This is a genomic window from Streptomyces sp. NPDC001530 (genome assembly GCF_042894545.1).
Taxonomy (GTDB): domain Bacteria; phylum Actinomycetota; class Actinomycetes; order Streptomycetales; family Streptomycetaceae; genus Streptomyces.
This window is the reverse complement of record NZ_JBIAVS010000004.1, coordinates 110958-520781: the sequence shown is the minus strand read 5'-3', so window position 1 is coordinate 520781 and position 409824 is coordinate 110958. Positions and strand designations below refer to the sequence as shown.

At 70.5% G+C, this 409824-nt stretch carries 380 protein-coding genes, 4 tRNA genes, 1 rRNA gene and 15 pseudogenes; 208 read left to right on the top strand and 192 right to left on the bottom strand.

Going from position 1 to position 409824, the window contains the following annotated elements; genetic code table 11:
* Positions 1-90 (bottom strand): 16S ribosomal RNA (locus ACFY0T_RS10475); the annotation flags it as partial.
* An 851-nt stretch (positions 91-941) separates the two neighbouring features.
* On the opposite strand from ACFY0T_RS10475, the gene trpS reads away from it, so the two are divergent.
* A complete protein-coding gene (gene trpS / locus ACFY0T_RS10470) occupies positions 942-1943 on the top strand; it encodes a tryptophan--tRNA ligase (RefSeq protein WP_388866996.1) in 1002 nt (333 codons plus the stop codon).
* Positions 1944-2140: 197 nt separating this feature from the next.
* Here the strand turns inward: trpS and proC are convergent, their stop codons facing one another.
* From proC to ACFY0T_RS10455, 3 genes are all read right to left on the bottom strand, one after another.
* Entirely contained in the window at positions 2141-2953 is an 813-nt protein-coding gene (gene proC, locus ACFY0T_RS10465; protein WP_388866993.1) for a pyrroline-5-carboxylate reductase, read from the bottom strand.
* Positions 2954-3279: 326 nt separating this feature from the next.
* Positions 3280-4086: an ABC transporter permease gene (locus ACFY0T_RS10460; protein ID WP_388866991.1), complete on the bottom strand. Its 807-nt coding sequence runs from the start codon at positions 4084-4086 to the stop codon at positions 3280-3282.
* Entirely contained in the window at positions 4083-4952 is an 870-nt protein-coding gene (locus ACFY0T_RS10455; RefSeq protein WP_388866988.1) for an ABC transporter ATP-binding protein, read from the bottom strand. The genes ACFY0T_RS10460 and ACFY0T_RS10455 overlap by 4 nt, the downstream gene beginning before the upstream one ends.
* Positions 4953-5240: 288 nt before the next feature.
* Here ACFY0T_RS10455 and ACFY0T_RS10450 point away from each other — a divergent pair, with 288 nt between their 5' ends.
* Complete coding sequence (locus ACFY0T_RS10450) at positions 5241-6662, top strand: SulP family inorganic anion transporter (protein WP_388866985.1); 1422 nt, start codon at positions 5241-5243, stop codon at positions 6660-6662.
* Here the strand turns inward: ACFY0T_RS10450 and ACFY0T_RS10445 are convergent.
* The 3 genes from ACFY0T_RS10445 to ACFY0T_RS10435 form a co-directional block, all read right to left on the bottom strand.
* Complete coding sequence (locus ACFY0T_RS10445) at positions 6626-7435, bottom strand: class I SAM-dependent methyltransferase (protein WP_388866983.1); 810 nt, start codon at positions 7433-7435, stop codon at positions 6626-6628. The genes ACFY0T_RS10450 and ACFY0T_RS10445 overlap by 37 nt on opposite strands.
* 506 nt (positions 7436-7941) lie before the next feature.
* Entirely contained in the window at positions 7942-8442 is a 501-nt protein-coding gene (locus tag ACFY0T_RS10440) for an EamA/RhaT family transporter (protein ID WP_388866980.1), read from the bottom strand.
* A 103-nt stretch (positions 8443-8545) separates the two neighbouring features.
* A complete protein-coding gene (locus ACFY0T_RS10435) occupies positions 8546-8866 on the bottom strand; it encodes a peptidase (protein WP_388866977.1) in 321 nt (106 codons plus the stop codon).
* A 135-nt stretch (positions 8867-9001) separates the two neighbouring features.
* Between ACFY0T_RS10435 and ACFY0T_RS10430 the strand changes: the two genes are divergently transcribed.
* Positions 9002-11152, top strand: coding sequence for a PQQ-binding-like beta-propeller repeat protein (locus tag ACFY0T_RS10430; protein WP_388866974.1), 2151 nt, complete (start codon positions 9002-9004; stop codon positions 11150-11152).
* 46 nt (positions 11153-11198) lie between these two features.
* Here ACFY0T_RS10430 and ilvD read toward each other — a convergent pair whose 3' ends face one another.
* The 4 genes from ilvD to ACFY0T_RS10410 all read right to left on the bottom strand — a co-directional run bounded on the left by ilvD (position 11199) and on the right by ACFY0T_RS10410 (position 15793).
* Positions 11199-13052, bottom strand: coding sequence for a dihydroxy-acid dehydratase (gene ilvD, locus ACFY0T_RS10425; protein WP_388866971.1), 1854 nt, complete (start codon positions 13050-13052; stop codon positions 11199-11201).
* A gap of 160 nt (positions 13053-13212) precedes the next feature.
* Entirely contained in the window at positions 13213-13830 is a 618-nt protein-coding gene (locus tag ACFY0T_RS10420) for a TetR family transcriptional regulator (protein ID WP_388866968.1), read from the bottom strand.
* Positions 13827-14651, bottom strand: coding sequence for a sugar phosphate isomerase/epimerase family protein (locus ACFY0T_RS10415; RefSeq protein WP_388866965.1), 825 nt, complete (start codon positions 14649-14651; stop codon positions 13827-13829). The genes ACFY0T_RS10420 and ACFY0T_RS10415 overlap by 4 nt, the downstream gene beginning before the upstream one ends.
* 209 nt (positions 14652-14860) lie before the next feature.
* Positions 14861-15793, bottom strand: a complete 933-nt coding sequence (locus ACFY0T_RS10410) for a Ppx/GppA family phosphatase (protein ID WP_388866962.1) — start codon at positions 15791-15793, stop codon at positions 14861-14863.
* Positions 15794-15864: 71 nt separating this feature from the next.
* On the opposite strand from ACFY0T_RS10410, the gene ACFY0T_RS10405 reads away from it, so the two are divergent.
* Positions 15865-16713, top strand: coding sequence for a hypothetical protein (locus tag ACFY0T_RS10405; RefSeq protein WP_388866959.1), 849 nt, complete (start codon positions 15865-15867; stop codon positions 16711-16713).
* A gap of 167 nt (positions 16714-16880) precedes the next feature.
* On the opposite strand, the gene ACFY0T_RS10400 is transcribed toward ACFY0T_RS10405, so the two are convergent.
* On the bottom strand, positions 16881-18662 hold the full coding sequence (locus tag ACFY0T_RS10400) for a hypothetical protein (protein ID WP_388866956.1): 1782 nt from the start codon (positions 18660-18662) through the stop codon (positions 16881-16883).
* A 229-nt stretch (positions 18663-18891) separates the two neighbouring features.
* On the opposite strand from ACFY0T_RS10400, the gene ACFY0T_RS10395 reads away from it, so the two are divergent.
* The 3 genes from ACFY0T_RS10395 (at position 18892) to disA (ending at position 21984) form a co-directional block, all read left to right on the top strand.
* On the top strand, positions 18892-19026 hold the full coding sequence (locus ACFY0T_RS10395) for a hypothetical protein (protein ID WP_388866953.1): 135 nt from the start codon (positions 18892-18894) through the stop codon (positions 19024-19026).
* A gap of 355 nt (positions 19027-19381) precedes the next feature.
* Positions 19382-20791 carry a DNA repair protein RadA gene (gene radA, locus ACFY0T_RS10390; RefSeq protein WP_388866950.1) on the top strand — a complete coding sequence of 470 codons (1410 nt, stop codon included), beginning with the start codon at positions 19382-19384 and terminating at the stop codon, positions 20789-20791.
* A 68-nt stretch (positions 20792-20859) separates the two neighbouring features.
* Positions 20860-21984 (top strand): DNA integrity scanning diadenylate cyclase DisA, encoded by a 1125-nt coding sequence (gene disA, locus ACFY0T_RS10385; protein WP_369248274.1) that lies wholly within the window; start codon positions 20860-20862, stop codon positions 21982-21984.
* 308 nt (positions 21985-22292) lie between these two features.
* Here the strand turns inward: disA and ACFY0T_RS10380 are convergent, their stop codons facing one another.
* Positions 22293-23108, bottom strand: a complete 816-nt coding sequence (locus ACFY0T_RS10380) for a hypothetical protein (protein ID WP_388866947.1) — start codon at positions 23106-23108, stop codon at positions 22293-22295.
* Between the two features lie 337 nt (positions 23109-23445).
* Here ACFY0T_RS10380 and ACFY0T_RS10375 point away from each other — a divergent pair, with 337 nt between their 5' ends.
* The 5 genes from ACFY0T_RS10375 to cseC all read left to right on the top strand — a co-directional run bounded on the left by ACFY0T_RS10375 (position 23446) and on the right by cseC (position 27949).
* Positions 23446-24366, top strand: a complete 921-nt coding sequence (locus ACFY0T_RS10375; RefSeq protein ID WP_388866944.1) for an A/G-specific adenine glycosylase — start codon at positions 23446-23448, stop codon at positions 24364-24366.
* Between the two features lie 239 nt (positions 24367-24605).
* A complete protein-coding gene (locus ACFY0T_RS10370) occupies positions 24606-25157 on the top strand; it encodes a SigE family RNA polymerase sigma factor (protein ID WP_388866942.1) in 552 nt (183 codons plus the stop codon).
* Positions 25145-25792 carry a hypothetical protein gene (locus ACFY0T_RS10365; RefSeq protein WP_388866939.1) on the top strand — a complete coding sequence of 216 codons (648 nt, stop codon included), beginning with the start codon at positions 25145-25147 and terminating at the stop codon, positions 25790-25792. Before ACFY0T_RS10370 ends, ACFY0T_RS10365 begins: the two co-directional genes overlap by 13 nt.
* 67 nt (positions 25793-25859) lie before the next feature.
* On the top strand, positions 25860-26564 hold the full coding sequence (cseB, locus tag ACFY0T_RS10360) for a two-component system response regulator CseB (RefSeq protein ID WP_388866936.1): 705 nt from the start codon (positions 25860-25862) through the stop codon (positions 26562-26564).
* An 8-nt stretch (positions 26565-26572) separates the two neighbouring features.
* Entirely contained in the window at positions 26573-27949 is a 1377-nt protein-coding gene (gene cseC, locus ACFY0T_RS10355) for a two-component system sensor histidine kinase CseC (protein ID WP_388866933.1), read from the top strand.
* 243 nt (positions 27950-28192) lie between these two features.
* Here cseC and ACFY0T_RS10350 read toward each other — a convergent pair whose 3' ends face one another.
* Positions 28193-29776: an MDR family MFS transporter gene (locus ACFY0T_RS10350; RefSeq protein ID WP_388866930.1), complete on the bottom strand. Its 1584-nt coding sequence runs from the start codon at positions 29774-29776 to the stop codon at positions 28193-28195.
* Positions 29777-29948: 172 nt separating this feature from the next.
* On the opposite strand from ACFY0T_RS10350, the gene ACFY0T_RS10345 reads away from it, so the two are divergent.
* Positions 29949-30545 (top strand): TetR/AcrR family transcriptional regulator, encoded by a 597-nt coding sequence (locus ACFY0T_RS10345; protein ID WP_388866927.1) that lies wholly within the window; start codon positions 29949-29951, stop codon positions 30543-30545.
* Positions 30546-30568: 23 nt separating this feature from the next.
* Here the strand turns inward: ACFY0T_RS10345 and ACFY0T_RS10340 are convergent, their stop codons facing one another.
* The gene (locus ACFY0T_RS10340) at positions 30569-31180 is read right to left on the bottom strand and encodes a M23 family metallopeptidase (protein ID WP_388866924.1); all 612 of its coding nucleotides are present in this window, start codon (positions 31178-31180) and stop codon (positions 30569-30571) included.
* 475 nt (positions 31181-31655) lie between these two features.
* Here ACFY0T_RS10340 and ACFY0T_RS10335 point away from each other — a divergent pair, with 475 nt between their 5' ends.
* Positions 31656-34703 (top strand): NACHT domain-containing protein, encoded by a 3048-nt coding sequence (locus ACFY0T_RS10335; RefSeq protein WP_388866922.1) that lies wholly within the window; start codon positions 31656-31658, stop codon positions 34701-34703.
* Positions 34704-34904: 201 nt separating this feature from the next.
* Here ACFY0T_RS10335 and ACFY0T_RS10330 read toward each other — a convergent pair whose 3' ends face one another.
* Entirely contained in the window at positions 34905-37430 is a 2526-nt protein-coding gene (locus tag ACFY0T_RS10330) for an ATP-dependent Clp protease ATP-binding subunit (protein ID WP_388866919.1), read from the bottom strand.
* A 430-nt stretch (positions 37431-37860) separates the two neighbouring features.
* Between ACFY0T_RS10330 and ACFY0T_RS10325 the strand changes: the two genes are divergently transcribed.
* A complete protein-coding gene (locus ACFY0T_RS10325) occupies positions 37861-38523 on the top strand; it encodes an SCO3374 family protein (protein WP_388866915.1) in 663 nt (220 codons plus the stop codon).
* Here ACFY0T_RS10325 and ACFY0T_RS10320 read toward each other — a convergent pair.
* The 10 genes from ACFY0T_RS10320 to ACFY0T_RS10275 all read right to left on the bottom strand — a co-directional run bounded on the left by ACFY0T_RS10320 (position 38502) and on the right by ACFY0T_RS10275 (position 46818).
* Positions 38502-38837 carry an Lsr2 family protein gene (locus ACFY0T_RS10320; protein ID WP_388866913.1) on the bottom strand — a complete coding sequence of 112 codons (336 nt, stop codon included), beginning with the start codon at positions 38835-38837 and terminating at the stop codon, positions 38502-38504. The genes ACFY0T_RS10325 and ACFY0T_RS10320 overlap by 22 nt on opposite strands.
* 225 nt (positions 38838-39062) lie before the next feature.
* Positions 39063-39656, bottom strand: a complete 594-nt coding sequence (locus ACFY0T_RS10315; protein WP_388866910.1) for an amino-acid N-acetyltransferase — start codon at positions 39654-39656, stop codon at positions 39063-39065.
* Between the two features lie 9 nt (positions 39657-39665).
* A complete protein-coding gene (locus ACFY0T_RS10310; protein ID WP_388866907.1) occupies positions 39666-40106 on the bottom strand; it encodes a BlaI/MecI/CopY family transcriptional regulator in 441 nt (146 codons plus the stop codon).
* Between the two features lie 158 nt (positions 40107-40264).
* Positions 40265-40444, bottom strand: a complete 180-nt coding sequence (locus ACFY0T_RS10305) for a hypothetical protein (protein WP_388866904.1) — start codon at positions 40442-40444, stop codon at positions 40265-40267.
* A 14-nt stretch (positions 40445-40458) separates the two neighbouring features.
* Positions 40459-41055, bottom strand: a complete 597-nt coding sequence (locus ACFY0T_RS10300; RefSeq protein WP_388867056.1) for a hypothetical protein — start codon at positions 41053-41055, stop codon at positions 40459-40461.
* A 313-nt stretch (positions 41056-41368) separates the two neighbouring features.
* A complete protein-coding gene (locus ACFY0T_RS10295; protein ID WP_189188525.1) occupies positions 41369-42166 on the bottom strand; it encodes a type III pantothenate kinase in 798 nt (265 codons plus the stop codon).
* Between the two features lie 8 nt (positions 42167-42174).
* Complete coding sequence (gene nadC, locus ACFY0T_RS10290; RefSeq protein ID WP_388866901.1) at positions 42175-43152, bottom strand: carboxylating nicotinate-nucleotide diphosphorylase; 978 nt, start codon at positions 43150-43152, stop codon at positions 42175-42177.
* 5 nt (positions 43153-43157) lie between these two features.
* Positions 43158-44912 (bottom strand): L-aspartate oxidase, encoded by a 1755-nt coding sequence (locus ACFY0T_RS10285; RefSeq protein WP_388866898.1) that lies wholly within the window; start codon positions 44910-44912, stop codon positions 43158-43160.
* Positions 44909-45901 (bottom strand): pantoate--beta-alanine ligase, encoded by a 993-nt coding sequence (gene panC, locus ACFY0T_RS10280; protein WP_388866896.1) that lies wholly within the window; start codon positions 45899-45901, stop codon positions 44909-44911. The genes ACFY0T_RS10285 and panC overlap by 4 nt, the downstream gene beginning before the upstream one ends.
* Entirely contained in the window at positions 45898-46818 is a 921-nt protein-coding gene (locus ACFY0T_RS10275; protein WP_388866892.1) for a Rossmann-like and DUF2520 domain-containing protein, read from the bottom strand. The genes panC and ACFY0T_RS10275 overlap by 4 nt, the downstream gene beginning before the upstream one ends.
* A 170-nt stretch (positions 46819-46988) precedes the next feature.
* Between ACFY0T_RS10275 and ACFY0T_RS10270 the strand changes: the two genes are divergently transcribed.
* Positions 46989-48182, top strand: coding sequence for a threonine aldolase family protein (locus ACFY0T_RS10270; protein ID WP_388866889.1), 1194 nt, complete (start codon positions 46989-46991; stop codon positions 48180-48182).
* Here ACFY0T_RS10270 and ACFY0T_RS10265 read toward each other — a convergent pair.
* Positions 48172-48384 (bottom strand): annotated as a pseudogene (locus ACFY0T_RS10265) (hypothetical protein). The gene ACFY0T_RS10270 and the pseudogene ACFY0T_RS10265 sit on opposite strands and share 11 nt — an antisense overlap.
* A gap of 179 nt (positions 48385-48563) precedes the next feature.
* Here ACFY0T_RS10265 and ACFY0T_RS10260 point away from each other — a divergent pair.
* Positions 48564-49670: a DUF5937 family protein gene (locus ACFY0T_RS10260; protein WP_388866886.1), complete on the top strand. Its 1107-nt coding sequence runs from the start codon at positions 48564-48566 to the stop codon at positions 49668-49670.
* 43 nt (positions 49671-49713) lie between these two features.
* Here the strand turns inward: ACFY0T_RS10260 and ACFY0T_RS10255 are convergent, their stop codons facing one another.
* The 3 genes from ACFY0T_RS10255 to ACFY0T_RS10245 all read right to left on the bottom strand — a co-directional run bounded on the left by ACFY0T_RS10255 (position 49714) and on the right by ACFY0T_RS10245 (position 52396).
* Positions 49714-50346: an AAA family ATPase gene (locus ACFY0T_RS10255; RefSeq protein WP_388866883.1), complete on the bottom strand. Its 633-nt coding sequence runs from the start codon at positions 50344-50346 to the stop codon at positions 49714-49716.
* A gap of 59 nt (positions 50347-50405) precedes the next feature.
* On the bottom strand, positions 50406-51077 hold the full coding sequence (locus tag ACFY0T_RS10250; RefSeq protein WP_388866880.1) for a response regulator: 672 nt from the start codon (positions 51075-51077) through the stop codon (positions 50406-50408).
* Positions 51078-51190: 113 nt separating this feature from the next.
* Positions 51191-52396 carry a sensor histidine kinase gene (locus ACFY0T_RS10245; RefSeq protein ID WP_388866877.1) on the bottom strand — a complete coding sequence of 402 codons (1206 nt, stop codon included), beginning with the start codon at positions 52394-52396 and terminating at the stop codon, positions 51191-51193.
* Between the two features lie 118 nt (positions 52397-52514).
* Between ACFY0T_RS10245 and ACFY0T_RS10240 the strand changes: the two genes are divergently transcribed.
* A complete protein-coding gene (locus ACFY0T_RS10240) occupies positions 52515-53606 on the top strand; it encodes an SAM-dependent methyltransferase (protein ID WP_388866874.1) in 1092 nt (363 codons plus the stop codon).
* On the opposite strand, the gene ACFY0T_RS10235 is transcribed toward ACFY0T_RS10240, so the two are convergent.
* Positions 53571-54722, bottom strand: a complete 1152-nt coding sequence (locus tag ACFY0T_RS10235; protein ID WP_388866871.1) for an NADH-quinone oxidoreductase subunit D — start codon at positions 54720-54722, stop codon at positions 53571-53573. The two genes, ACFY0T_RS10240 and ACFY0T_RS10235, sit on opposite strands and share 36 nt — an antisense overlap.
* Before the next feature lie 31 nt (positions 54723-54753).
* Between ACFY0T_RS10235 and ACFY0T_RS10230 the strand changes: the two genes are divergently transcribed.
* Positions 54754-55248, top strand: coding sequence for a PH domain-containing protein (locus ACFY0T_RS10230; protein ID WP_388866868.1), 495 nt, complete (start codon positions 54754-54756; stop codon positions 55246-55248).
* The gene (locus tag ACFY0T_RS10225; RefSeq protein ID WP_388866865.1) at positions 55245-56579 is read left to right on the top strand and encodes a PH domain-containing protein; all 1335 of its coding nucleotides are present in this window, start codon (positions 55245-55247) and stop codon (positions 56577-56579) included. Before ACFY0T_RS10230 ends, ACFY0T_RS10225 begins: the two co-directional genes overlap by 4 nt.
* A 170-nt stretch (positions 56580-56749) precedes the next feature.
* Here ACFY0T_RS10225 and ACFY0T_RS10220 read toward each other — a convergent pair whose 3' ends face one another.
* Together ACFY0T_RS10220 and ACFY0T_RS10215 are read right to left on the bottom strand one after the other, a co-directional pair.
* Entirely contained in the window at positions 56750-58099 is a 1350-nt protein-coding gene (locus ACFY0T_RS10220) for a hypothetical protein (RefSeq protein ID WP_388866862.1), read from the bottom strand.
* Between the two features lie 158 nt (positions 58100-58257).
* Positions 58258-59379 (bottom strand): alpha/beta hydrolase, encoded by a 1122-nt coding sequence (locus ACFY0T_RS10215; protein WP_388866860.1) that lies wholly within the window; start codon positions 59377-59379, stop codon positions 58258-58260.
* Positions 59380-59604: 225 nt separating this feature from the next.
* Between ACFY0T_RS10215 and ACFY0T_RS10210 the strand changes: the two genes are divergently transcribed.
* The 6 genes from ACFY0T_RS10210 (at position 59605) to ACFY0T_RS10185 (ending at position 64829) form a co-directional block, all read left to right on the top strand.
* Complete coding sequence (locus tag ACFY0T_RS10210; protein ID WP_388866857.1) at positions 59605-61410, top strand: phosphatidylglycerol lysyltransferase domain-containing protein; 1806 nt, start codon at positions 59605-59607, stop codon at positions 61408-61410.
* 202 nt (positions 61411-61612) lie between these two features.
* Positions 61613-62506 carry a dihydropteroate synthase gene (gene folP / locus ACFY0T_RS10205; RefSeq protein WP_388866854.1) on the top strand — a complete coding sequence of 298 codons (894 nt, stop codon included), beginning with the start codon at positions 61613-61615 and terminating at the stop codon, positions 62504-62506.
* Positions 62503-62997, top strand: a complete 495-nt coding sequence (locus ACFY0T_RS10200; RefSeq protein WP_388866851.1) for a nuclear transport factor 2 family protein — start codon at positions 62503-62505, stop codon at positions 62995-62997. The genes folP and ACFY0T_RS10200 overlap by 4 nt, the downstream gene beginning before the upstream one ends.
* 248 nt (positions 62998-63245) lie before the next feature.
* Complete coding sequence (gene folB / locus ACFY0T_RS10195) at positions 63246-63605, top strand: dihydroneopterin aldolase (protein WP_388866848.1); 360 nt, start codon at positions 63246-63248, stop codon at positions 63603-63605.
* Positions 63602-64213, top strand: a complete 612-nt coding sequence (gene folK, locus ACFY0T_RS10190; RefSeq protein WP_388866845.1) for a 2-amino-4-hydroxy-6-hydroxymethyldihydropteridine diphosphokinase — start codon at positions 63602-63604, stop codon at positions 64211-64213. The genes folB and folK overlap by 4 nt, the downstream gene beginning before the upstream one ends.
* Positions 64214-64343: 130 nt before the next feature.
* Positions 64344-64829 carry a DUF3180 domain-containing protein gene (locus ACFY0T_RS10185; protein WP_388866842.1) on the top strand — a complete coding sequence of 162 codons (486 nt, stop codon included), beginning with the start codon at positions 64344-64346 and terminating at the stop codon, positions 64827-64829.
* Between the two features lie 101 nt (positions 64830-64930).
* Here ACFY0T_RS10185 and folE read toward each other — a convergent pair whose 3' ends face one another.
* The 6 genes from folE to dacB form a co-directional block, all read right to left on the bottom strand.
* Positions 64931-65536: a GTP cyclohydrolase I FolE gene (gene folE / locus ACFY0T_RS10180; RefSeq protein WP_388866840.1), complete on the bottom strand. Its 606-nt coding sequence runs from the start codon at positions 65534-65536 to the stop codon at positions 64931-64933.
* 145 nt (positions 65537-65681) lie between these two features.
* Complete coding sequence (gene ftsH / locus ACFY0T_RS10175) at positions 65682-67709, bottom strand: ATP-dependent zinc metalloprotease FtsH (RefSeq protein WP_388867053.1); 2028 nt, start codon at positions 67707-67709, stop codon at positions 65682-65684.
* 211 nt (positions 67710-67920) lie between these two features.
* Entirely contained in the window at positions 67921-68481 is a 561-nt protein-coding gene (hpt, locus tag ACFY0T_RS10170) for a hypoxanthine phosphoribosyltransferase (RefSeq protein ID WP_189188547.1), read from the bottom strand.
* Positions 68482-68558: 77 nt separating this feature from the next.
* The gene (gene tilS, locus ACFY0T_RS10165; RefSeq protein ID WP_388866837.1) at positions 68559-69758 is read right to left on the bottom strand and encodes a tRNA lysidine(34) synthetase TilS; all 1200 of its coding nucleotides are present in this window, start codon (positions 69756-69758) and stop codon (positions 68559-68561) included.
* 191 nt (positions 69759-69949) lie between these two features.
* Complete coding sequence (locus ACFY0T_RS10160; protein WP_388866834.1) at positions 69950-71074, bottom strand: zinc-dependent metalloprotease; 1125 nt, start codon at positions 71072-71074, stop codon at positions 69950-69952.
* 250 nt (positions 71075-71324) lie between these two features.
* Entirely contained in the window at positions 71325-72878 is a 1554-nt protein-coding gene (gene dacB / locus ACFY0T_RS10155) for a D-alanyl-D-alanine carboxypeptidase/D-alanyl-D-alanine-endopeptidase (protein ID WP_388866831.1), read from the bottom strand.
* Between the two features lie 79 nt (positions 72879-72957).
* On the opposite strand from dacB, the gene ACFY0T_RS10150 reads away from it, so the two are divergent.
* Both ACFY0T_RS10150 and ACFY0T_RS10145 read left to right on the top strand, forming a co-directional pair.
* Positions 72958-73449 carry an inorganic diphosphatase gene (locus ACFY0T_RS10150; RefSeq protein WP_003991985.1) on the top strand — a complete coding sequence of 164 codons (492 nt, stop codon included), beginning with the start codon at positions 72958-72960 and terminating at the stop codon, positions 73447-73449.
* Between the two features lie 190 nt (positions 73450-73639).
* Entirely contained in the window at positions 73640-75298 is a 1659-nt protein-coding gene (locus ACFY0T_RS10145) for a threonine/serine exporter ThrE family protein (RefSeq protein WP_388866827.1), read from the top strand.
* Between the two features lie 75 nt (positions 75299-75373).
* Here ACFY0T_RS10145 and ACFY0T_RS10140 read toward each other — a convergent pair whose 3' ends face one another.
* Positions 75374-76342: a DedA family protein gene (locus tag ACFY0T_RS10140; protein WP_388866824.1), complete on the bottom strand. Its 969-nt coding sequence runs from the start codon at positions 76340-76342 to the stop codon at positions 75374-75376.
* A gap of 141 nt (positions 76343-76483) precedes the next feature.
* Here ACFY0T_RS10140 and ACFY0T_RS10135 point away from each other — a divergent pair, with 141 nt between their 5' ends.
* The gene (locus ACFY0T_RS10135; RefSeq protein ID WP_388866822.1) at positions 76484-76849 is read left to right on the top strand and encodes a YbjQ family protein; all 366 of its coding nucleotides are present in this window, start codon (positions 76484-76486) and stop codon (positions 76847-76849) included.
* A 64-nt stretch (positions 76850-76913) separates the two neighbouring features.
* On the opposite strand, the gene ACFY0T_RS10130 is transcribed toward ACFY0T_RS10135, so the two are convergent.
* A complete protein-coding gene (locus tag ACFY0T_RS10130) occupies positions 76914-77675 on the bottom strand; it encodes a MerR family transcriptional regulator (RefSeq protein WP_388866819.1) in 762 nt (253 codons plus the stop codon).
* A gap of 121 nt (positions 77676-77796) precedes the next feature.
* On the opposite strand from ACFY0T_RS10130, the pseudogene ACFY0T_RS10125 reads away from it, so the two are divergent.
* Positions 77797-78384: pseudogene (locus ACFY0T_RS10125) on the top strand (ion channel protein); the annotation flags it as partial.
* Between the two features lie 28 nt (positions 78385-78412).
* On the top strand, positions 78413-79819 hold the full coding sequence (locus ACFY0T_RS10120; RefSeq protein ID WP_388866816.1) for a glutamate decarboxylase: 1407 nt from the start codon (positions 78413-78415) through the stop codon (positions 79817-79819).
* 159 nt (positions 79820-79978) lie between these two features.
* On the opposite strand, the gene ACFY0T_RS10115 is transcribed toward ACFY0T_RS10120, so the two are convergent.
* The 6 genes from ACFY0T_RS10115 to ACFY0T_RS10090 form a co-directional block, all read right to left on the bottom strand.
* Positions 79979-80707, bottom strand: coding sequence for an ABC transporter permease (locus tag ACFY0T_RS10115; RefSeq protein ID WP_388867051.1), 729 nt, complete (start codon positions 80705-80707; stop codon positions 79979-79981).
* A 53-nt stretch (positions 80708-80760) separates the two neighbouring features.
* Complete coding sequence (locus ACFY0T_RS10110) at positions 80761-81717, bottom strand: ATP-binding cassette domain-containing protein (RefSeq protein WP_388866813.1); 957 nt, start codon at positions 81715-81717, stop codon at positions 80761-80763.
* A 73-nt stretch (positions 81718-81790) separates the two neighbouring features.
* Positions 81791-82432, bottom strand: coding sequence for a PadR family transcriptional regulator (locus ACFY0T_RS10105; protein WP_388866811.1), 642 nt, complete (start codon positions 82430-82432; stop codon positions 81791-81793).
* Between the two features lie 72 nt (positions 82433-82504).
* The gene (locus ACFY0T_RS10100) at positions 82505-83044 is read right to left on the bottom strand and encodes a DinB family protein (protein ID WP_388866808.1); all 540 of its coding nucleotides are present in this window, start codon (positions 83042-83044) and stop codon (positions 82505-82507) included.
* A 113-nt stretch (positions 83045-83157) separates the two neighbouring features.
* Complete coding sequence (locus tag ACFY0T_RS10095; RefSeq protein ID WP_388866805.1) at positions 83158-84618, bottom strand: aldehyde dehydrogenase family protein; 1461 nt, start codon at positions 84616-84618, stop codon at positions 83158-83160.
* 125 nt (positions 84619-84743) lie between these two features.
* Positions 84744-85568: a helix-turn-helix domain-containing protein gene (locus ACFY0T_RS10090; RefSeq protein WP_388867048.1), complete on the bottom strand. Its 825-nt coding sequence runs from the start codon at positions 85566-85568 to the stop codon at positions 84744-84746.
* Positions 85569-85905: 337 nt separating this feature from the next.
* Between ACFY0T_RS10090 and ACFY0T_RS10085 the strand changes: the two genes are divergently transcribed.
* Positions 85906-86424: an ATP-binding protein gene (locus tag ACFY0T_RS10085; protein WP_388866803.1), complete on the top strand. Its 519-nt coding sequence runs from the start codon at positions 85906-85908 to the stop codon at positions 86422-86424.
* Between the two features lie 161 nt (positions 86425-86585).
* On the opposite strand, the gene ACFY0T_RS10080 is transcribed toward ACFY0T_RS10085, so the two are convergent.
* The 8 genes from ACFY0T_RS10080 to rpmG all read right to left on the bottom strand — a co-directional run bounded on the left by ACFY0T_RS10080 (position 86586) and on the right by rpmG (position 90519).
* On the bottom strand, positions 86586-86894 hold the full coding sequence (locus tag ACFY0T_RS10080) for a DUF397 domain-containing protein (protein WP_388866801.1): 309 nt from the start codon (positions 86892-86894) through the stop codon (positions 86586-86588).
* 204 nt (positions 86895-87098) lie between these two features.
* A complete protein-coding gene (locus ACFY0T_RS10075; RefSeq protein ID WP_388866798.1) occupies positions 87099-87560 on the bottom strand; it encodes an SRPBCC domain-containing protein in 462 nt (153 codons plus the stop codon).
* Positions 87557-87925, bottom strand: coding sequence for an ArsR/SmtB family transcription factor (locus ACFY0T_RS10070; RefSeq protein WP_388866796.1), 369 nt, complete (start codon positions 87923-87925; stop codon positions 87557-87559). The genes ACFY0T_RS10075 and ACFY0T_RS10070 overlap by 4 nt, the downstream gene beginning before the upstream one ends.
* A 7-nt stretch (positions 87926-87932) precedes the next feature.
* A complete protein-coding gene (locus ACFY0T_RS10065; protein ID WP_388866793.1) occupies positions 87933-88337 on the bottom strand; it encodes a VOC family protein in 405 nt (134 codons plus the stop codon).
* 76 nt (positions 88338-88413) lie between these two features.
* Positions 88414-88647, bottom strand: coding sequence for a 30S ribosomal protein S18 (rpsR, locus tag ACFY0T_RS10060; protein ID WP_388866791.1), 234 nt, complete (start codon positions 88645-88647; stop codon positions 88414-88416).
* Positions 88647-90098, bottom strand: coding sequence for a GTP-binding protein (locus ACFY0T_RS10055; protein WP_388866788.1), 1452 nt, complete (start codon positions 90096-90098; stop codon positions 88647-88649). Before ACFY0T_RS10055 ends, rpsR begins: the two co-directional genes overlap by 1 nt.
* A 2-nt stretch (positions 90099-90100) precedes the next feature.
* Complete coding sequence (locus ACFY0T_RS10050; protein ID WP_388866785.1) at positions 90101-90349, bottom strand: type B 50S ribosomal protein L31; 249 nt, start codon at positions 90347-90349, stop codon at positions 90101-90103.
* Positions 90350-90354: 5 nt separating this feature from the next.
* Positions 90355-90519, bottom strand: coding sequence for a 50S ribosomal protein L33 (gene rpmG, locus ACFY0T_RS10045; protein ID WP_388866782.1), 165 nt, complete (start codon positions 90517-90519; stop codon positions 90355-90357).
* 62 nt (positions 90520-90581) lie between these two features.
* On the opposite strand from rpmG, the gene rpmB reads away from it, so the two are divergent.
* From rpmB to ACFY0T_RS10025, 4 genes are all read left to right on the top strand, one after another.
* Positions 90582-90818 (top strand): 50S ribosomal protein L28, encoded by a 237-nt coding sequence (rpmB, locus tag ACFY0T_RS10040; protein ID WP_388866780.1) that lies wholly within the window; start codon positions 90582-90584, stop codon positions 90816-90818.
* Positions 90818-91123, top strand: a complete 306-nt coding sequence (gene rpsN, locus ACFY0T_RS10035; protein WP_388866777.1) for a 30S ribosomal protein S14 — start codon at positions 90818-90820, stop codon at positions 91121-91123. The genes rpmB and rpsN overlap by 1 nt, the downstream gene beginning before the upstream one ends.
* Positions 91124-91177: 54 nt before the next feature.
* The gene (locus ACFY0T_RS10030) at positions 91178-91690 is read left to right on the top strand and encodes a hypothetical protein (RefSeq protein WP_388866774.1); all 513 of its coding nucleotides are present in this window, start codon (positions 91178-91180) and stop codon (positions 91688-91690) included.
* Positions 91691-91892: 202 nt separating this feature from the next.
* Positions 91893-92420 (top strand): DUF4232 domain-containing protein, encoded by a 528-nt coding sequence (locus tag ACFY0T_RS10025; RefSeq protein ID WP_388866771.1) that lies wholly within the window; start codon positions 91893-91895, stop codon positions 92418-92420.
* A 37-nt stretch (positions 92421-92457) separates the two neighbouring features.
* On the opposite strand, the gene ACFY0T_RS10020 is transcribed toward ACFY0T_RS10025, so the two are convergent.
* Positions 92458-93597 carry a DUF2786 domain-containing protein gene (locus ACFY0T_RS10020; RefSeq protein WP_388866769.1) on the bottom strand — a complete coding sequence of 380 codons (1140 nt, stop codon included), beginning with the start codon at positions 93595-93597 and terminating at the stop codon, positions 92458-92460.
* A 99-nt stretch (positions 93598-93696) separates the two neighbouring features.
* Here ACFY0T_RS10020 and ACFY0T_RS10015 point away from each other — a divergent pair.
* From ACFY0T_RS10015 to ACFY0T_RS10000, 4 genes and pseudogenes are all read left to right on the top strand, one after another.
* Positions 93697-93741 (top strand): annotated as a pseudogene (locus tag ACFY0T_RS10015) (hypothetical protein); the annotation flags it as partial.
* Between the two features lie 111 nt (positions 93742-93852).
* A complete protein-coding gene (locus ACFY0T_RS10010) occupies positions 93853-94443 on the top strand; it encodes a hypothetical protein (protein WP_388867062.1) in 591 nt (196 codons plus the stop codon).
* Positions 94444-94561: 118 nt separating this feature from the next.
* On the top strand, positions 94562-95311 hold the full coding sequence (locus tag ACFY0T_RS10005) for a Clp protease N-terminal domain-containing protein (protein WP_388866766.1): 750 nt from the start codon (positions 94562-94564) through the stop codon (positions 95309-95311).
* A 71-nt stretch (positions 95312-95382) separates the two neighbouring features.
* Positions 95383-97074 (top strand): bifunctional 3'-5' exonuclease/DNA polymerase, encoded by a 1692-nt coding sequence (locus ACFY0T_RS10000; RefSeq protein WP_388866763.1) that lies wholly within the window; start codon positions 95383-95385, stop codon positions 97072-97074.
* A gap of 19 nt (positions 97075-97093) precedes the next feature.
* Here the strand turns inward: ACFY0T_RS10000 and ACFY0T_RS09995 are convergent, their stop codons facing one another.
* The 5 genes from ACFY0T_RS09995 to ACFY0T_RS09975 all read right to left on the bottom strand — a co-directional run bounded on the left by ACFY0T_RS09995 (position 97094) and on the right by ACFY0T_RS09975 (position 103435).
* Positions 97094-100594, bottom strand: a complete 3501-nt coding sequence (locus ACFY0T_RS09995) for a BTAD domain-containing putative transcriptional regulator (RefSeq protein WP_388866760.1) — start codon at positions 100592-100594, stop codon at positions 97094-97096.
* 353 nt (positions 100595-100947) lie between these two features.
* Positions 100948-101862 carry a glycosyltransferase family 2 protein gene (locus ACFY0T_RS09990; RefSeq protein ID WP_388866758.1) on the bottom strand — a complete coding sequence of 305 codons (915 nt, stop codon included), beginning with the start codon at positions 101860-101862 and terminating at the stop codon, positions 100948-100950.
* Positions 101863-101962: 100 nt separating this feature from the next.
* On the bottom strand, positions 101963-102448 hold the full coding sequence (locus ACFY0T_RS09985; protein ID WP_388866755.1) for a DUF3052 domain-containing protein: 486 nt from the start codon (positions 102446-102448) through the stop codon (positions 101963-101965).
* Positions 102449-102478: 30 nt separating this feature from the next.
* On the bottom strand, positions 102479-102775 hold the full coding sequence (locus tag ACFY0T_RS09980; protein ID WP_388866752.1) for a hypothetical protein: 297 nt from the start codon (positions 102773-102775) through the stop codon (positions 102479-102481).
* A 96-nt stretch (positions 102776-102871) separates the two neighbouring features.
* Positions 102872-103435, bottom strand: a complete 564-nt coding sequence (locus ACFY0T_RS09975) for a hypothetical protein (protein ID WP_388866749.1) — start codon at positions 103433-103435, stop codon at positions 102872-102874.
* A gap of 297 nt (positions 103436-103732) precedes the next feature.
* Between ACFY0T_RS09975 and ACFY0T_RS09970 the strand changes: the two genes are divergently transcribed.
* The 9 genes and pseudogenes from ACFY0T_RS09970 to ACFY0T_RS09930 all read left to right on the top strand — a co-directional run.
* Positions 103733-104182, top strand: a complete 450-nt coding sequence (locus ACFY0T_RS09970; protein ID WP_388866747.1) for a hypothetical protein — start codon at positions 103733-103735, stop codon at positions 104180-104182.
* Between the two features lie 168 nt (positions 104183-104350).
* Complete coding sequence (locus ACFY0T_RS09965; RefSeq protein WP_388866745.1) at positions 104351-106780, top strand: SpoIIE family protein phosphatase; 2430 nt, start codon at positions 104351-104353, stop codon at positions 106778-106780.
* Positions 106781-106782: 2 nt separating this feature from the next.
* Positions 106783-107766 (top strand): LacI family DNA-binding transcriptional regulator, encoded by a 984-nt coding sequence (locus ACFY0T_RS09960; protein WP_388866742.1) that lies wholly within the window; start codon positions 106783-106785, stop codon positions 107764-107766.
* An 82-nt stretch (positions 107767-107848) separates the two neighbouring features.
* Entirely contained in the window at positions 107849-109090 is a 1242-nt protein-coding gene (locus ACFY0T_RS09955; RefSeq protein ID WP_388866740.1) for an extracellular solute-binding protein, read from the top strand.
* On the top strand, positions 109087-110160 hold the full coding sequence (locus tag ACFY0T_RS09950; RefSeq protein ID WP_388866737.1) for a carbohydrate ABC transporter permease: 1074 nt from the start codon (positions 109087-109089) through the stop codon (positions 110158-110160). The genes ACFY0T_RS09955 and ACFY0T_RS09950 overlap by 4 nt, the downstream gene beginning before the upstream one ends.
* A gap of 41 nt (positions 110161-110201) precedes the next feature.
* Positions 110202-110807: pseudogene (locus tag ACFY0T_RS09945) on the top strand (carbohydrate ABC transporter permease); the annotation flags it as partial.
* Between the two features lie 85 nt (positions 110808-110892).
* Positions 110893-111132, top strand: coding sequence for a hypothetical protein (locus ACFY0T_RS09940; RefSeq protein WP_388867059.1), 240 nt, complete (start codon positions 110893-110895; stop codon positions 111130-111132).
* A gap of 495 nt (positions 111133-111627) precedes the next feature.
* A complete protein-coding gene (locus tag ACFY0T_RS09935) occupies positions 111628-112356 on the top strand; it encodes a DUF2637 domain-containing protein (RefSeq protein WP_388866735.1) in 729 nt (242 codons plus the stop codon).
* Positions 112357-112682: 326 nt separating this feature from the next.
* Positions 112683-113410: pseudogene (locus ACFY0T_RS09930) on the top strand (sensor histidine kinase); the annotation flags it as partial.
* An 83-nt stretch (positions 113411-113493) separates the two neighbouring features.
* Here ACFY0T_RS09930 and ACFY0T_RS09925 read toward each other — a convergent pair.
* The 4 genes from ACFY0T_RS09925 to ACFY0T_RS09910 all read right to left on the bottom strand — a co-directional run bounded on the left by ACFY0T_RS09925 (position 113494) and on the right by ACFY0T_RS09910 (position 115476).
* A tRNA-Thr gene (locus tag ACFY0T_RS09925) sits at positions 113494-113603 on the bottom strand.
* 85 nt (positions 113604-113688) lie between these two features.
* Complete coding sequence (locus ACFY0T_RS09920; protein ID WP_388866732.1) at positions 113689-113853, bottom strand: hypothetical protein; 165 nt, start codon at positions 113851-113853, stop codon at positions 113689-113691.
* A gap of 166 nt (positions 113854-114019) precedes the next feature.
* The gene (locus tag ACFY0T_RS09915; protein WP_388866729.1) at positions 114020-114685 is read right to left on the bottom strand and encodes a YdcF family protein; all 666 of its coding nucleotides are present in this window, start codon (positions 114683-114685) and stop codon (positions 114020-114022) included.
* Positions 114682-115476, bottom strand: a complete 795-nt coding sequence (locus tag ACFY0T_RS09910; RefSeq protein WP_388866726.1) for a GntR family transcriptional regulator — start codon at positions 115474-115476, stop codon at positions 114682-114684. Before ACFY0T_RS09910 ends, ACFY0T_RS09915 begins: the two co-directional genes overlap by 4 nt.
* A gap of 488 nt (positions 115477-115964) precedes the next feature.
* On the opposite strand from ACFY0T_RS09910, the gene ACFY0T_RS09905 reads away from it, so the two are divergent.
* From ACFY0T_RS09905 to ACFY0T_RS09860, 10 genes are all read left to right on the top strand, one after another.
* Positions 115965-116228, top strand: a complete 264-nt coding sequence (locus tag ACFY0T_RS09905; protein WP_388866723.1) for a DUF6284 family protein — start codon at positions 115965-115967, stop codon at positions 116226-116228.
* A complete protein-coding gene (locus ACFY0T_RS09900) occupies positions 116225-117115 on the top strand; it encodes a DUF2637 domain-containing protein (RefSeq protein ID WP_388866720.1) in 891 nt (296 codons plus the stop codon). Before ACFY0T_RS09905 ends, ACFY0T_RS09900 begins: the two co-directional genes overlap by 4 nt.
* On the top strand, positions 117115-117486 hold the full coding sequence (locus tag ACFY0T_RS09895) for an RRQRL motif-containing zinc-binding protein (protein ID WP_388866717.1): 372 nt from the start codon (positions 117115-117117) through the stop codon (positions 117484-117486). The genes ACFY0T_RS09900 and ACFY0T_RS09895 overlap by 1 nt, the downstream gene beginning before the upstream one ends.
* Positions 117456-117821: a DUF6251 family protein gene (locus ACFY0T_RS09890; protein ID WP_388866714.1), complete on the top strand. Its 366-nt coding sequence runs from the start codon at positions 117456-117458 to the stop codon at positions 117819-117821. Before ACFY0T_RS09895 ends, ACFY0T_RS09890 begins: the two co-directional genes overlap by 31 nt.
* Positions 117822-118085: 264 nt before the next feature.
* Positions 118086-119870: a MarR family transcriptional regulator gene (locus ACFY0T_RS09885; RefSeq protein WP_388866711.1), complete on the top strand. Its 1785-nt coding sequence runs from the start codon at positions 118086-118088 to the stop codon at positions 119868-119870.
* A 93-nt stretch (positions 119871-119963) separates the two neighbouring features.
* Positions 119964-120875, top strand: a complete 912-nt coding sequence (locus tag ACFY0T_RS09880; RefSeq protein WP_388866708.1) for a bifunctional DNA primase/polymerase — start codon at positions 119964-119966, stop codon at positions 120873-120875.
* The gene (locus ACFY0T_RS09875; RefSeq protein WP_388866705.1) at positions 120872-121222 is read left to right on the top strand and encodes a hypothetical protein; all 351 of its coding nucleotides are present in this window, start codon (positions 120872-120874) and stop codon (positions 121220-121222) included. The genes ACFY0T_RS09880 and ACFY0T_RS09875 overlap by 4 nt, the downstream gene beginning before the upstream one ends.
* Positions 121219-122379 carry a DUF3631 domain-containing protein gene (locus ACFY0T_RS09870; RefSeq protein WP_388866703.1) on the top strand — a complete coding sequence of 387 codons (1161 nt, stop codon included), beginning with the start codon at positions 121219-121221 and terminating at the stop codon, positions 122377-122379. Before ACFY0T_RS09875 ends, ACFY0T_RS09870 begins: the two co-directional genes overlap by 4 nt.
* A gap of 171 nt (positions 122380-122550) precedes the next feature.
* The gene (locus ACFY0T_RS09865) at positions 122551-122754 is read left to right on the top strand and encodes a helix-turn-helix domain-containing protein (protein ID WP_365355070.1); all 204 of its coding nucleotides are present in this window, start codon (positions 122551-122553) and stop codon (positions 122752-122754) included.
* A 63-nt stretch (positions 122755-122817) separates the two neighbouring features.
* The gene (locus ACFY0T_RS09860; RefSeq protein ID WP_388866700.1) at positions 122818-124227 is read left to right on the top strand and encodes a tyrosine-type recombinase/integrase; all 1410 of its coding nucleotides are present in this window, start codon (positions 122818-122820) and stop codon (positions 124225-124227) included.
* A gap of 48 nt (positions 124228-124275) precedes the next feature.
* Here the strand turns inward: ACFY0T_RS09860 and ACFY0T_RS09855 are convergent.
* The 12 genes from ACFY0T_RS09855 to bldG form a co-directional block, all read right to left on the bottom strand.
* Positions 124276-124349 (bottom strand) — tRNA-Thr (locus ACFY0T_RS09855).
* A 107-nt stretch (positions 124350-124456) separates the two neighbouring features.
* Entirely contained in the window at positions 124457-126106 is a 1650-nt protein-coding gene (locus tag ACFY0T_RS09850) for an alpha/beta hydrolase (protein WP_388866697.1), read from the bottom strand.
* A 119-nt stretch (positions 126107-126225) separates the two neighbouring features.
* Positions 126226-127431 carry a DNA polymerase III subunit delta' gene (locus ACFY0T_RS09845; RefSeq protein ID WP_388866694.1) on the bottom strand — a complete coding sequence of 402 codons (1206 nt, stop codon included), beginning with the start codon at positions 127429-127431 and terminating at the stop codon, positions 126226-126228.
* A gap of 180 nt (positions 127432-127611) precedes the next feature.
* Positions 127612-131001, bottom strand: coding sequence for a dTMP kinase (gene tmk, locus ACFY0T_RS09840; RefSeq protein ID WP_388866691.1), 3390 nt, complete (start codon positions 130999-131001; stop codon positions 127612-127614).
* 187 nt (positions 131002-131188) lie between these two features.
* The gene (gene topA / locus ACFY0T_RS09835) at positions 131189-134005 is read right to left on the bottom strand and encodes a type I DNA topoisomerase (protein ID WP_388866688.1); all 2817 of its coding nucleotides are present in this window, start codon (positions 134003-134005) and stop codon (positions 131189-131191) included.
* A 363-nt stretch (positions 134006-134368) separates the two neighbouring features.
* Complete coding sequence (locus tag ACFY0T_RS09830; protein WP_388866685.1) at positions 134369-134566, bottom strand: hypothetical protein; 198 nt, start codon at positions 134564-134566, stop codon at positions 134369-134371.
* A gap of 108 nt (positions 134567-134674) precedes the next feature.
* Entirely contained in the window at positions 134675-137113 is a 2439-nt protein-coding gene (locus ACFY0T_RS09825) for a protein kinase (RefSeq protein WP_388866683.1), read from the bottom strand.
* 206 nt (positions 137114-137319) lie between these two features.
* Entirely contained in the window at positions 137320-138849 is a 1530-nt protein-coding gene (locus ACFY0T_RS09820; RefSeq protein ID WP_388866680.1) for a methyltransferase, read from the bottom strand.
* A 199-nt stretch (positions 138850-139048) separates the two neighbouring features.
* A complete protein-coding gene (locus ACFY0T_RS09815; protein WP_388866677.1) occupies positions 139049-139621 on the bottom strand; it encodes a small secreted protein in 573 nt (190 codons plus the stop codon).
* A gap of 236 nt (positions 139622-139857) precedes the next feature.
* On the bottom strand, positions 139858-142263 hold the full coding sequence (locus tag ACFY0T_RS09810; protein ID WP_388866674.1) for a sodium-translocating pyrophosphatase: 2406 nt from the start codon (positions 142261-142263) through the stop codon (positions 139858-139860).
* Between the two features lie 336 nt (positions 142264-142599).
* Positions 142600-143037, bottom strand: a complete 438-nt coding sequence (locus tag ACFY0T_RS09805; RefSeq protein WP_388866671.1) for an ATP-binding protein — start codon at positions 143035-143037, stop codon at positions 142600-142602.
* Between the two features lie 101 nt (positions 143038-143138).
* Entirely contained in the window at positions 143139-143492 is a 354-nt protein-coding gene (gene bldG, locus ACFY0T_RS09800) for an anti-sigma factor antagonist BldG (protein WP_099504946.1), read from the bottom strand.
* Between the two features lie 80 nt (positions 143493-143572).
* Between bldG and ACFY0T_RS09795 the strand changes: the two genes are divergently transcribed.
* Positions 143573-146026, top strand: a complete 2454-nt coding sequence (locus ACFY0T_RS09795; protein ID WP_388866668.1) for a DEAD/DEAH box helicase — start codon at positions 143573-143575, stop codon at positions 146024-146026.
* Between the two features lie 119 nt (positions 146027-146145).
* Here the strand turns inward: ACFY0T_RS09795 and ACFY0T_RS09790 are convergent, their stop codons facing one another.
* The 6 genes and pseudogenes from ACFY0T_RS09790 to ACFY0T_RS09765 form a co-directional block, all read right to left on the bottom strand.
* Positions 146146-146580 (bottom strand): Rv3654c family TadE-like protein, encoded by a 435-nt coding sequence (locus tag ACFY0T_RS09790; protein ID WP_388866665.1) that lies wholly within the window; start codon positions 146578-146580, stop codon positions 146146-146148.
* Between the two features lie 125 nt (positions 146581-146705).
* Positions 146706-147113: a TadE family type IV pilus minor pilin gene (locus ACFY0T_RS09785; RefSeq protein ID WP_388866662.1), complete on the bottom strand. Its 408-nt coding sequence runs from the start codon at positions 147111-147113 to the stop codon at positions 146706-146708.
* A gap of 85 nt (positions 147114-147198) precedes the next feature.
* A complete protein-coding gene (locus ACFY0T_RS09780) occupies positions 147199-147423 on the bottom strand; it encodes a DUF4244 domain-containing protein (RefSeq protein WP_388866659.1) in 225 nt (74 codons plus the stop codon).
* 67 nt (positions 147424-147490) lie between these two features.
* A complete protein-coding gene (locus ACFY0T_RS09775) occupies positions 147491-148276 on the bottom strand; it encodes a type II secretion system F family protein (protein ID WP_388866656.1) in 786 nt (261 codons plus the stop codon).
* Positions 148273-149124, bottom strand: coding sequence for a type II secretion system F family protein (locus ACFY0T_RS09770; RefSeq protein ID WP_388867045.1), 852 nt, complete (start codon positions 149122-149124; stop codon positions 148273-148275). The genes ACFY0T_RS09775 and ACFY0T_RS09770 overlap by 4 nt, the downstream gene beginning before the upstream one ends.
* Before the next feature lie 94 nt (positions 149125-149218).
* Positions 149219-149809 (bottom strand): annotated as a pseudogene (locus tag ACFY0T_RS09765) (ATPase, T2SS/T4P/T4SS family); the annotation flags it as partial.
* Between the two features lie 43 nt (positions 149810-149852).
* On the opposite strand from ACFY0T_RS09765, the gene ACFY0T_RS09760 reads away from it, so the two are divergent.
* Positions 149853-151355 carry a recombinase family protein gene (locus ACFY0T_RS09760; protein ID WP_388866653.1) on the top strand — a complete coding sequence of 501 codons (1503 nt, stop codon included), beginning with the start codon at positions 149853-149855 and terminating at the stop codon, positions 151353-151355.
* 5 nt (positions 151356-151360) lie between these two features.
* Here the strand turns inward: ACFY0T_RS09760 and ACFY0T_RS09755 are convergent, their stop codons facing one another.
* Both ACFY0T_RS09755 and ACFY0T_RS09750 read right to left on the bottom strand, forming a co-directional pair.
* On the bottom strand, positions 151361-152035 hold the full coding sequence (locus ACFY0T_RS09755) for a hypothetical protein (RefSeq protein ID WP_388866650.1): 675 nt from the start codon (positions 152033-152035) through the stop codon (positions 151361-151363).
* Positions 152032-152466 (bottom strand): helix-turn-helix domain-containing protein, encoded by a 435-nt coding sequence (locus tag ACFY0T_RS09750; protein WP_388866647.1) that lies wholly within the window; start codon positions 152464-152466, stop codon positions 152032-152034. Before ACFY0T_RS09750 ends, ACFY0T_RS09755 begins: the two co-directional genes overlap by 4 nt.
* Before the next feature lie 178 nt (positions 152467-152644).
* Between ACFY0T_RS09750 and ACFY0T_RS09745 the strand changes: the two genes are divergently transcribed.
* From ACFY0T_RS09745 to ACFY0T_RS09510, 48 genes are all read left to right on the top strand, one after another.
* A complete protein-coding gene (locus tag ACFY0T_RS09745) occupies positions 152645-152926 on the top strand; it encodes a helix-turn-helix domain-containing protein (RefSeq protein ID WP_388866644.1) in 282 nt (93 codons plus the stop codon).
* Positions 152927-152939: 13 nt separating this feature from the next.
* Positions 152940-153311: a hypothetical protein gene (locus tag ACFY0T_RS09740; RefSeq protein ID WP_388866642.1), complete on the top strand. Its 372-nt coding sequence runs from the start codon at positions 152940-152942 to the stop codon at positions 153309-153311.
* Positions 153308-153490: a hypothetical protein gene (locus tag ACFY0T_RS09735; protein WP_388866639.1), complete on the top strand. Its 183-nt coding sequence runs from the start codon at positions 153308-153310 to the stop codon at positions 153488-153490. The genes ACFY0T_RS09740 and ACFY0T_RS09735 overlap by 4 nt, the downstream gene beginning before the upstream one ends.
* The gene (locus ACFY0T_RS09730; protein WP_388866636.1) at positions 153487-153681 is read left to right on the top strand and encodes a hypothetical protein; all 195 of its coding nucleotides are present in this window, start codon (positions 153487-153489) and stop codon (positions 153679-153681) included. The genes ACFY0T_RS09735 and ACFY0T_RS09730 overlap by 4 nt, the downstream gene beginning before the upstream one ends.
* The gene (locus ACFY0T_RS09725; RefSeq protein WP_388866634.1) at positions 153678-154181 is read left to right on the top strand and encodes a hypothetical protein; all 504 of its coding nucleotides are present in this window, start codon (positions 153678-153680) and stop codon (positions 154179-154181) included. Before ACFY0T_RS09730 ends, ACFY0T_RS09725 begins: the two co-directional genes overlap by 4 nt.
* Positions 154178-154444: a hypothetical protein gene (locus ACFY0T_RS09720; protein WP_388866631.1), complete on the top strand. Its 267-nt coding sequence runs from the start codon at positions 154178-154180 to the stop codon at positions 154442-154444. The genes ACFY0T_RS09725 and ACFY0T_RS09720 overlap by 4 nt, the downstream gene beginning before the upstream one ends.
* 83 nt (positions 154445-154527) lie before the next feature.
* Positions 154528-155478: a bifunctional DNA primase/polymerase gene (locus tag ACFY0T_RS09715; protein WP_388866628.1), complete on the top strand. Its 951-nt coding sequence runs from the start codon at positions 154528-154530 to the stop codon at positions 155476-155478.
* Positions 155475-156548, top strand: a complete 1074-nt coding sequence (locus tag ACFY0T_RS09710; protein WP_388866625.1) for an AAA family ATPase — start codon at positions 155475-155477, stop codon at positions 156546-156548. The genes ACFY0T_RS09715 and ACFY0T_RS09710 overlap by 4 nt, the downstream gene beginning before the upstream one ends.
* 232 nt (positions 156549-156780) lie before the next feature.
* Complete coding sequence (locus tag ACFY0T_RS09705) at positions 156781-157173, top strand: hypothetical protein (protein WP_388866622.1); 393 nt, start codon at positions 156781-156783, stop codon at positions 157171-157173.
* Positions 157170-157565 (top strand): hypothetical protein, encoded by a 396-nt coding sequence (locus ACFY0T_RS09700; RefSeq protein ID WP_388866619.1) that lies wholly within the window; start codon positions 157170-157172, stop codon positions 157563-157565. The genes ACFY0T_RS09705 and ACFY0T_RS09700 overlap by 4 nt, the downstream gene beginning before the upstream one ends.
* Positions 157562-157960 (top strand): hypothetical protein, encoded by a 399-nt coding sequence (locus ACFY0T_RS09695; protein WP_388866616.1) that lies wholly within the window; start codon positions 157562-157564, stop codon positions 157958-157960. The genes ACFY0T_RS09700 and ACFY0T_RS09695 overlap by 4 nt, the downstream gene beginning before the upstream one ends.
* A gap of 113 nt (positions 157961-158073) precedes the next feature.
* Positions 158074-158601, top strand: coding sequence for a single-stranded DNA-binding protein (locus ACFY0T_RS09690; protein WP_388866613.1), 528 nt, complete (start codon positions 158074-158076; stop codon positions 158599-158601).
* Positions 158602-158617: 16 nt separating this feature from the next.
* Positions 158618-158785: a hypothetical protein gene (locus ACFY0T_RS09685; protein ID WP_388866611.1), complete on the top strand. Its 168-nt coding sequence runs from the start codon at positions 158618-158620 to the stop codon at positions 158783-158785.
* Positions 158782-158952, top strand: coding sequence for a hypothetical protein (locus ACFY0T_RS09680; protein WP_388866609.1), 171 nt, complete (start codon positions 158782-158784; stop codon positions 158950-158952). Before ACFY0T_RS09685 ends, ACFY0T_RS09680 begins: the two co-directional genes overlap by 4 nt.
* Positions 158949-159605, top strand: a complete 657-nt coding sequence (locus ACFY0T_RS09675; protein ID WP_388866607.1) for a hypothetical protein — start codon at positions 158949-158951, stop codon at positions 159603-159605. The genes ACFY0T_RS09680 and ACFY0T_RS09675 overlap by 4 nt, the downstream gene beginning before the upstream one ends.
* Positions 159605-159787, top strand: coding sequence for a hypothetical protein (locus ACFY0T_RS09670; protein ID WP_388866605.1), 183 nt, complete (start codon positions 159605-159607; stop codon positions 159785-159787). Before ACFY0T_RS09675 ends, ACFY0T_RS09670 begins: the two co-directional genes overlap by 1 nt.
* 147 nt (positions 159788-159934) lie before the next feature.
* A complete protein-coding gene (locus tag ACFY0T_RS09665; RefSeq protein WP_388866602.1) occupies positions 159935-160267 on the top strand; it encodes a hypothetical protein in 333 nt (110 codons plus the stop codon).
* On the top strand, positions 160264-160641 hold the full coding sequence (locus ACFY0T_RS09660) for a DUF6907 domain-containing protein (RefSeq protein ID WP_388866599.1): 378 nt from the start codon (positions 160264-160266) through the stop codon (positions 160639-160641). The genes ACFY0T_RS09665 and ACFY0T_RS09660 overlap by 4 nt, the downstream gene beginning before the upstream one ends.
* A complete protein-coding gene (locus ACFY0T_RS09655) occupies positions 160638-161339 on the top strand; it encodes a MerR family transcriptional regulator (protein WP_388866596.1) in 702 nt (233 codons plus the stop codon). Before ACFY0T_RS09660 ends, ACFY0T_RS09655 begins: the two co-directional genes overlap by 4 nt.
* A complete protein-coding gene (locus ACFY0T_RS09650) occupies positions 161336-161506 on the top strand; it encodes a hypothetical protein (protein WP_388866593.1) in 171 nt (56 codons plus the stop codon). The genes ACFY0T_RS09655 and ACFY0T_RS09650 overlap by 4 nt, the downstream gene beginning before the upstream one ends.
* A complete protein-coding gene (locus ACFY0T_RS09645; RefSeq protein ID WP_388866591.1) occupies positions 161503-161814 on the top strand; it encodes a hypothetical protein in 312 nt (103 codons plus the stop codon). The genes ACFY0T_RS09650 and ACFY0T_RS09645 overlap by 4 nt, the downstream gene beginning before the upstream one ends.
* A 2-nt stretch (positions 161815-161816) precedes the next feature.
* The gene (locus ACFY0T_RS09640) at positions 161817-161993 is read left to right on the top strand and encodes a hypothetical protein (protein WP_388866588.1); all 177 of its coding nucleotides are present in this window, start codon (positions 161817-161819) and stop codon (positions 161991-161993) included.
* Between the two features lie 85 nt (positions 161994-162078).
* Entirely contained in the window at positions 162079-164169 is a 2091-nt protein-coding gene (locus ACFY0T_RS09635) for a cell division protein FtsK (RefSeq protein WP_388866586.1), read from the top strand.
* A 187-nt stretch (positions 164170-164356) separates the two neighbouring features.
* Entirely contained in the window at positions 164357-164557 is a 201-nt protein-coding gene (locus tag ACFY0T_RS09630; RefSeq protein WP_388866584.1) for a hypothetical protein, read from the top strand.
* Between the two features lie 299 nt (positions 164558-164856).
* Positions 164857-165345, top strand: coding sequence for a hypothetical protein (locus tag ACFY0T_RS09625; protein ID WP_388866582.1), 489 nt, complete (start codon positions 164857-164859; stop codon positions 165343-165345).
* A gap of 21 nt (positions 165346-165366) precedes the next feature.
* Positions 165367-165642, top strand: a complete 276-nt coding sequence (locus ACFY0T_RS09620) for an HNH endonuclease (RefSeq protein WP_388866579.1) — start codon at positions 165367-165369, stop codon at positions 165640-165642.
* Between the two features lie 89 nt (positions 165643-165731).
* On the top strand, positions 165732-166232 hold the full coding sequence (locus ACFY0T_RS09615; RefSeq protein WP_388866577.1) for an HNH endonuclease signature motif containing protein: 501 nt from the start codon (positions 165732-165734) through the stop codon (positions 166230-166232).
* A 4-nt stretch (positions 166233-166236) separates the two neighbouring features.
* Entirely contained in the window at positions 166237-166674 is a 438-nt protein-coding gene (locus ACFY0T_RS09610; protein ID WP_388866574.1) for a hypothetical protein, read from the top strand.
* Between the two features lie 180 nt (positions 166675-166854).
* Positions 166855-167127 carry a hypothetical protein gene (locus ACFY0T_RS09605; RefSeq protein WP_388866571.1) on the top strand — a complete coding sequence of 91 codons (273 nt, stop codon included), beginning with the start codon at positions 166855-166857 and terminating at the stop codon, positions 167125-167127.
* 7 nt (positions 167128-167134) lie between these two features.
* On the top strand, positions 167135-168589 hold the full coding sequence (locus ACFY0T_RS09600; RefSeq protein ID WP_388866568.1) for a terminase: 1455 nt from the start codon (positions 167135-167137) through the stop codon (positions 168587-168589).
* A gap of 13 nt (positions 168590-168602) precedes the next feature.
* Positions 168603-169751 carry a phage portal protein gene (locus tag ACFY0T_RS09595; protein WP_388866565.1) on the top strand — a complete coding sequence of 383 codons (1149 nt, stop codon included), beginning with the start codon at positions 168603-168605 and terminating at the stop codon, positions 169749-169751.
* Positions 169752-170426 carry an HK97 family phage prohead protease gene (locus tag ACFY0T_RS09590; RefSeq protein WP_388866562.1) on the top strand — a complete coding sequence of 225 codons (675 nt, stop codon included), beginning with the start codon at positions 169752-169754 and terminating at the stop codon, positions 170424-170426. It begins immediately after the preceding gene.
* A gap of 87 nt (positions 170427-170513) precedes the next feature.
* The gene (locus ACFY0T_RS09585) at positions 170514-171770 is read left to right on the top strand and encodes a phage major capsid protein (RefSeq protein ID WP_388866559.1); all 1257 of its coding nucleotides are present in this window, start codon (positions 170514-170516) and stop codon (positions 171768-171770) included.
* Between the two features lie 58 nt (positions 171771-171828).
* Positions 171829-172053 (top strand): hypothetical protein, encoded by a 225-nt coding sequence (locus tag ACFY0T_RS09580; RefSeq protein WP_388866557.1) that lies wholly within the window; start codon positions 171829-171831, stop codon positions 172051-172053.
* Between the two features lie 12 nt (positions 172054-172065).
* Positions 172066-172623 (top strand): head-tail connector protein, encoded by a 558-nt coding sequence (locus tag ACFY0T_RS09575; protein WP_388866554.1) that lies wholly within the window; start codon positions 172066-172068, stop codon positions 172621-172623.
* A complete protein-coding gene (locus ACFY0T_RS09570; protein ID WP_388866551.1) occupies positions 172623-173087 on the top strand; it encodes a hypothetical protein in 465 nt (154 codons plus the stop codon). Before ACFY0T_RS09575 ends, ACFY0T_RS09570 begins: the two co-directional genes overlap by 1 nt.
* Positions 173088-173118: 31 nt before the next feature.
* Positions 173119-173334: a hypothetical protein gene (locus tag ACFY0T_RS09565; protein ID WP_388866548.1), complete on the top strand. Its 216-nt coding sequence runs from the start codon at positions 173119-173121 to the stop codon at positions 173332-173334.
* Positions 173334-174323, top strand: coding sequence for a phage tail tube protein (locus ACFY0T_RS09560; protein ID WP_388866545.1), 990 nt, complete (start codon positions 173334-173336; stop codon positions 174321-174323). Before ACFY0T_RS09565 ends, ACFY0T_RS09560 begins: the two co-directional genes overlap by 1 nt.
* Positions 174324-174332: 9 nt before the next feature.
* Entirely contained in the window at positions 174333-174854 is a 522-nt protein-coding gene (locus tag ACFY0T_RS09555) for a hypothetical protein (protein WP_388866542.1), read from the top strand.
* Between the two features lie 13 nt (positions 174855-174867).
* Entirely contained in the window at positions 174868-175359 is a 492-nt protein-coding gene (locus ACFY0T_RS09550) for a hypothetical protein (RefSeq protein ID WP_388866539.1), read from the top strand.
* Between the two features lie 124 nt (positions 175360-175483).
* Entirely contained in the window at positions 175484-179113 is a 3630-nt protein-coding gene (locus ACFY0T_RS09545) for a hypothetical protein (RefSeq protein WP_388866536.1), read from the top strand.
* Positions 179114-179128: 15 nt separating this feature from the next.
* The gene (locus ACFY0T_RS09540; protein WP_388866534.1) at positions 179129-181867 is read left to right on the top strand and encodes a carbohydrate binding domain-containing protein; all 2739 of its coding nucleotides are present in this window, start codon (positions 179129-179131) and stop codon (positions 181865-181867) included.
* An 11-nt stretch (positions 181868-181878) separates the two neighbouring features.
* Positions 181879-182355, top strand: coding sequence for a hypothetical protein (locus tag ACFY0T_RS09535; protein ID WP_388866532.1), 477 nt, complete (start codon positions 181879-181881; stop codon positions 182353-182355).
* Entirely contained in the window at positions 182352-182849 is a 498-nt protein-coding gene (locus ACFY0T_RS09530) for a hypothetical protein (protein WP_388866530.1), read from the top strand. The genes ACFY0T_RS09535 and ACFY0T_RS09530 overlap by 4 nt, the downstream gene beginning before the upstream one ends.
* 66 nt (positions 182850-182915) lie before the next feature.
* Positions 182916-183824 (top strand): endolysin, encoded by a 909-nt coding sequence (locus ACFY0T_RS09525; RefSeq protein WP_388866527.1) that lies wholly within the window; start codon positions 182916-182918, stop codon positions 183822-183824.
* A 3-nt stretch (positions 183825-183827) separates the two neighbouring features.
* On the top strand, positions 183828-184022 hold the full coding sequence (locus tag ACFY0T_RS09520) for a hypothetical protein (protein WP_388866524.1): 195 nt from the start codon (positions 183828-183830) through the stop codon (positions 184020-184022).
* Positions 184023-184031: 9 nt separating this feature from the next.
* On the top strand, positions 184032-184298 hold the full coding sequence (locus ACFY0T_RS09515) for a hypothetical protein (RefSeq protein WP_388866522.1): 267 nt from the start codon (positions 184032-184034) through the stop codon (positions 184296-184298).
* Positions 184295-184936 carry a collagen-like protein gene (locus tag ACFY0T_RS09510; RefSeq protein WP_388866520.1) on the top strand — a complete coding sequence of 214 codons (642 nt, stop codon included), beginning with the start codon at positions 184295-184297 and terminating at the stop codon, positions 184934-184936. The genes ACFY0T_RS09515 and ACFY0T_RS09510 overlap by 4 nt, the downstream gene beginning before the upstream one ends.
* A gap of 94 nt (positions 184937-185030) precedes the next feature.
* Here ACFY0T_RS09510 and ACFY0T_RS09505 read toward each other — a convergent pair whose 3' ends face one another.
* Positions 185031-185789 carry a GntR family transcriptional regulator gene (locus tag ACFY0T_RS09505; protein WP_388866517.1) on the bottom strand — a complete coding sequence of 253 codons (759 nt, stop codon included), beginning with the start codon at positions 185787-185789 and terminating at the stop codon, positions 185031-185033.
* A 144-nt stretch (positions 185790-185933) separates the two neighbouring features.
* Here ACFY0T_RS09505 and ACFY0T_RS09500 point away from each other — a divergent pair, with 144 nt between their 5' ends.
* From ACFY0T_RS09500 to ACFY0T_RS09490, 3 genes are read left to right on the top strand one after another with little or no spacing between them, the layout of a single operon-like run.
* Positions 185934-186272: a hypothetical protein gene (locus tag ACFY0T_RS09500; protein WP_388866514.1), complete on the top strand. Its 339-nt coding sequence runs from the start codon at positions 185934-185936 to the stop codon at positions 186270-186272.
* The gene (locus tag ACFY0T_RS09495) at positions 186269-186493 is read left to right on the top strand and encodes a hypothetical protein (protein ID WP_388866512.1); all 225 of its coding nucleotides are present in this window, start codon (positions 186269-186271) and stop codon (positions 186491-186493) included. The genes ACFY0T_RS09500 and ACFY0T_RS09495 overlap by 4 nt, the downstream gene beginning before the upstream one ends.
* A complete protein-coding gene (locus ACFY0T_RS09490) occupies positions 186490-186633 on the top strand; it encodes a hypothetical protein (RefSeq protein ID WP_388866509.1) in 144 nt (47 codons plus the stop codon). Before ACFY0T_RS09495 ends, ACFY0T_RS09490 begins: the two co-directional genes overlap by 4 nt.
* 589 nt (positions 186634-187222) lie before the next feature.
* Here ACFY0T_RS09490 and ACFY0T_RS09485 read toward each other — a convergent pair.
* Positions 187223-187861, bottom strand: a pseudogene (locus tag ACFY0T_RS09485) (ATPase, T2SS/T4P/T4SS family); the annotation flags it as partial.
* The gene (gene ssd / locus ACFY0T_RS09480; RefSeq protein ID WP_388866507.1) at positions 187858-188952 is read right to left on the bottom strand and encodes a septum site-determining protein Ssd; all 1095 of its coding nucleotides are present in this window, start codon (positions 188950-188952) and stop codon (positions 187858-187860) included. The pseudogene ACFY0T_RS09485 and the gene ssd, both read right to left, overlap by 4 nt.
* A 603-nt stretch (positions 188953-189555) precedes the next feature.
* On the opposite strand from ssd, the gene ACFY0T_RS09475 reads away from it, so the two are divergent.
* Positions 189556-190389, top strand: coding sequence for an HAD family hydrolase (locus tag ACFY0T_RS09475; protein ID WP_388866505.1), 834 nt, complete (start codon positions 189556-189558; stop codon positions 190387-190389).
* A gap of 457 nt (positions 190390-190846) precedes the next feature.
* On the opposite strand, the gene ACFY0T_RS09470 is transcribed toward ACFY0T_RS09475, so the two are convergent.
* Complete coding sequence (locus tag ACFY0T_RS09470) at positions 190847-191719, bottom strand: oxidoreductase (protein WP_388866503.1); 873 nt, start codon at positions 191717-191719, stop codon at positions 190847-190849.
* 144 nt (positions 191720-191863) lie between these two features.
* Between ACFY0T_RS09470 and ACFY0T_RS09465 the strand changes: the two genes are divergently transcribed.
* Positions 191864-192844 (top strand): ATP-binding protein, encoded by a 981-nt coding sequence (locus tag ACFY0T_RS09465; RefSeq protein ID WP_388866502.1) that lies wholly within the window; start codon positions 191864-191866, stop codon positions 192842-192844.
* On the opposite strand, the gene ACFY0T_RS09460 is transcribed toward ACFY0T_RS09465, so the two are convergent.
* A complete protein-coding gene (locus ACFY0T_RS09460) occupies positions 192834-194102 on the bottom strand; it encodes a hypothetical protein (RefSeq protein WP_388866499.1) in 1269 nt (422 codons plus the stop codon). The two genes, ACFY0T_RS09465 and ACFY0T_RS09460, sit on opposite strands and share 11 nt — an antisense overlap.
* A gap of 339 nt (positions 194103-194441) precedes the next feature.
* Between ACFY0T_RS09460 and ACFY0T_RS09455 the strand changes: the two genes are divergently transcribed.
* The 6 genes from ACFY0T_RS09455 (at position 194442) to ACFY0T_RS09430 (ending at position 203503) form a co-directional block, all read left to right on the top strand.
* Entirely contained in the window at positions 194442-196811 is a 2370-nt protein-coding gene (locus tag ACFY0T_RS09455; RefSeq protein WP_388866497.1) for a SulP family inorganic anion transporter, read from the top strand.
* A gap of 476 nt (positions 196812-197287) precedes the next feature.
* The gene (gene acs, locus ACFY0T_RS09450; protein ID WP_388866494.1) at positions 197288-199288 is read left to right on the top strand and encodes an acetate--CoA ligase; all 2001 of its coding nucleotides are present in this window, start codon (positions 197288-197290) and stop codon (positions 199286-199288) included.
* A gap of 850 nt (positions 199289-200138) precedes the next feature.
* Positions 200139-201536, top strand: coding sequence for a Na+/H+ antiporter NhaA (gene nhaA, locus ACFY0T_RS09445; RefSeq protein WP_388866492.1), 1398 nt, complete (start codon positions 200139-200141; stop codon positions 201534-201536).
* A gap of 162 nt (positions 201537-201698) precedes the next feature.
* Positions 201699-202175: a phage holin family protein gene (locus tag ACFY0T_RS09440; RefSeq protein WP_388866490.1), complete on the top strand. Its 477-nt coding sequence runs from the start codon at positions 201699-201701 to the stop codon at positions 202173-202175.
* Positions 202172-203113, top strand: a complete 942-nt coding sequence (locus tag ACFY0T_RS09435; RefSeq protein WP_388866488.1) for an alpha/beta fold hydrolase — start codon at positions 202172-202174, stop codon at positions 203111-203113. The genes ACFY0T_RS09440 and ACFY0T_RS09435 overlap by 4 nt, the downstream gene beginning before the upstream one ends.
* 210 nt (positions 203114-203323) lie before the next feature.
* Positions 203324-203503, top strand: a complete 180-nt coding sequence (locus tag ACFY0T_RS09430) for a hypothetical protein (RefSeq protein ID WP_388866485.1) — start codon at positions 203324-203326, stop codon at positions 203501-203503.
* 34 nt (positions 203504-203537) lie between these two features.
* Here ACFY0T_RS09430 and ACFY0T_RS09425 read toward each other — a convergent pair whose 3' ends face one another.
* The 3 genes from ACFY0T_RS09425 to nth form a co-directional block, all read right to left on the bottom strand.
* Positions 203538-204737 (bottom strand): MarP family serine protease, encoded by a 1200-nt coding sequence (locus ACFY0T_RS09425; protein ID WP_388866482.1) that lies wholly within the window; start codon positions 204735-204737, stop codon positions 203538-203540.
* 120 nt (positions 204738-204857) lie between these two features.
* Positions 204858-205553 carry an NUDIX hydrolase gene (locus ACFY0T_RS09420; protein WP_388866479.1) on the bottom strand — a complete coding sequence of 232 codons (696 nt, stop codon included), beginning with the start codon at positions 205551-205553 and terminating at the stop codon, positions 204858-204860.
* Between the two features lie 100 nt (positions 205554-205653).
* A complete protein-coding gene (gene nth / locus ACFY0T_RS09415; RefSeq protein WP_388866476.1) occupies positions 205654-206796 on the bottom strand; it encodes an endonuclease III in 1143 nt (380 codons plus the stop codon).
* Between the two features lie 335 nt (positions 206797-207131).
* Here nth and ACFY0T_RS09410 point away from each other — a divergent pair, with 335 nt between their 5' ends.
* Together ACFY0T_RS09410 and ACFY0T_RS09405 are read left to right on the top strand one after the other, a co-directional pair.
* Positions 207132-207806 (top strand): Crp/Fnr family transcriptional regulator, encoded by a 675-nt coding sequence (locus tag ACFY0T_RS09410; protein WP_006382668.1) that lies wholly within the window; start codon positions 207132-207134, stop codon positions 207804-207806.
* A 315-nt stretch (positions 207807-208121) separates the two neighbouring features.
* Complete coding sequence (locus ACFY0T_RS09405; RefSeq protein ID WP_388866473.1) at positions 208122-208967, top strand: nucleotidyltransferase domain-containing protein; 846 nt, start codon at positions 208122-208124, stop codon at positions 208965-208967.
* A gap of 46 nt (positions 208968-209013) precedes the next feature.
* On the opposite strand, the gene ACFY0T_RS09400 is transcribed toward ACFY0T_RS09405, so the two are convergent.
* The 4 genes from ACFY0T_RS09400 to ACFY0T_RS09385 all read right to left on the bottom strand — a co-directional run bounded on the left by ACFY0T_RS09400 (position 209014) and on the right by ACFY0T_RS09385 (position 211634).
* Entirely contained in the window at positions 209014-209844 is an 831-nt protein-coding gene (locus ACFY0T_RS09400) for an MBL fold metallo-hydrolase (RefSeq protein WP_388866470.1), read from the bottom strand.
* Positions 209841-210710, bottom strand: coding sequence for an NUDIX hydrolase (locus tag ACFY0T_RS09395; RefSeq protein WP_388866467.1), 870 nt, complete (start codon positions 210708-210710; stop codon positions 209841-209843). The genes ACFY0T_RS09400 and ACFY0T_RS09395 overlap by 4 nt, the downstream gene beginning before the upstream one ends.
* A 295-nt stretch (positions 210711-211005) precedes the next feature.
* The gene (locus ACFY0T_RS09390) at positions 211006-211476 is read right to left on the bottom strand and encodes a RidA family protein (protein WP_388866464.1); all 471 of its coding nucleotides are present in this window, start codon (positions 211474-211476) and stop codon (positions 211006-211008) included.
* Positions 211473-211634 carry a DUF4177 domain-containing protein gene (locus ACFY0T_RS09385; RefSeq protein ID WP_075033571.1) on the bottom strand — a complete coding sequence of 54 codons (162 nt, stop codon included), beginning with the start codon at positions 211632-211634 and terminating at the stop codon, positions 211473-211475. Before ACFY0T_RS09385 ends, ACFY0T_RS09390 begins: the two co-directional genes overlap by 4 nt.
* A gap of 95 nt (positions 211635-211729) precedes the next feature.
* Between ACFY0T_RS09385 and ACFY0T_RS09380 the strand changes: the two genes are divergently transcribed.
* Together ACFY0T_RS09380 and ACFY0T_RS09375 are read left to right on the top strand one after the other, a co-directional pair.
* Positions 211730-212707, top strand: a complete 978-nt coding sequence (locus tag ACFY0T_RS09380) for an ArsA family ATPase (RefSeq protein WP_388866461.1) — start codon at positions 211730-211732, stop codon at positions 212705-212707.
* Entirely contained in the window at positions 212704-214113 is a 1410-nt protein-coding gene (locus ACFY0T_RS09375) for an ArsA family ATPase (protein WP_388866457.1), read from the top strand. The genes ACFY0T_RS09380 and ACFY0T_RS09375 overlap by 4 nt, the downstream gene beginning before the upstream one ends.
* 81 nt (positions 214114-214194) lie before the next feature.
* On the opposite strand, the gene wblA is transcribed toward ACFY0T_RS09375, so the two are convergent.
* A complete protein-coding gene (gene wblA / locus ACFY0T_RS09370) occupies positions 214195-214533 on the bottom strand; it encodes a transcriptional regulator WblA (RefSeq protein WP_028799159.1) in 339 nt (112 codons plus the stop codon).
* A gap of 421 nt (positions 214534-214954) precedes the next feature.
* Between wblA and ACFY0T_RS09365 the strand changes: the two genes are divergently transcribed.
* The 3 genes from ACFY0T_RS09365 to ACFY0T_RS09355 all read left to right on the top strand — a co-directional run bounded on the left by ACFY0T_RS09365 (position 214955) and on the right by ACFY0T_RS09355 (position 219478).
* Positions 214955-217231 (top strand): transglycosylase domain-containing protein, encoded by a 2277-nt coding sequence (locus tag ACFY0T_RS09365; protein ID WP_388866454.1) that lies wholly within the window; start codon positions 214955-214957, stop codon positions 217229-217231.
* Positions 217232-217406: 175 nt separating this feature from the next.
* Positions 217407-217907 (top strand): hypothetical protein, encoded by a 501-nt coding sequence (locus tag ACFY0T_RS09360; RefSeq protein ID WP_388866451.1) that lies wholly within the window; start codon positions 217407-217409, stop codon positions 217905-217907.
* Between the two features lie 920 nt (positions 217908-218827).
* Entirely contained in the window at positions 218828-219478 is a 651-nt protein-coding gene (locus ACFY0T_RS09355) for a hypothetical protein (protein WP_388866448.1), read from the top strand.
* 217 nt (positions 219479-219695) lie between these two features.
* Here ACFY0T_RS09355 and ACFY0T_RS09350 read toward each other — a convergent pair whose 3' ends face one another.
* Positions 219696-220160 carry a GatB/YqeY domain-containing protein gene (locus ACFY0T_RS09350; RefSeq protein ID WP_388866445.1) on the bottom strand — a complete coding sequence of 155 codons (465 nt, stop codon included), beginning with the start codon at positions 220158-220160 and terminating at the stop codon, positions 219696-219698.
* 122 nt (positions 220161-220282) lie between these two features.
* On the opposite strand from ACFY0T_RS09350, the gene ACFY0T_RS09345 reads away from it, so the two are divergent.
* The 3 genes and pseudogenes from ACFY0T_RS09345 to ACFY0T_RS09335 all read left to right on the top strand — a co-directional run bounded on the left by ACFY0T_RS09345 (position 220283) and on the right by ACFY0T_RS09335 (position 222215).
* Positions 220283-221209 (top strand): metallophosphoesterase, encoded by a 927-nt coding sequence (locus ACFY0T_RS09345; RefSeq protein ID WP_388866442.1) that lies wholly within the window; start codon positions 220283-220285, stop codon positions 221207-221209.
* A 102-nt stretch (positions 221210-221311) separates the two neighbouring features.
* A pseudogene (locus tag ACFY0T_RS09340) lies at positions 221312-222107 on the top strand (Pr6Pr family membrane protein).
* 34 nt (positions 222108-222141) lie between these two features.
* A tRNA-Pro gene (locus tag ACFY0T_RS09335) sits at positions 222142-222215 on the top strand.
* A gap of 77 nt (positions 222216-222292) precedes the next feature.
* Here ACFY0T_RS09335 and xerC read toward each other — a convergent pair.
* The 3 genes and pseudogenes from xerC to ACFY0T_RS09320 form a co-directional block, all read right to left on the bottom strand.
* Positions 222293-223442 (bottom strand): annotated as a pseudogene (gene xerC / locus ACFY0T_RS09330) (tyrosine recombinase XerC).
* A complete protein-coding gene (locus ACFY0T_RS09325; RefSeq protein WP_388866439.1) occupies positions 223442-223630 on the bottom strand; it encodes a helix-turn-helix domain-containing protein in 189 nt (62 codons plus the stop codon). The pseudogene xerC and the gene ACFY0T_RS09325 overlap by 1 nt, the downstream one beginning before the upstream one ends.
* Positions 223627-223869 (bottom strand): annotated as a pseudogene (locus ACFY0T_RS09320) (replication initiation protein); the annotation flags it as partial. The gene ACFY0T_RS09325 and the pseudogene ACFY0T_RS09320, both read right to left, overlap by 4 nt.
* Before the next feature lie 636 nt (positions 223870-224505).
* Here ACFY0T_RS09320 and ACFY0T_RS09315 point away from each other — a divergent pair.
* Entirely contained in the window at positions 224506-225564 is a 1059-nt protein-coding gene (locus ACFY0T_RS09315) for a zinc-dependent alcohol dehydrogenase family protein (RefSeq protein WP_388866437.1), read from the top strand.
* A 454-nt stretch (positions 225565-226018) separates the two neighbouring features.
* On the opposite strand, the gene ACFY0T_RS09310 is transcribed toward ACFY0T_RS09315, so the two are convergent.
* Positions 226019-226330: an alkylmercury lyase gene (locus ACFY0T_RS09310; protein ID WP_388866435.1), complete on the bottom strand. Its 312-nt coding sequence runs from the start codon at positions 226328-226330 to the stop codon at positions 226019-226021.
* Between the two features lie 241 nt (positions 226331-226571).
* Here ACFY0T_RS09310 and ACFY0T_RS09305 point away from each other — a divergent pair, with 241 nt between their 5' ends.
* From ACFY0T_RS09305 to ACFY0T_RS09270, 8 genes are all read left to right on the top strand, one after another.
* Positions 226572-226877 carry a DUF427 domain-containing protein gene (locus tag ACFY0T_RS09305; protein ID WP_388866433.1) on the top strand — a complete coding sequence of 102 codons (306 nt, stop codon included), beginning with the start codon at positions 226572-226574 and terminating at the stop codon, positions 226875-226877.
* A 97-nt stretch (positions 226878-226974) separates the two neighbouring features.
* Positions 226975-227481, top strand: a complete 507-nt coding sequence (locus ACFY0T_RS09300) for a helix-turn-helix domain-containing protein (protein WP_388866431.1) — start codon at positions 226975-226977, stop codon at positions 227479-227481.
* Between the two features lie 235 nt (positions 227482-227716).
* Positions 227717-228070 carry a hypothetical protein gene (locus ACFY0T_RS09295; RefSeq protein ID WP_388866428.1) on the top strand — a complete coding sequence of 118 codons (354 nt, stop codon included), beginning with the start codon at positions 227717-227719 and terminating at the stop codon, positions 228068-228070.
* Positions 228071-228858: 788 nt separating this feature from the next.
* Positions 228859-229707: a hypothetical protein gene (locus tag ACFY0T_RS09290; protein ID WP_388866425.1), complete on the top strand. Its 849-nt coding sequence runs from the start codon at positions 228859-228861 to the stop codon at positions 229705-229707.
* A gap of 114 nt (positions 229708-229821) precedes the next feature.
* Positions 229822-230367 (top strand): hypothetical protein, encoded by a 546-nt coding sequence (locus tag ACFY0T_RS09285; protein ID WP_388866422.1) that lies wholly within the window; start codon positions 229822-229824, stop codon positions 230365-230367.
* A 261-nt stretch (positions 230368-230628) separates the two neighbouring features.
* Positions 230629-231228: an RNA polymerase sigma factor gene (locus tag ACFY0T_RS09280; RefSeq protein WP_388866420.1), complete on the top strand. Its 600-nt coding sequence runs from the start codon at positions 230629-230631 to the stop codon at positions 231226-231228.
* Positions 231225-231989 carry a hypothetical protein gene (locus tag ACFY0T_RS09275; protein WP_388866417.1) on the top strand — a complete coding sequence of 255 codons (765 nt, stop codon included), beginning with the start codon at positions 231225-231227 and terminating at the stop codon, positions 231987-231989. Before ACFY0T_RS09280 ends, ACFY0T_RS09275 begins: the two co-directional genes overlap by 4 nt.
* A 438-nt stretch (positions 231990-232427) precedes the next feature.
* Positions 232428-232721 carry a hypothetical protein gene (locus tag ACFY0T_RS09270; protein ID WP_388866414.1) on the top strand — a complete coding sequence of 98 codons (294 nt, stop codon included), beginning with the start codon at positions 232428-232430 and terminating at the stop codon, positions 232719-232721.
* Positions 232722-232984: 263 nt separating this feature from the next.
* Here ACFY0T_RS09270 and ACFY0T_RS09265 read toward each other — a convergent pair whose 3' ends face one another.
* Entirely contained in the window at positions 232985-233716 is a 732-nt protein-coding gene (locus ACFY0T_RS09265) for a ferritin-like domain-containing protein (RefSeq protein ID WP_388866412.1), read from the bottom strand.
* Between the two features lie 315 nt (positions 233717-234031).
* Here ACFY0T_RS09265 and ACFY0T_RS09260 point away from each other — a divergent pair, with 315 nt between their 5' ends.
* A complete protein-coding gene (locus ACFY0T_RS09260; RefSeq protein ID WP_388866409.1) occupies positions 234032-236050 on the top strand; it encodes a cell wall-binding repeat-containing protein in 2019 nt (672 codons plus the stop codon).
* A gap of 186 nt (positions 236051-236236) precedes the next feature.
* Here the strand turns inward: ACFY0T_RS09260 and ACFY0T_RS09255 are convergent, their stop codons facing one another.
* Both ACFY0T_RS09255 and ACFY0T_RS09250 read right to left on the bottom strand, forming a co-directional pair.
* Positions 236237-237367: a helix-turn-helix transcriptional regulator gene (locus ACFY0T_RS09255; protein ID WP_388866406.1), complete on the bottom strand. Its 1131-nt coding sequence runs from the start codon at positions 237365-237367 to the stop codon at positions 236237-236239.
* A gap of 351 nt (positions 237368-237718) precedes the next feature.
* Positions 237719-237949, bottom strand: a complete 231-nt coding sequence (locus ACFY0T_RS09250; protein ID WP_388866403.1) for a hypothetical protein — start codon at positions 237947-237949, stop codon at positions 237719-237721.
* A gap of 537 nt (positions 237950-238486) precedes the next feature.
* Between ACFY0T_RS09250 and ACFY0T_RS09245 the strand changes: the two genes are divergently transcribed.
* Complete coding sequence (locus ACFY0T_RS09245; protein WP_388866400.1) at positions 238487-238996, top strand: winged helix-turn-helix transcriptional regulator; 510 nt, start codon at positions 238487-238489, stop codon at positions 238994-238996.
* A 142-nt stretch (positions 238997-239138) separates the two neighbouring features.
* Positions 239139-241190, top strand: coding sequence for an NAD-binding protein (locus ACFY0T_RS09240; RefSeq protein WP_388867042.1), 2052 nt, complete (start codon positions 239139-239141; stop codon positions 241188-241190).
* 149 nt (positions 241191-241339) lie between these two features.
* Here the strand turns inward: ACFY0T_RS09240 and ACFY0T_RS09235 are convergent, their stop codons facing one another.
* Complete coding sequence (locus ACFY0T_RS09235) at positions 241340-243229, bottom strand: prolyl oligopeptidase family serine peptidase (protein WP_388866397.1); 1890 nt, start codon at positions 243227-243229, stop codon at positions 241340-241342.
* Between the two features lie 122 nt (positions 243230-243351).
* Here ACFY0T_RS09235 and ACFY0T_RS09230 point away from each other — a divergent pair, with 122 nt between their 5' ends.
* Positions 243352-243726 carry a nuclear transport factor 2 family protein gene (locus ACFY0T_RS09230; protein ID WP_388866394.1) on the top strand — a complete coding sequence of 125 codons (375 nt, stop codon included), beginning with the start codon at positions 243352-243354 and terminating at the stop codon, positions 243724-243726.
* 76 nt (positions 243727-243802) lie between these two features.
* On the top strand, positions 243803-244633 hold the full coding sequence (locus tag ACFY0T_RS09225; protein WP_388866391.1) for an SURF1 family protein: 831 nt from the start codon (positions 243803-243805) through the stop codon (positions 244631-244633).
* Positions 244634-244703: 70 nt separating this feature from the next.
* On the opposite strand, the gene ACFY0T_RS09220 is transcribed toward ACFY0T_RS09225, so the two are convergent.
* The 6 genes and pseudogenes from ACFY0T_RS09220 to ACFY0T_RS09195 form a co-directional block, all read right to left on the bottom strand.
* Entirely contained in the window at positions 244704-245855 is a 1152-nt protein-coding gene (locus tag ACFY0T_RS09220) for a hypothetical protein (RefSeq protein ID WP_388866388.1), read from the bottom strand.
* Positions 245852-246427, bottom strand: a complete 576-nt coding sequence (locus ACFY0T_RS09215) for a SigE family RNA polymerase sigma factor (protein WP_189188804.1) — start codon at positions 246425-246427, stop codon at positions 245852-245854. The genes ACFY0T_RS09220 and ACFY0T_RS09215 overlap by 4 nt, the downstream gene beginning before the upstream one ends.
* Positions 246428-246863: 436 nt before the next feature.
* On the bottom strand, positions 246864-247934 hold the full coding sequence (locus ACFY0T_RS09210) for an aspartate-semialdehyde dehydrogenase (protein ID WP_388866385.1): 1071 nt from the start codon (positions 247932-247934) through the stop codon (positions 246864-246866).
* Positions 247935-247977: 43 nt separating this feature from the next.
* The gene (locus tag ACFY0T_RS09205) at positions 247978-249255 is read right to left on the bottom strand and encodes an aspartate kinase (protein WP_388866382.1); all 1278 of its coding nucleotides are present in this window, start codon (positions 249253-249255) and stop codon (positions 247978-247980) included.
* Positions 249256-249681: 426 nt separating this feature from the next.
* A complete protein-coding gene (locus ACFY0T_RS09200; protein ID WP_388866379.1) occupies positions 249682-251658 on the bottom strand; it encodes a zinc ribbon domain-containing protein in 1977 nt (658 codons plus the stop codon).
* Between the two features lie 172 nt (positions 251659-251830).
* A pseudogene (locus ACFY0T_RS09195) lies at positions 251831-252325 on the bottom strand (SgcJ/EcaC family oxidoreductase); the annotation flags it as partial.
* Between the two features lie 216 nt (positions 252326-252541).
* Between ACFY0T_RS09195 and ACFY0T_RS09190 the strand changes: the two are divergent.
* Entirely contained in the window at positions 252542-253261 is a 720-nt protein-coding gene (locus ACFY0T_RS09190; RefSeq protein ID WP_388866377.1) for a sulfite exporter TauE/SafE family protein, read from the top strand.
* A 70-nt stretch (positions 253262-253331) separates the two neighbouring features.
* Positions 253332-253856, top strand: a complete 525-nt coding sequence (locus ACFY0T_RS09185) for a DUF3592 domain-containing protein (protein WP_388866374.1) — start codon at positions 253332-253334, stop codon at positions 253854-253856.
* A gap of 4 nt (positions 253857-253860) precedes the next feature.
* Here ACFY0T_RS09185 and ACFY0T_RS09180 read toward each other — a convergent pair whose 3' ends face one another.
* The 3 genes from ACFY0T_RS09180 to ACFY0T_RS09170 form a co-directional block, all read right to left on the bottom strand.
* Positions 253861-254520: a DUF5063 domain-containing protein gene (locus ACFY0T_RS09180; RefSeq protein WP_388866371.1), complete on the bottom strand. Its 660-nt coding sequence runs from the start codon at positions 254518-254520 to the stop codon at positions 253861-253863.
* Positions 254513-255112 (bottom strand): recombination mediator RecR, encoded by a 600-nt coding sequence (recR, locus tag ACFY0T_RS09175; protein ID WP_388866368.1) that lies wholly within the window; start codon positions 255110-255112, stop codon positions 254513-254515. The genes ACFY0T_RS09180 and recR overlap by 8 nt, the downstream gene beginning before the upstream one ends.
* 78 nt (positions 255113-255190) lie before the next feature.
* Positions 255191-255535 (bottom strand): YbaB/EbfC family nucleoid-associated protein, encoded by a 345-nt coding sequence (locus tag ACFY0T_RS09170; protein WP_388866365.1) that lies wholly within the window; start codon positions 255533-255535, stop codon positions 255191-255193.
* A 292-nt stretch (positions 255536-255827) separates the two neighbouring features.
* Between ACFY0T_RS09170 and ACFY0T_RS09165 the strand changes: the two genes are divergently transcribed.
* The gene (locus ACFY0T_RS09165; protein ID WP_388866362.1) at positions 255828-256568 is read left to right on the top strand and encodes an SLATT domain-containing protein; all 741 of its coding nucleotides are present in this window, start codon (positions 255828-255830) and stop codon (positions 256566-256568) included.
* Between the two features lie 402 nt (positions 256569-256970).
* Positions 256971-259727: an ABC transporter substrate-binding protein gene (locus tag ACFY0T_RS09160; RefSeq protein ID WP_388866359.1), complete on the top strand. Its 2757-nt coding sequence runs from the start codon at positions 256971-256973 to the stop codon at positions 259725-259727.
* 70 nt (positions 259728-259797) lie between these two features.
* Here the strand turns inward: ACFY0T_RS09160 and ACFY0T_RS09155 are convergent, their stop codons facing one another.
* From ACFY0T_RS09155 to ACFY0T_RS09140, 4 genes are all read right to left on the bottom strand, one after another.
* The gene (locus ACFY0T_RS09155; RefSeq protein ID WP_388867039.1) at positions 259798-261330 is read right to left on the bottom strand and encodes a substrate-binding domain-containing protein; all 1533 of its coding nucleotides are present in this window, start codon (positions 261328-261330) and stop codon (positions 259798-259800) included.
* A gap of 128 nt (positions 261331-261458) precedes the next feature.
* Positions 261459-263501, bottom strand: a complete 2043-nt coding sequence (locus tag ACFY0T_RS09150; RefSeq protein WP_388866356.1) for a protein kinase — start codon at positions 263499-263501, stop codon at positions 261459-261461.
* Positions 263502-263580: 79 nt separating this feature from the next.
* Positions 263581-264048, bottom strand: a complete 468-nt coding sequence (locus tag ACFY0T_RS09145) for a MarR family winged helix-turn-helix transcriptional regulator (RefSeq protein ID WP_388866353.1) — start codon at positions 264046-264048, stop codon at positions 263581-263583.
* Positions 264045-264677, bottom strand: coding sequence for a type 1 glutamine amidotransferase family protein (locus ACFY0T_RS09140; protein WP_388866350.1), 633 nt, complete (start codon positions 264675-264677; stop codon positions 264045-264047). Before ACFY0T_RS09140 ends, ACFY0T_RS09145 begins: the two co-directional genes overlap by 4 nt.
* Positions 264678-264873: 196 nt before the next feature.
* Between ACFY0T_RS09140 and ACFY0T_RS09135 the strand changes: the two genes are divergently transcribed.
* From ACFY0T_RS09135 to ACFY0T_RS09125, 3 genes are all read left to right on the top strand, one after another.
* Entirely contained in the window at positions 264874-266229 is a 1356-nt protein-coding gene (locus ACFY0T_RS09135) for an aspartate aminotransferase family protein (protein WP_388866347.1), read from the top strand.
* A gap of 283 nt (positions 266230-266512) precedes the next feature.
* Positions 266513-267226 carry a GntR family transcriptional regulator gene (locus ACFY0T_RS09130; RefSeq protein ID WP_388866343.1) on the top strand — a complete coding sequence of 238 codons (714 nt, stop codon included), beginning with the start codon at positions 266513-266515 and terminating at the stop codon, positions 267224-267226.
* Positions 267227-267391: 165 nt separating this feature from the next.
* The gene (locus tag ACFY0T_RS09125; protein WP_388866340.1) at positions 267392-268042 is read left to right on the top strand and encodes a hypothetical protein; all 651 of its coding nucleotides are present in this window, start codon (positions 267392-267394) and stop codon (positions 268040-268042) included.
* A 44-nt stretch (positions 268043-268086) separates the two neighbouring features.
* Here ACFY0T_RS09125 and ACFY0T_RS09120 read toward each other — a convergent pair whose 3' ends face one another.
* The 4 genes from ACFY0T_RS09120 to ACFY0T_RS09105 form a co-directional block, all read right to left on the bottom strand.
* Positions 268087-268548 (bottom strand): hypothetical protein, encoded by a 462-nt coding sequence (locus tag ACFY0T_RS09120; RefSeq protein WP_388866337.1) that lies wholly within the window; start codon positions 268546-268548, stop codon positions 268087-268089.
* Positions 268545-268811 (bottom strand): hypothetical protein, encoded by a 267-nt coding sequence (locus tag ACFY0T_RS09115; RefSeq protein WP_388866334.1) that lies wholly within the window; start codon positions 268809-268811, stop codon positions 268545-268547. Before ACFY0T_RS09115 ends, ACFY0T_RS09120 begins: the two co-directional genes overlap by 4 nt.
* 116 nt (positions 268812-268927) lie before the next feature.
* Positions 268928-269758 (bottom strand): hypothetical protein, encoded by an 831-nt coding sequence (locus ACFY0T_RS09110; RefSeq protein ID WP_388866331.1) that lies wholly within the window; start codon positions 269756-269758, stop codon positions 268928-268930.
* Between the two features lie 172 nt (positions 269759-269930).
* A complete protein-coding gene (locus ACFY0T_RS09105) occupies positions 269931-270371 on the bottom strand; it encodes a hypothetical protein (protein ID WP_388866330.1) in 441 nt (146 codons plus the stop codon).
* A 127-nt stretch (positions 270372-270498) separates the two neighbouring features.
* Between ACFY0T_RS09105 and ACFY0T_RS09100 the strand changes: the two genes are divergently transcribed.
* Together ACFY0T_RS09100 and ACFY0T_RS09095 are read left to right on the top strand one after the other, a co-directional pair.
* A complete protein-coding gene (locus ACFY0T_RS09100) occupies positions 270499-271338 on the top strand; it encodes a helix-turn-helix transcriptional regulator (protein ID WP_388866327.1) in 840 nt (279 codons plus the stop codon).
* The gene (locus ACFY0T_RS09095) at positions 271335-271589 is read left to right on the top strand and encodes a DUF397 domain-containing protein (protein ID WP_388866324.1); all 255 of its coding nucleotides are present in this window, start codon (positions 271335-271337) and stop codon (positions 271587-271589) included. The genes ACFY0T_RS09100 and ACFY0T_RS09095 overlap by 4 nt, the downstream gene beginning before the upstream one ends.
* On the opposite strand, the gene ACFY0T_RS09090 is transcribed toward ACFY0T_RS09095, so the two are convergent.
* Positions 271577-272053, bottom strand: coding sequence for a hypothetical protein (locus ACFY0T_RS09090; RefSeq protein WP_388866323.1), 477 nt, complete (start codon positions 272051-272053; stop codon positions 271577-271579). The genes ACFY0T_RS09095 and ACFY0T_RS09090 overlap by 13 nt on opposite strands.
* Before the next feature lie 43 nt (positions 272054-272096).
* On the opposite strand from ACFY0T_RS09090, the gene ACFY0T_RS09085 reads away from it, so the two are divergent.
* Complete coding sequence (locus ACFY0T_RS09085; protein ID WP_388866320.1) at positions 272097-272291, top strand: hypothetical protein; 195 nt, start codon at positions 272097-272099, stop codon at positions 272289-272291.
* A 180-nt stretch (positions 272292-272471) separates the two neighbouring features.
* Here the strand turns inward: ACFY0T_RS09085 and ACFY0T_RS09080 are convergent, their stop codons facing one another.
* On the bottom strand, positions 272472-273755 hold the full coding sequence (locus tag ACFY0T_RS09080; protein WP_388866317.1) for an adenylosuccinate synthase: 1284 nt from the start codon (positions 273753-273755) through the stop codon (positions 272472-272474).
* 193 nt (positions 273756-273948) lie between these two features.
* Here ACFY0T_RS09080 and ACFY0T_RS09075 point away from each other — a divergent pair, with 193 nt between their 5' ends.
* Positions 273949-274785: a diacylglycerol kinase gene (locus ACFY0T_RS09075; protein WP_388866314.1), complete on the top strand. Its 837-nt coding sequence runs from the start codon at positions 273949-273951 to the stop codon at positions 274783-274785.
* Between the two features lie 121 nt (positions 274786-274906).
* Here the strand turns inward: ACFY0T_RS09075 and eutC are convergent, their stop codons facing one another.
* Complete coding sequence (gene eutC, locus ACFY0T_RS09070; protein WP_388867036.1) at positions 274907-275710, bottom strand: ethanolamine ammonia-lyase subunit EutC; 804 nt, start codon at positions 275708-275710, stop codon at positions 274907-274909.
* Between the two features lie 20 nt (positions 275711-275730).
* A complete protein-coding gene (locus ACFY0T_RS09065; protein ID WP_388866312.1) occupies positions 275731-277125 on the bottom strand; it encodes an ethanolamine ammonia-lyase subunit EutB in 1395 nt (464 codons plus the stop codon).
* A gap of 216 nt (positions 277126-277341) precedes the next feature.
* Here ACFY0T_RS09065 and ACFY0T_RS09060 point away from each other — a divergent pair, with 216 nt between their 5' ends.
* Positions 277342-278862 (top strand): APC family permease, encoded by a 1521-nt coding sequence (locus ACFY0T_RS09060; protein WP_388866309.1) that lies wholly within the window; start codon positions 277342-277344, stop codon positions 278860-278862.
* A gap of 40 nt (positions 278863-278902) precedes the next feature.
* Here ACFY0T_RS09060 and ACFY0T_RS09055 read toward each other — a convergent pair whose 3' ends face one another.
* Entirely contained in the window at positions 278903-279400 is a 498-nt protein-coding gene (locus ACFY0T_RS09055; protein WP_388866306.1) for a GbsR/MarR family transcriptional regulator, read from the bottom strand.
* Between the two features lie 103 nt (positions 279401-279503).
* Here ACFY0T_RS09055 and ACFY0T_RS09050 point away from each other — a divergent pair, with 103 nt between their 5' ends.
* Together ACFY0T_RS09050 and ACFY0T_RS09045 are read left to right on the top strand one after the other, a co-directional pair.
* Positions 279504-280421: an ATP-binding cassette domain-containing protein gene (locus ACFY0T_RS09050; protein WP_388866303.1), complete on the top strand. Its 918-nt coding sequence runs from the start codon at positions 279504-279506 to the stop codon at positions 280419-280421.
* On the top strand, positions 280418-282022 hold the full coding sequence (locus ACFY0T_RS09045; protein ID WP_388866299.1) for an ABC transporter permease: 1605 nt from the start codon (positions 280418-280420) through the stop codon (positions 282020-282022). Before ACFY0T_RS09050 ends, ACFY0T_RS09045 begins: the two co-directional genes overlap by 4 nt.
* A gap of 176 nt (positions 282023-282198) precedes the next feature.
* Here the strand turns inward: ACFY0T_RS09045 and ACFY0T_RS09040 are convergent, their stop codons facing one another.
* The 8 genes from ACFY0T_RS09040 to ACFY0T_RS09005 form a co-directional block, all read right to left on the bottom strand.
* Positions 282199-283419 carry a cytochrome P450 gene (locus ACFY0T_RS09040; RefSeq protein ID WP_388866296.1) on the bottom strand — a complete coding sequence of 407 codons (1221 nt, stop codon included), beginning with the start codon at positions 283417-283419 and terminating at the stop codon, positions 282199-282201.
* Positions 283420-283602: 183 nt separating this feature from the next.
* Complete coding sequence (locus tag ACFY0T_RS09035) at positions 283603-284343, bottom strand: response regulator (RefSeq protein ID WP_388866293.1); 741 nt, start codon at positions 284341-284343, stop codon at positions 283603-283605.
* Positions 284340-285686 (bottom strand): sensor histidine kinase, encoded by a 1347-nt coding sequence (locus ACFY0T_RS09030; protein ID WP_388866290.1) that lies wholly within the window; start codon positions 285684-285686, stop codon positions 284340-284342. The genes ACFY0T_RS09035 and ACFY0T_RS09030 overlap by 4 nt, the downstream gene beginning before the upstream one ends.
* Positions 285687-286400: 714 nt before the next feature.
* A complete protein-coding gene (locus tag ACFY0T_RS09025; protein ID WP_388866286.1) occupies positions 286401-287081 on the bottom strand; it encodes a response regulator in 681 nt (226 codons plus the stop codon).
* The gene (locus tag ACFY0T_RS09020; protein ID WP_388866283.1) at positions 287078-288625 is read right to left on the bottom strand and encodes a sensor histidine kinase; all 1548 of its coding nucleotides are present in this window, start codon (positions 288623-288625) and stop codon (positions 287078-287080) included. The genes ACFY0T_RS09025 and ACFY0T_RS09020 overlap by 4 nt, the downstream gene beginning before the upstream one ends.
* A gap of 10 nt (positions 288626-288635) precedes the next feature.
* Positions 288636-289844: an acyltransferase gene (locus ACFY0T_RS09015; protein ID WP_388867033.1), complete on the bottom strand. Its 1209-nt coding sequence runs from the start codon at positions 289842-289844 to the stop codon at positions 288636-288638.
* Between the two features lie 145 nt (positions 289845-289989).
* Positions 289990-290916: an alpha/beta hydrolase gene (locus tag ACFY0T_RS09010; protein ID WP_388867030.1), complete on the bottom strand. Its 927-nt coding sequence runs from the start codon at positions 290914-290916 to the stop codon at positions 289990-289992.
* A gap of 467 nt (positions 290917-291383) precedes the next feature.
* On the bottom strand, positions 291384-292331 hold the full coding sequence (locus ACFY0T_RS09005) for an alpha/beta hydrolase (protein ID WP_388866280.1): 948 nt from the start codon (positions 292329-292331) through the stop codon (positions 291384-291386).
* A 183-nt stretch (positions 292332-292514) separates the two neighbouring features.
* On the opposite strand from ACFY0T_RS09005, the gene ACFY0T_RS09000 reads away from it, so the two are divergent.
* A complete protein-coding gene (locus ACFY0T_RS09000; protein WP_388866277.1) occupies positions 292515-293120 on the top strand; it encodes a TetR/AcrR family transcriptional regulator in 606 nt (201 codons plus the stop codon).
* A 468-nt stretch (positions 293121-293588) separates the two neighbouring features.
* Here ACFY0T_RS09000 and kynU read toward each other — a convergent pair whose 3' ends face one another.
* The 11 genes from kynU to ACFY0T_RS08945 all read right to left on the bottom strand — a co-directional run bounded on the left by kynU (position 293589) and on the right by ACFY0T_RS08945 (position 304963).
* Positions 293589-294782: a kynureninase gene (gene kynU / locus ACFY0T_RS08995; RefSeq protein ID WP_388866274.1), complete on the bottom strand. Its 1194-nt coding sequence runs from the start codon at positions 294780-294782 to the stop codon at positions 293589-293591.
* Entirely contained in the window at positions 294775-295623 is an 849-nt protein-coding gene (locus ACFY0T_RS08990) for a tryptophan 2,3-dioxygenase family protein (RefSeq protein WP_388866271.1), read from the bottom strand. Before ACFY0T_RS08990 ends, kynU begins: the two co-directional genes overlap by 8 nt.
* A gap of 256 nt (positions 295624-295879) precedes the next feature.
* Positions 295880-296293 (bottom strand): DUF3151 domain-containing protein, encoded by a 414-nt coding sequence (locus ACFY0T_RS08985; protein ID WP_388866268.1) that lies wholly within the window; start codon positions 296291-296293, stop codon positions 295880-295882.
* Between the two features lie 183 nt (positions 296294-296476).
* Positions 296477-298015 (bottom strand): MFS transporter, encoded by a 1539-nt coding sequence (locus tag ACFY0T_RS08980; RefSeq protein ID WP_388866265.1) that lies wholly within the window; start codon positions 298013-298015, stop codon positions 296477-296479.
* A 62-nt stretch (positions 298016-298077) separates the two neighbouring features.
* Complete coding sequence (fbaA, locus tag ACFY0T_RS08975) at positions 298078-299100, bottom strand: class II fructose-bisphosphate aldolase (RefSeq protein WP_388866264.1); 1023 nt, start codon at positions 299098-299100, stop codon at positions 298078-298080.
* Positions 299101-299284: 184 nt separating this feature from the next.
* On the bottom strand, positions 299285-299833 hold the full coding sequence (gene pyrE / locus ACFY0T_RS08970; RefSeq protein ID WP_388866262.1) for an orotate phosphoribosyltransferase: 549 nt from the start codon (positions 299831-299833) through the stop codon (positions 299285-299287).
* Between the two features lie 10 nt (positions 299834-299843).
* Complete coding sequence (locus ACFY0T_RS08965; RefSeq protein ID WP_388866261.1) at positions 299844-300632, bottom strand: aldose 1-epimerase; 789 nt, start codon at positions 300630-300632, stop codon at positions 299844-299846.
* 282 nt (positions 300633-300914) lie between these two features.
* Positions 300915-301790, bottom strand: coding sequence for an SRPBCC domain-containing protein (locus ACFY0T_RS08960; protein WP_388866259.1), 876 nt, complete (start codon positions 301788-301790; stop codon positions 300915-300917).
* A 67-nt stretch (positions 301791-301857) separates the two neighbouring features.
* The gene (locus ACFY0T_RS08955; protein WP_388866256.1) at positions 301858-303510 is read right to left on the bottom strand and encodes a polyamine aminopropyltransferase; all 1653 of its coding nucleotides are present in this window, start codon (positions 303508-303510) and stop codon (positions 301858-301860) included.
* A 236-nt stretch (positions 303511-303746) separates the two neighbouring features.
* A complete protein-coding gene (locus ACFY0T_RS08950; RefSeq protein ID WP_388866253.1) occupies positions 303747-304250 on the bottom strand; it encodes a DUF2617 family protein in 504 nt (167 codons plus the stop codon).
* Positions 304251-304669: 419 nt separating this feature from the next.
* Positions 304670-304963 (bottom strand): hypothetical protein, encoded by a 294-nt coding sequence (locus ACFY0T_RS08945; RefSeq protein WP_388866250.1) that lies wholly within the window; start codon positions 304961-304963, stop codon positions 304670-304672.
* A 116-nt stretch (positions 304964-305079) separates the two neighbouring features.
* Here ACFY0T_RS08945 and ACFY0T_RS08940 point away from each other — a divergent pair, with 116 nt between their 5' ends.
* Together ACFY0T_RS08940 and ACFY0T_RS08935 are read left to right on the top strand one after the other, a co-directional pair.
* Entirely contained in the window at positions 305080-306291 is a 1212-nt protein-coding gene (locus ACFY0T_RS08940) for a pyridoxal phosphate-dependent aminotransferase (protein WP_388866248.1), read from the top strand.
* A 152-nt stretch (positions 306292-306443) separates the two neighbouring features.
* A complete protein-coding gene (locus ACFY0T_RS08935; RefSeq protein WP_388866245.1) occupies positions 306444-307643 on the top strand; it encodes a hypothetical protein in 1200 nt (399 codons plus the stop codon).
* 11 nt (positions 307644-307654) lie between these two features.
* On the opposite strand, the gene ACFY0T_RS08930 is transcribed toward ACFY0T_RS08935, so the two are convergent.
* A complete protein-coding gene (locus tag ACFY0T_RS08930) occupies positions 307655-308185 on the bottom strand; it encodes a YbjN domain-containing protein (protein ID WP_388866242.1) in 531 nt (176 codons plus the stop codon).
* Positions 308186-308367: 182 nt separating this feature from the next.
* A complete protein-coding gene (gene clpB, locus ACFY0T_RS08925; protein WP_388866240.1) occupies positions 308368-311019 on the bottom strand; it encodes an ATP-dependent chaperone ClpB in 2652 nt (883 codons plus the stop codon).
* 136 nt (positions 311020-311155) lie between these two features.
* Between clpB and ACFY0T_RS08920 the strand changes: the two genes are divergently transcribed.
* Positions 311156-311575, top strand: coding sequence for a pyridoxamine 5'-phosphate oxidase family protein (locus ACFY0T_RS08920; protein ID WP_388866237.1), 420 nt, complete (start codon positions 311156-311158; stop codon positions 311573-311575).
* Between the two features lie 134 nt (positions 311576-311709).
* Here the strand turns inward: ACFY0T_RS08920 and ACFY0T_RS08915 are convergent, their stop codons facing one another.
* Positions 311710-312045 carry a hypothetical protein gene (locus ACFY0T_RS08915; RefSeq protein ID WP_388866234.1) on the bottom strand — a complete coding sequence of 112 codons (336 nt, stop codon included), beginning with the start codon at positions 312043-312045 and terminating at the stop codon, positions 311710-311712.
* Between the two features lie 341 nt (positions 312046-312386).
* On the opposite strand from ACFY0T_RS08915, the gene ACFY0T_RS08910 reads away from it, so the two are divergent.
* Positions 312387-313379, top strand: coding sequence for a helix-turn-helix transcriptional regulator (locus ACFY0T_RS08910; protein ID WP_388866231.1), 993 nt, complete (start codon positions 312387-312389; stop codon positions 313377-313379).
* Positions 313376-314344, top strand: coding sequence for a LuxR C-terminal-related transcriptional regulator (locus ACFY0T_RS08905; protein ID WP_388866228.1), 969 nt, complete (start codon positions 313376-313378; stop codon positions 314342-314344). Before ACFY0T_RS08910 ends, ACFY0T_RS08905 begins: the two co-directional genes overlap by 4 nt.
* Here the strand turns inward: ACFY0T_RS08905 and ACFY0T_RS08900 are convergent.
* Positions 314310-315344, bottom strand: coding sequence for a LuxR C-terminal-related transcriptional regulator (locus tag ACFY0T_RS08900; protein WP_388866225.1), 1035 nt, complete (start codon positions 315342-315344; stop codon positions 314310-314312). The two genes, ACFY0T_RS08905 and ACFY0T_RS08900, sit on opposite strands and share 35 nt — an antisense overlap.
* 573 nt (positions 315345-315917) lie before the next feature.
* Between ACFY0T_RS08900 and ACFY0T_RS08895 the strand changes: the two genes are divergently transcribed.
* From ACFY0T_RS08895 to ACFY0T_RS08885, 3 genes are read left to right on the top strand one after another with little or no spacing between them, the layout of a single operon-like run.
* The gene (locus ACFY0T_RS08895) at positions 315918-317462 is read left to right on the top strand and encodes a circularly permuted type 2 ATP-grasp protein (protein WP_388866222.1); all 1545 of its coding nucleotides are present in this window, start codon (positions 315918-315920) and stop codon (positions 317460-317462) included.
* Complete coding sequence (locus tag ACFY0T_RS08890) at positions 317459-318391, top strand: alpha-E domain-containing protein (RefSeq protein WP_388866219.1); 933 nt, start codon at positions 317459-317461, stop codon at positions 318389-318391. Before ACFY0T_RS08895 ends, ACFY0T_RS08890 begins: the two co-directional genes overlap by 4 nt.
* A 5-nt stretch (positions 318392-318396) precedes the next feature.
* Positions 318397-319260, top strand: coding sequence for a transglutaminase domain-containing protein (locus ACFY0T_RS08885; RefSeq protein WP_388866216.1), 864 nt, complete (start codon positions 318397-318399; stop codon positions 319258-319260).
* 142 nt (positions 319261-319402) lie between these two features.
* On the opposite strand, the gene ACFY0T_RS08880 is transcribed toward ACFY0T_RS08885, so the two are convergent.
* From ACFY0T_RS08880 to ACFY0T_RS08870, 3 genes are all read right to left on the bottom strand, one after another.
* Positions 319403-320059: a M15 family metallopeptidase gene (locus ACFY0T_RS08880; protein ID WP_388866213.1), complete on the bottom strand. Its 657-nt coding sequence runs from the start codon at positions 320057-320059 to the stop codon at positions 319403-319405.
* Between the two features lie 89 nt (positions 320060-320148).
* Positions 320149-320640: a hypothetical protein gene (locus ACFY0T_RS08875; protein ID WP_388867027.1), complete on the bottom strand. Its 492-nt coding sequence runs from the start codon at positions 320638-320640 to the stop codon at positions 320149-320151.
* 115 nt (positions 320641-320755) lie between these two features.
* Positions 320756-321883 carry a sugar ABC transporter substrate-binding protein gene (locus ACFY0T_RS08870; protein WP_388866211.1) on the bottom strand — a complete coding sequence of 376 codons (1128 nt, stop codon included), beginning with the start codon at positions 321881-321883 and terminating at the stop codon, positions 320756-320758.
* A 386-nt stretch (positions 321884-322269) separates the two neighbouring features.
* Between ACFY0T_RS08870 and ACFY0T_RS08865 the strand changes: the two genes are divergently transcribed.
* The 3 genes from ACFY0T_RS08865 (at position 322270) to ACFY0T_RS08855 (ending at position 325128) form a co-directional block, all read left to right on the top strand.
* Positions 322270-322872 (top strand): hypothetical protein, encoded by a 603-nt coding sequence (locus ACFY0T_RS08865; RefSeq protein ID WP_388866208.1) that lies wholly within the window; start codon positions 322270-322272, stop codon positions 322870-322872.
* Positions 322873-323014: 142 nt separating this feature from the next.
* On the top strand, positions 323015-324721 hold the full coding sequence (locus tag ACFY0T_RS08860) for a fibronectin type III domain-containing protein (RefSeq protein WP_388866205.1): 1707 nt from the start codon (positions 323015-323017) through the stop codon (positions 324719-324721).
* 176 nt (positions 324722-324897) lie between these two features.
* Positions 324898-325128: a hypothetical protein gene (locus tag ACFY0T_RS08855; RefSeq protein ID WP_388866202.1), complete on the top strand. Its 231-nt coding sequence runs from the start codon at positions 324898-324900 to the stop codon at positions 325126-325128.
* A gap of 104 nt (positions 325129-325232) precedes the next feature.
* Here ACFY0T_RS08855 and ACFY0T_RS08850 read toward each other — a convergent pair whose 3' ends face one another.
* The 5 genes from ACFY0T_RS08850 to ACFY0T_RS08830 all read right to left on the bottom strand — a co-directional run bounded on the left by ACFY0T_RS08850 (position 325233) and on the right by ACFY0T_RS08830 (position 330770).
* Entirely contained in the window at positions 325233-325685 is a 453-nt protein-coding gene (locus ACFY0T_RS08850; protein WP_388866199.1) for a heat shock protein transcriptional repressor HspR, read from the bottom strand.
* A gap of 5 nt (positions 325686-325690) precedes the next feature.
* Entirely contained in the window at positions 325691-326872 is a 1182-nt protein-coding gene (gene dnaJ, locus ACFY0T_RS08845; RefSeq protein ID WP_388866196.1) for a molecular chaperone DnaJ, read from the bottom strand.
* A gap of 33 nt (positions 326873-326905) precedes the next feature.
* Positions 326906-327571, bottom strand: a complete 666-nt coding sequence (grpE, locus tag ACFY0T_RS08840; RefSeq protein WP_388866194.1) for a nucleotide exchange factor GrpE — start codon at positions 327569-327571, stop codon at positions 326906-326908.
* Positions 327568-329412, bottom strand: a complete 1845-nt coding sequence (gene dnaK / locus ACFY0T_RS08835; protein WP_388866191.1) for a molecular chaperone DnaK — start codon at positions 329410-329412, stop codon at positions 327568-327570. The genes grpE and dnaK overlap by 4 nt, the downstream gene beginning before the upstream one ends.
* A 161-nt stretch (positions 329413-329573) precedes the next feature.
* Entirely contained in the window at positions 329574-330770 is a 1197-nt protein-coding gene (locus ACFY0T_RS08830; protein WP_388866188.1) for an MraY family glycosyltransferase, read from the bottom strand.
* Positions 330771-331365: 595 nt separating this feature from the next.
* Here ACFY0T_RS08830 and ACFY0T_RS08825 point away from each other — a divergent pair.
* The 10 genes from ACFY0T_RS08825 to ACFY0T_RS08780 all read left to right on the top strand — a co-directional run bounded on the left by ACFY0T_RS08825 (position 331366) and on the right by ACFY0T_RS08780 (position 344461).
* Positions 331366-333633 carry a (Fe-S)-binding protein gene (locus ACFY0T_RS08825; protein WP_388866185.1) on the top strand — a complete coding sequence of 756 codons (2268 nt, stop codon included), beginning with the start codon at positions 331366-331368 and terminating at the stop codon, positions 333631-333633.
* 294 nt (positions 333634-333927) lie between these two features.
* Positions 333928-335229 (top strand): FG-GAP repeat domain-containing protein, encoded by a 1302-nt coding sequence (locus tag ACFY0T_RS08820; RefSeq protein ID WP_388866182.1) that lies wholly within the window; start codon positions 333928-333930, stop codon positions 335227-335229.
* A gap of 304 nt (positions 335230-335533) precedes the next feature.
* Positions 335534-336991 (top strand): FG-GAP-like repeat-containing protein, encoded by a 1458-nt coding sequence (locus ACFY0T_RS08815; protein WP_388866180.1) that lies wholly within the window; start codon positions 335534-335536, stop codon positions 336989-336991.
* Between the two features lie 223 nt (positions 336992-337214).
* A complete protein-coding gene (locus tag ACFY0T_RS08810; protein WP_388866177.1) occupies positions 337215-338717 on the top strand; it encodes an FG-GAP and VCBS repeat-containing protein in 1503 nt (500 codons plus the stop codon).
* A gap of 87 nt (positions 338718-338804) precedes the next feature.
* Complete coding sequence (locus ACFY0T_RS08805; protein WP_388866174.1) at positions 338805-339164, top strand: hypothetical protein; 360 nt, start codon at positions 338805-338807, stop codon at positions 339162-339164.
* Between the two features lie 18 nt (positions 339165-339182).
* Complete coding sequence (locus ACFY0T_RS08800) at positions 339183-340532, top strand: FG-GAP-like repeat-containing protein (protein WP_388866171.1); 1350 nt, start codon at positions 339183-339185, stop codon at positions 340530-340532.
* Positions 340533-340736: 204 nt separating this feature from the next.
* The gene (locus ACFY0T_RS08795) at positions 340737-342173 is read left to right on the top strand and encodes an FG-GAP-like repeat-containing protein (protein ID WP_388866168.1); all 1437 of its coding nucleotides are present in this window, start codon (positions 340737-340739) and stop codon (positions 342171-342173) included.
* Between the two features lie 121 nt (positions 342174-342294).
* Positions 342295-342504, top strand: a complete 210-nt coding sequence (locus ACFY0T_RS08790) for an FG-GAP repeat protein (protein WP_388867024.1) — start codon at positions 342295-342297, stop codon at positions 342502-342504.
* A 34-nt stretch (positions 342505-342538) separates the two neighbouring features.
* The gene (locus ACFY0T_RS08785; RefSeq protein WP_388866164.1) at positions 342539-343564 is read left to right on the top strand and encodes a Yip1 family protein; all 1026 of its coding nucleotides are present in this window, start codon (positions 342539-342541) and stop codon (positions 343562-343564) included.
* A gap of 441 nt (positions 343565-344005) precedes the next feature.
* Positions 344006-344461, top strand: a complete 456-nt coding sequence (locus ACFY0T_RS08780; RefSeq protein WP_388866161.1) for a hypothetical protein — start codon at positions 344006-344008, stop codon at positions 344459-344461.
* Between the two features lie 45 nt (positions 344462-344506).
* Here the strand turns inward: ACFY0T_RS08780 and ACFY0T_RS08775 are convergent, their stop codons facing one another.
* From ACFY0T_RS08775 to dcd, 3 genes are all read right to left on the bottom strand, one after another.
* Positions 344507-344722 carry a hypothetical protein gene (locus ACFY0T_RS08775; RefSeq protein WP_388866158.1) on the bottom strand — a complete coding sequence of 72 codons (216 nt, stop codon included), beginning with the start codon at positions 344720-344722 and terminating at the stop codon, positions 344507-344509.
* Positions 344723-344966: 244 nt separating this feature from the next.
* A complete protein-coding gene (locus ACFY0T_RS08770; protein WP_388866155.1) occupies positions 344967-345476 on the bottom strand; it encodes a phosphoribosyltransferase in 510 nt (169 codons plus the stop codon).
* Between the two features lie 11 nt (positions 345477-345487).
* Complete coding sequence (dcd, locus tag ACFY0T_RS08765; RefSeq protein WP_388866152.1) at positions 345488-346063, bottom strand: dCTP deaminase; 576 nt, start codon at positions 346061-346063, stop codon at positions 345488-345490.
* A 511-nt stretch (positions 346064-346574) separates the two neighbouring features.
* On the opposite strand from dcd, the gene ACFY0T_RS08760 reads away from it, so the two are divergent.
* Positions 346575-346648 (top strand) — tRNA-Gly (locus ACFY0T_RS08760).
* Positions 346649-346972: 324 nt separating this feature from the next.
* On the opposite strand, the gene ACFY0T_RS08755 is transcribed toward ACFY0T_RS08760, so the two are convergent.
* The gene (locus ACFY0T_RS08755) at positions 346973-349066 is read right to left on the bottom strand and encodes an NACHT domain-containing protein (protein WP_388866149.1); all 2094 of its coding nucleotides are present in this window, start codon (positions 349064-349066) and stop codon (positions 346973-346975) included.
* Positions 349067-349326: 260 nt separating this feature from the next.
* On the opposite strand from ACFY0T_RS08755, the gene ACFY0T_RS08750 reads away from it, so the two are divergent.
* The 6 genes and pseudogenes from ACFY0T_RS08750 (at position 349327) to ACFY0T_RS08725 (ending at position 358092) form a co-directional block, all read left to right on the top strand.
* The gene (locus ACFY0T_RS08750) at positions 349327-350592 is read left to right on the top strand and encodes a hypothetical protein (protein ID WP_388866146.1); all 1266 of its coding nucleotides are present in this window, start codon (positions 349327-349329) and stop codon (positions 350590-350592) included.
* Positions 350589-352562, top strand: a complete 1974-nt coding sequence (locus ACFY0T_RS08745; RefSeq protein WP_388866143.1) for a hypothetical protein — start codon at positions 350589-350591, stop codon at positions 352560-352562. The genes ACFY0T_RS08750 and ACFY0T_RS08745 overlap by 4 nt, the downstream gene beginning before the upstream one ends.
* Positions 352559-353611 (top strand): AAA family ATPase, encoded by a 1053-nt coding sequence (locus ACFY0T_RS08740; RefSeq protein ID WP_388866140.1) that lies wholly within the window; start codon positions 352559-352561, stop codon positions 353609-353611. The genes ACFY0T_RS08745 and ACFY0T_RS08740 overlap by 4 nt, the downstream gene beginning before the upstream one ends.
* Positions 353611-355044 (top strand): annotated as a pseudogene (locus ACFY0T_RS08735) (SAV_2336 N-terminal domain-related protein); the annotation flags it as partial. The gene ACFY0T_RS08740 and the pseudogene ACFY0T_RS08735, both read left to right, overlap by 1 nt.
* Before the next feature lie 1743 nt (positions 355045-356787).
* Positions 356788-357492: pseudogene (locus ACFY0T_RS08730) on the top strand (Crp/Fnr family transcriptional regulator); the annotation flags it as partial.
* Between the two features lie 33 nt (positions 357493-357525).
* Positions 357526-358092 (top strand): TerD family protein, encoded by a 567-nt coding sequence (locus ACFY0T_RS08725; RefSeq protein WP_388867022.1) that lies wholly within the window; start codon positions 357526-357528, stop codon positions 358090-358092.
* Positions 358093-358659: 567 nt separating this feature from the next.
* On the opposite strand, the gene ACFY0T_RS08720 is transcribed toward ACFY0T_RS08725, so the two are convergent.
* Positions 358660-359271 carry a hypothetical protein gene (locus ACFY0T_RS08720; protein ID WP_388866138.1) on the bottom strand — a complete coding sequence of 204 codons (612 nt, stop codon included), beginning with the start codon at positions 359269-359271 and terminating at the stop codon, positions 358660-358662.
* The gene (locus ACFY0T_RS08715; protein ID WP_388866135.1) at positions 359268-359837 is read right to left on the bottom strand and encodes an RNA polymerase sigma factor; all 570 of its coding nucleotides are present in this window, start codon (positions 359835-359837) and stop codon (positions 359268-359270) included. The genes ACFY0T_RS08720 and ACFY0T_RS08715 overlap by 4 nt, the downstream gene beginning before the upstream one ends.
* 888 nt (positions 359838-360725) lie before the next feature.
* On the opposite strand from ACFY0T_RS08715, the gene ACFY0T_RS08710 reads away from it, so the two are divergent.
* Both ACFY0T_RS08710 and ACFY0T_RS08705 read left to right on the top strand, forming a co-directional pair.
* On the top strand, positions 360726-361040 hold the full coding sequence (locus ACFY0T_RS08710; protein WP_388866132.1) for a hypothetical protein: 315 nt from the start codon (positions 360726-360728) through the stop codon (positions 361038-361040).
* 624 nt (positions 361041-361664) lie between these two features.
* The gene (locus ACFY0T_RS08705; RefSeq protein ID WP_388866129.1) at positions 361665-363644 is read left to right on the top strand and encodes a glycoside hydrolase family 97 catalytic domain-containing protein; all 1980 of its coding nucleotides are present in this window, start codon (positions 361665-361667) and stop codon (positions 363642-363644) included.
* Between the two features lie 128 nt (positions 363645-363772).
* Here ACFY0T_RS08705 and ACFY0T_RS08700 read toward each other — a convergent pair whose 3' ends face one another.
* Positions 363773-364651, bottom strand: a complete 879-nt coding sequence (locus ACFY0T_RS08700; RefSeq protein WP_388866126.1) for an Fpg/Nei family DNA glycosylase — start codon at positions 364649-364651, stop codon at positions 363773-363775.
* A 237-nt stretch (positions 364652-364888) separates the two neighbouring features.
* Between ACFY0T_RS08700 and ACFY0T_RS08695 the strand changes: the two genes are divergently transcribed.
* Positions 364889-365104 (top strand): type II toxin-antitoxin system VapB family antitoxin, encoded by a 216-nt coding sequence (locus ACFY0T_RS08695; RefSeq protein ID WP_388866123.1) that lies wholly within the window; start codon positions 364889-364891, stop codon positions 365102-365104.
* Positions 365101-365523: a PIN domain nuclease gene (locus ACFY0T_RS08690; RefSeq protein ID WP_388866120.1), complete on the top strand. Its 423-nt coding sequence runs from the start codon at positions 365101-365103 to the stop codon at positions 365521-365523. Before ACFY0T_RS08695 ends, ACFY0T_RS08690 begins: the two co-directional genes overlap by 4 nt.
* Before the next feature lie 146 nt (positions 365524-365669).
* Here the strand turns inward: ACFY0T_RS08690 and ACFY0T_RS08685 are convergent, their stop codons facing one another.
* Positions 365670-366518 carry an alpha/beta fold hydrolase gene (locus ACFY0T_RS08685; RefSeq protein ID WP_388866117.1) on the bottom strand — a complete coding sequence of 283 codons (849 nt, stop codon included), beginning with the start codon at positions 366516-366518 and terminating at the stop codon, positions 365670-365672.
* A 202-nt stretch (positions 366519-366720) separates the two neighbouring features.
* Between ACFY0T_RS08685 and ACFY0T_RS08680 the strand changes: the two genes are divergently transcribed.
* Positions 366721-367227, top strand: coding sequence for a MarR family winged helix-turn-helix transcriptional regulator (locus ACFY0T_RS08680; protein ID WP_388866113.1), 507 nt, complete (start codon positions 366721-366723; stop codon positions 367225-367227).
* A 241-nt stretch (positions 367228-367468) separates the two neighbouring features.
* Here the strand turns inward: ACFY0T_RS08680 and ACFY0T_RS08675 are convergent, their stop codons facing one another.
* The 3 genes from ACFY0T_RS08675 to ACFY0T_RS08665 are packed head-to-tail and all read right to left on the bottom strand — an operon-like array spanning position 367469 to position 371007.
* Positions 367469-370018: an FtsX-like permease family protein gene (locus ACFY0T_RS08675; protein ID WP_388866110.1), complete on the bottom strand. Its 2550-nt coding sequence runs from the start codon at positions 370016-370018 to the stop codon at positions 367469-367471.
* A gap of 3 nt (positions 370019-370021) precedes the next feature.
* On the bottom strand, positions 370022-370801 hold the full coding sequence (locus ACFY0T_RS08670) for an ABC transporter ATP-binding protein (protein ID WP_388866107.1): 780 nt from the start codon (positions 370799-370801) through the stop codon (positions 370022-370024).
* Entirely contained in the window at positions 370798-371007 is a 210-nt protein-coding gene (locus tag ACFY0T_RS08665) for a hypothetical protein (protein ID WP_388866104.1), read from the bottom strand. Before ACFY0T_RS08665 ends, ACFY0T_RS08670 begins: the two co-directional genes overlap by 4 nt.
* Positions 371008-371198: 191 nt before the next feature.
* Between ACFY0T_RS08665 and ACFY0T_RS08660 the strand changes: the two genes are divergently transcribed.
* The 3 genes from ACFY0T_RS08660 (at position 371199) to ACFY0T_RS08650 (ending at position 374844) form a co-directional block, all read left to right on the top strand.
* Entirely contained in the window at positions 371199-372473 is a 1275-nt protein-coding gene (locus ACFY0T_RS08660; protein ID WP_388866101.1) for a sensor histidine kinase, read from the top strand.
* Position 372474: 1 nt separating this feature from the next.
* Positions 372475-373134 (top strand): response regulator transcription factor, encoded by a 660-nt coding sequence (locus ACFY0T_RS08655; RefSeq protein WP_388866098.1) that lies wholly within the window; start codon positions 372475-372477, stop codon positions 373132-373134.
* 1341 nt (positions 373135-374475) lie between these two features.
* The gene (locus ACFY0T_RS08650; RefSeq protein ID WP_388866094.1) at positions 374476-374844 is read left to right on the top strand and encodes an STAS domain-containing protein; all 369 of its coding nucleotides are present in this window, start codon (positions 374476-374478) and stop codon (positions 374842-374844) included.
* Positions 374845-375012: 168 nt separating this feature from the next.
* Here the strand turns inward: ACFY0T_RS08650 and ACFY0T_RS08645 are convergent, their stop codons facing one another.
* Positions 375013-375525 carry a DUF5994 family protein gene (locus ACFY0T_RS08645; protein ID WP_388866091.1) on the bottom strand — a complete coding sequence of 171 codons (513 nt, stop codon included), beginning with the start codon at positions 375523-375525 and terminating at the stop codon, positions 375013-375015.
* Positions 375526-375750: 225 nt separating this feature from the next.
* Here ACFY0T_RS08645 and ACFY0T_RS08640 point away from each other — a divergent pair, with 225 nt between their 5' ends.
* Both ACFY0T_RS08640 and ACFY0T_RS08635 read left to right on the top strand, forming a co-directional pair.
* Positions 375751-376011: a hypothetical protein gene (locus tag ACFY0T_RS08640; protein ID WP_388866089.1), complete on the top strand. Its 261-nt coding sequence runs from the start codon at positions 375751-375753 to the stop codon at positions 376009-376011.
* Positions 376012-376180: 169 nt separating this feature from the next.
* On the top strand, positions 376181-376765 hold the full coding sequence (locus tag ACFY0T_RS08635; RefSeq protein WP_388866086.1) for a DUF5994 family protein: 585 nt from the start codon (positions 376181-376183) through the stop codon (positions 376763-376765).
* A 219-nt stretch (positions 376766-376984) separates the two neighbouring features.
* Here ACFY0T_RS08635 and ACFY0T_RS08630 read toward each other — a convergent pair whose 3' ends face one another.
* A complete protein-coding gene (locus ACFY0T_RS08630) occupies positions 376985-377383 on the bottom strand; it encodes a DUF5994 family protein (protein ID WP_388866083.1) in 399 nt (132 codons plus the stop codon).
* A gap of 614 nt (positions 377384-377997) precedes the next feature.
* On the bottom strand, positions 377998-378510 hold the full coding sequence (locus tag ACFY0T_RS08625) for a PadR family transcriptional regulator (RefSeq protein WP_388866081.1): 513 nt from the start codon (positions 378508-378510) through the stop codon (positions 377998-378000).
* 99 nt (positions 378511-378609) lie between these two features.
* On the opposite strand from ACFY0T_RS08625, the gene ACFY0T_RS08620 reads away from it, so the two are divergent.
* Positions 378610-379170 carry a hypothetical protein gene (locus tag ACFY0T_RS08620; protein WP_388866078.1) on the top strand — a complete coding sequence of 187 codons (561 nt, stop codon included), beginning with the start codon at positions 378610-378612 and terminating at the stop codon, positions 379168-379170.
* A gap of 156 nt (positions 379171-379326) precedes the next feature.
* Here ACFY0T_RS08620 and ACFY0T_RS08615 read toward each other — a convergent pair whose 3' ends face one another.
* Positions 379327-379689, bottom strand: a complete 363-nt coding sequence (locus tag ACFY0T_RS08615) for a DUF952 domain-containing protein (RefSeq protein WP_388866075.1) — start codon at positions 379687-379689, stop codon at positions 379327-379329.
* On the opposite strand from ACFY0T_RS08615, the gene ACFY0T_RS08610 reads away from it, so the two are divergent.
* Positions 379688-380113, top strand: a complete 426-nt coding sequence (locus ACFY0T_RS08610; RefSeq protein ID WP_388866072.1) for a DUF899 family protein — start codon at positions 379688-379690, stop codon at positions 380111-380113. The genes ACFY0T_RS08615 and ACFY0T_RS08610 overlap by 2 nt on opposite strands.
* 37 nt (positions 380114-380150) lie before the next feature.
* Here the strand turns inward: ACFY0T_RS08610 and ACFY0T_RS08605 are convergent, their stop codons facing one another.
* Positions 380151-380762, bottom strand: coding sequence for an FMN-binding protein (locus ACFY0T_RS08605; RefSeq protein ID WP_388866070.1), 612 nt, complete (start codon positions 380760-380762; stop codon positions 380151-380153).
* A gap of 75 nt (positions 380763-380837) precedes the next feature.
* Positions 380838-382203 (bottom strand): annotated as a pseudogene (locus ACFY0T_RS08600) (ferric reductase-like transmembrane domain-containing protein).
* Between the two features lie 127 nt (positions 382204-382330).
* Between ACFY0T_RS08600 and ACFY0T_RS08595 the strand changes: the two are divergent.
* Positions 382331-383419, top strand: coding sequence for a DUF1152 domain-containing protein (locus ACFY0T_RS08595; protein WP_388866067.1), 1089 nt, complete (start codon positions 382331-382333; stop codon positions 383417-383419).
* A 238-nt stretch (positions 383420-383657) separates the two neighbouring features.
* Here ACFY0T_RS08595 and ACFY0T_RS08590 read toward each other — a convergent pair whose 3' ends face one another.
* From ACFY0T_RS08590 to ACFY0T_RS08560, 7 genes are all read right to left on the bottom strand, one after another.
* Positions 383658-385940 (bottom strand): hypothetical protein, encoded by a 2283-nt coding sequence (locus tag ACFY0T_RS08590; protein WP_388866064.1) that lies wholly within the window; start codon positions 385938-385940, stop codon positions 383658-383660.
* Positions 385941-385999: 59 nt separating this feature from the next.
* Positions 386000-388177 carry an FG-GAP repeat domain-containing protein gene (locus ACFY0T_RS08585; RefSeq protein ID WP_388866062.1) on the bottom strand — a complete coding sequence of 726 codons (2178 nt, stop codon included), beginning with the start codon at positions 388175-388177 and terminating at the stop codon, positions 386000-386002.
* A gap of 131 nt (positions 388178-388308) precedes the next feature.
* Positions 388309-389568, bottom strand: a complete 1260-nt coding sequence (locus ACFY0T_RS08580; protein ID WP_388866059.1) for a hypothetical protein — start codon at positions 389566-389568, stop codon at positions 388309-388311.
* Positions 389565-390797: a glycosyltransferase gene (locus ACFY0T_RS08575; protein ID WP_388867019.1), complete on the bottom strand. Its 1233-nt coding sequence runs from the start codon at positions 390795-390797 to the stop codon at positions 389565-389567. Before ACFY0T_RS08575 ends, ACFY0T_RS08580 begins: the two co-directional genes overlap by 4 nt.
* Positions 390798-390942: 145 nt before the next feature.
* Positions 390943-391476 carry a hypothetical protein gene (locus ACFY0T_RS08570; RefSeq protein WP_388866056.1) on the bottom strand — a complete coding sequence of 178 codons (534 nt, stop codon included), beginning with the start codon at positions 391474-391476 and terminating at the stop codon, positions 390943-390945.
* A 9-nt stretch (positions 391477-391485) separates the two neighbouring features.
* Entirely contained in the window at positions 391486-391992 is a 507-nt protein-coding gene (locus ACFY0T_RS08565; protein ID WP_388866053.1) for a SigE family RNA polymerase sigma factor, read from the bottom strand.
* Positions 391993-392150: 158 nt separating this feature from the next.
* Complete coding sequence (locus ACFY0T_RS08560; protein ID WP_388866050.1) at positions 392151-392921, bottom strand: flavodoxin family protein; 771 nt, start codon at positions 392919-392921, stop codon at positions 392151-392153.
* 216 nt (positions 392922-393137) lie between these two features.
* Between ACFY0T_RS08560 and ACFY0T_RS08555 the strand changes: the two genes are divergently transcribed.
* On the top strand, positions 393138-394133 hold the full coding sequence (locus ACFY0T_RS08555) for an NAD-dependent epimerase/dehydratase family protein (RefSeq protein WP_388866048.1): 996 nt from the start codon (positions 393138-393140) through the stop codon (positions 394131-394133).
* Between the two features lie 155 nt (positions 394134-394288).
* Here the strand turns inward: ACFY0T_RS08555 and ACFY0T_RS08550 are convergent, their stop codons facing one another.
* Positions 394289-395401: a sensor histidine kinase gene (locus ACFY0T_RS08550; protein ID WP_388866045.1), complete on the bottom strand. Its 1113-nt coding sequence runs from the start codon at positions 395399-395401 to the stop codon at positions 394289-394291.
* A gap of 2 nt (positions 395402-395403) precedes the next feature.
* Complete coding sequence (locus ACFY0T_RS08545) at positions 395404-396153, bottom strand: response regulator (RefSeq protein ID WP_388866043.1); 750 nt, start codon at positions 396151-396153, stop codon at positions 395404-395406.
* 268 nt (positions 396154-396421) lie between these two features.
* On the opposite strand from ACFY0T_RS08545, the gene ACFY0T_RS08540 reads away from it, so the two are divergent.
* From ACFY0T_RS08540 to ACFY0T_RS08530, 3 genes and pseudogenes are all read left to right on the top strand, one after another.
* A complete protein-coding gene (locus ACFY0T_RS08540) occupies positions 396422-397156 on the top strand; it encodes a glycosyltransferase family 2 protein (RefSeq protein WP_388866040.1) in 735 nt (244 codons plus the stop codon).
* Positions 397153-397770, top strand: coding sequence for a DUF2064 domain-containing protein (locus tag ACFY0T_RS08535; RefSeq protein WP_388866037.1), 618 nt, complete (start codon positions 397153-397155; stop codon positions 397768-397770). Before ACFY0T_RS08540 ends, ACFY0T_RS08535 begins: the two co-directional genes overlap by 4 nt.
* Positions 397767-398381: pseudogene (locus ACFY0T_RS08530) on the top strand (class I SAM-dependent methyltransferase); the annotation flags it as partial. The gene ACFY0T_RS08535 and the pseudogene ACFY0T_RS08530, both read left to right, overlap by 4 nt.
* Positions 398382-398584: 203 nt before the next feature.
* Here ACFY0T_RS08530 and ACFY0T_RS08525 read toward each other — a convergent pair.
* Together ACFY0T_RS08525 and ACFY0T_RS08520 are read right to left on the bottom strand one after the other, a co-directional pair.
* Entirely contained in the window at positions 398585-399097 is a 513-nt protein-coding gene (locus ACFY0T_RS08525; protein ID WP_388866034.1) for a hypothetical protein, read from the bottom strand.
* The gene (locus ACFY0T_RS08520; protein ID WP_388866031.1) at positions 399097-400359 is read right to left on the bottom strand and encodes a molybdopterin-dependent oxidoreductase; all 1263 of its coding nucleotides are present in this window, start codon (positions 400357-400359) and stop codon (positions 399097-399099) included. Before ACFY0T_RS08520 ends, ACFY0T_RS08525 begins: the two co-directional genes overlap by 1 nt.
* A 113-nt stretch (positions 400360-400472) precedes the next feature.
* Here ACFY0T_RS08520 and ACFY0T_RS08515 point away from each other — a divergent pair, with 113 nt between their 5' ends.
* Positions 400473-401975, top strand: a complete 1503-nt coding sequence (locus ACFY0T_RS08515) for a hypothetical protein (RefSeq protein ID WP_388866028.1) — start codon at positions 400473-400475, stop codon at positions 401973-401975.
* 210 nt (positions 401976-402185) lie between these two features.
* Here ACFY0T_RS08515 and ACFY0T_RS08510 read toward each other — a convergent pair whose 3' ends face one another.
* The gene (locus tag ACFY0T_RS08510) at positions 402186-402989 is read right to left on the bottom strand and encodes a L,D-transpeptidase family protein (protein WP_388866025.1); all 804 of its coding nucleotides are present in this window, start codon (positions 402987-402989) and stop codon (positions 402186-402188) included.
* Positions 402990-403226: 237 nt separating this feature from the next.
* Between ACFY0T_RS08510 and ACFY0T_RS08505 the strand changes: the two genes are divergently transcribed.
* Complete coding sequence (locus ACFY0T_RS08505) at positions 403227-403814, top strand: hypothetical protein (RefSeq protein WP_388866022.1); 588 nt, start codon at positions 403227-403229, stop codon at positions 403812-403814.
* Positions 403815-404033: 219 nt separating this feature from the next.
* Here ACFY0T_RS08505 and ACFY0T_RS08500 read toward each other — a convergent pair whose 3' ends face one another.
* Together ACFY0T_RS08500 and ACFY0T_RS08495 are read right to left on the bottom strand one after the other, a co-directional pair.
* The gene (locus ACFY0T_RS08500) at positions 404034-404489 is read right to left on the bottom strand and encodes a (2Fe-2S)-binding protein (protein WP_388866019.1); all 456 of its coding nucleotides are present in this window, start codon (positions 404487-404489) and stop codon (positions 404034-404036) included.
* A 40-nt stretch (positions 404490-404529) separates the two neighbouring features.
* A complete protein-coding gene (locus ACFY0T_RS08495) occupies positions 404530-406641 on the bottom strand; it encodes a molybdopterin cofactor-binding domain-containing protein (RefSeq protein ID WP_388867016.1) in 2112 nt (703 codons plus the stop codon).
* Positions 406642-406880: 239 nt separating this feature from the next.
* Here ACFY0T_RS08495 and ACFY0T_RS08490 point away from each other — a divergent pair, with 239 nt between their 5' ends.
* Entirely contained in the window at positions 406881-407474 is a 594-nt protein-coding gene (locus tag ACFY0T_RS08490; protein WP_388866016.1) for a hypothetical protein, read from the top strand.
* A 38-nt stretch (positions 407475-407512) separates the two neighbouring features.
* Here ACFY0T_RS08490 and ACFY0T_RS08485 read toward each other — a convergent pair whose 3' ends face one another.
* Positions 407513-409051: a serine/threonine-protein kinase gene (locus tag ACFY0T_RS08485; RefSeq protein ID WP_388866015.1), complete on the bottom strand. Its 1539-nt coding sequence runs from the start codon at positions 409049-409051 to the stop codon at positions 407513-407515.
* 175 nt (positions 409052-409226) lie between these two features.
* Between ACFY0T_RS08485 and ACFY0T_RS08480 the strand changes: the two genes are divergently transcribed.
* Positions 409227-409622 (top strand): molybdopterin-binding protein, encoded by a 396-nt coding sequence (locus ACFY0T_RS08480; RefSeq protein ID WP_388866012.1) that lies wholly within the window; start codon positions 409227-409229, stop codon positions 409620-409622.
* The last annotated feature ends 202 nt before the right edge of the window (positions 409623-409824 follow it).

The window sequence follows — 409824 nt, the reverse complement described above, 5'->3', positions numbered from 1 at the left end:
AATCCACCCCGAAGGGCTTCATCGTTCGACTTGCATGTGTTAAGCACGCCGCCAGCGTTCGTCCTGAGCCAGGATCAAACTCTCCGTGAATGTTTTCCCGTAATCGGGACGACACCACGAGAGCGGAACCGTCCGAGGAATAATCGGAAGGTTCACAGCGTCCTCGCTGTGCGCCTGCCAGGCATCGCCCGGCAGGACTTTTTCAAAGGAACCTCGTCCCAGCCGATCGGCCGGAGACGGGGTATCAACATATCTGGCGTTGATTTTTGGCACGCTGTTGAGTTCTCAAGGAACGGACGCTTCCTTTGTACTCACCCGAGAGACTCTCTCAGGCTTTCCTCCGGGCGCTTCCCTTCGGTCTTGCGTTTCCGACTCTATCAGATCTTTTTCCGATCCGATTTCCTCGGTGCTTTCCAGGTTTCCGCTTTCGCGTTTCCCTTTCCGGCGGTTCCGACTCTATCAGATCCTTTCGGGCCTGACCCCCAGTCAGCGGGGTTTGTCTTCGCGGCTGTTGGGCCGTTCCGACGAGTGAGACTTTAGCGGATTCCTGGCTCCCGAGCTAATCGGGGTGGCGTCCTTTCGAACGCGGATTCCTCATTTCGCAAACACGCATGAAAATGAGCCGACGACGGGGTCGCCGTTCGTTCAGTGCTTGTTGCGGAATGGCTGTCCGGGGACCGACCGGAGTCGGCGCTCACGTCGGACAACCCGGAGAACACTACGTACGGGGTAGGGGCGTGTCAACTCCGCTCCGGAGTACCCCCGGGAGGCGTACCCTCAAGGTCATGACTACGCATACGTGCACCCAGCAGTGGTGGGCCGCCTGACGGCGGCCGTACTCACGTATGTACTCAACGGCCGCCGCCCCGGCGGCCGTTTTTGTGTCTCCCTCCTGGAGAGCCGGCCGGCGGGCGCGGCGGCCTCGACCAGGAGGTGGAGTGATGACGCGGATCTTCAGTGGGGTCAAGCCGACCGGGCATCTGACGCTGGGGAACTATCTGGGGGCCGTGCGGCGGTGGGCCGACGTCGATCAGCACCGGGCCGACGCCCTGTTCTGCATCGTCGATCTGCACGCGCTGACCGTGGACCACGATCCGGGACGAGTGCGCAGGCTCAGTAGGCAGGCGGCGACGCTGTTGTTGGCGTCGGGGCTCGATCCGGAGCTGTGCACCGTGTTCGTACAGAGTCATGTGGACGAGCACGCGCGGCTGTCGTATGTGCTGGAGTGCGTCGCGACCGACGGGGAGATGCGGCGGATGATCCAGTACAAGGAGAAGGCTGCGCGGGAGCGGGAGCGGGGCGGGAGTGTGCGGCTGTCGCTGCTGACGTATCCGGTGCTGATGGCGGCGGACATCCTGGCGTACGGGACCGATGAGGTGCCGGTGGGTGATGACCAGACGCAGCATGTGGAGCTGACGCGGGATCTCGCGGTGCGGTTCAACCAGCGATACGGACACACGTTCGTGGTGCCTCGGGCCACCCATCCGAAGGTGGCGGCGCGGGTCATGAATCTGCAGGAGCCGACGTCGAAGATGGGGAAGAGCGATGACGTCGGGCCTGGGGTCGTCTATCTGCTCGACGAGCCGGATGTCGTGCGGAAGAAGATCATGCGGGCCGTGACGGACAGCGGTCGGGATGTGGAGTACGACCGGGAGGGGCGACCGGGGGTCTCGAATCTGCTGGAGATTCTTGCTGCCTGTGAAGGTGGGAACCCCGAGGCCTTGGGCGGTGTATATGAGTCGTACGGCGCTTTGAAGAAGGACACCGCCGAGGCCGTGGTCGAGCTCCTCAGGCCCGTACAGGAGAGGCACAAGGAGTTGTGCGCGGATCCTGCGTACGTGGAGGGGGTGTTGCGAGACGGTGCGGAGAAGGCCAGGGAAATGGCGAAGCCGAGGGTTGACGCGGCTTATCGGGCGATCGGCTTGCTGCCGGCGACGGAGTAACAAGCCGCCTTCACGCTGCAACCGCGCTTAGCGCGGTTCCCGCTGTTCCCGCTGTTCCCGCTGTTCCCGCTGTTCCCGCTGTGGGGAGTCGTCCCGCGGGGCGGGACGGGTGGGCACAGCCTGCAGCGCCGGGGGCCGTTCCAAGCGGGGTCCAACCCCGGTGCCGGGGGCAGGGCACCCCCAGCATCGGGTACGGGTCAGCTGTTGTTGCCGGAGGCTAGCTGTCGGCTGCGGTCGCGGGCGGCTTCCAGCGCGGCGATCAGCGCGGCACGCACCCCGTGGTTCTCGAGTTCGCGGATCGCGTTGATCGTGGTGCCCGCGGGGGACGTGACGTTCTCGCGGAGCTTCACGGGGTGCTCCCCGCTGTCGCGGAGCATCACGGCGGCGCCGATCGCGGACTGGACGATCAGGTCGTGGGCCTTGTCGCGGGGCAGGCCGAGCAGGATGCCCGCGTCCGTCATCGCCTCGACCAAGTAGAAGAAGTACGCCGGTCCCGAGCCGGAGAGGGCGGTGCACGCGTCCTGCTGGGACTCGGGGACGCGGAGCGTCTTGCCGACGGCGCCGAAGATCTCCTCGGCGTGCGCGAGGTGCTCGGCGGTGGCGTGGCTGCCGGCGGAGATGACGGACATGGCCTCGTCGACGAGAGCGGGGGTGTTCGTCATGACACGGACGACCGGGGTGCCTGTGGCCAGGCGCTCCTCGAAGAAGGCGGTGGGAATGCCTGCCGCGCCGCTGATGACCAGACGGTCGGCGGGGATGTGCGGGGCGAGTTCGTCGAGGAGGGTGCCCATGTCCTGCGGCTTGACGGTGAGGATCAGGGTGTCGGCGGTTTTCGCTGCCTCCGGGTTGGTGACCGGGGTGACTCCGTAGCGTTCCTGGAGTTCCTTGGCCCGCTCCGGGCGGCGGGCGGTGACCAGGAGGTCGGTGGGGGCCCAGCCGGCTCGGATCATTCCGCTGAGCAGGGCTTCGCCGATCTTGCCGGTGCCGAGGACTGCGACTTTCTGGGTCATGGTGCGGGTGCCCTCCGGGGGGTGCGTCGTCCTGGGGTCATCCTCGCACTCGGGGTGCGGGCTGGGGTGGGGTGTCCGTTCAGTGGACGCCGGTGCCCAGTTGCTCGGGGGTCGGGGGCTGGGCTGCGGATGGGTGCGCTTACCTGCGCTTGCAGGGTGCCTCCCCCAAGCTCTTCGAGCAGGGGGTACCCCCAGTGCCCATCCGTGCCGCCTGGGGGTCCCCCCACGCTGTTCAGGCAGTGGGGGAGGCACGACTGCCCGCAGCTGCGACCGCTGTGGGTGGGCTGTCGCCCCTCGCGGCACGCGTGGGCGCAGGTAGGGCCGGGCTACGCGGTGCGGCGCCTCAGGGTTGCCGCGCCCAAGGTGAGGACCAGTACGGCGCAGCCCGCGACGATCAGGGCGTCTCGGATGAAGTTGGCCGTCATGTCGGTGTGTTTGAGGACTTCGTTCATGCCGTCGACGGCGTAGGACATGGGGAGGACGTCGGAGATGGCCTCGAGGACGGGGTGCATGTTGGAGCGGGGGGTGAAGAGGCCGCAGAGGAGGAGTTGGGGGAAGATCACGGCCGGCATGAACTGGACCGCCTGGAATTCCGAGGCGGCGAAGGCCGAGACGAAGAGGCCGAGGGCCGTGCCCAGGAGCGCGTCCAAGAGGGCTACGAGCAAGAGCAGCCAAGGGGAGCCGATCACGTCCAGGCCGAGGAACCAGACCGCCAGGCCGGTGGCCAGAGCCGACTGGACGATGGCCAGGGCGCCGAAGGCCAAGGCGTAGCCGGCGATCAGGTCGCCCTTGCCGAGGGGCATGGCGAGGAGGCGTTCGAGGGTGCCCGAGGTGCGCTCGCGGAGGGTGGCGATCGACGTCACCAGGAACATCGTGATCAGCGGGAAGATCCCGAGGAGGGAGGCGCCGATGGAGTCGAAGGTGCGCGGGCTGCCGTCGAAGACGTAACGGAGCAGGACGAGCATCACGCACGGGATGAGGATCATCATCGCGATGGTGCGCGGGTCGTGGCGGAGCTGGCGCAGTACGCGGGTCGCGGTGGCGGTGGTGCGGGAGAGGTTGAGCGCGCTCGGGCGGGTCGTCGGGGTCGCGGGCCCGTCCGTGCCGAGGCTCGTGGGTGCGGTGGTGCTCATCGGGCGGTCTCCTTGCGGGGGTGGGCGCCGGACGGGGCGTCGGTGCCGGCCGCGTCGCCTTTCGCGGAGTGGTTGTCCGTGGCGGACTGGTTGCCCGCCGCGATCGCCTCGTCGACCAGGTGGAGGAAGGCGGCTTCGACGGTGTCGGAGTGGGTGCGTTCGCGCAGGGCGTCGGGGGTGTCGTCGGCGAGGATCTCGCCCTCGCGCATCAGGAGAAGGCGGTGGCAGCGCTCGGCCTCGTCCATGACGTGGGAGGAGATCAGGAGGGTCGCGTTCCGTTCGGCGGCGATGGCGTGGAAGAGGTTCCACAGGTCGCGGCGCAGGACCGGGTCGAGGCCGACGGTCGGTTCGTCGAGGACCAGGAGTTCCGGGGTGCCGAGCAGGGCGACCGCGAGGGAGACGCGGCTGCGCTGGCCGCCGGAGAGGTTGCCGGCGAGGGAGTCGGCGTGGGAGGTGAGGTCGACGTCGGCGATGGCCTGGGTGACGTTGTCGTGGCGGCGTTCGGCGGCGGCGCGTCCCGGGTCGAGGATCGCGGCGAAGTAGTCGAGGTTCTGGCGGATCGTCAGGTCGTCGTAGACGGAGGGGGCTTGGGTGACGTAGCCGATACGGGAGCGGAGAGAGGCGTCGCCTGCGGGGCGGCCGAGGACTTCCAGCGTTCCGGCGACCTTTGCCTGGGTGCCGACCGTCGCGCGCATCAGGGTCGACTTGCCGCAGCCGGAGGGGCCGAGCAGGCCGGTGATCTGGCCGCGCGGTACGGCGAAGTCGAGTCCGCGCAGGACGGTGCTGGTGCCGCGGACGACGGTCAGGCCTTCGGCGCGGACGGCGGGCGGCTGGGCGGGGTCGGGTGGGCGCGCATTTATAATCATCACGTGATGAATATTGCTCCTGTACGGCGTGCCGGTCAAGACCGGTCGCATCTGGCGGCGCAGGCGCGCGGCGGCGTGATCGGAAGGAGGCGCTCCGGCGTGTGACGGGGTGGCGCGCTTCCGCCTTCACGCGGCGGTTACACGGAAGGGCTGCGCCATCAACTCCCTTTACCGACAATGGATTTCAGTGCGCGGTCATATGCCTGAGTGTCGCGCTGTACGTCTGCCGTGCCCTCCCCCGGCTCGGCGCCCACGCATCTCCCGTTGTCCATCGGAGGTGCCGTTGTCATGCGTAAAGCGGATCTGCTCGCGTCCCTCGTCGTGTTTCTCGTCGCGCTGCCCCTGTGCGTGGGGGTGGCCATAGCTTCCGGTGTGCCCGCCGAGTTGGGGCTGGTCACCGGGATCGTCGGCGGGCTGGTGGCCGGTGTACTGCCCGGCAGCAGCCTGCAGGTCAGCGGGCCCGCGGCCGGGCTGACCGTGCTCGTTTACGAGGCGGTGCAGTCGTACGGCGTCCAGGCGCTGGGTGTGCTGGTGCTCGCGGCCGGGCTGGTGCAGCTCGGGCTCGGGGTGTTGCGGCTCGGGCGGTGGTTCCGGGCCGTGTCCGTGGCCGTGGTGCAAGGGATGCTGGCCGGGATCGGGCTCGTGCTGATCGCGGGCCAGGTGTACGCCATGGGTGATGTCTCCGCGCCCGCGAGTGGGCTCGGGAAGATCGCCGGGCTCGGATCGCTGGTGGGTGACGCGGACCCGGTGGCCCTGGCGATCGGCGGTGCCACCGTGGTCGTACTCCTGCTGTGGCCGCGGTGGCGGCGGGGGGCGCGGGTGATGCCCGCGCCGCTGCTGGCGGTGGCCGTCGCGTCGGCCGTGACCGGGGTGTTCGATCTGTCCGTGCGGCGGGTCGAGGTGCGCGGGCTGCTTGATGCCGTACGGCCGCCGGGTCTGGCGGATGTGGGGCGGCTCACGGAAGTGGGCGTGGTCGGGACGGTGCTGGCGTTCGCGCTGATCGCGTCGGCCGAGTCGCTGTTCAGCGCGGCGGCGGTGGACCGGCTGCATCGGGGGCCGCGGACCGACTACGACCGGGAGTTGATCGCGCAGGGCGCCGGGAATGCCGTGTGCGGGGCGCTCGGGGCGCTGCCGATGACCGCGGTGATCGTGCGGAGTGCGGCGAATGTGCAGGCCGGGGCGCGGACGAAGGTGTCGCGGGTGCTGCACGGGGTGTGGCTGCTCGTCTTCACCGCGGTGGTGCCCGGGGTGCTCGGGGTGATTCCGGTGGCGGCGCTGGCGGGGTTGCTCGTGCACGCGGGCTGCAAGCTCGTGCCGGTGCGGGAGGTGGGGCCGCTGTGGCGGGCGCATCGGGGGGAGCTGGTGGTGCTCGCCGTGACCGCCGTGGCCATTGTGGTGGGGAATCTGTTCGTGGGTGTGCTGGTCGGACTCGCGCTCGCCGTGGCCAAGACCGCGTGGGACATCAGCCATGTGCATGTGGAGACGGAGGACCGGGGGGCCGCCGGAATGGTGGTGAGGGTCGTCGGGAACGCGACGTTCCTGCGGCTGCCCAAGCTGCTGGACGCGTTGGAGGCGTTGCCGCACGACCGGGACGTACGGCTGGAGTTGGGCGGGTTGCGGCATGTGGACCACGCGTGTGCGGCGGCCCTGGAGGGGTGGGCCGCCGGGCGCGATCACGAACGGGTCGCTACCAGTAGGTCCACGACGTAGGTCTCCTCCACGATTCCGTCCGGGAAGGTCGGCAGGAGGTGGCTTCTCTCCTCGGCGAGGAATTCCGCGGTGCGTTCCTCGCCGAGGACCAGAAAGGCCGAGTGGCTGCCGACGTTGGCAAGGTGGGTGTCGAGGGGGACGCGGCGGCTCCAACGGATCTGGCGGCGGTCGAAGTCCAGGCGGCCGCTTGGGTCGGCGGACCTGGACAGGGCGGCGGCGGCTCGTGCGCCGCTGCCGTTCTTTTCGACCACCGGGTCGATGCCGAGGTAGCGCTCGGCGCGGGTGGCTGCCGCCGCGATCCAAGGGACGTCCAGGGCATCGGTGTTCCACCAGAGGGCGAGGGCGCCGCCCGGGCGCAGGACGCGCAGTGCCTCCGGCACGGAGTGGGTCGGGTTGGTCCAGTGCCAGGCCTGGGCGTAGGTGAGGAAGTCGGCGGAGGCGGTGGCGATGGGGAGGGCGTTGCCGTTGCCCCGGACGATCGGGATGTGGGGGTGGGCGCGGCGGAATTCGGCGGTCATGCCGTCGCCGGGTTCCACGGCGACCACGTGCGCGCCGCGGGTGTGGAGGAGGGCGGTTGCTATGCCGGTGCCTGCGCCTACGTCGATGACGTTCGCGCCGGTGAGGGGGCGGGCTGCGAGGTCTTCTACGGCATCGAAGAGGGTGGGGGGATAGGAGGGGCGGTTTGCGGCGTATTGGGCTGCTGCGGTGTTGAAGGAGTGGGCTCGGGTGGTGTGGGAGGAGGGGGGTGATGAGGGGGAGGGTGCAGCGGTCATACGGTCATGGTGGCGGGGGTGGGGGCCTGGCGACAGCCCCTCCGGCCTGCCTTTCCCGTCCCTGGGGCTCCGCCCCTAGGCCCCGTCTGGGCCTCGACGGCCTCGTCCTTAAGCGCCGGAACGCTTTCCGCCGGTGGGTGGGGCGGGGCCGTGACGGTACATCCGCCCCGTCGACGGTTGCAGGTCGGCGTGGTGTCATTGCTCGGCCTGGTGATCATTACGGGGCGACGGGGCATTTGATGTACCGTCACGGCCCCTTCCGTGCGTGGGCGGCTGCGGGTGCGTGGGGGCCGGCATTTGGCTGCGGGTGGTTGGGGGTCCGCATTCGGCTGCGGGTGCGTGGGGCCCGCATTTGGCTGCGGGTGGTTGGGGGTCCGCATTTGGCTGCGGGTGCGTGGGGGCAGGTCGGCGACAGCGGTACATGGGGGCGTGCGTGGGCGGCTGCGGGTGCGTGGGGGCGTGTGTCGGCGGCTGCGGGGGCGTGGGGGTGTGCGTTTGCGGCCTGGTTAAGAGCGGCGGGCTCGCTTGCGGGACGGGTTGCCTGTGCGGCGTTTGGTGCGGCGCTCGTAGCTCTGGCGGGCTGTCTCGTATTCCTCGCGGTGGAGTTTCTCGCCGGGGGCCTCGGTGAGGGAGCGGACAAAGTAGGCGAGGAGGGAGCCGATGAAGCCGATGGCCAGGAGACCGCGGAGGGAGGCCTGGCGGTCGGGGTCGGGGCGCTTGCCGAACGCGTCCCAGGTGTGGCGGAAGGCGAGGGCGCTGCACACCGCGAACATCACCACGACCAGGACGGTCACGGGCTTGCCCACGTTCGCGATCGCCAGGCCCTGGTAGGCGAAGCGGAGGACGAAGCACGCGGCCACCGCGGCGGCTAGGGAGCCCGCGGCCACGCCGATCCGGCGGCCGGTGTAGCCGCCGTCGTGCTCCACCCAGGTCGTTCCGAAGAAACGCAGGGGCTCGGGCTGGGGCCCCGCGGGGGTACCGGTTCCGGTCTCGGTCTCGTCGCTCACCCGACGATTATTGCTCCGGTACGGGTCCGGTCCCCGCTGCGAGGACCCCAGCCGATACTCCGGTACGGATCCGGTCCGCCGCGAGAGCCTCGGTCGATGTCGGTCAGGAGCAGCGCGGTGCGACGTAGCCGTCGCTGCCCGTCTTGACGTATGCGTCCGACACGAACTGGGCGTTGGCGATGTTGTCCCAGATGTTCGTCGTCCCGTACGGGCCGGTGATCGTCTCTCCTGGGCACTGGCAGCGGATCGGGACGCTTGAGCCCGCCGACAGGACGCGGACGATGGGGTAGTTCGTGCCCGGGCCACTGCGGACGTTGACGTTGTACCCCGGTGCGAGCGGGTACGTGCGCAGTGCTTCGGCGCTCAGGGTCTGAGCGTCCGCCGTCTCCCCCGCGCCCGCGATCTCTATGTCTTCCGTGGCCATACTGGCCTCCCCCGTTGAATGGTTCACGCCATATTCGTGCTGAGCGCCGAGGCTAGCAAGCCGCCGCGGTTTCGCACGAAGCATCGACTAGGCTCTGCGCGTCGCGCATGCGGACGGACCACACGGGGGTGAGTGATGCCGCCACAGCGCAGCACCGGTACGGACCCGGAAGCGGAACATCCGCGCTACGCCGGGCAGTACCTGCTGGAGGCGGAACTCGGCTCCGGTGGCATGGGCATCGTGCATCTGGCGCGGTCCGCCTCCGGGTTGCGGCTCGCCGTCAAGGTCGTGCACGCCGAGTTTGCCCAAGACCCGGAGTTCCGGGGGCGGTTCAGGCAGGAGGTCGCGGCCGCTCGGCGGGTGAGCGGTGCCTTCACCGCGCCCGTCGTGGACGCCGATCCCGAGGCCGAACACCCGTGGATGGCGACCCTGTTCATCCCCGGACCTACCCTCGCCGAGCATGTGAAGCGGAATGGCGCGCTGCCGCCCGCTCGGCTGCGCCATCTGATGGCGGGCCTCGCCGAGGCACTGCGGGACATTCACCGGGCCGGGGTCGTGCACCGCGACCTCAAGCCCAGCAACGTGCTGCTGGCCGGTGACGGTCCGAAGGTCATCGACTTCGGCATTTCGCGGCCTTCCGACAGTGAACTTCGCACCGAGACGGGCAAGTTGATCGGCACTCCGCCGTTCATGGCTCCGGAGCAGTTCCGCAGGCCGCGGGAGGTCGGGCCGGCCGCCGATGTCTTCGCTCTGGGTTCGGTGATCGTGCATGCGGCCACCGGGAGCGGGCCCTTCGACTCCGACAGTCCGTATCTCGTCGCGTATCAAGTCGTTCACGACGAGCCGGACTTGACAGGCGTACCGGAGGATTTGGTCGACCTCGTCTCCCGCTGTCTCGCCAAGGAGCCCGAGGACCGTCCCACGCCGGACGAGCTGATGACGGCGCTGCGGTCGGTTTCGGCCTCGTACGACACCCAGGCGTTCATACCGGAACAGCGCGCCGGGAATGGGGAGTCGGCGCGGATGGGGAATGTTCGGGTGCCGGAGGTCGAGCGCTCGGAGCAGAAAGGTGATCCCACCCATTCCGCTTCCGGCCAGGCATCCAGGCGGCGTTGGCGGCTTCCCGCGGCCATCGCCACGGGCCTGCTCGCCGTCGCTGCCGCCGGTACCTTCGTCTTCCTCAGCGGGACGCAGGCGCCGGTCCCGGCGGAACACGCCGGGCAGCAGTCGAAGAGCAGCTTCCAGCCGTGGGACATCGAGCTCAGCGCACACGGCGTGAAGGCCGGCGGTCAACCGCAATGCACGTACACGCCCCACAGGTTGTACTGCGTCCGACCCGGCGTGCTCGCCGCCGCCGTCGATCCGGCCGGCGGCGAGGTGCTGTGGTCACGGAGCGACCCGGGATGGCGGCGCGCCGACGTCACGACGGCGCCGGTGCTGTCCGGTGGGCTCCTGCATGTCCTCAGCCGGGGCGGAGAGCGGCTGACGGCCGTGGATCCCGCCACGGGAACGACCCGATGGAGCCGCGACATCGACCCGTACGACGGCCGCGTCGCCCACGTGGGCGGTGTCGTGCTGCTCACCGGCGCCGACTCCAAGGTCACCGCTCTGGACGCGGCAACCGGCGAGGTGAAGTGGCACCACAGCATCCCGGGGCAGTCGTTGCCGTCCTTCACCTCGTACGAGGACGGAGTCGCCTACGCGGTGACAAGGGCCGCGAACGAGACCCGGGTGGCCGCGGTGGACCCGGAGACCGGTGCCATGCGCTGGCAGCGGAGCATGGACGGTTCCATGAGCCTCGTGGGCGCTCATGACGGCGTGGTCTGGCTCACCTCGTTCGCCACGGACAGCTATACGGACGCCGTCGTGCGATACGACGTCGCCGACCGCAAGCTCCGCCGCATCGCGCTGCGCTACCCCCTGCCCGGGGCGCAGGCCGTCGTACAGGGGAAGACGGCGTATCTGCTGGCCGACGGCGGCGCGCTGGTGGCCGTGGACACCGAGACGTCGGCCCAGCTGTGGCGGGTGGAGACGTCCGTGAGCTGGGCCTCGGCACCCGTCGTGACGGGAGACCGCCTCTACTTCACCGCAGTCGACGGACGCCTGCTCGCCATCGACATCACCCACGGCCGCCTGCTCGGCCAGACGAAGGCACGCCTGGGCGACAAGCGGGGCTCGCTGGTCAACAACCTCCCCGCCCCGGTCCCCGCCGACGGCAAGGTCTACTCAACCGCCCCCGACGGTTCCCTCTTCGCGGTCGACGCCCGCGACCCCTCGGCCTGGTGAAACGGAAAGGGGCCGCTCCCGAAGGAGCGGCCCCTCAAAGCGAGCTTCAGCCCAGCTTCGAGACGTCCCGCACCGCGCCCCTGTCCGCGCTCGTCGCCATCGCGGCGTAGGCGCGGAGGGCGGCGGAGACCTTGCGGTCGCGGTTCGCGGGGGCGAAGACGCCGTTCAGGGCGTCCCTGCGGGTGGCCAGCTCCTCGTCCGACACCAGCAGCTCGATCGAGCGGTTCGGGATGTCGATGCGGATGCGGTCGCCGTCCTGGACCAGGGCGATCGTGCCGCCGGAGGCCGCCTCGGGGGAGGCGTGGCCGATGGACAGGCCCGACGTGCCGCCGGAGAAGCGACCGTCGGTGATCAGGGCACAGGTCTTGCCGAGGCCGCGGCCCTTGAGGAAGGACGTCGGGTAGAGCATCTCCTGCATGCCGGGGCCGCCCTTGGGGCCCTCGTAGCGGATGACGACGACGTCGCCGTCGGTGACCTGCTTGTTGAGGATCTTCTCGACGGCCTCTTCCTGCGACTCGCAGACGACCGCGGGGCCCTCGAAGGTCCAGATGGACTCGTCGACGCCCGCCGTCTTCACGACGCAGCCGTCGACGGCCAGGTTGCCCTTCAGGACGGCCAGGCCGCCGTCCTTGGAGTACGCGTGCTCGGCGGAGCGGATGCAGCCGTTCTCGGCGTCCTCGTCGAGGGCTTCCCAGCGCTCGGACTGGGAGAAGGCCTCGGCGGAGCGCACGCAGCCGGGCGCGGCGTGCCACAGTTCCAGCGCCTCCGGAGACGGGGAGCCCGCCCGCACGTCCCACGTCTTCAGCCAGTCGGAGAGAGACGGGCTGTGGACCGAGTGCACGTCCTCGTTCAGCAGGCCGGCGCGGTGCAGCTCGCCCAGCAGGGCCGGGATGCCGCCCGCGCGGTGCACGTCCTCCATGTAGTATGTGCGGTTCTTCGCGACGTTCGGGGCGACCTTCGCCAGGCAGGGCACGCGACGCGAGACCTCGTTGATCTCGTCCAGGCCGAAGGGGACGCCTGCCTCCTGGGCGGCGGCCAGCAGGTGCAGGATCGTGTTGGTGGAGCCGCCCATCGCGATGTCGAGGGCCATGGCGTTCTCGAACGCCGCGTGCGTGGCGATGTTGCGGGGCAGGACCGACTCGTCGTCCTGGTCGTAGTAGCGGCGCGTGATGTCGACGACCGTGCGGGCCGCGTCCTCGTACAGACCCTTGCGGGCCGTGTGCGTGGCGAGGACCGAGCCGTTGCCGGGGAGGGACAGGCCGATCGCCTCGGTCAGGCAGTTCATCGAGTTGGCGGTGAACATGCCGGAGCAGGAGCCGCAGGTCGGACAGGCGTTCTCCTCGATACGGAGGATGTCCTCGTCCGAGATCTTGTCGTTCACGGCGTCGGAGATCGCGTCGACCAGGTCGAGGGTGCGGACCGTGCCGTCGACGAGGGTGGCCCGGCCGGACTCCATGGGGCCGCCGGAGACGAAGACCGTCGGGATGTTCAGGCGGAGGGCCGCCATGAGCATGCCGGGGGTGATCTTGTCGCAGTTCGAGATGCAGATCAGGGCGTCGGCGCAGTGGGCCTCGACCATGTACTCGACCGAGTCCGCGATCAGGTCGCGGGAGGGGAGCGAGTACAGCATGCCGCCGTGGCCCATCGCGATGCCGTCGTCGACCGCGATCGTGTTGAACTCGCGCGCGATGCCCCCGGCGGCGGTGATGGCCTCGCTGACGATGCGGCCGACCGGCTGGAGGTGGGTGTGGCCCGGCACGAACTCGGTGAAGGAGTTGGCGACCGCGATGATCGGCTTACGGCCGATGTCCGCACCGGGTACACCGGAGGCGCGCATCAGGGCGCGGGCGCCCGCCATATTGCGGCCGTGGGTGACTGTGCGGGACCTCAGCTCGGGCATCGTCGCTCGCTCCTTCGGGGAGGCATGAGGAGAGTTATGACTGAAGTCGAGCGTACGCCCGTGCGCCAGGATGCGGACATGCCGTCCGGAATGCGGGATGTACGTCTCGGTCAGCGGCCATGAACGTACGCCCCTGGGGTTACCCCGCGCATCCCCGCGCTCACGGGTTCGTCAAGTGGCCCTGGACCACCGGCGCGACCCGCCCGATGATCTGCTCCGGATCCGCCGACGCCAGCGGCTCCACCTTGATCACGTACCGCAGCATCGCGATCCCCACCAGCTGCGCCGCCGCCAGCTCGGCGCGCAGTTCGGCGTCCGGGAGGTCGAGCCGCTGAGCGATACGGCGCAGCAGCTGGGTGGCGATGAGGCGGCGGAAGACGGCGGCGGCGGCCTCGTTGTTCACCGCGGAGCGGACGATCGCGAGGAGCGGCGTACGGGTGGCGGGGTTCTCCCAGACGCCGAAGATGAAGCGGGTCAGGCGCTCGCCGACCCCGTCCAGGGGGCCTTCCTCGACCGCGGCCGGGGCGGCCAGGGCGGGGGCGAAGGCGACCTCGATGGCCGCCTCGAAGACCTGTTCCTTGGTGCCGAAGTAGTGGTGCACGAGCGCGGAGTCCACCCCGGCGGCCTTGGCGATGCCGCGGACCGACGTCTTCTCGTAGCCCCGCTCGGAGAACTCCTCGCGGGCCGCCTCCAGGATGCGGTCGCGGGTGGCGGGGCCCGCCTCCGTCTGCGTACGAGAGGGGCGTCCCCGGCCGCGGCGGGGGGCGGCGTCCGTCACCGGCGGGGCACCTTCACCGCGGAGGCGAGGTGGAGCCGGGTGAAGGCCAGGGCCTCCGCCAGGTCGGCCTCGCGTTCGGCGCTGGACATCGCGCGGCGGGTGTTGACCTCGATGACGACATGGCCGTCGAAACCGGAGAGCGCGAGGCGTTCCAGGAGCTCGGCGCAGGGCTGGGTGCCGCGGCCGGGGACCAGGTGCTCGTCCTTGTTGGAGCCGTTGCCGTCGGCGAGGTGGACATGGCCGAGGCGGTCACCCATGCGGTCGATCATCTGCAGCGCGTCGGTGCGGGCCGTCGAGGTGTGGCTGAGGTCGATCGTGAAGTGCCGGTAGTCGTCCTTCGTCACGTCCCAGTCGGGGGCGTACGCGAGCATCTCGCGGTCGCGGTAGCGCCAGGGGTACATGTTCTCGACGGCGAACCGTACGTCCGTCTCGTTCGCCATCCGCCAGATCCCGGTGACGAAGTCGCGCGCGTACTGGCGCTGCCAGCGGAAGGGAGGGTGGACGACGACGGTCGACGCGCCCAGCTTCTCCGCCGCCGCCTGCGCGCGCTGGAGCTTGACCCATGGGTCGGTGGTCCACACGCGCTGCGTGATCAGCAGGCAGGGGGCGTGGACGGCGAGGATCGGGATCTGGTGGTAGTCGCTGAGTCTGCGCAGCGCCTCGATGTCCTGGCTGACCGGGTCGGTCCACACCATGACCTCGACTCCGTCGTACCCGAGGCGCGCGGCGATCTCGAAGGCCGTCGCCGTCGACTCCGGGTACACGGAGGCCGTGGACAGCGCGACCTTCGCATCCGGGATGCGCACGACTGGTTCTGCCACGAGGGACAGAGTACGGGGTGCCTACGGCGGTTTGCCGGGAGGCGTTGGCCTTCCGCCGGGGTTCTGGTGGCCGCCGAGGTGTGCCGCCTTCTCGCCGTTCTCGCCGCGGGCGAGTGCGGGTTGTCTTTCGGCTGGTCGCGCCCACGCGGCGGAGCCGCATATGTCACGGCCCCGCGCCCCTGACGGGGCGCGGGTCCCCTGTGCCTTCCTTACTCCGATGGCATGTGGTCCAGGCGGCGGAGGATGACGCCCTCCCGTAGGGCCCAGGGGCAGATTTCGAGGGTGTCCACGCCGAAGAGGTCCATGGCGCCCTCGGCCACCAGGGCGCCCGCGAGGAGCTGGCCCGAGCGGCTCGGGGAGACGCCGGGGAGTGCGGCGCGCTCCTCGGCGGTCATCGAGGTGAGGCGGGGAACCCAGTCCTCCAGGGAGCGGCGCTTGAGCTCGCGCTGGACGTACAGGCCCTCCATGGAGCGGGCGGCGCCGGCGATGCGGGCGAGCGCCTTGAAGGTCTTGGAGGTGGCGACCACGTGGTCGGGGGCGCCGAAGCGGGTGAACTCGCCGACCGTCCGGGCGATCTGCGCCCGCACATGGCGGCGCAGCGCCCTCACATCGGCGGGATCGGCCGGGTCGGTCGGCAGCCAGCCCGCGGTCAGCCGTCCGGCGCCGAGCGGCAGCGACACCGCCGCGTCCGGCTCCTCGTCTATGCCGTACGCGATCTCCAGGGAGCCGCCGCCGATGTCGAGGATGAGCAGCTTGCCCGCGGACCAGCCGAACCAGCGGCGGGCGGCCAGGAAGGTGAGCCGGGCCTCCTCCTCGCCGGTCAGGACCTGGAGCTCGACGCCGGTCTCGGTCTTCACCCGGGCCAGTACGTCGTCGGCGTTGCTGGCCTCGCGCACGGCGGAGGTCGCGAACGGCAGCAGGGCCTCGACGCCCTTGTCCTCTGCGGCCTGCAGCCCGTCCTGGATCGTCTCGATCAGTTTGTCGACGCCCTCGGGGCCGATCGCCCCGCTCCCGTCGAGCAGTTGGGCAAGCCGCAATTCGGCCTTGTGCGAATGCGCGGGCAGCGGGCGTGCGCCGGGGTGTGCGTCCACCACCAGCAGATGCACCGTGTTCGAACCCACGTCGAGGACACCGAGTCTCATGTACGGAACGCTACTGCGCTTACGGCGATCGACCGTCCCCGGAGCGGCCTGAAGCGACTTACCCTGGACGGGTGCCAAAGACGAAAAAGGCGAAGCCCGACAAATCGGCCAAGGGTTCTTCGCAGGCGAAGGCCACCAAATCCAAGAAGCCCCCGAAGAAGGTCTCCGTGTCCGACGAGAAGGGGCTCGACTTCGCTCGGGCATGGGTGGAGTTTCCGGATCCCGCCGATGACGAACAGGTCTTCCGGTGCGATCTGACATGGCTGACCTCTCGCTGGAACTGCATCTTCGGCAGCGGCTGCCAGGGCATCCAGGCGGGCCGCGCCGACGACGGCTGCTGCACGCTGGGGGCGCACTTCTCGGACGAGGACGACGAGAAGCGAGTGGCCGAGCATGTGGCGAGGCTCACGCCGGAGATCTGGCAGCACCATGACGTGGGCGTGGCGACCGGCTGGGTCTCGGAGGACGAGGACGGCGACCGCCAGACCCGGCCGTACCAGGGCTCGTGCATCTTCCAGAACCGCCCCGGCTTCGCCGGCGGCGCGGGCTGCTCGCTGCACATCCTCGCCCTGAAGGAGGGCCGCGAGCCCCTTGAGACCAAGCCGGACGTCTGCTGGCAGCTGCCCGTGCGCCGGACGTACGAGTGGATCGACCGGCCCGACGACACCCGGGTGCTCCAGGTGTCGATCGGCGAATACGACCGCCGGGGCTGGGGTCCGGGCGGCCACGACCTGCACTGGTGGTGCACGTCGGCGACCTCCGCGCACGGCGCGGGCGAGCCGGTGTACGTCTCGTACCGGCCGGAGCTGATCGAGCTGATGGGCAAGAAGGGGTACGACCGTCTGGTCGAGCTCTGCGAGGAACGGCTGGCTTCGCAGCTGCCGCTGCTGGCGCCACATCCGGCTGACCCGGTGGGCTGAGGTCCGGGTACGGAGGTTTGTGGGCGGCAGTCGGTGGGCTGACGCCGGTGGCCGAGATCGGCGGGCTGACGCCGGTGGGCCGAGATCGGTGGGCTGCGATCGGGCCGAGGCCTCCGGGGCCTCACCAGGTCCTATGAGTCCCACCAGCGCCACCAGCCCCACATGTTCTACGAGGACGGGCGCGGGTCGCCGCCGTCGGTGGGCGGTGGTGTCGAGCCCCCCGGGTCGGAGGGGGCCGAGTCCGTGGGGGTCGGCTGGGGGTCGGACGGCGTCGGATCGCTGGGCGTCGGGGTCGGGTCGCTCGGGCTGGGACCGGGGTCGGAGGGGGACGGGGAGCTGGGCGTCGGGGCGCTCGGGGTGGGACCGGGGGTGTGGCTTCCGGGGTCGGACGGGCCCGCGTTCCCGTACCCCTCGATCGTGACCACGGCGTCCGCCGGTGCGATCGACACCCGCGCTCTCCAGGGGCCCACCGGCTCGCGAAGATGATCGACGTACACCTTGATCGTCAACGATTCGCCGGGTTCGAGGGTTCCCGAGGACTGGCTCAGGTAGAGCCAGGAGGCTCCGGTGTACGCGGACCAGTGGACGGGTGAACTCCCGGACGCGGTCAGCGTGACGAGCGTCGTGTCGCCGCTGTTGCCCGCCACCATGGAGAGATGTCCGGCGCCCTGTCCCGGGGTGCTTCCGGGGGCGCTGACGACCTCCACGGAGACGTCGGGCGACCGGCTGCCCTTGGTGAAGCGGGCGTCGGGTTCCGTGCTGGCGTTGCCGGCGTTCTCGTAGCCGCCCGCCTCCTCGCCGCTGATTCCGTCGGGGCTGTGCGCCTCGCTCGCGGTGACCGAGCGGCCGTCGGTGCCGTCGCCGGTGAGGGGCGCGCCGCGGTAGGCCGCCCAGAGGGCGAGGACGGGGGCGGCGACGACGGTGGCGACGACCGTGGTCGTGACGGCACGCGCGCGTAGACGGTCCCTTCGCGCGGCGTGGTCCTTGGGGTCCATCGGGAAACCGCGCCGGTCGTAGCGCGGAGCGCTGCCCCGCGCGCGTGGGGCGTGTGCCATGGCCACGTGCAGGGCCGCGCGCGGGGCCTCCAGGACGGGGAGCGCGGCGGGGGTGACGCTGGTGCCGGGCCAGGCGCCGGGGACCGCGCGCTCGGCGGTGCGGCGGCAGCGCGGGCAGTCGTCGACGTGCCGGACCAGCTCGCGGCGCAGGGTCGTACTGAGGACGAGCTGGTTGTCGCCGGTGAGGCGGGCGACGCTCGGGCAGGTGCCGGTCTCGACGACGGCGAGCGCGGCACGGGTGCGCTCGACCTCGCAGGCGGCGGAGGCGAGCAGCTCGCGTGCACGGGCGAGGTCCATGCCGAGGACGGCGGCGACCTCGTGGGCGGCGAGCTGGTGGCGCACGGCGAGTTCGAGCGCCTCGCGCTGCTCGGGGGTGGTGCCGGCGGCCTCCGGCCAGGCCAGCAGGGCGAGTTCGCGCCGGCGCTGTGCCTGGGCCTCTTCGGAGACGTGGGCGCTCAGCGCCTCGGCCGCGCGCCGGTCGGCGGCGCCCTTGTGAGCGCCTTTGGGGTCGCTCTTGCGGGTCGCGCGGTGCCCGGAGGCGTGCGCCGCCTGGCGCCTACGCCGGGCCTCGGCGAGTTTGCGCAGACAGGACCAGCGGGCGAGTGCGTACAGCCAGGCCCGGTGGTCGTCCGCGGACTCCGGGCCGCGCGGGCCCCGTCGCTCGGCCAGCGCGAGGACGTCCCCGAGGGCGGCGGTGGCCGCGTCGTGGTCGCACAGCACGGACAGGCAGTAGGTGAACAGGCCGTCCAGGTAGGGCTCGTAGCGCGCGGGAGGGCGCTGGCCCAGGGCGCGGGCGTTCGCGCCACACGGCGCGGTCACCCGCTTGCGGGCGTCTCCGTGCGCCCGGTGTGCGCCGACGGTGTGCGTGGATGTCTCCGTACTGCTGCTCATCACCCGTGCGACCGTAGGTGCCCGGAGGTGGCCCCTTCTTCCCCCTTGAGCACATTTAATCCGTACGGGTGAAACGATCCCTCATAAGGGGACAGGAGCCTCCGATGCCGTGGCCCAGGCCTTCACGGGCGGCAATGGCAGGCCATGGCAGATGCGTCGGCGGGCAGCGCATCTGGGCCGTCATCGGTGCGGCACCGCGGTGATTTTGGGGGCGCGCGGGAGTCCTCATGGCATGACCTCCACCGCATCCGCCAGCCCCATGTCTGTCGACGGCTTCGTCACCGCGCGGGGCCATGCCGTCGGTCTCGGCCTGGACGGGGCGGCGTACGTGCCGTACCGCCCGGCCGAGCTGACGGTGGGCCGCTGATCACGGACGTTTTTTCGCCCCCTCCGCCCCTACCCGTCCCGTACCTGGTGGGCTCCGCCCCCCGTATCGCGCTGACGCGCTCGTCCTCAAAGGCCGGACGGGCTGTGACACAGCCCGCAGTCGCCCACCGGCGGAAGGGGCCGTGTCGGTACATCAAATGCCCGCATCCGGACGGATCCAAAGAAGACAGCACCCTCCTACCCAACAGCCGATCCGTTCGGATGCGGCCGGATGTACCGGCGCGGCCCCGACCCACGACGGCGACCCGCGAACCCACCCCCGGCCGCACGGCCCCCGGGCCCGTCCCGCACAGGGCGGGCCCGGACTGTCAGTGGCCTCGGCTACGGTTCCGTGCATGGCTGCCCGTACGAAAACCGCGAAGGACCGGCCGTCCTACCGCTGCACCGAGTGCGGCTGGCAGACGGCCAAGTGGCTCGGCCGCTGCCCCGAGTGCCAGGCATGGGGGACGGTCGAGGAGTACGGCGCGCCCGCGGTGCGGACGACGACACCCGGCCGCGTCACCACGTCCGCGGTGCCCATCGGGCAGGTCGACGGCCGTCAGGCCACCGCCCGGACCACCGGTGTCCCCGAGCTGGACCGCGTCCTGGGCGGCGGTCTCGTCCCCGGCGCGGTCGTCCTGGTCGCGGGCGAGCCGGGCGTCGGCAAGTCCACGCTGCTGCTCGACGTGGCGGCGAAGTCGGCGAGCGACGAGCACCGCACCTTGTATGTGACGGGTGAGGAGTCGGCCAGCCAGGTCCGGCTCCGCGCCGACCGCATCAAGGCGATCGACGACCACCTCTACCTCGCCGCGGAGACCGATCTGGCCGCCGTCCTCGGCCACTTGGACGCGGTGAAGCCGTCCCTGCTCATCCTGGACTCCGTCCAGACCGTCGCCTCCCCCGAGATCGACGGTGCGCCCGGCGGCATGGCCCAGGTGCGCGAGGTCGCCGGGGCGCTCATCCGCGCGTCCAAGGAGCGCGGCATGTCCACCCTCCTGGTCGGCCATGTCACGAAGGACGGCGCGATCGCCGGCCCCCGGCTCCTCGAGCACCTCGTGGACGTCGTCCTGCACTTCGAGGGCGACCGGCACGCGCGCCTGAGGCTGGTACGAGGGGTCAAGAACCGTTACGGGACGACGGACGAGGTCGGCTGCTTCGAGCTGCACGACGAGGGCATCACGGGCCTGGCCGACCCCTCCGGCCTCTTCCTCACCCGCCGCGCCGAGCCGGTCCCCGGCACCTGCCTGACGGTCACGCTCGAAGGCCGCCGCCCCCTGGTCGCCGAAGTGCAGGCGCTCACGGTCGACTCTCAGATCCCCTCCCCCCGCCGCACCACCTCCGGTCTGGAGACCTCCCGCGTCTCGATGATGCTCGCCGTCCTGGAGCAGCGGGGCCGGATCACCGCCCTCGGGAAGCGGGACATCTACTCGGCGACGGTGGGCGGCGTGAAGCTCTCCGAGCCCGCCGCGGACCTCGCGATCGCGCTCGCCCTCGCGTCCGCAGCGAGTGACACCCCCCTGCCCAAGAACCTGGTGGCGATCGGCGAAGTGGGGCTCGCGGGCGAGGTCAGACGGGTCACGGGCGTCCAGCGCCGGCTCGCCGAAGCACACCGCCTGGGCTTCACACACGCCCTCGTACCGACCGACCCGGGCAAGATCCCTCCCGGTATGAAGGTCCTGGAAGTCGCCGACATGGGCGACGCGCTGCGAGTCCTTCCGCGCTCCCGTCGGCGAGAGGCCCCACGGGAGGAGGAAGAGCGCCGGTAGACTTTGCCCTGGTCTCGCCCGTCCGTACGAACCGAGGGCGACCGGAAACCTGCGACCGGAGGAGTGCAGTGGCAGCCAACGACCGGGCAGCAGCTCCCGGAAAGTCCGGTGGGAGCTCCGGTGCCGATGGCCTGATGCGCGCCTCACTGAGCGCCGTGGCACCCGGCACAGCGCTGCGCGACGGGCTTGAGCGGATTCTCCGCGGCAACACGGGCGGACTCATCGTGCTCGGCTCCGACAAGACCGTCGAAGCGATGTGTACGGGCGGATTCGTCCTGGATGTCGAGTTCACCGCGACGCGGCTGCGCGAGCTGTGCAAGCTCGACGGCGGCATCGTGCTCGACAAGGACATCACCAAGATCCTGCGGGCGGGCGTGCAGCTGGTGCCCGACCCGACGATCCCGACGGAGGAGACCGGCACCCGCCACCGCACCGCGGACCGCGTGAGCAAGCAGGTCGGCTTCCCGGTGGTGTCCGTCTCCCAGTCGATGCGCCTGATCGCCCTGTACGTGGACGGTCAGCGCCGCGTCCTGGAGGACTCGGCGGCGATCCTGTCCCGCGCCAACCAGGCCCTCGCGACCCTGGAGCGCTACAAGCTCCGCCTCGACGAGGTCGCGGGAACGTTGTCAGCGCTGGAGATCGAGGACCTGGTCACCGTCCGGGATGTCTCGGCGGTCGCCCAGCGCCTGGAGATGGTGCGACGCATCGCCACCGAGATCGCCGAATACGTTGTCGAACTGGGCACCGACGGGCGTCTTCTCGCCCTGCAACTGGACGAGTTGATCGCGGGCGTCGAGCCCGAGCGCGAACTCGTGGTCCGGGACTACGTACCCGAGCCGACCGCCAAGCGCTCCCGCACGGTCGACGAGGCCCTCTCCGAGCTGGACGCGCTCAGCCACGCGGAGCTCCTCGAACTCCCCACGGTGGCACGGGCGTTGGGCTACACCGGCTCCCCCGAGGCGCTGGACTCCGCCGTCTCACCGCGCGGCTTCCGCCTCCTCGCGAAGGTCCCGCGCCTTCCCGGCGCGATCATCGACCGGCTCGTGGAGCACTTCGGCGGTCTGCAGAAGCTGCTCGCCGCCAGCGTGGACGACCTTCAGACGGTCGACGGGGTGGGCGAGGCGCGGGCGCGCAGCGTCCGCGAGGGGCTGTCGCGGCTGGCGGAGTCGTCGATTCTGGAGCGGTACGTGTAGCTGGCCGCGGGGGCCGGCCACGACTGGGCGGGCGGACCGCCGGGTAGATGCTGCCGACCCGGGCGGGGCGACCCGCCGGGTGGGTATCGCCAGGCGAGCCGACCATCGGGTGGATATCGCCAGGCGGGGCGGTCGCCGGGCGAGCGTGTGACCCGCCGTCGGGCGAGCGGTGTCACCGGCCGTCGGATGAGCGGTGTCACCGGCCGTCAGGCGAGCAGCGACCGGCCGTCGGGCGAGCCGGAGGCACAAGACGGGCGCTACCGCTCCTCCCCCCGGCCCCAGTACTGGCTGGCCCCCCGTGGTCGGTCTCAGTCCTGGGACAGTACGAACGAGGTCTGGGCCTTCGTCAGACCCGGCGCCTTCGCCTCCACCAAGTACGTGCCCGCGGACGCCGAACCCGCCGGAGGCGTCGCGCACTCGGGGGCGCTGGCCTTGCGGTCCCACTCCACCGTGTAGGTCACCTGCCCGTCGGCCGGCACGCGGAAGAGGAGGCTGCCGGCGCTCTTCGGGCAGTCGTCCGAGGCCCAGATGTCGGTGTCGCTGCCCGCCTGAGTGATCGTCAGCACGGCGTTCTTCGGGCCGAGATCGACCTTGCAGTCGCTGCCGGAGGAGTTCTTGGCGATGAGCTCGAAGGTGGGCTTGTCGCCGGGGGCGTACGTGTTGTGCACGCTACGCAGGGTCAACTTGACTGCAGAGGTGGTGCAGTTGGGGAGACCGGAGCCGGCGGGAAGCTGCTCCCCCGTTCCGCCGCCGCCGTTGGATCCGTCGTCGGACCCGCCGCTGGACGTTCCGCCGCCGCTGGAGTCACCGGAGCCGGCCCCTGAGCCGTCGCCGGTCCCGTTTCCGGAGCTACTGCCGCTGCCACTGCCACTGCCACTCGACTCGTCACGACCGCCCGGGTGTTGGCTGATCGCCGGGCCGGAGCCGGAGGGGCCCGGGGTGATCGTGGGCGCGGGATTCTTGCCGTTGGATCCGTCGGCGCCGTTCTTGTTGCCTCCGCCGCCGGAACCGACCACCCACACGATGAGCAGCGCCAACAGCGCGACCACAGACAGCAGAACGGCCCTCCGACGCCAGTAGATGGTGGAGGGAAGCGGCCCGACCGGATTGCGCAGAGATCCCACGGCGCAAACTGTACGAGAGATCCGCCCCGTCGCTTGCCCCACCCGCCGCCCCGACTTCAACTTTTCCGGATCATCATCCCGGCGTCAGCGGGTTGTTCGCCCCCTCCGCCCCTGCCCGTCCCGCACCTGGGGCCGCGCCCCAGACCCCGCTCGGTCTTCTTTGGCTGCGGGCGAGCGGGGCTTGTCGCGCAGTTCCCCGCGCCCCTTACGGGGCGCTCCTGGGCCCCCAGGCCCCCAGGTACGAGTCGGGCAGGGGCGGCGGGGCGAAAAACCACCCCACCCGCACCCGGCGTCGGACGCACACCCCCAACCCCCACGTGGCAGGATCGACTACGCCATGACTGCACCCACCAAGCCCACCCAAAACGCCCCCGCAAGCACCCCTGGCGAAACCCTCCACACCCCCGTCATCGCCTGGTTCGAAGAGAACGCCCGCGACCTCCCGTGGCGTCGCCCCGACGCCGGCCCCTGGGGAGTGATGGTCAGCGAGTTCATGCTGCAGCAGACCCCGGTGAACCGCGTGCTGCCCGTGTACGAGCAGTGGCTGGCCCGCTGGCCCCGCCCCGCCGACCTGGCGAAGGAGGCCCCGGGCGAGGCGGTCCGTGCCTGGGGCCGGCTCGGCTACCCGCGGCGCGCGCTGCGGCTGCACGGCGCCGCGGTGGCCATAACGGAACGGCACGGCGGCGACGTACCGACGGTGCACGCGCAGCTGCTCGCGCTGCCCGGCATCGGGGAGTACACGGCCGCGGCGGTGGCGTCCTTCGCGTACGGGCAGCGGCACGCCGTGCTCGACACGAATGTCAGAAGGGTCTTCGCGCGGGCCGTCACCGGCGTGCGGTACCCGCCGAACGCCACCACCGCCGCCGAGCGCAAGCTCGCCCGCGCGCTGCTCCCCGAGAGCGAGCGCACGGCCTCCCGCTGGGCCGCCGCCTCCATGGAGCTCGGCGCGCTGATCTGCACGGCGAAGAACGAGACCTGCGACCGCTGCCCGATCGCCGCGCAGTGTGCCTGGCGGCTGGCGGGCAAGCCGGAGCACGAGGGCCCGCCGCGGCGCGGGCAGACGTACGCCGGTACGGATCGCCAAGTCCGGGGCAAGCTCCTCGCCGTGCTCAGGGAGGCCGTCGCGCCGGTCCCGCAGACCACCCTGGACCGCGTATGGGACGAACCGGTACAGCGGGCCCGCGCTCTCGACGGTCTCGTCGCCGACGGACTCGTGGAACCGCTCCCGGGCGGTCTGTATCGCCTGCCGTTGACATAGCAGGTGCGGCAGCACGCAGAGCAAAACAGGATCTAACCGGACGTACCACCGCCTCGCTCTACCCCTCACCTCCATCCGTTACACAACCGACGGACAGCCGATTGCTTGCCGCAGGCTGGCTCGGACAACCCCGTGACAACGCCTCCGTAGCTTCATTCCCGTACCGCACACAACGCGGCACAGAGGCAACGGACAACCGGCAGCAGGCAGGTCGGAAACGGGGATGGAGGCGGTTGATCATGGCGCACGGCGAGGTGCTCGAATTCGAGGAGTACGTCCGCACTCGGCAGGACGCGCTGCTGCGCAGTGCCCGCCGCCTGGTTCCCGACCCGGTCGACGCCCAGGACCTGCTGCAGACCGCGCTGGTACGGACGTACGGCCGCTGGGACGGCATCGCGGACAAGCGGCTGGCCGACGCGTACCTGCGCCGCGTGATGATCAATACGCGGACCGAGTGGTGGCGGGCACGGAAGCTGGAGGAGGTCCCGACCGAGCAGCTGCCGGACGCGAGCATCGACGACTCCACCGAGCAGCACGCGGACCGCGCGCTCCTTATGGACATCATGAAGGTTCTCGCTCCGAAGCAGCGCAGCGTCGTCGTGCTGCGACACTGGGAGCAGATGTCCACGGAGGAGACGGCCGCCGCCCTCGGTATGTCGGCCGGAACGGTCAAGAGCACGCTGCACCGGGCGCTGGCCCGGCTCCGCGAGGAGCTGGAGAGCCGGGACTACGCGGAGCGCGGCGCCCGCGCGCTCGAACCGAGTAAGGAGCGGGAGCGTTGCGCGGCCTAGGAACCCGGGCCAGGCAGGTCCTGAAGGCGGGGAGTACGGCAGCGGCCGCGCTCACCGCCCTCAGCCTTTTCGTGACCGCCTGCGGCACGGGCGGTACCGGCGCCCGGGACGAGGGTCCGGCGGGCGGTGACGCGGTGGCCAAGGGCGCCGCCACGCCCACCGCCTCCGCCTCGCCGAGCAAGGCGCCGGAGCGGGTGGACGCGGTCCAGCTCGTCAAGGACGATCCGGAGGTCAGCGCGTCGGTCAAGCGCGACCTGAAGCCGTGCGTCGGTGACGAGTACCCGGTCGACGTGTCGTACGGGGATCTGACCGGCGGACGCTCGGACGATGTCGTGGTCAACGTGATGACCTGCGGCGATGCTGTCGGCGTCGGCTCGTATGTGTATCGCGAGTCAGCCGGCAGGTACGAGAACGTCTTCGCGGCCGAGGAGCCTCCGGTCTACGCCGAGATCGACCGGGGCGCCTTGGTGGTCACGCAGCAGCTGTACAAGAAGGGCGACCCGGTGTCGTATCCCTCCAGCGAAGAAGTCATCACCTACGGCTGGTCCGCGACCCGCTTCGTCGAGCAGGGCCGGATCCACACCGACTACAGCAACGCGGTGGGCGGCACCGACACCCCCGCCCCCGCGAACTGACCGACACTTCCTTCGAACCGACCGACACCTCGCCCCCTCGAACTGAGAGCACACGGAGAGCAGCCGGATGGCAGAGCAGACCCACGTCCTGTTCGTCGAGGACGACGACGTCATCCGCGAGGCCACGCAGCTCGCCCTGGAGCGCGACGGCTTCGCGGTCACCGCGATGCCCGACGGGCTGTCCGGCCTGGAGGCGTTCCGCGCCGACCGCCCCGACATCGCCCTGCTGGACGTGATGGTGCCCGGACTCGACGGCGTCTCGCTGTGCCGCCGTATCCGTGACGAGTCGACCGTCCCCGTGATCATGCTGTCGGCGCGCGCCGACTCGATCGATGTCGTGCTGGGCCTCGAGGCGGGCGCCGACGACTATGTGACCAAGCCCTTCGACGGTGCCGTCCTGGTCGCCCGGATCCGCGCGGTGCTGCGCCGGTTCGGGCACGCGAACGGCGGCGCCCAGGCGACCGACGGCACTTCGTCCGTCGACGGCGGAGTGCTCGCCTTCGGCGACCTGGAGATCGACACCGAGGGCATGGAGGTGCGCAAGGGCGGTACGCCGGTGGCGCTCACGCCCACCGAGATGCGGCTGCTCCTGGAGTTCTCGTCCGCGCCGGGTACGGTACTGAGCCGCGACAAGCTGCTCGAACGTGTGTGGGACTACGGCTGGGGCGGTGACACCCGCGTCGTCGACGTCCATGTGCAGCGGCTGCGCACGAAGATCGGCCAGGACCGGATCGAGACGGTCCGCGGCTTCGGCTACAAGTTGAAGGCCTGAGCAGGGGTATGCGGGGGATATTTCAGCGCCGGGACCGGACCGGCCGGAGTGGTGCCGGCGCAGGCCCGGACAGAGGGACGAGTGATGGCGTGAGCATCCGCACCGGCATCCGGTGGAAGCTCAGCGCGGCCATCGCCCTGGTCGGCGCCCTGGTCGCGATCGCCTTGAGTCTGGTCGTGCACAACGCGGCACGCGTGTCGATGCTCGACAACTCGCGCGACCTGGCGGACGAGCGCATCCAGCTCGCGCAACGCGTGTACGGGCCCGGCCGGCCGCCGCCGTTCGGGGCCAAGATCGACAATCCGGCCATCCCGGCGGACCTGCTGGCGAAGGTCTCGGAAGGACGGCGGGCCACCTATGTGTCCGACGGCCCGCACGGCGTGCCCGACATCTGGGCCGCCGTACCGCTCAGGGACGGCCGGGTGCTGTCCTGGCACGAGCGGTTCACCGATCGCAACGCGGACGTCATGAAGGACCTCGACCAGGCACTCATCATCGGCTCCATCGCGGTCGTCTTCGGCGGCAGCGCCCTCGGCGTGCTCATCGGCGGACAGCTCTCGCGCCGGCTGCGCAAGGCCGCGTCCGCCGCGAACCAGGTCGCCAAGGGCGAGACCGACGTCCGCGTACGGGAGGCGATCGGCGGTGTCGTGCGCGACGAGACCGACGACCTCGCGCGCGCCGTGGACGCGATGGCGGACGCGCTCCAGCAGCGCATCGAGGCCGAGCGCCGGGTGACGGCGGACATCGCCCACGAGCTGCGTACGCCGGTGACCGGGTTGCTGACGGCGGCGGAACTCCTGCCGCCCGGCCGCCCCACCGAACTCGTCCGAGACCGGGCGCAGGCCATGCGCACCCTCGTGGAGGACGTCCTGGAGGTCGCCCGGCTGGACGGCGCGTCCGAGCGGGCCGAGCTGCAGGACATCATGCTCGGCGAGTTCGTGTCGCGGCGCGTGGCCGCCAAGGACGCGGACGTCGAGGTGCGCGTGGTGCACGAGTCGGAGGTCACCACGGACCCGCGCCGACTGGAGCGCGTCCTGTTCAACCTCCTCGCGAACGCCTCCCGGCACGGCAAACCGCCCATCGAGGTCACCGTCGAGGGCCGCGTCATCCGCGTCCGCGACCACGGTCCCGGCTTCCCCGAGGCGCTCCTCGCCGAGGGCCCGAGCCGCTTCCGCACCGGCAGCACCGACCGCGCGGGCCACGGCCACGGCCTGGGCCTCACCATCGCCGCGGGCCAGGCCCGCGTGCTGGGCGCCCGCCTGACCTTCCGCAACGTACGCCCCCCGGGCGCCCCGGACGACGTACCCGCCGAGGGCGCGGTCGCGGTGCTCTGGCTGCCGGAACACGCCCCGACGAATACGGGGAGCTACCCGATGCTGCCGTAGGACGCTCGCGTCTTCAGCCCGTCTGGCGTTTGTCTTCAGCCCGTTCCGGCGTTGTCTTCAGCCCGTCCGGCGTTTGAGGACGAGCGCGAAGCGCGATACGGGGGGGTCTGGGGGGCGGAGCCCCCCAGGGACGGGAAGGGGCGGAGGGGGCGAAACCAGCCCGCAGCTCAGCCCCCGTACACCCGCACAAAAGAAGAAGACCCCCGGGGCGGACAACGCCGGGGGTCTTCCGACCAAGAGGGGTCAGACCGTCTCGGCCACGGTCTCCTTGGCCACGGCCCCACTCCCCGCATCCTCGGCCGACTTGGACGCAGCCGCCCCCTTCAGCGGCACCTCCTTCACGAACACCGCCGCGACCAGCGCGACCACGGCCACCGCGGACCCGAGCAGGAACGCGGAGTGCGTACCGGAGGACACCGCGTGCTGGTAGGCCTCCCGCGCCACCACAGGCAGCTTCGCCAGGCTCGCCGCGTCGAGCTGCGCGGACTGCTCGGTCACCTTGGACCCGAGCGCCCCGGCCCGCTCGGCCATCACGTCCTGCACCCGGTGATTGAACAGCGCGCCCATGATCGCGACGCCGAAGGACGAGCCGAGCGTACGGAAGAGGGTGGTGGACGAGGACGCGACGCCCATGTCCTTCATCTCGACGCTGTTCTGCGCGACGAGCATGGTGATCTGCATCAGGCAGCCCATGCCCGCACCGAGCACCGCCATGTAGAGCCCGGACGTGAGGCGGGTCGTCTCAGTGTCCATCTGCGCGAGCAGGAACAGCCCCACGATCATCAGCACACTGCCGACCAGCGGAAAGACCTTGTACCGGCCGCTGTTGGTGGTGACCCGCCCGGCGACCATCGACACGGCGAGCATCGCGCCGAGCATCGGCAGGAGCAGCAGCCCGGAGTTGGTGGCGGACGCGCCCTGCACGGACTGCTGGTACAGCGGCAGGAAGAGCACCGCGCCGAACATCACGAAGCCGGTGATGAAGCCGATGATCGACATCAGCGTGAAGTTGCGGCTCTTGAAGATGTGCAGCGGCACGACCGGCGCGGCGGCCTTGGTCTGCCAGAAGACGAAGCCCACGAGCGCGGCGACGCCGATCCCGATCAGCTCCATGATCCGGGCGGAGCCCCAGGCGTACTCGGAGCCGCCCCAGGTGGTGACCAGCACGATGGACGAGATACCCAGGGCCAGCAGCCCTGCACCGAGATAGTCGATCTTCGCCTCGACCCGCTTCTTCGGCAGGTGCAGTACGGCGCTGACCGCGAGGAGCGCTACGACGCCGAGCGGGAGGTTGATGTAGAAGGACCAGCGCCAGCCCCAGTGGTCGGTGATGGTGCCGCCGACCAGCGGTCCGAGGATCATGGCGAACGCCATCACGCCGGCCATCATGCCCTGGTACTTGCCGCGCTCCCGGGGCGGTATGAGGTCACCGATGATCGCCATGACGCCGACCATCAGACCGCCGGCGCCGAGGCCCTGAATGGCGCGGAAGCCGATCAGCTGCCCCATGTCCTGGGCCATGCCGCTGAGCGCGGAGCCGATCAGGAAGAGCACGATCGAGGTCATGAAGGCGCCCTTGCGCCCGTACATGTCGCCGAGCTTGCCCCAGATGGGGGTGGAGGCGGCGGTGGCGAGCGTGTACGCGGTGACGACCCAGGACAGGTGCTCCAGGCCGCCCAGTTCGCCGACGATCGTGGGCATCGCCGTACCCACGATCATGTTGTCGAGCATGGCCAGCAGCATCGCGATCATGAGTGCGAGCAGCACGACCCGTACGCTGCGTGGTTGTTTGTCGGTCTCGGCGACCGTTTCGGTGTTGTCCGCCATCGTTTCCACTCCCCTAGGTACCGCTGCCGCCGTCCGGCTACTTACTTGCCGCCCGGCAAGTTGACTACACTCCGGGAAACTAGACCCGTAACTAGCCGGGCGTCAAGTAAGTTTAAGTAGTTTTACTAGCCGGGCGACAGGTAAGTTTTCAGGGAGCGCAAGGAGTACGAGGATGGGCGGCACCATGGACGGCACCAAGCGACAGCGCCGCGGGGACACCCGCCAGCGCATCCAGGACGTGGCCCTCGAACTCTTCTCCGAGCAGGGCTACGAGAAGACCTCGCTGCGCGAGATCGCCGAGCGTCTCGATGTCACGAAGGCGGCGCTCTACTACCACTTCAAGACCAAGGAAGACATCCTGATCAGCCTCTTCCAGGACCTGTCCAGGCCCATGGACGAGCTGATCGAGTGGGGCAGGCAGCAGCCGCGCACGCTGGAGACGAAGCACGAGATCCTGCACCGCTACAGCGACGCCCTCGCCGAAGCGGCCCCGCTCTTCCGCTTCATGCAGGAGAACCAGGCGACCGTACGCGAGCTGCGCACGGGCGAGGACTTCAAGGACCGCATGATGCGGATGATCGACCTGCTCAAGGAGCCGGACGCCGATCTGAAGGACCAGGTCCGCTGCATCAGCGCGCTCTTCTCGATGCACGCCGGGATGTTCGTCCTGAGGGACGTCGAAGGCGACCCCGAGGACAAGCGCAAGGCCGTCCTGGAGGTCGCGATCGACTTGGTGACACAGGCGCACGGGGGCGCGACCCCGCCTTAGCGGTCACGCCCTCGGGGCGTGCCTCAGACAGTCACGCCCTTGGAGCGCAGGAAGGCGACGGGGTCGATGGCCGACCCGTAGTTCGGGGTCGTACGGATCTCGAAGTGCAGGTGCGGCCCGCTGGAGTTGCCGGTGTTGCCGGACAGCGCGATGTGCTGACCGGTGCCGACGACCTGGCCGGCCCTGACATCGATCCGCGACAGGTGGGCGTACTGCGAGTACGTCCCGTTGCCGTGCTTGATGACTATGGCGTTGCCGTACGCGGGACCGTCACCGGCGCCGTTGCCGCCGGCCTTGACGACGGTGCCGCCGTGCGCGGCGACGACCTCGGTACCGCTGGCCACGGCGAAGTCCTGCCCGGAGTGGGTGGACTGCCACATGCCGCCGGCCTGGGCGAAGCTGGCGGACAGGGTGTACTTCTTCACCGGGTCGACCCAGGAGGCGGGCGTCTTCGCGGCGGCCTGCGGCTGCACGGCACTGGCCGCCGTGACGGCCGCGCCGGGCGCGAGGGTGTCGGCGGCGGTCGCGACTCCGGCGCCCAGCACGACCGAGGCGCCGAGACCGGCGGCCAGGACGGCGGCCCGCGTGCGGATCAGGGACGTACGGGACTGACGGGACGTGACGCGCTTCGACATGGAGACCTCATGGGGACGGGAACAGGGGTACATGTCCCACCCGGCGCACAGCCGGCCACCGGATGGGGCATCCCTTGGTAACCCGCAGCCCCGTAGACCCCCAAACCAGCGATCTACGACGTTCGGTCGTACTTCACCCCAAAAATTAACGAACCTTGACAGTACGGACATCTCGTAAGGGATGTTCCGGATTTCTTCCGGGAAACGAGGTTTAGTCCCACTTGAGGGCATGGCACCGCAAGGAAAACCCCCTTCTCCGCCGTCGCACCTCGCGCCGCGCGATCGACCCTCCGAGTTCTGTAGCAAAGGTCCCTTTTGCCCGTTTCCCTCCCTCTACTATGAGCTCTAGTAACGGACAAATCGCCTGTGTGGCATGTCACCGGATGGCAAGATCCAGGTCCTGGGGAATGTGACGGCGGCTACGCTGCTGCCCCTGCTTCGGGGGACAGAGCCCGGGGTTCACGGGGGAGGCCGGATGGATCCGACAGTGCTGGGCACGAGGCTCGCGTCGAGCCTGATCGCCCCACTGGTGAGGAAGCTCTTCTTACGCGAGCCCGCGGAGGCCGGGGCAGGGCTGGTCGACAAGCCCGTACGCCTCTCCTCACTCGTCTCCTTCCGCGGTGAGAAACGGAACCTGACCGAGAAGGACGTACACCACCTGGCCGCCCGTCTGGTCCGGGCCGCGGTGGAGTCCCCGGGCGAGCCCCCCTTCCCGCCGGACGAGGAGACGGCGGTCACGGACGCCCTGGCCCGGACCCTGCTCGCACTCGGCGAGCTCGGCATGGACAACGTCCAGGCGGTACGGCTCGGCCATACCGAACTCGCGCGACAGCTCCGTCAGCACGCGCCGGCCCCCGCCGGCCTCTCGACGGACGCCGCCCTCTTCCTCGAATCCGTCACCGAGTGGGCCTGCGTCCACATCCTCGACTTCTTCACCCAGCGGTCCACGTTCGTCGCCCGCACGCTGGTGGAACAGACCCGAGGGCAGTCCGAGCTCATCGCCAAGGTCGACGAACTCATCACACGCAACCCCCGGCAGGACGCCCGGTACTCCGCCTTCGAACGCCGCTACCTCCAGTACATCGCCGAACGCCACAGCGACGTCACCATCTACGGCATCGACCTGCGGGACTGCCCCGACCGCTGGCCACTCGAAGTCGCCTATCTCAGCCTGGAGGCCACGGCGACCGAGCCGGTGCCGGACGGCTTCGGCGAGGCACCCGCGCACACCACGGTGCAGCTTCCCGCCGAGCACGCCTTCGACCGCGGCCACGACCGGGTCCTGCTGCGCGGCGACGCGGGCTCCGGGAAGACGACCCTGATCCAGTGGCTGGCGGTCACCGCCGCCCGCGCCGGAGACCGCATCCCGTTCGTGCTTCCGCTGCGCACCCTCGTCCGCGCCGACGCCCTGCCGGACCCGGAACACTTCCTGTCCGCCGTCGGCTGCCCCCTGCCGGCGCCGGAATTCTGGGCCGAACGCGTCCTCAGCAAGGCCAGACGCGGCCTGGTCCTGGTCGACGGCCTGGACGAAATCCCCACCGCCGACCGCCACCGCACCCGCGACTGGCTCACCGCGCTCATCCGCGCCTACCCCGGCAACCGCTGGCTGCTCACCTCCCGCCCCACCGCCGTACGGCCCAACTGGCTGGCGAGCGAGGGCTTCTGCGAGCTCCTGCTCACCCCCATGGGACGCGCCGACGTCAGCACGTTCGTCCGCCGCTGGCACACCGCGGCCGCCGCTCCGGACCTCGAAGCGCCCCTCCTCGACGCCCTGCACACCAAACCCGACCTGGGCCGCCTCGCCACCAACCCGCTGATGTGCGGCCTGATCTGCGCCCTGCACCGGGAGCGCCGCGGCTATCTGCCCACAGGACGCAAGGAGTTGTACGACTCCGCCCTGTCCATGCTGCTCGCCCGCCGCGACCGGGAGCGCGGCATGGGCGCCTCGGACGGCATCGAACTCGGCGAGGAGGCCCAGCTCGAACTCCTCCAGCGCCTCGCCTACGCGCTCACCCTCAGCGGCCGTACGGAGATGGAACAGTCGGCCGCCCAGGGGCTGTTGGAGCGCAACCTGCCCACGGTGGCGACGGCGGCGGGCCAGGGAGACGCGACGGCCGTCTTCCGCCATCTGCTGCTGCGCAGTGGTCTGCTGCGCCAGCCCGCCGAGGGAGTGGTCGACTTCGTCCACCGCACCTTCCAGGACTATCTGGGCGCGCGGTACGCCATCGAAGAGGGCCATATCGACGTCCTCGCCAGCAAGGCCGACGACCCCCAGTGGGAGGACGTCATCCGGATGGCCATCGCCCACGCCCGGTCGAAGGAACGCGCGCATCTGCTGGAACAGCTGCTGGCCCACGACACGCCCCGGCTGACGCTGCTGGCCCTGGCCTGCCTGGAACACGCGACCGCGCTGGACCCGGTGGTACGGGCGAAGGTCGAGGCACGGGCCTCGGCGCTGATCCCACCGCGGACCAAACAGGCCGCCCAGGAACTGGCCGAGGCCGGTCCACTGGTCCTCGAACTCCTGCCGGCACCCGAGGGACTGACCGACGACGAGGCCCTCGGCGTCGCCGTCACCGCGTCGATGCTGGCCACGGACGGATCGCTGGCGGTGCTGAAGCGGTTCCGCGACCATCCGAGCCTGGAGGTACGGCGTCATCTGGTCGGCGCCTGGCACCGGTTCGACCTGGCCGAGTACGCGAGCGAGGTGCTGGCGCATCTCGACCCCGGGGACCTGTCCATGCGGGCCACCCAGCCCGCCCAGCTCCGCGCCCTCGACCGGATCGGAGTCCCCTGGGCCGATCTGCTCCTGCGCGGGGCCTATGAGGCGACCCGGCTTCTGCGGGTGACGGGCCCGGGCACGACGACCCACCTCACCCTCCAGCGGAACCCGCTGCTGACCGACCTGAGCCCGCTGCTCACGCTGGAGTCGTTGCGCTACCTCCAGCTCGACGACTGCCCGGGCATCACCGACCTGTCCCCGCTGGCCGATTCGCACCTCACCGAACTGCATCTGCGGCAACTGTTCAGGGCCCCCGGACTGCCGGGTCTGGGCTCGCTGCGCACGCTGCGCTCGCTGGGCATCGGCCAGCCGCTGCAGAGCGGCACGCTCACCGACGCCCTTCCCTCCCAAGCGCCCCTGGAGCAACTCTTCCTGTCCGGGGGCGCCACCCGCACCACGGGCCTCAGAGGGCTGTCCGGCTGGAGTTCGCTGCAGACACTCGGTCTCGGCAGCATCCTGCCCGAGCCGACCGCCGCTGACTGGGCCGAGGTCTCCGCGCTGCCCGCCCTCGACACCCTTGTCCTGCACCGGACCCTGCTCCCCCAGACCGCGGCCATGCCCACCCTGCCCACGGTCAGGACATTGCGCGTCACCGGCATGGACGGCACGGAGAGCCTGACCGAACTGGCGAGCCGCCTCCCGGGCGTCACCAGCGTCAGCCTCCAGATCAGGACCCACTACACCAAGGCCGACTACGGTCGCCTGTTCCCCGACGCGGAGGTCCTCCTCGACCGGCGATGACCGTGCCCTCGGCGCACATCTTTCGGGATCTACGAGGCGTCAATTTCGTGCTCAACTCGGATACTGGCTCCGTGCCGGAACATATCTCGCGCCCATTGCCCGGCGAGCACACCCTTACGGAAACCCACAACGTGCTGTGAAAAAGGGGCTGTCCCGGGACCGAAGTCCCGGGACAGCCCCTTTGTTCAGCGAACCCGGAGGTTACGCCTCCTTGCTCAGGTTGGGACCGGCCCCACCCGCGGCCTGCTCGATCGGCGGGACGTCGGGGAGCGCCGACTTCTCCTCACCCCGGAAGGTGAAGGCCCTGGCCTCACCCTCGCCCTCCGTGTCGACGACCACGATGTGGCCGGGACGCAGCTCGCCGAAGAGGATCTTCTCGGAGAGGACGTCCTCGATCTCGCGCTGGATGGTCCGGCGCAGCGGCCGGGCGCCCAGGACGGGGTCGTAACCCTTCTTCGCGAGGAGCGACTTGGCGGTCGGGCTGAGCTCGATGCCCATGTCCCGGTCCTTCAGCCGCTCGTCCACCTTGGCGATCATGAGGTCGACGATCTGGATGATGTCTTCCTCGGTGAGCTGGTGGAAGACCACCGTGTCGTCGACACGGTTCAGGAACTCGGGGCGGAAGTGCTGCTTCAGCTCGTCGTTGACCTTGGCCTTCATACGCTCGTAGCCGGTCTTGACGTCACCCGCGGCCGCGAAGCCGAGGTTGAAGCCCTTCGAGATGTCCCGGGTACCGAGGTTGGTCGTCATGATGATGACCGTGTTCTTGAAGTCCACGACCCGGCCCTGGGAGTCGGTCAGGCGACCGTCCTCCAGGATCTGCAGCAGCGAGTTGAAGATGTCCGGGTGGGCCTTCTCGACCTCGTCGAAGAGGACCACCGAGAACGGCTTGCGCCGTACCTTCTCCGTCAGCTGGCCACCCTCTTCGTAGCCCACGTATCCGGGGGGCGAACCGAAGAGACGCGACACCGTGTGCTTCTCGCTGAACTCCGACATGTCGAGGGAGATCAGCGCGTCCTCGTCACCGAAGAGGAACTCGGCGAGGGTCTTGGACAGCTCCGTCTTACCGACACCCGACGGGCCCGCGAAGATGAACGAACCACCCGGGCGCTTCGGGTCCTTCAGACCCGCTCGCGTACGACGGATCGCCTGGGAGAGCGCCTTGATGGCGTCCTTCTGGCCGATGACCCGCTTGTGGAGCTCGTCCTCCATGCGCAGCAGACGCGAGGACTCCTCCTCGGTCAGCTTGAAGACCGGGATGCCGGTGGCGGTCGCGAGGACCTCGGCGATCAGCTCGCCGTCGACCTCGGCGACGACGTCCATGTCGCCGGCCTTCCACTCCTTCTCCCGCTTGGCCTTCGCGGCCAGGAGCTGCTTCTCCTTGTCGCGGAGGGAGGCGGCCTTCTCGAAGTCCTGCGAATCAATCGCGGACTCCTTGTCGCGGCGCACGCCCGCGATCTTCTCGTCGAACTCGCGGAGGTCCGGCGGAGCGGTCATCCGGCGGATGCGCATCCGGGAGCCCGCCTCGTCGATCAGGTCGATCGCCTTGTCGGGGAGGAACCGGTCCGAGATGTAGCGGTCCGCGAGCGTCGCGGCCTGGACCAGAGCCTCGTCCGTGATGGAGACGCGGTGGTGTGCCTCGTAGCGGTCGCGCAGGCCCTTGAGGATCTCGATCGTGTGCGGCAGCGACGGCTCCGCGACCTGGATCGGCTGGAAGCGGCGCTCGAGGGCCGCGTCCTTCTCGAGGTGCTTGCGGTACTCGTCGAGCGTGGTCGCACCGATGGTCTGCAGCTCGCCGCGGGCCAGCATGGGCTTCAGGATCGAAGCCGCGTCGATGGCGCCCTCGGCGGCACCCGCACCGACCAGCGTGTGGAGCTCGTCGATGAACAGGATGATGTCGCCGCGGGTGCGGATCTCCTTGAGCACCTTCTTCAGGCGCTCCTCGAAGTCACCGCGGTAGCGGGAGCCGGCGACCAGCGCGCCGAGGTCCAGGGTGTAGAGGTGCTTGTCCTTGAGGGTCTCGGGCACCTCGCCCTTGACGATGGCCTGCGCCAGCCCCTCGACGACGGCGGTCTTGCCGACGCCGGGCTCGCCGATGAGGACCGGGTTGTTCTTCGTACGGCGGGACAGCACCTGCATGACCCGCTCGATCTCCTTCTCGCGCCCGATGACGGGGTCGAGCTTGGACTCACGAGCGGCCTGGGTGAGGTTCCGGCCGAACTGGTCGAGGACCAGGGACGTCGAGGGGGTGCCCTCGGCAGGGCCGCCCGCGGTGGCGGCTTCCTTGCCCTGGTAGCCGGAGAGCAGCTGGATCACCTGCTGCCGCACCCGGTTGAGGTCTGCGCCCAGCTTGACCAGGACCTGGGCGGCGACGCCCTCGCCCTCACGGATCAGGCCGAGCAGGATGTGCTCCGTGCCGATGTAGTTGTGGCCCAGCTGAAGGGCCTCGCGGAGCGACAGCTCCAGGACCTTCTTGGCACGGGGGGTGAAGGGGATGTGGCCCGAGGGCGCCTGCTGGCCCTGGCCGATGATCTCCTCCACCTGCTGGCGGACCGCCTCGAGCGAAATCCCGAGGCTCTCCAGGGCCTTAGCGGCGACACCCTCACCCTCGTGGATCAGGCCCAGGAGGATGTGCTCGGTGCCGATGTAGTTGTGGTTGAGCATCCGGGCTTCTTCCTGAGCCAGGACGACAACCCGCCGCGCGCGGTCGGTGAACCTCTCGAACATCGTTAATCGCTCCTCAGAGCGGTCAGGCAGTAAGGGGACGCTCCCCTCGCTGTCCTTCCGCAGCTTAGTCCCGCAAGCGGGGACCGCTCATTCCAACTGCCGACACCGTCCTTGGCCTCCTGACCCCGAACGCCGACATATGCTCCAACCTGATGGTGCGAGACGATGTTCCCGCAGGCCAGGCAGATACCCTCACCATCTGTACGCCGATGGCGAACGTGAGATGCCCGATCCATGCGTGTCGCCCCTCCCACTAGGGATGTCTTACCCGTACGCACTGACACTCCATGCGGCGCGCACCGGTTCCCTCCGCTATGGGCGAACATCCTTGCGCCGCCGCACACTCTCGAACGCCCCCCACTCCGACACTCTCTGTATTTGTCGGAGCACCCAGCGTAACTCCGGGGGCCTTCCACCGGTTGCTCCTGGCATGGTTCCTACCGTTCCCATCGTCCCTCTCCCTCGCCAGGCGCTCGACTCGAGTGATCCAGTGCAGCGGTGGTACGAGAACGAACTGGGCTGGGCGACAGTGCCCGGGCCGCCGGTACGGCTTGTCACGGGCCTGCGCTTCGACGTCCTGGAGGTGCCGGCGGAGGCGGGATACGCGGCCCTGCGTCATCTGGGACCCACGTCTCCGGTGGCCCTGCGGGGCAGCCGGATGCGGCTCCTCGTGGCCGCGGGGAGCGCGGAGGAACTGCCGGGGCTGCTCGACTGGCTGGAGTGGGGCGCTCTCGCGCTGGACCTCAGCGCGATCGGCGCGGGCGGGAGCATCGAGGCTCCCTTGCCACCGGGGCCGCTGCCACCGGGAACGGCCCCGGCCGCCCGCCTGTCGGGAATGGCTGGGCCATCGACGGCTGCGGGCTCATCGAGAATGCCGACACTGTCGACGATTCCGGGAAATTCACAGGGGGCCGCCGTATGGCTGCGGCCCCCCGAACTGGGGCGCGAGGTCGAACCCTCGCTGCCGACACTGTCGGCCGTGGGGGGCGGTGGGGGCGCCCCCGATCTCGTACGACTCGTGGACACGATGGCAACGCAGTGCCATCGGGTAAGGCTGCGGCGCGCGTGTGCTCAGCCGTTGGCCTTCTCGTAGGCCTCACGAATGGACGCGGGAACTCGGCCACGGTCGTTGACCTCGTAGCCGTTCTCCTTCGCCCAAGCGCGGATCTGCGCGGTGTCCTGGCTGCCACCGGAAGCGACGCGGGCCTTTCCGCGTCCGCCCGAAGCACGGCCTCCGGTACGACGACCACCCTTCACGAAGGGGTCGAGAAGGCCACGGAGCTTGTCCGCATTGGAGGTCGTGAGATCGATTTCGTACGTCTTGCCGTCCAGCGCGAACGTCACGGTCTCGTCCGCCTCGCCGCCGTCGAGGTCGTCGACAAGAAGGACCTGAACCTTCTGTGCCACCGGATTTCCTTTCATCGATAACTTGAGGGCCGGGGGTCCGCGGCATCCGCCGTTTCGCCGCCCCCTGTTATATGCAGTACTGCAGTACGTCGGAAAGCAAACCGCTTTTGCTGGAAAAACACAAACCCCTGGGGGAGACTCACAGGGCTCTGGTAGACCGGAAACGTGCGCGTTTCGGACATAGGGAACCTGGGCAAGGCGGTCCGACGGAATAGTCGTCGACGATCACAGATGCAGAAGCATCCGGCTGTTGCCCAAGGTGTTCGGTTTCACTCGTTCGAGACCGAGGAACTCCGCGACGCCCTCGTCATAGGAACGCAGGAGCTCGGCGTAGACATCGGTGTCAACGGGCGTCTCGCCGATCTCCACGAAGCCGTGCTTCGCGAAGAACTCGACTTCGAAGGTCAGACAGAAAACTCGTCGAACGCCGAGCCAGCGGGCGGTCTGCAGCAACTTCTCCAGCAACTGATGACCGACTCCGAGGCCCTTGACCACGGGGTTCACCGCGAGAGTGCGGACTTCCGCGAGGTCTTCCCACATCACGTGCAGCGCACCGCAGCCGACCACCTCGGCGTTGTCGTCGCGTTCCGCGACCCAGAACTCCTGGATGTCCTCGTAAAGCGTGACCGTCGCTTTGTCGAGCAGGATGCCGCGTCGGACGTTCGCGTCAAGGAGGCGGCGTACGGCCGTGACATCGCTGGTCCTGGCCCGCCGGACGGTGATGGCTTTTGCGGCGGCTTCGGGACGCGATGCCGGAAGCTCTGCGGGAAGCTCTGCCGGAACCTCTGCGGGATGCTCTGCTGGAACCTCTGCTGGCATGAACGGACGCTATCGCCCGCCGTCGCCCTCGGTGGCGGCGGGGTTCTCGTCCGCCGGGTTCCCGGCCGGGTTCTCCGGCGCGGAGGTTTCCGGTCCCTGGACCATACGCACGGCATCGCGCAGGGCTTCGCGCTGTTCCGGGGACATCATGCCGAAGAAGGCGACGAGGGCGGCGGCGGGGTTGTCGCTCTGCGACCACGCGTCGTTCATCAGTGCGGCGGCGTAGGCGGCACGTGTGGAGACCGCCTCATATCGATAGGCCCGGCCTTCCGCCTCGCGGCGCACCCAGCCCTTCTGATGGAGATTGTCCAAAACGGTCATCACCGTGGTGTACGCGATCGACCGTTCCTGCTGAAGGTCTTCCAGGACTTCTCGAACGGTCACCGGGCGGTTCCACTTCCACACCCGCGTCATGACCGCGTCTTCGAGTTCTCCCAATGGGCGAGGCACAGCTCAGAACAATAGTGGGAGATCGGCAACAAAAAGGGCGTACGACTCGAAAAACGTATGAGTCGTACGCCGATGAGCTTCCCCAGGGGGCTGGAACGAGCTTCCCGAGGGGCGGGACGAGCTTCCCGAGGAGGGGCGAGCTCCCCAGGAGGGGCCGGTCAGGCCTCGGTGTCGCGGGAGGTCTGGTGGGCGGCCTCCGCGCGCGCGAGGGCGGCGTCGACGACCGCGTCCTCCTTGGCCTTGTTGGCCCCGCCCTGGGTCTTCACGATCGTCACGATCAGCCCGATGAAGAACGCGGCCATCACTACGGGGGGCACGAGCGCGGAGACATAGTCCATGCCCTCCAGAGTAGCTAGCCCGCCGCGAGCTGCTGAGGGGGGTTCGCCGGTGGCGGTGCGGGCTTGCGCTTCGGCGGGAACACCTCGCCGGGTGTGGGGATCGGGCGGGGCGGAGTCTTGACCGGGGGCTTCGGATCGGCGGGCCGTTTCGCCGGTTTCTTGGCGGGCTCCTCGGCGGCGCGGCCTCCGGGGAGCGCGAGCAGGCGGGCGCGGGACGCCGGAACCGCGGGGGTGGCCGTGCGTCCCGCCAGTCGGGCGCGTACGTCCTGTTCGGCGAGGGCTCGGCAGCGGTCCAGGAGGGCGGCCGCGGTGGGGTTGCCGCGCAGGGCGCGGAGTGCGGCGAGGTCGTCGGGGTTCGGCCGGTAGCCGCTGCCGAGCACCTCTTCCAGGAGGGCGAGGTAGCCGCCGGTGGCGCCCGGCAGCGCGGCCCGGTAGCGGGCGAGGTCGGCCAGCAGGAAGGCCCTGAGCCTGGCTCCCTCGCGGGCCGCCTCGTCGACGGACTCGGCGAGACGGAGACAGTCCTGGACGTCCTCGGCCGAGGTGGGGCTGGGGTGCAGGGCGAGGGCGAGAGCGCGACGGAGCACACGCAGCTCCTCCGCACCGAACGCCATGCCGCCGCGGGATCCGTATGGCGTGGGCATGCGCTGACGATACGCGCTAATCAGACAAAATCCGCATATCGGGCGGGTGTGGCGTGGTGGGCCACCCTGCCAGTCGCGCAACCATGGGATTTTCGCCCCCGCCGCCCCTGCCCGTCCCGTGCCTGGGGGCTCCGCCCCACAGCCCCCCGTATCGCGCTGACGCGCTCGTCCTCAAACGCCGGACGGGCTGAAATCTCAGCCCCCTCCGGCATTTGAGGAGCGGGGGTTTGGGGGCGGAGCCCCCCAGGGACGGGAATGGGCAGGGGACGGCGGGGACGAAAACCTACGTACGGGACACGTTGCGCTCGTACACCAACCGCAGACCGATCAGTGTCAGCCACGGCTCGTGTTCGTCGATGACCGAGGCCTCGCCGAGGACCATCGGGGCCAAGCCACCCGTGGCGATGACGGTGACGTCATCAGGATCGTCGGCGAGTTCGCGGGCCATGCGGTTGACGACCCCGTCGACCTGCCCGGCGAATCCGTACACGATGCCGGCCTGCATGGCCTCGACGGTGTTCTTGCCGATCACCGCACGCGGCCGGGCCAGCTCGATCTTGCGCAGCTGGGCGCCGCGGACACCGAGGGCCTCGACCGAGATCTCGATGCCGGGTGCGATGACACCGCCCGCGTACTCACCACGCGCCGACACCGCGTCGAACGTGGTCGCCGTACCGAAGTCGACGACGATGGCCGGCCCCCCGTAGAGCTCGACGGCGGCCACCGCGTTGATGATGCGGTCGGCGCCGACCTCCTTGGGGTTGTCCATCAGGATCGGTACGCCGGTCTTGATGCCGGGTTCGACCAGGACGGCGGGGACGTCGCCGTAGTAGCGGCGCGTCACCTCGCGCAGCTCGTGCAGCACGGACGGGACCGTGGAGCAGATGGCGATGCCGTCGATGCCGTCGCCGAGTTCCTCGCCGAGCAGCGGGTGCATGCCCATGAGGCCCTGGAGGAGCACGGCGAGCTCGTCGGCGGTGCGGCGGGCGTCCGTGGAGATGCGCCAGTGCTCGACGATCTCCTCCCCGTCGAACAGGCCCAGGACGGTGTGCGTGTTGCCTACGTCGATGGTCAGCAGCATGATCCGGGTTACTCCGCCGCTCGCAGGTCGAGGCCGATGTCCAGGATCGGGGAGGAGTGGGTCAGCGCACCCACCGCCAGGTAGTCGACGCCGGTCTCGGCGTACGCCCGGGCGTTGTCCAGGGTGAGCCGCCCCGAGGCCTCCAGGAGGGCCCGGCCCTCGACGATGGCCACCGCCTCCTCGCACTCGACAGGCGTGAAGTTGTCCAGAAGGATCAGGTCGGCGCCCGCGTCCACGACCTCGCGCAGCTGGTGCAGTGTGTCGACCTCGACCTCGATCGGGACCTCCGGGAAGGTCTCCCGTACGGCCTTGAAGGCCTGTGCGACGCCACCCGCGGCGATCACGTGGTTGTCCTTCACCAGAGCCGCGTCCGAGAGGGACATGCGGTGGTTGACGCCGCCGCCGCAGCGCACCGCGAACTTCTCCAGGGAGCGCAGGCCCGGCGTCGTCTTGCGGGTGTCGCGCACACGGGCCTTTGTGCCCTCCAGGGTGTCCGCCCACGCGCGCGTGGCGGTCGCGATGCCGGACAGGCGGCACAGGAGGTTGAGCGCGCTGCGCTCGGCGATCAGGAGGTCACGCGTGCGCGTGGTGACCGACAGGAGCTTCTGGCCCGCCTCGACGCGGTCGCCGTCGTCCACGTGCCGCTCGACCTCGAACTCGTCGGTGCAGACCACGGAGATGACCGCCTCGGCCACCCGCAGGCCCGCGACGACGCCCGCGTCCCGGGCGGTGAAGTCGGCCGTGGAGACGGCCTCCTCGGGGATGGTCGCGACGGTCGTCACGTCCACGCCGTGGTCGAGGTCCTCCTGGATGGCCACGTTGGCGATGTCCTCGACCTCGAGGGGGTCGAGACAGGCGTCGGCGAGGAGCTGGGCGAGCGCGGGGTCGAGGCCGCACTCCATGTACGCCTCGTCCATGTCGGCGCCGCAGCCGCAGCCGTCGCCGCAGCCGCCGCTCTGGGCGAGGGGAAGGTCGGGGGTGCTCACTGCTGTCACTGCTCCTGGGGACGGGGCTGAGGCGCCGGCTGGGGCTGCACGGTCGGGGGGAAGTCTGCTGTGTCGGTGGTGTGTACGGCGAGCGTCCGGTCGGGATTCAGCCGTACGACGATGTGGCGGCGCCAGTCGGTGTCGTCCCGGTCGGCGCGGTCCTCGCGCCAGTGGCAGCCGCGGGTCTCCTCGCGCAGGCGGGCGGCGGCGACCAGGACCCGGGCCACGCACAGGAGGTTGGTGGCCTCCCAGGTGTCGACGCCGGGCTCGGCGGTCTTGCCGTTCTCGTCGAGGGCGTCGCGCGCGTCGGTGTGCAGCTGCTGGAGCTGGTCGGCGGCGGTCGCGAGGGACTCGGCGGAGCGCAGCACACCGGCGCCCTCGGTCATGATCCGCTGGATCGCGAACCGGGCCTCCGGGGCGAGCAGCGGGTGTGCGGGCTTCTCGGGGTCCGGGACCGGTGCGGGCACGCGCGCGTGGAGGCCGTTCTCCGCCTGGCTCTCCGCGATGTCGGCCGCGATGCGCTCGGCGTAGACGAGGCCTTCCAGGAGGGAGTTCGAGGCGAGCCGGTTGGCGCCGTGGACGCCGGTGCAGGCGACCTCGCCGCACGCGTACAGACCCGGCACCGTGGTGCGGCCCCGGGCGTCCGTGCGGACGCCTCCGGAGGCGTAGTGGGCGGCCGGGGCGACCGGGACGGGCTCGGTCACCGGGTCGATGCCGTTGGCGCGGCAGGCGGCCAGGATCGTCGGGAAGCGGTGCTCCCACATGGCGGCGCCGAAGTGCCGGGCGTCGAGGAACATGTGCTCGGCGTCCTGCTCCTGCATGCGGCGCATGATGCCCTTGGCGACGATGTCCCGGGGCGCCAGCTCCGCGAGTTCGTGCTGCCCGACCATGAAGCGCACGCCGGCCGCGTCGACCAGGTGGGCGCCTTCGCCGCGTACCGCCTCGGAGACCAGTGGCTGCTGGCCCTCCGCGTCCGGGCCGAGGAAGAGCACCGTCGGGTGGAACTGCACGAACTCCAGGTCGCTGATCTCGGCGCCCGCGCGCAGGGCGAGCGCCACACCGTCGCCCGTGGAGACCGACGGGTTGGTGGTCGCCGAGAAGACCTGGCCCATGCCGCCGGTCGCGAGGACCACGGCGGGGGCGTGCACGGCTCCCACGCCGTCGTGCTGGCCCTCTCCCATGACGTGCAGGGTGACGCCCGCGGTACGGCCGCGGGCGTCCGTGAGCAGGTCCAGGACGAGTGCGTTCTCGACCATACGCACGCCACGCGCGCGTGCCGCCTCGACGAGCGCCCGGGAGATCTCCGCGCCGGTCGCGTCACCGCCCGCGTGCGCGATGCGACGGCGGTGGTGGCCGCCCTCGCGGGTGAGTTCGATCCCGCCCTCGTCGTCGGTGTCGAAGTGGGCACCGGTCGAGATCAGGCGGCGTACGGCGTCGGGGCCCTCGGTGACGAGGATGCGTACGGCTTCCTCGTCGCACAGGCCCGCGCCCGCCACCAGGGTGTCGTCGAGGTGCTGCTCGGGGGTGTCGCCCTCGCCGAGGGCGGCGGCGATGCCGCCCTGCGCCCAGCGCGTGGAGCCGTCGTCGAGGCGGGCCTTGGTGACCACGACGGTCTTCAGGCCCGCGGCCTCGCAGCGCAGCGCCGCGGTCAGGCCCGCGACCCCGGAGCCGACGACCACCACGTCCGCGGTGAGGGCCCAGCCGGGGGCGGGCGCGTGCAGTCGTATGCCAGTACCTGTACCTGTGCCATTGCCGGTCACGAGGCGGCTCCGAAGGTGAGGGGGATGTTGTCGATCAGCCGGGTCGTCCCGACCCGGGCGGCGACGGCGAGGACCGCCTCGCCGGTGAAGTCGTCCGCGACCTCCGTGAAGTCGGACGGGTCGACCAGGGCCAGGTAGTCCAGGACCAGCGGCGGCTGCAGACGGGCCGCCTCGTCGAGGACGAGCCGGGCGGCCGCGCGGACGCCCGCGGGACCGCCGGGGACGGCCTTGGCGACGGCGTGCGCGTCGGCCGCCGCGCGGGATTCGCCTATGGCGCTGAGGGCCTCGGCACGCGCGCGCGTGGCGGGCACTTCGCGGGCACGCGCGCGCAGGGCCTCCTGCGCGGCGTGCCGGTCGCGGCCCGCGAACAGTGCCCGCGAGAGGGCGAGCGCGGTGCGCCGCTCGGCCGGCGACAGGTAGCGGTTGCGGCTGGAGAGGGCGAGCCCGTCCTCCTCGCGCACGGTGGGCACGCCGACGATCTCCACGCCGAAGTTCAGATCGCGCACCATGCGCCGGATCAGGGCGAGCTGCTGGGCGTCCTTCTGCCCGTACAGCGCCACGTCGGGCCGGGTGAGGTGCAGCAGCTTGGCGACGACGGTGAGCATGCCGTCGAAGTGGCCGGGGCGCATGGCGCCCTCCAGGCGCTCGCCCATGGGGCCCGCATCGACACGGACCTGGGGCTCGCCGCCGGGGTAGACCTCGTCCACGGAGGGGGCGAACACGACGTCCGCGCCGGCCTGTTCGGCGATCTTGACGTCGGCGTCGAGGGTGCGGGGGTAGCGGTCGAGGTCCTCGCCCTTGCCGAACTGGAGCGGGTTCACGAAGACGGTGACGACCACTTCGCCCTGGTCCCCGGCGATCTCGCGGGCGGTACGGATCAGTGTGGCGTGGCCCTCGTGGAGGGCGCCCATGGTCATCACGACGGCTCGGCGGCCCGCACGCGCGCGTGCGTGCAGTTCGTCGGCAGTGCGCAGCAGGGCGGTGGTCATCCGGCATCTCCCTCGGTGCCGTTGGCGAGTACCCCAAGGAGGTCCTCGGCGAGTTCCGGCTTGAGCAGTCCATGGGCGAGCGCGCGGTCGGCGGTCGCGCGGGCCATCGCGAGATAGCCGGCGACGGTCTGCGGGGCGTGCCTGCGCAGCTCGGCGACGTGCGCGGCGACCGTGCCCGCGTCCCCGCGCGCGACGGGCCCGGTGAGGGCTCCGTCGCCCGACCTGAGGGCGTTGTCCAGGGCGGCGCCCAGCAGCGGGCCCAGCATCCGGTCGGGGGCCTCCACGCCCGCGAGGCGCAGCAGCTCCATGGACTCGGCGACCAGGGTCACCAGGTGGTTGGCGCCGAGCGCGAGGGCCGCGTGGTACAGCGGCCGGGACTCCTCGGCGATCCACTCGGGCTCGCCGCCCATCTCGATCACCAGGGCCTCGGCGGCCAGCCGCAGCTCCTCGGGCGCGGTGACCCCGAAGGAGCAGCCGGCCAGGCGCTGTACGTCCACAGGGGTGCCGGTGAACGTCATCGCCGGGTGCAGCGCGAGCGGCAGCGCGCCCGCCCTGAGCGCCGGGTCGAGCACGCGCGCGCCGTACCGCCCGGAGGTGTGCACGAGCAGCTGTCCGGGCCGCACGGCCCCCGTCTCGGCGAGTCCCTCGACGAGCCCGGGCAGGGCGTCGTCCGGGACGGTCAGCAGCACCAGCTCAGCGCGCTCCAGGACCTGCTCCGGGGACACCAGCGGCACGTCGGGCAGCAGCTGCGCGGCGCGCCGCTTGGAGGCGTCGGAGACCCCGGAGACGGCCACCGGGCGGTGCCCTGCCAGTTGGAGGGATGCGGCGAGCGCGGGCCCGACACGGCCGGCGCCGACGACGCCGACGGTGAGCCGCGCGGGGCGGTCCTTGGGGTCTGGCTGTGGGAATGTACTCACTCGACGGCGGCCTTCCGTTCCAGTCCGCTCGGGGTACCGGACGATTTCTCGTCATGTTAACGCGATTGGTTCGAGGCCCGTTCCGTTGTCCACAGGCTGTGGATTTCCGCACGTTACCGGGAGCGCACATCAGGGTGACCCGGCGGGGCGGCTCGCGGCATCATCCGGGGATGAGCGATACGGCGGAACACGGCGAAGAGCGGAACGCAGCGGATTCCGCGGAGCAGCGGCGGGAGCGGCGGACAGCCGCCTACCGCGGAGCCCAGCGCATCCTGGCACGCCCCGGGCACCGGGCCACGCTCCGCGAGCGGCTCGCGGTCCTGGACGAGGCGGCGGACCTGTACGACCTGGACGAACCCGTGGACGTCTACGGGAACCGCATCGTCGAGGTCCTGGAGGAGCGGGTCGCCGGACTGCTCGGCAAGGAGGCCGCCGCGTTCTTCCCCACCGGCACGATGGCCCAGCAGATCGCGCTGCGCTGCTGGGCGGGCCGCACCGGCGACACGACCGTCGCCCTGCACGGACTGAGCCACCCCGAACTGCACGAGCGCAACGCCTTCAGCACGGTCAGCGGGCTGCGCCCGGTCCGTGTGACGAGCGAGCCCCGGCTGCCGACCGCCGACGAGATCCGCGGCTTCGAGGAGCCCTTCGGGGCGCTGATGCTCGAACTGCCCCTCAGGGACGCCGGTTTCGTCCTGCCCTCCTGGGAGGAGCTCTCCGAGGTCGTGGAGGCCGCTCGGGAACGCGACGCGGTGGTCCACTTCGACGGGGCACGCCTGTGGGAGTGCACACCGCACTTCGGCCGCCCCCTGGACGAGATAGCCGGCCTCGCGGACAGCGTCTACGTGTCGTTCTACAAGTCGCTCGACGGCTACAGCGGCGCGGCACTCGCCGGCCCGAAGACGCTCGTCGACGAGGCGAAGACCTGGCGCCATCGGTACGGGGGCATGGTCGCCCACCAGTTCCCGGCGGTGCTGTCGGCGCTCGCCGGGCTGGAGCAGAAGCTGCCCCGGCTTCCGGAGTACGTGGCCCACGCGCGCGTGGTCGCCGCCGCGCTGCGCGAGGGGTTCGCCGCGGCCGGACTGCCCTGGGCGCGCGTCCACCCCGAGGAGCCGCACACCCACGAGTTCCAGGTCTGGCTGCCCTACGACCCCCAGGTGCTGGAGGACGCCGCGGTGCGGCAGGCCGAGGAGACCAAGACCTACCTGTTCTCCGGCTTCTGGGAGCGCGGCGGGCCGGGCCTGGCGTTCACCGAGGTCTCCGTACGGGCCGAGGGGCTGGAGTGGACCGCCGACGACGTCAGGGCGGCCCTACGGGACTTCGTGGAGCGGCTGCCAGGCGGAGTCGGCGACGTCAGCAGCTAGGACGGGGCCGCCCGTGCAGCCACCGGCCCAGGGCCTCCCGTATCCGCCATGGGCCGGGCGCCCCGCCATCACCGCCCGGAACCGCCGGTAGTCACGCAGTGCGCGCGACCTGCCAGTCGTGGCTGCCGGGTGCCGGAGGGGCGGGCTCGCCGTGCCGCGAAGCCCGGTAGGCGTCGAGGAGGTACTGCTGGGTGATGCTCATGGCGGATCGCCTCTCGGGACGAGGGATGGGATCCGGTAGGCCCGCGCCCCATCCATCGGCCGCTTCATTCCGCGGGCCGGTCATCCCAGGTTGCGCCTGTTCACCGCGCCTGTCGCCCCGATTGACGGCCGCCGTCAATCGGGGCGGCGCTGTCAGTGGTGGAGTGCACCATGGGGGACATGAGCGTGCACATCGACATCCACGGGCTGCGACGGGAGAAGATCGCCGTCGTGCCGTCGCCGCTGGCCGAGCTCGGGATGGCACTGCACGCCCTGGCCGAGCCGGGGCACCACCCCGGGCTGCAGGGCTGGGCGACCGCGGTGACCGCGCGGCTCGACCCGCATCTCGCGGACCGGATGTGCGAGGCGGACTTCCTGTGGCGTACGACGTTCTCGGACCTGTTCCTGCCCTGCGCGGGCATCCCGGGCGGCAGCACGCTGCCGGGCGCGACGCTCGCCGAGGACCTGGACCTGCTGGACAAGCTCACGGACGAGCAGTTCGTGGACGCGGCCCTGGAGTTCACGTGCGCGCCGGCGTACGACTCACCGGGTCCGTACGCGCTCGCCGACCCGGAGGTGCGCCGCCGCGCCGTGGATCTGGCCGCCTCGCGCGGGCCTCAGCAGACGCGGTTCACCGAGCGGCTGCTGGAGGATCCGCCGAGCGTGCGGGCCTGGCTGAGGCAGTTCCTGGAGGACTGCGACGAGGCCTTCTTCGCCGAGTCCTGGTCCCGCTTGCGCCACCAGCTCGCCGCGGAGGCCCGCCACACGACGGACCTGCTCCGGCACAAGGGCCTGACCGAGGCGCTGACCTCGGTCTCCCCCGCGGTGTCGCTGGACGAGGCGGCGGGGCGGCTCACCGTCGACAAGCTGACCGAGGGCCACACGGTCACGGCGGACGGCGGCCTCCTCCTCGTCCCCACCAGCCTCGGGTGGCCCCATCTCATGGTGCTGCACCGGTACGGCTGGCAGCCCGTGCTGCACTTCCCCATCGGCTCCCCCGAGTTCGCCGCTCCGCCCTCGGTCGAGCAGCTGACCCTGCGAATGACCGCGCTGTCCCACCCGGTCCGGATGCGGATCTGCCGCCATCTGGCCCGCAGCGCGTACACCACGGGTGAGCTGGCGCAGGTGCACGGGATGACGGCTCCCGAGATATCCCGGCATCTGAGTGTGCTGAAGAAGGCGGGGCTCATCACGACGAGGCGCCGCGGGCGGTACGTGCTGCATCAGCTGGACGTCACCGTGGTGGCCCGGCTGGGGAGCGACTTCCTGGAGGGGATCCTGCGCTGAGTCCGCGCCGGATCGGACTCAGCCGAAGCCGGATCGGGCTCACTCAGTCGAAGCGGATGTGCCGCGCGCTCGTCCACGCCCTGCGCAGCCGCCCCCGCAGCACCCCGTCCCTGTTCGGCGTGAGCGTCAGCCCTGTCAGTACGGCGATCCGGTCCGCGGTCTTGGCGACCGTCGTGTGGTCGGTCCACAGATGCTCGGCGAACTCCGGCTCGCGCAGCCGCTCCAGGCAGTGGTCGAGTTGCTGCACGGCCCAACTCTCGCGCCGCAGCGGGGCGTCCTTGCCGGCGACGTACTGGAGGAGGTGCCCGAAGCCGCGCTCACGCAGCCGCTTCAGTACGGTCTCGCGCTCGGCGAGGAGCGCGAAGTGCCGTACGTCGTGGCCCAGTTCGCCCAGCCGCCCGACGGTCTCCTCGAAGTAGCGGGGGTTCGTGACCGTCATGGGGGCGATGACCACGCCGTCGTGCTTGCTGAGGGCCAGGTCCAGCACCTCGACCACGCCCTGCCGCCAGGACGCCAAGTCCTGAAAGTCTCCGCGCAGTTCGGGCGGCAGCATGCGGCGCAGGCCGAAGCCGGCGTGTTCCGGGTCGCAGACGACGCTGCCGGGCAGCCGTCGCTGGATCTCGTGTGCGGTCTGTGTCTTGCCGCCCCCGAAGGGGCCGTTGATCCACAGGAGCATGCGCAGACACTAGTGGGCGCCGGTCACACCCCGGTCACGCCCCCGGCGTCCTCGACCCCTCAGCCGTGCCCGCCCGCCCGGACCAGCCCGGTCTCGTACGCGAGCACGACCACCTGCACCCGGTCCCGCAGCCCCAGCTTGGTCAGGATGCGCCCGACGTGTGTCTTCACAGTCGCCTCGGACAGGACGAGGCGTGCCGCGATCTCCCCGTTCGACAGGCCCTGCGCGACCAGCACCATGACCTCGCGCTCGCGGTCGGTGAGCCGCTCCAGCTCCTTGTGCTGAGGCTCCTTGCCGGCGTGGGGCAGCATCGGCGCGAAACGGTCCAGCAGGCGCCGGGTGGTGGAGGGCGCGACCACGGCGTCACCGCTGTGCACGGAGCGGATGGCGGCGAGCAGCTCGCCGGGCGGCACGTCCTTGAGCATGAAGCCGGAGGCGCCCGCCTTCAGCCCGGAGAAGGCGTACTCGTCGAGGTCGAAGGTGGTGAGGATCAGCACCTTCGGCGGGTTGGGCTCGGAGCAGATGCGGCGGGTGGTCTCCACGCCGTCCAGCTTCGGCATGCGGACGTCCATCAGCACCACGTCGACCGCGGTGGCGCGCAGTACCTGGAGGGCCTCGACGCCGTCGCCCGCCTCGGCCACGACCTCCATGTCCGGCTGGGCGGCGAGCACCATCCGGAAGCCGGTGCGCAGCAGCACCTGGTCGTCGACGAGCATGACTCGGATCGCCATCGGGGTCCTCTTCCCTCTCTGTCAAAAGCCAGAAGTCAAATCTGCCAAAGCCAGAAGTTAAAACTCGAAAGTCAAAAAGCTCTGAAAGTGATCAAAAGGTGTCGTGACAGGTGTCAGTGGGCGGGCTTGAGCGGGAGCAGGGCACTGATGCGGAAGCCTCCACCGGGCCGCGGCCCCGCGTCCAGGGTGCCGCCGACCATACCGACGCGCTCCCGCATACCGATCAGGCCGTGGCCCTGGCCGTCGGCGCCCCCCTCCTCGTACAGCTCGTGGGGTGCCCCCTTGCCGTCGTCCTCGACCAGCAGGCCCAGGCCGTCGTCGAAGTAGACCAGGCGCACGCTCGCGCCCGCGTTCGGCCCTCCATGCTTGCGCGTGTTGGTGAGCGCCTCCTGCACGATGCGATACGCCGTGAGTTCTACGCCGCTGGGGAGGGGGCGCGGGGTGCCCTCCACCTTGAAGTCGACGGGGAGGCCCGCGGTGCGGCACTGCTCGATGAGGTCGTCGAGCTGCTCGACGTCGGGCTGCGGCACGTACTCGCCGCTTTCCTGGTGCTCCCCGGTGCGCAGCACGCCGAGCAGGCGGCGCATCTCGGCGAGGGCCTGGCGGCCCGTTCCGGAGATGGTCTCCAGGGCCTTCTTGGCCTGGTCCGGGGCGGTGTCCATGACGTACGCGGCGCCGTCGGCCTGGACGACCATCACCGAGACGTTGTGCGCGACCACGTCGTGCAGCTCGCGGGCGATCCGGGCGCGCTCGGCGGCCACCGCGACCTTGGCCTGCGCCTCGCGCTCCTTCTCCAGCCGGGCGGCGCGCTCCTCGAGCTGCGCGAAGTAGGCGCGGCGGGTGCGCAGGGAGTCGCCGAGCACCCAGGCGAGGGCGAAGGGCACTGTCTGGAAGATCGCGATCGCGACATGGCCGAGGGCGCTCGTGCCCCCCTGCGGCCAGCGCAGCTGCGCCACGGTCGCCGCGCACAGGCCGACGGACAGCGCGAGCCGGGAGGCCCACCGCGCGCCGTTCGCGGCGACCGTGTAGACGATCACCAGCATGGCGAAGTCGGCGACCATCGTCTCGACGTCCAAGGCCACCTGGACGGCCCCGATCGCGACGGTCAGCAGGAGCATCTTCTCCGGCATACGGCGGCGCAGTGCGACGACGACGGACAGGACGGCGGAGATCGCGAACGCCTCGCCGAACGATCCATGGCGGTCCGAAGCCCCGTTGACGCTCGCGGCACTCACGCCGGCGAGCCCGAGCAGGACAACGGCCCAGGCGCTGTCGACCCACGTCGGATGCCTGCGGAGGAAGTCATAGAGGCGTTGCACGTAACCCAGAGTAGGGAAGCGTGCTGTGTGCAGGGGTCAACCGGAGGGTCGATCCGGGACCGGCGCGCGTACTCCCCAAGGTGGAGACCCTCCTGTCCGTGACGCTTAGCCTGACCCCGTGAGACGTGAGGCGACGGGCGAGTGGCGGGGTTGGCGCGAGGCGACGGATGAGGCGCTGTACGGGCCCTCCGGCTTCTACCGCAGGCCCGAGGGGCCCGCGGGCCACTTCCGCACCTCGGTGCACGCGTCGCCGCTCTTCGCGCAGGCCGTGGCCCGGCTGCTCTGCCGCGTCGACAGGGCGCTGGGCCGCCCTGCCCCGCTCGCCTTCGTCGACATGGCGGCGGGCCGGGGCGAGCTGGTGGCCGGCGTCCTCGCCGCGCTCCCCGCGGACGTGACCTCCCGCGCGCGCGGGTACGCGGTCGAACGCGCCGACCGCCCCGCCAACCTCGATCACCGGATCGAGTGGCTCGCCGAGCCCCCGAAGGGGATCACCGGGCTGCTGTTCGCCAACGAATGGCTGGACAACGTGCCGGTGGACGTGGCGGAGGTGGACGCGGACGGGGTGGCACGGCTGGTTCTCGTACGAGCGCGGGACGGCGCCGAACGCCTCGGAGAGCCGGTCACGGGAGCGGACGCGGAGTGGCTGAGGAAGTGGTGGTCGCTGTCCTCCGAAGGAGCCCGGGCCGAAATCGGCCGCCCCAGGGACACCGCCTGGGCCTCCGCCGTGGCCACCCTCGACCGGGGCCTCGCCGTCGCCGTCGACTACGCGCACGTCGCCGCCGCCCGGCCGCCCTTCGGGACGCTCACCGGCTTCCGGGAGGGGCGGGAGACGGTGCCGGTGCCGGACGGGTCGTGCGACATCACCGCGCATGTGGCGCTCGACGCGTGCGCGCTGCCCGAGGGGCGCGTGCTGACCCAGCGCGCCGCGCTGCGCGCACTCGGCGTGAGCGGCGCTCGCCCCCCGCTCACGCTCGCGTCGACGGACCCCACCGCCTACGTACGCGCCCTCGCGAGCGCGGGCGCGGCGGCGGAGCTCACCGCCCCCGGCGGCCTCGGCGACTTCGGCTGGCTGCTCCAGCCGGTTGGAATTCCAAACGCTGTGGTGGGCGACCCGTTCGCCGGCGACGCACCTGTCGGCGACGCACCTGTCGGCCCTGTCGGCCCTGTCGGCGACCTACTTGTCGATGTCGCCGACCACGAAGAACAGTGACCCCAAAATCGCCACCATGTCCGCGACCAGCGTGCCCGGCAGCAGTTCGGTCAGCGCCTGGATGTTGTTGTACGAGGCCGAGCGCAGCTTCAGCCGGTACGGGGTCTTCTCGCCCTTGCTGACCAGGTAGTAGCCGTTGATGCCGAGGGGGTTCTCGGTCCAGGCGTACGTGTGGCCCTCGGGCGCCTTCAGGACCTTGGGAAGGCGCTGGTTGATCGGCCCCGGCGGCAGCTCCGCGAGCCGGTCGAGGCAGGCGTCGGCGAGGTCGAGCGAATTGTGGACCTGCTCCAGGAGGCACTCGAAGCGGGCCAGACAGTCGCCCTCCTGGCGGGTGGCCACCTTCAGGACGTCCTGGAGCTCCCCGTAGGCGAGGTACGGCTCGTCGCGGCGCAGGTCGAAGTCCACACCCGAGGCGCGCGCGATCGGCCCGCTCACGCCGTACGCGTGCACGGTCTCCGGCGCGAGGACGCCCACGCCCCGCGTACGCCCCCGGAAGATCTCGTTGCCGAGCACCAGGTCGTCGTACACACCCATCCGCGAGCGCAGGGCCGCGACGGAGGCACGCGCGCGTGAAGTCCATCCGGCAGGAAGGTCCTCCTTGAGGCCGCCGACCCGGTTGAACATGTAGTGCATGCGCCCGCCGGAGATCTCCTCCATGACGTGCTGGAGTTCCTCGCGCTCCGTGAAGGCGTAGAAGATCGGGGTGATCCCGCCCAGCTCCAGGGGGTAGGAGCCCAGGAACATCAGGTGGTTCAGGACGCGGTTGAGCTCCGCGAGCAGCGTGCGCATCCACACCGCGCGCTCCGGGACCTCCATGCCGAGCATCCGCTCCACGGCGAGGACCACACCCAGCTCGTTCGAGAACGCGGACAGCCAGTCGTGGCGGTTGGCGAGCATGACGATCTGGCGGTAGTCGCGCGCCTCGAAGAGCTTCTCCGCGCCGCGGTGCATATAGCCGATGACCGGCTCCGCGTGCTGGATCCGCTCGCCGTCGAGCACGAGCCGCAGCCGCAGCACGCCGTGCGTGGACGGGTGCTGGGGCCCGATGTTGAGCACCATGTCGGTGCTCTCCGCGGCGCCGCCGATACCGACCATGGTCTCCGTCGTAGGAGTCATGGGGACAGTGTCTCGTACGTACGCTTGCCCCATGGAGACGGGGACCATGGAAAACGCCGACGCGGGGCCGGTCTGGACCGGACTGCCCCCCGGGCTGCTGCGGATGCGACGGCTGTTGCTGGTGGTGTGGCTGGGGCTGTTCACGCTCGCCGTGGGGCTGCTGCTCGGACTGCTCGCCGGACCCGTCTGGGCCACCTTCGCCCTGTTGCCACTCGCCCTGATGGCCTGGGGCTGGCGCATGCTGGGGCGCAACTGGCACTCCTGGCGGTACGCCGAGCGCGCGGACGACCTGCTGATCAGCCGGGGTGTGCTGTGGCGCGAGGAGACCGTGGTGCCGTACGGGCGGATGCAGCTGGTCGAGGTGACCTCCGGGCCCGTCGAGCGGCACTTCGGGCTCGCGAGCGTGCAGCTGCACACGGCGGCGGCCGCGACCGACGCGTGCATCCCGGGCCTGGACCCGGCCGAGGCCGAGCGGCTGCGGGACCGGCTGACCGAGCTGGGCGAGGCACGATCGGCTGGGCTGTGACCACGCCGCCGCCGCACACGGAGGACGCCGTACGGGAGGAGAAGCCGCTCATCGAGCACCGGCTGCACCCCGTGACACCGTTCCGGCGCGCCTGGGCACCGGTCGCGGTGATCGCCGGATGGGCCGCGCACGACCCCAACCAGGCGCAGGAGCAGCTGACCAGGCTCACCACGACCGCGTTGCTGATCGGGCTCGCCGTGTTCGTCCCGGGTGCCGCTCTCTACGGCTTTCTCAGCTGGTGGTTCACGCACTTCGCGGTGACCGACACCGAACTGCGCATACGTACCGGCCTGTTGTTCCGGCGCACCGCCCACATCCGGCTCGACCGGCTTCAGGCCGTCGACGTCACCCAGCCGCTGCTGGCCCGCGTCGCGGGCGTCGCCAAGCTCAAACTCGACGTCATCGGGACGGACAAGAAGGACGAACTGGCGTACTTGGGTGAGGGAGAGGCCCGCGCGCTGCGCGCCGAACTCCTCGCCCGCGCGGCCGGTTTCGCGCCGGAGACGGCGCACGAGGTCGGCGAGGCGCCGGTACGGCAGCTGCTGCACATCTCACCCGGCGTCCTCGCCGTCTCCCTCGTCCTCACGGGCGCCACCTGGGGCTCGCTGGCCGCCGCGCTCGTCGTACCGCCCGTGCTGTGGCTCGTCACCCACAGCGTGTGGACGGTCCTCGCCACCGGCGTGCCGCTGCTCGGCGCGGCGGGCGCGAGCAGTGTGGGGCGGTTCGTCGGCGAGTACGACTGGACGGTGGGCGAATCGCCGGACGGGCTCCGCATCGACCACGGGCTCCTCGACCGTACGCACGAGACGGTGCCGCCGGGGCGCGTGCAGACCGTACGGATCGTGGAGCCGCTGCTGTGGCGGCGGCGCGGGTGGGTGCGCGTCGAGCTGGACGTGGCCGGGTCGTCGAACTCCGTGCTCGTGCCCGTCGCTCCGCGCGAGCTCGCCGAGGCGGTGATCGCGCAGGTGCTCCCGGGGGTGCGGGTGCCGTCGGCCTTGTCCCGGCCGCCGCGGCGGGCCGGCTGGTGTGTGCCGTTCTGGTGGCGGGGGTACGGGCTCGCCGTCACCGACACCGTCTTCGCGGCGCGCCATGGGCTGGTGCGCCGCAGCCTCTCGCTCGTGCCGCACGCGAAGGTGCAGAGTGTGCGGCTGACGCAGGGGCCGTGGGAACGCCTCAAGGGGGTTGCCGACGTGCATGTCGACACGGGGGCCGACAAGACGGTGACGGCGCGGCTGCGGGGGGCCTCCGAGGCTGCGGAGCTTCTTCAGGCGCAGGCCGATCGCTCCCGTACGGGGCGGCGGGAGGCTCGGCCTGATCGGTGGATGGCGTAACGCCTGCTTCCCGGTTGCCCGTGGGTGGGGGCTGGGGTCGGGGTGGGTGCGCAGCCCGGCGCTTACGGGGTGCCGCTGTGCCCACCCGTGCCGCCCCTAGCGGCACGCATGCCCACGGCTACGACGATGGGGGCGTGGGCTGTCGCACCTCGCGGGACGCGTGCCCGCGGTTACGAAGCTGCGCTTCGTAGGTCCGTCACGTTGATCTGTTCCGTCTCGTCGTGTGCGGTCAGGTCGATGACCTGGCCGACACCGCGCGACCCCTCGTCCATGGGCTTGAACCCGGCCTCGGACTCGGCCTTGTGCAGGGCGAGGGCCTCCTGGCCGACCACGTCCGCGAGGTCCTCGTTCTGTACGGCCTCCAGTGCGGCCGCGGACGACTCCTTCTGCGTACCGAAGAAGTCGAACCCGCCCTCGACCGAGGCGCGCCGCACGGGCGCGGTCGGTACGACGGCCACCGCGGTCGGCACGGTGAAGTGCCCGGAGGGCGTGGCGGGCTTCGAGAACTGGGACGGCACGGAGGGCTGGGAGGTCTCGGACGGCTTCGCCCCGGCGGCCGCGCGCTCATGCCCGCCGACCGCCTTGGGCTTCCCCTGCGCCTCGCCCTCCTCCGCGACGGCATCCGAGGATGGCCTCGCCTCCACGGAACCGCCCTTCGGAGGCTCGCCGTTCACAGACCCGCCTTTCGCGGGCTCGCCCTTCACCACGGCGGACTTCGCCGACTCGGTCGACGCCGAGGCCTCCGCGACCGCCGCCTCCGGAGCGCCGCTCGCGATCCGGTTCAACGCCGCGTTGGCCCGCAGGAAGAGCGATGACCCGGCCGGTGAGAAGACCTCGGGCGACGGCGGAGCGTCCGTCGCCACGGAGGACTTGGAGGACTCGGCGGACTCGGCGGAGTCGGATGCCGCAGAGGCTTCGGGAGTCGGCGACGCGCTCGCGGCAGTGGCACCCTCGGGCGGCTCGGACACCTGCGGCACCTCGGGCGTCTGCGGAGAAGCCACCGCTTCGGGAGTCTCCGGTTCCGCCGGCGCCGTCCGCGCGGCGGGCAGCGCCCGGGCCGGGGCCGACGCCTCTATCGCGAGCTGCCGGCGCCCCTCCAGGGCGGTCGCCCGCTCCGTCTCCGCCGTGGCGTACCGGCGCAGCAGCGCCGCGTGTTCGTTGCGCAAGCCCGCCAACTCCGCACGCTTCGCGCGCAGCTTGTGCTCCAGCTTGGTGCGCAGCTCGCGCGACTCGTCGAGGTCGGTCTCCAGCTCGGCGACGCGCTCCTCGTGACGCCACTCGTCGCTCGCACGCGCGCGCGTGAGGTCCGCGACGCGTTTGCCCGCCGCCGTGTCCCAGCGGCGCATGACGACCGCGCCGACGACCGCCGTCACCGCGGCACCCGCGGCCAGCCCACGGAGTACGAACGGCTCCGTGAACAGCCAGGGCCCCACGGCGCAGACGAGCGAGACGCCTGCGATCGCCGAAGGAGGCAGCAGCCTGTGCAAGGGCGGGGAATGGCGGTGACGTCCACGTGGCATGGCCAGAAACTTACCGCGCGTAGGCGAATCGTGGTGCCCGGCCCGGTAAAAACACAGCCACCCCGAAGCCTTCACGCCACCCCAGGCGTACACAAGGGCCACCGCCCGGCTCCAGGGGGCCCGGCTCGGCTCTACTCGCCCCTCGTCGCCGCTATGTGTCAGCGGTCGCTCAGCCGCCCGCTGATCCACTGCAGCGTCGCCGGGATCTCCCGTCGCCACGTGTTGAAGTTGTGGCCGCCGCTGTCGAGGACGATCGACGAGATCCGGGTGAGCCGCTTGGACTTCACCAGGTCGATGAAGTTCAGCGTGGACTTGTAGTTGGCCTCGCCCACCTTGCTGCTGCTGACGAGCAGTGAGGTGTCCGGCGCGGGCTTGTTCTTCAGGTACCAGTGCAGGTCGGCACTGTTCTGCAGCGCCTTGTCGCCGTGGAAGAGGTCGCCCGTCGTGGGGTCGATCGGTGCCTTGTAGTACGGCGACAGGCCCGCACCGGCGGCGTACACCTCGGGGTGGTGGATGGCGAGCTTCAGCGCGCAGTAGCCGCCCGTGGAGTCGCCGATGATGCCCCAGCTGCCGGGTTTCTTGCCCACCCTGTAGTGGGCCGATACGGCGTCGGGGAGGTCCTTGGCGAAGAACGACTCGGTCTGCGGGCCGCCCGGGATGTCCACGCACTCGGTGTCCCGCGGGGGCGCGACGGTCGGCCGCAGCATGACCAGGATCATCGGCTGCATCTTGCCGTCCTTGGCCATCTCATGGGCCGTCTGCGGATAGTGCAGCCCCTTGATGAGGGCCTCGGCGGTGCCCGGGTAGCCGGTCAGGACGGTGGCGGCCGGGAAGGTGCGGGTGCGGTAGCGCGACTGGAAGTACTCCGGGGGCAGATAGACGTACGCCGGAGTGGCGATGTGCGTCGTACGCCCGACGATGTCGACCTTCTGGATCTGCCCGCCGATCTGCGGCCGGGCACCGCCCGACACCTTCACCTGCTGGGTGCCGACCACTTGGAGGGGGCCGCCGCCCGAGCCGTTGTGGTCGACGACCACGCCCTCGCCGTTCTCCTGGCCGAAGAGGTCCGCCCAGCTGGCGTAGAACCCGAAGGCCTGGTTGGCGGACAGCCCGATCGAGGCGAAGATCGCCACTTGGGTGGCTAGCAACAGGCCGACCCGTCCGCTGACGGCCCGCCAATTGCGCCGTGCCAGCCGTGGCCACCACCACACCGTGCCGACGAACAGCAGCACGGCGAGTAAGACCGCCAGCACCAGCACCTTGTTGCTCGTGAGACCCATGAGCTGTTCCTGCCTGCGCTTTCCGTCCCGACCTGCGCAGCTCCTTCGCGTGCGCTTGCCCCGGACTTTCCTTGCCTTTTGAAACGGCTTTCCGGAAGGGAGTGAACCTGTCTCCCCAAGACACCGTCCTAGAGGGCGCAATGTCGCCGGATGCCGGAATTGGCACCGGATTCAAGGTCTCTCGCAGAACCACGGGATGCGATGTCTGTCAGGATAGATGGGGAATTGTCGGGCGAGGTTCCGAGCCGAACTGGCCGGTCGCGGCGCATACTCCGCGGTCCGCGCCCGGAGGCCGTCCCCGCCCTGGTCGCCAGGGCCTGCACGCTCGTAGGACTCCTGGACATCGCCGCCGGTGTCTTCCCGCGCTTCCGGCGCAGCCGAATGCACGCGATCGCCGAGGTACTGCCCGGCTCGTTCGGCCCGTTCGCCGCCGCACTGTCGCTCAGTGCCGGCGTGCTTCTGCTGCTGCTGGCTCACGGGCTGCGCCGTCGCAAGCGCCGGGCGTGGCGGGCCGCCGTCGTGCTGCTGCCGGCCGGTGCCGTCGCGCAGTTCGCGTACCGCCACTCGATCATCGGTGCCGTCATCTCCCTGGCGCTGCTCGCGCCGCTGCTGCGCCACCGCAGTGAGTTCGCGGCCCTGCCCGATCCGCGCAGCCGGTGGCGCGCGCTCGCCAACTTCGTGCTGATGGGCGCCGGTTCCCTCGTCCTCGGACTCGTCATCGTCAGCGTCCACGAGAACCGCATGGTCGGCGACCCGAGCCTGGCCGACCGCATCACCCACGTCCTGTACGGCCTGTTCGGCTTCGAAGGCCCCGTGGACTACACCGGGCCCACGTCCTGGACGGTCGCCTTCTCCCTCGGCGCACTCGGCTGGCTGACCGCCGTCACAACGATCTACCTGGCCTTCCGCCCCGAACACCCCGCCGCACGCCTCACGGAGGACGACGAGACCCGGCTGCGGGCCCTCCTGGAGAAGCACGGCGGCCGCGACTCGCTCGGCCACTTCGCGCTCCGCCGCGACAAGGCCGTCGTCTTCTCGCCCAGCGGCAAGGCGGCGGTGACGTACCGCGTCGTGTCGGGCGTGATGCTCGCCAGCGGCGACCCGATCGGCGACGTCGAGGCCTGGCCCGGCGCGATCGAGCGCTTCATGGACGAGGCCAAGGCGCACTCCTGGACGCCCGCTGTCATGGGCTGTTCCGAGACGGGCGGCGAGGTGTGGACCCGCGAGACCGGCCTGGACGCCCTCGAACTGGGTGACGAGGCGGTGGTGGACGTCGCGGATTTCTCCCTGGCCGGGCGCGCGATGCGAAATGTGCGCCAGATGGTGAAGCGCATCGAAAGGGCTGGTTACGAGACACGGGTACGGCGCATCCGTGACCTCGGCGACGGGGAACTGGAGCGCATCCGGCGCGCCGCCGAGGACTGGCGCGGCACGGACACCGAGCGCGGCTTCTCCATGGCACTCGGCCGCATCGGCGACCCCGCCGACGGGGACTGCCTCATCGCCACCGCCCACAAGGCGGACGCCACGCCCGGCCCGTACGGCGACCTGAAGGCCGTCCTGCACTTCGTTCCGTGGGGTACGGACGGCGTGTCGCTCGATCTCATGCGGCGCGACCGGTCGGCCGACCCCGGCATGAACGAACTCCTCATCGTGGCGGCGCTCCAGGCGTCCCCGCGCCTCGGCATCAAGCGGGTCTCGCTCAACTTCGCGATGTTCCGCTCGGCGCTCGCCCGCGGCGAGAAGATCGGCGCGGGGCCCGTGCTGCGCGCCTGGCGGGGCCTGCTGGTCTTCCTCTCCCGCTGGTTCCAGATCGAGTCCCTGTACAAGTTCAACGCCAAGTTCCGCCCGCGCTGGGAGCCCCGCTTCGTCGTCTACCGCTCCTCCCGCGACCTCCCGCGCATCGGCTTCGCCGCGATGCAGGCGGAGGGCTTCGTCAACCTCGCCCTCCCGCGCGTGCTGCGCCGCCGGACGCCCGCTCCGCGCCCTTGCGCGCACGCGGTGGCGGAACGCGGGGTCAGGGCGGCGTAGGCCCCACGGACAGGCCTGAGGGAGGGCCCGACCCGCCCAGCCCAGGGCCCTCGCTCAGGCCGCAGTTGGTCTTTCGACGGACCTTGTGGGCGAGGCGAGTCGAGTGGGCGGGCGGGATACAGGCCGCGAAGCGGCCGAAAGACCCGAGCCTGAGGCAACCCGCGGGCGATTCGGCCCCCGGCCGGAGGCCTAGGCTGGACGTATGAGCAATGAGCGCGGGCGCGGCCAAGTCGCGGGACTGCCGACGTGGGACCGCTGCGCGGTCATGGGAGTCGTCAACGTAACCCCTGATTCCTTCTCCGACGGCGGCCGCTGGTTCGACACCACGGCCGCGGTCAAGCACGGCCTCTGCCTGGTCGGCGAGGGCGCCGACCTCGTGGACGTCGGCGGCGAGTCCACCCGCCCCGGCGCCACCCGCGTCGACGAGGAGGAAGAACTCAAGCGCGTCATCCCCGTGGTCCGCGGCCTCGCCTCCGAGGGCGTCAGCGTCTCCGTGGACACCATGCGGGCCAGCGTCGCCGAGCAGTCCCTCGCCGCGGGCGCCGCCCTCGTCAACGACGTCAGCGGCGGCCTCGCCGACCCCGCGATGATCCCCGCCGTCGCGGCGGCCGGCGCCCCCTTCGTGGTGATGCACTGGCGCGGCTTCCTGCAGGGCGGCAACGTGAAGGGGGCGTACGAGGACGTCGTCTCCGAAGTCGTCGACGAGCTCCACGCGCGCGTGGAAGCCGTTCTGGCGGGCGGCATCGCCCCCGACCGCATCGTCGTCGACCCGGGCCTCGGCTTCTCCAAGGACCCCGAGCACGACCTGGCGCTCCTCGCCCACCTCGACCGCCTGCGCGAGCTCGGCCACCCCCTGCTCGTCGCCGCGTCCCGCAAGCGGTTCCTGGGCAGCGTCCTGGCCGGCCCGGAGGGCGCCCCGCCGCCCGCGCGCGAGCGGGACGCCGCCACCGCCGCCGTCTCCGCGCTCGCCGCCCACCAGGGCGCCTGGGCCGTCCGCGTCCACGAGGTACGGGCCACTGCGGACGCCGTACGGGTCGCCCGGGCCGTGGAGGAGGCCCGCAGCGCCGGACCGCGGCCCGCAGAGGGAGCCCAGTGAGCACCCCCCGTACCGACGTCGAGCAGGTCGAACGCGCCAACACCGCCTTCTACGAGGCGATGGAGCGGGGCGACTTCGAATTGCTGTCCTCGCTCTGGCTGGCCCCGCTGGACACCGCCGACGACGACATCGAGGGCGAGGGCGCGGTGATCTCCTGCGTCCACCCTGGCTGGCCCGTCCTCAACGGCCGCGGCGAGGTACTGCGCTCGTACGCGCTGATCATGGCGAACACCGAGTACATCCAGTTCTTCCTCACCGACGTGCACGTCTCCGTGGCCGGCGACACGGCGCTGGTCACCTGCACCGAGAACATCCTCAGCGGCGGCCCCGCCCCCGACGACAGTGACGAGCTCGGCCCGCTCGTCGGCCAGCTGGTCGTCGCCACGAATGTGTTCCGCCGCACCGCCGACGGCTGGAAGCTCTGGTCGCACCACGCCTCCCCCGTACTCGCCGAATCCGGCGAGGAGGAGGACGACGACACCTCCGGTTGAGTGGGTAGGCGACTCGCAGGAACCAAGAAGTGGTTGGAATCACGAACCTCGGGGTAGGGGCGGCTACCAACCCGTGAGCCGCCGTGTTCCCCAGGGGAAACACCGGGTGAAGCCTGATGACCTTCGCCCGGGCGCACGCCCCTGTGGGCGAGCGCTGTCAGTGCCCGCAGGTAGATTCGTTTGAGGCCGGTGTGCCGACCGCACTCGGTTCAGGACGGCCGCAACCGACGATTGCAGGAGTGATTCGCGTGGATCGTGTCGCGCTGCGCGGCCTCAAGGCCCGCGGGCACCACGGTGTCTTCCAGAAGGAACGCGAGGAGGGCCAGACCTTCATCGTGGACCTGACGCTGGGCCTGGACACCCGACCGGCCGCGGCCGACGACGACCTGGCGAAGACCGTGCACTACGGCATCGTGGCGGAGGAGGTCGTCGCCATCGTCGAGGGCGAGCCCGTCGACCTCATCGAGACGCTCGCCGAGCGCATCGCCCAGGCGTGCCTCAAGCACGACAGGGTCCAGGAGGTCGAGGTCTGCGTCCACAAACCGGACGCGCCGATCACGGTCCCCTTCGACGACGTGACCGTCACCATCACCCGGAGCCGAGTATGACCGCCTTCTACACCGAGGGTCAGAGCGACCCGACCGTACAGCCGGTGCCCGCCTCCGTGGTGGAGCAGGTGGACGCCGCCGACACGACCCTGCAGAACCCGAAACGCGCGGTGATCTCCCTCGGCTCGAACCTGGGCAACCGCCTGGAGACGATCCAGGGCGCCATCGACGCCCTGGAGGACACCCCCGGCGTCCGCGTCAAGGCGGTCTCCCCCGTCTACGAGACGGAGCCCTGGGGCGTCGAACCGGGCAGCCAGCCGTCGTACTTCAACGCGGTCGTGGTCCTCAGGACCACCCTCCCCCCCTCCTCCCTCCTGGAGCGGGCGCACGCGGTCGAGGAGGCCTTCCACCGCGTACGGGACGAGCGCTGGGGCCCACGCACGATCGACGTCGACATCGTGGCGTACGCCGATGTCGTCTCCGACGACCCGGTCCTGACCCTCCCTCACCCGCGGGCCCATGAACGGGCCTTCGTCCTCGCCCCCTGGCACGACGTGGAACCCGAGGCCCAGCTCCCCGGCCGCGGCCCCGTCGCCCAGCTCCTCGCGGCAGTCACCCGAGAGGGTGTCGCGCCCCGCGCCGACCTGGAACTCCGGCTGCCCGAGTAGTCGTTAAGGTCAAGACGACCACCAGGCCGCGGATGACCAAAGGGGCAAAGTGCTGCATCTTCCCGGGGGACAACCCCCGGCCCCCTGGCCGCAAGGCCCCGCCGGCACACGCAACCGCGAGGGGAACTGAGTGAAACAGCTGCGCATCAGGACGCTGACCACCGTGTTCATCGTGGCCGGTGTGCTGTCCTGGGCGGGCGCCCGCCTGTGGAACGCGGTGGGCACGCTCCCCCGGGTGCCCCTCGCCGCCCCCATCGTCCTCGCTCTGATCGCCGTCGTCCTGCTCGCGACGGCGCTCTCGCTGCGCGCCCGCCTCAAGGCCCAGCGCGAGCGCCGCCCCGGCGCCAAGGGCGTCGACCCCCTGATGGCGGCCCGCGCGGTCGTCTTCGGCCAGGCGAGCGCCTTGGTCGCCGCGCTGGTGGCCGGCATGTACGGCGGCACGGGCGCGTTCCTGCTGGAATCCCTCGACGTCCCCGCCCGACGCGACCAGGCCATCTACGCCGGCCTCTCCGTGGTCGCCGGCATCGGCGTCATAGCGGCCGCCTTCTTCCTGGAGCGCGTCTGCAAACTCCCGGAGGACGAGGACACGAACGGCGGGACGGCTCCGGTGGCGTAGTCAGGAGTCACCAGGGCAGGCGGGCGAGGTGGCCGTTGCCCAGGAAGCCGGGGTGGGGGTCCAGGCCGTAGCCGTAGAGCGTGAGCGGCTTCGTGTTCAGGTCATCGCGCCATGATCAGGCTCATTGCCTCATTGCGAGTAGCGGGGTCACGCAGCTGGCCGCGCACCGCCGACGTAATGGTCTTCGCTCCGGGCTTACGGACTCCCCGCATCGACATGCACATGTGCTCACATTCGACGACGACGATCACGCCGCGCGGCTCCAGGATCTCCATCAGCGAGTCGGCGATCTGGGTCGTCAGCCGCTCCTGCACCTGCGGACGACGGGCATAGACATCCACGAGGCGGGCCAACTTCGACAGACCCGTGATCTTGCCATCGAGTGACGGAATGTACCCGACATGGGCAACTCCGACGAACGGGACGAGATGATGCTCACAGCTGCTCAGCACTTCGATGTCCTTCACGAGGACCATCTCGTCGTGCCCCAGGTCGAACGTCGTCGTCAGGACGTCCTCCGGCTTCTGCCACAGCCCCGCGAAGATCTCCTTGTACGCCCGTGCCACCCGCCCCGGCGTCTCCCTGAGGCCCTCGCGGTCCGGGTCCTCGCCGACCGCGATCAGGAGCTCCCGTATGGCGTTCTCGGCTCGCTTCTCGTCGAACTCGCCGATCAGGCCCTCGCCGTCCAGCGTCACGGGGTCGGTCATCTGGTCCTCGTTCCTGTGGATCTTGCGCGTGCTGGTCGACGCGTCCAAAACATGCGGGTGGCCGAAAATGCCACGCCCCCCAGGCTAAAACCTGGGGGGCGCGGCATTCATTCCGGGCCTGGTGAGGCCACCGGGAGCCGGGAAATCAGCTCTCGGTGCGGTCCTCCGGGGCCGCCTCCGTCGCCGGGACGGACTCGGTCGCGTTGGCGATGGCCGGCGTTGCGCCGTTCGCCCCGTTCGTCAGTGACAGCTCCTTGGGGGAGAGCACCGGCGGGCGGGTCGACGGGGTGCGGCGGGAGGAGCCGGTCCACGCGGGGCGGGCCGGGCGCTTGATGACGGGGGCGAAGATCTCGGCGATCTGCTCCTTGTTCAGCGTCTCCTGCTCAAGGAGCGCCAGGACCAGGTTGTCGAGGACGTCGCGGTTCTCGACGAGGATCTCCCAGGCCTCGTTGTGCGCGGTCTCGATGAGCTTCTTGACCTCTTCGTCGACCAGCGCCGCGACCTCTTCCGAGTAGTCCCGCGGGTGCGACATCTCGCGCCCCAGGAACGGCTCGGTGTTGTCGCCGCCGAACTTGATCGCGCCGAGACGCTCGGTCATGCCGTACTGCGTGACCATCGCGCGGGCCGTGGCGGTGGCCTTCTCGATGTCGTTCGCAGCGCCCGTGGTCGGGTCGTGGAAGACGAGCTCCTCGGCCGCGCGGCCGCCCAGCATGTACGCGAGCTGGTCCAGCATCTCGTTGCGCGTGGTGGAGTACTTGTCCTCGTCCGGCAGGACCATCGTGTAGCCGAGGGCACGGCCGCGCGACAGGATCGTGATCTTGTGGACCGGGTCGGAGTTCGGAGACGCCGCCGCGACCAGGGCGTGACCGCCCTCGTGGTATGCGGTGATCTTCTTCTCCTTGTCCGACATGATCCGGGTCCGCTTCTGCGGGCCCGCGACCACGCGGTCGATCGCCTCGTCCAGCATGGAGTTGTCGATCAGCTTCCTGTCGCTGCGGGCGGTGAGCAGCGCGGCCTCGTTGAGGACGTTGCTCAGGTCCGCGCCGGTGAAGCCCGGCGTGCGGCGGGCGACGGCCGACAGGTCGACGTCCGGAGCGACCGGCTTGCCCTTCTGGTGGACCTTGAGGATCTCCAGACGGCCCTGCATGTCCGGGCGGTCGACCGCGATCTGGCGGTCGAAGCGGCCGGGGCGCAGGAGGGCCGGGTCGAGGATGTCGGGCCGGTTCGTCGCGGCGATGAGGATCACACCGCCCTTGACGTCGAAGCCGTCCATCTCGACGAGCAGCTGGTTGAGGGTCTGCTCGCGCTCGTCGTGACCGCCGCCGAGGCCGGCGCCGCGGTGACGGCCGACCGCGTCGATCTCGTCGACGAAGACGATCGCCGGGGCGTTCGCCTTGGCCTGCTCGAACAGGTCACGGACTCGGGAGGCACCGACACCGACGAACATCTCGACGAAGTCGGAACCCGAGATCGAGTAGAAGGGAACGCCGGCCTCGCCCGCGACGGCGCGCGCGAGCAGCGTCTTACCGGTACCAGGAGGCCCGTACAGGAGCACGCCCTTGGGGATCTTCGCCCCGACGGCCTGGAACTTCGCCGGTTCCTGGAGGAACTCCTTGATCTCCTGGAGCTCCTCGACCGCCTCGTCCGAGCCCGCGACGTCCGAGAACGTCGTCTTCGGGGTGTCCTTGGTGATGAGCTTCGCCTTGGACTTCCCGAAGTTCATGACTCGGGAGCCGCCGCCCTGCATCTGGTTCATCAGGAACAGGAACACGACGACGATGAGGACGAACGGGAGCAGGGAGAGCAGGATCCCGACGAACGGGTTCTGCTTGGACGGCGAGACCGTGTAGCCGTCCGGAATCTGCTTGTTCTGGTACTTGTCCTGAAGGGTGCCGGCGAGGGTCACACCCTGGTCGCCGATGTAGCTCGCCTGGATCTTTGAGCTGCCGTCAACCTTCTCGCCGTCCTTGAGAGAGACCTTGATGATCTGCTCGTCGCCGGTGGTGAGCTTGGCCGACTCGACCTTGTTGTCATTGATCGCCTGGACGACCTGGCCGGTGTCCACCGTCTTGTAGCCGCCGGACGAACCGACGACCTGCATCAACACGACCACGGCAAGGACGGCCAGCACGATCCACATGACCGGCCCACGGAAGTATCGCTTCACGTCCATCCATACGGAGCGGTGCCGCCCCGTCCCTCCTGCCATAGTGAGTTTGATAAAGATTTATAAAGACTGCTCTTCGGACGGTACCCCAGCATTGTCACCCGATGCCGCCCGGGACTGCTGGCAATCCCGTCTACGCATGCTCCAACGGCGCGAAACCCGCTGGGGTTCCCGAACGTCTTACCGGGTCTGAGCCGCCCTCGCCGAGGGCGGGGCCTCAGCCGCCGTAGACGTGAGGCGCGAGCGTACCGACGAACGGAAGGTTGCGGTACTTCTCCGCGTAGTCCAGGCCGTACCCGATGACGAACTCGTTCGGGATGTCGAAGCCGACCCACTCCACGTCGATCGCGACCTTGGCCGCCTCCGGCTTGCGCAGCAGCGTGCACACCTTGAGGGAGGCGGGCTCGCGGGAGCCGAGGTTGGAGATCAGCCAGGACAGGGTCAGCCCGGAGTCGATGATGTCCTCGACGATGAGGACGTGCTTGCCCTTGATGTCGGTGTCGAGGTCCTTGAGGATCCGCACCACACCGGAGGACTGCGTGCCCGCGCCGTACGACGACACGGCCATCCAGTCCATGGTGACGGGGGTGGACAGCGCACGCGCCAGGTCCGCCATGACCATGACGGCGCCCTTGAGGACTCCGACGATCAACAGGTCCTTGCCCGCGTACTCCGCGTCGATCTTCGCGGCCAGCTCAGCCAGCTTGGCGTCGATCTCTTCCTTGGTGATGAGCACCGACTTGAGGTCGGTGCTCATGTCTTTCGCGTCCACCCGCATCACTTTCGGTCGTCCGTCCCACCGGCCGCTCGGACCGCCCACGTCCCGCGTGAGGGGTCCCGGTGGAGGGTCCGGTTTCAGCCTTGCCGAATCACCAGTCTGCCACCCTGGCGCTGAGCGACGACTTTGCCCGGGAGATTGATGGCCCCCTGACCGCGCCAACCGGTGATCAGCCGGTCGACTTCTTCGATGTGGCGGGCGAACAGCGAACCGGCCGGAGCGCCCGCCTCGATGGCGGCGCGGCGAAGGATGCGGCGGCGTACGGCGGGCGGCAGGGCGTAGAGCTTGGCGCACTCCAGGAGGCCCGCCGCATCGCGTACGGAGGCCTCGGCCTGGCTGGCCCAGGCGTCGAGGGCATCGGCGTCGTCACGGGAGAGCTGGGCCGTACGGGCGAGTGCCTCGACGACGCCCTTGCCGAGCGCCTTCTCCAGGGCGGGCAGGCCCTCGTGGCGCAGCCGGGAGCGGGTGTAGGCCGGGTCGGCGTTGTGCGGGTCGTCCCAGACGGGCAGCGACTGGGCCATGCAGGCCTTGCGGGCGGTCTGCCGGTCCAGGTGCAGGAACGGGCGGCGGTAACGGCCGTCGGCCCCCGAGACCGCGGCCATTCCGGACAGGGAGCGGATGCCGGAGCCGCGGGCGAGGCCCAGCAGGACGGTTTCGGCTTGGTCGTCGCGGGTGTGACCGAGCAGGACGGCTGCGGCGCCGTGGCGCTCGGCGGCGGCGTCCAGGGCGGCGTACCGGGCATCGCGGGCGGCGGCCTCGGGCCCGCCGTCGCGGCCGACGGTGACGGCGATGGACTCGGCCGGGGTCAGCCCCATCTCGGTGAGGCGCAGCACGACTTCGTCGGCGCGCAGGTCGGAGCCGGGCTGCAGACCGTGGTCGACGGTGATGCCACCGGCGCGGATGCCGAGTTTGGGGGCTTCGAAGGCGAGGGCGGAGGCGAGCGCCATGGAGTCGGCGCCGCCGGAGCACGCGACGAGCACGAGCGGCGGTGGGGGTACCTCCCTGCTCATGGGGGTCCCCCCTGCTCGAGCGGAGTCGAGAGCTTGGGGGAGCAGCCGAGAGCTTGCGGGAGGTTGCTCGTGCGGGGGCTGGGCGGGGGTGATCGTGCGCCGCGTACCGGGAGCGGGCACACGCTCCGCGTCGGTGGCGGCCGGGCGCGCGGCACCTGGGGCGGGCGCGCGTCGGGTCTCGGGGGCGGGCGTGTGCTCGGTGAGGATGTCGTGGAGTACGCGGCGAACCGCCAGGCGTATCGCCGCGACCGCAGGATGGGGACCCATGTCCGGTTCCCTTCATGAAGTTTTCGGGGGTGAGCCCGAGATCGGTCACTCAGAGTGTGTAGATGGTGACAGAACCGGGCCGTTCCCCGAGCATTGCACGCCTACCCATGCCCCACGGTCCCTCGGACGGGTGATTGGAGGGGCGTTCGCCTGCCGTCGGCCGGATTCGTTTCACGACCTTCCCGTAGGGTTCACGACTCTGCCTTGCGGTGCACCCGCGCGACCCAGTCCGCCGGTTTGGAGATCTCCGCCTTGGTCGGGAGGGTGTTCGGGGAGGTCCACACGCGGTTGAATCCGTCCATGCCGACCTGGTCGACGACCGATCGTACGAACCGCTCGCCGTCCCTGTACTGCCTCAGTTTGGCGTCCAAACCGAGCAGCTTGCGCAGCGCCATGTCCAGGCGGGAGGCGCCCTTGGCGCGGCGCTGCTGGAATTTCTCGCGGATCTCGGCGACGGACGGGACCACGGCGGGGCCCACTCCGTCCATGACGAAGTCCGCGTGACCCTCCAGGAGGGACATGACGGCGGTCAGCCGGCTGAGGATCTCGCGCTGGGCGGGCGTCTGCACGATTTCCACGAGGGAGCGGCCGCCCTCGTCCTCCTCGCCCTCGGGGCGCCCGCCCGCCAGGGACTGGGCGGCTTCCCTGATGCGTTCCAGGACGGTCATGGGGTCGACCTCGGTCTCCCCCAAGAACGACTGGATTTCGCCCTCCAGGTGGTCGCGCAGCCAGGGCACGGCCGTGAACTGGGTGCGGTGGGTCTCCTCGTGCAGGCAGACCCACAGGCGGAAGTCATGGGGCTCCACGTCGAGTTCGCGCTCCACGTGGACGATGTTCGGGGCGACGAGGAGGAGCCTGCCGCCGCCGTTCTCACCGGCCGGGAGTTCGCGGGTCGCGGGGGCGAAGGTCTCGTACTGCCCGAGGACCCTCGACGACAGGAACGACAGCAGCATGCCCAGTTCCACGCCGGTGACCTTGCCGCCGACGGCACCCAGGACGGCTCCACCCGGGGTGCTGCCCCGCCGCTCCTGCATCTTGTCCAGGAGTGGCTTGAGGATCTCCCGGAACCCCGCGACGTTCGCCCGCACCCAGCCGGGTCGGTCGACGACGAGTACGGGGGTGTCGTGCGCGATGTCCTCGCCCAGACGAGTAAAGCCCCGGACGTGCTCCTCCGAGGCTTTCGCGTGCCGGCGCAGTTCCGCGACGACGGACCTGGCCTCGTCGCGGCTCACGTCGGGGCCCGGCCGCACGAGCCGGGTCGCGGTCGCCACCGCGAGATTCCAGTCGACCATCTCGGCACCACCGATGCTCGTCATGTGTCAACCGTACGTGAGCGTGTCCGGCTGCGGTTAGGGGTACGGGGTGCCGGCGCCCCTCGTCCTGCGGCCGGCGGTGCTTTCTGTGCCCCCTGGGTCGGCAGGGGCTGGGCTCTGGTTGATCGGTACCCGGCGCTGTTGGCTGTGCCCACCCTCCCCCAAGCTCTCTCGGCTTCGCTCGAGCAGGGGGACCCCATCGCCCTGCGGGACGATTGCCCACAGCAGGAACTACTTGCGGGGCCGGCTGCAGCTACCTGCAGCCGCAGGCTGCCAACGCCGTAGCTGTGTGGTCCAGGGCCGTGCGGGCTGCCAGGGCGTCTGGTGGGCTGGTCTCGTCGGAGGTCAGGAAGGCGAAGGCCAGGAGGCGGCCGTCGGTGTCGACGACTGTGCCGGCGAGGGTGTTGACGCCGGTCAGGGTGCCGGTTTTGGCGCGGACCACCCCGGTGGCGGCGGGGGTGTCGGTGTAGCGGGCGCTGAGCGTGCCGGTGAAGCCCGCGATGGGGAGGCCGGTCAGGACCGTACGGAGTTCGGGGTGGGCCGGGTCGCCGGACGTGGTCAGCAGGGCGGTGAGCAGGTCGGCGGAGAGCCGGTCGGCGCGGTTCAGGCCGCTGCCGTCCGCGAAGTCCGCGCCGGACAGCGGGAGTCCGAGCTTCTTCAGCTGCGCGTGGATCGCCTTCGCGTCGCCCTCGAAGCTGGGCTGCTCGTGCGTGGCGAGGGCGACCTGGCGGGCCAGGGCCTCCGCGATGTCGTTGTCGCTGTTCGTCAGCATCCGCTCGACCAGGGCGGACACGGGCGGCGAGGAGACCGAGGCGAGGGACTGGGCGCGGTTCGTGGCCTTCGAGGGGCCGGGGGACGTCGTCTCGATGCCGTTGTCGTGGAGCAGGTCCGCGAACTTCCGGGCCGCGTCGGCCGCCGGGTCCGGGACCCGTGTGACCGGTCCGCTGGTCGAGTCGTCGGGGCGGGCCTCGTCGACCATGAGGGAGGTGACCTGGGCGAGGTTGTCGTTGACGCCGATGGGGTGCAGCGCGGGGCCCGCGTACAGCGAGGTGTCGTACGAGAGCGTCACACGGTCCAGGTGACGGGCCTTCAGGGCGGCGGCCGTGTCGTCGGCGAGGGTGCGCAGGCTCGCCCAGCCGTCGGCCTTCTTGCGCGCGGTCAGCGTCGGGTCGCCGCCGCCGACAAGGACGACCTCCTTGGTTCCGGGCTCCAGGACCGTACGCGTCTCGATGCGGTGGTCGGGGCCCGGCACCGAGAGCGCGGCGACGGCGGTGGCGATCTTCGTGGTGGAGGCCGGGATCTGGACCGCGTCGGCGCCCTTGCTGTAGAGCCGCTTGCCGGTCGCCACGTCGACGACGACGGCGGTACGCCGCGCGCCCAGGGCGGCGTCGTCCAGGAGCGGGTCCAGGACGTTCGCGAGGGGCTTCTCGGCGGGCGCGGGGACCGTCGTGGAGCCGCCGAGTCCGGCCAGTACGGAGGCGGCGCTGGGCGCGGGCTGGGGCGACGTGCGGGACGAAGCGGACGTACGGCCGTGATCTGCGCCACCCTCGCCCTCCTGCGATGCGGCCCAGTCGCGCTCCGCCGTACGCTGACCGGAGGAGTCCCAGGGACCGGCCGCGGCCACCGCCCCGGCCGCGAGCGCCAGGCCCACGGTGGCGGCGACGCCCGTGAGCTGGGGGGTAGTGAACCGCACGGAACGCGGCCGGATGGCTTGGGTGACCCGCGCCACATGCGGTTTCACCGTCCGCGCGACCCGCACCACATGCGGTCTCGCGGCCCGCCAAGCCCTCAGCTCTGGCACGACCACCAGCCCCTTTCGCGATCACACACCTGCGTGAGGGACACTTAACCACCAGAACTATGTGCTGATCATGGAGGAGCCACCGGTGGAGTTCGACGTCACGATCGAGATTCCGAAGGGTTCGCGGAACAAGTACGAGGTGGACCACGAGACCGGTCGGATCCGCCTGGACCGTCGACTCTTCACTTCGACCAGCTACCCGGCCGACTACGGCTTCGTCGAGAACACCCTCGGCGAGGACGGCGACCCGCTGGACGCCCTGGTCATTCTGGACGAGCCGACCTTCCCCGGCTGCCTCATCCAGTGCCGCGCCATCGGCATGTTCCGTATGACGGACGAGGCCGGCGGCGACGACAAGCTGCTGTGCGTCCCGGCGCACGACCCGCGTGTGGAGCACCTGCGCGACATCCACCACGTGTCGGAGTTCGACCGCCTGGAGATCCAGCACTTCTTCGAGGTCTACAAGGACCTGGAGCCCGGCAAGTCCGTCGAGGGCGCCAACTGGGTGGGCCGTACGGACGCCGAGGCCGAGATCGAGCGTTCCTACAAGCGCTTCAAGGAGCAGGGCGGTCACTGACCACCCCTTTGCGCCTGAACCGGCGCCGCTCTCGCGGAGCTGGTTGCTCACCATCGTGGTTTCTCAATTGATGGTTGCGGTGCGTGCGTCATGAAGTCGGCAGGCCGCGTGGTCCCGCAAGGGCAGCGCGGCCTGCTGACGTACCCGTGCGCATACTGGGGCGTACTGGAGGTGCGAGTCGGGAGTGGTGGTGACGGACCCGGAGGCGGAAGACCGCAAGCCGCAGTCGGACGAGGCGAGGAGTGCCTTCAGTCCACCGGCGGGGGTGGCTCCGCCGCAGAGCCCGGCGTCCGACGACTCGTCGTCGACGACGTCCGAGTTCGCGCTCCCCAAGGGGCTCGACGTGCCGCAGCCGCCCTCCGCCGAGCCGGAGGGTTCGGCGTTCAGCACCCCGCGCACCTACAGCGCGAAGCACGCGCCGCCCGCCTTCACACCGCCCAACGGCATCCCGGCGGTCAGCCTGGCCAAGGACGTGCCCTGGCAGGACCGCATGCGCACGATGCTGCGCATGCCGGTGGCCGAGCGGCCCGCCCCGGAACTGGCGCACAAGGAGGACGAGTCGGGGCCCGCCGTCCCGCGCGTGCTTGACCTGACGCTGCGTATCGGCGAGTTGCTGCTCGCGGGTGGTGAGGGCGCCGAGGACGTGGAGGCGGCGATGTTCGCGGTCTGCCGCTCGTACGGCCTGGACCGCTGCGAGCCGGGCGTCACCTTCACCCTGCTGTCGATCTCGCACCAGCCGTCCCTGGTGGACGACCCCGTGACGGCGTCCCGGACCGTACGCCGCCGTGGCACCGACTACACGCGGCTCGCGGCCGTCTACCGGCTCGTCGACGACCTCAGCGACCCGGAGACCGCGATCTCCCTGGAGGAGGCCTACCGGCGGCTCGCGGAGATCCGGCGCAACCGGCACCCGTACCCCGGCTGGGCGCTGACCGCGGCCGGCGGACTGCTCGCAGGCGCGGCCTCGGTGCTCGTCGGCGGTGACGCGCTCGTGTTCGTCGCCGCGGCGCTCGGCGCGATGCTGGGCGACCGGCTCGCGTGGCTGTGCGCGGGGCGCGGGCTGCCGGAGTTCTACCAGTTCACGGCGGCCGCGATGCCACCGGCCGCGATCGGTGTCGCGCTGACGGTGGCGCACGTCGACGTGAAGGCGTCCGCGGTGATCACCGGTGGGCTCTTCGCGCTGCTGCCCGGGCGGGCGCTCGTGGCGGGCGTGCAGGACGGGCTGACCGGCTTCTACATCACCGCGTCCGCGCGCCTGCTCGAAGTCATGTACTTCTTCGTGGGCATCGTCGTCGGCGTACTGGTGGTGCTGTATTTCGGCGTGAAGCTGGGCGCCGAACTCAATCCGGACCAGGCCCTGAGCATCTCCGAGCAGCCTCTGCTGCAGATCGCCGCGTCCATGCTGCTGTCGCTGACCTTCGCGGTCCTGCTCCAGCAGGAACGGTCCACCGTGCTGGCGGTCACCCTCAACGGGGGTGTGGCCTGGTCGGTGTACGGGGCGATGCACTACGCCGGTGGTATCTCGCCGGTCGCCTCCACCGCCGTCGCGGCGGGGCTGGTGGGGCTGTTCGGGCAGCTGCTGTCGCGGTATCGGTTCGCTTCGGCGCTGCCGTACACCACCGCGGCGATCGGGCCCCTGTTGCCAGGGTCGGCCACCTACTTCGGGCTGCTGTCGATCGCGCAGAACGAGATGGACGCGGGGCTGGTTTCTCTTTCGAAGGCTGCTGCTCTGGCTATGGCCATCGCCATTGGGGTGAACCTGGGGTCGGAGATCTCCCGGCTGTTTCTGCGGGTGCCGGGGGGCTCCGCCGCGGGGCGCCGGGCCGCCAAGCGGACTCGGGGGTTCTGAGCGCCCGGAGCTCGGTTCGTTCTGTCGGGGGCGGCTGCGCGTACCTGGTGGCTGGTCGCGCAGTTCCCCACGCCCCTATCGGGGCGCGTTGCCCTGGTCGTAGGGGTATGGGTAGCCCTGGTCCGGGGTGTACGGCTGCTGCTGGTAGTCCTGGGGGTACTGCTGGCCGTACTGCTGACCCTGGTCGTAGGTCTGGGGCTGGTAGGGCTGCTCCGAGCCGTACGGCTGCTGCTCGTACGGCTCCTGGTACTGCTGCTGGGGCGGGTAGCCCTGGTCCTGGTGGTGGCCGTAGGGCTGGTCCTGGTGGTGGCCGTACGGCTGGTCCTGGTGGGCCGGGGGTACGCGGCGCAGCTGGGTCGTCGCGTCGTCCATGGCCGGCGGCTGGGGCTGGGCCGGGGCGGCGGGCTGCTGGGGCGGGTTCTTCTTGGCCTTGGAGCGGGCGCGCAGGAACTCGATGGCGATCGGGACCACCGAGACGAGGACGATCAGGATCAGGATCGCCTCGATGTTCTTGTGGACGAAGTCGATGTTGCCGAGCCAGGAGCCGAGCAGCGTGACGCCCGCGCCCCACAGGACGCCACCGATGACGTTGAAGGTGATGAACGAGCGGTACTTCATGCCGCAGACGCCGGCGATGATCGGCGTGAACGTGCGCACGATGGGCACGAAGCGGGCCAGGACCAGGGACTTGGGCCCGTACTTCTCGAAGAACTCGTGGGCCTTGACCACGTTCTCCTGCTTGAACAGGCGGGAGTTCGGGCGGGTGAAGAGCGAGGGGCCGACCTTCTTGCCGAACAGGTAGCCCGCCTGGTCGCCGAGGATCGCGGCGAGGCAGATCAGCACGATCGCCGCCCACAGGGGGAAGTCCATCGTGCCCGCGGTGATCAGCAGGCCGCAGGTGAACAGCAGCGAGTCACCCGGCAGGAAGAAGCCGATGAGCAGGCCGGACTCGGCGAAGACGATGAGCAGCAAGCCCCAGATGCCGAAGTTGTCCAGGAGCGTGTTCGGATCCAGCCAGCTTGGACCAAGGGCAAGCGTCGTCACGGTTCCGGGCTCCTGAAGGGGTGGAGGAAGATACGGCGTCCTGGTACGGCCGGACAAAGCTATCAACGCAATGTGTCAGCCCCAGGTTCCACCGGTGTCTCCAGGATGCACTGTGCGCCGACTGGGACAAAGCTGTGAGCCATGAGCATCGATGAATACGGCGGCGGCCAGGGGCCGCAGGCCGACGTACTGGTGGTGACCACCAACGACGTACCTGGCTACCGCGTTCAGCAGGTCATCGGCGAGGTCTTCGGACTGACCGTGCGCTCCCGGCATCTGGGCAGCCAGATCGGCGCGGGTCTGAAGTCGATGATCGGCGGCGAGCTCAAGGGGCTCACCAAGACGCTCGTGCAGACCCGCAACCAGGCCATGGATCGGCTCGTCGAGCAGGCACGCGCGCGTGGTGCCAACGGCGTGCTGATGTTCCGCTTCGACGTGACCGAGGCGGCGGACGTGGGCACGGAGGTGTGCGCGTACGGGACGGCGGTGGTCCTGGCCAAGGAGTAGCGCACCGGTCGAGGGAACAGCGCATGCGGTAAGGGGCGTCCGCCTTTGAGGACGCCCCTTACCATCACCCGTCGTGCCGGGCCGCGTTCGCCGCGATCGCCTCCTTGAGGTGCTCGGCGAGACCCGGCCGTATGGAGTCGTAGAACGCCTTGAAGCGCTCGTCGGACACGTACATCTCGCCGAGGCACCGGTGGAGCTCGTACGAACACTCGTAGAACCACTTGCAGATGTGCTGCCGGTGTTCCTCGGCCAGGTCCATGGCCGCCTCGCCGGTGGGCGGCTCACCGGCGGCCATCAGGGCGTCGTAGCGCTCGCTCCAGGCGTCGACCTCGGCCTGTACGCGCTTCCAGTCGTCCTTGGTGTAGCGGGCGGTCCGGCGCTGCGACTCGGCGTACTCCTCGGTGCCGCCCCAGCGTTGCTCCGCCTCGTCCGCGTACTGCTCGGGATCCTTGTCCCCGAAGACCTCGAACTTCTCCTCGGGCGTGAGGTTGATGCCCATCTTGCGTGCCTCCATGGCGTGCTCCACGGCCGCCGCCATCTTCTGCAGCTTCTCGATCCGGGCGGTCAGCAGTTCGTGCTGGCGGCGCAGATGCGCGCGCGGGTCCGCCTCCGGGTCGTCGAGCAGGGCGGCGACCTCCTCGAGCGGGAAGCCGAGCTCCCGGTAGAACAGGATCTGCTGCAGCCGGTCGAGGTCGGCGTCGCTGTAGCGCCGGTGGCCCGCGTGGCTGCGCTCGCCGGGCGCGAGCAGCCCGATCTCGTCGTAGTGGTGCAGCGTGCGCACCGTGACTCCGGCGAAACCGGCGACCTGGCCCACGGAGTAGCTCACTTCCGCTCCCTTCTCGGTACGCACTTCACGATGGGCCCTCACGCGACGTGAGGTGCAAGCCCGAAGTGTTATGTCTGGTTCGCCCGATTAGGGTGGGCGCGTGACCCATGACGTGGCCCCAGCGACACCCGCCGTCGCCCCGGCGGCACCCGCACGGGCACTACTGCCGCCGATCATCCCGTACGTCCACGGCGCCTTCTCGCGCCTCGGGCACCCCATGGTGGCGCTCCCGGTCGGCGGGGTGGTCCTCGGCCTGCTCGGCGCACTGGGCGGGCCTCTGACGCTCTTCAAGGGCCTGGACGAGGTCGCCGGATCGGCCCGGGACCCGGACGGCTGGTCGGCGGGGTGGCTCGCGCTGATGGCCGGGGTGAAACCGGCCGCCCTGCTCGGCGCGGCGTCCTGCGGCTTCCGCGGCGGCCGGATCGTCCCGGCCGTCTTCATCGGTGCCGCCTTCATCGGTGCCGCGTTCGGCCTGTTCGCCCACGTGGTCGTGTCCGTGGTCCAACTCGCGCTCGGCGTGGCCGCGGGTGCGCTGGGCATGCTCCTTGCCATCACCCGGCAGGGCTGGGTGAGCCTGTTCACGGCCGCCGTTCTGGTGGCCGCTCCCGCGATCCTCGGCCAGCTGCGCATCGCGTCCCTGCTTGCCTGGCCGCTGGTGACCGGCAGACCGCAGATGCAGCTTCACGACGACGGAACCCCCACCCACTGACCGCACCACAAGACCGTCTGGAGGCAACATGCCGCTCCACCAAGGCCACGAGAAGCCCGACGAGCGCCCGATGTCCGTCAACCCGTTCCACGGGGAGGCGAATCCGGTCAGCGGCATGGTCGACGCCCCGCCGAAACACCGGCTGCCCGAAGGCCCGCTGCCGCCCACCACCGCGTACCAACTCGTCCATGACGAGCTCATGCTGGACGGCAACGCCCGGCTCAACCTCGCCACCTTCGTCACCACCTGGATGGAGCCGCAGGCCGGCGTCCTGATGGCGGAGTGCCGGGACAAGAACATGATCGACAAGGACGAGTACCCCCGCACGGCCGAACTGGAGCGGCGCTGCGTGGCGATGCTCGCCGACCTGTGGAACGCGCCGGATCCGGCGGCCGCGGTGGGCTGTTCGACCACCGGGTCGAGCGAGGCGTGCATGCTGGCCGGGATGGCGCTCAAGCGGCGGTGGGCGCGGCGCAACGCGGACCGCTACCCGGGGGCGCGCCCCAATCTCGTCATGGGCGTCAACGTCCAGGTCTGCTGGGAGAAGTTCTGCAACTTCTGGGAGGTCGAGGCGCGCCTGGTCCCCATGGAGGGCGACCGGTTCCACCTCGATGCGCGCGCGGCGGCCGAGCTGTGCGACGAGAACACCATCGGGGTCGTCGGCATCCTCGGTTCGACCTTCGACGGGTCGTACGAGCCGATCGCGGACCTCTGCTCCGCCCTCGACGAGCTCCAGGAACGGACCGGCCTGGACATCCCCGTCCATGTCGACGGCGCCTCCGGGGCGATGGTCGCGCCCTTCCTCGACGAGGACCTGGTCTGGGACTTCCGGCTGCCGAGGGTGTCGTCGATCAACACCTCCGGGCACAAGTACGGCCTGGTCTACCCGGGTGTCGGCTGGGCGCTGTGGCGGTCGGCGGCCGAGCTGCCCGAGGAACTCGTCTTCCGGGTCAACTACTTGGGCGGCGACATGCCGACCTTCGCGCTCAACTTCTCCCGGCCGGGCGCGCAGGTCGTGGCGCAGTACTACACCTTCCTGCGCCTCGGCCGCGAGGGCTACCGGGCCGTGCAGCAGACCACCCGGGACGTGGCCTGCGGGCTCGCCGAGCGCATCGAGGCACTGGGCGACTTCCAACTCCTCACCCGGGGCGACCAGTTGCCTGTCTTCGCCTTCACGACGGCGCCCGAGGTGACCTCGTACGACGTGTTCGACGTGTCCCGGCGCATGCGTGAACACGGCTGGCTGCTGCCCGCGTACACCTTCCCGCCGAACCGCGAGGACCTGTCCGTCCTGCGCGTGGTGTGCCGCAACGGCTTCTCGACCGACCTCGCCGACCTCCTCATGGAGGACTTGAGCCGCCTGCTGCCCGAACTGCGCCGCCAGCCACACCCGTTGACCCACGACAAGGACGCCGCGACCAGCTTCCACCACTAGGCAAGCAGCGGGCGCCACTGCTCGGGCACCCTGTCGCCGTACTCGATGCCGGTCGCGCCGACCAGGGAGGCCAGGTCGGCGCGTTGGCCGGTGGCGGCCCGGCACGGCGTCGCCGTCGGCTTGATGTCGGCCTCCAGGTAGAGGCCTTCGTGACCCCGGTTACGCGCTGAGGCGCGCGAACCGGCGTACCGCCAGTGGGAAGAACACCGCCAGCAGCACCAGCGGCCAGATAACGGCCGCCGCGGCGTGTCCCGGCTCACCGCCGGGGCCGCCGAACAGGTCGCGTACCGCTGTCGCCGTCTGGGACATCGGGTTCCATTCGACCGCCGTGCCGAGCCAGTGGGGCATGGAGTCGGGGATGGCGATGGCGTTGGACAGGAAGCCGACCGGCCAGACCAGGATCTGGACGGCCTGCACCATCTCCGGCCTGCCGGCCACCATCGCGAGATGGATGCCGATCCACAGCATGGCGAAACGGAAGAGCAGCAGGAGGCCCACCGCGCCCAGGAAGGCCGAGAAGGAGCAATGCGTCCGCCAGCCGATCGCGTGTCCGACGCCGATCAGCACGGCCAGATTCACCGCCGACTGGAGCATGTCGGCGGCCGAACGGCCCACCAGGACCGCACCATTGGCCATCGGCATCGACCTGAAGCGGTCGATCACCCCCTTGTTGAGGTCCTGGGTGACGGCCAGCATCGTGCCCTCCAGGCCGAAGGCCATGGTCAGCGCGAGCATGCCGGGCACCAGGAAGTCGACGTAGTCGCCCTCGACGCCCCGGCCGCCGCCGATCAGATAGCCGAACATCAGCAGCAGCATCACGGGGAAGACCAGGCCGACGAGCAGCTGGACCGGTTGCCTTGCCCAGTGGGCGAGTTCGCGGCGGGTCATGGTCCAGCAGTCGGCGAGGACGTACTCCCCTGGGCGGCCGGTCTCGTACGTGCTCACGCTGCCTCCTTCACTCGCTCGTCGTCGCCTGTCAGATACAGGAACACCTCGTCCAGCGTCGGACGCCGCAGGGCGATGTCCTCCGCCTCGATCCCGGCCTCCTCCAGGGCCCGTACGGCGTCGGCGAGCGCCGCCATGCGGTCGGTGACGGGGGCGCTGAGCAGACGCCGGTCCGGGTCCACCGAGACGCCCTCCGCGGGGAACGGCAACAGGGCGACCGCCGCGCCCAGTTGGCCGGCGTCGCGCAGGACGACGTCGATGCGGTCGCCGCCGGTGCGCGCCTTCAGCTCGTCCGCCGTGCCGTTCGCGATGACGCGCCCGGCGTCGACGACGGAGATGCGGTCGGCGAGCTGATCGGCCTCCTCCAGGTACTGGGTGGTGAGCAGGACCGTGGTACCGCCGCCGACCAGCGAGCGCACGGACGCCCACACCTCCGCCCGGCCGCGCGGGTCGAGCCCGGTCGTCGGCTCGTCCAGGAAGAGCACGTCCGGGTCGGTGACGAGGGACGCGGCGAGGTCCAGGCGGCGTCGCATGCCGCCGCTGTACCGCTTGACCGGCTTGCGACCGGTGTCGGCGAGCCCGAAGCGCTCCAGGAGCTCGTCGGCCCGCACGCGCGCGTGCCGGGCGCCCAGGTGGTGCAGCCGCCCGAACATCTCCAGGTTCTGGTGCCCGCCGAGCTCCTCGTCGAGCGCGGCGTGCTGGCCGAGCAGGCCGATCCGCAGCCGTACCCGGCGGGCCTCGCGCAGCACGTCGTACCCGGCGACCTCCACCCGGCCCGCGTCGGGCCGCAGCAGGGTGGACAGGACCCGGACCAGGGTCGTCTTGCCCGCGCCGTTGGGGCCGAGCACCCCGTGCACCGTGCCGCGGCCGACCAGGAGGTCGAGCCCGTCCAGTGCCTGTTTGTCGCCGTACCTCTTGCGTGCCCCTTCGACGGTGATCGCCGCGTCGGCCACTGACCTCTCCCTTGCTAGTCAAACTTGACTACCTCTAGAAAGTAACCCCACTCCCGCCATTCGTCAAACTTGATCAGTCCCGGTCTCCCGGATGCGGTGTCCCCGTCGCGTACGGGTTCTCCTCGCCCTCCTTGAGGACCCCCACGAACGGCTCGCCCTCGCCCGCGAACGTGTAGGCCCCGCCCTCGATCCGGGCGATCAGGCCCAGGGTCCACTCGGCCTCGGCGTCGGCCGTGTGGATCCAGAGGTTCATGATCTCGCCGATGTGGCCGAGCTGTTCGGGGCCGTCCTCGGGCACGTAGTGCTGGGTGACCGCACCCCGCCACTCCTCGATGCGCCGGGTCCGCTCCTTCAGCAGCGCCACCGCCTCGCCCCGCGACAGGTCGACGATGAAGCCGATGGCCGCCGACTTGACGTCCATCTTCTGGTCGTACGAGGTCAGCGCGTCCCGCAGCAGCGCGAAGTACTCCTCGGCGCCCTTGTCCGTGATCTCGTACTCGGTGCGCGGCGGGCCACCGGCGGTGGACGGCGCGATCTCGTGGGCGTGCAGCAGTCCCTGCTTCGCCATCTGCTTGAGCGCGTGGTAGATCGAGCCGGGCTTGGCGTTGGACCACTCGTGCGCGCCCCAGTACTCCAGGTCGTTGCGCACCTGGTAGCCGTGGGCCCGCCCGTGCTGACGGACGGCGCCCAGCACGAGGAGACGGATCGCTGACATGCGGTCCACATTAGAGCGCCGAGGTCAACCCGCCTGCCGTCGGGCCCGTCGACCCGCCCGCCACCGGGCCCGTCAGGCCGCCTGCTCCCGGGCCACCAGCTCGAAGGCGGTGGCGCCGTCCAGGGACTCGCGGATGATGTCGGCGTGGCCGGCGTGCCGGGCCGTCTCGCGGATCAGGTGGAGCGCCAGCCAGCGCATCGAGACCCGGCCCTCCGGCGGGAACCAGGGGTCGTTCGGGAGCGCGAAGGTGTCGTCGAGGCTGGCCACCGAGCGGAGAAACGCCTCGGTCTCCGCGGCCACCTTCTCCCAGTACGCCAGCTGCGACTCGACCGTCTCGTCGCCGACGAGCACGAAACACTCGTGCCAGTTCGACGGGTCCCGCTTCACCGCCGGCTGCTCGCCCTTGGCGCGGGCGATCCAGCCCTGCTCGGTCTCGGCGACGTGCTTCAGCAGTCCGGCGAGCGAGAGTTCACTGGCACTGGGCCTGCTCGCGGCCTGCTCCCCGGTCAGTCCGAGCAGCGCCCGGCGGATGCCGCCGCGCTGTTCCTCCAGGAAGGAGAGCAGTGCTCCACGCTCGTCGCCCTGCGCCTCGGCTCGCACGTGAGTGACCATGACCGGCCGCCTTTCATCGGGTCCTCGCCGGACACCTCCTGTCCGACACCGACGAAGCTACGGGCCCTTGCGGTCAGCTTCTGTCCGCAAGGGCCCGGCGAAGACGGAAAGACTCAGAACGGGAAGAAGCTCCGCCCGTGCTGTACCGAGATCCACTTCTGGGTGGTGAAGGCGTCGACGGTCGACTCGCCGTTCAGACGGCCGATGCCGGAGTGCTTCTCGCCGCCGAAGGGGACCAGCGGCTCGTCGTGCACGGTGCCGTCGTTGACGTGGAACATGCCGGTGTCGATCTGCTTGGCGAACTGCACACCGCGCTCGATGTCGCCGGTGTGCACGGCGCCGCTCAGCCCGTACGGGGTGTCGTTGACAATGCGGACCGCCTCCTCCTCGCCGTCGAAGGGGACGAGGAAGACGACCGGGCCGAAGATCTCCTGCTGGAGGAGGGAGGAGTCGGCGGGGACGTCCGTCAGGATGGACGGCTCGACCAGGTTGTCGGTCGTCGTGCCGTGTACGAGGGCGGTGGCGCCCTCGGCGATCGCCTGCTCGACGGCGCCCGAAATCGCGTCCGCCTGCGAGGAGTTGATGACCGGGCCGATGATCGTGGCCGGGTCGCTCGGGTCGCCCGCCTTCAGCGTCTTGACCTTGGCGACGAACTTCTCGGTGAACTCGGCCTCGATCGAGCGGTCCACGAGGACGCGGTTGGCGGCCATGCAGACCTGGCCCTGGTGGACGTACCGGCTGAAGACCGCCGCGTCGACCGCGTAGTCGATGTCCGCGTCGTCCAGGACCACGAGGGCGCTGTTGCCGCCCAGTTCGAGCACCGAGCGCTTGAAGTGGGAGGCGCAGACGGTGGCGACGTGGCGGCCGACCTTGTCCGAGCCGGTGAAGGAGATGACCTTGGGGACCGGGTGCTCGATGAAGGCGTCGCCGATCTCGGCTATGTCGGTGATGACGACGTTCAGCAGACCGCCCGGCAGGCCCGCGTCCTCGAAGATCTTGGCGACCAGGGAGCCACCGACGATCGGGGTGTTCTGGTGCGGCTTGAGGACCACGCCGTTGCCGAGTGCGAGGGCCGGGGCGACGGACTTGATCGAGAGGAGGAAGGGGAAGTTGAAGGGGCTGATCACACCGACGACGCCGACGGGAACCTTGTAGAGGCGGTTCTCCTTGCCGTCGATCGGCGAGGGGAGGATCCTGCCCTCGGGGCGCAGCGCCAGGTGGATCGACTCGCGCAGGAACTCCTTGGCGAGGTGCAGTTCGAAGCCCGCCTTGAGGTGGGTGCCGCCGAGCTCGGCGATGATCACCTCGGTGATCTCGGCCTCGCGCTCCTCGATGATCCGCAGGGCCTTCTCGAAGACCGCGCGACGGGCATAGGCGTTGGTCGCGCGCCACTGCTTCTGGGCGCGTTCGGCCGCGCGGTAGGCCTGGTCGACCTCGTCGGTGGTGGCTATGGTGATCGACGCCAGCTTCTCGCCGTCGTACGGGTTGAAGTCGATGATGTCCCAGGAGCCGGTGCCCGGGCGCCATTCGCCGTCGATGTACTGCTGGGCCAGGTCGGTGAAGTAGGACGACATGTGCTCCCTCAATCCCTCAATCCCTGTACTGCCGAAGCAGACATCCGATCAACGCCTGATCGAACGTCATCGTACTTGTGTTTCAAGGGAGTTGGAGAACACCTCCGGAGAACCCGTGAAGGCTCTCAGGAGAGCTGGAGCAGGCCCCGGAGAAGGTCGCGGCTCTCCGAGGGACCAGGACTGTCCTGTTGCAGCTGCTTGAGCGCACTCTCGTACTGGGTGACGTCCTCGCGCTTGTCCAGGTAGAGCGCACTGGTGAGCTGTTCCAGATAGACGACGTCCGACAGGTCGGATTCCGGGAAGCTCAGGATCGTGAAGGAACCGCTCTCGCCGGAGTGCCCGCCGAAACTGAACGGCATGACCTGAAGCCGTACGTTGGGACGCTCCGAGACCTCGATCAGATGCTGGAGCTGTCCGCGCATCACCTCGCGGTCGCCGTACGGACGGCGCAGCGCGGCCTCGTCGAGGACGATGTGGAACTCCGGGGCGTTCTCGGAGACGAGGTACTTCTGGCGCTCCAGGCGCAGGGCCACGCGGCGGTCGATGTCGGCGGCGGACGCGCCCTTCATGCCGCGCGTGACGACCGCGTGCGCGTACGCCTCGGTCTGCAACAGGCCGTGCACGAACTGGACTTCGTAACTGCGGATCAGATGGGCCGCGCCTTCGAGGCCGACGTAGGTCGGGAACCAGCTGGGCAGGACGTCCGAGTAGCTGTGCCACCAGCCGGCGACATTGGCCTCCTTGGCGAGCGAGACCAGGGAGGTGCGCTCCGCCTCATCCATGATGCCGTACAGCGTCAACAGGTCCTCGACGTCGCGCGTCTTGAAGCTCACCCGTCCCAACTCCATGCGGCTGATCTTCGATTCGGAGGCACGGATCGAGTAACCGGCCGCTTCCCGGGTGATTCCACGCGCCTCCCGCAGGCGCCGGAGATGTGATCCCAGCAGCATGCGCCGCACCACCGAGCCGCTCGACTCACCAGCGCTCACGTTCGTCCGCCTCCCCAACCGTCTTCAGGGGCCGAAGTCTGCCACTAAAACACTTCAAGCAGTACTCGTTCGATTACGGAAACGGAAAGTAGCCAAAGGGGCCACGCAGAAAAAGGGCAGGAGAGGGGCAACAAGAGGGAAGAAGGTGACAGAAGAAATGAGCAAGAACTGGTAGAGGCAGGTCTAATTCGGGCGCGTGCACGTGCATCTGCCCTTGCATCTGCTGTACGCATTCGGAACCATGGTCCCCGCGCCACCGCTGCATCGCAACGACCGCGAACACCCGGGAGTGCCTCGCATGGGGACGAATGGATCGACCATGCTCGAGCCCTTACGGCAGGGACTTCCGCCGCTCGATCCCGCGGCCGTGTCCAACGCCGCTTCCTGTGCTCTGCCCGCCCGCTACGAAGCGGTGCGCGAAGCACGGCAGTTCACCCGCAGAACGCTGGACCAGTGGGACATCGGCGACCGCTTCGACGACGTCTGCCTGGTGGTCTCCGAGCTCGTCACCAACGCGCTGCGGCACGCACTGCCCTCGGACACGCCCCGCAAGGACGACCAAGGCCCGCCCGTGCGGCTGCACTTGATGCGGTGGACCTCACGTCTGGTGTGCGCGGTGCGCGACCCCAGTCACGACAGCCCGGTCGCGGGCGACTCGGACGACTTCTCGGCGGAGTCGGGCCGCGGCCTGTTCCTGGTCGACTCGTTCGCCGACAGCTGGGGCTGGCACCCGCTCGCGGGCACCCTCAGCGGCAAGGTCGTGTGGGCGCTCTTCCGGCTGCCGCAGCCGGGTCCCGCGGCGGCTCCCGCCGAATGACGAACCGCGGCGCCTTTTGGCGCCGCGGTTCTACGCGCGTTACGCAGCGTTGAGCGACCATCGCGCTCGGTCGCGGACTCAGGCGGCCGCCATCGGCACCATCGACGCCATCGGCATCGGCGCCCTGGACGCCCTGGACGCCATCAGGGCTACCGCGGCCATCAGCCGGCGATCAGGTGGTCGAACTCGCCGTCCTTGATGCCCAACAGCATCGCTTCGATCTCGGCGCGCGTGTAGACGAGCGCGGGCCCCTCGGGGAACCGCGAGTTCCGCACGGCCACGTCGCCGCCGGGCAGCCGCGCGAACTCCACGCAGGAACCCTGCGAGTTGCTGTGCCGGCTCTTCTGCCACGCCACCCCGTTCAGCGCGGTCGCGGCCATGCCGTTGTACACGTCGTCAGCCATGCCGTTGTACACGTCGTCAGCCATGCCGTCGTACACGTCATCCACGTCGTACACGTCGTGGTCCACAGATCGCTCCCCGGTCGTGCAGTGGCTGAGGTGGCCATTGATGCATTGGTCAACTGGCCTGGATCATAGCTCTGTTCATGTGCAGATGCATGGGCAGATGCACGTGCACGCGGGGTGGTCCTGCGGTTACAGCTTTTACCGGCACTTGACTACCGGCTGTCGCTCGCTTGACTACGGCCTGCTGCTCACCGGCTTGCGAATGGACTACAGCCGGTCCAGCGCATTCCCCAGAGCTCGCATCACATGCGATCTCCAGCCCCCGTCCATGATCTTCCGCGCCATCATCTGTGCGGGATCGTCCGGATCGAATCCCTCGTGTACTAGAAAGAGACGCGTACCGTGTCCTTCGAGTTTCAACGTCCACGTGATGGTCCAGTCCGTGGGATTGGCCGGATCGGCGTCGGCCCACCGGACGCGCAGCATCCGCTCCGGCTCGAACGCGAGAACCCGCACGTCAACGGTGCCGGAGAAGTTCGTGTTGGGGCGTGGGACGGACGTCAGCCTGTACTCGTGGCCGACTTCGAGCCGGAAGTCCTCCGACCCCTGCATCTGCCACTGCACGAGCAACTCGGGCTCGGTGAGGGCGCGCCAGACCTTGGCGGGAGGGTGCGGGAGGAACTGGTCGACACGGACGGTCGTCAGGTCATCCTCTGGAACGGAGTTCATGTCTCGGCATCGTCGGGCATGCGGTCCAGCAGAGCGCCGAGGCCCTTGAGCCTGTCGCGCCAGAACCGCTCGTACGGGTGGAGCCAGTCCTGCACATCGGCGAGCGGCGCGGCCTCGAGGCGGTAGATGCGCTGCCGTCCCGCCCGCTCCTCCGACACGAGCCCGGCATCCCGGAGCACCTTGAGGTGTTCCGAGAGGCTGGGCCGTCGCATGTCGAAGTGGTCCGCCAGGGCCTGCACGGGCTGGGGCCCCTCCTCGCGCAGCAGCCGCAGCACTTCGCGGCGCGTGGCGTTGGCGAGCGCGGCGAAGATCTGGTCCTCGCGAGCCCCGGCCCCAACCCCCGTCACAGCCCCGGTCGCAGTCATGGCGCGCTCAGAAGCCTTCCTTCTCCGTGATCAGCATCAGACCGTTGCCATCCGGGTCGCGGAACGAGGCCATGCGGCCCCAGGGGAGGTCGTCGGGACCCTCCACCGCGACGCCCGCGGCCGCGAGCCGCGCACAGTCGGCGTCGACATCGGTCGTGACCAACATGATCCCCCGGGTCTCGCCGGGCTCGGCACCTCTTTTCTGGGGGGAACCCCCAGACCCCCGGCCCATCCCCGGACCCGAGAGCGTGAAGACGGTCTGCGCCCCCTTGGGCGCGACCTGCAGCCAGCGGCCCGGCGGCATGTCCAGGTCCGCGGTGACCTCGAAGCCGAGGACCTCCGTGTAGAAGCTCAGCGCGCGGTCCTGGTCGGCGACGGGGAGTGTGACGAAAGAGGCGTGAGTGATGTTCATGGAGACGACAATAGGTAGGAGATTCCCTACGGGTCAAGCGTAGGGAATCTCCTACCTATGGGACGGGACCGGCTACTTACCGGGACGCGTACGGCAACAGCGCCATCTCCCGGGCGTTCTTGATCGCGCGGGCCAGCGTCCGCTGCTGCTGCGCCGTCACACGCGTGACGCGACGGCTGCGGATCTTGCCGCGGTCAGAAATGAACTTCCGCAGCAGATCGGTGTCCTTGTAGTCGATGTACGTGATCCCGGCCTGGTCCAGCGGGTTGGGGCGGGACTTGGCGGGCTTACGGTCCGTCTTGCGAGGCATCAGACTTCCAGGAGGGTGTCGAAGGCGGGCGGGAGCCGCTTCCAGGCGGCGCGCCCGGCGGCGTACTCGGCGTCGGTCAACAGGCAGGACTCCAGGAGCAGTTCGAGCCCCTCGCGGTCGAGCCCGGGCGAGGTGAAGACGAGGTGCTGGCAGCAGTCGCCGTGCTCCGGGTGCCAGTCGAGCGCGGCGGCGGCCCGGCGCACCGGCGGGACCATCTCCCACGCCGCGTCCGGCAACGAGGCGAGCCACGGGCCCGCGCTCTCCACGCACAGCGCTCCCCCGGCGGCATCCCAGTGCAGCAGCGTGTCGGGCCGGTCGGCGAGCCAGAACCGCCCCCGGCTGCGCGCGGCCGCGCAGGTCAGGTCCTCCAGCGCCGCGTACAGCCGCTCCGGGTGGAACGGACGCCGCCGGTGCCATACGAGGGTGGAGACGCCGTGTGCGTCGGCCTCGGCCGGGAGCAGTGCGCAGGCGGGGTGCTGGGCCGCGGCGGCGGCCTCGACGTCGAAACCGGCGAGCGCGGCCTCGGCGAGCGCGGAGTGCGCGCTGCCCGGCGCCGAGGCCGGGCCGAACCATCCGGCAGCTGGGGCGTCCGGGGCGGACGACCCGGCAGCCGGCACGCCCGGCCCGGTCGAGCCGGTCCCGGCCGAAGCCGAGCCGAGCCACCCAGCACCCGGCGCGTCCCGGCCGTACGGCCCGGCAGCCGGCACGCCCGGTCCCATCGAGCCGGTCCCGGCCGAGTCCGGGTCGAACCACCCTGAGCCCAGCGCGCTCAGGCCCGGCAGGCCGACTCCGGCTGCGGGTGCGGTCGGGTCCGGGCCCGCCGAGCAGGCCCCCGCTCCCCCGGCCGCCCAACCCCCGGCTCCGATGGGGACGTGGACGGCCGTCGGGTGCAGCTGCGCCAGCAGTGCCCGGTCCTCGTCGTCAGCCTCCTCCGAGTCGGCCACGGCGAGGACGGGGGCGTACTCCAGCTGGCGGGCAAAGGTGTCGGCGACCGTGCGCTGGTCAGTGGCCGCCGCGGCGAGGCCGCCGTCGGCGAGGTCGTCGCCGTTGCCGAGGTAGGGGAGCAGCAGCGCCGGGTCGACGGCGGTGATCACGCCGGTCAGCGTCAGACCGCTCGCCGCCACCACCTCGGCCATGGCCTTCGGCTCGACGGAGTCCCACAGCTCGACGATCGCGAGCCGTGCGAGGCCGGCGTCCGCGAGCCGTTCCAGTTCGGGCAACAGGTCCTCGCGCAAGGCACAGCACGCGCAGTCGTTGACCAGGGGCGCCTCGCCGGCGGAGAGGACGCCGGTGCGGTCGCGGACCGTACGGACGACCGTGCCCGCGGCGGCCGTGGCCAGGTCGTGGTGGAGCGCGACGCTGCCCGGGACGGCCGTCAGCAGATGCTCGACGGCCGCTCTGCGGGCATCGGCGTGCAGTCCGCCGACGATCGCGACGAAGAGCTCGGGCACCTTCAGCTCCGCTTTCCGTAACGGCGCTCGAAGCGCTCTACGCGTCCGGCGGTGTCCAGGACGCGTGCGTTGCCCGTGTAGAAGGGGTGGCTGACGTTCGAGATCTCGACGTCGACCACCGGGTAGGTGTTGCCGTCCTCCCACTCGACCGTCTTGTCGCTGGTCATGGTCGAGCGGGTGAGGAAGGCGTGGTTCGCGGCGCGGTCCCGGAAGACGACCGGGCCGTACGCCGGGTGGATTCCCTCACGCATGGCGGTCAGCGCTCCTCTCGGAAGTCGACGTGGCGGCCCGCGACCGGGTCGTACTTGCGCAGGGTCATCCGGTCCGGGTCGTTCCGGCGGTTCTTGCGGGTGACGTAGGTGTAGCCGGTCCCGGCGGTGGACCGGAGCTTGATGACCGGACGGAGTTCGTTGGGTGCCATGCTGCTATGTTACTGAAAATGAATCCCATTACCAATTATCGATCGGGAGAGGTGCGTCACCCTTGTCCGCCCACTGCATGCTGACCGGAGCCCATCCCGGCTTCGGAAACTCCATCTCCCACTCCCACCGGCGCACGTCCCGCCGCTTCGACCCGAACGTCCAGCGCAAGCGCTACTGGCTGCCGAGCGAGGGCCGCTACGTACGGCTGAGGCTGAGCGCGAAGGGCATCAAGACGGTCGACACGATCGGCGTCGAGGCGGCCGTGGCGCGGATCCGTGCCCGAGGGGTGAAGGTCTGATGGCGAAGAAGAGCAAGATCGCGAAGAACGAGAAGCGCCAGGAGATCGTCGCGCGGTACGCCGCCCGGCGGGTCGAGCTGAAGGAGATCATCCGCCGACCGTCCTCGACGGATGCCGAACGGGCCGCCGCGCAGCAGGAATTGCGCAGGCAGCCGCGCGACGCCAGCGCCACCCGCGTACGCAACCGCGACAGTGTGGATGGCCGCCCGCGCGGTTATCTGCGTACCTTCGGGCTCTCCCGGGTGAATCTGCGTGAGCAAGCGCACGCCGGATTCCTCCCTGGGGTCCGCAAGTCCTCCTGGTAGCTTGCTGCGGTCGTTCCGGCGACCCGGCATCCTCACCCACCCTTGGGGGCTTCAGTGACTTCGGCGACCTTCCCGCGTCGGCAGGCGCGTATCGCGGCCGCGGCCGCGGGTCTGGCGGCCGCGCTCGTGCTGGCCGGTTGCAGCAGCGACGACGGCGGCGACGGCTCCGGCGACAAGTCGACGAGCCCGAGCCCGTCCGCGACCGCGACCGCCGACACCGGTGGCGGCTCGGGCAGCACCTCCGGCGCCAAGAGCAAGCTGGAGGGCAGCTGGCTGGCCACCACGGGCGGCAAGGCCGTGGCGCTGATGGTCACCGGCGAGAAGGCCGCGCTCTTCACGACGGGGGGCGCCGTGTGCAGCGGTACCGCCGCCGAGGAGTCGGGCATGCGGATGATCCGTCTCAAGTGCACCGACGGCAGCAAGGACCGGGCGGTCGGCATGGTCGACTCCGTCAGCGGTACGCGCCTGAAGATCACGTGGGAGGGCGGGCTCGGCAAGGAGTCGTACGTGAAGAGCGAGGGCGGGAAGATGCCTACGGAGTTGTCTACGGCGGGCTCCGGCTCGTGACTTCGGCGAGCTTCGGCTCGTGATCGCATGAGCGGTTACTTGCGGGCCGCGGGATCCTTTGGGTTCCGCGGTCCGTGCGTGTCCAGGGAGGTTTCGGGACATTCGTGGCGCGTGGAGTGCGGCGGTGGGTGGGGCGCGCAACACTGGGCCGCGCGACTGCGTGATGATCCATGAGCATCGTCACGACCTCCAGAGGACCTTCATGCGCGCCATTCCCCTCGCCGCCGCCGCTCTCACCGCTGCCCTCGTTCTGACCGCCTGCGACGACGGCGGGGACGGCGGGGGCGGCAAGAGCGACCAGAGCCGCGAGAGCACCGCTTGCTCCATCAACCAGCTCGGCATCCACGTCGGCCCCGCCAACGCAGCGCCGGCTGCCGGCGACAGCGGCAACATCCCTGTCACCCTCACCAACACCAACTCCCGCACGTGCACGCTGGACGGCTTCCCCGGCATCGAGATGCAGGCCGGCGGCACCTCCTGGACCCTCGCTCCGGAGAAGGGCTCGACGGCGCAGAAGCTGAGTCTGAAGAAGGACGAGACGGCTACCTTCACGATCACGTACGTGCGCGGCGAGGCCGGCGCCAAGGGCGCCGCCGTCACCACCATGAAGATCAGCCTGCCCGGACACACCGAGGCCGAGGGCTGGAAGTGGACGTATGGCACTGTCGCCCGGAAGGCCGCGGACGAACTGAACGCCTCGGTGAGTTCGTTCCGGACCGCGGGCGACTGAGTTCCCGGCTCTGGGGATCGGGCGCCGAATCCCTGGTTCAGGGAATCGGGCGCCTGCCCTTGACCTGTGCCCGGTCCGCCGCCGCGGCGCCCTCCTGCCAGCCGGCGGCGTCGGTGACTCCGCGCAGGCGGGTGGTCACCGTCTCGGGGAACATGCGGTCCATGTGGTCCGCGACCGCCACGTCGCGGGCCGCCAGCACCGGCAGCAACTCCCCCTCGGTCGCCGTCACTTGCCCCTCGGCGACGGACGCCAGCCGGTCGCCGATCCGGTGCGCGTACGCGGCGAGGAAGGACTGCCGGAAGGTCTTCGTGCGCTTCCGGCCGCCCGCCCGCTGCGCGGCCTCCGCCTTCGTCATGGCAGCCGTGGCCTGTACGAGGAGTGAGGTGTAGAGGAGTTCGACCGCCTCCAGGTCGGGTTCGAAGCCGACGACGGTCGAGAAGTAGAGGGCCTCGTTCCACACGGCCCGGCAGCGGTTCGCCCCGGCGACCGCGTCCAGGAGCACCGCCTTGGCCGTCTCGTACGGCGGCTCGACGCCGATCCGGCAGGCGCCGGGCGCGTCCTTGGCGTGCGTGCGCGCCGCGAGCAGCGCCTCGTCGATGCTGTGCCGCGCCATCAGCTCCTGCGCCTTGGCGCTCAGCGCCTCCGCCTCCTCCGGGAACCCGGTCGCCTCGGCCTTGGCGAGCAGGGCCCGGATACGGGTGAGCATGCGGGTGTCCTGGGGGGCGTGGGAGGCGTGGGACGCGTCCTGTCGGGGGGCGTCTAGGGGCTCGATGCTGGGGAGGCGGAGCAGCAGCCGGTACAGCTCCAGTACGGCGGTGGCGTACGAGAAGCGGTCGGTGCGGGGTGCCTGTGGCGCCGCCGCCTCCAGCTCTTCGAGCTGTGCGGCCCAGCGCGGGCCCTGTGGCTTGCGGTTCTCGCCGAGGATCAGCACGGACACCAGCTGTATGTGTACGTCGTCCAGCTCGCGTCGCACGATCCGTACGACGTCGGCGGGCTGCCAACCGCGCCGCCAGGCCCCGGCGACGAACTCCTCGCCGCGCCGGGCGAGTTCGGCGTCGGACGCGGGGTCGGCGGCGAGCAGCGAGGCGCCGGTGTCCAGGGCCGCGTCGGTGTCGGCGTAGAGGGCTGCCTCGAAGGCGCGCTCCACGGTGCTGGTCTTGGGCGTGCTGCTGCTCATGCTTCGATCGTGTCATGGGCACGGGTGGCGCCTTCTGGGGTAGGGCCGGCCCTACCCCGGGGATGCCCTGACTTCGCCGCCGGCACCTTCACGGCGGTGATGGGGCCCTCCGGGTCAGGGAAGTCGACCCTCTTGCAGTGCGCGGCCGGGCTCGACCGGCCGACGTCCGGGACGGTCGCCGTCGACGGGGTCGAGCCGGCCGGGCTGAGCGAACGCCGGCTGGTGGAGGTGGGGCGGGGGCCGGGGACCGCCCTCGTGTCGAAGAAGCTGGCGCATCCACACCCTGTGGACAGTGAACTGATCGGTGAGCTGCGGGCATTGGGGCCGGTGCGGATGGGTGGTTCAACTGGTTCAACTGGTTCAACTGGCTTATTTGGTTCATCTGGTTCGTCCGGTTCGCCTAGTCGGGATGCGGCTGGTGTCGACGCCCCCGTCGAGGACGTGCGGCGGATCGTTGGTGATCGTGCGCGTGTGCTCACCGGTGACGACCGGCATCAGGCCGACCCGGCCGCCGCGCGCGATGCCGAGGCGCTGGTCGGGGTCAACTCCCTGCTGGGCACGGCGGCCGGGGTGACGGCCTTCGTCTCGGCCTTCGTGACGGCGTCGACGTTCGCGGTGGGGCTCGCGGCGTCGGCGGCGGGGTGCGCGTTGGGGGCGCTTGGGGCTCCGCGGCTCGTGCGGGCGCTGGTGGACGGCGGGGTGGCGCCATCGTGGTTCGCGCTGCGGGATGCGGCCGCCGGTGAGCGGCCGACCCGTCCTGGCTGCGGGCAATCGTGCCTCCCCCACTGCCTTAACGGCGTGGGGGGACCCCCAGGCGGCACGGGTGGGCGCAGCGGAACCCTGTGAGCGCCGGTAAGCGCGTCCGCTTGGACGGCAAACCCCCCGGCGCCGAGTGCCGTCTCGGTCCGCCCCGTGGTGTCAACTTTGGGTTGACACCACAGGGGTGTCAACTTACGGTTGACGTATGACGACGAACCCAATCGGCACGGCATCCGTGCGTCTCGACGACCTCATCGAGGCGATCAAGAAGGTTCACACCGACGCGCTCGACCAGCTCCAGGACGCGGTGATCGCCGCGGACCACCTGGGGGACGTGGCCGACCATCTGATCGGACACTTCGTGGACCAGGCCCGGCGTTCGGGCGCGTCCTGGACGGACATCGGCAAGAGCATGGGGGTCACCCGGCAGGCGGCCCAGAAGCGTTTCGTTCCGAAGGCGGAGTCGGACCTCGATCCGAACCAGGGCTTCGGGCGCTACACCCCGCGCGCCCGGAAGGTGGTCATGGCCGCGCACGGCGAGGCGAAGGCCGCGGGCAACGCCGAGGGGCTGCCCGAGCACCTGGTCCTCGGGCTCATCTCCGATCCCGGGGGAATCGGCGCGCAGGCGATCACCGCGCAGGGCGTGTCCCTGGACGCCGTTCGCGAGGCGGCGAAGGCGGCGCTCCCGGCGGCCGTCGGCGAGGTCCCCGAACTCGTCCCATACGGCCCCGCCGCCAAGAAGACCCTGGAACTCACCTTCCGCGAGGCCCTCCGCCTCGGCCACAACTACGTCGGCACCGAGCACATCCTGCTGGCCCTCCTGGAGTTCGAGAACGGCCAGGGAGTCCTCAGCGACGCCGGCATCGACAAGGCGACCGCCGAGGCGTACATCGCGCGCACGCTCGAGGACATCGTGGCGGGGCAGGAAGTGGAGGAGAACAAGACCACGGGCTGATCACGCCGCCCGCAAGCCTGCGGGTCCGTCGGTCGGCGCCGTTGTCAGACCTCCCTGCGAGACTCGGCATCATGACCGAGCGCTGGGCTCTCGCGCCGGCCGAGGACGGTGGTGCGGAGGTCGCCGTCCTCGGCCCCGACGGGCTGCCCGCGGGGCCCGTGCGCAGGGAGCCGGATCTCGCGGCGGCCGTGCGGTCGCGGCCTGAGGTCGGGCGGTGGGTCTGGCGGTCCACGGCCGATGTGTATCCGCGTCTGCTCGCCGCGGGGGTGCGAGTCGAGCGGTGTTACGACATGGAGGCCGCCGAGACGCTGCTGCTCGGGCACGAGGGGCGGCTCGGCGAGCCCCGGTCGGCGGCCGCCGCGCTGGCACGGCTGCGCGGCGGGCCGGTGCCCAGCGATCCGCCGCAGCGGTCCGCCGAGCCCGGTTCACAGTCGTCGCTCTTCGAGCCGCGCCCGGTGCACGTACCGCTGGCGGATCTGGTGGAGGTGTACGCGGACCAGCAGCGCCGGCATGACGCGACCGCTCACCCGGAGCGGATGCGGCTGCTGACGGCCTCCGAATCGGCGGGGATGCTCGTCGCCGCGGAGATGAATCAGGCGGGGCTGCCGTGGCGCGCGGACGTCCATCGGGAGGTGCTGCACGAGCTTCTCGGGGAGCGGTATGCGGGTGGTGGTGAGCCACGGCGTCTTGCCGAGCTCGCGGATGACGTGTCCGCTGCGTTTGGGAGACGGGTTCGGCCTGATTTGCCCGCCGATGTGGTGAAGGCCTTTGCGCAGGCCGGGATCAAGGTCAAGTCGACGCGGAGATGGGAGATCGAGGCGATTGACCATCCGGCCGTGAAGCCTCTGATCGAGTACAAGAAGCTCTATCGGATCTGGGTAGCCCATGGGTGGTCCTGGCTTCAGGACTGGGTGCGGGACGGGCGGTTCCGGCCCGAGTATCTGCCGGGCGGGACCGTCACCGGGCGGTGGGTGACCAACGGCGGGGGCGCTCTGCAGATCCCCAAGGTCATCCGGCGTGCCGTCGTCGCCGATCCCGGGTGGCGGCTCGTCGTCGCCGACGCCGATCAGATGGAGCCGCGCGTGCTGGCCGCGATCTCCCGCGATCCCGGCCTGATGGAGGTCGCGGGTCGGGAGAGTGATCTGTATCAGGCTGTGTCGGACCGGGCGTTCGCGGGTGATCGGGCGCAGGCCAAGCTCGCCGTGCTGGGGGCCGTGTATGGGCAGACGTCGGGTGACGGGCTGAAGAATCTTGCTTTGCTGCGGCGTCGGTTCCCCAAGGCCGTGGCGTACGTGGACGACGCGGCGCGGGCGGGGGAAGAGGGGCGGCTCGTGCGGACCTGGCTGGGGCGGACCTCTCCCCCTGCGGCGGGTGCGTCGGAGGACAGTGCGGAGGAGGCGGGCATCCCTCAGGACGATGCCCTGGAGACCGGCTCCGATCAGGGGTGGGTCCCCGGCTACGCCTCCTCCAACTCCCGTGCGCGGGGCCGGTTCGCCCGTAACTTCGTCGTCCAGGGCAGCGCCGCCGACTGGGCCCTGCTGGTGCTCGCCGCGCTCCGGCGCACCTGCGCCGGCCTCTCGGCCGAGCTGGTCTTCTTCCAGCACGACGAGGTGATCGTGCACTGCCCCACCGAGGAGGCCGACACGGTGGTGGCCGCGATCCGCGAGGCGGCCGACCTGGCGGGGCGCCTCACATTCGGGGAGACACCGGTCCGCTTTCCCTTCACGACGGCGGTGGTGGAGTGCTACGCGGACGCCAAGTGACAGCGCCGCCGCCCGGTGACTACGCCTGGTTCGGCTTCTCCGCCAGGAGTTCCCTCAGCTCCCCCACCACCGGGCTGTCCGTCTCCGCCAGCGCCTCAAGGGCCGACTCCCAGTGTTCGTACGCCCCTTCGGTATCCCCTCGCGTACGCAGCAGCAGTCCCCGCTGATGGCGGGCGAGCCCTCCGGTGTACCGGTCGGCGCGGCGGTCGGCGCGGCACAGCAGCAGATCGCACTCGCGCGCGGCCCGCTCCCAGTGCTCCACCTCGCGCAGAGCACGCACCAGCCCGAGCCGGGTCTGCGACTCGCCGTGCCAGTCGCCGTGGCTGCCGAGGATGCGCAGGCTCTCCTCGAAGTGCGGTACGGCGGCGGCCGGTTCACCGAGGGTGAGGTGGGCGTAGCCGATGTTGCAGTGCGCCGAGTGCCGGATGATGACGTCCTGGATCGCGTCGCCGATCGCGAGACTGCGCTTGTGGTGGTCGATCGCGGCCCGGGCGTCCGTGTGCTCGTACAGATTGCCGAGGTGGCTGTAGGTGATGGCCTCCATGTGCGGGTCGCCCAACTCCCGTGAGAACTCCAGGCTTTGGAGCAGGGCCTCGCTGGACTCGGCGTAGCGGCCGAGCCCTTCGAGAAGCATGCCGCGGTTGTTCAGCCCCCGCCGCACCCAGGACAGGACGCCGAGTCTGCGCCAGATCGCCAGCGCTTCGTCGTTGAGCACGAGGGCGTCGCTCGCGCGGCCCGTCATGAAGTGCAGCCCCGCGAGGTCTCCGAGCGCGTATGCCTCGGCGGCCTCGTCCCCGAGCCGGCGGGCCGCCCCGAGTGCGGCGCGCTGGAGGATCTCCAACTCGGCGACGCGGCCGCTGCGCTGGACGTACGGGTTGAGCAGGCGGACGAGGACGGGGACGTACGGGGAGGTCTCCGCGTACCGCTCCACCAGGGCCACCACGTTCTCCAGCTCCAGATCGCCCCAGGCGAAGGCGTCCTTCGCGGAGCAGAAGGGGGGCGTGGCCGCGACGTCCGCCGCGTGCGCGGGGGGCTGCGAGGCGGTGGGGCGGCTGCGGTCCTCGCGGTCCAGGCCGGGTTCGAGGATGGCCTCCAGGGAGCGGGCGGCGACGCCTGCGTACCAGCGCAGGGCGCGTTCGGCTACGGCCACGTCGTGGTCACCGGGGGCGGAGCCGCCGGGAGCGAGGGCATCCGCACCAGATGGGCCCGCGGCGGAGCCGCTGATGGATGCGGCGCCCCCTCCGCCCCTACCCTTCCCGTCCCTGGGGGCTGCCGCCCCCACACCCCCGCTATCGGCCTTGGCGGCCTCGTCCTCAAACGCCGGACGGGCTGAAAGGTTCAGCCGCTCCGGCGGGGGCGAACAACCCTCCCACCCGGCCCCCGCGATCTCGCGGGCGAAGTCCCGTACCAAGTCGTGCGGTGCGTAACGGCCGTATGCCGTTTCCTCCAGGAGAGCGACGTCGACGAGACGGTCGAGGGCGGCCTCGGCACGGCGTTCGTCGATGCCGGAGAGGCGGGCGACGAGGGGCGCCCCGTACACGGGGACGTCGAGCGCACCGATACGGCACAGGGCGCGCGCCGCGTCCCGGTCGGCCTCGCGGTCCGAGGCGCGCAGCGCGTCGTGCGCGACCGCCAGGGACCTGCGGACGCTCAGGTCGTCGTACTCCAGGTGGTGCAACCGCCTTTCTGTGGCGGCGAGTTGACCGGCGAGCGCGTCCGGGGTGAGCGCGTGGCGCGCGGCGAGGCGGGCGGCGACGACACGGAGGGCGAGCGGCAGCCGGCCGGTGAGTTCGACGAGGGGGTGCCCGCCGTCGAGGCCGTGGCGGCGGCCGGAGACCGCGCGGAGCAGTGCCGCGCTGTCCTCGTCCGACAGCGGCGCGAGCGGGAAACGGTGCGCGCCGTCCAGGGCGGTGAGCGGGGACCGGCTCGTCACGATCACGGCGCAGCCCGCGCCTGCGGGCAGCAGCGGCCGTACCTGCGCGGCGTGCGCGGCGTCGTCGAGCACCATCAGGGTGCGCGTGGGCGCGAGCATCGACCGGAGCAACGCGGCTGCCGCGTCCGGGTGTTCGGGGATCCGGCGCGGCTCGGCACCGAGGTCGCGGAGCAGCGCGGCGAGCGCCTGGCCGGAGGTGAGCGGGGTCATGCCGGGGGTGGCGCCGTGCAGGTTGACGTACAACTGGCCGTCGGGGAAACGTTCCCTCAGCCCGTGCGCCACATGCAGCGCCAGCGCGCTCTTGCCGACGCCGGCCATCCCGCTGATCACCGCGACACAGGGCATCCCGTCGGCCACGGCGACATCGGGCATCCCCTCGGCCACGGCGGCACCGAGTATTCCGTCGGCCGCGGCGGCGCCGGGCATTCCGTCGGCCACAGCAACGCCGGGTCCGGTCGTCCGGTGCTCCGGGTCCAGGGCTACGCGCAGCTGCTCGCGGATGTCTCCGCGGCCCGTGAAGTAAGCGGGTGGAGGCGGGAGTTGGGCGGGGCGCGGTGGCGCGGTCTCCTCCCGCGCCGGCCGGCCGGAGTCCTCGGCGGGCTCCGCCGTCCCCTCCCTGTCGTCCTGTTCCCGGAGGATCTCCAGATGCGCCTCGCGCACCGCGGGGCCCGGCTCGACCCCGAGCTCCTCCACCAGACGGGCCCGCAGGTCACGGTGGACGGCGAGGGCCTCGGCCTGACGCCCGGTGCGGTGCAGCACGAGCATCAGCAGCCGGTGGAAGGCCTCACGGAGCGGGTGTTCGGCGGTGAGGGCGGCCAACTCGGGGGCCAGCCGGTCGAGTCGGGCGGGCGTGGGAGCTGAGTGGCCTCGGGGTAGTGCGGGTGCGTTTCCCTGCCGTTCGGTGCGTCCTCCCGGCGTGTCGGACGAAGCTCCTTGTGGCGGAGCTACTTGGGCCGTTGGCTGGTGCGGCGAAGGGGGTCCCCCCGCCCGAGCGGAGCGCGGCGAGTTCGAGGGTGGGGGCGCCTGCCGGGCGTCGTGGCGGCGTGCCTGGACTTGCCCGTCGCTCAGGCGCAGCTCGGCCTCGTACCGCCACTCCAGGACCAGAAGCCGGGATTCCTCCAGGCGCTGGACGAAGGCGTGTCCGCCGGTCTCGGTCGGCAGGCCGCTCAGCGGGGTGCCGCGCCACAGCGCGAGCGCCGCCGTGGACGCGCGCAGCGCCCGGTCCCAGTCGCGCTCGGCGTGCGCGGTGCGCGCCGCCGTGGCGTGGTGTTCGAAGACACGGACGTCCAACTCGCCCTCGCCGACCCGCAGGACGTACCCCGGCGGGACGGCGCGCAGCCGCTCCGGGTCGTCGAGGAGGCGCCGCAGCCGTGTCACATGGTTCTGCAGCGAGGCCTGCGCGGACGCGGGCGGCGCGCCGCCCCACAGCGCGTCCTTGAGCACGTCGACCGAGACGACCCGCCCCGGCTCCAGGAGCAGTGCCGCCAGCAGGGCACGCGTCTTGCCGCTGCCGATCGACCGGACCTCGCCGTCGGCGTCGTACAGGACCGGCGACCCCAGCAGCCCGAACCTCAGCCCGTCCCGCATCACGCCGCTCCACTGCCTTTCCGCGCGACCGCTCCGGCCGCGCCCACGGCGACTTCGCGCCTTCCCACGGCGACTTCCCGCCGACCGACTCACGGCCCCAGGCTGGAAACCGTTGGCCATATGTTAGCGATCCGTTGGCGTGGCCTGATGTGATCACTTCATCGGATCTGGCCCGACGGTGCGCGCGTATTACGCGTAACTCGGGGGAGTGTCGCCGCCGTGGCCGGATCCGGGGACGCGCGAGGCCCCGGTCGTCGGAGGTGAACGACCGGGGCCTCCGTCTGTCCCTCTCGCAGGGACTCGCTCGCATGGGACTCGCTGGGACTCACCCCGCAAGCACTCACGCGCGGCGCTCAGATGACGGGCGGCCGTCCCAGCCGGGTGAGCCGCCACACCGTCCGCCACCGCATCGGCCGCCGCTCCCCGCCGGATTCCCGCAGGCCTTCCGCGAACCCGCCGAACCAGGCCTTCAGCCCGCCGACGGACCGGGTCCGTACGAGCGTGGCCAGCATCCAGATCCCCAGGTGCACGGGGATCAGCGGGAGGGGCAGTCGGCGGCGGGTGAGCCAGACCCGGTTGCGGGCGGTCACCCGGTAGTAGATGGCGTGCCGTGCGGGCGAGGTCTTCGGGTGCTGGAGCAGCAGTTCGGGCTCGTAGAGCACGGTCCACCCGGCGTCGATGGCGCGCCAGGCCATGTCCGTCTCCTCGTGCGCGAAGAAGAACTCCGCGGGCCAGTCGCCGATCTCGCCGAGCATGGCCATGGACAGGGCGTGCCCGCCGCCGAGGAAGCCGGTGACCGGCCCGCCCCGCATCGGGTCCTTGGCACCGACCCGGGGGACGTGCCGGCGCTGCGTCTCCCCGTTCTCGTCGGCGATACGGAACCCGACGATGCCGAGCCGCGGATCGGCGGCGTACAGGTCCCGTACCTTGCGCAGCACGTCCCCGTCGACGAGCAGTCCGTCGTCGTCGAGTTCGACGACGACGTCGATGTCGCCCAGCTCGCTCAGGCGCTGGAGGGCGACGTTGCGCCCGCCCGGGCAGCCGAGGTTCTCATCGACCTCGATGGTGGTGACGTCACCGGGCAGGCCGAGGCGTTCGGCGAACTCGGGCAGCGGGCAGCCGTTGCCCACGATCACGATGCGGGCGGGCGCCACGTCCTGCTTGGCCACGGAGGCGAGCAGCGCGTCGACCTCGGCGGGCCGATTGCCCATGGTCACCACGGCAACGGCAACCCGCGGCCCCTCCTCCGCCTGTGACACGACACCCACCCCATCCCGGCCGACAACTGTGCCGCGATGCTAGCCGTTCACCGGAATTCCCCCTCAGGTACGCCCCGACGTACGTCCGAATGTACGACCGGACACCCCCTCACGTACGCCGGCTCCCCGTACGAAGGTTCTCCGTACGCCGGTCCCCCGTGCGCGGGTTCTTGCCGCTCCGGTTCTCCCTGCGCCGTACGAACTTCAGGCCCGACCAGTCGTCCCCCAGGGCCGCCACCTTCACGTCGACGACACCGAGCGGCAGGAAGATCTCCCGCAGGTCGTTCTCGCCGATGTCGCTCTCGTGCCCGGCCGCGCGCCGGGGCCAGGCGATCCAGAGCATCGCCTCGTCGGACAGGTCCCGGACCAGCCCGGCCGCCTGCGCCTCCAGTTCCGCGCGGGCCCGGAAGAAGGCGACGGTGACGTCCGCCCCCTTCGGGCCGCCGGCGGCGACCGCGCAGTCCTCGGGCAGCCCGGGAATGACCCAGCCCCGCGGCGCGTGCGTCAGCCGCACCCGCTGTCCTGCCTTGATACCGATCTTCTTGGCGAGCGGCGTACCGGAGTACCCACCGCTCGCCGTGCCGGAGACACCCATGTCCGCAGGATGGCACCCCGGGCGCATCGGTCAGCCCGCGTAGGCGCCCCTGACCTCGAGGTGCTCCGCGGACGGCGGGCCGGCCAGCCAGTCCTTCAGGCCCGCCTGGAACTCCCGGAACTCCGCGATCGCGGGCAGCGGGTTCTCGATGCCATCGGCGAGCTCCAGCTGCGCGAGGTAGGTGACTCCGTCGGGAAGGCGGTACGAGGCGTAGCGCACGCCCTCGGGCCGTGCGCTCTCGATGGCCGCGAACATCTTCTTCAGGGCCTCTTCGAGCTCTCCGACGAACTCGGGCTTCACCGTGGACCGCACCATCAGAACCGTCATGTCGTCAACTCCCTCTCGCCGGGCCGCACCGTGCGGCGCCGTCCTCTCCCTGACGCGCGGGAGGGCGGAGATGTGACAGGAGATGTGTGACAGAGCTCAGTGGGCGACCGGCGGCGTGATGCAGGCGGTCTCCGGATAGGGGCCGGTGACCTCGGTCCACACGCGGTCCTCGCCCACCATGCCGGAGATGCACGCGGTCTTGCCGACCCAGATGCCGTACATGGTGCCCGGCACCTTCTCCGAGTGGTCCACGTTCCAGCGCGACCACGGGTCCTGGACGCGCATGTCCGCGGCGCGGAAGCCGAGGGCGGCGAGCGCGGGACGTACGTCGTCGGGGCTGATGCGCCCCTGCTTGCGCAGTTTCTCCAGGACCGGCTCGACCTTCTTGGCCTTCTCCTGGGCGGCCGCCTCGTCGGCGGGAGTCATGTCCCTGGGAGCGCGGCCGATGTTGTTCTCGGCGTTGTGCGGCGCGCTGTCGCCCCGGTCCGGCTCGGCGTGCGGGCTCGCCGGCGGCGAGGAGGAGACGGCGGCCGTGTTCTGGGACGGCTGCGCGCCCGGCCTCTGGGTTCCGCACGCGGCGAGACCGGCGACGGCGGTCATGGCGGTCACGGTCAGGAGGGCGGCGCGACGGACGCTCGTACGGCTCTCGCGGGAAGACATGCCGCCAGCGTGGCAGAGGGGTCGGCCGGGCCGCCTGAGTACGCACACTCATCTCCGCCGGAAAGAGCCTGGGAAGAGGCCGGGAAGAGGCCGGGAAGAGGCCGGGAAGAGGCCGGGAGGAGATCGGAGAGAGGCCCGGGAGAGGCTGCGAGGAGCTCCCGAAGAGCGCCCAACAGGGCCTGTCCACAGGGGAGTTGGAGGGGATCGCCAGAAGAGTGTCCGGTGCCACTCTGCTCCCGCCTGCCGCCACAGCCGCGACATAGGGGCGGCACAGGACTACGGGGAGGAGCGATGAACGTGCGCACACTCAGAAAGACCGTGGAGGTCTTCCGCAGCCTGCACAGCCAGCAGCCCGACCACGGCTACTTCGCCCCGGGGCGCAGGACCGCCCCGCCCCGGCGCCCCACCGTGCTGGGCGACCTGGTCGAGGGCGACACGCTCGCCTACCAGGTGACCGTGGACGGGGGACCGAGCATCCTGTTCATGGGCGCGAGCAACTTCGCCGAGCGTGAGCTGTGGGGCATCCGCCCGGACATCGCGGCGATCGCGATGACCTCGCACTCGGCGCTGCACCGCTACGTCGAACGCCTCCTCGCCGCTCTCGGCAACCCGCCCCTGCTCATCCCCACCCGTCACGACGACATGACCACCCCCTCTCCGACACCCCGTCCCTCCTCGCGGCCGCGACCCTCACCACGGCGGCCAAGGAGCTCACGGCCGCCTCCGCCCCCGCCTCCCGGGTCCTGAGCCCGCATCACCTGAAGGCCGTGGACGTCACGGCGGCCCTCGCCTGAACCGGGCCCCGAGGGCAGGGCGGGCACGGGAGAGACGGGGCGCGAGTCCGACTTGTCCGTTTTCTGTCCAACGCGCACGCTGAGGACTATGAGTGACACGCCTGGCGTGAATTGAGCAGGAATGGACATCAGAAGGCCGATTTCCGAGCAACCCTCCCGTCACTGCGCGTACTCGACCGATGCCGCCACGGCGACCATCAGCCCCCGGGGCATCGTCACGGGCTGGAGCGAGGGGGCTCGGCGGCTGCTGGGCTACCGCGCCTCGGACGTCGTCGGGCATACCGCGGCCGGCCTGCTCGCCACGGCGGACGTCTCCCGCGCGGCCGGGTTCTCCCTGATCGACGCGCAGGAGTGGAGCGGCACCGCGGCCTTCCGTCACCGGGACGGTCATCGCATCGACCTGGCCCTGCACGCCTACCCCTCGCTGGACGGCAACGGCGAGCCCCAGGGGTTCGTCGTGACCGCCACCGCCGACGCGTCCGAGTCGGACTACGACCGGAGGATGGTGGAGTGGGCGTACACCCAGTCCTCGGTGGCCATGTCCACCTTCGCCGTGGGGGCGCGCGGGTGGCGGCCGAACACGGTGGCGTCGGGCGGGGAACCGACGGCAGGTGAACGGCGCGGGTCGCCGTACCCCGACGTCCTCGACGAGGATCACGCCGTCGACGGATTCCTGCGGCTCGTCGAGCAGGTGGCCGGGGAAGCCAAGCCGATGCGCTACGAGCGCTGCGCCCCGGGCCCCGTCTCCTCCCGTCAGCACGCCTGGATCATCGAGCTGTGGCCCGTCCGGGACCCCGCCACCGGCCAGGTGTGCGGCGTCGGCACCGCGGCGGTCGACAGCAGCGAGGAGCACTGGGCCCGCGAGCGGCTGGCCCTGCTGAACGAGGCCGGCACCCGTATCGGCACCACCCTGGACGTCGCCCGCACCGCGCAGGAACTCGCCGATCTGGCCGTCCCCCGGCTCGCCGACTTCGTCAGCGTGGACCTGCTCGACTCCGTGACCCGCGGGCAGGAGCCGACCGCTGGGCCCGTCGACGCCTCCGTCATCCTGCGCCGGGTCGCACACCAGTCCTCCCACGAGGGGGTACCGGAAGCCGTCGTCGACCTCGGCGCGATCGACATCTATCCCCCGTTCTCCCCTCCCGTCCGCGCCCTGACCACCGGGCAACCGCTGCTCAGCGGCCTCGACGACCCCGACTTCATCCGGTGGATCACCGAGGACGAGATGAGGAGCGAGCGCGTACGGGCCTACGGCTTCCACTCGATCATGGCCACACCGCTGCGGGCCCGGGGGGTCACCCTCGGGGTGGCGGTCTTCGCCCGCAGGGAGAGTTCGCGCCCCTTCGAGCAGGACGATCTGGTCCTCGCCGAGGAACTCGCGGGCCGGGCGGCCGTCGGGGTGGACAACGCGCGTCGCTACACCCGCGAGCGCACCCACGCACTCACCCTCCAGCGCAGCCTGCTCCCCCGTGACCTGCCCAAACAGGCGGCCGTCGAGGTCGCGTACCGCTATCTGCCGGCCGGCCGAGGAGCCGGCGTGGGCGGCGACTGGTTCGACGTGGTGCCCCTCTCCGGCACCCGGGTCGCCCTGGTCGTCGGCGATGTGGTCGGGCACGGCCTGCACGCCTCCGCCACCATGGGGCGGCTCCGCACGGCGGTGCGCACGCTCGCCGATGTCGACCTGCCCCCGGACGAGCTCCTCACCCACCTCGACGACCTGGTCATCCACCTCACCTCGGACGACGACAGCGTCTGCGCGGACATGACGTCCTCCGGCCAGATCGGCGCCACCTGTCTGTACGCCGTCTACGACCCGGTCTCGCGCATCTGCACCCTCGCCAGCGCCGGCCACCCGCCGCCCGCCGTGCTCTTCCCCGACGGCACGGTCACCGTGGTCCGGCTCTCCCCGGGGCCGCTCCTGGGCGTCGGCGGTCTGCCCTTCGAGGCCACCGAGCTGGAGCTGCCCGAGAGCAGTCTGCTGGCCTTCTACACCGACGGACTGATCGCGAGCCGCGCCCAGGACATCGGCCTCGGCCTCGACCGGCTGTGCGAGTCCCTCGCCACCCCCGTCCCCTCCCTGGAGACCACCTGCGACGCCGTACTCGAAGCGCTCCTCCCCGACACCCCGGACGACGACGTGGCCCTGCTCCTCGCGCGCACCCGCGCCCTGCACACCGACCAGGTCGCCGCCTGGTCCGTGCCGTCCGACCCCGCGATCGTCGCGGACGCCCGCGCCCAGGCCTCCCGCCAGCTGGCCATCTGGGGACTGGAGGAAGCGGCGTACGTCACCGAACTGGTGGTGAGCGAGCTGGTCACCAACGCCATCCGGTACGGGGAAGTGCCCATAGGGCTGCGGCTGATCCGCGACCGGACACTGATCTGCGAGGTCTCCGACGCCAGCAGCACCGCTCCCCACCTGCGCCGCGCCCGCATCTACGACGAGGGCGGACGCGGACTGCACATGGTGGCCCAGCTCACCCAGGGCTGGGGCACCCGCCAGACCCCGACCGGAAAGACCATCTGGGCCGAACAACCCCTACCGGTCGGCTGAACATGACGAGGCCACCAGACGATCCGAGGACCGGAGCCGGCCCGAGCGCGGATCCGCGGGGCCCGGCAGGCGGAGGTACGCACACCCTCGGTCTGGTCTATCCGCCGGCCGGCCGCGGCCACGACTACACCGGGATGCAGCTCGCGTTCATCGGCGGCGTGGCCGAGGCCGCCACCACGTACGACCACGACCTGCTGCTCTCCCCCGCCGACCAGGCGAGCGACCCCTCGTTCCGGCGGATGATCGACGGGCGGCGGGTGGACGGCGTGATCGTCATGGAGATCCGGCTGGAGGACGACCGGGTCGAACACCTCGCCAAGGCCGGCTTCCCCTTCGTGACCATCGGAAGGAACAGCAGGGCGGAGGAGACCGGCTGGGTCGATCTGGACTTCGCGGGCCTCGCGCGCGGCTGCGTGTACCACCTGGCCGACCTGGGCCACCGCCGGATCGCCTTCGTCAACCGGTCCGAAGAGCTCTTCGAGAGCGGCTACGGGTTCGCGCACCTCGGGCTCGAGGGCTACACCAAGGCCATGGCGGAGCAGGTCCTCACCCCGCACGCGTACCTCTGCGGCGACGAGGTCGCCGCCGGGGAGGCGGTCCTGGAGCAGATCCTGCTGGACGATCCGGCGACCACCTCGCTGGTCACCCTGAACGAGGCGGCGCTGGAGGGCCTGTACCGCGGGCTCACGCGGCACGGCCGCCGTGTGCCGCGCGACTTCTCCGTCGTCGGCGTGGCGGCCGGCCGCTGGGCGGAGCAGGTGAATCCGCAGCTCACCGCCGCCGAGATCCCCGCCAAGGAGATGAGCCGGGTGGCCGTCGACCTGATGATGCGACGGCTCACCTCACCCGGCTCGCCTCCCCGGCACGTCCTGCTGAAACCCCTGATCTCCCTGCGGGCCAGCACCGGTCCCTGCCGGCCGGTGCCCGGTTCGGAGCCCGATCTCGACTTCCCTGACCTTGAGGACTTCCCGGATTCCGATTTCTGAGATCGGTTCCGATTTCCGAGATCTCCCGGCATCCGACCCGACTTCTGAGGCGCGAACACCGATCACACCCTGGGAGCAGAGCATGTCGTACGCCGTCGACCGTCGCGGCTTCCTGCGCGCCGCGGGCGCGGGAGCGGCCGCCCTCGGCCTCGGCACGACCCTGGCCTCCTGCGGCTCGGACGAGAAGAGCGGGACGGTCACGCTCACCTGGTGGGACTACTTCACCCTGGACAACTTCCAGCCGGGGATGGCAGCCCTGATCAAGGACATCGAGGCGCACGTCTCCGGCGTACGGATCGAGCGGCGGACGTTCCCCTTCGCGGACCTCGACCGGCAGATCACCCTGGGCGCGGTCTCCGGTGATCTTCCGGACATCGCCATCGTCGACAACGTCGCCATGAACTCGCTGGGCGGCAGCGGGCTGCTGGCCGATCTCACCGACAGGATCGAGGACTGGGGTCAGGCGGACCAGTACTACGAGGGTCCCTGGGCCGGCTGCCAGGTCGCCGGGAAGAGCCTGGGACTTCCCAACAACAGCAACTGCCTCGCCCTCTACTACAACACCGCGATGCTCCGTTCCGCCGCTGTGCGGCCCCCCACCACATGGGACGAGCTGGCCGCCACGGCGCAGCGGCTGACCAGCGGGGACCGGTTCGGTCTCGCGCTGAGCGCGATCAGGACGGAGGAAGGTGTCTTCCAGTTCCTGCCGTTCCTGTGGCAGGCCGGCGGCGACCTGGACACCTTCGACAGCTACGGCGCGACCGCGCTGTCCTTCCTCGACGACCTCGTCGCCAAGGGCTCGCTGTCCGAGCAGTGCGTGGGCTGGACGCAGCAGGACGTCAACACACGGTTCGTCAACGGGCGCGCCGCGCTGCAGATCAATGGCCCGTGGCAGCTCCCCACCCTCAAGAAGGCGGACTTGGAGTACGGCGTCGTCGCGCTGCCCCGTGACAAGGAGTCCGCCACCTGCCTGGGCGGGGAGAACTGGGTCGTGATGGCCAGCAGCAAGCATCAGGACAAGGCGTGGCAAGTCCTCGAGTACACCCAGCGTCCCTCGGTCCTGGTGCCGTACCTGGTGGCGCTCGGCGACCTCCCCGCCCGCAAGGACCTGGCGAGTTCGGGCACATGGGCGTCCGACCCCGCGCTGCGGCTCTTCCTCAGCCAGCTGCCCGTCGCCCGTCCGCGCCAGTACGGGCCGCACTACGCCGACGCCTCGCAGACCATCGCCGAGGCCGAACAGGCCGTACTCACCGGCGCCGCCGCCCCCTCCGCCGCCGCGAAGTCCGCGGCCGTCAAGATCGACAAGGCGCTGGAGCGGCGGTGAGACGCTTGCGCTGGGGCGGCGGGGAGGGCCGGGGCGGCACGGCGCCGGGTGGTGGACGCACGGTGCCGGGCGGTGGGCGCGGTGACGGTGAGCGCCGTGGGGGTGAACGCCCGGGCGGTGGGCGCGGTGGCGGTGAGCGCCCGGGCGGTGGGCGCGGTGACGGCGGGCGCCGGGACGCTCCCCTCTCCTCCCGCCGCCGACGGGCGGGGTATCTCTTCTCCCTCCCGGGCCTGGTCTTCCTCGCCCTCTTCCTGGCGTACCCCCTGCTCTACAACGTGTGGACGTCCGTGCACGACGTGGGCCTGACGGAACTGCTCGGCGGTGCCCCGCGGTTCAACGGCCTCGCCAACTACCGGGCCACCGTTGCCGACCCGGACTTCTGGCACGCCGTACGCCTCTCCATGGTCTTCACCGTCGGCTCTTTGCTGTTCCAGTTCGTCATCGGCTTCGCCCTGGCCCTGCTGTTCGCCCGTCCGTTCCCCCTGAACGGCCTGCTCCGATCCCTGCTCCTGCTGGCCTGGCTGCTGCCCCCGGTGGTCAGCGGCACCCTCTTCCGCTGGATGCTCGACGGCGAATCCGGCGTCTACAACGTCCTGCTCCGCGCGACGGGTCTGGGCGCCTTGTCCCACGACTGGCTCACCGACCCGGGCACGGCGCTGGCCGGGGTCGTCTTCGCCAACGTATGGGTCGGCGTGCCGTTCAACATGCTGCTGCTCCTGGTGGGGCTGCACACCATCGACCCGGAACTCCACGAAGCCGCCGCCATCGACGGCGCGGGCGTCTGGCAGCGCTTCCGCTGGATCACCCTCCCGCTGATGCGCCCGGTATCGGTGACCGTCCTACTCCTCGGCCTCGTCTACACCTTCAAGGTCTTCGACATCATCTTCGTGATGACGGGCGGCGGTCCGGTCGACGCCACCAGCGTCCTGTCCCTCTACGTCTACGAGATCTTCTTCAAGTTCTTCCGCTTCGGCGAGGGCGCGGCGGCGGGCCTGTTGCTGCTTCTCGTACCGCTGCTCGCGGGCGCGCTGTACGTGCGTCGGCTGCGGCGGGAGGGGGAGACGGCGTGAAGGCGCACAGGGGCCGCGTGAGCGGAGGCGTCACGAGCCGTATGGCCCGCGCGAGAGGAGGTGTGACAGGCCATACGGCCCGCGCGAGGAAAGGTGCGACAGGCCATGCGGCCGGCGCGAGAGGAGGCGTGACGGGCCGTAGGAAACCGGGTGGCCGCCGCCCCTGGCTGCTCACCACGGCCGCCACGCTGGTGACCGTCGCCTTCCTCCTGCCGATCTACTGGATGGTGAACACCAGCCTGACCAAACCGGACCGCATCCTGGCCGAATCCCCGCGGTGGGCCCCCACCCCCGCCACCACGGAGAACTACTCAAGGGCGCTGTCCGACGACACCCTGCACCAGGCCCTGCTCAACAGCCTGGTGATCTCCTGCGGAGTGGTCGCGCTCACCCTGCTGCTTGGCGTACCCCTCGCCTACGCGCTCGCCCGGATCCCGATGCGCGGCTCCGGCACCATGGTGCTCGCCCTGCTCATCGCCCAACTGCCGCCCAGCATCGTGCTCGCGGCCCCACTGTTCATCCTCGAACGCCGGGCCGGCCTCGCCGACACCTACCTCGGCCTGATCACCGCCGACACCACCCTCACCCTCCCCTTCACGGTGATCGTGCTGCGCCCGGTGCTGCGGAGCGTGCCCAGAGAACTGGAGGAGGCGGCTCTGGTCGACGGCTGCGGCCCGACAGGCGTACTGCTCCGCGTCATCCTCCCGATCATGCCCCCCCGGCCTGGTCGCGGTGGCCGGGCTCTCCTTCCTGATCGCCTGGGGCGAGTTCGTCTTCGGCCTCACCCTCGCGGCGAAGCCCGACGTACAGCCGGTGACCGTCCTCCTCAACGCCTTCGTAGGCCAACACGGCACCGCCTGGGGAGCCCTGATGGCCACCGCCACCCTCATCAGCATCCCCGTGGCCTGCGTCTTCGCTCTCCTCCAACGCTTCATCACCGGCGACCTCACCACGGGCACCATCAAGGGCTGATGCCCGCCCGACAGACCGGGGGCGTCCCCGGACATCCGTCATGGGCCTCGCGTGCCTGGCCGGAGGTACCCCCGTTTGGCCCCGTTACTGTAGTCAATAACGAATCTTCGACAAGAATGCACAATCGATCTTCAGACATTCACCACCCTTGTAATGCAATCCAATATCCAAGATGACCGCCGTTGGAAAAAGTATTGCCGTGAATACCCGTTACCTCGCCTCCGGTTATGCCCGTTAGGTGGGCGTGACTCGGAAGGAAAGGGTTCCAGGTGAGGGTCATTCAGATCTCTCGCAGCGGGAGGGCTCCGAAGAGCCTGCGCGCTTCGATCGCTGTTCGGACCTGCTTGAGGACTTCCTCGAGGCAGTCAGCCGGATCGAGAGCGAATACGCGCAAGCCGCCTTGGAAGGGTATGGCGCCGCACGTGCAGTCGTCCCTGACCCCAAGACTCACGCCCCGGATGGAACATTCTGAACTAGGCCGTGGAGGAGCGGGAGATGAACAGGAGTCAGGACGATCCCAGTCTGCTCGACATGCAGTTCCGCCTACGATCCGACTACAACGGTGCAGGCTGGCGCCCCCACGATGATGAGCTGCCCGGGGCGGATGACATCATGACCATGTCCCACCCGACGATCCCGTCGAACGGATGGGATCCGGCCGAAGAGCTGGCCGAGATGCTGTACGGGGCGACCGACGTGGATCCCCCTGCTCCTCTGCTGGACCGCGACGGGCGGACGCGCCACCGGATCAATCGACGACGGCCACGGCCAGGGTCCCGCTTCCTCGCCGAGCGGCGCAGAATCATCCCCGTCGCGATCCTGGTTACGATAATCAGTGCGTGCTCGGCGGCAATGCTGGGATGGTCCATCTCGTACTCATACAATCAACTATTCGCTATCGCTTTGCTGGTGGAGCCGCGCGAGCTGGCGCAGTGGTGGCCACTGACCGTGTACGGGCCGTGGTTTGTGGCAGGTTTATCCATCATGCGAGCATGCCTTCAGAATCGACCCGCCGGCCGATCCTGGGCTGTCATGTTGATCTCTTCCGGAACGGCGGTAGTCCTGTGTTCAGGTCACTCTGCGAATTCCGCGCTCGCAATGGTGATCTTCGGCATTCCCCCCATTACCGCACTGGTCTGTTTCCGGGAACTCGTCGGACAGTTGTCGTCCCCGCCCCCCCGTCGGCATGCCGCTCATGCCGCGAAACAGTCCAATGACGGATGACGACAGTGCCCGACCCGGCCAGACGCATGCCGGGCCGGGCGCTGTTCCGGCACCTCGCCGGAGGTCCACGGACTGCACCATGGGCCGACTGCAGGACCGCTGGAGGTCAGGGGTCGCATCGAAGCAACACGCGCCCGCCATGACCAGGATGACGCTGAACGCGATCAGCTGCCGGGCGTGTGGGTCTTCGCCGAGGGAGCGAGCAGGGCGGCGACCCGTCGAAGGACGGGCCCGGCGGCGGTCAGAGGGCCTGTGAGGCTCATCGCGGCGGCCGGAATCCGTAGGCCCGTTCCGGTGCGCCGGGAGCCGATGGCCGCCTTTCAACCCAGCGGGCACCGGAGCCCGGCTCCCACGGCGACATCGCACCCTCGCCACCACCACCAACGAGGCCCTCGCCGCCCTGGAAGCCTCCGTGAAACAGCAGCGCCGCTTCGTCGCCGACGCCTCACACGAGCTCCGCAGCCCGATAGCATCCCTGCGCACCCAGCCGGAAGTGGCCGCCACGCTTCCGGAGTTGCTCGATCTTGACGGGCGGCCGTAGTCGACACCGTACGACTCCAAGATCTGGCCGCCGACCTGCTGCTGCTCGCGCCGCGATGCAGGGGGAGCAGCCGCAGGGTGGTGCGGTCGCCCTCGATGAAGTCGCCCTCGATGAGCTGGTGCACGAGGAAGGGGCACGGCGCACGGACCCCGTCCCCCTGGACGTGACCGTCAAGGCGCCGGTCCCTCTGAAGGACAGCAGCAGTGAACTCGCTCGCATACTCGGCAACTTGCTCAACAACGCACAGCGGCACCCCACCAGCGCGGTGACCGTCGCCCTGAACGCCACGGGCAGCACCTGCGGTGCTGAGGTCACGGACGACGGGCCCGGCGTTCCGCTCACGGACCGAGAGCCCACCTTCGAGGGTTCGTCCGCCTCGACGACGCCCACAGCCGGAATGAGGGCGGAGCCGGGCTCGGCTTGGCCATCACCCGCGGCGTGGTCCGCCGCCACGGCGGCGACAACACCGTACGAGACGCCCCGAGCGGCGGAACACTGTTCCAGCTCCGGCTGACCGACGACTTCGATCCCAAGCCAAACAACCCCGGAAACGAAAAAAGCCCAGGTCACGAACTAGGTGACTTGGGCTTTCTCAGAGCCGCCTTCGGGATTCGAACCCGAGACCTACGCATTACGAGTTGTCCGATCTTGGTCCGCAGCAGTCCGAGGAAGTCCTTCTGATGGCTTCCAGCGCTGATCAGGCGGCTTGTCGGACTGCACTGGACGTTCGCGTACGGCCCCGGAACAGGCTGCTATCGAGACCATAACTGAGACCGGTCACGGCCAGCTCGTCAGCGTTCCCGCAGCGCGCTGGCGACATCACTGCCAGCCTCACGGATGGCCGCCGCAACCTCCAGAAGAGCGCTCGTAACCGCCGCCAGACCCCACCCAATTGCGTTCTCTTCGCCGAGGTCGGTCGCCTTCTCCGACCGCCGATCGGCCATGTTCTCGTTCACGCCAGGCATTGCCACCCCTTGATCGATGCCGTCATGACCTCGGGTAGCTACCTCTGCCGTTAGCCGGTCAAGCGCCTATCGGACGGAATGGCTGGATCGCTGCGACACAGCGCAGGACCGAGTCCGTGTCAGAGACGGTCGTCGTCGACCCTGCCGAACGCAGCTGCTAACCGTGGCTCGTTTCCTCAGGCACGAGTCGGCTCGTGAATCCTTCGCTACGCAAGCGCTCGTAGGCCGCTGCCACGTCGTCGGGGATCTCCTGCTCGATCATGAACCCTTGGCGGGGATAAACCATGAGCCTCTGCTGGGCGCCGACCAGCATGTCGATCACGAGGCGTGCGTTCTGGATCGAGTCGACGTAGTCAGGGAGCGTCATGGGCGTGGATGCGCTCACCCACTCCACGTCTGGCCAGAGCTTGCGCGCCGTCGCGTACGCGCGCCGCTCCTCATACGGCTTGCTGACCAGCAGGACGGACACGACGGGAACGCGCCGCTCTTCGAGCAGAGTGCGCGAGAAGCGAATGTTCTCGCCTGTGTTTCGAGCCTTCGGTTCGACAAGGATGGCGTCCGCCGGGACCCCCAGCTCCACAGCACGGTCCCGGTAGTGCTCAGCCTCACCACGGGGCATCCTCTCGCGCGTCGTACGGCTAGTCGCTCCCGTGAAGACGATGAGCGGCGCCATGCCTCGGTGGTACAGGTCTGCGGTGGTGTCAGCCACGCCCAGGTCGTGGCTACCAAGGCCTATCGCGACGGAGCAGGGGCGGGGCTCGTGGCCCATCTGCTGGAAGTCCCACAGCCGCTGTGCGTCCGCCCACGCCTGGGTGGAGATCACTTGCTCTCGTCCTCCGTGTTCGCCGAGTCGGGCACCTTGAACTCATAAGCCCACGCGAAGCGCGTAGCCGCGTGGACCCCAATGGCGAACTCCACCACAGTCCCGTCGGCGGTGTACGTAGTGCGGTGAAGTTCCACCACCCATTCACCGGGAGATAGCTGAAGGAGCTGAGCTTCGTCGGTCGTGGGCACTCGCGCGAACAACTCCTCCTTCATGTGGTCGATCTCGTATCCGGCGTCGTACAGGACGCGGAAGCCGCCACCACGGCCAGCGGGACCCGGAGTCGGGTCAACGATGCGCGTGCCCTCCACATGCTCGGGACGGTAGTAGCTGGTCAGCGTGTGGGTTGGCTGGGGACCTTCCTTGACCAGGCGCGCACGCGCATACACCTCAGCGCCTTCCGGCAGCCCGTGAGCCTCCGCCACGAGCGCCGGCGCTTTCACGCGACTGACGCTCTGGGTCTGCTCGTTCCTGCGGTACGCGCGACCAGACGCCACGCGGTCCGCGATGAACGCGACCTCGTCTCCGTCCCGCCACTTGGCTTTGTCGTAGCGCGCGATGCCGAGCCGCTTGAGCGGTGCTCGCTGCCGGACGACGGTGCCGTGGCCTCGTGAGGAGGTCACCAGCCCTTCGGCTTCCAGCGCCTTGTAGGCCGCGTGGACCGTGGATTTGGACCCCTCGCCCGCTTCCACAAGGTCTCTGATCTGCGGCAATTGCTCGCCGGGTGCGTATTCGCCGTTCCGGATCTTCTCCGCGATCCGGTCCGCAAGCTCCCGCCATTTGGGCGCCATGCAGAACCTCCTCTCGACACCGACCAGTGAAGCACAGTCCCAGGACTGTTGACAGTCCTGGGACTGTGCGCCATTGTCTTCTCAGGCGGTTCGCAGTCCTAGGACAGCGGATCGGGAGGGCCTTCTTTGGGCTGCTCCGAACACGCCCGGCGGACCCCGTCCCCAAAGGACGGGAGCCCCTCTGACCAGGGGTTACCGCGCTCGCCGGAAGCGACTGTTCCTTGAGAACTCAAAAGCGTGCCGAGGGAAGCCCGTCCCCCCTTCGCAAGCAAGAGGGCGGGCGCGCATGGGTTCTGTCCTGTGCGCGGTACAGCGCAACTCCACCTTTCCGCAGCTCAACGGCTGCGGCCGGTTGCCTCCGCTGCTCGTCTCGTACGAGCGGCGCTGAGGGGAGCCGGAACTACCGACTTCAACGGCGTGAGCCCCCGGTGCGGGAACACCGGGGGCTCTGTTCGGGCCGTTGCCACCTGCTAGGGAGAACACGACCCATGGACCACATCGTGACTGTTCAGGACGCTGTTACCGCGTTCGCCGACTTCATGGAGCCGACGGACGTGGAGCTGGACGCCATCGACGCGGAGATGCCGGTCATCCGCGCGGAGATGGAGTTGCTGGACGCGCAGATCATCACCATCGACCGCACGCCGTGCGAGCTGGACGAGCGGCGTATTCGCCGGGCCCGTCGGCGCGTGCTCGCCGCGCACCGCGACCACGTCAACGGCCTTGACGGTCAGGCGGGCGGTGCCGCATGAACCTGCACCGCAAGGGCCGCGCCGCTCTCGTGCTCGCACTGGTCGTCGTGGTCGCCATGGCCTTCCGGGTGTCCTGGAACGCGTTGCGGGACATCGCGGGCGCCATCGGCGCGGACGCCACAGCGGCGACGCTGTACCCGTTCGTCGTCGACGGCCTGATGGCGCTGGCCCTGATCGCGACGCTCGTGCTCGCCGGGCGGGACCGGACGTTCGCGCTGCGGGTGCTGGCCGCCTACACGATCGCCTCGCTCGTGCTGAACTACGTGCACGGCCTCGTCCCGGAGCTGCACGGCCGGTCGGTCGACTGGGGTCGACTGGCCGACTGGGACCCGGCGAACTGGGCGCTCGTGCTGCTCGCCACGTCACTGCCGGTCGGGTCGATCTACTTCGGTTCCGACCTCGTGGCGAAGGTGCTGCACCACCGCGCCACCGCGATCACCACGCCGAACGCGAATGCGGAGGAATCGACCAATACCGAGAGGAATCGGTCTAGTTCTGACCTCGCGGTATCGACCCCGGCGCCGATCACGCCGAACGTGAAGCCGCTGCCCCGAGCCGTGGCCGTCGGCTTCCTGAAATCGACGATCCCGGCCAAGCCCGTGGCGGCCATCGATCAGCCGACTGTGACGCCAATCGAGCGGCGCGCGGTGGCCGCTGAGTCGATTCGCCCGCGCCGGGCCACGGGCCGCGTGCCCGAGGTTGCCCGCACTCCGCGCCCGAAGCGCACCCCCGATGCGCTGCTCGACGAGGCGCGCAAGGCCACGGCCGATTGGCCGGACGCCAAGCTGACCGCCGAGGGCATCCGCCGTGAGGTCCGTACCTCCCCGGCGAACGCCCGCACCCTGCGCGACACCCTGCGCGCCGAACGCGGCCACAAGGTCGCCTGATGGCCACGCTGCCGGTCTACCGGTGGCGCATGGCGCCGGACGGCTACGCCACCTACCGCCAGCTCCGCGCCCTCGGGCTGCGGCCCGGTGGTCAGGAGGTGGCGGCGCAGGTGGAGCGGCCCCGGCGCCGTCGCGGGCCGCTGGTCGCCTACCTCTACCGCGTCGACCTCGCGAAGCCGGTGCGTCCGATGACCCCGGCCCGGTGGGCGGCTCTGGCCAAGGCCAACGCCGCTCGCCGCACCTGCCCGGAGTGCCGCCGGGATGCGGGATACGTCATCCCGCCTTCGCTCGGCATGTGTCCTGCCTGCGCTTTTCCCGACAACACTCCGGAGGGTGCGTCATGGAACAGCTCCCCGTACACCGCCCGCTGACGGTGGTTCAGCTTCCTGACGGCAGCCACGTCTACGCCGACCCCGCCTCCCTGCCTGTCCAGCAGCCGACGGGGCCGCAGGTGGTGCACATCCACCAGGCGCCGCCGGACCGCACGGTGCAGCGCGTCGCGCTCGGCTCCGGTGTCGGGGCCGGTGCGGTGGCGGCTGGTGTCTACTTCGGTCCGCTGCTCGTCGGCGCGTTGACCGCCATCGCCGCGAACCTGGCGATGCTCGCGTTCATCGCGCTCGTGCTCGGCTGGTCCGTCGTCACCGTCGTTCGCGCCGTCGGCGACGGCGGCAAGGCCGCTGGCAAGCGCGGCCGGAAGGGCCACTGAAACACCCCGAGGCCGTAGGCGCCCTGTGGGCGCCTGAGCCCCCTTCCGGGTGGGGTTTGACCCCCGGAAGGCTGTTCGGCCGCCACAACCCCCGTAGCAACGCAGGGTGACGGAAGTTTCCGTTCTCGCGCGCGCACGCGTAGGGGCCGCCTCGGAAACCAGGAAACCGGAAACCTGCTCACTCCGCGTAACCCGCACGTGTGGTGACGGGCCGTCGCAGGGCCCGTCACCACCAACCCACCGATCCCGGAAATGAGGACACCCGTGAGTCACGGACAAGTCTGGCGCACCCACCGCCAGTACGCCGCCACCGCCGCCCGCTGGACCGCCGCCGTGTGGCGCAAGGAAGCCGACCGCCGCCGCGCCCTGCGCGCCGAACGCAAGCCGCTGGTGCGCGACGCCCGCCGGGCGCTCGCCACCGCGCGCGCCATCGACCCCGAGGGCGTCACCTCCCTGCGCCACCGCGCCGAGCGGGAGTTGCGCACCGCCAAGCGGCGCGTGCCCGACCCGATGTGGTGGTTCGCCACCAAGACCGCCGCCGCCCTCGGTGTCGCCGGATACGTGTGGCTGCCGCAGGTCTCCGCGCGCGTGTGGGTGTGGTCGGCCGTCGCTGTCGTCGCCGCTGTCACCGCTCTGTCGGTGTGGATCGCGGTTCGCGAGCGCGACACGACCGGCCTGAAGCCCACCGCCGAGGAGTCGGCGCTGCTGAAGCGCCTTCAGCCGCAGCACTGGAAGGAGCATGCCGAACAGCGCGGTCTCGCCGGGACGCTGACCGGCCGGCCGAAGCTGACCGAGGCGGGCATCGTGTGCGCCGTCCGCCTCGACGGCACCTGGACCGCGACCAAGCTCCGCACGGCCGAGGACCACATCCGCGCCCTGCTCGGGGCCCGCACGAGCCTGCGCATACAGATCAAGGCAGGCAAGCAGGGCGGCTGGGCCGAACTCACCTTGCGCACCCGCAGTGCGGCCGACGGCGACGACCTGACATGGACGCCCGAGCAGCGCTCGCTCGGCATCGACACCGTCACTGGTGAGGCGGTGACCGTGCCGCTCGGGGAACGGCTGCTGATCGCCGGTCGGTCCGGGGCGGGCAAGAGTGTGGCGTCCCGGCCGCTGCTGTACGACGCGTCCGAGGGCGCCACGAACGCGCTCGTCATCATCGACCTCAAGCGCGTGGAAGGCCGGTTGTGGGACCACCGGGCCCGCGTCGCCTCCACCCCGCGCGAAGTCGTCGACGTGGTCGACGAGCTGGAGACGGAGATGCTGGAACGGCTCAGCATCCTGCCCAAGGGACAGGACACCTGGACCCCCACCGCCGAACGGCCGCGCATCACGGTCGTCGTCGACGAGGGCGCCGAGGTCATGACCGCCGCCGACAAGGTCCCCTACGAGACCGAGACCAGCGACGGTAAGAGCCGCACGGTGAACCGGTCCGCGTTGCCGGGCCTGGAGTCCATCGCGCGGATGGGGCGCGCGGCGTGCATCGACCTGTGGTGGATGACCCAGAAGCCGACCATCGGTGACGGCATCCCCAAGCAGATCGCCCCGCAGATCGGCGTCTCCATCTGCCTGGCCGTGCGCACCCCCGCCGAAGCCCGCGTGGTCCTCGGGGAGGACGCTCAGGCCAAGGGCTGGAACGCCGACGAACTCCCCGTGCCGGGTGTGGCGTTGATCCGGGACGGCAAGCGCAAGCCCGACCCGGTCAAGGTCCGCTACATGGACAAGGCCGTCGTCATCACCCTGCCCGACCGCGAGCCCTGGTCCCGCACGGTCGCGCCCACCGTGGAAGCCGCGGGCGCCCCGACGCTCACCCTCGTCAAGGACACGGCTCCGGATGAGCCCGCCACGGACAGCGCCGTCGCCCGCGTCCTCAAGGCCATAGAGACCGCAGACGAACCGGTCCGCCAAAAGGACCTGGCCACCATCACGGGCCTGTCCAAGGGCGCCGTGTCCAAGGCCGTCAAAACCCTCACCACCAGCGGCACGGTCGTCCGCTCTCTGGACAGTCGACTGACCGCCACGCGCGGCGACGACACCGCCGCCGCCTGACCCACCACCGAAGACGGCGGCGGCCCCCTTCCGCCAAGAACCGGGGCCGCCGCCTGTCCACCTGCCATCTACAGACCTGTGGAGGTCTCCAGCATGACCCAACCCACCGAATACAGGCGAGCGTCCCTCTTGGACGCCGCCCTGAGTGCCGCTGAATGCGGCTGGTACGTCTTCCCGCTCCGTCCCGGCACCAAGCGCCCCGCCCTGCACGGTGAAGCGTCGTGCCCCGGCACCGGTCCGTGCGAGGCAGGCCACCGCAAGTGGGAGCAGCGCGCGACGACCGACGCGGACCGCATCCGCGCCACCTGGTCGCGTGCCCCGTTCAACGTCGGGATCGCCACCGGCCCTTCCGGGCTACTGGTCGTCGACCTCGACAGGCCCAAGCCCCACAGCAGTGCGGACACGCCTGACGGCGTGACGACCTTTGCGGCGCTCTGCGAGCGCACCGGAGAGGACGTGCCCGACACCTACCGGACGCGGACCGCGAGCGGCGGCAGGCACCTCTACCTCGCCGCACCGGCGGGCGTGCGGCTGGCCAACACGGCCGGAACCCTTGCCCCGTTGGTCGACACCCGGGCATGGGGCGGCTATGTCGTCGCGGCGGGCAGCATCACCCCCACCGGGCCCTACCAGGCCATCGGCAGCCCTGCCGTGGCCCCACTGCCCGCATGGCTGCTGCGGCTGCTGCAACCGGCCCCCGCAAAGCCTGCCGTGCCACTCAGGCTCCCGGCTGTCAGCGGCGACCGTGCGGCACTGGCCGCACTGGAGTGGGAATGCGCCGTGGTCTCGGCAGCGCCGGACAAGCAGCGCAACATCACGCTCAACCGATGCGCCTTCAAGGTGGGGCGGTTCGTCGCGTGGGGCGACATCCCCCGGCACGTGGTTGAAGAGGCCTTCCAAGCGGCGGGGGAGGCGCGCGGACTCACCGTCGCGGAGTGCCGCGCCACGATCCGCAGTGCTCTGGACGGCTCCATCCGCAAAGCCCGCCCCCGGGATACGGCATGAACACCCCACACCGCGCCCCCTTGGAAGGCCACCCCCACGCAAACGGCCGGCACACCGCCCAACCGGCCGTGCCCCGGACGGCCGTGGGCGAGCCGAAGGGCGTCGCCGAAGGCGTCCCCACTGCTGTTCGCACTGACCCGCAGGCCGGAGACGGCCGATACCCCGTGGCGTGGCTGTCCATCGTCGCCCCGAGAGGCGCCGTGCCCACCGCCACCTCCGAGTGCCTGTGCGAACGCGACCGCAGCGCCGTCGGCCACGCACGCGTGCTGGCCCTGATCACCAACCACGAATCCCACCGCGACGCCTGCCCGCTCCGCACCCCCCAGGAAGGAAGGGCTGCCGCATGACCCCCACCATCGACGGGGCCACGCTGCTCAACGAGGTGGAAGCCTTCCACCGCCGCTTCAACGTCTTCCCCACCGACGCCGCATACGTCGCGGTCGCCCTGTGGGACGCCCACGCCCACCTGCTCGACTGCTTCGACTCCACCCCACGTCTGGCGTTCCTGTCACCCGAGCCGGGATCGGGCAAGTCGCGGGCACTGGAGATCGTGGAGACGCTCGTGCCGCACCCGATGGTGGCCGTGAACGCGTCCGCCGCCGCGCTCTTCCGCGCGGTGTCCGGCGTGGACGGGCGGCCCACGATCCTGTTCGACGAGATCGACACCATCTTCGGACCCAAAGCCGGAGACAACGAGGACCTTCGCGGCTTCCTGAACGCCGGACACCGCCGTACCGGCGTCACCTACCGGTGCATCGGAGACGGCGGCAACCAGACCGTCCAGGCCTTCCCCTCGTACTGCGCGGTCGCGGTCGCCGGACTCGGCTCCCTGCCGGACACGATCCTGACTCGCTCGATCGTCATCCGCATGCGCCGACGGGCCCGCAACGAACGCGTGGAACCCTTCCGCGCCCGCATCCACGAAGCCGAAGGCCACAAGCTCCGCGACCGGCTCGCCGAATGGGCCGCACAGGCACGCGGGTTCGTACTCGGGGCCTGGCCGGACATGCCGGACGGGGTGACCGACCGCCCGGCGGATGTGTGGGAACCCCTGCTCGCCATCGCCGACGCCGTCGGCGGCGAGTGGCCGCGCCGGGCCCGCGAAGCGTGCGTCACCCTCGTCAAGGCCGCGCAGACCACCGATAAACACAGCCTGGGAATCAGGCTGTTGACCGACCTGCGCGACCACGTCCTGATTGGCGTGGACAAGCTGCCCACCATCGCCATCCTCGACCGGCTCAATGCCCTCGACGACGCCCCATGGGCCGACCTCGACGGCAAGCCGCTCGACAACCGGCGCCTCGCGCGGATGCTCGGGGAGTACATGACGGCCGACAACGCGCCCATCCGGTCCCGCAACATCCGCACCGCTGGCGGAGTCCTCAAGGGCTTCCACGCCGAGGACCTGACGGACGCGTGGGCGCGCTATTGCCCGCCCCCCTCTCAGGACTCCGCTACATCCGCTACACCGCTACAGCCCAGCCCAGAGCCCCTGAATCTGTAGCGGCACCAAAGCGTGTAGCGGCTACGCCCGCCACCCCGTAGCGCATGCGTAGCCGCTACACGCCACCCCTCCGCTACAAAAACACCCCCGCTGACCTGCGATGTAGCGCTGTAGCGGATGTAGCGGACTTCCCAGAAGGGGCCCGAGAGCCCTGCCGAGGAGGCACCCCGGATGAGCACCGCGATCGCTGCCCCCGTCGACCGACTCCTGTACAAGCCGGAGGAGGCTGCCGAGGCGCTCGCCATCGGCCGCTCCACCGTCTACGAACTCATGGCCGAAGGCGCCCTGAAGTACATCAAGTTGGGCCGCACACGCCGAATCCGCCGCGCGGACTTGGAGGCGTACGTCGAGAACCTCGCCCCGCTGCCCGCTTGACCCGAGCACGCCCTGAGGCGCCCCGAGCACTCCGCTCGGGGCGCCTCTCGCATGGAGGAGCACATGAGTCCCCGCAAACCCAACAACGAGTCATCCATCTACTTCGGGTCCGACGGCTGGTGGCACGGCCGCGTCACGATGGGCGTGAAGAACGACGGCAGCCCCGACCGCCGCCACCGCCGCGCCAAGACCGAGCCCGAAATCAAGCGCAAGGTCAAGGAATTGGAGCGCCAGCGCGACGAGGGCCGCGCGACGAAGGCCGGTCGCGCACCGACCGTCGCCAAGTGGATGGAGACCTACCTCACCGACATCGCGAGCCTGAAGCTCAAGCCCCGCTCCCTGGATGACTACTGGTCCAAGACCCGCAACGACATCATCCCGGGAGTCGGCCAGCACCGGATCGACAAGCTGCAGCCGGAGCACCTGGAGCGCATGTACCGGGCGATGCTCGACGCCGGTCACGCCCCGTCGCACGTCGTGAAGGTGCATCGCATCCTGTCTCGGGCCCTGAAGATTGCCCACCGTCGCCGCATGGTCAGCGAGAACGTAGCCACGCTGGTGGACCCGCCCAGCGTCGACGAGACCGAGGCGAACCCCTTCACTCAGGAGGAGTCCAAAGCGTTCCTCGAAGCTGCGGCGAAGCGTCCCACCTTCATGCGGTGGATCGTCGGCGTGGGCATGGGGTTCCGGCAGGGCGAGACGCTCGGTCTGCGCTGGCCGTACGTCGACCTCGAAGCGGAGCTGTTCCACCCCAAGTGGCAGCTGCAGCGCCTCACATGGCGGCACGGTTGCGACGACCCGCACGCCTGCGGCGAGCGCCTCCACCACTTCGAGCCGTGCCCGCCGAACTGCACCACGCACAAGAACTACAAGCGTGGCTGCCCAAAGCCCTGCACCAAGACGTGCACGAAGCACGCGAGCGCCTGCCCCGACCGCAAGGAAGGCGGTCTCACCTTCACCCGCCCCAAGACCAAGAAGAGCCAGAACCCCGTCCCGATCCCGCCCGTCTTCATCCCGTTTCTGCGCGACCACAAGGCTCAACAGGAGGCGATGCGAGCCGCGGCCGGGGAGCTGTGGCAAGAGCACCACGTCGTGTTCTCCCGGCCGGACGGCCGCCCGCTCGACCCCCGGCAGGACTACGAGGAGTTCAAGGAGCTGCTCGCCGAGGCCGGGATCGACGACCGCCGCCTGTACGACGGGAGCCGTCATACGGCTGGCACGATCCTGAACGAGCTGGGCGTCGACATGCCCACGATCATGGAGATCCTGCGGCACACCCAGATCAGCCAGACCCGCCGCTACGTGAAGGGCAGATCACACCTGTCGAAGGACGCGATGCGGCGCATGGGCGAGTTCTTCGTCCCCGCTCCCCCGGCCCCCGATCCGGGCCCGGATTGCGGCCCCACTGAGACCAGAACTGAGACCCTCGACACCCGCGCGGCCCGCTCCCTACGCCGTCGCCGCATCCGCTGAACGACGAAACCCCAGGTCGGAGTACATCCGACCTGGGGTTTCAAGGTGAGCCGCCTTCGGGATTCGAACCCGAGACCTACGCATTACGAGTGCGTTGCTCTGGCCATCTGAGCTAAGGCGGCGCGCTGTCCGCACTATGGTGCGATCAGCAACGTCGGTAAGTCTACACAGTTTCCGGGGGTGCTCCGTACACGCCCCGGGGTGCCTGCTCCCGGGGTGTGCGGCAGGGCTATGAGCAGCGCTTTCCCTTGGGGGGAAGGGTGCCCTGGAGGAGGTAGCGGTTGATCGCGGAGTCGATGCAGTCGCTGCCGCGGCCGTACGCGGTGTGGCCGTCGCCGACGTAGGTGAGGAGGGTGGCGGAGGAGAGCTGGGAGGCGAGGGACTGGGCCCAGGGGTAGGGGGTCGCCGGGTCGCGGGTGGTGCCGACCACGAGGATCGGGGCCGCGCCCTTCGCCTCGATGTGGTGGGGCTCGCCCGTCGGCCTCACGGGCCAGTACGCGCAGTTCAGGGACGCCCAGGCCAGGCCCTCGCCAAAGACGGGGGACGCCTTCTCGAAGGCGGGGAGGGCCTTCTCCACTTGGTCGGGGGTGGAGAAGGCTGCTGGGAGGTCGAGGCAGTTCACCGCCGCGTTGGCGTACATCAGGTTCGCGTACCTGCCGTCGGCGTCGCGCTCGTAGTAACTGTCGGCGAGAGCAAGCAGGCCCGCGCCGTCCTTCTCCTTCATCGCCGCGGTGAGCGCCTCGCGCAGCTGCTGCCAGGACGACTCGTCGTACATCGCCGCGATCACCCCCGTCGTCGCGAGCGCCTCGCCGAGCTTGCGGCCGTCCGCGTCGCCGGTCGGGATGGGCGCCCGGTCCAGCTGCTGGAAGAACGCCTTCAGATTCTTGCCCACCTGCTCCGTGCTCGTGCCCGGGCCGCCCAGCGGGCAGTCGCTCTGGCGCACGCAGTCCTTCGCGAAGGACTGGAAGGCCGTCTCGAAGCCCGCCGTCTGGTCCTTGTTCAGATTGCGGGCGGACAGGGACGGGTCCATCGCGCCGTCCAGGACGAGGCGGCCCACCCGGTCCGGGAAGAGACCGGCGTACGTCGCACCCAGGAACGTCCCGTACGACGCCCCGACATACGTCAGCTTCTGGTCGCCCAGCACGGCGCGCAGGATGTCCATGTCACGGGCCGCCTCCACCGTGGAGACATGCCGGAGCAGCTCGGGCGAGCGCTGCCCGCAGCCCTCGGCGAACTTCTTGTACGCGTCGACCAGTTGCCCCGTCTCCTTCTTGTCGTCGGGAGTCGTGTCCGTCTGCGTGTACGTGTCCATCTGGCGGCCGGTGAGGCACTCGACCGGCTCGCTGCGGGCCACACCGCGCGGGTCCATCGCGACCATGTCGTAGCGGGCGCGGACCTCCGCCGGGTAGCCGAGGCCGGCGTACTGCTGCAGATAGCCGACCGCCGAGCCACCCGGTCCTCCCGGGTTGACCATCAGCGAACCCAGGCGCTTGCCGGGCCCCGTGGCCTTCTTGCGGGCGACCGCAAGCCTGATGTCGCCCGAGGCCGGCTTCGCGTAGTCCAGCGGCGCCTTCATCGTGGCGCACTCGAAACCGGGGACGCCGCAGCTGCGCCAGCTCAGCTTCTGCCCGTAGTACGGCGCCAGCGCCGACGGCGTGGAGCGCGGCAGCGCGGGCAGCGCCGCGTCCGCCGTGGAGGTCGCCGTAGCCTTCGCCGTCGTCGAATTCCCGGAGGAGCACGCCGAGACGAACAGCGCGGCGGCGGCCAGCAGCACGCCACCCGTACGAGTGGCCCGGGCCGTACGGAGAGACCGGACCGCGCGGAGGGCTCGGGGCGGCCTGGGGGAACGGGTCGGCCGAGGGGTGCGCCTGAAGTACATCTCGCGAGCGTAACCTTGCATGACCGATTGATCCCCATCAGTCGTGGATGTGCCTCGTACGAGTTACCCGGTCAACCTCTCTCGCGTCACGCCGGTCGCGCCCGACGCCCCGGCCGCGCTCATCCCGCCCGCAGAGCCACCGTCATCGCCTCCACCGCGAGCAGCGGGGCCACGTTGCGGTCGAGGGCCTCGCGGCACGCGGCGATCGCCTCGATGCGGCGCAGGGTCGCCTCCGGCGAGCTGCCGCGGGCCAGCCGCTCCAGGGCGTCCTCGGCGTCCATGTTGGCGATGGCCACACGGGAACCGAGCTGGAGGGCGAGGACATCGCGGTAGAACCCGGTGAGGTCGATCAGGGCCAGGTCCAGGCTGTCGCGCTGCGTACGCGTTCTTCGGCGCTTCTGCCGGTCCTCCAGCTCCTTCATGACGCCCGCGGTGCCGCGGGGCATACGGCCGCCCTGGGGCGCGCCGAGGGCCGCCTTCAGGTCCTCGGTCTCCTTCACGTCGACTTCTTCGGCGAGCTGCTTGGCGTCCTCGGAGGCCGTGTCGATCAGCTCCTGGGCCGCCTTGAGGCAGCCCCCGATGTCGTCGACCCGCAGCGGGAGCTTGAGGACGGCGGCTCGGCGCGCACGGGCGTTCGGGTCCGTGGCGAGGCGGCGGGCCCGCCCGATGTGGCCCTGCGTCGCGCGGGCGGCGGCCGCCGCGACGTCGGGCTCGATGCCGTCACGCCGTACGAGAATGTCGGCGACCGCGTCCACCGGCGGGGTGCGGAGGGTGAGGAGGCGGCAGCGGGAGCGGATGGTGGGCAGGACGTCCTCGATGGACGGGGCGCACAGCAGCCAGACCGTGCGCGGGGCGGGCTCCTCGACGGCCTTCAGCAGGACATTGCCCGCGCCCTCCGTGAGACGGTCCGCGTCTTCCAGGACGATGACCTGCCAGCGGCCGTTCGCCGGGGACATCTGGGCGCGGCGGACCAGGTCGCGGGTCTCCTTCACACCGATGGAGAGGAGGTCGGTGCGGACGATCTCCACATCGGCGTGGGTGCCCACCAGGCTCGTATGACAGCCGTCGCAGAAGCCACAGCCAGGCACTCCGCCGAGCGCGCGGTCCGGGCTGACGCACTGGAGCGCCGCCGCGAACGCCCGGGCCGCCGTGGAACGGCCCGAGCCGGGCGGGCCTGTGAACAGCCAGGCGTGCGTCATCTTGGACGCCTCGGGGAGCGAGGTGCCCGCGGCGACCGCCGTGACGAGGGCGTCGGCGTCCCGGGCGGCGGCGGCGAGCTGCTCGCTCACCTTCTCCTGGCCCACCAGGTCGTCCCACACGGGCATGGGGCACCGCCCTTTCGTCGCACTTTGCCTTGCCGCGTCCATTGTGCGGGTCGCCACTGACAATCGGCCCCGGCCGGGGTGAGCGGGGCCCACCACCCACCGCCCACCGGTGCTCCAGCAGCGTCGCCCGCCAGTGCTCCAGCAGCGCTGTCCGCCGGGATTCAGCAGCCCGCCAGAAATTCAGCGGCGGCACCCGCCCCGCCCCTCGTCCCAGTCGTCTTCCTCGCGCGGGCCCAGCAGTTCGTCCGCCAGGGTCGGGAGGTCGTCCAGCGGAGTCTCCTCGGCCCAGTCGGAACGGGGCCGACGGCGCGGGGCGCCCTCGTCGTCGACCTGGGGCAGCTCGCGCGTACGGTCGCCGGCACCGTCCGGCCGAGGCGCCGGCCGCTCGTCCCGGAAGAAGCCCGGCGGTACCCGGTCCGCGGGATCACCCATCGGGCCGGCCGCCCTAGGAGCGTCCGCCGCGGGAGAACGCGTGGCAGCACCCCTGGAAGCGCCCGCACCCCCGTCCCGTACTGGAGGAAGCACCGCCGTCTCATCGGCCGCACCCGGAGCCACAGGCGGCAGCACCGCCGTCTCATCGGCCGCCCCGGGAGCGACAGGCCGCAACACGGCCGTCTCGTCCGCCGCACCCGAAGCCACCGGCGGCAACACCGTCGTCTCGTCCGCCGCGCCCTCGGGCACTGGCGGCTTCGGCAGCTTCGCCGTCTCCTCCACGTCGGAGCGGGAGCCGGGCCGAGAACCTGCAGGGCCCTCACCCGCTCGCACCGGCGGCAGCACCGCCGTCTCGTCCACCGGCCCGCCCGACGCGTTCGGCGGCGTCACAACCGGCGTAGGCACCGTCGTCTCGCTGTCGGGCGCCGAAGTCTCCGCATGCTCAGGCGCGGACGCCCCCGTGGCCCGGGCCCCAGCCGGAGCCCCAGGCGCAGTCACGTTCGCCACCGCGGTCGACGCCGCAGCCTCGGCGGAAGCCGCCGCAGCCGCCGACGCGGCCGCGGCCTCAGCCGCTACCCGCCGAGCCTCCTCGGCTCGCAGCAACGCCTCCTCGGCCTTCCGCTGCTTCTCCAGGCGGCGCGCCTCCGCCTCGGCCCGCAGCCGCGCCTCCTCCTCGGCCTGCTTGCGTCGACGCTCCTCCTCAGCGGCCCGCGCCTGCTCCTCGGCGAGACGCCTGGCGCGCTCCTCCTCGGCACGGCGGCGGGCCTCCTCGGCGCGCTGCCGGGCCTCCTCGGCCTGGCGCTCGGCCTCGCGCCGCTGGGCCTCCTCCAGTTCGCGCTGCTTGCGCTCCTCCTCCTCGGCGCGGAGCTTCGCGAGCTGCTCCTGGCGCTCGCGCTCCAGCCGCTCCTCCTCGGCCTTGCGGGCGGCCTCTTCCTCGGCCTTGCGCCGGGCCTCCTCCTCGGCCGCCTTGCGGGCCTCCTCCTGGGCCTTCGCCTCGGCCTCGGAGAGGGGCAGCATCACGTCGAGCCGGTGCCGGATGACCGTGGTGACCGACTCGGGCTCCTGCGCGGCGTCGACGACCAGGTACCGCCCCGGGTCGGCGGCTGCGAGCGTCAGGAAACCGGACCGTACGCGCGTGTGGAACTCGACGGGTTCCGACTCCAGCCGGTCCGGCGCCTCCGTGAACCGCTCGCGGGCCGCCTCCGGCGAGACATCCAGCAGGACCGTCAGATGCGGTACGAGCCCATTCGTCGCCCACCGGTTGATGCGGGCGATCTCCGTCGGGGACAGATCACGGCCCGCGCCCTGGTAGGCCACGGAGGAGTCGATGTAGCGGTCGGAGATGACGACGGCACCCCGCTCCAGCGCGGGCCGCACCACCGTGTCGACGTGCTCCGCGCGGTCGGCGGCGTACAGCAGCGCCTCCGCGCGGTGCGAGAGGCCCGCCGAGGACACGTCCAGCAGGATCGACCGCAGCCGCTTGCCGACCGGCGTGGCGCCCGGCTCCCGGGTCACCACGACCTCATGGCCCTTGGCGCGGATCCACTCGGCGAGCGCGGCCGCCTGGGTGGACTTGCCGGCCCCGTCGCCGCCCTCCAGGACGATGAAGAAACCGTTCGTGGCGGGCACCTGCGCCGGGTCGTCGCCGCCGCGCAGCGCGTCCAGCAGGTCGTGCCGCAGCGGCACCCCGGAGCGGTCGTCGACTTTGGCGAGCACCAGCGCGGCGACCGGCAGCAGCAGCGCGCCGACCAGCATCAGCGTGAAGGCGGCGCCCCCGTGCGCGAACACGAACTTGCCGTTCTCCAGGCGATGCGGACCGATCGCGGCGGCCACCAGGGGCGCCACGATCGTGCCGAGCGCCACGAAGACCCGTACGACCGCGTGCAGATGTTCAGTCGTCCGGGCCCGCCGGTACTCCTCGGTCTCCTGGTCGAGCAGCGCGTGTCCGGTGTTCGCGGCGACGCCCGCGCCGATGCCCGCGCAGGCGACGATCAGCAGCACGGTGGTGACGTCCGGGACCAGCCCGGCGGCCAGCAGCGCGACCCCGGTGAAGGCGATCGCCAGGGACAGCAGCCTGCGCCGCGACAGCGACGGCAGCACTGAGGGGGCCGTACGGATGCCGACGACGACGCCCCCGGTCAGGGCCAGCACCAGCAGCCCGTACGTCACCGGTCCGCCGCGCAGGTCCGTGGCGTGCAGCACGGAGACGGCGACGGCGGCCGAGATCGACCCGGCGACGGCAGCGCAGGCAAGGACCAGCAGCGGAATCGCGCCGGTACGGCCCTTGTCGACGCCGGTGCCCGTCTTGGGGCGGCGCAGACCCTCGAGCGGCGACCGCGCGCGCGGGGTGCGTGCGTCGGGCAGTTCGAGGAACGTGAGCACCGAGAGGGAGGCGGCGAACAGTCCGGCCGCGACATACGAGGCGAGCGCCCCCTGGTGCTGGTCGAACCAGTCGATCCCGGCGCCCAGCAGATTGTTGACGAGCGACACCACGACGAGCGCTGCGGCCGCGAGCGGCACCGCCACGAATCCCGTACGCAGTGACAGGCGCCGCAGTGCGTCCATGTGGTCCGGCAGTGGGCGCACCGTGGCGCCCTCCAGCGGCGGCGCGGGCAGCAGCGCGGGCGCCGCGCTCTCCCGGCACACCGTCCAGAACCGCTCGGCGACGCCGGTCACGAAGGCGATGACCAGGAGGACGGCGAGCGCGTCGTCCGGGGTCCAGTCGATCCACAGGGGCGCGACGATGAGGAGCGCGGCCCGCAGACCGTCGGCTCCCACCATGGTCCAGCGCCGGTCGAGCGGCCCCTCCGGGGACGTCAGTGACGTGAGTGGTCCGAGGAGTACGGCTCCGAAGAGCAGCGTCGCGAGCACGCGTGCCCCGAAGACGGCCGCCACGGCGAAGGCCACTCCTCGGTAGCCACCACCGAAGGAGCCCTCGAAGATCGCCGCTTGGAGGGCGAGGACGACCAGCACGAGCAGGGCCAGGGCGTCGGCGACACCTCCTACCAGCTGTGCGCTCCACAGCCGCTTCAACTGCGGCTGGCGCAGCAGGGCGCGGACGGCGCGCTCGCGCGAATCTGCGACCAGGGCGTCGTCGGGGGCCGGGGTGTGGGCCGTTGGCTGCTCGGCTCGCGTCATCCTGCAAGCCTATCCGGACCCACTGACTCCCCGAAGAGGTGGCCGAACATACGGACGCCCCCACACCCGAAGGTGTAGGGGCGTACACGTGCCGATCACCTCAGGCACACGCAAGCCAGGCATCCGAGGGCACACACATGCCGATCACCTCAAGCACACGCGTGCCGGGCACCCCAGCGCACCTGAGTCAGCCCTCCGAAGCCGCCGTCTTCTTGGCCACGGTCTTCTTGGCCGGTGCCTTCTTGGCAGCGGTCTTCGAAGTCGTCGTCTTCTTTGCGGCCGTTTTCTTGGCCGGGGCCTTCTTGGCGGGTGCCTTCTTCGCGGCCGTCTTCTTCGCGGTCTTCTTGGCCGGGCTCTTCGCACGCTTCTCGGCGAGCAGCTCGAAGCCGCGCTCCGGGGTGATCTCCTCGACGCTGTCGCCGGAGCGCAGGGTCGCGTTGGTCTCGCCGTCGGTCACGTACGGCCCGAAACGGCCGTCCTTGACGACGACGGGCTTCCCGCTGACCGGGTCCTCGCCCAGCTCCTTCAGCGGCGGCTTGGCGGCCGCGCGGCCACGCTGCTTGGGCTGGGAGTAGATCTCCAGCGCCTCTTCGAGCGTGATGGTGAAGAGCTGGTCCTCGGACTGCAGCGAGCGCGAGTCCGTGCCCTTCTTCAGGTACGGCCCGTAGCGACCGTTCTGCGCGGTGATCTCCACGCCCTCGGCGTCCTTGCCGACGACGCGCGGCAGCGACATCAGCTTGAGGGCGTCCTCGAGGGTCACCGTGTCGAGCGACATCGACTTGAACAGCGAGGCCGTACGCGGCTTGACGGCGTTCTTGCCCGTCTTCGGAGTGCCCTCGGGGAGCACCTCGGTGACGTACGGGCCGTAGCGGCCGTCCCTGGCGATGATCTGGTGGCCCGTCGCCGGGTCGGCACCGAGCTCGAAGTCACCGCTCGGCTTGGCGAGCAGTTCCTCCGCGAGGTCGACGGACAGCTCGTCGGGTGCCAGATCCTCGGGCACATCCGCGCGCTGGTGGTTCTCGGAGTCCTTCTCGCCGCGCTCGATGTACGGGCCGTAGCGCCCGACGCGCAGCACGATGTCGTTGCCGACCGGGAAGGACGACACCTCACGGGCGTCGATGGCGCCGAGGTCGGTGACGAGTTCCTTGAGGCCGCCGAGGTGGTCGCCGTCGCCGTTGCCGGCCTCGGCGGCGCCGCCATGACCAGTGCCCTCACCGAAGTAGAACCGCCTCAGCCACGGCACGGCCTGCGCCTCGCCCCGGGCGATGCGGTCGAGGTCGTCCTCCATCTTGGCGGTGAAGTCGTAGTCGACGAGCCGCCCGAAGTGCTTCTCCAGGAGGTTGACCACGGCGAAGGACAGGAAGGACGGCACGAGCGCCGTGCCCTTCTTGAACACGTATCCGCGGTCCAGGATCGTGCCGATGATCGACGCGTACGTCGACGGGCGGCCGATCTCGCGCTCTTCGAGCTCCTTGACCAGGCTGGCCTCGGTGTAGCGGGCCGGGGGCTTGGTGGCGTGGCCGTCGACCGTGATCTCGTCGGCGGACAGCGGGTCGCCCTCGCTGACCTGCGGCAGCCGGCGCTCGCGGTCGTCCAGCTCGGCGTTCGGGTCGTCCGCGCCCTCGACGTACGCCTTCAGGAAGCCGTGGAAGGTGATCGTCTTGCCGGACGCGCTGAACTCGACGTCCCGGCCGTCGGCGGCCGCGCCACCGATCTTCACCGTCACGCTGTTCCCGGTCGCGTCCTTCATCTGGGAGGCAACGGTCCGCTTCCAGATCAGCTCGTAGAGCTTGAACTGGTCACCGGTCAGACCCGTCTCGGCCGGGGTGCGGAAACGATCGCCCGAGGGCCGGATCGCCTCGTGCGCCTCCTGCGCGTTCTTGACCTTCCCGGCGTACGTCCGCGGCTGTGCCGGCAGGTAGCCGGCGCCGTACAGCTGAGTGACCTGGGCGCGGGCGGCGGCGATGGCCGTGTCCGACAGGGTCGTGGAGTCCGTGCGCATGTAGGTGATGAAGCCGTTCTCGTACAGCTTCTGCGCCACCTGCATGGTCGCCTTCGCGCCGAAGCCGAGCTTGCGCGAGGCCTCCTGCTGGAGCGTCGTCGTACGGAACGGCGCGTACGGCGAGCGGCGGTACGGCTTGGACTCGACCGAGCGGACCGAGAAGTTCGTGTTCTCCAGGGCGGCGGCGAGCGCGCGGGCGTTCGCCTCGTCCAGGTGGAGCGTGTTCGCGCTCTTCAGCTGACCCAGGGAGTCGAAGTCGCGGCCCTGGGCGACGCGCTTGCCGTCGACCGAAGCCAGGCGGGCGACCAGCGAGGACGGGTCGCTGTTGTCGCCGACGCGGCCGGTACCGAAGGTGCCGGTCAGGTCCCAGTACTCGGCGGAGCGGAAGGCGATGCGCTCGCGCTCCCGCTCGACGACGAGGCGGGTCGCCACGGACTGCACGCGGCCCGCCGACAGCCGCGGCATGACCTTCTTCCACAGGACCGGCGAGACCTCGTAGCCGTAGAGACGGTCGAGGATGCGCCGGGTCTCCTGAGCGTCGACCATGCGCTTGTTCAGGTCGCGCGGGTTGGCGACGGCCTCGCGGATCGCGTCCTTGGTGATCTCGTGGAACACCATCCGCTTGACCGGAACCTTGGGCTTCAGCACCTCCAGGAGGTGCCACGCGATGGCCTCGCCCTCGCGGTCCTCATCGGTGGCGAGGAAGAGTTCGTCGGAATCCTTCAGCAGGTCCTTGAGCTTCTTGACCTGGGCCCTCTTGTCGGCGTTGACCACGTAGATCGGCTGGAAGTCGTGCTCGACGTCCACGCCGAGGCGGCGCACCTCGCCGGTGTACTTCTCCGGCACCTCCGCGGCGCCGTTCGGGAGGTCGCGGATGTGCCCGACGCTCGCTTCGACGACATAGCCGGGGCCGAGATAGCCCTTGATCGTCTTCGCCTTGGCAGGCGACTCGACGATGACGAGTCGGCGGCCGCCGTGTGCGGTGTCGCTGGTCGGGGACAACTTCGCTCTTCTCTCCGGTCGACGCGGGGGTCTCCCCAGGTCTTGCTCCCGGGGGTGGGTCGGGGCTGCTCTTTATGGCTCGCTCGCCTCCGGAGCGCTATAGCCGGTGTCGAAACGGCGATCGTGCTCAGCCCTTCGGGCCTCCGCGCATTCGCCCTCTCGATACCGTCGCGCTCCTTCGGCTCACTCGCTGGTGACGCTGCGGAGTGTGACGGTACATCCCGCCCCCGTGTCAAACGGGAAAAGCCCGCAACGGCCACTCGAACGGTAACCCGACTACCGCCATTCCTGCCGCCCGGAGTGTCCACCAGCCTTTTCGGGCCTATCCGGAGCGTGACCTCCCAGTTACCGAAGTGCGGGTCCTCACGCGCGCGTGAAACACCACATCCCGAGTGCCAGCGCACCGGTTCCGGCGACACTCGCGAGCGTCGCCGATGCGACGCGGTTCACACCGTGGGCGACCGGCTCGCCCTGCCGCACCCGCACCGCGGTCCAGGCCAGCAGCGCGCCTCCGAACAGGGCGAACACCATCCCCACGAAGATCGCCGGTCCGCTTTCCATGGGTGTGTCCTTCCGCGCCGAGTCCTCAGGATCGGGAGGCTGACACGCCCCGGAAGCGGACATGCGAACCTACGGTGAACGCCAGGCAGCCAGCACCCCATGGTGCCCTCAGACGGTGCCGGGCGTCGGTATCTTCCCGGTCGTTTTTGTTTCGTCGGCATGGCCCACCGTGCACACGACTGTGGTGAATCCGTCGTTCCAGTCTTCCTTGTCGCCCAGCCAGCCGTAGGTCTTCAGCTCCGATCCGGGCGCCCAACTCGACTCGAACTTGTTGCTGCAGAGCTTTCCTCCGTTGTCGATCCCCTTCTTGTAGTCCATGGTCTCGGGCGCGGCGGCGAAGCCGATGACCTGGTCGGTGTGCGGCTTGGCACAGTCGGTCAGCAGGGACTGGAACGAGTCGCTCCCCTTGTCGACGTACGTCCAGCAGTCGCCCACGGCCATCTGCGCGGCGTACAGGTCCATGTTCTTGTCCCGGAACCGGGCCACTTCGCCCCCGATGGCGACATGCCGTCCCAGTACGAGACATGCCGTACCGCCGTCGGCCGCCGTGAAACCCGCCTTCGTCGGGACGAGGGCGTAGGTGCCCGCGTCGGGCAGCGCGGTGGCCACCGGCTCGGCCTGCCGCGCGCAGCGTGTCGCGCCCTGGGCCCGGGCGTCGGCGTAGTCGCTCGCCGTGTCGACCGCCACGACCTGCCCGTCCGGCCAGTCGTCGGCGCAGTCCACGACGCCCAGGTTCGGCACCGACTTGAACGGCGTGCCCGACCAGACCGCCCGCACGCAGTCGCCCGCCTGCAACGGGTCGGTGAGGCCCGCCTGCTCGCCGTACGGGTACACCGGCCCCGTCGGCTCCGGCGCCGACGTACTCGCCGAAGGCGAGGAGGACTTCTTCGCCACGGTGTCCTTCTTGTCGCCGTCACCGCCGGTCAGCGAGACGGCGGCCCAGGCACCGCCGGCGATCACCAGGACGACCGCCACGACGAGGGCGATGACGGCGGCGGCGGGCTTCTTGCGCCCTGCGGCCGGCGGAGGCGGTCCGGGCGGGCCGCCCGCGTACGGGTCGTACGGCAGAGGCGGGCTGCCCTCGTGGGGCGAGGGCGCGCCCGTCCCCGCGTAGGGCGAGTCCGGGCCGCTCGCGTAGGGGTTGTTGCGGAAGTCGTACGCACTGTGTGGGGTCGAGGGACTCCAAGGGGCGTACGGCGACGGCGTGCTGGAGGCCGGTGCGGATGGGGCGCCCGGCATGGCGGGGCCACCCGCTCCGGGAGTGTCGCCCGCGCCCGGGGTGGCCGGACCGCCCGGCGTCTGCGGGGTGTTCGGCGTGGGCGGCGCACCCGGCGTCCGCGGAGTGCCCGGAGTCGGTCCCCCGGCCCGGTCCGCGTACTGGCCGCCGTACGGCCCCTGGGCCGCGGCCCCCGCCTGCCCCGGGGGCGAGCCCGCGGCATAGCCGGGAGGCGCGCCTGCCACATATCCCGGAGGCGCCCCCGCGACCTCGTCCGAGGGCACACTCGCGGACGGGCTGCCAGGCACCGCCCCTAAGCCGTCGGACGCCGCCCCTGAGCCCCCTGATCCGCCGGACACCGACCCGAACCCACCCGGTGGCGGCCCGAATCCGCCCGGCGCAGGCCCCGACTGGGGCGCCGCACCCCAACCCGGCGGAGACACGAACGACCCGGCACCCGCGGCTCCCTGCACCACTCGCTCCAGCCCCCGCGCGACCGCCTCCGGCGACGACCTTCGCACCGGGTCCTTGACGAGCAACCCGTGCAGCACGGGAGTCAGTTCACCGGCGCGGGTCGGCGGCGTGGGCTCTTCGCTGAGCAGGGCCGTCAGTGTCGCGTAGCTGCCATGGCGGTCGAAGGGGCCGCGGCCTTCCACGGCCGCGTACAGCGTGGCGCCCAGGGAGAAGATGTCGGCGGCCGGGGTGGGCGGCTCGCCGCGGGCGCGCTCGGGGGCGAGATAGCCGGGCGTGCCGAGAATGCCGGCGGTGGCGGTGAGCCTTGGCTCGCGGGACTCCGGTTGCAGCGCGATTCCGTAGTCGGTGAGCAGCACGCGCGCGTAGGGGTCGCCGGAAGCGTCCGGCGCCAGAAGGATGTTGGCCGGTTTCACATCCCTGTGGAGGATGCCGATCCGGTGTCCCGCGGTGAGCGCGTCGAGCACGGCGAGCCCGATCCGGGCGGTCGCCTCGGGCGACAGCGGCCCCGACTGCCGGACGACCGCCTGGAGATCGACCGCGTCCGGCACGTACTCCATGACGATCCACGGCAGCCCTTCGTGCACCACCACGTCGTGCACGGTGGCGACATGGGGATGTCCGCGTAAGCGCGCCGCGTGCCGGGCCTCGCTGCGGGCCCGCGCAATGCGCTGCGCCGGCTCGCTCGCGTCCATCGGCACGTCCGGCAGCGCGACCTCCTTCATGGAGACCTCGCAGGCCAACTCCTCGTCGTACGCGAGCCAGACGCGCCCCATGCCGCCCGCGCCGAGCGTCCGCAGCAGCCGATACCGGCCGCTGATGACCCTGCCCTCGCCCTGATCCGGCGTCTCCCCCGCCATCACGCCTCCCCCGAGACAGCGCGCCTCCCCCGAGGACGCGTGGAGCTTGTCTCTCGAAGGTAGCTTCGCACGCACCACTGACAGGAGACCTTTTGCGGGCCAATCACATCCAATCCCGCCAGAACGGGCACATACGACTCAGTGGTACGAGTCCGCCCCAGCCGTCCCGCCGCCCGGGCATGCCGGCGACACCGGGCGCACCCACGTCACCGCGCGGGCTCGAGGAACCCCTGCTCCACCAGCAGCCGGATCTGCGCGGGCGTCCGGTCGCGCAGCAACACCGGATCCTCGCCGACCAGTTGGGCGATGGCGTCAAGGATCCGGCCCGCGCTCAGCGTGCCGTCGCAGACGCCCGCGAAGCCCGCGCCGACCGTGTCCACCTTGGTGGCCCGGCGCATCCCGCGGTGCTGGCGCAGCACCACATGCTCCGGATCCTCGGCGCCGGGCAGCCCGACCTGCTCCTGGACGACCTCTTCGACGAGCTTGAAGTGTCCGGCGAGCAGGGCCGCGTCGTCGTGCGCCCGCAGATAATCGAGGCGGTCGAAGTGCGCGCGCACGGTCTCGCCGAGCGGCTGCTCGACGGGGTGCGGCCACTCCTCGGCCGTGATCGAGGGCCGGTCGCCCGCCGTCCTGCGCAGGGTGATCCAGCCGAAGCCGACCGCCTTCACCTTGCGCGCCTCGAACTCGTCCAGCCACGCGTCGTACCGCGCCTGGTACTCGGCCGCGTCGCCGCGGTGGTCGCCCGCGTCGCGCAGCCACAACTCGGCGTACTGCGTGATGTCCTGGACCTCGCGCTGCACGATCCACGCATCGCAGCCGCGTGGCACCCAGGAGCGCAGCCGGTCCTGCCAGTCCTCCCCTTCCACGTGCTGCCAGTTGGCCAGGAACTGCGCGAAACCGCCCTCGTTCAGCCGCTCCCCCGCCTGCTGAACGAGCGTGCGGCACAGATCGTCCCCGCTCATCCCGCCGTCGCGGTAGGTGAGCCGGGCACCGGGCGAGATCACGAAGGGCGGGTTCGACACGATCAGGTCGTACGTCTCGTCGTCCCGGACCGGCTCGAACAGCGAGCCCTCCCGCAGATCGGCCGCCGGGGCGCCGGAGAGCGCGAGGGTGAGCGCGGTGATGTGCAGCGCGCGGGGGTTGAGGTCGGTCGCGGTCACGCGCGTGGCGTGCTGTGCGGCGTGCAGGGCCTGGATCCCGGAGCCGGTGCCGAGGTCGAGCGCCGAGGCGACGGGCGTACGGACGGTGATACCGGCGAGGGTCGTGGAGGCCCCGCCCACCCCGAGGACGACACCTTCCTCCCGGCTGCCGATACCGCCCGCGCCGCCGACGGCGCACCCCAGGTCGGACACGATGAACCAGTCCTCGCCGCCCGACCCGCCGTACGGCCGGATGTCCACGGTCGCGGCGACCTCGTCGCCACCCACCCGGGTCAGCCAGCCGCTGTCCAGACAGTCCTCGACCGGCAGCACGTCCGCCACGCGCGCGTGCGGCACCGGCTGCTGCAGCAGAAAGAGCCGTACGAGCGTCTCCAGCGGCGTGTCCCCGCGGGTTGCCCGGAGCGCGGGCACGGTCTCGCTGCGCGCCAGCGCCGCGTACGCCGGGGCGCCGAGCAGTTCGAGCAGTCCGTCGGCGGTGAAGGAGGCGCCGAGCAGGGCGTCCCGCAGCCGAGCGGCGACATCGACACGGTCGGACGAGGGCAAGGGTGACAGGCTGGTCTGGCTCACGCTTCCCATTGTGTCCGCTCCCGCCGACCGGCACGTACTCCTGTGGACAGCCCACGCCGACCTCTGTGGACACGCGTGCGCCTGTGGACAGCCCATGCCGACGCCTGTGGACAGACGCGCGCCACAAGAGCGACGCGGCGCACGCCGAGGGCCCGGTACGCGCGCGTACCGGGCCCTCTTTCGGTTGGCCGAACGATCGCTCCCGGGCTCAGCCCTGGGTTGCCGACGGAGAAGCGGACGGGCTCTTGCAGCTCGCCTGCCGGGCCATCGCCTGGCCCACGTCCCCCTCCTCGAGCTTCTTCAGCGCGTCGTTCCCGCTCTGGCTCAGCTTGTCCAACTGGGTCGCGATGTCCTTGAGGCCATCCGCGAACTTCGCCTGGTCCTTGACGTCGAGCCCGTCGACCGGCTTCTTCAGATCGGCATACGAGGCGGCGATCTCGTTGAGCTCCTTGACCGCGTCTGCCTGCTTCTTCTTGCCGTCCTCGACGTCCGGGGCGCCCGCGTTGTCGACAGCGGCACCGATCGCCTTATAGGCGTCGGCCATGTCCTGGAAAGCCTGCGCGTCGGTCTTCTGGACGGTCTCCGGCGAACTGTTGTCCGAGGTCTCCTTCTGGATCGCGGCGTTGGCTGCCTCGATCTTCTGCGCCTGCGGCTTCACCGCGTCGCAGACCTGCTTGGCCCAGGAGTTCAGCTTGTCGTCGTTGTTGTCGCTGCTGCATCCCGACAGCGCCAGTACCAGTACCGCACCGCCGGACAGTGCGGCTGCGAGCTTCTTGTTCACCGGATTGGTCCCTTCCTTGGCTCTCGGCCCCGGAACATACACGCCAGGTGGGCAACATTCGCGAGCAAAATGTCTGTTTTATTGGTTATTGCAGCTATTTGCACCAAGAGAGAGAAGGGTCACGAGGAGGGCGTGAACACACAGGTCGGGCGGACGGCACGCCCATACGCGCCGTCCGCCCGACCGTCCAGGGAACTGAACCTGACCAGGTACAAGGCCAGGAAATTGGGTGGCAGCTACGAAACCACCGCGGGGTCAGCCGGCTTGGCCACCCTGTCCGCGTTGCCTTCGTCACCCACGGCGATCCCGCGCCGCTTGGAGATGTACACCGCGCCCACGATCACGAGGATCGCGAGGACGGCGATGAGTACCCGTACACCGACGCTCTTGTCGTCGCCGTACGAGAACTTGATGACCGCCGGCGCGATCAGCAGCGACACCAGATTCATCACCTTCAGCAGCGGGTTGATCGCCGGTCCCGCGGTGTCCTTGAAGGGGTCGCCGACCGTGTCGCCGATCACCGTCGCGGCGTGGGCCTCACTGCCCTTGCCGCCGTGGTGGCCGTCCTCGACGAGCTTCTTCGCGTTGTCCCACGCTCCACCGGAGTTGGCGAGGAACACCGCCATCAGCGTGCCGGTGCCGATCGCACCCGCGAGGAACGAGCCGAGCGCGCCGACCCCGAGCGTGAACCCGATCGCGATCGGGGTGAGGACGGCGAGCAGGCCGGGCGTGGCGAGTTCGCGCAGCGCGTCCTTGGTGCAGATGTCGACGACGCGCCCGTACTCGGGCTTCTCGGTGTAGTCCATGATCCCGGGGTGGTCGCGGAACTGCCGCCGCACCTCGTAGACCACGGCCCCGGCGGACCGCGAGACCGCGTTGATCGCCAGCCCCGAGAAGAGGAAGACGACCGCGGCGCCCGCGATGAGACCCACCAGGTTGTTGGGCTGCGAGATGTCCATCATCAGGTTCAGCGGCGCGCCCGCGCCGGAGACCTTCTCGCCCACTTCGCTCGCGGCCGTGGTGATCGCGTCACGGTACGAGCCGAAGAGCGCCGAGGCCGCGAGGACGGCCGTGGCGATGGCGATGCCCTTGGTGATGGCCTTGGTGGTGTTGCCGACGGCGTCCAGGTCGGTGAGCACCTGGGCGCCCGCGCCCGTGACGTCGCCGGACATCTCGGCGATGCCCTGCGCGTTGTCGGAGACCGGACCGAAGGTGTCCATGGCGACGATGACGCCGACCGTGGTGAGCAGACCGGTACCGGCCAGCGCCACCGCGAAGAGCGCCAGCATGATCGACGTACCGCCGAGCAGGAACGCCCCGTACACGCCGAGGCCGATCAACAAGGCAGTGTAGACGGCCGATTCGAGACCCACGGAGATACCGGCGAGGACGACGGTGGCCGCGCCGGTGAGCGAGGTCTTGCCGATGTCCCGCACGGGACGGCGGGTGGTCTCGGTGAAGTAGCCGGTCAGCTGCTGGATCAGCGCGGCCAGCACGATTCCGATCGCGACGGCGACGAGCGCGAGGATCCGCGGGTCGCCGTCCTTGGCCCTGATCGCCGCGTCCGTGACGCCGTCCAGATCGGCGTACTTCCCCGGGAGGTAGATGAAGACGGCCGCGGCCACCAACGCCAGCGAGATCACCGCGGAGATGAAGAAGCCACGGTTGATCGCGGACATGCCACTGCGGTCGGAGCGCCGGGGCGCCACCGCGAAGATGCCGACCATCGCGGTGAGTACGCCGATCGCGGGCACGATCAGCGGGAACGCGAGCCCGGAGTCGCCGAACGCCGCCTTGCCGAGGATCAGCGCGGCGACGAGCGTGACGGCGTAGGACTCGAAGAGGTCGGCCGCCATGCCCGCGCAGTCGCCGACGTTGTCGCCCACGTTGTCGGCGATGGTCGCGGCATTGCGCGGATCGTCCTCCGGAATGCCCTGCTCGACCTTGCCGACCAGGTCGGCGCCGACGTCGGCGGCCTTGGTGAAGATGCCGCCTCCGACACGCATGAACATGGCGATCAGCGCGGCACCGAGACCGAAGCCCTCCAGGACCTTCGGCGCGTCGGCGGCGTACACCAGCACCACACAGGAGGCGCCCAGCAGACCGAGCCCCACCGTGAACATGCCGACGACGCCGCCCGTGCGGAAAGCGATCTTCATGGCTTTGTGCGAGACGGCGGTGAGATCCTTTTCGGGCTCACCCTCCGCCGGGGTCGCTTCCCTTGCCGCGGCGGCCACGCGGACATTGCTCCGTACCGCGAGCCACATACCGATATAACCGGTGGTCGCCGAGAACGCCGCGCCGATCAAGAAGAAGATCGATCGGCCCGCACGCTGGTTCCAGTCGTCCGCGGGCAGCAGCATGAGCAGGAAGAACACCACGACGGCGAATACGCCGAGCGTGCGCATCTGCCGTCCCAGGTAGGCATTCGCGCCTTCCTGGATCGCCGTTGCGATCTTCTTCATGCTGTCGGTGCCCTCGCCCGCCGCGAGCACCTGGCGCACCAGGACCCCGGCGACCACGAGCGCCGCCAGCGCGACGGCCCCGATGACCATCACGATGAGACGGTTGTCGTCGGTCAGTACTGCGGCTGCGAAGGTTGTGGGTTGGTCAAACTGATGAGGGGTAGAAAGCCCCGCCATTCGTCCTCCTTGACGCCTGTGCTGAGCTCAAGATGTGGACGGATTGTAGGTACCCGAACCTGATCAAAACAGTGCGCGGTAAACGGAATTAGCCTTCACATGCTCTTCAGCAAATGATCGACGGCTGTCCACGGAACCCGAAAGAGGTAATGCCCCAAAAGCGTTGACGCTTGATCCAATAATCGCGTGATTGATCGTGAATCAATTCACGAAATGGCGGGGGCGCGGCCAGAGCACACGAAAAGGGCCCTGCTGAGCAGGGCCCTTCGGGTCTGTTACGAGGGTGAGGTCGGAGATGGGCTCGGGGGTGAGATCAGGGATGAGCTCGCGGTGCGGTCAGGGAACGAGCGTGGCCGGCGGCGTGGTCGGCCAGCTCATCTTGATCAGTCCGCCGTTCTCCCCGGCGGTGACTTCCACGTCGTCGACGAGGCCGCTGATGACCGCGAGGCCCATCTCGTCCTCCTCGGTCTCCGCGTCCGAGTCACCGGGGGAGGCGCCGGGCACCGTCCCCCCGAGAGCCGTATGGGGCGCCTCGTCGCCGACCTCGATGGAGAACTGCTTCTCCTCCTCGATCAGCATCACCCGCACCGGCGCCGAGATACCGCTGCTCTGGTGGAGTCCGACGGCACGGCTGCAGGCCTCGCCGACGGCGAGTCTGACCTCGTCGAGTACGGCCTCGTCCACTCCGGCCCTGCGCGCCACCGCTGCCGCCACCAGTCGGGCGGTCCTGACGTGCTCGGGCAGCGCGCTGAAGCGGAGTTCAACGGTGGCCATGCATCCCCCTCAGAACTACGGGCGTGCTGTCAGGGGGACGGGCCGTGGGCCCAGTCCCCCCACTTCTGCGGGCCCGGGCCCACGGCCCGGGAAGACCGGTGTCAGTCGGTGGCGTTGACCGCCTCCTCCACCGAGGTGTGAATCGGGAACACCTTGGTGAGACCGGTAATACGGAAGATCTTCAGAATGCGCTCCTGGTTGCAGACCAGTCGCAGGGAGCCCTCATGGGCCCGTACGCGCTTCAGGCCGCCCACCAACACGCCGAGACCGGTGGAGTCGAGGAAGTCGACGCCCTCCATGTCGACGACAAGGTGGAAACTGCCGTCGTTCACCAGCTCGACCAGCTGCTCACGCAGCTTGGGCGCGGTATATACATCGATTTCGCCGCCGACCTCGACGACCGTACGGTCGCCGTTAGGGCCGGGCACATTGCGAGTCGACAGGGACAGGTCCACGGATCCTCCAGCACCTTGCTATCGAGCGGTCGCCCCATGGGACACCTCGGCAGAGCCCCCGGGACGGTTCGCCAGCCGCGATGGCATTCAATCACTTACCGGCAGGCGTGCACGACGCCTTAGGCCCATTGTCCGTCACGCCAGTGACACACTCGATGCCGATGGCCAAGAATCACCGATCCGATCGATCCCCGACGGACACCGCTTCCCGCCCCTCGCCAGGCACGGTCCTGGACCGGCTCGCCTCGGGACCGAGCCGGGCTTCGCGCATCACTCATACGGAGCACTTGCCCCCGCGCGAGGGCCGCCATGCCGTCTGGCCCGACCGGATCCGCTCGGAGGTCATCGCGGCGGTGCAGGCCGCGGGCATCGAACACCCCTGGGCCCACCAGGCACGCGCCGCCGAGCACGCCCTGGACGGCGAGTCGGTGATCGTCGCTACGGGCACCGCCTCCGGCAAGTCCCTGGCGTATCTCGCCCCGGTCCTGACGGCCCTCCTGGACGGCTCCGAGGCCCCGAACGGCCGCGGCGCCACCGCGCTGTACCTGGCCCCGACGAAGGCCCTCGCGGCCGACCAGTGCCGCTCCGTGAAGGAACTTTCACAAACTTTGGGCAATGCCGTACGCCCAGCCGTGTACGACGGGGACACTCCCTTCGAAGAACGCGAATGGGTGCGTCAGTACGCCAACTACGTCCTGACCAACCCCGACATGCTGCACCGCGGGATATTGCCCTCCCACCCCCGCTGGTCCTCCTTCCTGCGCGCCCTGCGCTACGTCGTCATCGACGAGTGCCACACCTACCGCGGCGTCTTCGGCTCCCACGTCGCCCAGGTGCTGCGCCGCCTACGCCGTCTGTGCGCCCGCTACGGCGCCTCACCCGTCTTCCTGCTGGCCTCCGCGACCGCCGCCGAGCCGTCGGTCGCGGCGCGCCGGCTGACCGGCCTCCCGGTCGTCGAGGTCGCGGACGACGCCTCCCCTCGCGGGGAACTGGTGTTCGCCCTCTGGGAGCCCCCGCTCACCGAGCTGCACGGCGAGAAGGGCGCACCCGTTCGGCGTACCGCCACCGCCGAGACGGCTGATCTTCTGACGGACCTCACCGTCCAGGGCATGCGCTCGATCGCCTTCGTACGGTCCCGCCGGGGCGCCGAGCTGATCTCGGTGATCGCCCAGGAGCGGCTGGCCGAGGTCGACCGCTCGCTGGCCCGGCGCGTGGCCGCCTACCGCGGCGGCTACCTCCCCGAGGAACGCCGCGCCCTCGAGCGCGCCCTGCACTCCGGCGAACTCCTCGGCCTCGCCGCCACCACCGCCCTGGAGCTCGGCGTCGACGTCTCCGGGCTGGACGCCGTCGTCATCGCCGGTTACCCGGGCACCCGCGCGTCCCTGTGGCAGCAGGCGGGCCGCGCGGGCCGCTCCGGGCAGGGCGCGCTGGCGATCCTCGTCGCCCGCGACGACCCGCTGGACACCTTCCTCGTCCATCACCCCGAGGCCCTGTTCGACCGGCCGGTGGAGTCCACCGTCCTCGACCCCGACAACCCGTACGTCCTCGCCCCGCACCTGTGCGCCGCCGCCTCCGAAATCCCGCTCACGGACGACGACCTTGAGCTCTTCGGTCCCGCCACCGCCGACCTGCTGCCGCAGCTGGAGGCCGCGAAGCTGCTGCGCCGCAGGACGAAGGCCTGGCACTGGACGCGCCGGGAGCGGGCCGCCGACCTGACCGACATCCGCGGCGAGGGCGGCAGCCCAGTGCAGGTCGTCGAGGCCGGGACCGGGCGGCTGCTCGGCACGGTCGACGCCGGCGCCGCGCACACGACGGTCCACGAGGGCGCGGTCCACCTGCACCAGGGCCGTACGTACCTGGTGCGCACGCTGGATCTGGAGGACTCCGTCGCACTCGTCGAGGAGGCCAACCCGCCGTATTCGACGGTCGCCCGCGACACGACGTCCATCTCCGTCCTGGAGACCGATGTCGAAGTTCCCTGGGGCGAGGGCCGGTTGTGCTACGGATCCGTCGAAGTCACCAACCAAGTCGTCTCCTTCCTGCGTCGACGTGTCATCACCGGTGAAGTACTGGGCGAGACGAAACTCGACCTCCCTCCTCGTACGCTCCGCACCCGCGCCGTCTGGTGGACGGTCACCGAGGACCAGCTCGACGCGGCCCGGATCAACCCGGAGATCCTCGGCGGCGCCCTGCACGCCGCAGAGCACGCGTCGATCGGCATGCTGCCGCTCTTCGCCACGTGCGACCGCTGGGACATCGGCGGCGTGTCCATCCCGCTGCATCCCGACACCCTGCTGCCCACGGTCTTCGTGTACGACGGCCACCCCGGCGGCGCGGGCTTCGCGGAGCGTGCCTTCCACACCGCCCGCGCCTGGCTCACCGCCACCCGCCAGGCCATCGCCTCCTGCGAGTGCGATGCCGGCTGCCCGTCCTGCATCCAGTCCCCCAAGTGCGGCAACGGGAACGATCCCTTGCACAAGCGGGGGGCCGTACGGCTGCTCACGGAGTTGCTGCGGGCGGCACCGGAGGACTGAGCGCCTGTGGCGGCTCCGGGTCCGCCCGGGATGGGCCGCCAGGCGGGCCAGGGTCGACCGGCCCCGCAGGTCCAACCGGGCCGGGCTCAATCGGTCCTGCGGTGCCTGCCGAGCCGGGCTCAACCGGTAACCGGTCTCGTGGGGCCCGCCGGGTCGGGTTCGACCAGGCCTGCGGTGTCCGCCGGGCCGGGTTCGACCGGTCCTGCGGGGCCCGCCCGCGACCTGACCTCCGCGGCGAACGGTCCCCTGCCGGACGCCGCCGTCACGTCCGAGATCTCGCCCTCGACCACGCACCGGACGAGCCGTGCGCGCTGGGCCCGTGCCACTCGATCCGCGTTGGCGCAGGCCGTGGTCGCGCCGTCCATCCAGTGGTCCGCCGCGGCGAGTGCCGCCAAGTCGGCCGCCCCCGCCGCGCGGTGGCGGACCACGACGACCTGCCCCATGGCCAGGACCGCCCCGAACACGACACACAGCACGGCGATCGCCCCGACGGTCCAGACGGTCGCCGATCCTCTGTCAGAGGCAAGGGTCCGTGGGCTCCAGGGGGTACGCACGCCTCTGGGGGTGCGTGTGTGCGGGAGGGCCTGCGTGTCGCGGAGGGGCGGTATACCCCGGGAAGTCCGCGTGTCCCCGGAAGTACGCGCGTGCCGGAGGGGCCGCGTGGCCCAACCACCTCCCGTCATTTGCCCACCACCCCCACCGTCTCCTCCGCCAGAGCCACGGCTTCGTCGCTCAGCTCCACGGACAGCGCGTCGGGACCCGGCGCACTCGCGTTGACCGTCACCCGGACCAGATCGTCCTCCCGGCTCACGGTGACCCGCGCGCCGCGCGGTGCCGCCCGGCGGGTCGTCGCCAGGACCGTGCCGGGCGGGTCCTGGCGCGCCGCCGCGCGGGCACCCGCCCTCGCCGCGTCCACGCACTGGATCTGCGCGGACGCGGCGAGCAGTGCCCACACCAATGCCATTCCGACGAGCACCAGCGAGGGCAGCACCACGGCGGCCTCGGCGGTCACGAATCCACGGTCCCGGCGCCGGGCGGGACCCTGCGCCGCCTGTTCACGCCCGGACGAAGCGGCCGGACCACTCACCACCCGTTCCCACCCGGACGAAGCGGCCGGACCCCGCAGCACCCGATCACATCCGGAAGCAGCGGCCGGACCCCGCGGCACCCGATCACATCCGCACATTGAGCGCCCGCCCCACGATGCCCTGCAGCTCCTCGCTGACCTGCCCGCTCGTCACCACCTTGTACAGCACGGCCGCGAAGGCCACCGCCGCGATGATCCCCACCGCGTACTCGGAGGTGACCATGCCCGCGTCCCTCCGCGCCGCCAGACCGAGCAGCCACGTCCGCGCCCGAGCACGTCCTCGTACGAGTCCTCGTACCGTCTTGCGCATTTCAACCCCCGTAAGGTTCAAGCCTGTTGATCAGGTGTCGTTCACCGCATTCCGTCGCCGTCGCCCGTCATCCACCACCTCCTCGCAACAAGCCGTCGGCCAGCCCGATCACCACGGGCAGTACGCCGATCGCGATGAAGGCGGGCAGAAAGCACAGCCCCACGGGCGCGGTGACCATGACGGCCGCCCGGCGTGCCCGTGCCGTCGCGGTGCGCCCCCACTCGGCGCGGGCCTCTGTGGCAAGTCGCCCGACCGGCACGGCCGCCGGTACGCCCGACTCGCCCGCCCGCTCCAGCAGCCGCGCCAACGCCCTGGCACCCGGTATCGACGCCAACCTCCGCCAGGCCTCGGCCGGTTCACCGCCGAGCCGCACCTCGGCCGCGCCCCGCGCGAGTCGTTCTCCGACGGGCCCACCCAGGGCCTCACCCACGGCCTGGGCCGCCACCACGGGACCCGCCCCTGCCGCGATGCAGGCCGCCACCAGGTCCGCCGCGAGCGGGAGTTGCCGGGCGGCGCGCCCCGCGTCGTACTCCTCCACCGGCGCAACGCGCCGCTGCCGGCGCCACCGCCAGACTCCGAACCCGGCCGCCAGTCCCACCAGAACCCCGGCAGGACCGCCGACCAGCACCCAGCCTGCGCACACCGCACTCGCCACCGGCAGCCATCGCCGCACCGTGATTCGGGCCTCGAAGCGCCGCCGTTCGGTAACCGCCTTCTCCAAGGCCAGCAATTCGGCCAGCCTCCTGCGCGCTGTCCGCTCGCGCCGCGCCGCCCCGAGCGACTGGAGCAGCCAGCCGAGCGCCAGCGCACCGCACACCACCGCCCCCAGCCTGTGGACAACTTCCGCGCTCATGCCGTCTCCGCTCCTCTCACGATCCCCAGCGCCCACCACAGCCCCACGCCCTCCAGCACTCCGCCGACCAGCAGACAGCCGAGGCCGGCGCCGGTGTGGAGCAGCACCTGCAGCGGATCGGCGCCCAGCGCGGTGCCGAGCAGGAGTCCCAGGGCCGGCAGCCCCGCGAGCATCACCGCCGTCGACCGCGATCCCGCCAACTGGGCGCGGAGATCGGCTCGTTGGTCCCGCTCAGCACGGAGCGCCCCCTCCAGGCGGTCGAGACCTGCCGCCAGGCCCGCGCCCCGGTCCACCGCCACGCGCCAGCACGCGGCGAGACCCACCAGCCCGTCGGCCCCCGGCTGCCGTGCCGCGTCGGTGAGCGCGCCCGGCACATCCCCGCCGAACCTCGCCGCCGCCAGCACCACCGCCTGCGCCTCGCCCAACCCACCCGAGTCACGCGCGGCCCTGAGCAGCGCCTCACCCGGCTGCCGCCCCGCCCGCACCTCCCCGGCGAGGGCTCCGCACAGGGCGATCACCGCATCGCCCCGGCGCTCTCGCTCGCGCCGCGCCTCCCCGGCCCGCCGTACCCGCCGGAGCAGCGGCACTCCCGCTGCCCCGAGAAGCAGCGGCAGCACCGACGCGCCCAGCAGCGCGATCACCGACCCGGCGACGACCAGCCACCCTTCGGCCCGCAGTCGCCCGCGCACCCGCCGCCATCCGACAAGCGCCCTCGCCCACGACGGCGGACCGGTCGCCACCACCCCGCCGCCCGCGCACAGCAACCGCGCCCTGCGGGCCCCCGAGTCCCAGCCGCCCATCAAGCAGGCCACCGCCCCGGCACACGCCATGGCCGCCCCCACCGACATCTCACCGACCTCCACCACAACAGCCCCTCTCCTCACTCCCGTCACCGACCTTCGCCACGACAGACACTCGCCTCACTCCCGTCACCGAGTTCCGTCACCACAGCCCGCTCCCCTCGCTCCCGTCGCGAAGCAGCCCCCGCAGCCGCTCCCACCCCCGCTCGTACGCGAAGGCCTCCGCGCCCCACCGCAGCGCCGGCACCGTCACCACCAGCCCCGACGGGTCGCGCTCCAGCACATGGACCTCGGCGATCCGCCGCTGCCCGGCCCGGTCGCGTACGAGATGCAGGACCACGGACAACGCCGCCGCCAACTGGCTGTGCAGGGCGGCCCGGTCGAGCCCTGCGGCGGTGCCCAGTGCCTCCAGGCGGGCCGGGACCTGTGCCGCCGCGTTCGCGTGCACCGTGCCGCAGCCGCCCTCGTGGCCGGTGTTCAGCGCGGCCAGCAGGGAGACGACCTCCGGCCCGCGCACCTCGCCGACGACCAGCCGGTCCGGTCTCATGCGCAGGGCCTGGCGGACCAGGTCCTGGAGGGCAACCAGCCCGACACCCTCCTGGTTCGCGGGCCGTCCCTCCAGGCGCACCACATGGGGATGGTCGGGCCGCAGCTCCGCCGAGTCCTCGGCGAGCACGATCCGCTCCCCGGGGCCGACCAGCCCCAGCAGCGCGCTCAGCAGAGTCGTCTTGCCGAACCTGAGACAGGGACACCACTAAGGCGTCATGCTGGCTGGCATGAGCCCAACTCTTCGCTCCTCAATCGACGTTGCCGCTGGCGGGCGCACCCGCGCGGTCATCTACTGCCGTATCAGCCAGGACCGCACGGGCGCCGGCCTCGGCGTCGACCGGCAGCGCGAGGACTGCGAGGCCCTCGCGGAACGTAACGGCTGGGACGTCGTCGAGGTGTACGTCGACAACGATGTGAGCGCGTACAGCGGGAAGAAGCGCAAGGGATACGTGCGGATGCTCGACGACCTCGAGCAGGGCACCGCCACCGTCGTCATCGTCTGGCACACCGACCGGCTGCACCGCTCGACCACCGAGCTGGAGAAGTACATCGACCTGTGCGAGAAGCGCGGCGTGTCCACGCACACCGTCCAGGCCGGGAAGCTCGACCTCGCCACACCGTCCGGGCGGATGACCGCGCGAATCCTCGGCGCCGTCGCCAAGCAGGAATCCGAACACAAGGGTGAGCGCGTCGCCCGTGCCCGCCAGCAGAAGGCGATGGCCGGCGAATGGGCGGGCGGCATGCGGCCGTTCGGGTGGGGCGTGCCCACCGGCGAGACGGTCAAGCGCGTCGCCCGGAAGACGGGCGAGGAATCCGAGGTGCCCGTCCTCGACATGACCAAGCCCGTCCCCGAGGAGGCAGCCGCCGTCCTGCACTGGACGGACACGCTCCTGTCCGGCGGCTCGGTCCGCTCGTGCGTGAAGTGGTGCGCAGACAAGGGCTTCACGACCCCGCGCGGGTACGCGATCACCCATCAGGATCTGCGGGACATGCTGGTGCGCCCGAGGAACGCCGGGATCGCCGTCTATCGCGGCGAGGAGGTCGGCCGCGGGAAGTGGGAGCCGATCGTCCCGGAGGAGAAGTTCAGGGCCGTCGTGGCGATCCTGAAGGATCCGTCACGCAAGACGAACGTGGGCGCCCAGCCGAAGTGGGTGGGCTCACTGCTGTACCTGTGCGGCCGAGAAGGCTGCGGCGGCGGGATGACGGTCACCCAGTCTGGCGGCCGCCAGTACCCCAGCTACAAGTGCCCGACCGGGCACGGCGGCGGACGGCGGGCGGAGAAGGTCGACCAGTACGTCGAGGACGTCATCGTCGAGCGGCTGTCACGGGACGACGCGCAAGACCTGCTGCTGCCCGGCCCGGACGACGTGGACGTCGCCGGCCTGCAGGCAGAGAGCGAGCAGATCCGCCGCCGCATGACCGACCTCGCGGGCCTGTTCGGCGCAGGGCAGTTGGAGCTGGCCCCGTTTACGGAGGGCATGGAGGCGGCGCGCGCTCAGCTGGACGGTGTCACCAAGCAGTTGGCCCGTGCGGCGACGGTGGACCCGCTCGTCGACCTGGTGGGGGCGCCGGACGTGCGGAAAGCGTGGAAGGCGCTGGAGCTGGAGCGGAAGCGCGGCGTGCTGCGCGCCCTCGTCACCGTCACGCTCACGACGCCACGGCAAGGGCGCATGCCCGACGGCGGGTACTTCGACTACGACGCCGTGCAGTTCGAGTGGAAGCGGGGCTAGGGGATCTAGGCCGATTCGTCGACGACCCTCAAATGGCGCAAGTGCTTGAGGGGAATGATGATCCCGCGCTTCCCGTGATCGACGCCCTGCTGGTATGCGGCCATGATCCTGTCCTGTGCATCGTCCTCGATCGCTGACAGGCTCTCAAAGAGATCCGCCTGCCCCAGCTTTAGCTCAAGCTGCTTGGCCGTGAGCTCCATACGCCAGGCCGCGGCCTCCAGGCGGTCGGCCTCAACCGCCGCGCATGCGATCTCGAGGCGCTGACGAGCTTCCCGTGCTTCCTGCTCAAGCATGCGTTGGGCTAGGAGGCGCTCCAGCTCCAGCTTCTCAGCCCGAAGGGCTGTGATGTGGGCCTGACGCTGCGTATGGAGGATGTCCAACTGGATTTTCTCCTGCTGGAGTTCCCGGATCTGCGCTCTCCGTTTTTCGATCTCTCGGCCCCTGCGCCACAGCGTGATTCTAAGGAAGGGGACAGGCGCCCACAGGCCTCCCGTGATTCCGATCCAGGCGCCTGTGGCAGGCCAGACCGGCATCCAGGTCGTATCCCAGACGAGGGCGCATATCGCCGCCCCGACGGCCACGGCGGCGCATACGCGTCGCGCTATGTAGACCGCTCCAAGCAGTTTGTTGTTGCAGGCCCGGCAGTCATCCCGGCAACCTGACCCGTCCTCGTGTCTCACGCGCTCCTCCTCGAAGCGTGTTGCTCGTCTGGCTCGGCCAACGCTTTCGCCATGGCCACGAACGCTTCGATCTTGTCGGGCGCAGTGATCCCGAGGGATCGGGCCACCTCCCTGGGATCGATCTCCTGCGGAGGGCGCAATTCCTCATAGGAAAGCGCACGTTCGGAGAGCACGCCGGCCTCGACCAGCATGCGTCCAACTTCCAGGTTCAAAGCGTCGGCCAGAGACTCGAAGAACTTGGGGTCAGGGATTGTCTGGCCAGCCAGCATTCTGCTGACGCTGGCGTGGGACATCCCTGCCTTCTCGGCGAGGGCCTTCTTGCCTCCGCCACGGGGGCTGTCAATGTCGTAGCCCGCGGCCCTGGCCGCGTCTGAGACGTATTCCCCGAACTTCTGGACCCGCGTGGGGGCGGGGTCTCCTTCGGTCGTCATACGTACACGCTAGCAAGCAAGTACGTGCGCCGCTAGAAGCACCTGAGGACGCTACACCGTGTCACAGGACTGCTACAGGGCCAGACTGAGGCTTAGCTTCCTTGCAAGAACGCTAAACGCGGGTCTAACGTACTTCCTAGCACGGACGTACATCGTCCGTTCGAGCAAGGAGTCATCCATGTCCCACTACCGCCTTCGCGTCGAGCGGCTGCGCTCAGCAGCGGCAGCGAAGGGCGATCTCACGAGCTACGCGATCTGGAAGCGCACCGGAGTTGCCCAGTCCACGCTGTCGCGGCTTCGCCGTGGCATCGCGAAGCCCGCGGCCGAGACCTTGCTCGTCCTCTCGCAGACCTACGGGCTGAGCGTCGACGAGCTCATTGACCGAGAAAACGGCGACGGCGTCGGTGCTGGAACACCGACGCCGCTTGCCGAGCGCACTACCGAATCCACTGGCAAGTAGAAGAGAGCACGCCATGCACAGCGTAATCCCCGAGGCGCCGATGACGTCGCCTGCCCCGACCGCCCAGCGCCACGCGCTCACGCCCGACCAGGTCTGTGACCTCCCGATGGACGAGCTGCTCGCACGGGTGAACGGCAGCCTCAACACCATCGACACCGAGAAGGCTCTGTACGCCGGCCTCGACACGACCCGATTCCTCGGCTACGTCGTCGACCGCCCTTCCGGGATCACCGTGTTCACCCCGGACAACGCAACCGAGGCCGCGCGCGACGTCGCCATCCGTTACCTCGTCACCCAGCACCTCGGCCTGCCGACGCACCTCTTCCCCGACATCTTCGAGGTCACCGTCTTCACGGGCTCGAACCTCGACGAGGTCCCGGCGTGACCGCCCAGACGAACACCACGGCGACCGGGGTGTCCACCACCGTGGACACCCTCGGCCGCCCGGCCGACTACTGGGAGCGCGTCCGCCGCATCGTCGACCAGGCCCCGCCCCTCACCGACGACCAGCGCGCACGCATCCGTGCCGCCTTCCACCAGCCCGCAGCGCGGGAGGCGGCGTGAAGGACGCCCAGCGGCCCGAGTGCCGCCACTGGATCGGCGCCGAGCAGCGCCACTGCCGCGAGGGCGACGGCGTCCGCCTGTACATCCCCGGCCACCGTTGCCCCGCGCACACGCCCAGCGCCCTGCAGGGCAAGCCCGAACCCCCGACCGGCCCCGGCTGGCCCATCTTCCGCACGCAGGAGGCGAAGTGAGCGACCACAAGCAGCAGCTGGAAGCGGCGATGCTGGCCTTCAACGAGGCCGAGCGTCGGGAGTTCATGCTCCCCACCGCGACCCGCTGGCTCGGCCTCGACGGCCCGACGTACCTCCTCGGTGACGTCCGCGTGAGGACCTTCTTCGAGGACATTCACGGGCGGCACTGGGTCGACGCCTACCTCGCCGTCGAATCCCTCACCGGCATCGGCCGCCCGGACTCCGGCCACATGGAGATGTACCGGCAGCTGGCCATCGACATGGACGAGGCCCGCGACCTGTGGGTGTTCGCCGACACCCGCGGCAGGTGGAACGCCGTCATGGCACCCGTCGACCAGCTCGCCCGCAGGTGGGGCTACCCGCCGCCCGTGCGGCTGCCCGACGGGAACTGGGCGCGCGGCTGGCTCGACCTGCCCGACCGCACCGACGAGCAGGAACTCGCCTGGATCGCCCACGGCGGCAACCCGCTTCAGACCTACCGGGGCGGAGGCCTGCTGTGACCGAGCGCCGCCCCGGCCAGTGGCCGATCGAACCCAGCGGGGTCGCTCACGCCGACACCACCGACGACACGGCCACCCACGACGCGCTGTACGTGCAGCGCGCCGCAGAGAAGGCCCTGCACGAGATGGTCCTCGACTCCATCCGGCACGACCTGGAGCAGCAGCCCACCGGGCCGTCCGCCCAGGCCAAGGCCCGCATCTGGTGCGCCCACGTCCTCGCGATCGCCGACGAGGTCGCCGAGGTCAAGCGCCGAGCGGCCTGACCCGCGGGCGGGCGCCGCCACCCCCAACAGCGCCCGCCCGCCACACGAACCAACTGGCCCAGCTCGAAGAAGAGAGCACGTTCGTGACTGTCGGCATTCGAATCCCCGCCGAGCTCCCGGCCGCCGCCGAGACCTACGCCGCCGCCGGTATCAAGGTCTTCCGCGTCCGCCGGAACAAGACGCCTTACGCCAACTGTGCGCGCTGCGACAAGAACAGCAGCCTGTACGTCAAGCACCGCCCCGAGGACTGCCAGTGCGGTGTGCCCACCTGCCACGGCTTCCACGCCGCGACCACCGACCAGGCACTTATCCACAAGTGGTGGACAGAGGAGCCCGACGCCAACATCGGCGCGCCCTGCAAGCCGAACGGCTGGGCCGTCATCGACGTCGACCCCCGCAACGGCGGCTACAAGTCGCTGTGCAGGCTCGAGGAACGCGTCGGCGTACTGCCCGGCACCACCATGCAGATCACCGGAGGCGACGGCCTCCACATGCTGTACCAGTCCCCCGGCTTCGACCTGCCCGGCGAGCCGTTCGAGGGCATCGACTTCAAGCACAACGGCTACATCCTGCTCGCCCCGTCCGTGCACTCCTCCGGCTGCCGCTACCTGTGGCCCGGCACCCGGAACATCTTCTACAAGCCCGAGATCGCCTGGCCAGCAGCACTCCTGCCCCGTAAGGAACGCCCGGCCGCACCGGCGCCACGCCCAACAGCTCGGCCCGGCGACCTGCGCCACCCGTTCTGGAAGCGGACGGCCAGCCGCCCCGGCGGCGGAAAGATGTGGACCGTCGACCAACTCGTCCAGCACGTCCTGGACTCCGTGGCCGGGGACCGGAAGCACGGACGCAACAACTACTTCTACTTCGCAGCCTGCCGCGCGCACGAGCTCGCCGAGCAGGGGCTCATCGACCTCGGCGAGGCCGAGTCCGCCCTGCTTCACGCCGCGTCAGTCGTCGGACTCACCGACTCCGAGGCCCGCGCCTCCTTCGACAGCGCCGCCAGCCGGCCGAGCGACAAGGGGTACGCGGCGTGAGTACCGCCTTCGACGAGGACTTCGAGCGGCTCTTCGGAGAGGAGCCGCCCGAGGAACCGCCAGACCAGGAAGGACCGAACGGCAACCCCGTTCAGGACCGGCTCGCCGCCCTGCGCGCGGCCCGTGTCGACACCGACGGGCTCGACGATCTGCCCGACCCGGTGCCGCTCATCGAGGGCATCCTCTTTCGGGACTCCCTCGCCTGGATCTACGGCAAGCCCGGCTCGGGCAAGTCGTTCGTCGGCATCGACTGGGCGGGCTGCGTGGCGAACGGCCTGCCCTGGGCGGGCGTCCACGAAGTCAGCAAGGGCACCGTCCTGTACCTCGTCGCCGAAGGTACGTCGGGAATCCGCCGCCGCGTCCGGGCGTGGGAGCGGCACACCAGCATCCGCATGGGCGACGTGACGTTCCTGCCGATCGCCGTGCAGCTGCTGCACGGCACGGACCTGCGGGCACTGGAACTGCTCGTACAGGAGATGCGGCCGGCGTTCATCGTCATTGACACGCAGGCTCGTTGCACCGTCGGCGCCAACGAGAACGACAACGGCGAGATGGGCCAGGTCGTCGCCGCCGCGGACGAGCTGCGCAAAGCATCCGGCGCCTGCGTCCTGTTGATCCACCACTCGGGACGCAATGGCGAGAACATGCGCGGCGCCTCGGCCTTCGACGGCGCGGCCACCTCCATCATCAAGGTCACCAAGAACGAGGAGTACGTCGAAGTCCAGTGCGACAAGCAGAAGGACGTCGAGGACTTCGACACCGTCTTCCTCAAGATGCAGCCCGTCCTTGAGTCCTGCGTGCTCATCAACCGGACCGCGAGCCCGGCCGAGGAGAACCAGCTGTCGAAGACCGAGCAGCGGATCCTCGACGTGATGCACGAGGTGTTCCCGACCGAGTCGGTGTCTCGTGCCCGCCTGGTCGACGTCGCCGAGATGGCGTCCAGCACCGTCTACCGGGCGGTCGCCAAGCTCGAACGGCTGGGCTACCTGGTCAAGACGGGCAGTGAGACCCGGCCTAGCTGGCGCCTGTCCTCCGCTACCGCCAGTGCACAGGACGGTGACGCAGCGTGAGAAAACTTCCCATTTTCGCCGTGGGAATTTCCCCCGCCCGGGAGCCCCAACTTCCCACCCTCACCAACTAATTCCCAGCTACCTCACAGCCACTGACCTGCGAACTTCCCAACTTCCCATCTTCTTCCCAGCGGCCCGCCCAAATTCCCACCCACCCCCCCTCTCTTAGGGGGGTGGGAAGTGGGAAAAGTGGGAGCCGCGGGACCGGTGGGACTGCCCGAGAAGGAGAGACATGATCCCCGCCCACGGCTACGAAGCCAGCTACCGCCACGAGAACAACGGACGCGCCCACTTCAGCGCCAAGCCCGTGATCGCCTGGGGCGATGACGGCGCCGCCATGGTCGCCGACATGGAGACAGGCCGTCTCCGTGACGCCGACACCTGGAGCAACTTCGCCGGCCTCCGCAAGGCCGACACCCCGCTCGTCGGCGTCATCCCGGGCGATGGGTGGCGTGCCGAGATCCGGACCGACGCCGGGGACACCGACTTCCGCCCCATCCTCGCGTGGACCCTCGACGCCGAGGGCACGTGCACTCCCCTCGTCGCCGACTCCGACGGATACGCCGAGGACGCCACCCGCGGCGAGAACTTCACCCGCATCTGCCACTCGGACGATGCGCCGTGAACGTCGACGACATAGTCGCGGCCAAGATCGCCGCCGCCCGCGCCCGAGCCGAAGCGGCCAAGCGCCGACGTGCAGCCCTCGCCCACCGGCACGCACAGAAGCTCCGCAACCTGCGTGCGCAGGAGAGCAATGCAGGTATGGGCCAGCTGCCCACAGCCGACCCCAGCCGTGGGGATACGCCCACGGCTGATGACCCCGACGACGTGGTGATCGAGGTGACCGAGGCCGAGTTCCATGCCGCGGTCCGTACCTCCCTCGCCCGGCTCGGCCTCACCTACGCCGAGCTCGAAGACCAGGCCCGCCGACGCGACTTCATCAGCGCCCAGGCCCAAGTCCTGTGGACGTCGGTAGGCGGCGCCGTCAACCCCCAACTCCTGGAGGAGACCCGATGACCACGAACAAGACCCTCGCGCAGCTCGCCGAAGAGATGGGCGGCACGCAGCCGGACGCCGTCCTGATCACAGAGGACAGCCGCATGGTCGACCTCAACCTGCCCGCCGACCCCGAGCACTTCGCGGAGTACGCCGCCGCCATCCTCCGCTGCGACCTCGTCGAGCACGTCAAGATCGCGCCCGGCCTGCACCTCTGGGTGGACGAAGAGGGCCTCGGCGAGCGGCCGCCCAACGAGTTCATCACCTGGTTCACCCAGAACCACCCGCACAGCAGCGCGCTTACCGTCCACGGGCCGGTACTCGTCACCGGCCATCACGGAGACCGGGTGGCACCACTGGACGGAGTCGACTACCTCCAGCTCGCCCTGGCATACGGGCCGCTTTCGACCGCCTGAACCGCACGCACACCGGCCGGGCCCGCGGATATCGGGCCCGGCCTCCCACCCAGCATCCCAGAAAGGTCCGTTCGCCCGAACGAACCTTTTCCTCACCACCCAAGGAGCCCTCCGTGTCCGGAGAGACCACCATCACGATCGTCGGCAACCTGGTCGACGACCCCGAACTGCGCTTCACCCCGGCCGGCGCCGCCGTCGCCAAGTTCCGCATCGCCTCCACCCCGCGCGTCTACAACAAGACCACGAGCGCCTGGGAGGACGGCGAGAGCCTGTTCCTGACCTGCTCGGTGTGGCGTCAGGCCGCCGAGAACGTCGCCGAGTCCCTCGCCCGCGGCGTCCGCGTCATCGTCCAGGGCCGGCTGAAGCAGCGCTCCTACGAGGACCGCGAGCAGATCAAGCGGACGGTCTACGAGATCGATGTCGACGAGGTCGGCCCGACCCTCGCTCGCGCCACCGCCAAGGTCGAGAAGAACCCGAGCGGCGGGGGCCGTACCGGCGAACGGACCCCGGGCGACGACCCGTGGGCCGGGGCCAAGCCCGCCAACGGTCAGGCGCAGGGCGGCGGGTGGTCAACCACCCCGCCCGCCCAGCAGCAGCCCGCCGCGCAGGCCGCGGGCTACTCCGACGAGCCCCCCTTCTAGGCACGGGAGTACGACCATGAGTGACCACGACATCCAGCTGCTCGCCCTAGGCGTCACCCTCGGCATCTACTTCATGATCGCCGTGCAGATCATCGGCGGCATCCTCGACGACCGCCGCGACCGCGAGGTGGCCCGAACCGCCGAGGCCAAGCTCAAGGCCGCACAGCAGAAGGCCAGCACGTGAACGCCCAGGAGTGGGCCGCCCGGATCCAGGACGTGATCCGGGCGGCCGTGGCCGACGGCTACGACGTGTGGATCGACGACGACTTCGACGGCCAGCGCATCGAGGTCACCATCGCCGCGGCCGACGACGACACCGACAACGCCCTCATCGTGGAGTGGAACGCATGAACCAGTGCGGACTGTGCGAGCGCGACCTCGAGGCGGGCTACCTCTGCCCCGGGGATACGCTCGCCCTCGCTCAGCGCCTCGACCGCATGCCGCGCCTCTACGGGGCCCTCGCCGCTTTCCTCCACCCCGGCGGGCGTCGGCCGGAGCTGGGCCGCACCGCACCCGCAGAGCCGCCGCTCCCGCTCTCCGAGCCCGTCGTCAGCCTCCGCGGCCCCGGCGGCATGGTCAGCGTCCTGGAGGACTGGCGCTCAGCCATGCAGGCGGACCGCGGCTGGGGTCAGCCCGTCATCGCGGGCAGCACCGAGCGTCGCGTGGCCGTCGCCGCCCGGGCGCTGTCCATCAACCTCGACTGGATCGCCGCCAGCTGGCCGATGGCGGGCGCGTTCGCCGAGGAGATCCGCGACCTCGAGCGGGACGTCGCCTCGATCGTGAACCCGCGTGATCCGAAGGACCGGCCGCGCCGGCTGGGCTACTGCCCGACCCTGCTCGACGAGGTGCTGTGCGGTGCGGTCGTGGCGCTGCACCCGGGCCGGACGTCGGTGTCGTGCAGCTGGTGCGGCGCCGAGTGGCCGCCCGAGAAGTGGATTGACCTAGCCCAGGCGCAGGACGAGAACAAAGAAGCCCTTGAGGCCCGACAGAAGGAGGCGTCCTGATGGCGTCCCGCTACGTGACGTGCCGCGTCCTGAACCGTCGCGGCAACCAGTGCACCGGCGAGGCGGTCGACCCCAACGCCGAACTCAAGATCTGCTCGCGCCACTTGGCCGAAGCTCAGCGGCTCATCCATGAGGCGTACAGCAGGACGGTCGACAACGCCCGTGGGACGCATCCGAGTTGATGCGCTGAATCCGTAACAGACCTATACGAACCCACAGATCTTGTGGCACTCTAATCTGTACTCAGATAAATAGAGCGGCCCCTGGCCGGGACGGCAATCCCAACCAGAGGCCTGACCGCACTCCCTGACTCAAGCAAGGAGACGGCTGTGGCAAATCCTGCCATGCCCCCGTGCGCCAACGCGCACCCCGCGGACCAGCTCCGCGAACCCAGCGACCTCGCCGTCGCCATCAGCGTCGGCCAGCGCATGCTCGCCGCCTACGACGGCGTCGGCATCGGTGACATCGACGGCCTCGCCCGCGCACACGGCGCCCTCACGGAGTCCCTGCGCATCCTGCTGCGCGCCCTCGACGCCGAGCCGGTTGCGCCTTCCGTACCGGCGAACGAAAGGCGCGAGCAGGAGGCCGTCCGCCGCTCCGTCGACGCCCAGTTCCCCGCCGTCGCCGCATTCCTCGCCGCCGAGCGAGGTGAGCAGCAGTGACCGCGCCCCGCACCGTCACCATCGGCACCGTCGACCACGGCACCGTCGTGCTGCCCGAGCCCGCCTGGTGTTGTGGCCACGGCTGGCAGCCCGAACCCCACCTCGCGGACGTCACCCACTACAGCGCGCCGGTGAAAGCCTCGGCGATGACCGAGCAGCACGGCCTGGTGCAGCTGCTGCTGGCCCGCATCTCGCACGCCCCCTACGGCGAGCAGCCCGAGCTGTACCCGGTCGTGTCCGTCGAGCTCAACGGCTCGCACGACTACACGGCCGACGACGCGTCCAAGGTCGCCCAAGGCCTGCGCGTCGCCGCCATGCGCCTCGACATGGTCACCGCCGAAGCCCAGCGCCTCCGTAACGGAGGCCATGCATGAGCAGCCACAACCAGGTCGGCACCTGGGTACGCCGCGGCTCTCTCGCCGCCGGCATCGCGTTCACCGCGACCGCCGAGTACGAGCTGGCACGACGCCTCGGAGCCAAGCCTCCGATCGCGGTCATGCTGCCGCTCGCCCTCGACTGCTACGTCATCGCAGCCCTGCGCTGGTTCCGCGCGTTCGACATCTTCCTGAGCCTCGCCCTCATGTGCGCCGCGCAGGTCGCCGCGCACGCACTGGAGGCAGGCGTCATCAAGGTCAGCCTCGACCTCGTGACCGTCGTCTCGCTCCTGGTCCCGATCAGTCTGTGGAGGACGCACGCGCTCGCCAGGCAGACGCCACGGGACGCCACCCCGCCCGCCACCGTCCCGCCCGTCCAGCTGCCGTCCACAGACTTCCCCGAAGGAAGTAAGTCGCCCGAGCCCGTCATCCTCGAACGGACCGACGAGCAGGACGCCGACGGGACGCCCGAACTCCCGCCCGGGACACAGCAGGACGCGCTGCCTCCAATTGGAGACACGCCCTCCGAGCCCGTCCTGATCACGTCCAGCGACGTCGCCGCCCGCGCCGGAGTCGACCCCTCCACCGTCCGTTCCTGGGTCGCCAACGGACGCCTCACCGTCCAGGGCAAGACGGACCGAGGACGCAACCTCTTCGACCCCGTCGAGCTCGACCAGCTGCTGGGGGTGCAGTCATGAGGTGGATCCTCCTCGGCGCGCTCCTCGGCCTGCTGCTCGTCCTCTGCCCGGCGTTCCTCCTCGGCCTGGTCGCGGCCCTCGCCTCGCAGCCCATCATCGTTGCGTTCGCCGCTGGCGCGGTCCTCTGGCCGCGCATCGCCCGCAGGGCCCGGAGGTGGGCCCGATGAGCGACGACCTGACCAAGGCCTCTCAGGAGGCCGTCGAGGCTGCCAGACAGGGCGACCGGTACGCGGAGATCCTCGCCGTCGTCGCCGCCGTGCAGGCAGCCCAGCAGCAGCCGCAGTGCCAGCACCAGCACCCGGAGCCCAAGCCGCGCTGGTCCACCGGCCAAATCCTCGCGCTCACGGCGGCAGGCTGCGCGGCCTGCGCCTTCGCGGTCGGCATGTTCCTCGCCATCGCCGTCACGGCGGTTGCGGTCGCCGGATCGGCTCTGGTGTTCCTCTTCGTCATCCGTGAGATCCGGAAGGGCAGCTGACCATGGCGCTCACCAACAAAGACCCGCACAACGCCCGCGAGATGGCGGCCGTCCTGCTGCTCGGCGCCCGCATCCAGCGCCGCCAGGCCCGCGGCAAGTCCGTCAAGCGCCTGGAGAACCGCGTCGACCGCATCCGCACCGAGGCGCAGAAGCGCGAGGACGGCAAGCGCAAGAAGTAGCAACACCCCGGGGACGGCGTCCAACCGCCAAGCTGCCGCCGCCCCCGGGCCTCCCAACCCCAGCAAAGAGGCAGGAAGCCCCAGCATGACCGTTGCACTGATCAAGCCGCTACAGGACGCCCCCTGGGACGCGGAGGACGCCCAGGACGCCACCACAGAAGTCGAGGCCGTCGACCGTCCCGACAACCCCCTCGCCGACTGGCTCACCGTCCCCGACGCCCCGATCCTCCCCGCCTGGGCACGCAACTGGGCCTCCATCCGCGCCAACAGCGGAGCCTTCGTGATGGTCACCTGGTGGCACGCCCGCTACCACGGCCTGCGCAGCCCCAAGTACGCCGTGAAGATCGCTGGTTACTCGGCGCGCGGCGCGTACCGAGGCGGCCGCCGCCTGTGGCCCGTCCTCGCCGCCGACGACCACACCCGCACCGTCCAAGCCGTCCGCGCCCAGTCCCGAGAGAGGCCCGAGGACGAAGCGCTTGCGCTGCGCTACCAGGTCGCCCACCGCGCCCGCACCGAAGCCCGCAGGTGGCGGTGGGGGACCGCCCTCGGCCTGGCCACCGCCGCGGCCGTCGCGCTCAACTACGCCAGCCTCGGCCTGCAGCTCGCCGCCGGCTGCATCATGTGCGGCGGACTCACCGCGATCGGCTGGTCCGACGAGGCGCAGATCCTCGACCACGGCACGCCGCCCCTGCGGATCGCCATGGACGCCCAGCAGCTCAACGACGCGTTGCGCGCCACCGGCCTGCTGAAGCAGGGCAAGGGCGACGACGAAGGACCGCGCGTCAACTGCGTCATGGGCCCGCTCCGCGACGGAAACGGCTGGGCGGTCGTCTTCGACCTGCCGCGCGGCGGCGGCAAGACAGCGGCCGACGTCCTCGCGAAGCGCACCGCCATCGCCGCCGAGCTCGGCGTCGACGAGATCCAGGTCATCATGAGCCGCGTCCGGGCCGCCCACGGCGGCAACGCAGGACGCGTCTCCATGTGGGTCGCCGACGACGACCCCTACCTCGCCGCGCCCACCGTGTCGCCCCTGGAGAACCTGGAGGCCTTCTCGATCTGGGACGCCGTCCCCTTCGGCCAGGACGCCCGCGGCAACCGCGTGGCCATCCCCATCGTCTGGCAGTCCATGTTCTTCGGAGGCCTGCCCCGCCGCGGCAAGACGTTCAGCCAGCGCCTGCTCACCGCCGCCGGCCTCCTGGACGCCTACGTGCGGCACTACGTCGCCGACTTCAAGGGCGGCCAGGACTGGATCCAGATGCAGCAGGTCGCCCACCGGCTCGTCCTCGGCGCCGAAGAGGACGCCATCGAAGCCTTCAAGAGCATGCTCAAGGAGCTCCTGGCCGAGATGGAGCGCCGCTTCGCGATCCTCCGCGGCCTGCCGACGTCCATCTGCCCCGAGGGCAAGCTGACGCCCGAGATCGTCAAGCGCTACAACATGCCGTTCATCCTGTTCACCGTGGATGAGCTGCAGGAAGCGTTCCTTGCCGTGGACGACCAGGAGCGCGAGGAGATCATCAACGACATGGCGCGGATCGCCCGCCGCGGCCCCGCCGCCGGATTCGTCTCCAACTACGCCTCGCAGCGCCCCGACGCGAAGTCCGTGCCCACCAAGCTCCGCGAGATCATCACCATCCGCTACTCGACGCAGGTCACCGACCAGACCAGCTCCGACATGGTCCTCGGCAAGGGCAAGGCCGCCCAGGGCGCCGACGCGTCCGTCCTGTCCGAGGACCACCTCGGCGTCGGCGTCCTCGTCACCGGCCCCGCGTCCTTCGTCACCGTCAAGGCCGACAAGCTGGAGACCGCCGCCTTCAACGCCATGTGCGCCAAGGGCCGCGTCCTGCGCGAGCAGGCCGGACAGCTCACCGGCGAGGCCGCCAACGACCCCAGCGCCATCGCCAGCGCCGCAGGCATCACCGTCAGCCCCGTCCTGTCCGACTGCCTCGCCGTCATGCGGCACAGCATCAAGATGCACACCGTCGACCTCCTCGCCCGCCTGGAGAACCTCGACGAGGACTACGGCGACTGGGACGCCGAGCGCCTCGCCAAGGAGCTCGACGACGCCGGCGTGAAGCGCACCACCAAGCAGGTCAACATCGGGGGCAAGAACCTCGCCGGATACCGCCGCGAGGACCTCGAAGCCGCCGTGCCCGCCGAGCTCCTCAACGCCCGGTAGAGGGGGAGGGCTCTACACACCCCGCTACGAGACCCCCTCTGACACCGCCCTACCAGGCGAGTGGATCTAGAGGGGGGTCTCTACGGCCATAGACCCCCGGGTAGAGGCCCCTGAGCAGGCAAGTAGTGGGCCTAGAGGGGGTACAGGCCACCCCACCGATACCCGCCGCAGGCGGCATCATGGACGCATGGAGTCGCTGAACATCCGGCCTGGCCACCTCACCGCACACCAGACCGCGCAGCAGCTCGGCATCGGCCTCGACGGCGTCCGCCAGCTCGTCCGCCGCGGCCAGCTGCAGCGCTCAGGCGGCAGCCCACGACAGCCCTGGTACGCCGTCCAGGACGTCGCCGCCCTCGCCACCAAGCGCCGCACCGCCAAGGCCGCTTGACCGCAGGTCAGGCGCGTGTCACGATCCCGGTGAACACCTGTGCCCTCAACCGGCACCACAGACGCACGACGAAGCCCCAGTTACGGTCCCCCCGGCTGGGGCTTCGTCGTGTCCAGCGTCCGCCGCCTGGCGAAGGGCCGGGGAGGCCTCACCGCGGAATGGACACGGGCAGCGGTGCGCGTGGCGACCAGGCGGCGGACATCACCCCCACGGGTTACGACATCGGCCACACAGCTACCACGACGCCTCCGAACGGCGCATGATGCTCCCTCAGCAGCCGCACGTCCTTGGGGGACACCATGTTCAAGCGAGACCCAGAGAAGGCCGCTCAACGGGAAGTAGAGAAGGCCGAGAAGCGCAGACTCCGCGACGAGGCAGCAGCCCAACGCCAAGCCGAGAAGGACGCCCTCAAGGCCTGGCGACGCGAACACCCCGCCGAAGGCACCCTGAACATGGCGGCCCTGCTCAAGTCGTGGCCGTCGTCCAAGTTCGGCGAGACCAGCCTCGGGCCCATCCGGGGAGGACACGCCGAGTTCGTCAACGCGGGCGCCCACAAGGGCTGGACCGCCACCCGCCTCGTCGCCGGCGCCGCGACCCTCGGCGCCTCCGCAGCCGTCACCGGCCGGAAGAACAAGGGCGCCGCCGTCATCAACGTCACGCTCGGCAACGGGGCAGCACAGACCTACAACGTGACACCCGAGAACGCCAACCTGCGAGCGGCGAACCAGTACGTGAACGCCTTCAACGCCCTCGCCGCTCAGCTCGACGCCGAGGCGGGCCAGCAGTAGTCGCGACAGGAGGTGGCGCCTGTGGCCGGCATACGCAACGGGCGCCCCTACCGCCGCCTCGTCGCCGCACAGAAGGCCCTCGGGCTGCCCTGCTGGATCTGCGGCCACAACATCCCGAGCAACGTCGACGGCCGCACGCATCCCTTGGCGTTCACCCTCGACCACCTCATCCCGCTCAGCCGCGGCGGCGACCTCACAGACCCGGCCAACGCCCGCAGTGCGCACCGGCGCTGTAACAGCAGCCGCGGGGCACGCATGACCTTCAAGCCGCAGCAACGCGCCTCCAGGCGCTGGTAACCATCAGCATCCGCCGCTGATCACGGCGGACAGAACGGCCCGACACCGCTCCCGTGGTGCCGGGCCGTTCGCATTCCACGGGAGCCCCCATGCAGGACAAGTACGAGCTCGCGCGCACCCGCATAGCCACTGGCGCCTGGACCGTCGATACGGCCACGGGCAAGGTCGCGGGCGAGCACGGCGAGCGCATCGGCTACGTCATGTCGACGGGCTACATCCACCTCGCCATCAAAGAGGGCAAGCGGGTGCGCCGCGTGTACGGACACCGCGTGGTCTGGGAGCACGCACATGGACCCATCCCAGACGGCATGCAGGTCAACCACATCAACGGCATCAAGACCGACAACCGTCTCGCCAACCTGGAGCTGGTCACCCCCGCTGGCAACTCCCTGCACGCCTACGCCATCGGGCTCCGCACGCCCAAGCGCGGAGTGCGGAACGGCAACGCGAAGCTGAGCGCAGCCCAGGTGCAGCAGATCCGCCAGCGACAGCAGGCAGGCGAGCAACAGCAGCTCCTCGCCACGGAGTACGGCGTGAGCAAGGCGCAGGTCTGCCGGATCGTGAGCGGCAAGCGCTGGGCTGTGGTGTGAGCGCGTGCTGTATGTGGTCACCGGCCCGCCGGCTGCGGGTAAGTCCAGCTGGATCAAGGCGCACGCGAAGGCTGACGACATCGTCATCGACCTGGACCTGATGGCGCTGGCCATGGCCGGACCGGGCGCTGACCACCACGCGCACGGTGACGTACTCATGCGGGTGGTGCACCGTGCCCGCTTCGCTGCCCTCAACGAGGCGTACCAGCACCTCGACAAGGTCGACGTGTACGTCATCCACACCCAGCCCAGTGCCAAGGCACTCGCGAAGTACAAGCGACTCGATGCCCGCATCGTGACCGTCGACCCCGGGCGGGACATCGTCATGCAGCGGGTCAAGGCCATGCGGCAACCGGAGATGGAGCGGGTGGTCAGCCGCTGGTACAACGCCCGACACGGACAGCCACAGGGAGCCATGCCGCAGGCGTCACGGGCATGGTGACCATGATCGACGAGCCGAGCCGCTCCAGTTTTTGGTGGCCTTCCCGGGCGACCCAAACGCCCTTCTCGCCCGATTTTTTGCGCGGCGATTTTGAAAGGCCTAATCCGCCGAAGCGAACGCCAGCGATTTAGCGGCCGTCACCCTGCGTGATGTGACGCTCCGTCATCGTCGGGGGTGATCATGAGCGTCGCCGACAAGATCGCCGCCGAGCTCGATGATCTCCACGCCGACGAGACCTCGCCCGGCATGGCCGCCGTCGCCCTCGACCTCGCCAAGGCGATCGACGGCTCCGACGCTCCTACGGCCAAGGCGGTAGCGGCCCGTGAGCTCCGCTCGATCATGTCCGATCTTCGGAAGCTCGCCCCCGTCGGGGAGAAGGGGGACGCGGTCGATGACATTGCTGAGCAGCGAGAGAAACGCCGTGCCGCCGCCCGCGAGCAGGCCAGCGGCTGACGGCCCCGTGTTCGGCTGGCAGGAGCCGCCGATCCAGGTCGCCCCGCCGTCGGTGACGAGCGCTGGCCAGGAGGCCATCGACATCGCGGCCAAGGCCGGGCTGATGCTGGACCCGTGGCAGCAGCACGTGCTGCGCGTCGGCATGGGCGAGAAGCCCGACGGCTCCTGGGCGTCGTTCGAGGTCGCGGTCAACGTCCCTCGCCAGAACGGGAAGGGCGCGCTGATCGAGGCCCGCGAGTTGTGGGGCCTGTTCATCGGCGGTGAGGAGTTGATCCTCCACTCGGCGCACGAGTTCAAGACGGCGAAGGCCGCGTTCAAGCGCATCGAGCGACTCATCCGGCGATGCCCTGACCTGCACAAACGCGTGAAGACGTACCGACAGACCGTCGGCGAGGAAGGCATCGAGCTCCATTCCGGGCAGGTGCTGCGTTTCATCGCTCGGTCGAACGGGTCGGGCCGTGGCTTCACTGGGCACTGCAACATCCTCGACGAGGACATGATCTTGGGTGACGGCGCGATGGACGCGCTGCTGCCGACGATGGCCGCGGTGGAGGATCCCCAGATCTGGTATCTGGGCAGCGCGGGTATCGGCGCCCCGTCCGTGCAGCTGGGCCGTCTGCGGCGCCGAGCGCTCGCCGCGATCGAGGTGGGGACACCAGATCCGTCGCTCGCCTACTTCGAGTGGTCCGTTGACCCGCACGTCGACGAGTGCCCTCAGGACTGCGACAAGCACGACGACGCAGCCTCCGACGAGGCGGTGCTGAAGGCGAACCCGGCGGTGGGCTACCGGCTGACGCTGGCGAAGGTGGCCAACGAGCGGGCGACCCTCGGCAAGGACGGCTACGCCCGCGAACGGCTCGGAGTGGGCGCCTACCCCTCCGACGAGGCAGATACGTGGCAGGTCATCGGCGAGGACGCGTGGCGGGCGCTGGCGGCCGCAGAGTCGACGCCGTCCGACCCGGTGGCGTTCGCCATCGACATGACGCCCGAGCGGTCCCATGCGGCGATCGCGGTGGCCGGCGCCTGGCGGGGCGGTACGCACGTCGAGGTGGTCGACCACCGGCCGGGTACGGGCTGGATCCTCGACCGTGCCGCGGAGCTGCACAAGAAGTGGAAGCCACGGTGCTGGGTGGTCGACGCGGGCGGCCCGGCCGGTTCCCTGATCGAGGATCTCGCCGAGCGGCTCGGCGTGGACATCGTCTCTCCGAAGGCACGCGAGGTCGCCGCGGCGTGCGGCCAGCTCTACGACGCCGTCACCGAACAGACCCTCAGCCACCTCGATCAGGCGCCGCTGGCGGCCGCGTTGGCGGGCGCGCAGATGCGTCCACTGGGTGATGCGTGGGCGTGGGCCCGGCGGGGCGTCTCCGTGGACATCAGTCCGCTGGTGGCAGTGACGCTGGCGAAGTGGGGGCTCGGCGCCCCGGTCGAAGAGTCCGGCGACATCCTGAACAACGTGTGGTGAGAAGGGTGACGGCATGAGCTGGTGGTGGCCCTTCCGCCGCAGGGAGCAGACGCGGGCGATCTCGTATCAGGACGTGTGGGGCTCTGGCGGGGACCCCACGGTGTTGCGCGGTGGGAGCCAGGAACGGGCGCTACGCCTGGGGCCCGTGTACGCGGCTACACGGCTGCTCGCGGACTCCGTGGCATCCCTGCCGCTGAAGAGCTACCGGGCAGACGGAGACGACCGCCTGCGGGCTCCGGTGCCCCCGCTGTTCCGGCGCCCGGCCGCGGTCGGTACGCGCTACGACTGGCTGCACCGGTGCATGACCTCCCTGACGCTGCGCGGCAACGCCTACGGGCTGATCGTCGCCTGGGGGCCGGACGGCTGGCCGAGCCAGATCGAGTGGCTGCACCCGGACGACGTGAGCATTGAGGACAACCTCGCCGCCGTGCCCGTTTGGTACTACAAGGGCCGCCGCCTCGAAGACGGGCAGATGTTTCACATCCCCGCCTACACGGTGCCCGGCCAGATTCTGGGGCTGTCGCCGATCGCGTACTTCGCGACGACGACAGAGACCGGGCTCCTGGCCTACCAGTTCGGCCGGGACTGGTTCGCCAACGGGTCCACGCCCAGCGCCGTCCTGGAGTCGGACATGGCGGTGGACCGGGATGCGGCCCTCATCCTGAAGGCCCGGTTCAAGGAGGCCGCCGAGGGGCGGGACGTAGTGGCCCTCGGTAACGGGGTGAAGTACCGGCCCATCTCGGTGCCGGCCGAGGAGTCGCAGTTCCTGGAGACCATCAAGGCGACAGCGAATCAGATCGCCGCGATCTACGGTGTGCCGCCGGAGAAGGTTGGCGGGGAGACCGGCGGCAGTCTCACCTACGCCACGGTCGAGCAGAACAGCATCGACCTGCTGACGTGGACGCTGCGCCCGTGGCTTGCCCGGCTGGAGGATGCGTTCTCCTGGCTGCGGCCTCCCACAGAGGAAGCACGGTTCAACGTGGACGCGATGCTGCGCACCGACACCCTGACCCGCTACCAGTCGCACCGGATCTCCCGCGCGATCGGCCTGCACAACATCGACGAGCTACGGCGCGTGGAAGACGAACCGCCCCTGCCCAACGGTCTGGGTCGGGACTACACGCCACTGGGCAAGGTGGCCCCGGACGAAAGCGAGAAATGAGTGAACGGCGACAGTGAGCGTCGGTTCACGCGCGGCCTCGTGGAGGTCCGGGCGGCCGGCGACAACAGGACCATCGGCGGGTACGCGGCGAAGTTCAACACGCTGTCGCGGAACCTGGGTGGATTCGTGGAGCGCATCGACCCGGGGTTCTTCGCGAAGTCCGAGGGCGACGGCTGGCCACGCGTGATGGCCCGCTACAACCACGACAACAACATGCTGCTCGGCACGTCCCGCGCGAAGACACTGCGCCTGCAGACGGACGGCACGGGCCTGGACTACAGCGTGGACGTGCCAGCGGCCCGCGGCGACGTGTACGAGCTCGTGCAGCGCGGCGACATCAGCGAGTCGTCGTTCGCGTTCTACACGTTCGAGGACGACTGGGCGATGACGGACGACGGCTTCCCGGTACGGACGCTGCTGTCCGGGCAGCTGGTCGACGTGGCACCGGTCAATGACCCGGCCTACCTCGACACGTCCACGGGCCTGCGCTCACTCGCCGAGAAGGCTGGCGCCGACCTGGCCGAGGTTCGGCAGGCGGCCGAGGCCGGTGAGCTGAAGCGGTTCCTCGGGGCCCCGGCCCCCACGATCATTCCGCCGACCGGGCAGGGCGACACCCACCCGGTCATGGCGGTACGGCAGCGGCGCGCCGAGCTCATGAGGCGCCGCACCTTCTGAGGCAGGGCGAACCCCACCTCGATACACCACCCATCTGGCATCCCGGCCAACTCGCCGCGGGTGCCTTCGTCATGCCCAGGAGGGCAGATGTCCGAGTTCATCAAGCGGCTGCAGGAGCGCCGCCTCAACGTGTGGGAGCAGACGAAGGAACTGCTCGACACGGCCGAGGGCGAGAAGCGCGAGCTGACGGCCGACGAAGAGCAGACCTACCAGCGCCTGTCCGCCGACCTCGACAAGATCGACGAGCGGGTCAAGGACATGGTCGAGGCGGAGCAGCGCACCAAGGACGCCGAGGCCGCGTTCGCCGGGCTGCTCGACAAGCCCATCGAGGGCCGCCAGGGACCGACGGACCGGCAGAGCGAGCTGCGTAAGTGGGCGCAGGGCGAGACGGCCCAGCGCTCCTTCGAGGTGCGTCCGGACGCGACGACTCCGAACGACTTCCGTGCGCTGTCGAAGCTGACGGCGGCGGCCGGCGCGAACACCGTGCCGATCTCGTTCTACAACCAGCTGATCCAGCACATGATCGAGAACTCGGGTCTCCTGCAGACCAACCCGACGCTGCTGCGCACAGCAACCGGCGAGCAGATCCAGGTACCCAAGACCACCGCGCACTCCACCCCGTCGGGTGCCCCGGTCGCAGAAGCCGGCAACCTCGGCGCCACTCCCTACGACCCGACGTTCGGGCAGGTGCCGCTGGACGCCTACAAGTACGGCTTCCTCCTGCAGGTCTCGCACGAGCTCCTCAACGACACCGCTGTGGACCTGGAGGGCTACCTGGCGATGCAGGCCGGGCGGGCCCTGGGGAACTGGTTCGGCAGCCACCTGATCATCGGTACCGGGTCGTCCCAGCCGAACGGCGTAGTCACTGCAGCGACGTCCGGCGTGACCGGTGCCACGGTGGCGCAGGGCGCGGCGGTCATCGGCGCGTTCATCGGCGACAACCTGATCGACCTGTTCTATTCGGTGATCGCGCCGTACCGGAACAGTTCGTCGTGCGCCTGGCTGATGCGGGACGCCACCGTGGCCGTCGCCCGGAAGCTCAAGGACACCACCGGCCAGTACATCTGGGCCCCCGGCCTGCAGGCCGGCTCCCCGGACACGATCCTCGGCAAGCCCCTGTACACCGACCCGAACGTGGCGGCGGTCGGTTCCGCCACCAAGTCGGTCCTGTTCGGCGACTTCTCGCAGTACTTCGTCCGCCAGGTCGAGACGCTGCGCTTCGAGCGGTCGGACGACTACGCGTTCAACACCGACCTCGCCACCTTCAGGGTGATCCTCCGCGGTGACGGCGACCTCGTCGACACCACTGGCGCGATCAAGTACCTGACCGGCAACACGGCCTGACAAGCCGGGCGGGGCGCCTTTCCCGGGCCCCGCCCTCTGCCCCCTGAGAGGAGGACCCATGAAGGTCCGCATGAAGCTGCAGATCTCCGGCACCCGCGACGGCCAGGAATGGCCGGCCAAGGGCGGCGAGGTAGACCTGCCCGACGACGAGGGCGCGCAGCTGTGTGCCTCCGGGCTGGCCGAGCCGCTGGCCGACGGCAACGAGCCCGAGAACGCTGCCGCCCCGGACACCGCCGAGAAGCGGCCCACCCGCTCCCGCAAGGGTGTCATCACCAAGGAGTAGGCGGAGGTTTCCATGGCGCTGCTCACGCTCACCGAGGCGAAGGCGCAGCTGGACATCGACGGGACTGGGGACGACGTCGAGCTGCAGGTGTACGTCGATGCCCTGACTGCGGCGATTGAGCGGCACGTTGGGCCTGTGGAGAACCGCGCGGTGACGGAGACGACCACCGATGGTGGCGCCACTCTGTGCCTGTCTCACATCCCCGTCGTGACTCTCACCTCGCTGGTGCCGGTCCTCACGGCCGGTAAGGCGGTCCAGGTGTCCGACGTCGCAGTCGACGCGGCGACGGGCGTCCTGCGCCGCAAGGACGGCGCCCCGTTCTGCGGCGGCCCGTGGACGGCGACGTACACGGCCGGCCGCGGGTCGGTGCCGCCCACCATCAAGCTGGCCGCGTTGATCCTGCTGCAGCACCTGTGGCGCACCCAGTACGGGGCGTCGCGCGGGCTGTCGGGGATTGGCGGCGGCGAGGACTTCAGCGTCACCGAAGCCGTGCCGGGCTGGGGCTACGCGATCCCGAACCGGGTTCTGCAGCTGCTGGAGCCGTACAAGGTTCCACCGGGGGTGGCGTAGTGCAGACCTCCCGCGTACCTGCGGCCATCGATGCGCTGCTCGCGATCCTGCGGGCGCGGCCCGCGCTGGAAGAGGTCGCGATCGTGGACGGCCCCACCGCGGTGAACCTGACCAGCCGGCGCCGGATCCACATCGGCTGGTCGCCGGGCGCCGAGCAAGCGGTCGAGATCCAGCAGCAGTTCAACGCCGCGGGCGCCCGTACCCGTGACGAGGTGTTCTCGATCACCTGCTACGCCGAATCGCGGGGCGGCGACAAGGACATGTCCTTCCGCCGCGCCGACGCTTTCGACCTGGTCGGCGAGGTCGAGCAGGCCATCCGCGCAACCGCCCCGAACCCGGTTGCCCCGACCCTGAACGGCACCGTGCTGTGGGCGGAGTTGACGGCGGGCAACGTCCTGCAGGACACGGCGGAGGGCGCAGTCGCCGGCGTGATTTTCACCGTGGCCTGCCGGGCCCGGATCTGAACCCAACCCAACCCATCTGAGGAGTACAGCCATGGCGCGTGTGCGCTACGTGGGCTCGGACCCGGTCACCGTGCCTGAGCTCGGGGACCGGCTCGTCGAGCCGGACCAGGTCGTCGAGGTACCGGACGAGCGGTTCGACGGCTACGTCTGCCAGCCCAGCAACTGGGAGTCCGTCGAGGAGCCCGGCGTGAAGGCCGCGGCTGAGGCGAAGAAGGCGGCGCGTGCCGCGAAGGGAGTTGAGGGCTGATGGTGAACATCGGTTCGGGCCTTGGTGCCCAGCTCGGTCTCTCGGCCGAGACCACCTACGGGACCTTCGTGGCCCCGGCCAAGTTCGTCGAGTTCACCAAGGAGAGCCTCGCTCTCAAGAAGACGACGGCACAGAGCGCGGGCATCGCGGCCGGTCGTCTGCTGGCGCTGTCCTCCCGGCGCGTGCTCACCCGCCAGGAGGTGCAGGGCTCCATCGACATGGAGATCGTCAACAAGTCCATGGGTGTGCTGCTCCAAGCGCTGATGGGGACGACGGTCACTCCGGTGCAGCAGGCCGTCACGACGGCCTACCTGCAGACGCACACCCTGGCGGACACGGCGGGCAAGAGCCTGACGATCCAGAAGGGCGTCCCGCTGACCACCGGTGTCGTCACGGACAAGACCTTTCTGGGCTGCAAGGTCACGTCGGCCGAGTTCGCGTGCGAGGTGGGCGGCATGCTCACCGGGTCGTTCGAGTTCGACGGCAAGAGCTGCGATGAGACGCAGACGCTGGCGACCGCGAGCTACCCGAACATGTCGCCGTTCCACTTCGGGCAGATGGCGGTCAAGACGGGAAGCTTCGGCACGGAGACGGCGCGGGACGGTGTCCGCAAGGTCTCGGTGAAGATCGAGCGGCCGCAGGCCGTGGAGCGTTTTTACGCAGGTCAGAGCGGCTTGAAGAAGGAGCCGATCTCCAACGACCAGGTCAAGATCACTGGTTCGCTGGAGACCGACTACATCGACACGATCCTCGACGACCTGCACACCAGCGACGGCGCGACCTCGCTCGTGTGGGAGTTCGTCGGCCCGATCATCGCGTCGACCTTCGCGGAGACGTTCCGCATCACGCTGCCTGCGGTGCGCTTCGACGAGGGCCCGCCGGTGGTCGACGGCTTCGACGTCGTGCGGCCCACGTTCAACTTCACGGCGCTCTACGACGGCACGAACCTGCCGAAGATCGAGTACATGTCGACGGACGTCACGCTGTGAGGTGACCTGATGGTCTCCGATATCCGCATCGCCAACACCGGCAGCCTGCTCGAACTCCAGCGCCGCTTGCGGGCTGCCGGTCACGAGAACATCCGCTCGTCGATGCAGCGCCGCCTGCGGCACGCTGCCGAGCCCCTGCGGGACGATCTGCAGTCCGCTATCCGCGGTCTGGACATCACCTCGGAGGGGCGTAAGGCCGGCAAGCGTGGCGGCCCGTCCCCGACGACGCGTCCGCTGCGGGCGACGATCGCCGCGGCGATCCGGATCAGCGTGCGCACGTCGGGCAACCCGGGCGCCCGGGTGTGGGTCGACAAGAGCCGCCTGCCGCACGACCTGCGAAACATGCCCGACGTCATCAACTCTGGCCCACCGCCAGGGCGGATCCGGCACCCGGTGTTCGGCAACAAGAAGCGGTGGGCCAACCAGTACGTGAAGCCCTACTGGTGGGACGACACCGTCCGCCAGGGCCGACCCCGCATGGAACGCGAAGCCGCCCGTGTCCTTGACGACGTGCGCCGTCGTCTTGAGTAACCAGGAGCAACAAGTGATCGTTTCGTACCGTCGTGAGGACGGCACCGTCGACGAGGTCTCCACCGACGACCTGTCTGCCATCGAGTCGTCCGTCATCGAGAACGCCACCGGCATGGAGTGGGACGACATCGACACCGCGCTGCGCTCGCAGGCGCCGACCGCGATGCGCGCCGTCCTGTGGGTTTTCCGCAAGCGGCAGCAGCCCACGCTGCGCTTCTCCGACTTCGACCTGCCCGGGTGGAAGCGGCGCACGAAGGCGCGCCTGGAGTACGCCGAGATCCTCGACATGGTCGAAGCGCTGCTGAAGAACCCGGAATCCACGGACGAGGTCGTCGAGCGGATGACCGGGTTCATGAAGGCCATGGCCTTCGACCCGGCCGACGTCGACAAGGCGTTCGAGGAGATGGCCCCAAAAGCGCCGGCCATCGCCGCGCCTCCAGTCGTGGAAACGGAGGCCTCGCCGGACGACGCATCGGAGACCTCTTCGACGAGTACTGGCCTGTAATCGCGCACCTCCTGCACATCGGCCCCGCCGAGCTTGAGGCCCTCCCCCGTGCCCGCTTCTTCCAGGCCGTGGCGTGGGTTGACCGACATCTGGCCGCGCAGGCCCAAGCAGCCGGAGGTGAGTGATGGCCGGGACGCGCCTGACGTTCACGCTGGAAGGCCGGGACCGGCTCAGCCGCGTCCTGGACAAGGCGGGCGACTCCGCGAAAGGCCTGGAGAAGAAGCTCGCCCTCGTCGGCGCGGCGATCCCGGCGGCCGCCGCGCTGGCACCGCTCGCCGCCCAGGCAGGCGCGGCGGCGGTCGCCGTGGCCGCGTTCGGCGCTGCCGTGGTGCCGCAGGTCGCCGCGTTGGGCGAGGCGAGCCAGGCGCAGAAGAAGTACGAGGACGCGGTCGCCAAGTCCGGTGCCACGTCCGAGGCCGCGCTCACAGCGCACCTGGCATTCCAGCAGCAGATCGCGAAGATGCCGCCAGCCTCCCGCGAGGCGGCCGCCGGACTGTCGACGCTCAAGAAGGAGTACCAGGGCTGGTCGGACGGGCTGGCCAAGGACACCATGCCCGTGTTCACCAAGGGGCTGGCTGTCGCGTCGGCCATGCTGCCGAAGCTCAGCCCCCTGGTGAAGGGTGCGTCCACCGAGCTGGACCGCTTCATGACCACACTGGCCGGCGGCGTCAACACGTCTGCCTTCGACCGCCTGTCGGGCAAGTTCGCCGAGTTCGCCACGGGTTCGCTGAAGCGCGCGAACGACGGGCTGATCCACCTGATGCGCACCCTCGACACGGGCAAGGTCGGCGGCGCCCTGTCCGAGTTCATGGACTACGCACGCGCCCAAGGCCCGCTGCTGGCGGAGACGCTGAAGAACGTCGGCATGGCTGCACTGAACCTGCTGCAGGCCGCGTCCGGCGTGGGCGTGGGACTCCTGCAGTTGGCGAACTCCGCGGCGGCCGTGGTGGCCGCGCTGCCGCCCGGATTCGTCACCGTGCTCATGCAGACCGCCGTCGCGATCCGCGCGGTGAAGCTGGCGGGCTCCGGTATCCAGCTCCTGGCGGGCGGGTTCTCCAGGGCGTCGACAGCGATCCGCGGCATGGGTACGGCAGCCCTCGGCTCGGCCACACGCATGGGCTCGCTGCGCTTGGCGCTCGGCACCCTGTCCACCGGGGCGAAAATGAACCTCGCCGCCGTCGGAATCGGCCTCGCGGTCGTCGCGATCACCAAGCTGTCCAAGCTGGGCAGGGAAGCGCCGCCGGACGTCGACAAGCTGTCGTCGAGCCTGATGAAGCTGACGCAGACCGGCAAGACGACCGGCGAGGCGACCCGCCTGTTCGGCGAGAACATGAACGGCCTGTACGACTCGGTGCGCAACATCACCGACCCGAGCCTCCTGGACCAGATCCAGAACGGCTTCGTGAAGATCTTCACGGCGGGCCAGGTCAACTCGACCGCGAGTGATGACGCACAGAAGCGTCTCGACGCGATCGACGACTCGCTGGTCAAGTTCGTGCAGGGCGGCAACGCGCAGATGGCGGCTGCCGCGCTGGACCTGTTGACGGCGAAGTACGCCAAGGGCGGCCACGACGCGGCCAAGTTCCGCGGCCAGATGGACGAGTACAACAAGGCTCTGGAAGACCAGAAGTTCGCGCAGGAGATCGCGGCGCAGGCGCAGGGCCTGTTCGGTACGCAGGCGCAGAAGACGCAGGCGGCGCTCGCTGCGCAGAAGACGACCGCCGACGGCCTGCGGCAGAGCATCGAGGCATTGAACGATGCGAACCGCTCCGCGCTCGGCGGGATGATCGGGTTCGAGGCGAGCATTGACGCCGCGGCAAAGGCGGCGAAGGAAAACCACGGCGCCCTCCACATGGTCAACGGGCAGCTCGACGTCAACTCGCCGAAGGCTCAGGCTGCCGCGACCGCGCTGAACGACCTGGCGGCGAAGACGAAGGAAGCCGCGCTGGCGAGCTACGAGGCGACCGGCTCGTGGGATGGCGCCATCGGCATCTACGAGCGCGGTCGGAAGGAGTTCGTCAAGACCGCGATGGCGATGGGCCTGAGCCGGACGGAAGCGCAAGCGCTGGCCAAGTCCATCGGGAACATCCCGGACAAGAAGGCCAAGGTCGAGATGCAGTCCGAGGACGCTGCCCGCGACCTCGACGCGTTCATCGGCAAGGTTCAGAAGTCACCCGGCTCGAAGTCCGTCACGCTCAAGACGCTGTCGAAGTCGGCCGAGGATCTGCTCTCGACGTTCGGGCTCAAGGTCAAGCGCCTGCCGGACGGCTCGGTGACGATCTCAGCCAAGACGGCCAGCGCCCTGCACAATCTTGGCGCGGTGAAGGCTGCGCGTGACGGGCTCAAGGACAAGAGCATCACGATCACAACCAATCGGGTCACCAAGTTCACGTCGGTGCAGGGTGGCGTGACCGTGGCGAAGCGGGACTACGCCACGGGCGGCATGATCGGATTTCCCGGTGGCGGCCCGATCAGCGGCCCGGGGACGGGGACCTCGGACAGCATCCCGATCATGGCCTCGAACGGCGAGTACATGATCAACGCCAAGAGCACGGCCAAGTACCGCAGCCTCGTTGAGGCCATCAACAAGGACACCCTCGGCAGTGGCCGCGGTATGCCCGGCGCGGGTGCGGCTGTAGCTCAGGGCCTCATGTCCGGTATGGCCGGAGCAACGTCCGGGGTCGACGCGGCTGCGCGCGCCATGGCGGCGGCCGTCGTGACCGGTATCAAGGCCGAGCTGCAGATCGCCAGCCCGAGCAAGAAGACGAAGGCCCTGGCCTACGACGTCGCGCGTGGATTCCTCGAGGGGCTGACCCGCAACCGCGACAAGATCAAGTCGACGTCGGCTGACCTGGTGAAGGACATCAAGACGGCGTTCAGCGGCAAGAAAGAAACGAACCTGATCAAGATGGTCAACCAGCAGACGAAGAAGCTGCTGGACGCCGCCACCAAGCGCGACAAGATCGCGGCCAAGATCGCCGAGGCGAAGAAGTACGCGTCCGACGTCACCACCGCCGCCCGCGAAAGCGCAGGCCTGTCCAACCTCGGCATGCAGCCCGAGGAGGTGACCGCCGGCGGGATCAAGGCCGGACTCGCCGGGAAGCTGGCGCAGATCAAGACCTTCACGAAGTACATCGACATCTTGTCCAAGAAGGGCCTCAACAAGAGCATGCTCCGGCAGATCCTCAACATGGGCCCCGAGGCCGGGTACGCCTACGCCTCGGCTCTGGTTGGTGCGGACAAGAACACCTTCAAGTCCATCAACTCGATGCAGGGCCAGCTGGACAAGGCGACGACGAGCCTGGGCCAGGTCGGCGCGGACCGCCTGTACGACAGCGGCAAGAACGCGGGCAAGGGATTCCTGAAGGGCTTGGAGGGCCAGCAGAAGGACATCGAGAACCTGATGATGAAGATCGCCAAGGGGATGCAGAAGAGCATCAAGAAAGCCCTCGGCATCAAGAGCCCGTCGACCGTCATGGCGCAGCTCGGCGCCTACTCCACGCAGGGGCTCGCCCGCGGACTCGTCGACGGCCTGCCCTGGGTCGACCGCGCACTCGACGCCGTCACCGGCCGCGTCGCCTCAACCCGCCCCATCCTGGGGCGTCCGGCGGGCGCTGGCGGCGGGGGCGGCATGGTCGTCCACATTCACGTGGACGGCACCGTCGTGGACGAGAACGCAGTCGCGATGCGGATCCAGAAGACGCTGCTGACTCTCAAGCGGAATCAAGGCGGCGGCAGCCTCGGGCTGGCCTGACGGGAGGGACCGAGCATGGCGCGGATCATCGCCGAGGTGGGGTTCGGATACACCGTCACCTCGGCCCTGCCCGTATGGACAACCATCACCGAGTACGTCGACATGGCGGCCGGGATCAGCCTCAACAACCGTGGCGCCTCGGACGAGCGGGCCGATACACAGCCCGGCACCATGTCGCTCACCCTGGACAACTCCGACGGCCGTTTCACGCCCAACCGGTCCGGCAGCCCCTACTACCCCAACGTCAAGCGCAACGTGCCGATCCGGTTGCGCGTCGTCTCCGCCGACATGAACCTGATCACCAACCCGGGGTTCGAGTCAGGGCTGACGGACTGGGACAAGACCGCCTCACCGACGATCGCGCAGGACGCCACGCACGTGAAACACGGCAGCCAGGCGATGCGCGTCACCTGGGGCGCGCCGGCCGGACAGGCGGTCTTCACTGACGTATACGGCCTGGACATTGGCGAGACCTACACCGTCAGCGCGCATGTGTGGGTGCCCACCGGCGCGCCGGCCGTCTTCCCCTACATCGTGGGCATGACGGTGGGGAACGTTTCCACGCTCAACGACCAGTGGCAGAAACTCACCTACACGTTCACGGCAACCGCGACGCAACACCGGTTTCTCCTCCAGGCCGCCGGCACCCCGACGGCGGGCACCCAGTGCTGGATCGACGCCGTGCAACTGTGGGAGGGCAGCAGCGCAGTCCCGCTGAACCATGTCGTCAACCCCGACTTCGAAACGGACACCTCGGGCTGGACGTCCTCCGGCACGCCGACGATCACCCAGTCCACCGCGCAGGCGCAGCGAGGGACCGGATCCATGCTCACCACCTGGGGAGCGGTGTCCAGCCAGTCGGTCCGCACCACTGTGAACGGACTGGATATTGGCGCCACCTACACGGCGTCCGCCTACGTGCGGGTCCCCGCGGGAGACCAGGCGGTGCGGCTGAAGATGGCGACCAGCGGGGGCACTGACTTCGCGTTCGGCTCGTACTCCACACTCAACGACACCTGGCAGCAGATCACCTGTACGTTCACTGCGACCGAGACCAGCGCACAGCTACGCATCAACCCGAACACCCCGACGGGCGCCGGGGATCTGGTGTACGTCGACACAGTCCAGGTCCAGCAGGGCTCGACGGCTGCGCCGTTCACCACGCTGGACGGGGCGCAGATCCATCCACGGTTCTACGGCATGGTCAACAACTGGCCGGTGACCTGGTCCGGCCTGCAGTCCAAGGTGTCGATCACCTGCACGGACCTGTTCAAGTGGGTCGGCATCAACCGGCAGTTGCTGCCGATGCTGAACCAGGAGATTCTCCTCGACAGGCCGACCGCGTACTTCCCGCTCTCCGAGGCCGCAGGCTCCACGACCGCCGGGGATATCTCCGGCACCGCCGGCGTCGGCACCCTGTCCGTTACGCAGGCCGGTACCGGCGGCACGCTGGACTTCGACTCCGGCACCGGCCCGACAGGCGACGGCCTGGGATGCCCGACCTTCACCCCGTCCTCGACGAGCAACGGCAAGTACCTGTCCGCCGACCTGGGGCAGAACTTCGTCGACGCCAACCTGTTCTTCCGGGTGCGGGCGGAGTGCTGGTTCACCACCTCGACCAACGGCCGCGTGCTCATGGCGCTGGCCTCCACGGACGCATCGACCAGGCTTACGTTTCTCCTGGAGTCCGGCACTGGCAAGCTGGCGATAGAGAAGGATCAAGGCGGCTTCGGCACCCAGACCTACGTGTTCGCCACCCCGAACCTCGCCGACGGGGCCCTGCACCACATGGCCTACAGCGAGTTCGAGAACCTCCTCTACATCGACGGCGTCTCGTACTCCCTGGTCTCGTTCCAGGGAACCGATCTGCGGATGCTGACCGTCGGCGGCTACCAGAACACCCGGCTGTGGTCCGGCACCATCTCCCAACTGGCCATCTACTGCCGCTCCATCACCGCCGCCGAACTCGCCGCCCACTACACCACCGGCACCACCGAAAACGTGGGCGAAGCCGCCGACGTGCGCATGTCCCGCCTCGCCTCCTACGTCGGCCTCACCGTCACCACCCAGGGCACAGCGTTCGACGCCATGGCCAGCCAGGCAGCCCTCGGCCGCACGGCACTGGAGCACATGCGGGAAATCGAGATGACCGAGTCCGGCAAACTCCTGGCGTCCCGCTCCGGGGCCGCGCTGGTCTTCCAGTCGAGGAACCTGCGCTACAACCCCGTCCCAGCGCTGTCGCTGGACTATGCGGACCTGGACACCGACGGCGTCGAGTACGCGCACGACGACCAGAAACAGGTTAACGACGTCGAGGCCACGCGCAGCGGCGGCGCCACCCAGCGCGTCACCAACCAGGCCAGCATCGACACCTACGGCCCGTACAAGCAACCGCTGGAACTGTTCAAGACCAACGACAACAGCGTCCTCGACGCGGCGAACTGGCTGGTGTCGCGCTACGCGGATCCCCCACCGGAGATCCGGCAGGTCCCCGTCGACGCCTTCACCCTGCCCCTGGCCTCCTACCGCACGCTCCTGAACGCCGACGTGTCCACCACCGTGACGCTCACCGACCTGCCCGACCAGGCGCCGTCGGCCACGGCGACCGTCGTCATCGACGGCTACACCGAGACGATCGGCCTGTCCAAGCACCACCTGGACTTCTACACGTCGCGGGCGCAGACCGACAGCGTGTGGATCCTCGACGACCCCGTCTTTAGCGTGCTCGATTCCACCACCCGCCTGGCCTACTGAGAGGAGCCACCGTGCCGGACATCCCTATCGTGCGGGCTGAGGCCTACTACCAGCCGCCGCCCCCGATGCCGTCGGACGCGTGGGCGCTGGTGCCGCCGGCGGAACTCTGCGCCCGCTGGTACGAACTGCGGATGCAGCGCCGCATCGACCTGCCGCCCGGCGTGCTACTCGGCCACACCACCTACGCCCGCATCGACGCGGGCCGGTGGGTGGCCGACTGCCCGTGTCGTTCCGCACAAGTCGTCACCCCAGCGGATCCGCGCCTGGCCTGCACGGAATGCGGGGCCGGCTGGTTCCCGCTGACCTTCCCCGACGACGTCGCTGCGGCCGAGGCCTCCGTCATGGAGCTGCTGCCGTCCGAGCGGTTCTGGTGGCATCCGGACGACGCGGCGTGGAACCGGCCCCCGGAGGGTCTGCCAGCCGTTGAGGATCCGTTCTGGTCGGCCGAGTCGGTGCAGGCCGAACCCGACCCGCAGGTGGCGACGTGACGACCACACCGCGTACCTGGGTCGTCGGCGAGACCGTCTCAGCGGCCATGCTCAACGCCGAAATCAAGGATCAGTTCAACTCGATGTTCGCCGCGTGGACGTCGTACACGCCGAACTGGACGTCCTCGGGCACGGCCCCGGCACTGGGCAACGGCACGCTGGTAGGCCGGCACATGAAGATCGGGCGGACAGTCCAGTACCACATCAACCTGATCACCGGCTCGACCACCACATACGGCACCGGCAACTACTCCTTCGATCTGCCCGCCGCCGCGGCCAACGTGGGCAGCGCCTATGTCGGCAACGCCCACCTGCTGGCTGGCACCCGATGGCTAGGGCAGAACGTCATCTCCCCGGCCGCGACGAACACCTCGCCGTTCTTCCCGACCAACTCGACGACCACCACGGCGTCGTTCCTGCAGCCCACCGTGCCAGTCACTTTGGCCAGCGGGCATCAGCTCCGCATCACCGGCGTCTACGAAGCCGCCTCCTGACCCAGCACTCACCGACGCCCCGTGCCCGATGGCCGGGGCCTTTTTCATGCCAGGAGACAGAACCTGATGGCAGAACTGTGGATGCCGGGCGCGACCCGGCTGGACATCGGCGACCATGCCGCAACCGACGGCGGCCCGGCAAAGGCCATCGCTCACATCACGTGGGACAAGAACGGCACCGCCGCGAAGCCGATCGACCTGGTGCCCTACGAAACGCTGCGGAGCTACTTCTCCGGCGGCGGCAAGGGCGTAGCCCCGCACCTTCTGTGGGACCCATTCACTGGCAGGTTCACGCAGTTCGTGCCCGCGAACTCCCGCAGCAAGTCACTGGCCGACCAGGCCGGCGGTACCCGCACCAACCGGGCCGGATCCGTCGTCATCCAGGTCGAGGCGCTGTTCTTCCCGTACTGCCGCGTCGGCAGCACCGTGTACGCGAAGCTCAGCGATACGCCCTGCAAGGGATGGGCCGGGCTGCAGGCCTGGGTGCACTCCTGGGGTGTGCCGAACTCCTGGCCGATGGGGAAGCCGGACGGCTTCATCTCCCGCCGCTCCGCGTCCACCTGGGCGAGCAAGCCTGGCTGGTACGCGCACGGCGACGTCCCCGAGAACACCCACACGGACCCGGGCAGTTGGCCCGCGTTCGTGGCCACGGGCTCGACCTCGCCGACGGCGAGCAAGCCGAAGGTGTCGCTGGCCCACATCGTGTACGCGGCGAAGCACGACCCGGCTGCCGCGCAGGGTCACACGACCTACAAGGCCGAAGTCCTCGTCGTCGAGAAGGCGTTGAAGGCGGAAGGCCTGCTCGCCTCGGAGTACGTCGACGGCAGCTTCGGCACCAAGACCATCACCGCATACGCGCGCTGGCAGCACTCCCCGGCCGGCGGCGGCTACACCGGCTCGGCGGCAGACGGCATCCCCGGCTCCGCGTCTCTCAAGCGGCTCGCCGCACGACACGGCTTCGTAGTGGAGGACTGACCCATGAGGATCTCGAAGATGTGGAAGGCCGTCGTCGCCGGGGTCGTGGCGGGCGCCGGCTCCGTGTCGACCGCCCTCGCCGACGACACCATCACGGCCGCGGAGGGCTGGGCGGCTGGCCTCGCCGTGCTCGCCGCCCTCGGCTTCACGTGGGCCGTCCCGAACCGGCAGGCGGCCACCCCTCCGCGCGACCTGTAGGGAGCCACCTTGGACGTCACCACCATCGGCAGCGTGATCGCGTTCGTCGGGGTGCTGTCCGGCTCGGTGGTGGCGTACCTCGGCAAGCGGGGAGAGAACGCAACCGCCCGCATGAACTCGGAGATCGACCAAATCCAGGAAGAGCGGGACGGGCTGCGCAAGGAGCTCGGCGAACGGAACGCCCGGATCGAAACGCTGCTCAACCAGCGCGTCACCGACCAGGAGACGATCGCCCGCCTCCGCATCAAAGTCATCAACTTGGGAGGCGATCCGTGACCCGTACAGAACGGGCACTCGCCGGACACTGGCGGGGGATCGCCGTCGTCTGCTGGTTGCTGGCGCTGTCCGGCGCGGCCGTCATCGGCTGGTCCTGGTACAGCCAGCTGGCCGACGAGGCCAACCTTCGTGGCAACGCCGTGTCCACGCTCGCCGGGGACGTGCGCGTGCTGCGCGCCCAGGTCCAGGCCGCGGGCGGGACGCCGAAGGCCCCGGATCCGAGCAAGGCGGTCGAAGACCTGCCCGCCCGGATCCAGGTGCCTGTACCCATCCCAGGCCCACCAGGCCCCAAGGGCGAGCCGGGGAAGGACGCTCCCACCATCACCCCGTCGCCCGGCGCATCCGGGGCGCCAGGCCGGGACGGCACGGACTCCACAGTGCCCGGTCCCTCGGGGCCGCCCGGTCCGCCAGGGGCAGACTCCACCGTCCCCGGGCCGGCCGGACCCCAGGGCGAGCAAGGGCCCGCCGGCGAGGACGGCACGGACGGGCAGACCTGCCCCGACGGGTACTCGATGCAGGCCCCGTCCTACGACCCCGACGCGCTCGTCTGCCGCAAGGACGGCGCCCCGCAGCCCAGCGGCAACGGCCTGCCTGGCCCGCTCGCCGCAGGCCTCGACCCCCGCCGCGAGTACGCATGAAGACGCCCCCTGCTCGAGCTCCGTAGCGTTCGCTACGCGGCTCGGGCGGGGGGCGCTTCGTCATGCCCGGGGGTACTCGGATTGTGAGTACCCCTCAGTCGTCGAGGTCGATGACGAAGTCGACGATGGTGGTGTCGCCGCGGCGCACGATCGGGTGGGCGACCTCGACGATCCGGCCCGTGTCGGAGATGTGCCGCCGCGTGTAGCGCAGGACCGGAACACCGCTGCCGATGCGCAGCGTTGCCGCCTCCAGCTCGGTGGGCATGCCCGCGCTGAACGACTCCGTGATCCGCTTCACCGTGATGCCGAGGCTCGCCATCTGCGCGCGGGTGCCGCCCGGCCACGGCTCATGGATCGGATCCGAGACGGGCGTACCGGCGACGTCGGACCACCGCACGTAGCTGGTCGACATCTGGGTCGGCTGGTCGTTGTCGTGGAACACGAAGTGCCGGGCGAGGAGCCGCTCGCCAACCTCGCACTCGAAGAGCGCGGCCAGTTCGGGGCTGGCCGGTACCTGCTCGAAACGCTTGTCGAGTCGGTACTCGGACCAGCCGATGCCCTGGTCCTTCGTGTACGGCGTCGACTTGGCGCCCGGGGTCGTCCGGTAGCGGTCGGCCGCCATGCGGTGGATCGGAGGCCGCGGCCGGACACGAGTGCCCGCCCGGGCGCGAGTCTCGATGAGGCCCTCGTTGGCGAGCAGACGCAGCGCGTTGCGGATCGTCGTCTCGGAGACTCCGCCGTATTCGGCGCAGAGCGCGGGCAGCGTAGGGATCTGGTCACCGGGCCCGAACTCGCCGGAGGAGATGCGGCGTCGCAGGTCGGCGGCGATCCGCAGGTACTCAGGCTGCGCCACGACGGCACCCCCACTTCGAGTGATCAGGTCAATCTGAGTACACATACTCTCCCCATCCGCTTGACCAGCGCCAATCCCCGCGACATTGTGAGTACAGATAAGCAGTACCTGTACTCAGATAACCACCGTTTCCGGGGGACAGCCATGCCCGAGTCGGGACGTTCGTGGCAAAAGGCATTCAAGGCCGAGCCCATCGAGGCAACCCACGTCCGCCTGTGGACCGAGGGCCGCGTGAAGCACCCCGACGCCCCGCTCATCGCCGACGAGCTGTACCTCGCCGTCCTCGGCTCCGGCGCCCCCGTCGTCGAGATGACCCTCTCGACGGCCGGCTCCCGCATCCGCATCACGGCACAGGGCCTCGACCCGCTCCCGCTCATCAACAGCCACGGCCCCGGCTGGCTCATCGTCACCGGCCTGTCCCACAGCGCCGGACTCACGACCGACGAGTGCGGACTGTGGGCCCAGCTTGGGACGAACCGATGAAGTGGCGACCCAAGCCGCCGCCCGTCAAACAGCTGACGCGCGCCCAGTACTCCGGCTGGAACTGCTGCTGGTGCGGCACCCCGCTCACGAAGGGCGCGAGGTCCGCCGGACGGGCCCCCGGCAACAGCGGTGCACACGACCTCAGCGTCGAGGTGTACGAGTGCGGGCCGCGCTGCCCGCAGCGACCCCGGCGCCCCTCACAGCAAGGAGACATCCCGTGAGCACGTCCACCCTTCCCCGCGCCCGGGGACGCATCTCGGGCTACTGCTGGACCGAGCACGGCCGCACCCACGTGCACTGCACCATGCCGGCCGGACACGGCGGGAAGCACTGGCACCCGTACAGCAAGACCAGCTGGTAGACCCCGTCACCGGTGTGCCGCCGATCGCGCCGGTGACGTCCAGACCGCCCGCCCCTGCCCCCGTGCCCGAGGGGGCGGGCGGTCCCAGGCCCCGGCCGGTATGCGTCTACCGGCCGGGGCCGCTCCATGTCTTGACGGCGCCCTAGCTGCACTCGATCAGGCCCGAGACACCCCACCAGGTGACGAGGATGGCGACCCAACAGACGAAGAGAAGGCCGCAGCAGGTCGGCGCATCGTCACCCTCGTCCCGCGCCAAGCCGATGGACCCCAACACAAAAAAGGCGCCGATTCCCGTTATCCAGGCTGGTCCCGTGCAGCTGTCCCCCGCAAGCTGGACTACCTCTTGCCCGGTGATCACAGACTGACGATAGGGGCCCAACGGGCGCCGGTGACCTAGGCGCGCGATGAGCCGCCCCAAGCCCCCGGTAAAGCCCCCGGTTGCTCACCATGGAATCGAAGGTGCGCCGCTTGCCCAGTGGCCGAACGCAATCGAAGCCCACATAAATGCAGGTCAGGTACCTACATGCACCCAGGATCGACCCCCGCAACGATCACGGGCCGTAATCCGGATCTAGAGGTGTTACAACCACATATTGGGGTTGCCTGAGCCCGTTCCTCCGCTGATCAGAAAGGACAGTCGGGCGTCCAGCAGAGCTCTCAACACCCGGTCCCCGCCCGGCGGCACCGTCCCCGCCTCCACCAACTCGTCGAGCGTGAACGCACGGGGCCGTACGACTCGCAGGGACAGGCAGGTGGAGCCGACGGCGACCGGTGGCAGCACCGCGTGCAGGCGTGTCCCGTCCGGAAGTCGTGCGTCCACCCAGGGGCGTGCGTCGTCGAGGCGTCGTCCGGCCACGGCCGCGAGGCGCTGCGCGAGGCGTCGTACGGCCGCCGCGTCCGCGAACGAGACCGTCGTCAGCTCCAGGCCGCCGCCTCTGTCCACCCACACCCGGTCCGGCGCCGACACCAGCACATCGGTCACGGAAGGGTCGGCGAGCAGCGGTTCCAGTGGGCCGCTGCCGACCAGCTCGGAACGCAACCGCTCGGCCGCGCCGAGGACTTCGGCGTCCCCGAGCACGCGCCCCTGCTCGCGCAGCGCCTGCGCCACGCGCGCGGGCGTCGGCTCGGAGCCGCTCTCGGCGAGCCACTGCCGTACGCCGTCGAGTAAGCCCGTACGCCCGTCCAGGCCCGCGCCGCAGTCCATCCCCGTAGCGGCATCCCAGCTCATACGCCCCCGCCTTCCACCGGAACCCGCTCCCAGAAGGCGGCGCAGAACCGGGCGAGCGGCCCCCGCACCGCTCCTCCGGGTGGCGGGCCACCGTCCAACGGCGGGCGCTCGGCGGGCACTTCGCCCACCAGGGGCAGCCCGAGCAGCCGGGCCACTTCGCGGTCGTCGAGGCCCGGCGCGTAGGGGCCGCGCACGGCGACCCGCAGATCGCGCAGGACCATGCCGACCGCGGACGCCACCCGTCCGGCGGCCGCGATCGAGCGCAGGTCGGCGGGGACCACCAGGAGCCCCAGGTCGAGCTGGGCGAGGGCCTCGGCGACGCCCTCGTCGATGCGGCGGGGCAGGTCGACGACCACCGCGCCGCCGCGCCGTCTGGCGGCGGCCAGGACCGCTCGTACGGCTTGGGGAGGAATGGTGACCGAGTCACCGCGGTCCCAGCTCAGGACTCGCAGCGCGTGCAGTTCGGGCAGGGACTCCTCCAGTGCGCCGCCGCCGACCCGGCCGCGGGATGCGGCGAACGCCGGCCAGCGCAGACCTTCGGCCGCCTCTCCGCCCAGGAGTACGTCGAGTCCGCCGCCCAGCGGATCCGCGTCCACGAGCAGGGTGCGCCGTCCCTCGCGCGCCGAGGTGATGGCGAGCGCGCAGGCCAGTGTGGAGGCTCCGGCACCGCCGCGGCCGCCGAGCACACCGACGGTCAGGGCGGGCCTGCCGACTCCTTCGGCCACGTCGGCGATGCGGTCGACCAGCCATTGCTCGCCATCGGGCAGCACCAGGACATGGTCGGCACCGATCTCGACGGCCCGCCGCCAGACGCCGGAATCGTCCTGATCCCGGCCAACCAACACCACTCCGCGTCGGCGCGCGGCGCCGCGTACGCGCCGTGCGGCATCGTCTCCGACCAGTACGAGGGGTGCCGCCTCCCAGCTGCCCCTGGGGTCCGGCACTCCGTGGTGGACCTCCGGCCGGGCGCCCGCCGCCGCGCACAGGCGCAGCAGGTCGTCCAGCAGGTCAGCGTCCTCCGTGACGATCAATGGTCCGCCCTGCCGCCCCTCGGCGGTGGGCGGCCGGTCATGTGTGATGGCTCCCGCCACGATCTCCAGCCCCCTTCGCTGCTTCTTGCGCGGGGCCCGCAGGGTCCTCTGCGGACCCGCGATTCCCGCTCGTGTGAAGAACCGGCAACCGGCCTCCATATGAACGGCCGATACGAACCGGTCAAACGCGCCCGACAAACGGAACCGGCCATGAACTCGCCGCGAGGAACTCGCCGCGAGCGGAGCGCGCTGGAATCACGGTGCAGCGATCCCGGAAATCGTGTGGATCTTGGTCGATAACTGTGGACAACTCAGTGGTTGTGAATATCGCCTTCACCCATACCGGTGACCCGTGTGCGACTTCCTCAGAGCAGCGTCACGACTACACACAGTGACGAATCAGGGGTGCGCCAAGACGGCGGTCGCAGCGGTGGCAGCAAGGCCCCGAGGCCGCGAGGCCGCGCAAAAGAGGGGAAAAACCCATCCGGACATGCGACGACCCCCGCCGGGGGGGAGAGCGGGGGTCGTCCCCACGGCCGACTCGGGGGGGGAGGAGTCGGACCGGGTTAGCACGGTCGCGAACGATCCGTGACTTCCATGGTGTACCCGAGAGCCCTCTCAGGCAAACCCACGCGCCTCACCTTACGCCGAATGGTGGGCCCTATGCTCGGGCTCGTGGAAAACCACTCCTTGCCTCGCACAGCAGCCTTCTTTGACCTGGACAAGACGGTCATTGCGAAGTCGAGCACGCTCACGTTCAGCAAGTCGTTCTACCAAGGCGGGCTGATCAACCGCAGGGCCGCGTTGCGCACCGCATATGCCCAGTTCGTGTTCCTGGCCGGCGGCGCCGACCACGACCAGATGGAGCGGATGCGCAAGTACCTGTCCGCGATGTGCCGCGGCTGGAACGTCCAGCAGGTCAAGGAGATCGTCGCCGAGACGCTGCACGACCTGATCGACCCGATCATCTACGACGAGGCCGCGTCCCTCATCGAGGAGCACCACACCGCCGGGCGCGACGTCGTGATCGTGTCCACGTCCGGAGCGGAAGTCGTCGAGCCGATCGGCGAACTGCTCGGCGCGGACCGTGTGGTGGCGACCCGCATGGTCGTGGGCGAGGACGGCTGCTTCACCGGCGAGGTGGAGTACTACGCGTACGGGCCCACGAAGGCCGAGGCGATCAAGGAGCTGGCCGCGTCCGAGGGGTACGACCTCTCCCGCTGCTACGCCTACAGCGATTCGGCGACCGACCTGCCGATGCTGGAGTCCGTCGGCCATCCGCACGCGGTGAATCCGGACCGCGCGCTGCGCCGCGAGGCGCTCGCCCGCTCATGGCCGATTCTGGACTTCCACCGCCCGGTCCGCCTGAAGCAGCGGCTGCCGACCCTGTCCGTACCACCCCGTCCGGCGCTCGTCGCGGTGGCCGCCATAGGTGCGGCGGCGGCCACGGCGGGGCTCGTCTGGTACGCCAGCAGACGGCGCGCGACAGCGATGTGAACACGTCACAGGTGCGCGGAGAGCACATTCCCGCCCGCTTCGCACCCGTTTGAACCTAAAAGTAAAGAAGTGCAGTCGGGGCTTCCGCTTCCTCCGGACCTGGAGTACAAAGAAGTTAACGGCCCGCGAGACCAAGGACATCCGAGAGGATCACCTTTAAACGCAACCAAGGCCCCACGGACCGAGCATGAACACCGAGCACCCACGCGACGTCGACCCGTCGATTACGGGCCAGCCGCACCAGGTGACGGGCAGAAGTTCCCGACCTGATGGGCAACATATCGAGGACGCTTGGTAACCCGGTGAGCATGCCAGCGGCGGTACGAGACCTCGTACCGCCGCAACCCTGTTCAGGAAGTTTTTCGCCCTCTTAGTAGAGGGCGTTTTTCTTGTGGATTCCCTTACGGATCCCTGCGGGATCCCGGCGAGTTACTAGTAGAGGGCGACTTTCAAACCCTCACGCCGCCCCGCGCTGAAGCGCCTCACAGACGGCCGTCGACTCCCTGACCCCCAGCTCAACCGCCTTGCCGCAGTGGGCGATCCAGGCCGCCATGCCCTCCGGGGTGCCGGAGACATAGCCGTCCAGGGCCGCCGCGTAGGCGGCACGGCCGAGTTCCGCGTGACCGACCTCCGCCGGGCAGATGGACTTCGGGTCGAGGCCGCTGCCGACCAGGACGATGCGTTCGGCCGCGCGCGCGACGAGGCCGTTGTGGGAGGTGAAGGGGCGCAGGGCGAGCAGTTCACCGTGAACGACGGCCGCCGTCACCAGCGCGGGGGCCGAACCTCCCGCCCGTCGCCCACCACCACCCTCAACCGAGCTTCGCGCCCCTCCATATCCGATGATCAGCTGCGAGAGACCTTCGAGGCGTCCGGCCACCTCCTGCGCGTCCGGCAGCGGCAACTCGACGAGGGGCTCGTCGACCGGCTCACCGCTCTGGCGCGGCCGGCCGACCTCGTCGCCCTTGTTCGCGGCCGCCACCAGATGCAGCCGGGCCAGCACCCGAAGGGGCGACTGCCGCCAGATGGACAGGAGTTGGCCCGCCTCGGCGGTCAACCTGAGGGCCGCCCCGACCGTACGGGCCTCGTCGTCCGCGCTGAAGTCGGTGCGGCGGCGCACCTCTTCGAGGGCCCAGTCGGCGCCGGACAGCGCCGCGGAACCGCGCGCGCCGCGCAGCGCCGCCTCGGACGTGATCTCGTTGCTGCGGCGCCGCATGATCCGGTGACCGTAGACACGGTCCACGGCCTTGCGGACGGACTCCACGGATTCGGCCACTCCGGGAAGCGAACCCAGGGCCGCGAGCGGATCGGCGGACGCGCCTGTCGTACTCATGAGTACGACACTACGCGCCCACCCGTCACCCCGACCGCCACCCCTCATCGAGCCTCGCGCCCCGGTGGGGCCACCCCACGAAGGAGTGGTCTTCTTCACGCACACCGGGCACCTAGAGCGATCACACCGCTACCCTTGGTGAACATGAAAATTGCTTTCGTAGGGAAGGGCGGCAGCGGCAAGACCACCCTGTCCTCGCTCTTCGTCCGCCACCTCGCGGCCTCCGGATCTCCGGTCGTCGCGGTGGACGCCGACATCAACCAGCACCTGGCGGCCGCGCTCGGCCTCGACGACACGGAGGCCGCCGGGCTGCCCGCGATGGGCGAGCGGCTGCCGCTGATCAAGGACTACCTGCGCGGGGCCAATCCGCGCATCGCGTCCGTCGAGACGATGATCAAGACGACCCCGCCCGGCGAAGGGTCGCGGCTGCTGCGCGTGCGCGAGAACAATCCGGTCTACGACGCCTGCGCGCGACCGGTGGAACTCGACGGCGGCGCCGTCCGTTTGATGGTCACCGGCCCGTTCACCGAGGCCGATTTGGGAGTGGCGTGCTACCACTCCAAGACCGGTGCAGTGGAGCTCTGCCTGAACCATCTCGTCGACGGCCAGAGCGAGTACGTCGTCGTCGACATGACGGCGGGCTCCGACTCCTTCGCGTCCGGCTTGTTCACCCGCTTCGACATCACGTTCCTCGTCGCCGAGCCGACGCGGAAGGGGGTCTCCGTCTATCGCCAGTACAAGGAGTACGCCCGCGACTTCGGCGTCATCCTGAAGGTCGTCGGCAACAAGGTGCAAGGCCAGGACGACATCGACTTCCTCCGCGCCGAAGTCGGTGACGACCTCCTGGTGACGGTCGGGCACTCGGACTGGGTGCGCGCCGCGGAGAAGGGCCGCACACCGAGGTTCGAACTCCTGGAGGAGGCCAACCGCCGCTCCCTGCGCACCTTGCAGACCGCCGCAGACGCCACGTACGAACTGCGCGACTGGGAGCGTTACACCCGCCAGATGGTGCACTTCCACTTGAAGAACGCCAGCAGTTGGGGCAATGCGAAAACCGGGGCGGACCTGGCCGCACAGGTCGACCCCGGTTTCGTACTCGGCGAAGACCTGGTGGCTACGGCTTGACCGCCGGTGCCCCGGGGACGCCCTTCGGGGCCGGGGCGGGGCGGCCCGAGAGGAAGGACGCCCAGCCCTGCTTCGGGGCCTCGCCGACCTTGAGCCCGCGGAGCTTGTCGAGGGTGGCCGGGTCCTGGGCGTCGAGCCAGTCGGCGAGCTGCCGGAAGGAGACGCAGCGGACCTCGGGCTTGGTACAGACACTCTCGACGACTTCGTCGATGGCACGCATGTAGGTGCCGCCGTTCCAGGACTCGAAGTGGTTGCCGATGATCAGCGGTGCGCGGTTGCCGTCGTAGGCCCGGTTGAAGCCCTTGAGCAGGCCGTCCCGCATCTGGTCGCCCCAGTACTCCTGCTTGTCGGGGTCCCCCTGGGTCTGGGTGCCCGACTGGTTGACCATGAAGTTGTAGTCCATGGTCAGCTGCTCGTAGGAGTGCCCGGGGAAGGGTACGAGCTGCATCGACAGGTCCCACAGGCCCCGCTTCTTCTTGGGCCAGACCTGGTCGTTGACGCCGCTGGTGTCATAGCGGAAGCCCAGCTGCCGGGCTGCCTCCGTGAAGTTCTTCCGGCCCTCCAGGCACGGGGTGCGGGCGCCGATGAGCTCCTTGTCGTAGTCGAAGGGCAGCGGGGACGCCTTCTTCATGCCTGTGTTGGTCTTCCAGGACTTCACGAACGACTTCGCCTGGGCGATCTCGTTCTTCCAGTCGGCGACCGACCACTCGCCGACCCCGCCGTCGCTGCCGCAGAAGTGGCCGTTGAAGTGGGTGCCGATCTCATTGCCCTCCAGCCACGCGCCGCGCAGCTGCTTCACGGTGTCCTTGATGCCCTGCTCGTCGTTGAAGCCGATCTCGGAACTGCCGGGCGAGTGCTGCGGCGGCCGGTAGAGGTCGCGCTTGTCCTCCGGCAGCATGTAGAGGCCGCTCAGGAAGTACGTCATCGTCGCGTTGTTGGCCTTGGAGATCTTCCGGAAGTGCGAGAAGAGCTTCTGGCTGTCCTCGCCGGCGCCGTCCCACGAGAAGACCACGAACTGCGGGGGCTTCTGACCGGGCTTGAGCCGTACGGGTCTGGGCAGATGCGGCTGCGCACCGGTGTACGCGGTGGAGCCGTCACCGATCAGGCGGACCGCGCTCCCGGGCGCCGGTGCCCCCGCCTTCTTCGCGCCGTGCGCGCCTTCCTGGGAGCCGGTCGTATCGCTCGAGCAACCTGCGAGCGCCGTGGCGCAGGCCGCGGCGAGTGCTACACCCGCGGCGATCCTCTGGGTGGCGGCCATCTTCCGCCCTCCTTCTTCCTTCGGTCAGGGCAACGCTGATTAGGGCGTTCTGTGGTGATGTGCAGCGATTTGCCGACAGCGCCGCCAAGTTCGCACGGGACCGAGAAGGAATAAATACGACAAGCCGATCAATTGCTCGCTTCACCCTGGAGGGTGATTTAGTGCCCCATTTGCTCCGAAATTTCGCGCGAGACCTTTACTCTGCATTACGATCCGTTTACCGAGTGTTGAGAATCCCGCCGCTGCACGCCGTGACCCACGGCCGCGATCCGCCCCCCGCCGCTTCGGACGGGGGACCACCTGTTCCGCGACCGCGCTGCCCCGGAGGAGACGGGAACCATGTCCGCCTGCGTCCCCACCCGCGCCGCCGATTCGACTCGGCCGAGGCGCATCCACCAGTCCCACAGTCCCCCGCCGACTCCGCCCCGCCGATTCCGTATCGCGGGCGCCGATCTGTCGGCCTCGATCGCGGTCTTCCTGATCGCCCTGCCGCTATCCCTCGGCATCGCCCTCGCCACCGGCGCACCGCTCCAGGCCGGCCTCGTCGCCGCTGCTGTGGGCGGCCTCGTCGCCGGACGGCTCGGCGGCTCACCGCTCCTGGTGAGCGGGCCCGCAGCCGGGCTCACGGTCGTCACCGCCGAGCTCATCCACCGCTACGGATGGCGTACGACCTGCGCCATCACCGTCCTCGCCGGACTCACCCAACTGGGCCTGGGCTGCCTGCGCGTGGCCCGTACGGCACTGGCCGTCAGCCCCGCGATCGTGCACGGCATGCTCGCCGGCATCGGCGTGACCATCGCCGTCGCCCAGCTGCACATCGTGCTGGGCGGCACTCCGCAGAGTTCCGTCCTCGACAACCTCCGTGCGCTGCCGGACCAGTTGGCGCACGTCCACCCCGCCGCGGTGTCGATGAGCACGCTGACGTTGCTCCTCCTCCTCGCCTGGCCGCGGATTCCCGGGCGGGTCGGGCACGTACTGCACAAGGTCCCCGCCGCACTCGTCGCCGTCGCCGGGGCCACCGCGACCGCCTCGCTCGCCGGGCTGACCCTGCCCAGGGTCGACCTGCCGTCCTGGAGCAGCCATGCGCTGGCCGGGCTGCCCGAGGGGCCGGTGCTCGGGATCGTCGCCGCCGTCTTCACCGTGACGCTGGTGTGCAGCGTGGAGTCGCTGCTCGGCGCCGTCGCCGTGGACAAGCTGGTGACGGGGCGGCCCGGGCTGCGGTCCCAGGTGGGCCGCTCCGACCTCGACCGGGAGCTGTTCGGGCAGGGCGCCGCCAATGTCGTCTCCGGCGCGCTCGGCGGACTGCCGGTCACCGGGGTCGCCGTACGAAGTGCCGCGAATGTGCGAGCCGGTGCCGTGAGCCGGAACTCCACGATGCTGCACGGCGTTTTCGTAGTAGTTGCCGCGCTGCTGATGGTCCCGATCCTGGAGCTGATCCCCCTCGCATCGCTCGCCGCCCTGGTGATGGCCGTCGGCATCCAGATGGTGTCCCTGCACCACATCCGCGCGGTCACCCGCCACCGCGAGGTGCTGGTGTACGCCGTCACCACGCTCGGCGTCGTCTTCCTCGGAGTTCTCGAGGGCGTGGCGCTGGGGGTCTCCGTGGCCGTCGGCGTCGCCCTGCACCGCCTCGCCCGCACCCGTATCACGCACGAAGAGAAGGAGGGAGTCCATTACGTACAGGTACGAGGGCAATTGACGTTCCTCGCGGTGCCACGGCTCAGCCGTGCCCTGCATCTGGTACCCCAAGGGGCCGATGTCGTCGTGGAGTTGGACGGCTCGTTCATGGACCACGCGGCGTACGAGTCCCTGCAGGACTGGCAGAGCGCGCACTTCGCGGGGGGCGGCGCGGTCGAGCTCACGGGCCGGGCCGGAACGCGGATTGCCGAGCCCGCGAGCTCCGCCCACTGCCGCTGCCGGCCCTGGACGCCATGGCGCAACCACCAGTGCGAGACCTCCCCGGGTCCGCAGTCCGTACCCCCCGGCAGCCAGTCGGGCGGGCCGGGCGAAGAGGCCGATGCCTCCCGACCAAGTGGGCATCAACTGGCGCGTGGCATCAGCGCGTTCCAGCGCAACACCGCGCCCCTGGTGCGGGGTGAGCTGGCGCGGCTGGCGCGGGAAGGGCAGCGGCCGTCCCAGCTGTTCCTGACCTGTGCCGACTCGCGGCTCGTCACATCGATGATCACCTCCAGTGGTCCGGGTGACCTCTTCGTCGTACGGAATGTGGGCAACCTCGTGCCGTTGCCCGGGGAGGAGAGCGGGGACGACTCGGTGGCCGCGGCGATCGAGTACGCGGTGGACGTGCTGAAGGTGCGGTCCATCACCGTGTGCGGGCACTCCGGGTGCGGGGCGATGCAGGCCCTGTTGACGTCGGAGCCCGGAGGAGCGCTCACGCCGCTCAAGCGGTGGCTGCGGCACGGGCTGCCGAGCCTGGAGCGGATGGCCGCCAAGGACCGGCCGTGGGCGCGGCTGGCCCGGCGGGCGCCCGCCGACGCGGTGGAGCAGCTCTGTCTGACCAATGTGGTGCAGCAGTTGGAGCATCTGCGGGCGCATGAGTCCGTGGCGCGGGCCCTGCGGGAGGGTGTGCTCGAACTGCACGGGATGTACTTCCACGTCGGGGAGGCTCAGGCGTATCTGCTGGCCGACGGTGACGGAGCCGAGCTGTTCGCTCACGTGGGGGCGGCGGAGGATCTGCGCCATCCCGCGTGACCGGGCCATGGTGCGCGGCCCCAGTCGGCGGGGCCGCGCACCATGTACCACGCAACTTGGGGGGAGGGCGATGCCGTACAGCCATGCGGTGTCGAGGCTGGGGCAGGGGCCGTGGGTGTGGGCGGAGGTCCAGGACCGCGGGGGAGGTCTTGGCGGTCAGGTCGGCGGCGGCGTCGGGTCCTCGACACACCAGGCCAGGAAACGTGTCACGGCGTCATCGACATGGCGCCGGTAGAGCTGTTCGACGAGCTGTGGATCACGTGCCGCGGCGAGGGGGTCGGCTCCCTATCCGTTCCGCTCGGTGTCTGCTTCGCTTCGGGGCACTTCGCCTGTTCTTGGGCCGAGACCCAGGAAGCGTTACCGAGTGAACCCGACGGGCGGACCGTACGTGCCTCTGAGGGGTGCCACTGCCCATCAATAGGTCTAAACCAATTTCGGGTCGGCCCTTGTCACCGAGCCCCCCGGTCTGATGAGCTGTGGCCTGGGACACAACGGACACCCTGGGAAAGGGAGATGTCGTGAGCAACGAAAGCCTGGCCAACCTGCTGAAGGAAGAGCGCAGGTTCGCGCCGCCCGCCGACCTGGCCGCGAACGCCAACGTCACCGCGGAGGCGTATGAGCAGGCCAAGGCTGACAGGCTCGGCTTCTGGGCCGCGCAGGCCCGTCGGCTGACCTGGGCCACCGAGCCGACCGAGACGCTGGACTGGTCGAACCCGCCCTTCGCGAAGTGGTTCGCCGACGGGAAGCTGAACGTCGCGTACAACTGCGTGGACCGGCATGTCGAGGCCGGGAACGGTGACCGCGTCGCCATCCACTTCGAGGGTGAGCCGGGCGACAGCCGGGCCATCACGTACGCCGAGCTCAAGGACGAGGTCTCCAAGGCCGCGAACGCCCTGACCGAGCTCGGAGTCGGCAAGGGCGACCGGGTCGCCGTATACCTGCCGATGATCCCCGAGGCCGTCGTCGCGATGCTGGCCTGCGCCCGTATCGGCGCCGCGCACTCGGTCGTCTTCGGCGGCTTCTCCGCGGACGCGATCGCCACGCGCATCGAGGACGCCGACGCCAAGGTGGTCATCACCTCCGACGGCGGCTACCGACGCGGCAAGCCGTCCGCGCTCAAGCCTGCCGTCGACGACGCGATCAACCGGGTGGACCGGATCGAGCACGTCCTCGTCGTACGGCGTACCGGGCAGGAGATCGCCTGGACCGAGGGCCGCGACGTGTGGTGGCACGAGATCGTCGAGCGGCAGTCCGCCGAGCACACGCCGGAGGCGTTCGACGCCGAGCAGCCGCTGTTCATCCTCTACACCTCCGGGACGACGGGGAAGCCGAAGGGCATCCTGCACACCTCGGGCGGCTACCTCACACAGGCCGCGTACACCCACCACGCCGTCTTCGACCTCAAGCCGGAGACCGACGTGTACTGGTGCACGGCCGACATCGGCTGGGTCACCGGGCACTCGTACATCACGTACGGGCCGCTCGCGAACGGTGCGACGCAGGTGATGTACGAGGGGACGCCGGACACGCCGCACCAGGGGCGGTTCTGGGAGATCGTGCAGAAGTACGGTGTGACGATCCTGTACACGGCGCCCACGGCCATTCGTACGTTCATGAAGTGGGGCGACGACATCCCCGCGAAGTTCGACCTGTCGTCACTCCGTGTCCTGGGTTCGGTCGGCGAGCCGATCAACCCCGAGGCGTGGATCTGGTACCGCAAGCACATCGGCGGTGACCGTACGCCGATCGTGGACACCTGGTGGCAGACCGAGACCGGCGCGATGATGATCTCGCCGCTGCCCGGGGTCACCGAGGCGAAGCCGGGGTCCGCGCAGCGGCCGCTGCCTGGGATCTCGGCGACGGTGGTCGACGACGAGGCTCAGGAAGTGCCCAACGGGGGCGGTGGGTACCTCGTGCTGACCGAGCCGTGGCCCTCGATGCTGCGGACCATTTGGGGAGACGACCAGCGGTTCATCGACACGTACTGGTCGCGGTTCGCGGGGAAGTACTTCGCCGGGGACGGGGCCAAGAAGGACGAGGACGGGGACATCTGGCTCCTCGGGCGTGTGGACGACGTGATGCTGGTCTCCGGGCACAACATCTCGACGACCGAGGTCGAGTCGGCGCTCGTCTCGCATCCGGCGGTCGCCGAGGCGGCGGTCGTGGGAGCGGCGGACGAGACGACCGGGCAGGCGATCGTGGCGTTCGTGATCCTGCGGGGGTCGGCTTCCGCCGAGGATGACGGGCTGGTGGCCGAACTGCGCAATCACGTGGGGGCCACGCTCGGGCCGATCGCCAAGCCGAAGCGGGTGCTACCGGTGGCTGAGCTGCCGAAGACCCGGTCCGGGAAGATCATGCGGCGGCTGTTGCGGGACGTTGCGGAGAACCGGGAGCTCGGTGACGTCACTACGCTCACGGACTCCACGGTGATGGACCTGATCCAGGCGAAGCTGCCGGCGGCGCCTAGCGAGGACTGACGGGGTTCCCTTCCGGGGGTCCCGGCCCGGGCTCCCGTCCTGAGGGTTTTCCCCGCCCACCCACCCCTATCAGGTGTGGGGGCACTGAGTGCCCCCACACCCCACACTCGGTGCAATGGCGGGGCTCCGCCCCTGCACCCCGGCGGGGGACTACGTCCCCCTGCACCCCCGCCGGGTACTACGTCCCCCACTCCCCACCCCTCGCCGTATGGGCGGCGCCTCCCAAACGCCCACCCCTGGCGGCTGCCTCCCACGTGCCCCCCTTGCGGGCACCGCCCACGCGACGACGCCCTCCCCACTGGCGCCCGCGTCCCCCTTCCTGCGACGGCATCCTCGTCACGACGCCTACGTCACCGACGCGTACGTCACCCTTCTCAGACACGGCGCACCCATCCCTGCCCCCGTCACCCTCCCCATGGCGCCCCGTCCCGCACTCGCGCCCCCACGCATCCCCCACGACGGCGCCCGCCCCCAAGCACCCGCAGCCGCGAACGCGCGGAAGGGGCGGTGCCGGTACATCAAATGCCCGTCGCTTACGCCCGGATCCGGAAACGGCTCCCCATAGCCCAACGCCTGATCCACCGACGACGGGCGGATGTACCGGCACAGCCCCGACCCCCCACCCACCCGGAGGCGAACCTGCGACGCACCCGCACCCCCCACACAGCGCGCCTAGCGAACCTTTTGCACCTAATGTGAAGATCGCTGCGAAAAGGCCGGCCACATCTTAGGTAAGCTAAGGAAAGCGTCAACAGCGCGACAAAGCCGCGCGGCGAGAAGAAGTCAAGGTGTGCCGGGAAGTCTGGTCGGCGAGTGTTCAGTCCTGCCTACCCGACCGGAGGTCTCACCTGTGGCCGCGCCCCGCACCCCCACCCGCAAACTGCTCGGACGGCTGTCCCTGCCCGAGCGGAACTTCGTCGCGGATGCACTCCGTACCGAAACCGTGGGCGGCGTGCTGTTGCTGGTCGCCGCGATCACGGCGCTGATCTGGGCGAACACCCCGCTGCGGGACAGTTACGAGAGCGTCAGCCACTTCCACATCGGGCCCGCTTCCCTCGGGCTCGACCTGTCCGTGCAGCACTGGGCGGCCGACGGACTGCTCGCCGTGTTCTTCTTCGTTGCCGGGATCGAGCTCAAACGCGAGCTGGTCGCCGGGGATCTGCGAGACCCCAAGGCCGCGCTGCTCCCCGTGGTCGCCGCGGTCAGCGGTATGGCCGTGCCCGCGCTCGTGTACGCGCTCACCAACGCCACCGGCGGGGGCTCGCTCGACGGCTGGGCCGTGCCCACCGCCACCGACATCGCCTTCGCGCTCGCCGTACTCGCCGTGATCGGGACGTCGCTGCCGTCCGCCCTGCGCGCCTTCCTGCTGACGCTCGCCGTCGTCGACGACCTGTTCGCGATTCTGATCATCGCGGTGTTCTTCACCGAGAAGATCGACTTCGCGGCTCTCGGCGGGGCCATCGTCGGGCTCGCCGTCTTCTGGCTGCTGCTGCGGAAGGGCGTACGCGGGTGGTACGTGTACGCCCCGCTCGCCCTTGTCATCTGGGGGCTGATGTACAACAGCGGCATCCACGCCACCATCGCCGGTGTCGCGATGGGCCTGATGCTGCGCTGCCACCGACGGGAAGGCGAGGAGCACTCCCCCGGTGAGCACATTGAGCACCTTGTGCGGCCGCTGTCCGCCGGACTCGCCGTGCCCCTGTTCGCGCTGTTCAGCGCGGGGGTCGTGGTCTCCGGCGCGGCGCTGAGGGATGTGTTCACCCAGCCCGAGACGCTCGGTGTCGTGCTGGGACTCGTCGTCGGTAAGACGGTGGGTATTTTCGGCGGGACCTGGCTGACGGCACGGTTCACGAGGGCCTCACTCAGTGAGGACCTGGCCTGGCCGGACGTCTTCGCCGTGGCGAGCCTCTCCGGGATCGGCTTCACCGTTTCGCTGCTCATCGGCGAACTCGCCTTCGACAGCGACACGCTGCTCACCGACGAGGTCAAGGCCTCCGTCCTGGTCGGCTCGCTCATCGCGGCCGTCCTCGCCACCGTGCTGCTGAAGATACGCAACGCCAAGTACCGCGAGCTCTGCGAGGCGGAGGAGCGCGACGAGGACCATGACGGCATCCCCGACATCTACGAGCAGGACAACCCGGCGTATCACCTGCGGATGGCCGAGATCTACGAGCGGAAGGCCGCAGAACATCGGAGGCTTGCCGAAGTGGCGGGCGGGGCAGGCGGCGAGGACGACGGTCCGGCATGATCTGACCAGACGGTACAAACAGAAGCAGATGCCGGACCGCATGACCGGACCGTACGAGCAGGACAGACGGAAGCCAGACCGTACGGCACCGACAGAAGCCAGACCGTACCGACACCGGCGGAAGCCGGACCGTACACACACATGCAGAAGAGGGAGATCGCGATGAGCGCACCCGACGGCAGCCCGGTCGGCGCCGAACGCAGCATCGGCCAGCTGTTCGCCTCGGCGACGACCGAGATGTCCGCGCTGGTGCACGACGAGATCGCACTGGCGAAGGCGCAGCTCAAGCAGGACGTCAAGCGCGGCGCGGTCAGCGGCGGCGCGTTCACGGTGGCTGGTGCGGTGCTCCTGTTCTCCCTGCCGATGCTGAACTTCGCCCTGGCGTACGGCATTCGGACCTGGAGCGACTGGAACCTCGCGATCTGCTTCGTGCTGTCCTTCGCGGCGAACGTGCTCGTCGCCGTCGTCCTCGCGCTGATCGGCGTCGTCTTCGCCAAGAAGGCCAAGAAGAGCCAGGGCCCGCAGAAGGTCGCCGCCTCGATGAAGGAGACGGCGGGCGTCCTGCAGAACGCCAAGCCGCACCCCCGACCCGAGCGGGTCGAGGACACCGTCGAGACTGTGGCACGCTCGTCCTCATGACGGACCCCGCCACACCTTCGGCGCAACAACCCGCTTCGGCCGTACGCCTCGATGGGCCCTGGACACATCGGGACGTCGCCGCCAATGGCGCGCGCTTCCACATCGCCGAGATGGGCGACGGGCCGCTCGTCCTGCTGCTGCACGGCTTCCCGCAGTTCTGGTGGGCCTGGCGGCACCAACTGGTCGCCCTCGCCGACGCCGGGTTCCGAGCCGTCGCCATGGACCTGCGCGGGGTCGGCGGCAGCGACCGCACCCCGCGCGGTTACGACCCCGCCAACCTCGCGCTCGACATCACCGGGGTCGTACGGTCCCTCGGCGAGCCCGACGCCGCGCTGGTCGGGCACGACCTTGGCGGCTACCTGGCGTGGACGGCGGCCGTGATGCGGCCCAAGCTCGTACGCCGGCTCGCGGTGTCGTCGATGCCCCATCCCCGGCGCTGGCGTTCCGCCATGCTCTCCGACGTCAAACAGACCGCCGCGGGCTCCTACATCTGGGGGTTCCAGCGGCCCTGGATTCCGGAGCGTCAACTCGTCGCGGACGAGGGCGCCCTGGTGGGTCGTCTGGTACGGGACTGGTCGGGGCCGCGGCTGCCGGACGACGAGGCCGTGCAGACGTACCGCCGCGCCATGTGCATTCCGTCGACGGCGCACTGCTCGATCGAGCCGTACCGGTGGATGGTGCGGTCCATGGCCCGCCCGGACGGCATCCAGTTCAATCGGCGTATGAAGCGGCCGGTTCGGGTTCCGACGCTGCATCTGCACGGTTCGCTCGACCCGGTGATGCGGACGCGGAGCGCGGCCGGATCCGGGGAGTACGTGGAAGCGCCGTACCGCTGGCGGCTGTTCGACGGCCTCGGGCACTTCCCGCACGAGGAGGATCCGGTGGCTTTCTCCTCGGAACTCGTCAACTGGCTGAAGGATCCCGAGCCCGATCGGTGACCGCTGGGAAGTCAGGACTGCCCGTCAGCGACCGACAGGTCATTGATGACCTATCGATGACCCGTCGGTGACCGTCCGAACGCGCCGGGTGTCCCGCCCGCCATGCGAACCGGAACACCTGTCCTACGAACAGCCAATTGCCCGGCGCATAGGCCAATTGGGGGGCCGGGGCGCGGTTATCGACCTTGGGGCAGGGGCAGACGTCGGGGTATGGGCTGGACGCACGACTACAGTGACGCAGCACGAAACCGCCGCTCGGCCACGGGCCTGAGCTCCCATCAAAGGGGTACGCCGCAGTTCGCGGGCACGGACCCCCGCGTGGGGATCCCGCACATTCTGCGCCGCCGGGCCCGCTGGGTCTCGGTGCGGCTGCGTCACCCACGCGGCTGAGCCCGCAGCACCTTTCACCCGTCACCCGTCGGAGCTACAGCGCGCAGCTGTCGCTGTCCACCTGCTGGTTGGCGGTACGCCCCTTGGTGACGTCCTCCTGGACCTCGTCCGCGGTGAGCGCGTACCCGGTGTTGGCGTCGTCGAGCGACTTCGCGAAGACCACGCCGTACACCTTGCCTTCGGGTGTCAGCAGCGGGCCGCCGGAGTTGCCCTGGCGCACGGTCGCGTAGAGCGAGTAGACATCGCGGCGCACCGTCTTGCGGTGGTAGATGTCCGGGCCGTTGGCCGTGATGCGCCCGCGCACGCGCGCGGGCTGGACGTTGTACGCCCCGTTCTGCGGGAAGCCGGCGACGATCGCGCTGTTGCCACTGGTCGCGTCCTGGGCGCTGAACTTCAGGGCGGGCGCGTTCAGGTTCGGTACGTCGAGTACGGCGATGTCGCGCTCCCAGTCGTACAGGACGACCGTGGCGTCGTACTTCTTGCCCTCACCGCCGATCTGGACGGTGGGCTCGTCGACTCCACCGACCACGTGCGCGTTGGTCATCACGCGGCGGTCGCCGAAGACGAAGCCGGTGCCTTCGAGGACCTTGCCGCAGCTCTGGGCGGTGCCCATGACCTTGACGATGGACTTCTGGGCGCGGGTGGCGACGGCGCTGTTGGCGAGGGCCGGGTCGGGGGGCCGGACATCGGTGATGGGCTCGTTCGCGAACGGGCTGAAGACCTGCGGGAAGCCGTTCTGCGCGAGGACCGAGGAGAAGTCGGCGAACCAGGTGTTGGCCTGGGAGGGCAGCGCCCGCGACACGCCGAGCAGCACCTTGGAGTTACGGACCTCCTTGCCGAGCGTCGGCAGCGTCGTACCGGCGAGGGCCGAGCCGATCAGCCAGGCCACGAGCAGCATCGCCACGACGTTGACGAGGGCGCCGCCCGTCGCGTCCAGGGCGCGGGCCGGGGACCAGGTGATGTACCGGCGCAGCTTGTTGCCGAGGTGGGTGGTGAGGGCCTGGCCCACGGAGGCGCAGACGATCACGACGACCACCGCGACGACGGCGGCGGTCGTACTCACCTTGGTGTCGTCGGTCGCCCAGCCCCAGATGACCGGGAGCAGGTAGACGGCGACGAGGCCACCGCCCAGGAAGCCGATCACCGACAGGATGCCGACGACGAAGCCCTGGCGATAGCCCACGATCGCGAACCACACAGCGGCGACCAGCAACAGGATGTCCAGCACGTTCACCGCTTCAAGCCTCGCCTCATCACTCTCCGGTCGCCATCGCCCGGCCGGGGGTCCGGCCCGCCGCGCCGCGGCAATTGAACATGGCGTCTCCCGGGAAAACACAGCACGGAGGTCACCTTGTCATGCGCGCCAGTCGAGCGGGACCTGCTTACCGCGGTCCCAGGGGCGCTCCCAACCCGCGTAGTGCAGGATCCGGTCGATGATTCCGGCGGTGAAGCCCCAGACCAGGGTCGATTCGACCAGGAATGCCGGACCTCGGTGGCCGCTGGGGGCCGCGGTCATCACGCGGTTGGCGGGGTCCGTGAGATCCGCCACGGGGACGGTGAAGACGCGGGCCGTCTCGTTCGGATCGACTACGCCCACCGGCGTCGGGCGGCGCCACCAGCCCAGTACAGGGGCGACGACGAAGCCGCTCACCGGGATGTAGAGCGTCGGCAGCACGCCGAAGAGCTGGACGCCGCTCGGGTCGAGCCCGGTCTCCTCCTCGGCCTCGCGGAGAGCGGCCCGCAGCGGCCCGTCGGCCTTCGGGTCGCCGTCCTCGGGATCGAGGGCGCCACCGGGGAAGGAGGGCTGGCCGGCATGCGATCTCAGGGAGCCGGCGCGCTCCATGAGCAGCAGCTCGGGGCCGTGGTCGCCCTCGCCGAACAGGATGAGGACGGCGGACTGCCGCCCCGCGCCGTTCGCCGGGGGCAGGAAGCGGCTCAGCTGGAGCGGCTCGACCGTCTCGGCGGCGCGCACCACCGGGGCCAGCCAGTCGGGCAGACCGTCCTTGCTGAGTGTCACCGGGCCGCCCTGTGTGTTGCTCGCGTGCGTCATCGCCACCCCCGTTCTGCTGTTCCCAACGCCTGCCGGTGCCGCGTTCGTTCCATGCCGTGGCGCGTCGTCCGGCGTGTCGCCCGATTCGTCGTCCGGCCCGTCATCCGGCGCCCAGTGGGGGTGCCGGGATGCCGCCCGCGTCCAGGTACGCCTGCGGGGGCTTGAGGCGCTGGCCGGGGAAGCCGCCCTTCTCGTACTTCAGGAGCTTCTTCGCCTTCTCGGGGTCGGTCTCGCCCTCCCCGTACGCCGGGCAGAGCGGGGCGATGGGGCAGGCGCCGCAGGCGGGCTTGCGGGCGTGGCAGATACGGCGGCCGTGGAAGATCACATGGTGGGAGAGCATCGTCCACTCGCTCTTCGGGAAGAGCGCGCCGACGGCCGCCTCGATCTTGTCCGGGTCGGTCTCGTCGGTCCACTTCCAGCGGCGGACGAGCCGCTGGAAGTGCGTGTCCACGGTGATTCCGGGGCGTCCGAAGGCGTTGCCGAGCACGACGAAGGCGGTTTTGCGGCCCACGCCGGGGAGCTTGACGAGGTCTTCGAGGCGGCCGGGGACCTCGCCTCCGAACTCCTCCACGAGGGCCTTGGAGAGCCCTATCACCGACTTGGTCTTGGCCCGGAAAAACCCGGTCGGGCGCAGGATCTCCTCGACTTCCTCCGGGTTGGCGGAGGCCAGGTCCTCGGGGGTCGGGTACTTGGCGAAGAGCGCCGGAGTCGTCTGGTTCACCCGCAGGTCGGTGGTCTGGGCGGACAGGACCGTGGCGATGATCAGCTGGAAGGCGTTCTCGAAGTCCAGCTCCGGGTGGGCGTACGGGTACACCTCGGCGAGCTCGCGGTTGATGCGGCGGGCTCGACGCACGAGGGCGGGGTCGGGCGGGAGCGCCTGTTGGGGGGACTTCTTGGAGGGGGGCGCTTTCTTGGCGGCCGCTGCCTTCTTGGCAGCCGCCTTCTTGGCAGCCGCCTTCGTAGCCGTCGCCGTCTTGGCGGCAGGCACCTTCTTGGCAGCCGTCACTTTGCTGGTCGTCCCCTTTTTGGCGGGCGCCGTCTTCGTAGTCGCCTTTTTGGCGGGCACCGTCTTCTCAGTCGCCGTCTCAGTCGCCGCCTTCTTGGTGGTCGTCGTCTTCTTGGCCGCTGCCTTCTTGGTGGTGGCCGTCTTCTGGGCGGTCGCCTTCGTGGCCGTCGTCTTCTTGGCGGCTGCCGTCCCGCCCGGCGTCGCCTTCTTCGTCGGCGCCTTGGTGGAGGCCTTCACCGGCGTCGAATTTGTCGCTTTTGTCGGTTTCTTGGTTCCGTCGGGGCTCTGTTCGCCCACAGCGGAATCGCGACGTACAACCACCCGCCCAGCCCCCTTACCCTGTGCTCTCACCGGCGATTTGGACACCCGGCCAGCCTAAAGCCCGACACCGACATCCGCCCCGGACCGAGGAGATCGGCCCCCAATTGGCCCCCTGCCGCACTCGCCGGGACGCCAGTGCGGCAGACTTGTGACTGATCACACTGTTTGGACCGTCCGGCAAGATGGGGAACACGGTCCCCTGGTACACGGGGGAGCAAGATCCCCTGAGCAGGTCGACAAGGAGAGAACTCGTGGACGACGTTCTGCGGCGCGCCCCGCTCTTCGCGGCGCTCGATGACGAGCAGGCCGCGGAGCTCCGCGCCTCCATGAGTGAGGTGACCCTCGCACGCGGTGACGCTCTCTTCCATGAGGGCGACCCCGGCGACCGCCTCTACGTGGTCACCGAGGGCAAGGTGAAGCTCCATCGCACCTCCCCCGACGGCCGCGAGAACATGCTCGCCGTCCTCGGCCCCGGTGAGCTGATCGGCGAGCTGTCGCTGTTCGACCCGGGCCCGCGCACGGCGACCGCCACCGCGCTGACCGAGGTCAAGCTGTTGGGCCTCGGCCACGGGGACCTTCAGCCGTGGCTCAACGCACGGCCCGAGGTGGCCGCCGCGCTGCTGCGCGCCGTCGCCCGGCGCCTGCGCAAGACCAACGACCAGATGTCCGACCTGGTCTTCTCGGACGTGCCGGGCCGCGTTGCCCGCGCGCTCCTGGACCTCTCCCGCCGCTTCGGCGTGCAGTCCGAAGAGGGCATCCACGTCGTGCACGACCTCACGCAGGAGGAGCTGGCCCAGCTGGTCGGTGCGTCCCGCGAGACGGTCAACAAGGCGCTCGCCGACTTCGCCGGGCGCGGGTGGCTTCGCCTGGAGGCGCGAGCTGTGATTCTGCTGGACGTGGAGAGGCTTGCGAAGCGTTCGCGCTGACGCTTCGTCCCGGCCGTACGTCGACGGGGTCCCGCCTCCTTGGGAGGCGGGGCCCCGTTGTGGTTGCCGGAGGCGCGGGTCCGGTTGTGGTTGCCGCGGGCGCGGGGCCGAGTGTGGTTGCCGCAGGAGGGTTTTCGCCCCCTCCGCCCCTACCCGTCCCGACCCGGGGGCTCCGCCACCCCCGTATCGGCCTGACGGCCTCGTCCTCAAACGCCGGACGGGCTGAAAGAACCTGACGGCCCCGTCCTCAAAACGCCGGACGGGCTGAAAGAAAAATGACCTGCCCTGCCATCTGCGGCAGGGCACAGTGGGCTCATGAGCGGCAGAGGGCTCGACCCCCAGGGATACATCGAGCGCGAGGGATCCCTCGGGCGGATTCCGCACGCGTTTCGGCCGGTCGTCGCCGCGGCGCGTGACCGGGTGCTGGATGTCTTCGGGGCGCGGCTGACGAGCGCGTACCTCTACGGGTCGATTCCGCGCGGCACCGCGCGCGTGGGGCGCTCCGACCTCGACCTGCTGCTCGCTCTGCGCGAGGAGCCCACGGAGGCGGACCGGGCGGACGCGCGGGCGCTCGAGGAGGCGCTCGACAAGGAGTTCGCGCAGATCGACGGGGTCGGGACCCTGCTGCTCAGCCGTGCGCGGGTGCTGAGCGACCTGGAGACGTACGACCTCGGCTGGTTCGTCGCCTGCCTCTGTACGCCCCTGTTGGGCGAGGATCTTGCCGAGTACCTGCCGCGCTATCGCCCCGACTCCCTGCTCGCCCGGGAGACGAACGGCGAACTCGCCCTGCTGCTGCCCCGCTGGCGCGAGCGGATCGACGCGGCCGCGGACGCGGACACAGACATGGGCACGGACACGGACATCGCAGAGGCCCTGCGGCCGCTCGTCCGCTACATGTCGCGCCATCTCGTCCGCACCGGTTTCACGCTCGTCATGCCGCGCTGGAACGGCTGGACCAGCGATCTGAGGGAGATGGCCGAGGCGTTCGGCGGGTACTACCCGCGGCGGGCCGCCGAGATGCGGCAGGCGGCCGTCCGCGGATACGAGCCGAGCGGCGAGCTCGCCGTCCTGCGCTCGTACGTCGACGATCTCGGGCCGTGGCTCGCCGAGGAGTACGCGCGCGTGCACGGCGTCAAGGCTCCACGACCGGACGGCCCCTGAATCAGCACGGCCGGACGGCTCTTGAATCAGCACGGCCGGACGGCCCCTAGATCAGGCCGTGCTCGCGCAGGTAGTCCATCTGGGCCCGCACGGACAGCTCCGCCGCGGGCCACAGCGAACGGTCCACGTCCGCGTAGACATGCGCGACGACCTCGCCCGGCGACCGGTAGCCGTTCTCGACCGCCGTCTCGACCTGGGCGAGGCGGTGGGCGCGATGGGCGAGGTAGAACTCGACGGCGCCCTGGGCGTCCTCGAGGACGGGTCCGTGGCCCGGCAGGACGGTGTGGACGCCGTCGTCGACCGTCAGTGAGCGGAGCCGGCGCAGGGAGTCGAGATAGTCGCCCAGACGGCCGTCCGGATGGGCCACCACGGTCGTACCGCGGCCCAGGATGGTGTCACCGGTCAGAACGGCCCGATCGGCCGGGAGATGGAAGCACAGCGAGTCGGCGGTGTGTCCGGGGGTCGGTACGACGCGCAGTTCGAGCCCGCCGACGGAGATCACGTCCCCCGCGGCCAGCCCCTCGTCCCCGAGCCGCAGCGCCGGGTCAAGCGCCCGCACCTTCGTCCCGGTCAGCTCGGCGAACCGCGCCGCGCCCTCGGCATGATCCGGGTGCCCGTGCGTCAGCAGCGTCAGCGCGACCCGTTTCCCGGCCTTCTCAGCCGTGTCCACGACATTCCGCAGATGTACGTCGTCCAGGGGCCCCGGGTCGATGACGACCGCGAGCTCGGAGTCCGGCTCGAAGACGATCCAGGTGTTGGTGCCGTCCAGGGTCATCGCGGACGCGTTCGGGGCCAGCACGTTGACCGCGCGCGCGGTGGCGGGGCCGGAGAGGACCGCGCCGCGTGGCTGGCCGGGGAGGGCGGTGGCGTCGGTCATGCGGGGGCTCCACCGGTCGGGATGCGCTTGGTGAACTCGTCGTGGCCTGGCCAGCTAAGGACCACTTCGCCGTTCTCCAGACGGGCCTTGGCCAGGACGGCGGTCAGGTCGCGGGCGGGAGCGGCGGCGAGGACGTCGGCGGCGCTGTCGTACGGGATGAGCTGGCGCAGGGTGGCGATGGTGGGCGGCATCATCAGGAGCTCGCCCTTGTCGTATCCGTCGGCCGCGTGCGCGGGGCGGATCCACACGGTGCGGTCGGCCTCCGTGGAGGCGTTGCGGGTGCGCTGGCCCTCCGGGAGGGCGGCCACGAAGAACCAGGTGTCGTAGCGGCGTGTTTCGAACTCCGGGGTGATCCAGCGGGTCCAGACGCCCAGGAGGTCGGACCTGAGCACGAGTCCCCTGCGGTCGAGGAACTCGGCGAAGGAGAGGTCGCGGGCGACCAGGGCCGCGCGGTCCGCCTCCCACTCCTCGCCCGTGGTGTCGCCGACCACGGTGTCCGGGGTGGGTCCGGCGAGCAGGACGCCCGCCTCCTCGTACGTCTCCCGTACCGCCGCGCAGACGATGGCCTGGGCGGCGGTCCCGTCCACGTCCAGCCTTTTCGCCCACCACGCGCGCGTGGGGCCCGCCCAGCGGATCTGGTGCTCGTCGTCGCGGGGGTCCACCCCGCCGCCGGGGTACGCGTACGCGCCTCCGGCGAAGGCCATGGAGGCGCGGCGGCGGAGCATGTGCACCACGGGGGTGTCTTCTGTGTCCTTGAGCAGCATGACGGTGGCCGCCCTCTTGGGGGTGACCGGTGTCAGCGTGCCCTCCGCGAGCGCGCGGATCCTCTCGGGCCACTCCGGTGGGTACCACTGCCCATTCGCCATGGGCGGAGGCTATCCCGTGCCGGGCGGATGTTCGAGAGCCGATCGCCGCCCACGATGATCGGCGCCAAGGGTGCGGTGGGGTTTTCTTCGCCCCCTCCGCCCCTACCCTCCCCCAAGCTCTCGGCTTCGCTCGAGCAGGGGGACCCCCATCGCCCCTGGGGGCTGCCGCCCCCAGACCCCCGCATCGGCCTTGACGGCCTCGTCCTCAAACGCCGGACGGGCTGAAAATCTCAGCCCCTCCCGCGTTTGAGGAGCGGGATCTGGGGCGGAGCCCCAGAGACGGGACCCTGCTCGCCTACGCCCCCGTCAGCTCCACCTGGAGTTCGACCTCGACCGGGGCGTCCAGCGGGAGGACCGCGACGCCGACCGCGCTGCGGGCATGGACGCCCTTGTCGCCGAGGACGGCGCCGAGGAGTTCGCTCGCGCCGTTCAGGACGCCCGGCTGGCCGGTGAAGTCCGAGGCGGAGGCGACGAAGCCGACGACCTTCACGACGCGCGCGATGCGGTCCAGGTCGCCCACGATGGACTTGACCGCGGCGAGAGCGTTCAGCGCACAGGTGCGGGCCAGGTCCTTGGCCTCCTCGGCCGTGACCTCGGCGCCCACCTTCCCGGTGACCGGAAGCTTGCCGTCCACCATCGGGAGCTGGCCCGCGGTGTAGACGTACACGCCGGACTGCACGGCGGGCTGGTACGCGGCCAGCGGCGGGACGACATCCGGCAGGCTCAGCCCGAGTTCCGCGAGCTTCGACTCGACGGCGCCGCTCATGCCGACTTCTCCCGCTTCAGGTAGGCCACCAGCTGCTCGGGGTTGTTCGGCCCGGGCACGACCTGGACGAGCTCCCAGCCGTCCTCGCCCCAGGTGTCCAGAATCTGCTTCGTGGCATGGACGAGCAGCGGCACGGTTGCGTATTCCCACTTGGTCATGTGGCCGACTGTAGCCGCTGCCGTGCGGAGCCTCGCGCACACGTTGTCCACAGCCTCCTGCGTAGTCCGGCGGCGGACTGGTTAGGCTCGAATACGTGAGCAGGCTCCAGGTCGTCAGCGGCAAGGGCGGTACCGGCAAGACCACGGTGGCCGCGGCCCTCGCGCTCGCCCTCGCGACCGAGGGCAAGCGCACCCTCCTCGTGGAGGTCGAGGGCAGACAAGGCATCGCGCAGCTCTTCGAGACAGAAGCGCTGCCCTACGAGGAGCGGAAGATCGCGGTCGCTCCGGGGGGCGGGGAGGTGTTCGCCCTGGCCATAGACCCCGAACTGGCCCTTCTGGACTACCTCCAGATGTTCTACAAGCTGGGCAGCGCCGGCCGCGCCCTGAAGAAGCTCGGCGCCATCGACTTCGCGACCACCATCGCGCCCGGTCTGCGGGACGTGCTCCTGACCGGCAAGGCCTGTGAGGCCGTCCGCCGCAAGGACAGGAGCGGGCGGTTCGCGTACGACTACGTCGTCATGGACGCACCGCCCACGGGTCGCATCACGCGCTTCCTGAACGTGAACGACGAGGTGGCGGGCCTCGCCAAGATCGGTCCGATACACAACCAGGCACAGGCCGTCATGCGCGTCCTCAAGTCGCCGGAGACCGCGGTGCACTTGGTGACGCTGCTTGAGGAGATGCCCGTCCAGGAGACCGCGGACGGCATCGCCGAGCTGCGCGCCGCGAAGCTGCCGGTCGGCCGGATCATCGTGAACATGGTGCGGCCCGCGCTCCTCGACGAAACCGATCTGGAGCTCACCGGCGCCGTTCCCCGCAGCGCCATCGCCAAGTCGCTCTCCGCGGCCGGACTCGGCGGCGCCCGCCGCGGCGGACTCGCCGAGCGGTTGGTGGAGCCGCTGCTCCAGCAGGCCGAGGAGTACGCCGAGCGGTACGCCCTGGAGCGTGAGCAGCGGGCCGTGCTCCAGGAGCAGGACCTGCCGCTGCACGAACTCCCGCTGCTCGCCGAGGGAATGGACCTGGCGGGCCTGTACGAGCTCGCCACGGAACTGCGCACGCAAGGGATCTCATGAGTCTGAACCCGGCCCGCGTACTGGACGTCGACCCGCTGCTCGACGACCCGAAGACCCGCATCGTGGTGTGCTGCGGCTCGGGCGGCGTCGGCAAGACGACCACGGCGGCGGCCCTGGGGCTGCGCGCCGCCGAGCGCGGCCGCAAGGTGGTCGTGCTCACCATCGACCCGGCGCGCCGGCTCGCCCAGTCCATGGGCATCGATTCGCTGGACAACACCCCGCGGCGCGTGAAGGGCGTCGAGGGGGACGGCGAGCTGCACGCCATGATGCTCGACATGAAACGCACCTTCGACGAGATCGTCGAGGCGCACGCAAACGGCAAGCAAGCGGCCGCGATCCTCAACAACCCCTTCTACCAGTCGCTTTCGGCGGGCTTCGCGGGCACGCAGGAGTACATGGCGATGGAGAAGCTGGGGCAGCTGCGGGCCCGTGACGAATGGGACCTCATCGTCGTCGACACGCCGCCCTCGCGCTCGGCGCTGGACTTCCTGGACGCCCCCAAGCGGCTCGGGTCCTTCCTCGACGGACGGCTGATCCGGCTGCTGACGGCACCGGCGAAACTGGGCGGCCGTGCGGGGATGAAGTTCCTGAACGTGGGGATGTCGATGATGACCGGCACCCTGGGCAAGCTGCTGGGAGGCCAACTCCTCAAGGACGTCCAGACATTCGTGGCCGCGATGGACACGACGTTCGGCGGCTTCCGTACGCGCGCGGACGCCACGTACAAGCTGCTCCAGGCGCCCGGCACGGCGTTCCTGGTGGTGGCGGCCCCGGAGCGGGACGCGCTGCGCGAGGCCGCTTACTTCGTGGAGCGGCTGGCCGCGGAGGACATGCCGTTCGCGGGTCTGGTGCTCAACCGGGTGCACGGCAGCGGCGCCGCTCAGCTGTCCGCCGAGCGGGCGCTCGCCGCCGCGGAGGATCTCGATTCCACGGCCGATTCAGCGGCTGATTCTGACGCTGACTCCGAGGCTGATTCCGAGGCTGCAGAAAATCTTGACAACGCCCGCATTGTCGATCAGGGGGACGGGAAAGCTGGACTTCGTAACTCTCCCGACACGTACGACAGTTCAGAATCTGCCGCTTCCGAAACACCAGCTCCTGACGGTCCCGACGTAGGCTCCCCCGCCACCACGGACAGGACCGCCGTCACGGACAAGGACCGGACTGCCGCGGCGGACACCGACCGGACCGTCGAGCAGCTCACCGCAGGCCTGCTGAGGCTGCATGCCGAGCGCATGCAGCTGCTCTCCCGCGAGCAGCGCACGCGTGACCGCTTCGCCGCGCGCCACCCCGAGGTGGCGGTGGCCGAAGTGGCCGCGCTGCCGGGCGACGTACACGATCTCGCGGGGCTGCGGGACATCGGGGACCGGCTCGCGGCCAATCGGCCGGAGCTGCCCGAAAGCTGAGAATCCGAGGTGGCCCGAGGGGAGCCCGAGCGGAATGCCCGAGGCCCCTGGGAGACGCCCTGCCCCGAAGGGAGGCGCCCCTCAGCCCACCGCCGCGTAGCGCTCGTACACCTCTTCCTCGTCGAGGGGCAGCAGGCCCGCGCCGCGCTCGTACTCCGTACGCGCGGTCTCCAGCAGGCGACGCCACGAGGTGACGGTCGGTCGCCGGCGCAGCAGCGCGCGGCGCTCACGCTCCGTCATGCCACCCCACACGCCGAATTCGACGCGGTTGTCGAGCGCATCGGCGAGACATTCCGTGCGTACCGGACATCCGGTGCACACTGCCTTCGCCCTGTTCTGCGCTGCTCCTTGAACGAACAGTTCATCCGGATCGGTAGTGCGGCAGGCCGCCTGCGCACTCCAGTCGGTTACCCAGCCCATACCGGCGCCGTCCTCTCCCGAATCGAGGCTCCCCCACGGCGGCAGCGGCATATTCACCGCCGCCAGTTGAGGACGTTACGGAAGGTGGGCACAGCGCAACACCCCCTTCGGGCCCAATCTTGAATGGCCCGAACGGACTATGCGTAAGCGGCAGATCACCCGGGGGAGTGAGCTGAGGACATGCGTGAGCATCCCGGCAAACCGGGACAGTTCAGTTGAGTCACAACGGACACCTGGTGACGCATGAGGCGGATTCGGACACGCCCTCAACGCACCCTCAACCAAAAAAAGTTGGGGAACCTCCGGAACGATTCGGGTTCGCCGGACGTATTGATACGTGACCGCACTGCTGTGACAGTTGAGAACAGCTTAGGCCAAGGCATATACGCGTGTCCGGCGAATGAGAACGTAGGCTGCCCTCATGCCAAAGAAGCGCTCGGGCGGTGGTCTGTCCCCTACGCAGCAGGCCGCCAAGTTCCTCGGTGTCAGCGTGCTCGCGGGTGCCGTCATGGCCGGAATCGCCTTGCCCGCCGCGGGCGCGCTCGGTCTCGCGGCCAAGGGATCCGTTCAGGGGTTCGACGACATTCCCGACAACCTGAAGAGTCCGGCGCTGAGTCAGCGGACCACGATCCTGGACAGCCAGGGCAGTCAGATCGCGACGGTCTACTCGCGCGACCGCACGGTGGTCGACCTCAAGGACATCTCGCCGTACATGCAGAAGGCGATCGTCGCGATCGAGGACTCCCGCTTCTACCAGCACGGTGCGGTCGACCTGAAGGGCATCCTGCGCGCCCTGAACCAGAACGCGCAGAACGGCGGAGTGGCCCAGGGCGCCTCCACCCTCACCCAGCAGTTGGTGAAGAACTACTTCGTGGAGGAGGCCGGCGACGACCCGACGAAGGTCGCCCAGGCCACCCAGCAGACCCTCGGCCGCAAGATCCGCGAACTGAAGTACGCGATCCAGCTCGAGGAGAAACTCGGCAAGAAGAAGATCCTCGAGAACTACCTGAACATCACGTTCTTCGGCGAGCAGGCCTACGGCATCGAGGCCGCCGCCCAGCGCTACTTCTCCAAGCCCGCCAAGGAGCTGAACCTCCAGGAGTCGGCGCTGCTCGCGGGCATCGTCCAGTCCCCCAGCCGGTACGACCCGGTCAACGACGAGGCGGAGGCCACCAAGCGCCGCAACACCGTGCTGCAGCGCATGGCGGACGTGCACGACATCTCCCAGCAGGAGGCCGACGCGGCCAAGGAGAAGAAGCTCGGCCTGCACGTGAGCCGGCCCAAGAACGGCTGCATCACGGCCGTCAAGGGCGCCAGCTTCTTCTGCAAGTACGTGGAGCACGTCTTCCTGAGCGACCCGGTCTTCGGCAAGACCAAGGAGGCCCGGGCGAAGATCTGGAACCAGGGCGGCCTGACGATCCGTACGACGCTCGACCCGCAGTCCCAGGAATCGGTGCAGACGTCGATCAAGTCGCACGTCAACAAGTCGGACAAGGTCGCCGCGGCGGCCACCCTGGTCGAGCCGGGCACCGGAAAGATCCTCGGCATGGGCCAGTCGAAGCCGTACGGCTACGGGAAGAACGAGACCGAGTACAACTTCTCGGTCAACTACGACATGGGCGGCTCGAACTACGGCTTCCCGACCGGTTCGACCTTCAAGCCGTTCGTGGCCGCGGCCGCGCTGGAGCAGGGCCGGCCGGCGACACAGGAGTACTCGTCGCCGTACAAGATGCCCTACCCCAGCCCCGTACAGACGTGTGGCAGCAAGCCCTGGACCAACCAGGCCAATGAGCAAGTACCGAATGAGAGCAAGTCGGAGGTCGGTCCGTACCGGCTGAAGGAGGCGATGGCCAAGTCGGTCAACACCTACTTCGTGCAGATGATCTCGGACATCGGCCTCTGCCCGGTGATGAACCAGATCGACAAGCTCGGCGTCGTCCAGGGCAATGGCGACAAGCTCCCCCAGGTGCCCTCCATCGCCCTCGGCGCCAAGGGCATCTCCCCGCTGACGATGGCCACCGCGTACGCCGCCTTCGCCTCCCGCGGCATGTACTGCACGCCGATCGCCATCGAGTCGATCGCGCAGAAGATCGACGGCAAGCAGAAGTCCCTCGAGGTGCCGAAGTCGACGTGCCAGCGGGCGATGTCCGAGAAGACCGCGGACACCGTCAACACCCTGCTGAGCGGCGTGATCGACTCCGGTACGGGCCAGCAGGCCGGTCTCACCGACCGCGCCAACGCCGGTAAGACGGGTACGACGGACGAGCGCAGGAACGCCTGGTTCGTCGGCTACACGCCGAACCTGTCCGGCGCGGTCTGGGTCGGCAGCGCCACCCAGAAGGTCAAGATGGTGAACATCACGATCGGCGGCGCGTACCACGCCAAGGTCTACGGCGGCGAGGTCCCCGGCCCCATCTGGCGGGACTTGATGACCGGCGCCCTCACTGGCAAGGACTCCCCGGCCTTCAACCTGGTCGACATTCCCGACCTCGACAAGGACAAGGGCCGCGACGACGGTGACAACGGCGACGACAACGGCAATGGGAATGGCAACGGAAACGGCAACAGCACCAACGGGGACACCATCGGCGGTCTGACCGACGGTGGAACGTTCCCGACGCCTTCCTTCTCCATTCCCGAGGGCTGGATTCAGGGCAACACCAACACCGGCAACGGAAACGGCGGGCAGCGCGGCTGACCCGTACCCCTTGACCTGCGAGGGAATACCCGCACTCGTGAACTGCGATTGAAGCGTTCGGCGTGATTACGTCAGCTTCGCGGTAAGGGCACCTTCTCGGCGGTGGGCGTGACATATTCGCCCCCGGCCCCGCCTTGAGGGTGCCCTTGCTGTTGCCAGCTCACTTGGAGGGGACATGAAACTCAGATCCCGGCTCGGTGTCACGTTCAGTGCGTTGCTCGGTTCCCTGACTCTTGCCCTCGCCGTACCGAATTCGGCCGCGGCGGCGTCCTGCGACAACTTCGGATGCGACGGCCACGACCCGAACGTCCAGACCTGGCAGACCGGACCGGTCAGCCCCTACGGCCCGTACGACCTCGGCGGCTCGTTCGCATACGAGCTGCGCTGGGGCAAGACGGACGGGGACCAGTACAGCTGGGGCCGCCTCTGGTACATCAGCGGCTCCGACGAGCAGAAGTGGACGGTCTACGTCCAGCGCTGCACGAAGAGCCACTCCACGTGTTACTGGCGCCTCGGCGCGAAGACGGGCGGTGCCTCCGGCTGGACTTCGAAGGTCCCCGGCGGAACGAACTACTACTTCACGCGCACCCCGATGTACTACAACCCGTCGGGTTACGAAATGCGGGCCTGCGTGGAGGACCCCTCGGGCGACCAGTCGTGCACCCCGTGGTACTGAGCCCGGCCGGTTACCATACGTAAGCATGCCCTGAAAGCGAGCGGGGATGGCGTAATTACGTCACCCCGCTCGCCCCGTTAACAGACTTTGGTGAGATTTATTCAGCTGTCCCGAATCACAAGCGCTTCCTAGACTTGCCACGCGAGAGGCAGTGATCGACTGCTGCTACTTGGGGGAGGCGACTTGACCGTTACGCCAGAAATAAACGCCAGTAATCCGAGAATTGACGCCAACGACCAGAAGATCCTGAATCTGTTGTACGAGGGGCTGAACGACGCGTCGATTGCCCGGCACTTAGGAGTGGGGCACCGCACGATACAGCGCAAAGTGCACCGCCTTATGGAACTCCTCGAAGCAAATGGGCGGGTGGCCCTGGGGGCGCGCGCACAGGAACTCGGGCTTCTGGGGAGCAGCGATCACTAGCGACCCGTACAGACGGACGTGGACACCCGGGTGACCTCCGGGAGCCCGCGTGCGGGGGTCAGCGTGAACTGGAGGCAGGCCGACGTCTGTTCGCGGACGTCGGGCCTGCCGGAGGTTGCGCGTGTGGGGAAAGTGACGACCGTGCTGTCGCCCCGCGTGGTGACGGTGGCCGTGCCACGGGCCGGCAAGGCCCGCGGCCGACGTACCGCCGAAGGAAAGACCACCACGTTCGCGCAGGGCAGATCCGGCTCATTGGGCCTGCGGGCCGGGGCATCCGGGCAGGCCGACGACCGCCACGGAGGCGGCTATCAGCGCGAGAGAGATACGCGCTCCATTTCTCAGCCTCAAGGATTCTCCAAGGTCCGGAAGAGCCGCGCGAAAAGCCGCCTTCCGCTCAAGAACTTGCCATGCACATTCAAGAACTCCACATGGTCGAACTTGGCGTAATGACGTCACCGCGGCGGAACCGAGCCGCCGTTCGCGATCATCATGCTTGGATGAGAGCGAGCGTTGAGGGGGCGGGGATCGTGGGCACGAACAGGGCACGACGTACGGCAGGAGCGGGGCTCTTCGCGGCACTGCTGCTGGCGTCGGCCTCAGCCTGCGGGACGGACGACGACGGGGCGTCACCGGCGAACGGCGGGAGACACGCGAGCGCCGACAAGCCGAGCGGCAGCCACGCCGAGCGGTCCATGGTGGGCCTCGACCTGTTGACGGCCATGAAACAGACCGCAGACGACGGAAAAGGATTCGGCCTCAAGGACGCGACCAGCCTGGGCCGCCATGTCGACCCGGGGCAGGCACGGAAGTACGTCGTGTGCTTCGAGAAGGTGGTCCCGCGTCTGAGCGCCGTGGACCTCTTCGCGGTTCCCTCCGACGAGAAGTGCCCGAAGAAGCGGGGCGCCGTGGCGCCCGCGCCCGAAACCCCGGACGCCGTCGGAAAGACCCTCGTGGGCTCCCTGCCCGGGATTCTCATGACGGGATACGACCCGAAGCACATCAAGGTGTTCAAAACCAGCGATCCGGACACACCCGTACAGCCGAAGCCGTTGGCCGACTGGCACGTCTGCGCGCAGAGCCCGAAGGCGGGAAGGGATTTCGACGCCTCGGCGGACGTAGAACTCCACGTGGCAAAGAAATGCCCGTAGAACTGCCGTAGAACTGCTCGTAGAGATTCCCGCAGGGACGCCCACAAAAATCCCGCAGAGACGCCTACAGAAAAGCCCTAGAAAAGCAGGACTGTTGGGCTACGACGCGGTGGCGGGCGCGCGGCACACGGCTACCTGAGGAGCGGTGGTGCGGTCGGGCTCGTAGCCTTGTGGGCCAGGACGAACTCCTGGCCCACAAGGGCGTTCTGTCGCCGCCTCAGCCGGCGAGGAGCTGCTTCACGACGGCAGCGACGCGGCCGCCCTCGGCCTGGCCGGCCACCTTCGGGTTCACGATCTTCATGACCTGACCCATGGCACGCGGCCCCTCGGCACCCGCCGCCTTCGCCTCCTCGACGGCCTGCGCGACGATCTCCTGGAGCTCCTCGTCGGACAGCTGCTTGGGCAGGTACGCGGCGAGAACCTCGCCCTCCGCCTTCTCCCGCTCGGCAGACTCGGGGCGCCCGCCCTGCGCGAAGGCATCGGCGGCCTCGCGGCGCTTCTTCGCCTCGCGGGTGATCACCTTCTGCACTTCGTCGTCGGAGAGTTCGCGCTTGGTCTTGCCCGCGACCTCCTCCTTGGTGATCGCGGCGAGGGTCAGCCGGAGCGTCGAGGAGCGGAGCTCGTCGCGCTCCTTGATCGCGGCGTTGAGGTCTTCCTGCAGCTTCGACTTGAGCTTGGTCATGCCGTCGATTGTCGCAGGTGTGATGCGGCGGTCGCCTGTTCATTTCGACGCGCGCTGCGCATGCGCCCGGGGTTGTCCACAGGCGGGGAGGCGGGGGCGTCCGGGTCTGACACGATGGACGCATGCGCGCGCGATACGGAGTACCCCTGGGAATCACGGCGGTGGGCGCCGCCGGTCTGTTGTACGCGGCGGGTTTCGAGGCCCGTTCGTTCCGCCTCCGGCGAGTGACGGTCCCGGTGCTGCCACCGGGGATGCGACCGCTGCGCGTCCTTCAGGTCTCCGACATCCACATGGTGAGCGGCCAGCGCAAGAAGCAGCGGTGGCTGCGCTCCCTGGCCGGGCTGCGCCCCGACTTCGTCATCAACACCGGGGACAACCTCTCCGACCCCGAGGGCGTGCCCGAGGTCCTGGACGCGCTCGGCCCCCTGATGGAGTTCCCTGGGGCGTACGTCTTCGGTTCGAACGACTACTACAGCCCCAGACTCCGCAACCCCGCCCGCTACTTGATCGAGAAGACCCAGGGCCGCCACGGTCTGAACGGCAACGCACCGGTGGTGGGCGCCCTCCACAACCCGTGGGAGGACCTGCGCGACGGCTTCGATACGGCCGGCTGGCTGAATCTGACGAACACGCGGGGGACGCTGAAGGTCGAGGGCGCGGAGATCGAGCTGACCGGCCTCGACGACCCGCACATCAAGCGGGACCGCTACGCGCGCGTGGCCGGCGGCCCGTCCGAGTCGGCCGACTTCTCGATGGGCGTGGTCCACGCCCCGTACCTGCGCACCCTGGACGCCTTCACGGCCGACGGCTACCCCCTGATCCTGGCCGGCCACACCCACGGCGGCCAGCTCTGCCTCCCCTTCTACGGCGCCTTCATCACCAACTGCGACCTCGACACGGACCGCGTGAAGGGCCTGTCCACGCATACGACGGAGGGGCGCACGGCGTACATGCACGTCTCGGCGGGCTGCGGGACGAACCGCTACACGCCGGTACGGTTCGCCTGCCCGCCGGAGGCGTCGCTGCTGACGTTGGTGGAGCGGAGGTAGCGGAGGCGGGCGTTCCATGGGGCGGGCGGGACGGAAGTGACCACGTAACCCACCCAGACGACACGAATCGCCCGATTCGCCCGTTCCTCTTAGCGTGGGGCCATGATCGCCCCCATACCCAGGGACATGCCCGACCTCCCCGCGATACCGGGCATCCCCCCGCCGGTCCCCTCCGTCGTCCCCGCGACGGCGGTGGTGGCCCCCGCGCCCCGCCCGGTGGCGGCGGCCTTCCGCCTCCTCGTGGCCCTCGCGGCGGCGACGGGCGTGACCATCGACCTGATCCTGGGCAGCCCGCCGCAGGTCCTCAGCTACTTCACGATCCAGGCCAACGTGCTCGTGGCCCTGGTCTTCACCGCCTCGGCCCGGCGCGCGTGGACGGCCCGCCGCCCGCTGCCCGGAGCAGTGACGGGCGCCACACTGCTCTACATCTCGACCACAGGCCTGGTCTACCACCTGATCCTGGCGAACCAGTCCAGCGGCTTCTCGATGACGGGTGACGTCGCCCCGCTCACGGGCTGGCAGGCGGTGGCCAACCACCTCCTCCACACCGCGACGCCGATCGCGGCCCTGGCCGACTGGCTCCTGCTGACCCGCCCCACCCCGCTGGCCGTGCGCAACGCGGCCACCTGGCTCGTCTACCCCCTCGCCTACCTGGCCTTTTCCCTGGCCCGCGGCCTGCTGATGTCCCCCGGCACCCCGGCGCGCTACCTCTACTCCTTCGTGGACGTCGACCAGCACGGCTACGGAGGCATCCTCGGCAACGCGGCAATCCTCGGCCTCGCCTTCTACGCCCTCGCCCTCCTCACCGTCGCCCTCGACCACCTCCGCCCCGACCCGGTCCGCCGCCGCGTCCGCCGCCCCGAAAACCGGATTTCGTCTCCGGCCACCGGTGGGCTAAAGTAAACGACGTCGCCGCGACAAGCAGCGACAATCGGGGTGTAGCGCAGCTTGGCAGCGCGCTTCGTTCGGGACGAAGAGGTCGTGGGTTCAAATCCCGCCACCCCGACAGCTAAGTAGCAGGTCAGAGGGCCCTTACCGGGTAGGTAAGGGCCCTCTGACGTTGCTGCGTGTCTATCTGGTCGACTACCGCTCCGGATCCCCCTTGAAGATGCCGTCCATGACCACGGCTCCGGTCTGGATCACCGGCCGGATCTGCTTGCGGTACACCTCCTCGGTCACGGCCGTTCCGGAGTGGCCGACGAGACGGGAGATCTCCTCCAGCGGTATGCCGCGATCGGAGAGCAGAGACACGAAGCTGTGGCGGAGCTCCCGCGGCGTCCACTCGTCGGCGTTGATCCCCTCGGCGTCCCTTAGCGCCTAGCGGAAGGCCCGCCGCACGTTGGTGGCGTCGAGCGGCTTGCCCACGGCTGACGAGAAGACGAGCCCATGTTCCTGCCAGTCGTCACCAGCAGCGAGCCGCTCCCAGCCCTGGTCTTCGAACTGCTGCCAGAGGACCTCGACGCAACGCGCCGGCAGGGCGAAGGTTCGCCGCGATTTTCGGGTCCCCGCCACGCCGGACCGAGCGCCACACCGCGATGTGCGGAGGCTGCGGCGGATCGGCGTCCGGCTTGCCCTTCAAGAACACGTGATCCCAGGTGAGCGCCCGTAGCTACTCGGTGCGCGCGCCGGTCAGCAGGGCGACGACGATGTACGCGTGCATCGAAGTGCCCCCGGCCGCCTTCAGTACCGCCTCTGCCTGAGCGAAGGTGAGCGCCTTGGACGGTCGGCCCGCCTGCCCTTGAGGCACGGAGCACAACTCCACGACATTGCGCTTCACCTTGTCCCGGGCCATAGCTCGCTTGACCGAGCGGTTCAGACAGGAATGGACCGCCTGCAACGTGCGCGTGCTGAGGATCCGGGCCTTGGCCGCGAGCCAACGGTCGACATCTTCCGGGCTCAGGTCGCGGAGCTTCCGGGCGCCGAGAGCAGGGATGACGTGCTTCTGGCTCAGGTTGGTGCAGTTCTCGACCGTGCGAGCGTCGCGACCTGCCAAGCCGTAAGCAAGCCAGTCGTTCGCGGCATCGTAGTTCGTGGGGGCGATGGTGAGACCGTCCTCATAGTCCCGCAACACCTCCTTGAGCTTGTTCTTCGCCTCCGTCTTGGTCTTGCCACTCCCCCGCCGAACGATTCGCTTGCCGCTCGGATCAAAGCCCAGGTTCGCCGTGGCAATCCAACGCTGTCTCTTCTCGTCCCAGTGCAGACGGCCGTCACCACGACTCCGCCGCATGGTCATCAGGCTGCCTCCGCCTGCTGGCTTTGGATGAAGTGGCGTACGGCGTCGGCGGGTATGCGGCGAGAGCCATCGATTTTGATGGAGGCGAGCCGGTGCGTGTGGATCAGGTCGTAGACCTTGGAGCGTCCGACCTTGAGTCGCGCCATGGCCTCGGTCACGGTCAGCAGTTCTGCGGTGGCGGTGGTCATGCTGCGGCTCCTTCCAGGGCGAGTTGGTCGCGTATGGCTCCGCGGGCGGTTTCGCGGTTCAGCTGGAGGTCCCGGGCGATGGTCTCGGCGAGGGCGGACTCGCCCGGGGTGTGGCCGTGTCCGGCGTATTGCCAGTCGGCGAGGACAAGCACGGTGTCCGGCTCGCGGTCGTCCAGGCTGAGGGCTTCGCGTTCCTGGGGGGCGCGGTAGTCGGCGCGGGCCTGGCGCAGCTCACCGAGGGGGGCAGCTCAACAGACTGCCCGACGCGCCGGAAGCTTACGGGGCCATGATCACTCGCGCCAAAGCAGCTCCCGGCCAAAGTCGCTACGCCGACCTCGCTCCTTCGCCTGCGGCAATACGGCTGGCGACCAGGTGGAGCCGTCGGAGGCTGGATTGCAGGCCCTGTCAGTGGCGCTTAGCGTGATGTCGGGGACTCCAGGGGCTCTCGGGTGCGGTGCGTGCGGCGGACTTAGCAGGGCATGCGCCCGGGGTCCAGTCCATCGAGGTGATCAATGATGACTGACAGCACACAGACGCTCGTCAAGAATCTCGCCGACACCTTCAGGCATCCGATCCGTTCGCCGATCCTCCACTCTGACCTCAGATCAGTGCGCTGCGGCGAGCGGTCCTGATCACGGACCTCAGTAGGCCGCACGAACCCAGCTCGCTCACGTGATCATGCTGGGCGAGTCGGTAAAGGCCTCGAGGGGAACCTGACGCCGATGACGCTCTGCGCACGGGCGTGCTCCGTCGAGAAAGAAAGGTCCGGAGTCTGGTCGCCGACGAGGATGCCGCCCACCGGCATTGTTCCTGTCCGGAACGCCCGCCGAGTTCGTCGGGCGCTGAGAGACGAAAGGTCACTCATGCCACAATCCATGCGCGCGCTCGTAGCCGGAAAGGTTGGCGAGCCGGCCGATGTCCTGCGGCTGGAATCCCGCCCTGTTCCCACGCCAGAAGCCGGTCAGGCGTTGATCCGTGTGAAGGCGACTCCGATTCACGCCAGTGATCTGCACGTGCTGCGTGGCCGCTACGGTTTCTCCCCGGAGTTTCCCACTGTCGGGGGTCACATGGAATGCGTGGGCCGTATTGAGGCCCTGGGCCCGGATACCGAGGGACTGAAGATCGGCGAGCGCGTGGTGGCCGTTGCTGTCCCGGCGGTACCCGGGCCGCATGTGGCCGGCACTTGGCAGGAATACCTTGTTGCCGATACACGAAGGCTCCTGCCGGTCCCCGATCATCTGAGCGACTCCAGCGCCTGTCAGCTCGCCGTCAACCCATTGACCGCGCTGCTCCTCGTGTCTCGCGAACTCGACGTACAGCCGGGTGAATGGTTGTTGCAGACGGCCGCGGGCTCCACCGTCGGCCGGCTCGTCATTCAGCTGGCCAGGCATCTGGGTATTCGCACGATCAATGTCGTGCGGCGGCGCGATGCCGTTGAGGAGATCAAGGCGCTTGGTGGTGAGGAGGTCATTTGCACTGAGGACGAGGACCTGTTGCAGCGTGTGGCCGAGATTGCAGGATCGGCTGGCGTGCGCAAGGCCATCGACTGTGTCGCGGGCCATGTGGGTGCCCAGGTATCCCAGGCATTGGCTCCGGGAGGAGAGGTCGTGGTCTACGGCGCTCTCTCTACCCATCGGCAGACTGACCCGGCAGCGCTGACGATCCCGCTGCAGGCACGCTCGGTTATCTACGAGACCAAAGCAGTCCGTGGCTTCTGGCTGAACCGCTGGTTCGGCACTGCCTCACCTGCGGATGCGCTGCGCGCGCTGTCCGAGGTTCGCAGTCTCGTCGCTGATGAAGTGCTGAGCATCCCCCAAGGCGAGCCGTTCCCGATCGAACGCTTCACCGAAGCCATCTCGTTCGCCGAAGCACCCGCACATGGCGCAAAACCGCTCTTCGTCTTCGAGGATGGCCGGGACGAAAACGACAGGTAAGACGCGGCCCGGCCGGTGCTGGCGGCGGTGCGACTGCGGCGGGGCAAGGCCGCCGACGCCCGCGGCGCCGCCCAGCTCGGCAGCCTTTAGCGCTCCCGCACCGGTGTTTCCCGCACGCGAGGAGCAGCAGCGGCGAGTGTCCAACTGCGTGACAACGCCGACGGACAACGGCGGACCAGTACGGACGTCTGCGGACCGTCAGCGCAGGTGAGGAGCCCACCGACCCAAGGTCGAGCGCCTGCCCAAGTTGCTTCGGGACGAAGAGGTCGTGGGTTCAAATCCCGCTACCCCGACAGAGAAGTACCAGTTCAGGGGCCTGATCCGCTGAGCGGATCGGGCCCCTGAGTGGTTGTGGGCGCCGTTTTGGGAGCCGTTTGGGAGCCGAGTTCGAAAGCCCGCTCCCAAGCGGCTTCCACAAGAGCGAGGTCATCCCCCGTCGTACCGGGAGGAGTTCTCATTCGCCCCGGCCGGCGCGCTTCAAGACGTCTGCGGGTTGTTCGATGCTGGGGGCGCCGCTGGTGCGTCCGTCGGCGTTGCGGTAGATCCGGCACGAGAAGCTGACGGCGGCGTCCGGTGGGGCGAAGGGGTCGCTGCCGTTGATCAGAAGGGTCGGGGAGCCGTGCATGCCCATCTGGGTTGCCTCCTCCTCGCTGGTGATCACACGGACGTCCACGGGGGCGGCGTCACGGGGCAGCACCTGCTTCAGGTGCTGAAGCATCGCGGGGGCGTTCGGGCAGTCGGGCACCGTGAGCACGACGAGTTCCATGGTCTTCCCCTTCACGTTTCTGGGGTGGCCTCGTACCGGCCACGGTAGATCTCGTCCGGTGCGGGGAACCGTGAGCGCGGTCACCGAGCCGGTGACAGTGTCGTGCGTCCGGTCCCGACGGCCGTGGCGCTGCACTAGCGACAACAGCGCCGCACTGTAAGCGGGATCACCGAAAGGACCGGAGCTGCCGTACTAACGTCGCGGGTATGAACCCTCCCGACCTGCCCGGAGGTGGACGCTCATGATGCGCGCTGTGTGGCGCGGAGCGGTACTCGCCCAGGCGGAGCGCACCGTCGTGGTGGAAGGCAACCACTACTTCCCGCCCGAGTCGCTGGACCGTACGTACTTCACGGAGAGCCGGGCGCGGTCGCTGTGCTTCTGGAAGGGTCTCGCCCGCTACTACACGATCACCGTTGACGACCAGGTCAACGCGAACGCCGCCTGGTACTACCCGCATCCCAGCCCGCTCGCCAGGCGGATCAAGAACCATGTCGCCTTCTGGAACGGCGTCGCGGTCGAAGAAGTGGTGCCGAAAGACCACCGGTGACGGTGACTGGCGCCGCCCGCCTGGTGCGGACCGCAGCATGGACCGCGGGCGTGGGCGGCGGGCCGGCCGCCGCCCATCTGGGGCTGGTGACCAGGGCGTGACCGCCGACGCCACCACCCTGACCACCCTCGCCGCCCGCACCGACACCCCCGCCGGGAACCTGCGGCCTGGCGCCCGCCACCCCCAGATCACCCTCATCCACGAGCAGTTGGCCGCCCTGGCCGGCACCTCCCGCGAGACCTGCGCCAAGGTCCTGCACGACTTCGCCGACCACGGCCTGCTCCGACTGAGCCGCGGCCGCATCACCGGGCCGGTCCGACTCGACGACTGCGACCTCGACTCGGCCGACATCGACGCCCGTTACGTTCTGACCTGCCGCACCCGCCCCCGCGACGACCGGGCCGAGGGCGATCAGCGCGGCGAGGCCCGCGTAACCGTAGGTCAGGGTGGTGAGGGAGGCGACCGAGGCGACGCACAACGGGCCGCCCGCGTCGCCGAGTTCGCGGCCCAGTTCGGAGGCGAGAACCGCCCGGCGGCGAGCCGCAAACGCCGGTTCAATCGCCGTAGGCGGCCAGCGGCACGGCATGCACCCGCCTCGACGTGAAATTCCGTCTGTTCGGGACAGCTTCTGCCGCGCCATCCTCAAATGTGCCGCCGCACCTGAACATTTGGGTAAGTGCCCGAATAGGCGACCATATATGGTGCGTAGCGGATTGAGGTGTAACGCGGCCGCGCCGACAAGACGCAGAAGGAGAGAGGAGCGGGTAAACGCCCCGGACCGAATTTCAACGCCCCGGGCGACCTCGCCGACACGACACCTCGTCAGATCGGAATTTCTCGTGAGCAACACAGACCCGGTTTCCGGATACCCCACGTACAACCAGCCCTCGGGCCCAGACCGCTCCGTGCGCCGCCAGGCCGCTGGACGGCGCACGGCGCTGACGGTCTGCACGATCGCCGACGCCGCGGCAGGTCTGCTGGTCCTGTGGATCCTGTTGTTCCTGCTCGACGCGAACCAGGCGAATGTATTCGTCAAGTTCGTGCAGGGAGCGGCGGACTGGCTGGCCTGGTGGTCGCAGGACATTTTCACGATGGACACAGAGGGTCTACGCGTCGTCCTTAATTATGGACTCCCTGCAGTTATGTATTTGCTGATCGGTCACGGAATCGCCGCCCGGATCAACCGGGCCTGACAACACCGCGAGCCGTTGCCGAATCCCGGCACAAACCGCTGCAGAAGCACGACAGCGCAAGGACCGACTGTGACACGCAGCCCCACTGAAAAAGTCCAACTGCCGATCTACGAGGACCTGGTACGCGAACGCGGTGACGCTGTCGCGGAGGCTCAGCTGGCGGCAGAACACACGCAGCATCAGGCGGCGGAACTACTCGGCAGACAGGACGCGGGTCACCCGGCCTTTCACTCCGATGCTCAGGCCAGAGCCACAGCCGGCGATCAGCCGGAGTGGCGCGGGGCGCTGCCGTGAACTAGGACGGCCTGCACTGCCCCGCAGCATCGTCTCGCATCCTCGGTCGTCCGGCTCTCCAATCTTCCGGACACCCGCAGTGGGTCCGAAGCGGACGCGCACCGTGAACCCGGGGATTCGGCAGTGAGGTCCGGATTCTGTGCGCAGGAGCAGACCGGTCACGGGGTGCCCCGGTTCGGAAGTCGGTGCCCAGCATGCGTTTCCTCCTGCCAGGCCTATGCGGAGACCCTGCCACCATGCCGCCCCGGTGCACAGGACTCGGGCCCGCGGTCCCGGTGCCCCGCGGGTCTCACCCGGCTGGGCAAGAACAGGCCGAACGGGGGTGTGAGGACTCGCGGAAGGGGCCCAGAGAATCTACGCAGGAGTGCCACACAGACTGCACACGGCCTTTCGAAAGCCTCGTTAGCGTGACTGATCGCTCGATCCCACGTGCGCACGTGACCAGGCCGTGGCCCCGGTGGGCCGACGGCGCAAGCAACCCAGGAAGACCGCAGATGGACTACTGCTCCTCGTGTCGTCGACATCTCAACGGCGCCCTGGTGTGTCCGGGGTGCGGCGCCTACGCCCCGGACATCGCTCCGCCCGCCGCCGCCACTCGCACCGGCCCGGCCCGGGGCGCCACCTCACCGATGACCGGCGACGCACCCGGCACCACGACTGCCGGCGAGTCCGAGGCCCCCGACATCTGGCACGACGACCCCCTGCGGGGCGAAGCAGAGCTCGGGGCCGGCACAAGCGCGGCCCCGTCCGCCGACGTCGAGGCCACTCCGCCCGCGCGGCAGGGACGGGCGGCACGGCGTCGCCAGCTGGCGCGCTGGAAGAAGAACAAACGCCGGGCAGTGGTCGCGACCGCCGTCGCACTCGTGGGAGGCGGTCTGACCATCGCCTCGCTGGACCGCCACTCCCCCGACCAGGCGAAGGCGGCCACCGCGCCGGACGACCGGAGCATGGGTACGGCGGAGGAGCAGACGCCTGAGCGCACTCATCCGGCGTCGACACCGCCCACCACTCACCGGTCGTCACACACCACTCCGGAGGCGCAGCCACCGGCGACCAACGCCCCGCGGCAGCAGTCCCTCACGGCCTCACCCCGCACGACTTCGCCGATCACCCGGCCGGACGCCGCCGATCCTCCCCGTCCGGCTGCGACGTCGGCCCCGCAGCCGCAGACCACCGCCGCGTCCTCGGGCGACACGGCCCCGGACCGCACCGGTACGGCGGCGGAGCAGCCCTCGGCGCCCGCAGCCTCCGACGACACGAACTCCGGCACGCCCCAGACCAACCCCGCACCGGCATCGACGTCACCGACGGAGGTCTGCCTGCTGGTGGTGTGTCTGGGCTGACTGTGCTCAGCACCCGGCCGTGACCGGCTCGGCGCAAGAAGAACCGAGCGCGGAAGCCGTACGGCGGTCCGTGAGCAAGCGACCCGGCCGGTGGAAGGGAGAGGAGGCGGCCCCGTGAGTCCCCGCTATGAAGTCGTGCTGCGCCGCGTCGGCCGATGGTGGGCCGTCGATGTCCCCAGCCTCGCCCTGCACACCCAGTGCCGCACCCTCGAAGAGGCCGATGACTTGGCGCGCGGCCTCGTCGCCGAAACCGTCGGTGCCCCACCAGACGCGATCGTCCTGGACCTGATGGTGCCCGAACTCGCGCCCGTGCTCGGCTCGGTGGCAGAAGCGCGGCGCCGCAGGGCGGCAGCGGTCGCCGCCGAACACCAGGCGATCACCGTCGCCGTCCACGAGCTCGTGGCCAGCCTGCGTCTGAGCCAGGGTGACGCCGGCCGCCTGCTCGGCATGTCTCCGAGCACGGTGGCCCGCTTCACCCCACCGCGTGGTTCGGTGACCACCGCCACCGGGCAGCTCACCCCGGTGCCCGCACCGAGCCCGCCACGACCGGGCCCCGCCCCGCCTCCCCGCTCGCGCCCCGGCCCCGCCCAACGACCGCGGCAGGCACTCTCCCCCGCCCGCCCCACCTGGGCGATCCCGGATGACGACCCCAGGGGCTGAGCCCGACGGGCCTTCGCGCCCAGGCGACCCGGCCAACTTATGGCGACGACAAGTACCCATCGCCACAAGAGCGTTGCTCTCGCAACATCCGCCGTCACCGGCCCACAGGGCAGGTCGAAGGACGACATCCCGCTCGCTCCCCTGTTTGGCCCGTGATCGGTGTCCGTGACTGTTGTGTGGAGGGGCCACCGAGTATTTGGGAGGCCGTTGCGACGTGTCGTACGCTCCCGGGGCACTGGCCGGCCATTGGGGGGACGGACGTTGGGACGACGAGGGCATGCTCAGCGCGTGTCGGCGGACGATCCTGCGCTGGAAACCGCCGTCGCTCAGGCCCAGGACGGTGACGAGACCGCGTTCGCCGCGCTGTACCGGCTCGTCCAGCCGGGTCTGCTCGGCTACCTGCGCGGGATCGTGGGTGACGGCGCCGAGGACATCGCCTCCGCTGTATGGCGGGAGGTCGCCCGCGAGCTGCCACGGTTCCGCGGCGACGGGCCCGGATTCCGCGGGTGGACGGCGAGCATCGCCCGGCGCCACGCGCTCGGCCACCTGCGGCGTCGCGGCGCATCGTCCCGCTCGTCGGGACGCTCCTTGGCACCGCCCGCCGCCCATACTCCATACGGAGCGACGCTGTCTGTCGAGACGGCCCAGGCCCTTGTCGCCCGACTGCCCCGCGCCCAGGCCGAGGCGGTCCTCCTCCGCCATGCCGTACGCCTGGATGAGCCCGCGGTGGCCCGGTTGATACGCAGGCCCCGCTCTGTCGTACGGGTGCGGGCCCGCCGCGGCTTGAGGAACCTGGCCCGTCTGCTCGCCCCCGACGATGTGACGCATGATGTCGCGCGGACGCTGGGGGAACCGAGATGAGCACCGATCGGAACGGGGATGAACCGTTGAGCGGCGAAGTCTGCAGGCGCGAAGGCGCCCCGCATCCCGGTGCGCCTGAAGGCGCCAGCTCCTCGACCGGCCTCGATGACGCGTCCGCCCTGGAGAGGACGGCCGAACGGATCGGCGAGGCACTGCGGCAGCAGCCAGTGGACGACACCGCGGAGCAGGCCGCCGTCGCGGCGTTCCGCAGCGCCCGCACGGCGGGCGACCGGGCCGTGCGCACCCGGCGCCGGGACGACTGGCGCCCACGGACCCAGAAGCAGCGATGGGCGCGCGGCGGAGCGGTCGCCGTCGTGACGAGCGCGCTGCTGGGCGGCATCGCCTTCGCCTCCATCCGCGCGACGGACACGCAGCAGCACTCCACTCCCGATCCCGGCACCAGCCACAGCACTCGCCGGCCACCGGCGCACCCGCCCGGCGAACAGGGTTCCCTTTCCGCCGGGCCCAGCACTGCACCGACCACGCGCGCACAGCATCCCGACACGGCAAAGGACGTCGAGGCGCACTGCCGCGCCTACGAGAAGGTCGAGAACCGTGGCCACGCCCTGAACGCCACGGCGTGGCAGCGCCTCGTCCAGGCCGCGGGCGGCGAAGAGCACGTGGCGGCCTACTGCGCCCAGTCGACGAGTTCAGCAGACGAGACCACCCCGTCGCCGACGAAGGCGAACAAAACCGGGAAAGGCCAGAGCAAGCCGAGCGCCAAGGCCAAGCTGTCGAAGGGATCCTCCAACCAACCCTAGGCAGCACCTGTCAGGCCAACCTAATCACTGTGAGTAGGTTGGCCATCAGGTCCTCGCGCATCTGCCGAGTGATGTGCGAGCAGCGCGCCCGCACCGATCCGTCGATGTGCCCCGTTCATCCATCAGCGTCGGCGGGGTGCGGAACCCCCATGCGCGTCTTGGCCGTGTGGCGCAGTCCGTGAGGTGCGAGCCCCTTCGCGGACTTCCCGCCGACGCGCAATCCAAAAGGGCGCCGTCAGCGTACTGATAAAGAGAGCCGCAACCCGGGGATACGCCCCGGTCGGCTGGTTCCCGTACAGCGGGGATCTTGGCTGCAAGACGTGCTTCTCGTAGGTGCGCGGCGACGCCTGCGACCGCGCCGCTCATCCCTTGCGGCTGCGGCTGCCATCTCGTGCCGCTGAGAGCTGCGCGAGACGATGGAGGAAAGGTGCATCCATCATGCGAGCACAACGCGCGAGGCGTCTCGCCGCGGTGTCCGCCGCCGGCATTCTGATGGCCAGCGGCGCTGTGACCGGCGCAGCAGGCACGGCCGCAGCAGCAGCCCCTGCCGTGGACACTCATGTGACCACCAACTGGTGCGGCGACCGCGATGACTGGGGCGGGCGCTGCGACCACCGCTCCGACCACCGCTCCGACCACCGCTCCGACCACCACAGGTTCCGCTTCGACCACCGCTTCGACCACCACCGCTTCGTCTTCAACCACGGAGGTGTCGTGATCATCGTGCTCTAGTACTCCCTTGGACACAGCGTCGAGTCAGTGCGCGCCGCAATGTCGCGATCGGTTCGCCGGGAGTCCGTTCCACGGCCGGGGTCAGGTGGGGATCTTTCCCCCATCTTGTTCGGGACGAAGAGGTCGTGGGTTCACATCCCGCCACCCCGACAGCTGAAACAGCAGGTCAGGCCCGGTTTCCTTCTCCGGAACCGGGCCTGATGCGTTCTCCGGGGGCATCCCGGGAGTGAGCGGGGAGTGGATCAGCGGTCGGCTGTCTGTTGTCAGCCCGGGCTCGACCATGCGTCTGGGCGGGGCGCCAGCACCGCGGAGACCACCGCGTCGGACGAGGTCATGACATCGGCCACGAAACGGAGACGCCCGATGTCGAGCCGGCGCAGTGCCGGACCGTGGTCGGCGGCGACGACGAGGGAGACCGCGAGCAGGAGAAGTCGCCACAGGGCCATCACCGGGCGGCGCATCGCGCGGGGCAGCTCCGCCAGGGAAGCGTGCAGTCGCTCGCAGTGGAACGGGACGTGGCGCTGCTCGTCAGACAGGATCCGTCCCGCCACATCCGAAGTGAGCGAGTCGTCGGTGCCATCGCGTAGGGCCCGGTAATAACGCAGCGCCACCACTTCCGCGATCATCAGCACCAGCAGTTCCAGGCGCAGGCCCATGAGACGTCGCAGCCGCACAAAGATCGTGTCGCTCCAGTGGCCGGTCAAGGTCGGTATGCCACCCGCAGCGAGCAGCCGAGCGAGCAGACGGGCGTGGTTTTGTTCCTCGGCGACGAAGAGCCGGACCGCCTGCGCGTAGTCGGCGTCGGCGGCCTGGTCCGCTTTGCCGATGAGGTTGGCGCCGTCACCGTCCTCGCCGACCTGGAAGCGCTGAATGCTGGCCCACACCGCTGGATGCAGCGTCGCGCTGTGCCCCCAGTCCGGGTCACCCTGGGTGCGCCTGCGCTCGCGCTCGTCCTCGAACCGCCGTGTCCACTTGGCGAAGCCGCCCGTATGCACCCGGTCTCCCCTCTCCGGGACACGGCCATCGTGCCCGGAGAGGGACGACGCCGGCGGACACCAAACCGTTCCACTGCTGCCCGACGCCCCGCAGTTCACACGTTCGCACGCACGCACCGTGCGAGAGGCCCGCCGGTCATCTGGTTGCTCCACATCGCGCGAGGTCACCTGCCTCGCAGCTGAGTGACCCCCCTGTCTTCTCAGCTGTCAGGGCCTGCCGTTAAGGTTTCGCCGCTGCTGTGCGGACGAATATGACGCTGTCCGTTCACCTTGGGGGAGAGGTCCGGCAGCTGTCCATTCACTTGTGGGGGCACATTGAACACGCGTACGCGTCGCAGATCCGCGGCGCTCACCACCGTCGCCGCGCTCGCGGCCGGTCTCGTCACCGCGCTTCCGGGGTCGGCGTCTGCCGTCCCCAGCAGCTGGCCGGCCACCGACGGGAAGCTGCTGTACACCGACGGCGGCGGCTGGATGAACTTCAGCAACACCGACGGGTCCTCGCGGGACGCGTTCGGCGCGTCCGGAAACCAGGGCGCCTGGTCAGCCGACGGCAGCCAGATCGCGTTCGTGAACGGCGACGAGATCCGCACGTCCTGGGCCGACTCGGAGACCACCGGCAACGACATCGCCATGCCGTCGGGCAGCGCCTGGCACCCGGCCGATCCGACCTTCTGGTACGGCGGCGGCGACGTCGTCTTCACGGCCGCCGGCCGGCTCCGGCTGACCGCGGCCGACGGCACCCGCACCCCGAAGGCGCTGTTCGGCACCGATGTCGACGGCTGCGACTCGCAGCCGAGCGGTGCCGTCAACGGCATGCTCGCCTTCGTACGGACGGGCACGAGCTGCGGCACCGCGGGCACCCCGGCCGTCTGGGTCTACAACGGCCGTTCCGGGGCGTTCACCAAGCTGGCCGACAACGCGCGTGAGCCGAACATCTCCGCCGACGGCCAGTCGGTGGCCTTCACTCGGCCGGTCGGCGGACACAAGCAGCTCTTCAGCGTCAAGACCGACGGCACCGGGCTGACCCAGCTCACCACGGACGCGACCGACCACAATCGTCCCGCCTGGTCCCCGCAGGGCGACCGGATCGCGTACGACATCTACTTCACCGGCAGCCCGGACACCGGCCCCAGCGGCCCGCAGGTCTGGCTCCACGACCTCGGCACCGGCACGGAGACGCAGGTCCCCATCGCCGACGGCACCAACGTCGCCTGGCAGCCGCTCCGGAACAACGCGATCTCCCGCGTCTGGGGCTCCGACACGTACGACACCAACATCGCCGCGTCCAAGTGGACCTGGAACACGGTCGGCAAGAGCACGCCTGGCCTGACGAACGCCAACGCGGCCGTGCTCATCAGCAAGTCCGATTCGGCGTACGCCACCACCGCGACGTCGCTGGCCGGCAAGAAGCGGGGGCCGGTGCTGATGACCTCCGGCACGGGCCTGGACTCCTCGGTGCAGACGGAGCTCACGCGCATGCTGCCGAAGGGCAGGACGGTCTACCTGATCGGCGGCACCAAGATTCTCAGCAGCACGGTGGCGTCCAAGGTGACCTCGCTCGGGTACGTGGCCAAGCGGCTGTCCGACGTCTCGCGCTACTCCACCTCGGTGGCCGTGGCCAAGGCCATCACCAGCACGCCGCAGTACGTCTTCCTGGCAACCGGCACCGACTACCACAACGCCCTTGCGGCAAGTTCCGCCGCCGGTGCCCTGGGCAGTTCGGGGACCGCGACCGTCCTGCTGACCGACGGTACGACCATGACGTCTTCGGTCTACGGGTACCTCAACAAGTACAGCCCGAGCACGACGAAGATCATCACGGTGGGGACCGACGCCGAGTCGGCGCTGGCCAAGGCGTACAACGCCGGCAAGATGCCGAACTGGCCCAGCTCGTACCGCTATTACCGGGTCGCCGGCGGCACGCCGCAGTCGAACGCCATGCGGCTCGCCGACTTCTGGTGGTCGCTGCCGTCGAACGCCGCGGTGGCCTCCGTGGGGAGCTGGCGCGGCGGCGTCTCCGCGTCGTCGGCGATGACCACCCACGGTCCGCTGCTGTGGACCGACGTCACCTCGCTGTCGTACGACACCAAGCGGTATCTGATGCGGATGTCGTCGAGCATGTACCACGTGGCCGTCTTCGGCGGCACGGGATCGGTCGACGCGTCCGTCATTCCCAAGATCGGTGCGGCCATCGGCGTAGGCACCCACTACGTCTACACGCCGTACTACAAGGGCGTGGCGCCGCAGACCACGGCTGCTCAGCAGCTGCCCGACAGCACCCTGTCCGCTCCGAGCCCGGACCTCGCGCCCCTGCAGGTGACGGCCACGAGGTAATCCTCACGCCCCGGCGGGCGCGTCCGGCAGCTTGCTGGGCGCGCCCGCGTTGCCTCTCGTACCGAGCGCAGGGCAATGGTCCGCAGGAGATCGCGTACAACCCTGCGTCGGGGACGTGAGTCTTGCCGGTTGATGTGCGGGCGGGGGCGGACCGCCCGCTGCACCGTCCGGCCGACGCCAGCTCCTTCACGCGAGGTTCGGCGCGCCGCCTTCGTTCGGCGGTCGGCCCGGGCGGGGGCGTGCCGCGATGCGGGGCTGGCGGCGCTGGGCCGAGTAGTGGATCAGGGTGGGGGAAGGCACGCGGGGGTAGAGGCGGCCGTAGCGGACATAGTTGGCGCGGACCGTGGCGATGCCGTTCTCGGTGGGGGCGAGGTAGGACTGGTCGCCGCGCTGGAGGAGGGTGACGTACTGGCGGATCTGGAGGGCGTAGACGTCGTCGAGGGGGGCGTAACGGGACGTGCTGGCAAAGGAGATGCCCTCCATGCCCGCGTTGGCGAGCGTGACCATCAGGCGCCACTGGCGGACGTTCATCGCTTCGGACAGGAACCGGGTCAGGTGCTTCGCGGCGGTCGGTGCCGCGTCCTTGATGAGGAGTTCGATGCGTGCGTGGGCGGCCCGGGCGCGCATCACGACGCTCCTGTTCTGGGCGTAGGCCTCGTCGACCTCCACACGGGCCAGGTCGCGCAACAGGTCGCGGTACGTGTCGAGTTCGGCGTTGATGAGGCGGCAGGCGACCTGTGGTGGGCGTTGCAGGAGGGGGGCGATCTCCTGCAGCAGGGGTTCGTCCACGTCGACCACGGCGGGGGCGTGTTCCCGGTGGGCGCGCCGGAAGACGACGCGCAGGTGCTCGGTCAGCTCGGTCTGCCGGGCGACCGCGGCGGGGTGGCGGAGCAGGGCGCGGTCGATGACGGCGGGGCTGACGTTGAAGACGCGGGCCAGGTTCATCCGGACGGTTCCGTCGTCCCGTACCGGAAGCAGCGCGTCCCGCTCGATGTTGGTGTAGCTGCTGCGGCTGATGCCGACGAGTTCGGCCGTCTCGGTCACTGTGAGCCCGGCCTGGCAGCGCAGCCCGTGGATGTCCGCCAGCGCGCGCTTCGTGCGCAACTCGCGGGCCGGGATGCCGAAGAGACTGCTCAGCTCGGCGATCCGCTGGGGGTCCGGCTTGGAGGCGTTGTTCTCGTACGCGAGGATGCGGCTCTTGGAGGTGCCCAGGTGCTTGGCGACAGCCGCCGCGCTGAGCAGTCTGCCCTGTACGGGACGCGTCAGCCGTGCGAAGCGCAGCGCCTTGCCGTCGAAGTCCGCAGTACCACGAGCCACTGACACTGGCCCCTCTCGTCATCGCTTCAACCACCGCTACGGTACCGTTTAGGGACAGGATCGCGCCTAGCGATTCATCCGGGAGAGTGGTTCGCCCACTTTTTGCAGGTCAATCCCGGTGTTGCGGTACCGCTTAGAGCTGAATTGGGTTCACGGCGTACGGCGCGAGCGAGAGTATTGGGCGCAAGCGGGGAGGCTTTCCGGGGGGATCTCTATCGTGGGGACCGACCCTGGAGCGCGTCGCTCCGCGACGGCTTACCGAAAGTGACCGTGGACCCGTGTCTGGCGGGAACCTGAGCACGGGCCCACGTACCGGCTATTCGGTAACTGACGGCGGGTGAGGTCCCAACCTCATCCGCCGTTGCCGTACAGGTCGAGCAGCAGCCGGATCAGCCAATACAGGCACTCCCCGACCACGCGCACCCGATGCCCGCGCGACGCGCTACCGCGGTCCGGCTCTGCGAGGCCGCGCGAGCGAGAACCGTCGTCCTGATCCAGGGTTTCCGGGACCGATGGGTCCGGATCATCCGGGTCAGGGGGGACGGCGTCGTCCCGGTCGCTTGGCCGCTCAGAGCTAGCCACGTACCTGCTCCTCTCTGTTGGGATCCGGGCCGAATGAACCCGCGCGGAGCCCACCGGAACCGGCACAGAGAAGAGCTAGGGAGAGACTACCGGGTGACGGGGCCCGATCCCGTATCGCTCATGTGGGTTAACGGTGGTTCGTCAAGGGGCTGATGCCACAACTCCCGTGCTCTGGGGCACCTGTTCGGGTAGACGAGTCGACAATCGCGCGTGAGGGGCCACAGTTGCCTTCCATCTGAAGGGGCAGCCGCTCAAGTGCTTTGAAAATGACGGGCGTTGTTACCCTCAGGTAGGGCGAAAAAAGTGTGGGCAACATCTGCAACGGATCGCGGCGCGGGCGGGCCGCCTGCGCATGCGATGTACCATCTTCCGTTCATCTGGGGCCAGTTGCGCCGATGTACCCCCGCGATGCCGGTACGGTGAGCGGTCGCCCGTCGCCAAAAGAGCGCGGCCACGCGGGCGATGTCCGGGGGCATGGTCCGCCGCCTGCTGGGTCCCGTACCGAGACCGACGGGATCCCGGCCGTATCCTGGCGGTATGAGGCGGACCTCCTTCGCGAACTGGCCCTGTTCCATCGCCCGCACCATGGATCTGCTCGGTGACTGGTGGACGCCGCTCGTGCTGCGGGAGGCGTTCTCCGGAGTACGGCGCTTCGACGCGTTCCAGCAGTCGCTGGGGATCGCGCGGAACACCCTGGCGGAGCGGTTGCGGCGGCTGGTGGACGAGGGGCTGCTGGAGAAGGAGCCGTACCAGAGCGAGCCGGTGCGGCACGAGTACCTGCTCACCGCCAAGGGGCGGGATTTCTTCGGCGTGTTGATGGCCATGAACGCGTGGGGGGACCGCTGGCTCGCCGGTGAAGAGGGCGCGCCGATCGTCTTCCGGCACGAGCGGTGCGGGCACGAAGGGCATGCCGAGGTGGTGTGCTCCTCGTGCGGCGAGGCGATGACCGCGGAGGACACCCGACCGCGGCTCGGGCCCGGGTATCCGGCGCGGCTGGCCGAACGGGCCGAGGTGCGGGAGCGGTTCGGGTACCCCCCTCAGCCGTGATGGTCGGCGGTTCGTGGCTGTTCGTGGGCACTGACCGGCCCGCCCCTGTGGAACCACCCGTACCAGTACGGCAGTCTTCTCTTCCGTGGGGAACCCGGGGAACCTTCCGTCTCAGAACTCGTCGACCGCTGCCGCCGCGCACATGGTGGTGGCCGGGGACGACGCCCTGGCGCACCGGCTGGCCGCGGAGCTGCGCGGGGTGTACGGCGAGCAGGTGACCCTGGTCGTGCCGCCCGCCCAGCGGAGCGTGCGACCGCCGGTGGTGGGACGGACACGGGCCACGGCCCTGTTCGACCGGGTGTCCGCGGCGGTGAACCGCGCCTCCGGGAACGGTGAGTCGGGGAGCACCCGGACGCCCGAACCCCCGGGCTCCGAGCGCGTGTTGGAGGCCGCCGAGCTCACCGAGCCCGTGCTCGCCGAGGCGGGCGTCGAGCGGGCCGCCGCGCTGGCCCTCGTGTACGACGACGACGAGACCAACATCCGGGTCGCGCTCACCGCCCGGCGGCTCAACCCGCGCATCCGGCTGGTCCTGCGGCTCTACAACCGGCGCCTCGGCCAGCACATCGAGGCGCTCCTCGACCAGGCCTCGGCGTTGGCCACCGCGGGAGGCGCCGCTGCGGGAGGTGCCGCCGCGGGAGGCGCGGGAGCCGGAAGCGGTGGTGGCGGCGGTAGCGGTGGTGACCGTGGTGACGGTGAGGTGTTCGACGCGTCCACCACCGTGCTGTCCGACGCCGACACCGCCGCGCCCGCGCTGGCCGCGACCGCCCTGGCCGGGACCAGCAAGGTCGTCCAGACGGACGGTCTGATGCTGCGCGCGGTGGAGCGGCCGCCGCCGGGGCCCGGTCAGGTCGCCGATCCGGGGCTGTGCACGCTGGCGCTGCTGTCCGCCACGACCAACGATCCCGCCGGTGCCGACGGCTCCGAGAGCAGTGGGGCACAAGGGCCCCAACTCCTGCCCGACGAGCGGGCGGTGGCCGCCGCCACCGGGCGCGGGACCGTCGTACTGGAGAACGTGTCGTACTCGGGTCCCGCACTGTCCGCCGGGCGCAGTGTCGTGCCCTTCGGGTCGTTGCTGTCGCGGCGGCTGCGGTGGTCGTTCGCGGGGCTCGTGGGGTGTGTGGTCGGGCTCGCCGTCGCGTCGATGGTGGTCACCGGGGAGCATCCACTGCGGGCGACGTATCTGACGCTGCTCGATCTCTTCGCCATCAACGATCCCGCCCTTGGGCAGCCCGCGGGACGACAGGTGCTTCAACTCCTGTCCGGGCTCGTCGGGTTGCTGCTGCTGCCGGTACTGCTGGCCGCCGTACTGGAGGCGCTCGGGACGTTCCGCAGCGGGTCCGCGTTGCGGCGGCCGCCGCGTGGGCTGTCCGGGCATGTGGTGCTGCTCGGGGTCGGCAAGATCGGCACGCGGGTGCTGGCGCGGTTGCGGGAGCTGCATATTCCCGTGGTGTGCGTCGAGGCCGATCCGGAGGCGCGGGGGCTGGCGCTGGCGCGGCGGTTGCGGGTGCCGGTGGTGCTGGGTGATGTGACCCAGGAGGGCGTGCTGGAGGCCGCCAAGATTCATCGGGCGCATGCGCTGCTGGCGTTGACCAGTGCGGACACCATGAACTTGGAGGCCGTGTTGTACGCGCGCACCGTGCGGCCCGATCTGCGGGTCGTACTGCGGCTGTACGACGACGACTTCGCGACCGCCGTGTATCGGACGCTGCGTGCCGCGTATCCCGATGCGCTGACGCGGAGTCGCAGTGTGTCCCATCTGGCGGCGCCGGCGTTCGCCGGGGCCATGATGGGGCGGCAGATCCTCGGGGCGATTCCTGTCGAGCGGCGGGTGTTGCTCTTTGCGGCGGTGGATGTGGGTGGGCATCCGCAGTTGGAGGGGCGGACTGTGGGGGAGGCGTTTCGGGCGGGGGCGTGGCGGGTGCTGGCGCTGGACGTGGCCGCGTCGGGGGGACGCCAGGGTGATCCGGCGGCCTCCGGGTCGGTGTCCTCCGGGTCGGTGTCCTCCGGGCCGGTTTCCTCCGGGCCGGTTTCCTCCGGGCCGGTTTCCTCCGGGGCCGGGCGTCCCTCCGGGCTGGTGTGGGACCTTCCCTCCACGTATGTGCTGCGGGCCGAGGACCGGGTGGTTCTTGCCGCTACGCGGAGGGGGCTGGCGGAGCTGTTGGGTCGGCGGCCCCGGGAGCGGGCGGGGGCGTAGGGCGGTTTATCGCCCCCTCCGCCCCTACCCGTCCCGTACCTGGGGGGCTCCGCCCCCCAGACCCCCCGGGTTGTTTTCGGCTGCGGGTGGTGGGGGCTGGTCGCGCAGTCCCCCGCGCCCCTTGCGGGGCGCTCCCAGAGTCCCGGTGGTTACAGGTCCAAATGGCGCTGTGCGAAGTCCAGTTCCAGGCGGACCTGTTTGATGCGTTCGTCTACGACCAGGGAGCCGTGGCCGGCGTCGTAGCGGTAGACCTCGTGGACGGCTTCGCGGGCGGCGAGGCGGTCTACGTAGTTGTCGATCTGGCGGATGGGGCAGCGGGGGTCGTTGACGCCCGCGGAGATGTAGACGGGGGCCTTGACCGCGTCGACGTAGGTGAGGGGGGAGGACGCCTCGAAGCGTTCGGGGACCTCCTCCGGGGTGCCGCCGAGGAGCGTGCGGTCCATGGCCTTCAGCGCCTCCATCTCGTCGTGGTACGCGGTGACATAGTCGGCGACCGGGACGGCGGCGATGCCGAGGGTCCATGCGTCGGGTTGCGTACCGAGGCCGAGGAGGGTGAGGTAGCCGCCCCAGGAGCCGCCGGTGAGGATCAGGCGGTCGGGGTCGGCAAGACCGGACGTCACCGCCCATTCGCGGACCGCCGCGATGTCCTCCAGCTCGATCAGGCCGACGCGGTGCCTGAGCGCGTCGGTCCATTCGCGGCCGTAGCCCGTGGAGCCGCGGTAGTTGACCCGGACCACCGCGTAGCCGTGGTCCACCCAGGCTGCCGGGCCGGCCGCGAACGAGTCGCTGTCGTGCCAGGTCGGGCCGCCGTGGATGTCGAAGACCGTGGGGAGAGGGCCACTCGCCCCTGCCGGCTTCTGGACCAGGGCGTGGATGCGGCCGCCCGGGCCCTCCACCCAGACGTCCTCCACCGGGACCGATCCCGGGGACTTCAGACCGGGCGGATCGAGGACGATCTCACCGGTTGTCGAGCGGACCGTCGACGGCTCGGCCGCCGACGACCACAGGTACTCCACCGACCCGTCCGGGCGGGCCGTCGCCCCGGACACCGTGCCGGGCGGTGTCGGGACCTTGACCAGCTCGCGGGAGTCGAGGTCGAAGCGCCACAGGTCGCTGCGGGCCTCGAAGCTGTGGGCGATGAGGAGGGCCGAACCGTCCGGATACCACTCGGCCGCCACGTCGCCGGGGAGGCTGAGGTCCAGGTCCGTCTCCTCGCCGGTCGCCACGTCCCACACCAGCGGCTCCCAGCGGCCGCGCCGCTGATGCCCGATGAGCAGCCGCGTGTCCCCGTCGACCGGGGCGAAGCCCAGCACCTCCAGGCCCAGCTCGACCGTGCCGCCCTTGGTGTCGTCGAGCTCGGCGACCGTCGAACCGTCCGGGCGCAGCACCCGCAGCGTCGAATGCATCGCGTCGCCGTGCTCGGTGTGCTCGATCGCGATCAGCGAGCCGTCGTGCGAGAGGTCGCCGACCCCGGCCGACTCGCGGTGCCGGTAGATCTCCACAGGGGCCTCGCCGATGCGGGCCACATGGATCGTCGAGCCGTCGTCGTCCGTCGAGCGGCCGACGACCGCCGTACGCCCGTCCCGGCCGATGGCCAGCCCGGCCGGGTAGGAGGGTTCGAGGCCGGGGACTGCCGGGTCGTCGATGTCCCCATCTGAGGCGGCCCCACCTGAGGCGTGCCCACCCGAGGCAGCCCCACCCGAGGCGTCCCCGCCCGGGGCCGCTGCGGTGAAGGGCCGGCGGCGCCAGATTCCGAACTCGTCGCCGTCCTTGTCGTCGAACCACCAGATCCACTCGCCGTCCGGCGAGAGCACCCCGTCCGTCGTCCCGTTCGCCCGCTGTGTGACCTGGCGCTGCTCCCCCGTCGCGCGGTCCCACGCGTACAACTCGTACGTCCCGGTCGCGTTCGAGACGAACAGGGACCGGTGCGGGGCGTCCTCCGCCCAGTCCGGCAACGACACCCGTGGTGCCCGGAAGCGCTTCTCCCAGTCGGGCATGGCCGCCTGCTGCTGCTCGATGGGCCTGTTGCTCTCAGTCATGGCCCCATAGTGCCTGGCCCACCCGACCCCGCGCCGACGAGGTGCCCAGCCTGTGGACAACCGACGTCCGCAGCCTGTGGACAACCGGCCGATTGTCAGTGGCGGGGCGCAGACTTTGCCGCATGACCGATCTGCGCAAGACAGTCGAGAGCTACTGGGCCACCGCCGACGCCCGGGACTGGACCGGGTTCGCGGACACACTGGCCGAGGACGTCGTCTACACCCTGCCGCAGACGCGGGAGCGGATCAGCGGCAGGGAGAGGTACCTCCAGTTCAACCGCGAGTATCCGGGCGACTGGCACGTCCGGATCGAGCGTGTTGTGGCCGAGCCCGGTCAGGCCGTCACCTGGACCCACTTCACCGTGGGGCTGGAAGAGATGCACGCGATCACATTCTTCACGGCGGACGAGCAGGGGCGGATAGTCACGGTGACGGACTTCTGGCCGGAGCCGTATGAGCCCCCGGCGGGCCGCGAGCACCTCGTCGAGCGGTACTGAGCCCTACGCCGAGCCGTGCTGGACCGTACCCACCCCGCGGCCCGGCCCGACGCGGCGGCCCCGTACCGTGGGAGGCGTGTACCGGTTCCTGCTGACGCCCCGCTGGTGGGGGATCAACGTCTTCGTGCTCCTCGCCATTCCCTTCTGCGTCTTCATGGGTTCATGGCAGTTGGGGCGGTTCGAGGACCGGATGCAGGACCACCGGACGGCGAGCGAGCAGGCCGCTTCGACGAAGACGGAGGCGGCCCGTCCGCTCACCGAGTTGCTGCCCGTGGACAAGAAGACCTCCGGCCGGCAGGCCACCGCGACCGGCCGGTACGGCGAGCAGCTGCTCGTGCCCGACCGCGAGCTGGACGGCAAGCGCGGGTTCTATGTACTGACGATGCTGCGGACCGACACCGGCAAGGCGCTGCCCGTCGTCCGGGGCTGGCTGCCCGGTGACGCGGACCCGGCGAAGGCACCGGCCGCGCCGACCGGCGAGGTCACCGTCACGGGTGCGCTCCAGGCGTCCGAGAGCCCGGGGTCGAACGGCGTCAGTGCGGCCGGCGGTCTTCCCGAGGGGCAGACCGGCGCGATCAGCTCGGCGTCGCTGGTGAACCTCGTGCCGTACAAGGTGTATTCCGCGTGGATCACGCTCGCCACGGCCGACAGCGGGATGAAGGCGGTGCCCGCTACCGCCCCGCAGGACTCCGGCCTGGACCTGAAGGCGTTCCAGAACCTCGGCTACACCGGAGAGTGGTTCGTCTTCGCGGGCTTCGTCGTCTTCATGTGGTTCCGACTGCTGCGCCGCGAGGTGGAGTTCGCACGGGACGCGGCGCTGGGCCTGACCCCGGACGACTCCGAGGACCGGACCGCGCAGCAGACCGAGGACGAGAACACCCCCGCGTCACCGTCACCCACCGCCTAGGGTTCACGACGCCTAGGGTTCACGACCCGAGGCGCCTTACGGCACCTCACGGCGGAAAGCGCGACGCCGCTCAGGAAGCCGCCAGAATCCCCGTGTGATACACCGTGCCCGCGCACGCGTTGGACACCTTCGCCGCCGCCGTGGCCGCACCCGTCTCCGCCGTGTTCGAGATGACGACGCTGCCGTCCGCCACGCCGTCCTCGGTGACCAGCTGGGGCGAGGTGCCGCCGGTTTCGGTGGAGGTGCCGCCGGTGTCGGTGGTGCCCTCCGTGGGGGACGGGTCCGGCGAGGGTTCCGAGGTGGTCGGACAGGTCTCCGAGGGCACCCAGGCGAACTTCACCACGTACGAGGTGCCCGGCTGGAGCAGCAGGGAGGCGACCTCCGTGGAGGGGTCGGGCAGCCCGGTGGCCGCGTCGCCCGCCACATGGGTCGCCACGCCGATCTTGCTGGCGTCCGCCGCACCCTCCGCGGTCGCGCTCACGGTGCCCGCGCCGGTGACCGTACAGGCGGTCGTGGAGACGTTCGAGACGGTGAAGGAGCCGTAGACCGCGCCGGTGGAGTCCGGGTCGCCGATGGCGCCGGTGGCCCCGCCGAGCTGGGCCGCCGTACACGCGGTCGCCGCCGTGGCCGAGGCCGTCGGGTCGGCTCCGCCCGTGGTGGTGCCGCTGCTGCCGCCGCCGCTGCCCTTGCCCTTGTCCGGCTCGTCCTTCTGGTCGTTCTTGCCCGTGCCCTTGGAGGTGCCGGCGGAGCCGCCCGCGGCCTTGCCGTCGCCGCCGTCCGGGCCCTTGCCCTCGCCCGCGCCGCCCTGTGCCTGTGAGCTGTTGGCCGCTATGGACGGGTCGGCGTTGGACCCCGAGGAGTTCGAGACGTGCACGAAGGCGGGGACGGCCGTGCCGATGAAGAGTGCGGCGGCCGCCATGCCGACCACGGCCTGGCGCTTGCGGGCTCGTCTGGCCGGAACCGCGCGGCGCAGGTGCTCCAGGGTGCCGTCGGTGGGCTCGATCTCCTGGACGGCCTGGTGCAGCAGCCGGCGCAGCGCCAGCTCGTCCGAGCCGAGCCCCTCGGGGCCCTGGCCGTCAGGGCGGTTTCCGTCGGGGCCGTCGTTCACAGTTCCGTTCCCAGCATGCTGCTCGTGCTCGTCTTCGTAGGGCTCGTGCCGGTCCATCGGCTCATGCCACTCGTAGGGCTCGTGTCGGTCGTGGGTGTCACGTCGCTCGCTCATGCCGGGGCCTCCATGGCGATACGGAGCGCTGCGATGCCGCGCGAGCCGTACGCCTTCACCGAGCCGAGCGATATTCCGAGCGTCTCGGCGACCTGGGCCTCGGTCATGTCCGCGAAGTAGCGCAGGACGAGGACCTCGCGCTGGCGGCGCTGAAGGCCCTTCATCGCCTTGATCAGCGCGTCACGCTCCAACTGGTCGTAGGCGCCTTCCTCGGCGCTCGCCATGTCGGGCATCGGCTTCGAGAGGAGCTTGAGGCCGAGGATGCGCCGGCGCAGGGCGGAGCGCGAGAGGTTCACGACGGTCTGGCGCAGATACGCGAGCGTCTTCTCGGGGTCGCGGACGCGTTTGCGCGCCGAGTGCACCCGGATGAAGGCCTCCTGGACGACGTCCTCGCAGGACGCGGTGTCGTCGAGCAGGAGTGCCGCGAGACCCAGGAGCGACCGGTAGTGGGCGCGGTAGGTCTCGGTCAGATGGTCGACGGTGGTGCCCGCCGCCAGGCTGTCCTCAGCGCCGTCGCGCTGGTTCGGTATGCGGGCGGGCCGCGCTGCGGGCATGGGCGCGATCACCGGCATGCCGCCGGGCGTGCCGGGGCTGCGGAGTCGGCGGGGTGGACGGAGGGCTGTGCCCCTCGTCTGGACCGCGGTGAATTCGAGTACCTCTGCCACGCCAGTTGGACACGCGTCCCCCCAGGAGGGTTGTACGCATCAGGCATCGCTTTTGCGTCAGGCACCCCGTTTGACAATGCGTCAAATGCCCTCATGCGCACCAGCTCATCCCCTATGCCCCATATGCCATACCGCACCGGCCGCCCCCTGAATGGCGACCGCAAAGACGCTCCCCGCCCTCCGCGCGGTTGCGGAGGACGGGGAGGAAAATCTTCAAACACCGAACAGGGTCGATTCAAGTGGTCCGGACCATCGCCTTGACCACAGAACTCACACAGATCCTACAAACGAATCCCGCGACGGCCACCAAGATTCCGGCTGTCGGACAGCCAGAACGCAGAACCTACGCCCCGATGATCTCCGCCGCCACCAACTCCGCGATCTGGGCGGTGTTCAATGCGGCACCCTTGCGCAGGTTGTCCCCGCACACAAACAGTTCGAGGGCCGTCGAATCGTCGAGCGCCCGGCGCACCCGGCCCACCCAGGTCGGGTCGGTGCCCACCACGTCGGCGGGCGTGGGGAACTCACCGGCGGCGGGGTTGTCGAACAGGACGACTCCGGGCGCGGTGGCGAGGATCTCCCGCGCCTTCGCCACGGTGACGTCGCCCTGGAAGCGGGCGTGCACGGTCAGGGAGTGCGTGGTGACGACGGGGACGCGTACGCAGGTCACGGCGACCTTCAGCTCCGGGAGCCCGAGGATCTTGCGTGACTCGTTCCGTACCTTCATCTCCTCCGAGGACCAGCCGTCCTCGGCGAGCGACCCGGCCCACGGCACCACGTTCAGCGCCACCGGCTCCGGGAACGGCCCCGTCCGGTCGCCCACGGCCCGTCGTACGTCACCGGGGCTGGTCCCCAGTTCCGTACCGGCGACGAGCGACATCTGCCGGCGCAGGGTGTCGATGCCCGCACGGCCCGCGCCGCTGACCGCCTGGTACGAAGACACGACCAGCTCGCGCAGCCCGAACTCGGCGTGCAGCGCGCCCAGGGCCACGATCATGGACAGGGTCGTGCAGTTCGGGTTGGAGATGATCCCGCGCGGGCGCACGCGCGCCGCGTGCGGATTGACCTCGGGGACGACGAGGGGCACGTCCGGGTCCATCCGGAACGCGCCGGAGTTGTCGACGACGACGGCGCCCTTGGCGGCGGCGATGGGCGCCCACTGGGCGGCCACCTCGTCCGGTACGTCGAACATCGCGACGTCGACCCCGTCGAAGGCCTCCTCCGACAGGGCCACGACCTCGACCTCCTCGCCGCGCACGGCCAGCTTGCGGCCGGCCGAGCGCGGCGAGGCGATCAGACGGATCTCGCCCCAGATGTCCGCGTGCTGGGACAGGATCTGGAGCATGACCGTGCCGACGGCTCCGGTCGCTCCCACGACCACGAGCGTCGGTCCCACGGACCCCGTCGGTCCCATGGAGGGGGCCATTAGCGGCCGGTGCCGCCGCGCGAAAGGACGGTCATCGTCCGGTGCCTCCGTAGACGACGGCCTCGTCGCTGGCGGAGTCGAGGCCGAAGGCGGTGTGCACCGCGCGCACGGCCTCGGGAACGTCGTCGGCGCGGGTGACGACCGAGATGCGGATCTCGGAGGTGGAGATCAGCTCGATGTTCACGCCGGCGTCGGAGAGGGCCTCGAAGAAGCCGGCGGTGACGCCCGGGTTGGTCTTCATGCCCGCGCCGACGAGGGAGATCTTGCCGATCTGGTCGTCGTAGCGCAGCGACTCGAAGCCGATCGTGCTCTTCGCCTTCTCCAGGGCGTCGATGGCCTTGCGGCCCTCGGTCTTGGGGAGGGTGAAGGAGATGTCCGTCAGGCCGGTGGAGGCGGCGGACACGTTCTGCACGACCATGTCGATGTTGATCTCGGCGTCGGCGATGGCGCGGAAGATCGCGGCGGCCTCGCCCGGCTTGTCCGGGACGCCGACGACCGTGACCTTGGCCTCGGAGGTGTCGTGAGCGACACCGGAGATGATGGCCTGCTCCACCTTCTGGTCCCCTTGCTGAATCGGTTCGCTGCTGACCCAGGTGCCCTGCAGTCCGGAGAAGGACGAGCGCACGTGGATCGGGATGTTGTAGCGGCGGGCGTACTCCACACAGCGGTGGAGCAGCACCTTGGAGCCGGAGGCGGCGAGCTCCAGCATGTCCTCGAAGGCGATCCAGTCGATCTTCTTCGCCTTCTTCACCACGCGCGGGTCGGCGGTGAACACGCCGTCCACGTCGGTGTAGATCTCGCAGACCTCGGCGTCGAGGGCGGCCGCGAGCGCGACAGCCGTCGTGTCGGACCCGCCGCGCCCCAGCGTGGTGATGTCCTTCTTGTCCTGCGAGACGCCCTGGAAGCCGGCGACGATGGCGATGTTGCCCTCGTCGAGAGCCGTACGGATACGGCCCGGCGTGACGTCGATGATCCGGGCTTTGTTGTGGACCGAGTCGGTGATGACGCCTGCCTGGCTGCCGGTGAAGCTCTGGGCGCTGTGGCCCAGGTTTTTGATCGCCATGGCCAGCAGTGCCATGGAGATCCGCTCTCCGGCGGTCAGCAGCATGTCGAACTCTCGTCCGCTGGGCATCGGAGATACCTGCTCGGCGAGATCGATCAGCTCGTCCGTCGTGTCGCCCATCGCGGAAACGACCACGACCACCTGGTGGCCGTTCTTCTTCGCTTCCACGATCCGCTTGGCGACGCGCTTGATGCCCTCGGCATCGGCTACGGAGGAGCCTCCGTACTTCTGCACGACAAGGCCCACGTGCGCTCCTCGCTCAGTCCGTCTCTGCACCGCACAACTGCGGTCGGCTCAGTCTAACGAGCGGCCGGATTTCCCTTCCGAAGTATCGCATCGTGAGATGTCCCGCTCACGACGTGATCACTTCGGAGACGTCAGGTCTGCCGGGCCCTCCGGCCGCTCCAAGGCGGCACCTGCCCGCCCTCCCGCCGACCACTCCGGAAAGTGCCCCGTGTCACATGGGGCCACCGTGACTTAAGTTTCAAGCACTAGTGTTCGCCTGTGCGCGTACTCCTGGTGGAAGACGACGAGCCGGTCGCCGAATCGGGCCGCGCCGCGCTCCGGCTCCGGCCTCGCCATCGTCAAGCAGCTGATGACGGACGACGGCGGGACGGTGGCGCTTAAGGACGCGCCGGGAGGCGGACTGTGCGTGGCGATCAGCGTCTCTGATTAGCTGAGTGATCCTATGCAAGTCGTGGTGTCTGGCATGGGTTCTGCCCACCGTGGAGGGGTGGCGTGGGTGTGCAGGTGGAAGCCCGCGCCCAGTGCTGCTCCTCGTGGCCGGTGTCGGCTGGTGGTGGGTGTGCTGATCGTCGTCACGCCCTGGTACCGGTGGGCTGCGCGGGGCAGCCGGGGCCGGTCCGTGTGAACGTGTCCCTCCGGACGCTGGCCCGCCGGACCCGAGGGTCTGGCGGGGGAGGGTGCCCTGCGTCGCCTGGGCGCGGGGCGTGTGGTGCGGTGCCGGGTGGGTCCGGTCTTGGACCGGTCCGTCCGGCTCGTCTTCGGCGCGGACGCTGTGATGACCGCGCCCGCTTCGAGTCTGTCCACCACCACACGGATCGCCATGGCCCCGCTGGTGCGGTCGGTGACGGTTTTGGTCTGGTGGGTGAGGCCGCGGGCGGCGATGCGCCGCCACGCTCCTTGGTCGCGGTCGCCCTGCCAGCCGCAGGAGCCGCACACGGCCCATTTCCAGCCCGGTGTCGTGGGCCGGTCGGGGGCCTTGCAGTGCCGCAAGGGCACCAGGCAGTGCGGGCAGTGCTTGGAGGTGCCTCTGGCCGGAACGGTGACCACGGCGATACCGGCCTCCGCGGCCAGGTGCCGCATACGGTCCACGATCCGGCCGCGCACCGTCTGGGACATGCGGGTGTTGATGCTGCGGCCCATGCCGCGGGCTTCCATCGAGCGGAGGTCTTCGACGTAGATGACGCTCGCCCCGGCGGTGATGGCCTGGTCGACGGCCCAGCGGGCGGCGGCCCGGGCCAGCGTGTCGTTGAGGTTCGACCGCCGGTGGGAGACGTGCCGGATCTCGTCGGCCAGCACCGCGTGCCTGCCGGTCAGGTGGTGCTCTTCGGCCCCGCCGATGAGCCGCTCGTAGTGGCCGGCCTTGGTGTGCAGGTGCTCGCCCTGACGGCGCAGGCGGTGCTGTTTGGCAAGGACTCCAGCGGCGCGGAACATCGCCCCGGCCCCGAGGGCGGTGATCGTGCCGTCGTCGTGCAGCCGGGCGGCTCCGGCGGACAGCAGGGTGTTCAGGCCCCAGTCCACGCCCAGCGCGACCACATGCCCGGAGCGCTGTGTCTTCGGGACGGGGTGGGTGTAGGCGAGATCGGCCCGCACCCGGCCCTGACGGAGGCGCAGGGTGGGCAGGTGCAGCACCGCGTTCGCGGGGATCGTCGGCGGCAGCGCAATCGGGCAGGCCACCCACCTCCAGTCCGCGTAGGACCGCGGGTCGGGACGGGTGGGCAGCTGCACCCGCAGCAGCGCCCGGCCCGGCTCGTCGGCGCGTTCGATGGTGGCCTGCTGCCCGTCGCAAGCAGACAGCAGCAGCATCCGCCCGAGCCGGGGCGCGGCCTCCACCTCGAACACATCGGCCGGCATCCGGCCATGCTTGCTGACGAAGGCGGTGATCTGCCGGGTACGGGACTTGATGACGCTCGAGGGCACAGACCGCCCGCCGGGCACCGCTTCCCGCACCGCATCCCACTCCCCAGCAGTCCGCCTGGCGGGGTCGGCGGGCCAGGTCGCGATGACCGCGGCGGTCAGGTCGGCACGCCACTTCACCGAACGCAGTGTGCGCCCGGCCGTCTCCTGGGCGATGCGCACGATGCGGTCGTTGACGCGGATGCCCTCGCGCGGGCCGACGGTCCAGCCCAGGCGGCGCAGGGCCATCCAGGCGTTCGACGGCAGCGCGCGGCCCCCGCCGTCCTCACCGCGCGCCAGCACGTCCACATCGGCGGTATTCCAGTGCTCGGCCAGCAAGGCGGCGGCCATGCCAGACACCAGATCGGCAGCCCAGCCCACCTGCTCCGCCAGCACAGCAGCCGACAGGACTTCGCCGCCCCTCTCCTCCACCCCCGTACGCAGCAGACCACGGGCACAGGCGGTGCGGGCAGTCTCACCCTCGCCGAGCGGCAGCTTCCGGCTCACCACCGCCCCCTCCCCCGTCCGTGATGCTGTCATCCGATCAACGACACACCCCACAAGAAGGTCACGCATTCGATCCCTGCACTCACATACGACACCGACACCGAACACACCGCATGACGCCAGCAGATGACGAATCACTACGGATACCTAAGGAAACACGTGAGCCTTCGCTCGACAGCACAGCGGAGTGGTGGTTGACGATCAGCCACTGGTCGCCGCGCTTCTCGTACTTGTACGTGTAGCGGGCCTCGATCGTGCTCTTCTCGCCGGTCTTCGGGTCGGTGACATGGAACTCGTACAGGCCGGCGTCGATGGCGGAGTTCTTGTCGAGGACGTTGACGACGGACCTGACCTTCTCGCCCACCGGCTTCTTCTGCAGGAAGTGCTCGAAGTAGTCGACGATCTCGGCGTGGGTCGTACGGATCTTCGGCGAAGCGGTGGGCAGGAGCACGGCGTCGCTCGCGTACCGGTCCGCGACCGTCTCCGGGTCACCGGTCTGCAGCGCCGCGTTCCAGCCGTCGAAGAGGGCGGCGATCTCCGCCTTGGTGGGCTTGCTCGACGTGGGCTCCGCACTGGCCGAGGTGATTCCGACGCCCACGGTGGTGGCGACGGCGAGGGCGGAGGCGGTGAGTATCGCGGCTCGGGTGCGGGTGCGGAACGGACGCTGCATGACAACTCCAGTGCGGTCGGGGCTGGATGCTCCCTCCCGCAGTGCTCCGTGTGCTCTGCGGTGGGAGTGACTCCAGCCTCGCGTCGCACCGGTTAGGGGGCGTCCAGGGGACATGCAGGGCTGATCCAATAACCGGCCAACTCACGTGGTGTGAGGGGTCGGTTACGGGTGCGCCGGGGTGGCGTGCGAGGGCTCCGGCCGGGGCAAGGCCCCTGCATGACAGGCGAGTTGCTGCTGGGTGTCATCGTGCTGGTGGGCTCCTGCGTGCAGTGGCTCACGGGGATGGGGTTCGCGCTCGTCGCGGTGCCCGCGCTCGTGCTGCTGCTCGGCCCGGCGGAGGGCGTCGTCCTCGCCAACTGCGCCGCCGGGGCGATCAGTGTCGTGGGGCTCGCGGGCGGATGGCGGAGAGTACGGCCGCGCGCGATGGTGCCCCTGTGCGTGGCGGCGGCGTGCACGGTCCCGGCGGGAGCGTGGCTGGCCCGGCGACTGCCGGAGCCCGCGCTGCTGGCGTTCATGGGCGCGCTCGTGACCGTCGCCGTGCTGCTGGTCATGCGGGGCGCGCGGGTGCCGGCCCTGCGCGGGACCCGAGGCGCGGTGGCCGCGGGGGCGGCGGGCGGGTTCATGAACTCCGCCGCGGGGGTCGGCGGTCCGCCGATTTCCCTGTACGCCGCCAACGCCGGTTGGACCGTACGGGAGTTCGTGCCGAACGCGCAGTTCTACGGGGTGGTGGTGAACGCCTTCTCGGTTGCCGCGAACGGGGTGCCCCATCTTGGCGAGGGGCGCTGGGGATTGGTGGTGACGGGGATGGTGGTGGGCGCCCTGGCCGGCCGGGCGCTCGCGGAGCGCGTCCCCGAGAAGCGGGCCCGTCTGCTGGTGTTGCTGCTGGCGCTGACCGGCGGGGTCACGACGCTGGGCAAGGGGCTGTGGGGGCTGTGAGCGGATGCGCGGCGACCGGAAGGCATCGACTACGGTGCCGACCGGGGCGATGGCCGCAAGGAGCATGCCAGTGAAGGGAGTTGAGGGCGTGCGGGGTCAGGCACGGCGATGGTGGCCGGCGGCGACCGCGGTGACGGTGGCACTGATCGGCGGTCTGCTTCTGGCGGGCCAGATGCGCCAACTCCACCACGGTGAAGCGGAGTTGGCGGCACTGCGTCACCACGGGCGGCACGCATCGGCCCATGCGACCCTGGACACCGCCTTCTCCTCCGGGGGGCGCGGCACGAGCTGCGAGACGTCCTCGGTGTGGCTCGACTTCACCGATGCCACCGGCGACCCCGTCAGCGAGCCGGAGGAGACGATCGGCGGCTCCCTCTACGTCCCGCACGGCTCCCCGGACCGCGAGGGCCGGGTGGCGACGACGGTCGTCTACGACCCGGCGCACCCGGACCGGGCACAGGCCGTCGGCGCCCTGGAGCAGAGCGTCCTCGACCTGGCGCGACACCACTGGCTCGCACTGACCGTCGCGCTCGCTCTGCTCGGCGCGGGCATCACCGGCGGCATCGCCGCGTGGCCGCGGCGTGCGGGGAGATGACGGATTACCTGACCTTGCGCAGCCCCAGCGGGCCCGCGATCTCCTCCGCCATGACCTTGCCCGCTTCCTCGGCGAGGGCTTCCTCGCCGAGGTCCTGGTCGGTGTCGAGGCCGTCGAGCTCCTCCAGGGGCTGGTTCAGCCGCACGTGAGCCACCACGGACTGGAGGGCGCGCAGGGTCGCGGAGGCGGTGGAGCCCCAGTTGGAGAAGTACGAGAACTGCCACCACCAGAGGGCTTCCGTGGTGCGGCCCGCCCGGTAGTGGGCCATGCCGTGGCGGAGATCCGTGATGACGTCCGCCAGGTCGTCCGAGATACGGGCAGGGACGGGGGCCTTGCGGGGCTCGTACGGGTCGAAGACCTCGGAGTAGACGTCGACCGGTTCCAGCATCACCGCGAGGCGTTCGCGCAGCTCGTCGACGTCCGGTTCCGGGCCGAGGTCCGGCTCGTAGCGCTCGTCGGGAACGATGTCCTCGTGCGCGCCGAGGCGGCCGCCGGCCAGGAGGAGCTGGGAGACCTCCAGGAGGAGGAAGGGCACGGCCGAGTCCGGCTCGTCGCCCTTGGCCACCTCGGTGACGGCGACCAGGAAGCTCTCTACCTGGTCCGCGATCTGGACCACGAAGTCGTCGGGGTCCTGGCTGGTCGCGTGCAGCGTGGCGTCAGACATCTAGGAGTCGTCTCCCCTCGAAGGCGCGGCCGAGCGTGACCTCATCCGCGTATTCCAGGTCGCCACCCACTGGGAGGCCGCTGGCCAGGCGGGTGACCTTGAGGCCCATGGGCTTGATCATGCGGGCGAGGTACGTGGCCGTGGCCTCGCCTTCCAGGTTCGGGTCCGTGGCCAGGATGAGCTCGGTGACCGTGCCATCGGCCAGGCGCGCGAGGAGTTCCCTTATCCGCAGGTCGTCCGGGCCCACGCCCTCGATGGGGCTGATCGCTCCACCCAGTACGTGGTACTTGCCCCGGAACTCACGGGTGCGCTCGATCGCGATGACGTCCTTCGGCTCCTCCACCACACAGATCACCGACAGGTCGCGGCGCGGGTCGCGGCAGATGTTGCACAGCTCCTCCTGCGCGACATTGCCGCAGGTCGCGCAGAAGCGGACCTTCGCCTTGACCTCCATGAGGGCCTGTGCGAGACGGCGGACGTCCGTCGGCTCGGCCTGCAGGATGTGGAAGGCGATCCGCTGCGCGCTCTTGGGACCGACGCCGGGCAGCCGCCCCAGCTCGTCGATGAGGTCCTGGACCACGCCTTCGTACACGGACTGCCGCCCTTCCTGGAATCTTTCAGTACGTACGGTAGTTGGCCGCCGCCTGTCTTTGAAAGGCAGGCCGGGGTCTCAGAACGGCAGGCCGGGGATGCCGCTGCCGCCGCCGAGGCCCTGGGCGAGCGGGCCGAGCTTCTGCTGCTGCAGCGCCTGGGCGTTCTCGTTCGCCGCCTGGACGGCCGCGACGATCAGGTCCGCGAGCGTTTCGGTGTCGTCGGGGTCGACCGCCTTCGGGTCGATCACCAGGGCGCGGAGCTCGCCGGAGCCCGTCACGGTCGCCTTCACCAGGCCGCCGCCCGCCTGGCCGTCGACCTCCGTCCGCGCCAGCTCCTCCTGCGCGTTCGCCAGGTCCTGTTGCATCTTCTGGGCCTGCTGGAGCAGCTGCTGCATGTTGGGCTGGCCACCACCGGGAATCACGATCAGCTCCTGGTTTCGAGTACGGCTGTGCAGCCGTTTTCCCGTCCGTTTTCCTGTCCAGCTCGAGCCTACGTGGTTGGCGGGCCCGTCGCCCAAGCACTCTTTCGAGTGAGACGGTCGGCAGGCATATACCTGATCAAGACCCTCTTCTGGGCGGAAAAGCCATGAAACTCGGGCCATCGCCACCCATTGGGCGGTAGGAAGGGGGCGGCGCTTTTGCACCATACGCTTTTGCTCCACGCGTCACACGGCGTCACGCAACGTCATCACCGTCGTCAGTAGGGAGTGCCGGGTGAGTCAGCCGGAGATGCAGCCCGAGGGGCCGCCCCAGGACGGGCGGGGCGACGGGGCGGCGAGGCTGCGGCCGGGTGACCTGACCGGCCGGCCGTTTCCGCTCGGGGACTGGGGGGAGCCCGCGGAGCGGCTGCACGAGTTGTACCGGTGGGTGGAGCAGGGGGCGCTCGACACGGCGTCCTGGTATCTCGCGGACCGGGTGTGGAAGCGCTGGGGGGCTCGGATACTGCGGGGCGGGGCCGCGGTGGGGGCGGTGGCCGGGGCCGCGCTGCCGTTGCTCGATCTCACCGGGGTGGTGAGCGGGGTCGCTCCCTGGGGGTATCTGGCGCTGCTGATCGGGGTCGCGTGCGTGGCGGGGGACCGGTTCTTCGGGGTGACCTCCGGGTGGATAAGGGATGTGGCCACGGCACAGGCCGTGCAGCGGCGACTGCTGGTGTTGCAGTTCGACTGGGCCTCCGAGAGTGTGCGGGAGGTTCTCGGGCCGGCGGAGGGGACGGCGAGTGAGGCGACGGAGCGGTGTCTGGGGGTGCTGCGGCGCTTCTCCGAGGACGTGACGGAGTTGGTCCGCGCCGAGACCGTGGACTGGATGGTGGAGTTCCGGACCGGGTCCGCGCCGCTGGGGATCCAGTCCTCGCTGGCGGGCACCCCACGGGTCGAGGGCACACCGGCCGGGCGGGCATCGCTCCCTCCGGGAACCCGACCGAACATGCCGCGCCAGCGGCCACCGGAGCCTCGGTAGCCGCTTCCGGGGCGGGGTGCTCGGCGTGAGCGTGAGTGCAGGCCGCAGTGGTTTTCGCCCCCTCCGCCCCTACCCGTCCCTACCTGGGGCTCCGCCCCAGCCCCCCGCCGGGGGCTGCCGCCTCCTGGACCCCTGCCCCGGACCCTCACCCTGGCCCCCCATGGGGCTCCGCCCCATACCCGCGTACCGCTGGAATCGGAGGCCTCGTCGTGCACGCGTCAACTGGGGCCAGGAGGGGCAGAAACTGTCAGCAGATGAAGGGGAGTTGGAAAACTTCCGTGATTCACGGGAGCGGACCCACTACGCCCAGTAGTCTCTCGACTTCACGGCGGGCAAGGCGAGGCGACCTGACCTGTCTTGACCTGTCCTGACCCGTCGAGGAGGACCTGAGGGGGATCTTCCATGGCCGTACCCCACCCTTCGCCGAGCGGGTTTCCGGACGACGAGGGAGCCGACGACTTCGTACGGGAGTACCGGCAGGCCGTGGCGCCCGCGGAGCGTGAATCGCTGGCGCACACACCGCCGTTGGTGATTCTGAGCGTCCCGGGCGAGGAGGCCGACTACGACGCGCGGGTCCGCCGCGTCATCGGCGAGCTGGAGAAACCGCTCACCAGCGAAGACGACGCGAAGCTCGTCCCGTACGCCGTACCGACCGCGGGACAGGACTCCGACCTGCTCAGCGGCTCCGTCGGACGGGGGCTCTCCTCGGGCCCGCCCGCGCACATGACACCGGACCGCTTCCCCGGCTTCTGGCCGCTGTGGGACTCCGTCGACTACATCCGGCAGCACGCGCAGGAGCGACGGGCACCCGGCTCCGCGGTCCTGCGCGACCACGCCCACGAGCAGCTGCGGCTGCACCGGCGGCAGCGGCGCGAGGGGAGCGCCCAGGTCTTCTTATGGGCGCTCGGAGGAAGCAGCGCTCCCCCCGCCGGCGGGATCCGCGGCTGGCTGCTCGGCTCCGTGTGGCAGGGGCTCACCAGGACCCTGCCCCGCTCGCTCTGGGAGCATCGCAAGACCCGCAAGCTGGTGCGCGCCGGACGGCTCTCGCTCTCCCGCGGCCCGAGGTGGCTGGCCACCCGGCTGAGCGCGGCCGGCGGTGGCGAGTCGCTCTTCGTGATGATGGACGAGGTCGCCGACCGGCAGATGCCGCGTCTGGCTCTGCCTCCGGAGCACCCCCGGCACGCCGAGTCGCTGCTCGCGCTCGACGAACTGCTGACGCGCGCCGTGCTGGAGGACCTGAAGGAGCCCGCGATCGGCACGTTCCGCCCGCTGCGGCGGCGCCGGACCGCCCGCCCCGTACTGCTGGTGCCCCTGCCGAGGCGGGGCACGGAAGGCGCCGAGGCGGCGGAGCGCTTCCTGCGCGCCTTCCACCAGGAGCGCGCCCACACCCTGCGCCATCCCGGCCCGCTCGTCATCGCCGTCGGACGACCCTCGGAGGAACTGCTGCGGGACCTCGGCAACCCCCCGCAGAGCACCCTCACCCAGGCGGGCAAACTGCTGCACCAGTCGGCGACGGGCACGGTCCACGTACGGCTGCGGGACGAACCCTTCGCCCGCGACGGGCTGTTCATCCGCCCGGTCAAGCCCAAGACGTACCACCTCGGCGGGCGCACCGTGACAGCGGGCGTGACCGGCCTCTGCGTCCTCGTCGTGGCGACGGTGGGCGGCTTCATGTACGTCAGCACGACGCCCGACCCGTCCGAGCACGACTGTGTCGGCGGCGACGTCGACGTGGCGGGCGCCGAGTACGACCGGGAGATCGAACTGCGCCCCAAGGAGTGGTACGAGGACACGCTCGCGAAGATCGCCGCCCAGAACAAGCGGGCCGAGGACTTCGCCGCGGAGGGCAAGACCGTCCGTACGGTCGTCGCGTTCACCTCGGCCGAGCCCACCGGCAAGACGGAGACCCTGTTCGACGGGACCATCCCGGAGCTGCGCGGCATCGCCATGTGGCAGGAGAAGCTGAACAACGAGGCGGTCGCCGACGACTCGCGCGTACCGCTGCGCGTCGACGTGCGCCCCACCGGAAAGGGCTTCGTCAACGCCGAGAGCAAGGCCCGGGAGCTGGTCGACCAGATCAAGAGCGGGCAGGTGGGCAAGAACGGCGAGAAGGCCAAGGACTACGAGAGGATCATCGGCGTCCTCGGCTACGCCCAGAGCAAGACCTGGACCCAGAACGCCCTCAAGATCCTCGAAGAGGTCGAGCTCCCCGTGATCGGCACCACCGCCACCGCGGACGAGATGCTGGACAGCGGGAACTACTGGCCCTTCACCCCGCTCAACAGCACCGAGGCACGTATCGAGGCGGACTTCGCGGCCGGCTCGCCGGTCGTGGCGCGCACGGCCGGCGGCTGCGAGCCCGCCGGGCACGCCGTGGTGATCCAGAGCTCGGCGGACCTGTACAGCAAGAGTCTCGCGGAGAAGTTCCGCCAGGAGCTCTCCGGCAGCACACAGCTGGTCAACTTCTCCCAGGAGGGCGACTTCACCGGTGCGCCGCCCGGCACGCCGAAGATCAAGAGCGCGCACGACCTCGCCGACACGGTGTGCGAGGCGCTGAACGGTGACAAACCGACCGTCGTGTACTGGTCGGCCCGCGCCCGCGACTTCGTCGCCTTCGTCAACGCCCTCGACACACAAGGCACGTGCACCCACCGCGATGTGACGGTGCTGGGCGGCAACGAGCTCACCAACGTGGCACTCACCGGCGAGTTCAACGACAAGGACTGGCTGCGCCTGTACTACTCCGCACACCGCGTGCCCGTCGAGGACGGCCACGCCGGCGCCAAGACGAAGCAGTTCGCCGCCGCGTACGACGACTTCGTCCCCGGCTCCGCCGAGGACGACCCCTGGCGCGACGACGGCCACTCCGCGGTGTCGTTCGACGCCTTCCACGTCCTGTCCCGGGCCGCCGACATGGCGTTGTCCGGCAAGGGCGGCGTGGACCCGAACGCCATGATCACGGCACTCCGCAGCGGCATCACCTTCGACGGCGCGACCGGCTATGTGTCGTACGACCAGGGCAGCAACATGCCCCCGCGGGACAAGGCCCTGGTGCTGCTGCGGCAGTCGGGAAGCGGGCCGCTCGTCGCCCTGGCGTGCGGCGCCTATCGGCAGGGGGCGAAGAGCCAGGCGCAGGGGCCTCCCTGCGCCGCGCAGTGAGGCGTGGGCGGGGTCCGGTGAGGACGCGAGCAGGGGTCGGTCCGGTGAGACGAACCCCGCGGGTGCGGGCTCAGCCGTCTCCGCAGATCCGCAGCCCCACCGGCGTCCCGCACGGCAGATGCCCGTGCGTGCGGATCACGTCCTGGCCGCTGCCCCGGCTGATGTAGGAGAGGAAGCTGGAGGCGAGGGAGTCGGCGGGCGGCTGGCCGTAGGTGTAGGCGTACTCGATCTCGCGGTACGGGTAGTCGGAGGTGCCGTGCTCCAGGTCCTCGACGGACGGGGTGTGGCCGTCGAGGTTGAGCTTCTGCAGACCCTCGTGAGCGGTGGCGCTGTTGAGTTCGCTGTAGCCGATCGCGCCGGGCAGCTTGGCGACCGTGTTCAACACCTGGTCGGTGGAGTCGAGTTCGCAGCGCACGACGGGGGCCGTGGGGTCGTCCTTGTGGACGCAGTCCAGTGAGGAGTTGGCGATCTCGCCGCGCCCCAGCACCCGCCGCTGGAAGACTTGTCGCGTACCGGAGTTGGCGTCCCGGCTGACGAGGAGGACGGGCCGGTCGGGGCCGCCGAGCTGCTTCCAGTTCTTGATCTCGCCGCGGTAGAGACGGCGTACGTCGGTGAGCGAGAGGTTCTTCAACGGAATGTCGTCGTTGACGACGAGCGCGAAGACCGAGACGGCGATCCGGTTCTCGCGCAGCCGGTCCAGACCGCTCGGCTTGGGACCGTCGGAGAGGGCGACGACGGCGGGCGAGCCGTTCGCGGACTTCGCCCCGGTGGCGTCGAGTTCGCGCACCCCGGCGGTGCTGCCGTGCGGATCGACGGCGATGGTGGCGCCCTCGCAGTCCTTCTCGTACTTCTTGGCCAGCTCGCGCATCACGGGCTCGAAGGCGGTGGAGCCGGTGACCGTCAGGGTGCCCTTCTCGCAGCCGGCCGGGGGCGGGGCGTCGTCGCGCAGGACGACGATCAGCGCGAGCGTGACGACGCACACGGTCAGCATCACGGTGATCAGCCGGGCCGCGCGGCTGAACAGCGGCGGCTGGTCGTCCGGTGTCGTACTGCGGTTGGGACTGACCTCGCCGTCCCGGATGCCGCCGATGAGCCGGACCTCGCTGCCCACATGGCCGCCCGAGAGCAGCACGAGCAGCTTGAAGTGCTCGCCCCGGTTGAGCGGGACACGCGGGATGCGCAGGGTGCCGCCGTCGTAGCCGAGGCCCGCGGACGGGGTGAAGTGGTCCATGAGGTGGTCGGTGCCGGGCGGCTGCGTCACCGACACCCCGCGGATGGTGCGGTCGGCGAACACCGCTGTCAGACCGTGGAGTTCACGGGCCGTGTAGTCGCTGTCGCCGATGCTCTGCGAACCGTCGTTCTCGATCCGCAGCAGGACGAAGGTGGCGTCCGCCATACCCGGCGCCTCGTCGAACCAGCCGAGCCGTACGTTCGCCCGCCCCGAGCTCACGTTCTCGCCGATCGGGTTGTCCATCTGGACGCGGTACCCGATCCGTTTGCGCCGCGGCACCCGGCGCTCGTACCAGACCATCCCCGCGGAGGCCACGATACCGACGACGGCGGTCCCCACGGCCACGACGTTCTCTGCGCTCAGCCACTCCACTTGAGCCACTCCCCCGAGCCTCACCGTGCGGAAACGGTACGACTCGGGCCGGAAACACCCGACATACGGGAGATGAACTTCAACAGCCTTTCATTGCACGGGAGTTAGGCCTCATCTCTGATGCCTCATCAGCCGCCCTTGGTGTACGTCAGCGCCTCGCCCGAGTCCTTGTTCACGCGGCGCAGGCGGCCGTCCGAAAGGAGGGTGACCTCGGAGGCGGCGCCCGGGGAGCAGGAGGCCGGTTCACCCACGGTGACCTTGGAGGGGCCGATCTCCAGGGGGCCTTCGGCGCCCGGGGCCTCGGCCAGCTCGGCCTGGAAGACGCAGTGGTAGGTGCCGCTGCCGGCCGGGCCGTCCGCGGTGAGCGAGAGCACCGTGTCGCCCACCTCGCCCTGCTGGATGGTCAGTTGGCGGGTGTTGTGGCCCGTCGCGTTGTCGATACTGGTGTTCCAGGTGCCGAGGAACGCCTCCGGGATCGTGCCGGCGTCGGACGGCTGCGCGCTGGGCGACTCGGACGTCGGGGTCGTCGAGGACGGCTCCGACGTGCTCGGACCCGGCGTCGTGGACGCGCTCGCCGCCGGCGACGCCCCGGACTTGCCGTCGTCCTCGTCGCTCCCGCTGCCCCTCATCAGCGCGTACACACTGCCGCCCGCGCCGAGCGCGACGACCAGGGCCACGACGATCAGGACGGCGGTGGAGCGACTGTTTCCGCGCGCGGGTTCGGGCTGCTGTGGGACGACTCCGGGACCGTACGGCGGTGTCGCGCCGCCCGGGCCGTACGGAGAGGGGGCGACGCCAGGGCCGTACGGAGGTGTCGAGCCGTACGGGCCCGGCTGCTGGCCCCAGCCATTCTGCGGATAGCCGTACGCGGGGTGGGCGGTGCCCGGGCCGCTGGGCTGAGGGTGCTGCTGGGGGTAGCCGTACGCGGGGTGCGGGGTGGCGGGCGGGGCGGTCGGAGGGGGTGTCTGGCTCGCGCCCGCGATCATCGTGGGGAGGTGGTTGAAGGCGGCGGGCTGCCCGGGTGCGGGCGGGGTGGCGCCCTCCTCTGCCGGGGTGGGGGCGTGTTCGGGGGAGGCTTCGGGCGAGGCGGGGGTGGAGTCGGCGACCGGGGGCTTGGAGAAGTCCGGGACGGGGGCGTGGGCCTGGGGCGGGGCTGCCTGGGGCGGGGCTGGTGGCATCGGCGGTACAGCCGGGGCACCCGGCGCGGGAGCCGCACCCGACGCCTGCCCGCCCCCGTGTCCCTGTCCCTCGTCAGGGTTCTCCGTGTCCAGCAACTGCACGGCGTGCCGACCGAGTTGGGCCACCAGCGCGCTCGGCAGCCACGGGTCGCGGGTGCGACCGTCCGAGACGGTGTCCTCGGCGCCGGTGCGCTCCAGGATCTGGTCGAGGGTGGGCCGGGCGGCGGGGTCCTTGCGCAGACAGTCGCGTACGAGGTCGGCGAGGCCCTCGGGCAGGCCCTCCAGGTCGGGGTCCTCCTGCGCGATGCGGAACATCATCGCGTGCACACCGCTGTTGGTCGACCCGAAGGGAAGGGCGCCGGTGGCGGCGTACGCGAGGACCGAGCCGAGGCAGAAGACGTCGCACGCGGGCGTGATGCGGTCACCGCGGACCTGCTCGGGGGCCATGAAGCCGGGCGAGCCGACGAGCGCGCCGGTGCGGGTGAGGCCGCCGTCGGTCACGGTCTCCAGGGCGCGGGCGATGCCGAAGTCGATGACGCGGGGGCCGTCGATGGTGACGAGGACGTTCGAGGGCTTGAGGTCGCGGTGGATGAGCCCCGCGGCGTGGATGTCCTTCAGGGCGTGCGCGAGCCCGGCGGCGAGGATGCGGACGGAGCGCTCCGGGAGGGCGCCGTGGTCGTGGCCGACGACGGCCTGCAGGCTGGGCCCGGCGACGTAACCGGTGGCCACCCACGGGATCTCGGCCTCCGTGTCGGCGTCGAGGACGGGCGCGGTCCAGTACCCGCCGACCCGCCGCGCGGCCTGCACCTCCTGGCGGAAGCGCGCCCGGAACTCCTCCTGCTCGGCGAGCTCTTCGCGGACGAGTTTGACGGCGACGGTACGCCCCCGGTCGGACCGGGCGAGGTACACGTGCCCCATCCCGCCGGCGCCGAGCCGCGCCAGCAACCGATACGCCCCGATCTGCTGCGGATCCCCCGCCCCCAGCTTCTCCATGATCGTGCCCACCCTCCCCCGTACGTGTGCAACAGATCGAGGATAGTGCGGCCGTACAGGGAGGTGGATGGGGCGGTGTCTACGGTTCCGTAACAGGGTGTGCCGATTCCGTGACGTCTTCGAGCACAGCCGCCAGCCGCTCCAACACGCGTACGGTCTCCGCGAACCCGTCCTCGCCGAGCGCCTCCGCGAGCCGGTCGGCCAGGGCCGCGTGGCCAGGGCCGATCTTGGCGATCGCGGCGCGTCCGTCCTCTGTCGGGGACAACAGCTTGGCGCGGCGGTGGGCGGGGTTGGGCAGATACTCGGCGAGCCCCTTCTCCACGAGCAGGTCGGCGATCCGCTGCACGCTCTGCCGCGTGATGCCCATCGCGCGGGCGATCCCGGAGACGGGCAGGGGCTCGCGCAGGACCGCGCCGAGCACCTGCCACCAGGCGGCGGTGAGTCCGGCCGGCCGGGCCAACTCGTCGGCGACGGCCAGGAATTGGCCGTTCAGCCGGAAGACGCCGAGCGCGCTGCGGCTGAGCAGGTCCTGGCGTTCGCGGCTCACTGTCCCGCCTTCTCGAGGACGGCGTACGCCTCCGGGTCCGAGTCGTGGAACAGCCGGTACCAGGCGTCCAGCACCTCGCCCTCGTACACGCCGAGGAGCTGGAAGACCTCGCGGGCGAAGGCGACGGGTTCGGTGGGACCGGCCGTGACGAGCTTCCCGTCGGTGACGGCGTCGACGTCCACGTACCGCTCACCGCCCGCGTACCCGGTGGCGGCGAGGTAGAAGGACACGGCGCTGGTGTGGTCGCGGTCGTCGAGCAGGCCTTCGCGGGCGAGCCCGGCCGTCGCCCCGCAGATCGCGGCGACGGGCACGCCCGCGTCGAGGAACGCGCGGGCCTTGCGGGCGAACGGTGCGAGATCGTCGCTGGTGTCCCAGAGATCGGCACCGGTGAGGATCAGCAGGGAGCTGTCCTCGGGGCGGACGTCGTCGAGGGCGAGGTCGGGCTGGATCCGGACCCCGCCGATGGTGGTGACGGGCTCCCGGGTGGGACCGACTGTCCGGATCTCATACCCGGCACGGGCGAGATACGCGGTCGTGTGCCCCGTCTCCCAGTCGGCGAAGGTGTCGTAGACGGCGAGGTGGACGGGCTGACGCGCGGGCTTGCGGCTGGTCTCGGTGGCGGCGTTCATGGCTCCTCCTCGGGCAGGCCTCAGCTTATGTAAGCATGCTGTCAACTCGACAGCATGCTGTCAATATTCCCTACGATCCCCGGGGGGTTCCGGGTGGTTCCCTGGTCGCCAAGCCCGACAGACTGTCGCGGAAAGCCCCCGACCACAGACAGGACGCCGATATCGCGTCCACTCCGTGGACATTTACGCTCGCCGCATGACCCCTCAGCCCAACCCCCAGGTCGGCGCCGCCGTGAAGGCCGCGGACCGTGCGCATGTGTTCCACTCCTGGTCCGCGCAGGAGCTCATCGACCCGCTCGCCGTCGCCGGCGCGGAGGGGTCGTACTTCTGGGACTACGAAGGCAAGCGGTATCTGGACTTCACCAGTGGGCTCGTCTTCACCAACATCGGGTACCAGCACCCGAAGGTCGTCGCCGCGATCCAGGAGCAGGCCGCAACCCTGTCCACATTCGCGCCCGCCTTCGCCGTCGAGGCGCGGTCCGAGGCCGCCCGGCTGATAGCCGAGCGCACCCCCGGCGACCTCGACAAGATCTTCTTCACCAACGGTGGCGCGGAGGCCGTCGAGAACGCCACGCGCATGGCCCGGCTGCACACCGGGCGGCCGAAGGTGCTCTCCGCGTACCGCTCGTACCACGGGGCCACCTCCACCGCGATCAACCTCACCGGTGACCCGCGGCGCTGGCCGAACGACAGCGGTGCGGCGGGTGTCGTCCACTTCTGGGCGCCGTTCCTCTACCGCTCGCCCTTCCACTCGGACAGCGAGCAGCAGGAGTGCGAGAGGGCGCTGCAGCACCTCGAGGACACGATCGCCTTCGAGGGTCCTGCGACCATCGCGGCGGTGATCCTGGAGACGATTCCGGGTACGGCGGGGATCATGACGCCGCCGGCCGGATATCTGGCCGGGGTGCGGGAGATCTGCGACCGGTACGGGATCGTCTTCGTCCTCGACGAGGTCATGGCGGGGTTCGGGCGTACGGGCAAGTGGTTCGCGGCGGACCACTTCGGCGTGACGCCGGACCTGATGACCTTCGCGAAGGGCGTGAACTCCGGGTACGTGCCGCTCGGCGGTGTCGCGATCTCGGGCGCGATCGCGGAGACCTTCGCTCGTCGGCCCTACCCCGGCGGGCTCACGTACTCCGGGCACCCGCTGGCCTGTGCGGCCGCCGTCGCCACCATCAACGTGATGGAGGAGGAGGACATCGTCGGGCAGGCCGCGCGGATCGGTGAGACGGTTCTCGGGCCAGGGCTGCGGGATCTCGCCGAGCGGCACCCCAGTGTCGGTGAGGTGCGCGGTACGGGGGTCTTCTGGGCCCTGGAGCTGGTGAAGGACCGGGAGACCCGGGAGCCGCTCGTTCCGTACAACGCGGCGGGTGAGGCGAACGCTCCCATGGCCGCGTTCGGCGCCGCCGCCAAGGCGCAGGGCCTGTGGCCCTTCATCAACATGAACCGCACCCACGTCGTGCCGCCCTGCAACATCACCGAGGCCGAGGCCAAGGAGGGCCTGGCGGCCCTGGACGCGGCCCTGACGGTGGCGGACGAGCACACGGCGTGACGGCGGGGGGTTTCTTCGCCCCCTCCGCCCCTGCCCGTCCCGTATCTGGGGGCTGCGCCCCCAGACCCGCCTAAAAGATTGCGCAGTTCCCCGCGCCCCTTCAGGGGCGCGGGGAACTGCGCGACAAGCCCCCACCCACCCGCAGCCGAAGGGCTGGTACGGGACGGGCAGGGGCGGAGGGGGCGAAAAAACCATCCACCAACCCCCACCGCGTAAGGTGGCGTGCTCGGAGTGATACGCGTAGAACCGACCACGTACCCACGCGATGGGGGAGCGAGAGACCATGCCCGGCAGCGGCGGCAATGGGGCCGTAACCCGCAGCACCCTGCGGCAGCAGATCGCGGACGCGCTCCGTGACGAGGTGCTCGCAGGCCGTCTCCAGCCGGGCCAGGAGTTCACGGTGAAGGAGATAGCCGACCAATACGGCGTCTCCGCGACCCCTGTCCGCGAGGCCCTGGTCGACCTCTCGGCCCAGGGCCTCCTGGAAGCGGACCAGCACCGCGGCTTCCACGTGCACGAGTACTCCCCCGCCGACTACCGCGGCATGATCGAGGCCCGCAGCCTGGTCACGGACGGCATGTTCCACAGCCTCGCCACCCGCGGCATATCGCAGCTCAACGACCCCCGCGCCATCGCCGCCCTCGCCGGCGTCCGCCGCCGCGGCGAGGAGGCCCAGCGCGCCGCCACCGCCGGCGACCTGAACATCCTCATCGGCTACGACCTCCGCTTCTGGCGCGAGCTCAGCGGCCTCTTCGGCAACCCCTACCTCGCCGACTTCCTGCACCGGCTGCGCGTCCAGTCCTGGGTCTGCACGGTCCAGCACCTGCGCCACGTCGCCGACCTGAAGGGCCACCTGTGGTCCGGCCACACGGAACTCGTGGACGCCCTCGCCCGCCGCGACCCGGAGGCGGCCCACGCGATCATCACGGCGTACAACGCGCACTCGCTGGCCCTGATCGAGCGCCTGGCCTCAGGTTCCGGCCCGTCGGGCGTTTGAGGACGAGCCCTTCGGGCGATCGGGGGTTTGAGGGCGGAGCCCCCAGGAGCACACCACCCCCGGCCCACCGGGATCCGGAGTTGTGCACCAGGCCCTTCCCAAGACCGCCGCGCGCATTACGCTGCCCTGACCACCGTGCACCCAAGGAGCAAGAGGAGCCGTCTGTTGGCCTGTGACCTGTGGTTGGTCCCGCTCGTCGACGTGCTGTGCCACACCCCCGACAACCCCTTCGCCGAGGAACTCGCGCTCTACGACAAGGTGCTGGCCGAGGCCGGACTCCCCCCGGTCCCGGTGTACGCGTACATGCCGGGCCTCTCCGGCGACGTGGCCCCGGTCGCGGGCTTCGACTACGACGCGTTGCACTTCCTGCGCCGCGCGTACCTCCTCCAGATGTGCGGGCTCGCGGTGACGCCGGTGGACGAACTGGGCGGCGACTACGAACAGTTGCTGGAGATGTTCGAGACGAACGCCCAGCAGTCGCACCTGGTCTGGCACTACGACCACGCGGGTGCGTACGTCCCCGTCGACTTCCCGCACCCCCTCGCCAACGACGAACTCCTCGCGGGCGGCGGCCCCCTCGGCTCCTCTCAGACCCTCCTGCGCGAACTCGAATTCGTCGCCCCGTCGATCGGCATCGACCCGGCGAACCCTCCCGCCGCCCCGGCGCCCCCCATGGCCCCCACCGAGCTGGAGGAACCGGCCGCCCCCGCCCCCTTCGACGCCAGCCCCTTCGCCCGCGAACGCCACGTCTGGCTGGGCCTGCACGCCGCCGCGACCCGCAGCCTCGCCCAGGGCTCGATGATCATCTTCAGCTGAGCCGGTGCGGGGCCGCGCTGCGCGCAGCCCCGCAATCTCCTCCGTCAGCTCTGCTCGACGATGCGGATCGTCCGGATGCCTGTGCCCCGGTACCGGGTGGGCGTCCGGGTCAGGACGGGACGGCCGCGTGGCCACTCGACGGCGGGCAGGGCCAGGTGCAGCACATGGGCGCCGCTCCAGTCCGGCTCCACCTTGGCCCCCTGATCCTCATCCCCTGAGGCCGCCGTCCGCAGCCGCTTGCCCACGGCGGTCGCCGCCGCGAAGTCGAGCCCCTCGATGTTCACCGACGGCAGCGCGCCGACGTGCTCGGCGACCCCCGCCCGTTCCCGCTCGGCGGCGGCCAGACTGAGCGCCGGGATGTAGACCCGCAGGGCGGGGTCCTTCTCGGCCTCGACGACGAGGCGGGAGGCCATGCTGTTCCCCGCGCCCAGCGCGAGCGCGGCCGTGTCGTCGAAGATGACGGCACGCGGCAGCGGGTACTTGTCCCTGCCCTGGGAGTCCGTCACTGGACCTCCCCGATGCGCCCGGCCTCAAGGTCGGCCCACAGCTTCTCGCCGGCCTTCTCGTCCTCTTCCGTGTACGGCCTGCCGAGGAAGTGCTCCTCCACGTACGCCTTGATCTCCTCGTACCGCTTGCGCAGCTCTTCCTTCGTGGGCGTCGCCCCAGCCAGCTCCGCCACGAGGTCCCGCATGCTGATACCGCGCTCCCGGGCCAGCTCCTGCAGGCGGTCTCGGACGGCGGGGTCGACCTTGATCGTGGTGTCAGCCATGAGGACAGTATACCGACGGTATACCGCCTCCGGGCGTACGAGTGTGACGGTCAGCGACACTCCGTTTCTCTTGAGGGACCCGGCCTCGCGGACGCGAGCCGGGAGTCTTTGCGGCCCTACGCGGGCGCCGCCCGCCCGCTCAGCAGCGCGCGGGCCAGTGCGCCGCCCCGCCGCGCGGCATCCCGGTAACCGGGCGCCCCGGGTTTGCGGATCTCGGCGGTGCTGCGGATCTCAACGGTCGTCACTGCGGCGGCCGCCGGCTCAGGGGCAGCCGGGCGCTTGCGGCGCAGACGGTTCTCCACGAGGGCGCGGGGCGAGTGCACGCGGGACGGCAGTCCCTGCGTCAGCGCCGACCGCACCTGGGCGCTCGTCGCGCCCAGGTCCCACCACTCCTCCACCAGCGGAGCGAGCCGCAGCGCCTCGGCGGCGCCGAGCGCGAGCCGGGGTTCGGCACGGCCGAGTGAGCCGAGCAGCTTCGCGGCGAGCGCCGTGCGCTCGCCGATCGACGGCGACAGCACCTCGGGCGGCGGGGAGGGAGGTTCTTGTTCCCCGGTCTTTTCTCCCGAAGGGAGAGGGCCCGAGACGGCGGAATCCGACTCACCGGAGGCCCGGTTCTGGATTTTTTCGGGTTCACCCGGAGCGGGCTCGTCGTCGTACGGGGTGTCGAACACCTCGTACACAGTGGAGAGTTGACCGCTCTCGGGGTTCTTGCGGAGCACCCTCCGCAGATACCGGGATTCCTCCAGCTCACGGAGGGCGGCGGAGATCCGCGCCCGCCCCTCGCTGCGCTGCTCGGCGAGCGTACGGATGGTGGCGCGAGAGCCGTTCGGGAGGCTGAGGAGGTACGTCAGTACGCCTACCGCGAACCAGGAGATGCTCCGGTCGCGGAGAAGGGCGTTGGCGAAGACGGAAAAGGCGCGCGTGGGCGTCGTACGATGAATACGCATCGGGAGTGGTAGCTCCTGGTGTCGAGCCCCCGGGTGTTGGCGCACCGCGGGGGCGTTCTTTGTTGCCGGTGACTCTATGGGCACTCAGAGCGACGAATGCAAGCCGGAACTGCCTTTTCCCAGGCGGAAGTTCGCGTTCTTCACCCTTGGGGGTGAACCGGGCGCGACCGTGTCAGCTGGAGTAACGCCACTCCAGAGCCTGGAGCGCCGAACGCAACAGCAGAGTGTGTACGAGGCGGCCGTCGACGCCGGGGCGATGCCGCCAACTCAGCGGCCACGTCTGCCCATTGAGGGCGGGCACGGGGACGTACGACACGCGGCTCGGGCCCGCCGTGAGCCTCGTGACCTCCTCCGGCCACGCCCGGTGCGACGTGCTCCCGACCGGCACCAGGAAGTACACCGAGCGGCGCCCGCTCGCCTCCTCGACCACCGGGCCGGGATCACCGCCCGTCATCCGCGCGAGCGCGTCCGCGAGGGTGCGGCCGTCGTCGCCGTCGACGCGCAGTGCGTCGAACTGGACGCCTGCCTTGCGGAGTTGGATCCCCGAGAGGGGGATCCAATCAGGGGTAAGTGGGGGCTCGCCGAGGTTTACCTCGTCACTTTGCGTATCCATGGAGACAGTTTCAGGAGGTAGGGCTAGCGTTTTCCATGACTCTGCGTCGTCGGTCGATCACGGTCGGGCGGGAGCGGGGGCGAGTTGAGACCAGTTGAGTTCGGTTGAGTCCCAAGGGGTGACCGCAATGGCGCGGGCGGAGAACAAGGTGGAGGCAGGCGGGACGACTCATCTCGTAGCCGCCCTGGCGAGAGCCCTGCGTGAGCAACAGCAGATCTCCCAGGAGCAGTTGGGCAAGAGGATCGGCTACACGGGCTCGGCGATCAGCGCCATGGAGACCTGCGCGCAGCCCGCGAGCGACCAGATGCTCGTCAAGCTGGAGGAGACGATCGGCGGAGGGCTCGGAGTCTTCGAGAAGGCCCGCACGTTCGTCCTGCTGGACAAGTACCCGCCGCAGTTCAAGGACTTCTCGCTGATGGAGGCGCGGGCGGTGACGTTGTCCTCGTACCAGACGTACGTGGTCGATGGTCTGTTCCAGACCGAGGCGTACGCTCGGGCGCTGATCGGCGGCGGCTTCCCGAAGCTGCCCGAGGGCAAGGTGGAGGAACTGGTCGAGGCCCGCATGGCTCGCAAGGCCCTCTTCGACCGCGACCCGACCGCCATGATCGAGCTGATCCTCGACGAGGCTGTGCTGCGGCGGCCGTTCGGGAGCTGGGAGATCCTGCGCGGGCAGTTACGCTCCCTCGCCGAAAATGCCGAACGCGACAACGTGAGCGTTCAAGTGCTGCCGCTGGAGCGGGGTTTGCGCGGCGGCCACGCGGGCGCGCGTGGTGACATGAAACTGGTGGAGACTGAGGAGCATCACCACGTTGTGTACATGGAGATCGAGGACGAGAGCCACCTCGTCAGCAATCCCGTCAAGGTGGCCCAACTCTCGCACCGCTATGCGAAGATCCGCACACAGGCTCTGAGCCCGGACGACTCTCTGAGCCTCATCCAGCGGTTGGCAGGAGAAGAGCGGACATGACCAGCACACTGCGGTGGTTCAAGTCGAGCTACAGCGACAGCGGTGGCGCTGACTGCGTCGAAGTCGCGTACGCCTGGCGGAAGTCGTCGTACAGCAACGACAGCGGCGGCGACTGCGTCGAGATAGCCGCCTGCCCCCACAGCCCCCGGGCCATCCACATCCGCGATTCAAAAACCCCTGGCGGCCCAACCCTCACCGTCACCGGTGAAGCCTGGGCCGCGTTCCTCGTGGGTCAGGCTCAGGCCTGCTGAGCCGCGAGCCGCTTCGCGCGGGTGCGGCAGGCGATCGCGAGTCCGGTGAGAGTGAGGGCGAGGGCGCACACTCCCCACACGGCTACCGCCGGGTTGATGTACGACGGGATGACCGCTTCGACCGTGCGTCCGTCACTGGTACGGCAGCCGAAGTGCAGCGGGATGTACGAGGGGTCGTAACCGGTGAGATGTCCTGTGCCGACCGCCTTGTTGCACGCCTGGGACTGGTCCGTGTCGTCGTAGAAGACGAGGTGGAGGACCCCCCAGGTGTACATGCCGACCATCCCGGCCCAGGCCAGTACCGCGGCGGACTTGACGGCCGCCACCGTCGTCCCGGCGGTCCTGGCACGGAACAGCAGCCTGACCCCGTATACGACGAGCCATGGCGTGGCGACGAGGCCGACCAGAGTCAGCAGGAGTACGGCGGTGCCGTCGTGGCCGGCGTACGGCTGGTCTCCAGACATCACACGCTTCCCTCTGTCACAAACTCAGGTTGCGGTTCAGCCCTTGCAGTACAGGCCGGACTGGATGATCCGGGCGAAGTTCGCGGACGGCACCGTGTCGTTGTTGAGTCTCGCGTACTTCGACGCCAGCGTGGACAGCGTGGTGGGGCCGAAGGTGTCGCCGTGCGCTCGGCCGCCGGTCGCTGCCGCCGTGCGCGGTGATCACCATAGGCACAGCACGATTGCCAACGGCAAGTAAAATCAGGCGAGTTGGGGCTCTGCGGCGTAAAGACGCCACCGCGGCCGATGCCCTCCGGCAGGAGGACATCGGCCGCGGTGAGCGGTTCGACGGCATGGCGGGCATGACAACGCCCCCGGGTCGGCCGAAGCCTCACCGGGGGCGCGTGAACTGCCGTACCAGCCGCGCTGGATGGCCGTACTAGATGAACGAGTTGATCTCGATCGTCTCGTCGCGGCCCGGGCCGACACCGATCGCGGAGATCGGCGCGCCGGACATGTCCTCCAGAGCCTTGACGTACGCCTGGGCGTTCTTCGGGAGGTCCGCGAAGGTCTTGGCCTTCGTGATGTCCTCCGACCAGCCCGGGAGGGTCTCGTAGACCGGCTTCGCGTGGTGGAAGTCGGTCTGGGAGTACGGGAGCTCCTCGACGCGCTTGCCGTCGATCTCGTACGCCACGCAGACCGGGATCTCCTCCCAGCCGGTCAGGACGTCCAGCTTGGTGAGGAAGAAGTCGGTCAGGCCGTTGACGCGGGTCGCGTAGCGGGCGATGACCGCGTCGAACCAGCCGCAGCGCCGGTCACGACCGGTGGTCACACCGCGCTCGCCGCCGATCCGCCGCAGCGCCTCGCCGTCCGCGTCGAAGAGCTCCGTGGGGAACGGGCCCGAGCCGACGCGGGTGGTGTACGCCTTGAGGATGCCGATGACCCGGCTGATCTTGGTCGGACCGACACCCGCGCCCGTGCACGCCCCACCCGCGGTCGGGTTGCTGGACGTCACGAACGGATACGTACCGTGGTCGATGTCGAGGAGCGTGCCCTGGCCGCCCTCGAAGAGCACGACCTTGTCCTCCTCCAGCGCCTTGTTGAGGACCAGGACGGTGTCCGCGACGTACGGCTTGAGCCGGTCCGCGTAGCCCAGCAGCTCCTCGACGACCTGGCTCGCCTCGATGGCGCGACGGTTGTAGAGCTTGGTGAGCAGCTGGTTCTTGACCTCGAGGGCCGCCTCGACCTTCTGGGTCAGGATCGACTCGTCGTAGAGGTCCTGGATGCGGATGCCGACGCGATTGATCTTGTCCGCGTACGTCGGCCCGATGCCGCGTCCCGTCGTACCGATCTTCCGCTTCCCGAGGAAGCGTTCCGTCACCTTGTCGACAGTGACGTTGTACGGCGTGATGATGTGAGCGTTTCCGCTGATCAGGAGCTTGGAGGTGTCGACGCCGCGCTCGTTCAGTCCGTTCAGCTCGGAGAACAGGACCGACGGGTCGACGACGACTCCGTTTCCGATCACCGGAGTGCACTCCGGCGTGAGGATTCCGGAAGGGAGGAGGTGGAGGGCATACTTCTGATCGCCCACGACTACCGTGTGGCCGGCGTTGTTGCCGCCCTGGTAGCGCACCACATAATCCACAGATCCACCGAGCAGGTCGGTGGCCTTTCCCTTGCCTTCGTCACCCCACTGAGCACCGAGCAGCACAAGTGCGGGCACAGGCGTACACCCCTTCCGGGCGGGGCATGTCCAAGGTCGGGGACGTACGCGGCTGCCTTTTCGAGTGCGGCTGCGTACGCCGGCGACCACCTTTGGCCGCGACCGTCGGACCGGATGCCCCGGAATAGACGAAGCCCCTGGCGCAATAGCGCAAGGGGCTCTTGCACCAAGATGCTACCCGAGGAAGCGAGGCATGACCGAGGTGGCGGCTTCCGACCAGCTCCTGGTGGTCATCGACCCGGTCGCCCGTCGTACGGACGGCGAGTCTGTACGGATCGCGAAAGACGTGCTCAGCGCGGGTGCGGCGACGAAAGTGTGCCTGCCCGAGGGGCCCGAGGAATTCGCCCGGGCGCTGGCCCGGAGGGGCTCTCGGCGGCCCGTCGTGGTCGGCGACGACCGGGCTCTGCTGCGGGCGGTGTCCCTTCTGCACCGGCAGCGGGAGCTCGCGATGTGCGGGCTGTCGTTGGTGCCGGTGGGGGGTGTGCTGTCGCTGGCACGGTCCCTGGGCGTGCCGACCGGGGCCGTGGCCGCGGCGCGGGCCGTCCTCGACGGGGCCGAGCGGCGGCTCGACCTCCTCGTGGACGACAGCGACGGCGTCGTCCTGAGCGCCCTCCGCATCCCTCCCGTCCTGTCCCCAGGCCCCTCGGGGGCGCCGGCCCACCCCTGGCTGCGCACCTGCCAGTCCCTGGTCCGCACGCTGGCCGCGCGGCCGCCGCGGCTGGCCTCCGTGCCCGGGCCCGGGCCCTCCCGGCTCCGTGTCGAGGTCGACGGGGTCACGGTCGTCGACCTCGACCAGCCTGTGGAGGCGGTGTCCGTGACGCCGGGCTTCCTGGCGGGCGGTGCGGAGGTCGAGGTCCGGCCGGTGTCCGTGGGCGCGGAGGCGTCGCCCCTGCGGGCCGTGGGACGCCGGGTCACCGTCTCCGGGGCCGATTTCCGGTATCGGGCGGATTCTGTGGTGGCCGGGCCTGTACGGACTCGGACGTGGACGGTGCGGGAGGCGGCGTGGGGGTTGACGTTGCCGGTGGCGTGAGGGGTGGGTTCGCCCCCTCCGCCCCTACCCGTCCCGTACATGATCCTTCGGCTGCGGGTGGGCGGGGGCTAGTCGCGCAGTTCCCGCGCCCCTTCAGAGGCGCGGGGAACTGCGCAGTCTTTCAGCGGGGGTCTGGGGGCGCAGCCCCCAGCGCCGTGTCCGACTCGTCCTTCAGGGCCACCCCCGTGGCGCCCAGCTCGCGGGCCCGCCGCATCAGGGTCGCCAGCTTGGCGGCAGCCGCACCGTGGGTGAGACCGAGCGGCGGGCGGATGTTGGAGAGGCAGTTGCGGTCGGCGTCGGTGGTGTGGCCGGGGCGGGGGGCGTATGTGAGGTAGGCCCCCAGGGAGTCCGCGGCCGACATGCCGGGGCGTTCACCGATGAGGACCACCACCAGCGTGGCCCCCAGGGCGTCCGCGATGTCGTCCCCGAGCGCCACCCGTGCCTGCTCGGCGAGGACGACCGGCGCGACCCGCCAGCCGGCAGGAAGCAGCGCCGCCGTCTCGCGGATCACCGCCGCCGCGTGGTCATGGACCGCCCTGCTGGACAGCCCGTCCGCGACCACGAACACCACGTCCCAGTCGTCACGGGGCAGATGCGCACGATCGATGTCATCGAGCCGCCGCCCCAGATCGGGACGCTGAAGGTACGTGAGCCGGTCGGGCGCGGCACTCCGCACCCGTATCGTCGGCACGCCCGTCAGCGCGGCCGCCACCGCGTCCGGATCGAACGGCGAGTGCACCGCGTCCCGCGCGGCAGCGTGCGCCGCCTGCAGTTCGAGCCGGTGCCGCGTGGGCAACCCCGACCCCGCACGGCCGAGCCCGATCCGCGCCTGGGTATGGCGGCGGAGGGACGCCCACAGGGCGGCGTCGGAGGACTCGGGCGCCACCAAAGCCCGTACCAGCGTTGCCAGTTGACGGTCCGCCATGCTGCCTTCATCCATCCCGCTCACGCCGCTATCTCCTTGCCGATCGTCATCAGCGGGTGCGCCGTACCCGACACATCCCTGATCCCGCCCCCGGCGTCCAGCAGCCCGATCCGCTCCAGCCACGCCTCGAACTCCGGTGCCGGGCGCAGCCCGAGGACCTCGCGCAGGTACAACGCGTCGTGGTACGAGGCCGATTGGTAATTGAGCATGATGTCGTCGCCGCCCGGCGTGCAGATCACGAAGGAGGCGCCCGCGACGCCGAGCATCGTCAGCATGGTGGCGATGTCGTCGTCGTCCGCGTCGGCGTGGTTGGTGTAGCAGATGTCCAGGCCCATCGGCAGGCCCAGCAGTTTCCCGCAGAAGTGGTCTTCCAGGGCCGCCCGCAGAATCTGGCGGCCGTCGTACAGGTACTCCGGGCCGATGAAGCCCACGACCGTGTTCACCAGCAGCGGGTCGTAGCGGCGGGCCACCGCGTACGCCCGCGCCTCGACCGTCTGCTGGTCCACCCCGTGGTGCGCGTCGGCGGACAGCGCGCTGCCCTGGCCGGTCTCGAAGTAGAGGGCGTTCTGGCCGACGGTCCCCCGGCCGAGCCCCTTGGCGGCCTCGTACGCCTCGTCGAGCAGCCCGAGGGTGACCCCGAAGGACGCGTTCGCGGCCTGCGTACCGGCGATGGACTGGAAGACGAGGTCGACCGGGGCGCCGCGTTCCATCAGGTCGATGCTCGTCGTCACGTGGCACAGCACGCAGGACTGGGTGGGGATGGAGTAGCGCTCGATCACCCCGTCAAGGAGCTCCAGCAGGTCACATACGGCTTTCGGGCTGTCGGTCGCCGGGTTGATGCCGATCACCGCGTCGCCGGAGCCCAGCAGGAGTCCGTCGAGCAGGGCCGCCGCCACGCCCGCCGGGTCGTCGGTGGGGTGGTTCGGCTGGAGGCGGGTGGCGAGCCGCCCCGGCAGGCCGATCGTGGAGCGGAAGGCGGTGACCACGCGTACCTTGCGGGCGACGGCCACCAGGTCCGCGTTGCCCATGAGCTTGGAGACGGCGGCCACCATCTCGGGCGTGAGCCCGGGGGCCAGCGCCGCAAGACTCCCGGCGTTCGCCGCATCCGACAGCAGCCACTCCCGGAACTCCCCGACGGTGAGCCCGGAGACGGGCCCGAAGGCCACCGCGTCATGGCTGTCCACGATCAGCCGGGTCACGTCGTCGTCCTCGTACGGAATCACCGGCTCGGCGAGGAACCGCGCGAGCGGCACCCCGGCCAGCGCCCACCGCGCCGCCACCCGCGCCTGCGCGGACTCGGCGGCGAGCCCGGCGAGCCGGTCGCCCGACCGCTCGGGGCTTGCGGCGGCGAGCAGCGACGCGAGGCCGGTGAAGGTGTGGTTCCGGCCGCCGAGGGTGGCGGTGTAGGTGCTCATGACGGCGACCGTACGAAGGGGGACGGCGCCGGGTCCACGCCCGTCCGGAGAGTTAACGCAGACGTTCGTTCGCGCCGCGTTCCAGCCGCGTTCTAAAGGTCTGGTTGACAAACATTTAACGCCCGGATCTGCTGGCCGACTCATTCGCCCAGCAGGATTCCGGCTCGTCGCACACCACCGATCACCGTCTGAGTGCATGAGGAAAGGGGCCACCCGATGGCAGTACAAGAGGGCGTGGCCCCTGGGGCGCCGGCCACGACGGACGAGCCCGGAGGCACCGTCCACCGGCTCAAGCCGAACGCGATCGGTTTGCTGGGCGTGGTCTTCATGGCCGTCGCCACCGCGGCCCCGATCACCGCCATGACGGGCAACGTGCCATTCATGGTGTCGGCCGGAAACGGCATCGGCGCCCCCGCCAGCTATCTCGTGGCAATGGTCGTCCTGGCGATCTTTGCGGTCGGCTTCACCTCGATGGCGAAGCACATCACCTCCACCGGCGCCTTCTACGGCTTCATCTCCTACGGCCTCGGCCGCACCGCCGGCCTCGCCTCGGGGCTGCTCGCGACCTTCGCGTACGTCGTCTTCGAGCCGGCCCTGATCGGCATCTTCTCGACCTTCGCCACGGGGACGCTGAAGGACCAGACGGGGGTGGACGTCCCGTGGTGGGCGTTCGCGATCCTGATGCTGGCCATCAACGCCACGGGCACCTGGTTCGGCGTCTCGGTCGCCGAGAAGCTGCTCGTCGTGCTGCTCGCCACCGAGGTCACCATCCTCGCCGCGATGGCGATCTCGGTCGCCCTGCACGGCGGCGGCCCGCACGGCTTCACCTTCGGCCCGGTCAACCCGGTCAACGCCTTCAAGGGCACCAGCGCCGGACTCGGCCTCTTCTTCGCCTTCTGGTCGTGGGTCGGCTTCGAGTCGACGGCGATGTACGGCGAGGAGTCCCGCGACCCGAAGAAGATCATCCCCAAGGCGACGATGATCTCCGTCCTGGGCGTAGGCGTCTTCTACGTCTTCGTCTCCTGGATGGCCATCACCGGCAACGGCGAGGCGGAGGCGGTCAAGGCAGCCTCGTCCGCGAACCCCTTGGCGCTGTTCTTCAACCCCACCGAGCACTATGTCGGCCACTGGGCCGTCGACGTCATGCAGTGGCTGATGATCACCGGCTCGCTGGCCTGCGGCATGGCCTTCCACAACTGCGCCGCCCGCTACATGTACGCGCTGGGCCGCGAGGGCGTCCTCCCGTCCCTGCAGAAGACCATCGGCCGCACCCATCCCAAGCACGGCTCCCCGCACATCGCGGGCCTGGTCCAGACGGTGGTCAGCGCCGTCCTGATCGGCGCGTTCTGGGTCGCCGGCAAGGACCCGTACACCGGTACGTACGTCCTGCTCGCCATCCTCGGCACCATGGCCATCCTGATCGTGCAGGCCGTCTGCTCCTTCGCGGTCCTCGCCTACTTCCGCACCCACCACCCCGAGAGCAGGCACTGGTTCAAGACCTTCACCGCCCCGCTCCTCGGCGGCCTCGCGATGCTCGGCGTGGTGGTCCTGCTGGTCTCCAACATGGGCGCCGCGGCCGGCACCGAGTCCGGCTCGCTCATCCTGAAGTCCACGCCCTGGATCGTCGCGCTCATCGCGGTGGGCGGAGTGGCATACGCGACGTATCTGAAGCGCCGGTCTCCGGAGCGGTACGCGCTGCTGGGGCGGACGGTCCTGGAGGAGACCAAGGAGCGTTAGCGGCAAGGGAGTTGTATGGCCTTCGGCCGGGGCGTGCGGTTCAGCCCTGGCCGAAGGTCTTGTCGCGGTGGAGCCGCCAGCGCTCCATCATGGCCTCCAACTCCGACTCCATGAACTCGAAGAAGGCGAGGGTCTCCGCGAGCCGGCGGCCCGCCGGAGTGTCGGCGCCCAGGCTGGTGACGCCCTCGCGCAGCGCGTCCTCCCAGCGCTTGATGATCGCCTCGCGATTGGTGAGCGCCTCGTACCACTGGTCGCTGTGCACCCGGTACCGCTCCCGCCGCGAACCGGGCTCCCGCTCGCGCGACACCATGTGCACCTGCGCCAGATAGCGCACCGCGCCGGAGACGGCGGCGGGGCTGATCTGCAGCTGCTCGCCCAGCTCGACGGAGGTCATCGCACCGGTGTCGGAGGCGAGCAGCGCCCCGAAGACACGGGACGGCATCCGCGGCATCCCGGCCTCGACGAGCTGCGCCGCGAAGTGCTCCACGAACCGCGAGACCGCCTCCGCGTCCCGCCCCACCGCCTTCGACTCCGTCATGCCCCGATCATCTCCCCTGCTCAGCGACCGACCATGAGTCTATCGGGCATTTATAGGCTTCCTTAACTTCACAAGTTTCTGAAAGAAGCGTACGTTCTGAAGCATGACGAAGGCAATCACCGTCTCCGGACTGCACAAGTCGTTCGGTAAGACGCATGCGCTCGACGGCCTCGACCTGGACGTCGAGACCGGTGAGGTACACGGCTTCCTCGGCCCGAACGGCGCCGGGAAGTCCACCACCATCCGGGTCCTGCTGGGCCTGCTGCGCGCCGACTCGGGCGCCGCGCAGATGCTGGGCAAGGACCCCTGGACGGACGCGGTGGAACTGCACCGCCGGGTCGCGTACGTCCCCGGCGACGTGACGCTGTGGCGCAACCTCTCCGGCGGCGAGGTCATCGACCTGTACGGGCGCCTGCGCGGAGGCGGCCTGGACAAGGCGCGCCGGGCGGAGCTGATCGAGCGGTTCGAGCTGGACCCCACCAAGAAGGGGCGCACGTACTCGAAGGGCAACCGCCAGAAGGTCGCCCTCGTCGCCGCCTTCGCCTCGGACGTCGACCTGCTGATCCTGGACGAGCCCACCTCCGGCCTCGACCCGCTGATGGAGGAGGTCTTCCAGCGGTGCGTGGAGGAGGAGCGCGCACGCGGCAGGACGATTCTGTTGTCCTCGCACATTTTGAGCGAGGTCGAGGAGCTCTGCGACCGCGTCAGCATCATCCGCAAGGGCCAGACCGTCGAGAGCGGCTCGCTGGCCGAGCTGCGCCACCTCACCCGGACGAGCGTGACCGCCGAACTCGCGGGCCCGCCCAACGGGTTGGCGTCGCTGCCCGGGGTGCACGACGTCGACGTCCAGGGCAAGCGGGTGCGGTTGCAGGTCGACACGGACAAGCTGAACGCCGTACTGCGCTCCCTCACGGACTCCGGCGTACGGTCGCTGACGTCGACCCCGCCGACCCTGGAGGAGCTGTTCCTGCGGCACTACCAGGAGGACGTGCCCGCGGGTGAGGGGGCGATGGCGCGATGACCGCCGCGACCTTCGCCGTCCGGACCGGAGGCTCCCGTCACCTGGCCGGAACGGGCACCCTCCTGAGGTTCGCGCTGCGCCGCGACCGGCTGATGATGCCGCTCTGGGTCGGCGTGATCGGCCTGCTGGTGGTCTCCCTGCCGAACTCGCTGAAGACCGTCTACAGCACCCCCGCCGAACGCGCCGACGTGGCACGGCAGATGCTCACCAACAGCTCCCTGCGCGCCACGTACGGGCCGGTGTTCAGCGACTCGCTCGGCGGACTCACCGCCTGGCGCATCGGCGGCTACGCCGGGGTGTTCGCCGCGATCATGAGCTTGCTCATCGTCGTACGCCACACCCGCGACGAGGAGGAGAGCGGGCGCCAGGAACTCATCTCGTCGGCGATGGTGGGGCGCCGCGCCCCGCTGACAGCCGCGCTACTGGCGGCATTCGTCGCGAACGGCGTGCTCGCGCTGCTGATCGCGGGTGGGCTCGCGGGGCAGGGCGGCGCCGGGGCGCTGGCGCTCGGGCTCGCCGTCGCCGGGGTCGGCATGGTCTTCGCCACGATGGCGGCGATCGTCGCCCAGCTGACGGAGAGCGCGCGGCTCGCGAAAGGGCTGACGGGCGGGCTGCTCGGCGCGGCGTTCGTCCTGAAGGCGGCGGGCGACTCGGCGTCGAACGACGGATCGCATGTCCTGACGTGGATCTCGCCGGTCGGCTGGCTGGAAGAGCTGAGGTCCTTCGCGGGCGAACGCTGGTGGGTACTGCTGCTGTTCGTCGCCGCGGTCGCCGCGCAGGGCGCGGTGGCGTACGAGCTCGCCGGGCGGCGCGATGTCGGCATGAGCTTCCTGCCGACGCGGCCGGGGCCCGCCTCGGGGCGACTCGGTACGGCCGGGGCGCTGGCCTGGCGGTTGCAGCGGGGCGCCGTGCTCGGCTGGAGCCTCGGGTTCCTCGCCGCCGGGGCCGCGTTCGGCGGGATGACGAAGGGCGCCTCGGATCTGGTCGGGAACAACGACAAGACCCGCGAGATCATCGAGCGGATGGGCGGGCAGGCCGGGATCACGGACGCGTTCCTCGCCACGATGGTGGGGATGCTGGGCATGGTCGCCGCGCTGTACGTCGTCTCGTCCGTGCTGCGGCTGCACGGTGAGGAGACCTCGCAGCGGGCGGAGCCGGTGCTGGCGAACGCCGTCGGGCGGCTGCGCTGGGCCTTTGGCCATCTCGTCATCGCCTTCGGCGGTGCGGTGCTCATCATGGTGCTCGGCGGGGTCGGCCTCGGCCTCGGCTACGGCGCCGAGCTCGGGCCCATCCTCGGCGCCTGCCTCGTCCAGGTCCCGGCCATCTGGACCCTGGGCGCCCTGGCCGTCCTGCTGCACGGCCTCTCTCCCCAACTCGCCCCCGGCGCCTGGGCCGCCGCAGGCCTCGCCCTCCTCCTCGGCTGGATCGGCCCAGCCCTCAACATCCCCCAGTCCGTCATGAACCTCTCCCCCTTCGGCCACCTCCCCAAGCTGCCGGGCAGCGACATGACCTGGACACCGGTGGTCGTCCTTACAGCAATCGCGGCGCTACTGACCGCGGTGGGGGTGGCGGGATTGCGTCGGCGGGACATGAGTACGTGAGGGCGGCTGGGGGGAACTTTTGCCGGCCGGGGCTGGAAAGTCTTAGCCCGTCCGGCGTTTGAGGACGAGCGCGAAGCGCGATACGGGGGTCTGGGGGCGGAGCCCCCAGGTATGGGACGGGTAGGGGCGGAGGGGGCGAAAAACCAGCCCACCTCCGACCGTCGCCGTCGCCGTCGTCAGAGCGTCACGTTCAAGGACTCCAGGCCCCGGATCACGAAGTTCGGCTTGCGGGTGGGGGCTGCCGCGAGGGTGAGGGTGGGGGCCTGCTCGAGCAACGCGGCCATGGACGCGGCGAGTTCGATACGGGCCAGCGGCGCGCCGATGCAGTAGTGGATCCCGGCGCTGAAGGAGATGTGGGGATTGTCCGTGCGGGAGAGGTCCAGTTTCTCCGGGGTGGCGAAGACCTCGGGGTCACGGTTCGCGGAGCCGAAGAGCATCGCGATCTCCGCCCCCCGGGGGATCGTCGTACCGTCGATCTCGATGTCGTCGAGAACCCACCGCTCGAAGAGCTGAAGCGGCGTGTCGTAACGCATCAACTCCTCCACCGCCGTGGGAATCAGGGAGTGGTCCGCACGCAGGGCGGCCAGCTGCTCGGGGTGGCGGAACAACACCCACCAGCCGTTCACCGTGGCGTTCACCGTCGCCTCGTGCCCCGCGTTCAGAAGCAGGACACACGTGGAGATCATCTCCTGCTCGGTCAGCCGGTCACCCTCGTCATGCGCCGCGATGAGCCCCGAGACCAGATCGTCCCCGGGCTCCTTGCGCCGGACCTCGATCAGCTCCCGGAGGTACTCGGTGAACTCGACCGACGCCCTGACCGCCTTCGCCGCCGTCTCCTCCGACGGGTTCAGCTCATACATCCCGCAGATGTCCGCCGACCAGGGACGCAACGGCGCCCGGTCGGACTCCGGAATGCCCAGCATCTCGGCGATCACCGCCACCGGCAGCGGCTCGGCGACATCGCTCAGCAGATCACCGCCGCCGGCCTCCACCAGACCGGCGACCAGCTCACCCGCCAGCCGGTCGACGTACGGCTTCAACTGCTCGACCGTGCGCGGCGTGAACGCCTTCGACACCAACCGCCGGATGCGCGTGTGATCCGGAGGCTCCAGGTCGAGCATCCCGTGGTCGTTGAGCACATGGAACGGTTCCTGCTCGGCCGGCGGCGCCGTCCGCCCGAAGTCCTCGTGCGTGAACCGGTGCTGATACGTCCGGCCCAGGCGCCGGTCCCGCAGCAGTGCCGACACATCCGCGTGATGCGGCACCAGCCACTGGTTGGTGGGCTCGTAGTAGTGCACCCGGCCCCGCGCACGCAGCTCCTCGTACGCCGGGTACGGGTCCGCCACGAACGCCGGGTCCCACGGGTCGAAGGCCTGCGGAGTCTCCAAAGCTGCCATGAACGGACGCTAGCCCGACGCACCCCCCTCTGAACAGGGGCGTCTCGACGAGCGGCCCCTTGCGCGGTCCCCTACGCCCCCCGTCCGGCCCTCGTCCGGCCCCGTCCGGCCCCCGCCCGGTCCCCTACGCCCCCCGTCCGGTCCTCGTCCGGTCCGCGTCCGGTCCAGCGGCCATCCCCTTGATTACCTGGGTGTGACCAGCCGTGCCTCGTACGCGAACACCGCCGCCTGCGTACGGTCCCGCAGGCCCAGCTTCACCAGGATGCGGCTCACATGCGTCTTGATCGTGGACTCGGCGACGACGAGACGCTCGGCGATCTCCGCGTTCGACAAGCCCTGGGCGATCAGGACCAGCACCTCCGTCTCCCGCTCGGTCAGATCCCCGTACGCCGCGTGCGCCGTGGCCGAGAGCCGGGGTGCGTCCGCGAGCTTGGAGAACTCGGTGATCAACCGCTTGGTGACCGAGGGGGCGAGCAGCGCCTCCCCTGCCGCCACCACCCTTACGCCGTCCGCGAGTTGCCGCGCCGAGGCGTCCTTGAGCAGGAAGCCGGACGCCCCCGCCCGCAGCGCCTGGTACACGTACTCGTCGAGGTCGAACGTCGTCAGGACCAGCACCTTCGCGGCGCCGTCCGCTGCGACGATCTCCCGGGTCGCCTCGATCCCGTTCATCTCCGGCATACGGATGTCCATCAGCACGACGTCCGGGGCGAGCTCACGTACCCGCTCGACCGCGTCCCGGCCGTTGACCGCCTCACCGACCACCTCGATGTCCGGCATCGCGCCGAGCAGCACGGAGAAGCCCTCGCGGACCATGACTTGGTCGTCGGCTATCAGGACGCGGATGCCGCCGGTGCCTGCGCCGCCGGTACCGGTGCCGCCGGTGCCAGTGCCTGCGCCGGTGGTGCTGCTGGTGCCGGGTGTCATGCGGGCTCCTCTGCGGCGGGTACCGGCAGGAAGACCGTCACCTCATAGCCTCCGTCGTCCGTTTCGCCTGCCGTCATCTCGCCGTCCAGCATCGTGACGCGCTCGCGCATGCCGGTGATGCCGTGCCCCGCGCCGTGGGTGGACTTCGTCAGGCTCGTCGCCGGCGCGGGGCCGTTGACTATGCGCAGGCCGAGCCCGCCGAGTACGTAACCGATCTCGACGCGGGCCATCGCGCCCGGCGCGTGCCTCAGGGTGTTGCTGAGGGCCTCCTGCACTATGCGGTACGCCGACAGCTCGACGCCCTGCGGGAGTTCGCGCACCGCGCCGGTGACCGCCTTGTCGACGGTCAGGCCCGCGTCCCGCACATTGGCGAGGAGTGCGTCGAGGTCGGCGAGGGTGGGCTGCGGGGCGTCCGGAGCCTCGTAGTCCTCCGCGCGGACGACACCGAGCACGCGGCGCAGCTCGGTCAGCGCCGCCACCGCGTTCTCCCGGATCGTGGCGAAGGCCTGCTCCAGCTCCGGCGGTGGGTTCTCCACCCGGTAGGGGGCGGCTTCCGCCTGGATGGCGACCACCGACATGTGGTGGGCGACCACGTCGTGCAGCTCGCGGGCGATCGTCGTGCGCTCTTCGAGGAGCGTGCGCTTGGAGCGCTCCTGCGCCGTCTCCGACTGCTGGGCGGTCACCTCCTGTTCGGCCTCACGGCGTATGTGCAGGACGGTGACGACCAGGAGGGCCAGGGCGGAGACGAACAGCAGCGGCACCGTGTTGGTCCCGTAGTAGTAGCCCGAGCGGAATCCGGTCTGGGCGACCGTCCCGTACACCGCGGTCAGCGCCCACATCCAGGCTGCCGTGCGCGGTCTCGTGCGCAGCGCCACGACCGTCAGCACCACGACGTGGGCGGCGAAGCTGCCGAGCGGCCACGGCCATTGGCTCCAGCTGGAGCCGAACACGGCGGCGATCGGTGTCGCGGCCATGGAGAACCAGAAGGCACCGACCGGACGGATGAGGGTCAGCAGGACCGGGATCAGTGCGAGGAGTGCGCATACCAACGTCGTGACACCGCCGGTGCCGTCGCTGTCGGTGGTGGACATCGCCATCGTCAGTAGTCCGGCCGCTGCCACCGCCGCGTGCGGGGTCCAGGCCGCGTACTCCCGTGTCCCCTCCGGCAGGCGTCGGGTGAGCGGGCCGTCCACGCGCATGCGCGGCAGCGGGCGGTAGGCGAAGGCGTCGTGGAACAAGTCCTGCCGCAGGCCGCGTAGGGCGTCTGCCGCCAGCCGGAACTCCGGGCTGCGTGGCTTGGCACCGGCCGGCGGCGTCGTCTGCGTCTGGGTCGTCTCGGTCACGTTCAAAACGGTAGGGCGCGGTGGGGGGTGTGGTCGTCACCTGCGAGGAGGGTCCTTGCGGGTCCGTCTCAGGTACTACGGGTAGGGCCGGGGTCCGTCGGCGGTTCGTCTGTCGCCGGTTCGCCTGTCGCCGGTTCACCCTGCCGTCGGCTCGTCTGCCGACGGCTCGTCTGCCGACGGCTCGTCTGCCGTCGATTCGTCTGCCGACGGCTCGCCTGCTGCCCGTTCGCCTCCGGGTGGGTGGGGGGTCGGGGCCGTGCCGGTACATCCGCCCGTCGCCGGTGGATCAGGCGTTGGGCTATGGGGAGCCGTTTTCCGGATCCGGGCGTAAGCGACGGGCATTTGATGTACCGGCACGGCCCCTTCCGTACGTCGGCGACTGCGGGTGCGTGGGGGTGGGGGTGGGGTGCGTGCGGGTGGGGTGCGGGCGTGCGTCGGTGGGCGCAGGTGTGGGGCGGGCGCCGCGGGGGTGTGGTGGCTGCGGGTGCATCGGGCGGGCGCGTGCGGCTGCGGGTGGTGGGGCGTGCGCGGGCGCTGCGGGTGGGTGGGGGCGAGCGCGTGCGGCTGCGGGTGAGTGGGGGCGTGCGCGTGCGGCTGCAGGTGAGTGGGGGCGTGCGCGTGCGGCTGCGGGTGGGTGGGGGCGTGCGTATGTGGCTGGGGGTGGTGGGGGTTTGCGTATGTGGCTGGGGGTGGTGAGAGGTGTGAGGGGTGGGGTTAGTAGCCCGAGGGGCGGACCAGGCCTGACTCGTAGGCGAAGACTGCTGCTTGGGTGCGGTCGCGTAGGCCGAGTTTTACGAGGATGCGGCCTACGTGGGTCTTCACGGTCTGTTCGGCGACGACCAGGCGTTGGGCGATCTCCGCGTTCGACAGGCCCTGGGCGATGTGCGCGAGGACCTCGGTCTCGCGCTCGGTCAGTTCGCCCACGCGCTGTTTGAGGGGGGCGCGGGGGGCGGAGCCGAGGCGGGAGAACTCGGCGATGAGGCGGCGGGTGATGCCCGGCGCGAGCAGCGCGTCGCCCGCCGCGACCACCCGTACCGCCTCGGCGAGTTGGTCGGCGGACGCGTCCTTGAGCAGGAACCCGGAGGCGCCGGCGCGCAGGGCGTCGTACACGTACTCGTCGAGGTCGAAGGTGGTGAGCACCAGCACCTTGATGTGGGGTGTCTCGTCGGTGATGCGGCGGGTGGCCTCGATGCCGCCGAGCTCGGGCATGCGGATGTCCATCAGGACGACGTCCGGGGCGAGTTCGGCGACCTTGGCGATCGCGTCCAGGCCGTCGACCGCCTGGCCGACCACGTCGATGTCGGGCTGGGTGTTGAGCAGCACGCTGAAGCCCTGCCGGACCATCTGCTGGTCGTCGGCGATCAGTACGCGGATGGTGCCGCTCGCGCTCGTCATGGGGTGTCTTCTCCTGTGAGGCCTGTGGAGTTGTGGTCGGTGGAGCCGTCGTCGGTGGCAGGGGCGCCGTTGCGGGGCAGGAAGGCCGCCACCGCGAAGCCGCCGCACGACGTCTCCGACGTCACGAGGGTGCCACCGAGCATGGCCACGCGCTCCCGCATGCCGAGCAGACCGTGCCCGGCGCCCGGGGACGGTGGTGCGGAGCGCTCGGGTCTCGAGTTGACGACCCGTACCTGAAGACCGCGCGGGAAGTGCCACAGTTCGACGCGGACCGCGGAACCGGGCGCATGCCGCAGGGCGTTGCTCAGCGCCTCCTGGATGATCCGGTACGCCGACAGCTCCACGCCGGGCGCGAGAGGGAGCTGCTCGCCGGTGATCTCCGTGGTCACGTCAAGGCCGGCGGCCCGGGTGTTCTCGACGAGGGCGTCGAGGCGGTCGAGCGTGGGCTGCGGGGAGTCCGGGGCGGCGCCGGTGCCGGCACCGAGGCCGTAGGGGTCCTCGGGGTTCTCCGAGCGCAGCACGCCGAGGACGCGGCGCAGCTCGGTCAGCGCCTCCAGCGCGTTCTGCCGGATGCCGTCCAAGTTCTCCTTCAGCTCGTCGCTGGGGTTCTCGACCAGGTGCGGGGCGACCTGGGCCTGGATGGAGATCACCGACATGTGGTGGGCGACCACGTCGTGCAGCTCGCGTGCGATCCGGCTGCGCTCCTCCAGGAGGGTGCGGCGGGCCCGCTCCTCCTCGGTCAGCGAGGCCTGCTCGACCAATTGGGTGCGGGCCTCGCGGCGGCCGCGGAGTGCGGTGCCGAGGAGGACGACGGCGGCGAAGACGACGACCGCCAGCAGCCCCGTCGCCCGGTAGGCCTGACCGCCGACCACCCCCTCCACCAAATACGTCACCAGGGCGGTCAGGGACAACGCGCCGACGGCCACACGCGTGGGCACCCGCAGCGCCAGGAAGAAGAGCACGAAGGCGTGCGCGATGATCGCGGGCGGGCTCCACGGCCAGTCGGGCCCGGGGGGCGCCAACGCCGCCACCGGGTGCGAGCGCTCGGCCGTGGCGGCCACGACGGTCGCGGCCAGCGACAGCCACCAGGCCGGAACGGGCCGCCACAGCGCCAGCGCGATCGCCACGCCCTGCGCGAGCCCGGTCACCGTGCCCAGCGCGAGGCCCAGGTGATAGTTGGTATTCAGGTTGTCCGCGCCCGCGAGCCCGACCCCGAGCGCGATCCAGCACACCACGACATGCGGCAGCCAGCGCAGCCACCGGGGCCGGGACAGCGGCGGCAGCGGCGCGGCCGACGGCGACGCGAGGTCGGTCAGGACCGCGCGCAGGAGATGTCCGACTCCGTGTACGCGGGCTGGGCCAGCGCTGCTGGTGCTGCGGGCGCCAGGGGCTGTGACGGTTCCGGGTGCTTCCCGCGGGGCGGGATCGCGCCGGGTTTCTCGCGGAGTGGGCTGGGCGGAATCGCCCGGATCTCGGTCCGGGCCCTGGAAGCGGGGAGGCATGGCGGGCTCGTCGTCCGGGTCCCGGTGCTCCTCGCTGGTCACGTGGTCAACCCTAGGCACGAGGGATCGCCTTCGCTCCCGCCGGGCCGGGGCGGCGGTGAACGCGGACGACCCGGGACGGGCGGCCGGTACGGCGGCGGGGCCCCTGTTCGTAGGTGCGAAAGGCGGACCAGCAGAAGGCGAGGGCGAGGACGAAGACGGGGAGACAGGCGAGCCGGGCGGCCACCCAGCCGAGCCCGTCCGGGGTGGTGTGCAGGCCGGGGAGACGGCCCGCGAGGAGGCCCAGGGCCGTGACCGCCATCATGGCCGTCTGGTGCCACAGGAATATCGTCATCGCGGAGAGGTTGGCGAAGGCGATCGCCGCCCAGGCCGCGGGGCGCCGCATCGCCCGCCGCAGTGGCTCGCGCAGCAGCAGGGCGAGACCGCACTGGGCCAGGCCGAAGGTGACCGCGGCCAGCGTCGGCGGGTTCAGGTTGGAGACCGCCGCGCCCGGGACGCCGACCATCGACGCCGGATAGCCGGCCCACGCCACCAGCGCCGCCGTCGCCACCGCGCCGCCGGTGAACAGCACCCAGCCCGCGCGCCGTCGGTCCAGCTCGCCGCGCGTCCAGGCCGCGCCCAGGGTGTACGGCACCAGCCAGCCCGCCGCGACGTTCACCCAGCCGAGCCAGGACGGGCCGCCGAGGCCGAAGCGAATGAGGTCCACATGGAGAACGACGGCCAGCGGCCACAGCGGGTTGATGCGCGCCACCAGGGGCGTCACCGCGGTCAGTCCCGCGAAGACCACGAGGAACCAGAGCGGGGACAGAGCCAGCTTCACCAGCGTGTGGACGGTCTCGAATCCCGTGCCCGACGCGAGCAGGCAGGCCGTGGCCACCGTCCAGACGGTCAGCACCGCCGCCACCGGCTTGAACAGACGGCTCAGCCGGGCGCGCAGCCACTGCCCGTACGTCGTGCCGCGCGCCCGCGCCGACGCGTAGCTCTTCGTCGCCACATGGCCGCCGACCAGGAAGAACACGGCGAGCGTCTGGAAGACCCAGGAGATCGGGGCCAGCCAGGGCATGTGCTGCAACGGGCTCGCCGTGTGCAGCGCGCCGCCGTCCGCGACCAGGGCTGTGACCAGCCAGTGCCCGAGGACGACGCCGAGGATCGCGAGGGCGCGCAGGGCGTCGACGGCGCGGTCCCGCTCCACAGGGGTCGCCTCGTCGATGCGCTGTACCGCGGTGCGTATGGCGTTCAGCGCGGGGCGGGGACGGGGCACCCGGCCCGCGGCCGGGTTTGTCTTCCGGCCCGCACCACCCGCGCGGCTTCCGTGTCCGGGCGGCGCGGACGGCCCCTGGAGGCCGTCGGCACCGTCGACCACTGCCGGAGCATTCTTCTTTCGAAGACTCACTCGAACACTCGCTTCACGCACGGGTCACCTCCGAGGTGTCGCCGAGGACGATGCGGGCGAGGTTGTCCAGGGACACCGAGCCCGGTTGGAAGTAGTCGCTGTGGCCGCCGTCGCCCGCCGCGAAGACATGGGCGCCGAAGGCTGGAGAGAGGGGGTCGGTGCCGAAGCCGACGGTGGTGCCGAAGAGATCGGCGCTCGCGTGCGGAACGTTCGCGATCCAGTCGTCGGCGCCCCGGGCCGCCCAGACGCGGGCGGACGTGTGCAGCGCCGCCGCGGAGTCCGCGCCGGTGCCCGGGCTGCCGACGAGTGCGATGTCGTCCACGACCAGGCCCTGTGCCGCACGGCCGCAGACCACCGTGCCGTACGAGTGGCACAGCAGGGACAGGTGCGCCGACTGACCGACGACGCCGCGCAGTTCGCGGATGAACCCCTTCAGGCGCGGGGCCGCGTCCTCTGCACGGCCCGTCGTCATGACCGTGGTGCTCACCGTGCCCGGCGTCTCGTAGCCCAGCCAGGCGACGACGGCCGTGCGCGGGCCGAGGCGGTCGTGCAGGGCGAGGGCGCCGGCGCGAAAGCGGCCGAACGTCTCCAGGGTGGTGTCGGAGCCGGGGACCAGGACGGCCACGCGGTCGGCGCGGGCGAGGTCGCCGAAGACCTCGACCGCCTGGCCGGAGCCCCGGCCGTCGAAGGAGAGGAAGTGGCGGGAGGGGTCGGCCATGGCGCGGTCCGCAGCGGCGCGGGTGCGGTCGCCGTGATCCGCGGCCATACGGGCCGCCTCCGCGGCGTTCGCACGGTTCGCCTCGTACGCCTTGTCCAGCGTCGATGCCGTCACCGGAGCGACGACCGCGGGTGCCGGGGCGGGGATCTGCGGCCGGGCGGCGGCGGACACGGGGACGACGACGGCGCCTATGACGAGCGAGGCGAGCAGCGCACGCCGCAGACGCCGGACGACGCGGCCCGCGCGTCGCCCCCCACCGCGGCCCGCACCCCGGCCGCCCCCAAGCTCCCCCGACCGCTCAGCCCCCGACCGCTCAGCCGCCGACCGCTCAGCCGTCGACTCCGGCGCCGCTGACTCCCCCGCAGCCGACGCCTCCGCCCCGGGCCTCTCCCGCCCCTCCCGCCCCTCCGGCCCCTCCCACCCCAGCCACTCAGTCGCAGGCGACGTCGAGCCCGCGGGGCGCTCCACTCTTCCCGTCGCGCTCGGCTTCGCCCGGAATCCCATGGTGCCCTTCCCTTCCAGTCCGCCCGCTCATCGGGCGTCTCTGGAGGGGAAGTTACGGACCGTGACGTGTCGTCGGCGTCCCGCTGGGGAGCTCACCTGCGAGGTAGCTCTCAGGTATTACGGGTATGACCGGGGCGGCCCAGAAGAGAGACCAACCACCGTCACCACCAGCCCAGTTGGGCGTACTACCAAGCCAGTTGGGCGATCTCCTCGGCCACCACCGCACACGCATCGGCAGCCGGGTCAATCAGGGGGAAGTGACCGACGTCCTCCAGGAGCGTCAGGCCGACCACCTCTCCCGCCTTGGCGGCGGCGTCGGCGTACGACTCGGCCACCGCCTGCGGGACGACGATGTCGGTGCGGCCCTGTACGAGGGTGGTGGCGATGCCGGTGGGGAGGAGCTGCACCGGGTCGGCGTAGGGCAGGCGCTCCGCGAACCTGCCTTCTCCGCCCAGGAGTTGGCGGACCGCACCGCTGCAGACGTCGAGCTTCTCCGCGACCTGGAAGTCCGCGATCGGGGCGAGGGCGACGACGCCGCGCAGGGGGGCGGGCCGGTCGGTACGCCAGGGGGCGTCGGCGGGCAGAAGGTGGCGGGCGGCGGCCCACAGGGCCAGGTGGCCACCCGCCGAGTGGCCGGTGACCACCATGCGCCGGGGGTCGGCCTGCGGGAGGCCCTCGCGTACGAGGCTGGGCAGCGCGTCGAGCGCGGCCGCGATGTCGTCGAAGGTGTCCGGCCAGCGGCCCGCGATCGGGCCCCCGGCGCCCTGCGTGGGGATCGGGGCCGCGTCGCCCCGTCGGTACTCGACGTTCGCCACGGCGAAACCGCGGCGGGCCAGGAAGTCCGCGAACGGGGTGATGTGACGGCGGTCGTACGGGGCGCGCCAGGCGCCGCCGTGCAGGACGACCACGAGGGGGGCGGGGACCGCGGGGTCGGGCTCGCGCGGGGCGTAGAAGTCGATCACCTGGTCGGGGTGGTCGCCGTACGCGGCGGTGACGTCGGGATCCACGGGCGGGTGCGAGAACGCCGATGCCTCTTCCGCGGCGTCCCGCTGTACGGCGGCCTCCCGCTCTGCGGCGGCGTCGCGCCGCGCGCCGGCTCCGTCGGCAGCGTCATCCCGGGCGTCGTCCTGCATGCTCCAACCTCTCAGCGGTGAAACGGATTTGGCGGACCAGGGGAGAATTCGGCCGTTGGCGGGGACGGTATCAGGCCCGTGACGTGCGTCTACACGGGGTTGTCACGCTCGGTGAGGGTTAAACGGTTCTACTGTTTCGTTACGCTGACGGCAGCGTCCACGTGCCCGAAAAAGGAGGCCGACATGTCCGCCGAACCCGGCACCGTACGTCCTGGGGGGCGTACTGCCCGTGTCCGTGCGGCCGTGTTGCGGGCCGCCGGGGATGTGCTCGCCGAGCAGGGGTTCGCGCATCTCGATCTGGCCGATGTGGCTCGGCGGGCCGAGGTGGGGAAGACGACGGTGTACCGGCGGTGGGGGTCGGTGACGGGGCTGGTCGCCGACCTGCTCAGCGACATGGCCGAGCAGTCGGTTCCCCGTACGGAGACGGGGAGCGTCCTCGGGGATCTGCGGGCCAATGCCGCGCTGGTGCGGCGGACGCTGGCCGATGCTCGGCAGGGGGCGTTGTTCCGGGCGGTGATCGCTGCGGCGGCGTGCGACGTGCGTACGGCGGAGGCGTTGCGGAGGTTCTACGACGTGCGGGTCGCCGAGTGGGCGCCGTGTGTGGAGCAGGGGGTTGCTCGGGGGGAGTTGCCGGTGGGGACCGACGCGGGGATGGTGGTGCGGGCGGTGTCGGCGCCGCTGTATTACGCGTTGCTCACCACCGGGGTGGTGCCCGATGCCGCGGCCGCCGATCGTGCGGCCGAGGCTGCGGTTGCCGCTGCCGCGGCGGGGGTGTACGTCGTCGGGTGACCCCCGTAGTGGCGCGGGCGGGCGGTTTTTTCGCCCCCCCCGCCCCTACCCATCCCATACCTGGGGGCTGCCGCCCCCAGACCCCCGCATCGGCCTGAACGGCTCGTCCTCAAACGCCGGACGGGCTGAAGATGCCCGGCCCGGGGTGGAAGGTGCAGGTGAGCTGGGGGTGAGTCGCCTCGGCCGCACGAGCTGGCTGGTTGGCTGGTTGGCTGGTGACCGCCAGAGTGGACGGGGGCAGGCACCGTAAGCGGAACGCACCCGCAGCCGCCGACGCACGGAAGGGGCGGTGCCGGTACATCACATGCCCCGTCGCTTACGTGGTTGCCAGCAGACGGAGCCGTCGCAACCCCCCGCGCTGCGACCGGCGACGGGGCGGATGTACCGGCACGGCCCCGACCCACCCACCAGCGACCCGCAGCCCGCTCCACCCCCCACCAGCGGAACGCGCACGCGCAGCCGCCCCCGCTACCCCAGCACCTCCCCCAGCACCCGCGCCGCCCGCTCCACATCCCCGAACCCCACGTACAACGGCGTGAACCCGAAGCGGAGTACGTCGGGGTGGCGGAAGTCGCCGACGACGCCGCGGGCGATCAGGCGCTCCATCACGGCGCCGGCGTCCGCGCAGCGCAGGGCGACCTGGCTGCCGCGTTCCGCGTGGGCGGACGGGGTCAGGGACTCCACCCGGCCCTCGGGAACGTATGCCGAGACGCACTCGAGGAAGAAGTCCGTGAGGGCGAGGGACTTGGCGCGGACGGAGTCGATCGAGACGCCGTCCCAGACCTCCAGCGCCGCTTCCAGGGCCAGCATGGACAGGATGTCCGGCGTCCCTACCCGGCCCCGCAGCGCACCCGGAGCAGGCGCGTACGACGGGCTCATGCCGAACGGGTCCGCGTGCGAGTTCCAGCCGGGCAGCGGGGAGTCGAAACGGGACTGCAGGTCACTGCGTACGTACAGGTACGCCGGTGACCCCGGACCGCCGTTCAGGTACTTGTACGTGCAGCCGACCGCCAGGTCGACCCCATGCGCGTCCAGCCCGACGGGCAGGGCGCCCGCGCTGTGGCACAGGTCCCAGACCGCCAGGGCGCCGGCGTCATGGATCGCGGACGTCAGCCCGGGGAGGTCGTGCAACCTGCCCGTGCGGTAGTCGACGTGGTTCAGCAACACCGCCGCCGTGCGCGGTCCCACCGCACCCGGCACCTCCGCCGGTTCGAGCGGCCGCAGCTCGCACCCCGTCAGCCGCGCCGCCGACGCCGCGATGTACCCGTCCGTCGGAAACGTCGTCGCGTCGACCAGAATCTCGTCCCGACCACCACCGTTTCCCTCCGCCAGCCGTACGGCCCCCACCAGCGCCTTGAAGACGTTCACACTGGTCGAATCCCCGACCACGATCTGGCCCGGCGCCGCCCCGACCAGCGGAGCGATCCGGTCACCGATCCGCTCCGGCGCGGTCCACCAGCCGCTCTCCTCCCAGGAGCGGATGCGCAGCTCGCCCCACTGGCGGCGTACGACGTCCTCCACCCGCCCGGGGACACCCACCGGCAGCGCGCCGAGCGAGTTTCCGTCCAGGTAGACGACCTCGTCGAGCACGAACTGCGAGCGCAGCCCTACCAGTTCGTCGGCCGCGTCCAACTTCTCCGCCCTGACGGCAAGTTCAGACATGAGACCTCGCCGTCCACAGCTCGGGAAACACGTTCTTCTGCGCGCGCTTCTCCAGCCAGGCCACCCCGGCGGAGCCGCCCGTACCCGCCTTCGCGCCCATCGCGCGCCGCGTGGCGACGAGATGGTCGTTGCGCCATCGCCACACGAGCTCGGCGACGTCCGTCAACGCCTCGCCGAAACGGGCGAGTTCGTCGTCCTCGGGGCCCGCGTACAGAGAGGTCCAGACGGCCTCCACCTCGCTGGAGGGCTCGTACCGCTGCGACACGTCCCGCTCCAGCACGGACGCCGGGATCGCGTGCCCGCGGCGCGCCAGCAGCCGCAACACCTCGTCGTACAGGCTCGGTTCGTGCAGCGCCTTCTCCAGCTCGGCGTGCACGCGCGATGCGCCCCGGTGCGGGACGAGCATGGACGCGGACTTCTCGCCGAGCAGGAACTCCATCCGGCGGTACATGGCCGACTGGAAGCCGGACCCCTCGCCGAGGGCCGAGCGGTAGGAGTTGAACTGGGCGGGGGTGAGCTGCGAGAGGGGCCGCCAGGAGGCGTTCAGCGCCTCCAGCTCCCGTACGGACCGCTTCAGCGCGGCCACGGCGGTCGGGACGTCGTCGGAGCGCAGGGCGCCTGCCGCTGTCTCCCACTCGTGGACGATGACCGTGAACCACAGCTCCATGACCTGGGTGGTCACCAGGAAGACCATCTCTCCGGGGTCGTCGGAGAGGGTGTGCTGGAGGTGAGTGAGCACATCCGCCTGTACGTAGTCCTCGTACGGGGTCGTGCCGTGGAAGTCGAGATGCGGGGTCTCGGGCTCCTGAGCCGCTGCGGGCTGGGCCTGATGGGACGACATCGCTGTCTCCTGATGCGTACTCCGGGTAGCGGTCCGCCCCTGCCGTTACCGACACGGGGGCCCCGGTCCCCACCGCGCATCCTCCACAATCGTGCCCCGAAACCGCAAGGTCCGCCTGGTCACACCAGGCGGACCCGTACAAACGCGCCCACGGCGACAGCGCCGAGCCGAGCACCGCTCAGCTCGGAGCCTCCCGCTCACCCCAGAATCAGCGGCGCTCAGCCCAGAGTCTCCCGCTCACCCCAATCAGCGGCGCTCAGCTCAGCGTCTGCGCCGCCGTAGGCGAGGAGTCCTTCAGGAACTGGCTGCAGCGCTCGTACTCCTCCTGCTCGCCGATCGCCTGCGCGGCGCGGGCGAGGGCGTGCAGGGCGCGCAGGAAGCCGCGGTTCGGCTCGTGCTCCCAGGGCACCGGACCGTGGCCCTTCCAGCCGTTGCGGCGCAGGGCGTCCAGGCCGCGGTGGTAGCCCGTACGGGCGTAGGCGTAGGACTCGACGACGCTGCCCCGCTCGTACGCGTCGTCGGCGAGCTGCGCCCAGGCGAGCGAGGAGGTGGGGTACTTGGCGGCGACATCGGCCGGCGCCGTGCCGTTCGCGAGGAGCTCGCGCGGCTCCGGGTCGTCGGGGAGGTGGGTCGGGGGCGGTCCCCCGAGGAGGTTCTCGTGAATCGTCATGGGTTCCAGTCTGCTGCATCGTCCGTGATCAGTAACGGTTGGCTGCGGCCGTTCTGGAGCGAACGGTTCCGCGTACACACCGCGATCAGCCACAAGCTGCACGTGTTCACGACAACGGGGAGGATGACACACCACTGGCACCGTCACGAAGCCACCGGCACCGTCACGAAGCCACCGGCACCGTCACGAAGCTGGACCAGCGCTGGAAGCCTTGGCCGATCCCGAGGCCGGAGGCGCCGCCGCGCGCGCCGGCTCCAGCGGAGGCGCCGTCACACAGCCGTGCGTACGGCACTGGGGGCGCCGGCAGTCGGGCGCAGGGCGGCGTACGGTCGCGAAGGCCAGCACCGCCCCGACGACGAGCACGCCCGCGCACAGCGGCATCGCCCGCCGGAAGGCGGCGTTGAAGGCGTCCGCCGAGCGGTACGCCTCCGGGCCCATCCCGGCGAGCAGCGGCAGCGCGGCCACGGCGATGAGCCCGGCCGCGCGGGCCGCCGCGTTGTTGATCCCGCTGGCCAGACCGGCCCGCGCGGTGTCCACGGAGGCGAGGACGGTGGCGGTCAGCGGCGCGACCAGGGTGACCATGCCCAGGCCCATCACCAGGAGCGCGGGCAGGACGTCGGCGAGATACGACGCGTCCGGCCCCACCCGCAGCATCAGCAGCATCCCGACCGCACACAGCAGCGGCCCCACCGTGAGCGGGATACGGGGTCCGATGTGCTGGGCGAGTTCGCCGGAACGGGAGGAGAACAGCAGCATCAAGGCCGTCGTCGGCAGCAGCGCCGTACCGGCGCCCAAGGCCGAATAACCCGCCACGACCTGGAGCTGGAGCGCGGTCAGGAAGAAGAACCCCGCGAAGGCGGCGTACACGCACAGCGTGACGAGATTGACGGCCGTGAACTGGCGGGACGCGAAAATGTCCAGCGGCATCATCGGATCGGGCCGACGCCGCTCGACGTACACGAAGGCCACCCCCGCGGCCACGCCCGCGACCGCCGTCACCGGGACGAGCACGGAGCCGCTGCGAGCCTCGATCAGGGCGTACGTCACCAGGGCGAGCGCGAGCGCGCCGAGGACGGCGCCGAGAACGTCGAAGCCGCGGTGGGTACGGCCGTCACCCGACTCGGGGACGTGCCGCAGTGCGATCGGGGCGCACACCAGCGCCACCGGGATGTTCAGCAGGAAGACCCAGCGCCAGCCGGGCCCGTCCACCAGCCAGCCGCCGAGAAACGGCCCGACCGCCGCGCCGATGCCGCCGAAGCCCGACCACAGGCCGACGGCCCTGGCCCGGTCGTCCGGATGGAAGGACGCCTGGATGATCGCGAGCGAACCGGGGGTGAGCAGGGCGCCCCCGACCCCTTGCAGGGCGCGGGCGGCGATCAGCACCCCCGCGTTCGGCGCGAGTCCGCACAGCAGGGACGCGGCCGCGAACCACACCACACCCACGACGAAGACCTTGCGCCGCCCGAAGCGGTCCCCGAGCGACCCGCCGAGCAGGATCAGCCCGGCCAGGGTCAGCATGTACGCGTTCACGGTCCACTGGAGGGCCGCGAGGCTCGCGTCCAGGTCACGGCCGATGCGCGGCAGCGCGACATTGACGACCGTCGAGTCCAGCATGGCCATGCTGGAACCGAGCACGGTGGTCAGCAGGATCCACTTGCCCGTGGGAGTGGAAATCCGTACGGCCGGTGCTTCTCCTGACATCTCCTGCGCAGGGGCAGCCATACCTCGGAGCATACGGAAGGGCCCGGCACCGCGGGGGTGCCGAGCCCAACCGGAAACGATGACTACTTCAGCTTGGTGCCCGTGGAACGCAGCGCGGCGCAGGCCTCGGTCACGCGCTTGGCCATGCCGGCCTCGGCCAGCTTGCCCCAGGTGCGCGGGTCGTAGGTCTTCTTGGAGCCGACCTCGCCGTCGACCTTCAGGACGCCGTCGTAGTTGCGGAACATGTGGTCCGCGACGGGGCGCGTGAAGGCGTACTGGGTGTCGGTGTCGAGGTTCATCTTCACGACGCCGTTCTCCAGCGCCGTGGCGATCTCCTCGGCCGTGGAGCCGGAGCCGCCGTGGAAGACGAAGTCGAACGGGTTCGCCGTGCCGTACTGGGCGGCGACGCCCTCCTGGAGGTCCTTGAGGAGCTCGGGGCGGAGGACGACGTTGCCCGGCTTGTAGACGCCGTGCACGTTGCCGAAGGACGCGGCGAGCAGGTAGCGGCCCTTCTCGCCCAGGCCGAGGGCCTCGGCGGTGCGCAGCGCGTCCTCGACGGTCGTGTACAGCTCGTCGTTGATCTCGTGCGAGACGCCGTCCTCTTCACCACCCGTCGGGGTGATCTCGACCTCGAGGATGATCTTCGCGGCGGCGGCCTTCGCGAGCAGCTCCTGGCCGATGGCCAGGTTGTCGGCGAGGGTCTCGGCGGAGCCGTCCCACATGTGCGACTGGAACAGCGGGTTCTCGCCCTTGGCGACGCGCTCGGCGGAGATGTCGAGCAGCGGACGTACGTAGCCGTCCAGCTTGTCCTTCGGGCAGTGGTCCGTGTGCAGCGCGACCGTGATGTCGTACTTCGCGGCGACGATGTGCGCGAACTCGGCGAGCGCGACGGCGCCGGTCACCATGTCCTTGTTGTACTGGCCGCCGAGGAACTCGGCGCCGCCGGTGGACATCTGGATGATGCCGTCGCTCTCCGCCTCCGCGAAGCCGCGCAGCGCAGCGTGCAGGGTCTGGGACGAGGTCACGTTGATGGCCGGGTAGGCGAACTTGCCTGCCTTCGCCCGGTCGAGCATCTCGGCGTAGACCTCGGGGGTTGCGATGGGCATCTGTCCGCTCCTTGTATGTGCGGGTCTGCGTACTGCTGTACGCCTGGACTGCTGCTTACGGCCCTGACCTAGGGGGCGACGTCATCGTCGGCCCCATCTTTCCAGACTCGACCCAATGCTCCGGCCACCGTGTCCGCGACCCGTCGGTAACCCCTGGAACATGAGCCCCAGGGGTTCTCGTACGTCAGTCCAGACCCAGCTCGTCCTTGGAGTAGGCGAAGAGGTACGGCACCCCGGCGCCCGCCTCGATCTTCTCGGCGGCGCCGGTGGCGCGGTCGACGATCGTCGCCACACCGACGACCTCGGCACCGGCCTCGCGCACCGCCTCGACGGCGGTGAGCGGGGAGCCGCCCGTGGTGGAGGTGTCCTCGACGACGAGCACGCGCCGGCCCTTGATCTCCGGGCCCTCGACACGGCGCTGCAGGCCGTGCGCCTTGGCGGCCTTGCGCACGACGAAGGCGTCGAGGCGCTTGCCGCGCGCGGCGGCGGCGTGCAGCATGGCGGCCGCCACGGGGTCGGCGCCCATGGTGAGCCCTCCCACGGCGTCGAAGTCGAGCTCGGCGGTGAGATCCAGGAGAACCTGCCCGACGAGCGGCGCGGCCTCCCCGTCCAGCGTGATCCGACGCAGGTCCACGTAATAGTCGGCCTCAAGACCCGACGAGAGGGTCACCTTGCCGTGCACCACGGCCTTGTCCTTGATCTGCTGCAGCAGCGCGCCGCGTACGTCACTCATGTCCGCCAGCTTAGAGCCGCCGCCAGCTCCAGGTCGTGGTCGCCTCCAGGGGCTCGATGGGGGTGACCAGGCGGGGGTGGGTGTTGAGCCCGTTGGGCGGCCCGGTCTGGGGCTCGACGCACACGGCCGCCTCCTGCTCGTCGTACACGACCACCCACTCCTCGCGGCTGGTGACCTGCAGCTCGAGCTGTCCTGGCCAGGTGAGCGTCACGTCGACGCCGTCCGGCATGCCGAAGCAGTCGTCCCAGGGGCTGGGCTTCGGCTCGATCCGGCGACCGGTGGGCAGGTGGTCGTCACCGCGCTCCTCCTGCCAGGCGGGGGTGAAGTCGAGCCGGACGTCCTCGCCTCCGAGGTTCCGGTTGAACCACGGATGCCAGCCGATCTGGGCGGGGAAGGAGGATTCGTACGTCTCCACGGACATCGTGAGCGTGAAGGCGTCCTCGGTCAGGGTGAAGGCCTGGGTGACGCGGCCGGGGTGGGGCCAGGGGGCGACGAGGTCGTACGTGATCGCGGCCTCGTTCTTGGCGGTGCGGGCGGTGCGCCAGGCGCCGTCGCGGGCGGTGCCGTGGATGGCGTGCGGTGGGGAGTTGAGCGGCATCTGCTGGACGGTGGCGCCGTCCAGGAACCGTCCCTCGCGAATGCGTCCGCACCAGGGGACCATCGGGAAGCACCCGAACTTCGCGCCCTGCCGCAGCAGTTCGACGCCGCCGACGCGCAGACTTCCGACCCGTCCGCCGTTGCCCGGCGCCACGGTCACCTCCGCGTCGCCCGCGGTCAGCGTGATGTCTTCGTTACTCACGGAGGTGACCCTACTGCCGGGGGCCCCGCCTCCGTTTTCTCGCCCCCTCCGCCCTTACCCGTCCCGTACCTGGGGGCTCCGCCCCCAGACCCCCGGATCGCGCTTCGCGCTCGTCCTCAAACGCCGGACGGGCTGAAACTTTTCCAGCCCCGGCCGGCAAAAGTTCAGCCCCTCCGGCGTTTGAGGAGCGGGGTCTGGGGCGGAGCCCCAGGGACGATGGGGGTCCCCCCTGCTCGAGCGAAGCCGAGAGCTTGGGGGAGGGCAGGGGCGGAGGGGGCGAAATCAGCGGCGTTTGCGCAGGGCGCGGGTCACGGCGATGGCCGAGGCGATGGCCAGGGCCGCGGCGGGGGCCGCCCAGCGGAGGGTGGCCCGGGCGGCGGTGGCCTCCGGCGGCGGGACGGGAGCGTAGCGGCCCCGCGGAGGCGCGTGGTCCACCTCCTCCGCACTGCGACCGATCATCGTCCGCCGCGCATGCGCCGCCTCGGCCATGGCATCCTCCCTGCCTGGTTCCTCCCCTTCCACGACGAAATCCTCCCCCATCAGTTCCTCGTCCATCAGCTCGTCATCCGCCAATGGGTCGAGCGACGAAGGCGGAACCTCGGCGTCGAAGACGGCGCCGGACTCGGACTCGGCCTCAGCCGGGGGTTCGGGTTCCGCCACCGCACCCGGCTCGGGCTCCGCCGCCGCGCCCTGCTCGGGCTCCTGTTCCGCATCCCGGTCAGCCGTGCTCCCGGCCCCAAGCCCCGCCCCCAAGTTCTCCGCGAAGCGGCTCAGGAGGCGGGTGCACGCCGAGGACACCGCCTCCGGTGGCAGTTCTGCCACGCGGCCGTCCGCGGAGGCCGTGCCGCTGAAGGCGAGGGTCGTGCCGGCGGTGGCGGGGAGGAGGCGCAGGGCGAGGGTGAGTTTCACGGTGCCGCCGCCGCGGGCCTCGGTGGCGTCGCCCTCGACGGCGTACGTGCCGTCGTCCTGGGCGGTGACCCGGAGCGCACCGCGATAGGTGATCGTGTGGCCTCCGACGCGGACTTTCAGGCGCCCGGAGACGGGCGGCGTCCCCGCGTCCTGCTGGAGGCCGGGAACCGCACGGGCCACCCGCACGGGATCGGCCAGCGCCTCCCTCAGCCGCTCGGCCGGAACCGGAACGAACACCTCATGCTCCATGTCAGCCGAGCCTACCCAGCACGACCCGAACCGCACCCACGTATCACGGGATTCGCCCGCCGCCACCTCAGTCGGCGTACCGCGGATGCACCAGCGTGGACGGCGGGAGACCCCCCGTGACGCGGGTACGGGAGGCCGCGCGCGCGTCCGCGGCCAGGGCCGCCGGGGTGAGGGTGCGAAGGTGCGGGCCGTGCGGCGGCAGGCCCAGGGGTACGCCCGTACGGGAGGCCAGGATGAATCCCCAGTCGCCCGGGGCCTTCGACGCGCCGCCCGCCGTGCGGTCGGGCCCCGCCGCGAAGCCGGAGTCCCGGCCGCCGACGCGGTAGGGGGTGGTGAGCAGACCCGCCGCCCGGATCGTGCTGTCCACGGTCCAGAAGACGCGGGGACGGGAGGCGACCGGGCCCGCGTGCACCGCCAGCCGGCCGTCGGGGGCGAGGACGCGGCGCGCGAGGCCGTAGAACTCCTGCGAGTACAGCTTGGTGCTGGCGGTGATGCCGGGGTCGGGGAGGTCCGAGATGACGACGTCGTACGTCGAGGGGGCGTCGCGCAGCCAGCTGAAGGCGTCCGAGGTCATGATGTGTACACGCGCGTCGTCGTACACATGAGTGTTCAGAGCGGTCAGCGCGGGGTCGCTGCGCGCCAACCGCACCACCCCGCCGTCGAGTTCGACCACGTCGACACTGCGCACCCCCCGGTAGCGCAGTACTTCGCGCGCCGCGAGGCCGTCGCCGCCGCCGAGGATGAGCACGCGCGCGTGCGGGCCGTTCATCGCGGGGTGCACGAGCGCCTCGTGGTAGCGGTCCTCGTCACGGCCGCTGACCCGGAGGCGGCCGTCGAGGAAGAGATGGAGCGGGCGGCCGTGGGTGCCGCCGGTGAGGACGACCTCCTGAACCCCCGTCTGGAGCGCGACCCGTACGCCCGCCCCGTACACCGCGTGCCGCGCGGCCCGTTCGAAGTCGTCGACCAACACGGCGGCGGAGGCGAGGAGTCCGAGGACGACGAGGTTGGCGACGAGCAGGAACCAGCGCGCTCGGCAGGTCAAGTCCTTGCGGAACAGGCCGAGTACGAGGGCCCCGCCGACCACCGCGTTCACCGCTCCGGTGAGCAGCGCGCCCGTCAGCTGGCCGAGCAGCGGCAGCAGCAGGAAGGGGAAGGCGAGGCCGCCCACCAGCGCGCCCACGTAGTCCGCTGCGAACAGGTCCGCCACCGCTCCACCCGGGTCCTGGCGGCGGATGCGCTGTATCAGCTCCATCAGGAGCGGGACTTCGGCGCCGATGAGCAGGCCGATGGTGAGGGAGAAGGCCACCAGCAGGTAGCGGGATCCGTTCGCCCAGGGGCCGCCCCAGTCGCCCGTCCACGCGAACACCGCGTACAGCGCCATCGCGCTGCAGCCGCCGACGAGCGCCAGCGCCGCCTCGACCGCGCCGAAGCCGGCCGCGGCGCGCGGGCGCAGCCGCTTCGCGGCGAGGGAGCCGATGCCCATGGCGAAGACCATGACGGAGAGCACGACGGAGGCCTGGGTGACCGAGTCGCCGATCAAGTACGAGGCGAGGGCGACGAGTTCGAGTTCGTACACGAGTCCACACGCCGCGCAGACGAATACGCCGGCGAGGACGAGGAACCGCCCGAAGCCCGGGCGGACGGGCAGCCGCGCCTGACCCTGGACGCCCCAGGGCGGCAGCGGCGCGCCGGGGGGAGCGGGCGCGTGCGGTTCGATCACGCAGCGAACGCTACGTCACGCTGGCGCTACGCCTCGTCACCCACACGTGTGGAAACCGTTGCCCTCCGGGGCACCCCGGGTCGAGGCGGACGCCCCTGGAGCTCCGCCTCAGACCCCGGTTGTGGTGAGCGTCCCGGGGCTCCGCCCCCGTCCCAGCCAAGCGCCCCTGGACCCCCATCGGCCTCAACGGCCTCGTCCTCAAACGCCGGGCGGACCGAGAACATCACCCCCTGCTGTCACCCGCACCCCACCCTCGTCCGCGTCGCCACCAACTGGCCGTCCTGGGGGTACGCGTGCCACGTGCGCCAGTGGACCTGGCCCTCGTGGCGTTGGGCCAGCAGCGCGGTGAAGGCGTGGGGGCTGCCGGGGAAGACGCCAGCCAGGCCGTTGGGGTGGTCGGAGACCAGGGCCAGCAACTCCTGGGCGCGGCCCGCGAAGGAACCGGGCGAGAGCACCTCGACCCGGGCCGCGAACTCGTACTCCCAGTCGCCGACCCGCTTCGCCACGCCGAGCGGCAGGGGCGTGCTGCTGCCGGCGATGCACGCGACGGTCTCCGAACAACTGCCCTGCTCCTCCTCCAGAAGCACCTGGTGGGACGCGCCGAGGAGTCTCAACTGAAGCTTCGCCCCAGCGAGTTCGAGATCGAGCGTGGCGAGGGCCGGCAGCGGCTCGCGGCCCAGGGTCCAGGCGAGATCGGCCGCGCGCGTGTCGGTGTACGAGGTTTTCAGGGTCGTGAGCATGGGTCGGCTCCGCTAGCACGCAAAAGGGAGTGGGGTTCCGGCGCACCCGGTCGGCACCGGGGGAACGGCCCGGTCAGCCCGGTCGGAAGGACGTCCGAAGGAAAGACCCGAAGGACCTGACGGACCTGAAGGGCCCGAAGGAAAGATCCGGGGAAAGACCGATGGACGTCCTTAGGCCTGTCGGCCCGGGCTGCCTTGGTGATTGAGAGGGAATCATGAACTGTGGCGCCACCACAGCCTTTTTACCCAACTTCGTAGGGTTTCCATCCCCCCGAGGGCTCCACAGCTCAACTGTTCAACTACGGCGTGCGCCAGGCGCGCAGAAGTACCCGCCGGCAGCCCTGGGTTCGGGCCGGTCCGACGGGCACTTCTCCGTGCTCCGGATGCGCTTCCCTCACTGGGAGCTCAGCTGCCCCGTGTCAGCTGCCTCCGCCGCATCCGCCCCCGCCGCCACAGGAGGACCCGCCTCCGCAGGACGAGCCTCCGCCGCACGACGAGTGACCGCCGCACGAGTGGCCCCCGTGGTGCCCTGACGAGCCGGTGTCGCCCGCCCCGCCGACCCACCAGCTGCCGCTGCCGCTGTTCGACGAGGAGCCGCGGTGCGAGCGGCGACTCCCCTTCGCCGGCGTGACCCTCGCCTGACTCCGGTCGGTGGCCATGAAGACCACGACGAGCACGACGCAGACGACCGCCAGGATGATGCCGATGATCATGGCGTCACCCTCCTTTCGTTCCCCCGTTTGCAGCCCCCCGTGGGCCGTGCCAGGGGAATGCCCCCGCGTCTCACGGCCCAAAGCAGAGTTGAGGAAGTCCAGAGCTTGGGCGCAGGATGACCGGCATGACCTCCAGCGCACGCCCCTTCCTCAACCGCCGGCTCGCCGAGTTCGGGACGACGATCTTCGCGGAGATGTCGGCCCTCGCGCTGAGCACCGGCTCGATCAACCTCGGCCAGGGCTTCCCCGACACCGACGGTCCCGAGGAGATCCGGGAGGCGGCCGTGCGGGCGCTGCGGGACGGGCGCGGCAACCAGTACCCGCCGGGGCCGGGCATCCCTGAGCTGCGCACCGCGATCGCCGCGCACCAGGCGCGCCGGTACGGGCTGTCGTACGACCCCGACACCGAGGTCCTGGTCACGGCGGGCGCCACGGAGGCCATCGCCGCCACCCTGCTCGCCCTGCTCGAACCGGGCGACGAGGTCATCGCCTTCGAGCCGTACTACGACTCGTACGCGGCCTCCATCGCGATGGCGGGCGGCACCCGCGTTCCGGTCACGCTGCGCCCGCACGAGGGCACCCGCGACGGAGTCGCACATCGACGCTTCCGCCTCGACCTCGACGAGCTGCGCGACGCCGTCACCGACCGGACCCGGCTGCTGCTCATCAACACCCCGCACAACCCCACCGGCACCGTGCTCACCCGCGAGGAGCTCTCCGAGATCGCGAAGCTCGCCGTCGAGCGGGATCTGCTGGTGGTCACGGACGAGGTGTACGAGCATCTCGTCTTCGACGAAGCCGAGCACCTGCCGCTGGCCACGCTCCCGGGGATGCGCGAGCGGACGGTCACCATCGGCAGCGCGGGCAAGACGTTCTCGTTCACCGGCTGGAAGGTGGGCTGGGTGACCGCGCCGCCCGCCCTCGTCACGGCCGTACGGTCGGCGAAGCAGTTTCTGACCTATGTGTCGTCGGGGCCGTTCCAGTACGCCGTGGCCGAGGCGCTCGCGCTGCCCGACACGTACTTCGAGGCGTTCCGTGCCGACATGCTGACCAAGCGGGACGTGCTGGCGGCGGGGCTCACGGAGGCGGGGTTCGAGGTCTTCCGCCCGCAGGGCACGTACTTCATCACCACCGACATCCGGCCGCTCGGCGAGTCCGACGGCTTCGCCTTCTGCCGTGCGCTGCCGGAGCGCGCGGGCGTCGTCGCCATCCCGAACGCCGTCTTCTACGACCACCGGGAGGCCGGCGCGCCCTTCGTGCGGTTCGCGTTCTGCAAGCAGACGGAGGTGCTGCGGGAGGCGGCGAAGCGGCTCAAGGCGGCCTGGTAGCTCCGCCGCCTTGAGCCGCGAGGTCCTGGGGACGCGGTGTCACTAACACTGCACGCGCCGTCCGTACGGACGGCGCGCCGGGGCCGGGTGAACCGCACCCGCACGGACGCACAAAGCTCGCAAATACCCCTTCGGGAACGCAGAGTTCGGGTGTGACCCACCCGAGTACCCTCGCTCGCCCCGCCCTCACGGAGCCCGCGGACGGCGCCCGTCCGTCCCGCGCCGCGCGCAGCCTGCCGACCGCCGTGGTGACCGCGCTGGGGCTGTTCGCCGCCGCACGTCTCATCGGCGTCCTCGTGCTCGCCGCGACCGCGTGGGCCACCGGCGGGCACCCGCTCTTCCTGCTCGCGCGGTCCTGGGACTCGATCTGGTACCTCGGGATCGCCGCACACGGCTACGGCCGCACGCTGTACTTCGAGCCCACGGTCGTCCACAGCGACCTGGCGTTCTTCCCGCTGTACCCGGCGCTGGTGCGCGCGGTCATCGTGCTGACCCCGCTGAACGCGGGCACGGCGGGCCTGCTGGTCGCCTGGCTCTCGGCCGCGGCCGCCGCCTGCGGGGTGTACGTGATCGGGGCCCGGCTGCACGGCCGCGCGGTCGGCACCACCCTGGTCCTGCTCTGGGGCCTGCTCCCGCACTCGGTGGTGCTGTCGATGGCGTACACCGAGTCCGTCCTGACCGCCTTCGCCGCCTGGTCGCTGTACGCGGTGCTCAGCGAGCGCTGGCTGTGGGCGGGCACCCTGGCCGCCCTCGCGGGTCTGGCCCGGCCGAACGGGGTCGCGGTGGCGGCGGCGGTCCTCGCGGCGGCGGCGTACGAGGTCTGGCGGCGGCGCGGCCGAAAAGTTCCCCACAGGCTGTGGACAGGTGCCGCGCTCGCGCCGCTCGGCTGGGGCGGCTTCGTGCTGTGGGTCGGGCACCGCAGGGGCGATCCGCTCGGCGGGTACTTCGAGGTGCAGCGGCTGTGGGGCTCGCGCTTCGACCTCGGCGCGGGCTCGCTCCGCTTCGTCAAGCATCTGCTGCTGCACGGGGACCGCTTCGTGTTCCCGGTGACGCTGGTGATCGTCGCGGCGGCCGTCCTGCTGTACGCACTGTTGATCGCCGATCGCGCACCGCTGTCGCTGCTCGTCTACAGCGGCGTGCTGCTGCTGATCGCGCTCGGCGGCTCCGGTTTCTTCGAGTCGAAGCCGCGCTTCCTGCTGCCGGCCTTCCCGCTGCTGCTGCCGCTGGCGCGGGCGCTGGCGCGGACGGCGAGAGCCCGGCCCTGGCACGCGACCTTGGTGGTCGGCGCCCTGGCCGGGCTCTCGTTCGCATACGGCGCGTATCTGGTGGTGCTCGCACACACGCCGCTGTGAGTCCCTGAGGATTACTCCTCGTCGTCCTCGGGCTTCTCCGCTTCGTTGATCTCCTGCTCCAGGCCGAGCTGCTCGACGAGCCACTTGTCGAACTCGATCGCGGCCCGCACCCAGCTGACCGTCGACGAGACGAAGTGCTCCAGGCTGACGCCGGTGCCGATCAGCATCTGCGCCTCGCCGATCAGGCGGACGGTGCCGTCGTCGTGGGTGTGGCTGTACACCTTGGGCCACAGCGTGCGGCGGTTCCAGTCGTCGATGGACTCCAGCAGCGCGGGCTTCTCGTCGATCTGGTGCGGCCGGTCGTAGAACGTCCGCACCGAGAAGACCTGCTGGTCACCCTCGCCGCGGAACATGAAGTACGTACGGAACTGCTCCCACGGCGCCGCGAGGTCACCCTCGTCGTCGACGACGTACTTGAGCTCCATCTGGTCCAGGAGCTGCTTCACGAGGTCCTGATCCGGGACGACGGGGCCCGCGGGGCCGCTGGGCTGCGGCTCGGGCTGGCCCCCGAAGTTCGGAATCGAGGACGGGTCGATGCTCACCGTGTATTTCCCTTCGTACGGATCCTGCCATCCTCCCCCATCCGGGGCGGGGGGTGCCAACCCCTGACGGGGCCTGTCGGGCGAGGCTGGCAAGATCCGGTCATGGCGGGTGGTCACGGTGAGCGACGCCCCGTTGCCACGCGCCGATGTCGCCGCCCGGCTGAAGGACTCGTAACCGGGCGTTACAGGGTCTTGCCGGTCGCCGGGCCCACGATCAGCCCGCCCGCCCGTCGCCCACCGCCACCCTCAACCGAGTCGCTTCGCGACGCTCCTTCAGATTCGAAGGCGTCCACCCGGACCGTGTCGCCGTCCTTGACCTCGCCCGCGAGGATCTCCTTGGCGAGGCGGTCGCCGATGGCGGTCTGGACGAGGCGGCGCAGCGGCCGGGCACCGTACGCCGGGTCGTTGCCCTCGTCGGCGAGCCAGGCCAGGGCCGCGTCGGTGACCTCCAGGGTCAGCCGGCGCTCGGCCAGGCGCTTGGCGAGGCGGTCGATCTGGAGCCTGGCGATGCGCCGCAGCTCGTCCTTGTCGAGGGCCGAGAAGACCACCAGGTCGTCGAGCCGGTTGAGGAACTCCGGCTTGAAAGACGCCCGTACGACCTCCAGCACCTGCTGCTTCTTCTCCTCCTCGGAGGTGAGCGGCTCGACCAAGAACTGGCTGCCCAGGTTCGAGGTGAGGACCAGGATGGTGTTGCGGAAGTCGACCGTCCGCCCCTGACCGTCCGTCAGGCGCCCGTCGTCCAGCACCTGGAGCAGGATGTCGAAGACCTCCGGGTGCGCCTTCTCGACCTCGTCCAGCAGGACCACGGAGTACGGCCTCCTGCGCACCGCCTCGGTGAGCTGGCCGCCCTCCTCGTAGCCGATGTATCCGGGCGGGGCGCCGACCAGCCGGGCGACGGTGTGCTTCTCGCCGTACTCGCTCATGTCGATGCGGACCATGGCCCGCTCGTCGTCGAAGAGGAAGTCGGCGAGCGCCTTGGCGAGTTCGGTCTTGCCGACGCCGGTCGGGCCGAGGAAGAGGAAGGAGCCGGTCGGGCGGTCCGGGTCGGCGATGCCGGCGCGGGTGCGGCGCACGGCGTCCGACACGGCCTGTACGGCCTCGGTCTGGCCGATGAGCCGACGGCCCAACTCCTCCTCCATGCGCAGGAGTTTCTGGGTCTCGCCCTCCAGGAGGCGTCCGGCGGGAATGCCGGTCCAGGAGCCCACGACATCGGCGATGTCGTCGGGGCCGACCTCTTCCTTCACCATGGTGTCCTTGGCGGCTTCCTCCTCCGCCTCGGAGGCGGCCTCCAAGTCCCGCTCCAGGGTCGGGATCTCGCCGTACAGCAGCTTGGAGGCGGTGTCGAAGTCGCCGTCGCGCTGGGCACGTTCGGCCTGGCCGCGCAGTTCGTCGAGCTTCTCCTTCAGCTCACCGACGCGGTTGAGGGACTGCTTCTCCTTCTCCCAGCGGGCGGTCAGGCCCCGCAGCTCCTCCTCCTTGTCGGCGAGGTCGCGGCGCAGCTTCTCCAGCCGCTCCTTGCTGGCGGGGTCGGTCTCCTTGCTGAGCGCCAGCTCCTCCATCCTCAACCGGTCGACGGCGCGCTGGAGTTCGTCGATCTCGACGGGGGACGAGTCGATCTCCATGCGGAGGCGGGAGGCCGCCTCGTCGACGAGGTCGATGGCCTTGTCGGGCAGGAAGCGGGAGGTGATGTAGCGGTCGGAGAGCGTCGCGGCCGCGACGAGCGCGCTGTCCGCGATCTGCACCTTGTGGTGGGCCTCGTACCGGCCCTTGAGCCCGCGCAGGATGGCGATGGTGTCCTCGACGGTGGGCTCGGCGACCAGCACCTGCTGGAAGCGCCGCTCCAGCGCCGCGTCCTTCTCGATCCGCTCGCGGTACTCATCGAGGGTGGTGGCGCCGACCATGCGCAGCTCACCGCGGGCGAGCATGGGCTTCAGCATGTTCCCGGCGTCCATGGCGGAGTCGCCGCCCGCGCCGGCTCCCACAACGGTGTGCAGCTCGTCGATGAAGGTGATGATCTGGCCGTCGGAGTCCTTGATCTCGGCGAGGACGGTCTTCAGCCGCTCCTCGAACTCACCGCGGTACTTCGCGCCCGCGACCATGGCGCCGAGGTCGAGCGCGACGAGCCGCTTGTCCTTGAGGGACTCGGGCACATCACCCTTGACGATCCGCTGGGCGAGTCCCTCGACGACGGCGGTCTTGCCGACGCCGGGCTCACCGATGAGGACGGGGTTGTTCTTCGTGCGGCGGGACAGGACCTGGACGACCCGCCGGATCTCCTGGTCCCGGCCGATGACCGGGTCGAGCTTGCCGTCGCGCGCGGCGGCGGTGAAGTCGGTACCGAACTTTTCGAGCGCCTTGTACTGGCCCTCGGGATCCGGGGTCGTCACCCGGCGCCCTCCCCTGGTCTTCTGGAACGCCTCAAGGAGCTTCTTCGCGTTCGCCCCCTGCCGGGAGAGTACGTCGCCGGTCTGGCCGCCCTTCGCGGCGATGCCGATGAGCAGGTGCTCGGTGGAAAGGTACTCGTCGCCGAGCTCCTTCGCGCGCTCGGCGGCGTCCGCGATGACGGCGAGCAGCTCACGGTTGGGCTGCGGCGGCGCGACGGTGGACCCGGTCACGCTGGGCAGGCTCGCGAGGACCCGCTCGGTCCCGGCGCGGACGGAGGCCTGGTCGGCGTCGACGGCGGCCAGCAGATCAATGATGTTCTCGTTGTCCTGCCCCTCGAGCAGCGCGAGGAGCAGATGCGCGGGGGTCAGATCCGGGTGCCCCTCGGACACGGCCCGGTTGGTGGCCGCGTTGATCGCATCCCGGCTCCTGTTGGTCAGCTCGGCGTCCACGGTCGCGTTCTCCTCCTTGCGTCAGCGAGTTTGCCCATGCTGAGTGTGCCAACGAGCACAAAGTTGAGTCTATTCCACTCAAGGATGCGGAGGGAAGTAGAGACATGGAGGAGCCAGGGGGAAGTAGATTTCGCCCATGGCTTCGTATCCGGTGGACCCGCGGCGGCCCGACGCCGCCTACCTCAGTTTCTGGCGCGAGCGGCACCTGTGCACGCTGTCGACACTCCGGCCCGACGGGAGCCCGCACGTGGTGCCGGTCGGGGTGACCTATGACCCCGAGGCGGGCCTGGCGCGGGTGATCACCAACAAGTCCAGCGCGAAGGTGGGGCATGTCCTGGCGGCCGCCGCTTCTGGGGACGGCGCGCGGGTCGCGGTCTGCCAGGTGGACGGCCGCCGCTGGGCGACGCTGGAGGGGCGGGCGACGGTGTCCGTCGACCCGGCACGCATAGCGGAGGCGGAGCGGCGGTACGCGGAGCGGTACGGGCGGGTGCCCTCGCCGAACCCGTCCCGGGTGGTCATCGAGATCGAGCTGACCTCAGCGATGGGGCGCGGCTGATTTCGGCCTCTGTCGGTATGGGCCGATACCAGGAGGTTTCACGTAAAACTGCAGCGGCGTCACCGTGTTCAGGTCACGGTGACGCCGCTGCGGGGGGAAGTACCTGCGCGATCTACTACGACGGGGGAATCGCGTCAGGCACTGCGGGGGGTGGCTGCAATGGTCTGTACGTCCGGGGCTTCCGGCCCGGCCAGCTGGTGGTCACGCTGGTCGAGGTTCACAAAGATCATTCCGTATCGAATGGCGCACCGCACCGGCTGCGGCGCCCCCCGAGGCCGCCGCAGACACCGGTACGCCCGGATGTCGTCGTCATCGTCCCTGGCGACCACCACCGGCTCCCCGAACACGGTCACCATCAGCGAGTCACCGCTGTGGGGGATGGCGGTGGCCAGGTCGATGAAGTGCCAGCCGGAGCGGTAGGCGGTGGCCATTTCGCGGCGGAAGGAGCGGTCGTCGGGTGGCGTAGTCATCGGTCAGCCCCAAGTGCTGTCGTCTGCGCCGGCTGGAGATCCCACACCCCAGGTGCTGTCACTCACCTGTGCGGCGGATGCCACCGACGGTCCCCAGGTACTGTCCGCCTTATCGTCACCCTTCGTACCGGCAAGGCCACTCAGCGCTGCAAAGGCCACGACGGCGGAGAAGGCGGCGACAAGCATCGAGCGAAGCATTCTCTTACGCATAGTCGGCTTCGTCCTCACTTGAAGGTCTCCTCTTCCCCCGTCGAATACGACGATGGCTCATTCGGGCACGTCATGGCCACACAATCGATGCATCATGTTCCTGCACGTTCAGGACCCTGGGGGGTGGAGATTTGGCAACAAATGGGACTAAGGCGACACATCCCCACGCGGTGACCGAGCTGTGTGACGAGGGCGCCCGTCTTTATGCGAACGCTCTCCGCACGGGACGCGTCGCGCGTGCGGACGTGGAGGCGGCTCCCTGCTTGATGGAGTTCGCCCTTCTTCATCCCGATCCTGACGACGTGAACTGGCTGCGCCCGGTACCCCCCTCGGTCGCCCTCGCCCAGCGACTCAACCCCATAGAAAGCGAAATCACAGAGCGCAGGCGGATGTCGATCGAACTTGCCGATGCTTTCGAGCCGTTCATGGCCATCAGCGCCCAGGTGACATCAAGCACTCACTCGATCACGGTGCTGGAAGGCTTCGACCGGATCAACGCGGCGCTCGACGTGGCCACGGCACAGTGTCGGAACGAGATGCTCACGGTTCAGCCGAGCGGCCGTCGGCTTGAGCACACCCTCGTCCAAGGGCTGGAACGCGACAGGCCGTTGACCGAACGAGGGGTGAGCATCCGAACCCTCTATCAGCACACAGCCCGGTACAGCCCCGAGACACAGGCCTATGTGGACCAGTTCTCCAACGGCAAGGTGGAGTACCGCACCATCGACGAACTCGTCGAGCGGCTGATCATCTGCGACGAGACCGTCGCGTTCATTCCCACCCGCGATGACCGGCAGGTCGCCCTGGAACTGCGGCACCCCGGCCTCGTCCGCTACCTGATCAAGGTCTTCGAGTTCATGTGGGGCCGCGCGGTCCCACTGAACGCCGGCGCCCCCTACGAAACGGCCCCCGACGGCATCACGGACATCCAGCACTCCATCGCCAAGCTCCTCGTGGAGGGCCACGTCGACGAGGCCATAGCCCGCCGCCTCGGCATGAACGTCCGTACCTGCCGCGCCCACATAGCCAAGCTGGCCACCGCGCTCGGCAGCGGCAGCCGGGCCCAACTCGGCTACCTCATCGCCGAGTCGGGGATCCTGAAGCAGGAGGGAGCCGCGGAGTGACCACGGCGCACCGGGAGCACGGCGTGGAGGACCTCTGCGAGACGGGTTCGGCCCTGTACGAGCGGGCGTTGCGCGAGGGCAGGGTCCAGCGGGATGCTGTTGGATCGGCGCCCTGCCTGACGGGCTTCGGCCTGCTCCAGCCGGACGTGGAGGACGCGCACTGGCTGCGTCCCGTCGCCCCTTCGGTAGCTCTTCCCCGACTGCTCAGAACCATCGAAGAGGACATCGCCCACCAGCGCCGACGCGAGACGAAACTCGCCGACACCTTCGAGCCGTTCATCACGCTCGACGCCCAGATCGTCCCCGGCGCCGACCCCCTCGCGATCTCGTTGCTGGAGGGAATGGCGCAGATCAACGCGCGCATCACCGACCTCATGGCCGAGTGCAGCCAGGAACTGCTCGTCATCCAGCCCGGGAGACGACCCCCCTCCAGCATGGGGAATTTCGTTGTGCGGGACCAGAGCCTCCTCGACCGAGGAGGGCGCATGCGCACGCTCTACCAGCACACCCAACGCCACTCCCTCGCGGTGCTCGGCCGCTACGAGCAGCTGGTCGGCGATGTCGAGGCGCGCACCCTGGACGAGCTCACCCGACGGCTCCTCGTGCTCGACCGAACGGTGGCGCTCATCCCCGCGAACGCCGACCGCACCATGGCCCTGGAGATACGCCATCCGGCTCTGGTCGACTACTTGGTCGCCGCCTTCGAACAGCTCTGGCAGCTCGCCACCCCCATGTACCCCCAAGCGACCCCCCAGCCCTCCCTGAACGGCATCACGACCCGCCAGCGCGCCATCGCCGCCCTGCTCATCGAAGGCCACACCGACGCCGCCATAGCCGACCGCCTAGGCATGAACGTCCGCACCGCCCGAGTCCACATAGCCAAACTCGCCGCCACCCTCGGCAGCGAGAGCCGGGCCCAACTCGGCTATCTCATAGGCCAGTCGGGGATTCTTGACCAGGGATGACCACCTGCTGGAGCTCGGGCGAGCGAGGCGGTCCGTCCAGCCCCGCCTGGGCGATGCGCACGCCCAACTGGGTGCGGCTGGCAGCTCCCAAGGTCTCCGAGAGGCGGGCGATGTGCGCCCGGCACGTACGGACGCTGATCCCGAGCCGCTCCGCGACCACCGCGTCCTGGTGGCCCTCCGCCAGCAGGGCGGCGATCGAGCGCTCGCGGTGGGTGATGCCCTCGATGCCCGTCGAAGGGAGCGGTGAGGTCAGCGGGATCGCCAGCCGCCACAGCCGCTCGAAGACGGTGACCAGGTAGTCCACCAGCGCCGGGTGGCGCAGCTCCAGCGCGATGGTGCGGTCCGGGTTCGCGGGGATGAAGGCGACCCTGCGGTCGAAGAGGATCAGGCGCTCCACGACCTCGTCGAGCGTGCGGGCCTCCGCCGCGTCGCCCATCAGCTCCATGTAGTTGAGCAGGCCCTGGCCGTGCCGGGCCACATGCGTGTACAGGTCGCGCATGCGCACGCCGCGGCGGCGCATCTCCAGCGCCCGGTGCAGGCCCTCGGAGAGTTCGTCCTCACGGCGGATGCCGCCGGGCTGCACGGTCAGGACCTCGTTCGTGCACTCCTCGGTCGCCTTGTCCATGGCGGCCCGGATCCGCGGCAGTCCGTCGAGGACGCGGATCGCCACGCCCTCGGCCGGCGCCTGGATGCGCCCGCCGAGCCCCGCGTACCACTCGAACGCGGACACCGCGTCGCCCACGCGCGCCTGGCTCGCGCTGACCTCCTCGTACACCCCCTGCAGCAGCCGTGTCATGACCTCCTGCGGCGAGGTCGGCACCAGCCACCCCATGTCGTCGGGGTCGGGGTGCAGCAGCGCCAACTCCAGCAGACAGGGCACCGGTTCGGCGTCCTCGCGGGGCACGCGGCCGCGCCGCACGGCCCGGGAGTACACCCGGTCGCCGGCCTCGCACAGTCGGTCAGCGCCGTGCGGATGCCTGTCCGTCCCGTGCCCGGCCATCTCCCACCCCTGGCTCCAGCCCTTGGCGTAAGCCCGCGTTCCAGCGTCTTTCGCGACGCACCTGCCTAGGTCCTGTCGTCAGACTCCCGTCGTCCGCCCGGAGGGCGGGCCCCGCGGTGTCTGGTGCGTGCTCTCGGCGTGCCGGGTGCAGGCCCTCGTACGGGATGTACTTGGGTCTGTGCCCGGTGCGGCGAGCGTGCGTGCCAGGCGTCGCGGGGCAGGCGGGAGTCTGACGACAGGGCCCAGCCGCGTTCCAGCGTCTTCCGCAGCGCAACTATGCGCGGACGCGTCCGGCATCGCAACACGGCTGCCCCGCCCGCGCGCCCCTTTTCGCCCGCCTTTGTGGGGAGAAATCCCCACCTCCGCCCCGCCCCTTGCAACAAGATGACGGTGGCCGTGCCCCGGCGCCCGGTGTCTCGTGGAACCGGTTCCCCCGCGCGCGACGGCGCTCCGCGCGGCCCTGGTCGATCACCCACCTTTTCCGGCCAGGGCCCGGCATCCACAAAACACCGCGTGAGCTGCCGGAAATCGTCGAGTGATCGGCGTGTTACGTACCGCACTTAACGTCAGGTCATGGCGGACATATTTGACGCGTACGCGTTGGCCGATGCGTGGGACGAGATGTTTGAGCGGCCGGGTGAGGTCAGGACCGCCTATGAGCCGGTGCTGGCGGCGCTGCAGCCGATCGAACCGGGTGAACTGCGGTTCAGGGCCGATCAGATGGCGCGGGCCTTCACCGACCGGGGTGTGACCTACGCCTTCGCGGGTGAGGAACGGCCCTGGCCGCTGGATCTCGTGCCGCGCATTCTCGACGCACTCGAATGGGATCTCATACAACGCGGGGTGGCCCAGCGGGTCAGGGCTCTGGAGGCCTATCTCGGCGATGCCTACGGCCCCTGCCGGGCCTTCGAGGACGGGGTGGTGCCATGGCGGCTGCTGCTCAACTCGCCGCACTTCCACAGAGCCGCGCACGGGGTCGAGCCGGCCGGGGGCGTGCGCATCCACGTCGCCGGGATCGACCTCGTACGGGACGAGGCCGGGGACTTCCGGGTCCTCGAGGACAACGTTCGCGTCCCCTCGGGCGTGTCGTACGTCATCGAGAACCGGCGCGCCATGACCCGGATCTTCCCCTCCCTCTTCGCCGAGCAGCACGTGGTGCCGGTGGACGGCTACGCGCAGAAGCTGCTCGCCGCGCTGCGCGCCGCCGCGCCCGACGGGGTCGGCGACCCGCGCGTGGTCGTCCTCACGCCCGGGCCCAGCAACGCCGCGTACTTCGAACACGCCCTGCTGGCCCGGCTGATGGGCGTACAGCTGGTGGAGGGGCACGACCTCGTCTGCCGCGGCAACCGGGTCTGGATGCGGACCACGCGCGGGGAGATGCCGGTCCATGTCGTATACCGGCGGCTCGACGACGACTTCCTGGATCCGCTGCACTTCCGGCCCGACTCGGTGATCGGCTGCCCGGGCATCATGAGTGCCGCGCAGGCGGGCACGGTCACGCTCGCCAACGCCGTCGGCAACGGCATCGCCGACGACAAACTCCTCTACACGTACGTCCCGGACCTCATCCGGTACTACCTCGGCGAGGAACCGATTCTCCCCAACGTGGAGTCCTACCGGCCGGACGAACCGGGCCAGTTGGAGGCCGTGCTCGACCAGATCGGCCAGCTGGTCATCAAGCCGGTCGACGGCGCCGGCGGCCAGGGCATCGTCATCGGGCCCAAGGCCGACCGGGAGACCCTCGACCGCACCCGCGCGGCCGTCGCCGCCGATCCGCGCGGCTGGATCGCCCAGCGGCCGGTCGCCCTGTCCACCTCCCCCACCCTCGCGGGCGAACGCATGGCGCCGCGCCACATTGACCTGCGCCCCTTCGCTGTCAACGACGGCAGCGATGTGTGGGTGCTGCCCGGCGGGCTCACCCGGGTGGCGCTCCAGGAGGGCAACCTCATCGTCAACTCCAGCCAGGGCGGCGGCTCCAAGGACACCTGGGTGCTCGCGGAGGGGCCCGCCGAGCGTCCGCCACGGGAGTTCGACGGCGCGGTGCCCGACGTGGTCCCCCGCCAGCTCGGACCCGACGGCACCCCCACCGTCGTACAGGAAGGGGCACAGCAGCAGTGAACGACGTGATCCTCTCCCGGATAGCCGAAGCCCTGATCTGGACCGGGCGGTATGTGGAGCGCGCCGACGCCACGGGCCGCATCCTCGACGCCTACCTCCACCGCCTCCTCGAGGACCCCTGGCGCGACGAGGACGTCGCCTGCCGCTCGCTCTACGCGATCCTCGGCGTCGACGCGGGCGACGAACGCGTCGACATGCAGCAGGTGCTGGACCAGCTCGCCTTCGACGCGCGCTCCACCTGCTCCATCGAGGGCGCGCTCGGCGCGGCCCGCCTCAACGCGCGCAGCGCCCGCGAGGCCGTCTCCTCCGAGATGTGGGAGTGCCTGAACTCCACCTGGCACGCCCTCGCCGACCAGCGCCTCGCCGCGCGCCGCACGGGCCCGTACGCCTATCTGGAGCTCGTACGCCGCCGGGCCGCCCTCTTCTTCGGGCTCGCCGACTCGACGATGAGCCGGGACGACAGCTGGCGTTTCGTGGTGCTGGGCAGGAGCCTGGAGCGCGTGGACATGACCGTACGACTGCTGTCCGTACGGGTGTTGGACGCGGCGCACGCGCCCGACTGGCCGACGCTGCTCAGCGCGAGCGGAGCGGATGAGGCGTATGCCCGCGTTTACGGCGGTTTCGGGGACACTCCGCGGGTGGCCGAATTCCTCCTCCTGGACCGGGACTTCCCGCGCTCTGCGCTGCACGCGCTGACGACGGCGGAGGAGTGTCTGTCGGCGCTCGGCCGCCCGCGCCAGGACCCGGCGCGCCGCCCGATAGGCCGTATGCGCACCCGCCTCGAATATCTCGACCTTGCGACCTTGGAGGATCAACTGCCGTTCCTCCTCCGGGACTTGCAGCAGGCGTGCAGGGCGTCCGCCGAGGCGGTGGCGGAAAAGTTCTTCCCGTACCAGGGGCCCGTCGAGTGGGCCCAGGAAGGAGCGTGAGCGAGATGAGCACTCCCGTGACACCCGTGACCCGCCGTCTCCGGATCCGGCACACCACCCGCGTCGCGTACGCGCAAGCCGCCGTCTCCTCGCACAACGAGGTCCGTATGACGCCGCTGACGCTCCCCGGGCAGACCACCCTGGACGCGCGGGTGACGGTGAACCCGTCCACCGCCACCTGGTCGTACTGGGACTACTGGGGCACCCAGGTGACCGGCTTCGACCTGATGGAACCGCACGCGGATCTGACCATCACGGCGTCCAGCCTGGTGGAGACGGCACCGCCGGGCCCGCTGACGCCCGCCCCCACCTGGGCGGAGGTGGCCGAGGCGACGGCGACGTCCCGTCTGCTGGAGTACGCGGCACCGACCAGCCGTACGACGGTGTCGCCGGAGCTGGTGGAGCGGGCGCGGGCGCTGGCGACGGGCCTCGACCCCCATGACACGGCGGTCGCGGTCTCCTCCATGGTCACCGACCAGGTCCGCTACCTCCCCGGCGCCACCGGCGTGAACACCAGCGCCATGGAGGCCTGGGAGCAGGGCGCGGGCGTCTGCCAGGACATCACCCACCTCACCGCGGCCCTCCTGCGCGGCCTCGGCCTGCCCACCCGCTATGTCTCCGGCTACCTCCACCCGGAACGCGAGGCCGAACTCCACCGCCCCGTCGCCGGGCAGAGCCACGCCTGGATCGAGTACTGGGCGGGCGACTGGACCGGCTACGACCCCACCAACAGCACCCGAGCCGACGAGTCCCACGTCGTGGTCGGCCGAGGCCGCGACTACGACGACGTGACCCCGCACAAGGGGGTGTACCGGGGGGTGGCCGGGGGGCCGCCGGAGGTGACGGTGGAGTTCACGCGGGTGGCGTGAACTCCACCGCCCTCCCGGCATTGACCATCCGTTGATCCGGGGTGCCCGGATCGGCCGCTTCTGGGCTGCGAGGAGAGCGTGCATCTCCATGGAATCTCCGCGACTCACACAAGCCTGACGCATGCGTGCATGCACGCATGCGTCAGGAATCAAGCTCCCTGGGCCCGTAGATCGCGTGGTCGGCGCCGGTGGCGAGTGCCCAGTAGCGGTCGCCGTAGGACCAGTGCCACCACTCGGTGGGGTAGTTGACCAGTCCGGCGGCGGTCAGCGCGTCGCCTAGCAGCTGACGGTTGGCTCGTGCGCGCGGGCTGATGCCGTCCGCGGCCGTGTAGCAGGCGCCGTCGCTCTCCTCCGGGTTGGCGTTCACCCGCGTACCCATGTCCAGTTCGCTGTCGTCGGCGTCGACGAGGGTGAGGTCGACGGCGGCACCGGCGCTGTGCGGGGCGATCTCGGGAGGGGACACGTACCGGCTCGCGGCGTCGCGGAGGCGCTCGGGGTCCCAGTCGGGGTTGTCGGCGCGCAGCTCGTCGGCGTACCGCTCGAAGTAGAACCGCTGCAAGGCGGGTGGCCGGTACCCCTCGACGAACAACAGCCGTACCCCGGCCGGCAGCAGGGACCCGGCCTCCACGAGCCTGCTCAGGACCCCTTCCCGCAGATGCGCGAAGGCCCCTGAGTCGTCCTGCCTCCGGTCGTCGACGGGAAACGGCTCGCCGCTCCGCACGTCGAGCAGCGGCTCGCCGCACTCCACGACGGGTATCGCGGCGATCCTCGGATCTGACATCAACACGATCTCGGCCATGAGCCGATCATGCCGCAAGGCCCCTCACCGGCGCGGCCGGATCAGCTCCGCTTGGGGCCGTCTCCCAAGCGGAGAGCCGCGCCCTGCGTTCAGCCCGCGACCCAGCTCCTGAGCAGCGCCTCACGGGCCACGCGCCACGGTGTCGCGCCGCCGCCGTCGGCGCGGCCCCACTCCAGCAGGCGTGCCACGTCCGCCGTACCGTCCACGAACCGTTCGAGCAGCTCCAGCGACAGCTCGTACTCGGACTGGACATAGCCCCCGACGGCGGCCGAGTGCACGGTCAGTTCGGCCTTCTCCTCGTCCGTGCGGACGTGGACCTCGAAGGCGGGCGGGGCCTCGCCGCCGCCTATCGCCAGGTCGAGGACCGTGTCCGCGACGCTGTGCACCAGCCAGCGGGTGCTCGAACGCACCTGGGCGTACTGCACGCTGACGGCGCGCACGTCCGCCCAGGCCCAGAACCCCTTCTGGTCCGTGCCCACGGCCTCGATCCCCTCGGGAGTGAGCCGCACGCCGCGCCCGTACCCTTCGGGCTCGGCACCCACGTACACGCTCTCCTCGGTGATCCAGAACAGGCCGATCATGGCCACGGGGCGCCTCCAGCAAGACGACGGCGGTACGCCGTGCGGTACGCCGTTCGATACGACGTGCGGTCACCCTGTGAGACACCGGCGGACCGCGAACGGTTCAGCGAGTGCCCTACTTGAGGCCGAGCGAGTTGCACGCCGCCTTGTAGCTGGCCGTGCAGATCTGCTGGACGGTGTAGATGCTGTCCTGGAGCACCGTGTCCTTGATGTTGTCCTTCTTGAGCGCGACAACAGGCACGAGCTGAGCCGGAATGTCCCTGTTCGTGGGGCTGTCGACCTTGTCGCGGGTGAGGGCGTCGAACTCGATCGAGCGGCCCTGGACCTTCGCCACGGCCATCTCGGCAGCCGCGGTGGCCTCCTGCGGGTACGACTTGTAGACGCTCATGTACTGGTCGCCCTTGAGGATGCGCTGCACCGCGTCGAGCTCGGCGTCCTGGCCGGTGACCGGCGGGACCTTGCTGACGCCCGCGGTCTTCAGGGTGTCGATGACGGCGCCCGCGAGGCCGTCGTTGGCGGAGTAGACACCGGCGATGTTGTCGAGGCCGACGGCCGCGATGGCCTTCTCCATGTTGGCCTTGGCGTTGACCGGGTTCCAGTCCTTGGTGTCGTACGTCTTGGCGATGACGACCTTGTCCTTGAGCTCGGACATCGCGCCCGCCTTGAACTGCGCCGCGTTCGGGTCGGTGGTGGCGCCGTTCATCATGATGATCTTCTTCGTGGCCGAGGAGCTGCCCAGCGCCTGGACGAGCTCCTTGCCCTGGACCTCGCCGACGAGTTCGTTGTCGAAGGAGATGTACGCGTCGATCGGACCCTGGGCGAGCCGGTCGTAGGCGATGACGGGGATGCCCGCGTTCTTCGCCTTCTGAACGCCGCTCGCGATGGCCTTGGAGTCCACCGCGTCCACGAGGATGACGTCGACCTTGTCGGCCACCATCTGCTGGAGCTGGCTGTTCTGCTTGGCCGCGTCCTGCTCCGCGTTGGCGTAGACGACCGTGCCCTTGTCACTGGTGAGCTTCTCGACCTGCTCCTTGATGATGGGGTAGTCGAACTTCTCGTAACGGGTGTTCTCCTTCTCCGGGAGGAGCAGGCCCACCTTGATGTCGTCGCCCTTCGTGGGACTGGCCTTGGTGTCGCTGCCACCAAGCCCGTCCACGACGCCGCAGCCGGCGAGAGTGACGGCCATGGCGGACGAGGCCAGGGATATGACGGTGCGACGCAGACGGGTGTTACGAGTGTTCACATCAGGTGCCTTCCGGGCGAGGTTGCAGCTTTGCGACCCAGGTGCGTGAAAGCCAACGCGCGGATCACCGCAGCGTCAAGGAGTAACCACTTAACGAGATGGCAACGGCGTTCGGTGTTTCAAGCGTGAAGACAGTGAAGCAGAGGCCACACCGGTCGGCTCCACCCCCTCCACATCACGGACGGGCCCCTCGCCCCGGGGGGCCGACTCCGAGACCGATTCGGACGCCGACCCTGAGGCGGACTCCGAGGCCGACCCGCGGACTCCGAGGCCGACCCTGAGGCCACCCCTGAGTACGCATCAGGGGCAGCGGGCACTCAACTTCAGGGTTCCGTCGGGGTGTTCACCTGATCACGGAGGGTGTCGGCGACGCCTACCGTCGAGGCATGACCTCAACCGCCCAGACGCTCCCCGTGTCCGCACGTCTCCCCTTCGCCGCGGCCCCCGCGCTGCTTGGCGCGTACGGCGTCATCCGGATCGTGGACGGCCTCGACGGCAGCCACGGTCCGGGAGCCGCCTGGACCATCGGCCACATGTGCTTCCTCGTCGGTCTCGCGTACTTCGTCCGGACTTTTCAGGTGATGCGGGAAATCGGCGGCCGCGACCGGGTGGGCGCCGTCGGGTTCTGGGTGGGCGCGGCCGGATACCTGGCCCTGGGGGCGCAGTTCGGCATCGATCTGGTCGTCGGCTTCCTGTCCGACGACCACGCCGACATGGCCGAGCTCTTCACCCGCATCCAGGACGTACCCGGCATCGAGCCGGTCGTCTACAGCTTCGGCCCGATGCTGTTCTTCATGGCGCAGCTCCTGCTGGTCACCCGGCTCACCGCCCGGCGGGTACTGCGGCCGTGGGCCCCGGTGCTGGTCCTCGTCGCCACCCTGCTGCCGTTCGCCGACAAGGACCTCATACCGCTCGGCGCGGTCCTGCTGCTGGTCTCCTTCGCCCCGCTGTACCGCGCGGGAAGCCGGCGCGTCGCCCTGGCCGCCTGAGGCCGGAAAACCGGTACAACCAAGTCCTGCCGTCGTGAGTCCTGATCGCCAACGGCTTAAACCCCGTTGACAATCAGGACTTTTCAGGCCTGCCCGGCATTCCCAGGTCTTGCCAGGGCCTTTGCCCGTACTGAAGGAACGCATGAACCCATCCAGAGGCACGATGGCCGCGACCACCACCGCCCTCGTGCTCGCCACCGCGGGCGGTCTGCTCACCGCGACCGCTACCCCGGCCTCCGCCGACGTCAGCTGCGTATCCCCCGTCTATAAGCGGCAGTTCTTCGCGAACACCACTTTCTCCGGCACAGCGAAGAAAACGGACTGCGACGGCGCGATCGACCAGAACTGGGGCACCGGCGCCCCCGCTTCGGGCCTGCCGTCCGACAACTTCGGCATCCGCTGGACGGTGACGCGCGACTTCGGCTCGGGCGGCCCCTTCGCCCTCCCCGTCACCACCCAGGACGGCCTGCGCGTCTACCTCGACGGCACCCGCAAGGTGGACCTCTGGAAGAACGTCTCCACGACCCAGTCGAAGACGGTCAACATCACCATCCCGTCCGGCAAGCACACCCTGCGCGTCGACTTCGTCAACTGGACAGGCAAGGCAAACGTCACCTTCACCTACAAACCGCGCACTTCGGCAAGCGTCGACACGGTCAAGCCGCTGACCCCGACGGGCACTTCGGTGACGTACGACACAGCCACCGGCAAGGCCGAGCTCACCTGGTCCAAGAACAAGGAGATGGATCTCGCCGGTTACCGCGTCTACCGGCGCCTCCAGGGCAGCACGAGCTGGACGAAGCTGACGACCACGACCGCCACCTCGTACACCGACACCCCGCCCGCCACCGGCCAGACGTACTACTACGAGGTCCGCGCCTACGACATGGCGGGCAACACGTCGGCGGGCAGCACCGACCGACCGGTCACGACACCCGACAGGACCGCGCCGCCGATCCCCTCCGGGCTCACGGCGACCGACGGGCAGCCGGGGATCGCACTGACCTGGAACTCCGTCCCGGGCGCCACGAGTTACGTCGTGTACCGGCGCTGGGAAGAGGACGGCGGCGACGAACCGACGCCCAAGGTGGCGACGGTGACGTCCGCCGCGTGGACCGACGCCACGGCCAAGGAGAACCTGTACTACAGCTACTGGGTCACGGCGGTCGACGGCGCCGGCAACCAGTCCGCCAAGTCGGCGCGTGCCGGCGTCGAGCGCGGCGACCACGCGCCCTCCGCGCCCACCGGCCTGACGGCCGCGACGGCGCCCACCGGTATCGCGCTGACGTGGAAGGCCCCCACCACCCCCGTCACCCAGGACCTGACGCACTACCGGATCTACCGCAAGGGCCAACTCCTGGACGAGATCCGCAGCACGCGGACCTCCTACACCGACACCGAGGTCCGGCAGGGCACCGCGTACGCGTACACGCTGACCGCCGTGGACATCCAGGGCCACGAGTCCGTCGTGTCCGCGCCCGCGACGGCCACCGCACCGGCGACGGGACTCGCTCCGGCGCCTGTCACGGGGCTGAAGGGTTCCTTCGACGGCAACGAGATCGGTCTGCTGTGGCAGCGCAGCCCGGAGAGCGACGTGGACCACTACGACGTCTACCGGGCCGTGCTGGTCAACGGCGTCTGGGAGTACGAGAAGTGGGGCGAAGCCCACGATCCGGGCTGGGAGGACGAGCCGACGCTGGGCTACTTCGACGAGCTCTACGAGCCGCAGGGCGAGACCGCGCGCTGGGCGGTGATCGCCGTGGACGAGAACGGCAACTCCCGGTACGGCACCGGTGAGGAGTTCTCGTACGTCACCCTGACCGAGCCGGTGGGTACCCCGGACGCCTGACGTACGGCCGAACTCCGATCCGCGTTTCCTGCTCGTCGGCCGAACTCCGAGCTCCTGATCGTCGGGGGGGCTCCCGCACCGCCGACGATCCCGCCCAGCACCAGCACCGAAGGACCCCACGACCCCGGCCAGACGCACGACCGCCGCGGCCGCGACCGCCGTCGTGCGATGTGGAGGTGAGCTGGTGGTCGCCCGCGGGCACGGAGAGCTACAACAGTGCCCGGGTCTCCCGCTGGAACCCGCAGACCGCCACCTTCGATCCGCTGCCCGACACGGAGTACTGGCCGACCCGCGACTACAACGTCCCGACGGGTACGACCCTGTGGTACCAGGTCGTCGGCGTGCGCGACGACGGCAGCACCTCGCAGCCGGTCCTCGTGGGTGTGGCCGTGCCGCCGGTCCCCTGACCGTGCCGCCGGTCTCCTGAGCTGCACGGTCTTCTGAGCAGCACGAAGGGGCGGCACCGGACGCTATCCGGTGCCGCCCCTTCGGCGCGAAGTCCCCGCTCCTGCTACTGCTCCTGGTCCCTGCGCTTCGGGCGCCACACCACCAGCGCGCTCGTCTGCTGGACCTCCTGGTAGGGGACCAGGTCACGGCGGTACGAGGCGTGGACGGCGGCCTCGCGCTGCTGCATGGCGGCCGCGGCGCCGTCCAGGGCCGACTGCAGTTCCGCGACGCGGGACTGGAGCGCGGCGACCTGGTTCTCCAGCTCGATGATGCGCTTGATGCCGGCCAGGTTGATGCCCTCGTCCTGCGACAACTGCTGGACGGTGCGCAGCAGTTCGATGTCGCGGGCCGAGTAGCGGCGGCCCCGCCCGGCGGTGCGGTCGGGGGAGACCAGGCCCAGGCGGTCGTACTGGCGCAGGGTCTGCGGGTGCAGGCCGGAGAGCTGGGCCGCCACCGAGATGACGTAGACCGGGGTCTCCTCGGTCAGTTCGTACGGGTTGCGTCGACGGCCGTCCATCGCTCTCATGCTCCCTTCGCGGCCTGGAACAGCTCCGCCCGCGGGTCTTCGCCCGCGGTCGCCTCGCGATACGCCTCCAGGGCGTCACGAGCCTTGCCCGACACGTCCTTGGGGACCGCCACCTCGACGGTGACGAGGAGGTCGCCCCGTGTCCCGTCCTTGCGGACCGCGCCCTTGCCGCGGGCCCGCATCGTACGGCCGTTGGGCGTGCCCGGCGGCAGCTTCAGAGTGACCGGCGGTCCGCCCAGCGTCGGCACGCGCACCTCGCCGCCGAGCGCCGCCTCCGCGAAGGTGACGGGCACGGTGATGGTGAGGTTGTCGCCCTTGCGGCCGAAGACCGGGTGGGCGTCCACGTGCACGGTGACGTACAAGTCGCCTGCCGGGCCGCCCCGTTCACCAGGGGCTCCCTTGCCGCGCAGCCGGATCCGCTGGCTGTCGCTGACGCCCGCCGGGATCCGTACCTGCATGGTCCGGGACGACTTCGCGCGCCCCGAGCCGTTGCAGACCAGACAGGGGTGCTCCGCGATCAGGCCGCGGCCCTTGCAGTCCGGGCAGGGGTCCGTGAGCGAGAAGCCGCCGCCCGAACCCCGCGCCACCTGGCCGGTGCCGACGCAGGTCGGGCACACGCGCGGTGTGCCGTTCTTGTCGCCGGTGCCCGAACAGGCCTTGCAGGGCTGCTGCGAGGTCATGCGCAGCGGAACGGTCGCGCCGTCCACGGCCTCCGTGAAGCTCAGCGTGACCTCGGTGTCGATGTCCTGGCCGCGCCGGGGCTGCGTACGGGTGCCGGTGGTGGCGCCACCGCGGTTGAACAGGCCCCCGAAGACATCCCCGATGCCGCCGCCGAAGCCGCCTCCCGCGCCCTGTCCCTGGGCGCCGCCTCCGAAGAGGTCGCCCAGGTCGAAGTTGAAGGAGCCGCCGCCGGCGCCGGGACCCGGACGGAAGCCGCCGTTGCCGAAGAGGGCGCGTGCCTCGTCGTACTCCTTGCGCTTCTTGGGGTCGCCGAGCACGTCGTTCGCCTCGGAGATCTCCTTGAAGCGCTCCTCGGCCTTGGCGTTGCCCTTGTTGGCGTCCGGGTGGTACTCGCGGGCGAGCTTCCGGTACGCCTTCTTGATCTCGGCCTCGGTGGCGTCCTTGGGGACGCCGAGGACCTTGTAGAAGTCCTTCTCGATGAAGTCCTTGGTGCTCATCCTCAGCGTCCCTCCTTCCTTATCGTTTCAACGTCAGCCCTCGTCCGGGCCACCGCTCTCCTTGTCGTCGGCCGCCTCCGCGGAATCCTGGGAGTCCGCCTTGACGGTCTGCGCACCCGGCTGGGGCTCGGCGACGGCCACCCGCGCGGGGCGGATGGTGCGCTCGCCGATGCGATACCCCGGCTGCAGAATCGCCACGCACGTCGTCTCCGTGACATCCGGCGCGTACGAGTGCATCAGGGCCTCGTGGATCGTCGGGTCGAAGGGCTCACCCTCCTTGCCGAACTGCTGGAGCCCCATCTTCGCCGCGACGGTCTCCAGCGACTCGGCCACCGACTTGAAGCCGCCGACCAGTTCGCCGTGATCCCGCGCGCGACCGATGTCGTCGAGTACGGGCAGGAGCTCGGTCAGGAGGTTCGCGATGGCGATCTCCTTGACCGCGATCCGGTCGCGCTCGACCCGTCGGCGGTAGTTCTGGAACTCGGCCTGGAGCCGCTGGAGGTCCGCCGTGCGCTCGTTGAGCGCCGTGCGCGCCTGGTCCAGCTGGGCCGTCAGGCCGACCAACTGTGCTGCTGCGTCCCCGTCCGGGGCCGCCGCCCCCTCCGAAGAGGGGGTGGCGGTCTGCGGCTCGGCGTCGTCAGAGGTGGCGCCGGAGGGGACGTCAGGCTTCTCCTCGAAGCCCGGGGTCTCCTCCGTCACGCGGCACCGTCCTTACGGTCCTCGTCGACGATCTCGGCGTCGACGACGTCGTCGTCGGCCTTCGGGGCCTCGGCGCCGGGAGCGTCGCCGCCCGCGGCCTGCGCGGCCTGGGCGTCGGCGTACATCGCCTGGCCCAGCTTCTGCGAGACGGCGGCGACCTTCTCGGTGGCCGTACGGATCTCGGCGGTGTCCTCGCCCTTGAGCGCGGCCTTCAGCTCCTCGACGGACGCCTCGACCTCGGTCTTGACCTCGCCGGGGACCTTGTCCTCGTTGTCCTTGAGGAACTTCTCCGTCTGGTAGACGAGCTGCTCGCCCTGGTTGCGGGTCTCGGCGGCCTCGCGGCGGGCGTGGTCCTCCTCCGCGTACTTCTCGGCCTCCTGGCGCATCCGGTCGACCTCGTCCTTCGGTAGCGAGGAGCCGCCGGTGACGGTCATCTTCTGCTCCTTGCCCGTGCCGAGGTCCTTCGCGGTCACGTGCATGATGCCGTTGGCGTCGATGTCGAAGGCGACCTCGATCTGCGGGACACCGCGCGGGGCCGGCGGCAGACCGGTCAGCTCGAACATCCCGAGCTTCTTGTTGTACGCCGCGATCTCGCGCTCGCCCTGGTAGACCTGGATCTGCACGGAGGGCTGGTTGTCCTCGGCGGTGGTGAAGATCTCGGACCGCTTGGTCGGGATCGTCGTGTTCCGCTCGATGAGCTTCGTCATGATGCCGCCCTTGGTCTCGATACCGAGGGACAGCGGGGTCACGTCGAGGAGCAGGACGTCCTTGACCTCCCCCTTGAGGACACCGGCCTGGAGGGCGGCGCCGATGGCGACGACCTCGTCCGGGTTCACACCCTTGTTGGCCTCGTTGCCACCGGTCAGCTCCTTGACGAGCTCGGCGACGGCGGGCATACGGGTGGAGCCACCGACGAGAACGACGTGGTCGATCTCGGAGAGGTTGATGCCCGCGTCCTTGATGACGTTGTGGAACGGGGTCTTGCAGCGCTCCAGAAGGTCGGCGGTGAGCTGCTGGAACTGGGCGCGCGTGAGCTTCTCGTCCAGGTGCAGCGGGCCCTCGGCGGACGCCGTGATGTAGGGCAGGTTGATCGAGGTCTCGGTGGACGAGGACAGCTCGATCTTGGCCTTCTCGGCGGCCTCGCGCAGGCGCTGGAGGGCCATCTTGTCCTTGGAGAGGTCCACGCCGTGGCCGCTCTGGAACTGCTTCACCAGGTAGTCGACGACCCGCTGGTCCCAGTCGTCACCACCGAGGTGGTTGTCACCGTTGGTGGCCTTCACCTCGACGACGCCATCGCCGATCTCCAGCAGGGACACGTCGAAGGTGCCGCCACCGAGGTCGAAGACGAGGATGGTCTGGTCGTCCTTGTCGAGGCCGTAGGCGAGCGCGGCCGCGGTGGGCTCGTTGACGATACGAAGGACGTTGAGACCGGCGATCTCACCGGCTTCCTTCGTCGCCTGACGCTCGGAGTCGTTGAAGTACGCCGGTACGGTGATGACGGCGTCGGTGACCTTCTCACCCAGGTAGGCCTCGGCGTCGCGCTTCAGCTTCTGCAGAATGAAGGCGGAGATCTGCTGGGGGTTGAAGTCCTTCCCGTCCAGGTTGATCTTCCAGTCCGTGCCCATGTGGCGCTTCACGGAGCGGATGGTCCGGTCCACGTTCGTGACCGCCTGGCGCTTGGCGACCTCGCCGACGAGCACCTCACCGTTCTTGGCGAAGGCGACGACGGACGGCGTGGTCCTGGCGCCCTCGGCGTTGGTGATGACGGTGGGCTCGCCGCCCTCCAGAACGCTGACGACGGAGTTAGTCGTGCCCAGGTCGATGCCGACCGCACGTGCCATGGTTGATTCCTCCAGCAATGACTTGAGTGGAACGGACTCAAGTGTGCATGACCCTCGCCGCTGGGTCAACAGAGCTGAGTCGGGGCGGCTCAACTCTTATCTGTTCCTTACGCGCAAGAGGCCGCTGACCTGGGAGTTTACCGCGGCCGGGGCTGAGGATTTCAGCCCCGGCCAGCACCCATCAGCCCGTCCGGGGTTTGAGGACGAGGTCGTTCAGGCCGATACGGGGGCCTGGAGGCGCTGCGTCCATGAGTGGCTCCGCCGCGGGCCCCAGGGGACGGGAAGGGGTAGGGGCGGCGGGGGCGAGAAATCGGACGCGCGCCGCCCATGGGGGAAACCGGACGCGCGCCGCCCCTGGGAGAAACCGGACGCACGCCACCCACGAGTACGACGAGCGCGACACCCCCGGCCACCCACCACGCGGCCCCCGCCCCCGCCCACCCCAGATCGATCAGCAGCCCCACCAGCGCCCCACCAAAGGCGGCGACACCGATGACGACCATCACCCCCTGCCGCGTCATCCCGAGCCGCCGCATCCGGTGCACGAGGTGATCGGGCGCGGACCGCAACAGTGCCCGCCCCGCCCGCCACCGCGAGACCAGCACGAGTAGGGCATCGGCACTCGCCACCGCCGTCAACGCGAACCCGGCCCCGAGCCCGTCCCCGGCCCCCCGCCCCGCCTGCACCAGCACGACCGCCGAGGCCAGCACGAACCCGGCGAACAGCGCCCCGCACCGCCCCGGCACGATCCGGGCCGGCGGCCACCCGTGCATCAGGAACCCGGTGAGCGCGGCGGCCAGCACGCTCAGCAGCGCCGCGAGCCCGTCCATGACCTCGACGGCCGCACACCCGCTGAGCGCGAAGGCGGTGATGACACCCACGGTCCCCATCACCCCGTCGGCGTGGTCGAGGGAGGCGAAGGCGTGCACGACGAAGACGATCCAGGCGGCGGCCAACACCCCGCCCGGCAGCCCGAGTTCGTCGTACGGCACGACCAGCCCGGCGGCGCCACCCACCCCGGCCACCCGCACCACCGCCGGTACGGCCCACAGATCGGCGACCAGCCCGAGCAGGGCGACCCCGATCCCGACGACCAGTACCCGCCCGGCCTCCGGCCCCAGCGGAGCGACGTCCGTCCAGTCCCCGACCCCGGCGACGAGCCCCGTGCCGCCGACGACGGCCACCCCGCCGAGCAGCGGAACCGGCCGCACCCTCCCCCAAGCTCTCGACCTCGCTCGAGCACGAGGGACCCCCATCCGCTCCACCACCCCGAAGCGCAGGGCGAACGTCCGCAGCAGCGCGGCGAGCGCGGCGGTGAGGAGCAGGGCGGCCGTGGCGGCGGCGATTCCGTACAACACGTCGCCAATTTAGGCGTGATTGTCACAGTATTGCGCGAATAACACGATCTGGTTTACGTGCCGTCTGGTGCTGGGGGCCGCTGCGGCACTGCTGGGGCAGGACGTGTTCGCGGGGGAGCGGAGCTGGGACGCGCTGCCGAGGGACACTGAGACCAGGCGCCCCGACTACGGCATCGGCTGGGGCCGCTCCACCATCCTGTGCGTCTGCTTCGCGCCGGCGGGGGTCAGCTCGTCGGACGCCCTGAGGGCCGGGGACCTCCCCACCTGGGGGCCTCCGGGGCCGGCGGTGGCGGTCCTCGCCGCCGTCGGCATCGTCGGCGCCCTCGTGTTCCACCGCGCGCGGCCGCGTTCGAGAAGCGCCGGACGGCCGCATCCCACCCCGTACCCGAATTCGTCCTCAAACCGCTCCTCTGAGCCGGGCCCCGGGCGACACCGGACCGCTCAGGCAACCCTCAGCGACGCAGATCACCGCACTCCTGACTACAGTGCGGCGCAGGAAGTGGGTAGTCTCAGACGGACTGCATAAGTTACCGCTTAGTAATCACCTTCGAGGTCACTCTCGGAGCAACACCTCGCAGGCCCGAGGAGCCCCCAAATGCAACTCGCCGCGATCATCGTGTCGCTGGTCCTGACCGTGGTCGGCGTTGCGCTGCTCGCACGCGCCATCGGCCAGTTCGTCCGGTACTTCAAGCTCGGCCAGCCGGTGCCCGCCGGCGCCCGGACCGACAACCCCTATCAGCGCAGTGTGACGCTGGTCAGGGAGTTCCTCGGCCATACCCGGATGAACCGGTGGGGCATCGTCGGCGTCGCCCACTGGTTCGTGGCCGTCGGCTTCCTGACGCTGCCGCCGACCCTGGCGCAGGCGTTCGGTCAGCTCTTCAAGGCCGACTGGGTGCTGCCGGTCATCGGCGACTTCCTGCCGTTCGAGATGTACACCGAGTTCATCGGCGCGATGACGGTCCTGGGCATCGCCGTGCTCATGGTGATCCGGCTGCTGAGCCTGCCGTCGCGGCCCGGCCGCAAGTCCCGGTTCGCGGGCTCCAAGGCCGGACAGGCGTACTTCGTCGAGTACGTCATCCTCACCATCGGCCTGGCCATCTACACGCTGCGCGGCCTGGAGGGCGCGCTGCACCACGTGGAGAGCTACGAGGCCGGGTACTTCGCCTCGTACCCGCTGGTCCTCGCCTTCAAGGGCCTGAGCGTCTCCGCGCTGCAGAATCTGGTCTACCTGGTCGCGATGATCAAGATCAGCACCTCGTTCATCTGGATGATCGTGGTCTCGCTGAACACCAACATGGGTGTCGCCTGGCACCGCTTCCTCGCCTTCCCGAACATCTGGTTCAAGCGGAACGCGACCGGTGAGACCGCCCTCGGCGCGCTGCTGCCGATGACGAGCGGCGGCAAGGCCATCGACTTCACCGACCCCGGTGAGGACGACGTCTTCGGTGTCAGCCAGGTCGAGCAGTTCTCCTGGAAGGGCCTGCTGGACTTCTCCACCTGCACCGAGTGCGGCCGCTGCCAGTCGCAGTGCCCCGCCTGGAACACCGGCAAGCCGCTCTCCCCGAAGCTGCTGATCATGTCGCTGCGCGACCACGCGCACGCCAAGGCCCCGTACCTGCTGGCCGGCGGCGGCAAGGACATGGAGGGCAACGAGAAGGCCTCCGAGGAGCAGCTCAAGGACGTACCGGCCGCGGCCCTCGCGGAGGCCGAGCGCCCCCTCATCGGCACCGCCGAAGAGAACGGCGTCATCGACCCCGACGTCCTGTGGTCCTGCACCACCTGCGGCGCCTGCGTCGAGCAGTGCCCGGTCGACATCGAGCACATCGACCACATCGTCGACATGCGCCGCTACCAGGTGATGATCGAGTCCGCGTTCCCGTCCGAGGCGGGCACGATGCTCAAGAACCTGGAGAAGAAGGGCAACCCCTGGGGCCTGGCCAAGAAGCAGCGCCTGGAGTGGACGAAGGAAGTCGACTTCGAGGTGCCGGTCGTCGGCAAGGACATCGAGGACCTCAGCGAGGTCGACTACCTGTACTGGGTCGGTTGCGCGGGTGCCCTCGAAGACCGCGCCAAGAAGACCACCAAGGCCTTCGCGGAGCTCCTCCACATCGCGGGCGTCAAGTTCGCGATCATGGGCGGCGACGAGAAGTGCACCGGTGACTCGGCCCGCCGCCTCGGCAACGAGCCCCTGTTCCAGGAGCTCGGCATGGAGAACGTGGCCGCGCTGAACATGGCGTTCGGCGAGGACGACGAGTCCCCGGAGACGAAGAAGCCCAAGTCGGCGAAGAAGATTGTCTCCACCTGCCCGCACTGCTTCAACACCATCGCCAACGAGTACCCGCAGCTCGGCGGCGACTACGAGGTCATCCACCACACCCAGCTGCTCCAGCACCTCATCGACGAGGGCAAGCTGCTCCCGGTGACCCCGGTGGACGGTCTGATCACCTACCACGACCCCTGCTACCTGGGCCGCCACAACAAGGTCTACACGCCCCCGCGCGAGATCATGTCCGCCGTCCCGGGCCTGCGCCAGCAGGAGATGCACCGCCACAAGGAGCGCGGCTTCTGCTGCGGCGCCGGTGGTGCGCGGATGTGGATGGAGGAGCGGATCGGCAAGCGCATCAACAACGAGCGCGTCGACGAGGCCCTGTCGCTCAACCCGGACATCGTGTCGACGGCCTGCCCGTTCTGCCTGGTCATGCTCACGGACTCCGTGAACGGCAAGAAGAACGAAGGCAAGGCCAAGGAGTCCATCCAGGTCGTCGACGTCGCCCAGCTGCTCCTCGACTCCGTCAAGACACCGGTCGACCCGGCGGGCGAGGCCGAGTCGGAGAGCACGCCGGAGCCGGAGCCGGTGAAGTAACCGGCCCGGACGGCCCGACCAGTCCGAACGGTCGACCGACGCCCCCTGCCCGTGCTCGGGCAGGGGGCGTCGCCGTTCCGGGTCAGTTCAAGTGGCGTGGGAAGGGCTTATTCGAGACGAAGCCGGCCTCGGTTCCTTCGTCGCCGAGCACCCGGCCCAGCCCTCTGAACCGAGCGAGACGTAGGCCAAGCCCCGGCCCGCGTGACCCATCCCGCACGCCGCACCCCTTAACCCCCCGCTCGAACACGTGCATGATGACCCGCGTTGTTGTCTCCGGGGCGGGTGAGGTGCGCGGTGAGCGGGCGAAGAGCGGGTACGCGGGTGGCGGCAGCCCTGGCGGTATGCGCCCTCGGGGGCGGCCTTCTCGCCGCCTGCGGCCCCAGCACGGAGGCCGGGGCGCCCCAGCACACGCCGGTACAGATCGCGAAGGCCCCGGCCCAACTCCCCGTCCCCCAGGGCAAAGGCAGCAAGGTCGCCGACGACTTCAACGGCGACGGCCACCGCGACCTGGTCCTGGGCGACCTCGTCAAGGAGCAGAGCCACGCGGACGACGCGGGCATCGGGATCGTCTACGGCGGCGCGCACGGACTCACGCCCGGCGCCCGGCAGTTGCTCAGCCCGAAGAAGCATGCCGCCCCCACCAAGGGCCAACTCCCCGCCGTATTCGACGCGGAGGCGAGCTGTGACCTCGACAAGGACGGCTTCGCGGATCTGGTCGTGTCGACCGACCCTCCGTACGACGGCCAGGGGCAGCCGCCGGTCCCCCTGCAGATCCTCTTCGGCTCCCCCAAGGGCCTCACCGGCAGGGCGGTCAAGCTCGCCGTCCCGGCGCAGGCACGTTTCGGCAACGACTGGCCCGACCAGCCCGTGTGCGGCGACTTCGACGGCGACGGCGCCGAGGACCTGGTGGTGCACGCCTCGGCGGGCCGACTCAGTTACCTGCGCGGCCCGTTCAGCCGCAAGGGCGCCCCGCGCAAGGCCGGTGCGCCGATCCCCTCGCCGGGCGAGGTCCCCACGGGCCCGGCCGCCGACGTGAACCGCGACGGATACGACGACCTCCTCGTCCGTACGGCGCAAGGAAGCGGCAAGTCGGCGGTGGTCCTCGGCGGGCCGACCGGACCGACCCGCACCGGAGTCGTCCTGCCGGCCGGCATCGACGTGGCGATCGGCCGGTTCGGCAAGGGCAAGGCGCTGGACGCCGCGGTCGGCTCCATGGGCGGAACGTCACTGCGCTACGACCTCCCCGGCGCCGCGCGCGGCAGCGTCTCCACCCCGGGCTCGGTGCTCGACTACGGCGACTTCGACGGCGACGGTCTGAGCGAACTCATCTCCAGCGGTACGGAGTTGAGGGTCCTGCGCGGCCGTACGACCGGTCTGTCCGCGGCGGGCATGGTCACCGTGAAACCGCCGGCCCAGGGCACCACCCGGGTGCTGACGGTGGGTGACTTCACCGGGGACGGGCGTGCGGACCTGGTGGTGCGGACGTACCGGGGCGAGACGAAGGACACGGTCGCGGTGTACCCGGGGGCGGCGAAGGGCCTGGTCGCGGCGGAGCCGACGGTCACCTTCTCCACCTCGGAGTTCCTGACGTCGTAGCGCACCGAGGGCGGTCCCCGACGCCATAGCGTCCTGAGGGCAGTCCCCGACGCCGTAGCCTCCTGAGGTCAGTCCCCGACGCCGTAGCCTCCTGAGGTCAGTCCCCGACGCCTTAGGGCTCTGAGGGCAGTCCGCGATCTCGTGGCGCCCTGAGGGCAGTTCGCCGTCGCCTCCCTCTTCACAGGAACCTCAAAGATTGACCGAACACACGTACAACCGTTGCGCAACACCGAAGGTCTCCTGATCGCCCACCGACTGCGGATGCCCCTGCCGGGACATCCCCGCATGCCGCAGGAGATCCCGCATGCACAAGCACCACCCGCGACTCGCCCTCGCGGCGGCCACCGCCGCCGCGCTGACGGGCGGTCTGCTCACCTTCTCGGCCGCACCGGCGACGGCCGCGAGCGCTTCCCGCTCCTACCGGGCGGACTTCAACGGCGACGGCTACGGCGACGTCGCGTTCGCCGCGCCGTACGCGAACGTCGGCGGCAAGGTCCTGGCCGGTTATGTGGCCGTGGTCTACGGCGGCTCCACCGGCCTCAACCCCGCCAAGCGCACGGTCGTCAGCCAGAACACCGCGGGCGTGCCCGGCACCGCCGAGGAGGAGGACTTCTTCGGCGAGGCGCTCGCGGTGGGCGACCTCAACGGCGACGGCTACACCGACCTCGCGGTCGGCGCCCCCGGCGAGGACGTCGGTTCGGACACCGACGGTGGCTCCGTCACCGTGCTGTGGGGCTCGTCGAGCGGCATCAAGAACGGCACCACGGTCAAGGACCCGGCCGCCGCCTCGCACGACGAGTGGGGCCGCCGGCTGACCGCGGGCGACTTCAACGGCGACGGCAAGGCCGACCTGGCCGTCGCCACCAGCGCCTCGCACGCGTACGTCGTCAAGGGCCGCTTCACCACCACCGGCACGACCGGCGGCACGCAGAAGATCGACCTGCCCGGTAAGGCCAAATACGGCATCGACGCGATGGCGGCGGGCGACACCAATGGCGACAAGAAGGCCGACCTCGTCCTCACCTACCGCACGGCCCTCAACTCCGACGGCTCGGGCGACTGGACCAAGGGCGTCGCGTACCTCGGCACCTCCTCCGGCCTGGAGACCTCGGTGCCGCGCCCGCTGAACGGTGGCACCTCCATCGCGCTCGGCGACATCAACGGCGACGGCTACGACGAGATCGCCCTCGGCAACGTCTTCACCAAGGAGCAGGGTCACGAGGGCAGCCCCGGCGGCAAGGTCGTCGTCATCCGCGGTTCCGAAGGCGGCCCGATCAACGGTGACATCCCGATGGCTCAACTCACCCAGGACTCCGAGGGCGTTCCCGGTGCCGACGAGGCCGGGGACGGCTTCGGCGCCTCGGTCTCCATCGCTGACGTCAACGGCGACGGCTACGGCGAACTCGCCATCGGCGTCGTCTTCGAGGACATCGGCACGAGGAAGGACACCGGCTCCACCGTGGTGCTGACCGGCTACGCGCTCAAGAGCGGCCGCGCGATCTCGCAGGACACCTACAACGTCCCCGGCTCACCCGAGTCCATGGACTACTTCGGCTCCGACGTCCTCCTGTCGGACGTCAACAAGGACGGCCACGCCGACTTCACCGTCGCCGCCGGCTTCGAGGACGAGGGCGTCGGCGCGATCACCGCGCTGCAAGGCTCCGCGGGCGGCGTCACCACCGCCGGCGCCCGCTCCTTCGGCCCGGGCACCTTCGGCCTGTCCCGCACCTACGGCTCGTTCGGCACCGGCCTCATCGGCTGACCTGCCGAAGGCGGCTCTTTTGTGGGGCGTCGAGCTCCGGCCCGGCGCCCCACCAGCCACGAGAATTTACCGAACTCACGTACAACCCTTAAGCCCCAGCGATGGTCTCCTGATCGCCGACCAACCGTGAACCCGAGGACAACTCCCGGCAAACACGGACGGTCCGCACCCCATCGACTGTGGATGCCCGCCAGCATCCCCGCATGCCGCAGGAGAACCCCGCATGCACAAGCAGTACCCGCACCACCGGTCCCCCCTGCGACTTGCCCTCGCGACGGCCACCGCGGCCGCGCTGACGGGCGGTCTGCTCACCTTCTCGGCCGCGACGGCGACGGCCGCGGACTCCTTCAAGACGGCGAAGGCCGACTTCAACGGCGACGGCATCGGTGACGTCGTCGCCTCGGCGCCCGGCGCCTACGTCAGCGGCCACGCCGACGCCGGCCAGGTCGTCGCGCTCTACGGCACCGCCACCGGCGTATCGTCCGCCAAGCGCTCGACGATCAGCCAGAACACCACCGGCGTTCCGGGCACCGCCGAGACCGGCGACTACTTCGGCGCCGAGACGGCGTACGCCGACTTCAACGGCGACGGATACGACGACCTCGCCGTCGGCTCCCCGTACGAGAAGGTCGGCACCGACACCAACGGCGGCGCCCTCGCCATCCTCTGGGGCTCGGCGAGCGGCCTCACCGGCAAGAGCAGCGACGTGCCGGACCCGGCCCCCTCCTCGCACGACTACTGGGGCAAGGACCTGGCCGCCGGCGACTTCGACGGTGACGGCAAGGCCGACCTGGCCGTGGGCAGTTCGGCGAGCACCATCTACGTCTACAAGGGTGGCTTCACGACCGCCGGTACGCCGGGCGGCCGTTACACCATCAAGCCCCCGATCCATTCGGGCACCAACGACTTCCCGTTCGGTCCGATGAGCCTCACCGCCGGTGACGTGAACGGCGACGGCCGCACCGACCTGATCGTCGACGGCTTCGAGACCCAGACCTCCTACGGCTGGAACACCAACTACTACGTGCCCGGCACCGCGAGCGGCCTGAGCGTCGCGTCCGCGCAGGCCCTCAAGCCCGGCATCATCACCGCGATCGGCGACATCAACGGCGACGGCTACGGCGACATCGTCAGCGGCGCGGGCTGGGACAGCAAGACCGACGAGGGCACGACCGTCCCGGACTCCGCCGACGGCGGCAAGGTGAACATCACCTACGGCTCGGCGTCCGGTCCGGCCGGGACCTCCGGCATCACCCAGAACACCGGCAACGTGCCCGGCACCTCGGAGAAGGGCGACTCCTTCGGCTGGGACCTGGACATGGGCGACGTCAACGGCGACGGCTACCAGGACCTCGTCGTCAGCGCCGCGAAGGAGGACATCGACGGCGTCACCAACGCCGGCATGGTCACCGTGATGTACGGCTCCTCGAGCGGCGTCAAGGTCTCCTCGGGCGTGCAGGCCTTCGCCCAGAGCACGGCGGGCGTCCCCGGCAACGACGAGACGAGCGACCTCTTCGGCGCGGACGTGAAGCTCGACGACGTCACCGGCGACGGCAAGGCCGACCTGCTCGTCGGCTCGTACGAGAACGGCGCCAACGGCGCGGTGACCTACCTGCCCTCCAACGGCACGACGATCACCACGAGCGGCTCGCGCACCGTCTCCCCGAGCACCTCGGGCGTCTCGACGGACGGCACGCCGCAGTTCGGCGCCATCTTCGCCGACTGAGCCCTCCCCTCTCTGCACACGCCGGGCCCGTGGCCGTCACGGGCCCGGCTTCCCCCATGGACTCTCCAGAGCGTTGGAGCCCCTGCCTTGCGCAAGCGCACCCTCCTGCCGGCCGCGACCCTGACCACCGGCCTGCTGACCGCCCTGCCCGCCACCACGGCCGCCGCCGCACCCTCCGGCCTGGCGGGGGACACCTCCGGCGTGCCCGGCACCGCGGAGAAGGGCGACCGCTTCGGCGACCGGGCCCTGCTCACCCACCACTCCGGCGACGGCCGCGCGGACCTCACCCTCGCGGCGCCCGTCGAGAACTCTGGGGACGGCGTGGTCCGGTCCCTGCGTTCCACCACGACCGGCCCCACGGTCACCGGCGCGACGAGCTTCCGCCCGTCCTCGACCGGCGTCCCGACCACGGCCACCCCCGGCCACGGCACGGCTCTCAACGGCTGACCTCCAAGGAGCATCCCCATGCGCAGACGTACCTCCGCGGCCCTCGCCGCCTCACTCCTGGCAGCGGGCCTCACCCCGCTCGTGCTGAGCGCACCGGCCTCGGCCGCTGTCGCCAAGCACTACGACGACTTCAACGGCGACGGCTACCGCGATGTCGCGTACGTCGGTTACAACCGGGACGGCCATGACGGCGGCGCCGTCACCGTCGTCTACGGGACCGCGAGCGGCCTCAACACCTCGCACACCCAGGTCATCGACCAGGACAGCCCCGGCGTCCCCGGCTCCGGCGAGGAGGACGACATGTTCGGCGAGGCGCTCGCGAGCGCCGACCTCAACAAGGACGGCTACGCGGACCTCGTCGTCGGCAACCCCATGGAGCACGTGGGCACCGCGGAGTACCGCGGCACGGTCACCATCGTGTGGGGCTCCACCTCCGGCCTGTCGGGCGGCACCAACGTCACCCCGAAGAGCGGCGCGAACGGGTCATTCGCGCACTTCGGCCGCGACCTCGCCACCGGCGACTTCAACGGCGACGGCTCGCCCGACCTCGCGGTGATCGGCGGCGAGGAGGCGTGGCTGTACCGCGGCTCCTTCACCAAGTCCGGCTCCACCGGCACCGTCAGCAAGATCGACAAGACGGACGCGGGCTGGTACTCGTACGGGCTCGCGGCCGGCAAGGTCAACGGCGACGGCAAGACCGACCTGGTGGTCCTCGGCACACAGTTCTCCGGCGACGAGCCGATCAGCCGCGTCTGGTTCCTCAAGGGCGCCTCCACGGGCCTGACGTCCGGCGCGACCAAGACGCTCGACAGCGACGCGACGACCGCCGCCGTCGGCGACTTCGACAAGGACGGCTACGGCGACATCGCCCTCGGCCAGCCCGACCGCAGCGCCGGCAAGGGCGCGGTCACCGTCTGGCGCGGCACCTCGTCCGGCCCCAGCGGCTCGACCACCTTCACCCAGGCCACCTCCGGCGTCTCCGGCACGCCCGAGGCCTACGACGACTTCGGGTACGCCCTCTCGGCCGCCGACACCAACGGCGACGGCTACGCGGACCTCGCGGTCGGCGTCCCGCACGAGGACGTCGACGGCATCGAGGACCAGGGCGGCGTGCACCTGTTCCGCGGCGGCTCCGGCGGCCTGAGCGGCGCCCGCTCCTCCTGGATCCCGCAGACGGTGACCGGCGCGGACGGCTCCAACGCGTCCTTCGGCTACACGCTCCACCTGCGGGACCTGAACGCCGACGGCAAGGCGGAGCTGGGCGTGGGCTCGGCGGGCGTCGCGCTCGTGCTGCGCGGCACGTCCACCGTTCCGACGGCGTCCGGTGCCGTGACGCTGCCCGACGTCGGCGGCAGCTTCCTCGACTGACTCCGGGAGGGGCGCGGGGCGCAGAGGCCCGGCGCTGCCTTCGGCCGATCGGAGGTCCCGGACCTCCCATCGGCGGACCGGAAGTCCCGGACCTCCCATCGGCCGACCGAAAGTCCCGGCCCTCCCCTCGCTCCCCTCTCTCCCCTCTCTCCCTTCGCTCCCTTCGTGAACCCTTCCGCATCCTGCCTTTGAACGGGGAATCCCATGCGCAAGCGCACCCTCCTGCTGGCCGCGACCCTGACGACCGGCCTCCTCACCGCCCTGCCCGCGGCCACCGCCTCCGCCGCGCCCTCCGGCCTGTCCGGCGACTTCAACGGCGACGGCTACCGCGACCTCGCGATCGCCGCGCCCATCGCCAAGGTCTCCACCAAGTCCGGCGCCGGCTACGTGGCGATCGTCTACGGCACGGCGAGCGGCCTCGACACCTCCAAGCGGCAGATCATCAGCCAGGCCACGGACGGCATTCCGGGCACCCCGGAGTCGTACGACTACTTCGGCGACCGTCTGACCACCGGCGACATGGACGGCGACGGCTACACGGACATCGTCGTCGGCGTGCACAGCGAGAAGATCGGCTCGACCGACTCGTACGGCGCCCTGACGGTGCTGTGGGGCGGTGTGGACGGCGTGAAGTCCGGCACCGACATCTCCTCGCCGCTGCCGGAGTACCGCAACGAGCTCGGCTGGCAGATCGCGGCCGGCGACTTCGACGGAGACGGCCACACCGACCTGGCCGCCGCCAACAACTCCACGCCCGCCCTGAACATCTTCCGCGGCCCCATCTCCCGTACGGGCACGGCGGCTTCACTCGTCGGCGTCGACACGGTCGGGGAGACCACGATCTACCCGGACCAGCTGATCGCGGGCGAGGTCAACGCCGACGGCAAGCAGGACCTCCTGGTCATGGGCCAGGAGGAGACCAGCACCGGCGACAACCGCACCCGCAGCGCCCTCTACCTCGGCTCGGCCACCGGCCCGAAGTACAGCAAGAAGCTCGCGGGCGGCTACGCGGGCACGATCGCCGACGTCGACAAGGACGGCTACGGCGACATCGTCACCGGCAACTTCATGGAGAAGTCGACGACCGAGCCGAACGGCGGCCTGGGCGGCGCGATCACGGTGACGTACGGCGCGTCCGGCGGCCTCAGCACGCGTACGCCCGTCCGCATCACCCAGGACACCACCGGCGTCCCCGGCACCGGTGAGAAGAACGACGGCTTCGGCTGGAGCCTGTCGTCCGGCGACACCAACGGCGACGGGTACGCCGACGTCGTGATCGGCTCCGACAGCGAGAGCCTCGGCTCGGTGAACGACGCCGGCCAGGTCACGGTCCTGCGCGGCTCCGCCTCCGGCCTGACCGGCACCGGCTCCAAGTCCTACTCGCAGGACACCACGAACGTCCCCGGCACCGCCGAGGCCTACGACTACTTCGGTGACGCGGTCTTCCTCACGGACGCGAACGCCGACGGCCGCGCGGAACTGGCGGTCGGCGCCCGCGGCGAGAACGGCGGCGACGGTGCCGTCTGGCTCTTCAAGTCGACCACCTCCGGCACCACCGCGACCGGCTCCAAGTCCTTCGGCAGCACCACGCTGGGCGGGCCGTCGGGAGACGCGTACTTCGGGAACGTCTTCGCGGGCTGACGTCCCTCACGCATCACAGAGTTCACACAGTTCACATGGAGAACTCCCGCGAACTCCCTTATGCGCGAGCGCACTGCCTGGCCCTCGCCGCCCTGGTGGCGGCGGGGGTCGTCCCCCTGACCTGACCCCCCAGGCCTCGGCCACCCCGGCCACGTACACGGACGACTTCAACGGCGACGGCTACCGCGACCTGGTGACCGCCGCGCCCTCCGCCACCGTGGGCGGCGCGGCATCGGGCATCACCACGACGCACGCGCTCGGCTTCGGCCCGTCGTCCGCGGGCGTGTCCACGTCGGGGTACCCGAGGTTCGGCGCGGGGATGCTGCGGTAACCCCGGAAACTTCCCTCACCCTGCCCCTTAGGGGATGTCACAGGTCGGCCCCAATGCCGGGCCCGTTGCCCCGGGCCCGGCACGGCACTCTCCGGGACCCGGTACGTTCGATTACGTGGCTGGATTCAGGATCGGACGCGGCGCCCGGGACAACCGTGCCCCGCAAGCGCGACCGCAACAACACCAACCGTCGTACGGGCAGCAGGCCCCCCAGGGAGGCCAGCAGCCGCCGTACGGCTATCCGCCTGCGCCGCCGCAGCAGCAGTACGGGGGCCGGCAGTACGGAGGGCAGCAGCCGCACGGCGGTCAGCCCTACGGCGGCGGGCAGCAGGGCGGATGGCCCCAGACCGGCGGCGGCCAGGACGAGCCGGAGTACTTCGGCCACGGGCACCCGCAGCAGGGCCCGGACCCGTACGCGGCGAACAGCCCCGGCCACACCCAGGCGTTCTCGATCGGCGAGGACCCCTACAGCCAGGGCGAGACCTACCGCGCGGGCCAGGCGGCGGCCCCGCCGGTGGGCCCCCGCCTGCACTGGAAGGACCTGCTGAGGGGCATCGTGCTGGCCCCCAACCAAACCTTCCTGCAGATGCGCGACTACACGATGTGGGCCCCGGCCCTGATCGTGACGTTCCTCTACGGCCTGCTGGCGGTCTTCGGCTTCGACGGAGCCCGCGAGGACGCGATCAGCGCCACCCTTTCCAACGCGGTCCCGATCGTCCTGACGACCGGCGTCGCCATCGTCATCAGCACGTTCATCCTGGGCGTGGTCACCCACACCCTGGCCCGCCAGCTCGGCGGCGACGGCGCCTGGCAGCCCACGGTCGGCCTCTCCATGCTGATCATGTCCATCACGGACGCCCCGCGCCTGGTCGTCGCCATGTTCTTCGGCGGCAACGCGTCCTTCGTCCAGCTCCTCGGCTGGGTCACCTGGATCGCGGCGGGCGCCCTGCTGACCCTCATGGTCAGCAAGTCCCACGACCTCCCGTGGCCGAAGGCGCTCGCGGCATCGGCGATCCAGCTGATCGCGATCGTGTCGATCATCAAGCTGGGCACCTTCTAGTACTTCCTAGTACTTCTCGCACATACGAGAGAGGGGCTCCCTGCGCAACGCAGGGAGCCCCTCTCTCTGTTCATCCGCTTTCATCCGCTTTCATTCGCCCTCATCCGTTCTCATGCGGTCTCATGCGGTCTCATGCGTCGAGGACCTGCCCGGCCCTCTCCACCACAGGCGGCTCAACGCTCCAGACGTCATTGACTCAATGAGGGTGGCTGTTGATTACCTCTCTGTGCCCAGCTGCGCTGGGGGCCGCCGCGCCCCGTGGGTAAGCCACAGAGCAGCCCAATCGCAGTGCTTCCCAGCTCGTGGCTGCCCAGGCCAGGGCGCCCCGCGGGTCGGGATTACTCGACAGCGCCTTCGTGTGCGGCGCAGCGTGGAAGGGAGGGCAGTGCCGACGCGCTTGCCCGGCACGTCGGAGCTGCTCCTGGAGGAGTGGAGGCCCCGATGAAGTGCAGGATCGTGGCGTGTTGCGCAGCGTCGGCCGCGATGGCCCTGGGGATGGCCGTCGGCCCGGTCGCGGAGGTCTCGGCGGCTCCCGCGCAGGCATGCGAGTTGATGGACACCAACGGGGACGGCGTGATCGACGTGCAGGGACTGGATCAGGACGGCGACGGTCAAATCGATACGATGGCCCGCGACCGCGACGGCGATGGTGTGATCGATGAGGTCGGGGTGGACACCGACGGCGACGGAATTATCGACAAGGTCACGGATCAGTGCGCAAGTGGCGGGGGCTCCGACGGCGGGGACGGTGCATCGGATCCGCAAGACCGTCCTGGAACCGAGCAACGGGATCCCGGGACGCAGAATGAGGATCCCGGAACTGAGCACGAGGATCCCGGAACTGAGCAGCAGGATCCCGGAACCCAGCAGGACTCGGGAGGCATGCACGGTGAGTAGGTGCCGGCTGCTCAGTTGTTGAGGCAACCGCAGCGTCCGCATCCCTCATACAAGCCTGAGCCCCGTGCCCCAACCGTGCCCGACAGACCGAGAGAGGAGCGTTCGCGCCCCGCTCCTTCGCTGCTCAGTGCCGCCGGTAAACAAGAGCACCCAGGCGGACACGGCGAACACCAGAGAGCCAAGCAGGGCGAAGAAGACAAGCACGCCAACCAGCCAGATGCCGATCCCAGTGGATGCGCTGGTGAGCGTGACGATGGTCATCGAGCCAGTCAGAGGCCAGGCTGACCGCGTATTGGGCGCCGAACTGTCGCGATTCATACAAAGACTCCGACGGCACTGCCCACGTCCCGGCCGCTGCATCTGAACGCAACGATTAGACGCGGGCCCCGAGAGCCCTTCACCGCTTACAGAGAGTGACGTGGACACTCGACGGTTACAGGCGTACGCGACTTGCCTGCCGGGACGGCTCTACCGTCAGCGTTCAGTGCGGCGGAGTACGCGCGGGTCAGAGTGCTTCCCTGTTGCCCTTGGGCGTCTCTCCCGACTTGTGTACTGGAGGCAAAACACTCCACGGGAAGTTGATCCACTCGTCGGTCCGCTTCCACACGTACTCGCACTTCACGAGGGAGTGGGACTTCTCATAGATCACGGCGCTGCGCACCTCGGCGACGGTGTCGACGCAGAAGTCGTGGACGAGCTTGAGCGTCTTGCCGGTGTCGGCGACGTCGTCGGTGATCAACACCTTCTTGTCGGAGAAGTCGATGGCGTTGGGCACGGGAGCGAGCATCACGGGCATGTCGAGCGTGGTCCCGACACCGGTGTAGAACTCGATGTTCACGAGGTGGATGTTCTTGCAGTCGAGGGCGTAGGCGAGCCCGCCGGCGACGAAGACACCCCCACGGGCGATGCTGAGCACGATGTCGGGCTCGTACCCGTCGTCGGCGATGGTCTGGGCGAGCTCGCGGATGGCGGAGCCGAACCGTTCGTAGGTGAGGTTCTCGCGCACGTCGCTCATCTCGTCGCCACTCACACCTGGGTCCGATGGAAGTTGAGGAAGGACCGGGAGGCGGTCGGCCCACGCTGCCCCTGGTAACGGGACCCGTACCGGTCACTGCCGTACGGGAACTCGGCCGGCGAGCTGAGCCGGAACACGCACAGCTGCCCGATCTTCATGCCCGGCCACAGCTTGATGGGGAGGGTCGCGAGGTTGGACAGCTCGAGGGTGACGTGCCCGGAGAACCCCGGGTCGATGAACCCAGCGGTGGAGTGGGTGACGAGCCCGAGCCGCCCGAGCGAACTCTTCCCCTCAAGCCGCGAGGCAAGATCGTCGGGAAGGGTGATGACCTCGTACGTACTGGCGAGGACGAACTCCCCGGGATGCAGGATGAACGGCTCGTCGCCCTCGGGCTCGACGAGCCGGGTCAGGTCCGCCTGCTCGATCGAGGGATCGATGTGCGGGTACCGGTGGTTCTCGAACACCCGGAAGTAGCGGTCGAGCCGCACGTCGATGCTCGATGGCTGAACCATGGATTCGTCGTAGGGATCGATCCGGACCCGCCCGGCATCGATCTCGGCCCGGATGTCCTTGTCTGAGAGAAGCACGTCCTGAGGATACGCAAGGCGCGCGGACCGACCACAATCGTGACGGCCCACGCGCCTGCCCACTCGGCGTGAACGCTTCCCGTTCCCGCTCCTACTGCTTCTCCAACTCCACCGGAACGACGCTCCGGAGCCGCGCACACCGCGGACACCGGATCAACCGACCAGGACCGAGCCGCTCGGCCTGCTGCATCGGGAACGAAGCGGTGCTGAACACGTGCCCCTCGGCACAACGGACGACGGTGCGCTCCATCAAGTCCTCAGAGTCCCTTCCCCAAGAGCCGCGTCTGACTGACGACGAAAGCCACATTACGGGATGAAAAGGACGGCTCTCCAGGCGGCACTCCGGTCCCACCCAGACCCTCTTCCAGGCCCCCACCGTACGCCCCAACTCCCGCCCCCCGCAGCCGCATCCACCCTCCAAAACGCAACCGGGCCCCACGGCTTCAGCGCCGGGGGCCACGCATGAGGTAGAGTGAGCGGGCATTCGACACCGGCTCAACGGGTGTCTTACGCGGGTGTAGTTTAATGGTAGAACATCAGCTTCCCAAGCTGAGAGCGCGAGTTCGATTCTCGTCACCCGCTCCATGATGAAACCCCAGGTCAGCGACCTGGGGTTTGCTTATTGTCTAGACCAATCGACGTTCAAGTCGCTTACGCAAAGGGCGACTTGCCCGCGCGGCGGACGCGCTCGCCGACGACTGTCGGATCGTCGGCGCCGGCGTGGCTGGCGGCTTCCCTCCAGGTACTGACAGATGGATCTGTCCATGCCCACGCCACGGCGCGCTCGGCTGCATCAAGAGCCCGCAGTAGTGCCGCCAGACGGGGGGTGCGCGCGGCACTGTCTCCCCGTGGCGGTGAACGGGACGGTCCTTCCCGTCGGATGCGGTGTCTCACGTCGGATGCGGTGTCTCAAGGCAGGACCACGGAATCCGGATGCGCCGCGAGCCAGTGCTGTAGTTCGGCGTGCCGGAACTGGTAGGCGGGACCGGAGTAGCGCATGAGGCCCGCGGAACAGGCCCAGTCCAGGAAGCGGCCCAGCCGGAAGGGCAGCCGCCGGCGCGAGCACAGCAGAAAGACCAGGTAGCGGCGCGCGGCGCTGAGGCCCGACGCCCGGCCGGAGGCGACCGCGGTGGCCGCTCCGATGACGAGACCCGTGCCCGGATCCAGTAGCAGGGCCACCGTGCCGCCGACCGCCAGCCCGCCGAACAACCCGGTGGAGACCGCGTAGATGAGCCCGTACACGGTGTCGTCGCGCAGCGCGACGGGAGGGCTGACGGCGGTCGTGGGCGCCCCGCGCAGTCCGGCCGCCATGCTGAACCGGAAGCCGACGCCGAGCCCGGCCACCCAGCTCACGACCGTCCCGGCGGCGAGCGCGGCCGAGGCGTGTCCTGCCGCCGCGAGGGCCGCGCCGAGCGCCAGCCCGGTGGCGATGCCGACGACGGTGGCGAGGACGGGGTTGACGACGAGGCCCACCACGAAGCGACCCCGCAGGCCGGGAACGTGCCGCTTCTGCCAGTCCAGCCTGCTGGGGCTGAGGGCGAGAGCGGCGGCCAGGCTGGACGCCCCGGCCAAGGCCAGCACGCTGGACGCCACCTCGCCGACCCGAGAGGTCAGCCAGGCGCCGGGCAGGACGGCGCTGATCAGGCAGAACGTCAGCAGCGCATCCGCCACGCGCACCGTGCGGGGCCCGGCCAGCGGCCACAGGCCGTGCACGGTGATGTCGGTGGTCGGGTACGCGGTGGCGCCGGTCCCCGCCAGGTGCCCGGCGAGGTGATGCAGCCACCGGTGGACCTGCGCCGGCCGGTAGCGGGGTGGGCTCGGGTCGCCGGCCGCCGGTTCCACGGCGGCCGGAATGTAGCGGGCCAGCAGGTGCCGGTCGAGCGCGTCGGTGTCGTGCAGCGCGAGCAGGTCCGCCGGGTCGCCGTGGTAGCGGTAGACGGTAGCGGTCAGCCCGAGCCGCCAGGGGGTCGACAGGGCCTGGGCGTGCACGCCGAAGGGGTGGGCGGCGAGGTGGTCCAGCAGGGTCCGCCAGCGGGCTGGGTCGTGGCAGCGGTCGCGCAGATAGGTCAGCGCGGGTGCGGACGCCACGGGTGAGATGACCACCAGCGCGGAGTCGATCAGCGGCTCGTGCGCGAGGAGCGCGTCGTAGTTCGCGATCCGGCTGGTGAGGACGAGCGGGCCTGCGTTCAGGCCCTGCTGGTGGGCGTTGAGGTGCTGAACGGCGGCTCGTGCCCGGCGGGCGTCCGGGTCCGGTGAGCCGTCGGCCCGCGGCGGATCCATCTCGTCCAGGCCGTCGAGGACCGGCAGCACCATGCCGTGGGCCACCAGCCCCTCCGCCATCTCCCAGGGCCAGTCGAGGGCCTGGGTGAGGTGGTCCACCAGCAGTTCGGGCAGCGTGTGGGCCGTGTCCCACTGAGCCATGGGGATGCGCACGGGCACCGGGTCGCCGTCGGCCCGGTCGGAGGCCAGGGCCAGCACGAGTTCCAGGGCCAGCACCGTCTTGCCGGAGCCGGGTGCCCCGGCGATGACCAGTCGCCGGGGCCGGGTGGTCCGGAAGAAACCGGCGATGTCGGGGGCCGGGTCACACTCCGGGCCGGGGGCGCCGGTGTCGCGGAAGGTGCGCCCCGCCACCGGGGCCTCGGCCGCGCGCCCCGGCACCGCGCGCAGGGTGTAGCGCAGGTCGATGCGCCGGGTGTCGCCGCCGAGCAACTGGTGCCGCAGTTTGCGCTCGGTCTCCTGCACCTGGACGGCCAGCGTCGCCGCCCACTGCCGCACCAGTTCGGCGTCCGTGCCCTGCCAGGGGCGCCGCAGCGCCGCCATCGCGGCCACCAGTCCGGCCGCCCCGAGCGGCAGCCCCAGCAGCCCGGCGGTGTCGGCCGGATCGAGCCCACCGCGCACCAACTGGGACACGGCGTACCCGGCACTGGCCATCAGCAGGAGCGCACCGAGCGCGACCCCCGCCCGGCGCCGCTCCCGTTCCCGTCGTCCCCCGAATCCCGCCATGCCTTGCTGCATACCCGCCGGGCACGCCGAACTCCCGCCGCGACAGTGGAGATTGAAGGCCCGTGGGCCGGAGGACGGAGGCCGGTGTGTGTCGGCGGGGCCCCCAGGCAGCCGGGTCGAGACACGTTCCCCGATCGACGATGCCGGCTCACGCCGTTGCCCCCAGGGCACGGCGGGGCGGACGCGGCACATTGATCGAGTGCCTGCGTGGCCACGCACAGTTGGTGCACACTTTCGGGGTGGGTCTCCAAGGGGAGGGGGTGGCGGACCTGCCCAGCGGTGAGCGGCTGCGTGTCATCTTCGTTCACGGGACCGGAGTACGTCGGAAGCGGTTCGCGCCTCTGTCGGACCTGGTCCTCGACAACCTGGGGTCGCGACTTCCCCGGGCCGAGGTGTCCGCCGTCTACTGGGGCGACGCGCACGGCGCTTCCCTCGGGGCGGGCGGCGTCTCGATCCCCCGCAGGGGCCGGGTCCGTGGCCCGTCGGACGCCACCCCCTTGGACGAGGAGGCCGCGGTGTGGGGGCTTCTGCTCGTCGACCCGCTCTGCGAACTGCGGGTGTTGGCCGAGTGCGGCTTGCAGGACGACGACATCGGGGCACCCGGCGCACTCGCCGAGGGGCGCCAAGTCGCCCGCGCCCTGGAGTCCTTACCGGCGGCTTTGTCCGCTGACCCGCCCGCGAGCGGGATCGCGCAGGCGGCGGGAGGAATGGCGAACGTCCTCGCGGCAGCGGAAGCAGTGGCGTCCGCTCCGGAGTTCGGTGACGCCTGCGATGCCGTCGTGGACGCGCCGACCGTGCGGGAACTGGTGACCTCGACGGCACGAGCGGTCATCGCGCACGCGCTGGCCGCCGTCGGCGACGAGGTGGTCTGCACGGGTGACGAACGAGACCGCCTCGTCGACCTCGTCTCCACCCGCCTCGGCGGCACGGGACGGTTCCCGGGCGAGCGGGTCGGGGCCGTGCTGGGCACCCTGGCGCTGCGCCTGACGACACAGCCCGTGCTGGACCGGTGGCGCACGCCGCTGACCACCGGCGCGGTGCCCGCACTCGGCGACATCCTGCGCTACCAGGCCAGAGGCGGCCCGCTGCGCGACCACCTGGAGCAGGCGATCGTGTCCCAGGACGGGCCGACGGTCGTGATCGGTCACAGTCTCGGGGGCATCGCACTGGTGGACTTGTGCGCACTGGCCGCGATCGGACAGACGGCTGTGCCGCAGCCCCTGTTGCTGGTCACCGTGGGCTCTCAGGCACCGTTCCTGCACGAATTCGGCGCGCTCACCGGTCTGCCGCCGTCGGCCGGTCTGCCCCCGGGGTTCCCGCGCTGGCTCAACGTCTACGACCGCAGGGACCTGCTGGCCTACCGGGCGGAACCGGTCTTCACCGACGACTCCCGGGTGACCGACCACGAGGTGAGCAGCCGGCAACCGTTTCCGCTCAGCCACAGCGCCTACTGGAAGCTCGACGCGGTGTACGACCGGATCGTCAAGGAGATCAAGGAGATCAAGGAGATCGAGGCATCGCGGTGAGCACGGTCGATGTCGTGGAACCGATCGATCCGCGCAGGATGTTCGCCTTGGTGGTCGGCATCGAGTCCTACGCGATCAGCCACAGGTGGGATCTGCCCGGCGCGGCGCAGGACGCCGTGCGCTTCGCGGACTGGCTGACCGCCGGCGGCGTGCCCGAGGAGCAGGTCCATGTCCTGGTGTCCCCCCTGGACCGGACCGCGGCGGGCCTGCCGGACTCCGACGGCCTGGCGCCGACACGCGATCACGTCGAGCGGCTGCTGTTCAAGGAACTGCCCGCGTGCGACGGGGACCTGCTGTGGATCTACTGGGCCGGGCACGGCTACCTGGACCACGCCCACCAACTGCTCCTGCCGTACGCCGACGCCACCCGGGACTGGACGTCCCATCTCAATCTCGAGGCCGCGCTGCGCTGGTGGAAGGGATCGGGTCCCATGGCGGGCCGCTTCCGCCGGCAGATAGCGATCGGCGACGCGTGCCGGGTGGACGCCCGTCTCGTCCGGAAGCTCTCCTTCGGGGTGGCGGAGTACGGCGCCCGTCCCCCGGACCCTGACCGGCTCCAGTTCACGCTGTACGCCTCTCGAGTCGGCGAGCTCGCCCAGAATCTGCCGGACAGCGGAGCCGGGCAGTTCACCGACGCGCTCATCCGCCGGCTCCGGGGGACCTCGCCGCAGACGAGCGTGCGTGAGCTCGTTCCGATCGTCCGGACCGTGCAGGCCGACCTCTTGGAGCTGCGCTCCCGCGGACTGGCATGGCAGCAGCCCCAGTTCGTCGTCGAGCGGGACTGGACCGGTTCCACCTTCCTCGGCGACAGCCGGACCAACGACGACCGGCCGACGGGCGGCACGACGACACACAGCGCAGCCTGCCTCGACCAGCGAGCGTGGGACGAATTGGCGCCGCTGCTCCACCTGCCCCGCCTTCCCTCCCACACGTACGACGCCTACCGCTGGGCGTTCGAGATCACCGACTGCGCCCATCCCGCCCGACGTGGCCTGCCGGCCGCCGAGCTGGCGGGCATCACGCACGACCTCGATGCACGCCAGGGCCGACGGGGCATGCCCCTGGTGCTGCCGTTCATGAGGTATCTCGCCGCCCACTGCACGGACAGCGTGTGGGCGCAGCAGGTCCTCGCCTGGATCGAGTCGGCCCGTGCGCGGCTGGGCATCTCCCCGGTCCCGGTCCCTCCCCGAGCCGACCCCGAGCAGGTCGGCCTGCATGTGCGGTTCGAGGAGGACACAGAACGGGATGGCGCCTACTGGGTGCGGATGTGGCTCTACCGCAACGACGGTTTCGAAACGCTCTGGGAGTCGGACCAGCCGCTGGACCCGGCCGGGACCCGGCGGGCGCTGGCCCGTCTCCTGGACGAGACGCACGCGTGCGACGTGCGACGTATCGAGTTCCATGTACCGCTCGGTCTGCTGGCCGAGCCGTTCGAATCCTGGCGGCTGCCCATCGGCAGGCGCCGCAAACCCGTCGAACTCGGCCAGACGTTCGAGGTCGTGGTGCGTTGCCCGCACGAGCGGGACGGCCTGGCGGGGGCGCTGTGGCTTCGCAAGTGGCAGTGGCTCAAGGCCCATGGCGGAACGGATCCGCAGGCGGTGAGGGAACTGCGGGACGAGGCTGTGTCCGTGGAACTTGGCACCGTGCTCCAGGCCGCTGAGCCCCCCGTCTGCGTACTGGCCGACGTCTCCGGGCCGCGTCTGACGGAGACGATCGAAGCCGTGCTCGACGCCGGCGTTCCGATCGCCGTGTGGCACCGGGACGGCGGTGAACCCGGTCGCATCGCCGCGATCCTCGCCGAACAGCGGGACCGGGAGGAACTGAACGTCCGACGGCTGCCCTTCCTGGTGTGGCAGTCCAGGATCCCGAACGCGGCTTCCACCGCGCGGACAGGACGTACGTCCGCGGCCCGTCTCGCGTTGATGTGGGACGACCCCGAACGTGTACCCGAAAGGCGGGCATTGTCATGACGGCGGAGGACTGGTGGATCTACCGAGGCCCTGGGGCCCGTGACGACCGGCGGGCGAAGCTCGCAGCCGAGTGTCCTCCATGGCGCACCTTCGACGGCGAGACGGATCCCGAGTACGACTTTCCGGACCGCGACAGCGCGGCCTGGAGGGAGACCCTACGGCGGGGAGCCGACCACGTTCCGGACACGGCGGAGGCGAACGCGGTCAACACCGCTCTGTATCTGCGCCGTCCGCTGCTGGTGACCGGAAAACCGGGAGTGGGGAAGTCCTCCCTCGCCTACAGCATCGCCGCGGATCTGGGGCTCGGCCCCGTGCTGCACTGGCCCATCACCAGCCGGAGCACGCTGCGCGACGGGCTCTACCAGTACGACGCCATCGGACGGCTCCACGAGGCCAACCTGCGGCATCTGCGGGGGCAGAGCCCGGACCCCGACGGCGAGGGCCCCTCGATCGCGCCCTACCTCCGCCTCGGCCCCCTGGGCACCGCCCTGCTGCCTCGCGAGCAGCCCCGGGTGCTGCTCGTGGACGAGATCGACAAGAGCGACATCGACCTGCCCGGTGACCTGCTGACCGTCTTCGAGGAAGGCACCTACGACATCCCCGAGCTGGCCCGGGTCGCCGGTCAGGAACCCGAGGTGCGGGTCGGCACGCACGACGATCCCGAGGCGCGGGTCCGCGTACGGCGGGGGCTCGTACGGTGCCGGTCGTTTCCCGTCATCGTCCTCACCAGCAACGGGGAACGGGATTTCCCGCCGCCGTTCCTGCGGCGCTGCATCCGGCTCTACATGGAACCGCCCGGCGAGGAGAAACTGGTGCAGATCGTCCGGCAGCGTCTGAGGCTGGACGCGGCTGAGGCCGACCGTCATCGAGAGCTCGTCGAGCAGTTCCTGCAACGGCGACTCGACGGCGATCTCGCCACCGACCAGCTCCTCAACGCCGTACAGCTGCGGCTGCGCGGGGCCTGGCCCGACACCGCCGGCGAGGGGGAGTTCCTCGACGCGGTCCTGCAACGCCTCACCGGTCCCACAACCGGTCAGGGACCCTCGTGATGCTGGCGGAACTGCGTGCGGCGCTGCTGGCAGCCGGAGTCGAGGCCGGACCGGAGGAACTGGCTGACATCCTCTGGCTCGCGAGCCGAACGGGCGCCCACCGCCGGCCACGCGGGGACGAGGAGCCCGAGCGGCCGCCGCCCCTCGGCGAGCGGACGCCGACGGCTTCCCCGCCGCCGAGTGACACCACCACGCCTTCCGCCGGCGGAGTACGCCACTACGCCGCCGCCTCACCTGGCGGCGGGCCCCGTGACGTGCCGCGAGGCAGGCCGGTCCAGGTGCGGCGCGCGTCGGACCTCGCCGACCCGCTCGCCCTCATGCGAGCCCTGCGCCCCCTGGCCAAGCGGACCGTTCCCGGTGTGACCGGCACGGAGCTGGACGAAGAACGCACCGTGGTCGCCAGCGTCGAACAGCGCATGACGGTGCCGGTACTCACCCCGCGCCGCAGCCGGTGGATCGACCTCGCCCTGGTCGTGGACACCCATCACTCGATGCTGCTCTGGCACGACCTGGTCATGGAGTTGTCCAGAACCGTCCAGCGAGCCGGGGTCTTCCGGGACGTGCGCACCTGGTTCCTCAGCGGCACCGAGGGCGCGTCCCCTCCCCGGATCGCGTCCGTACGCGGCGGTGAGGCCCGCAGTCCCCAGGAAGTCGCCGATCCGACGGGGCACCGGCTCACGGTGGTCCTGACGGACGGAGTGGCGCCGGGTTGGGGCAGCGGTGCCCTGCACGACGTGCTGCGCCACTGGGCCGTGCACAGCCCGCTCTGCATGGTGCAGGTCCTGCCACGCCGGCTGTGGGGCAGCGCGGCGTTGCCGACGACCGGCATGCTGGTGCAGGCGAGTCAGCCGGCCGCCCCCAACGCGTCCTGGCGCCTGCTGCCTGCCCGCGCCCGTCGGCGGCGCTCCGAGCCCGGGCAGGGCGGGCCTCGGTCACCGGGGCCGGCCGGGACGATCGCTGTTCCCGTCGTCGAAGCCACTCCGTCGGGGCTGGGTTCCCTCGCCTCGATCGTCACCGGAGGCGGGCGCTGGCACCGGACGTCCTGTCTGGCGGTCCCCCGAGCCCGCTCACCCGTGGAAGAGCCACCCGCCCCAGCTCCCGCCCTGTCCGGCCCCGCTGCTCTGCGGCGCTTCCAGGAGACCGCGTCCCCCCTCGCTCTGGAACTGGCCGGCTACCTGTCGGCGGTGCCGCTCACCCTGCCCGTGATGACCCTCGTCCGCCGGGTCATGCTGCCCCACGCGGAGCACGGGCATCTCGCCGAGGTGGCGTTGGGCGGACTGCTCGTCCCCTGGGAGCAGGCGGGCGACCGGCCCACCGACGACATGTCCGTGTTCGCCTTCGACTTCCTGCCCGGAGTGCGCGAGGCACTGCTCGGGGCGCAGCTCCGCCACGACGTGACGGCCGTGCAGGAGCTGGTACGCCGCAGGATGGGCCGTCATCTGGAGCGCCGCGCGACGGGTCCCGGCACCGACTTCACGGCGGTGCGAGTCGGGCCGGGCGAGCCGGCCGGCGCGGGCCGCGGCCGGGCGGTGGGGGCGGGCGCCGTACCGTTCGCCGAGTCCATCGGCGCTCCGCGGCACGTGACCACGGTGGGGCAGACGGACGCGATGGCCTTGGGGGTCCACCCGGTCGTCTTCACGGACCGGGCCCGCCCCCTCCCGATCTACGTGGAGCGGGACCTCGACGGCCACCTGCGTGCGGCCGTGCGGCGTGCCGCCTCCGGGGACCGAGTGCGTGTCGTCCTGGTCGGCGAGGCGCTGTCGGGGAAGACGCGCTCCGCCTGGGAAGCGATCCGGGCCCTCGTCCCCGGCTGGCAGGTGTGCACGCCGGACGGCGGCACGAGCGGTCAGGACGCCGTGCGGCGCGTGGGTCCCGAGACCGTGCTGTGGCTCGACGGTCTGGAGCGATTGCCGGCCGTCGAAGCACTTCTTCGGTCCGCGGGCGCGCCACGGCTCGTGCTCGCCACCGTGTGGCCGGACCACTGGGAGAGGATGCGCCCGGACCCGGCCTGGAAGGGGGCCACGGTGATCCGCGTCCCGCGCGCCCTGACCGCCGCGGAGGTCGAGCGCGCGCGCTCCGCCTGGGCCGGCTCCGGCCACCCCGTTCTCGACGCCGCAGTGGAACTGGCGGGGGACGGCGGTGGGTTCGAAGGACTGACGGCCGGCCCGGCGTTCCTCGACGCCTACGAGAACGCCGATGACATGGTGCGGGTCCTGGTCGATGCGGCCGTGGGCGCGCGGTCCCTTGGCTGTCGGGCGCCGTTGCCCGCCCGGGTGCTGGTGCGTGCGGCCAGGGACTACCTGTCAAGCCCACCAGCCGGCGACACCGAGTTGCTCAATGCCCTCGAGCGCGCCACCGCTCCTGTCGTGGGAGGCATCTCCCTGCTGGCGACGCACCTGGGCCGTGACGACATCGGCTACTTCGCGCATGACGTGGCCCTGAACATTCTGGCCGGGCACCTGACCGCGCTCTGGCGGCCCTCGCTCCTGCGAGCGCTCAGGAACCATGCGTCCCGCCTCGACCTGGCGGCCGTCATCGAGTCCGCCCGGCAGCTCGGACTCACGTTGCCGGACTGGCCCACCAAGCGATTGGGACCACCCCCCAGCAGCTCGGCCGTGTGCCTGTGGGACCAGGACCGCCCGCTGTGCTCGGGCGTGCTGCTCGGTCCTGAGCTTGTCACGGCACCGGCCGGCCCCCTGGGCGAGCCGGTGTCCCGGCTACGGGTCTCCCGCGCGGGGGACCCGGCCACCGCCAGGTACGAGGCTGGGATCGACTCGGTCGACGAGGTCACCGGACTGGCACTCGTCTCGGTGACGGACGCGCGGTGGCCGCAGGTCTCGAGCGACATCGCCGCTCTCAGCCGGACCGACCCGGTCCCGGGGCAGCGCTTCACCGTGGTGGGCCGGCCACCGGAGCCATCCGTCGCGTCGGCGCCCTACGTCTTCCTCGACACCACGGCACTCGCCCCCGACACCCTCAAGCCGCAGTCCTCGGCGCCCTGGACGACCCGCACGGTGACGGGAGCTCCCGTGCTCGACGAGCGCGGACGCATCGCCGGGGTGGTCACGAGCGTCACGGACGCCGGCCTGGCGCTGGTGACCGGCCGGGGGATCGACGCCGCGCAGGCGAGGGCGCCCCAGCAGCCGGCTCAGGACCGGCAACCCGAACAGGAGCCAGTGGGACGACACGGCACCACGCAGGAATGGCAGTATGACGGACTTGGGGACCGAATTCCCTTCCTGGCCCGGCTCGAACAGCGGGATCGAGCCGACCTGCTCGCCCTCGGCAGCGAGATCACCTTCAACGCCCGTACTCCGCTTCTCCGTCAGCACGAACCGAGCAACCACATCCTGATCATCGTTTCGGGCTGGGCCAAGGTGACCGCTGCCGCCGCATCCGGCTACGAGGCCCTGTTGAACCTGCGCGGGCCGGGAGACCTGGTGGGTGAGGAAGCGGCGCTCACCGGACGCCCCAGGAGCACGACTGTCACCGCGCTGGAGCCGGTCAAGGCCGTGGCCGTGTCGGGCGACCGATTCACGCGCTTCCTGCAGCGACATCCCCTCGTGTCCCACCACCTGCTCGGACTCACGGCCGACCGGGTACAGCTGGCGGACCGCCGCCGTCTGGAGCTGGCCTCGATGTCCGTGCGTGAGCGCTTCGCCTCGCTGCTGCTGGACCTGGCGCGGACACACGGACGCCGTACGGGGGAAGGCATCGAGCTTGCCCTGCCCCTCACGACCCAGGAACTGGCCGGGTCCGTGGGCGCGAGCAGGGAGATGACGCAGCGGCTGCTCAGAGAGCTGCGCGAGCGGAACATCGTGACAACCGGCCGGCGCCGCATCGAGATTCTCCGTCCTGATCGGCTGCGGGCCCTGGCCGGGTCGGAGGGCAGTCCTGGTGGTTCTGTGGACGTCCTGTCCCCGTACCGGGGTCAGGAGAGCGCCAGGAACTCGAAGGGAATCCAGAAGGTCGAAGTCGCCGTCAAGTGGGACCCGAGTCCCACAGGGCAACCGCCCACCGACCTGGACCTCGTCGCGGCGGCCTACGCGGCGGGCGATCCGTATGGCGATCCGGCGTACGTGGTGCACTTCGGCAGCCGCTCCCCGGACAGCACGATGCACTTGAACCGGACCAGCAACGACGGCGCGGGCTTCGGATGGAAGGAGGTGATGACCCTGGAGCTCGACCGGCTCGCCGACCGATATGCGCGCGTGGTGGTCGGCGTCGTCATCCAGCAGCGTCCCGTGCACCGCACCTTCGCCGGCGTGCTCAACCCGGCCCTGCGCATCGGCGAGAGATACACGGTCCTGGACGAAGACGACTTCAGCGGCGTCCTGGAGGCGACGGCGGTCACGGTCGCGGAGTTCGTGCGCGACGAATCGGGCTCATGGACTTTCCGCGCCGGCATCCACGGCATCGAGGCTTTCGACGGCGGCACGGCTTCCTTCGCGGCAGTCATGGGCAGGACGCACGAACGCTGACGCCGCCGGTCGCCGGAGCCGAGGAGGGGCCCATGCAGGGCTGCTCGGCGGCGTCGTGCCCACGGCGTGCCCTTCAGAACGGACGACCACGGTCAACAGCAGCGCGTTCCCGCACACTCACACCGCCACTTCGGAGCACGTATACGCAGGTCAGGTGCCATTTCCTCGCGCAAGGGGATCCATTTGGTCCCTGCCGGACGTAGCCGATCGAGATGTCTCCCCTCCCGAGAAGCCCTGGGAGGGGTGGGTCGCAAGCCCGCGCGAGCGGGTGTCGCCCCGTCCGACGGCGGCAGCACCGGCCGAACCGACGGCAACGACTGATCCGTGCCGTCGAAGCCGCCGGATCGGAACAGCACTGGCTGCGTGCCATCCAGCTGCCCGTATCACTCGTACAGCAACCGCCTTCGCCAGGCCCTGGACGGGAAAGGCGCTGCGACTGGAGTGCTGGGCGAGTACACGCAGTACGGCTGCCCGAAGGGCGCGCGGTACGGGCACTTCCGATCCAAGGGGGCACTCACCCTGATGCCGATGGACCGTCTGGCAGATGCGATCGCCGCCCCGGCGTGCTCACCGCGTGTACGCCTTCTCGTAGAGGCCGCGCAGCTGCGGGTCGGCCTCGGCGCTGTAGCCGCACAGCGAGACACGGCCGTCGTTGGCGGTGACGAGGTAATGCCCACCGACGGAGAACTCCACCCCGCTGAGCAGCGGGACCATCTCCGTGTCGTTCTGGAGCTGGACGGTGGAGGAGTCTCCGCCGCGATACCAATGGTCAACGCGGAGTTCGACCTCGTTGCCCTTGACGGAGGTCGCCGTGCCCTCGAATGCGGTCTGCATGCTGCCCAGTACGTCGACCGTGACCGCGGCGCACTTGGCGGCAGGCGCCTCCGGGACGGTCAGGGTCAGCGGGCCGGCCGGGGACGGCGAGGCTGCCGAGGACGAGGGACTGTCGGTCGCCGCCATTCCCCAAGCGATGCTGCCTCCCACTGCGAGCACGGCGGCTGTTGCTGCGGCAAGCAGCAGGTGTCGGCGGCGTCCGACCCAGCCGTCTTTGGTGGACAGGGCTTTGGTGTCTGCGGTCATGGTGGCCTCCAGGAGGCGGTTGAGGTCGGGTGAGGGAGCGTGAGAGGTCCGAGCCGGGTCGATGGCCCTCAGCCGGGCGAGCAGTTCGTCGTTGTTCACCGGTTGCTCCTTCCTTCACCTGTGCCATGTCCAGCGCGGGCGCCGTTCTTTCGGTCGAGCAGCGCGGCAAGTTTCTTCTTCGTCCGGTGCAACCGGATGCTGACGGCGTTGGGAGTCAGCCCGGTCACCTCAGCGATCGCGAGCGGTGTCAGCCCCTCCCATGCCCAGAGCAGCACCACCTCACGGTCCATGCTGCCGAGCGTGCCGAGTACGGCGTGCAGTTCGGCGTGGTCGGCTTCCCCGGCCCCCGGCGGCGGTGCCGTACGAGCCAGCCGCTCCACCAACCGGAGTCGACGCCGCTCCGCCCGGCGTACGTTGGCCAGACAGCCGCGTGCGACGCCGTAACACCAGGGCAGCACATCGTCAGGGTCGATCTGCGGATCCGCCCCTAGCCCTGGCACGTCCTCAAGACGGCGCCATAGCACAAGCATTGTCTCCGCGAGGATGTCATCGACCGTGCCGGCGTCCGCCCGGCGCAACAGGTATCGGTGTAGCGGCTCCACCACCACGCGCATCAGCGCCTCGAAGCGGGCCTCTCGGGCCCGGGCAGGCTCCTGCCCCAGCATGGATTCCACGTCCCGCACCTGTCCGGTGCAGGTCGATTCCTTTCATGACCGCTCATGACCGCAGGTATGACGCAGGTCACCGTAGCCAGCCGTCCGGCGGGCCGTTTTCGCGTGACCGGAGCCACCAGCCGCTACGCCCGCACCTTCGACGCCCGGATCGCCACAGCATGACCCCGACGCCGCCGCACAGAGCAGCGGCCGACGACGCGGCCACCCCGGCCGTTCAGTACGCGGCGCGGCGGCGGGCTATCTGCGCACCTGAACCTGCCCGCCGGGCGGTGTCCCAGTCAATTCTCGTCACCCGCTCCATGGCTAAGGCCCAGGTCATCGACCCGGGCCCTTTTGCTGTCTCTGTGGATCACTCGTCGCGTGCCAGATTCGTACCAGAACGTTGATCGTCGGGGTTGGCGGTCGGCTGTTCTGGCACGGCCGCAGCTTCCTGGCGTGCCTTCCGGGCGGTGGCGTCCAGGCCGGCTGCAACTTCCTGCTGACGGTCGTCGTTTCCACGCACCGGTGACCACGGTGTCGTCGCCTCCTGTGACAGTCCCCTATGGCCGTGGCGACACCCTGCTCGCCCCGCGCCCCACCCGCCTTGCCGTCGCTCATCGGTACGCGCAGGGCCCGCATCGCGAGGCAACGCGTCGACAGCACGGTCGGCAGCTCCCAGGCCGCCACGACCTGCTGCTCCTGGTACGTCCCCGCGGTCGGCTGGTGTCCGCCGACGGCAGTGGCGCGCCCCTCACCGACAAACCGGCGGTATCGCCATCATGCTCGGCCCGCCACCTGGCAATGCACCACCCTCACGCTCTGGATATGCTTGAAACACGACAAACATGCCAAAACGCATCGCCGAGCGGTTCGTGTTCGACGATGGAACGGATGGCAACCATGACCGCATCAACTGTCGCCACACAGGACGCTCGCCCCGTCCGGCGTGGTGCGTCGGGCGCGGACACGACGTCGGCCGGCGCGGCGGCTGGACGCGTTGTTGCGAACAACGCCGTGACTCTGGACGTATTCGGCGCGCGCCTTGAGCTACCCCCTCCCGACCACCTCGCTTTCCTCGCCGGCGTTGGCGTACTGGCCGCCGTCGACGTCCTCGAATGGCCGGTGGCGCTCGTCCTGGCGGTCGGACATCAGCTCGCCCACAGCCATCACAGCCGGGTGCTCCGCGAGTTCGGTGAGGCCCTGGAAGAAGCCTGAGGTCCCCTGAGGTCCGAACAGGGCGGCGGGCTGGGCGGTGCCTTCGCGGAGATTCCCCCCGCTGGGCGTCGCCTACCCGCCCTGCCCCCATGGAGGATCAGACTCCTGCGGTACGCGCATGCGCGACGAAGGCCCCCGAAGCTGGGCTGCTCGGCGGGGTCGCGCCCACGGCTTGCCCTTCGGAGCGGACAGCCACGGTCAACATCAGCGCGTCCACCAGCGCGTTCCCCCTACCTTGGTTTGGCACACGTATCCGCAGGTCAGAAGCCATACCCCCCGTGCAAGCGCCGTCGTTTCCCAAGCTGAAAGCCCCAGTGGCCCTCACCCTGCTGTTCCCTCGGCAGGGTTGCCGGGCGTTTCGTGCGTCGCGGAGCCGTCGGCTGCCGAAGTCCCGCCCGGCGGCCGGGACTTCACTATCAGAAGCCCGCGTCGGAGCGGCGGGTGGTCGGGCAGGACCCGGAACGCAGCGCAACGACGCGGGATATTGACCCACGTTTGCTCGGGGCGTACGTTCCCCACGCAGTAAGCGGTTACTACCGAAATTCCGTACGCCCACAGGGCGCGTTGCCTACGCGATCCTCGAGCGTCTACCGACGCGTTCCTCGAAGGAGAGGTCCCTTCACGATGAGAACCGCAGGAGACCAGGAAGAACCCATCGCGGACAGAGGCGGCCGCCCGGGGGCGCTGTCCCGCCGGGGGATGCTCAAGGGCGCGGCCGTCACCGTCGGGATGGCGGCGGTGGGGCTCGGCGCCACGCGGTCGGCCTACGCGGCGGATGCCTCGGTCAGTGCCACCGCACGCATGGGCGGCACGTCCATCACGATGTCGGTGGTGGACGGAGCGCTCCAGTGGTCCGTCGCGCGGGGCGGCAAGACGGTGATCGACGCCTCTGCCCTGGGCCTCAGGCTGAGCGACGGGACCGTCCTCGGCAGTGACGTGACGGTGACCGAGAACCAGCGCTGCACCGTCCACGACACCTGGTCCCCGGTGTACGGGCGCAACGCGACCGTCACCGACCACTACCAGGAGCAGCGCTGGAACCTTCAGGACACCGCCTCGGGGATCCGCTTCGGCGTCCAGATACGCGCGTACAAGACAGGCGTCGCCCTCCGCTACGTCCTGCTCGACACCGGCACCGGGACCGGCACCGCCACCGTCGCCGACGAACTGACGACGTTCGCGTTCCCGGACGACACCATCGTCTACAGCGCCCGCGACGAGAACGCCTACAACCCGGTCGCCCCCGACGCGATCCCGTCCACCGGAACGTCGAGTACGGACCAGGGCCCCCTGACCGACCTGCCGCTGACCGCCACCCTGTCCAACGGGTTCATCGCCTGCATCTGCGAGTCCTCCAGGGTGAACTTCCCCCGCCTGATGCTCAGTTCGGTCCCCGGGCAGCCGGGCCCCCTCTCCGCCTTCCTGATGGAGCACACCGCCCGCGGAACCGGCCCGGTCGAAACGACCACCGCGGTCACCACCCCGTTCGCCACGCCGTGGCGCGCGGTGGTGATCGGGTCCACGCACGCCGAACTGGTCGACAACGCCGAACTGGTGCTCAATCTGGCCCCGGCCGGCGCCCTCACCGACACCTCCTGGATCAAGCCGGGCAAGGTCTTCCGCTGCGAGCTCAGCACCGCCGCCGGCATCGCGGGTGTCGACTTCGCCGTGGCCCGCGGCCTGCAGTACATCGAGTACGACGCCGGCTGGTACGGGCCCGAGTTCTCCACCCCCGACGCGACGACCCCGATCGCCGCGATCGACCTGCCGTCCGTCATCTCGTACGCCACCGGCAAGGGCATCGGCGTCTTCCTCTACGTCAACCGGCTCGCGCTGACGGACGCGGACTCGCTGTTCGGCCTCTACAAGAGCTGGGGCGTCGCGGGCATCAAGCTCGGCTTCATCAACGACGGCACGAAGGCGATGACCGACCAGATCACCGAATGGGCCCGGACGGCAGCCAAGTACCAGCTGCTGATCGACATGCACGACGACGTCCGGCCGTTCGGCTACGAGCGCACGTACCCGAACTACATCAGCCTGGAAGGCGTCCGCGGCAACGAGCAGTTCCCGACCGCCACCCACAACGTGACACTGCCCTTCGCCCGCAACATCGGCGGCCCGATGGACTACACCATCTGCTACGGGCAGTCGCGCAACAAGACGACCAACGCCCACCAGATGGCGATGGCCGCGGTGTACTACCAGCCCCTCAACTTCCTGTTCTGGTACGACAAGCCGTCCAAGTACGCCAACACCGCGGGCTGGCCCGGACTGCCCTGGTTCAACGCCGTCCCCACGACCTGGGACGAGAGCAGGACCCTGGCCGGATCGATCGGCGAGTACGTGGCGGTCGCCCGCCGCAACGGCTCCACCTGGTACCTCGGGGCGATGACCAACGAGACGGCCCGGACGCTGTCGATCCCGCTGGCGTTCCTGGGCGACGGGACCTACACGGCGACCGTCTACGCCGACGGCACGCCGGGCAGCAGCCCGTACCGGACCCCGGTCGTGGCCAGTACCCAGACCGTCACCTCGGAGACCACGCTGGACGTGGCCATGGAGGGCTCGGGCGGCCAGGCGATCATCCTGAAGCAGAACTGACCCCGCGCAGCAGGCACACCTACCCACTCAGCCCCGGGACACATCCGTCCCGGGGCTGAGCCTGGCCGCCCCCACGGTTTACTGGGCCCCTTCAGCTGTGCGGGTTAGGCACCGGGCGGTGTCCCGGATCAGTCCTGGATCGCGACTGCGCCACGGCAGGATGGGCGCGCATGTACGGGCCGACGGTACGGGGACTGCCCCGAGCCCCGGTGACGTAAGGATCCGTTCTCCTGGCACCGCGGGCACCACACCGTGCCGCGGCCTGCCATACGGGACCGGCGCAGGGAGTTGCCGCAGCGCGGACAGGTCGGATCGGGGTCGTCGCGGTGACCGGTGAGCCAGGAGTCGCGCGGCGGGACGCAGCCGGCGGTGACCGCGGAACGCAGCGTGCGGCGCATCTGGGCGTACAGGCGACGACGGTCGCCCTCGGTGAGATCGCTCGCCCGGCTGGTGGGGCGCAGCCCGGCGCGCCACAGGATCTCGTCGGCCAGCAGATTGCCGAGTCCCGCCAGGACGGACTGGTCGGTGAGGACGGTCTTGACACTGCCGCGGCGGGCAGAGAGCGCGGCCTCGAACTCCTTGCGGTCCACGGCCATCGCGTCGGGGCCCTGGCGGTCCAGCAGCAGCGCGGCATCGGAGTCGTCGTCGGCCAGCCAGAGACCCTGGAGCTTGCGCTGGTCGCGGTAGCGGAGCTGACGGTCGCCGCCCACCGTGAACAGGACGCGGTCGTGGGCGTCGTACTCATCGTCAGGATGGGCGCAGACGAGTTGACCGGTCATGCCGAAGTGCAGCATGAGGGTGGGGCCGCCGTCGGTGTGGGCGAGCAGCCACTTCCCGTGCCGCTCCGGCTCGGTGAAGCGCCGGCCTTCCAGAGCTTCGCGCAGCCGCCGCGCGCTCACCCCGTGCAATACGCCTGCGTCGCGCACGTCGACGCGTTGGATGCCCCTGCCTTTCGCGCAGGACTTGAGCACCCTCCGGAATCCCTCGACGTCTGGCAGCTCAGGCATGGGGTACGTCCTCCCTCACGCGAAAATCCGCGCGCTCGGCAAGCGGGCCGCAGCCTCCCTCAGGCCATGGTGGCTCCTGGGCAAGCCGCGGTGCACCACCACACGCGGCCGAAGGTGCTGGGCGTCCAGCGTCCTTCTCGCCGGCGAAGAGAAGCCCGTCGGGGGCCGACTCGTACACCTCATACATCTATTCAGACATCATTGATGGCACGCACGATATCCACGGAGGTGTAGTCGATGAGCCGGACCGTGATCGACCTCGATGATCAGCTGGTGGCAGACGTGGCCAAGGCGCTCGGCACCCGCACCAAGAAGGAAACGGTCAACACCGCCCTGCGCGAAGTGCTGGAGAACCGGCGCCGAGCGCTGGCTCTCACCCGCCTGCGCGCCGCGGCGGAGGAGGGCGCCTTCGACCTGGACCTCTTTGAGGACAAGGGGAACTACCGCCGGTGAACGCCGCGCAGTTCCTGATCGACACCAGCGCGCTCGCTCGCCTGCTGCGCGGCGATGCCGAGCAGTACGGATGGGACCAGGCGGCGGCAGCCGGGCTGATCGCCACCTGCCCCATCACCGAGCTGGAGTTCTTCTACAGCTCGGGCTCCGCCGCCGACCGTACACAGGGCATCGAGGACATGCGCCTGCTCTTCGGCTGGGTACCGGTCGACGACCGCGCCTACGACCGCGCCTGGCATGTCCAGGAGATCCTCACCCAGCGCGGGCAGCACCGCAGCGCCGGAGCCGTCGACCTCGTGGTGGCCGCCACGGCCGAACTGCAGGGGCTGACTCTCCTGCACCGTGACCGGGACTTCGAGTCCATCGCCGCCGTCACCGGCCAGGCGCTCCAGTGGTACGGCCCAGAAGCCGGAAAGTGAGCCAGGGCCGAGCGCTGGCAGTTCCGAGAATCCCGACAGTCGATCTCACGGCAGGGGCGTACTTCGCCGTAAGACCTGTGCGGTCGCGAAGGCTCCCGTTTCACAGCTCGGCAAGTTGGCGACGGCTGGGCGTGGTCCTGCCGGCGTCAGCGGACGGTGGCCTGGGCGGCCTGTTCGATCAGGCGGGTGACGGCGCCCGGGCGCGAGACCGTGACGGCGTGGGAGGCCTTGATCTCGACGGTGTGCGCGTGGGCCCGCTGGGCCATGAAGCGCTGTGCGTCCAGCGTGATGTTCTTGTCCTCGGTGGTGACCAGGTCCCAGGACGGGATGGTCTTCCAGGCGGCCTTGGTGGCTTCCTCGTCGAAGACCGACGCAGCCACCGGACGCTGGGTGGCGGCCATCAGGTCGGTGACCGACTCCGGCACGTCGGCGGCGAACTGGTCGTGGAACTTGTCGGCCTTGATGTACAGGTCGGTGCCGGTGCCGCCGCCGGGAAGCGTGAAGGGCACGGCGTTGAGGGTGGAGCCGAGGGTGCTCCCGGGGAACTTGTCGGTGATCTCCCCCGCGGTCTCGCCCTTCTCGGGGGCGAAGGCGGCGATGTAGACCAGCGCCTTGACGTCCGGGTCGCCGGCGGCGGCCTCGCTGATCACGGATCCGCCGTAGGAGTGGCCGACGAGCACCACCGGTCCGTTCACGCTCTTGAGGAAGCTGTGGATGTAGTCCGAGTCGCTCGCCAGCCCCCGTAGCGGGTTGGCCGGTGCCACGACCGGATAGCCCGCCCGCTCCAGGCGCTTGATCACGCCGTTCCAGCTGGAGGCGTCCGCGAACGCGCCGTGCACCAGCACGACCGTGGGCTTGGTCTGCGACGCGCGGTGCTCGGGCTTGGCGGCGTTGGCTGGGGTGGATGCGGTCAGCGTGAGTGTCGCCACACCGGCGACGGCGCCCAGAACGGCGGCGTGCTTGCGGGTGGGGCGGAAGACGGTCTTGAGGTTCATGGTGGCTCTCCTTGAGGTGCGAAGTTCGACGCCGACCAGGGCCGGCGGCTCCGGGTCACCCGTCCGGGGGGACGTCGAGAAACCTAGTGGGAAATTATCTTGCACACAAGCCAATTGCCCACAATGTAGTTGCCTGCAGGGAAGGTGCTGCGACAATGACTCCCGTACGACCACCCCGGCGACCAAGGAAGGGGAAGGAACCGTGAGCGACGACGACAGCCGCCCACCCGCCTCCGGCGACCCCGGTGAGCCCTATGCGCTCCTGGATGACCACTTCTGCTTCACCCTGTACGCGGCGTCGCGCGCCGTGACCGGCGCCTACCGGCCCCTGCTCGACGTGGTGGGTCTGACCTACCCCCAGTACCTGGTCATGGTCGTGCTCTGGCAGCGCGGCACCGCACCGATCAAGGACCTGGCGACCGCCCTGCAGCTGGACCACGGGACATTGACGCCGCTGATCAAGCGTCTTGAGGCGAACGGCCTGCTCAAACGGCAGCGACGGGCAGACGACGAGCGAGTGGTGGAGGTGGGGCTCACCCCGGAGGGGGCCGCGCTCCCCCAGCAGATCCGCACCGTCCCGCCCGCGATCGGGGACGCCATGGGACTGACCCCCGAGGAGATCAGGACCGCCCAGGACCTACTGCGCCGGCTGACGGCCAACGTGATCCGCCACACCAGCGGTATCGAGTCGGCGCAGACGGCCTCTTAGCCCCCCACCCCATCAGCTCGGCGACCCGGACCATCCCCACTCGGGCACCTGGCACAAGGGCCGTACCGCTTCCCCCCCACCGCCGAGTCCGCTCAGCACATGCGCTGCCTGCCGAGGGCACAGGCGGTCCAGCTGTCGATGAGCCAGCGCACCATGACCATGGCCCCGCCGGGGTGGCGCGGACCAGGCGGAGCCCGTCGGGAGCGCTCGCAGTCGCGCCTTACCGCGGATACGAGCCGGCTCACTGTGCGCGGATGGCGTCCGCGGGTGGCGTGCGCAGGGCCTGCCGGGTCGGGAGTTCGATGGTGAGGAAGGCCGTGACGGTGACCGTGAGCGCGAGGGCGGGCAGCAGCCAGACGGGCCCCGCGGGCCAGGGGCGGCCGAGGAAGCCCTGGCCCAGGAGGGCGAGGGGCAGCGCGGACAGCAGCAGGGCCGTGGTGAGCGCGGTGGCGGCGGTCACCGCGGCCTCGCGGCGCATCATCGCGCGGATCTGACGGGGCGTCGTGCCGTTGAGGCGGAGGGCCCCCAGCTCGACCCGGCGCTGGGCGGTGGCGGCGACGAGCTTGTTGGCGATGCTGAGCAGGAGGTAGACGAGCAGGACCACGATGGTGGCCAGGTTGATCCACACCTCGGGCGGCGCGTCCTTCAGGCCGTCGGCGGACGTGGGGTTCGTGTTCTCGAGTGCCAGGGCCGGGTGGGACACGGCGAAGGCGGTCAGGGCCTGCCGGGCCGCCGCCGTGCCGTCCGTGCGGATCAGGATGGACTGGTCGAGTCCCGTCGTGGTGTGGCCGGCCGCCAGGTCGTGGGACAGAACCACCGTGCCGAAGCCGAGGCCCCGGGCGTAGACGGCGACCACCTTGGCGTCGGCCCTCGCGCCGTCGCCGAGGATCAGGCTCACCCGATGGCCCACTTCTGCGGAGCGCGAGCGGGCGACGTCGCTGCTGACGGCGATGGTGGCGCCGGTGAGGCGGTCCAGACTCCCGTGCCGTACGTCGAGGTCGAGGACGTCCGACGCGCCGGGGGTGAGGATCATCGCGGAGCCTGACTCCGTCTCCGTGTCGCCGAACTGCTTGTACGGCCACACCACGGTGGTCGTGGTCACCGGTGCCGCCGCCCGCACGCCGGTCGTGTCCCGTACGGCGGCGAGCGTGCCGTCGGGCAGTCCGCCCAGGCCCGGCGCGCTCAGCCGCTGCTGGGCGAGGGTGCCGGTGCGGGTGTCGTGGGCGGTGGCGGCCAGCACGGTGGTCTGGGTGAGGGTGTACGTCAGCACGAACACGACCGCCATGGCCAGGGTGCTGACGATCCCCGCGTTGCGCAGGGCGTAGGCGCGGACGTTGGCCATCGCCAGCCAGGTCGGGGCGGAGGCGCCGGACCGCGTCAGACGCGCCGCCGCACCGCCGATGCCCCGGACGAGCGCCGGGCCGGTCAGGGCCAGGCCGATCGCCCCGACGATGCCCGCGAGGGACGTGGCCGTCGCGCCGAGGACCGTGCGGGAGAAGAGAGGTACGGCCGACATGGTGGTCGCGGCGACGATGACGAGCAGGCCGATGCGCGTGCGGGTCCGCGACGGGTTGCGCGGTTCGCTGCGCGATTCGGCGACCGCCTCGGTGGCCGGCATGCGGGAGGTGCGCCAGGCCGAGCCCCGGGCCGAGACCTGCACGGCCAGGGCCATCAGCAGGACCGTCGCGAGAGCGGGCAACGGGCTGAGGGTGAGCGGGAGTTCGGACGGGACGACCCCGCGGTCCGCCAGCAGCCCCCGGAACTGGCCCGCCAGCAGATAGCCGAGCGCCACGCCGGGTACGAGGGCCACGGCCGCGACGACGGTGGACTGGGCGGCGGCCAGGCGGCGGATCTGCTTCGGGGTCGCGCCGACGGCCCGCATCAGCGCCATGTCCCGGCGCTGCCCGGCGATCGACACGGCCAGCGCGCTCGCCATCACGAACCCGGTGATCAGCAGGATGATCCCGGCGAGCGAACCGGCGAGGAGGATCAGGAGGGAGCGGGACGCGCCCGCTCCGGGCGACACCAGGTCCCCGCGGCCCGCACCGGTGACCGTCTCCAGCCCGGTGCCCTTCAGCTTCGTACGGACTTCGGCGGCGACCCGTTCCTCGGAGCCGGGTGCGGTGCGGAGGCCGATCAGATCGACGGTTCCGGCGCGCGAGCCGCCGTCGCTGCTGTCCCGCCCGTGCAGTCGTACGGCCGTCGTATCGGCGAAGAAGACACCGGCGCCCGGCGCGCCGACCACCGCCGAGAGGCGGTAACGGGCGGCGGGCCGGGCGTTGGCAACGACCTGGACCCGGTCGCCCACCTTGACCCCCGCCGCGGCGGCGGTGGCGCTGTCCACGGCGACCTCGCCGGACCCGGCCGGCCCGCTGCCGTCGACATGCGCACCGTCCAGCAGCTTCGTCGAGGACCAGCCGTGGCCCGCCGCCTGGGGATCCCCGGCCGGTACGACCTGTCCGTGGGCGTCGACGAGGGCGGCGGGGAAGCTGATGTCGCCGACCGTCGCGGTGACACCCGGCAACTCGGCCAGTTCGCCGACCAGTCGGGACGAGACCGTACGGCGTTCCGGGAGCGCGATCGGGAGGTCTTCGGCCGGATGGAACTCCTGGTCGGCCGCGACCACGACGTCCGCGCCGCCGAGACGCCCGGCGGGCAGGTGGGAGCGCAGGCCGGACTCGGCCAGGACGCCGGTGCCGGTGATCAGTGCCGCGCCGCCGAGGACCGCGCACGCCACGGCGATCAGCGCGGTGACCCGGTGCCGGACCATCTGTATCGCAAGACGAAGCATGGCTCAGACCTCTCCCAACGCGACGAGACGGCGGGCCAGTTCGGGGGCGGTCGGTGCTTCGAGGGCCTCGACCACCCGGCCGTCGGCCATCACCAGCACGTGGTGCGCGCGGGCCGCCGCGGCCGGGTCGTGGGTGACCATCACGACCGTCTGGTGCAGGTCGCTCACGAGGTCCCGCAGCAGGTCGAGGACCTCGTGGGCGCTGCGCAGATCCAGCGCGCCGGTCGGCTCGTCGGCGAACACGACGGCCGGCTTGGCCACCAACGCCCGTACGACGGCGGCCCGTTGCTGCTGGCCGCCGGAGAGCTCGGCCGGGCGGTGGGTGAGCCGGTCGGTCAGCCCGACCCGCCCCACCAGCGTCCGCAGCCAGTCGCGGTCCGGGGTACGTCCCGCCAGCCGGAGCGGGAGCGTGATGTTGTCCTCGATGCTGAGCGAGGGGATGAGGTTGTACGCCTGGAACACGAAACCGACGCGTTCCCGGCGCAGTTCGGTGCGGCGGGTCTCGTTCAGGCCGCCGATCTCGTGGCCGTCGATACGGACGCTGCCCGAGGTCGGGGAGTCCAGCCCGGCGGCGCAGTGCATCAGCGTGCTCTTGCCGGAGCCCGACGGGCCCATCACGGCGAGGAACGTGCCGCGTTCCACGGTCAGCGATACGTCGTCGAGGGCGCGTACGCCTCCCGCGTACTCCTTGCTGACCTGGGCCAGGGCGATGGCGGGCGCGGGCACGGACGCGTCGTGTGCGGTCGCCGAGCGGCGTGAGATGCGGGGGAAGGCGGCGTTCATCGACGGCCCCGAAGGTTGCGCACGACGAGGGTTCCGCCGCAGAACACGGTGACCGCGCCGCAGGCCAGGTGCACCCAGGTGCCGGCACCGCCGTAGGAGGCCGCCATGTTGGCGACCGCGCTGATCACCACCACGGCCCAGAGCAGCGTGCGGGCGATCTCCCCCCAGGTGAGGCGGTCGGGGTCGGCGGTCGTGTTCGTCGTCATGGGGGCTTCTCCCGTGGTCGTGTGCGCTTCGTGCTGTCGTCACCGACGCTATGGATCAGCACCCCTCCCGGCCGATCCCGCAGCCCGCCCGGTTCGAGGTACAGCAGGCTGTACTCCCCCGCCGCTCGGCTGACGGCGAACTGGCAGGCCGCATAAGGTCGTTCGCGAACGGGCCCGAAGGAAGGGGGCACATGGCGATACCGCAGGACGCCACGGCCGGTGACCGAGGCGCGGGGCTCAAGGACACCGTCGTACGGACCCTGAGTGCCGCGGGCGCCGCGATCGGGCAGCTCGCCTCCGGGCTCAGTACTGCCTTCCTGGCCCTGCTCGTGCTGCTCTGGCTGGCCGTCACCGCCGTGACGAGCGTGGTCGGCGTGGGGCTGCTCATGGCACCCGCGCTTCTGCGCACGCTGCATGCCCTGGCCGACCGGGAGCGCGAGCGGCTCGGCCGCTGGGGTCACGAGGTCGTCGCGCCGGAGCCCCCGCCGACGCGGCTGCGACCGGCCCTCGTCGACCCCACCACCCGGCGGGAGCTGCGCTGGCTGGTCCGGCACGCCACCCTGGGGTTCCTCCTGGGGCTGCTCGGCGTCATCCTGCCGATCTCCGCCGTGCGCGACACCGCCTTTCCGCTGTACTGGAAGTTCATGCCCAAGGACGTGACCGCCACGTCCGTGGGGTACGGCAACGCGCACTCCTGGCCGGACGCCCTCGCCGTGGCCATGCTGGGCCTGGGCTGGATCCTCATCATCCTCGGACTCGGCCCCGGCATGGCCCGGTTGCAGGACCGGCCGGGACGCGGGCTCCTCGCGGCCGGCCCGGAGACGGACCTGTCGCTCCGTATCGTCGAACTCACCGCCACCCGCGCCGCCGCCCTCGACGCCCACGCCACCGAACTGCGGCGCATCGAGCGCTCGTTGCACGACGGCACCCAGAACCGGATCGTCTCCGTCACCGTCCTGCTCGGCGCCGCCCGCCGCATGGTGGCCCGCGACCCGGCCGGCGCCGACGAACTCCTCGAACGCGCCCAGTCCGCCGCCGAGCAGGCGCTGGCAGAGCTGCGCACGGTGTCCCGGAGCATCCTGCCGCCGGTGCTGGCCGACCGCGGGCTCGCCGGCGCGCTCTCCGGTCTTGCCGCGAACTGCGCGGTGCACTGCCGGATCGACGTGCAGGTGCCCGAACGCTGCGCCGCCTCCGTCGAGGCGACCGCCTACTTCGTCGTCGCCGAGGCCCTGACCAACATCGCCAAGCACAGCGGCGCCGCACACGCCACCGTCACGGCGCGCAGCCGCGGCGGCCGTCTCCACCTGCGCGTCGAGGACGACGGCCGGGGCGGCGCGGACGAGGACGGCGGCTCCGGACTCACCGGCATCCGCCGCCGGGTCGCGGCGCACGACGGCACCCTGTCCCTGGCCAGCCCGCCCGGCGGCCCGACAACCCTGAAGGTGGATCTTCCCTGTGGATCGTGACATGCGGATCGTGATAGCCGAGGACGACCCGTTGCTGCGCGAGGGGCTCGCCCTGCTGCTGCGCGCCGAAGGCCTCGACGTGGTGGCCACCGCGGGCACCCCCGACGAGGCGCTGGACGCCATCGACGTACACAAACCGGACGTCGCCATCCTCGACGTACGGATGCCGCCGACCCACACCGACGAGGGGATCGTCGCCGCGGTCGAGGCCCGGCGCCGGCGGCCCGATCTGGCGGTGCTCGTGCTGTCCGCGTACGTCGAGCAGAGCTTCGCCACCGAGCTGCTCGGCGGCGGCGTGGGCGGCCTCGGCTATCTGCTCAAGGAGCGGGTGGGGCGGGTGGAGGAGTTCCTTGACGCGCTGCGGCGGGTGGCGGCCGGGGGTACCGCCATCGACCCCGAGGTCGTCGCGCAGCTCTTCACCCGCTCCCGCCAGGACAGCCGTCTGGAACGGCTCAGCCCCCGCGAGCGGGACGTACTCGCCCTGATGGCCGAGGGACTCGGCAACACGGCTATCGCCGAACGGCTCGTCGTCACCGAGGGCGCCGTCCACAAGCACATCCGCAGCATCTTCGCCAAGCTCGACCTGTCCCCGACGGACCAGGTGGACCGGCGGGTCGCCGCCGTCCTGCGGTATCTGGAGGATCTGCGGCGCCTGGCGTGAGTACAGCAGGCTGTACGGCGGACTGGCCAGCTGGCTTGATCGTGGGCCACGTGTCTTCTTCCTACGTTGGTGAGCGCACCGCAAGCGCGATGTGCTCACCAACTCCCGGGGAGACAGCCGACCATGAAGAAGCGTCAGATCACGTTGGTGGCCGCACTCGCCGCACTCGGCCTCGGCCTCGCGACGCCCGCCGCAAGCGCCACGGAGACCACGCACAACACGCACAACACGCTCCAGAACAGCGTGAACGCGATCCAGAAGACCGGCACCGTCGGCGTCGTGACCCAGTCGACGGGCCCGCGCGGCAGGCGGTACGTGCGGCGGCGTCTGCTACAGCCCCGCCGGCGACCTGGCCGGCTACACCACCCGGGACGGGGTGAGCGCGGACGGCCGCCGGACCGTCGTCCTGGAGGCGACGGGCGACGGGGCGCCCGACCTGTCCACGGAGCTGGCACAGAACGCCCTGATCGACAAGGAACTCTGCGCCGTTCGACGGCAAGTAGCGACGGCTCGGGCCCGGTCGCGCCATGCGGCGGGGCCCTCGGCAGGCGGCCGAGCCGTCGGCGACGTGCCCGTCAGAGTGGGTAACCAAGGTCGACAGCGGCCCTTCGGCGCGAGTTCGACTCGCGTCACCCGCTCCGGGCGAAGAACTCTGCCTTGGGCGGGGTCCGGACCTGGCGGTTGCCGCCCGACCGGGCAGCGACAGCCCCGGCTGCGCCTGGCTCTCCCGGGCGCAGCCGGGGCCGCCTTCGTCAGGGACACCTGGGCGTGGGTATCAGTGGGCACCCCCTGGCAAGAGCTGACAGCGCCCCGGGCGCGGCAGGCCCGTTCGGGACGGGCGCCATCGGCCTCCCGGACGGCTACCCCCTGACAGACCCTTGACACTCGACGACGCGAAGGCGGCTCGCGATCGGCCGCACCCACACACCGAACTCCTCAAGGACGAGCTGGAGTTGGACGACGCCGGTCACCTCAAGATGCAGCCCCCTCGTCGCGCACGAAGAACATCCCCGGCGACTTCGGCGCGGGCGGCGCCGTCCACCACACCTACCGTCAGGCCGTCACCGGTCAAGCGGGGTTCGACGACCGTATGGCTTGCGGTGCCGTCGTCCGCTCCCTCCCTTGCGCCTTTCGCCCCCGAATCGTCGGGAACCGGACAAGGAACGACGCCTTCGGCCACCCATGGAATACCTCAAGGAGAGCGACCAGCCGATCCCTCCACGGCAGTACGCTGGCCGTACGGCCGCCCGTGAACCCGGCCCTCTCCGTGCAGTCCCGTTCCGCGCAACAGAGGCTCTGCGCAAGGCGAAAGCCACCCCACCGACAGAGGAGATGGGGCACATGAGCCCGCATCCCGATCTGTTCGACGAGTGCCGCGTGGTCCGGGCCGACGGCGAGCTGGACCTGACGACCGCGTCGGCCTTCGCCCGTGACCTGGAGGACGCCCGCCATGGCACGGGCCGCCTGTTCCTCATCGTCGATCTGCTCGGCGTGACGTTCATGGACGGCAGCGTCCTGGCCCCGCTGTGCGCGGCGTGGGAGGACTGTCGCGAGCGGCACGGATGGGTACGCGTCGTCCACACCCGGCCGGGCGCAGGTCTCGTGTTCCGCGCCGGCGATCCGCTGGAGCGGTTCCCCCGGTACGCGAGTGCCCAGGACGCCTGGCAGGGCATACCCGCCGACCGCGCGGCGGCGGACCGAGCCATGTAATGTCCGGCGGAAGCCGGGCGACGCCTCACCCCGAAGAGCCCCGGCCACGGCGGGACGGAACCCGCTGATCAGCGACGGCATGGCCGGCGTCCTGCGGTCGCTGCGCCTGGGCGAGCGGCACCGGCCCGGCCCGAGGGCCCCCGCGGCTGACCACCGTCGCTTCCTGGGCTATTCGCGGTCGGTCCGACGGTCTTCCTCGGCGGTCGGGTGTGGTCGGTCGGTGCCGGTGTCGATGAGGATCTGTTCGGCCTGGGTGACGTTGTCGGCGCGGACGGCCTCGGCCATCGCGGCGCGTGCCGCGTCGGGCGTCGCGTGCGGCGGGACCACGAGGAGACAGAAGAGGTCCTGCTCGCCTCGGGTGATGAGAACGGTGTCGTCGCCGACCGGAAAGGAGTCGATGTGGACGACGCGTTCGCCGATGACCAGTCGCGTCGGCAGTTCTTCCCAGGCGTCGGCGTCCAGGCCGACGCGCGTGATCGGCCCGAGGTGCTCGGTCAGTGCGGCGATCAGGGCCGGAAGCTCGGCGGCGATGTCATGGGACCGCGGCCACCACGCCCCGTCGAGAAATCCCTGCCGCTCGTGTGTCGTCTCCAGCCGTACGACAGCCGTCCCGGGCTTCACGGCCTGGTGCACGGCGTCCGGCAGAAGCCTGGTCACACGCGGGGAGTCGGCGTCGGACATCGCACTCGCCTGCCTGCGCGGAAAAGAGAGCTGCTTCCTTGTTTCACGGTACTCCGCGGCCCACGGCGGCCGGGAGGCTCGCTGGTCACACGCGGGGGCTGCGGGGCACGCCGGAGTAGAGTGAAAGATCCGCCCGCTGATCTCTGCCCAAAGGGCATGAGGACGTGGAGGCCGTCGTCGCGGGGGTCCCGTCGGCGGGTCGTCCTGTCGAATAACGAGGTCGCCATGCAGCCAACGGAAACACCCTCGGACGGGCACGCCGAGGTACGCATCGTTGCCGCCTCCCCCGAGGTGGCCCGTCGCGTCGCGGAAGTTCTCCGTCGTTGCTTCGCCGCCACCGAGCAGCGCAGCTATCCCGCGGGCGCCGAGGGAGGAACCCGCCTCCAGCTCACCGTGGACACCACCCAGGCGGCAGAACCGGCACGGTCCTGGCTGGAGACCAGCCGCTCCTCGGAGGGCGATCGCCGGCAGCAGGACCAGGGCTGAGGCACCGGGCCGAGCCGACGTCCAGGCACGGTCCGTTCGGCCTCTCCGGGGAGTAGCGTGAACTCATCGGGAGCATGTCGCGCACCGGCCCCGATGCCGGTGTCGTTCCCGGTGAGCGACGACACCGGGCAACTGCCCACGCGCAGGGGTCCGGAGACAGGTTCGCGCGATGTCCGCGACCACCCACCATCCCCCGCTACGGGCCGTGCCCTTCAGGGCTCCGACCGCTCGCCTGGCACTGAAGTCCGTGAACCCCTCCCGGGGGTCTGTCGAGCTGGACGGCGCCTGGTGGCCTCGTTCACGCGACCTGACATGCGAGCTCTCCGCTCTGGCGGACGTGCTGGATCCGCTGTGGGGACGGATCACTCGTATCGCCGTCAATCCCCGCTACTGGCCGATCATCCCGCGCAAGATCTTCGTCAACGGCCATGTGGTGAAGGTCGGTTGGTTCACGTCGGAGCTGGATCCGTACAAGATCCTGGTGCTGTCCCTCACCGCGGGCCGCTGGGACCTCCTGGTGATACCCCCTGAGACCAGCGCCCCCTCGGCCGCCCGGCTGATGGCCGCCGCGAGCGCGAGCACTGACCCGGCGATGACCGCGACCGCGCTCATGACGGCGGAACGGACCCTCCACGGCGGCCCGGCGGCCGACCGGCCACAGGGTCCCGCGGAGGTTCGGGAGGACGAGGGCGACGCTTTCTCGTCGTGCGAGGCCACCACTGGCCGGCCCAGCCGCCTGGCCATGGGGATGTGACCGCCATCGTCACCGCCCTGGCCGTCAGTGCCCTGCTGATTCTGACCGTTGCCGCGACACGTCTGATCCACTGGTTCAACGCGCGGCACGCGGAACGCATGGCCCTCCGCGGAAACGGCAGCCGGCCGACCGGGCACGGCCTTCCCCGGCACGCCGCCGGACAGCCGCCTCCGCGCGGGGTGCCGCCCGGCGCGGCCGGGCTGTCCGTGAGGGGTCGAATCAGACGTGACCGCCCGCAGCGGCTGCCATGAGCGGTTCCGCGGCCTCCGCGGTCGTATCCGGAGGCACGACCAGCAGGTCCCAGCGCCCCCGGCCGGGCGCGAGCAGGACGACGGTGTGCGGGGCGGATGCCGCAAGGGTCCTGCGCAGTCGTACGACCTGGTTGAAGACGAGCATCCGGCCGGGCGTCGCGGACCACATCGCCCCATTGACCGTGACACTGCTGATGTGTCCCCACGCGCGCGGCAACCCGGCGAGCAGCCGGGGCAGTTCGGCGAGCAGGTCGTACGAACGGGGCCACCACGCTCCGTCGAGGGGCCGGGGCATGCCGCCGTGGGGTGCCAGGCGCAGCCGGAGGAGGGGGTGGGAGGGAAGCGGGGGTACCAGTGCCGTGGTCATGAAGGCTCCTGTCAACTGCCGTACGCGAATGAGTGGTTGACGTCAGATACGACGGGCGGCGACCCAGCCGATGACGTCGCAACCAGCCGGCGATGCCGGGCGCCAGGAACGGCAGGACGACGATCCCCGCGGTCACCCGCGGGAGGCGCGGCCGGGGTCACGGGCTGCCCCTGTAAAGACCGGGGGCGTGCTGTGGAGGAACGGTCGGGTGGAACTCGCTCGGATACGGGACAACGGAACGCTTCGGGGGCCATAAGGCGGAACCTGCCTCGAGCGCGAACACCCGGTGTGGTGGAACCTCGAGGACGAGGCCGGTCCGAGTACCGGCATACGAAGAGCCCTCGCTGCCGCCACCGTACTCCGGCACGCTCCGAAACGACGCGGCCCGGATCGCGTGACCACGTCGAACGTTGCGGTGATCCGCTCAAGTCGCCGCTGCGACAACAGAGATGAGTGTGCGGGACATACGATTCCCCTTGTGTGCCAAGGTGTTCGCCGACGTGCCGATGAGTCTGCCGCACCCGTCGCCACCCCGGTTCCCGATGCGGGCCTCCGCCCCGGAGCAGGGCCGCACGCTCGCGCCACCGCCTCGGAGCACGTATGCGCAGGTCAACCTATTTGATCAGGCCGGCCGCCCACTCCGCCCACTCACGGCGCATGGCGTTGAACCGCAGGCCGTACTCCAGGACGATCCGGCCGTAGACCGAGAGATCGTCGTCGTCCCAGTCGATGGACTCCGTCAGTTGGCGCAGGTCCTCGTGCACGTGGTCGGACAGGTCGATCAGCTCGGTCAGATAGCCCCGGGCCTGCTCCGGGGTCAGCACGCCGAGGAAGAACACCCGCAGCAGGATGTCGCTGCGGACGTTGCGCTGCGGCTTGGTCTCGGTCAGCCAGTGCCGCAGCTCGGCCAGCCCCTCGTCGGTGAGGGCGTACTCCTTGCGGCCCCGCGGCCCCTCGGCCGTCACCGTGATCAGTCCGGCGCCGGCGAGCTTGGTCAGCTCGGTGTAGATCTGGCTCTGCGTCGCCGGCCAGACGTTGGCCAGCGACGTCTCGAAGAGTTTCAGCAGGTCATAGCCGCTGGCGGGGCGCTCCGAGAGGAGTCCGAGCAGCGCGTGTCGAAGGCTCATTCCTCCACTCTACATTCCAGTATTGACATGTCACTAGAGGACATTCTAGTTTTGACATGTCAGAAGCGAGACCAGGAGAGATCGCCGAAACGGAGACCCATGTCCTACCTGCGCACCTTCCTCCCGTGGATCGTCTTCGCCGTACTGCCCTCGGGCAGCTGGCAGTGGGGCGCGCTGGCGGCTCTGGTGGTCGCGGTGGCGGTGATCGGCCAGCAGGTACGGGCCGGCACCGGATTCGACGCACTGATCATCGAGCCGGGCTCGGCGGTCTTCTTCGCCGTGCTGGCCGTCGTCGCCTTCGCCGACCCGCACTCAGGCGTGCACGACTACTCCGCGGCCCTCTCCTCGGGCACGCTGGCGGTCATCGCCGGGGTCTCGCTGGCGATCGGCAAGCCGTTCACGCTGGGCATCGCCAAGCGCACCACCCCGCGCGAGGTCTGGGGACTCAAGCCGTTCATCCGGACCAACGTCGTCATCACCGCCGTATGGACCGCGGCCTTCGCCCTGACCGCCGTCGCGCTCGCCTTCGTGGCGCACGCCGGAAACGGTCACTCGACCCCCGCCACGCTCATCCAGGGCGCCGGCTTCGTCCTCCCGATGGTCTTCACCGTCCGCTACGTCGCCCACGTCCAGGCCGAGGCCGGGCAGGTCGCCCGATGACCGCGCCAACCGCACCGCATCTTGCGGGCGGCTACGCCCCGGTCGGCGAAGACGCGAGGTCCATGATGTCGCGGCAACCGCCCGTGCCCCGGGAGTCGGGTTGCCGCCGAAGTTCAAGGTCGGCCTCGAGGCGACGATGCGTCAGGGGACGATGCGTCAGGCGGCGTCCGCCAGTCCTGTCGCCCGGCCCTCCTCGTCCCACCGAACCTCCAGGATGCGCTCGACGGCGTCGCGGTTGATGGGCCCGAACACGTGCGGGAACAAGGTGCTCTCAGGGACCCCGGGCGGCGGAGCGGGCACGGCCGCTTCCCATTCACACGTCGCCGTGAGCCGGTCCTCGTCGAGGAGCAGCGCCAGCAACGGCCTGGGAGCGGTGCGGTAGAACGTGTTGACGATGGTCAGCGTGGTCGCCTCGTCGGGGGAGCAGTGGACGAAACCGTCCTCCGCGAGAGAGGCGGGTGCGTAGGGCTGGTCGGGACGGGCGTTCCACTCACCGAGCGGCACGACGTGATAGATCATGGCCCGGTTATACCGGAGCAGCCTGACTTCGACTCGGCTGTCGGCGAGCCTGGGCCGCCCTAGCCTTGAAGGACCGGTTCGGGGACGCGGGGGCTGGGAGCTCGGAATCCGGTCGCGGCCGCCGACCCCCACCCTGCGGCAGCACGCCCGCAACCGCGGATGGCACCGGCTACGGCTGCTGAGCTGCGGCGACAGCACGTTCAGGTACGACCTGGGCAGCGAGGACAAGGACGGTGAGCAGGACTCCACCCTCTCCGTCTTCACCCGCGACGGCGACGGTACGGTCCGCCATTTCTACTCCGCCCACCCCCGCATGGCCGACGACATCGACCAGCGCGGCGTCGACCTCCTGGCCCCCGTCTGGCACCTCCTCGACCTCACCCCGCAGGGCCGCGGCGACTGGTACCCGAGCCTCGACTACTGACCCCCCCGAAAACGGCCTCCACACCGCCAGAGGCAGGTCAGATGCCCGCCTGGTCCAGGGCGCTCTGCAGGGACTGGCGGTAGCCCGTGCTGGTGTAGGTGGCGCCGGACACCGTGTCGATGTCCGCGCTCTGTGCGGTCAGCGTCTCCTGGTTGAGCTTGGGGACGGCGGTGGAGGAGATGTCCCGGCTGCGTGCCGTGTCGTCGGGGGACTGCACGGCGGTCGCTCCGGTGATCCTGCTGCCGGAGAGGGTGATCCGTACCTGGACCGGGCCGTACTTGGTCGACGCGGTGGCCCCCGTGACGGTGCGGGTGGCCGGTTTCGGCGCGGCGGAGGTGGCCTTCGGGGCGGCGGGGGCGCTGGTGGTGCGGACGGGGGCCGCGGAGGAGGAGCGTGACGCCGATCTGCTCGGGGCGGCCGAGGAGCGCTTCGGTGTGGCGCTCTTCGACGGGGACGCCGAGGAGGCGGACGGAGATGGGGACGGGGACGCCGTCGCCGTGGCGCGGACGGCGGGTGTGCCGCCGGCCTGTACGACGGTCGCCGGGTCGGTGTCGGGCTTGAGCGCGAGCAGCAGCACGATGGTGGAGACGGTGGCGGCGCCGAGCAGCACCGTGCGGCGCAGGGGGTGCTTCTTCCTCACGCGTCTCACAGCGCACACACCTCCAGAATTGTCACGGGTCCACATCCGCCTGCGGCCGGTCCTCGGAACGGTCCCGGAACGGCGTCAGAGCTCGAAGGACTCGTGGTGGATGCGCCGGTCGGGCACCCCGGCCTCGCGCAGTGCGGCGTAGGACTCCTCCGCCAGGCCGGTCGGGCCGCACACGTAGACGTCGTGCCGGGCGATGTCCGGCAGGATCCTGCGCAGCATCTTCGCGGTGATCGCCGGGCGCCTGCCGTCCGGACTGTTCACCGCGTACAGCAGCTGCGCGCCCCGCTCGTCCGCGATCGCCTCAAGTTCGTCCCGCAGCGCCAGCTCCTCCGCCGTACGGGCCCGGTAGAGCAGGGTCAGATCCCCGGGCGCGCCCGGCAGCGTCTCGAACAGGGCCCGCAGCGGGGTGATACCGGCGCCGCCCGCGAGCAGCAGCACCTTGCCGCGGGTGCGGCGGGCCGCGGTCAGCGCCCCGTACGGGCCCTCCGCCCACACCCGGGTGCCCGGCCGCAGCCCGGCCAGCGCGGCGCTGTGCCCGCCGACCGCCTTGACGGTGATGCGCAGCAGGTCGGGGCGGGGCGGGGCGGACAGGGAGTACGGGTTCGCGGTCCACCACAGGCCCCTGGCCAGGAACCGCCAGCGGAAGAACTGTCCCGCCTCGGCGCCCAGCCGGTGCAGCCGCCGGCCGCGGATCAGGACCGAGACCACGCCCGGGGCCTCGTCCACGACGGACTCGACGCGCATGCGGTGCCGCAGGTTCAGCCGCACCGGGGTGAACACGCGGTACCACAGCACGAGCCCCGCGACCGTGGCGTAGAGCGCGTACCAGGCCGTCCGGGCGACCGCGCTGCCGACGAACTCGTTGCCCGTGGCGAGCTGATGCCAGAAGGCGAGGTAGACGGAGACGTAGGTGAGCAGGTGCAGGTAGTACCAGACCTCGTAGCGGATACGGCGCCGTACCGCACCGGCGGACACGAGGCCGATGAACAGCAGCGTCAGCGTTCCGACGGTCGCCTTGATCATGTCCGGGTACTCGGTGACGACCGTCGTGGTCTGCTCGACGATTCCGGTGTCCGCCTGCTTCGCGTAGCCGTACAGGATCAGTACGACATGGGCCGTGGTCAGGTACAGCGCGTAGCGGCCCGTCGCCGCGTGCCAGCGTGTCACCCGGTCGGAACCCACCCGGCGCTCCAGCGCGGGCACGCGGGCCATCTGGGCGATCGGCGATCACGTAACCGGCGAGCAGTCCCGTCATCCGGGCGGCGTTCACCAGCCAGTCGGCGGTTCCGGACACGGCTGGGGTGTTCTGCCACCACAGCCACAGAACGGCGGCCGCACCGGTCCAGGCCAGCGCGAGAAGGGGTATCGCGGGGGAACGGCGGGGACGGATCCGCCTTCTGGCCTGCCGTCTCCCCGCCCTGCTGTGCTGGATCGTCGTCAAGGGCGGAATCCCTTCACTCACTTGGTGCCCCGGCACCCTATCCCAGGCGGAAAACCCTCCCGGCGGAGTCCGCCGACGACCACGACCTGGAACGACACGACAGCGGCAGAGCCGTAGGCTGATATGGGTGACACGCCTGATCGTGGCAGCAGGAGGAGGGGGCGACGCCGTCGCCGCCGCCGTCCTCGACGCGGCCCTCCACGGAGACGGCGGCAGCCCGGCGGTGGTCCTCACCTACGCGTGGGACCGCCAGCTGATCGATCCGGTGCCCGGGCCACGAGGGCCGGCCCACTTCACGGGCCTGCGCCCCCTCACCCGAAGCGTCTGGACCGTCCCCGCCGAGGCGAAGCCCATCGCGCCGGCAGGCTCGACGCTCCCCCGGCTGGCAGGCGAACTGCCGCACACCTTCGCCCTGACCGACCCGCTGCACGGAGCCGAGGGCATCACACGCCAGCTCGAGGAGCTCGTCGAGCTTCTGGCCCCCGAGTCCATCGACCTCCTGGACGTCGGCGGCGACATCCTCGCCAAGGGCGACGAACCCACCCTCCGCAGCCCGCTCGCCGACGCCCTCACACTGGCCGCCTGCTGCCAAGTCAACGCTCCCGTACGGCTCTTGGTCGCCGGTCCCGGACTGGACGGGGAGCTCCCGGCCGAGGACCTGCGCGACCGTATGGGCCCAGCGGTCCTGACACTCACCGCCGAGCACGTCGAACCGGTCGGCGCGGTACTGGAGTGGCACCCCTCCGAGGCCGCGGCCATGTTGGCGGCGACCGCAAGGGGAGTCCGCGGCCTCTGCGCAGTCGGAGACGACGGCCCGCCGGTCCCGCTCACCGACGAGGGCCCCACCGTCCACGAAGCCGACCTGGACGACGCCCTCGACCGCAACGAACTCGCCCGCGCCATTCTCGAAACGGAGACCCTTGAGGAGGTCGAACAGCACAGCCGCGCCATCTGCGGCTACTCGGAGATCGACCACGAGCGGGACAAAGCGAGTCGGGTCGGCGGCCGCCCGGAGCCGACGCTCGACCCGGAGCGCGCACTCCGCCAACTCGAGCAGTTCCAGGCGGAGGCCCGCAGCCGCGGCATCACCCACACGACGTTCCGCCGCATCGCCGAGGCGCTCGGCCTCAACGGCACACAGCGCCAGGACCTCAGGGCGCTACTGATCAGCAGCTACCCAGGGCAGTACACCGCGCCGCTGTGGCGCATCACCTGACGGGCGCTGCCACGCCCGGGATGGTCTTTTCGCCCCCTCCGCCCCTACCCGTCCCGTACCTGGGGCTCCGCCCCAGACCCCGTGGGGGGTTCTTCGGCTGCGGGTGGGTGGGGGCTGGGCGCGCAGTTCCCCGCGCCCCTGACGGGGCGCGGTCTTCCAGCCCGTCCGGCGTTTGAGGACGAGCGCGTTAGCGCGATACGGGGGTCTGGGGGGCGGAGGGGGCGAAAACCCTTCCTGTCTATTCGGTCCGCTCCTGCGTCTGCGTCCACAGGACCAGGTGCCAGTCCTGGTCGTTGGCGAGGGGGTCGGCGATGTGCGCGGACCTGCCGTCGACGGTCGAGGGCATGACGAAGGCGCAGGTGGCGGAGCCGTCCTCGCGGTAGTTGGCCATGTTGGCGCGGAGGATCGCGTCGGCGAGGTGGTCGGTGTGGGGCGTGCGGAGTGTGGGCGGGAGGCGTAGGAGGGTGGTGGCGGTCAGGGTGCTCCAGTAGTGGGGGAAGACGTCGCCCCACAGGCGGTGGGCGCCGAACCAGTAGCCGTCCCAGTGCCGTATGGCGATGCCGTGCAGCCGGGCGTGGGGCTGCGGGCCGCCGAACGCCAGCAGCCAGGGCAGCCGTTCCGCGACGGCGTCGTGGAAGAGCGGGTCGCCGGTCAGGGTGTGCGCGTCGATGAGGAGGTCGAGGAGGGGGGCCACGATGGACTGCTCGTAGGTGACCTCGTGGACGGGCAGTTGCCTGCCTAGTCGTACGAAATGCCGGGCGCTGTCGAGGAGTTGGCTCCGCAGTTTCTCGGCGCGGTCCATCTGGCCGGTGGCGTCCAGGCTGTCGCACACGGCCAGGGTCGTCGGGGAGAGGCCGATGGACAGGTGGGCGGCGCCGCCGAGTTCGAAGCTGCGCTCGAGGATGCGGGCGGCAAGGTCGAGGTCGCCACCCCGGCCGTCGCTCTCCCGTCCGCTGCCGCCCCGGCCGTCGCCCTCCCGTCGGCTGCCGCCCCAGCCGTCGCCCTCCCGTCGGCTGCCACCCCGGCCCTCGCGCTGCCGTCCAATACCGCCCCAGCCCTCGCGCTCCCGTCCGCTGCCACCCCGGCCCTCGCGCTCCCGTCCAATACCTTCCCAGCCGGCGCCATCCCGGCCGCCGCCATCCCGGCCAGCGCCATCCCGGTCGGCGCCATCCCTGCCGTCGCCATCCCAGCCATAGGCCCGGTACCGGTCGTGGAAGAACCGGGCCAGCCACGGGGTGTCGTACAGGCGCGGACCGGTGTGCCAGTTCTGGGAGCCGCGGCGCGGGGCGGCAGTCTCGTCGAGCAGGTGGCGGCGGGCGAACTGCGACCAACCGTCCAGCAGGGGGACGATCTCCTCCGGGTCCGCCCAGCCGCGGGCGGCGGCGGCCTGGAGCAGCAGCGGCATGGCGACGCGCTCGGAGCCGTCCGTCCAGTCGGCCCAGCCGTTGGTCGCCTGGGTCAGGCCGGTCCGGGTGTCCACCGGCACGAAGGCGTGGGCGAGCAGACCGGGCCGCTCGCGGGCCCGCTGGTACCGCGTGATGTACGCGACCCGGCGCCGTACGACCTCCTCCAGGGGGAGATGGAAGAGGACCTCGGTCCGGGCGCCGTCCGCGATGTCCAGCGTGTAGCTGCCGTGGCGGGCGGCCCGCACCAGGTACCGGCCGTCGGCTTCCCGTTCCACCCGCACGTCGCCGTCCGGGCTGCTCACCGAGGACGCCTCGACGACGATGGGCTCCCCCAGCTCGGCGGCGTACGCGGAGAACACGGCCGGCGGCCTGGTCGCGGCGGTGAAGTCCTCGACCGAGGCGTACCAGCCCAGCTCCCACGCCACGGTCGTCGACTCCCCGGGGCCCAGGTGGAGCACCGGCTGGCCGCCGAACGCCTCCGGGTTGCGGGCCCGGTCGGTGACCAGCAGGACCAGGTGACCGCGGACATTCGACTGCGAGTTCTGGTTGCGTGACTCCACCGAGTACGCCCGTAGGGCGCCCTCCCCCACGATGAGGCCCAGGCACCGGCCTTCCCCGGACATCGGCTGCGCCAGCGCCCACGCCCACGTCCCCCCGGTGAACAGGTGTGCGTGCACCGCCCGCTCAAGGGAGTGCTCGGCACCGTCGTACAGGTCGGCGAAGGGCGTCTGGATGCCCAGCCCGGTGATCGTGAGCGGCTCCGGTCCGCTGTTCACGACCGTGTACCGCTCGCGGAGCAGATCTCCGTGCACGGAGCGCCGCACCTCTATGCGGACCCCCGGAAGCGGTGTGTGCACCGCCTCGATCGCCCCGTCCGCCACGCGCAGTTCGGCGGGCGTGTGCCAGCGGGCGCCGCCCCGGTCCGTGACCATGTGCCCCGAACCCCACTGGTGCTCGACCGAATGCCACGCGGTGACGGCGGGATCGAGCAGGAACCCGCGCGCGGGGGCCCGCTCGTCCACGAACCGCACGGGCGCGCCCGTGACCGTGTCGAGCGCCGCGCACCCGGAACCGAAGGTGAGGACATCCGGAACCTGAACACCATTGGACAGCAAGGGAGTTGCTCCTGTCATCCGACGTGCGAGGTGGCGGGCACGGCGCGGGACCCGCGGGGTCAGGCGAGGGATGCCCAGCCGCTCCAATAGGTCGCGTCTGCGGACAACCGGGCGCGGTTCGCGAAGGTGCCGGTGCCGGTGCCCGCGTTGAGCCAGAGGTTGTTGGAGGTGTCGCGGGAGAGGAGGTCGTTCTTGCCGTCGCCGTTGAGGTCACCGGCGCCGATGACGTCCTTGTAGGAGCGGCCCCAGTCCTTGAAGACCAGGACGCGGTCCTTGAGGGTTCCGGTGCGGGTGCCGTTGTAGCGCCAGAGTTCGCCGGAGCCGTCGAGGGCGAGGACGTCGCCGAGGCCGTCGCCGTTGAGGTCGCCGGCGCCGATGACGCGCTTGTAGCCGGTCCAGGCCGAGCGGATCTTCACGCGGGGCAGGAAGCCGTCGGTGCCGTTGTGGGCGTAGAGGTAGAGGTTGCCGGAGGCCGCGTCGCGGGCCAGCAGGTCGGGGCGGCCGTCGCCGGTCTGGTCGCCGGCGGCGAGCAGGGTGTCGTAGGCGCTCCAGTCCCGGGACAGGCGCCGGTAGGGGGAATCGGGTGTCGGCAGGCCGCCGCAGACAGGGGTGTAGAGGCGGGTCTCGCCGCCGGGCAGTCGCACGACGATGTCGTTGCAGCGGTCACCGTCGAAGTCGCCGAAGGGCACGATCCGGGTCTCGTCCGCCCAGGGACGTATCTGGAAGGTGCGGAGCGGGTTGGCGGCGTCCTGCGTGAGCAGGTTCATCGTGTCGCCGAGGCCGGTGCCCAGAATGTCCGAGCGGCTGTGGTCGGCGTAGTCGTGCCACTTGGGCAGCGCCCGGGTGGCCGTGGTCGCGGTGAACGACGCGCGCGCGGAGCCGTCGTCGGCCGACTGCGTCCAGACCGCCACCGGGCGGCCCTTGTCATCGGTGGCCACCCGGCCCGCGCTACTGGTCCCGTTCGTCAGGGAGTTGAGGGTGCGCGGCTTCGACACGCTGCCGACCGCCACGGTCTGGGCGACGAAGTCGCGGCGGATCGTGCGGCTCGATTCGAAACGCTTCTGCGTGTACGTGACGACGACCGAGCCGCTCGCGGTCTGTGTGCTGCTGACCGAGCCGGTCTCGGCGTAGCGGGTCAAGCCCTGCGGGGTGCCCCAACTGCCCCGGGATGCCGACCACGTGACGACGGCCGGGCCGCCCGGCTGCCAGCCGACCACCGTGACGTCGCCGTTCGGTGCCGTCAGCAGCCCGGCGGGCGCGGACGAGCTCCCACCGACCCCCGTGCTCTGGGCCGGACCCCAGCCCGCCGCCCCGGCCGGTTTACGGGCGTAGGTGCCGTTGGAGAACAGGTGGAAGCCGCCCTGCGGGTGGGCGGCCAGCGTGACCTGACGGGGCTTCTCGCCCAGCTGCGGCAGATCGCCCGGCGCGCTCCAGGAGCTCGCCCCGGCGGGCTTCTCCAGGAACTTGTAGTGCCACTTGTACGCGGTCGGGTCCGGGTCGACCCCGTCGCCCGTGTAGTAGCTGTCCCCGCCCCAGATCAGCGCCAGGGCGCCGTCGGCGGCGACGGCGAGGTGCAGGTCCCGGAGCGTGTAGTCGTAGACGTTGTCGTCCCGGACGATCGGGTCCGGGAGCTGGTCGAGGGTCACCGGCGCGGACCAGGCACCCTGCGGGCCGGACCGCTCGACGACGGTCAGCCGGCGGTCCTGGTCCATCCAGGCGACGGCCTGGCGGCCCGTGGCGTTGGCCGCGATCGTGGTGACGCGCGCCGCCCGGTCGATCCCGGCGGTCGCGAACGTGCCCGTCGCGACGTCCTCGGCCGGGCCGAAGGCGGTGGCGTCGGGGGCCAGCCGGGACATCCGCAGCGTGCTGTGCGTTCCGTCCGTGGCCGTCACCCACCACAGGAGCGTGAGCGCACCGTCGTCCGTCCGGTGCAGCGTGGCGCCCGGCGCGGGCCTGCTCGACTGCCAGGTGGTGCTGCCCGCCGGCCTGACCGAGAGCACGGTCTCGCCGCCCTGCGTGAACAGTCCCACCAGGGTGCCGTTCCGGGCCGACTTGAGGTCGATCACCCCGGTGACCCCGGGCAGCTCCTTCGGCACGGCCCACGGGCCGAGCCCCACCGGGACGGCGTCGGCGGCCGTGGCCTGCGCCGGGACCGCCTGAGCGTTCGGCGCGGCGCCGGTCAGCGCGAGCACGGCGAGAAGCGCGCTCCCCAAGAGCGCGCGTGGCTGCATGGTCATGTGGAAGGCCCCCCCGGGCTTGATGCCATGAAAGTAGCCGCAGCGTATATCACCCAAGATCATGCGGATCGGAGAGAGTTCGCCCCACGGACTCACGCCGCGGGGCAGCCCGGCCCCGGACCCTCCGGTCGCTACGGAACGCCGAGTTCGAAGAGGACGTACCCCGCGTACGAGCCCGATGCCACCGCCGTGATGGTCAGCAGCGTGAGCAGGGTGGGCAGGCGGAGGCTCCGCATGCGGACGGCGAGCGGGATGAAGAGGGGGAAGGCGGGGAGCAGGTAGCGGGAGACGTTGCCGAATATCTGTTGGCTGCCCAGGACCAGGGCGAGGGTGAGAAGGGTGTAGACGGTCAGGACGACCGGCGGGCGCAGACGGAGCAGGAGGGGGATCAGGAGCAGGGCCAGCAGGACCACGGCTATGGCGATGACGTCTTCGAAGGGGAACGCGAAGAGGTAGGTGAAGTGGCCGACCGCGACGGAGGTGAAGACGTCGAGGGTGTGGTCGCCGTAGTCGAAGCTGTGGGCCCAGGCGCCGTTCTGGAGGGTGAAGTAGCCGCCGAGGTCGCCCATCCGGTTGCCGACCCAGAGCAAGTAGCCGACCAGGCCCAGCGGGGCGATCAGTATCGCGGTCAACGGGCGTGCCACGCCGTCCTGGCGGCGGTGGAGTGCGAGCAGTGCGGCGAGCGTGAGGGCGGCGATCAGCGCCACGGCGGTGGGGCGGTTGAGGCCCGCCATGAAAGTGAGGATCCCCGCGGTGAGCCAGCGATGGCTCATCACGGCGTGGCAGGCCCAGACGGCGAGGGCGACGTAGAGGGACTCCGAGTAGGCCGACCATTCCATGCCGGAGCCGGGCCAGACCGCCCACAGTCCGGCCGCGGCCAGCCCGGCCCGCCGGCCGCCGAACCGGGCGGTGACGGCGTAGATGCCGAGGGCTGCCACGAACGACGCGACGACCGAGACCAGCATGCCGGAGCCGTACAGGCCGAGGCCCGTGCATTCGGAGACCAGCCGCATCGCCGCCGGGTAGAGCGGGAAGAACGCCGCCGAGTTGCCCTCGAGGGTGATCAGCCCCTTGGCCCCGGGGACCGGGACGAGCGCGGGGTGGTAGCCGTGTGCGGCGATCTGCTGGTACCACCAGCCGTCCCAGCTGGCCAGTACGTCCCAGGCGTGGGCGCCGCCGCCGAAGCGCGGGTGCTTTCTGCGGTAGTCCCCGGCGGAGTGCAGCAGGTACATGAAGACGGAGAAGCCGATGAGCTTCACGCCCCCGTACAGCGCCAGTACGGGCCCGTAGCGCCGGGCCGCGTCGCGCAGCCGCCGCTCGCGAGCGACAGCGGGTGCGAGGGACGGGGGGAAGCCGGTACTGGGGCGGGCCTGCAGCGACACGTCGTTCATGAGGCCGTGGCTCCCGTCCCGCCACGACGGGCGCGGCGCGCGGGGAACACCCAGGCCCTCAAGAGCAGGAAGCGCAGGAGTGTCGCGGCCAGGTTGGCGGCGACGAGCACCACGACCTCGGTGGTGCGCGCGGCCCCGGGTGTCATGTGGTGCAGGACGGCCAGCGACCCGCTGGTGAGTGCCAGGCCCACCGCGAAGACCAGCAGACCCTTGGCCTGGTGGCGTATCGCGCCGCCGCGGCCGCGCAGCCCGAAGGTGAGCCGCCGGTTCGCGGCCGTGTTGGCTATGGCGCAGGCCAGCAGCGCCAGCGCGTTGGCGGCCTGCGGTCCCGCCGCCGGGCGCAATGCCGCGTACAGCAGCACGTATCCGACGGTGCTCACCGCTCCTACGGCGCCGAAGCGCAGCAGTTGTCCGGCCAGGCCGCCCCGCGACGCGCTGTCGGCGGCGCTCCGGCGCAACCCCGTCATCGGGAGCGTGCCGCGGGCCAGTGCCCGGCCGATCCTGGCGATGCCGCGCAGGTCGGCCAGCGCCGTGGACAGGATGTCGACCCGGCTGTCCGGGTCGTCCACCCAGTCGACCGGCACCTCGTGGATGCGCAAGCCCGCCCGCTCGGCTATCACCAGCAGTTCGGTGTCGAAGAACCAGCCCGAGTCCTTCACCAGGGGCAGCAGCCGCTCGGCGACATCGCGCCGCACCGCCTTGAAACCGCACTGCGCGTCGGAGAAGCCCACGGCGAGGGTGGAGCGCAACAGGGCGTTGTAGCAGCGGGAGATGACTTCTCGCTTGGGGCCGCGCACCACCCGGGAACCGCGGGCCAGCCGCGTACCGATGGCGATGTCGGAGTGCCCGGAGATCAGCGGGGCGACCAGCGGCAGCAGCGCCGTCAGATCGGTGGACAGGTCCACGTCCAGATACGCGAGCACCGGGGCCGGCGAACGCGACCACGCGGCGTGCAGCGCCCGCCCCCGCCCCTTCTCGGCCAGCCGCAGCCACTGCGCCTCGGGCAGCTCGGCGGCCAGCCGGGCCGCGATCCGCGGGGTCGCGTCGGTGCTGGCGTTGTCCGCGACGGTGATCCGGAACGGGTACGGGAAGGTCTCGCGCAGATGCGCGTGGAGCCGCCGCACGCTCGGCTCCAGATCCGCCTCCTCGTTGAACACCGGGACGACCACGTCCAGGACGGGCTCCCGGTGGTGCGCCGACACCGGCGTACGGAGCGGCAGTTGGTCCATCCCGTAGTCCATCGAGTCGTCCACCGAGGAGAGGGGGTCCGTCACGGCAGTCAGGCCGTCATTTGTCACGTTGCGTCCATGTTTGTGTGCTGTCGCAGGGCATGCCGACGTCACCCGCGGCAATGGTGCGATCAGGAGTCGGGGTTTACGGGTCGGCGAGCGACGACGACTCGACGGTCGAGGGCGTGATCGACGGTGTGGGCGGTGCGCTCGGCGTCGTCCCCGAGTCTTCCGAGGGCGGCGGCGAGGTGGTCACGGTGTCGCGCGGGTCGGAGGAGACCGTGGCCGAACTCCCGGTCGTGGTCGGTGTCGTGGGCGGAGCGGTGGTGGTCCCTTCGGTGTTCCCGACGGTGATCGAGGGGGTCGCGGTGGAGGTCTCGCTCGGGGGCGCGTCCGGCGTCGACGTCGGCGTCGGCCTCGTCTTCGGGTACGACGGGCTCGTCGCCGGCCGCGGAAGGGGAGCCTGCGGCCGGTCCTCGGCGGGGTGGTGGGGCAGCAGGAAGAAGCCGACGCCGAGTCCGGCGACCGCCAGGACGGAGCCGACGGCCTTCTGTGCCGCGCGGGCCCGGCGGCGGGCCCGTACGCCGGACCGGAGACGATTCTGGTGCTTCGGCTCGAAGGGGGTGTGTTCCTGGGCGTCGCGCATCATCCGCGCCAACTCCCGCTCGAAGTGATCCATGACTCCCCTTCACCCCACCGGCTCGATGACATCGGCCAGGATCTGACGCAGCCGCGCCACGCCACGTGACGCATGGGATCGAGCGGTGCCCACCGGGCATCCCAGCGCCTCCGCGACCTGCTTCTCGGGCAGGTCCTGGTAGTAGCGCAGCACCACCGCGGCCCGCTGCCGCGCCGGCAACTGGGCCAGCGCGGCCTCCAGCCGCGAGCGCTCCACCACGGCCGCGGACACGTCGCCCACCTGCGGCAGATCGGGCAGCTCCTCGACCGGGCGCTCGCCCCACCAGCGGCGGCGGGCCGAGCGTGCCGCCGCGCGCGCCAGGACCTTGCGTACGTACGCCTCCGGGGCCTCCTCGGCGATCTTGGGCCAGACGAACCAGAGTTTGACCAGGGCCTCCTGGAGCAGGTCCTCGGCCCGGTGCCGATCACCTCCGGCGAGCAGCCGCGCAAGGTGGAACAACGCCGACCAACGGGCTGCCACGAACCCGTCGAACCCATCGGCTCGAGCCTGCTCCATCCGCACCGTCCCCGTTCTCGCCGGCTTCCTGCACCGGCTCCCTACACAAGGGGAAAGACACTGGAGCCCGCTCCGCGATGCACTCTTCACCTGTGATCCGGGTCACGTACGAGCCTCGCTGCCGCGCAGGCTGTCGGAGGAGGCGGCCGGGTCCCGTTTCAGCGGTAGTCGGGGTTCGGTGCGTCGAGGCGGCAGCCGGCGTCCCATTCGGAGCGCTGGTTGCCGTAGGCGGGGAAGCCCTTCGCGCGCTTCAGCAGGGCCGCCAGGTGCATCAGGTTCCAGGTCATGAAGCTGGTGTTGCGGTTGGTGAAGTCGTTCTCCGGGCCGCCCGAACCGGGGTCCAGATACGACGGGCCCGGTCCCGCCGGGCCGATCCAGCCCGCGTCGGCCTGCGGCGGGATGGTGTATCCGAGGTGCTGGAGGCTGTAGAGGATGTTCATCGCGCAGTGCTTCACACCGTCCTCGTTGCCGGTGATCAGACAGCCGCCGACGCGCCCGTAATAGGCGTACTGGCCCGCGGAGTTGAGGAGCCCCGAGCAGCCGTAGAGCCGCTCGATGACCTTCTTGGTGACCGAGCTGTTGTCGCCGAGCCAGATCGGTCCGGCCAGCACCAGGATGTCGGCGGCCATCACCTGCTCGTACAGCGGGGGCCAGGCGTCCGTGGCGAAGCCGTGCTCGGTCATGTCCGGGTAGACGCCGGGCGCGAGGTCGTGGTCGACGGCGCGGACCACGTCCGTGACGACCCCCCGCGAGTCCATGATCGCCCGGCTCTTGTCGACCAGGCCCTGGGTGTGACTCTGCTCCGGCGACGGCTTGAGCGTGCAGTTGATGAACAGGGCGCGCAGGTCGTCGAAGCGGTACGTGTCGTCGGAGGCGGGGGCGGAGGCAGAGGCCGTGCCGGCGCTGGTGGGTGGTGGTGTGGCCGCCATGGTGGGCTCCCTCGAAGCTGCGGCGGGGCGGGGAGATCGGGACGAAACCGCGGAAGCTTATCGAGAATCTTGGACGAATAGGGTCAATACGGTCGCCATATACGCCTGTTGCCCTAAGCGGGACGCTCCTGGCGGGGCTGAAGAGGTCTTACGGACCGGTGACGTGACCGGCGCCGTGCCGCTGTGCGGCGTGTCCGCGGTCCTAGCGTGGGGCGCATGCGAGTACTGGTCACCGGCGGAGCCGGGTTCATCGGGTCCCATGTCGTCGAGGCGCTGACCGCGCGGGGTCACGAGCCGGTCGTGTTCGACCTGCGCGACGGCCAGGACGTACGGGATGCCTGGGCGGTCGCGGCCGCCCTGCCGGGGGTGGACGCCGTGTGTCATCAGGCGGCGATGGTGGGGCTGGGGACCGGGTTCGGCGACGCGGTCGAGTACGTGTCACGCAACGACCTCGGTACGGCCGTGCTGCTCACCGCCATGGCCGACGCGGGGGTACGGCGGCTCGTGCTCGCCGGGTCGATGGTGGTGTACGGGGAGGGGCGGTACGCGTGCCGGCGGCACGGGGTGGTGCGGCCGGGGCCCCGGGCCGTCGCCGACCTGGACGCGGGGCGCTTCGAACCCCGGTGCCCGCAGTGCGGTGAGGAACTGACACCCGGGCTGGTGGGCGAGGACGCCCCGGTCGATCCCCGGAACGTGTACGCGACGACCAAACTGGCCCAGGAGCATCTGGCGGCCGCTTGGGCCCGGTCGACGGGCGGCAGCGCCGTGTCGCTGCGCTATCACAACGTGTACGGGCCCGGGATGCCCCGCGACACCCCGTACGCCGGCGTCGCCTCCTTCTTCCGGTCCGCGCTCGCCCGGGGCGAGGCCCCACGTGTCTACGAGGACGGCGGGCAGCGACGGGACTTCGTGCACGTACGGGATGTGGCGGCGGCCAACGTGGCGGCCCTGGAGGCGGGTTCACCGGGCGGTACGCTCACGGCCTACAACACCGGCAGCGGGGAGCCGCACACCGTGGGCGAGATGGCCCGGGCCCTGGCCTCCGCGTACGGCGGGCCCGCGCCCGTGGTGACCGGCGAGTACCGACTCGGGGACGTACGCCACATCACGGCCGACTCCTCCCGCCTGCGGGCCGAGCTGGACTGGAAGCCCGAGGTCGACTTCACAGAGGGAATGCGGGAGTTCGCGGGGGCGCGGCTGCGGGGGCAATAGCGACCGGGGGCATTTAGGGGCGCGGGGAACTGCGCGACAAGCCCCCACCCACCCGCAGCAGAAGAACCACCCACGGGGTCTGGGGCGGAGCCCCAGATACGGGACGGGCAGGGGCGGAGGGGGCGAAGAAACTCGGCCGCGGCAGGGGCGTGGCGCTAGGCCTTGGCCATCGGGAGGGTGACCTCGAAGCGGCAGCCGCCGGGGACGTTGTGGACGGCGGCCTGCCCCTGGTGGGCCTCCACGATGCCCCGGACGATCGCGAGCCCCAGCCCCGCCCCGGCGGGAGGCGTACGCGCATGCGTGCCGCGCCATCCAGTGTCGAAGACACGCGGGAGATCCTCCTCGGGGATGCCGCCGCAGCTGTCGGTGACGGACAGAACGACCCCCTCGGACGAGCGTTCCGCCGCCACCGCGACCGTACCGTCGGGAGGCGTACGACGGATCGCGTTGACGAGCAGATTGCCCAGCACACGGCTCATCTCCTTCCCGTCGACCTCCACGGGGACCGGCTCGATCCGGTCCCCGACCAGCCGTACCCCGTACTCGCGGGCCAGCGGATCCGCCCCCGCGAGGGCGTCGCCCACCAGGTCGTACACGGAGATCCGGGAGGGCGAGAGGGCGAGCGTCCCGGCGTGTATGCGGGAGAGCTCGAAGAGGTCGCCGACCATGTCGTTGAGGCGCTCGACCTCCGTGCGGATCTGGCGGAGGTAGCGGTCGGGGTCCGCGGCGACGCCGTCCTCCAGGGCTTCGGACATCGCGCGCAGCCCGGCGAGCGGGGTGCGCAGGTCGTGCGAGATCCACGCGACGAGTTCGCGGCGCGAGGTCTCCAGGGCACGTTCGCGGTCGCGGGACTCGGCGAGCTTCGCGCTGGTGGCCTCCAACTCCCGGCTCAGCGCGGTGAGTTCGGCGGTCGCCGGACCGTCGGGGGCCGCGAAGTCGCCGCCGTCGCCGAAGGAGCGGGCGGCCAGGGTGAGGGCGCGGCTGCGGGCGACGACCCAACGGCCGAGCAGCAGCGCGGTGGCCAGCGAGACGACGGCCGCCATCGCGACGACCGTGGTGACGACGGTCAGGTCGTGCGAGGACAGGAACATCGCCCACGCCACGGCCAGCGTCCCGGCGAGCATCGCGGTGACGGCCACGGCGGCGACGACGGCGAGCGACGCGGTCAGCGAGCGCCGCCGGATCAGCCACAGCGCACCCGCGCCGAGCAGCCCGGCCGCGGCGGCGCCGAGGAAGGCGAACAGGGCGATGAGCAGCATGTCGTGCACGGTCAGACCGCCTCCTCGCCGGGCGTGGCGTCGAAGCGGTAGCCGACGCCCCACACCGTCTGGATCAGGCGTGGCCTGGCCGGGTCGTCCTCGATCTTGCCCCGTAGCCGGCGTACGTGGACCGTCACCGTCGACAGGTCCCCGAAGTCCCAGCCCCAGACCTCGCGCATCAGGTCCTCGCGGCTGTAGGCGCGGCCGGGGTGGCGGAGGAAGAAGGCGAGGAGGTCGAACTCGCGGATGGTGAGGGCGAGTTCGGCGGCGCCCTTGGTGGCGCGGCGGGCGACCGGGTCGACGGTGAGACCGGCCGTGTGCAGGGGGTGCGCGGAGGCGGCGGGCCGGGTCCGGCGCAGGACGGACTCCACGCGCAGGACCAGTTCCCTCGGGCTGAACGGCTTCGTGACGTAGTCGTCCGCCCCCACCTCCAAGCCCAGGATCCGGTCGTCCTCGTCACCGCGGGCGGTGAGCATGATGACTGGCACGGAACCGCGCCCGCGCATCCGCCGGCACACCTCCAGACCGTCCATCCCGGGCAGCATCAGGTCCAGGACCACCAGGTCGGGCCAGTGCGCGGCGGCACGGGCGAGCGCGGCGGGTCCGTCCGCGGCGCGGTCCACGACGTATCCCGCGCGGTCGAGGTAGCCGGAGACGACCTCGGCGACGGTGGGGTCGTCGTCCACGACGAGGACGCGCGTCGTGTCCCCGTACCCGCTCGGGGCGGGGCCGGCACCTGGGGATTCGTACGGCTGCTGCATGCGTCCAGCCTCCCACCGGCCGCACGCCCGTGCCGCGCGCCCGCCTCGACGTCCGTGATTCGTAAGGAGTCCCCACGACCGTGATGTGCGAGGAGTCTCGACGTCCGTGACGCGCAGGGAGTCCCGGCGTCCGTGACGCGTAAGGAGTCCCGGCGTCCGTCATGCGCAGCGCGTCCCGGCGTCCGTCATGCGCAGGGCGTTTCGACGTCCGTGTTTCGTAAGGACCTGAAGTCCGATATTTACCTTTCGCGTTCGTAGGGTGAAAGCCGTGACTGCCCATCGCGCCCATCCCGCAACGGACCCGGAAGTCGACGTGGTCCTCCCCTGTCTGAACGAGGCCGAGGCCCTCCCCTGGGTGCTCGCCCGCATCCCGCCCGGCTGGCGCGCGCTCGTCGTGGACAACGGTTCCACGGACGGCTCGGCGGAGCTGGCCCGCGGTCTCGGCGCGACCGTCGTGCGCGAGGCGCGCCGCGGGTTCGGTGCCGCCTGCCACGCAGGACTGACCGCCGCCACCGCGGACATCGTGTGCTTCTGCGACTGCGACGCCTCGCTCGACCCGGCCCTGCTCGTGCCCTTCGTCCGCGAGGTGCGCGACGGCGAGGCCGACCTCGTGCTCGGGCGGCGCCGACCGCAGGGCCGCAGCGCCTGGCCCGCGCACGCCCGGGCGGGAAATCTCGCCCTGACGCGGATGCTCCGGCGGCGTACCGGGCTGCGCCTGCACGACCTCGGCCCGCTGCGGGCCGCCCGCCGCGAGCCGCTGCTGGAGCTCGGCCTCACCGACCGCCGCAGCGGCTACCCGCTCCAGATGGTCGTCCGCGCGGCCGACGCCGGCTGGCGCGTCACCGAGCACGACGTCCCGTACCTGCCGCGCACCGGCGCCTCCAAGGTCACCGGCACCTGGCGCGGGACCTGGCAGGCGGTACGGGACATGCGCCGCGTTCTCGCGGAACCGCCGGCGCGCGTGAAGGCGCCCGCCCCCTCTCAGGGAGGAACCACCCAGTGACGACGCTCCTCGTCATCGCCAAGGAACCGCGACCCGGCCGGGTCAAGACCCGGCTCACGCCGCCGTTCACGCCCCGGGAAGCGGCGCTGCTCGCCGAGGCGGCCCTCGTGGACACCCTCCGTACGGTGGCGGCGACGCCCGCGCGGCGCCGGGTGCTGGTGCTCGACGGAGAGCCCGGCCCCTGGCTGCCGCCCGGCTTCGACGTCGTACGACAGTGCCCGGGAGGTCTCGACGAGCGGCTGGCCGCGGCCTTCGCGGGCTGCGACGGACCCGCGCTGCTCATCGGCATGGACACGCCCCAGGTGACGCCCGAACTGCTCACCGTGGACTTCGCCGACTGCGACGCGTACTTCGGTCCGGCCGAGGACGGCGGATTCTGGGCGCTGGGGCTGGCCGTGCCCGACCCTGAGCTGCTGCGGGGGGTGCCGATGTCGACGCCCACGACGGGGGTCGTGCAGCGGGAGCGGTTGGTCGGGGCGGGGTTGCGGGTGCGGGATCTGCCGCGGTTGCGGGACGTCGACACCGCGGCCGACGCGGAGGTCGTCGCCGCGGGGGCGCCCGGGGGGCGGTTCGCGGCGGAGCTGGTGCGGGTGCGGGCGGTGAGCGGGCGATGAGTACGGCACCCGGCGTCGGGGCTGAGCTCGGGGAGGGTGAGCTTGCCGGCGCGCTCAGGGTGCCTCCCCCAAGCTCTTCGAGCAGGGGGTACCCCCAGCGCCCACCCTCCCCCAAGTTCTCGACTTCGCTCGAACAGGGGGGACCCCCATCGCCCCTAGCGGCACGCCTGCCCGCAGCTGGGATGGCAACACGTGTCCCAGCACCCTGGTCCGCCGATCCGTACTCCGATGCGATCCGTACCGGGCAAGGTCCCCTCTATCTTCGACGGCCCGACGGATGGCTGCTTCCGCTCGATGTCGAGCGGTGGTGTGCGCGGGCCGACGCGGCCGATCTGGAGGCGCTGCGGCGTTGTGAGGGGGCGGTGCTCGATGTGGGGTGTGGGCCGGGGCGGCTGGTTGCCGAGCTCGTAGCTCTGGGGCGGCCCGCGCTCGGGATCGACGTCAGTGAGGTGGCCGTCGCGCACACCGTGCGGCTCGGTGGGCAGGCGCTGCACCGGTCGGTCTTCGAACCGCTCCCCGGGGAGGGCCGCTGGGACACCGCGCTGCTCATCGACGGGAACGTCGGCATCGGGGGCGATCCGGCCGCCCTGCTGCGACGGCTGTCCCAAGTCATCGCGCCCGGCGGGCTGTTGATCGTCGAGACCGTCCCGGACGTGGACGTCGACGAACGTGTCAACGTGCGTGTCGTCCGCGTCACGGACGTCACCGGCGCCCACGGTGGCGCCGGGGACGCCGGCCCGGCCTTCCCCTGGGCCCGCGTCGGCACCCCGGCCCTGCTCCGGCACGCCGCGCGCGCGGGCTGGCGCCCGGACGGTCAGTGGACGGCCGGCGGCCGCTCCTTCGTCGCCCTGCGCAACCGCGGCGACCGACCGGGCCGTCGCGACCGCCACAACCGCAGCACGAGCAGCAGCGCCGAGCCCCCGAACAGCACCGCCGTGATCAGCAGCCAGCGGGCCAGGAAGTCGTCGCCGGAGAGGCCGGTGGCGGACCGGTAGTGGTCTGCCACCTGCCCGCTGATCAGCGGAAACCACACCAGCAACAGAAGAGCGGAGAGCGCCGCCGGGACCCGGACGTAGAGCGTCCACTCCCGGCGGCCCACCGCGCCCAGCGCCCCCGTGACGGCCCGGTCCGCGCCCGCGTACAACGGCACCAGCACCAGGTCGTGCAGCACGGCCGCGCCCACGAACCACAGCGCCACCGCGAACCAGTCGTCCGCGAGGAGCTGTACGCCCGCGTACGCGGCGAGCGCGAACGAGCAGGCGAGCAGCAGGATGTGGAGGGGGCTGCCGAGGGCGGGCTTCCCGAATGGTCCGAACGGTCGTCGCATCACAGGTCTCCGAACGTCATCCGGGCCACCCACTTGGTGTTGAGCACGCCGGGCGCCGCGGGGACGATGATGCGCGCCGGGTAGCCGTGGTCGGGGGTCAGTTCCTCGCCGTTGACGAACAGGGCGAGCAGGGAGCGCGGATCGCGCACCTGGTTGTCGCGCAGGGCGGCCCGCCGGAACGCGCCGCGCCGCTGGAGCGACTCCACCAGCACGTCGGGCGCCGCGCCCGCCTCGTACCCGACGAGCGCCGCCAGGTCCCGCAGCCGTACGCCCCGCCACCACTGGTCGGAGGTCGACCAGCCCTCCACGCAGGCGATGGGCAACGCCGAGCTGTACAGGGGGAGTTGGAGGAGATCGGCCCGACTCAGACGGACCGTACGGCCGGGTCCCTCGACGACCAGCCGCCACGCCTCCTCGCTCGTCTCGCTCGCGCTGATCCCGCGCGAGGCGGCGGTCTTGTTGATCTGGAAGCCGGCGGGTCCGGAGCCCGGTTCGGGGCCGCCGTGCGGGGTGAGCACGGCCGTCTCCCGCAGGGGGCCGTCGAAGCTGCGGCCCGCCGTGGTGACGAGCAGGAGCAGGGAGCCGCCGCCGACGAAGGCCAGGGCGCCGCGCCGCGAGACGGTGGGCGGGGCGGGGTCCGGCGCCGCCAACTCCCCTTCCTCGTCGTGCAGATGGCGCTCGTCCTGCAGATGACGCTCGTCCCTCAGATGGCGCAGATTGCGTACCGCCGTCGGCATCTTCAGCACCGCGTGCGCCACGAACGCGGCGAAGAACACCCAGGCACCGTAGAAGTGCAGCGGATAGAAGGAGCCGGGGAAGATGTAGTCGAGCTGGACGTTGAGCACGCCCGTGGTGAACTCGAAGAGGGCACCGCCGACCAGCAGGAGCAGCGAGATCCGCTCCAGCGCGTGAGCGAGGGACCGCGCGGGCGGCAGCGCGAACAGCTTCGGCACGACCGACCACAGCTTCGCCAGCAGGACGGGGATCAGCACGATGCCGAGCGTGACGTGGACGCCCTGCGTCAGCCGGTACAGCCAGGGTGGGTCGGTCGGCCAGGAGAAGAGATAGAAGCCGAGCAGACCCTTGTCCGGGGTCATGTCGTTCACCCGGGACAGGTTCGGGTTGTAGGCGGCGTACGACACGAGACCCGTCACGAACAGCACCGTGATCCCGCCGAGCAGGACGACGCCCAGCACGGAGGTGAACCAAGTGCCGCGCAGCGGGCTGCGCCAGAACGCGGGGGAGGAGGGAGACCGGGGCATGCTCCGACCGTAGGCCGGGAACACCCCCCGAACGGGTCCGCAAACCATGACGAAACTCTGACGTCCACCCCTGCGGCGGCCCCGCCGGGCGGCCACCGGCCTAGCGTGCCGGTGTGAACCGCGATCTTCCCCGCGACCGTCCCCGCGATCTCCTCCGCGACCGTCCCCGTGATCTCCCCCGCGAACGTCCCGGCGATCTCCTCCGCGACCTGTCCGCCGTCCTCGCCGCGGCGCTGCTCGTCACGGCGGCCGTCGTGATCGGCACCTCCATCGAGCACCGCGACGGCACGCTGCACGTCAGCTGGCCACCGCTGTACGCGCACTGGGAACCGCATGTCGGTCCCGGCACCTGGGCCGCGGTCGTGGTGGCCGTCGCCGTCGTCGCCTACGGGCCGTCGCTCGCCGCCCGGCTGCCCTGGCGCGCGCTGCTGCTCGCCTCCTGGGGCACCGCGATGGCCTGGACGTACTCCCTCGCGCTGGTCGACGGCTGGCAGCGCGGGATCGCCCGGCGGCTGACGACCGCGTACGAGTATCTGCAGGTCATCGACCCCGTCAACCGCTTCCACGACATCCCCGCCGCCCTGCGGGACTTCACCCACCACATCCTGATCCACTCCCCCGGCCACTGGCCCGCGCATGTCGCCGGGCATCCCCCCGCGGCCACCCTCACCTTCGTCCTCCTCGACCGGATCGGGCTGGGCGGCGGGGCCTGGGCGGGCGTCTGGTGCATCACCGTCGGGGCGACGGCGGCGGCCGCGGTCCTCGTCACCGTGCGGGTGCTGGCCGGGGAGGCGCTCGCCCGCCGCGCCGCCCCGTTCCTCGTCCTCGCCCCGGCCGCCGTGTGGATGGGCGCCTCCGCGGACGGGTACTTCACGGCGGTCGCCGCCTGGGCCGTCGCGTTCCTCGCCCTCGCGGTCACCGGACACCGGCCGCGGGCGAGCGGCCTGGCCTCCGGGCTTCTCTTCGGCCTCACCGCGTATCTCTCGTACGGGCTGACGCTGTTCGCGGTGATCGCCTGCGCGGTGCTGCTGCTCGGCTCCCGACGGCTGCGCCCCCTCCCGTACGTCGTCGCCGGACTCGCCGTCGTGCCGCTGGTGTTCACGGCGCTCGGCTTCAACTGGTGGGAGGCGTACCGCCTGCTGGTCACCCGCTACTACGAAGGGGCGGGCGGCATCCGGCCGTACGGCTACTGGGTGTGGGCGAACCTCGCGTGTACGGCACTGATCGTGGGCCCGGCGACGGTGGCAGGCCTGCGGCGCGCGGGCGCGGCCCCCGTACGCAAGAGCGTCCACGGCTGCGTGGGCGACCGTCTCCGCACCCCGGCGAGCGAGAGCGCGCCCGACCGCCTCCGGACCCCGGCGGGCCAGGGCGTGGGCGACCGGCTCCGTACCCTCGCGGCCGAACCCCGCCTGGCCCTGCTGGTGTTCGCCGCGCTGCTCGCCCTCCTCGTCGCCGATCTCTCCGGCATGAGCAAGGCGGAGACGGAGCGGATCTGGCTGCCGTTCGCGATGTGGCTGCTCGCGGCGGGGGCGTTCCTGCCCCGGCCGCGCGTCTGGCTCGCCGCGCAGGCCGGCCTCGCGCTGGTCATCAACCATCTGCTGTTCACCGGCTGGTGACCAGGGTCTTCGCCCCCTCCGCCCCTACCCGTCCCGTATCTGGGGGCTGCGCCCCCAGACCCCCCTAAAAGATTGCGCAGTTCCCCGCGCCCCTGAAGGGGCGCGGGGAACTGCGCGACAAGCCCCCACCCACCCGCAGCCGACAGGCTGGTACGGGACGGGTAGGGGCGGAGGGGGCGAAAAAACCCATCCCGTCCGGTCGCGGCGGCGTCAGCGCTTGAGGGACTCGGCGTCCCCCATGACGATCACCGGATGCTGGTCGGGATCGAGCGTGCGCAGCAGTTCCTTCATGTGCCCCTGCGCCAGGCTCACGCAGCCGTGTGTGGGCCCGCCGTGGTCGACGTGCAACCAGATGCCGCCCCCCTTTCCCGCGCCGAGGGGACGGGTCCAGTCGAGGGGGGAGGTACCGGGCTCGTGGTTGTAGTTGATCGCGACGACGTAGTCGAAGGAGCCCGCAAGCGGCTCGCCCTCGAAGCCCGTGCCGCCGACGGCGAAGCCCCGCGACCGGTCGTACGGCAGCTCGGTGCCGGGGTCGGCCAGCAGCCCGCCGGCATCGGTGAGGCCGAACACACCGATGGGCGAGCGGAGATCGCCGGCGTGGTGGTCGTCCGTCCAGCCCCTGAGGGCATTGTGGGCCGACCAGGTGGCACCCGGCAGCCAGCCCGCGCTCGTCCGCCGGTACAGCACCACCCGCGCGGTCGGGGAGTCCTTGCCCCGGCCGGTGACCAGGACGACCTGCCGTGCGTTCTCCGGGATCTCGGCGAGCGTCGCGGGCCCCAGGCCCGGCAGCCGCGCGGGGACGGAGGCAGCGGACGTGGCGGACGCCTCCGTGTCCGCGGAGCGCAGGCGGGGCATGGCGGCCTGCGTCGTCCCGGGAGCGCCGGAGGCACCGGGGGCACCGGGGGCCGATTCCGCGGCCCTCGTACCCCCACCGCATCCGACGAGCGTCACCGACACGACCAGGGCTGCGGCCCATATCCCCACAGGGACCGGGCGACTGGTGGATGAACCCATGATCGTCAGCCTGGAGGAGACATGTGAGGAACTGGTCAGGGTGCGGAATCCGGGCCGCGCCTCCCCTGACAGCCGAATGCCCTCGCGCCGACGACAGCGCCGATCCGCGACGAAAGGCACAGGTCAGCGCCGTATCGGGGAAGGGCGGGGACGGAGACCGGGCAGGCTGACCGGTTGCGGCGGGGTGCGGTGGTTCTCACGGTGGGCCCCAGAGAGCTACCACCGAAAGGACTTCGCATGCGTGCCCTTGTATCCCGACCCCGCGGACTCCTCCTGCCGCCCATGGTCTGCGCCGCGCTGATCTGCGGTCCGGTCGGGACGGCCGCCGCGGCCGTCGACGTACCCCGGGAGACGTCGGTCGGCGCCGACACGGAATGGCCCTTCACCGAGTCGGACGGGCTTCTGGACCAGCTCGGCATACTGGACGGCGCGGACCTGGAAGACGCGCTCGCCCCGCTGCTGGACGTCCTGTCCGACCTCGCCGGGGAGGACCTCGATCACCTCGACGCGGCCGGGGCGGTCGCGTACGCGACGGCCTTGGAGACGGCGAACGCCTCCGCCCAGCGGCAGCTGAAGGACCGGGCGCCCGCCGTGTCCGGAGGCACGAACAGGGCCGGCGTCCCGCTCGCCGATCCGGTCTCGGATCTGGGGGACCAGCTCCAGTCGACGGTCGACGATCTCGTGAAGGCCCTGACGGGAGCACTGGGCTCGGTGACGGGCCTGCTGTCGCCGGTGCTCGACGTGGTCACGGGGCTGCTCGGCGGCGCCCAGTCGGCGGTTCCGTCCCTGCCCACCATGGAAGGCCCGGCCGCCGCGTCGGCGTAGTGAGCCGAGGGCGGGGCTCCCGCGCGGGAGTCCCGCCGCGCCGCGCCGTGTCAGCAGGCCGAGCAGGTGGGCCATGCGCAGGGTGACGTCCCAGCGGGCGGCCCATCGGCTCCGGCGCGGGGCGGGTGCGGTGCGAGGGTGTCGGGTGCGGGCAGTCCGATCCGGTGGACGGCGAAGGCCGTGAGGAGTTCGGGCAGGTAGCCGGGATCGCCCGAGCCGTCAGTCGTGGGCGGCGGCCTTCTTGATCGCCTCGCGGATCCGGGAGTAGGTGCCGCAGCGGCAGACGTTCTCGATGCGGTCGATGTCGGCGTCCGTCGGACTGGACGTCTTCTTGAGGAGGGCCGCCGCCGCCATGATCTGTCCGGGCTGGCAGAAGCCGCACTGGGCGACGTCGCAGTCGAGCCAGGCCTGTTGGACCGGGTGGAGCGTGTCGCCGTCGGCCAGGCCCTCGATGGTGGTGACCTTGCGGTCGGCGCAGTCCGCGACCGGGACGACGCAGGGCTGGACCTCCGCGCCGTCGAGGTGGCTGGTGCAGGCCCGGCAGACGCCGACGCCGCAGCCGTACTTGGGTCCGGTGACGTCCAGCAGGTCGCGCAGGACCCACAGCAGCGGCATGTCGGCCGGTGCCTCGACGGTGACCGGCTTCCCGTTGAGGACGAAGGAGTAGGAGGGCATCGGTACCTTCTCGGACAGGGATCGGGGGCGCGGACTCTGATCAGAAGTTGAGCGGGAAGCGGCGGGGCCTGGTGCCGGTCGCGCGGGCGTAGGCGTTGGCGACGGCACCCGCCGCGGCCGGGACGCCGAGTTCGCCGGCTCCGCCGGGGTCTTGTCGGGAGGGCATGATGTGCGCCTCGAAGTGCAGCGGGGCGTGCCGCTGGCGGGCGTAGTGGAAGTCGGCGAAGCTGCCCTCGCGAACCGCGCCCCGGTCGATGTGCAGGCCGGCCCGCAGCACGGTGGAGATGCCGTCGACGGCGGTCCCCATGAGCTGGGCCTCGAGTCCGCGCGGGTTGACGGCCGTTCCGACGTCGGCCGCCATCACCACCTTGGTCACCCGGGGGTTCTTCGCGTCGGTGGCGTCGATCTCGACCAAACAGGCCACGCAGGAGCCGTACTCCTCGTGGACGGCGACGCCCTGGGCGTGGCCCTCCGGCATGGTCCGGCCCCAGTTCCCGGCGCTCGCGACCTTGTCGAGGACGGCCTTGGTGCGCTTGCTCCTGAGGGTCGTACGCCGGAACGCGACCGGGTCCTTGCCCAGGCTCCCCGCGACCTCGTCGACGACGATCTCCTCCGCGGTCCGCATCGTCCCGGAGTCCACCGAACGCCAGGCGCCGAGCGGCATCGCCAGGTCCACCCCGCCCGAATCCCCGGACACGCGCCCGAAGTTGTACGGGCCGCTGTCGCTGGGCAGCGGGCCCCCCGCGGCAGCGCGCTCCCGGAGGGAAACGGGGCCGGTCACACCGCCCTGGGCGGCCGGGCCCTCCTTCTCGTACGACTCGTTCACCGAGGCCATCATGTGGGTGAAGGCCACCACCCTGCCGCCCGCGTGGCTGGCGCGGATCCGGTGGTGGCTGGCCGGGCGCATCCTGCCGTGCCGGGTGTCGTCGCCGCGGCTCCACATCAGCTTGACCGGCCGGTGTGCCGCCTTGGAGATCTGGGCCGCCTCGATCGCGGCGTCGAAGTTCAGCCGCCGTCCGAACGAGCCGCCGCCCCGCGTGACATGGACGCGGACCTTGGACGCCGGCAGCCCGACCAGCGAGGCGATGGTGTCGCGGGCGTCCATCGGCGTCTGGGAGGAGAACCAGATCTCGGCGCTGTGGGCGCGAACGTCCGCGACCGCGGTCAGCACCTCCATCGGGGCGTGGCTGACGAAGGCGAACTCGAACTCGCCCGTCACCTGCCGCGTTCCGAGCAGCGGGGTCCCGAGCGACGGGACGGCGGCCCGCAGCCGGGACCGGATGGCCGTGTCGGACAGGGCCGCGAGCGGGCCCGGTGCCCAGGTGATCCGCAGCGCGTCCCTGGCCTTGAAGGCGTGGTGGAAGGAGTCCGCCACCACGGCGACACCACCGGCGATCCTGACCACCGCGTGGACACCCGGCAGGGCGCGGGCCGCCCGGTCGTCGACCGAGACGACCTTCCCGCCGAGCGTCGGCGGCCGCGCCACCACGGTCGGCTTCGCTCCGGCCACCTTCACGTCCCCGGCGTACTTCGCCCTGCCGGTGACGATGTCCCGCGCGTCGATCCGGGTCGTCGGCCGCCCGATCACCCGGTGTTCGGATGCCGGCTTGGGCCTGGTCGACACGGCGGGGTGCTGGATCCGGGCGGCGCTCTCGGTCAGCGACCCGAAGGTGGCCGTACGCCCGTCGGGGGCGATCACCATCGTGTCCCGGGTACGCAGCTTCCGCGCCGGCAGATGCCAGCGCCGCGCGGCCGCGGTCACCAGTTTGGCGCGCGCGGTGGCCGCCAGCTCGCGGGCGGGACCGTACAGCGACATGACCGAACTCGAGCCGCCGGTGTACTGGTTCCCCTTTTTCCGGGCCTCGGCGAGCGGGATGTGGACGTCGACGAGCCGGGCGTCCAGCTCCTCGGCGATCATCATGGCGACCGCGGTCGTGATGCCCTGGCCGACCTCGACGCGGGGCAGCCGGACGACCACCTTGTTGGCCGCGGTGACCTCCAGGACCAGCATCTCCTCGTCGGTGCCGGTCACCAGGACGTCGGACGGGGTGCGGGCGTCCGCCGCGGTGGGCTCGACGCCCTCCGCCGAGGAGCCGTCGCAGCCGAGCGGGGCGGCGACGGTCAGGGTGGACGCCGCCAGCGTGTAGACCATGAACCTGCGGCGGGACAACTGACGGGCCAACAGACTGTCCTCTCCGAGTACCCGGTTCGTTCGACTGTTATCTAGGAGGGGCCAGTCCTCTCCGGGGTTGCGTGGCCGGGAAGGTGATTTGAACGGGCGTGCCGCGCCGTGAAGTTGATGTGAACGCGCGCGCCGCGCCGGGACATTGATGTGAACGCGCGCGCCGCCTCCCGCGTCCCAGTATCGACCGACTCGGTGGGGAGAAGCGTATGAGCAGGCGAAGCAAGGTCAGGGGCGCCGCGGGCGCCGTCACGGCGGGCGCCCTCGCGCTCGTGGCACTTCAGGGATCCAGCGCCGACGCGGGAGACGAGAAGCCCTCGGCCGCTCACCCGAAGGTGTGCATCGGGACGCGGCCGGTGAAGAGCCTCCCCGGCCCGGGGCCCGAGCCCTCGCTGTACCGGGTGATGGACTACGTGGAGCGGACGGCCAAGGCGCACTACCCCACCGTCTTCACCGGCCTGTCGGTCGACGACGCCGAGCAGGCCACGGACGTGTACCGCATCCCCTCCAAGGCGTTCGACGCGGACATCTGCGGCCACGCCGAGAAGGGCGTGACGATACGGCTGCACGACACGGACGTCGCCAAACCCGAACTCGACGCCGTGGTCGACCACATCAGCGCGGACATGGACCGCTGGGACGGCACCTTCGAGCTGCGCGAGGTCGGCGAGGACAGTACGGGATTCGTGATCGTCGGCGTCGACGACCCCGCGAAGGCCGAACCCGTCATCAAGAAGGCCTACGGCGAGTTCGGCAGGAAGCACATCAAGGTGCAACACGTGGAACAGGCGTCGGCCGACTGAAGAGTGTCGTCAGTCGGTGGGCCCCACCGGACCACGTGTCACTCGGTGCGGAAGCCGGCCTTCACCTGGTCGAAGACCGGGCGGTACGCGTCCCATTTCGCCTCCGGCGCCGAGAGGTAGATGTCGTACTCCTTGGCGCCCTCCTGCCCGAAGCCGAGGTCGATGGCGCGGAACGCCCGTACCCGCCCCTTGAAGGTGAACTCCCAGATCGCCGCGGCCTTCCCCTGGAACGTGGTCCGCTCCATCCGGATCTTCCGGTACGTGGCGTAGTTGAGCTTGGTGTTCGCCTCGATGTTCTTGAAGTGCGACACGGGGTTCGGGCCCGCGGGGTCCACCGTGCCGATGGTGAGTTCCACCAGGCCGGACGGGTCGGTGTATTTGACCTGCTCGGAGGTCGGTTTGCCGCGCTTCCAGCCGTCCGGGACGGGATAGGAGGCGCCCAGCGTCTTGTCCTCGACCAGGTGGAACCCCTTGGGGACGGGCGAGGGCGTGGGTGTGGGCGTCGACTCCGCCGCGGTGCCGTGCGTACGCGTGCCGTTGTCGCGGTGCGATGCCACGTACAGCACGCCCGCGACGGCCGCGGCCGCCACGGTCACGGCGACCGCGCCGAGGACGAGCGGACGACGTGAGCGGCGCCCCGGCTCCGTCGGCAGCGACCGCGTCGGCGCGGGCTGCGGCTTGGACTTGGACTTGGAACTGGGGTTGGACTTGGGGCTGGGGCTGGCGTTGGGATTCGGCCGCGACAACGGCCGGGTGTGCAGCTGGGTCGGAGCCTCCGACGCCACGACCCGCAGCGCTCGCTCCGCCTCGTCCATCGACGGGCGCTCCGCCGGGTCCTTGGCCAGCAGCGCTTCGATGACGGGTTCGAGGGACCCGGCGTGCTTCATGGGCGCGAGCGGGTCGACGACGATGGCGTACGCCGTCTCGACCGCCGTGTCCTTACGGAACGGGGGCCGGCCCTCGACGGACTGGTACAGGGTCGCGCCCAGCGCCCAGAGGTCGGCGGCGGGGCCGGAGTTGCGGCCCTTCATCCGCTCGGGCGCGATGTAGTCGATCGACCCGACGATTTCGCCGGTCTTCGTCAGCGTGGAGGTCCCGCTCGTCATCGCTATACCGAAGTCGGTGAGGACGACACGGCCGTCGGCGCCCAGCAGTACGTTGCCGGGCTTGACGTCGCGGTGCATCACCCCCGCCGCGTGCGCGGCGCGCAGAGCGGCGATCATGCCGAGGCCGACCCGGGCGGCCTCGGCGGGCGGCAGGACCTCGCCGCCCTTGAGCAGCGCGTCGAGGGGCGTCGAGGGGACGTACTCCATGACGATGCAGGGCAGCCCCTGGTCGTCGACGACGTCGTGGACGACGACCACGTTGGGGTGGGCGCTGCGGGCCTCGCGGCGGGTGCGTTCGTAGAGGGTGGCGAGCTCGTCGTCGGTGAGGTGCGGCTGGACGTGCAGCCGTTTCAGGGCGACTTGGCGGCTCAGGACCTCATCCTCGGCGCGCCACACGGTGCCCATGCCACCGCGGCCGATCCGGTCCATCAACCGGTAACGCCCGGCGATCAGCCGCCCCTCGTCCGACACTGCGCGCCCCTCGCCGACGTTCCTGGTGTTCCTACACGCATCGACACCATAGTCGGCGCGGGTTTCCGGGACTGTGGCGCAGGCCATGTACGGGGTTGACCCGCAAGAGAGCCGTCCTCGGCGCGGGCCGGACCAGGAACCGTCCCGGTCGAGTCGTCGCGTTATCGTCACGCCTATGCAGTCCTACACAATCGGCCAGGCCGCGCGGCTCCTCGGCGTGAGCCCCGACACCGCCCGGCGGTGGGCGGACGCCGGGCGGGTGGCCACGCATCGGGACGAGGGTGGGCGGCGGCTCATCGATGGGCGGGACCTCGCCGCGTTCTCGGTCGAGCTGGCGAGGACGGGGGGTGAGGAGGGCGGCGGCTCCTACACCTCCGTCCGCAACGCGTTCCCCGGCATCGTCACCGCCGTCAAGCTCGGCGATGTCGCGGCCCAGGTGGAAATCCAGGCGGGACCGCACCGCCTGGTCTCCCTGCTCACGCGTGAGGCCGTCGAGGAACTGGGCCTGGAGGTCGGCATGGAAGCCACGGCCCGCGTGAAGTCGACGAACGTCCACATCGACCGCACCTGAGCCGACGCCCCGGACCAGAACCCGGTCGCGTTGGCCCCCACGACAGCCCGTGGCAACCACGACCGCCGTGGTCACCAGGCGTTTTTTCGCCCCCTCCGCCCCTGCCCGTCCCGTCCCGGGGGGGGGGGGGGGGGGGGGGGGGGGGGGGGGGGGGGGGGGGGGGGGGGGGGGGCGGGGGGGGGGGGGGGCGGCGGGGCGCGCG

Excerpts from the sequence above, each read along its gene's own strand:
- trpS (WP_388866996.1), top strand. The coding sequence starts at position 942 with ATGACGCGGATCTTCAGTGGGGTCAAGCCGACCGGGCATCTGACGCTG.
- proC (WP_388866993.1), bottom strand. The coding sequence starts at position 2,953 with ATGACCCAGAAAGTCGCAGTCCTCGGCACCGGCAAGATCGGCGAAGCC.
- ACFY0T_RS10460 (WP_388866991.1), bottom strand. The coding sequence starts at position 4,086 with ATGAGCACCACCGCACCCACGAGCCTCGGCACGGACGGGCCCGCGACC.
- ACFY0T_RS10455 (WP_388866988.1), bottom strand. The coding sequence starts at position 4,952 with ATGATTATAAATGCGCGCCCACCCGACCCCGCCCAGCCGCCCGCCGTC.
- ACFY0T_RS10450 (WP_388866985.1), top strand. The coding sequence starts at position 5,241 with ATGCGTAAAGCGGATCTGCTCGCGTCCCTCGTCGTGTTTCTCGTCGCG.
- ACFY0T_RS10445 (WP_388866983.1), bottom strand. The coding sequence starts at position 7,435 with ATGACCGCTGCACCCTCCCCCTCATCACCCCCCTCCTCCCACACCACC.
- ACFY0T_RS10435 (WP_388866977.1), bottom strand. The coding sequence starts at position 8,866 with ATGGCCACGGAAGACATAGAGATCGCGGGCGCGGGGGAGACGGCGGAC.
- ACFY0T_RS10430 (WP_388866974.1), top strand. The coding sequence starts at position 9,002 with ATGCCGCCACAGCGCAGCACCGGTACGGACCCGGAAGCGGAACATCCG.
- ilvD (WP_388866971.1), bottom strand. The coding sequence starts at position 13,052 with ATGCCCGAGCTGAGGTCCCGCACAGTCACCCACGGCCGCAATATGGCG.
- ACFY0T_RS10410 (WP_388866962.1), bottom strand. The coding sequence starts at position 15,793 with ATGAGACTCGGTGTCCTCGACGTGGGTTCGAACACGGTGCATCTGCTG.
- ACFY0T_RS10395 (WP_388866953.1), top strand. The coding sequence starts at position 18,892 with ATGACCTCCACCGCATCCGCCAGCCCCATGTCTGTCGACGGCTTCGTC.
- radA (WP_388866950.1), top strand. The coding sequence starts at position 19,382 with ATGGCTGCCCGTACGAAAACCGCGAAGGACCGGCCGTCCTACCGCTGC.
- ACFY0T_RS10375 (WP_388866944.1), top strand. The coding sequence starts at position 23,446 with ATGACTGCACCCACCAAGCCCACCCAAAACGCCCCCGCAAGCACCCCT.
- ACFY0T_RS10370 (WP_388866942.1), top strand. The coding sequence starts at position 24,606 with ATGGCGCACGGCGAGGTGCTCGAATTCGAGGAGTACGTCCGCACTCGG.
- cseB (WP_388866936.1), top strand. The coding sequence starts at position 25,860 with ATGGCAGAGCAGACCCACGTCCTGTTCGTCGAGGACGACGACGTCATC.
- cseC (WP_388866933.1), top strand. The coding sequence starts at position 26,573 with ATGCGGGGGATATTTCAGCGCCGGGACCGGACCGGCCGGAGTGGTGCC.
- ACFY0T_RS10350 (WP_388866930.1), bottom strand. The coding sequence starts at position 29,776 with ATGGCGGACAACACCGAAACGGTCGCCGAGACCGACAAACAACCACGC.
- ACFY0T_RS10345 (WP_388866927.1), top strand. The coding sequence starts at position 29,949 with ATGGGCGGCACCATGGACGGCACCAAGCGACAGCGCCGCGGGGACACC.
- ACFY0T_RS10340 (WP_388866924.1), bottom strand. The coding sequence starts at position 31,180 with ATGTCGAAGCGCGTCACGTCCCGTCAGTCCCGTACGTCCCTGATCCGC.
- ACFY0T_RS10335 (WP_388866922.1), top strand. The coding sequence starts at position 31,656 with ATGGATCCGACAGTGCTGGGCACGAGGCTCGCGTCGAGCCTGATCGCC.
- ACFY0T_RS10330 (WP_388866919.1), bottom strand. The coding sequence starts at position 37,430 with ATGTTCGAGAGGTTCACCGACCGCGCGCGGCGGGTTGTCGTCCTGGCT.
- ACFY0T_RS10325 (WP_388866915.1), top strand. The coding sequence starts at position 37,861 with ATGGTTCCTACCGTTCCCATCGTCCCTCTCCCTCGCCAGGCGCTCGAC.
- ACFY0T_RS10315 (WP_388866910.1), bottom strand. The coding sequence starts at position 39,656 with ATGCCAGCAGAGGTTCCAGCAGAGCATCCCGCAGAGGTTCCGGCAGAG.
- ACFY0T_RS10305 (WP_388866904.1), bottom strand. The coding sequence starts at position 40,444 with ATGGACTATGTCTCCGCGCTCGTGCCCCCCGTAGTGATGGCCGCGTTC.
- ACFY0T_RS10300 (WP_388867056.1), bottom strand. The coding sequence starts at position 41,055 with ATGGCGTTCGGTGCGGAGGAGCTGCGTGTGCTCCGTCGCGCTCTCGCC.
- ACFY0T_RS10295 (WP_189188525.1), bottom strand. The coding sequence starts at position 42,166 with ATGCTGCTGACCATCGACGTAGGCAACACGCACACCGTCCTGGGCCTG.
- panC (WP_388866896.1), bottom strand. The coding sequence starts at position 45,901 with ATGACCACCGCCCTGCTGCGCACTGCCGACGAACTGCACGCACGCGCG.
- ACFY0T_RS10270 (WP_388866889.1), top strand. The coding sequence starts at position 46,989 with ATGAGCGATACGGCGGAACACGGCGAAGAGCGGAACGCAGCGGATTCC.
- ACFY0T_RS10260 (WP_388866886.1), top strand. The coding sequence starts at position 48,564 with ATGAGCGTGCACATCGACATCCACGGGCTGCGACGGGAGAAGATCGCC.
- ACFY0T_RS10255 (WP_388866883.1), bottom strand. The coding sequence starts at position 50,346 with ATGCTCCTGTGGATCAACGGCCCCTTCGGGGGCGGCAAGACACAGACC.
- ACFY0T_RS10250 (WP_388866880.1), bottom strand. The coding sequence starts at position 51,077 with ATGGCGATCCGAGTCATGCTCGTCGACGACCAGGTGCTGCTGCGCACC.
- ACFY0T_RS10235 (WP_388866871.1), bottom strand. The coding sequence starts at position 54,722 with ATGACTCCTACGACGGAGACCATGGTCGGTATCGGCGGCGCCGCGGAG.
- ACFY0T_RS10230 (WP_388866868.1), top strand. The coding sequence starts at position 54,754 with ATGGAGACGGGGACCATGGAAAACGCCGACGCGGGGCCGGTCTGGACC.
- ACFY0T_RS10220 (WP_388866862.1), bottom strand. The coding sequence starts at position 58,099 with ATGCCACGTGGACGTCACCGCCATTCCCCGCCCTTGCACAGGCTGCTG.
- ACFY0T_RS10215 (WP_388866860.1), bottom strand. The coding sequence starts at position 59,379 with ATGGGTCTCACGAGCAACAAGGTGCTGGTGCTGGCGGTCTTACTCGCC.
- folP (WP_388866854.1), top strand. The coding sequence starts at position 61,613 with ATGAGCAATGAGCGCGGGCGCGGCCAAGTCGCGGGACTGCCGACGTGG.
- folK (WP_388866845.1), top strand. The coding sequence starts at position 63,602 with ATGACCGCCTTCTACACCGAGGGTCAGAGCGACCCGACCGTACAGCCG.
- folE (WP_388866840.1), bottom strand. The coding sequence starts at position 65,536 with ATGACCGACCCCGTGACGCTGGACGGCGAGGGCCTGATCGGCGAGTTC.
- ftsH (WP_388867053.1), bottom strand. The coding sequence starts at position 67,709 with ATGGACGTGAAGCGATACTTCCGTGGGCCGGTCATGTGGATCGTGCTG.
- hpt (WP_189188547.1), bottom strand. The coding sequence starts at position 68,481 with ATGCGGGTGGACGCGAAAGACATGAGCACCGACCTCAAGTCGGTGCTC.
- tilS (WP_388866837.1), bottom strand. The coding sequence starts at position 69,758 with ATGGGTCCCCATCCTGCGGTCGCGGCGATACGCCTGGCGGTTCGCCGC.
- ACFY0T_RS10160 (WP_388866834.1), bottom strand. The coding sequence starts at position 71,074 with ATGACGAGCATCGGTGGTGCCGAGATGGTCGACTGGAATCTCGCGGTG.
- ACFY0T_RS10135 (WP_388866822.1), top strand. The coding sequence starts at position 76,484 with ATGAGCATCGATGAATACGGCGGCGGCCAGGGGCCGCAGGCCGACGTA.
- ACFY0T_RS10120 (WP_388866816.1), top strand. The coding sequence starts at position 78,413 with ATGCCGCTCCACCAAGGCCACGAGAAGCCCGACGAGCGCCCGATGTCC.
- ACFY0T_RS10115 (WP_388867051.1), bottom strand. The coding sequence starts at position 80,707 with ATGACCCGCCGCGAACTCGCCCACTGGGCAAGGCAACCGGTCCAGCTG.
- ACFY0T_RS10105 (WP_388866811.1), bottom strand. The coding sequence starts at position 82,432 with ATGTCAGCGATCCGTCTCCTCGTGCTGGGCGCCGTCCGTCAGCACGGG.
- ACFY0T_RS10100 (WP_388866808.1), bottom strand. The coding sequence starts at position 83,044 with ATGGTCACTCACGTGCGAGCCGAGGCGCAGGGCGACGAGCGTGGAGCA.
- ACFY0T_RS10095 (WP_388866805.1), bottom strand. The coding sequence starts at position 84,618 with ATGTCGTCCTACTTCACCGACCTGGCCCAGCAGTACATCGACGGCGAA.
- ACFY0T_RS10090 (WP_388867048.1), bottom strand. The coding sequence starts at position 85,568 with ATGCTGCTGGGATCACATCTCCGGCGCCTGCGGGAGGCGCGTGGAATC.
- ACFY0T_RS10085 (WP_388866803.1), top strand. The coding sequence starts at position 85,906 with ATGGGGACGAATGGATCGACCATGCTCGAGCCCTTACGGCAGGGACTT.
- ACFY0T_RS10075 (WP_388866798.1), bottom strand. The coding sequence starts at position 87,560 with ATGAACTCCGTTCCAGAGGATGACCTGACGACCGTCCGTGTCGACCAG.
- ACFY0T_RS10070 (WP_388866796.1), bottom strand. The coding sequence starts at position 87,925 with ATGACTGCGACCGGGGCTGTGACGGGGGTTGGGGCCGGGGCTCGCGAG.
- ACFY0T_RS10065 (WP_388866793.1), bottom strand. The coding sequence starts at position 88,337 with ATGAACATCACTCACGCCTCTTTCGTCACACTCCCCGTCGCCGACCAG.
- rpsR (WP_388866791.1), bottom strand. The coding sequence starts at position 88,647 with ATGCCTCGCAAGACGGACCGTAAGCCCGCCAAGTCCCGCCCCAACCCG.
- ACFY0T_RS10050 (WP_388866785.1), bottom strand. The coding sequence starts at position 90,349 with ATGCGTGAGGGAATCCACCCGGCGTACGGCCCGGTCGTCTTCCGGGAC.
- rpmG (WP_388866782.1), bottom strand. The coding sequence starts at position 90,519 with ATGGCACCCAACGAACTCCGTCCGGTCATCAAGCTCCGGTCCACCGCC.
- rpsN (WP_388866777.1), top strand. The coding sequence starts at position 90,818 with ATGGCGAAGAAGAGCAAGATCGCGAAGAACGAGAAGCGCCAGGAGATC.
- ACFY0T_RS10025 (WP_388866771.1), top strand. The coding sequence starts at position 91,893 with ATGCGCGCCATTCCCCTCGCCGCCGCCGCTCTCACCGCTGCCCTCGTT.
- ACFY0T_RS10020 (WP_388866769.1), bottom strand. The coding sequence starts at position 93,597 with ATGAGCAGCAGCACGCCCAAGACCAGCACCGTGGAGCGCGCCTTCGAG.
- ACFY0T_RS10005 (WP_388866766.1), top strand. The coding sequence starts at position 94,562 with ATGACGACGAACCCAATCGGCACGGCATCCGTGCGTCTCGACGACCTC.
- ACFY0T_RS10000 (WP_388866763.1), top strand. The coding sequence starts at position 95,383 with ATGACCGAGCGCTGGGCTCTCGCGCCGGCCGAGGACGGTGGTGCGGAG.
- ACFY0T_RS09995 (WP_388866760.1), bottom strand. The coding sequence starts at position 100,594 with ATGCGGGACGGGCTGAGGTTCGGGCTGCTGGGGTCGCCGGTCCTGTAC.
- ACFY0T_RS09985 (WP_388866755.1), bottom strand. The coding sequence starts at position 102,448 with ATGGGTGTCTCCGGCACGGCGAGCGGTGGGTACTCCGGTACGCCGCTC.
- ACFY0T_RS09980 (WP_388866752.1), bottom strand. The coding sequence starts at position 102,775 with ATGACGGTTCTGATGGTGCGGTCCACGGTGAAGCCCGAGTTCGTCGGA.
- ACFY0T_RS09975 (WP_388866749.1), bottom strand. The coding sequence starts at position 103,435 with ATGTCTTCCCGCGAGAGCCGTACGAGCGTCCGTCGCGCCGCCCTCCTG.
- ACFY0T_RS09965 (WP_388866745.1), top strand. The coding sequence starts at position 104,351 with ATGGACATCAGAAGGCCGATTTCCGAGCAACCCTCCCGTCACTGCGCG.
- ACFY0T_RS09960 (WP_388866742.1), top strand. The coding sequence starts at position 106,783 with ATGACGAGGCCACCAGACGATCCGAGGACCGGAGCCGGCCCGAGCGCG.
- ACFY0T_RS09955 (WP_388866740.1), top strand. The coding sequence starts at position 107,849 with ATGTCGTACGCCGTCGACCGTCGCGGCTTCCTGCGCGCCGCGGGCGCG.
- ACFY0T_RS09935 (WP_388866735.1), top strand. The coding sequence starts at position 111,628 with ATGAACAGGAGTCAGGACGATCCCAGTCTGCTCGACATGCAGTTCCGC.
- ACFY0T_RS09910 (WP_388866726.1), bottom strand. The coding sequence starts at position 115,476 with ATGGCGCCCAAATGGCGGGAGCTTGCGGACCGGATCGCGGAGAAGATC.
- ACFY0T_RS09905 (WP_388866723.1), top strand. The coding sequence starts at position 115,965 with ATGGACCACATCGTGACTGTTCAGGACGCTGTTACCGCGTTCGCCGAC.
- ACFY0T_RS09900 (WP_388866720.1), top strand. The coding sequence starts at position 116,225 with ATGAACCTGCACCGCAAGGGCCGCGCCGCTCTCGTGCTCGCACTGGTC.
- ACFY0T_RS09895 (WP_388866717.1), top strand. The coding sequence starts at position 117,115 with ATGGCCACGCTGCCGGTCTACCGGTGGCGCATGGCGCCGGACGGCTAC.
- ACFY0T_RS09890 (WP_388866714.1), top strand. The coding sequence starts at position 117,456 with ATGGAACAGCTCCCCGTACACCGCCCGCTGACGGTGGTTCAGCTTCCT.
- ACFY0T_RS09880 (WP_388866708.1), top strand. The coding sequence starts at position 119,964 with ATGACCCAACCCACCGAATACAGGCGAGCGTCCCTCTTGGACGCCGCC.
- ACFY0T_RS09875 (WP_388866705.1), top strand. The coding sequence starts at position 120,872 with ATGAACACCCCACACCGCGCCCCCTTGGAAGGCCACCCCCACGCAAAC.
- ACFY0T_RS09870 (WP_388866703.1), top strand. The coding sequence starts at position 121,219 with ATGACCCCCACCATCGACGGGGCCACGCTGCTCAACGAGGTGGAAGCC.
- ACFY0T_RS09865 (WP_365355070.1), top strand. The coding sequence starts at position 122,551 with ATGAGCACCGCGATCGCTGCCCCCGTCGACCGACTCCTGTACAAGCCG.
- ACFY0T_RS09860 (WP_388866700.1), top strand. The coding sequence starts at position 122,818 with ATGAGTCCCCGCAAACCCAACAACGAGTCATCCATCTACTTCGGGTCC.
- ACFY0T_RS09850 (WP_388866697.1), bottom strand. The coding sequence starts at position 126,106 with ATGTACTTCAGGCGCACCCCTCGGCCGACCCGTTCCCCCAGGCCGCCC.
- ACFY0T_RS09845 (WP_388866694.1), bottom strand. The coding sequence starts at position 127,431 with ATGCCCGTGTGGGACGACCTGGTGGGCCAGGAGAAGGTGAGCGAGCAG.
- tmk (WP_388866691.1), bottom strand. The coding sequence starts at position 131,001 with ATGACGCGAGCCGAGCAGCCAACGGCCCACACCCCGGCCCCCGACGAC.
- ACFY0T_RS09830 (WP_388866685.1), bottom strand. The coding sequence starts at position 134,566 with ATGGAAAGCGGACCGGCGATCTTCGTGGGGATGGTGTTCGCCCTGTTC.
- ACFY0T_RS09825 (WP_388866683.1), bottom strand. The coding sequence starts at position 137,113 with ATGGCGGGGGAGACGCCGGATCAGGGCGAGGGCAGGGTCATCAGCGGC.
- ACFY0T_RS09820 (WP_388866680.1), bottom strand. The coding sequence starts at position 138,849 with ATGGGAAGCGTGAGCCAGACCAGCCTGTCACCCTTGCCCTCGTCCGAC.
- ACFY0T_RS09810 (WP_388866674.1), bottom strand. The coding sequence starts at position 142,263 with ATGGCGGGGCTTTCTACCCCTCATCAGTTTGACCAACCCACAACCTTC.
- ACFY0T_RS09805 (WP_388866671.1), bottom strand. The coding sequence starts at position 143,037 with ATGGCCACCGTTGAACTCCGCTTCAGCGCGCTGCCCGAGCACGTCAGG.
- ACFY0T_RS09795 (WP_388866668.1), top strand. The coding sequence starts at position 143,573 with ATGGCATTCAATCACTTACCGGCAGGCGTGCACGACGCCTTAGGCCCA.
- ACFY0T_RS09780 (WP_388866659.1), bottom strand. The coding sequence starts at position 147,423 with ATGCGCAAGACGGTACGAGGACTCGTACGAGGACGTGCTCGGGCGCGG.
- ACFY0T_RS09775 (WP_388866656.1), bottom strand. The coding sequence starts at position 148,276 with ATGAGCGCGGAAGTTGTCCACAGGCTGGGGGCGGTGGTGTGCGGTGCG.
- ACFY0T_RS09770 (WP_388867045.1), bottom strand. The coding sequence starts at position 149,124 with ATGTCGGTGGGGGCGGCCATGGCGTGTGCCGGGGCGGTGGCCTGCTTG.
- ACFY0T_RS09760 (WP_388866653.1), top strand. The coding sequence starts at position 149,853 with ATGAGCCCAACTCTTCGCTCCTCAATCGACGTTGCCGCTGGCGGGCGC.
- ACFY0T_RS09750 (WP_388866647.1), bottom strand. The coding sequence starts at position 152,466 with ATGACGACCGAAGGAGACCCCGCCCCCACGCGGGTCCAGAAGTTCGGG.
- ACFY0T_RS09745 (WP_388866644.1), top strand. The coding sequence starts at position 152,645 with ATGTCCCACTACCGCCTTCGCGTCGAGCGGCTGCGCTCAGCAGCGGCA.
- ACFY0T_RS09740 (WP_388866642.1), top strand. The coding sequence starts at position 152,940 with ATGCACAGCGTAATCCCCGAGGCGCCGATGACGTCGCCTGCCCCGACC.
- ACFY0T_RS09705 (WP_388866622.1), top strand. The coding sequence starts at position 156,781 with ATGATCCCCGCCCACGGCTACGAAGCCAGCTACCGCCACGAGAACAAC.
- ACFY0T_RS09695 (WP_388866616.1), top strand. The coding sequence starts at position 157,562 with ATGACCACGAACAAGACCCTCGCGCAGCTCGCCGAAGAGATGGGCGGC.
- ACFY0T_RS09685 (WP_388866611.1), top strand. The coding sequence starts at position 158,618 with ATGAGTGACCACGACATCCAGCTGCTCGCCCTAGGCGTCACCCTCGGC.
- ACFY0T_RS09675 (WP_388866607.1), top strand. The coding sequence starts at position 158,949 with ATGAACCAGTGCGGACTGTGCGAGCGCGACCTCGAGGCGGGCTACCTC.
- ACFY0T_RS09670 (WP_388866605.1), top strand. The coding sequence starts at position 159,605 with ATGGCGTCCCGCTACGTGACGTGCCGCGTCCTGAACCGTCGCGGCAAC.
- ACFY0T_RS09655 (WP_388866596.1), top strand. The coding sequence starts at position 160,638 with ATGAGCAGCCACAACCAGGTCGGCACCTGGGTACGCCGCGGCTCTCTC.
- ACFY0T_RS09650 (WP_388866593.1), top strand. The coding sequence starts at position 161,336 with ATGAGGTGGATCCTCCTCGGCGCGCTCCTCGGCCTGCTGCTCGTCCTC.
- ACFY0T_RS09645 (WP_388866591.1), top strand. The coding sequence starts at position 161,503 with ATGAGCGACGACCTGACCAAGGCCTCTCAGGAGGCCGTCGAGGCTGCC.
- ACFY0T_RS09640 (WP_388866588.1), top strand. The coding sequence starts at position 161,817 with ATGGCGCTCACCAACAAAGACCCGCACAACGCCCGCGAGATGGCGGCC.
- ACFY0T_RS09635 (WP_388866586.1), top strand. The coding sequence starts at position 162,079 with ATGACCGTTGCACTGATCAAGCCGCTACAGGACGCCCCCTGGGACGCG.
- ACFY0T_RS09630 (WP_388866584.1), top strand. The coding sequence starts at position 164,357 with ATGGAGTCGCTGAACATCCGGCCTGGCCACCTCACCGCACACCAGACC.
- ACFY0T_RS09625 (WP_388866582.1), top strand. The coding sequence starts at position 164,857 with ATGTTCAAGCGAGACCCAGAGAAGGCCGCTCAACGGGAAGTAGAGAAG.
- ACFY0T_RS09615 (WP_388866577.1), top strand. The coding sequence starts at position 165,732 with ATGCAGGACAAGTACGAGCTCGCGCGCACCCGCATAGCCACTGGCGCC.
- ACFY0T_RS09605 (WP_388866571.1), top strand. The coding sequence starts at position 166,855 with ATGAGCGTCGCCGACAAGATCGCCGCCGAGCTCGATGATCTCCACGCC.
- ACFY0T_RS09595 (WP_388866565.1), top strand. The coding sequence starts at position 168,603 with ATGAGCTGGTGGTGGCCCTTCCGCCGCAGGGAGCAGACGCGGGCGATC.
- ACFY0T_RS09585 (WP_388866559.1), top strand. The coding sequence starts at position 170,514 with ATGTCCGAGTTCATCAAGCGGCTGCAGGAGCGCCGCCTCAACGTGTGG.
- ACFY0T_RS09580 (WP_388866557.1), top strand. The coding sequence starts at position 171,829 with ATGAAGGTCCGCATGAAGCTGCAGATCTCCGGCACCCGCGACGGCCAG.
- ACFY0T_RS09575 (WP_388866554.1), top strand. The coding sequence starts at position 172,066 with ATGGCGCTGCTCACGCTCACCGAGGCGAAGGCGCAGCTGGACATCGAC.
- ACFY0T_RS09565 (WP_388866548.1), top strand. The coding sequence starts at position 173,119 with ATGGCGCGTGTGCGCTACGTGGGCTCGGACCCGGTCACCGTGCCTGAG.
- ACFY0T_RS09560 (WP_388866545.1), top strand. The coding sequence starts at position 173,334 with ATGGTGAACATCGGTTCGGGCCTTGGTGCCCAGCTCGGTCTCTCGGCC.
- ACFY0T_RS09555 (WP_388866542.1), top strand. The coding sequence starts at position 174,333 with ATGGTCTCCGATATCCGCATCGCCAACACCGGCAGCCTGCTCGAACTC.
- ACFY0T_RS09545 (WP_388866536.1), top strand. The coding sequence starts at position 175,484 with ATGGCCGGGACGCGCCTGACGTTCACGCTGGAAGGCCGGGACCGGCTC.
- ACFY0T_RS09540 (WP_388866534.1), top strand. The coding sequence starts at position 179,129 with ATGGCGCGGATCATCGCCGAGGTGGGGTTCGGATACACCGTCACCTCG.
- ACFY0T_RS09525 (WP_388866527.1), top strand. The coding sequence starts at position 182,916 with ATGGCAGAACTGTGGATGCCGGGCGCGACCCGGCTGGACATCGGCGAC.
- ACFY0T_RS09520 (WP_388866524.1), top strand. The coding sequence starts at position 183,828 with ATGAGGATCTCGAAGATGTGGAAGGCCGTCGTCGCCGGGGTCGTGGCG.
- ACFY0T_RS09500 (WP_388866514.1), top strand. The coding sequence starts at position 185,934 with ATGCCCGAGTCGGGACGTTCGTGGCAAAAGGCATTCAAGGCCGAGCCC.
- ACFY0T_RS09495 (WP_388866512.1), top strand. The coding sequence starts at position 186,269 with ATGAAGTGGCGACCCAAGCCGCCGCCCGTCAAACAGCTGACGCGCGCC.
- ACFY0T_RS09475 (WP_388866505.1), top strand. The coding sequence starts at position 189,556 with ATGCTCGGGCTCGTGGAAAACCACTCCTTGCCTCGCACAGCAGCCTTC.
- ACFY0T_RS09470 (WP_388866503.1), bottom strand. The coding sequence starts at position 191,719 with ATGAGTACGACAGGCGCGTCCGCCGATCCGCTCGCGGCCCTGGGTTCG.
- ACFY0T_RS09465 (WP_388866502.1), top strand. The coding sequence starts at position 191,864 with ATGAAAATTGCTTTCGTAGGGAAGGGCGGCAGCGGCAAGACCACCCTG.
- ACFY0T_RS09460 (WP_388866499.1), bottom strand. The coding sequence starts at position 194,102 with ATGGCCGCCACCCAGAGGATCGCCGCGGGTGTAGCACTCGCCGCGGCC.
- ACFY0T_RS09455 (WP_388866497.1), top strand. The coding sequence starts at position 194,442 with ATGTCCGCCTGCGTCCCCACCCGCGCCGCCGATTCGACTCGGCCGAGG.
- ACFY0T_RS09440 (WP_388866490.1), top strand. The coding sequence starts at position 201,699 with ATGAGCGCACCCGACGGCAGCCCGGTCGGCGCCGAACGCAGCATCGGC.
- ACFY0T_RS09435 (WP_388866488.1), top strand. The coding sequence starts at position 202,172 with ATGACGGACCCCGCCACACCTTCGGCGCAACAACCCGCTTCGGCCGTA.
- ACFY0T_RS09430 (WP_388866485.1), top strand. The coding sequence starts at position 203,324 with ATGGGCTGGACGCACGACTACAGTGACGCAGCACGAAACCGCCGCTCG.
- ACFY0T_RS09420 (WP_388866479.1), bottom strand. The coding sequence starts at position 205,553 with ATGACGCACGCGAGCAACACACAGGGCGGCCCGGTGACACTCAGCAAG.
- ACFY0T_RS09405 (WP_388866473.1), top strand. The coding sequence starts at position 208,122 with ATGAGCGGCAGAGGGCTCGACCCCCAGGGATACATCGAGCGCGAGGGA.
- ACFY0T_RS09400 (WP_388866470.1), bottom strand. The coding sequence starts at position 209,844 with ATGACCGACGCCACCGCCCTCCCCGGCCAGCCACGCGGCGCGGTCCTC.
- ACFY0T_RS09395 (WP_388866467.1), bottom strand. The coding sequence starts at position 210,710 with ATGGCGAATGGGCAGTGGTACCCACCGGAGTGGCCCGAGAGGATCCGC.
- ACFY0T_RS09390 (WP_388866464.1), bottom strand. The coding sequence starts at position 211,476 with ATGAGCGGCGCCGTCGAGTCGAAGCTCGCGGAACTCGGGCTGAGCCTG.
- ACFY0T_RS09385 (WP_075033571.1), bottom strand. The coding sequence starts at position 211,634 with ATGACCAAGTGGGAATACGCAACCGTGCCGCTGCTCGTCCATGCCACG.
- ACFY0T_RS09375 (WP_388866457.1), top strand. The coding sequence starts at position 212,704 with ATGAGTCTGAACCCGGCCCGCGTACTGGACGTCGACCCGCTGCTCGAC.
- wblA (WP_028799159.1), bottom strand. The coding sequence starts at position 214,533 with ATGGGCTGGGTAACCGACTGGAGTGCGCAGGCGGCCTGCCGCACTACC.
- ACFY0T_RS09365 (WP_388866454.1), top strand. The coding sequence starts at position 214,955 with ATGCCAAAGAAGCGCTCGGGCGGTGGTCTGTCCCCTACGCAGCAGGCC.
- ACFY0T_RS09360 (WP_388866451.1), top strand. The coding sequence starts at position 217,407 with ATGAAACTCAGATCCCGGCTCGGTGTCACGTTCAGTGCGTTGCTCGGT.
- ACFY0T_RS09355 (WP_388866448.1), top strand. The coding sequence starts at position 218,828 with ATGAGAGCGAGCGTTGAGGGGGCGGGGATCGTGGGCACGAACAGGGCA.
- ACFY0T_RS09350 (WP_388866445.1), bottom strand. The coding sequence starts at position 220,160 with ATGACCAAGCTCAAGTCGAAGCTGCAGGAAGACCTCAACGCCGCGATC.
- ACFY0T_RS09345 (WP_388866442.1), top strand. The coding sequence starts at position 220,283 with ATGCGCGCGCGATACGGAGTACCCCTGGGAATCACGGCGGTGGGCGCC.
- ACFY0T_RS09325 (WP_388866439.1), bottom strand. The coding sequence starts at position 223,630 with ATGACCACCGCCACCGCAGAACTGCTGACCGTGACCGAGGCCATGGCG.
- ACFY0T_RS09315 (WP_388866437.1), top strand. The coding sequence starts at position 224,506 with ATGCGCGCGCTCGTAGCCGGAAAGGTTGGCGAGCCGGCCGATGTCCTG.
- ACFY0T_RS09310 (WP_388866435.1), bottom strand. The coding sequence starts at position 226,330 with ATGGAACTCGTCGTGCTCACGGTGCCCGACTGCCCGAACGCCCCCGCG.
- ACFY0T_RS09305 (WP_388866433.1), top strand. The coding sequence starts at position 226,572 with ATGATGCGCGCTGTGTGGCGCGGAGCGGTACTCGCCCAGGCGGAGCGC.
- ACFY0T_RS09290 (WP_388866425.1), top strand. The coding sequence starts at position 228,859 with ATGGACTACTGCTCCTCGTGTCGTCGACATCTCAACGGCGCCCTGGTG.
- ACFY0T_RS09275 (WP_388866417.1), top strand. The coding sequence starts at position 231,225 with ATGAGCACCGATCGGAACGGGGATGAACCGTTGAGCGGCGAAGTCTGC.
- ACFY0T_RS09270 (WP_388866414.1), top strand. The coding sequence starts at position 232,428 with ATGCGAGCACAACGCGCGAGGCGTCTCGCCGCGGTGTCCGCCGCCGGC.
- ACFY0T_RS09245 (WP_388866400.1), top strand. The coding sequence starts at position 238,487 with ATGAGGCGGACCTCCTTCGCGAACTGGCCCTGTTCCATCGCCCGCACC.
- ACFY0T_RS09240 (WP_388867042.1), top strand. The coding sequence starts at position 239,139 with ATGGTGGTGGCCGGGGACGACGCCCTGGCGCACCGGCTGGCCGCGGAG.
- ACFY0T_RS09235 (WP_388866397.1), bottom strand. The coding sequence starts at position 243,229 with ATGACTGAGAGCAACAGGCCCATCGAGCAGCAGCAGGCGGCCATGCCC.
- ACFY0T_RS09230 (WP_388866394.1), top strand. The coding sequence starts at position 243,352 with ATGACCGATCTGCGCAAGACAGTCGAGAGCTACTGGGCCACCGCCGAC.
- ACFY0T_RS09220 (WP_388866388.1), bottom strand. The coding sequence starts at position 245,855 with ATGAGCGAGCGACGTGACACCCACGACCGACACGAGCCCTACGAGTGG.
- ACFY0T_RS09215 (WP_189188804.1), bottom strand. The coding sequence starts at position 246,427 with ATGCCGGTGATCGCGCCCATGCCCGCAGCGCGGCCCGCCCGCATACCG.
- ACFY0T_RS09210 (WP_388866385.1), bottom strand. The coding sequence starts at position 247,934 with ATGGGACCGACGGGGTCCGTGGGACCGACGCTCGTGGTCGTGGGAGCG.
- ACFY0T_RS09190 (WP_388866377.1), top strand. The coding sequence starts at position 252,542 with ATGACAGGCGAGTTGCTGCTGGGTGTCATCGTGCTGGTGGGCTCCTGC.
- ACFY0T_RS09180 (WP_388866371.1), bottom strand. The coding sequence starts at position 254,520 with ATGTCTGACGCCACGCTGCACGCGACCAGCCAGGACCCCGACGACTTC.
- ACFY0T_RS09160 (WP_388866359.1), top strand. The coding sequence starts at position 256,971 with ATGGCCGTACCCCACCCTTCGCCGAGCGGGTTTCCGGACGACGAGGGA.
- ACFY0T_RS09150 (WP_388866356.1), bottom strand. The coding sequence starts at position 263,501 with ATGGAGAAGCTGGGGGCGGGGGATCCGCAGCAGATCGGGGCGTATCGG.
- ACFY0T_RS09140 (WP_388866350.1), bottom strand. The coding sequence starts at position 264,677 with ATGAACGCCGCCACCGAGACCAGCCGCAAGCCCGCGCGTCAGCCCGTC.
- ACFY0T_RS09135 (WP_388866347.1), top strand. The coding sequence starts at position 264,874 with ATGACCCCTCAGCCCAACCCCCAGGTCGGCGCCGCCGTGAAGGCCGCG.
- ACFY0T_RS09130 (WP_388866343.1), top strand. The coding sequence starts at position 266,513 with ATGCCCGGCAGCGGCGGCAATGGGGCCGTAACCCGCAGCACCCTGCGG.
- ACFY0T_RS09115 (WP_388866334.1), bottom strand. The coding sequence starts at position 268,811 with ATGGCTGACACCACGATCAAGGTCGACCCCGCCGTCCGAGACCGCCTG.
- ACFY0T_RS09110 (WP_388866331.1), bottom strand. The coding sequence starts at position 269,758 with ATGCGTATTCATCGTACGACGCCCACGCGCGCCTTTTCCGTCTTCGCC.
- ACFY0T_RS09105 (WP_388866330.1), bottom strand. The coding sequence starts at position 270,371 with ATGGATACGCAAAGTGACGAGGTAAACCTCGGCGAGCCCCCACTTACC.
- ACFY0T_RS09100 (WP_388866327.1), top strand. The coding sequence starts at position 270,499 with ATGGCGCGGGCGGAGAACAAGGTGGAGGCAGGCGGGACGACTCATCTC.
- ACFY0T_RS09095 (WP_388866324.1), top strand. The coding sequence starts at position 271,335 with ATGACCAGCACACTGCGGTGGTTCAAGTCGAGCTACAGCGACAGCGGT.
- ACFY0T_RS09090 (WP_388866323.1), bottom strand. The coding sequence starts at position 272,053 with ATGTCTGGAGACCAGCCGTACGCCGGCCACGACGGCACCGCCGTACTC.
- ACFY0T_RS09075 (WP_388866314.1), top strand. The coding sequence starts at position 273,949 with ATGACCGAGGTGGCGGCTTCCGACCAGCTCCTGGTGGTCATCGACCCG.
- eutC (WP_388867036.1), bottom strand. The coding sequence starts at position 275,710 with ATGGCGGACCGTCAACTGGCAACGCTGGTACGGGCTTTGGTGGCGCCC.
- ACFY0T_RS09065 (WP_388866312.1), bottom strand. The coding sequence starts at position 277,125 with ATGAGCACCTACACCGCCACCCTCGGCGGCCGGAACCACACCTTCACC.
- ACFY0T_RS09060 (WP_388866309.1), top strand. The coding sequence starts at position 277,342 with ATGGCAGTACAAGAGGGCGTGGCCCCTGGGGCGCCGGCCACGACGGAC.
- ACFY0T_RS09055 (WP_388866306.1), bottom strand. The coding sequence starts at position 279,400 with ATGACGGAGTCGAAGGCGGTGGGGCGGGACGCGGAGGCGGTCTCGCGG.
- ACFY0T_RS09050 (WP_388866303.1), top strand. The coding sequence starts at position 279,504 with ATGACGAAGGCAATCACCGTCTCCGGACTGCACAAGTCGTTCGGTAAG.
- ACFY0T_RS09045 (WP_388866299.1), top strand. The coding sequence starts at position 280,418 with ATGACCGCCGCGACCTTCGCCGTCCGGACCGGAGGCTCCCGTCACCTG.
- ACFY0T_RS09040 (WP_388866296.1), bottom strand. The coding sequence starts at position 283,419 with ATGGCAGCTTTGGAGACTCCGCAGGCCTTCGACCCGTGGGACCCGGCG.
- ACFY0T_RS09035 (WP_388866293.1), bottom strand. The coding sequence starts at position 284,343 with ATGACACCCGGCACCAGCAGCACCACCGGCGCAGGCACTGGCACCGGC.
- ACFY0T_RS09025 (WP_388866286.1), bottom strand. The coding sequence starts at position 287,081 with ATGACGAGCGCGAGCGGCACCATCCGCGTACTGATCGCCGACGACCAG.
- ACFY0T_RS09005 (WP_388866280.1), bottom strand. The coding sequence starts at position 292,331 with ATGCAGGACGACGCCCGGGATGACGCTGCCGACGGAGCCGGCGCGCGG.
- ACFY0T_RS09000 (WP_388866277.1), top strand. The coding sequence starts at position 292,515 with ATGTCCGCCGAACCCGGCACCGTACGTCCTGGGGGGCGTACTGCCCGT.
- kynU (WP_388866274.1), bottom strand. The coding sequence starts at position 294,782 with ATGTCTGAACTTGCCGTCAGGGCGGAGAAGTTGGACGCGGCCGACGAA.
- ACFY0T_RS08990 (WP_388866271.1), bottom strand. The coding sequence starts at position 295,623 with ATGTCGTCCCATCAGGCCCAGCCCGCAGCGGCTCAGGAGCCCGAGACC.
- ACFY0T_RS08985 (WP_388866268.1), bottom strand. The coding sequence starts at position 296,293 with ATGACGATTCACGAGAACCTCCTCGGGGGACCGCCCCCGACCCACCTC.
- ACFY0T_RS08980 (WP_388866265.1), bottom strand. The coding sequence starts at position 298,015 with ATGGCTGCCCCTGCGCAGGAGATGTCAGGAGAAGCACCGGCCGTACGG.
- fbaA (WP_388866264.1), bottom strand. The coding sequence starts at position 299,100 with ATGCCCATCGCAACCCCCGAGGTCTACGCCGAGATGCTCGACCGGGCG.
- pyrE (WP_388866262.1), bottom strand. The coding sequence starts at position 299,833 with ATGAGTGACGTACGCGGCGCGCTGCTGCAGCAGATCAAGGACAAGGCC.
- ACFY0T_RS08960 (WP_388866259.1), bottom strand. The coding sequence starts at position 301,790 with ATGGAGCATGAGGTGTTCGTTCCGGTTCCGGCCGAGCGGCTGAGGGAG.
- ACFY0T_RS08950 (WP_388866253.1), bottom strand. The coding sequence starts at position 304,250 with ATGCTCACGACCCTGAAAACCTCGTACACCGACACGCGCGCGGCCGAT.
- ACFY0T_RS08945 (WP_388866250.1), bottom strand. The coding sequence starts at position 304,963 with ATGATCATCGGCATCATCCTGGCGGTCGTCTGCGTCGTGCTCGTCGTG.
- ACFY0T_RS08940 (WP_388866248.1), top strand. The coding sequence starts at position 305,080 with ATGACCGGCATGACCTCCAGCGCACGCCCCTTCCTCAACCGCCGGCTC.
- ACFY0T_RS08920 (WP_388866237.1), top strand. The coding sequence starts at position 311,156 with ATGGCTTCGTATCCGGTGGACCCGCGGCGGCCCGACGCCGCCTACCTC.
- ACFY0T_RS08915 (WP_388866234.1), bottom strand. The coding sequence starts at position 312,045 with ATGACTACGCCACCCGACGACCGCTCCTTCCGCCGCGAAATGGCCACC.
- ACFY0T_RS08900 (WP_388866225.1), bottom strand. The coding sequence starts at position 315,344 with ATGGCCGGGCACGGGACGGACAGGCATCCGCACGGCGCTGACCGACTG.
- ACFY0T_RS08895 (WP_388866222.1), top strand. The coding sequence starts at position 315,918 with ATGGCGGACATATTTGACGCGTACGCGTTGGCCGATGCGTGGGACGAG.
- ACFY0T_RS08885 (WP_388866216.1), top strand. The coding sequence starts at position 318,397 with ATGAGCACTCCCGTGACACCCGTGACCCGCCGTCTCCGGATCCGGCAC.
- ACFY0T_RS08880 (WP_388866213.1), bottom strand. The coding sequence starts at position 320,059 with ATGGCCGAGATCGTGTTGATGTCAGATCCGAGGATCGCCGCGATACCC.
- ACFY0T_RS08875 (WP_388867027.1), bottom strand. The coding sequence starts at position 320,640 with ATGATCGGCCTGTTCTGGATCACCGAGGAGAGCGTGTACGTGGGTGCC.
- ACFY0T_RS08865 (WP_388866208.1), top strand. The coding sequence starts at position 322,270 with ATGACCTCAACCGCCCAGACGCTCCCCGTGTCCGCACGTCTCCCCTTC.
- ACFY0T_RS08860 (WP_388866205.1), top strand. The coding sequence starts at position 323,015 with ATGAACCCATCCAGAGGCACGATGGCCGCGACCACCACCGCCCTCGTG.
- ACFY0T_RS08850 (WP_388866199.1), bottom strand. The coding sequence starts at position 325,685 with ATGGACGGCCGTCGACGCAACCCGTACGAACTGACCGAGGAGACCCCG.
- dnaJ (WP_388866196.1), bottom strand. The coding sequence starts at position 326,872 with ATGAGCACCAAGGACTTCATCGAGAAGGACTTCTACAAGGTCCTCGGC.
- dnaK (WP_388866191.1), bottom strand. The coding sequence starts at position 329,412 with ATGGCACGTGCGGTCGGCATCGACCTGGGCACGACTAACTCCGTCGTC.
- ACFY0T_RS08825 (WP_388866185.1), top strand. The coding sequence starts at position 331,366 with ATGCAACTCGCCGCGATCATCGTGTCGCTGGTCCTGACCGTGGTCGGC.
- ACFY0T_RS08815 (WP_388866180.1), top strand. The coding sequence starts at position 335,534 with ATGCACAAGCACCACCCGCGACTCGCCCTCGCGGCGGCCACCGCCGCC.
- ACFY0T_RS08810 (WP_388866177.1), top strand. The coding sequence starts at position 337,215 with ATGCACAAGCAGTACCCGCACCACCGGTCCCCCCTGCGACTTGCCCTC.
- ACFY0T_RS08800 (WP_388866171.1), top strand. The coding sequence starts at position 339,183 with ATGCGCAGACGTACCTCCGCGGCCCTCGCCGCCTCACTCCTGGCAGCG.
- ACFY0T_RS08795 (WP_388866168.1), top strand. The coding sequence starts at position 340,737 with ATGCGCAAGCGCACCCTCCTGCTGGCCGCGACCCTGACGACCGGCCTC.
- ACFY0T_RS08785 (WP_388866164.1), top strand. The coding sequence starts at position 342,539 with ATGTCACAGGTCGGCCCCAATGCCGGGCCCGTTGCCCCGGGCCCGGCA.
- ACFY0T_RS08780 (WP_388866161.1), top strand. The coding sequence starts at position 344,006 with ATGAAGTGCAGGATCGTGGCGTGTTGCGCAGCGTCGGCCGCGATGGCC.
- ACFY0T_RS08775 (WP_388866158.1), bottom strand. The coding sequence starts at position 344,722 with ATGACCATCGTCACGCTCACCAGCGCATCCACTGGGATCGGCATCTGG.
- ACFY0T_RS08770 (WP_388866155.1), bottom strand. The coding sequence starts at position 345,476 with ATGAGCGACGTGCGCGAGAACCTCACCTACGAACGGTTCGGCTCCGCC.
- ACFY0T_RS08755 (WP_388866149.1), bottom strand. The coding sequence starts at position 349,066 with ATGGCGGGATTCGGGGGACGACGGGAACGGGAGCGGCGCCGGGCGGGG.
- ACFY0T_RS08740 (WP_388866140.1), top strand. The coding sequence starts at position 352,559 with ATGACGGCGGAGGACTGGTGGATCTACCGAGGCCCTGGGGCCCGTGAC.
- ACFY0T_RS08715 (WP_388866135.1), bottom strand. The coding sequence starts at position 359,837 with ATGCTGGGGCAGGAGCCTGCCCGGGCCCGAGAGGCCCGCTTCGAGGCG.
- ACFY0T_RS08710 (WP_388866132.1), top strand. The coding sequence starts at position 360,726 with ATGACCGCATCAACTGTCGCCACACAGGACGCTCGCCCCGTCCGGCGT.
- ACFY0T_RS08705 (WP_388866129.1), top strand. The coding sequence starts at position 361,665 with ATGAGAACCGCAGGAGACCAGGAAGAACCCATCGCGGACAGAGGCGGC.
- ACFY0T_RS08700 (WP_388866126.1), bottom strand. The coding sequence starts at position 364,651 with ATGCCTGAGCTGCCAGACGTCGAGGGATTCCGGAGGGTGCTCAAGTCC.
- ACFY0T_RS08695 (WP_388866123.1), top strand. The coding sequence starts at position 364,889 with ATGAGCCGGACCGTGATCGACCTCGATGATCAGCTGGTGGCAGACGTG.
- ACFY0T_RS08685 (WP_388866117.1), bottom strand. The coding sequence starts at position 366,518 with ATGAACCTCAAGACCGTCTTCCGCCCCACCCGCAAGCACGCCGCCGTT.
- ACFY0T_RS08675 (WP_388866110.1), bottom strand. The coding sequence starts at position 370,018 with ATGCTTCGTCTTGCGATACAGATGGTCCGGCACCGGGTCACCGCGCTG.
- ACFY0T_RS08670 (WP_388866107.1), bottom strand. The coding sequence starts at position 370,801 with ATGAACGCCGCCTTCCCCCGCATCTCACGCCGCTCGGCGACCGCACAC.
- ACFY0T_RS08665 (WP_388866104.1), bottom strand. The coding sequence starts at position 371,007 with ATGACGACGAACACGACCGCCGACCCCGACCGCCTCACCTGGGGGGAG.
- ACFY0T_RS08660 (WP_388866101.1), top strand. The coding sequence starts at position 371,199 with ATGGCGATACCGCAGGACGCCACGGCCGGTGACCGAGGCGCGGGGCTC.
- ACFY0T_RS08655 (WP_388866098.1), top strand. The coding sequence starts at position 372,475 with ATGCGGATCGTGATAGCCGAGGACGACCCGTTGCTGCGCGAGGGGCTC.
- ACFY0T_RS08650 (WP_388866094.1), top strand. The coding sequence starts at position 374,476 with ATGAGCCCGCATCCCGATCTGTTCGACGAGTGCCGCGTGGTCCGGGCC.
- ACFY0T_RS08645 (WP_388866091.1), bottom strand. The coding sequence starts at position 375,525 with ATGTCCGACGCCGACTCCCCGCGTGTGACCAGGCTTCTGCCGGACGCC.
- ACFY0T_RS08640 (WP_388866089.1), top strand. The coding sequence starts at position 375,751 with ATGCAGCCAACGGAAACACCCTCGGACGGGCACGCCGAGGTACGCATC.
- ACFY0T_RS08635 (WP_388866086.1), top strand. The coding sequence starts at position 376,181 with ATGTCCGCGACCACCCACCATCCCCCGCTACGGGCCGTGCCCTTCAGG.
- ACFY0T_RS08630 (WP_388866083.1), bottom strand. The coding sequence starts at position 377,383 with ATGACCACGGCACTGGTACCCCCGCTTCCCTCCCACCCCCTCCTCCGG.
- ACFY0T_RS08625 (WP_388866081.1), bottom strand. The coding sequence starts at position 378,510 with ATGAGCCTTCGACACGCGCTGCTCGGACTCCTCTCGGAGCGCCCCGCC.
- ACFY0T_RS08620 (WP_388866078.1), top strand. The coding sequence starts at position 378,610 with ATGTCCTACCTGCGCACCTTCCTCCCGTGGATCGTCTTCGCCGTACTG.
- ACFY0T_RS08610 (WP_388866072.1), top strand. The coding sequence starts at position 379,688 with ATGGCCCGGTTATACCGGAGCAGCCTGACTTCGACTCGGCTGTCGGCG.
- ACFY0T_RS08615 (WP_388866075.1), bottom strand. The coding sequence starts at position 379,689 with ATGATCTATCACGTCGTGCCGCTCGGTGAGTGGAACGCCCGTCCCGAC.
- ACFY0T_RS08585 (WP_388866062.1), bottom strand. The coding sequence starts at position 388,177 with ATGACCATGCAGCCACGCGCGCTCTTGGGGAGCGCGCTTCTCGCCGTG.
- ACFY0T_RS08580 (WP_388866059.1), bottom strand. The coding sequence starts at position 389,568 with ATGAACGACGTGTCGCTGCAGGCCCGCCCCAGTACCGGCTTCCCCCCG.
- ACFY0T_RS08575 (WP_388867019.1), bottom strand. The coding sequence starts at position 390,797 with ATGGACCAACTGCCGCTCCGTACGCCGGTGTCGGCGCACCACCGGGAG.
- ACFY0T_RS08570 (WP_388866056.1), bottom strand. The coding sequence starts at position 391,476 with ATGGATCACTTCGAGCGGGAGTTGGCGCGGATGATGCGCGACGCCCAG.
- ACFY0T_RS08565 (WP_388866053.1), bottom strand. The coding sequence starts at position 391,992 with ATGGAGCAGGCTCGAGCCGATGGGTTCGACGGGTTCGTGGCAGCCCGT.
- ACFY0T_RS08560 (WP_388866050.1), bottom strand. The coding sequence starts at position 392,921 with ATGGCGGCCACACCACCACCCACCAGCGCCGGCACGGCCTCTGCCTCC.
- ACFY0T_RS08555 (WP_388866048.1), top strand. The coding sequence starts at position 393,138 with ATGCGAGTACTGGTCACCGGCGGAGCCGGGTTCATCGGGTCCCATGTC.
- ACFY0T_RS08545 (WP_388866043.1), bottom strand. The coding sequence starts at position 396,153 with ATGCAGCAGCCGTACGAATCCCCAGGTGCCGGCCCCGCCCCGAGCGGG.
- ACFY0T_RS08525 (WP_388866034.1), bottom strand. The coding sequence starts at position 399,097 with ATGCGACGACCGTTCGGACCATTCGGGAAGCCCGCCCTCGGCAGCCCC.
- ACFY0T_RS08520 (WP_388866031.1), bottom strand. The coding sequence starts at position 400,359 with ATGCCCCGGTCTCCCTCCTCCCCCGCGTTCTGGCGCAGCCCGCTGCGC.
- ACFY0T_RS08510 (WP_388866025.1), bottom strand. The coding sequence starts at position 402,989 with ATGGGTTCATCCACCAGTCGCCCGGTCCCTGTGGGGATATGGGCCGCA.
- ACFY0T_RS08505 (WP_388866022.1), top strand. The coding sequence starts at position 403,227 with ATGCGTGCCCTTGTATCCCGACCCCGCGGACTCCTCCTGCCGCCCATG.
- ACFY0T_RS08500 (WP_388866019.1), bottom strand. The coding sequence starts at position 404,489 with ATGCCCTCCTACTCCTTCGTCCTCAACGGGAAGCCGGTCACCGTCGAG.
- ACFY0T_RS08495 (WP_388867016.1), bottom strand. The coding sequence starts at position 406,641 with ATGGTCTACACGCTGGCGGCGTCCACCCTGACCGTCGCCGCCCCGCTC.
- ACFY0T_RS08490 (WP_388866016.1), top strand. The coding sequence starts at position 406,881 with ATGAGCAGGCGAAGCAAGGTCAGGGGCGCCGCGGGCGCCGTCACGGCG.
- ACFY0T_RS08480 (WP_388866012.1), top strand. The coding sequence starts at position 409,227 with ATGCAGTCCTACACAATCGGCCAGGCCGCGCGGCTCCTCGGCGTGAGC.